Consider the following 454,750-nt stretch of genomic DNA (forward strand, 5'->3'; position numbering starts at 1 on the left):
GGGATCGCCCGCATCGTCAGCGCGAGCCTCATCGGCACCACCATTGAGTGGTACGACTTCTTCCTCTACGGCTCCGCCGCCGCCCTGGTGTTCAACACCCTCTTCTTCCCCACCGCCGACCCGCTCGTGGGCACCCTGATCGCCTTCATCACGTATGCGATCGGATTCGCCGCGAGGCCCCTGGGCGGTGTGGTCTTCGGGCACTTCGGCGACAAGATCGGCCGTAAGAAGCTGCTCGTCATCAGCCTGCTCCTGATGGGCGGTGCCACCTTCGCCATGGGGCTGCTGCCCACGTACGAAACGCTCGGCGTGGGCGCGCCGATCCTGCTGACCGTGCTGCGTCTCGTCCAAGGCTTCGCGCTGGGCGGCGAATGGGGCGGCGCGGTGCTCATCGTCTCCGAGCACGGCGGCGACAAGCAGCGTGGCTTCTGGGCGTCGTGGCCGCAGGCCGGGGCCCCGGGCGGCAACCTCCTGGCCACCGGTGTCCTCGCGCTGCTCGCCGCCGTCCAGTCGGAGGAGGCGTTCATGGCGTGGGGCTGGCGCATCCCGTTCCTGCTCTCCGGTGTCCTGGTGCTGCTCGGCCTGTGGATCCGCGTCTCCGTCTCCGAGTCGCCCGTCTTCCTCGCCGCCCAGGCCAAGGCCCAAGCCGACGCCGCCCGCGGTGTCAAGGAGGAGGCCCCGGTGATCGAGGTGTTCCGGCGCAGCTGGCGGGAGGTGCTCACCGCCATCGGCACCCGGTTCGGCGAGAACATCTCCTACTACGTCCTCACCGCCTTCCTCCTCGTCTACGTCACCAACCACCTCGAACTGCCCAAGAGCACGGCGCTGAACGCCGTACTGATCGCCTCGGCGGTCCACTTCGTCACCATCCCCCTGTGGGGCGCGCTCTCCGACCGCGTCGGCCGCAGGCCGGTCACCTTGATCGGCTCGGTCGGCATGGCGCTGTGGGCCTTCGCCTTCTTCACCCTGCTCGACTCCAAGTCGTTCGCCGTGATCACCCTCGCGGTGACGGTCGGCCTGCTGCTGCACGGCGCGATGTACGGCCCGCAAGCCGCCTTCATCTCGGAGATGTTCGACACCAAGGTCCGCTACTCCGGCGCGTCGATGGGCTCCCAGCTCGCCTCGATCGTCGCCGGCGCGCTGGCACCGATCATCGCGGTCGAACTCCTCAAGGAGTACGACTCCTCCACCCCCGTCGCCCTGTACCTCTGCCTGGCCGCGCTCGTCACCACCGTCACCGTCGCCCTCGCCAGGGAGACCCGCGGCCGGGACCTCACCGCCACCCTGGCCGCCGAATCCCCCGACCGGCCGCGCCAGCCCGAGCCGGAGGCCGTCGGCACGGACACCGCTTGAGCCGACGTACCCGTGTCCGGTTCACCCGCCCGTCGGCCGACGCGACCAGCGGGCTGCTCCCGCCGGTGGAGCGGTCCCTCCTGGGGGGCGCGCCACGCCGTCACCCGCCGCCTCCGCCGTACTCCGTGCAGGCGTCGACGAGCCAGGCGGCCAGGTAGGGCGCGAACGAGGAGCGGACCAGCAGCCAGACACGACAGGCGGCTTCACCCCGCACCACCAGCGTGACCGGGGCCTGCGCCAGCAGCGTGTTCAGGCTTGAGCCGACGGGCGTGACCCGCGCGTCCAGGTCGATGGCGCAGCCCTGGGCCAGCACCGTGCGCACCAGCGGCCCGGACAGCGCCAGCGTGGTGCGCTGCGCCGAGACGTCGGTGACGGTGGCGAACTCCTCGCCGACGGCCCACCGCAGCCGGGCGAGGAGGTCGTGCCGCGCGCCGTCGGGAGCGACCAGCAGCCATTCGTCCGGGCCCATCCACAACACTGTGACGTCGCCGGACAGCTCGGCGCTCACGGGGCCCGGCAGGGGGGTGTCCAGGACCGCCTCGACGGCCTGCGCCGCGGGGCTGCCGGGCTGTGCCCGCAGGGTGAGATGGGTCAGGAAGGGCAGTTCCCTCACACGTATTCCGGTGGGCAGGAGCGTCAGGCGGTGCTGCCAGGCGGCGAGCGGGCCGAAGCGAGCGGGTGAGGTGGGCGAGGCGGGCGTGTCAACCGTCACGGCGGGTTCCCTCCTTGTCGAAGAGCACGGGGTCGGTGACGGTCACCGGGACGGTGCGGCCGTCCAGCGGGACGTAGAGCGTTTCGCCGATGCGTTCGGTTCCGGCACGCACCAGGGCCAGTGCGAACGTCCGCCCCAAGGCGTCGCTGCGGTAGCTGGAGGTGACGTGGCCGAGCATGGGGACCGGCGGCTCCGGGAGACGGCTGGTGGCGATGATCTGGGCGCCTTCGGGCAGCAGGACCCCCTCGTCGGCCGGGAGCAGGCCCACCAGTTGCTTGCGGTCGCCGCGCTGGTTCTCCTCGCGGGAGAAGGACCGCTTGCCGATGAAGTCCGGCTTCTTCCTGGACACGGCCCATGACATTCCGAGGTCCTGCGGGGTGACGGTGCCGTCGGTGTCCTGCCCGATGATCGGGTACGCCTTCTCCGCGCGCAGCACGTGCATCGTCTCGGTGCCGTACGGGGTGATGCCGAAGGGACTGCCCGCCTCGTACAGGGCCTGCCATACGGTGATGCCGTACCAGGAGGGGACGTTGATCTCGTAGGCGAGTTCACCGGAGAAGCTGATGCGGCACACGCGCGCCGGGACGCCGGCGACCTCTGTGTCGCGCCAGGCCATGAACGGGAAGGCGTCGTTGTCGACGTCCAGGCCGGGAGCGACCAGGGCCAGCACGTCGCGGGAGCGGGGGCCGACCAGGGGGACGGTCGCCCAGTGCTCGGTGACGGAGGTGAGGTGGACGCGCAGGTGGGGCCACTCCGTCTGGAGCCACTCCTCCATCCACTCCAGGACCTTGGCGGCGTTGCCGGTGGTCGTGGTCAGGACGAATTCCTGCTCGGCGACGCGGATCACGGTGCCGTCGTCGAGCACCATGCCGTCGACGCCGCACAGCACGCCGTACCGGATACGGCCGACCTTGAGGGTGCTCATCATGTTCGTGTAGAGCCGGTCAAGGAGTACGCCGGCGTCCGGGCCCTGAACGTTGATCTTGCCGAGGGTGGAGCCGTCCATCATGGCGACGCCCGTGCGGGCGGCCCGGCACTCGCGCGGCACCGCCTCCTCCATCGTCTCGCCCGCCCGCGGGTAGTACCAGGGGCGCTTCCACTGGCCGACGTCCTCGAACAGGGCGCCGTGCTCGACATGCCAGGGGTGCAGCGCGGTGGCGCGTACCGGGTCGAACAGTTCACCGCGGTCGCGGCCCGCGAGGGCGGCGAAGGCCACCGGCACGGCGGGCGGACGCGGGCCCGGTGTGCCGAGGTCGGCGACGTCCACCCCGAGCGCCCCGGCGGCGATGCCCGACGTCATCACCCCCGACGTGCGGCCCTGGTCGTGGGCGGTACCGATCGTGGTGTAGCGCTTGATGTGTTCCACCGAGCGCAGGCCCGCCCCGATCGCCCGCAGCACGTCGGAAACCAGGGCATCGCGCTGGAGGTCGACGAACTGGTGGGAACCGTCCCGTTCGTCCCGCGGGCTCGGGACCTGCCACAGCACCCGGCCCGGCGTCCCCTTCGGCAGCGGGCCGGGGCTCGGCAGAGTGATCGTCCGGCCGGTCCTGCCGAGGGCCGCCAGGGCCTGCCCGGCGGCGTCGGCGCCGTCGGCGAGACAGCCGGCCAGGGTGAAAGTGCCGCTCGCCGACCCCGCCGTACGGACGCTGTCCAGCGCTTGCCCGGGTACGAAGGCTCCGTTCCCGGCGTGGTAGCGCAGGGGGCCGCGGGCCTGGCTGAACAGGGACACCACGGGGTTCCAGCCGCCGGAGACCAGCAGCAGGTCGCAGTCGATGCCCCGCCGCTCGCCGGGACGGCCCTGGCCGAAGGGCGCGACGTGGGCGCGGGAGACGCGCTCGATGCCGCTGGTTCCGGTGACGACGTGCCCCGCGCGTATCTTGATGTCCCGTTCGTCGCACGCGGTGCGCCAGTGCGTCGGTACGTCCTCGCGGGCGTCGATCAACGCGGCGATCCGCACGCCCGCGTCGGCGAGTTCGAGCGCCGCCGGGTAGGCGCTGTCGTTCGTGGTGAAGACGACGGCCCGCTGTCCGGGCAGTACGCCGAAGCGGTTGAGGTAGGTGCGCGCCGAGCCGGCCAGCATGATGCCGGGGCGGTCGTTGTCGTCGAAGGCGACCGGACGTTCGTGGGCGCCGGTGGCGTACACGACCTGGCGGGCGCGGATGCGCCAGATCCGCTGCCGCGAGACGTGGGCGGGCGCCGCCGCGCCGAGGTGGTCGGTGCGCTTCTCCAGCGCCAGGACGAGTCCGTCGTCGTAGTGGCCGAACGCTGTGGTGCGTGGAAGGACCTGTACGTCGGCGCGGGCGTCGAGTTCCGCGACGACCTCGTCGGCCCACTCGGTCGCGGGCCTGCCGTCGAGCAGTTCCTGAGTGCCGAGCAACGTCCCCCCGGGCCGCGGGAGTTCGTCGACGAGGATGACGCGGGCACCGGACCGGGCGGCAGTCAGCGTGGCGGTGAGTCCGGCCGGGCCGGCGCCGACGACCAGGACGTCGCAGTGGGCGTGCAGGGTGTCGTACCGGGCCGGGTCGGGGCGGCCGCTGAGGCGGCCCCGGCCGGACAGGCCCCGGGCGACCAGGCCGTCGTACAGCTCCACGGTGGTGGCCGTGAGCATGGGCTCGGGGAAGGGGGCCTCGATCTGCACGAGCGCGTTGGGCTCTTCGGTTCCGGCGGCCAGCACACCGCGTGGCCGTCCGTACTTGATGCTGCTGGCCACGTGGTGCACGCCGTTGGCGAGCAGGGCGGAGGCGAGGGTGTCGCCGGGGTGCCCGGTGTAGGCGGTGCCGTCGAAGACGAAGGAGAGCGTGGTGGTGCGGTCGATGTGACCGTGGCCGTGGGCGCGGAACGGGGTGTTCATCAGCTGGTCTCCGTGCGAGGTCGCCGGTCGCGGATGTCGTACACCGCGAGGAACTCGTGGGTGGCGGTGTCGCGTACGGCGTTGAACCAGCGTCGGCAGCCGGCCGCGTGCACCCAGCGCTCGGCGAACGGCCCCTTGGGGTTGTCGCGGAAGAAGACGTACTGGGCCCACTGCTCGTCGTCGAGTGCGTGCGGGTCGTCGGGGTAGGCGACGTGGGCCTGCCCGCCGTAGTGGAATTCGGTCTCCTCGCGCTCGCCGCACCAGGGGCAGGCTATGAGCTGCATGGGTGTCTCCTTGGCCGGGACGGGCGTTCAGTGGGCGACGGCGGCGGCGCCGTGCTCGTCGACCAGGGCGCCGGTGGTGAAGCGGTCGAGGGTGAAGGGCGCGTTGTAGGGGTGGGGTTCGCCGGTGGCGATGGTGTGCGCGTAACACCAGCCGACGCCCGGCGTGGCCTTGAAACCGCCCGTTCCCCAGCCGCAGTTGAGGTAGAGGTTCTCGACGGGGGTGAGTCCGACGATGGGCGAGGCGTCCGGGGTGACGTCGACGATGCCGGCCCAGGTGCGCAGCATGTGGGCGCGGGCGAAGACGGGGAAGAGCTCCAGCGCCGCGGCCATCTGGCGTTCGAGGATGTGGAAGGCGCCGCGCTGCCCGTAGCCGTTGTAGCTGTCGATGCCCGCGCCCATGACGAGCTCGCCCTTGTGGGCCTGGGAGACGTATACGTGTACGGCGTTCGACATCACCACGGTCGGGTGCGCCGGTTCGAGGAGTTCCGAGACCAGCGCCTGCAGCGGGTGGCTCCGCAGGGGCAGTCGCAGGCCCGCCATGGCGGCGAGTACGGAGGAGTGTCCCGCGGCGGCGAGGGCGACCTTTCCGGCGGCGATACGGCCGCGGGTGGTGCGCACCCCGGTCACGCGCCCGCCCCGGATGTCGAGTCCGGTGACCTCGCAGTCCTGGATCAGGTCGATTCCGTACGCGTCGGCCCTGCGGGCGAACCCCCAGGCCACGTAGTCGTGCTTGGCGATGCCCGCGCGGGGCTGGTAGGTGGCGCCGAGCACCGGATGGCGCACGTCGGGCGAGGTGTTGACGATGGGGCAGACCTCGGCGACCTCGGCGGGCTCCAGCCACTCGGCGTCGATGCCGTTGAGCTGGTTGGCGTGGACGCGGCGCTTGCTGTCGCGGATGTCCTGCGGGCCGTGGGCGAGGTTGAGGACGCCGCGTTGGCTGAAGAGGACGGGGTGGCCGAGGTCCTCTTCGAGGGTCTCCCACAGTTTCAGCGCGTGCTCGTAGATGCCTGAGCTCTCGTCCCACAGGTAGTTGGAGCGGATGATGGTGGTGTTGCGGGCCATGTTGCCGCCCGCGAGCCAGCCCTTCTCCAGGACCGCGATGTCGGTGATGCCGTGGTTCTTGGCCAGGTAGTAGGCGGTGGCCAGGCCGTGCCCGCCGCCGCCGACGATGACGACGTCGTAGGACGGCTTGGGGTCGGGGTCGCGCCACAGGAAGTCGGGATGGTCGGGCAGGACGTCGCCGGACGTGGCGGGAGCGTTGTCGTACGGGTGCATACCTGCGTCCTCCGGACCGGAGTCTGATAGACGACTGATATATCAATGTTCTGTCGCGATACGCTAGGAGGGCGGATCGGGCCGCGTCAAGGGAGGGAAGTGCGGTGACTTCTTCGGCCTCTGCCGGCCGGGACTCTGCCGGTAAGGACTCAGCCGGTCAGGGAGGTGGAACGCTGGCCGACCAGGCCTACCGCTCTGTCGCGGACCGTCTCGTGACCCTTCAGATCCGCCCTGGAGAGCCCCTCAACGACGACCGCATCGCCGCAGAGCTCGGCTTCGGGCGCACGCCGGTCCGCGAGGCGCTCAAGAGGCTGGAGCACGAACGCCTCGTCGTCTCCTACCCCCGGCGGGGAACGTTCGCCACCGAGGTGCAGATCGCCGATCTCCGTCACCTCTCGGAAGTACGTCTCCAACTGGAGCCCCTCGCCGCGGCGCTGGCCGCCGAGCGGGCCGGTGAGGGTGACCGCGCCGGGCTCAACCGGTTGCTGGAGCGACTCGCGAAGTCGTCCGACGGTGAGGGCGGGGGCGGGGGTGACCTGATCCGGCTGGACATGACCCTGCACCGGGCGATCTATGCCGCGACCCGCAATCCGTACCTCCAGGACACGTTGATCAGATACGACAACCTGGCGACGCGGATCTGGTGCCTCTTCCTCGACCGGCTGCCGGGGCTGGCGGGGCACGTGCACGAGCACGGACCGCTGCTGCGCGCCGTCATCGATCGCGACGCGGAGAAGGCCAGGGCTCTCGCGGCGAGCCACGTGGAGGGGTTCGAGGCGGCGATCCGCAGCGTCATCTGACGTCATGCGTGGTCGTGCGACTGCAAGGTGTCGAAATCCTCGGTACCAGTAAGACGCGGGCAGGTCCGTGTGGATGATGTCGCTGGCGGGCCGAGCGTGGACATGGCCGGTCAAGGAGGCGCTGGAGCGAGCATGACCGTCGTGGATGAACCGAGCGATGAGAAAGCGGCCGAGGCCATGGCGGCGGCCGGGACCTCAATGCCGCCACGGCCGAGTTCGTCGCCCTCGCGGCCGAGTCGGCCGACTGGGACGACGCCCCTGGCAGCCACGCCATGATCGCCGGGGAGACGGCCGTACTCCTCGGCGAGTCCGGCGAGTTCGGCCGCGCCCGCGAGGTCGCGAACGGGCGCTCGCCGCGCACGCGCGAGGCCCGCGCCACGAGAGGCTCAGCAACTGCCTGCGCGAACTCGCCCGCCTCCAGGCCCAGCGGCAGGGCCCCGACGGCCTGGCCGACGCCCGCGCCTTCCTCGCCGACGCCGCCCGGATCGCCGACGAGGCCCGCGCCGCCGGCTTCCAGGCCCAGGGCCGCTCCCTCACTATGGCCCTGGCCTACGAACACGGGCGGATCAACGCCTGCACCGGCGAGTGGGCCGGGTGTGTCCGTCTCGCCGGCGCGGTGGAGGGCCTCTGCACGGAGCGCCCCGCCCGCGCACTCATCCGCCTCGGCACGGCGGTCTCCCGCCGAGCAACGAGGACGGCGCTGAGCTCACGGCACCCGAACGCCCCCCTGCTGTTGGCAGGGGGGCGCGGCTGTGGGTTTGCTGGACGACGAGGTAAGCGCGTCGTATCGCCGCAGTCGTTCTCGCATGACGCCACCGGCCCGGGGAACCCGCGCACCGGAACCTCTTGGTCCACATACCTGCATCACCAGCCGGCGCGAGGAGAGAGTCATGCGGGCACTGACGTGGCACGGCAGGCGCGACGTACGGGTCGAGACCGTACCGGATCCCGTGCTGAAGGAACCGACCGACATCGTCATCCGCGTCACCTCCACCGGTATCTGCGGATCTGACCTGCACCTGTACGAGGTGATGGGCCCCTATCTGGACGCCGGTGACATCCTCGGCCACGAGCCCATGGGCATCGTCGAGGAGATCGGTCCGGGGGTGACGGAGCTGGCCGTGGGCGACCGGGTCGTCGTGCCGTTCAACGTGTCGTGCGGCGACTGCTTCATGTGCGACGCCGGGCTGCACTCCCAGTGCGAGACGACGCAGAACCGCGAGCAGGGCACGGGCGGCTCGCTCTTCGGCTACACCAAGCTGTACGGGCAGGTGCCCGGCGGCCAGGCGGAGCTGCTGCGCGTGCCGTTCGGCAACACCCTTCCGATCAAGGTCCCCGAGGGTCCGCCCGACGACCGGTTCGTCTACCTGTCCGACGTCCTGCCCACCGCCTGGCAGGCCGTGGAGTACGCCGCGATCCCGCCCGGCGGCACCGTGACCGTGCTCGGTCTGGGGCCGATCGGCGCGATGGCCGCCCGTATCGCCCTGCACCGCGGGGCGAGCCTGGTGGTGGGCGTCGACCTGGTTCCCGAGCGGCTGAGCCGGGCGGCGCGGGACGGCGTCAAGGCCCTGGATCTGCGCCGCCACGGCAAGGACATCGGCGAGGCGGTGCGCGACCTGACGAAGGGGCGCGGCACGGACGCCGTCATCGATGCCGTCGGCATGGAGGCCCATGGCGCGCCGCTGGTCAAGGCCGCGCAGTGGGGCGTGGGCATGCTGCCCGACGCCGTCGGCGCGAAGGTCATGGAGAAGGTCGGCGTGGACCGTCTCGGCGCCCTGTACGCGGCGATCGACATCGTGCGCCGGGGCGGCACGATCTCCCTCTCCGGCGTGTACGGCGGGGCGGCCGACCCGATGCCGCTCCTGACGATGTTCGACAAGCAGCTACAGCTGCGCATGGGCCAGGCCAACGTCAAGCGCTGGGTCGACGACATCCTCCCGCTGCTGACCGACGACGACCCCCTCGGCGTCGACGACTTCGCCACCCACCGCCTCCCCCTGGAGGAGGGCCCGAAGGCGTACGCGACGTTCCAGGCGAAGGAGGACAACATGATCAAGACGCTCCTCCAGCCGTGACGGGCCGCACGTCTGCACGAACCGATGGCCGGCCTGCACGAACCGATGACCGGCTTGCACGAACCGAGCGATCCTAGGAGGCCGCAGTGGGCCAGGCATCACCTTTCCCCGGCCGGGGCGCCGACGGCCGGGGCGTCGACGACCTGCACGGCCAGTCGGCCGTCGTGGCCGGCGGCTCCCGGGGGCTGGGGCTCCTCCTGGCCGACCGGCTGGCCGCCCGGGGCTGCGCCGTCACGCTCGCCGCGCGCGACGGCGCGGAACTCGACCGGGCGCGCGCCAAGCTCCTCCAGCGGCAGCCGCAGGCGACGGTCCGTACGGCACTCTGCGACCTGCGCGAACAGGCGGACGTACGGGACCTCTTCGCCGCCACCCAGGAGGCCTGCGGCGGCGTCGACCTCGTCATCGCGAACGCCGGCATCATCCAAGTGGCCCCGCTGGAGTCCCTGGCCGCGGCGGACTTCGACGACGCGATGAGGTCGATCTTCCACGCGGCCCTGCACACCTCGCTCGAAGCCCTCCCCTACCTCAGGGAGAGCGCGAGCGGCGGGCGTCTCACGCTCATCTCCTCCGTGGGCGGCCTCCTCGGCGTCCCGCATCTGCTGCCGTACGCGTGCGCCAAGTCCGCGGTCGGCACCCTGGCCGAGGGGCTGCGGGCCGAGACCTCGGGGACCGAGGTGAGCGTGACGGCCGTGTACCCCGGTCTGATGCGTACGGGATCCCATCTGCACGCCATGTTCGGCGGCGCGCAGCGGCAGGAGTACGGGTGGTTCTCCACGGTGGCGAGCACCCCGCTGGTGTCGATGAGCGCGCGGCACGCCGCGGAGCGGATCGTGCGCGCCACCGTCCGGCGCCGGGCCCGCCTGGTCCTCACGCCCGCGGCGCGCGCCGCCGATCTGGCGCACGGGATCGCCCCCGCGACCACCACCCGGCTGAGCGGCATCGCGGCACGCCTGCTGCCCCGCGCGCCGGTCCGCTCCCGCGGCATGCGCGAGGGCAAGGACATCGACCCGCCGCAGGGAACGGTGACGCGAACCGTCCAGCGGGCCGGGAGCGCGCTGAACGAACGTGCCGCCGACGCATACAACGAACGGGGCCGGGACACCCGGAACAGGTGAGCCCGGCACTCGTCGCAGGGGGGCCGGAAAAGCTGGGCGACATGCCCGAAAGGAGGCCACGCGGAGTCCGCGACTGACTCCCGTGGCCATGAGAGAGCGAGGTCACCATGCCGGCTGGATCCAGCAACAAGCGTGAACGCCAGTACGAGCACATCAAGGAGAGCGCCGAGGAACGCGGAGCCTCCAAGGGCCGGGCCAAGGAGATGGCGGCCCGCACGGTCAACAAGGAGCGGGCCCGCTCCGGAGAGTCCAAGACCGCGAGCAAGACATCGCTGAAGGACCCGAAGTCCGCGTCGCAGCGGGGCGGGGAGCGCTCGCACAGCGGCTCGCAGGGCCCCACGAAGGACCAGCTCTACGAGGAGGCCAAGAAGAAGAACATCGACGGCCGTTCCTCGATGAACAAGCAGGAGCTGAAGAAGGCGCTCGGCCGCTGAGCGAAGGGCCGGCCGCAGGTGTTCACGGGTGTCCACGGCGGGTGTCGACCGCCGTGGACACCCGCCGCCGCGTTCAGGCCGCGGCCCGCCCCTCGCCGAGGGCCTTGATCAGCTGCTCGCGGGTCATCTTCGAGCGGCCCGGGATCTTCGCCTCGGTCGCGCGCCGGTACAGCTCGCTCTTGGTGAGCCCGGAGACGTCCTCCCGCTGCTCCCGCTCCTGGGGCTGCCCGGTACCGCCCTTCGCGCGATTGCGTTCGACGCTCTGCTTCAGCGCCGACATCAGGTCGATGACGTTGGTGGCCTCCGGCGGGCCCGCCTCGCCGACGATCTCCTTGCCTTCGCGCTTGGCCTCGACGAGTTCCTTGACGCGCTCCTCGAAGGTGTCGTGGTAGTCCTCCGGATGCCAGTCGACGGTGAGCGCGTCGATCAGCTGCCGCGCGGTCTTGAGCTCCCGGGACGTGACCTTCTGGCGCCGGCCGGGCAGGGCCTCGACCTCCTCGCGCGGGTCCCGCACCTCGTCGGCCCAGCGCATGGTGTGCATGACCAGGGCGTTCTCCTGGGCGCGCAGCGCGGTCAGGTACTGCTTGCCCCGCATCGTGATGGTGGCGATGCCCGCCTTGTTCGCTTCCTCCAGGGCGGCGCGCAGCAGTTCGTACACCTTGAGGTACTCCTTGCCGCGCGGCGCGACGTAATAGGTCCGGTCGAAGTAGACGGGCTCGATCCGGTCGAGGTCGACGAAGCCGGTCATGTCGACCACCTTCGACTTGCCCGGGGCGATGTCGTCCAGCTCTTCCGGTTCGATGACGACGTACTCGCCGTCCCCGAGGTCGTATCCCTTGACGATGTCGCGGCTGTCGACCTCTTCGCCGGTGCGTTCGTTGATCCGCTTGTAGCGGATGCGGTCGCCGGTGCCGCGTTCGAGCTGGTGGAAGTGGACGGTGTGGTCCTCCGTGGCCGTGAACAGGCCGACGGGGACCGTGACCAGCCCGAAGGTCAGTACGCCGCTCCAGATCGATCTCGCCATCACCCATCGCCTCCTTCGGTCCCCCGGTGGTCACGTCTCTCGCCGGTCAGCCGCTCGACGAGGGCGGCTGCGGTCTCGGCGCGGCCGGAGGCCTCGCGCACCGCGCGCTGGGCCGCCCGCGCCCGGTCGTGCGCCTCGCGCTCCTCCGCGCGGGCGCCGCGGTGCCGCTCCTCGGTTCTCTCGCGCTCCTGGGCGAGTTCTTCGAGGCGCCGCTCCAGCTCTCCCGTGAGCTTTCCGGCCTGCTCCGCGTCGCGGTCGGCCGCCGCGGCCTCCTTCTCGCGGTCCCGGAGCCGGCGCCCGGCCTCCTCCGCGTCCCGGCGGGCCTCGGCGAGCTTCTGCCGCCGCCGCTCCTCGGCCCGCTCGTCAGCCCGCGTGTCGCGGTCGCCGCGCGGAGGCTTCGCCGGGGTCCGTGGGGTGGTGGCCCGGCGCGGTGGGGCGGCGTCGGCGGCGACCGCGACGACGTCGAATCCGGTGGTCTCGCTGAGCGCCTTGGTGAGGCGTCCCGAGGCCCAGGCCCGGGCGGCCCGCTCGTCGGCGAGGACCGCGTGCAGGGTCTGTTCGATCTCGCGCCGGGCGCCTTCGCCGATCGGGTGACCGGCCTCCTCGGCGAGCCGTGCGGCCTGGCTCGCCAGGGCGTGGATCAGGGCGTGCCGCTGACGGGACAGCTCGCGCAGCCGCTCCCCGTCCAGGCCGCGATGTGCCTGGCGGAGCCCTTCACCCAGTTGGACGAGCGGTTCCACTTCGTCGGGCTGCTCGCGTACGAGGAGATTGCAGGCCCAGGCGGCGAGGCCGGGGCGGCGCAGGGCCTTGATCCGCTCGGCCAGCGGGCTGTCACCGTCCTCGCGGGCCTGTGCCGCGCGCTGGTCGCGGGCGGCGGTGAACTCGTCCGGCCGCAGCCCGTACAGCTCGTCGGCGACGGTCTCCAGGTCCACGGCCGCCTTCTCCTCCCATCGCTTTCGTCATCCTGAGCTCTTTTGTCATGCTGAGCTATTTATGTGGTGATTGTTCCGGGTTGTTGGTGGACCCAAAACCCGCCTCGTCCGGTTTCGACCGCTGATCCGGTGAAAAGCGAGAAACGACAGCACAGGGGGGCAACAGAACTACCGGGAGATGCCTATGCGCGCCGTCACCGTCCGTCCGTCGTCCGCCGATTCCCTCGACGTACGCGACGTACCCGATCCCGTCCCCGGCGACGGTGAGCTGCTGGTGGACGGGCTCGCGGTCGGGGTGTGCGGCACCGACAAGGAGATCGTCGCGGGCGACTACGGGTGGGCGCCGCCCGGCGAGGACCGGCTGGTCCTCGGCCATGAGTCGCTGGGCCGGGTGCGCGAGGCACCGCGGGACAGCGGGTTCGCGGCCGGTGACCTGGTGGTCGGGGTGGTGCGCCGGCCGGACCCGGAGCCGTGCGGGGCCTGTGCGCGCGGCGAGTTCGACATGTGCCGCAACGGCCGCTACACCGAGCGCGGCATCAAGGAGCGCCACGGTTACGCCAGTCAGGCCTGGACGGTGGAGAGCGACTACGCCGTGCGCCTCGACCCCGGCCTGGAGCCGGTCGGGATGCTGCTGGAGCCGACCACGGTGGTGGCCAAGGCGTGGGAGCAGGTGGAGCGGGTCGGCGGCCGGGCCTGGTTCGAGCCGCGGCGGGCGCTGGTCACCGGGGCGGGCCCGATCGGCCTGCTCGCGGCGCTGCTCGGCGTGCAGCGCGGCCTGGACGTACACGTGCTCGACCGGGTCACCGAGGGGCCGAAGCCGGAGCTGGTCAAGGACCTCGGCGCGACGTACCACAGCGCGGACATCGGCGAGGTGACCTCGGCGATCCGCCCCGACGTGGTGATCGAGGCCACCGGCGTGGGCTCCCTGGTCTTCGCGTCGATGGCGGGCACCGCGACGTACGGGATCGTGTGCCTGACCGGCGTCTCGCCCGCGGGGCGGAAGCTGTCGGTGGACGCCGGCTCGATCAACCGGGACCTGGTCCTGGAGAACGACGTGGTCGTGGGCTCGGTCAACGCGAACCTCCGCCACTACCGCCAGGGAGCCGAGGCCCTGGCCAAGGCGGACCGCGCCTGGCTGGAGCGGATGATCACCAGGCGCGTGCCGCTGGAGCGTGCCGCCGAGGCCTTCGCCCCGCGGGACGACGACATCAAGGTCGTCATCACCCTCGGCTGAGGGCCGCCTCGGGGCGCCGGGTGCCGGCCGCCGTGCGCACACTGTGGGCGAGGCGGGCGGTACGAGTGGCGACATCGACGGTGTACGCGTCCACGGTCATCGCCCGCCCGGACACCTTCAGCACCATGAAGCCGTGGTCGGAGAAGTTCTGCCAGGTGGCCGGGTGGCCGAAGTGGGCTCTGCCGTCACCGGCCTTGGCGGCGGCCCCGCACACGATCTGCCGGGTGCCGCCGGTGCGGGTGGTGGGCTCCAGGATCTGCAGCGTGTGGTCGTGCCCGGACAGGATCAGGTCCGCGCGCCCGCACACCACCTCCTCGTACAGCTCCTTGAGGTGGATGCCGCTGGTGTAGTGGCCGATCACGAAGCCGTCGTACGAACCGGCGCTGCCGTGCTTGCCGTTGTTCAGGTAGGGATGGTGTCCGAGGACGATCTTCCAGCGCGCCCGTGACGCCGTGAGCGCGCCGTCCAGCCAGCCGCGCTGCTCGCGCATGTAGGGGCCGTTCCACCGGTAACGCGGGTCGAGTTGGGCGACGTAAGAGGAGACGGGGTTGGTGTCGAGCGCGAAGAACTCCACCAGCGGGTCGTCGCCGTCGGCCGCGGGCAGCGCGACGTTGTAGTAGCGGCTCGGCATGTACCAGCGAGGGGAGCCCTTGGCGTACGAGACCTCGCGGTCGCCGCGCGAGGGGTCGCCGCCGCTGCCCGGGATCAGGCCGGAGCAGTCGTGGTTGCCGAGGACCATCAACCACGGCATGTCCAGACCGGAGTTGGGGTCCTCGAACTTGGTGCGGAACTCCGAGTCGTGGTCGGACTCGGGGCCGTTCTCGTAGATGTTGTCGCCGAGGCCGACCGCCAGGGAGACCTTCTCGGCGCGGCAGACCTCACGCGCCGCGGCGGCCACCGCGTGCTGCGCCTCCTCGCCCGTGCCGGCGTCGCCGGTGAGGAGCACCGCGTACTCCCCGGACCGGTTCGGCGCGGTCGGCAGCGGGAACTTCGCGTCGCGTGCGGCCGCGGCGGCCCGCGTTCCGCCGCCCGGCAGGACCGTCAGCGCCGCGGCCCCCGCGACCACGCCGCCGAGCACGGCCCGCCGCCGGGGCGCGCGCATGGCGCGGACCCGCTCCCCCACCGGTCCTTCGGCGAGGGCCGGGTCCGCCCGCAGCCACTGCTCCTCCGTCATGTCCGCGCTCGGCGGTATCAACTCGTCGTCGCACATGGGGGGTTTCTCTCACGGCGGGGCGTGGGGTTGGTGGGGAATCGATGAACTCCTGGTGGACGTCTGGCCACGGACGGCCCGACGGCACGCGCCTCAGAGCGCCGCGGCGTCCGCGGTCCGCGCCCCGGCCGCCCCTTCCGTCCCTTCCATCTCTTCCGTCCCCTTGGCGAACTGCGTCCGGTACAGCTCGGCGTACCGCCCGCCCAGTGCGAGCAGTTCCTCGTGCGTGCCGCGCTCCACGATCCGTCCCGCCTCGACGACGAGGATGAGGTCGGCGGAGCGCACGGTCGACAGCCGGTGGGCGATGACCACGGCGGTGCGTCCGGCGAGGGCTTCGCCGAGGGCCTCTTGGAGGGCGGCCTCGGAGGTGTTGTCGAGGTGGGCCGTCGCCTCGTCCAGGATGACGACCCGCTGGCGGGCGAGGAGCAGCCGCGCGATGGTCATCCGCTGCCGCTCGCCGCCGGAGAGCCGGTAGCCGCGCTCGCCGACCACCGTGTCGAGGCCGTCGGGCAGGGACCGTACGAGGTCTTCGAGCCGGGCGCGGCGCAGCACGTCCCACAGTTCGTCCTCGCTCGCGCCGGGCCGGGCGAGGAGGAGGTTGTCGCGGACGGACTCGTGGAAGAGGTGGCCGTCCTGGGTGACCATGCCGAGGGTGGCCCGCAGGGACGCGGCGGACAGGTCCCGTACGTCGACGCCGCCGATCCGCACGGTCCCCTCGTCGGCGTCGTACAGCCGCGGCAGCAGTTGGGCGATGGTCGACTTGCCCGCTCCGGAGGAGCCGACGAGGGCGACGGTCCGGCCGGGTTCGGCGCGGAAGGACAGCCCGTGCAGGACCTCGTCGCCGCCGCGGGTGTCGAGTGCGGCGACCTCTTCGAGGGAGGCGAGGGAGACCTTGTCCGCCGCCGGGTAGCCGAAGCGGACGTCGTCGAACTCGACGGCCACGGGCCCGTCGGGGACCGGTACGGCGTCCGGCTTCTCCTCGATGAGCGGCTTCAGGTCGAGGACTTCGAAGACCCGCTCGAAGCTGACGAGGGCGCTCATCACCTCGACGCGCGCTCCCGCCAGGGAGGTCAGCGGCGCGTAGAGCCGGGTCAGCAGCAGGGCGAGCGAGACGATGGCGCCGGCCTCCAGGGTGCCTTCCAGGGCGAAGTACCCGCCGAGGCCGTAGACGAGGGCGAGAGCGAGCGCCGAGACCAGCGTGAGCGCGGTGATGAACGCGGACTGCGCCATGGCGGTGCGTACGCCGATGTCACGCACCCGGCGGGCCCGCGCCGCGAACTCGGCGGACTCGTCGCCGGGCCGGCCGAAGAGCTTGATCAGGGTGGCGCCGGGCGCCGAGAAGCGCTCGGTCATGCGCGTGCCCATGGCGGCGTTGTGGTGCGCGGCCTCCCGCTGGAGCTTGGCCATGCGGGCGCCCATGCGGCGGGCGGGCACGACGAACACGGGCAGCAGCACCAGCGCGAGCAGGGTGATCTGCCACGAGAGCGTGAGCATGACGGCGAGCGTGAGCAGCAGGGTGACGATGTTGCCGACGACGCCGGAGAGCGTGTTGCTGAAGGCGCGCTGGGCGCCGATCACGTCGTTGTTCAGGCGGCTGACCAGCGCGCCCGTGCGGGTGCGGGTGAAGAAGGCGACGGGCATGCGCTGGACGTGGTCGAAGACGGCGGTGCGCAGGTCCAGGATGAGACCTTCACCGAGGTTCGCCGACAGCCAGCGGCTCAGCAGGCCGAGTCCGGCCTCGGCGAGCGCGATGGCGGCGATCAGCAGGGCGTAGCGCACGACGGTCGAGGAGTCGGCGCCGGAGACGATGGCGTTGACGACGCCGCCGGCCAGGACGGGTGTGGCGACGGCCAGGAGCGCGGTGACGACGCTCAGCAACACGAAGTACCAGATGCGGCGGCGGTGGGGCCGCGCGAAGGCGCCGATGCGGCGCAGTGTGGCGCGGGCGAAGGGACGGCGGTCCTGCTGTGCGTTCATGACGCTGTGCAGCTGACTCCAGGCGGTGACTTCCATGCTCATGAGGGGAACGTTAGGACCTCGACCAAACTTGAGGTCAAGGGTTCACCCGCACGCGCGATTCTCGTCGCTCCGGCCCCTGCCGTGTCTATTGACCCGTGTGTATCAGGAACGTACTTTCGCTTCAACTCTTGTGGCCCCCACAGAAGTTACCCCCGCCCCGAGGTGAGAAGGCGAACGCATGCGTGATGTACGAAGGCGTACTCTGCTGTCCGCGATCGGCGCTACGGCGGCCGCCGGGGGCGCGGTGGGCGCCGCCGGAACAGCGGGGACGGGCACCGCGCACGCCGCGCCCGGCCTCCCGGGGCCCGCCACCGGCCGCCACGATCACCGCGTCCGGCAGCTGCTGGACCGTATGACTGTCGAAGAGAAGCTGGGGCAGCTCCAGCAGCTGCCGTGGGGCTGGGACACGGGACCCGGCGGCGGCGCGTCCGAGGCCGTGCAGAAGGCCGAGGACGCGGCCCGGGCGGGCCGCTCGGGTCCGTCCTGAGCATCTTCGGCGCGAAGACCACCAACGCCCTCCAGCGCGTCGCCGTCGAGGAGTCCCGGCTCGGGATTCCGCTGGTCTTCGGGCTCGACGTCATCCACGGCTGCTGGACGACGTTCCCGATCCCGCTGGCGCAGGCCGCGAGCTTCGACCCGGACGTGGCGCGGACGGACGGCGAGGTCTCGGCCGAGGAAGCGCGGTCGAACGGCGTGCACTGGACGTTCTCGCCGATGATGGACGTCACGCACGAGCCGCGCTGGGGCCGCGTCGCCGAGGGCAACGGCGAGGACCCCTACCTGACGGCGGCCTTCGCCGCGGCGAAGGTGAAGGGTTATCAGGGAGAGCCGGGAGAGGACGGCGCCGCGGGGTACCGCGCGAAGGACCGCGTCGCCGCCTGCGCCAAGCACTTCGTCGCCTACGGCGGTGCGGAGGGCGGCCGCGACTACAACACCGTGGACGTCTCGGAGTCGCGCCTGCGCAACCTCTACCTGCCACCGTTCAAGGCGGCGCTGGAGGCGGGCGCGGCCACGGTGATGGCCTCCTTCAACACCATCAGCGGCGTCCCCGCGCACGGCAACTCCCACACCCTGACCGGCATCCTGAAGAAGGAGTGGGGCTTCGACGGCGTCGTCGTCAGCGACTGGAGCGGCGTCCAGGAGCTGATCCCGCACGGCTTCGCCGAGGACGGCGCGGCGGCGGCCCGTCTCGCCCTCGACGCGGGCATCGACATGGAGATGACGAGCACGCACCTGCTCACCTACGGCAAGAAGCTGCTGCGCGAGGGGAAGATCAGCGGTCATCGGCTCGACGACGCGGTCGCCCGCGTCCTGCGCCTCAAGTTCGACCTCGGGCTGTTCGACGATCCGTACGTCGATGAAGGCGACGCCATCTCCGGGCCGACCGCCGCCACGCGCGAGGCGGCCCGCAAGACCGCAGCACGCTCGATGGTCCTCCTGAAGAACGACGATCTCCCGAAGCGCAAGGGTCTCCCGGGAGGCAAGGGCAAGGTGCTCCCGCTGAAGCCGTCCGTCCGGTCCCTCGCGGTCGTCGGCCCGTTCGGTGACTCCGCCGACCTCCTCGGCACCTGGTCGTTCCCGGCGGCCGTGGAGAAGTACCCCTCGGTGACGGTCCTGGACGCCGTCCGGCGTGCGGCTCCGGGCGCGGAGGTGACGTACGCGCGAGGTGTGGACGCCGAGGGCGAGGACACCGGTGGCATTTCGAAGGCGGTGGCCGCGGCGGAGGCCGCCGACGTGACGGTGGTGGTGGTCGGGGAGCCGCCCGCGATGAGCGGCGAGGCGGCGGCGCGCAGCGACATCGGCCTGCCCGGCGGGCAGGAGAAGCTGGTGGCGGCCGTCGCCGCGATCGGGAAGCCGTTCGTGGTCGTCCTCGTCAACGGCCGCCCGCTGACCATGGGCGGCTGGCTGGACGCGGCCCCCGCCGTCCTTGAGGCCTGGCATCCGGGCCTGGAGGCGGGGAACGCCATCGCCGACGTGCTGTTCGGCGAGGTCGTGCCCGGCGGCAAGCTGCCCGTGTCGTTCCCGCGCGCGGTCGGCCAGATCCCGGTCCACTACAACCACGAGTCGACGGGCCGCCCCTACGCCGCGGACAACAAGTACTCGTCGAAGTATCTGGACCTGCCCCCGGACCCGCAGTTCCCGTTCGGCCACGGCCTGAGCTACACGACGTTCGCGATGGGCGGGCCGAAGCTGAGCCGCGAGCGGATCGCGGCGCGCGCGTTGCGCGAGGGCGACAGCGTGGAGGTCTCGGTGAGCGTCACGAACACCGGAGACCGAGCGGGCGACGAGGTCGTGCAGTTGTACGTCCATGACGTCACCGCGAGCATCACGCAACCGGTGCGCAAGCTGCGGGGCTTCCGCCGGGTCACGCTGAGGCCCGGCACGTCCCGGACCGTCAGCTTCCGGATCGGTGCCGACGATCTCGGCTTCTGGACGAACGCGCAGGACGGCGAGTTCCGCGTCGAGGAGGGCGCGGTGGATCTGTACGTGGGCAGCAGCTCGCGGGCCACGGCCAAGCGGAGGCTGACGATCACCTGACGGAGAGGACGAGCACCCGACAGGGACGAGATGCGGTGAGCCGGACGAGCCCCCATGCTGAGAAGGACGGCTCACACCTAGGAGGCCGACGATGTCTGTGATGGACAAGCTCAAGCAGATGCTCAAGGGCCACGAGGACAAGGCCGGCCAGGGCATCGACAAGGCCGGCGACTTCGTCGACGGCAAGACCCAGGGCAAGTACAGCGGTCAGGTCGACACCGCGCAGGACCAGCTCAAGAACCGGTTCGGCGGCGATCAGGGCCAGGAGCCTCCGCGGTAGTGACGCGAGCGCCGGAGCGCCGCGGGCCAGGGATTGCCCTTCCCCTGGCCCGCGGCGTCGTTCATGAGCGCTAGCCCAGTTCGAGGGACGTGACCCCGAACACCCGCTCCCGCGCGAAGTCCCTGATGGGGCCGGTGTACATGCGGGCCGTGTCGAAGGTGGGCTTCATGCCGCGCGCCTCGGCCAGCGCCACGGCCTGCGCGTTGGACTCGGGCACGTCCATCGCGACCGGTCCGCCGTCCGCCTCGGCGGCCAGCGCGTCCAGCAGCACCTCGGCATCGGCACGCGTGTCCGCGAACAGCGGCCCTGCGCGCAGGGCGTCCCGGCCCGGCCGCAGCACGCCGTACCCCGTCAGCCTGCCGTCGACGACGCGGGCGAGGGCGCGGTGGCCGGGGGCGGCGAGCCAGGACTCCAGGAAGCGCGGCCGGTCGGCGGGCAGGCACGCGCCGTCGTACGCCAGGAGCGCCCGCAGGCCCGCCGCCTCGACGGGGCGTACATGCCGGTCGGGCTTGTCCACCGCGGGCAGGGGGCCGATGTAGCGCAGCGTGCCGTGCTCCCGGGCGAAGCCGGAGCGGCGGTAGTTGTCCTGTTGGTCGGGGACGCCGTCCAGGCCCACCGTCCGGTTCCCGGCGTGCTCCAGGCCCGCCCGCCACGTGGCGAGGCCGAAGCCGCGGCCGCGCTGGTCGGGGCGGACGAGATAGAAGCCGAGGAAGGCGTACTCCGGCCCGTAGGTGACGACGGAGACCGCGGACACGGGCTCGCCGTCGAGCCTCCCCACGAAGAACCCCTCGGGGTCCTGCGCGAAGAAGGAGGGGGCGTCGCCGAGTCCGGGGTTCCAGCCCTCGTCCGCCGCCCATCCGGTCACCACACGCCAGTCGTCGAGCGTCGCCCGTGAGACCACGAGCCGCCCGGGGGCCGAATCCGTCATCGCTGCACCCTTCTCGATCCGACACGGTCTGCCATGCGGAAGCGCACGGCACACCGGGTGCATCCTGCCCGAGCCCGCCTCGGCCGATGCCCGCCGTGTGCCGGTCCCGGCGCCTGCCTCAGCCGACGCCCGCCACGTGGCGGTCCCTGGCGGCGCCGAATCCCGCGACGACCTGCGGCACGAGCAGGACGAGCAGGAGGACGAGCGGCACGGTCCAGCTGTGCGAGGCGTCGTGGACGGCCCCGAGGACGGTCGGCCCGGTGGCGGCGAGGACGTAGCCGAAGCACTGGGCCATGCTGGAGAGCTGCGAGGCGTGCCGTGCGTCGGGCGCCCGCTGCACGATGAACAGCAGCGCCAGGCTGATGGCCGCGCCCTGGCCGAGGCCGAGCAGCGTCATCCACAAGTAGGCGCCGCCGACCGGCGCGGCGAGCAGCCCCGCGAAGCCGAGCGCGCACAGCACGGCGGCGAGCGCGGAGAGCGTGCCCGAGCGCAGCCGCCGGCCGACGATCACCGGGGCGAGGAAGGAGCCCGTGATGCCGAGCAGCGAGGAGAAGGAGAGCATCCAGCCGGCGTCGCCCGGTGCCATGCCGGCGTCCTGGAAGACGGTCGGCAACCACGCGGCCGCCGCGTAGTAGTTGAGGGACTGCAAACCCATGTACGCGGTGACCTGCCAGGCCAGCGGGGAGCGCCACAGGCCGCGTACGGGATGCGCGGCCTGCCGGGCCGCCGCCGCGCCGATCCGGGTGCGCGAGCGGATCTGCGGCAGCCACACGAGCAGCGCGACGACCGCGAGGGCACCCCAACAGGCCAGGGTGGTACGCCAGTTCATGCCGCCGGCCTGCTGCACGGGCAGGGTGACGCCGGCCGCGAGCGCGGCACCGCCGAACAGCGACATCGAGTACAGGCCGGTCATCAGTCCGGCCTTCGCGGGGAAGTCGCGCTTGATCAGGCCGGGCAGCAGGACGTTGGCGACGGCGATGCCCGCGCCGATGACGACGGTGCCGGCGAAGAGCGCGACGACCGGGTCGAGCAGGCGCAGGGCCGTGCCCCCGCAGATCAGCACCATGGTGCCGAGCAGCGAGCGCTCCATGCCGAAGCGGCGGCCGAGCCGGGGCGCGATCGGCGCGAGGAGGCCGAAGCAGAACAGCGGCAGGGCGGTGAGCAGGCTGGTGGCGGCGGCCGACATGCCGCTCTCGTCACGGATGGTGTCGGCGAGCGGGGAGACGGCGACGAGGGCGGGGCGAAGGTTCAGCGCGAGGAGCACGACGCCGAGGGCGAGCGGGAGCGCGCGGCGCGGGCGGGGCGGCCCCTGGTCCGCCGTGGGCGTTGTCGTGGACGTGGGCGTGGCCTTTTCGTGTGCGGCCCGGGCGGCCGGTGCCGTGTCACTCATGCGCTGCTCCTGAGTCGTTCTTCTCGGCGTCCGGGTCGTCCAGCGGCTGATCGCGCAGTGCGGCCATGCCCTCGGCGAGGTGGGCGAGTACGGCGGCCTCGGCGGCCTCGGGGTCGCGCGCCTCGATGGCGTCGACGATCGCCTGGTGGGCGTCGAACTGGTGACGGACCGCGTCCGGCACGGGGGCGGCGACGACCGACTGGAGCGTCTCGCGCAGGACGTCGCTGAGGTGTCCGTACAGCTCGGCGAGGATGCTGTTGTGCGAGGCCTCGGCGACCGTGCGGTGAAAGGCCATGTCCGCGTCGATGAACGCCGCCGTGTCGCCGCTCTCCCAGGCCCGCCCGCGCTCGGCGAGGGCGGCCCGCAACGCCGCGAGGTCCTCCTCCGTACGGCGCTCCGCGGCATGGCGGGCGGCGTCCCGCTCCAGGCAGGCGCGCACTTCGTACGCTTCGAGGACTCCCGCTCTGCGCAGTCTGCGCTGCACGGCCGCCCCGAAGTCGCTGTTGGCACGCACATACGTGCCGTCGCCCTGGCGGGGTTCGAGCATGCCGGTGTGCACGAGCGCGCGGACCGCCTCCCGCACGGTGTTGCGGCCCACGGCGAGCTGCTCGACGAGGAGCGGCTCGGCCGGGATCTTCTCGCCGACCTGCCACTCGCCGTCGGAGATGAGGCTCTCCATCTGGGCGATGACCAGGTCGACGAGGTTGGTCCTGGCGGTACTGCGCAAGGGCATGGGTCGGCACCTTCTCTTTCACATGGGAGCCCAGAGAACTCAGACATGGGAACATCCCATGTTTCGCGTGTCAAAGGCGGGCGCCCCTCCCCCGTCGCACGCGAGAAGCACGCCCCGCCCGGTTCAGTTCAAGGTTTTACCTTCCCGATCTGGTCTAGACCTTGACAGGTACAGACCATTTTCGCTTGAGTCACCGACACCCCCATGGCGGTGGGGCCCGTCCCCGCTCCGCCCGTTAGGAGATGTCGCATGATCAAACGCCTCACCAGCCTCGCGGCCGCACTGGCCGCGGTCGGCGCGCTGATCGTCCTCGGCCCGGCCGCCACCACGGCGTCCGCCGCCGAGTGCGCCTCGCCCTGGAGCTCCTCGACCGTCTACACCGGCGGTAAATCGGCCTCGTACAACGGACACAACTGGACCGCCAAGTGGTGGACCCAGAACGAGACTCCGGGCCGCTCCGGCGTCTGGGCGGACCAGGGCACCTGCGGTGGCGGCACGGGGCCGGGCAACCCCGATCCGTCCGGCTTCGTCGTCAGCGAGGCCCAGTTCAACCAGATGTTCCCGAACCGGAATTCGTTCTACACGTACAAGGGCCTGACCGACGCGCTCAAGGCCTACCCGGGCTTCGCCAACACCGGCAGCGACACCGTCAAGCGCCAGGAGGCCGCGGCGTTCCTCGCCAACGTCAGCCACGAGACGGGCGGCCTGGTCCACGTGGTCGAGCAGAACCAGAACAACTACCCCCACTACTGCGACAAGACCCAGCCCTACGGCTGCCCCGCCGGACAGGCCGCCTACTACGGCCGCGGGCCGATCCAGCTCAGCTGGAACTTCAACTACAAGGCGGCGGGCGACGCGCTCGGCATCGACCTGCTCAACAACCCCTACCTGGTCGAACAGAACCCGGCGATCGCCTGGCAGACGGGGCTTTGGTACTGGAACACCCAGAGCGGGCCGGGCACCATGACCCCGCACAACGCCATGGTCAACGGCGTCGGTTTCGGTGAGACCATCCGCGCGATCAACGGCACCCTGGAGTGCAACGGCGGCAACCCCGCCCAGGTCCAGAGCCGCATCGACAAGTACAAGGCGTTCACGCAGATCCTGGGCACCACGCCCGGCTCGAACCTGAGCTGCTGATACGCGTCCGGGCGGGCTTCAGCCACTGACGCTCCGGGCGGGCCCGCGGGCCGGGTCCGCCCGGTACGTCACGCCACCGGCGACAGCCTCACGTCAGCGGCTCCAGCCGGAACACCGGGTGGCGCGCCGCCTCGGCGGCGAACTCCTCGTCCGACGACTCACCGGTCACCTCGAAGTAGGCCCTGGTGACCGGCACTTCGCGCCAGTACTGCCGCAGCACCGGCACACTCTCCCCGGGCCCGAGCTCGACCACCTTGAGCATCCGCGACCTGCCGCCCCGGCTGAGCCCCACCTGCCCGGCCGCGCGGGCGTTGCGCACCCAGTCGCTCACCCCGTAGGCAGCGACGAGCCAGCGCTCGTCACCGTCCGACATCACGTCGACCGGCGTGGAGTAGGAACGGCCGGTCTTCCTGCCGCGCACCGTCAGGTTGTAGCGGTAGCCCTTGCCGAGGCCGAGCCGGGTCATCGTGTGGAACACACGATTGATCACACGTGTGCCGGCGTTCGTGCGATACGTCTTCGCCATCACCCCTCCGTATGCCGAAAGCACGGAGCTTATGACGCGGCCAGCAACTGGGCGGCACCGAGGCGGGCTTGGCGTGCCGGTTCGGGGGAGCCGGAGATCGCGGCGGCCGTCATGGCCCCCTCCGCGAGGAGGACGAGCGGGGCGACGACACGTTCGGGCCCGCCCGCCGATGCCACAAGACCGGCGAGGTAGTCGTGGAACGCGCTCTTGTGCGCCCTGACGGTGTCGGCGACCGCCGGGTCGACGGCGCCCAGTTCCCCGTAGGCGTTGATGAAGGCGCAGCCCCTGAAGCCCGGTTCGGTGAACCACTCGTACAGCCAGTCATAGACCGCGAGGACCCGCTCCCGGCCCGCCGGGCATCCCTCGACATGGGCGGCGAGCCGTGCCCGCCAGCGTCGGTCCCGGCGGTCGAGACAAGCCCGAACCAGCTCCGCCTTGGCCGGGAAGACCTGGTAGAGCCGTTTGAGGGAGACGCCCGAGGCCGCGCGGACCTGGTCCATGCCGACCGCCTGGACACCGCGCGCGTAGAACAGCTCCTCCGCGGCGTCGAGGAGCCTGACCTCGGCTTCCGCGTGATCCATAGCGCCTCCGAAGAACGTCGAGAACGTACGTTCTCTGACCTTACCGCACCCCTCTCACACACTCGGCACCGTTGCGCGAGAACGGCCGTTCTCGTTAGGGTGGCACACAACCGCGGGAGAACGACCGTTCTCCCTGCCGCCGCATGGAGGAAGCCATGACCGAGCCCGCCGCCCGTCCCCCTGTCCCGCCCTTCACTCCCCAGTCGGCCGCCGAGAAGGTCCGTCTCGCCGAGGACGGGTGGAACAGCCGCGACCCCGAGAAGGTGGCCCTCGCCTACAGCGAGGACTCCCGCTGGCGCAATCGCGCCGAGTTCGTCACGGGGCGCGAAGCCATCGTCGCCTTCCTCTCCCGCAAGTGGGCCCGCGAGCTCGACTACCGCCTCCTCAAGGAGCTCTGGGCCCACTCCGACGACCGCATCGCGGTGCGCTTCGCGTACGAGTGGCACGACGACTCCGGCCAGTGGTACCGCTCCTACGGCAACGAGAACTGGGAGTTCGACGCGCACGGCCTGATGCGCGCCCGCCACGCCTCCATCAACGACCTCCCCATCCGGGAGCCCGACCGGCTGTACCACTGGCCGCTCGGCCGCCGCCCCGACGGCCATCCCGGCCTCACCGAGCTCGGGCTGTGAACCGGGGCCCGGCCCGATAGGCCGGAACGGACCGGTCAGCCGGAACGGACCGGTCGGCCGTGTGTCATCCCCCGCCGCATGGGGCACCCGGTGGGCGACAACGGCCCGGGTCACCAGGCCCGACCGCCCATCGACCGCCAAGGAGGTCCACGTGACCACCGCACGCGACATCATGACGCCGGGCGCCGACTGCGCCGGAGCCGAGGAGACCGTCACCCAGGCGGCCACGAAGCTCACCGAACTCGGCGTCGGCGCCCTGCCCATCTGCGGCACCGACGACCGTCTCAAGGGCGTCATCACCGACCGGGACATCGTCGTCAAGGTGCTGGGCAAGGGGAAGGACCCCGCCAAGGTCCTCGTGAAGGAGCTCGCGCAGAGCGAGGCCGTGACGATCGGCGCGGACGACAGCGTCGACGAGGTCTTCGCGACCATGACCAGCCACAAGGTCCGCCGACTGCCCGTCATCGACGGCCACACGCTCGTGGGCATGGTGGCGCTCGCCGACGCGGCCCGCGCGCTCTCCGACCCCAAGGCCGGACAGCTCCTGGAGGCCCTCTCCACCGACTGACGGCGCGCACCGCCCGGGGGCGGAGCCGCGCGGCCCCACCTCCGGGCGGCGCGCTCCGCCTCTCCGCATGCCCCCGCGCATGCGCCGACCTAGGGTGGAACGGCGGCAGGCCGCCGCCCCCGCCCCCACCGCACCAGCCCGGCCGCGCCAGGCGTCCCGAGGAGGAACGGCATGCCCATCGCCACGGTCAACCCCGCCACCGGTGAGACGCTCGAAACCTTCGAGCCGATCGCGCCCGCGGAGATCGAACGCCGCCTGGCGGCGGCCCACGCCGCGTACGGCCGCCATCGCACCACCGGTTTCGAGGAACGCTCACGCCTGCTCCGCCGGGCCGCCGACCTGCTGGAGGAGGACACCGAGAGCGTCGCCCGCACCATGACCACGGAGATGGGCAAGCCGGTCAAGGCCGCCAGGGCCGAGGCGGCGAAGTGCGTCAAGGCCATGCGCTGGTACGCCGACCACGCCGCGGGCCTCCTCGCGGACGAGCACCCCGCGCAGGCCGACGTGAAGGACTCCGGGGCGTCCCGGGCAGTCGTCCACTACCGCCCGCTCGGAGTCGTACTCGCCGTGATGCCGTGGAACTTCCCGCTCTGGCAGGTTGTGCGGTTCGCCGCGCCCGCGCTCATGGCGGGCAACGTCGGCCTGCTCAAGCACGCCTCGAACGTGCCGCGGACAGCCCTGTACCTGGAGGACCTCTTCCGCCGGGCCGGTTACCCCGAGGGCTGCTTCCAGACGCTGCTCGTCGGCTCGGACGCCATCGAGGACATCCTGCGGGACGAGCGGGTGGCCGCCGCGACGCTGACCGGCAGCGAGCCCGCCGGCCGCGCGGTGGCGTCCGTGGCGGGCGACGAGATCAAGAAGACCGTCCTGGAGCTGGGCGGCAGCGACCCCTATCTGGTGCTGCCGAGCGCCGACATCGAACGCGCCGCGAAGACGGCGGTGACCGCGCGGGTGCAGAACAACGGCCAGTCCTGCATCGCCGCCAAGCGCTTCATCGTCCACGCCGACGTCTACGACGCCTTCCGGGACCGATTCGTCGCCGGAATGCGGGAGTTGGCGGTCGGCGACCCGCTGAGCGAGGAGACCGACGTCGGCCCCCTCTCCAGCGAGCAGGGCCGCGCCGACCTGGAGGAACTCGTCGACGACGCGGTGTCCCACGGCGCGACCGCGCTCTGCGGCGGGCAGCGCCCCAAGGAGCAGGAGCGGGGCTGGTTCTACGCCCCCACCGTCCTCGCGGACATCACCCCGCGGATGCGCATCCACCGCGAGGAGGCGTTCGGCCCGGTGGCCACGCTCTACCGCGTGGCGGGCCTGGACGAGGCGGTGGCGCTCGCCAACGACACACCGTTCGGGCTCAGTTCAAACGTGTGGACCCGCGACGAAACGGACATCGCGCGCTGCGTACGGGACCTCCAGGCGGGCGGCGTCTTCTTCAACGGCATGACCGCCTCCCACCCCGGCCTGCCGTTCGGCGGCGTCAAGCGCTCCGGCTACGGGCGGGAGCTCTCGGGCCACGGCATCCGCGAGTTCTGCAACGCCACGACGGTCTGGCACGGCCCTGCTGAGTAGGCCACGCCGTGGCCGACCAGGGTCAGGAGGAGCCGGACAGCAGCGAATCGTCCGTCGTCCTGGCCCCCGGCAGCCGGTGGCTGGCGGCCACGAGCGCCGCGTCGACGTCGCTGGTGCCGGTGGCCAGGCACAGGCTGTACGCGACGTCCTCGAACTCCTGCCGCGCCGCACCACTCCCCTGATCGGCACGGAGCACCGCCAGGGCCTTGTAGCGTTCCACCAGGTCTTCCAGCACGGCGGGGTGTGCCAGCAGCACGAGGGCCTCCTGCGGTTCGGGTTCAACGTTCACTCACGACCCGCCTGCCCCGCCTCACACGGTCGAATCAGTGCTGTGCCGATCAATTGGCCTGGCTGGTGACCGCGCCGAATTGTTGTTTCTGTGGTTCGTGGGCAGACTCGGTGGCGTGAGCACGTCGAACGGGCAGCCCCGGGACGGGACAGGAACAGGACCTACGGACGACGACCGCCGCGAGACGGAGAGCGAGCGCGCCGACCGCCGCTGGACCGAGCTGATCCAGGAAGTGCGGGTGGCCCAGACCGGGGTGCAGATCCTGTTCGGCTTCCTGCTCACCGTGGTCTTCACGCCGCGCTACGCGGAGCTGGGCGACACCGATCAGAAGATCTACGTCGTGACCGTGATCCTCGGTTCGACCGCGACGGGAGCGCTCATCGGCCCTGTCTCCTTCCACCGCATCGTCTCCGGCCGCCAGATCAAACCGCAGGCGGTGGTGTGGGCGTCGCGGCTGACCTTCGCCGGCCTGATCCTGCTGCTCGGCACGTTGACGGCGGCGCTGCTGCTGGTGCTGCGCGTCGCCACCGACGACACGGTCGTGCCGTGGCTGGTGACCGGTGTCGTCGCCTGGTACCTGCTGTGCTGGTTCGTGCTGCCCGCCTGGGCGCGGCACCGCCACACGTCGGCGAACTGACCCGCGTACGCGCGCCGCGCCGCTCGCAGCCAAAGGGGTCACCGGACGAGGCTCCGTACAGGAGGCCCGCGAACCACTCGGAGAAACTCCTGGTACTCCCCCACCCGCCGCAAGGCTGCCGCCGACCAGCCCCGCAGCCCTCGCTCGTCCCGTTCCCCGACGTACACGACGAGCGCGTCGGTCGTGCATGTCGAGGACACGCTTCTCGCTGAGCCGCCCCTCGACGAGCGACTGGCCCCGCAGTCGATCCGCACGCGTTCGCCGGCCGCGGGGTCCGTGTACGGCACCGCGGGCCGGTCGGTGTCCATGCCGTGCAGAGCGACATCGCGTACGCCGAACCGGATGTCGCCGCGGTCGGCGCGTCCGCGCCGTTCCCGGGCGCGTACCGCCCACTCCTCCAGGAAGCCAGGCAGGACCGGGTCACGGCCGCACAGGTGTGGATCACGGCCGGGCGGGCACCCTGGGTCGGGACAGACGCATGAAGCGATCCGCACTGTTCGTGACGTGTCCCTACCTGTGAGGTCTCAAGTGGTGACCGATGCCGAACCGGCGGAATGTGGAGGGAGGAACGCCCCTAGTGGAGTTCCCACAGACGGGAGATGCCGCATGACCACGCACACGCGGACGTCGATGCCGCCGCCGGTCCGTCCGGCACACCTGCTCGCCCCGCCGGGGGTGTACGCACCTCAGTACGACACCGAACTCCTGACCCGCGCCCTGCACCGCGAAGGTATCGACGAGGGCACCTCCGTCCTGGACCTGGGAACCGGCACCGGAGCGCTCGCCGTCGCGGCGGCCCGACGGGGCGCGCGGGTCACGGCCGTCGACATCTCCTGGCGAGCGGTGCTGACGGCACGGCTCAACGCGCGCCTGTCCGGACAGGCGGTCACCGTGCGCCACGGCGACCTGCGGACCGCGCTGCCGAAGGGCCCCTACGACCTCGTGGTCAGCAACCCGCCCTACGTGCCCTCCCCTTCACCACTGCCCCGGCGTGGCGCGGCGCGGGCCTGGGACGGCGGCCCCGCCGGGCGGGCCCTCGTGGACCGCGTCTGTGACGCCGCGCCCCGCGCCCTGCGCCCCGGCGGCGTCCTGCTGATGGTGCACTCCGCGCTGTGCGACGCGGACGCGACGCTCGACCGCCTCTCAGGGCTCGGCATGGAGGCCGAGGTCACCGACCGGGAGTTCATCCCGTTCGGGCCCGTGCTGCGGTCCCGGCGGGCCTGGCTGCGGCGACGCGGTCTCCTGCGCGACGACGAGAACCGGGAGGAGCTGGTGGTCATCCGTGCCGAACTCCGCTGAACAGCCGCGCCGCGTCACGATCGACCCCGAGGGGCCGCTCCTGGTGGAGGGCCCGGTCGAGGTGGTCGGCGACGACGGCACCGTCCACGCCTCGCGGCGCTTCGCCGTCGCGATCTGCACGTGCCGCCGCAGCCGCGCGTATCCCTGGTGCGACACCAGCCACCGCCGCCGGGCGAAACCGGACGGCGGGCGGACGCGTACGGCGGGCCACCAGGAAACGGACACCGCGTCATGACGGTCTTCGTCGAGTCCCGCCTCCACAGCCCCGAAATCCCGGCCGCGCGCGGCGAACTGTCCGACGCCGTCGCCGCCGCGCTGCTGTACGACGGGCCCGTCGCGCCGCCGCGACAGCAACAGGCGGCGCGCGCCGACCCGTACGGGGACGACCTTCAGCTCGCCCTCTACATCCTGTACGAACTCCACTACCAGGGCTTCCAGGGTGTGCCCGACGAGCGGGAGTGGGATCCCGGATTGCTGGCACTGCGGCACACGTTGGAGCAGCGTTTCCTGACGGCTCTGCGGGCCGATGTGCCGTCGGACCAGAGCGCCGAAGAGGCCCTGGCGGCGCTGCTGGTGGAGCCCGTCGGGCACGACGAGTCGAGCGTCAGCCACCATCTCCAGCGCGACGGGGAGCTGTGGCAGCTCAGGGAGTACGCGGCACTGCGCTCCCTCTACCACCTGAAGGAGGCCGATCCGCACGCCTGGGTCATCCCCCGGCTGCACGGCCGGGCCAAGGCGGCCATGGTGGCCATCGAGTTCGACGAGTTCGGTGCCGGGCGGCCGGAGGAGATCCACGCCCGGCTCTTCGCCGACCTCATGGCCGATCTGGGCCTGGACACGGCGTACGGCCACTACGCCGACGCGGCCCCCGCAGAGGCCCTCGCCCCGGTCAACCTCATGTCGCTCTTCGGTCTGCACCGCGCCCTCCGCGGTGCGCTGGTCGGGCACTTCGCGTCCGTCGAGGTGACCTCGTCGCCCGGTTCGCGGCGGCTGGCCAACGCCTTGCGCCGGGCCGGCGCGGGGCCGGCCGCCCAGCGGTTCTACGACGAGCACGTGGAGGCGGACGCCGTGCACGAGCAGGTGGTACGCCGTGACGTCGTCGGCGGGCTGCTGGCCGCGGAACCGGCGCTCGACGCCGATGTGGCCTTCGGCGTCCGGGCCACCGGCTTCCTGGAGGACCGCCTCGGCGCGCGCCTCCTGGACCGCTGGCGGCGGGGAGACAGTGCGCTGCGTGCGCCGCTGCCCGGGGCGCTCGGTCCGGAAGCCCCGGCGAAGTGAGCCGTACGTCCGTCCGCTCAGCCCTCGGCGCCGGTCGCGCCGTGGGCTGAGCCCACCGATTTCGACTCCGGGCAGCCGCGCTGGCGCAGGTAAACGGAGAAGATGGCCATCGGCCCCACGGCGACACGTACGAAGTTCCGGTCATGGCTCCGGACCGGGATCATCGCTGCATCACTCCCAGCGCCACGCAGTAGGCGAGCCCGCCGACCACCATGAGCAGATACGGATACGGCTTCTCCGGGCGCGGGGTGCATCCGGCCGCGGTGACCTTCCAGCCGCCGGGGAAGGACGGCAGGAAGAGTGTGTCGCGGTCGGTGACGACGTGTGCCTGCCGTTCGTACACGTCGACACCCCGGATGCGGATCGCGCGGGGCAGACCCGCCTCGGGCAGGGCCCGTGCGGCAGGGCGGTTCGCAGGACTGCTCCAGTTCGTCGCGGGTCCCTGGGGCGAGCGCCGCGCAGCCGCGTACCGCGTCGTCCGCGCGCAGACTCGCCTCGAAGCGGGACGCCACCTTCGCGGCGGCGTCCTCACGTGCGTCGGCGTTGCCGCAGCCGGTCAGCGCGCCGACCAGTGCCGCCGCGAGCACTGCCGACCTCACTGCGCGCACCACTTCTGCTCCCCTTCGGGGCGGCCGCTCCATCGACTGCCGCACCCGGCAGCGATCCGCGTGGGGGCGACCGCCTTCCGCCACGGTGCCCGCACGCCACCGACCGGAGCGGAAGGTATGCGCCCGACACGCGTGGTGCGCCCGATCGAGGTGCGCCGGGCGGAGGCGGCCGCCGGTTGCGGCAGGTGGTCCACGTGGCCGGGAGACTCATGCTCCAGGCACGCCGGAGCCCCCAGAGGCACGAACCTCCGGGGGCTGTCCGAACGGGGGGAACCAGGTGATGCGTCCAACGCGCACGGTCCCCGGCCCCGGCACTCCCGGCACCCGCGGGACCCCGGCCCGGGGGCTGCCCGGCGCCCGCAGGCCGGACCGATCGCAGTGCGCCCGACACGCGGGGCTCTCGATCCAGGGCCCCCGGCGCTCCCGAGGCGGACGGATACGGATCGTGGTGCGCCCCGCGCGCGAGGTTCCCCGTCCAGGGGCACCAGCAGGCCCGGGACGAACCGGTCGCAGGGCGCCCGACACGCGGGGCTCCCCCATCAAGGGGCGCCCGCCCTCGCGGGGCTTTCCGGCGTCGCAGGGCCCCGGCCCAGGCTCCCGGCACCCGCCGCGCGCCCCTGGGCCCACCCTGTCGAGCGCGCCTCAAGCGGGCCGTCCCGCCCGCCCTCTCACGCCTTCTCGCGCGGCTCCCCGCGTTCCGCGCCCCTCAGGCGCAGCTGCGTCTGGACCTCCTGGTCGCCGGAGACGGTGCCGGTGACCTTCGCGTCGAAGGCCGATTCGAGCGCCGCGCGCAGCCGGTTCACCGCGACGGGGCCGCCTTGCAGGTCGGCGGTGACGGAGCCCGCGAGGAGAACGCCGGGGATGGATTCCGGGGTGTGCGAGGCGCAGAAGACGCCGGTCCAGACGGCGGGCCGCGTCTCGGCCGTCTGGTGGGGCGCGTCGTAGCCGCGGTCGGACGGGAAGTGCTCGTTCAGCACGGCGAAGACGGTGTCCGCGTCGGCCGGGGAGCAGTCGTCGAGCGCGACTTGCACCAGGTCGGAGTCGGGGTGCTGGGTGGGGGAAGCGGGGTTAGGTGTCTCGTTCACGCTGACTCTCTCCGGTGGGGTCGCTGATGCCTGACAGGGGCACGGGTACCCGGTGCAGGGGCGGGTACCCGGCGGGTCACAGGTCGCGCAGGGCGGGCAGCAGGCTCTTCTCGGCCCACTCGATGAAGGGACGCTGATGGTCGCCGCCCACCTGGACGAGGGCGATCTCCGTGAAGCCGGCCTCGGCGAAGGGGCGTACGGCCTCGACGAAGTCGTCGACATTGTCGCCGCAGGGGATCTGCTCCGCGATGTCCCGCTCGGTGACGAACTGCGTGGCGCCCGCGAAGCCCGAGGGTCCCGGCAGCTCGGAGTTGACGGGCCAGCCGCCCATGGACCAGCGGAACTGGTCGTGGGCGCGGGCCACCGCCGCGTCCTTGTCGGGGTCGTAACAGACGGGCAGCTGCCCCACGCGGGGCTTGCCGCTGCCGCCGTGCCGGTCGAAGGAGTCGAGCAGCTCGGCCTTGGGCTCGGTCGCGATGACGAGGTCGGCGAGGCGTCCGGCGAGGGTGCAGGACCGCTTGCCGGAGACCGCGACGCCGATGGGCGGCAGCTCGTCCGGCAGGTCCCACAGGCGGGCGTTCGCCACGTCGAAGTGGGTGCCCTGGTGGTTCACGTTGTCCCCGGAGAAGAGGGCGCGGATGATCTCGATCGCCTCCTCCAGCATCTCAAGGCGGGTCTGCGGGGAGGGCCAACCGGCGCCGACGACGTGCTCGTTGAGGTTCTCGCCCGAGCCGAGGCCGAGCCGGAAGCGGCCTTCGGAGAGCAGCTGCATCGTCGCGGCCTTCTGCGCGACCACGGCCGGGTGGTAGCGCACTGTCGGACAGGTCACGTACGTCATGAGCGGGATCCGCGAGGTGGCCTGGGCCGCGGCGCCGAGCACGCTCCAGGCGTACGGTGAGTGCCCCTGGGACTCCAGCCACGGGAAGTAGTGGTCCGAGGTGACGGAGAAGTCGAAGCCCGCCTGCTCGGCGGCGACCACATCGTCGACCAGGGCGCGGGGCCCGGCTTGCTCAGTCATCATTGTGTAGCCGATTTGCACCATAATCCATCGTTTTGCCGAAATGGCTCCGCTGAAACCTCCGGCAGTTCCCCGCCACGGAAGGCGCTGCGAACGCGACATGCGGGTAGGGGGGTGACCACGGCGGCATCCGCCGTCCGAGAAGCCACGGAAGAAGCCATGGAAGAGAGGCGGCGTCGCTTGCGCACCGTAGGAGTGGAGGAGGAGCTCCTCCTCGTCGATCGCGAGAGTGGCGAGCCCCGGGCCCTGTCCTCGGCGGTTCTGGCACGAGCGGCCAAGGACATCGCCGAGACGTCCGGGGGCGCCGAGCGGCACGCGGACGACTACCGCGACCCTGAGGAAGAGACGTTCGAGAAGGAGCTGACCGGCCAGCAGCTGGAGTTCGCGACACAGCCCAGGACCAGCATGGACGACCTCATGCAGGAAATCGTCCGGTGGCGTTCCGAGGCGGCGCGGCACGCGGGTGACCTGGGAGCGGGGATCGCCGCCCTCGCCACCTCTCCCCTGCCGGTCAGCCCCTCGATCAACGTGAGCAAGCGCTACCAGTGGATGGAGGAACAGTTCGGCCTCACCACGCAGGAGCAGCTGACCTGCGGCTGCCACGTCCACGTCTCGGTCGAGTCGGACGAGGAAGGCGTGGCGGTGCTCGACCGGATCGGCCCGTGGCTGCCGGTCCTGGTGGCGCTGAGCGCCAACTCTCCCTTCTGGCAAGGGAACGACACCCTGTACAGCAGCTACCGCAGCCGGGTGTGGGGGCGCTGGCCGATGTCGGGGCCGACCGACCTCTTCGGTTCCGCCGAGCGGTACGAGGAGCGGGTGAGCGCCATGGTCGCCACCGGCGTCCTGCGCGACCGGGGAATGGTCTATTTCGACGCCCGGCTGTCCCACCGCTACCCCACCGTCGAGATCCGTGTCGCCGATGTGTGCCTGGACGCGTCCACCACCGTCCTGATCGCGACCCTCGCGCGGGCCCTGGTCGAGACGGCCGCGCGCGAGTGGAAGGCGGGGCGCCCACCGCTGGGGCACGGCGTGAGTGTGCTGCGTCTCGCCGGGTGGCGGGCGGCGCGGTCCGGGCTTGACGACGCCCTGCTGCACCCGGTGACCATGCGACCCGTCCCCTGCGAGGAAGCGGTGACCGCACTCCTGGATCACGTGCGGGACGCCCTGGAGGAGTCGGGCGACCTCGACCTGGCACGCAAGACGGCGACAAGCCTGCTGGAGCACGGCACCGGAGCCCGCGTACAGCGGGAGCTGCTGGAACGCACGGGCAGCCTGGGCGCGATGGTCGCGGAGTGCGCCCGCCGGACCCAGGCGGCGTGACGCGGTCGCCGACGTGACGATTGCCGAGCCTATCGAATTTCGATACATTCCCATCGTGTATCAATCGAAGGAGCGGCAATGGGGAAGCTGACGGTGGGCGCCTTGCGCGGTGTACTGGCGGCGCTGCCGGCCGGCTCGGTGTTCGTCCAGGCGGTGCTGGTGCCGCTTCTGGCCATCGACCTGGAGGGGTCGGACGGTGACCTCGCGTCCCGCCGCGTCCCTGTCGTCGTCATCGTGCTGCTCGGCTTCGTGGCGGCCCAGGTCGTCATGGTCTGCGTCTGGCGGCTCGTGACGATGATGCGGCGCGGCACCGTGTTCTCGTATGCCTCCTTCCGGTACGTGGATGCCGTGACCGGCGCCTTCGTGGCGGCCGCCCTGCTGGTGTTCACGCTCGGGGCGCTCCTGGCACCCGGCGAGGCCGTCGCGCCGGGCGTGGTCCTGCTGGTGGGCGGGGTCGGCGTGGCGGTCCTGGGGGTGGCGCTCATCGTGCTCGTCCTGCGGATGCTGCTCGCGCAGGCCGTCGCGCGCGACGTCGAGGCGCACCGGATGCGGGCCGAGCTGGACGAGGTGATCTGATGCCGATCGCCGTCGACATCGACGTGATGCTGGCCCGGCGGAAAATGTCCGTGGGCGAGCTCGCCGAGCGCGTCGGGATCACCCCGGCCAATCTGGCGGTGCTCAAGAACGGCCGGGCCAAAGCGGTGCGCTTCACGACGCTCGCCGCGCTCTGCGAGGTGCTGGAGTGCCAGCCGGGGGAATTGCTGCGCTGGGAGGCCGAGGACGCCGCGGGCGGGTGACCCCGGCCGCGGCGGCCGCCGGTCCTGCCGCTCGGCCGAGGACCGCGGCGGCCTCGATCCCGACCGGCAGGGGTTTGGGTGCCCGGGGGATCTCAAGGTGCCCTGGGTGCCTGGGGAACCTCAAGGTGCCTTCGGTGCCCGTGGGGCGGTGCTCGCCGGTGGTGCCAGGCGGGCCAGGAGGTCTTGGAGGGTCGCCCGCTCCTCCTCGCTGAGCGCGTCGAGCGCCTGGTGGGTGGCGTGCATGCCGGCACGGATGCTTTCGACCGCGGCCGCGCCCTCCTCGGAGAGGACGACGTTCTTCACCCGCCGGTCGGTGGAGCTCGGTTCGCGGCGGACCAGGCCGCGGCTCTCCAGGCGGTCGACGATCCCGGTCATGTTCGAGGCGTCACAGCGGAACGAGGCGGCCAGGACCCGCATAGGGGCAGGGCCGCCCTGCCGCAGCACGTTCAGCGCCTTGGCCTGGCTGTAGGTGAGGCCCTGCGCCGCGGCGGCCGCGGTCAGGTCTCCGTAGAGGCCCGCCATGGAGGCCCACAGGGCGTCGAGCAGCGTGGCATGGGACGAACCGGGGCGCACGTCAGGTGTCTGGGGCATGGAACCAGCGTAACTCGAAACTTGACGACTTCAACTTTCGGTGTTTACCTCTATCGAGTTGCTTGAGGAGGTCAACCTTCTTGGTTCTTTACCTTCGCATGCCTCAAGTTCCCGCCCCGCCTCGCCGGGGCCGCCATCCCCACGCGCTCGATCAACGGAAGTAACCCCGTGACATCCACACCTCGCGCGGCGCACAGACGCCCCGTAGGAGACACCTCGCTCGTCCTGGTCCTCGGCCTTGCCGCCATGATCGTCTCGATGATGCAGACCCTCGTCGTGCCGATCATGAGCATCATCCAGGGCGACCTCGGCACCTCCACCGCGAACGTCAGCTGGGTCACCACGGCGACCCTGCTGTCCGCCGCGGTCTTCACCCCTCTCCTCGGCCGCTTCGGCGACATGCACGGCAAGAAGCCCACGCTGGTCGGCGTGCTGCTGCTGATGATCGCCGGATCGGTCCTGGCCGCCACCACCAGTTCGCTGCTGTGGCTCATCGTCGGCCGCGTGCTCCAGGGCGCGGCCACCGCGATCTTCCCGCTGGCCCTTTCGGTCCTGCGGGAGCAGATGCCTCCGGCGAAGCTGCACGGCGCGATGGCGATGGTCAGCGGCACGCTCGCGGTCGGCAGCGGTCTCGCGCTCGTCGCGGCGGGCCTGCTCACCCAGGGTTCCGACCCCGACTACCACCGGGTGTTCTGGCTCGCGGCCGGTCTCGCGGTGGTGGCCCTCGTGGGCGTTCTGATGCGCGTTCCCGGGGCGCGGTCCACGGCGGGCGGTCGGACCGACTGGCTCGGGGCGGCGACCCTGGCGGCGCTCCTCGTCCTGCTCCTGCTGCCGATCTCGCAAGGGCACGAGTGGGGCTGGACCTCCGGCCGCACCCTCGGCCTGTTCGCCGGCGCCGTCGTGATGGCGGCCGTCTGGACGCTGGTGGAGCGCACGGTCCGCGAGCCCATGGTGGACATGCGGATGTTCGCCCACCGGCCGGTGCTCTTCACCAACCTCGCCGGGCTCTTCCTCGGCTTCGCGATGTTCTCGCAGTTCATCGGCGTCGCGTACCTGGTGCAGATGCCGAAGGACCTCACGGGCTACGGCTTCGGGGCCTCGGTCCTGCGGTCCTCCGTCGAGTACCTGCTGCCGACGACGGTGATCTCGCTGGTCGCCGCGCAGTTCGGCGGCATGCTCGTCGGACGGATCGGGCCGCGGTTCACCCTCGCCACGGGCGCCGTCTTCGGCGTCGCCGGCTTCGCCTGGCTGACCGCCGCGCATGACACGTCGGCGTCGGTCATCCTCGCCGGGATGCTGATCGGCGTGGCCATCAGCTTCGGTTACGCCGCCATGCCCGCGCTCATCGTGGCCAGTGTCCCGCACCACCAGACGGGCATCGCCAACGGCCTCAACTCCATCTCCCGGTCCGTCGGCAGCGCGATCGCCAGCGCGATCATCACCTCCCTGCTGGCCTCCAAGACGCTGGAGAACCTGCCGGCGGGTGCACCCGCGCTGCCCGCCGAGAGCCAGTTCACGCTCAGCTTCGCCCTCGCCGGTGTCGCGTTCGTCCTGATCGTGGCGGTGGCGCTGGTCGGCCTGAGCAGGGGCCGTACCCAGTTGCGTACATCGAAGGCGGCGGACAGCGCGGCGGCCGGAACGGTGACCGCCGAGCCCGCGAAGGCGGACGTCACCGCCTGACGCGACCTCAGGGCAGCATCGGCAGCACGGTCACGGCGTCACCCGGTTACCGCCGAAGGACACCACCAGCCGGCCGTCCGCGGCGAAGGACCACTTCAGCGCGCCGGTGTACGCGGAGCACCGGGAGCCGTTCGCACCGGACCAGAACTGGTTCGAGCCGTCGACGTCGCCGACGACCTTGTCGTTCGCCCCGCTGCCGCCGCGGCACGAGACGTTGTCCCGGAAGACCGTGGTGCCGGCGTCGAACGAGAAGTTGCGCTGGGCGTTGCCGACGCCGATGTTGCCCGACATCGTCATCCTGCCGGGGTTCCTGTTGTAGGTGAACCCGTGCTTGCCGTTGTTGTGGGCGATGCTGCGCTTGATCACGTGGTCGACCGCGATGTCCTCGCCGCCGAGTTTGTAGCCGTTGCGGTCGCCGTTGGAGTTCACGGTGCCGTCGGACAGGGTGCCGTTGGTGTGGGAGAGCGAGTCCTCGATGGTCACCGGGCCGATGGGCCCGGTGTCCGTCTTGGTGTAGAGGTCCCAGCCGTCGTCGATGTTGTGGTGGGCGACGGCGTAGCGGAAAACGTTGCCCGGGCCGGTGGTGAGCTTCGAGGCGAAGCCGTCGGCGTCCTCACCGTCCGAGTCGGCGTTGTCGTGCGACTCGGCGCTCAGGATGAGGTTGTGGGACGGCCACTGGTCGCGCGGGGTGCTGGAGGCCATCCGCGAGAGTTGCAGCCCCGAGTCGCGGTTGAAGCGGGTCACGGTGCGCTCGATGACGTTGCCGCTGCCACCGACGAAGATGCCGTTGTCACCGGCCCGTTCGACGATGATGCCCTTGACGTGCCAGTACGCGCCGTTCACGGCGAGCCCCCGGTTCGCGGGGTCCTCGGTCATCGCCGAGAAGTCGAGCACGGGCGTCTCGCCCGGGTAGGCGGAGAGCTGCGTGCGGGCGGCGGGGGTGCCGTTGCTGCCCGCGGGGATGGTGACCGTCTTCGTGTGGCGGTACGTCCCGCCCCGCAGGTGGATCGTGCCGCCCGGAGTGACGCGGGAGATCGCCGAGGTGAGCGTGGTCGGGTCGGCCTGGGTTCCGGCGGCGCCGTCGGTGCCGTTCGGCGCCACGTACAGCGCGGCCGCGGACGGCGGCGGGGTGGTGCCGGCCGCTTCGGCGTCGACGTAATCGATGTTGGGCAGACCGGCTGAGGTGGTGGGAACGATCCGGATGGTGTTGCTGCCCGAACTGACCGGCACGGTCAGCGTCTTCGTCACCCACGTGTCCCACGTGCCGGTGCTCTCGAACGACGCCGACGCCGACGCCGACGCCGACGCGGCCGTCGAGCCGTTCACCGTGATGTTGGCGGGCCGCGCGGCGCCGGAGCCGTTGGCGAAACGGATCTGCAAGGTCGCCGTGCCCGAGGCGGGCGCGTTCACCGTGACCTGCACGTGGGCACCGACCGCGTTGTCGGCGTTGCAGAAGCCGCTGCCCGAGTAGCCGCCCCAGTCGGAGTCGATGGCGCCGGTGCAGACCGCGGGAGTGCTCTCCGCCTCATGACGGGTGGGCGCGGCCTGCGCCGTGGTGGCGGACAGAGCGACGAGTGAGCCGGCGAGGAGGCCGACGGACGCGATGACTGGTCTCGATTTCACCGTTCGTCTCCAGGTTTCGAGTCGAGGGGAAAGCGCTTTCTCTGCGCTTTCCCAGGACCGTAGGCGCTTGCCGTGGGCACGTCAATAGACACGTATATGATTACGTGCCATATACGTGAACACCGTGCAGCGGGCTGAAAGCCTGAGGATGCGCCTCCCCGACGTGGCTGCGCCCCATGCGACATGATCGGATGACCGGATGACCGGGAGACAGGGGGAAGGCAGCATGATCCACGCCACGGCAGGTGGACCGCGGAGCACGACGTGGTCGGCCCGGTCGGCACGCCCGTACGCGTTACTCCTGAGCATGGTGCTCATGGCGGGAGTCGGCTGCACGGGCGGCGGCGGCTCCTCATCAGGCCGAGCGGTATCGGGCCGAGCGGGCGCGCCCGGCGTCGGCGACGCGCTGTTCCCCTCATTGGGGAACGGCGGCTACGACGTCTCGCACTACGACTTGACCATCGCCTACACCCCGGAGACCAACCACCTCAAGGGCACCGCGGTCATCACCGCCCGCGCCACCCAGGATCTGAGCCGCCTCAACCTCGACTTCACCGGCCTGAAAGTGCGCGGCACCGCGGTGAACGGCGCGGATGCCCGATTCTCGCGCCAGAAGGACGAGTTGACGGTGACGCCCGTCCGGCCACTGCGGAAGGGCCGGACGTTCAAAACGACCGTCGAGTACGACGGCACGCCCCGGATGATCGAAGACGCCGATGGAGCGGTCGAGGGCTGGATCGAGACGGACGACGGCTCGACCGCCCTCGGTGAACCCACCGGTTCCATGGCCTGGTTCCCGGGCAACCACCATCCTTCCGACAAAGCCGCCTACGACATCACGGTCTCCGTGCCCAAGGACGAGGACGGCGACCCCTACGACGTGGTCGCCAACGGCGAGTTGAAGAAGGAGGAGGACACCGGGGACCGCGTCGTCAGGCACTGGCGCAGCGAGGAACCCATGGCGAGCTACCTCGCGAGCGTGGTCGTCGGCTACTTCGACATCTACAAGAGGTGGACCTCCGACGACCTGCCCGTTTACGTCGCCGTCGACCCGGACGAGGACGAGCCCGCGGGCTCCGACGACGTACGGGACCTGGTACCGGAGATCACCGACTGGGCGAGCGAGCGCTTCGGCCCGTACCCCTTCTCTTCCGTGGGCGCCGTCGTGGACCATCTCCCCGACCTCGGTTACGCCTTGGAGACCCAGACCAAGCCGTACTTCGACTCCGCGCCCGAGGACACGCTGTTGGTGCACGAGCTGGCGCACCAGTGGTTCGGCAACTCGGTCACGCCGCGCGAGTGGAAGGACATGTGGCTGAACGAAGGCTTCGCCACCTACGCGGAGTGGCTCTGGCAGGAGGATCACGGCGGCCGGACCGCCCAGCAGACCTTCGACTCCTTCTACGACGGCAGTCACCGCGAGAGCAAACACATCTGGGACTTCCCTCCGGGCGATCCGCCCAGGAGCGGCCAGGTGTCGGATCCGCCGGTGTACGGCCGCGGCGCCATGACGCTGCACAAGGTGCGCGAGGAGGTCGGCGACGAGGTCTTCTTCGGCATCCTCCAGGAGTGGACCAAGAAGTACCGGCACAAGAACGCAGACACCCAGGACTTCATCTCCCTGTGCGAGAACAGGTCAGGGGCCGATCTCTCCGGCGTGTTCAAGACCTGGCTCTTCGACAAGAAGAAGCCGTCGAACCCCTGACGTGGTTCACCGCTCGCCGTCCTCCGGACCAGGACCGTGCAGGACGTGCGTGGCGGCCAGCTCGCGGTACGCCCGGCTGTGGGCGAGGAGGTGGTCGTGGTGGCCCGAGGCCACCGTGTGGCCGTCTTCGAGGACGACGATCCGGTCGGCGTGCCGCACGGTGGAGAGGCGGTGGGCGATGACGAGGACCGCGCAGTCCCGGCTGATGTCGCTCAACGCCCGGGTGAGCGCCCTCTCGTTGACGGCGTCCAGGTGTGAGGTGTGTTCGTCGAGCAGGAGCAGTCGTGGGCGGGCGAGCAGGGCGCGGGCCAAGGCGACGCGTTGGCGTTCTCCCGCCGAGAGGGTGCCGCCGTGGTCGCCGAGTCTGCCGTCCAGGCCGCCGGGCAACCGCCGCACCACGTGGTCGAGCCGGGTCAGCCGTACGACGCGGAGGATCTCGTCGTCCGTGGCGTCGAGGGCGGCGTAGGTGATGTTCTCGCGGAGTGTGCCCTCCAGTACGTGGGTGTTCTGGTCGACGAGGGCGATGCCCGCGCGGCACTGCCGGCGGCTCAGGGACGTCGCGGGGCGGCCGTCGAAGCGGATGGTCCCGGTGTCGGGGTCGTAGAGCCGTGCGATCAGGGAGAAGAGGGTGCTCTTGCCGGCTCCCGAGCGGCCGACGAGCGCCACGAGTCCGTGATGCGGCACGGCGAAGGTCGCTCCGCGCAGGACCGGTCGGCCCGGTACGTAGGCGAAGTGGATGTCGGTCAGTTCGAGCGCGGGGGCCGGGGCGCACGGGGTGGTGCCCGGCAGCGTGCCGGAGACGTGGGCGGGCTGCTCCGCGGGTTCCTCCGGGAGGGCGAGGACTTCGTCGATCCTCAGGTACGCGCCCGTGCCGCGCTGGATCAGGCCGATGGCGCGGAACACCGACGACAGGGGCATGACCAGGTACGAGGCGTACAGCAGGAAGGCGACCAGGTCCCCGAGGGAGTCCGCTCCCCGGCCGCCGACCCGCATGCCGCCGACGACCAGGACCAGCAAGAAGGAGCCCTGGACGGCGAGTTCGACGGCGCTGCTCATCACGGCGGCCAGCTTCGCCGTCCGTACGCCCGACCGGTGGGCCGAGTCCACCCGCTCGCCGATGCGGTGCGCCTCGCGTTCCTCGGCCCGGTACACCCGGACCACCGGCAGGGCGGCGAGGGCCCGCTCCAGTTCGGCGGCGACGGCGCCCACGGAGGTCTGCATCTGCTCGGACGCCACCCGCATGCCCTTCAGGAGCGTGGCGACGACGGCCGCGGCCAGGGCCACCGTCGCCACGACCAGGAGCAGCAGCAGCGGGTCGAGCCACAGCATCAGCAGCAGCGCCCCCGCCGAGACGAGGCAGCCGGTGAGGAGGTCGACCAGGGCCTGGGAGACGACGTCCCGCAGCAGGGTGGTGTCGGCGGTGACGCGGGAGACCAGGTCGCCGCGGCGGTGCCGGTCCATCTCCCGCATCTCCAGCCGCAGCAGCCGCGAGACGAGCCCGTGGCGCACCATGCGGACCACGCCCTCGCCCATGCGGTCCAGCAGGAAGCGCCCCATCGCTCCCGTGGCGGCCTCGGCGACGAAGAGGCCGGACAGGAGCAGCAGGAACGGCCACAGCATCTCGCCGCGGGCGCTGGAGTCCACGACGTGCTTGGCGATGAGGGGCTGGGCGAGGCCGAGGGCGGACGCGGCCAGGGTCAGCCCGGCCGCCAGGGCGATACTGGGCCGGTGTCCGGACGTCAGACGGAACAGCGAGGCGACCGAACCTCCCGTCGTACGGTCCGTGGACGGCTTCGACCGTCCCGTTCCGCGGTCGTCCGGGCCGGTGCCGGCCGGGGCGTCGTCCGCGACGGCGGTGTCGCTCACGTCCCCGCCCGCCGCGCCGGGGCCACCGTCACAAGGCGCGCGAAGTAGTCGTCCGGGACGCCCTCCCCGACGGGACGGCCCCCTGCCTCGATCCAGGCATGGGCGGAGAACGGCGGTACCTTGCGCACCCCGGTGCACCAGGTGGGCCAGGTGCCGTGCACCCGGCACAGCAGGGCGGCCCCGAGCGAGCGTGGGAGGCAGCCGCGCGGACCCGCGCAGCGCAGGCTGACCGCGCACAGCGCCTCGCGGGCCGCGGCGGCCTGCGCGGGGGTGGCGGGCCGCGCGCCACGGCGTACGCGCTCCAGTACGGCGCGGATGTGCCGCGGCGGCAGGAACGACAGGGCCAGCGCGGGGACGAGGACCAGGCGGGCCGTCAGTCGGCGGGCGAGGGGGACGCCGGTGGGCCGGTCCAGGGCACTGGGCGTGGTCATGAGACCAGTCCCGCGTTCCGGAGGTCGCGTACCAGTGCCGTCACGTCTTGCTGCGCGCGGTCGGGGTCGATGGCGAACTGGGCGACGAGGGCCGTGACGGCGGCCGCCTCGTCGCCGTCTTCCATGAGTGTTCGCACCACCAGGGCGCCCGTGGGGTTGAGTTCCCAGTAGTCACCGGTGCGCTGGTCGAGGAGCACCGTTCCGTACTGCGTCTCCGCGGTGGAGACGTCGGTGCCGAATCGGAGCGTCATGGGATCAGGCCTTTCTGGTGCGGGGCGTGGTCCCGGGTGCGCAGCCACACCTCGCACGCGATGGTCGAGTAGAGGATCGCGTCGCGCAGGCCCGGCGCGGAGGGCCGCTGGGCGAGCCGGCGCAGTTCGCCGCCGTCCACCAGGCCGAGGCTTTCCAGCCGGGAGTCGGTCCACAGAGTCAGCAGGTCGCCCCGGTGGCGGCGCAGTCCGTCCGACGCGTCCATCGACGCCTCGGCCTTGTTGGCACGCCGCAGGCACTCCTCCGGGACGATTCCGCGCATCGCCTCGGTGAGCAGCGGTTTGTACTGCCACGGCGTGACGCGGTCGTCCGGCCGTACCGCCAGGCACGCCTCGATCACGCGGTCGTCCAGGTACGGCGACGCCATCGGAAGTCCCGCCCGGGTCGCCATGCGCTCCCACTGGCGGATGATGCGCGTACAGGTGCGGATCAGTTCCAGGTCGGTGTGCAGGCCACGGTCCGCGTGCAGCGGCTCGGCCCGCGCGGCCGAGTCCAGCAGGGCCCGCCGGACGAGCCGTTCCGTCTCGGAGGTCATCCAGGGGAACAGGCGGGGCGACATCCCCCAGCCGAGGCTTCCCGTGACGGAGGAATCCGGCATCGGAGCGCGCAGCCGGCGCACGGAGTCGGCCAGCCAGCGGGGGTACGTACGGGAGTCGGCGAGGGCACGCGCCGTGGCGCCCAGCGGCCAGGTCCACAGGGCGCGGAAGCCCCGCAGTTGACGCAGCGCGTACAACGGGCGGGTGCGCAGCAGCCGGTGGTAGTACGCCTCCGAGCACCAGGCGACGTGGTCGCCGCCGATGCCGGTGAGGTGCACCTGGCTGCCGCGTCCGGCCAGCCACGGCAGGTGTTGCAGGACGCGTGAGCGGTCCATGACCCCGATGGTCGGCTCGTCGAGGAGGTCGTCGATGCCGAGCAGGTCCGAGTAGACCAGGGCCGACGCGTCCGCGTCCCAGACGACGTGGTCGACCTTCGGCAGGTGCTCCGCCGCCTGCCGGGCCCAGGCCAGATCGGTGTCTGCGGGGTCCCGTCCCGGCCAGGTCGCCGCCACTACGGAAGCGGTGGAGCGGGCGGCGAGGAAGCAGACGGAGGTGGAGTCCAGGCCGCCGGAGAGGTCGCAGCTGACCACGCCGCCCGGCCGGGTCCGCACCGCCACGGCCTCGGCCAGCGCCTCGCGGACGGCGGGCGCGCCCTGTTGGATGGTGCGGGTCGGCTCCGGGGGCCGCCACCAGCGTGACGTGCGGACCCGGCGTCCGTCCGCGGAGACGATCAGGGCGTCCTCCGGGGAGACCGCGTCGACTTCCTGCCAGAGCGAGGTCTCGTACAGCGGATGGGGCACGGGCCACAGGAGCCGGGTGGCCAGTCGGCCGGTGTCCGGCTTGCTCCCGAGGGCCGTGGCGAGCAGGTCCGCGCTCGTCGCGGCCACGTGGACGCCGCCGATCCGCGCGTGGAAGACCAGCCGCAGCCCGGAGGCGCTGCCCTGCACCCTGAGCTGCCCGTCGTGGGTGGCCACCAGGTGGAAGCTGCCGGGCAGGGACCGGGCCAGGACGTCGAGTTCGGTGAGGTCGCGCATGCGGGCGGCCCGGCGTTCGAGCTGCCGCGGGTCGGCCGGACACCACCCGACGGCGGCCAGGGCCGTGTTGCCGGCCCGGGCCACGGTGATTTCCGTACCCGACCAGCGGCCGATCAGCCAGGGGCGGCCGGAGGCGTGCGGCAGGACGCGGGTACCGGGGTGACGGAAGAAGCGGGCCGCGACGGCCGCCTCCTCGCGGTCGGGAAAGACCGCGAAGTGGGCGTCGCCGCGGCCCGGTTCCGCACTCTCATGCGTGTCTGACATGGAGTCGCGTTACGTGTCGGCCGCCGTCAGTTCTTGCTGAGGACCAGGCGGTCGTTGCCGCTGCGCTGCAGCAGGCCGGTCTTCTCACGGAACGACCCCAGTCGGACGAGCGTCGGAGCCTCGTACGTCTTCTTCATTCCCATCACCTCGCTGTGAGCGGTGCCGTCGGCCTTCCGTGTGGCCGGCGGCGGTCTCACCAGCTAGCGGGGCGGAACGCGGTACGAGCAAGACGCACGAGATAAGTCATATCAACAGACTTTCAAGGGGGCGGCGTGGGTGCCATTCGGTCTGCATGTCGACTTCGCGGTTGCCGAAGGGGGGTGGCGCAGGGAGGCGTTTGAGGCGGCGGACACCGTCCGACCTGCACCGTGCCGTCGGCGCACCGGCCGAGGTGGCGGCCGGACCGCGCACGCGACGGGCGGGGGCGCCGCCCGGCGCACCGCGCGCGGGGCACGCAACCGAGAGGCTTCGCGTCAGGCGAGGCCGACCCGCGCAGGGCACTGTTCGACCGCCGCCCGCGGGTCCCGGGCGTAGCTGCCGTCGCCGAACAGCTCGAACGTCATCCGGCGGTCGTACCCTCGGCTGTCGGGGGCCGACAGGTCGGTCGGCACGCGGCAGTTCGCCGTCGCCCCACGCGAGGTGTCCGGCGGGCCGTCCGTCGACGAGGTGGACGTGCCGGACGCGGTCGCCGATCTCGTCGAGCAAGGCCGCGAGGGCGCGGGAGTCGTTGACCAGGTTCGACTCCAGTGGTACGCGTCCGGGGGTCAGCGGGTGATGAGGGTCGTGCAGCGGACGTATGGTCCCGCCACGTGTTGGTGCACTTCGACTGCCGCCGAGTGGGGCCCGTCGCCGCGTTCGTGGCGGGCGTACGCGCTGTGGCCCAGGACTCGCTTACGCGTCTGCGGCAGCCGAAGCCGCGCATGAAGGGGTGGTACCTGGAGTCGGAAGCTGGTGGGCGGCCACGACCGGCAGGCCGCCGAGCTCGCCGCAGCGACCGGAGATGCCTGGCCGGCCTCGCGCCTCACCCGCAGAGAAGGACCGGCTACTGGCCGGGCACATCCCGCACAGTGGCGCCTGCGCAGTCAAGACGCTTGCCCGCCGCGAGCTGGAGACGTACAGCCGAACGCCCCGGCGCCCGTCTCGAACGCGGCAAGGGTGGAGACCTGGGCCGCACACTTGAGTCTCCCGCAGGGGGAGACAAGAAGGTGAGCTCATGAACGACGGCACCCTCTACTCGATCGGCGAACTGGCCCAGCGCACCGGACTGACGGTCAAGACGATCCGGTTCTACTCCGATCGGGGCATCGTCGAGCCCGCCGACCGCACCCACGCCGGCTACCGGCTCTACGCCCTGGACACCGTCGCTCGCCTTGCCCTCGTGCGAACACTGCGAGAACTGGGACTCGGCCTCGCCATGATCCGGCGGGTCGTGGACCAGGAACTCACACTCAGCGAGGTCGCCGCGGAACACGCTGCCGCACTTGACGCGCAGATCAGCATCCTGCGTCTGCGGCGGGTGGTTCTGGCAGCCGCCGCCACACGCGAACCCACTCCCGAGGAGATGCAACTCATGCACCAGCTGGCCACGCTGTCCGAAACGGAACGCCGACGCCTGGTCGACGACTTCCTCAACAGCGTCTTCGAAGGCCTCCACCGTGGCTCTTACCACGCCGCAGCCCGGCGTTCCATGACACCCGAGCTTCCCGACAGCGCCACAGACGAACAGGTCAGAGCATGGGTGGAGCTGGCCGAACTGTCTATGGACCCCGATTTCCGCGCCACTGAGCGGCGCCTGGCCGAAGACCACGCGGCCGACCTGCCCGACGACGCCCCTGCGCCGCCGCGCCCAGACATGATCGCCATGGTCCGAGATCTCGTCGGGCCGGCCGTGGCACGCGGCATCAGCCCCGACTCGCCCCGGGCCGATCCCGTCGTCGCGGCCCTCACCGCCCACTGCGCGCTCGCCCACGGCCGCCCCGATGACGCCGAGCCGCACCGGTGGCTGCTGCACCGCCTGGAAGCCGCGAGCGATCCGCGCAGGGACGAGTACTTCCGGCTGCTCGCGCTGATCAACGGCTGGCCGACGCCGGAACGCCTCACCCCGGTGATCGACTGGTCCGTCACAGCTCTGCGGATACGGGCAGCCCGATGACGAAGATCGTCGCACGGGTCGAGGCAGACGCCACACCGTGGGCCCCTGCTCTCGTACTGCGTCCCCGGAGCCCGGCGGACGCTGCCGACCTGGTTGCACTGCATCGGGATGACGCCCTGCGCCGGTGGACGAGCTCATCGGTGAACGACGCGGCGAGCGCGGCTCATTGGGGCACTGCGTCCGCCGAGGTCGGCTACTGGACGGCAGCGCACGCGCGCGGCCGGGGAGGACACCCCGCGCACTACAGGCACTGACGGACTGGGCCTTCACCGCCTTCCCCGGCAACGAACCAACGCGCCGTGAACTCCTGCATCAAGTGGACGACACAGCGTCATGCCGCGTCGCAGAAGAGCCGGTACGCACTGGCCACGCTCCTGCCCCCGGCACCGCCCGCCTACCCCCTTGCCGGTCACGTGCACGTACGGACGCGCGACCTCTGACCCACGTGCCCGTCACTTCCCGATGCCGTCGGCGAGGCCCTTGACGATGTAGCGCTGGCCGAAGAAGAACAGCAGCACCACCGGCACCGCGGCGATCGCCATCCCCGCGAAGACGACGGGAAAGTCCGTGCCGTGCTTGCTCATGAGGCTGGTCAGCCCGACCGGCAGGGTCTGGGCGTCGCTGCCGTTGGTGAACACCATCGCGAAGAGGTACTCGTTCCAGGCGAACAGGACGTGCAGCAGGACGGTGGAGGTGATGATCGGCTTGCACATCGGCAGGATGATCCGCCAGAAAGCGGTCCCGCGTCCCGCGCCGTCGATCTCGGCCGCCTCGTCGACCTCGCGCGGGAGGTCGATCATGTAGGCGCGGATGAGGAAGGTGGTGAACGGCACCCGGAAGGCCGTGTACAGGATGAGCAGCGCCCAGAAGCTGTTGTACAGACCCATCCTCTGGAACATCTGCACGAGTGGCACCAGCGCCACGGTGGGGGTGAGCATGAGCCCGCCGAGGATGACGGCCGTGAGTACCTTGTTGAGCGGGAGGTTCACCCGGGTGAGGCCGTACGCCGCCCAGGCGCTGATGAAGACGGTCGCGATCGTCGAGGTCACCGTGACGAGCACACTGGCCATGAGGTAGTCGCTGACCCCGCGGTTCCACGCCTTCTGGTAGTTGTCGAAACTCCAGGAGCCCGGCAGCGCGAAGGGGTTGTCGAAGAGTTCGGCGTTGGTCTTGAAGCCGTTGAGGACCATCCACAGCAGCGGATAGAGCACGACCACCGCCAGGCCGAGCAGGAAGGCCCACAGGAACAGGCGTGCGATCACGCCGAGGAAGCCGAGACGAGTCACCATTCCACCCTTTTCCTACGGGTGATCCACAGCTGCGCCATGGCGATGGTGAGCGTGATCACGAAGAGCACGGTGCCGATCGCCGCGGCCGAGCCGAAGTCGTTGCGTACAAAACCGTTGCGGTACAGCCAGGTGCCGAGGACCTGGGTCGAGTTGTTGGGGCCTCCGCTGGTCATCACCATGACCTCGTTGAACACCTGGAACGCGCCGGAGACGGTCACCATCATCATGAGTCCCGTCATCTCGCGCACCAGGGGCAGCGTCACCTGGAAGAAGCGGCGGACGGCTCCGACGCCGTCGAGGGCGGCCGCCTCGTAGAGCTCGGAGGGGATGCGCTGGATCGCGATGGCGAAGAGCAGGGTGCAGTACCCGAAGCCCTGCCACTGGCTCATGGCGATGATCGCGAACATCGCTGTGCTCTCCTGCCCCAGCCACGGCTGGGCGAACTCCCGCAGCCCGACCTCGTCGAGCACGTGGTTGAGCAGGCCGATGTTGGGCTCGTAGACGAAGTAGAAGAGCAGTCCCGCGACGGTCAGAGAGATCGCCGAGGGGATGAAGTAGACGCCGCGGAGGGCGCGTTGCCACCGCTCGCTGCGTACGCTCTCGACGAGCGCGGCGAGCAGCAGGGCGCCGAAGACCTGGAACACGATGGAGATGACCGCGTACCAGAGGTTGTTGGCGAACGACGACCAGAAGACCGGGTCGCCGAAGAGCCTGCGGTAGTTTTCCAGGCCGACGTACTCCTGGTCACCGCTGTAGATGTCCCACGTGAGCGTGGAGAACCCGAAGTTCTGCATGAGCGGGAGGTAGACGAAGACTCCGAGCACGACGAGGGCCGGAACGACCCAGGCCAGCCCGAGTGCCCGTCGGCACATGGTGCGCACCAGCTTGTTCCCTTCGGCAGCGCGGCGGGCTACTTGGCGGACTCGGAGGTTCGGCGGACGCTCTCAAGTACTTTCTCGGCAGACATGCCGCCGCTGATCAGCGCCTCGCCGCCGGCCAGCCAGGCGTCGGCGACCTCGGGGGCGGTGACCATGTCGAGCCATCCGACCAGGTCCGGGGCCTCGTTGACCTTCTCGATGCCCTCGAAGACGGCCTTGCTCGACGTCTTGGGGGTGACGGCTCCGACCACCGTGCTGGGCTGGCCGTACGGCGGTGAGGAGAGGGTCGCGGCGTTCTTCGGTCCGGTCACGAACTTCATGAAGTCGACGGCGAGGGCCGCGCGCGGCGACCGCGCGTTGACGAAGTATCCCTCCGGCGCCCCCTCGATCACCTTCGGGTCCCCCTTCGCGCCCCGCGGGGCGGGCAGAGGGAGGATCCCCAGGTCCTTCGGCTTGAGGGGCCCGCCCGAGGTCGCGCTGTCGAATTCGAGGATCTCCTGGTAGTACATCGCCGCCTTGCCGCGGGCGAACGCCTCCTGCGCCGAGGTGTAGAGGACGCCGTTGGTGCCGCCCCGGGTGTCGGTGCACGAGTCGACGAGGGTCTTGAACTGCCGGAGAGCGGTGAGGTAGCCCGGGTCGTCGAAGGCCGCCGTCTCGGGATGGTTGTCCGCCTCACGGACGGTGGCGGGCACGTTGTACGCGAAGAGCTGCTGGAGGTAGTGCAGCGCGGGCCAGCCGTCCTTGTTGCCGAAGGCGATGGGTTCGTATCCGGCCGCGCGTAGGTCGGAGCAGCTGTCGATCAGCTCGTCGAAGGTCGTCGGGACCTCGACACCGGCCTTGGCGAACGCCGCCTTGTTGTAGCCCATGAACTTGCCGTTGTTGTAGAGGGGTATGCCGTAGTACTTGCCCTTGCGGGCGAAGGCGGACAGGGACGACTTGCTGAAGGTCTTCCCCCACGCGGTGTCAGGGCCGATGACCTCGGTGAGGTCCGCCGCCCGGCCGCCGCGGACGAAGTTGTCGGCCCAGTTCCCGGTCCAGGTGAAGTAGACGTCGGGCAGGGCGTTGGAGGCCGTGAGCGTCTTGGCCTTGTCCTTGATGCTCTGGTCGGTCTCCTGGATGAGCTCCACCGTCACCCCCGGGTGCTTCCGCTCGTAGGCGGCGGCGAGGTCCTCGAAGTAGGGGCTGAGCGGGTCACCCGCGAACTTGGTCAGGATGCTCAGGGTGCCGGAGAACTCCGGCTCGGCCCCGACATCGGCCGCCGGCGCCGGCGCCGGCCCGGCGAAGCAGCCGGTGAGGGCGAGAACCGAGGCCCCGAAGAGTGCCGCGTACCTCGTCGTCGCACGAGCGCGCATGGGCTTCCTTTCGCTCGGAATGGGACCGCCGGTGCCGCCGGGCACCTCGGATCCGCCGCGGAATCCGTGACGTGGACCGCTTTGTGTGCGGCGACTGTACAGAGAATCTGATACCGGTACCAGGGTGGAGACGGAGAAGTTCCGCGGGCACGGCTTCGGCCGCCGCGGGGCCTCCGGCGACAGGACCACGAGGGCCCGAGAACACGCAGCTCAACAAAGGCAGTTGCGAGGTCCATGGCCCCCTGGCAGAGGAACGGTATTGACGCTCATGACCTCTTGTGCCAGCGTGAGGCCCGCGTGATACCGGTATCAGGTCGCTCAGCGCCACCGGCCGCACCCTCCCCGAAAGGACCCGAAGATGCTCGGTTTCAACGAGCCGGAACTTCTCTCCCAGCTGGCGAGCACGGTGGCCCTGCGCCCCCGCATCGAAGAGCTCGCCGACCGCCTCGTGGACGAGGGGTTCGACCATCTTTTCCTCGTCGGCGCCGGCGGCACCTACGCCCAGATGTGGCCGTACGAGCACCTCGCCCGGCGCAGTTCGACCCTCCCCGTACGCGCCGTGATCGCCGCGGAGTTGGTCGCCTCCGGTGATGCCATGCTCGGCGAGCGTTCGGTGGCCGTCTTCACGTCCGTGTCGGGCACGACGGAGGACAGCCTCAGCGCCATCGAGTTCTGCCGGTCCAAGGGCGTCCACACGATCGGCTTCACGGGGTACGCCGACTCCCCCATCGCCAAGGCCGTCGACGTCGCCCTGGTCTCGGAGCCGAAGGCGTGGCCGTTCGACCCCCAAATGCTGCTGCTCATGGGCCGGTTGCTCTCACGGCGGGGCGAGTTCGCGGGCTACGAGAAGCTCGCCGACGAGCTCGCCGGTATCCCGCGCCTCATGGTCGACGTGGCCAAGCAGGCCGATCCGTCCGCGAGCGCCTTCGCCGAGGCCCACAAGGACACCGACTACCACTTCCTCGTCGGCGGCGGAAACCTGTGGGGTTTCACGTACCTGTACTCCATGTGCATCCTTGAGGAGATGCAGTGGCTGCGCACCACCCGTGTGCACAGCGCCGAGTTCTTCCACGGCTCGCTCGAACTGCTCGAAGAGGACACGAGCGTGATCGTCTTTCAGGGGGAGGACGAGACGCGGGCGCTGACCGACCGTGTCGAGGCCTTCGCCAAGCGCATCTCGCGCGACGTGACCGTCTTCGACACGCGTGACTACGCGCTGGAAGGCATCAGCCCCGAGTTCCGCGGTCTCCTCGCGCCGCTCGTGCTCGACACGGTGATGGGCAGGGCGAGCAAGCACCTGGAGCGGGTGCGGGATCACTCACTGGACCTGCGCCGGTACTACCGCGTCCTGGACTACTGACCGATCCGACGGGACCCCGCCCTCCCCGGGCCTTGCTCCTTAGGCGGGGAGGGCGGGTCGATCTGCCGTTCGGGGCGATGGACCGCCCGGGCGCCACGCCGCCCCTCGCAACGCCGGCCGCCCCGGCCCCACGCCGCCCCTCGCACAGGAGAACCCACATGAGAGTCCTCGGCTTCGGCGACAACATCGTCGACCGTTTCGTCGACCGCGGTATCGACTACCCGGGTGGCAACAGCGTCAACGTGGCTGTGTACGCCCGGCGGTTGGGCGTCGAGGCCGCCTACCTCGGAGTCTTCGGCGACGACGACCTCGGGGGCTTTCTGCGGAAGTCCATCGGCGCTCAGAACGTGGCCATGGACCACTGTGTCGTACGCGCGGGCGAATCCGGCCTGTCCACCCTGCGCGTCGACGACGGCGAGCGCGTGTTCCTCGGCTGGAACGGCGGCGGCGTCACGGTACGGGAACCGCTCCGGCTCGACCCCGAACTGGTCGCGTACATAACGTCGTTCGACCTCGTGCACTCCAGCGTGTTCTCGCGGAGCGAGAGCGAACTGCCCCGGCTCGCCGCGTCCGGCCCGCTCGTGATGTTCGACCTGTCCAGCGAGGACGAATACCGCACCCCCTCCTACCTCGACCGCGTCTGCCCGTACGCGGACCTCGTCCTGCTGTCCTGCTCGCACCTCGACGAGGCCGCGACGCATGCCCTCCTGGCCGAAGCCGTGGACCGGGGTGCCGGAACGGCGCTCGCCACGCGCGGCGTCGACGGAGCCATCGTCCGCACGGACCGCTGCACCGTCACAGCGCCCGCGCGGGAGGCGGGGCACGCGAAGCCGCTCGTCGACACCATGGGCTGCGGCGACGCGTTCCTCGCCGGCTTCGCGATCTCCCTCGTGCGCGAGGGATGGTCCACAGGCACTCCGCTCCACCCGAAGGTGATCGAACACGCGCTGCGGAAAGGAGCCGACGCCGCGTACGAGCAGTGCTTCGTCGAGGGAGCCTTCGGTCACGGCCGGCCCGTCGGGTGACCGGCTGGGCGGTGTCTAGCATGTGGCGAGCCCTCGACCAGGAGAAGTGAGGTACGGAAGCCGATGCCAGCAGACCGGGGCGACCCACCGAGGACGCCGAGGACGCAAACGCAGATGCAGACGCAGCCTCAGACGCCACCGACGATCTCCGAGGTGGCCGCCGAGGCCGGCGTCGGCCGCGCGACCGCGGCGCGCACCCTCGGCGGCTACGGGTACGTCAGCCCTCAGTTGAAGGAACGCGTGCTCGCGGCGGCCGAGAAGCTCGGTTACCGCGCGAACGCGCTGGCGCGAAGCATGTCGACCGGAGTGAGCCACACCCTGGGGGTCGTCGTCGCGGACATCGGCAACCCCTTCTTCGCGGGCATGGTGCGCGGGATCTCCGACGCCTCCCGCGCACGGGGCTTCGACACCATCGTGCTGAGCACCTACGAGGACCTCGACGAGGAGATCGCGGCGACCAACGTACTGATAGACAAGCGCGTGGACGGCGTCATCATCGCGTCGGCCGCCGTCGGCCGCGGCGAGGTCACGCACATCCGCACGGCCCTGAAGCAGGGTGTCCCGGTCGTGCTGGTCGACCGGGCGGTCGGTTCCCTCGACCTCGACACCGTCGTCATCGACAACAGGGACGTGGCGCGGGAGGCCGTCGAGACGCTCATCGAGGCCGGACACCGCCGCATCGGTTTCGTCTGGGGGCCTCCGGTGCCGCAGGCGCCGGCGACCCGGCGCGCGCTGCTCGCCGCGGCGGCCCGCAATGTGTGGACGGACGGGGAGCGGCTGCGTGGCTACCTCGACGCGCTGGACGACGCGGGCATCCCCTTCGACCCGGAGCTGGTGATGGTCGGGCCCAAGACCGAGGAGCACGCGACCGAGGAGGCCGGCCGCATGCTCGCCCTGCCCGACCGCGCCACCGCGCTGTTCTGCACGGAGACCGACGCGATGACGGGCGCGCTGCGGGCCATGCGGGCGCGGAAGTTGACCTACCCCGGCGACCTGTCCCTGATCGGCTTCGACGACAGCGCGTGGGCGGCGGTCATGGACCCGCCCCTCACGATGATCGAACAGCCGGTGCACCAACTCGGCGCGAAGGCGGCGGACGTACTGCTCGACTCGCTCGAAGGAGCGGAAGCGCGCCGCGAGACGCACACGTTGCACGCACGGCTGGTCGTGCGCTCCTCGGTCGGGGCGCCGCCCGCGCGGTGAACGGCTGAACCGCTGCGGGGGTGGGGGGCGGTGAGCTGGGGAGCAGTGGGGCGGCCCGTCGGCTCCGGTTCCGGTTCCGGTTTCGGCTCCGGTTCCGGCTCCGGTTTCGGTTTCTGTTTCTGTTTCGGTTCGGCCGGGCGCCCGCCCTGAGCGAGCTCGCTATGGCTTCCGACCGCGCGCGGCCCTCGGCATCGAGACCGCCAAGGACCAGCTCGCCTCCGGGAGGATCACCGCCGGAGCGGGGTCGCCGGGCGGCACCCGCGTCCGTCGGCCGGACCTGACGGTGCTCACCGACCCGGGCGGCACCATTCTTCGCACAAACACTTATGCAGTTAACGGGTCCCCCATTTGGGGAATTGCGTCACTCGAATGCCACGTATCCGCAGGAATGGGCACGCGTTATCTCGAATATGACGACGGAACTTCCCAATCACGATCACGGTCCCCACGCACACCACGACAAAGCCCCTCTGCCCGTGCGCCGGAAAGTCAAGACAGTCTCCCACGCGCACAACGCGGCCCCGGGGGCCTCGGCGGCATCTGCGACCGCAGGTGAGGGGCTAAACCGGGCTCCTGGCGCACCTTCAACAGAGTCTCTCCTGTTGGATTTCTTGGACCATATGAATGCGCTGGAAACGGGCCTCGCCCGGCGATGGAGCGATTCGGTCGCCAGGCCTGATGTCGCCATGTCGGAATGATCTGATCACACCATGCAAAATGATCCTGTCTACTATCATCCGGGATACTCAGGCGATCATGCGTCCGGGTACTTCAGCGAACACCGCGGGCAGTACGGCCGCTCCGACGACCGTTACTCACCCCTGACGGAACCGCCTGATCCGGGCTGGGACCCGGCCGAGGAACTGGCGTACCTGCTCCAGGACGCGATCGCGGATCAGACGCCTTCGACCGCTCCGGCAGGCGAAGATGTCCCGGCGACTCACACCGCGGTCGGTTCCCCGCTCCAAGCCCTCCAGGACATCACGACGGAGCTGCCGCCGCTGAGGAAGAACCCGCAGAGCCACCGCAAGACACGTGAACAGCGGCGCGTGCATCTCGTCCGGACCGCGAGTTGCGCCATCACGACACTCGTGGCGCTCACGGCGTCGGCGGTGAGTCTCTTCAGCACGGCGGTTGCCTATGACCCGCTCAGGCTCATCGCGCTCAGCCACACGGAGAACAGCTCGGTCGCCTGGTGGCCCGTCCTCATCTTCGGCCCCTGGCTGGTGGCGTCCCTGTCCGTACTACGAGCCGCCCTGCATCAACGCCGCGCCGTCCACTCATGGTGCGTGGCCGTCGTCTTCTCCCTCATCACGATGCTCCTGTGCGTCGCCCGGGCGCCCATGAACGTCATCGACATCACCGTCGCCGCCTTGCCCAGCCTCGCCTCGCTGGCCTGTTTCCAGCAACTGGTACGGCAGGTCACTCTCACGCGGCCTCCCAAGCGCCCCGTACCCCGCCACCGACTCCTGCGTCCCCGGATGCCGCTGTCCACCGAGGGACCGGCCCACGAGACGGCGGCCGCCGCTCCCCTGAAAGCAGAAGTACCCCGACCGCGCAGCGCGGAGCTCAGGGAACAGTAAGCGGGCCCCAGCGGCCCCATCAACAATCAGGGGTTGTTTCAGATTGCTCCGGAACAGCCCCTGATCTGCGACTCTCACGGTGGTCCTCGCCCTGCCTGTGGTCACCGAGGTCTGGCACATCTACGTCCTGATCGGGCTGCTCCAGGCCGGGTCCGCAGCGTTCACCCCGACGTTCCAAGCCGTCATCCCCGACATCGTCACCGGCGAGTCCGACTACACGCGGGCCCTGTCCGCCTCCCAGGTGGCTGCCACCATGGAGAGCCTGCTCAGCCCCGTGCTCGCGGCCGTCGCCCTGACGTTCATGAGCTTCGACCGGCTGTTCCTGGGCACCTCCGCCGGATTCCTCGTCTCCGCCGTGCTCGTCCTGTCGACGCGTATCCCCGACGCCCGTCCCAGCACCCACAGCAGCGCCTGGGACAGAGCGGCGTCGGGCATCAGGACCTTCCTCAGGACTCCACGGCTGCGCGGGGTCATGGCTCTCAACCTCGTGGTCGCGGCGGCGGGTTCGATCGTCGTCGTCAACACCGTCAACTACATCCGGGACACGCTCGGCGGCTCGCAGTCGCACGTCGCCTGGAGGCTCGCCGCCTCCGGCACCGGAACCCTCCTGGCCGCCCTCGTACTGCCCCGGGTCCTCGACCGGATCGCCGCCCGCACCGTCATGATGACCGGCGCCGCGGCCCTCGTCGCCGGCACGGCCGCCGCGGTGACGCTCATCTCGGCCGGCCTCACCACGTGGGCCGGTACGGCGATCATCTGGACCGTGATCGGCATCGGCATGGCGCTGATCATCACGCCGACCGGCAAGGTCCCGCGCGCCTCCGTCGGACGGAACGCGATCCCCGAGGCATTCGCGGCCCAGTTCTCCCTGTCGCACCTGACCTGGCTGATCACGTACCCCATCGCGGGCCGGCTCGGCACGGGCGTCGGCTTCACGCCGGCCTGGTCCGTCCTCGCGGTCCTTGCCGCAGCGGGAGCATGCGGCGCCCTCCTCCTCTGGCCGCGCCACGACGGACGGGGAATGGCGACCAGCCCCGTCACACCCGCCCGGCACGCGCCCGTCACGGACCGGCCCGCGCTGTCTGAGGCGGCATGAGACACCGCGGGCCGCCATACTCCGCCGATCAGCCCCGGCGGTTTCCCGCTGGACCGTTGGCTTGTTCACGCCCAGTTCCACGAACCAGGCCCAAAGCCTCCCGCCACAGCGGTTAACATCCCGTCATGATGACGACGTGGTCGCCTTTCGGCGTACGACGTACCGGCTCTGCGCCGCGTACGTCGCGCCGGTGGTGGCTGGGTGTCCTCCTCTTCGCCGTGCTCTACGCACATGGCATCGGAGTGGAAGGCGCGTCGGCGCACACGTCCCCGGCGATGGTGACCTCGTCGATCGCCGTGGACCGCGCCCCCGCAGCGGCCGAGGGTCACGCCGGTGCTCCGGAGCCCGCCGGTGGCGGTTCCGACAGCCACGACGAAGGCTCTTCCCACGCTGCGGGCGAGTGTCTCTCCGGACAGCCTCAGGACGGCCCGTCCCTCGCGGCGCCCTGCGCCTCGGGATTGGATTCGGCCTTCGAGTACGGCGGCCCGGGCGGCGGCATCGCCGCCACCGGCGGCCATGCGCGTGAGGCCCATGCTCCGCCACCATCCCGACTGGCAGCGGTCCTTCGGACCTAGGCCGGTGGTCTCAGCCGGCCGTCGGCGCGCGGAACGCTCCTCATCACGCCGCTCTGTACGTGTTCCCCACGTGACGGCCCCCGCCTGCCCTCTCACCGACCCCTGATCGCTGCCCTCCGCTCCGTCGCGTCAGCCGCGCGGGCTCGGGCAGCCGTGCGGAGCCGTCGTGCTGTCATCCCTCACGCGCCATCCGGTCCACCACGCACCGCCCTGGACTCGGCACTTCGTCGCCGTCGTCTGCGCCGTACTGCTCGCGGGCGTCCTCGCCTGTCCACATCAGCTCACCGCGTCGAGCGACGGGCACGGTCCCGCTATGGGGTCCGTCAGCGCCGTGGACGCGTCGCTCACACCTGGGGCCGAACCCCGACAACAGACGCTGACGCTGACGCTGGAAGATCCGCTCACGTGCACGTCTGAGCGCAGTGGAGAGAGCGGTACCGCTCCGCGCGGCATGCACGGGCCCGCGCCCCGTGACACCCCTGCCGGCACTGGGCCCACTGCTGCGACGTCGCGTCCTTCCCGCGGGTCTCGGCAGGTCGGAGCGGTCTGCGCCGTGACCTCAAGAACAACGCTCATCACCGTCTGTCGGTGGCGCGTATAGGGGTCGCCTCCGCAGCCGTGATCACACGGCCCCCGCGCGCACCGGTGGCCCGTTCGACTGCCGCGGTGCACGCGTCGAACCCGCGCCTGATACGCCGACACTTCGACGAGAGCGAGACGATGCATTCCCTGATCACCACCGATGCGACCCCCACGCGAACAGCCATCTCCGGGCTGGTCGGCAACACACCGGTCCTGCACATCTCCGGGCCACCCGCTTCCGAGGGCCGCGGCTTCTGGGCCAAACTGGAGGGCTGCAACCCCGGCGGCATCAAGGACCGCCCCGGTCTGCACATGGTCGAACGCGCCCGGAGCCGGGGCGACTTGGCGCCCGGCGGCCGGATCATCGAGTCGACCAGCGGCACCCTGGGGCTCGGCCTGGCGCTCGCCGGCATGGTGTACGGGCATCCCGTCACCCTGGTCACCGACCCCGGGCTTGAGCCGTCCATGACCCGGCTCCTCACTGCCTACGGCGCCCGGGTCGATGTGGTCGGCGAGCCCCACCCCGAGGGCGGCTGGCAGCAGGCCCGCCGCGATCGCGTCACCGAGCTGCTCTCCGAGCACCCCGGATCCTGGTGTCCGGATCAGTACAACAACCCGGACAACACCGCCGCGTACACCCCGCTTGCCCTTGAACTCGCCGCCCAGCTGGGCCACATCGACGTACTGGTGTGCAGCGTCGGCACCGGCGGACACTCCGCGGGTGTCTCGCGCGTGCTGCGGCAGCTCTATCCCGACCTGCGCGTCGTCGGTGTCGACACCATCGGCTCGACGATCTTCGGCCAGCCCGCGCGGCCACGTCTCATGCGCGGCCTCGGCTCCAGCATCTACCCCCGTAACGTGGCGTACGAGAACTTCGACGAGGTGCACTGGGTCGCCCCCGCCGAAGCGGTGTGGGCCTGCCGCCGACTCGCCTCGTCGCACTACGCGACGGGCGGCTGGAGCGTCGGCGCGGTCGCCCTCACGGCCGGCTGGATCGCCGGGACCCTGCCCGCCGGCACCCGGGTCGCGGCCGTCTTCCCCGACGGGCCGCAGCGCTACCTCGGGACGGTGTACGACGACGAGTACTGCGCGGCCCACGGCCTGCTGGGCCGGCCCCCGGCTGCCGAACCCGATGAGATCGCGCGGCCCGACGACAAGGAAGTCACCCGCTGGACACGGTGCGCGGACGTCGTCGACCCGCTGACCCTTGCCGCCGGGATCGAGGACGTCCGATGAAGACGACTCTGCGGCAGGTCACGACGTACGAGCGCAGCGTGCAGTTGCTGATGGTGAATCAGTTCACCATCAATCTGGGCTTCTACATGCTGATGCCGTTCCTGGCCGCGCATCTGTCGGGTTCGCTCGGCCTCGCCGGATGGGTGGTCGGGCTCGTCCTGGGCGTACGGAACTTCACGCAACAGGGCATGTTCCTCGTGGGCGGGACGCTCGCCGACCGGTTCGGGTACAAGCCGCTGATCATTGCCGGATGTGTCCTGCGCACCGCCGGGTTCGCGACGCTCGGGCTGGTCGATTCGCTGCCCGCGCTGCTGGCCGCCTCGGCGGCGACCGGTCTGGCCGGAGCACTGTTCAATCCGGCGGTCCGCGCCTACCTCGCGGCGGACGCCGGCGATCGGAGGGTCGAAGCCTTCGCGCTGTTCAACGTCTTCTACCAGGCCGGCATCCTGCTCGGCCCCTTGGTCGGCATGCTGCTGACCGCCGTAGACTTCCGCACCACCTGCCTGGTGTCCGCGGGCATCTTCGCCCTCCTCAGTGTGGTCCAGATCCGTGCGCTTCCCGCGCGCCGGGCCACGGACAAGAGCACCGGGGAAGGCACGGAGCGGCAGGGCGTACTGGCGCAGTGGCGCTCGGTCGTGGCCAACCGGCCCTTCCTGCTCTTCTCCGTCGCCATGATCGGTTCGTACGTCCTCTCCTTCCAGGTCTACCTCGCACTACCGCTGGAAGTGCGGCGGCTGGGAGGCTCCGGAGACGCCGGTACAGCGGCGACGGCACTGCTCTTCGCCGTCTCCGGGCTCACCACCATCGTGTGCCAGACGCGCGTGACAGCGTGGTGCAAGGAGCGCATGGAACCTGGGCGGGCGCTGACGTGGGGACTCGTCACCATGGGCGTGGCCTTCGTGCCGCTCCTGGCCGTGATGCCGTTGCCCGTGCCCGAGGGCGGCCCAGGTCGTTGGCTGCTGGCGGCCGTGCCGCCGGCGCTGTCGGCCCTGCTCCTTGCCGTGGGCACGATGATCGCCTACCCCTTCGAGATGGACACCATCGTCCGCCTCTCCGGGGACCGCCTCGTCGCCACTCACTACGGGCTCTACAACACCATCTGCGGTGTCGGCATCACCGTCGGGAACCTGCTGACCGGCGCCGCACTCGACGCGGCCCGGGAAGCGGGGCTCCCCGCGCTGCCCTGGCTCGTGCTCCTCGCGCTCGGCCTCGCCTGCGCCGCGGCCCTCGACGGCCTGCACCGCGGCGGACGACTGACACCGGCCACTCCCGAAACCCAGCCCGTCACCACGTAACACGCCGTGTCGCACGGCCGAGGGGCGGACGAACCGGTCCGCGAACAGATCCTCGAACCGGTCCGCCCCTCGGCTCCGCGACCTCTCCCCCGTGATTTCCGCGCACATCGCTGGCGTCATCACGTCACTGCGTGAACGCGCACGCTCCGGAACACGTCCGCCGGCGTTTCCGAGCATCTGGAGCGCGGCCCGCTGCTGGTCCGTCAGACCGTCGGTGCCCGACGGGCACTCCTGTTGGGCACCGTACGGGGTCGCCGTCTGCCAGCAGTACTCGTACAGACCACGGTGGCGCGTACCAGCGCCGGTCCACGGGCAAGGACTGTTCCCGCGGTCCTGTCGTCGGGGTCGATGGGCAGTACGGCGAAGCGGTGGTCCCCGACGACCATGTTGATCGGAACCACCGCTGACAGGCGTATCTCCACCCCGGCTTCGACCTTGCGGCGCAGATAGTCGGCGAACGTCGGTGACGCGGCGAGGTTCTGGCGGTAGATGGCTCGGACCCGGACGCCGCGTTCGATCCTGCGCCGGTCGCGGCTCAGCGAACGCTCGGGTATCTCCCGGAACAGTGACGTCGGATGCATGGAGCACACGTCGTGCCGCACGACTTCGGTGATGTCCTCCAGAGCCTGTTGAATGCGTCGGTAGTCGGTGATCAGCTCGAACTCGCAGTCCGAACCGGCGAGTACACCGGCCTTGAGGAAGCGGCCCGCCAGTGCCTCCAGCAAGTCGTACGCCTCATGCGCTTGGCGCAGATGTTCGCCCAGGCGGGTGCGTTCGCGCTCCAGAAGCCGGAGCACCGCGATTTCTGGGTCGACGACGGCGACGTCCTCGGCCTCGGCCTGAGGTCTGCGGTCTGCCGCCGGCTTTGAGGGCTGTGCGGTCGTCGTGCTTGCTGCCTGTCTCCACGATGAGCCCCAGGGCGAGCAGTTCGCGGCGGCACCGCTCACGCTCGTCGTCCGTCAGGTCCACGTGGGTGAGGGTGGCGTCGACGCCGGCGGCGCCCCGCGTCCGCAGGGCTTGGTAGAGCGCGAGCGTGTGGTCCTCCTCGGACTCGCCGCGATCTCTGACAGGCGTGTCAACCACGTGGCCTTCCCCCGGTCGGTCGTCGCTTCGGCGCCGTCATCGTAGAGGGGCTCGATCTTCGCAGCGAGGGAATTCAGCATCTGAGACCGCCGCCGGAACAGCTCCAGGACCGGCCCTCGCGGAAGCCGAAAAAGGGGGGTGTTCCTTGCTGGTCCGCGGTTGCTCCGCAACTGGTCTGCAACTGGTCCCCACAATGATCAAAGGGCCGTTTCAGATTGCTCTGAAACGGCCCCTGATCTGCGACTCTTACGAGTCGGGACGACAGGATTTGAACCTGCGACCCCTTGACCCCCAGTCAAGTGCGCTACCAAGCTGCGCCACGTCCCGGTGTGTTCGGTGCGGTGTCCCGCGTGATCACAGGTAGAACTCTACCCCACCTGCGAGGGTGCTCCGTTCCCGGTGACCACCGTCAGGCACGCGCGACAATCCACGTATGAGCACTGCACCTGGACCGTACGAAAGTGGCCGTGAGCGCGACCGTGACGAGGAGGGACGGGCCCGCAACCAGCGGCCGCGCGACGGGCTCGGGCGGCCGCTGCCCTACGGCACGGACGGCGTGGCCCGGCAGCCCGAGGGCGTCGTGCGCACGCCTGAGGAGTCCGTCGCCGAGGCGCAGGCCCTGCTCGACGCGGGGCGGCCGTTTCACGCGCACGAGGTCTTCGAGGACGCGTGGAAGTCGGGCCCACCGGCGGAACGGGACCTGTGGAAGGGACTGGCCCAGCTGGCCGTCGGCCTGACCCACGCGGCCCGCGGCAACACCAAGGGCGGGGCGCGGCTGCTGCTCAGGGGCGCGGGGGCCGTCGGAGGCTGGCAGGCGGGGCCGAACGGCCAGAAGCGCCCGCACGGGATCGACCTCGCGGAGTTGATCCGCTGGGCCGAGGCCTTGGCAGACGGGCTGAAGCACGAGCAGACCACCGTAGACGCGGCAGCCCAAGCCCCACAGCTGCGCGGAAACGCCACCACCTAGCCGGTACACCCCAGCACACCGCCACCGGACCGCCCCCCCCCCCCCGGAGCCGGGCCGCCGGGCCGAGGCGTCGTTGGCGGACCGGCTGGAGGAGGAGCGGGCCGCCGTAGACGCGGCCACCCACACCCCCACAGCTGCGCGGAAACGCCACCACCTAGCCGGAACACCCCCAGCACACCGCCACCAACCCGGCCCCCCGGAGCCGGGCCGAGGCGTCGTCGGCGGGCCGGCCCGAGCGCGTGAGCGCCGCCGTGGACGCGGCAACCCATGCACCACCCCCCGTAGCCGAAGCCTTGGCCAGCATGGCCGGGCATGAGAGCGCCGTGGTGGGCGGCCGCCGCGTGGGGGCCACGCCCGGTGGCCGAAAGGGGCACGCCCCGCCGTCACCGGACCGGCCTCGTCCCGCATGCAGCGGGCCGGGCCCGATGTGAAGGTGGGCCGTGTGACGATGACCGATCAACCGGCCCCCGCCGCCACGCAGGCACCCCCCGTCCTCGACCGGCGCCGCCGCAACGTCGTCTTCGTGACGATCATGCTGGGGATGCTGCTGGCCGCCCTCGACCAGACCATCGTCGGCACCGCGCTGCCGACGATCGTGTCGGATCTGGGCGGGGCGGAGCACATGTCGTGGGTGGTGACGTCGTACCTCCTCGCGGAGACCGTCGCCACGGTACTCGTCGGCAAGTTCGGTGATCTGTTCGGACGTAAGGTCGTCTTCCAGGTCTCGGCGGTCATCTTCATCACCGGGTCGTTCCTGTGCGGCCTGTCGACGAACATGACGTTGCTCATCGCCTGGCGGGCGATGCAGGGCATCGGCGCCGGCGGGCTGATGGTCACGTCCATGGCGCTGATCGCCGATGTCATCCCGTTGCGCGAGCGCGGCAAGTACCAGGGTGCCATCGGCGCCGTGTTCGGGGTGTCCACCGTCATCGGGCCGCTGCTCGGCGGGTTCTTCACGGACCATCTCAGCTGGCGCTGGGCGTTCTATGTGAACGTGCCGATCGCGATCGTCGTGGTCATCGCCGCCGCCCGCACCATCCCGGTGGTGAAGTCGGCGGCGCGGCCCGTCATCGACTATCTGGGCATCGCGCTCGTCGCGATCGGGGCGAGCGCGCTGATCCTGGCGACGAGTTGGGGCGGCAACCAGTACGCGTGGGGGTCGCCCACCATCATCGGTCTGTTCGTCGGCGGGCTCGTCGCGCTCGCGCTGTTCTGCGTCGTCGAGACACGCGCGGCCGAACCGATGCTGCCGATGCGGCTCTTCGCCGATCCCGTCTTCACGGTCTGTTCGATCCTCAGCTTCATCGTGGGCTTCGCCATGCTCGGCGCGCTGACGTTCCTGCCGACCTACCTCCAGTACGTCGACGGCGACTCGGCCACCGTCTCGGGCGTGCGGACGCTGCCCATGGTCATCGGGCTGCTCATCGCGTCCGTCTTCAGCGGCAACGTCGTCAGCAAGACAGGGACGTATCGCGTCTTCCCGATCGTCGGCGCGCTGGTGATGGCGCTCGGGCTCTATCTGCTCTCCCTCATGGGGAGCGCCATGAGCGCGTGGCTGGAGTCGGTGTACATGTTCGTGCTCGGCGCCGGCATCGGCCTGTGCATGCAGGTCCTGACGATCGCCGTGCAGAACACCGTCGCGTACGCGGATCTCGGCACCGCCACGTCCGGCGTGACCTTCTTCCGTACGCTGGGCAGCTCGTTCGGCACGGCGGTGTTCGGGACCATCTACGCCAACACCCTCGCGCCGAACCTCAGGGACGGCGTCGCGGCGGCCGCGGACACCGGTGCCGCGGCCCCGGCGACGATCGCGAAGGCGGCGCAGAGTCCGCAGGGCGTGCACGAGCTGCCGGCCCCGGCGGCGGCGCCGGTCGTCGAGGCGTACGCGGACACCCTGCAGACCGTCTTCCTGTGGACCGTGCCCGTGGCGCTCCTCGGCTTCCTGGTGGCGCTCTTCCTCAAGCAGGTGCCGCTGCGGGACAGCGCGCGGATGGGCGCGCCCGACATGGGCGAGGGCTTCGCGCAGCCGGCCCCGGCGAACTCGGGGCACGTGCTGGAGCGCAGCGTCGCCGGGATCGTCCGCAACGTCGGCATGAACACCGCGCGCGACATCATCCGGGGCTCCGACACCCGCCTGGACGTCGCGGGTGCCTGGGCGGTCATGCAGGTCGCGCTCTTCACCCGGATGGTCGGATACGCCGGCCTCGGCCTGATCGCGGCGCGGCGCAGGATCCCGCCCGAGGTGCTCGTGCCGGTCTTCGACCGGATGGAGGACGAGGGGTATGTGACCCGCACGGGCACGTACTTCTCGCTGACGCCCGCCGGGGAGCGCGAGGCGGAGATCATCGGCGCGGCGTGGTCGGCCTGGCTGGGCGAGGAGATCGAGAAGAACCTCGGGCGGCCCGCGGACGAGGAGCTGACGGCGGCCGTGGACACGATCGCCAAGCGGCTGCTCGCGGAGGACCTGGAGCAGGGGCTGGCCTCCGAGACGGCGGGCGCTTCGATGGCCTCGCGCTGAGGCAGGTGGGCTCAGCGAGGGTGACCGCGGCCACCGGGAGCGGGACCGCCCCGACCGACGTACGAGTTCTCCGCGACCACGGGGCTACACGGCCTGCCCCGCGGCGTACTGGGCGCGCAGCTCCCGCTTGAGGACCTTCATGCTGGGGCCGAGCGGGAGCGCGTCGGTGAACTCCACGCGGCGCGGGTACTTGTGGCGGCCGAGGTGCTCCTTCGACCATGTGATGACCGCTTCGGGGTCCTTGGCCGCGCCGGGCGCCGCGACGACGACGGCGCAGACCTCCTCGCCGTGGACGGGGTGGGCCAGGCCGATCACGGCGGCCTGCGCGATGTCGGGGTGGCGCATCAGGACCTCCTCGACCTCGCGCGGGTAGACGTTGAAGCCGCCGCGGATGATGACGTCCTTCTTGCGGTCGACGATGGTCAGGAAGCCCTCGGCGTCCTTGGTGCCGAGGTCGCCGCTGCGGAACCAGCCGTCGACCAGCGCCTCGGCGGTGGCCTCGGGGCGCCCCAGGTAGCCGGAGAAGACGTTGTGGCCGCGGATGACGACCTCGCCGAGCTCTCCCGTCGGCAGGAGTTCGACGCGGTCGTCGATGTCGGCGCGGGCGATCTCGACGTCGACGCCCCACAGGGGGTGGCCGATGGTGCCCGCCTTGGTGCCGAAGTCGGGCTGGTTGACGGAAGCCGCCGGGGACGTCTCGGAGAGGCCGTACCCCTCGTACACGGGCGTACCGAAGGCCTCCTCGAAACGTTCGAGTACGGCGACGGGCAGCGAGGCGCCGCCGGAGACGCACAGGCGCAGCTTCGGCAGCTCGGGGGCGGACGCGGCGGCGGCCACCAGGCCGACGAACATGGTGGGCACCCCGTGGAAGGTGTTCGCGCCTTCCGCCACCATCAGCTCGATGGCCCGCGCGGCGTCGAAACGGGGCAGCAGGACGAGGGTGGCGCCCGCCCGCCAGGTGGAGTTCATGGAGACGGTCTGGCCGAAGGCGTGGAAGAGGGGCAGCGCGCCCAGCGCGACGTCGTCGGGGCGGACGTCGTTGGCGTCGAAGGCGTTGACGGTCGCGTTCATGACGAGGTTGAAGTGGCTGAGGACGGCGCCCTTGGGGACGCCGGTGGTGCCGCTGGTGTAGAAGACGACGGCCGGGTCGTCGGCGTCGCGGGTGACGTACGAGATGAGGGGCTCGGTGGCGCGGGCCAGGGCCGCCAGCTCTCCCTCGGCGCCCAGTTCCAGCATGCGTACGCCGGTGGCCTCGGCGGCGGCCCGGCCCGTCGGGGCCTGCGCGGGGTGGCACAGGAGGAGGCCCGCGCCGCTGTCCCGCAGGACGTGCTCGACCTCCTCGGCGGAGAGCAGCAGGTGGACGGGGACGACCACGCCCCCGGCGGCGAGGATCGCGTAGTAGGCCCTCGGGAACTCGGCGGTGTTCGGCGCCATCAGGGCGACGCGGTCTCCCGGCCGCACGCCGAGCTCCGCGAGGGCGGCGCCCTGGGCGCGCGCCTCGCGCCACAACTCCTTGAAGGAGAGCCGCAGTTCGCCCTCGACGAGGGCGGTGCGGTCCGGGTGGCGGCGGGCGGGTTCGGCGAGGATCGCGGCGAGGGACAGCGTTGCCATGGGGGGTGGTGCTCCGTTCCGTGCGGCCTTGCGGTGGTTCGGACTGCTGCTCGGCGGGGGCGCATCGGGCGGCGGGGTGCCCCCCAAGGGGCGAGGGTCAGTCGCGCTCGACGAGGAGCGCGCTGCCCTGGCCGACGCCCACGCACATCGTGGCGAGGCCCCGCGTGGCCCCGGTGCGGCGCATGCGGTGCAGAAGCGTGGTGAGGATCCGGGCGCCGGAGCAGCCGAGGGGGTGGCCCAGCGCGATGGCGCCACCGGAGGGGTTGACCAGCTCCGGGTCGAAGCCGAGGGCGTCGACGCAGGCGAGGGCCTGGGCGGCGAACGCCTCGTTGAACTCCGCCTCCTGGACGTCGGCGACACTCCAGCCGACGCGGTCGAGCGCCTTGCGGGTGGCGGGGACGGGCCCGAGGCCCATGACGTCCGGGTGCACGCCCGCCGACGCGCCGGCGGCGTACCGCCCGAGGGATTCCAGGCCGAGGTCGTCGAGGGCCTCTTCGCTGACGAGCAGCAGCCCGGCGGCGCCGTCGTTCATCGGCGACGCGTTGCCCGCGGTGACGGACCCGCCCTTGCGGAAGACCGGCTTCAGACCGCTCAGCTTCTCGTACGAGGTGTCCTCGCGCACGCATTCGTCCGCGTCGACGCGGACGCCGTCGGGACGGGTGACCGGCAGCAGCTCGTCGTCGAAGTGGCCGTTCTTGCGCGCGGCGGCGGCGCGCTGGTGGCTGCGGAGCGCGAAGGCGTCCTGGCGCTCGCGGGAGACACCGTGACGTTCGGCGACCTCCTCCGCGGTCTCCCCCATCGCGAGGACGCCGTGCAGGTCCTTCATCCTCGGGTTGGTCAGCCGCCAGCCGAGGCGGGTGTCGGCGGTCTCCATGCGGTGCGGCAGCGCCTCGTCCGGGCGAGGCAGGACGAAGGGCGCGCGGCTCATCGACTCGGAGCCGCCCGCGAGGACGATGTCGGCCTCCCCCGCGGCGATGGTGCGTGCGGCGGTGGTGACGGCTTCGAGTCCGGAGGCGCAGAGCCGGTTGACGGTCGCGCCGGGCACGGATTCCGGCAGCCCCGCGAGGAGGGCGGCCATGCGGGCGACGTTGCGGTTGTCCTCGCCCGCCTGGTTGGCGGCGCCCCAGTAGATGTCGTCGATCCGCGCGGGGTCCAGCTGCGGGAAGTCGGCGAGGAGTCCGCGTACGACACCCGCGGCGAGGTCGTCGGGACGGACGGTGGAGAGGGCGCCGCGGAGCTTGCCGATGGGGGTGCGGCGGGCGGCGGCGAAGTGGACGGTGCGCACGATACGACTCCGGATCGATTTGCGGGTCTCGCTGCGTGGGTTGCGGTTTCGCTGGACGTAAATTAGCGCTGCTAGTTTTGGAGTCTATGCGGGAGGTGGGGGCTGTGGGAAGGGGCTCCGCCGCCGGGCCCCGCGTCCCCGCCTCCTCCTACTGGCCGCGCCCCAGCTCCACGAGGCGGGCGAGGGCGGGCAGCGCGTCCGTGAGGGACCGGCGCTCCTCCGGGGTCAGCTGCTCGACGAGCGGACGCAGGTGGTGTGAGCGGTCGGCGCGGCGGGAGCGGCCGATCTCGCGGCCCGCGTCGGTGATGTGCACCAGGACGGCGCGGCGGTCACTGGGGTCGGGGCGCCGCTCCACCAGGCCGTCCCGCTCCAGACGCGTCACCAGCTGGGTGATGCCGGGCTGGCTGACCTGCTCGGTCTTCGTCAGCTCGGTCAGGCGCCGCGGGCTGCCGCCGAACGCGAGGGTGTCGAGCACCGACAGGGTCGTGAACGGCAGCTTTTCGAGGACGGGGAGGCGGATGTAGAAGCGGTTGAAGTTCTCGATCGCCGCGGTGAAGGCCTCGACGTCGAGATCGGCGGCCGGGTCGCCGTTCAGGTCGTCCCGCGGCAAGGCGGTGTGCGGTTCGTTGTCGTTCGGCATGTCTCCCAGCTTATTTAAGCTTCCTTTGTAGTCCGTGGGGGCGTCACCTCGATCGGCTGTGCGACCTCTGTTCACTTCCCGTGAACCCCCATGAGCTGAGCGGCCTTCGCGTTCTGGAGGTCCTCATGAACGGTCTCCGTACGGTCGTCGTCTGCCTTGTGATCGCGTGTGCCGCCGTGCTGTCACCGGCCACGGGGGTGACACCCGCCGGCGCCGTGACGCGGGGCTGATCCACGCTGCCGGTGCCGGCCGCGGCCCCGCCGGTCACCGTGTCCGACGTGGCCGCGCACGGACCGGGCGAGGCGTGGGCGACGGGGTACGAGCACGCCGCCGATGGCCTGCGGCCGATGCTGTACCGCTGGGACGGCGGGGCGTGGAGCCGGGACACGCCCTTCCCCGGTGCCCATGAGCCGGGCGGGCTCGGCAAGGTGCGGTTCGTCGGCGAGGAAGTGTGGATCTTCCACCACCGCGCGGGGGGGGCGGGGAGATCCTGCTCCGGTCGGCGGGCAAGTGGAGCTCCGTCCCGCTGCCGCAGACGCTGCGGACGTACCAGGACTTCACCGCGGTACCGGGTGCCGCGTGGGTGATCGGTGAGGACGACAACGGGCTGAAGGTGTTGCAGTACGACGGCTCCCGCTGGACCACGCAGTCCGCCCCGGTGGGCGTGCGCTTCCTGATGGGGATCACCGCGCGTACCGCCACCGACACCTGGGCCTTGGGGGGATACCCGTACGGGGACCGCCGTCCTGCGGTGGGACGGCACCACCGCCTGGCGGGACGCGAAGGTGTCGCTGCCGCCGAACAGCAACATCCACACGCCGCTTGCCGAACCGTCGGGCCGGGTCACCATCGGCGGCAGCCACTACACCGAGGGCGTGGCCCGCGCCTATCCGATGACCTGGAACGGACGCACCTGGCGCACCACCTACCCATCGCTGGGGGACGCCCCGACCGAGGCCATGGTGCGCGGACCGGACGGAGCGCTGTGGCTGCCGGTGCGCAGTGACCGCGCGTTCCAGTCGAAGTACGCCCGGGTGAACGGCGCCGCCGCACCACCTTCTCGTACGGCCCGGAGCGCCCGAACGCGATCGACGTCACACCGCGTGCGCCGGCGAGGGCCGGGGCCGCACTGCTGTCCTTCGGCACCGTCGAGAGCTACGGCTCGAAACCGAACCTGATGAGCGAACGGCTGGGCGGCTGAACCATGGCACGCAGACTCGTCGCCGCGACCTCGCCGTCGCCCTGGCCCTCGTCACCGCCATGACGTCGGCCGCGGCGGAGACCGAGTCCGAGTCCTGGCAGCACGTGCCGGTTCCGGCGCAGGTACGCCCTCAGGCGGGGCTGAACGACGCCGTGGCGTTCGGGCCGGACCGGGCGTGGGCCGTGGGCACCGACGCCGTCGGACGCGAGGCGCCTGGCTTCCCGCTGATGCTGCGCTGGGACGGCACCGCGTGGCAGCGCCAGAGCCTGCCCGGCGCCAGCCGGCAGGGAGAGCTGCTCTCCGTCGCCGCGACCTCGCCGAGCGCGGCCTGGGCGGTCGGCCGCGACTCCGCGGGCGGCGCGCGTCTGCTCCGCTTCGACGGCGGCGCCTGGCACGAGGCCCGGCCGCCGGGCGGGGTCGCGCTGACCGAGGTCGTCGCCGGTGGCGGTGAGACCTGGCTGATCGGCTCGCGGGACAGCGCGCAGGTGCTGCTGCGCCGGGACGGGCGGGGCTGGCAGGACGTGCCGGTGCCGCCGGGTGCCGTGTACGGCCTGCGCATCAAGGCGGTGGACGACGTCTGGGCGGCGGGCGAGACCCACTCGGGCGCGGCCATGTCGCACTGGAACGGGCAGACATGGGAACAGACGATCGTGCACGGGTTCCCGCGGTCGGCCGTGGGCAGTGTGCTCCTCACTTCCCCTCGCCGGGCGGTGTCCCGCAGCTCGGGCCACCCGGCCCGTCGAACTGCACCGAGCTGAAGAAGTCCTGGTAGGTGGGGTAGAAGTTGCCCTTGCCCGTGGGGCCGGAGGAGGTCACAGCCGTGCAGCCGGTGTAGTGGGCGTCGGACCAGAGGTAGATGGTGGAGGCCGTGCGGTTCCAGTCCGACTTGGCCCGGTCGTTCATGCCGAGTGCCGCGAGATCGGGGTGTTCCCCCTGAGCCTGATCATGTCGCCGGTCCCGTCCAGGCCCGAGAACATGCAGTAGTAGCCCTCGGGGCATCGGTCGTACCCGTCGGCCGCGCGTGCCGTGGAGACCGGCAGCGCGGCGGCGGCCACGGCGGTCACCGCCACGAGCAGTGCGCAGAACTTCTGCCTCATTGACGCTCCTTCACTCATCGGCTGACACGCCGTACACCCGGGGACTCTCTCCAAAGCCTGCCGAGCCGTTCGGCGTGCCGCGATCCCTCGAAGGGAGGAGCGTGCGGCAGTAAGCGGGGCGCGCGGAGGGCGCGCTACGCGCTCGCGGTGCCGAGAGCGACGCGCACGGCACCGCCGCGCGCGTCGACCCGCCCGGCCCAGTCCCCGGGGATACGCAGCGGCCGGTTCGGAATCGCCTGCCGCCGGCGCCGCGCCCGGTACAGGGTCCTGCCGTCCTGGGTGATCACCAGCGTCGGGCGCGCGACGAACTCCGCCGTCCGCAGCGTGAACCCGTCGCCCCCGTCACCCGGTTCGTCCGGCGTCAGACGGTTGGGTGCGATCCAGGCCAGGGGCGCGGTGACTTGCAGCGGGACCGACGCCGAGGGCCAGTCGCCGTCGGAGAGGTAGCGCCGCACCGCCGCGGAGGCGGCCGCGCCCTCCCAGGCGACCACGCGGGCCGGTTCCGCGGCGTGCAGGACGTTGCCGACCGCGAAGACGCCGCGCTCGGCGGTGCGGAAGGCACTGTCGACAGCGGGGCCGCGGGTTCCGGGGTCGAGCGGCAGGCCACCGAGCCGCGCCAGTTCGTGGTCGGGCACGAAGTCGCCGGTGAAGACCACCGTGTCGCAGGCGATGTGCGCCGCCCTGCCGTCACGGTGCCGCAGCCGGACGCCCGACAGCCGTCCGCGCCCGATGAGTTCGATGACGGTGGCGTCCGTGAGCAGGGGGACGCCGCGCAGCAGCCGGGCCCCGGCCACGCGGCCACGCGGTGCCTGGTGGTGGGGGTGCTCCGTGACCAGCGCCGCGACCTCGACCCCGGCGCTCCGCAACAGGTCGAGGGCGGCGAAGCCAACCGGCTCCGCGCCGACGACGACGGCCCGGGTGCCGATCCGCTGCCGGTGGCCGTGGACCGCCCGCTGCACCTCCCCCGTGGTCAAGACGCCCGCGGGCCGCGTGCCCGGCACCAGGCGTGCGCCGCGCGGCCGTTCGCGCGCGCCCGTGGCGAGGACGACGGCGCGGGCGGTGATCCGCTCCAGGCCGCGGGGGCTCGTGGTGTCCAGGGTGAGCGCGCCCGACCAGCCGGTGACGGTGACGCCGGTCCGCAGCACCGCTCCGGCGCCGACGGCCGCCGCCACGCAGCGCTCCGCGTACTGCGGCCCGGTCAGCCCGAGGCGGCCGAAGCCGCCGTGCGCGCAGTGCCGTGCGGCGCCGCCCGCCTGCTGGTCCCGGTCGACCACCTCGACCTCGCCCGTGCCCGCCGCCGCGAGCCCCGCGGCAGTGGCGAGGCCCGCCGGACCGGCGCCCACGACCAGCACGTCGACGATGCGCTCACGCCTCATCCGGACACCGACTCCCCGCTCTGCTCGGACTGCTCACCTTGGTCGACTGTTCACCCTGTTCGAAGAGTTCCCGTACCGCGGCCCCGCAGTGGAAGCCCTGACAGTGTCCGCCGCGCGCCCGTGTGCGGCGCCGGAGCCCGTCCAGTGAGCCGGGCGGGACGGTTCCCGCGAGCGCGTCGCGGATCTCGCCGCGCGTCACCCGCTCGCAGTGGCAGACCACGGCGCCGTACGCGGGATCGGCGGCGACGAGGTCCGCGCGCTGGTACGGGCGGGGGAAGGCCTCACCGAGGTTGGGCATGCGTACGGGCGCCAGATCGCCGGGTTCGGCCAGGTCCAGGCCCGTGGTGGCGAGGAGTTCGGCGACGTGCGCGGCGATGGCCAGGGACGCGGTGAGCCCGGTCGAGCGGATGCCGCCGACCGTGACGTACCGCTGTTCCTTGTGGGCGCTGATGCGGTAGTCGTCGTGCTCGGTGGCGGCGCGCAGTCCGGCGTAGACGGCGGTGACCTCTTCGTCGAGCAGTTCGGGCAGGACGCGTCGGCCCCTCTCGCGCAGCGCGGCGATGCCTTCGGCGCTCGACCCGGTGGCCGTCTTGTCGTCCAGGTCCTCGGCGGTGGGGCCGAGGAGGACGTTGCCGTAGACGGTCGGGGCGACCAGGACGCCCTTGCCGAGCGCGGTGGGGACGGGCAGCAGGATGTGGGTGAGCAGACCGCGGGCGAACTTGTCGAAGACGATGAGCTGACCGCGGCGCGGAGTGACGGTGAAGTCCTCGTGGCCGAGCAGGCGGTCGACCGTGTCGGCGTGCAGACCGGCGGCGTTGACGAGGTAGCGGGTGCGTACGATGCCTCGGTCCGTGGTCAACTCATGTCGCCCGCCGCTCTGACTCACCACGGTCGCACGGCAGTTGAGGTGCAGGTCGACACCCGCGCGTACCGCCTGCGTGGCATACGCGAGGGTCGTCGTCCAGGGGCAGATGATGCTTTCCCCGGGCACGTCGAGGGCGCCGCGCGCGCCGGTGCCGAGGTGCGGCTCGCGGGCCCTGACCTCCTCGGGGCCGATGATCCGCGCCTGGTCGTAGCCGTTGCGCGAGGCCTTGTCCAACAGCCGTGGGAGGGCCGCGAGTTGTTCCTCGTCCCAGGCGATGAGGAGCGCGCCGACCGGTTCCACGGGGATGCCGGACTCGGCGGCGTACGCGGTGAGGTGCCGCTGCCCCTCGCGGACGAGGCGGGACTCCAGGGAGCCGGGCACGGCGTCGAAACCGGTGTGCAGGATCGCCGTGTTGGCCTTGGAGGTGCCCTCGCCGACGTCGTTCGCGGCGTCCACGAGGGCGATGCGCAGGCCGGGCCGGCGGGCCAGCTCGCGCGCGATGGCCGTGCCCACGACTCCGGCGCCGACCACGGTGACGTCGTACGTCGTGTCCGGCGTCGCCCCGCGCCTCGTGACCCTCCCTGGCCTCTCGCTGGGGGTCATGAGGGCGTACGTTCCAGGAGTGCCGTCACGGCCGACCGGAACCCCGCGAGGCGTTCGGCCGCCTCGTCGGCGCCGATCCGCGGTTCGTAGACGGCGGCGGGCCGCCACGCGGGGATCGCGTCGGCGAGCGCGAGGCCGGGGTCCAGCCCTACGCGGGCGACGGCGGCGGCGCCGAGCGCGGTGACGTCGGGCAACGCGGAGACCTCGACGGGCAGTTGGAGCAGGTCGGCCTGGGTCTGCATGAGGAGCGCCGAGCGCGTGAGGCCCCCGTCGACGCGCAGGCTCGTCAAGGGCTCGCCCAGGTCGGCCGCCACCGCGTCGGCGAGGGAGGCGACCTGGGCGGCGATGCCCTCGCACAGGGCGCGGACCAGGTGCCCGGCGGTGGTGTCCAGGCCGAGCCCGGACAGCGAACCGCGCACGTCGCCGCGCCACCAGGGGGCCGCGAGGCCGGCGAGCGCGGGGACGAAGGTGACGCCGCCCGCGTCCGGGACGGCGGAGCCCACGGGGTCGATGTCCTCGGCGCCGCCGATCACGCCGAGATCGGTGAGCCAGCGGACGGCGGAGGCGACGGTGTAGACCTGCCCGTCGAGGCAGTAGCTGCTCTTCCCGTCGAGCCGCCAGGCGACGCAGCTGACCAGTCCCGAGTCACCGCGGCGGGGCCGCGCGCCGGTCTGGGCGAGCAGGAACGCCCCGGTGCCGTAGGTGCACTTGGCACTGCCGGGCTCCGTCACGTCCTGGGCGAGCAGCGCGGCCTGCTGGTCGACGAGGAGCCCGGTGAGCGGGATCTCGGCGCCGAACGCGGTGGTGGTGCCGACGGGGCCCGCGGCGTCGACGACGGCGGGCACATGCTCCCCGGCGAGTCCGTAGAGGTCCAGGGCGCGCGGTGACCACGTGACGTCGTCGAGGTCGAGGAGCTGGGTGCGGCCCGCCGTCGCGGCGTCGGTGACGTAGGCGCCGGTGAGTTGGTGGACGAGCCAGGCGTCGCTGGTCGTGACCACGCCACGCCGGGTGAGGTGGCGGCGTATCCACGCCATCTTGGGCGCGGCGAAGTAGGGGTCGAGCGGAAGGCCGGTGAGTTGTTTCAACTCCTCGGCGTGTGCTGCCAGTTCGTCACAGATCGTGGCGGCTCGGCGGTCCTGCCAGACGAGGGCCCGGGTGAGCGGTTCGCCGGAGTCCGGGTCCCAGGCCAGGACCGTCTCGCCCTGGTTGGCGAGGCCGACGGCGGCGACCGGTTCGCCCGCGTCGACCAGGGCCCGCCGGCCGGCGTCGAGGACGGAGGAGAGCAGTTCGGCGGGGTCGGCCTCCACCAGGCCGCCGGGCAGGAAGCGGGGCCGCACGGCGGCCGCGCCCGAGCCGATCACGCCGCGCTCCGGGCAGACCACGAGGGCCTTCGTCCCGGAGGTGCCCTGGTCGACGGCGAGCACGGGCCGGTGCGCCGGGGGCCGCTCATAGCTGATCACCGCGGAAGACTGCTACAGGGGGGTGGAGGGCGTCAAGGGAACGGGACGGGCCGCGAGGAGATGTCCCGAATCGGCCGGGGTGCGGGCGCGATACGGCCGCGATACGTCCGCGAGCTGTCATGGCAGAACATCAAATGGCCGCTTGACGCGCCGCGTTGACAAAAGCCGGTCACAAAAGATCCAGAAGTGCCCTGGAACCGGAAGGGCCGGATCTACACTGACCGCCGAGCAACGCCGACAACGCCCTTACCGGCCCGCCCGGTTCACACGCTCCCCGCCCGGCCCACGCCGTGCCCGCCCAGTCCACGCACTCTCCGCCTCTTCCCCCAACAGAGGACTCATGCTCATGCCGTCAGGCCGCCCCGTGTATCACCCGGCGGGCCACGACGAACCGCTGCGCGCGGTGCTCCAGGACCTCAAGGCGGGTCGCTGGGTCTCCACGCGCAATCTGCTGACCGAGACGCCCGACTGGGGGCTGTGGACGCAGCGTACGCAGATCTTGGCGGCGGCCGTCGCCGGCTCCGACGTGGTGCACACCTGGCGTGCCGAGGAGCCGCACAGCACCTCGGCGGCCGTCCTGCACACCCGGGTCCTCGTGGAGCGGGCCCTGCGCGCGCACCGGGCGGGACACCGGCGGACCAACGACCTGTGGCGCGACGCCGTCTCCGCGTGCGCCGCCGCGTCCTCCCTGTCTCCGGAGGACCCGGTGCCGTGGATCTGTCTGCTCTCCCTGGCCCAGCTGGACGAGGGCCAGCGCTGGGACGAGCACCGGGTGGCGCCTCCCGAGCCGATGCTCTTCCCCGGCCCCTGGCAGCTGCTGGCCGAGGCCGACAAGCGTGACCCGGGCAACCGCGAGGCGTACCACCGGATGCTCCAGTTCGTGTACGGGCGCCGCTGCGGTGGCCCGCTCACCGAGGCGTACAACTTCGTGCGGTGGGCGGCGGCCTCCGCACCCGCCGGTTCGGCGCTGCACCTGTTGCCGCTGTACGTGCGCGTCGAGCGGTACCGCAGGGAGGCGGGCAACGAACGCGCGCTGGACCTGCACTGGATCTCGGAGGACGCGACGCGCGGCGCGCTGCGCGCCCTCCATCTGTGGTTCGACCACACGCTGCCCGCAGTGACCTCGCTCCTGGACCTCAACCACTTGGCGCACGCGCTCTGGGGCGCACATCAATTCCACGACGCGTCACGGGTGTTCGAGGCCCTCGACCCCTTCTACACGGTCGTGCCGTGGACGTACCGCACCCACTCCCCCGGTGACGCGGACGCGGCCGCCGAGGTCTTCGCCCAGGCCCGCTCCCGCTGCTTCACCGCCTTCCGCGGCACCCGCTAGGCCTGGCAGGCCCCTCCCCGCTCCCCACCACCGCTCACCCTTTGGAGGTACCCCCGTGTCCCGCACCACCTGGTCGTCGAGCACCGTCCCAGCACCGCGCCAGGACGAGGAGCAGAAGCTCAGAGAGCTCGGCTACCAGCCCGTCCTGGCCCGCCGCATGGGCGGATTCGGCAACTTCGCCATCAGCTTCTCCGTGATCTCCATCCTCTCCGGCTGCATGACGCTGTACGGCTTCGGCATGAACACCGGCGGCCCCGCCGTGATGCTCTGGGGCTGGGCTGGCGTCGGGCTCTTCGTGCTCTGCGTGGGCCTCGCGCTCGCCGAGGTCACGAGCGCGTACCCCACGTCAGGTGCGCTCTACTACATGGCGGACCGGCTCGGCGGGCGCCGCTGGGGCTGGTACACCGGCTGGCTGAACCTGCTCGGGCTGCTCGGCGCCATCGCGGGCATCGACTACGGCGCGGCGCTGTTCACCGGGGCGTTCCTGAACCTCCGGTTCGGCTTCGAGCCGACCCCGGGGAAGACCTTCCTGATCTTCCTGTGCATCGTGCTCGTGCACGCCCTGCTGAACCTGTTCAACGTACGCCTGGTGAGCCTGCTCAACTCCATCAGCGTGTGGTGGCACCTGGCAGGTGTGGCCGTGATCGTCGGGGCCCTGGCGATCGTGCCGGACCACCACCAGTCGCCGTCGTTCGTCTTCGGCGAGTTCTTCGACGGCACCGGCTGGGACAACCCTCTCTACGTCACGGCGATCGGCCTGCTCCTGGCGCAGTACACCTTCTCCGGATACGACGCCTCCGCCCACCTCTCCGAGGAGACCTCCAACGCGTCGGTGACCGCCGCGCGCGGCATCGTGCGCGCCATCTGGGCGTCGTGGATCGCCGGTTTCGTGCTGCTCGCCGGGCTCACCTTCGCGATCCAGGACTACGCGGGCACGCTGGCCACGGACACCGAGGTGCCGCCCGCCCAGATCATGATCGACGCGCTCGGCGAGTCCGGGGCGACGGCGCTGCTGGTCATCGTCATCGTGGCGCAGCTGTTCTGCGGCAACGCAGAGACGGCCGCCGCGAGCCGCATGGTCTTCGCGTTCTCCCGTGACAACGCGCTGCCCGGCTCCGCGCTGTGGCGCAAGGTCAGCTCCCGCACGCAGGTGCCGGTGCCCGCGGTGTGGCTGTCGGTGGGCCTGGCGGCCGTGATCGCCCTGCCGTCGCTGTACTCGGCGACCGCGTACACCGCCGTGACCGCCATCAACGTCATCGGCATCACGCCCGCCTACGCCATCCCGATCCTCCTGCGCCTTCGCGCGGGCGACCGCTTCCGGCCGGGCCCGTGGAACCTGGGGCGCTGGAGCAGGCCCATCGGCTGGATCGCGGTGGTGTGGGTGGCGTTCGTGACGGTCCTGTTCTGCCTGCCGCAGGCCTCGCCGGTGACGGTCGGCTCGATGAACTACGCGTCGATCGCGCTGGCCGTGGTGCTGGCCCTGGCCACGGTGTGGTGGTTCGTGGCACGCCGCTCGTACAGCACCCCGCAGGCGTACGGCTCGGACCGCGAACAGGCCGAGGTCGCGGAGGGCATCGTCTAGAACGCGGGGCGGTCGTTGAGGATGCGCTGGAAGAGCCGGTGGTCGCGCCAGGCGCCGTTGATGTAGAGGGACTTCGGCGCGATACCGTACTCGTGGAAGCCGCACTTGACGAGCACGCGCTGCGAGGCGGTGTTGTGGAGCAGCGTGCCGGCCTCGACGCGGTGCAGGCCGAGCCGGGTGTCGGCGACCTCGCAGACGTGCCGGGTGGCGGCGGACGCGAGGCCCCGGCCGACCTGGCCCGCGTCGATCCAGTATCCGAGGACCGCGCTGCGGGCGGGGCCGAGCACGATGTTCACCAGGGCGGCGTGACCGACGATCTCGTCGCCCTCGACGAGCACCCACTGCGCGCTCCGGCCCGCCCCCATCTCGTCCAGTTGCCCCCGGACCCGGACCGCCTGGCCCTCGGTGGTGTAGAAGGCCTCGGGCCGGTCGGGGTCCCATGGGGCGAGATGGGCGCGGTTGCGCCGGTACGCGCGGGCGAGCGCCTCCGCGTCGTCGAACGTGACGGGCCTCATCGAGACATCCGCCGTGAGTGCTGTCTGTCCACCGATCATGCGAACCAGCGTACGAGAGACCGGTGGTGGCCGGTCAGCGGCCGCCCGCCACCCGCAGAACCGTGCCCGTCGTGTACGAGGCGTCGTCCGAGAGCAGCCACGAGACGGCCGCGGCGATCTCCTCGGGCCGGCCGGAGCGTCCCATCGGGATGCCGGGGGCGAGCTTCGCGGGACGCTCGGGATCGGCGTGGAACTCGGTCCAGATGACGCCGGGAGCCACGGCGTTGACGCGGATGCCGTCCGCGGCGACCTCCTTGGCCAGGCCGACGGTCAAGGTGTCGACGGCGCCCTTGGCCGCCGCGTAGTGGACGTACTCGCCGGGCGCGCCGAGGGTCGCGGCGGCGGACGAGATGTTCACGACGGCCCCGCCGCCGTTCGCCTTCAGGTCCCGCACGGCGCGCCGGGCGCAGAGCAGGTACCCGAGGACGTTCACCTCCAACGCCCGGCGCATCCCCTCCGCGTCGGCCTCGGCGAGGGGGCCCACGGGGCCGCTCACCCCGGCGTTGTTGACCAATCCGGTGATCGGGCCCAGTTCCGCCGCGGCCGTGTCGAAGAGGCGGTCGACGTCCGTCTCGTCGGCGGTGTCGACCCGCACGATGACACAACGCCGCCCGGCGGCGTGGACCGCCGCCGCGGCCTTCTCGGCGGCGGCCTCGTCCGAGCGGTAGCCGATCGCGACGTCATGGCCGTCCTCGGCGAGACGCGCGCCGACGGCGGCACCGATGCCGCGGCTGCCGCCGGTGATGACGGTGACGGGGTGGTGCTGCATGGGGTCCTCCGGTTCGGTTCGGGTGGCTTACTCGCGCGGCACGGTGTGACTGACGTGCGCGGCGGGGTCCTGCGGCGGGGCGAGCGCGTGCGGGGCGGCTCCCGCCGCCGGGGTGGCGGTCCTGCTGCGGACGCCGGGGCGCGGTCCTGCTGCGGGGCGGGTATGCCAGGCTGCTCCGGGCCGCCGGCGCGCGGTCCTGCTGCGGGCGCCGGGGGCGCGGTCCTGCTGCGGGGAGGGTATGCCAGGCTGCTCCGAGCCGCCGACGCGCGGTCCTGCTGCGGACGCCGGGAGCGCGGTCCTGCTGCGGGGAGGGTATGCCAGGCTGCTCCGAGCCGCCGACGCGCGGTCCTGCTGCGGACGCCGGGGGGCTCACCCGGCCGCCGCTGCGCGGCGATGCTTTCCCACCCACCCGACCGTTCCCCGCAGCGGGCGGCACCCAGCCACGGCCTGGGGTGGCCCGCATCTTGATGCCGGGTGCCGGGCGGGTGGGTGGGAGATCTCGCCGCGCAGCGGCGGGCAGGTGAGACCCCCGGGCAAGCGCACCCCCCCAGAGCCCCGCCCGGCTTACCGCCCCGCCACAGGAGCGACGGCGTCCTCCGCGGCGGCCGCCTCCGCCGGCAGGCTGTCCATGAAGGAGCTGACAGAGAAGACCGCGTTGCCGGGGCCCGCAGGGCCATAACCGGGCGGCGAGGACAGACCGTTGGCCTCCATCGTCGCGCGGTAGGCCTCCAGGAGCCGCACGTGGTACTCCAGCGGAGCACCCTGCGGGTTCGCCTTGCCGAGCGGCGTCGTGGGCTCCGGGCACCACGTGGTGAACCGCGGCGTGATGCCGCGCGACATGAAGTACTGCAACCCCTCCACGGTCGAGTCGATGGCCTCGTCGACCGTCTTGAAGCCGAACGGCTCCGCCATCTCCACGCCCGCCACGAAGTTCGGGATCACATTGCGCGGCCCGAACACCTCGGCGGAGTCCAGGATGCGGCGGTGCCACTCGTCGCGGCCGACGTAGCGCTCCTTGCCGGGGCAGTACCGCTCGAAGAGGTACGGGTCCCACACCTCGTAATTGGGGTGGTAGATCCGTACGCCGTAGTCGTGGAAGCGCTGGACGTCCGCCTTGGGCAGGGCCTGGGCGACGACCTTGCCGATCCAGCGGCCGGGGAACCGCTCCTCGATGGCCTTCGCGTACTGCCCGTAGAAGTCGGCCTCGTCCTTGCCACCGATCTGCGAGGTGATGGCGCCGCCGGTGAGCGTGTACGCGGTGGAGGACTTGTTCGTGTCGTACTTGTCGATGATGGCAAGGGCCTCAAGGACCTCCTCCACCGGCTTCACGCCCGTGTAGGGGCGGCCCGCCGCCTTGTGCTGGCGCCAGTTGTGGTTGATGTCGCAGTACTGGCACTCCTCCTTGGCCCCGAAGTACTGGCAGACCCGAAAAACCGTGAGGTAGATGAGGTAGCCCCACTGGATGGTGGGCGCCACCTCCATGACGGACTTGCCGTTCTCCAGCGTGTGCCGGTAGTAGTCCGGCATCGGCGGCAGGCCGACGTCGGAGATCCGCACGCCGTCCAGGTAGAGGCCGAGCACGCCGTGGTCGTCGGCGGCGATGCGGTAGGGCGAGGACGGGTTCACGCGGACCGAGACGACGGTGCGGCGCAGCTCGTAGGGGCCGCCGGTGAGGACGATCTCCTCCGGCGGGCGGCGCAGGGCGGCGGCGCCCAGCTCGGGGAGCGTGCCGTGGTCGAAGGAGAAGATGAAGTACGACTTCGGCTTGACCTCGCCGCCCTCATTGTCGCTGAGCGCCGACTCGTCGAAGGCGATGCCGCCGCGCAGCAGGTCCTCCTTGATCACGGCTTCCCGCGGCACGTGCGGGAACCGCTCCATGAGCGACTCGACGAGTTCGGTACGGCTCTCGCTGCGGCTTGGCATGGACCGGGCACCTCGGATCCTGTTGATCGATCTGTCCCGTCCACGCTAATACGCTCCCGATCCGCTCCGTATCCGACTCCGGTCTCAGGACGTGTCCGCCGCAGGTCTAGGCTCCAGGTGGTGCGCCCTCTCGCGTACCGCCCCTCCCGGGCGGAGCCGCAGGCAGGGAGAGCGGGGCACGGCGAGCGGTCAGGCAGCTGACCTCTCCCCGGCCGCACGGCGCCGCAGCGCCGGCCTGGTCAGGGCCGGCGGGGTCCACACCCCGTCCGGCGGGTAGACGTCGGTGCCGGGCGGCACGATGGCGTCGATCCGGTCGAGCGCCGCGTCGTCCAGCGCCACGGACGCGCCCTTGAGCGTGGCCCGCAGCTGCTCCATCGTGCGCGGGCCGATGATCACGGACGTGACGGCGGGGTGTGCGAGCGGGAAGGAGATCGCCAGCTCGGGAAGCGTGCAGCCCATGTCCCCGGCCACGGCGACGAGCTGTTCGACGGCCTCCAGCTTCGCGGCGGTGAGCGGCGCCGCCGGGTCGAAGCGGCCCGGGTGCAGGGTGGGGCGCCCGCTGCTGAGATCCATGGCGCGGCCCTTGCGGTAGCGGCCGGTGAGGAACCCCGAGGCCAGCGGACTCCAGGTCAGCGTGCCCATGCCGAGGCGCTGTGTGACGGGCAGCACATGCTTCTCCACACCCCGGGCCAGCAGGGAGTAGGGCGGCTGCTCGGTGCGGAACCGCTGGAGCCCGCGCCGGTCGGCGACGTGGTACGCCTCGACGATCTCGTCCGCGGGGAACGTGGAGCAGCCGAACGCCCTGATCTTGCCCTGGCGCACGAGGTCGGTGAGGGCGGCGAGCGTCTCCTCGACGTCGGTCGTGCGGTCGGGCCGGTGCACCTGGTACAGGTCGATCCAGTCCGTCCCCAGCCGCCGCAGGCTGTCCTCCACGGCCCGGACGATCCAACGCCGGGTCCGCCAAGTGCAGCACAGGCGCCCGCGGTTCGGGCACGAAGCGGCACGATGTGGTGCCGGTGGTGCCGGGTCGGCGGGAGCCGGGCGACGCGATGCCGGCCGATGTGACGCGGTGCGGTTCGGCGCCGTGTGCCGGTCGCGCGTCTCGGCCTTCGGCGATCACCACCGAGGTGCCGCCGCGGGACGACGGCGAGCCGGCAGGTGAGGTCGATGACGCGGACCATCGTGGGCGGGGCGGAGCCGTACGCCTGCCGCGTCGGCGGCGATGGCGAGCCGCTCGGCATCGCGGGTGGTGAGGGCGAGGGGCTTTCTCGCACACGACGTGGCGACCGGCGGCGAGGGCCGCGAGGGTGAGCGCTTTGCGGGTGGGGGTGGGGGTGCAGACCGTCGACGGCCGTGGCGTCCGCGAGGAGGCCCGTCCAGGGCGGCGACGGCCCGGACGCGGGAACACTCACCCGGGTGCCGATCGCGAGCCGGCCGGGCAGGTGGACAGGATGTCAGGTGGGCAGGTGGGCAGGTGGGCACAGGCGATGCCGCCGGCGCCGAGCAGACCGATGTGGAGCGGTGGCATGGATGGGGGCTGTCTGTCTCCTCCCGAGGACGGCGGGCAGCAAAGTCAGCTCTTGGAGCCGGAGAGGGCGACGCTCTGGACGAAGTGACGCTGGAGGAAGACGTAGACCAGCAGCATGGGCAGGCTCGCGATGAGCGAACCGGCCATCATGATCGGGTAGTTCGTCTCGAACTGGCCCTCCAGGGAGGTCAGTCCGGCGCTGATCGGCATCGTCGACGGGTCGGTGTTGACGACCAGGGGCCACAGCAGGTCGTTCCAGGACCACATGGCGGTGATGACGGCGAGCGCGGCGAGGGCGGGCCTGAGCAGCGGCAGCATGATGGACCAGAAGATACGGAAGGGGCCCGCGCCGTCGATGCGGGCGGCTTCCTCCAACTCCGCGGGGAGCGTGAGGAAGAACTGGCGCAGCATGAAGGTGCCGAAGGCGCTGAACATGCCGGGCAGGAACAGCGCGGGGGCGGAGTTCAGCAGGCCGAGCGCCTGGATGATGTCGTACTGCGGAAGCACGAGCAGGGAGCTCGGCACCATCAGGACGGAGAGGAAGAGCGCGAAGAGGACGTTGCGCCCCCGGAAACGCATGCGGGCGAACGCGTAGGCGGCCAGGGAGCAGAACACCAGTTGGCCGAGGGTACGGCCGACGGTATTGAGCAGGCTGTTGGCCAGCATTTCGCGGAACGGCAGCGCCGTGAAGACCTTTTCGAAGCTCGCCCGGTTCCAGTCGTCGGGCAGGAAGGTGGGCGGGACGCGTGAAGTCTCGGCGAGGGTCTTGAGCGCGGTGAGCAGTTGCCACAGGAACGGGAAGACCATCACGAGCGCGCCCAGCGAGAGGGCGGCGTGGGTGGCGATGGATCCGGCGCGCCCGCGTGTCCGGGTGTCAGGCATAGTGCACCCACCTCTTCTGGAGCCGGAACTGAAGGTAGGTCAGCGCGGCGATGAGGAGCATGAGCAGGAAGGCGAGCGCGGCCGCGGCGCCCTGCGCGTTCTCGACGAAGGCCCATTTGTAGAAGAGGCCGACGACGGACTGCGTATCGCCGATCGCCGGATTCTTCTCGCCCATCATGATGTAGATCAGGTCGAAGGTCTGCAGAGAATTGATCATGCAGATCACGGAGGCGAAGAAGATGGTCGGGCTGAGGAGCGGGAGCGTGATCGTGAAAAACCTGCGCAGCGCTCCGGCGCCGTCGAGTTCCGCGGCCTCGTAGTAGTCCTGCGGAATTCCCTTGATGCCCGCCATGAAAATGATCAGGTAGTAGCCGGTGGTCGACCAGACCATCACCGTGCCGATGGCGAAGACGGCCGTGGACGGGTCGGAGACCCAGTAGTGCCGGTCGACACCGAATCGGCTCAGCAGTTCGTTGAGAAGCCCGAAGTCGCCGTTGTAGAGCCAGTTCCAGACCAGTCCGACGGCGACGGGCAGCGTCACGAACGGCAGGAAGTACAGGGCGCGGTAGAGCGCGACGCCCCGCAGTCCGCGCCGGTTCAGGAGCGCCGCGACGACGATCGCGACCGGCAGCGCGGTGAGCCCGATGAGGCTGTAGATCAGCGTGTTGCCGAGCGCCTGCCACACGGTGACGTCCTGCACGACACGGACGTAATTGTCCGTGCCGATGAACGTGTGGCCGCCGAAGGCGCCGAATTCGGTGAAGCTGAAGTAGAAGGTCTGGAGCAGCGGCCAGAAGTAGAAGAAGGCGAAGCCGAGGCCGAGCGGCGCGATGAAGAGGTAGGCGGCGCGCCCGCCTCGGGACTTCGCGGACGCCGTGGCGCCTCGCCCTCTCGCTTTCGCGGCCGCCGTGGCGGGAAAGACACTCATGAGGCGCGTTCCTCCTTCAGGACCCGGTCCATCTGTTCGCCCAGCGTGCGGGCAGCGTTCTCGATGCCGCCCTTTCCGCTGAACGCGGCGCCGAGCAGCGGGTACTGGAGGTTCTCCCAGACCGGGGTGTTCTTGGAACTCGGGTACGGAACGGCGTACTTCTGCATGTCGATGAAGTGCTTCAGGTCGAATTCGGGCATCGACGTGAGCCAGGCGTCCTGTGTCCCCTCGTAACTGGAGATCGTGACGCCCGCCTTCGCCTGGATCTCGGCGGCCTCGCGCCCCGCCATGAAGTGCACGAATCTCCAGGCGGCTTCCTTCTTGCGGCTCTTGGCGGAGATGACGTTCGCCAGGCCGTGGATGATGGTGGCCCTGCGGCGCCCTCGGGGCAGGACGGCGATGCCGCCGTGGTCCTTGATCGCGGGCACGGCGTACATCTGGCCGGACATCGCCGACAGGTCGTAGTTCATGGCGACCTTCTCCGACCAGTAGCGCACGCGGCCGATGGACTCGACCATCGCGCTCTGCGGCGGCGACCAGCCCCGGTCGACCATGTCGGTGAGGAAGCGCAGGCCCTCGATGGACCGCTCGTCGCCGAAGCCGGAGCGGCCGCCCTCCAGGACGTAGCCGCCGGCGCCGCAGACGGCCGGGTAGATCTTGAACTGCCGCTCCATCTCGGCGGCGAAGCCGTGCACGCGCTCGTGGGGGTCGGTGAGTTCGGCCGCCGCGTCGCGCACGTCGTCCCACGTCCAGCTCGCGTCGGGGTACTTGATGCCCGCCTTGTCGAAGAGCGCCTTGTTGTACCAGAGGCCGATGGTGTCGAAGTCCTTCGGAAGGCCGTACTGCGTACCGCGGTAGGCGTACAGCTTCACCAGGGCGTCGGGGTGGCGCTCCACGGGTGTGGCGTCGGCCTCGATGTGCCCGGAGAGCGGTTCGAGGACGCCGTTGGCCGCGTACAGCTGGAAGTTGACGGCGTTCATCCAGAAGACGTCGGGGGCGGTGCCGCCGCGCATCGACGTCTTGAGGGTGGTCCAGTAGCTCGCCCAGGGCGTGAGCGCGATCCGCACGGATATGCGCGGATGCTTCTTCTCGAACGCCGCGATGATCTTCTCCATGCCCGGCACCTGCGCCGGGTCCCACATGCCGTACGAGAGCGTCGTCCCGCCCCCGCCGTCCCCGCCGCCGTCCCCGCCGGAACAGGCGGCGAGCCAAGGGGCGGCGAGCGCCCCGCCGAGGAGAGTCCTTCTGCGCATACCTGCCTTCGCCTCCCAGGAAACCGTCGGGCGCCGGCGGCGCCGTGTCCGCGAGCAGATTCTCCTCCACCTGGTCGAGCGCCTCGCGTACGACTCCGATGGCCCCGGGGTGCAACCGCTCATCGGGCAGCGGCACCGGACGCTCACCGACGGGGGCCACCCCGCCGGTGAGCACGATCAGTTCCGGGTCGACGGCGAGCGCGAGGGCCTCCAGTCGGCGCGGGGCCTCCGGCCGACGCAGGGCTCCGGCGCGGTGCTCATACCGAGCAACGGCGACATGGCGCAACAAGGCGGAGACGGTGCCGCCGAGGAGCAGCACCATCTTGTGCGGCCCCATGCCGATCTTGTGCGGCCCGATGTCGAGTTCGTCCACGGGGAGCCCGGCACGGGGAGGGAGGTCTCGGCGGTGCAGGGCGCGCGGAACGACGGTGGTGTCGAGCCGCCGCGGCGCGACCGGATCGTGCCCGTGCTCTCGTGCCGAATCCCGCACCAGTGCTTCACCTCGAACCCGCGCCGGAACAGCCCGGTTCGCGGGGCTGATGGACTACCGGCCCGCTCTGAATCGGGTAGGACACTTTCATGTCCGCCCGGGCCCGGGGAACCCCTTCGACGGCACCTGCCGGTGACGGGCCGCACGACGGCGGCTCCCGGCGGCGGCTCCCGGCGGCGAAGACGCGGGTCTAGTCGAAGTACGTCTCCAGCGTGCCGCGGCGTCGCACGTCGAGCGTCGCGCAGTGGAACGAGCCGCCGAACGGCGCGTAGTGCAGCAGGCCGCACGGGATCGGCTCGAAGCCCCAGGATTCGAGTGCCCGCAGCATGCCGGTGTGGTGTCGCTCGGCGATCACCCGCTTCTCGTCGATCATCAGCACGTTCATGCTCAGCCACTTGCCGCACATCGAGGTCATCTTGAGCAGGCGCTCGTCGATCGGGTCGGGTTCGGGGGCGACCAGGACGTCCCACGAACGCAGCACGTCGGGCAGCCGGTCGACGTCGATGTACTCGGGATTGACCAGGACCTTGCCGGGAGCGAGCAGGACGAACGTCGTGTCGATGTGCATGGGTGTACGGCAGCGGCTCTCGATCTCGTGGATGCGATAACCGGGCCCGAGATGGCGGCGCAGCCAGTCGATGCCCAGCTGGTTGGTGACGTTGCTCCGCGTCACGAACAGATCGCGGCCCGCGCGCACGAAATCCGCCGCGTCGAATACCGGCTCGAATTCGGTGAGGACGTAGCGCATCGGCTCGCCGTCCCGCGGCGGCCGGAAGTCCTTCTCGTACAGCTCTTCGGTGAGCTGCGGTTTCGGCGCCGCCGCCCAGCGGGCGCCGCGCCGGAAGTAGTCCTTGAGGAGCGCGCGATAGGAGTGCGTCTCGAAATACCGGCACGGCCACGCCATCGGCGTCTCGATGATCTCGTCGCCGATGACGAGCATGGCGTCGCGCGGACAGGAATTGCAGAAGCCGCGCGAGGACCAGTCGGGGGTGGCGAAGCGCTGCTTGTAGTCCACCGCGTCCGGCCGCGTGACCGTGATGCCGAGGGACTCCAGGAGGGTGACGAACTGGTCGAGTTCCTCTCGCGCGGGCTCGATCAGCCTGCGCGGGTACTCGAAACCGGCGGCCAGCCCTTGCAGCCGCGCCGCCCAGGGCGGAATGTTGCAGGCCACCACGGCGTGGCTGGAGGGAATCGTCGCGCCGTCGAGACGCCCCACGATCACTTCCTCCAGCGGGTCCCACTCATTGTGCGAATTGACCGGCGACACGAGAGGTTCACCGCCGGGCACCTCCGCCACAATTCCAGGCCTTTGCGCTACGCCCATGCTCACCGCTTCCGCTCGCAGGAAACAACGACTCACCGAAGTCAACGCTTTACCACAGGTGGCGCGCCCGTCGTCGTACGCCGTGCCTACGGGTCCGCACTGCGGGCATCCGTGCGGGCAGAGTCCCCGCGATGCGTCGAGTACCGGCTTTTGCGATATCTATGCCACCGACACGGCGGTCGCCACACGCAGTCGGCCCGCGTAGCCGATCCGTGTGGCCGGTCCGTGTGGCCGGTCCGTGAAGATCCAGGTGGGGGTACGCGCACCCGCCGTGCACACATGGGGCAGGATGACGTCCGCGCCCGGCCGGATCTCTGTCCCCGGCGCGATCGAACTCCCGGAATCGAGCAGGTATCTCAAGGTGACGACACATCACATATGCCGCGTGCAGGCGCACTCGCCCCGTACGACGGAGGTGATCCGATGACCCGTGCGCTCACACTGCACGACTGGATGGTGGCCGGGATCGCGGTGGTCGCCGGCATCGCGGCCGGACTGCTGCTGCGTGCCCTGCTGCGCTGGCTGGGCGAGCGGGCGAGCCGGACCCGGTGGAGCGGTGACGACGTCATCGTCGACGCGCTGCGCACGCTGGTGCCGTGCGCGGCCATCACCGCCGGGCTCGCCGCCGCGGCGGGCGCGCTGCCGCTCACCCCGCGCACCGGACGCAACGTCACGATGACGCTGACGGCCCTGCTGATCCTCGCGGCGACGCTGACGGCGGCCCGGATCGTCACCGGTCTCGTCAGAACCGTGGCGCAGTCGCGCTCCGGGGTGGCGGGCTCGGCCACCATCTTCGTCAACATCACGCGGGTCGTCGTGCTCGCCATGGGTTTCCTCGTCGTCCTGCAGACCCTCGGCATCTCTATCGCGCCGCTGCTCACCGCGCTCGGCGTCGGCGGTCTCGCGGTCGCCCTCGCGCTCCAGGACACCCTCGCCAACCTCTTCGCGGGTGTCCACATCCTCGCGGCGAAGACCGTGCAGCCGGGTGACTATATCCAGCTGAGCAGCGGCGAGGAGGGTTACGTGGTCGACATCAACTGGCGCAACACCGTTGTCCGTTCGCTCTCCAACAACCTCGTGATCATCCCGAACGCCCAGCTGGCGAGCACCAACATGACCAACTTCAGCCGCCCCGGGCAGGAACTGTCGATCACGGTGCAGGTCGGGGTCGGCTACGACAGCGACCTGGAGCAGGTCGAGCGGGTCACGGCCGAGGTCGTGGACGAGGTGATGAAGGAGATCACCGGTGCGGTCCCCGATCACGAGGCGGCGATCCGCTTCCACACGTTCGGGGACTCGCGGATCAGCTTCACGGTGATCCTGGGCGTCGGAGAGTTCAGCGACCAGTACCGGATCAAGCACGAGTTCATCAAGCGCCTGCACCAGCGCTACCGCGCCGAGGGGATCAGGGTGCCCGCCCCGGCCCGCACGGTCACCGTGCAGCAGGGCGAGCTGCCGCCGCCGCTCGGCATCCCGCACCAGCGCGACAGTTCGCCGCCGCCACGGGTCCACTGAGCGCCGTACGAATGCTCCGATGAACGCTCCGAGTGGCGGCCGGCGGAAGGTCATGATCCACTCGCGGGCATGGGGCACGACCACGGCCCGTCCTCCGCGGCGACGGGCGGCACGCTCAGCGGGACGTACCGCGGACGCCTGCTGTGGACCATCGGCATCAGCGCGTCGATCACCGTCATCCAGGTGGTCGGCGCGCTCCTGTCGGGCAGCCTCGCGCTCCTCGCCGACGCCGCGCACAGTCTGACGGACGCGGTCGGCGTCTCCCTCGCCCTCGGTGCCATCACCCTCGCCCAGCGCGCGCCGACGCCGCGGCGCACGTTCGGCTTCTACCGGGTGGAGATCTTCTCGGCGGTCCTCAACGCGCTGCTCCTCGTCGCCATCTTCGTCTGGGTCCTGTGGTCGGCGATCGGCCGCCTCAGTGAGCCGGTGGAGGTCAAGGGCGGCCTGATGTTGGCGGTCGCGGTCGGCGGACTGATCGCCAACCTCGTGGGCCTGTGGCTGCTGCGGGACGCCAAGGAGAAGAGCCTCAACCTGCGCGGCGCCTATCTGGAGGCCCTCGGGGACGCGCTCGGCTCGGTCGCCGTGATCGTGGGCGGCCTGATCATTCTGCTGACGGGGTGGCAGGCCGCCGACCCGATCGCCTCCATCGTCATCGGCCTGCTGATCGTGCCGCGCGCGTACGGGCTCCTGCGGGACTCCGTCCACGTCCTGTTGGAGGCGACCCCCCAGGACGTCGACCTCGGCGAGGTCCGGCGCCATCTCCTGGCGGAGCCGGGCGTCGTCGCCGTACACGACCTGCACGGCTGGACGGTGACGTCGGGCATGCCGGTGCTCACCGCGCACGTGGTGGTCACGGACACCGCCCTCGCGGCCGACTACGGCGCGCTGCTCACCCGGCTCCAGCGGTGCGTCGCCGGCCACTTCGACGTGGCGCACTCGACGCTCCAGCTGGAGCCCCGGGGGCATGTGGAGGACGGCGGGGCGCTGCACCTGTGACGAGGGGGACGCACGGGCGGCGCCCTGACCGTGCGTGACGTCGGGCCAGCCAAGCGTGCATCCACCCCGTGGCGATCCTGTGCATCTTTGCGGGCAGCGCCATGGAAGCCGGACGAGACCTCCCATCTCACCGGGGAACACCTGACGACGGCGTGATAGCACAGGGTGATCAGATCCGAAGGAGACGACGACACCATGGGCATCTTCAGCCGTCGCCAGACCGCCACCCTCGACCCGGCGCGGGCCGGGGGCCGCGGTACGCCCTTTCCGGCGGCCGCCGATGCCGGGCTCGACCCGGCGCTTCGCGCGCTGACCGGGCAGTGGACCATCGACCGGCCGCACAGCCGCATCGGGTTCTCCGTGCGGCACGCGATGGTCACGACCGTGCGGGGTGCCTTCGGCGACTACGACAGCGCGCTGTACTTCGACGGTGCCCGGCCCGACGCCTCGCGGGCCGAGATCACCATCCGGGTCGCCAGCGTCGACACGGGCGTGGAGCAGCGGGACGCCCACCTCGTGGGCCGCGACTTCTTCGACGCGGACCGCTACCCGGAGATGGTGTTCCGCAGCACCTCCACGGTCCACGAGGGCGGGGAGACCTTCCGCATGGCGGGGGATCTGACCATCCGTGACATCACGCGGCCCGTCGAACTGCAACTCGACTACCTCGGTTCGGTCGTGGACCCGTTCGGGTACGAGCGGGCCGGCTTCGACGGCACCACCACCATCGACCGCACGGCGTGGGGCCTGGTCTACAACCAGCGCCTGGAGGCGGGCGGCACGATGGTGAGCGAGAAGGTCCGGCTGCAGTTCGACATCTCCGCGATCCGGACGACGCCCCTGGCGTAGCCCGTCGTCGCGCCCCCCTACCGACCGCGCGGCGGGCAAGGAGCAGCGCGTCGACCTGCTCAGTGGTCCCGGCGCCGGGAACGGGAGTGCCGGGAGCAGCGCGTGGGGCCGGTGGGCGGTGTGGCGCGCAAAAGGGCCGGGCCACGGGAAGTGTTCCCGTGGCCCGGCCTCATGATGCCGCCGCCGAGGCCGTCATGGCCGGAGGGCGCGCGTCACGGGGCGAGCCGGTACGCGTTCGTGATCGTCTCGGTCACGGTGTTGCCGGATGTGTCCTTCAGGTACACGCGGTACGACACGGCCTTGGCCGTCGCCGGGTGCCGCACGGTCGCCGTGTGCGCCCCCTTGGTGTCGGTGGTGACGGGGGCCGACTTCCAGGTGCTGCCGCCGTCGTTGGAGACCTTGACGGTCAGCTTGGCGATCTTTGCGGTGCCGGCCGCCGCACCCGCCACCTTCAGCGGCACCTTCAGCGTGCTGCCCGCCGGGGCCGTGCCGTTCAGCGCCAGCTTCGGCGCGAGGCGGACGGTCGACAGCGGCAGCTCGGTGGGCTCCTCGTCGGGAGTCTTCGCCGACGTGAACGTCCAGGCCGCGGCCACCTTGGTGCTGGTCGTGGTGACCTTCGCCGCGCGGGTGGCCTCCATGGTCAGACGGTAGGCGGCGGGGGCAGCCGGGAGTTCGGCGTACACCGCGCCCGGGCCGCCCTCGGCGAGGGTACGGCCGCCCGACTCCAGCCGGGTGAAGCCGCCGGTCGTCGCCGAGCCCCCCGCGTGCCCCGCGCCGTCGCTGAAGAGCTCGATGTACGCGTCCATGGCGTTGCCCGCGCGGCGCGCGCCCTGCCGGTCGTCGGCTTTGAGGTCGGGGCCGACGACGCCGGTGTTGAAGTTCAGCGTGTAGCGCTTGCCCGCCTTGTACGCCACGTCACCGGAGTAGTAGTTGATGGTCGCCACCCCCGCGTCGTCGAGCTGCTCCATGGACCAACTCCATTGCAGGTCCTTGGTGTTGACGTAGCTCGTACCGGAGGCCGGCAGCTTCAGCCCGGTCACCGGCACCAGGGGCGGGTTGTAGCCGTTCTTGGCGACGGGCGTGGCGGAGAGCGTGCCCTTGCGCTGTGCGGCGGAGGCTCCGACGCCGTACCTGACCTCGGCCAGCTCGGCCTTGGTGGCGGCGCGCTTCAGGCCCGAGAACCAGTTGCCGGTGCGGCTGAAGGCCAGCCGGTAGTCGACCTTCTTCGCCGCCGTGCCCGAGGCCTTCCAGAGTCCGTTGTACTGCGCGGTGAAGGTGGGCGAGTCCGGGCCGAGGCCGAGGGTGCGCATGACGCTGCCGTCGCCGAAGCTCCAACTGCTGGCGATCCCGAGGGTCACGTCGTCGTAGCTGATGTTCGACTCCGTGAGTCGCGCGCCGGTGTCCGGGGTGGTGACGGTGACCGGCTTGGCCTTGCGGGAGTCCAGCGTGACCGTCGCCTTGGCGCCGACCTTCAGCTTCGGCTGGACGAAGACCGCGAAACTCTTGGTCGGGCCGTAGACGGAACTCTCCAGCGTGTACGTGCCCTTGGGCACCCGCACGGTGACCGGGCCCTCGCGGAAGGGGACCTCGATCTTCCGCTGCGCGCGGTCGGTGAGCGTGGTGGTGTAGCCGGACGAGGCCTTGCCGTTGATGTCGAGGTGCTTCAGCGTGAGGTCGTACGACTCCACCTCCCGGTCGACGACGAGGCCGGTGCGCACCTCCTGGCCGTCACCCGCGGCCAGGAGGGTCCCGCCGTAGATGCCGTCGGCGGTACCGGCCTTGGTGTCAGCGGTGACGCTGGTCCTGGCGGTGCCGCCCGCCGGGACGGTGAGCTTGGTGTCCTCGACGGTGAACATGCCCGCCGGACCCGGGCGGCCCTTCGGGTCCACGGCGTCGGCGGAGAGCGTGAGGGTGACGGGCTCGGTGCCGAGGTTGCGGTAGGTGACGGTCTTGGCGACCGGCTTGTCGTCGGTGTGCGGCAAGGCCCGCGTGCCGAAGGCGACCGTGCCGGGCTCGGGGACGACGGACGCGGTGACGGCGCGCGTCAGGTCGACGCGGCCCGCGCCCTGCTGCTCGGCGTTGAGCGTGGGGTTGGGCGTGGCGGAGCCGGTCAGCGCGGCCTTGAGCTGCGGGCCGGTCCACTTGGGGTGCCGTTGGAGGAGCAGGGCGGTGGAACCGGCCACGTGCGGGCTCGCCATCGAGGTGCCCGACATGGCGACATAGCCGTCGCTCCCGGGGGCGCCGGGGGCGCCGGGCGTCAGCGTGGAGCGTGCGGCCGTGATGTCGTCGCCGGGCGCGGTGAGGTCCGGCTTGGTGACCCCGTCGGCCTGCGGGCCGCGGCTTGAGGTCTCCGCGATGTCGTCCTGCTTGTCGACGGAGCCGACGGTGAGGGCGGCGGGGGCGCTGCCGGGCGAGTTCAGCGTGCCGTATGCGGGGCCGTCGTTGCCCGCCGCGACGACGAAGAGGGCCTTGCCGGAGAGGCGCGCGACGGCTTCCTCCATCGCGTCGGTGCCCGATGAGTCGAGGCTGCCGAGGCTGAGGTTGACTACCTTCGCGCCGTTGTCGACCGCCCACTGCATGCCGGCGGTGATACTGGACTCGGTGCCGGTTCCCTCCACTTCTGAGATGACCTTGCCGTCCAGGAGCTGCACGTCGGGCGCCACGCCCTTGTACGTGCCGCCCGACTTGGCCCCGGAGCCGGCGAGGATCGAGGCGACGTGCGTGCCGTGGCCCATGCGGTCCTTGGCGTCGGGCGAGGATTCGGTGAAGTTCTTCTCGGTGACCTCGACGTTCTTGAGGTCCGGGTGCGTCTGGTCGACGCCGGTGTCCAGGACGGCGACCTTGACGCCCTTGCCGGTGTACCCGGCCTTCCACATGGTGGGGGCGCCGATCTGCGGCACGCTCTTGTCGAGGGCGGGGCGGACCTTGGCGTCCAGCCACACGTGCGCGACGGCCGGGGCCACGGTGGTGCGTGCGTTCGTACGGCCGCCCGTCCCGCCGGTGAGCTCCGACCAGAGGCCCCCCGCACCGGACTTGGGCGCGGCGAACGCCTCGCCGCCGATGGCGGGCAGCGTACGGCGGTCACGGGCGAGGCCTCTGAAGGTCTCGCCGGAACGGCTGTCGCTGGAACGGCTGTTAGCGGGCTGCCCTGCCGATATGCGACGATCAGCGGCAGCGACGTGCGGTGCGCGTCGTCGTACTTGTCCTTGATGAGCCGCGTGACGTCGAAGAGCCGCCGGTCCAGCCTGCCCGCGCTGATGAGCGACTGGGCGTCCCGCGGTAGGACGTACGTGTGCCCGGCCTCGCGCCGCACGGCGATCGCGACGTCCTCGCGGCCCTCGCCGCGGATCAGTCGGGCGACCTGCTTGCCGCCCGCCCGGACGACCACGCGGTCGCCGGTGATCAACGTGACGGTCGCCGTCTTCCCGCCCTGCGCCTTCCGGCCGGTCTTGGCATCCCCGCCGGTACGTGTGCCCGCTGTGCGGTCCGGCCCTGCCCCGGAGTCGGCCGAGGCCACCCAAACGCGACCAGTGCCCCGGACACCACGGCGGCTGTCGCCGCCGCCCCCACCCTCGATATGCCTGCCACCCGATGCGCCTGTCTTCTGAGCGTGCTTGATGTGGTCGCCCGTAACACGCGATCTTGGAGGCGTTCGGTTCTCGGGGAGCGCGAGAATTTCCCGATGCTGCCATGACGTCACTTCGGTGACAACTTCGGTGACAACTTCGGTGACGACTTCGGTGACGTCACCTCGCTCTGCCCCGCCCGTCGCGCAGCCGGTGACCGCCGTGGCACCGCGATGAACGCCGTGCCCCTGGTCAGGTCGACGCTGGAGCGGGGTGGCGCACCGTCGCTCTCGTCGTCCCGCCGCAGCAGTTCGACGCGCCGCTGCTCCAGTTCCACCGTCTTGTTTCCGTTCACGACCGCCGTGAACTCATCGAAGGCGATGTTCGACAACGACCGCCCGGTCCGTCTGCGCAGCCACGGGAGGAGGCCCAGTCCCGTGAACCATCGCCAGGCGCTCTCCACCATGGCGAACAGGGCCAGCACACACGCGAAGGCCGGGAAGGACATGAGCCAGATCGTCATGTGATCACTGTCCCCGGTCCGCGGCGCGCGGGGATCAGACTGACGTAGGACCCGCTTCCCCCGTACGGCGGAGGCGCGCCGCACCCTCCCCGGCATCTCGCTTCGAAGGCCAACTTCCCTTAATATGTGGCGACTTGGCGACGCCAGAGGGGGGTGAGGGCCGTGGAGCCGACGCTCGCGCCTGTTGTTCTGATCGCCTTGCTCTGCTGGTTCGTCCACTCACTGTTCGTATGGACCCGGGAAATCGCGCATCGGCGGGGCCTGCCCGCGCCGTCGCTCGCGCCGGGCCAATTGGAGGCGTGTCAGGGGCAGGCGTTCCGCGAGATCTGCCGACGGGCCGCGAACCCGGGCCTGCGCGTGGAGATGACGGACTATTTCGCCGAGCGCGCATGGAATCGGGCCGATGCCATGCGCATCCTGGCGGAGCCGCTCAAGCACAAACTGATCAAGGTCAGGGGCTGGCGGTTCGGCTCGTACAGCGTGACGCGCAAGGGATGGGCCGACTACGAGAGCAAGTTCATCTGGACAGGAGGCGAAGGGGTGCACATCTCCTCCACGTCGGGCGGTTTCGTCGTGGCGAACGTCAACAGCCCGCACGCGATGGCCCATGGCGGCTACGGCAACCGGGCCAACGCGCCCGACGTCCCCCACCAACGGCTGACCGAGGCGCTCCGTGCGGACGCGGACTCCGCGCGGCCCGAAGAGGCGGTACGCGCGCGGGAGTACGCCGACGACCTGGCCTCGGCCGTCGACGCCCAGGACGCCGACAGGACGGCCCGTGTCCTCGCCAGGATCAACACCTTGCTGTCCTCTGCCACGGCCGCCTTCACCCTCACCCGCGAACTGCTGCCGCCGGGTTCGTAGCAGCGCCCTCGCCCTTGCCGACGGCCCCGGCTCAGTGGAAGCAGAGGCAGAACGGATGGCCGGCCGGGTCCGCGTAGACCCGCCAGTTGGCCTCCGGGCGGATCTGGTCCGTCCGCTCCAGCACGGTCGCGCCGAGGGCGAGCGCCCGCTTCTCCTCACCGTCGAGGTCGTCCACGTCGAAGTCCAGGTGGAGTTGTTGCGGGCGCCCCTGGCCGGGCCATTCCGGCGGCTGGTAGCCGTCCACCCGCTGGCAGGCCAGCGGTGTCCCCTCGAAGCCGTGCACCTCGACCCAGCCGTCGTCCTCGGGGTCCGCGACCACCCGGCCGCCGAGCAGCTCCGCGTAGAACTCGGCGAGCCGTACCGGATCAGCGCAGTCCAGCGCGACCGCCTGCAGCTTTCGGATCACTTCCGACGCCCCTTGCTCTTCGGCCGCTTCCGCGGCTCCCGTACCGGAGGTGTCGTAACGTACCCCACCCCCGCGACGGGGACGGGGTGGACGTCAGACACGGGACGCCCGGCAGCCGGGCGAACTGCCGGTCAAGGGCGTCGGGACCAGCGGCCTCTCGCCCGCACCGTGCTGAGGACCCGGCCCTGCGCCGCCCGGGCCGTCAGCCGGGCCTCCGGTGCCATGATGATCACCATCGGCGGTTCCTCCTGCCGGAGCGCCTGACCGGCTGACGTGCCGAGTGCGGCCGGTGTCAGGCGTCACTGAGGCGGCCCGACGGCAGCGCACCGGTGACCGTGCCATCGGCCTTGGCGGCGTCGGCGACGGCCTCGGCAGCCGCTTCCGCGGCCTGCGCCGTGTCGTCGGCGGCCCGGGCGGCCATGTCGTCGGCAGGCTTCTCGCGGGTGGCCGGCGAGCGCGGCAGGTCCTCGCTGAAGGCTCGGGCCACACCCTGGAGCGCGGAGGTGATCTCGCTGGGGATGACCCAGAAGTTGTTCCCGGAACCCTGCGCGAGCTCGGGCAGGGCCTGGAGGTACTGGTAGGCGAGCAGCTTCGGGTCGGGGTCGTTGCGGTGCACCGCCTGGAACACCTCGTCGATGGCCCGCGACTGGCCCTCGGCCTGGAGGATGGCGGCGGTGCGGTTGCCTTCCGCGCGCAGGACGGCGGCCTGTTTGTCGCCCTCGGCGGTGAGGATCTGAGACTGGCGCTGTCCCTCCGCCCCGAGAATCGCGGCCCGCTTGTCGCGTTCGGCCCGCATCTGCTTCTGCATCGCGTCCTTGATGGTCTGCGGCGGGTCGATGGCCTTGATCTCCACCCGGTTGACCCGCAGTCCCCACTTGCCGGTGGCCTCGTCCAGTACGCCGCGGAGCTGGCTGTTGATGGTGTCCCGTGAGGTGAGCGTCTTCTCCAGGTCCATGGAGCCCACGACGTTGCGCAAGGTGGTGACGGTCAGCTGCTCGACGGCCTGGAGGAAGTTGGCGATCTCGTAGAAGGCGGCTCGCGGGTCGGTGACCTGGAAGTACAGGACCGTGTCGATCTCGACGACCAGGTTGTCCTCGGTGATGACCGGCTGCGGTTTGAAGGAGACGACCTGTTCCCGCAGGTCGATCACCGGATGGACGCGGTCGATGTAGGGGATGACGAGGTTGAGGCCGGGATTCAGGGTGCGGTGGTAGCGGCCGAGGCGCTCGACGTTGCGGGCGCGCGCCTGGGGAACGATGCGCACCGCCCGCACCACGGTGAAGAGCGCGATCAGCGCGATGATCAGACCTGCGACAAGAAACGCGGAGACTTCCATGGCTCAGTCCCGGGGGTAGACGAACGCCGTGGTGCCGCTGATCTCTATGACATCCACGGTCTTTCCTGGCGGAATCACCAGCGTCTCGTCGTAGGCGCGGGCGGTCCACTCCTCGCCGTCGATACGCACCCTGCCGTCCAGGCCCGACACCTCGGACACCACGTAGGCGGCCCTGCCGACCAGCGCGTCTATGCCGAAACGCGCCCCTTGGGGCTGGAGCACGTACCGCACCGCGAGAGGGCGTACGAACAGCAAGGTGACGGTGGCGACGACGGCGAACACCAGGAACTGGAAGGCGAGCGGCAGCCCGAACGCGGCGCACACCGCCGTCACCAGCGCGGCGACGCCCAGCATGCCGAGCGCGGCGGTGAGGGTGAAGATCTCCGCCACGGCCAGCAGGGCCGCGACGATCAGCCAGATCAGCCACAGGTCCATCGTGTACCTCCTCCCGCGGACGCGGACGTGGGTACGATTTGCGCACTTTACCCTTATTTTACCCCTCGCGAGACTGATTGAACACGGCCCGGACGGTGTGAGATCGATGTCCGCCCACGCACTTACGCGCTGACGGCGGAACCGGACGCCGTACGGCAGTTGACTGACGGACGTACTGACGCAGGTCGTCCCCAGGATCCGGCGCAGCGCACCGGTCCGGCGGCAGCTGTCGGCGGATGACGCGCGACGCCTCAAGCCGTTCGCGAACCGGTTCCGGGACATGGGAATTCTCCTGTTTCCCGGCGAGGACGTCAGTGTCGCCGACGAGGCCGGCCACCGCCTGTATTCCTATATCTGCCGGCGGACCGGCGAACCGGACCGGGTATACGCGGGACTCCGGGCGAAACACATCGCGGTGTCCGGCCCGGAAGAGATCGTCTCCGGCTGGTCGCCCCTCCTCACGGAACAGGATCTGTGCCTCGCGGGGCCGAGCAGGCCCCGGCCCCGGCCCTGCGGATCATGGCCGCCTACGACGAGACGAGCCTCGCCGCGGCCAACCGACAGGGGTCTGGCGAGGGCGCCGACTGGATGCGCCCGCAGCTGTGGCCGTGGGCGCTCAGCCGCCACCGGGCCACGATCACCGCCGCGCCCGACTTCGGCTTCGGCCTGGCCTTCGCGATCCTGCTCGACGCGACCGTCGTACGGCTGCTGCTCGCCCCCGCGGTGATGGCCGTCGCGGGCGGCGCCAACTGGTGGCTGCCGACGCCGAAGTTCCTGCGGCAACAGCGCGGCTGAACCGGGCAGGCGGTGCCGCGCCGCCGCGTGTCGTGACAGTCGTCGTGGGAGGCGGCGTTAGCTTTCGAAGCGGCCGGACAGCGGAGAGGACAGCGGTTGCCTGCGGAAGAGAGTCAGACGCGGGACAAGGCGTTCCTCGAAAAAGCCGCGTACGTACTGACCCCGGGGTCGGTGGTCGTCGGACTGCTGTACTACCTCGGGAACAGGTACCGCGGCGCCTACTACGCCTACTTCGGGGTCTCGACGCGCGACCTGGAACTGACCATGCAGGAATACCTGCTCGAGAGCCCCGCCGCGCTCTTCCTTCCCCTGTGGGTCCTGCTCGTGGCCGGTCTCGTCGGGATGCTGCTGTTCCGGTCGGCGGAACGGTGGTTCGCCGAGGACACGACCTTGCGGCGGCGTGGTCTGGTGGCGCGAGCGGTCGCCGTGGTGGGCGCCGTGCTGCTGCTGATCAGCTTTCCGGTTCTGCTGGAGCCGGTGTGGTGGCAGCGCACGGTGCAGCAAGGCCTTCCCGGGGGCTGGCCGCGCGAGTTCCTCCCGCCGTCGATCGTGGCCGTCGGCGCTCTGCTGTTGCTGCTCGCGCTGTATCTCCGGCGCGGCCCGGAGCGCCGGAGGGAGCGGTTCTGGAGCATCGCGGAAGGGCTGCTGCTGGCCGCGGTGGTGATGATCATGTTCTTCACCATGGCGCGCTACGCACACGTCGCGGGAATGTCCCGGGCGCAGCACGACGCGGAACGGGACTACCGGGGAACAACGCCCGTGCTGATCCACGCACGCACCCCGATCCGCGCCTCAGCGCCCTTCATCACCTGCGAGGACCGCGGGAGGGCGTATATGCCGTACCGCTTCCGGTGCAGGGGCTTCCAGATTCTCGCCAAGTCACGCACGCGGTACTTCCTGGTGCCGCACAAGCGGCCCGCCGACGGCGACATCACGCTCGTGCTGCGCGACGACGACAGCGTCCGCGTGGAGGTTATGGGCGTGGCGAGGGCGCGACCGGCGGGCGGCCCGCGCGGATAGCAGGCACAGCCGGCCTATGGGGGCTACGGCGCCCCGGGGGTGCCCGACAGGAGTTCCTCCGGCCCGGCCGTGGTGCCGAGCGGGCTCCGTTCCGGGCTGACCGTGGTGGTCGGCGGAGTCTCCTCCGGAGTGTCCGTGACCGTGGGCTCCGGCGGCTCGACGGAGGGCGTGCCGGTCGCTCCCTCGGGGGTGGTCGGCGCGTGCGTGGGGCCTTCGCGCTTCCCCTTCTCGACGACTCGGCCCGCGACGCTCGAAGAGGTCGTCCCCTTGTCGGTTTCGAGTGTCACGCTGCCCGCGAGCTGCTGCGCCTTGGTCTTCGACTGCAAGAGCATGCTGAACTCGCACTCCCCGCCGGACGGCATCGTCCTGCCCGTGCAGTTGTCCTTGGACACCTTGGCATTCTTCGCCGTCACCTTCTTGACGGTCATCGGCTCGCCCGAGTTGTTGCGGACCTTGACGTCCACCGCGGCGGACTCGCCGACGGCCACGGGCGGGAAGTCGATGTCCGGCCCCCGCTCGTCGCCGCTCCCCGGGAAGAGCGTGGCGGTCCCGGCCGCCGCCGGTGACGCGTCGATCTCTGACGGCGTGTCGTCACCGTTCCCGCAGCCGACCGCCGCGGTCAGGACTCCGAGCACCACGGCCGTCCGCAGCAAGGATGCCCCGACTCCCGGCTCACCAGGCATATCCACTCCTCCGTCGCGCACGCGAACGCTTCGGCGAGCCTTGCACACGGCGCGGCCGAGGCCGCCGCGGCGTCCGGTCGCCACACAGCGACCTCACCTGATCGGCCCGGGCTCCTTGCGGGTCAGGCGGTCAGGCGGCCGATCTCCTGTGGATCGAGGCCGGTCAGCCGGGCGATGCGCTCCGCGGGAATCCCCGCGGTCAGGGCCCGGTGCACGAGGGCCTCCCGGTCCTGGGTCGTCTCCCGGAACGCGAGCAGTTCGCTCTCCATGTCCGTGACGGCCTGGGGCGCGCACTCCTGCTGGACGTTCAGCGCTTCCTCCTCGCTCAACGGCACCGGCAGCCGCTCGGCGTCCTCCGGGATGAGCGTCTCCTTCTCGGCGGGCAGGATCCTGACCTGTTCCGAGGACGCGGAGACCTCGTGGGCCTGCAACCAGGCCTGCACGGCGGGGGTTTCCGTGCATTCCAGGGCGTCGACGGCAGCGAGGGCCGCCCCCAGCCGAGGGTGCCGGTCGGGAAGGAGGAACAGGTATGCGTCATCGGCCATCGCGGAAAATCGCCTTCTCTCTCGAACGTCAGCTGGGCACCGATGTCGAGGCCCACCAGGCACACACGTTCCCTGTGGTCGGCCGGTTCACGCAGAGCTGCCGGCCCGTCCTCCTGAACCGACCATGCGCTCGACCGCCGTCGTCGCCGCCGCCACAAACGCGGCGATCGCCGGATGGGCGCCGCCGCCCGCGCGGAAGGCGACCTTCGAGCGACGGAACAACGGCAGCTTCGTGAGCACCACGCCCGCGGGGCTCGGCACGGCGGCCATCTCCGGCACGAACCCGGCCCCTTGTCCGGCGGCGACCAGAGCCAGCACGGTGCGGAAGTCGTTGACCTGGTGGCGGATCCTGGGCTGGAACCCGGCGGCCTGGCAGGCGCGTACGGCCATGGCGTGACCGGTCGTGCCGTCCCGCGCGGTGATCCACGGAACCTCGGCGCAGGGCCCGAGCAGTGCTGCCAGCGTGTCCCCGTGGCCTTGGCCCTCGCCCTGGCCCCCGCCCTGGCCGGAGTTCGCGGTCGCGTCCGTGCTCGTGGCCTCGCTCCTGGCCCGGGTGACGAGGTACATCGGCTCTTCGAGCAGGGGCACCTCGTCCACGGTCGTATCGGGGGTCGCGGGTACGAAGTCGTAGTCGTGGACCAGGGCCACGTCCAGCTCACCGGCCCGCAGACCGTCGGAGACGCGCGCGGAGTCGATCTCCCGCACCATCGGTTCCAACGCGGGGTGGCGGCAGGCCAGTTCGGCCAGCGCGGCGGGAACGATGGTGTGGCCGCCGGAGGGGAACGTCCCGATCCGCAGCGGCCCGCCGATGCCGTCCCGCGCACCGGCCAGCTCGGCGACCGCCTGTTCGAGGCGGTTCAGCACGGCGTCCGCGTGCGCGACGAGGGAGCGGCCCGCGGGCGTGAGGATCACCCGCCTGCCGCTGCGTTCCAGCAGGGGCACGCCCGCCTCCCTTTCCAGCACCCCGAGCTGCTGGGAGACGGCGGACGCGGTGAAGGTCAGTGCTTCGGCCACGGCGGCGATGGTGCCCCGCCGGTCCAGTTCGCGGAGCAGATGAAGACGGCGCACATCAAGCATAAGTTCAGCTTAGGTGCGAAGCCAGAAAACAGAAATGGATCTACTGGGTGAGTGTGGGCCAGGGTGGACGCATGACGCCCGAACCGAACGTCAACGGCCTGTACGTCCCCCTGGTGACGCCGTTCACCGACGATCTGCGCCTGGCTCCCGACGCGCTGGCCCGACTCGCCGACGAGGCGCTGTCGGCCGGTGCCTCCGGTCTCGTCGCCCTCGGTACGACCGCCGAAACCGCCACGTTGAACGCGGAGGAGAGAGAGACGGTGGTACGCATCTGCTCGGCCGCCTGCCGGGCCCACGGGGCACCGCTCATCGTCGGGGTCGGCACCAACGACACCGCCGCCGCCATCACGTCGCTGCGAGAGCTGGCGGCTAAGGGGGACGTCGCCGCGGCGCTGGTTCCCGCGCCGCCGTACATCCGCCCCGGAGAGGCGGGGACCTTGGCGCACTTCACCGCGCTGTCCGAGCACGGCGGCCTCCCCCTGATCGTGTACGACATCCCCTACCGCACCGGGCAGACTCTCGGCGCCGGCACGATCGCCGCACTCGGCCGCCTGCCGGGCGTGGTCGGCATCAAGCACGCGACCGGCGTGATCGACCCGACCACCATGGAGTTGCTCGCCTCCCCCTGTCCGGTTTCGCCGTGCTCGGCGGTGACGACATCGTCCTCTCGCCGCTCGTCGCGGCGGGCGCCCACGGGGGGATCGTCGCGTCGGCCAATCTGCGTACCGCCGACTTCGCCGAGATGATCGCACTGTGGCGACGCGGTTCCGCCACGCCCGCCCGCGGTCTCGGAGCCGAGCTGGCCCGGCTGTCCGCCGCCCTCTTCACCGAACCGAACCCGACGGTGATCAAGGGAGTCCTGCACGCCCAGAACCGCATCCCCAGCCCGGCCGTCCGCATGCCGCTGCTGGCCGCCTCCGCCGACGCGGTCCGCCGAGCGACGCTCCTGGCCGGGAGCCGCGCGTGAAACACGGGAATTGGCTGCACACAGCCATCAAGCCGCGGTGCACGCCATTCCCCGCGGAACGCGTCCCTCACCGCATGAGGGAGGCCACGATCCGAACTCAGAAAGCACCCAGGCTTTCCGGACAGCCACAGGGGTGGCCCCGAGGTCTCGCATTGTGGTCGCTCTCTGGACTTGAGGGCCGGTCACTGTGTTTACATGCCGGTCATACTTCCGGTGTCAGCCGTGCCAGAAAGGGCTCCCTTGACCACGCGACCCGATACGAGGACAGCGCTGCCGGCGCTCTCACAGCTGCTCGCCGAGATCGAACACCGCAACCCGGCCCAGCCGGAGTTCCACCAGGCCGCCCGCGAGGTGCTGGAGTCCTTGGCGCCCGTCATCGCGGCCCGCCCCGAGTACGCCGAAGCCGGGCTGATCGAGCGGCTGTGCGAACCGGAGCGGCAGATCATCTTCCGGGTGCCGTGGCAGGACGACCACGGCCGCGTGCGCGTCAACCGGGGCTTCCGGGTGGAGTTCAACAGCGCGCTCGGCCCGTACAAGGGCGGCCTGCGCTTCCACCCGTCGGTGAACCTCGGCGTCATCAAGTTCCTGGGCTTCGAGCAGATCTTCAAGAACGCGCTGACGGGCCTCGGCATCGGCGGCGGCAAGGGCGGCAGCGACTTCGACCCGCGTGGCCGCAGCGACGCGGAAGTCATGCGTTTCTGCCAGTCGTTCATGACGGAGCTGTACCGGCACATCGGCGAGCACACGGACGTACCCGCGGGTGACATCGGCGTCGGCGGCCGCGAGATCGGCTACCTGTTCGGCCAGTACCGGCGCATCACCAACCGCTGGGAGGCGGGTGTCCTCACCGGCAAGGGTCAGACCTGGGGCGGCTCCCTGATCCGCCCGGAGGCGACCGGGTACGGCAACGTCCTCTTCACGGCGGCGATGCTGCGCGAGCGCGGCGAGACCGTGGAAGGCAGCACCGCGGTCGTCTCCGGCTCCGGGAACGTCGCCATCTACACCATCCAGAAGCTGGCGGAGCTCGGCGCCAACGCCGTGACCTGTTCGGACTCCTCCGGCTACGTGGTCGACGAGAAGGGCATCGACCTGGACCTCCTCAAGCAGGTCAAGGAGGTCGAACGCGCCCGCGTGGACACCTACGCCGAGCGCCGCGGCGCCTCGGCCCGCTTCGTGCCGGGCAGGCGGGTCTGGGAGGTACCGGCCGACATCGCGCTGCCGTCGGCCACGCAGAACGAGTTGGACGCCGACGACGCCGCCGCTCTGATCCGCAACGGCGTGAAGGCGGTCTCGGAGGGCGCCAACATGCCGACGACCCCCGAGGCCGTACGTCTGTTCCAGCAGGCGGGTGTCTCCTTCGGGCCCGGCAAGGCGGCCAACGCGGGCGGCGTCGCGGTCAGCGCGCTGGAGATGGCGCAGAACCACGCCCGTACGTCGTGGTCGGCGGAGCGCGTCGAGGAGGAGCTGGCGCGCATCATGAACGACATCCACCGCACGTGCCACGAGACCGCCGAGCGCTATGGCTCCCCCGGCGACTATGTGACGGGCGCGAACATCGCCGGCTTCGAGCGGGTGGCGGACGCGATGACGGCCCAGGGCGTCATCTGACCCGAGGCCCGGCCGCCGCGGCGAGCGGGGCACCCCTCACGCGCCCCGCTCCCGCCTCGCCGGCTGACTTCTCGACGGGGACGCCCAGCCGGTCGGCCACGGAGGTCAGTGCCGGTCCCAGCGGCAGCGCGACCCGGGTGACGGCGTGCCGGTCGCCGCGGGTGGCATCCCGGTTGACGATCACCACTGGCTTGCCGGCCTCGGCCGCCTGGCGGACGAACCGCAGCCCCGACATCACTGTCAGCGAGGAACCGAGGACGAGAAGCGACGCCGCCTCGCGGACCGCCGCGCGGCAGCGCTCGACCCGCTCGGGCGGCACCGTCTCGCCGAAGAAGACCACGTCCGGCTTGAGGGTGCCGCCGCAGAGCGTGCAGGGCAGGACGCGGAAGTCCTTGACCTGTTCGTCGGTGAGGTCGGCGTCGCCGTCCGGGTTGATGCCCGCGGCCACCGGCGCATAGCCCGGGTTGGCCTCTTCCAGCCGCTGGGCGAGCTCACGGCGCGGGCTGAGGGTGCCGCAGGACAGGCAGACGACCCGGCCCAGGCTTCCGTGGAGTTCCACGGCGTCCTCGCTGCCCGCGGCCTGGTGCAGGCCGTCGACGTTCTGGGTGATGACACCGGTGACCAGTCCGTGCCGCGCGAACGCGGTCACGGCACGGTGCCCGGCGTTGGGCCGGGCCCGGCCGAAGGTGCGCCAGCCGAGGTGGCTGCGTGCCCAGTACCGTCGCCGGGCCTCATGGTCGGCGGTGAACTCCTGGTAGGTCATCGGGGTGTGCCGGCTCAGGCTTCCGCCCTCGCCCCGGTAGTCAGGAATGCCCGACTCCGTGGAGATGCCGGCCCCGCTGAGCACCAGCACGCCGCCGGCGCCCAGCACATCGGCGACCGGCCCCGGATCCGTCGTACCCGGCGGCAGGTCCGCGTCAGGAGTCCAGCTCAGAGTAGGGCGCATACGCATGCCGCCAGGGTACGGAAGACCGGCGGCGCGATACCGGCGGTGTTCCGTACCCTGGCGGATGTGACGAACAGCGAACGGCGGACGGACCGGCGCCTGGAACGGGTCATCCTGGAGCTGCTGGAGCGTCGCGGCCCGACCGCGACGATCTGCCCCTCCGACGCCGCACGGGCGGTGTACGAAGGGGACGACGACGGCTGGCGCGCACTCATGGAACCGGCCCGCCGCGCCGCCCGCCGACTGGTCACGGCCGGCGCGGTGGAGATCACCCAGGGAGGCCGCCCCGTGCATCCGGCGGACGCCCGCGGCCCGATCCGCATCCGCCGCCGCGTCCGCTGACAGTTGCCCCCGGGCCGCTCAGGCGGTGGTGCGGAAGGGACCGGTGACCTCGTAGGTGATGCCGCCGGAGGAGCTGCCGGACGTACCGCGCTGGCTGGAGAAGTACAGCCGCTTGCCGTCGGGGGAGAAAGCCGGGCCGGTGATCTCGGAGCCGGACTGGCCGGTGATGCGCAGGAAGGGGGCCACGGTTTGGGCGGGGGTGATGACGCAGATCTCCATGTTGCCGCCGTCCTCGGCGACGAACAGGTCTCCCGAGGAGCTGCCGGTGACGTTGTCGACACCGGTCAGGGGCGCGCTGCCGTTGGTGACGAGGCTGTCGTCGTAGGCGAGTTCGTAGGTGCTGTCGCGCAGGTTGAGCCGCCAGACGCGGTTGTCGCCCTTGGTGGTGAACCAGACGGTGTCGGAGGCGTAGTGGCAGCCCTCGCCGCCGTTGAAGATCTTGGCGCGGGAGACCTGGTCGCGGGTGTAGGTGGGAGAGCCGTCGGGGTCGGGCACGTTCGTCCAGGTGAAGGAGCCGGAGGTGCCGCTACCGGCGACCAGTACCTGGAGGGTCCCGGAGGACAGGTCGCCCCAGGTGGTCGGGACGAACCGGTAGAAGCAGCCGTCGGACTCGTCCTCGGTCATGTAGATCACCTCGCGCACCGGGTCGGCGGCGGCCGCCTCGTGCTTGAACTGGCCCATCGCGGTGCGGCGGACGGCGGCCTTCGCGCCCCACGGGTCGGTCTCGTAGACGTAGCCTCGGCTGACTTCCTCGCACGACAGCCAGGTGTTCCACGGGGTGGCCCCACCCGCGCAGTTGTTACGTGTGTTGGACAGGACCCGGTAGGCACCCGTGACGGAACCGGAGGAGTCGAACGTGACGGCGCTCGCCCCGCCCCCGGTGCCGAGCTCGGAGTTGGACACGTATATCCAACCCGTACCGTCGGCGAAACAGGCACCGCCGTCGGGGGCGCCGTGCCACGTGTACGAGGTGCCGGTCACCGTCCGGCCCGAGCGGGCTATGACACGGCTGGTGAAACCGGACGGCAGCATGATGCCGTTGGCGTCGGCGGTCAGCAGACCACCGTAGGGGCCGGGGCCGTTCTGCGCCGGGGCCGCGTAGGCGGCGCCGTGCATGAGGGTGCCTCCGAAGACTGCGGCAGAGGTGCCGAACACCGCACCACGCAGGAAATTGCGACGGTCCACAGATACTCCTACACCGAGAAACGGACGATGAGTTGGCGGGCGTCGCCGACTGGTCACAGGGACCGTAGGGGCCCCGGCCGGAGAGGGGCAGGGACGAGTGAGCCAACTTTTCCCGGCGAACGGGTGCGCGGACGCGGTACGGAGGCTGCCGGTCCGGCACCAAATGAAATGTGCGGGAACGTTGGTGGCTTGAGTTGCGTGTGGCGTCCACGGGTGACGTGAGAGCGCGCCACGAGGCATCGTCGCAAACACGCCATTGGCGTCAGGCCCCCTTCCCCGTGTTCGGAGCGAGGGCAACAATCCTCAAGTGCCAGGCTCGGTACGCAGCGTGTACGGACTAACACTCCACGGGAGTGGTGTGCGCGCATGTGTCGCCATGTATGTCATGTGCATCGTTGTGAGGAGTGGTACATGGTCGCCCGTCATGACTACCCGGTGATCGATGCCGACAGCCACATCGTCCTTCCCGACTCCGATCGGTGGTGGCGCGGCAGGATCCCGGAGAAGTACGCCGCCTGGATGCCTCAGTACCGGGACGACGTGCTGGTCGCGGAGGGCCGTGTCATCGAGGGGCCGTCGGCGACCTTCCACGGCAAGCCCACGCAGGCCGCCTGGTTCGGCAGCTCCCAGGGAGCCACGTACACCCCGGGCAGCTGGCTGTTCGACGACCCGGCGACCGTGGAAGTGCTCGGCGCGCTGCGGCGCGGGGGCCTGGACCCGCAGGACCGGCTCGCCGCGATGGACCGCGAAGGGATATCGCAGGCCTACATTTTTCCCTCCAAGGTTCTTGGACTCCTGCCCGCCCTGCGCAGCTCCGCCTTCGCCTACGAGGTGACCAAGGCCTACAACGACTGGGCGGTCGAGTACTGCTCCGCGGAGGCGAGCCGGCTGCTGCCGGTCGCCGCGCTGCCCCAGCACGACCTCGTGCTCGCCGTCGACGAGGCGCGCAGGGCCCTCGACAACGGGGTGCGTACGGTGATCCTGCGGCCCAACACCGTGGCCGGGACGAACGTCGACGACCCGGTCTACGAAGCTCTCTGGGCATTCTGCGAGAGCCACGGAATGGCGGTCTGCTTCCACGAGGGATTCGGTGTCGCCCGCATTCCACGCATCGGGACGGAGCGTACGCACGACACCATGCAGGGCCATCTGGTGAGCCACACCTTCGAGCACATGGCGGCCGTCATGCTGCTCATCACGGGTGGGGTGATGGAGCGGTATCCCACTCTCAACTTCGCCTTCATGGAAACCGGCGCGGGCTGGGCCCCCTTCTGGCTGAACCGCATGGACGACCACGTCGAGCAGTTCTCCAAGGACCGCGAACCGCTGCCGGAGAAGCCCAGCACCTATTTCAAGCGGCAGTGTTATCTGGGCATCGAATCGGATGATCCGCTGCTGCCGATGCTCGTGGAACAGGGCCTGGAGGACAATTTGCTGTTCGCGAGCGACTTCCCGCACTTCGACGCCAAATTCCCCGGCGCGGTGACGGCGCTGGCCGACCGGGGCGACCTCGGCGACGCGGTGAAGCGGAAAATCCTGTGCGACAACGCCCGCCGGTTCTTCGGAACCGCCTGATGCGGTCGTCCCTCTCTCGACCCGCGGGTGGAGTCCGTCCTGTGCGCACTGGAAGCGCGTTCGCGCAAGGAGCGACAGGAGCTTGAGGCGCTGCGGGCGGCCGGCGGCACGGCGCTGCGCGAGCGCGCGGGGTCCTTCATGCTGGACGTGGGTCCGGAGGCCGGTCTCCTCCTGAACACTCTGGTCCGAGTGGCCGACGCCCGGACGGTGGTGGAGATCGGCGGTTCTGTGGGCTACTCCACGGTGTGGCTCGCGGAAGCGGTGCGCGCCACGGGCGGGCGGCTGTACTCGATCGAGGTCGACCGGCGCAAGCAGGACGAGCAGCGCGCGCAACTGACCGCGGCGGGCCTGGACGCCCATGTGGAACTGACCACCAGTGAAGCCCCGGAGCTGGTGCCGTCCCTTTCCGCCCCGGTGGATCTCGTACTGCTCGACCACTGGAAGGAGTTGTACGTCCGGGATTTCGACGCGTGCTGGCCGGCACTGCGCCGCGGAGGGGTGGTCGTGGCGGACAATATGCTGATGCCGCAGAAGAACGCGGAGGTCATCGCGGGTTATCGCCGCCATATCAGCGGGCTTCCCGACGCCCAGAGTCACCTGATCGCGGTGGGCGCCGGACTCGAAGTCACTACAAAGCGTGAAAAACTCCCCAGAACCTGAGGGGGTCGCCGCTGCGGACTCTAACCTCTCCTCGACACTGTTGGTTCCGAGGTAAAGGCCTGTGTGTGAAGATCGGCATCGAGTCAGAGCTGCCCGTCGTCGACGCCCGAGGCATGGCGGCCGACAAACGCTCCGTACAGCGCTTGTTCGAGCGGCTCGCCCGACAGGAGGGCTTCTCCACCTACTCCGACGCCGTGAGCGGGACCGTGGTGGGCGTCAAGTCCCCCGTGCCAACGGAACCCTGGACGTGGGCAACGACTACGGCTACTGCACGGTGGAGATGGCCCTCCCGCCGGAGGACGGCTTCGCCGCCGCCCGCGCGGCGTGGCACGACACGCTCGACTCCCTGCTGCTTCCCGCCATGGCGGCCGAAGGGCTGTCCGTCATGGCGCATGGCTGTCAGCCCCGTACGGAGACGCTCGGGCGGGAGTATCTGGCGGACAAGGGGCACTACCAGTTCTGGCTGGCGCAGGCGGAGCGGTTCCCCGGGCACTACGCCTCTGACGCGTGGCCGGGCTTCGCGGCCGTCCAGTTCAACATCGACGTACCGCTGCCCGACGTGATGACGGTGTGCAACACCCTGATCAACATGACGCCGCTGCTGTGCGCGTGGGGCGCGAACTCCGCGGTGTTCGGCGAACGCGTCCAGCCGTGGCAGTCGTTGCGGATGCGGGGCTACATGGAACTGTCGGAGTCGAATCCGTTCTTCGCCGACCGTCTGCTCTTCCCCCGCCGTTCCTACAGCGGCCTGGCGCAGTACATGCGGGACGCCTGGGCCACCTCCATCTTCGAGGTGACCAGGGCAGGCATGATCTACCGACCGGTGGCCCCGGAGCTGACCACAGCGGAGTTCGCCGCCGCGGGCGAGGCGGAGTTCGTCGACTTCCACGGCGCGAAGCGCACGCTGTCGTGCACGGTCGACGACCTGGCCGCCGGCCTCGTCTTCTACTGGCCCGCGGTGCGCGTCAGGATGCGGTTGGACGAGACGTGCGGCGTCGCGGAGATCCTCGCCGCGGTCGCGGCCGAGCGCCCCGAGTCCGTGCTGCGCGACGGCGGCCGCGGCACCTTCGTCGAGATCCGGCACCTGCCCACCATGAGCCGCCAGGAGACCTTCGCCTGGCTGGCCATGATCACGGGCTGGCTGGAGAACATCGAGCAGTGCGCGGAGCTCTTCAGCCCCTGGTCCCTCGATCGGTCACGCGCGGCCATGCCCCGGGTCCAGGCCCACGGATGGCACGCGGAGGTGGCCGGTGCCCCATTGACGCAGTGGGGGCAGCAGGCGTTCGCCGTCGCGGAGGAAGGACTCAGGCAGGGGAAGACCGTGCCCGCCGAGGAGCTGGAGCCGCTGGCCAGGCGTCTGAAGGACCGCACGAACCCCTCGGCGGACGCCACCGCGTGTCTGCGCGCCGAGGGAATCGAGGCGCTGGTCGAGAAGCTGAGGATGTGACGACGTGACAGAGCGATCCCCGTTACCCGCCGCGCCGCCCCGGCACGCGTACAACTTCTGTGCCGGGCCCGCGACCCTGCCCCGCCCGGTGGCGGAGCGGATACGCGAGGAGTTCGCGGCCCACGCGACGGACGGGGCCTCTGTCATCGAGATCAGCCACAAGGGGCCGCGGTTCACCGGCATCCTGGACACCGTGGAGGCGCTCTTCCGCCGGCTGTGCGCGCTTCCCGAGAACCACCGGCTGTTCTTCATGCACGGCGGGGCACGGATGCAGTGTTCTGCCGTGCCCCTCAACCTGATCGGCCGCTCCGCCGCCCGCACGGCCGGCTATGTGGAGACGGGGTTGTTCGCCCAGCAGGCGTGTCGTGAGGGGGCGCGGTACGGCGCCGTGAGAGCCGTCGCCAGCAGCGCGGCCACCTCATTCGACCGGATACCGGCCGTACGGGCGCGGGACTGTCCGCAGGACGCCGCGTTCATCCACCTCACCAGCAACAACACGGTGTACGGCACCCGGTGGACCGACTTCCCGCGCGACCTGCCCGCACCGCTGGTGGCCGATGCCACCAGCGACATCTTGTCCCGCAGACTCGACCACAGCCGGTTCGGCGTGGTGTACGCCGGGTTCCAGAAGAACCTGGGGCCCTCCAGCATGGCCCTGGTCACCGTCCGGGACGACCTGATCGGGCACGCGCTGCCCGCCACGCCGAGACTGCTCGACTACGCCGTCCAGGCCCGGACGCGCTCACTCGACAACACTCCCAACACCTTCGCCCTGTTCGTCCTGTCCTTGGTCCTGGAATGGGTCCGGGACCGGGGCGGTCTGGCCGCCGTCGAGCGAGGCAACGAGGCCAAGGCCGCGCTTCTTTACGAGGAACTCGACCGCTCCTCCTTCTACCGCCCGACGGCCGAGCCGGAGCACCGCTCCGTCACCAACGTCGTCTTCCGCCTCACCGACGAGTCCCTGACGGACGAGTTCGTGGCCCTGGCCGCGTCCGAGGGCCTCCTCGGTCTGGCCGGCCACCGCACGGTCGGCGGTGTCCGCGCCTCGGTCTACAACGGCATGCCGGAGGACGGTGTCCGGGCGCTGTGCGGCTTCCTGCGCGAGTTCGAGCGGGTGCGCGGCTGACGACAGGGCCCTGCGCCCGTTCCCGGGGCTCGGCGCACCGCGACGACGGTGACCGGCCGGAGCCCGGCCGGTCACCGTTTACCGTCAGAGTCCGGTCGGTTTGCGCAGGGTGAAGGCGTACCGGCCCAGACTGAAGAAGTACTCGCCCGCGGCGGCCAGTTCGCGCAGCTCGGCGCTCCAGGCCCGGGTCTGTTCCGCGCGGGCCCCGGGGTGATCGGCGAGGAACGCCTCGATGAAACCGACCTGCCAGTAGCTGTATCTTCCCGGGTCCAGCTCGCGGTCCACGAAGGTCAGCGTGGTCAGCGGCTCCTCCTCGAAGCCGGCCTTCCGCAGCCGTGGTCCCAGCTGCTGCGGGAGGCGCGGGTGGGCGACGTGGTCCTCCCAGAGTTCCAGAATCTCCCGCATCCGTCCGCGATCGGCCGAGCGCCACACCAGCGAGTCCCAGTCGGTGTCCAGGATCACCGCACGGCCACCGGGCCGCAGGACCCTGAAGAGTTCGCCAAGAGCACGTTCGATGTCCTCGACGTACTCGTAGACCTGCACCGCGACGGCCGCGTCGAAGCTCGCGTCCGGGAAGGGAATTTCCTCGGCGCGTCCGCTCCGCAGGTCGACCGATGCCGCCTCGGTGGCGGGAACGCACCGGTCCCGTGCCAGTTTCAGCATGGACTCGCTGATGTCGATGCCGTAGATCCGGCCTGTGGGACCGATGTCCCCGCGGAGTTCGGAGAGCAGATAGCCGGGCCCGCACCCGACGTCCAGCACCCGGCTCCCGGCCCGCACAGCGAGCTGACGACGCAGGTGCTCGCGCTGGGCGACCATGCTGGCGGTGTGCGCCTCCGTGTCGGCCTCTGTCGCCCGGTCCCCGTCGAAACGCAGCAGCCCGGTCATGAGAGGGGGCCTGACGCGAGAGCGGTGCCGGAGGGCCGGGGCTCCGCGGGCGGGGTGGCGGCCAGCCACTCCCGGGCCCGGTCGAGGCAGAGATCGGTGAGCTCCCGTGCCTCACCGAGATAGCGGCCGGGGTCGAGCAGGGCGTCCACGTCGGCGGCGCGGAGCCAGGTGGTGACGGTGGCGTCCGCCAGCAGGCAGTCCCGCAGCCGTTTGCCGTCGCTCTGGGCCCGTTGGCTCAGCTCGTACACGAGGGAGTGCGCGCTCTGCCGGCCGATCGACGGGGTCAGGGCCAGCATCACCGCCTCCGTACAGAGGGACTCGGCCATGGCCCGCGCGTTCGCGGCCATTCGGGCGCTGTCGACCCGCAGGCCGGCCAGCACCTCGTTCAGCGTGTCCAGCGCGGCCAGTGTGTAGTGCGAGACGTCCGCGACCGCGACCCACTCCATACGGAGGCCGCGCGAGTCCCGTTCGTGTTCCTGCACCATGCTCTCGATCCCGAGGGCGGCATGCGAGCGGGCGAGCCGGGCCAGCAACACCACTTGGGCGGAACGCTCCGGATTGCGTTTGTGCGGCATCGTGCTGCTTCCCACCCTGCCGTACCGCCAGCCCTCGGACACCTCGCCGACCTCCGGCCGCGACAGCACCCGTATCTCATCGGCGATACGCGCCAGCGTGCCCGTGAGCATCGCCAGCACGGTCCCGAACTCGGCCACCCGGTCCCGGGCGGCATGCCAGCCGACCGCGGGCACACCCAGGTCCAGTTCCGCGGCGAACAGCTCCAGCAGCTCGCGGCCCCGACCGCCGAAGCCCGCCATGGTGCCGACGCCGCCGGACAGCTGGGCCGTCAGGACCCGGGGCCGTAACTGCCCCAGCCGCTCCGCGTGCCGCAGCAGTTCGTCCAGCCAGCCGGCGACCTTGAGCCCGAACGTGATCGGTAGCGCCGGCTGTCCGTGCGTGCGCCCCGACATCAGACTCTCCCGGTGTTCCCCGGCGATGCCGGCCAGGACCTCCGCCATGGTCCGCACCCCGGCGTCCACCTCCGCGAGAACCTCGCGCATCTCCAGGGACTGCGCGGTGTCCTGGATGTCCTGGGTCGTCGCCCCGAGATGCACCATCTCCCCCGACGCGTCCTCGCACGCCGCCTCCAGACCGCGCAGCAGCGGCACCAGCGAGTGGCCGGTGAGGCGGAACTCGGGCGCCAGAGCGGCAAGGTCGACGCGGCCGGGCTCGCAGGCACGGGCCACCTGCGCCGCCGTGCCGGGCGCGATCATCGCCAGCCGCTCCTGGCACGCCGCCAGCGCCGCCTCCACGCGCAGCCAGCGCCGCAGTCGGCACTCGTCGCAGAAGATCCGCCGGCTCACCGGCGTCGCATAACCCCCGCCGTGGAAGAGGGAGTCGGTGATGTGGGCGCGCTGATGGCCGCACGGCTCGCGCAGCTCGTCCGTAGGGGACGTGCCGGTCTCGAGGTGGTGGTTCGGAACGTGCTGGTTCGGAACGTGCTGGTTCGGAACGTGCTGGTTCGAAATAGCCATGAATCCTCGTATCCCAGAGGTTTGCCAGCTTTCCCGTCAGAACCGATCGACACCAGCATGCCCATCTCCGGCGTGCGCCATGGCAACGGAGCCCCGTCGCGTCCCTGAGAGAATCGATCAGCTTGGGGCGTAGCCGAGAGCGCGGCCGACGTTCCTCGGTGTGGTCCCGGGTGAACAGGAGGTAGCAGTTACGTTCGGCCATCCAGTGACCGGCTGCCTGTCGGCCCGTCAGCATGGCTGTGCAGCGGCAAGCACAGAACGCGGCCGAGTGCTGTGAGCCAAGGAGCGAAGTCGCCTCTGTTCAGCGGAGAGCCCCCTGCTTCGAACTGGGAGGACACAGGAAACATGGGAAAGAGCGCCAAGGAAGCGTTATCGACCGCAGGCGGATTACTGCTGGCGGCCGGCTGCCTCACGGTGGGCGCCACCACTACCGCCAGTGCCGCGGGGACAGGAACACAAGGCGAGGCGCGCGTCCACGGGTGCCCGGACAACCCGAAGTCCTACACCAAGGCCGAAGGCCAGCGGTACAGCGGCGTCGTCGCGGTCTGCTGCAAACGCAGTTCCGGCGGCGACGTATGCCAGAGCTCCTACAAGCTCATGCCCGGAGGGCGGTGGAACGTCATCGCGACGCACGTCGCCAATGGCACTCAGTTCTCCTTCGGCTTCAGGTCGACAGCGCGTTCCACCGGTCAGTGGGCTGCCTGACACGACGCCCCGTCCCCTGAGTCGTGAAGAACGCTCGCCAGTCCGGGGATTGCCCGGCGACGGCATCGCCTCGGAGCGATGCCGTCGCCGGGCACACCATCTACGTGGGGTTTCGGCCCAATCGGCACGATATGCGGGCGGCGGCGCCTGCGCCGAACGCGCCAGGCCAGTCATAGCCCTTCCTGCCGTTGAGCAGTTCCCGGACGATGTCCGCGTGCCCCGCGTGCCGCCCCGTCTCCTCGACGAGGTGGATCAACATCCAGCGGAGGTGGGCGCTGCCGGAGCGGAAGTCGGGGTGGCGGCCGACGTCGTCCAGGGAGGCCGCGGCGACGATCTCGTTGCTGCGGGCGCACTGGGCCTCGTACTCCGCCAGGAGCTCCGCGAGCGGGCGGCCGTCGGTGTGCCAGTCGGCGTCCTCGCTCGACTCGTCGAACGACGGGTTCTGCTTCTCATCGCCGCCGAGGAACAGCACTGCCAGCCACGTGTGCTCGGTCCAGCGCATGTGGGAGATGAGCCCGGCCATGGTCATGACCGGTGAGGTCCAGGTACACGTGCTCCGCCGGATCGCTGACCCCGGTCAAGGGCGCGGCCCCCAACCGGCCCCCAGCCGGCCCCAACAATGATCAAGGGCCGGTTTTCGGATGTCTCCGAAAACCGGCCCTGACCTGCGACTGTCTCCAGTCGGGACGACAGGATTTGAACCTGCGACCCCTTGACCCCCAGTCAAGTGCGCTACCAAGCTGCGCCACGTCCCGTTGCCCGTGTGACCTGGTGTTTCCCCTTGGCCGAACGCGCACGGAAACAATACCGCACTCCGACCGGTGATCGCTCACCCCTTTCGCCCGCCGGCCACCCCTTGACCTCAAGTGCGCTTGAGGTCGCACGCTTCTCGCATGACGACGACCACGGAACGCGCATACGGATACGCCGACCTGCCCCGTCTCATGGGGCTCATGACGGGGGACGAGAAGCACGGGCCCGCCGCGACCTCGACGCTGGACGCCCTCTGGGTGCTCTACGACCGCGTGCTCCGCGTCACACCGGGACGGGCCGACGACCCCACACGCGACCGGTTCCTGCTGTCCAAGGGGCACGGGCCCATGGCCTACTACGCCGTCCTCGCCGCCAAGGGCTTCGTGCCCGTCGAGTGGCTGGAGGGGTTCGGGGCGTACGACTCTCCGCTCGGGCACCACCCGGACCGGCTGCTGGTGCCCGGGGCGGAGATCGGCAGCGGGTCCCTCGGGCACGGGCTGCCGATCGGCGTGGGGACAGCGCTCGGGCTGAAGGCACAGGGCCTCACCGAGCCCCGCGTCTGGGTGCTCGTCGGGGACGCGGAGATGGACGAGGGCAGCAATCACGAGGCCGTCGCCTACGCGGGGCCGGCCTCGAACAGCTGCACGTCCTGGTGATCGACAACGCCTCGGCCAGTTACGCCAGGCCCGGCGGGATCACCGCCCGCTTCGAAGCCGCCGGATGGTCCACCGAGACCGTCGACGGGCGGGATCACGACGCGCTGTACGCGGCCTTCACCGCACCGCATCCGGGACGGCCGCGCGTGGTGGTCGCCCGGGCCGAGCCCAAGGAGTTCTCGGGCGAGCCCCAGAGCGCGTGAGCCGGACCGGCGGCGCCCCCTATACCCACCCCGTACCTTCGGAAGGACCGTTCTGTCATGGACACCATGCGTGACCGCTTCGCCCCCGTCGTCTCGCGGCTGCTGGACGAGGATCCGCGCGTCGCCGTCGTCCTCGCCGAGATCGGCAGGGACGCCTTCGCGGAGGCGATGCGCAAGCACCCGGACCGGGTGATCAACGTGGGAATCAGGGAGCAGCTGCTCGTCGGGGCGGGCGCGGGGCTCGCGCTCGCGGGGCTGCGGCCCGTGGTGCACACCTTCGCGAGTTTCCTGGTGGAGCGGCCCTTCGAGCAGATCAAGCTCGACTTCGGGCACCAGGGCCTCGGTGGCGTTCTCGTGAGCGCCGCGGCGTCCTTCGACTGGCCCGCCGGGGGCTTCACGCACATGTCGCCCGGCGATGTCGCGCTGCTCGACACCCTCGATGGCTGGACCGTGCAGGTACCGGGCCACCCCGATGAGGCCGAGACGCTCCTGCGGCACGCCGTCGCGGCGGGCGACGACAAGGTGTACGTACGCCTGTCCGTGCAGTCCAACGGGCGAGCGCTGCCCGTGGACGGTGAGCGGTTCCTCACCGTGCGTGAAGGGCGGGGCGGTGTGGTGGTCGCCGTCGGGCCGCTGCTGGACCAGGTCCTCGCCGCGACGGAGGGGCTCGATGTGAGCGTGCTCTACGCCACCACCGTGCGGCCCTTCGACGCGCGGGCGCTGCGCCGGGCCGCCGGAGACGCGGACTCCGCCGACGTCGTGGTCGTCGAGCCGTACCTCGCCGGGACCTCGACCGGGGCGGTGAACGACGCGCTCGCCGACCTGCCGCACCGTGTGCTCGGCCTGGGCGTGGGCCGCCGCGAGCTGCGCCGCTACGGTCAGGTCGAGGAGCATCTGGCCGCCCACGGCCTCGACGCGGGGTCGCTGCGCGGGCGGATCAGCGGCTTCCTGGGCGAGCGGGCTTCCGTACGTACGTCGTGATATGCCGACGTGGCCTCACTCCGGGGCCGGGACTCCCAACTCGGGGTGTTCCTCCAGGAGACGGGGCGGCGCGGCCTGGCGCCAGGAGTCGGCCAGGATGTCGGTGAGCTCCTCCTTGTCCAGCGCCGCGAGGCGCACCCGCACCCACGCGGAGCTCGCCTCGTGCGCGGCGACCCAGAACTTGTCCGGCTCGGCGAGGACCAGTTCGTCCCGCTCGGCCTTCGGGCAGCGCACCGCGATCGACGTCTCGTCGTCCGGGACGGTCACGAACATCTTTCCGGAGACACGGAACGTGGGCATGCTCCACGCGATCTTCTCCACCGTGTCCGGCAGGGCGAGGGCGATGCGGCGCACGTCATCGGAGGTGACGCGGGCCCGGGATCTGGACTTCGACATGGCACGAACCGTAGCCAACACCACTGACAGGCGCGGACTCACCGGCCGGGCTCAGAGCACCCGCTTGTCCAGCCACGCCGTGAGGTCCTCCTGGACCTCGTCCCGGTTGGTCTCGTTGAGGATCTCGTGGCGCGCCTCGGGGTAGCCCTTCCACGTCAGGTCCTCCACGCCCACGTACCGGAAGTCCTCCAGGAGTTCGTGGACCAGTGTCATCCGCTGGTTGCACGGGTCCTGTTCGCCGACCGCGACGTGGATCGGCAGATCGGCGGGGACACGGGCGAGGTTGCGCGGGTCGTTGATCTTGCGCACGGCGCGCACCCAGTCCAGGCAGAGCCCCGCGGAGAAGGCGAAGCCGCAGCGCTCGTCGGCGACGTACGCGTCGACCTCGGCCTCGTCCCTGGAGAGCCACTCGAAGCCGGTGCGGCGGGGGTAGGGGTCGTTGAACGAGGCGAAGAGGTCGGGGACGTACGAGGAGATCGCGGCGCGGCCCCGCTCGGCGACCTCGCGCTCCAGGCGGGCGATAGCCCCGTCCAGTTCGGCGCCCGGCAGTGAGCGGAACGTGCCGGAGAGGATCACGCCCGCGAGGCCGTCCGCGTACTCCTGGGCGTAGTCCCGCGCGAGCATCGAGCCGAGGCTGTGTCCCAGGAGGAAGAACGGCGCCCCGGGGTGCAGGGTGCGGACCTGGTCGCCGATGGCCTTGAGGTCGTCGACGATCGCCCGCCAGCTGTCGGCATCCGAGGCATCCGAGGTACCTGAGGCATCCGAGGCGCCGTCCGGTCCGGAGGTCACGCCGTAGCCGCCGGTGGCCTGCGCGGTCGCGCCGTGGCCGCGGTGGTCGGAGGCCACCACGCCGTAGCCGTGCGCGGTCAGGTGGCGGGCGAAGCGGTCGTAGCGCAGGGCGTGTTCGGCGGCACCGTGGGCGATCTGGACGTAGGCGCGCGGCCTGCCGTCGGCGGGCAGCCAGGTGTACGTGGCGACGGGCACGCCGTCCGCCGCGTTGAGCAGTCCTGCCGTGTAGGTGGCGCTCGGGGTGGTGGCCGTGTCGTCGGGGTGGTCGGGGTGGTCGGGCATCGCGCGGGCTCCCTGGGTGGTTTCCTGCGGGCGGACGGCTTGCTTCGGGGTCCTTCGGGGTTCCTTGGGGTTCCTTGGGCGGTGGTTCCTGGGGCTCAGCCTCCCCCACGTGCGGTGCGTCATGCGGACCACTCGCCCAACCGGCTCCGCGTCCGGTCGACGGCACCAGCCTGTACGACATCCTCCTCACGGAGACCGATCCGGAGCTGGTCGGCTTCGAACTGGACCTGAACTGGGCGGTGAAGGGCGGCGCGGATCCGGCGACGTACTTCCGGCGTCATCCGCGCCGTTTCCCCGCGCTTCACGTCAAGGGCATGGCGGCCGACGGCGGCTTCGCCGACGTGGGGTCGGGGACGCTCGACTTCGCCGCGATGTTCGCGCACGCGCGCGTGGACGGCGTCCGGCAGAGGCTGGTCGAGCACGACAGCCCGGCGGATCCGTTCGCGACGGCGCGCCACAGCTACGGCTGCTTGGCGGCGCTGCGGTATTGAGCGCGGCCTCCAGGGTGTGGCCGGGTGGGCCGCTGGGTCCGTCGCGTCATCGGGGATGGTCCCGGCCGGAGAGGGCGCGGGCCAGGCCCCCCGGCCCGCCCGCGGAGGGTGGACCCTCAGCTTGGCGATCTCGGCGATCTCGGCGGTCGCGGGCGGTCCGGACTGCGAGGCCGCCGGAGTGGACCGCCGCGGCGAGTCAGCGCCACCGGGCGGCCGGCTCGGCGCGCTCCAGACCGGCGAGGAAGCCGAGCGAGGCGTCACCGCGCACCGTGTCGACGAGCAGGTCGCCCAGCCCGTCCGGCTGGTCCAGGAGCCGGGCGGCGTCGAGTCGGGTGACGGCGTCCTGGCCGACGGGAGCCGAAACCCTCTTCACGGCTTCACGGCTTCACGGCTTCCCGGCTTCACGGCTTCACCACCACGAGCGCGTACCGCACGGCCTGCTCCCCCACGCAGCGGAAGCGTGACGCGCCCCACAGCCGGAAGCGCAGGCAGTCGCCGGTGCGCAAGGTGTGCGCGTCCCCCTGCACCGTGACCTCCAGGGAGCCTTCGAGCACCCAGATGTGCTGCTCCAGGCCGGGCACGGCCGGCCGGTCGTACGCGATGTCGGCGCCCGGCTGTAGTCGGGCCTCGACCAGTTCGCCGCGCATCCCGATGTGCGGCGGAGACACGGACCAGCGCATGAACCCCGCCTCGTCGTCCGCCCAGACCGCCTGGTCGACGGCGGGCACCAGCTGCGCGGGCTCGCCCTCCACCTCGCTCAGGAGCTGCGACATGGTCCGTTCATAGACGGCGCAGAGGCGGTTCAGGAGGGCGGCGGTGGGGCTGATCTCCGCGCGCTCGGCCCGGGACAGGGTGGAGCGGCTGATCCCGCTCAGTTCGGCCAACTCACCCAGGGACCAGCCGCGTTCGGCGCGCAGTTCGGACAGCCGGGCGGCCAGGCGAGCATCGACTCCTTCATGTTCCATATTTGGCACGCTATCCCGCATACGGGATGACGGCAATCGCGATCCTCCCCTCCGACCTGTCTCTGTGATCTGATCCGGCCGCGTCGGATCCGGCCCTCAGTCGTGGGCCGCGACCGCCCCCAGAAGTTCCCTGATCCGCCCGGTCGCCATCCGGAACGCGGCGGACGCGAGCGTGCCCGCGTACTCCCGTTCCGCGGGCAGGCCCACCTCGACGATCTCCGCGATCGTGCCGGAACGCGAGCGCATCACGACCACGCGGTCCGCGAGATACGCGGCCTCGGCGCTCGGGTGCGTCACCAGGAGCACCGTGGTACCGGTCCGGCGCCAGGTGCGGTGCATTTCCACGTTCACCTGCTCGCGCGTGAGCGCGTCGGGCGCGCCGAACGGCTCGTCCATCAGCGGCACGGGCGGCTCGTGCGGCAGCGCCCGGCACAGCGCCACGCGCTTCTGCATGCCGCCGGACAGTTCATGCGGGTACGCGTCCTCGAAGCCGCCGGGCCCGGTCATGCGGATCAGTTCATCGGTACGCGCGCGTGCCCGCTCCGCGGGGAGCTCTTTTCGAGGATGACGTCGAGGGTGGCGCCGGGTGAGGGCACGGGGTGGGACTCGACCATGCCGGTGGCGGCGATCACCGACCAGGCGCCGAAGCAGACGAGCAGCGGCACGAGCGGCCGCCAGCTCTCCTCGGCCGCTTCGGCCGTACGACGTCCGAGCCCCGGGCGTTGCCGCTCCGCGACGCCCGGCCGGCCGGCCGCACGGGAGTCGGAGTCGCGGACAGTGCGCTCTGCCTTATGAGGAACTCCCCTGGTGTTCCGTGCCGTTCGGAGCGGAGAGAGCGGTGCGGAGTGCCGGGAGAACCCAGAGAGCGCGAGAAAGCGCTTACTGATAACCAGTCAGTCACGCTGACGACTGGCTGAACGCAGGATCACGAGGCAGGAGTTGGGTTTCGTTCGCCGGAGCGCCCCCAGCCGGCGGCGCCGAGTGGCTCAGCCCGCCGCGGCTTCTCCGAGCGCCGCAAGGACCGGGCGTATCAGGGGATGGTCTTCCGCCCCGCACCGCACCGCCGCGAACACCCTGCGCGTCGGGGCCGCGCCCTCCACCGGACGCACCACCGCGCCCGACACGTCCATGCCGCGCAGCGCCGAGCGCGGCACGAGGGCGACACCCGCGCCGGCCGAGGCGAGCGCCACCACCGCGCGGAAGTCGTCCGACCAGTGTTCCAGCACGGGCTGGAACCCGGCCTGCTCACAGGCGAGGACGACCACGTCGTGGCAGGGGTTGCCGGCGAAGGGGCCGATCCAGGCGTCCTTGGCCAGCTCGGCCAGCGGCACCCGGTCGTCCTCGGCGAGCCGGTGGCCGAGCGGGAGCACCGCGTCGAAGGGCTCCGCGTAGAGGGGGACCCGGGTCAGCCGGGGGTCGTCCGCGCCCGGCGCGCCGCGGTACTCCACCGCGACCGCGACATCGACCTGCCGGTCCAGCACCATCGGGAGGCTGGCGTCGCCCTCCGCGTCCTGGACGCGCACCCGGATGCCGGGCGCGGTGTCCGCGAGGCGGGCCAGGGCCGGGCCGACGACCAGGCCGATCCCGGTGGCGAAGGAGGCGACGGTGACCGTCCCCGCCTCACCGGAGCTGTACGCGGCGAGCTCGGCCTCCGCCCGCTCCAGCTGGGCGAGGACCGCGTTGGTGTGCGTGAGCAGGATCTCTCCGGCCGCCGTCAGGCGTACGCCGCGCGCCGAGCGGTCGACCAGGCGGTGGCCGGTCTCCTGCTCCAGGGCGGTGAGCTGCTGGGACACCGCGGAGGGGGTGAGGTACAGCGCGGCCGCAGCGGCCGTGACCGTGCGGTGGTCGGCCACCGCACGGAGGATGTGCAGCCGCCGCGCTTCGATCATGCGGCTGATTCTCCCAAACCACCGGCCTCCGCCGCACCACAGGTCTCGCCGCACACCCCGTCTCCGCCGCACCACCCGTCTCCGCCGCCACCGGCCTCCGCCGCACTACCGGTCTCCGCCGCACCACCGGTCTCGCCGGGCTCCCGCGCCCGCCGTGGGGTCGCCGCGCCCGTCGGGAGAACCGGTCGACAGGGGGCTCAGCGAGCGCTGTGATGGTGTTGACTGAACGCCCCGAACGCCCCGAACGCCCCGCACGCCCTGAACGCCCCGCACGCCCCGCACGAGCGGGCGACCATCGCGAGGAGCCGGCTTGGTGACCCAAAGCACCGCACCCGCCGGAACCGACCTCCGTCCGGCGATCGACGCGGCTCTGGCCAGGCGACTGATCGATGCGCAGTTCCCGCAGTAGGCCGGACTGCCGCTCAAGCTGCTGGACCCGGCCGGCTCGGACCACGTGATCCACCGTCTCGGCGATGAGCTGTCCGTCCGGCTGCCCCGGCACTCCGGGGCCATCAGGCAGGCCGAGAAGGAGTCCGCGTGGCTCCCCCGGCTCGCCCCGCATCTGCCGCTGGCCGTTCCCGAACCGGTGGGGGTGGGCGAGCCCGGCTTCGGCTACCCCTGGCCGTGGGCGGTGACGCGCTGGCTGGACGGCGAGGCGGCGACCACGGAGACGCTGGGCGACTCGCCGGGCGCCGCCGTTCAGCCGGCGGAGTTCCTCAGGGCACTTCAGGGGTGCGGGACCGGGGGCTCGGGGAGAGGGAGTATCCGCGCGGGCGGTTCCGGCACCGGCGCCCGCGAGTCGCTCACCGTCAACCGCCTCTCCGACCGCGACCGCGGCACCCGGGCCGCCGTCGTCGAGGCCGGCGGCGTGTTCAACGGCCCGGCCATGGCCGAGCTGTGGGACGCGGCCCTCGCTGCCCCCGCGTGGGACCGTCCGCCGGTGTGGTTCCACGGTGACTTCCACACCGGCAATCTGCTGACCGTGGGCGGACGCCTCAGCGCGGTCATCGACTTCGGCGAGCTGGGTGTCGGCGACCCGGCCTGCGACCTGACCATCGTCTTCACCCTGATGTCGGCCGCGAGCCGGGCCGTCTTCCGTGCCGCGCTCGGCGTGGATGACGCCACCTGGCTGCGTGGCCGCGGCTGGGCGCTGGCCACCGGTCTCAACGCCTACACCACCTACGCCGCCACCAGCCCCCGGGTCGCCGCGCAGACCGCCCGCCAGATCACCGAGGCGCTGACCGGCTGAGCCGCGGTGCGGGTGCGTGGCCCGCGGCGTAGCGATAGGACGCCGCGACGACCGCCTTGGCGCTCTCCAACTCCTCGTCGGTGCGGGGCCCGTAGAGCATCACCACGTTGACGGTGGGTGAGTAGAGGGGATGGCGCTCGCCCCAGCCTTTGGCGATGAGTTCCCGCTGGTCCTCCTGCGACAGCGCCAGGTGGAGGCTGCCGTCGGTGTGGACGTGGGCGAACTCGGCGTTGAGGCGGGGCGGCAGCAGGACCGCGCCGGGGGCGGGGGCGTGGTGTCACCCAGGAAGAAGGCCAGCGACCCCGGCTCCGAGATCTCGCTGGGCCGGATGACGGCGCCGTGCTGGCGGCCGGTGCCGTGCGGGTGGTCGGCATCGTGCAGGTGGCCGGCATCCTGCAGGTGGCCGGCATCGTGCGGGTGGCCGGCATCGTGCGGGTGGCCGGCATCGTGCAGTTGGTCGGTCATCCACGCCTTCAGCCGCTCGCGCAATGCGTCCGGGCTGTTCTGGCCGAGCTGGACGTGGGGGACGGAAGGGCCGGTCGGGGGGCGTTCACCGGCGCGGTGGGGCAGGGAAAGCGTGCTCATGGCGTGTTCCTTCTTGTGCCGGTGCCGGACGGCCCGGCACCCGCCACGGAAGCTAACAGCCGCGGGATAGTAGGTTCCTAGAAGATAGTGACTCCCCAGCAGGAACTGGCTCCATGGAGGCCGTATGACGTCGCGCCCCGACCCCGTCCGGGCGTGCCCGATCAGCCCGGTGGTGGACCTGGTCTTCAGCCGGTGGTCCACGCCGATCCTGTGGGTGCTCAAGGAACACGGGCGGCAGCGGTTCGTCGAGGTCCAGCGGCGGCTGCCGAAGATCACCCCGAAGGTGCTCACCCAGCGGCTGCGCCAGCTGGAGCGCGACGGGCTCGTCACGCGCACGTACCACGCGGAGATCCCGCCCCGGGTGGAGTACGAGATCACCGCGCTCGGGCGGTCGCTCGGCCCGGTGTTCGCCGCGCTCACCGACTGGTCGGACGTCCACCTGGAGCACGTCGAAGCCGCCCGGCACGCCTACGACACGACACAGGGCTGAGGCGCCCGGCACGCACCCCCTTCCCTCCTTCCCCCCTTCCGGCCTTCCGGGCTTCCGGCCTTCCGGGCTTCCGGCCTTCCGGCCTTCCGGCCTTCCGAGCGTCAGGGTTGTCAGGGCCGTCAGGCTCCGCCCGACTCCCCCAGCTCCGCACGCGCCGCCACGAAGGCGTCCACCGCGCGGTTCACGTCCTCCGTGGAGTGCGCCGCGGACAGCTGTACGCGGATGCGTGCCGCGCCCTGCGGCACCACCGGGTACGAGAAGCCGATCACGTACACGCCCCGCTCAAGGAGCAGCTCCGCCATGCGGCCCGCGACGGCCGCGTCGCCGATCATGACCGGGGCGATGGCGTGGTCGCCGGGCAGGACGTCGAAGCCCTCCTCGGTCATCCGAGAGCGGAAGAGCGCCGTGTTCGCGGCGAGCTGCTCGCGCAGGTCGCCCGCGGACTCCAGGAGGTCGAGGACCTTCAGGGAGGCCGCCGCGATCACCGGGGCGAGCGTGTTCGAGAAGAGGTACGGGCGCGAGCGCTGGCGCAGCAGCGCGACGATCTCCGCGCGGGCCGCGACGTAGCCGCCGGAGGCGCCGCCGAGCGCCTTGCCCAACGTACCCGTGATGATGTCGACGCGGTCCATGACGCCGTGCAGTTCGGGGGTGCCGCGGCCGCCGGGGCCGACGAAGCCGACGGCGTGCGAGTCGTCGACCATGACCATGGCGTCGTACTGGTCGGCGAGGTCGCAGATCTCCCGGAGCGGGGCGACGTAGCCGTCCATGGAGAAGACGCCGTCGGTGACGATCAGCCGTCGCCGCGCACCGGACGCCTCCTTCAACTGCTGCTCCAGGTCCGCGAGATCGCGGTTGGCGTAGCGGAAGCGGCGGGCCTTGGAGAGGCGGATGCCGTCGATGATGGAGGCGTGGTTGAGGGCGTCGGAGATCACCGCGTCCTCAGGGCCGAGGAGCGTCTCGAAGACACCGCCGTTGGCGTCGAAGCAGGAGGAGTAGAGGATCGTGTCCTCCTGGCCGAGGAAGGCGGAGAGCCGCGCCTCCAGCTCCTTGTGCACTTCCTGCGTGCCGCAGATGAAGCGGACGGAGGCCATGCCGTAGCCCCAGCGGTCCAGGGCCTCGTGCGCGGCGGCGACGACCTCGGGGTGGTCGGCGAGGCCGAGGTAGTTGTTGGCACAGAAGTTGAGGACCTCCCCGGGACGGCCCCCGGAGGTGACGGCGACCGTGGCGGACTGCGGGGTGCCGATGACGCGCTCGGGCTTGTGCAGTCCCGCGGCGGCGATCTCGTCGAGCGTGGCCTGGAGGTCTGCGCGTACGGAGTCGAACATGCGTGATTCCTTCGGAGGTGAGCCGTTGGTGGCCGTCGGTCAGCCGCTGGTGGGCCGAGGGTCGGCCGTCGGTGGGCCGTCGGTGAGCCGAGCAGGGTCAGAAGGGTCAGAAGGGTCAGGAGGTCCAGTCGAGGATGACCTTGCCGCCGCGGCCGCTCGCCGCGTCGTCGAAGGCCGCCTCGAAGTCGCGGTGGCCGTAGCGGCCCGTGATGACGGGAGCCAGGTCGAGGCCGCCTTCGAGCAGCACGGACATCGCGTACCAGGTCTCGAACATCTCGCGGCCGTAGATGCCCTTGATCGTGATCATCGAGGTGACGATCCGCGACCAGTCGACGGGGAACTCCTCGGCCGGCAGGCCGAGCATGGCGATCTTGCCGCCGTGGGTCATGTTGGCGACCATGTCGCGCATCGCGCGCGGGTTGCCGGACATCTCCAGGCCGACGTCGAAGCCCTCGCGCAGCCCCAGCTCGCGCTGGCCGTCGGCGATCGTCGAGTCCGCCACGTTCAGGGCGAGGCTGACGCCCACCTTGCGAGCCAGCTCCAGGCGCTCCTCGCTGACGTCGGTGACGACGACGTTGCGGGCCCCGGCGTGCCGGGCCACGGCCGCCGCCATGAGGCCGATCGGTCCGGCGCCGGTGATCAGGACGTCCTCGCCGACCAGCGGGAAGGACAGGGCGGTGTGCACAGCGTTGCCGAACGGGTCGAAGATCGCGGCCACATCGAGGTCGACGGGCACGCGGTGCACCCATACGTTGCTGGCGGGCAGCGCGACGTACTCCGCGAAGGCCCCGTCCCGCCCGACGCCGAGGCCGACCGTGGCGCGGCACAGGTGGCGGCGCCCGGCCAGGCAGTTGCGGCACTTGCCGCAGACCAGGTGGCCCTCGCCGCTGACCTGGTCGCCGGCCTTGATGTCCACGACGTCACGGCCGGTCTCGACGACCTCGCCGACGAACTCGTGCCCGACCACCAGCGGCGCGGCGACCGCCTGCTGCGCCCAGCCGTCCCAGTCGCGGATGTGCAGATCCGTTCCGCAGATCCCGGTGCGGAGCACCTTGATCAGGACGTCGCCGTGGCCGATGACCGGCTCCGGCACGTCCATCAGCCGGAGTCCCGGCTCTGCCTTCTCCTTGACCAGCGCCTTCAAGGCCACGGCTCCTGTCGTACGTCGCGTATGTCACTGCTTGCTTCGACGACACAGGAATCTTCCCTACGGCGGCGCCCCGGTCCATCGAGGATTTCTTAAGCGCCGCCGCAGGTTTCCTTACAACCTCGGGGGTCAGCGGGTCTGACCGCGTTCGAAATACGCGGCGCAGCGGTCAGGTCGTGATCCAGGCCGGGCACCACACGCGGCGTCCCATCGCCCCGCCGTCCCGCCGTCCCGCCGTCCCGCCGTCCCGCAGCGAAGGCGTGGCCCCTCTCGCCCGTCGCCACCGCCATCGCCATCCGGGCGGCGACGGCGACGGGCGGGAGGCGGCAACGCAGTAATCGCTTACCGTGGCGGCAAAAAGGAATTACGCGCCCTCTTGCGCGACATAGCAACCGCTTACATGCTGACGCGAGGTCACCCCCCGTTCGTGTGCCGCCCGTTCTTGTATCGCCCGTTCTTCTGTCGCCCGTTCATGTGCCCCCCGATCCTGTCCCCCGACACCTCTGGGAGTTCGCATGCCCATGCCTCTTTCCGGCTCCACCGGGCCCCGCCGCCGCGTACTGCTCACGGCCGGGGCGGCCTCCGCCGTCGTGTCGGTGACGGGCGGCGCGGCGCGGGCCGCCGAGCGCGCGGACAGCAAAGACGCGGAGGCGGTTACGGACGCCGAGGCCGTTGAGGACGCTTACGGCACGCTCCTCGCCCGCGCGGCGACACAGCTGACCGGCGGCGCGTTCGACGCCACGGACCCCGACTTCGCCGCGGCGCTCAAGACGCTCGACACCCAGGCGGCCACCTGGTGGCGGCAGTTGGACCGCTCGGCGGGCAGAACCGCGCTGTGGCCCGACCTCTCCCCCGCCTCGGACCCCGGCAACTTCGGCCAGAGCTACACCCGCCTGCGCACCCTCGCCACCGCCTGGGCCACGCCCGGCACCTCGCTCACCGGCCGCGCGGAGATCGCCGACGCCCTGCTCGAAGCGCTGCGCCTGCTGCACTCCACCGGCTACCACCCGGGCCGCCCGGAGTCCGGCAACTGGTGGTTCTGGGAGATCGGGGCGCCCCGCGCGCTGATGGACACCTGCGTCCTGCTGCGGGCGCGGATGCCCGCCGAGGACCTGGGCGCGTACACGGCGACGGTCGCGAAGTTCTGCCCGAACCCGGACCGCCGCACCAACGCCCCCTCCCTCTCGGAGACCGGCGCCAACCGCGCCGACAAGGCCGTGATCGTGGCCCTGCGCGGCCTGCTCGCCCGGGACGCGGCGACGGTGGCGCTCGCCCGCGACGGCCTGTCCGACGTGCGGGACGGCGGCCGGAACAGCCTTTTCCGGTACGTCACTTCGGGCGACGGCTTCTACGAGGACGGATCGTTCGTCCAGCACGGCTCCGTCGCGTACACGGGCACGTACGGCAGTGTCCTGCTCGGCAGCACGGGCCAGCTGATCGCGCTGCTCGCGGACTCGCCGTGGGCGGTCACCGACCCCAAGACGTCCGTGCTGTACGACGCGGTGGACCGGACCTTCGCGCCGGTGGTCTTCGACGGGCTGATGATGGACGCCGTGCGCGGCCGGGCGATATCCCGGGAGCGGGCGCGGGACCACCACGACGGCGCGGCGACGCTCTCCCACATCCTCCACCTCGCCTCCGGCGCCCCGGACGCGTACGCGCGGCGCTGGCGGGCCCTCGCCAAGGGCTGGATCCGCCGCAATACGACCACGCCCTACGTGGGTCTTGTCGGCATCCCCGCGCTGGCGCGCGCCAAGGCCGTCCTCGACGACGCCTCGGTCCCGGCCACGGAGCGGCTCACCGGGCACTTCGTCTTCGCCGGCATGGACCGCGTGGTGCACCGGCGGCCGGGCTGGGCACTCACGCTGTCGCTCTCCTCGAAGCGGATCGCCGCGTACGAGGCGGGCAACGGCGAGAACCTGCACGGCTGGTACACCGGCGACGGCATGGCGTACCTGTACGACGGCGACGACCTCGGGCAGTTCGGCGACGGCTTCTGGGCCACCGTGGATCCGTACCGCCTGCCGGGCACGACCGTGGACACCCGCGCGCGTGCCGACATCGGCTCCGGCGCCGGCACGGGGACGTACCGCCCGAAGAACGCGGTGGCGGGCGGCGCGGTCCTGGACGGACGCTACGGCGCGGCCGCCATGGAACTCCTCGCCGACGGCAGCTCCCTGCGCGCCCACAAGGCGTGGTTCTGCCTGGACAACGTGGTCGTCGCGCTCGGCGCGGGTATCAGCGCGCACGACGGTCGCACGATCGAGACGGTGGTCGAGAACCGGAATCTGCGTCCGGGCGGGCCCGCCCGGACGCTGACCGTGGACGGGCGCGGGCAGCCCGGCCACGACGGCTGGGCCGCGCGGTTCGACGGGGCACGGTGGGCGCACCTGCGAGGTACCGGCGGTTACGTCTTCCCCGACCCCCGCGACCACCCCGGCCGGGCGGACGGCCATGGCCTGAACGTCCTGCACGCCCTACGCGAGGAGCGCACCGGCCGCTGGCGGGACATCAACACCGGGGCTGATACGGGGGGCAGTACCACGCCGGTCAGCCGCCACTACGTGACGCTGTGGCTGGACCACGGCACCTCACCGGACGCGGCCTCGTACGCCTATGTCCTGCTCCCCGGCGCGAGCGCGTCCGCGACCGCGGCGTGGGCGCGCGCCCGGCCCGTGCGGATCGTGGCCAACGACAGCACCGTGCAGGCCGTCGAGGCGCACCGCGCGGGGTTGCTCGCCGCGCACTTCTGGCGGGCCGGCACGGTGGCGGGGCTGACCGCTTCGGGGCCGTGCGCCGTGCTTGTGCGGCGGGGGCAGGGGGGTGGTGCGTCGGTGGCGGTGTCCGATCCGGGGCGGACGGGGGCGACGGTGAGGGTTGAACTGCCCTTTGCTGTACGGGGGGTGCGGCGGGCGGATGACACGGTGGCCGTCACGGTGGGGCGGCGTGGTGTGGTGAGCGTCCGGGTCGGTGGCTCTCGGGGGCGGACGCATACGGTGGAGGTCGTGTGAGTGTTCCGCCGCGGTCTGTCTGTTGTCATGTGCGGGTGCGTCGTGGCTTGTCGCGCCGTTCCCCGCGCCCCTTCGGGGTGCGTTTCCCTCCGCGGGTGCGTCGTGGTTGCTCGCGCCGTTCCCCGCGCCCCTTCGGGGTGCGTTTCCCTCCGCGGGTGCGTCGTGGTTGCTCGCGCCGTTCCCCGCGCCCCTTCGGGGTGCGTTTCCCTCCGCGGGTGCGTCGCGGCTTGTCGCGCCGTTCCCCGCGCCCCTTCGGGGGCGCGCCTTCACCGTGCGGACGCATCGTGGTTGCTCGCGCCGTTCCCCGCGCCCCTTCGGGGGCGCGTCCACCTCGCCGCCGATCAGGAGTGACGGACGCCCATGCCCACACCGCCACCACCGCACCTGTCCCTGCCGCCCGCCGACCGTGTTCTGTCCCCGCTCACCGGGTGGGCCCGCGCGCACTGGGAGGCGCTTGCCGACCGGCAGTTGGAGGCTCTGGTGCCCTTCGCGACGCCGGGGTTCGCGCAGTACCGGCTGCCGGGGCGGGCGAGTTGGTCGGGGGTGGTGTCGGACGGGCTGGAGGGCTTCGCGCGCTCCTTCCTGCTGGCCGCGTTCCGGATCGCGGGGGCGGGCGGCGAGGTGGACCCCCGCCTCGTGGAGCGCTACGCGCTGGGGCTGGCGGCCGGCACCGACCGCGGCAGTGGCGAGGCGTGGCCCGAGCTCACCGACTGTTCGCAAGCGATGGTCGAGGCCGCGTCCGTCGCGATCGGGCTGCACGAGACCCGCCCGTGGATCTGGGACGCGCTCGACACCCGGGTCCAGGAGCGGGTGGTCGACTGGTTCTCCGGGTTCGTCGGCGCGAAGACCTGGGACAACAACTGGCGCCTCTTCCAGGTGGTGTCCGAGCAGTTCCTCGCCTCGGTCGGCGCCCCGTACAGCAAGGCCGACATCGAGGGCGGCCTGGGCCGCATCGAGGACTGGTACCACGGCGACGGCTGGTACAGCGACGGCGACGGGCGCAACTACGACTACTACAACGGCTGGGCGATGCACCTGTACCCGCTGCTGTGGGCCCGCATGGCGGGCCCCGACGGAGACGGGGGACGCGCCGACGTCTACCGCGAGCGACTCGGCCAGTACCTCGCGACCTACCCGCACTTCTTCGGCGGCGACGGCGGCCCCGTGCACCAAGGCCGCTCGCTCACCTACCGCTTCGCCGCCACCGCGCCCGTGTGGATGGGCGCCCTCGCGAACTGCACGCCGCTGGCCCCCGGCCTGACCCGGCGGCTCGCCTCCGGCACGGCCCGGCACTTCGTGGAGCGCGGCGTGCCCGACGAGCGGGGGTTGCTGCCGCTCGGCTGGTACGGGACGTTCCTGCCCGCCACGCAGGGCTACTCCGGCCCGGCGTCACCGTACTGGGCGAGCAAGGGCTTCCTCGGCCTGCTGCTGCCCGCCGACCACCCGGTGTGGACGGACCGCGAACTCCCGCTGCCTGTGGAGGAGTCCGACCAGTACACCGCGCTCCCCGCGCCCGGCTGGCTGCTGCACGGCACGCGGCACGACGGCATCGTGCGGCTGATCAACCACGGCAGCGACCACAACCCGCTCGAAGGCCCGGCCCAGGACGACCCGCACTACGCCAAGTTCGCCTACTCGACGGCGACGGCCCCCGAGACCGCCCAGCGCGCGTGGGAACGTACCGTCGACGGCCACCTCGCCCTGCTCACCCCCGACGGCACGCCCTCGCGCCGCCTGCGCATCCACCCCCTGCGCTGTGCGGGGCGCGTCGCCTCGTCACGGTACGACGCCGAACTCCCGGGCCACGACGAGGCGTTCCCCGTCGTGACGACGAGCGCGCCGCACGGCCCGTGGGAGATCCGCGCGCACCGGCTGCGGGCCCCCGAGGGCGCGACGGTCCGCGAGGGCGGGTACGCGGTGGCCGACCGGACACCCCCGCACGCCGAACGCGGCCCCGGCTGGGCCCTCACCCGTACGGCGGCGGGGCTCACCAGCGCCGTGGTCGCCCTGCACGGCTGGGACGAGGAGACGGGCATCGCCCGCGAGGTCGCGGCCAACGCGTACGGACCGCACTCCGCGACGCCCTTCCTGGCCTTCCCCGAGCACCCGGGCGGGGCCGGCGTCCACGTCACGCTGGTCGCCCTCTCACGCGACACGGTCGACCCCCGGGCGCTGCGCGAGTCCCTCACCTGCGCCGTGGACGACGAGGGCGTGCGCGTCCGCTTCCCCGACGGGACGGAGCTGGAGCTGTGACCCGGGTCCGGCCGGGGTCTGACCGGCGTCAGATGCCGCCGTCCTCCCGCCGGTGGATCTGCTCGACCAGCTCCGCGGCCAGCGTCTTGATGGTGTCGAGCCCCGCCCTCCCCCAGCGGCGCGGCTCGACGTCGACGACGCAGACCGTGCCGAGCACGATCCCCGTACGGTCGATGAGGGGCGCGCCCAGGTAGGAGCGGATGCCGGTCTCGTCCACGACGGGGTTGCCGGCGAACCGCGGGTAGTCGCGGACGTCCTCCAGGACGAGCGCCTTGCGGCGCACCACCACGTGCGGGCAGTAGCCGTGGTCGCGGGCCATATAGCGGCCCATGGCGTTGTCCGGGGCGTGGAGTCCGGCGAAGAACTGCCGGTTCTCGTCGATGAAGTTGACCATCGCGTACGGCGCGCCGGTCAGCTCCGCGAGCCGGTCCGCGAAGAGGTCGAGGGCCGGGTCGGGCCGGTCCCCGATGCCCAGCCCGCGCAGCCGCCGCACGCGCGCGGGCGCCTCCTTGTCGACGGGGGTGAGCAGCAGGTGGCGGTCCGGCATCACGTGTGGGCTCCGTAGCTGGGCGCCGGGGCGTGGTTGAGGAGGTGCCTGACGAGGATGAGGAGCGTCTGGATGCCGGAGCTGGAGATCCGCGCGTCGCAGCGTACGACGGGGACTTGGGGGTCGAGGTCGATCGCGGCCCGCACCTCCTCGGGTTCGTAGCGGTGGGCGCCGTCGAATTCGTTGATCGCGACGATGAAGCCCATGCCGCGCTGTTCGAAGAAGTCCACGGCGGCGAAGCAGTCCTCCAGTCGGCGGGTGTCGGCGAGCACGACCGCGCCGAGCGCGCCCTCGGAGAGCTCGTCCCACATGAACCAGAACCGCTCCTGGCCGGGCGTGCCGAAGAGGTACAGCACGTGTTCGGGGTCGAGCGTGATGCGTCCGAAGTCCATGGCGACGGTCGTCGTGGTCTTGTTCTCCACGCCCGACAGGTCGTCGGTGGCCTCGCTGACCGTGGTGAGCAGTTCCTCGGTGCTCAGCGGCGCGATCTCGCTGACCGCGCCCACAAAGGTCGTCTTGCCGACCCCGAAACCGCCGGCGACCAGGATCTTCAGCGCGGTGGGGAAGGGGTCAGAGCTGTCGTCGTAATCCATCGAGCACTGCCTCCAACAGGGACCGGTCAGTGGGGTTGTGGTAGAAGTCCGGGGCCTTCATGGTGAGCGCCCCGGAGTCGAGGAGATCGCAGAGGATCACTTTGGCGACGACCGCGGGCAGCTTCAGCTGGGCCGCGATCTCGGCGACGGAGGTCGGGGCTCCGCAGAGGCCGAGGGCCGCGGAGTGCTCGGGTCCGAGGTAGCCGAGGGGGGTCGACCCGGTGGCCATCACCTGGGAGAGCAGGTCGAGTTGGGTGGTCGGTCTGGTCCGTCCGTTGCTGACGGTGTAGGGACGGACGAGCCGTCCCGCGGCGTCGTCGAGCCAGGGCCCGTCGTGCGGGGCCGCCATGGTCAGCGCCTCATCGACGCGGGTTCCCCGGCCGGCTGCCGGGGCGCGGTGATCAGGTACGGGCGCACGCTCTTGACGAGCATCGCCATCTCGTAGCCGAGGACGGCCGCGTCCGCGTCGCGGCCCGCGAGCACGGCGAGGCAGGTGCCGGAGCCCGCCGTGGAGACGAACAGCAGCGTGGAGTCGAGCTCCACGACGACCTGCCGGACGTCTCCGCCGTCCCCGAAGCGGACACCGGCGCTGCGCCCGAGCGAGTAGAGGCCCGACGCGAGGGCCGCCATGTGGTCGGCGCTGTCCGGGTCGAGGCCGTGCACCGACTTCACGAGCCCGTCGGAGGAGAGCAGGACGGCACTGCGGGTGTGCGGCACGCGCTGCACGAGTCCGCTCATCAGCCAGTCGAGATCGGATACATGGCCGGTCGGCGCATCGCTCGCCATGGTGGATCGACTCCTTGAGATACGACGTTCGAGGGTCTGCGTGGGCAGAGGTGGTGGGGGGTGATCGGGCGTCATCCGTTCCCGTCCTGGAGGCCACCGGCGCCGGTGCTGTTCTCCCGCACGGTGGGGTCGCGCGCGTCCTGCGCCTGGGCCAGACCGATGCCGCGCTGGAACGCGGCCATCAGCCCCGGGTCGTGGCCGGCGAGGTGGTCGCTGTCGGGACGCGGCCCCGGGGAGTCCCGCAGCTGGGGCGCGATGTGCTCCTGCGCGCGCCGCTTGGGGAGCTGGGGTTTGCCGACCCGCCCGCGGACGGCTCCGCCGAGGGGCGTCAGCGGCGCCGCGGCGTGCTCGGCCACGGCCTGCCGGTCCTCGGGGCGGATGCCGGGGACCGCGTCGGCGGGCGTCGGCCGGTCCTCGCGGGCGCCGCGCACGGGCAGCGGGCGGGGCGGTGCTCCGGCCGGCCGGGCGTGCGTCTGTGGCTCGGGACCATGGCCACTTCGTACGTCCTGAACATGCTGTACGTCGCTCATGGCCGGTGGACCGGGGGCCGCGGACACGTCCGGTACGCCCTCGCAGGGGCCCGGGGCCACCGCTTCCGCCGCCGGGAGCCGTTGCCCGGCGGGCTCGGCCTGCGGCTGGGCGCCCAGCAGTTCCTGGGGCAGGATCAGTACGGCCTGCACCCCGCCGTAGATGTTGGCCTGGAGCCGGACCGCGACACCGTGCCGCCGGGCGAGCGCGGCGACCACGAAGAGGCCGATCCGCCCGTCCTGCAGCAGACTCGCGACGTTGACCTGGTCGGGGTCGGCGAGCAGCTGGTTCATCTTGTTCTGCTCGGCGAGGGGCATGCCGAGGCCTCGGTCCTCGACCTCGACGGCGAGCCCGGCGGTCACGAGGTTGGCGCGCAGCAGGACCTGGGTGTGCGGCGCGGAGAACACCGTGGCGTTCTCGACGAGTTCGGCGAGCAGGTGGATGACGTCGGCCACGGCGTGCCCGCGCAGGGTGCCGTCGACGGGCGGCACCAGCTTGACGCGGGAGTACTGCTCGACCTCGGCGATGGCGGAGCGCATCACCTCGGTCATCGAGACGGGGCTGCTCCACTGGCGGCGCGAGACGGCGCCGCCGAGCACGGCGAGGTTCTCCGCGTGCCTGCGGATGCGGGTCGCGAGATGGTCGACGTGGAAGAGCCCCTTGAGCAGCTCGGGGTCCTCGACGTCGTTCTCCAACTCGTCGAGCAGGGAGATCTCGCGGTGCACCAGCGACTGGAGGCGCCGGGCGAGGTTGACGAAGACCTCTACCTTCTGTTCGCTGCCCGCGTGGCTGGAGAGCTGCGCGGCCTGTAGGACGGCGTCGACGGCGGTGTCCTGGGCGCGGGTCAGCTCGGCCGCGAGCTGGTCGAACTCGTCGCCGTCCGGCCGGGCCGAGGGGCACGTTCCGCGCGCGGGTGGCTCGTCGCCGCGGCGCAGTTGCTCGACGACACCGCGCAGCTCGCTCTGGCCGTGCGCGGTGGCCCGGCGCAGGGCTCCCACCCGGTCCCGTACGGACCTGGCGGCGCGGTCGGCCGCCACGGCGGCGATCATGATGCCGGTGAGGGCGACGAGCGCCGCGGCGGTGAGGACGGCGAGCAGGGCGGGGCCGGGCCGGGCCCCGGTCGTCCGCAGGGTGAAGAGCACGGCCGCGCAGGCGCTCAGCCCGACGGCGACGGCGGGCAGCACCGCGATGCGCAGGAGCTGCGGCCGTATCTGCGTCTCGGGCGGGGCGGTGGCGGTGCGGCTCCCGGGCCTGCCGTGCCGGCCGCCCTCACGGCGGTCTGCGCGGGCGGCCGGTGCGCGTAGGTGAGACATCTGCGTCCTAGGTACGTGGCGACGGGGCTCCAGCGGGCGGCCCGACTCCCTTTTGCGGCGTGGTTTTCGGCAGTTCTCGGCATGGTTCTCGGCATGGTTTCGGCATCGCCGTGCCGGCCGACAGGTCGCGATGGCATGCCTGGACCGTGATCGCAGCGTCGCCCGACGACCACTCACGGTAGTCGCCAGCGCATCATGTGCGGTGGGCAGTTGACAAAGTCAGCGGGGCCGGGTCCCGCTCTGGTATGACACCTCGTACGGCCGTCCGATTCGACTCGTACGCAGGTCCGATTCAAGGGTCCGCTGGGACCACGGGGGTCTACGTTTACGAACAGCAGTGCCCCGGCCGGATCGGCCGGGGCACTGTGGTCTTCCTGCGAGGGCGGCGGGCTAGGCGACGGGCGCCGCCTCCTGGTCGCCGCTGTCCGTCGTCGTGGCCTGCGGCCCGCTGTCCGCGGGCGGCTCGGGCCAGCCGCCGTCCGGCACGACCGCGACGCCGCGCCACCAGGGCGCGTCGGGCACGCTCCGGGCCCCGGGCTCGAAGGGCTCGCCGGGGCAGGGCAGCGCGATCCTGGCGCCCGCGCGGCGCGCCGCGGCGAGGGTGCCCTCTCCCGGCTCCGACCACGGGTGCGGGGCGAGGTTGAACGTGCCCCAGTGGATCGGCAGCATCAGCCCCTGGGCGATTCCGCCCTGGAGGTCGAGGTGGGTCCGCATGCCCTCCTCGGGCGTCATGTGGATGTCGGGCCAGAAATCGCTGTACGCACCGATCTGGATCATCGTCACGTCGAACGGTCCGTGCGCGGCGCCGATCTCGCGGAAGCCGGGGAAGTAACCCGTGTCCCCGCTGTGGTAGACGCGGTGCTCGGGCCCGGCGACCACCCAGGAGGCCCAGAGCGTGTGCTGCTGGTTGCGCAGGCCGCGGCCGCAGAAGTGCCGCGCGGGCGTCGCCGTGAGGGTCAGCCCCGCCACTTCCGCCGACTCGTGCCAGTCCAGCTCGCGGAGCCGGTCGGCGGGTACGCCCCAGCGCTCCAGGTGGGCGCCGACGCCGAGCGGCACGGCGAACACCGTGCCCGTCCCGGCCAGCGCCTTGATCGTCGGCATGTCCAGGTGGTCGTAGTGGTCGTGCGAGACGACCACTGCGTCGACCGGGCCGAGGGCCGCCAGCGGCACCGGCACGGGGTGCAGCCGCTTGGGCCCCGCGAAGGAGAACGGCGAGCACCGCTCGCCCCACACCGGGTCGAAGAGCACGCGCCGGCCGTCGATCTCGGCGAGGACGCTGGAGTGCCCCATCCAGGTGATGCGCAACCCGTCGGCCGGCGGCCCGGCGAGGTCGGCGAGGGTGGTGGCGTGCACGGGGACCGTGCCGGCCGGGCCACGGCGTACGCGCTCCTCCTTGCGGAAGTAGATCTTGGCGAACTCCATGGTGGACCCCGAGGATCTGGTCCGCGCCCCTTCGGGGTTCCGGAAGGACCCCTCGGCCACGGAGAAGTTCGGCGATCTGCGGATCCGCGCCAGCCGCGCGCCGGCCGGATCCGCTCCGAAGGCGGGGGTCCGCAGCGAGCGGAGCCCGGGAATCAGGGACCGGGACACGGGACCTCCTGAGGGGGTGACTGGGCCTACCCATTATGTCCATGCCACGCGACGCCACATTTCCGGAGGCCCGATCCGGCTGGTTCCGGTGCCCGGCCCGCCTCGGCACGGGCCGGATGTCACATTCCCGGAGGCTCGATCCGTCCCATGAGTGATCCGGTGACCGCCGCCGGACCACGACACCGGAGGTGACCCTCATGGCCCGCGTCTCGCTCGCCCCTCGCCGCACTCTCTTCTTCCGCCTCATGGAGTGGTACTCGAAGCGGACCTACGGCAAGGTCCTCGACCCCGGCAAGGCCATGGCCCACAACCCGCGGGCGCTGTGGACGTACCTCCGCTTCGAGCAGGGCGTGGCCAAGTGGAACAAGCTGGACACCGGCCTCAAGGAACTCGCCGTGATGGCGTCGGCCGCCTCGATCGGCTGCTCGTGGTGCATGGACTTCGGGTTCTGGACGTCGCACACGCGCGGCATGGACGCCCGGAAGCTGCGGGAGGTGCCCGTCTGGCGGGACAGCGACGCCTACACCCCGCTGGAGCGGGACGTGATGGAGTACGCGGAGGCGGTGACCGCGAACCCGCCCACCGTCGACGACGCCCTCGCCGGCCGGCTGCGCGACCGCCTCGGCGAGCCCGCCTTCGTCGAACTGACCGCGATGGTCGCCGTGGAGAACTACCGCTCCCGCTTCAACTCGGCCCTGGGCCTGACCAGCCAGGGCTTCAAGGACTCGTGCGATCTGCGCGATGCGCGCGACCTGCCGCGTGCCGATGCCGAGTGAGCCCGTGGGGTTCGGGCACTGTCGGTGGGCCTGGGTAGGGTTCAGCGCGTGACTGGGGTGCGGTTGAGCGTGGCGGAGCGGCGGGCGGAGATGCTCGTCGCGACCGTCGAACAGATCGAGCGGCGGGGCCTGGCGGCCGTGCGGATCGCGGACGTCGCGGCCGCCCTCGGGGTGAGCAACGCGCTGGTGCTGTACCACTTCTCGTCCAAGGAGAAGCTCGTCGCCGCGGCCTTCGAGCACGCCGCGCGGCGCGATCTGACCCGGCTGCGCAAGCTGCTGGGCCGCCGCACTTCGGCACTGCGGCGGCTGCGCGCGGCCGTGCGGTGGTACGCGCCTACGGCGCAGGCCAAGGGCTGGCGGCTGTGGATAGAGGGCTGGTCCGCGGCCCTGCGGGAGCCGACGCTACGCGCGGTGACCCGTGACCTCGACCGCCAGTGGAAGACGGCGCTGGCAGCGGTCATCGCCGAGGGCTCGGCCGCGGGCGAGTTCCACTGCCCGGACCCCGCGGGGGCGGCCCTGCGCCTCACCGCGCTCCTGGACGGTCTGGCCGTCCAGATGACGGCATACGAGGGCGCGCTCCCCCGCGCCCAGGCCCGCAGATGGACGGACGAGGCCCTGGCCCGAGAACTGGGCCTCAACCCCGCCCAACTGACAACGGCGTAGCCGCCCCCAAGACCCGCGAGGACCTGCGCACCGACCACCCCCAACCCGCAGCGCCCCACCAAGCCCTACCCCCACCCACCCCTCACCCCCCGGCCACCCAGCGGAGCGCTAAAGCGGCAAGAGATCCGGCCGCTTGGCCTCCACGTGATCCCCCGAGCTCTCCCCCCGGATACGCCGCCCGATCCACGGCACCAGATACTCCCGCGCCCAGTGAATGTCGTCCCGCCGCAAGTCCAACGCACCGCGAGGCGGCAGCGGCGGCCACGCCTGGTCCGGATCGGCCGGCACCTCAAGACCGAGCACCTGCGCGGCACGCAGCGCCACCCGCGTGTGCCCCTCGGCGGACAGATGCAGCCGGTCGCCGTCCCAGGCCCGGCGGTCCTGCACGGTCTTGAGGGACCACAGGTCGAGCACGGGGCAGCCATAGCGGTCGGCGACCGCGCGCACATGCATGTTGTACGTGGCGATCTTGCCGCGCAGATGTTTGAGGACGGCGATGCCCCGGGTGTCGAACCCGGTGGTCACCATGACCGTGCCGACGGTCGACGAGAGGTCGGCGACGGCCCGCTCGAAGCGCTCCGCCAGCTCGTCGGGGTCGGTGCCGGGACGGATGATGTCGTTGCCACCCGCGCAGAAGGTCACGAGGTCGGGGGCCAGCTCCTTGGCGCGCGGCACCTGGTCCGCGACGATCTGGTCGAGGAGCTTGCCGCGCACGGCGAGGTTGGCGTACCGGAAGGTGTGCTCGGGTACCCGGTCGTCCAGCAGGACGGCGAGGCGATCGGCCCACCCGACGAACGTGCCGTCGGGGCCCGGGTCACCCACGCCTTCGGTGAAGCTGTCGCCGACCGCTGCGTAGGAGTTGAATACGCCGTTGTTGATGGGGTGTTTGCTGAAGGTTGTCGACTCTGCGCTCACGACGTCACATCCTTCACCTCTCTAAGTGACCTACGCCACCGTAGGGAGGGGTTGACGGAGCGTGAGATAAGCCACCGGTCAAGATTCATTCAAAGACGGAATAAGCACCGACCGGCGCAGCCGGAACACCCCCGCGTCCAGATCCCCCGTGAGCCCGGTTCGCAGCCCGCGCCGCATCAGCACCGCACCCCGGTACGTCTCCCCCGTGTCCTGGCACGTATACGACGCCGCCGGATCGAGCCCGCGCAACCGTACCGGCGCCGGCTCCTCCCCGTACGCCTGCGCCTGGAGCCACGCGAGGACCACGGCCTCGTCTCCGCGCACGTACTGGACGGCGCTGAGACCACCCTCCGGCGGGCACAGCCGGTAGAGGTCGCCGAGCTGCACGACGGGCCGGATCTCCTTGTAGAGATCCACCCACTCACGCGCTTCGGCGAGCTCACTCTCGCTCCACCGGGCGAGGTCCCCGCCGATGCCGAGCACCCCGGCCATGGCGCTCACGAACCGGAAGCGCAGCGAGCTGACGCGGCCGTTGAGCTGCCTGTTGGGGCTGTCGGTGACCCACGCTGCCATCACGCGCGCCGGGTGCAGCTGGCTGAAGCCGTGCTGGATGGCGAGCCGGTCCAGTGGGTCGGTGTTGTCGGAGGTCCACACCTGGTCGGTGCGGGAGAGAATGCCGAGGTCGACCCGGCCGCCGCCGCCGGAGCAGGACTCGAAGGCCACGGTGGGGTGCGCGGCGCGCAGCCGGTCCAGCAGGTCGTACAGCTGCTCTCCATGGGCCCACCACAGCTCGCACCCCGCCGCACCCGGCCGGCCCGCGTCGGTGAAGCTGCGGTTGAAGTCCCACTTGACGAAGTCGATGGGCGCGCCGGAGAGGAGCCCGTCGAGCCGGTCCCACAGGTACGCGCGCACGTCCTCACGCGAGAGGTCGAGGACCAGCTGGTTGCGGAACTCCGCCCGGCCGCGGCCCGGTTGGTGCTGCACCCAGTCGGGGTGGGCGCGGTAGAGGTCGCTGTCGGGGTTGACCATCTCGGGCTCCACCCAGATCCCGAACCGCATGCCGAGCCCGTGCACCTCGTCGGCGAGCGGCTTGAGACCGTCGGGGAAGCGGTCCGGGTTGGGCGTCCAGTCGCCGAGCCCCGACCGGTCGCTCACCCGGCCGCCGAACCAGGCGTCGTCGACGACGAACAACTCGACGCCGAGCGCCGCGGCCTTGCGGGCGAGCGCCCGCTGCTGCTCCTCGGAGATGTCGAAGCCGGTGGCCTCCCAGGAGTTGTAGAGGACCGGCCGTACGGTGTCCGCGTCCGGGATGACGTGCTCGCGCTGGTAGGCGTGCCAGGCCCGGCTGGCACCGCCGAAGCCGTCCTGGCTCCACAGCCCGGCGAAGACGGGCGTGGCGATCGACGCGCCGGGCTCAAGGACGGTGACGCCGGAGTCGTCGTGGCCCATTCCGCCGCTGATCTGGACGGCACCGTCGGGCAGTTGGTGCACGGCGATGCGCCAGGACCCCGACCACGCGAGCGCGCAGCTGTAGACCTCCCCGTGCTCCTCCGTGGCCCCCTCGGCGTCGAGCGCGACCCAGGGCAGATGCTGGTGCCCGGTGTGCCCGCGCCTGCTGCCGATGACCTTCTCGCCGTACGTGATGCCGGACCGCACCAGCCGTGATTCCGCCGCCCACCGGCCGTGCAGCTGCGACAGGCGCCACCGCTCGCGCCGCGGCAGCGTCCAGGTCGCGGAGTCGGCGCGCAGCACTTCCAGCGTCCCTATGCCATGGCCGCCCTGGTGGTCGCCTTCATGGACGAACAGGGCCGACCGTTCGACGACGTCACCGCGCAGCCGGTAGGTGAGGGTGATCCGCAGGAGGTGCACCGGGTCGCGGAAGTGGACTTGGAGCGCGTCACCGTCCACCGCAGACTTGGTGTGGTGCCACTCCGTGCCGCAGACCGTGTCGTCGCGGACGGAGAGCGCGGGCCGCACGAAGCGGGGGCCGCCCTCGACGGGGTACTCCTCACGCCCGTCGAGCGGTGACTCGAAGCCCCGCTCCGGGGGCGGCGGCTCGGCCGCCAGGGCCTCGGCGTCGGCCAGGGCGATCCGCGCGCCCCAGTACAGGTGGAGCAGCTCGTCCCGGTCCGTGAGCCGGAGGGCGTAACTGCTGGTGGGGCCCGACAACAGCCACGTACGACCGTCGGCGCCGACCTCGATCATCAAACCCCCACAGAACCGGTCCCGGGATACGCACAAGCACGCGCGTGTACGCACATTTTCGCGGTCGCTCCGTCGATCGGGCAACGTCCACGCGGGGGTGATTGCCCCAGGCAGCCGTGTCGTATCGTCGAAGGCGCATCCACCGGCGAGCCGCGCCGGCAGCAGAGGCAGAGGAGAGCCCGTGACCCAGCAGGTCCCACCGACAGAGCTGTCGGAGCGGTCAGAGCCGACCGTGCTGTCAGAGCCCCGGCTGACCGGGGTGCGCAACTTCCGCGACGTGGGCGGGCTGCCGACCGTGGACGGCCGCCGCGTCCGCCCGGGGCGGCTCTTCCGCAGCGGTCACCTGGCGCACGCCACCGCCGAGGACGCGGCGTTCCTGACGTCTCTGGGCCTGCACACGGTCTTCGACTTCCGCAACGCCGCCGACCAGCGCCTCGAAGGCCCGGACGTCGCGCTGCCCGGTGTGCGCAACGTGAACCTGCCGCTGACCGACCCGGCCGACGGCGCCGAGTTCTGGAAGATGGTCCGCGACGGCGATCTCGACCAGCTGCGCGCGGTCCTGTCCGACGGCCAGGCCGCCGGCCGCATGTCGTCCTCGTACCGCACGATCATCAAGGAGCGCACGGCCGAGCACAGCCGGGTGCTGCACGCGCTCGCCGAGGACAGCGTGCCGGCGCTGATGCACTGTGCGGCGGGCAAGGACCGCGCGGGCCTGTCGATCGCGGTCACGCTGCTCGCCGTGGGCGTCGAGCGCGACGCCATCGAGGCGGACTACCTGGAGTCGAACGCGGCGCACCGCCGCTACAAGGTGCACCGCACGAGCGACTCCGCGAACGCCATGTCCCCCGAGGTCATGGAGCTGCTCAACCCGCTCTTCGACGCCCGCGCCGAGTACCTGGCGGCGGCCTTCGAGACGATCGAGCAGACGTGGGGCGACACGGACACGTACCTTTCGGAGGGCCTCAAGGTGGCCCCTCGGACGCGTGAGCGGCTGCGCGAGCGCCTCCTCGACTGAAGCGCCTGACGCGGCCCGTCACTTGTTCTGTGCGCCCAGTTCGAACAGCAGATAGATGAAGGCCGCGAAGAGGTGGCCGACCGCCACATAGATGATCAGCCGGACCCAGAGCGCCCGCGGGAACTTCTCCTCCATCGTGTTCTTGGCGGGCCGCTCCGGTCGGGCGGGTCCCTGCGGCTCGGATGCGGTCATGTCGGTTCTCCCTGGCTGGGGCCGCCGAGGCACAGCGCGGTGGCGGGGCTCTGCAGCAACGTATGGACGAAGAGAAGGTCGGCGCCGCCCCGGTCGGCGGCGGCGATCCGGTGCGGGGTCAGCGAGTCGAAGTGCGCGCTGTCCCCGGGCGCGAGCGTGTGCGCGGTGTCGCCGAGGCGCAGCCGCAGCCGCCCCTCGATGACGTACAGCCACTCCTCGCCGGGGTGGACGCGCACGATGTCGCCCTGCGCCCCGTAGGGGACGTGCACGCGCAGCGCCTGCATGCCGCGTCCCGGGGCGCCCGCCTGCCAGTACGTCCAGCCGCCCGCCCGGGTCGGCTCCATGTCCGCGGCGCGGACGACCGCGTCCCGGTCGGCGACCGTCTCCCCGAGCAGCTCGGAGACCGTCGTACCGTAGACCCGTGCGAGGGCGAGCAGCATCGGCAGCGAAGGCTGGCGCTGTCCGGTCTCCAGGCGGGACAGGTGGGCGGGCGAGAGCCCCGCGGTGCGTGCGGCGGTCTCCAGGGTGAGGGAGGCGCGGCGGCGCAGCTCACGCAGCTGGGGCGCGACGGCGGGCAGCGCTTCGGCCGCCTCCGGCGGCTCGACGGGCTCGGCAGGGCTCATGCACCGATTGAGCCAGAGCCTTACCTCTCGGGCAACTTTCTTGCCTGAGAGGCAAAAGCGAGACGGAAGCAGAGCCAGAAGCCCTGCCTGGCAGGTGCTCAGCGGTTGGCGACCGCCTGCTTCACCAGCGTCTTGCCGAAGTCCCACATCAGCCCGCCGCCGCTGTGCGCCTCGTCCATGACGGCGGTGAACGCCCCGACGAAGCGGTCCACCTCCCGCTCCCCCACGATCAGCGGCGGGATCAGCTTGATGACTTCCAGGTGGTCCCCGGAGACCTGGGTGAGGATGCGGTGCTTCTGGAGGAGCGGTACGACGACCATCTGCGCGAAGAGCCCCTTGCGGGCGGCTTGCAGCATCGACCAACGCCCGCGCAGCTTCAGGGACTTGGGCCGCCCGAACTCGATGCCGACCATCAGGCCGCGGCCGCGCACCTCGCTCAGCAGCTCATAGCGGTCGACCAGCGCGGCGAGGCGGGACCTCAGCAGCTCGCCCGTCGTCCGGGCGTTCTCGACGACCTTCTCGTCCTCCATGACGGCGAGGACGGCGAGGCCGGCCGCCATGGCCTGCGCGTTGGATCCGAAGCTCGCCGAGTGGACGAGGACGCGGTCCATCGACGAGTAGACCTTCTTGAAGATCCAGTCCTTGCCGAGGGTGGCGCCGACCGGCACATAGCCGCCCGACAGCGCCTTCGCGACGCAGACGAGGTCCGGCTCGACGCCCTCCTCGTGCTGGTAGGCGTAGAAGGCGCCGGTCCTGCCGAGGCCCGTCTGCACCTCGTCGGCGATCAGCAGCGCCTTGTGCCGGTGCAGCAACTCCTGGGCGGCGCGCAGGTATCCGGGCGGCGGCTCGTGGACGCCCTTGCCCTGGATGGGTTCGACGATCAGCCCGGCGACGTCCCCCTTCGCCAACTCCGCGCGCAGTGCGTCCAGATCACCGAGGGGCACCGCCGTGTCGGGCAGCAGCGGTGCGAAGCCGTCCCGGAAGCCGCTCTCGCCGTTGACGGAGAGCGACCCGGTGGTCAGCCCGTGGAAGGCGTGCGCGCAGTACAGCACCCTTGGCCTGCCCGTCGCGTACCGGGCGAACTTCAGGGCGGTCTCGACGGCCTCCGTACCGCTGTTGCCGAAGAACACCCGGTCCAAGTGCGAGCTGTGCCGCAGCAGTTGCTCGGCGAGCAGGCCGGGCAGTGGCTGGCAGTCGAAGCGGGTGAGGTCGGCTAGGGAGGCGTCCAGGACGTCGTGCAGCGCCTTGCGGACGACGGGGTGGTGCCGGCCGAGGCCCATCACGCCGAAGCCCGCCAGCATGTCGAGGTAGTCGTTGCCGTCCGTGTCCCAGAAGTACGCGCCCTCGGCCCGCTCGTAGACCTTGTCGAAGCCGATGGTGTGCAGCATGCGCGGCAGCTGGTGGTTGAGGTGCCGGGCGTGCAGCTCGTACCGCTCGGCGCCCCGCTCGGCGAGAAGGCGGCCGAGGTCGAACTCCTTGGTCATGCGCTGTGCTCCTTGCCTGGACCCTGCTCCCCGGCGCTCTCCTTGACCGCCAGTGTGGCGCTGATCCGTCCCGCGATCTCGACCGGCGTGAGCCCGAGATCGGCGAGGACCTCGCCCCGCTTGGCGTGCGCGAGGAACTGCTCCGGAATGCCGAACCGCCTTACGGGTACGTCGACTTCGGCGTCGCCGAGTGCCAGCTCGACGGCGGCGCCCACCCCGGCGGCCCGGCTGTTGTCCTCGACGACCGCCACGACGCGGTGCCGCGCGGCGAGGCCGGGCAGCTCCGCGTCGACCGGCTTGACCCAGCGCGGGTCGACGACGGCGCAGCGCAGGCCGCGCGCCCGGAGGAGCTCGGCGGCCTGGAGGCAGACCGGCGCCATCACCCCGACCGCGACGAGCAGCACGTCGGCGTCGGGGGCGTCGGCGTCCCGGAGCAGCACGTCCATGCCGCCGATCCGGTCGAGCGCGGGGATCGCGGGGCCCACGGACTCCTTGGGGAACCGGAGCAGCGTCGGCGCGTCGTCCACCGCGACGGCCTCCCGCAGCTGCGCCCGCAGCTGGTCGGCGTCGCGGGGCGCGGCGATCCGCAGGCCGGGCACGACCTGGAGTATCGACAGGTCCCACATGCCGTTGTGCGACGCCCCGTCGACGCCCGTGACGCCCGCCCGGTCGAGGACGAAGGTGACCCCGCCCCGGTGCAGCGCGACGTCCATCAGGAGCTGGTCGAAGGCGCGGTTGAGGAAGGTGGCGTACACGGCCACGACCGGGTGGAGGCCGCCGGTGGCGAGCCCCGCCGCGGACACCGCCGCGTGCTGCTCGGCGATGCCGACGTCCCACACGCGGTCGGGGTAGGCCTCGGCGAACTTCTTCAGGCCGACCGGCTCCAGCATGGCGGCGGTGATGGCGACGACGTCCTCGCGCTCGGCGCCGATGCGGACGATCTCGTCGCCGAACACCGAGGTCCAGGACGGACCGTTGGGGGGCGCGAGGGGTTCGCAAGTGAGCGGGTCCATGCTGCCGACGGTATGGAAGCGGTCGGCGTCGTCCGCGAGCGCGGGCTCGTAACCACGCCCCTTCTCGGTGAGGCAGTGGACGAGGACGGGCCCGTGGAAGCGTTTCGCCCGGCGCAGCGCCGACTCGACGGCGCCTATGTCGTGCCCGTCGATGGGCCCCACGTATTTGAGCCCGAGGTCCTCGAACATGCCCTGCGGGGCGAAGGCGTCCTTGAACCCCTTCTTGGCGCCGTGCAGGGACTCGTAGAGCGGCTGTCCGACGACGGGGGTGCGCTGGAGCATGTCCTTGCCCCAGGCGAGGAAGCGCTCGTAGCCGTCGGTGGTGCGCAGCGTCGCGAGGTGGTCGGCGAGGCCGCCGATGGTCGGGGCGTAGGAGCGTTCGTTGTCGTTCACGACGATGATCAGCGGCCGGTCCTTCGCGGCGGCGATGTTGTTCAGCGCCTCCCACGCCATGCCGCCGGTGAGCGCGCCGTCCCCGATGACGGCGACCACGTGCCCCCGCTCGCCGCGCACCTGGCGTGCCTTGGCGAGGCCGTCCGCCCAGCCGAGCGCGGTCGACGCGTGGCTGTTCTCGACGATGTCGTGCTCGGACTCCTCCCGCGAGGGGTAGCCCGAGAGACCGCCCTTGCCGCGCAGCTTGGAGAAGTCCTGACGCCCGGTCAGCAGCTTGTGCACGTAGGTCTGGTGGCCGGTGTCCCACACGAGACGGTCGACGGGCGACTCGAAGACCCGGTGGAGGGCGATGGAGAGCTCCACCACCCCCAGGTTGGGCCCGAGGTGGCCGCCCGTCCTGGCGACCGCGTGCACCAGGAACTCCCGGATCTCCTCGGCCAGTTCGCCGAGCCCGGTTTCGGTCAGCGCCTTCAGGTCGCGCGGCCCCCGAATGGTGTCGAGAATGGTCATGCTCGGGCCCCCTCTCTGTTCTTCTCAGCCTCTCTGTTCTTCTCAGCTCACGGTGGCGTCGGGCGTCACCCGCGGTTTCCCGAGACCGTCTCGCGGGCGGCGCGGAGGGACTCCTTGAGGGATCCCATCGTCGCGAGGACGGCGGTCGGTTCGTAGCCGCAGTGGGCCATGCAGTTGGCGCAGCGCGGGTCCTTGCCGCGGCCGTACTTGTTCCAGTCGGTGTCCTCGATGAGCTGCCGGTACGTCGGGACGTAGCCGTCGCTCATCAGATAGCAGGGGCGCTGCCAGCCGAAGAGCGAGTAGTTCGGGATCGCCCACGCGGTGCACGGGAAGTCAGCCTTGCCCTCCAGGAAGTCCAGGAAGAGCGGCGAGTGGTTGAGCCGCCAGCGGCGCCGGTTGCCGCCCGCGAAGGCCTTCCTGAAGAGCTCGCGGGTCTGCTCGACGCCCAGGAAGTGCTCCTGGTCGGGCGCCTTCTCATAGGCGTAGGCGGGCGAGAGCATCATCTCGTCGACCTGGAGCTCGTCGTTGAGGAAGTTCAGGACCTCGATGATGGTCTGCGGGGTGTCCGTGTTGAAGAACGTCGAGTTGGTGGTGACACGGAAGCCGCGCTTCTTGGCCTCCTTGATGGCTTCCACCGCCTCGTCGAACACCCCCTCCTTGGCCACGGACTCGTCGTGCCGCTCCCGCATGCCGTCGATGTGCACAGCGAACGCGAAGTACGGCGAAGGGCTGAACTTGTCCATCTTCTTGCGCAGCAGCATGGCATTGGTGCAAAGGAAGACGTACTTCTTCTTCGCCACCAACTGCCGCACGATCTCATCGATATGAGGGTGCATCAACGGCTCACCGCCGGCGATGGACACCATCGGGGCACCGGATTCCAGAACGGCGCCCACGGCCTGGGCCACCGGCATGCGCTGCTTGAGCACCCCGGCCGGGTGCTGGATCTTTCCACAGCCCTCGCATTTGAGATTGCACGCGTAGAGCGGTTCCAACTCGACGATCAGCGGGAACTTGTCGCGTTTGCGGAGCTTCTGTTCAAAGAGATACGTAGCGACTTTGACGGTCTGGCGCAGCGGCATGGCCATCTGGCTCACCTCCGGGGAAGCAAAGAAGAACGGTGCCATTCGAAAAACGCGGGAAGTACGGCACGGAGAACGCGGAACGCTGATATTCCACCGCGCACCGTGCCGATGCGGACCAGTTCGTGCTGCGGGGCGTCCACGACCACTCGGACGGCGGCAACGGGCCGGTGCCCGGCGCGCGCCGCGCTGTGCAGCGTCGCGGCGGACTCCATGTCCACGGCGATGGCGCCGGTGGCCAGCAGCGCGCCGCGCTCGGGGCCGCGGACGACGTGGTCGGAGCCGGTGAGCGGGCCGGTGTGCACGGTACGTCCGGGCAGCGCCCGCACCAGTTCCTCGACCAGCAGTCCGGTTCCCGTGCAAGGGGTGCTGCCCCGCCCGTCCCTGGTCTCCTCGGCGACGACGAGGTCGCCGGGGTGCATGCCGGGGGCGAGCCCGGCGCAGAACCCGGTCGCGAGGACGGCCGCGTCCCGCAGCGGCTCGGTGCCGAGCGCCCCGCTGATGGCGCGCTCGGCGTTCTGGGGGCCCATTCCGGTGCGCAGTACCGTCATGGCTCCCGGCGCCCCGCTGCGGTCGCCGGTGCGCAGGGCGAGGCGCTCGATGCCGAGCGCGCAGGCGATCAGCAGCGGTGCGGGGCCCGGCGGGCGAGCCGGGGCCGTGCCCATCAGCTCCCCTTGGTGAAGTGAGCGGAGCCGCCCGCGAAGGGTTCCCCGTTGACGTATCTGCCGAGCGCGGTGAGCGGGAACACCTGCCGGTAGAGGTGGTAGTTGATGGAGAAGTCCCAGGGGAAGCCGGTGCCGGTGAAGTACGGCTCGTCCCAGGAGCCGTCCTCGGCCTGTGTCCGGGCCAGCCACTCCACGCCCCGCTCCACCGACGCGGCCTCGCGCTCCCCCGCCGAGAGGAGGGCGAGCAGCGCCCACGCGGTCTGCGACGCCGTCGAGGTGCCGTGCCCGACCCAGCCGCGGTCGCGGTAGGAGCGCAGGTCCTCGCCCCAGCCGCCGTCGTCGTTCTGTACGGACTCCAGCCAGCGCACGGCGCGGCGGATCGCGGGGTGGGCGGTCGGCAGCCCGGCCGTGATCAGCGCGGGCACCACCGATCCTGTGCCGTACAGGTAGTTGACGCCCCAGCGCCCGAACCAGGCGCCGTTCGGCTCCTGTTCGGCGAGCAGCCACGCGATGCCGCGCCGGGTGCGCGGGTCGTGGGACCTGCCCTCGACGGCGAGCATCTCCACGACGTGCCCGGTGACGTCGGCGGACGGCGGGTCGATGACCTCGCCGAAGTCGCAGAACGGCAGCCGGTTGGGGAACGGACTGGTGTTGTCGACGTCGAAGGCGCCCCAGGCGCCGTTCTTCGACTGCATGCCGAGGTTCCAGCGCACCCCGCGCTCGATCGCCTTCTCCACGCGCTCCTGGTCCGGGTGCGCGACCCGGCGCAGCGCGAGGGCGACCTCCGCGGTGTCGTCGATGTCGGGGTAGTTGTCGTTGTGGAACTCAAATGCCCAGCCGCCCGGGGTCAGTTCGGGCCTGCGCACCGACCAGTCGCCGGGCCGCACGACCTGCTCGCCCAGCATCCAGTCGGCGGCCTTGACCAACTGCGGGTGGTCGGCGGGCAGTCCGGCGTCCGCGAGGGCGATGGTGGCCAGGCAGGTGTCCCACACGGGCGACTGGCAGGCCTCGATCATCCGGGCGCCGTCCTCACGCCACACGGCGAACCGGTCGAGGGAGGCGAGCCCGGCCTTGAGGATCGGATGGCCGAGGTCGTAGCCGAGCAGGTGCAGGGCGATGACGGAGTAGACGGCGGGCGGCTGGATGCCGCCCCAGCAGCCGTCGTTCTCCTGCCGCTCGATGATCCAGCGGGCGGCGCTGTTCATCGCGGCCTTGCGCAGCCTGCGGGGCGCGACCTTGTGATAGGCGTGCAGCGCCTTGTCGAGCCGCTGGAAGATTCCGTCCCAACTCGCCACCGGTGCCGACGGTTTGGCCGGGTTCGGATCGTCGGCGTCCCGGTGCAGCTCGTCCAGCGGAAAGGGCGCGGGGCGCACGGGACGCTTCGCGGAGACGATGGTGAGGGGCACTATGGTCTGCCGGGCCCAGCAGCCGAAGTCGTAGATGTTGAGCGGGACCCACTTCGGGAAGTAGATGAGTTCCGGCGGGAGTTCGGGCAGGTCGTCCCACTTCCACCAGCCGAACAGGGCGAGCCAGATGCGGGTGAAGACCCGGCTCGCGGCGATGCCGCCCTGCTCCCGGACCCAGGCGGCGGCCTTCGCCATGTGCGGCTCGTCGGGCCGGTCCCCGGCCAGGCGCAGCGCGACGTACGCCTCGATGGTGGTGGAGAGTTCGCCGGGGCCGCCGAAGAACGTGGCCCAGGTGCCGTCCTCGCGCTGTTCGCCGCGGATGAAGAGCGCCGCGGCGCGGGTGGTCTCCTCGTCCCCGATGCCGAGGAACTGCCGCAGGAGGAGGTCCTCGGCGTCCATCGTCACGTTCGTTTCGAGGTCGCCCTTCCACCATCCTTCGGCGTCCTGCCGGGAGAGCAGGAAGTCGGTGGAGCGTTGTATGGCGCGCGCGGCGAGGTCACGGGTACCTGTCGCCGCGGCGGTCGTGGCAGTTGTGGCGGTGGGCCGGCTGGCCGAGGTTGCGCGGGGCGTCACCGCTCCGGTGCTTCCGTCGGTCGTCGCTGTCATGGCTTCCCCTTCGTGCAGTCGGTTCCTCTGCTCTGGGTCCGCCGTCGGCCGACGCGCTGGGCGCCGGCCGGCGACTGCGAGTCATATACGGGCGATAGTGATCATCTCTTTCGTACGACGACGAAGTCGGCGAGCGCGACGAGCTGCGCCCGCACCCGGTCCGGCATCTGGACGGTGTCCAGCGCCTCGATGGCGATGGTGTGCTGGCGCCGGGCCTCCTCGGCGGTCCACGCGCGTCCCCCGGCCTCGTCGATCAGGGCGGCGCGCGCGGCGAACTCCTCCTCGGAGAAGCTGTCGAAGTCACTGCTCTTGGCGTCGGCGGCGAGCAGTTCGCCGAGGCGTTCGGAGGCGGGGCCGCCCGCGGCGAGCGCGGCGACGACGGGCAGGGACTTCTTGCGCTGACGCAGATCGCTCCACGTCTGCTTCCCGGTGGCGTCCGGGTCGCCCCAGATGCCGAGCAGGTCGTCGACGGCCTGGAAGGCGAGGCCGAGGTGGTAGCCGTACTTCTCCAGGGTGTCGGCGGTGCGGTCGTCCGCGCCGCCGAGTACGGCGCCGATGGAGACGGCGCAGGCGAGCAGGGCGCCGGTTTTGTTGCCCTCCATCTCCAGGCACTCCTCGACGGTGACCCGCTCGCGGTGCTCGTAGGAGATGTCCTGCGCCTGGCCGTCGATCAGGGCGCGCGTGGCGGTGGTGAGGCGGCGCGTGGCGCGGCCCGCCTCGACGGTGCCGATCTCCAGGAGGATCTCGTTGGCGAGGGCGAAGAGGGCGTCGCCGACGAGGATGGCCTGCGCGGGGCCGTGCACCTTCCACACGGTGTCGCGGTGGCGGCGCTGCTCGTCGCCGTCCATCAGGTCGTCGTGCAGCAGCGAGAAGTTGTGCACGAGTTCCACGGCGACCGCTCCGGGGACGCCGACCTCGGGGGCCGCGCCCGCGGCCTCGGCGGAGAGCAGGGCGAGCGCGGGGCGCACGGCCTTGCCGCCGTCGCCGTCGGACGGGTTGCCCGCGGCGTCGATCCAGCCGAAGTGGTAGGCGGCGACCGTGTCCATGGGCGGCGCGAGGCGGTCCACGGCGGCCCGCAGCACCGGGGTGGCCAGGGTCCTTCCGCGTTCGAGCAGCGAGGTCACGTCCACCGTGTCGGCAGCCGTTTCGGCCGAGGGCACAGTCGGCACAGTTTCTCCTCTGGTTCCGGTTGTTCCGGTGCGGGTTCGCTGGGGACCTGACCCCAGGAAGTCGAGCTTCACGCCGCCGCCTCCTCGAATACGAAGAGGTGGTCGCGGGGGCGGTCGAGGGCACAGAGGGCGGCCTCGGCCGCGCTGATGCCGCTGCGTACGGCGCTTTCCATGGTCGCGGGCCAGCCGGTGGCGGTCCACGCGCCCGCGAGGTAGAGGCCCTGTGCCTTGGTGCGGGCCCCGGGCCGCAGCCGGCCGACACCGGGGGTCGGGGCGAAGGTGGCCGTGCGCTCGCGGGTCACGAAGAAGTCCCGCACCTCGGCGCCGTGCGCGGCGGGCAGCAGCCGCTCCAGCTCGGGCAGGTAGCGCTCGCGCAGGGCGGCGACCGGCGCGTCGATCTCGTCGTGCGCGGCGGACTGGGAGAGCGCGAGGTACTGGCCCTCGGTGAGGCCGGATGCCTCGGTCCGGTCGAAGACCCACTGGACGGGTGTGCCGAGGGCGGCGAAGAACGGCCGCTTCAGCACCTTCCTGTCGTAGACGACGTGGACGTTGAGGATCGGCGCGTTGTCGATGTCGAGGAGCCGGTCGGGCTGGTCGAGCGCACCGTCCGGGAGCAGGTCGTGCGCCTCGTGCTGGGGCACGGCGAGGACGACGGTGTCGGCGTCGATGGTCTCGCCGGGCACGTCCACGCGCCAACCGCCGTGCCCGGTACGGGAGATGGAGGTGACCCGGGCCCTCAGTTCGGTGCGCACGCCCGCTGAGTCGAGCGCCTTGCGGGCCAGCGTGTCGTGCAGTTCGCCCAGCGGCACCCGGGACCAGCCGATGTCGGCGGCGCCGGGGTCCGAGAGCAGCCCGGTCTTGAACACCATGGCGGCGAGTCCGAGCGAGGCGTCGCCCGCGACGGCGTTGAGCGTGGCGACTCCCACGAGGTCCCACAGCGCCTCGATGGCGCGCGCCGACTGGCCGTGCCCGGCCAGCCAGCTGCCGAAGTCCTGGCCGTCGAGTACCGGGTCGGCCGGGTCGAGCCCCTTGAGGGCGAGCGCGGCGCGCCCGACCCGGGCGCGTTCGGCGACCGACAGATGCGGATACGTGGCGAGGCTCGCCGCCAGGTGCAGCGGCACGGGCAGCGCGGTGCGCCGCAGCCGTCCGAGGCGGCCTCGGTCGGCGTCGAGCACGGGCACGTCGAGGCGTTCCTGCAAGGGGGCGAGATGGGCGCCGCCGACCCGGTCGAGGAACCACCGGTAGGCGTTGCAGCAGCGCAGATAGACGTGCTGGCCGTTGTCGACGGTCAGCTCGCCGCGGCGGAAGGAGAACGCGAGGCCGCCGAGGCGCGGCCGCCCTTCGAGCAGCGTCACGCGCAGCCCGGCGTCGGCCAGCGAGAGCGCGGCGGTGATGCCGGCGAGTCCGCCGCCGATCACCACGGCGGCCGCCCCACCAGGGCGGCCTTCGGCGTACGCGGTCCCCTCGGGCCGCATGTCGTCGCTCTTCACGCACCCTCCTTCTCGGCCGTCGCAGTCTGGGACGCGGCCTTGGAGCGCAGGGTTGCCCGCCCGTTCGCGGGGGCTGTCCCAACTGCCCCATGGGCGCTCCGGTCGCGCGTCACGCGCGCCTCCTGACGGTCTGCCGTGAGACGTTGCGCGCGTCGAGACCGGACAGGCCGCGCACGGCGACGTACGCCTTCTCGTGACCCGGCAGGGAGACGCGGCCGCGCAGGACGGCCTCCGGTTCCCGCTCGATGCGGTCGAGGAGGCGGCGGTAGATGCCGGCCATGGCGGCGACGCAGGCACCGCTGCGCCGGTCCAGCAGGGGAAGCAGCCGGTAGCCCTCGGCGAACAGGGCGCGGGCGCGGCGGACCTCGAAGTGGACGAGGCCCGCGAAGTCCGATCCGGCGGGCGGCTCGGAGCCCGAGAACCCGGCGGAGCAGCCGAACGTCGCGAGGTCCTCGGCGGGCAGGTAGGTCCGCCCGCCTTCGGCGTCCTCGCGAACGTCCCGGAGGATGTTGGTGAGTTGGAGCGCGAGGCCGAGCGTGTCGGCGTACTCCGGCGCGCGCTCGGCATGGAGCGCCCCCCGCTCCGTACCGAACACGCCGAGGGAGAGCCGCCCGATCGCCCCGGCGACGCAGCGGCAGTACTCCTTCAGGTCGTCCCAGGTCTCGTACGTCTCGCCGCGTACGTCCATCAGGACGCCGTCGATGAGTTCGTCGAGGCCGCTCATGGGGATCGGGAAGTGCGCGGCGGCGTGCGCGAGGGCGACCGCCACCGGGTCGGTGTCGTCCTCGGCCACCTCGCCCTCGCGGATGCGGGCGAGGAGCTTGCGCGTGTCGTCGAGCCGCTCCGCCTTGACCCGCGGTGCGAGCGCGCCGTCGCCGATGTCGTCGACGCGGCGGGAGAGGGCGTACAGCGCGGACATGGCGCGCCGCTTGGGCGCCGGCAGCAGCCTGATGCCGTACGCGAAGTTCCGTGCTTGCTGCCCGGTGATGGTCTCGCAATAGCTGTAGGCGGCGAGTACCGGCGCCGACACGTGCTGATCCGACTCCACGGCCCGGCTCACCCCTCTCCTCGCAGAACCGCCCCTGCCTCGCGCAACAGGCGGGGCTTGGTGGGCTTGGGTGGACCGGGAAGTACGTCGTGTCCGGCGGCGACGATCGCCTGGACCGCCGCCCTCCCCCCTGCCACGAAACCGGCCAGCAGCAGCTTCAGCCTGCCGTGGACGCTACCCACCAGAGGGGTGCCTTCATTCAGGAGGCCGCGGGCGCGTTCCGTTTCGTACGCGACCAGTGCGCGCACCGATGCGCCTGCTGTGGGCGCGGCCAGGTCGGCCTCGCTGACGTGGAAGAGCGACATGTCCTCGATGGGCAGGTAGATACGGTCGCGCCGCAGGTCCTCTGCGACGTCCTGGATGTGCTCGACGATCTGGAGGCCGGTACAGACGGCGTCCGAGCGGCGGAGGCGTTCGGGGGTCGCGGTGCCGGTGATGGCGAGGACCAGGCGGCCGATGGGGTTGGCCGAGAGCGCGCAGTACGCCATGAGGTCGTCGTACGTCTCGTAGCGGGAAACGTGCTGGTCCTGGCGGTTGGCCGCGATCAGGGCGAGGAAGGGCTCGGGGGTGAGGACACCGCGCTCGGCCGCCGGCGCCAGCGCCCGCACCAGCGGGTGGCCGGCCACGCCGCCTTCGAAGAGCGTGCCGAGATCGGCCTCGACGCCGTCGAGCAGCCGCAGCGGATCGCGGGCGTCGGCGGGGTCCACACCGAGGCTGCGGGCGTGCCCGGCGCCGGGGGCGAGGTCGCTGTCGCCGATGTCGTCGATGAGCCGCACGACGCCGTAGACGGCCATGAGCTCCTCGCGCCAGGCCCGGGGCAAGAAGAAGGGAGCCACGGGGAAGTTCTCGTGCGCGGCCTTGTCGAGGACGGCGGATGCATCGCGGAGGTGGAGATCATCCGTAGCCATTGCCGTCACATCTCCCGTTCTACACCGCCGACCCAATACATCCTATTTCGGACACGCCGCCCAGCCCTGGCCGAGACGGGCCGTGGCCCGGCCGGGGCGCCGCGCGATATCGCCCCACTTGCCGCGAATCAGCACCGGTACAGCTTACGTTGTACAACCCCGCACGCATCGTCGGGGTGTTCGGCACATCACAACAACACACCGATCGGCATCAACCTTGCCCGCACGCCGCCGAGTTGAGAGCCCGGTGGGGCGCGGCGGGGCCGGAGACACGGCAGGGCCCCGCCGGGAAGATCCCTGCGGGGCCCTGCCCCCGAACGAGTACGTCCGCGATGGCGCAAACGGGCTACTCGCGCGTGAACAGACGACCTACTTGCCCGTGAACTTCTCGTACTCCTTGATGACCTCGTCGGTCGGGCCGTCCATGCGCAGCTCGCCGCGCTCCAGCCAGAGCACGCGGTCGCAGGTGTCACGGATGGACTTGTTGTTGTGGCTGACGAGGAAGACCGTGCCGGCCTCCTTGCGCAGCTCCCGGATGCGGGCCTCGGAGCGCTTCTGGAACTTGCGGTCGCCGGTGGCCAGGGCCTCGTCGATCATCAGGACGTCGTGGTCCTTGGCCGCGGCGATGGAGAACCGCAGGCGGGCCGCCATGCCCGACGAATACGTGCGCATCGGCAGGGTGATGAAGTCACCCTTCTCGTTGATCCCGGAGAAGTCGACGATCTCTTCGTAGCGCTCCTTGATCTGCTCGCGGGACATGCCCATCGCGAGCCCGCCGAGGATGACGTTGCGCTCACCCGTCAGGTCGTTCATCAGGGCCGCGTTCACGCCGAGCAGGGAGGGCTGGCCGTCGGTGTAGACCTTGCCCTGCTCTGCGGGGAGCAGGCCCGCGATGGCGCGCAGCAGGGTGGACTTGCCCGAGCCGTTCGAACCGATCAGGCCGATGGCCTCGCCGCGGTAGGCGGTGAAGCTGACGCCGCGCACGGCGTGCACCTTGCGTACGCCGCGCTCCTCGCCGCGCCTGAGGATGCGGCTCAGCGCGGAGGTGGCACTGCCCTTGCCGGTCTTCGCGCCGTTGACACGGTAGACGATGTGCAGTTCGTCGGCGATGACGGTGGGGATGTGCCCCTGGGAGGCTCCGGGAGCCTTGTCGAGGTTCGTTTTGTCGTCAGCCACGGCCGTACCGCTCCTCAGCCTTCCAGAAGTACACGAAGCCGCCGACGGCGAGCAGGACGGCCCAGCCCGCCGCGATCGCCCAGGCCCACTGCCCCATCGGCAGGTACTTCTCGCCGTAACCGTCGATCAGCGCGTACCGCATCAGGTCCATGTAGATGGCGGCCGGGTTCCACTGGAGGAAGTCCGCGATCCAGGCCGGCTTGTCCTGGAGCATGACGGGGATGGAGAACATCACGCCGGACGCGTACATCCACGTACGCATCACGAACGGCATCAGCTGCGCGAGGTCGGGGGTCTTGCTGCCCAGCCTCGCCATGATCATCGCGAGGCCGGTGTTGAAGAGGAACTGGAGCACCAGAACCGGGAGGATCAAGAGCCACGACAGTTTCGGGTAACTGCCGAAGCCGATCGTGATGACGAACAGCACGATCATCGAGAAGAGCAGTTGCTGGAGCTGCTGGAGCGAGAAGGAGACCGGCAGCGAGGCGCGCGGGAAGTGCAGCGCGCGCACCAGGCCGAGGTTGCCCGAGATCGACCGGACGCCCGCCATCACCGAGCTCTGCGTGAAGGTGAAGACGAAGACGCCCGTGACCAGGAACGGGATGTAGACCTCGCGCTCGAAGCCCCGGTCGGCCTCCAGGATCAGGCCGAAGATCAGGAAGTAGACGAGCGCGTTCAGGAGCGGCGTCGCCACCTGCCACAGCTGGCCCAGCTTGGCCTGGCTGTACTGGGCGGTGAGCTTGGCCTGGGAGAAGGCGACGATGAAGTGGCGCCGCCCCCAGAGCTGGCGGACGTACTCGAAAAGTCCGGGCCGCGCGCCGCTGACGGTCAGACCGTACTTGGCGGCGAGTTCGGCGCGGGAGAGCCCGTCATCGGGCGGCGGTGTCGACGGGGATGCTGTCACCGCGACTCCGCCGTCATGCGTTGTCTCACTCACGAGTGGAAACTTTCGTCTTCAGGAGCGCAGCCGGTCGGGCGTAGGCCTGGGCCAGGGACCGGGGTATGGCCCAGATGCTCTCAGATCCGAGCTTGTCAGATGACAGGAGGTCGGCCCAGCCGCGTCAGCCGCCACACCGTACGCCACTTCATGGGCGTACGCGGGCCGCACGGCGTCGTCCAGCCCTCCTTGAAGCCGCCGAACCAGGCCTTCAGCGCCGGTCGCGAGGGGCGGCGGGCGAGGGTGAGGAGCAGCCAGACGCCCAGGTAGACCGGGATGAGCGGCGCGGGGAGGTTGCGGCGGGCCAGCCAGACGCGGTTGCGGGCCACCATGCGGTGGTAGACCGCGTGCCGGGAGGGGGCGGTCGTGGGGTGCAGGAGCACCATGTCGGACCGGTAGTCGATCATCCACCCGGCGTTCAGCGCGCGCCAGGCGAGGTCGGTCTCCTCGTGCGCGTAGAAGAACTCACCGGGCAGCGGGCCGACCTCGGCGATGACCTTCGTACGGACGGCGTTGGCGCCGCCGAGGAACGTCGTCACGCGCGAGGAGCGCATCGGGTCGGAGGCCCGCAGCCGCGGCACGTGGCGCCGCTGGGTGACGCCCGTATCCGGGTCGGCGATGCGGAAGCTGATGATGCCGAGCTCCGGGTCGGCGGCGAAGGCCTCGCGGCACAGCTGGGCCGTGTCGGTGTGGGCCAGCAGACCGTCGTCGTCCAGGAAGAGCAGGATGTCGACGTCGGTGCCGCCGGGGCCGAAGGCCTCGATGCCGACGTTGCGGCCGCCGGGGATGCCGAGGTTCTCGGGGAGTTCGATCGTGCGTACGACCGACGAGTACGCCGCGACGTCCGGCACCGGGGCGCCGTTGCCGACCACGACCACCTCGACCCGGTCGCCGTCCTGCTTGGCGACCGAGTCGAGGAGGGCGCGCAGCTCCTGCGGCCGGTTGCCCATCGTGATGATGACCGCGCCGACTGTCAGCTCTTGTGCCGGGGTGCCCTGGGTATCCGGGGTGCTCACTTCAACCTGCTCGATACGAGGATGGACACGAGGTGGAGCACAGTCTGGAGCATCGCGATGCCCGCGAGGACCGCGACACCGACGCGCGAGAAGAACAGGTCGCCCCGGGCCTGGTCCACGATCGCGAGGACCAGGATCAGCAGGGACGCCTCGACGCCGAGGATCAGCCGGTGGAACTTCAGCGCGGCGGCGGCCTTGCGGGCCAGCGCCATACCGGAGGAGCGCGGCTCGGACGCCGACTCCTTGACCGGTTCCTTGCCCGTCTGGTGGCGGGCGACACCGACGAGGTCGGTCTCGGCCTTGATCAGGATCGCGCCGAGGGCCGCCAGGGTGCCGAGGAAGGCCCACAGCCAGTCGATGCGTCCGGTGCCCCACAGGTCGGCGGCGCGCAGACCGAAGCCGACCAGGACCGCGGCGTCGCACAGGTAGGCGGCGACGCGGTCGAGGTAGACGCCCGCCATCGAGTACTGCTTCTTCCAGCGAGCGATCTCACCGTCGACGCAGTCGAGCAGCAGGTAGAGCTGGACCGCGAGCACGCCGAGCACGGCGCCCGTGATCCCCGGCACCAGCAGGGCCGGGGCGGCGAGGGCGCCGGCGACGGTCATCACGTAGGTCAGCTGGTTGGGCGTGACCCGCGTGTTCACCAGGTGCCGGTCGATGCGCAGGGAGACCTCGCGCATGTAGAGCCGGCCGGCCCAGTGTTCGCCGCTGCGTCGGTCCTTCACCCCCGGGGGGTGAACGACCGGGCGGAGCTCAGCTACCGATGGCTTTTGCATAGTCGGCGTATGCGTCCCTGATCTGGTCGGTGGACAGGTCGAGGTGTTCCAGGATCGTGTAGCGGCCCGGGCGGGTCTGCGGAGCGAACTCCACGACCTTCACGAACTCGTCCACGGTGAAGCCGATCTCCTCCGGCAGCACGGGCAGGCCGTGGCGGCGCAGCACCTGGGCCATGTACGCGGACTCCTCGCGGGCACCGCGCAGGTGCATCGCGAAGGCCGCGCCGAGGCCGCACTGCTCGCCGTGGCTGGCGGCGCGCTTGGGGTAGAGGAGGTCGAAGGCGTGGTTGATCTCGTGGCAGGCGCCGGACGCCGGGCGGGAGTCGCCCGACACGGACATCGCGATGCCGGTGAGGACCAGACCTTCGGCGAGGACCTGGAGGAAGCCGTCGTCGCCGACCCCGCCGGGGTGGCGCAGGACGGCCTCGCCTGCCTGGCGGGCCATGGCGGCCGCCAGGCCGTCTATGTCCTCGCCGCGCTCGCGGGCGGCCAGCTCCCAGTCCGCGATCGCGGAGATGTTGGAGAGGGCGTCGCCGATGCCGGAGCGGACGAAACGGACGGGCGCCTCACGGATCACATCGAGGTCGATGACGACCGCGATGGGGTTCGGCACGCCGTACGAGCCGCGGCCCGCGTCGTTGTCGAGGGTCGCGACGGGCGAGCAGAGGCCGTCGTGCGACAGGTTCGTCGCGACGGCGACCAGCGGCAGGCCCACGCGCGCCGCGGCGAACTTGGCGCAGTCGATGATCTTGCCGCCGCCGAGGCCGACGACCGCGTCGTAGCGGCCCTTCTTCATGGCGTCGGCGAGCTTGATGGCGTCATCGAGGGTGCCGCCGCCGACCTCGAACCACTCGGCGCCGGGCAGCGACGGCATGAGGCGGTCGCGCAGGACCGCACCGGAGCCACCGCTGATGGCGATGGCGAGCTTGCCGGTCGACGAGCAGATCCGCTGGTCGGCGAGGACACCGGCCAGGTCGTTGAGCGCCCCCGGCCGGATGTCGACGACGACCGGCGAGGGGATGAGCCTCGTCAGTACTGGCACGCGATCTCCCTGCCCTTGGCGAGGTCGTCGTGGTTGTCGATCTCGACCCACTTGATGTCGCCGATCGGGGCCACGTCGACCTTGAAGCCGCGGTTGACCAGCTCCTGGTAGCCGTCCTCGTAGTAGAGGTCGGGGTCGCGCTCGAAGGTGGTCTTCAGCGCGTCGGCGAGCTCGTCGGCCGCGGAGCCCTCGATGAGGGTGACGCCGATGTACTCGCCGGTGGCCTCGGAGGGGTCCATCAGCTTCGTGATGCGCTGGACGCCCTTGGCGTCGTCGACGATGACCTTCATCTCCTCGTCGGCGAGCTGCTTCACCGTGTCGAGGGCGAGGATGATCTTCTGGCCGTTGCCGCGGGCGGCGAGCAGCGTCTTCTCGACGGAGACGGGGTGCACGGTGTCGCCGTTGGCGAGGATCACGTCGTGCTTGATGGCGTCACGGCCGCACCACAGGGAGTAGGCGTTGTTCCACTCCTCGGCCTTGTCGTTGTCGATCAGGGTCAGCTTGAGGCCGTACTTCGCCTCCAGAGCCGCCTTGCGCTCGTAGACGGCCTCCTTCTTGTAGCCGACGATGATCGCGACCTCGGTCAGACCGATCTCGGCGAAGTTGCCGAGCGTCAGGTCGAGGATGGTCGTGTCGCCGTCGACGGGCACCAGGGCCTTGGGCAGGGTGTCCGTGTAAGGGCGAAGACGCCGTCCGGCGCCGGCCGCCAGCACGAGGCCGATCATGCGGGTTCTCCTTCATCGTGTACGGCGGGTGCGCCACGCTTGTGAGCGGTCACCCAGAAGTGGATGCTCTCGACGAGCACCACGAGTGCCACGGCCACGGCGAGTGCCGTGAGCGCGACGGTGAAATCTGTGGCGGGCAGCAGGGCCGCTGCCAGCGCGACCACGAGGGTCCTGCCCTCCTGGCCGCCGATGGCGCGCACCAGCCAGGCCGGCGGCGCGCCGGTACCGCCCTTGATGCGGTACACCGTGTCGTAGTGATGGTAGGCGACCGCGGCCACCAGTCCGAAAGCCGCCGGAAGCGCCCCGTTCACGTCGGCTTTGGCCGCCAGGACAAGGACCGTGCCGTATTCGGCGGCGCGGAAGAACGGCGGGACCAGCCAGTCGAGGGGGGCCTTGAGGGGCATGGCCAGGGCGAGGCCCGACAGGGCGACGTACAGCGCGGCGGCGGCCACGACCACGGGGCTGCCGTAGGGGTTGCTCAGCGCCGCGCCGACGAGCGCGGCGCCGCCGACGAAGGCGAGCACGGGGGCGGCGCGCAGCCAGGCACCCGGCTTGAGCGCGGCGAAGGCCGAGGCCAGCGGGCCGTTGTCGGCGAGGTCCGCCAGGGCTCCGGCGGCGCGGTCGGTGCGGGCGGCCTTGCGGGTCACCGAGCGCAGGACGCGGCCGGCCGTGGTGTAGCAGGCGGCGAGCGCGCAGCCGATGAGCAGGACGACGAGGGTGACGCGCGGGGTGGTGACCGCGGTGAGCACGGCGATGAGCGCCCAGCGCTCACCGATGGGCAGCACGATCATCCGGCGCACCCAGACCGTCCACCCGACGCTGTCGAGCTTGTCGGAGAGGGCGGCGGTGGGGCTGGTGTTGGCGGTCGTGGCGGTGCTGTCGGTGCTATCGGAGTTCGCCTCGTTGAAGGCGAAGTCGACGACGTGCCGGCAGGTCTGGAGCACCATCGCGCCGAGCGCCAGCGCCCATACGTCGTCTCCGCCGCGAGCGGCGCCGAGCGCGAGGCCCGCGTAATAGGCGTACTCCTTGGCGCGGTCGAACGTCGCGTCCAGCCAGGCGCCGAGCGTCGAGTACTGCAGGGAGTAGCGGGCGAGCTGTCCGTCCGTGCAGTCCAGGACGAAGGAGAAGATCAGCAGCAGGCCGGCGGCGACGAAGCCGCCGCGCGTCCCGGTGGCCGCGCAGCCCGCCGCGATCAGGGCGGTGAGCAGCGAGGCGGTGGTGACCTGGTTCGGGGTCAGGCCCCGGCGGGCGCACCAGCGGGCGATGTAGCGCGAGTACGGGGAGACGCAGTACGTCGTGAAGAAGCCGTCCCGCGACTTGACCGCGGTGCGCAGGCGGACGGCCTCGTCGTCGACGGCGGCGACGGCTTGCCGGGCTTCGTTGCGCGTCTGCGGGTCGGTGGGGACGGTGGCGACGAGGGTGCCGAGTTCGGGGCGGTGTACGTCCGTGCCCTCGGAGGTCTCGGACTCCATGGCCGCGGCGATGGAGTCCGGGAGCGAGGCCGCGGTCTCGGCGCTCGTCCGCAGCGCGTGCGTCAGGGCCGTGCGGGCCGCCGGCTTCGCGGTGACGGCGCCGGGCACCGCGGAGGCGGCGAAGCGGGGGTCGGTGAGGGCCAGGCGCAGCGCGTGGACGTGACCGACGAAGCGCGCGTCGACGACGGCGACGCGCTGGTCACCCGGCACGGCGGCGAGCAGTGTCGCCACGTCCGCCGCGTCGGAGGCGACCCGCACGTCGAAGCCGAGGGACCGCAGATCGCCTTCGAGCGGCGACCCGGGGACCGGCTGACCGGTGAGGATGGCGGTCGACAGACGAACTCACTCCTTGAGTCCCGGCGCGGCTCGCGCCGGGCACGTGCGTAAGGGGGGCGCCCCTGGCACGGCGGCCGGGCGGCACGTCGGCAGAGGCTATCGGATGATGAGAAGCGGGCGTTCACCGCCCGTTCACGCCCCGATAAGGGCGGCCTGCGAGGGCCTCGGCCTGCGCGATCATCATGGTGGATGGGGGCCCGCCCCTCCAAACCGCGCCGGGATCGTGCCCGGCTTGCCCGCATAGGGTTCGCTTAGGGTGGTCGCCCATGACATGGCTGATCACCGGCGGGGCCGGATATATCGGGGCACATGTGGCGCGGGTCATGGCCGGTGCCGGAGAGGACGTCGTCGTCCTGGACGACATCTCCTCGGGAGTGCCGCAGCGGCTGCCCGCGGACATACCTCTCGTGAGGGGGTCGGCGCTCGACGGCGGCCTGTTGCGCCGCCTCTTCACCGAGCACGGCGTCACGGGGGTGGTCCACCTCGCGGCGCGCAAGCAGGTCGGCGAGTCCGTGGAGCAGCCGCTGCGCTACTACCGGGAGAACGTGGGCGGCCTGGTCACGCTGCTCGACGCGATGGCCGAGGCAGGGGTGCGGCGGCTCGTGTTCTCGTCGTCGGCCGCGGTGTACGGCGATCCGCCGGACGTACCTCTCGTCGGGGAGGACACGCCCTGCGCGCCCGTCAGCCCGTACGGCGAGACGAAGCTGGCCGGGGAGTGGCTGGTGCGGGCGGCCGGGCGGGCGCACGGCATCGGGACGGTGTGCCTGCGCTACTTCAACGTGGCGGGCGCGTCGGCCCCCGAGCTCGCGGACACCGGGGTCCACAACGTGATCCCGATGGTCTTCGACCGTCTCACCCGCGACGAGCCGCCGCGGATCTTCGGCGACACCCATCCGACGCCGGACGGCACGTGCGTACGCGACTACGTCCATGTGTCCGACCTGGCGGAGGCGCACCTGGCGGCGGCCCGCCGCCTCACGGACGGCGCCACGGGCGACCTGACGGTGAACATCGGCCGGGGCGAGGGTGTTTCCGTACGCGAACTGATCGATCTCATCGGCGAGGTGAGCGGTGACCGCCGCCCGGCGCTGGTCGAACCGGCCCGTGCCGGTGACGCGCCGCGGGCCGTGGCGGACGCGCGGCTGGCCGCAGAGGAGCTGGGCTGGACGGCGCGGCGCGGCGTGCGCGAGATGGTCGAGTCGGCGTGGGCGGGGTGGTGTCTGCACCACCCTCCGGCCCGTCGCGACTGATTACCCGATCATCACGGATCATTACGGAGCCCTGACCTGCGCCCCTTCCCCAGACGGCAATCGTTGCCATTTTCGCAGGTCAGGGCAGATGACAACGGTGTTCAGTGCCGCGTTGCCAGATACCCCCACCCGTAGTTCACTGTGGTCGCGCGACGACCGAACAACAGACCGATGACGGACGCGGGAGGCGGGCTCCATGGGGGCTGGGCACGATCACGGACACACACACGGGGCAGCGGCGACGGGAACGGCGGCCCAGGCCCACAAGGGGCGGCTCCGTATCGCCCTGGTCATCACGGTCATCGTGATGTTCGCCCAGATCGTGGGCGGCCTCATGGCTGATTCGCTCGCGCTCATCGCGGACGCGACGCACATGGCGACGGACGCGCTGGGGCTCGGCATGGCCCTGCTCGCCATCCACTTCGCGAACAGACCGCCCACCGAGAGCCGCACCTTCGGCTACGCCCGCGCCGAGATACTCGCCGCGCTCGCCAACTGTCTCCTGCTGCTCGGCGTGGGCGGCTACGTCCTGTACGAGGCGGTCGAGCGGTTCGTCACGCCCGCCGAGACGCAGGGCGGCCTCGCCGTCTTCTTCGGCGCCTTCGGCCTGGTCGCGAACATGATCTCGCTGTCGCTGCTGATGCGCGGCCAGAAGGAGAGCCTCAATGTGCGCGGCGCCTTCCTGGAGGTCGTGGCGGACACCCTCGGCTCCGTCACGGTCATCGTCTCGGCGACCGTCATCATGCTCACCGGCTGGCAGGCGGCGGACCCGATCGCCTCGCTCGTCATCGGCGTCATGATCGTCCCGCGTACGGTCAAGCTCCTGAAGGAGACCTTGAACGTCCTGCTGGAGTCGGCGCCCAAGGGCGTCGACATGGCGGAGGTGCGGGCCCACATACTCGACCTGCCGGGTGTCGAGGACGTCCATGATCTGCACGCCTGGACGATCACCTCGGGCATGCCGGTACTCTCCGCGCACGTCGTCGTGAGCTCCGACGTCCTCGATTCCATCGGCCACGAGAAGATGCTCCACGAACTACAGGGCTGCCTGGGCGACCACTTCGACGTGGAACACTGCACGTTCCAGCTGGAACCGAGCGGTCACGCGGAGCACGAGGCGAAGCTCTGCCACTGACGGACATGCGGGCCGCGGAGTGCCTGGAGTGTCCGGAACGTACGGCAGACTTGAGGCTCGAAGACCGAAGCGAAGGATGGGTATGCCGATCACACCTGCCACCGCGGCGAACAGCTCGTCGAACGGCACCGGAGAAGCGATCTTGCTCGAACTCGTCGACGAGGACGGCAGGACGATCGGCACGGCGGAGAAGCTCTCCGCTCACCAGGCGCCCGGGCAGCTGCACCGGGCGTTCTCCGTTTTCCTCTTCGACGAGCAGGGGCGGCTGCTGCTCCAGCAACGCGCCCTCGGCAAGTACCACTCCCCCGGCGTCTGGTCGAACACCTGTTGCGGCCACCCTTACCCCGGCGAGGCGCCGTTCGCCGCGGCCGCCCGGCGCACGTACGAGGAGCTCGGGGTGTCGCCCTCGCTGCTCGCCGAGGCGGGCACCGTGCGCTACAACCACCCGGACCCGGACTCGGGGCTGGTGGAGCAGGAGTTCAACCACCTCTTCGTGGGGATGGTCCAGTCGCCGCTGCGCGCGGACCCCGCCGAGGTGGGCGAGACCGCGTTCGTGACGGCCGACGAGCTGGCGGCGCGGCACGAGAAGGAGCCGTTCTCCGCGTGGTTCATGACCGTGCTCGACGCGGCGCGGCCCGCCATCAAGGAGCTGACGGGCCCCTCCGCCGGCTGGTAGCCCCCTGCGGCCGCTAGCCGCCGCAGGGCTTCAGGGGCAGGGCCGCCCAGATGACCTTGCCCCCGGTCGCGGTGTGCTCGACCTCGCAGGCACCGCCCGCCTCCCGCGTGACCTCACGCACCAGGAGGAGTCCGCGGCCGCCCGTCTGCCCGTGGTCCGCCACCAGGGCCGTCGGCCGGTAGGGGTGGTTGTCCTCAACCGAGACCCGCACCCATTCGGCGCCGACCGCGACCTCCACCGCGAGCATCGGTGAGAGCAAGGCAGCGTGGCGCACCACGTTGGTGACCAGCTCCGAGACGATGAGCAGCAGCCCCTGGATCAGCTCGTCCGATGCCGGTACGCCCTGCCGGGCCAGCAGGTCGCGCACCGCGTGCCGCGCCTGGGGGACGGAGGCGTCGACGGCGGGGGCGGTGAAGCGCCACACCCCTTCGTACGGCACCTGTGCCTCGCCCCTGGGAAGTGGGCCTGGCCCCCTCCCGTCGTTCTCCATCGTCCGGTCGCCGCCCTCGCGCTCGATTGTCACCACACATCGAGTGTTGGGAACGCACTGCTTCGGACTGTGCTACTGACCAGAAGTCAGCGATTATCGACGGGATTTGATCGGTGGCGTATGACAGCGTCAGTTGTACGACTGATCCTGTCCCCCTTGCTCACTCTTCCCGGTTTCTTCAGGTTGTACGAGGCTGACGATCCCGCGGCCCCCGATGCCGGTGGCGATCAGCCCCAGGCCGTCGAAGAGCAGCGCCAGGGAGAAGAAGCAGCCGATCACGTACTGGCTGCTGCTGGGCCATTCGGCGAGGACGAGGATGCCGAGCAGCAGGCCGAAGGCGCCCTGCACCAGCGTCCAGCCGAACTGCGGGCCGCGCACCACCAGGCTGCCGACCAGGCGGAACACTCCGCCCGTGAGGAAGAGCAGCGCCGCGAACATGGTCAGCGCCTCCGCCGCCACGTCGGGCCTGCGGATGATCACGACGCCCGCCGCGAGGTTCAGCGCCGCGACCACCACGCCCAGCCAGAAGAAGTTGCTGCCGCGCGACTGGACGGCGTGCAGCAGGCCGACGAGACCGCCGACCAGCAGGAGCCAGCCGAACAGCAGCATCGAGGTCAGCGTGGCGAGGCCGGTGTAGACGAGGCCGATGATCCCGGCGACCGCGAGGACCACGCCCAGCACCGCGAGCCAGCCGAAGCTGCGGCTCAGCCGCTTGCCCTGGGCCTGCGCCGTCGCGCTCCGCGGCCTCGTGGACGTGGGGTCCTTCCGTCTGGCCATCAGCGTCTCCGTATCGCTCGGCTCCCCTTCTTGATCGTACGTTCGAGGGGTGCGGATAGCATCCGGCGCATGGAGCCCCAGCTGCGGCACACCGTCACGGACGGCGTCGCCACCGTCGTCATCGATCATCCGGCCAAGCGCAACGCCATGACCGAGGACATGTGGCGCCAGGTGCCGCCGCTCTTCGCGCAGCTGGCCGCCGATCCGGCCGTACGCGCCGTCGTGCTCACCGGCGAGGGCGGCACCTTCTGCGCGGGCGCGGACATCTCCTCCCTGCGGGAGTCGGCGCAGACGGCGCAGGACCTGGCGGTACGGGCCGAGGAGGTGCTCGCGGCCTTCCCCAAGCCGACGCTTGCCGCCGTGCGGGGCTACTGCGTGGGCGGCGGCTGCCAGCTGGCAGGGGCGTGCGACCTGCGCTTCGCGGACGAGGCCGCCTCGTTCGGGGTCACTCCCGCCAAGCTCGGGATCGTCTACCCGGCGTCGTCCACCCGGCGCCTGGTCTCGCTGGTGGGGCCCGCCACCGCCAAGTACCTCCTTTCTCGGGCGAGTTGATCGGCGCCGAGCGGGCGCTGCGCACCGGCCTGGTGGACGAGGTGCTGCCCGCGGGCGGCCTCGGCGAGCGGGTCGCGGAGTTCGCCCGGATCCTCGCGTCGCGCTCCCAGCTGACGCAGGCGGCGGCCAAGGAGTTCGCCGCCGGGCGCGCCGACCGGGAGGCGTACTGGATGGACCAGGCGCGCGGCAGCGGCGACACCGCCGAGGGGGTCGCCGCCTTCCTGGAGCGCAGGCGGCCCCGGTTCACGTGGAGCGTTCAGGCCGACTGAGCGTCGTCGGACGGGCTTTCGAGCACCGGGCCCAGCCGTGCGAGCGGGGACGCGGCCATGAGCAGCGGGGAGAGCAGCATGCCCGCGGCCGTCACCAGGAGGCCGGTGCGCAGCCCCCACTCCTGTGCGAGGAGGCCGCCGAGCAGGGAGCCGGGCGGGGTCATGCCCATGCCGACGAAGGTGATCGTCGCGGCGGCGCGCCCCTGCATCCCGGTCGGCGTGAGGGTCTGACGCACCGCCGTCATCGTGACGTTCACCAGCTGACCGAAGGTCCCGAACACGAAGTTGACCGCGAGGAGCGCGGCCAGGGTCACCGCCGAGGAGCCGTGCAGCGCGGGCACGCACAGCAGCACGCCGTCGCCGAGTGCCGCCGCGGTCACGAGGAAAGGCGGTTGTCACTGCCCGAAGCGGCTCCCGTCACGGAACCTCGCCACGAGGTGCGCGGGCGCCTTCTCCGGGGAACCGGCGTCGTAGGGCGGCTGCGGGTCGTACTCGGTCATGAGCTGTACGGCCTGCGCGTGCTCGTCGCCCGCGATCCTGCCGGCCAGCGTGAGCCCCATGTCGATGCCCGCCGAGACACCGGCCCCGGTGACGTACTTGCCGTCGAAGACGACCCGCTCCCCCGTCGACCGCACGCCCAGCCGGTCCAGCTCGGGCAGGGCGAGCCAGTGCGAGGTGGCGCGGCGGCCCTTGAGGAGGCCGGCGGCGGCGAGCGCCAGGGAGCCGGTGCACACGGAGGTCGTCCAGGTCGTGGTGGCGTCGACGGCGCGGAGCCAGTCCAGGAGCGGTTCGTTCTCCAGCTGGTCGCTCACTCCGGGGCCGCCGGGGACGACCACGATGTCGGGGCGCCGGACCTCGGCGAAGGAGTGGTCGGCGACGAGCGCGAGGGTGCCGCTCTCGTCGCGCACCGGGCCCGCCTGGTCGGCGACGAAGACGGTCTGGGCGCCCGGCAGGCTCTTCAGCGTCTGGTACGGGCCGATCGCGTCGAGGGAGGTGAAGCGTTCGTAGAGGGCGATGGCTATCCGCATGGGTCTGTCCCTATCGGTGGTGGGTGGGCGTGAGGGGCGGGTCCGGTGGTGCGGTGGGGTCCGGGGTGGGGTGGAAGCGGCGGCGGTACTCCGCGGGTGCCGCGCCGAGTGCCTTGACGAAGGCGCGGCGCATGGCCTCCGGTGTGCCGTAGCCGCACGCGCGTGAGACCTCCTCCACCCCGTCGGAGGTGTCCTCCAGGAGCCTGCGGGCGTGTTCGACGCGCACGCGCTCGACGTATGTGCCCGGTGTCAGCCCGGTCTCGGCCCGGAAGGCGCGGGCGAAGTGGCGGGGCGAGAGGCGGGCCCGCGCGGCGAGCACGGCCACCGACAGGTCCTCGGCCGGATGTTCGGTGATCCACTGCTGGACCTCGCGCAGCGGTTCGCGCCGCGCCGTCTGGGAGGAGAGCTGGACGCTGAACTGAGCCTGGTTCCCCGGGCGGCGCAGGAAGACGACCAGGTGCCGGGCGACGGTCAGCGCCACCTCGCGGCCCAGGTCCTCCTCCACGAGCGCCAGGGCGAGGTCGATCCCGGCGGTGACCCCGGCGGACGTCGCGACATGACCGTCGCGGACGTAGATCGGGTCCGGGTCGACCTCGATGCCGGGGTGGTCCTTGGCGAGCTTGGCGCAGTACGCCCAGTGCGTCGTCACCCTGCGGCCCTCCAGGAGGCCCGCCTCCGCGAGGCGGATGGCGCCGGTGCAGACCGACACCAGGCGCCGGGCGCGGGGACCGTGGACGCGCAGCCAGCCGGTCAGCTCCGGGTCCGGGAAACGCGTGCCCATGCCGCCCGGGACGAGCAGCGTGTCCGGGGCGGGGGCGTCGGGCAGCGCGCCGTCCGGGACGAGGGTGAGACCGCTGGATGTCCGCACGGGGGCGCCGTCCATGGAGGCGGTGCGCACCGCGTATCCGCCGTCGAAGCCGTTAAGGCTGCCAAGGCTGCCAAGGCTGTCAACACAGCGTGTCGCGCCTGTGAAGACCTCCACGGGGCCCGTGACGTCGAGGCTCTGGACGCCTTCGGAGAGGACGACCAGGACGGTTCGCTGTTCCATGACCCGATTCTTGGGCGCCCCGGAGACGGCCGCAATGACGAGTACCCCACCTTTCCTGCCATCGGGCAACCGTCGCACGACGCCATACCAACCAGTAGGTACCGTGCCCTCATGACCTCTTCGACGACCTCGTCCCCGGCCGCCTCGCCCCACCCGCGCGCGGGACGCCGCTGCCACAACGTCCTCAACTCCCTGCACTCGACGCACTACTTCTCGCCGGACGTGACCCGGGAGCTGGCCGCGCTCGGGATAACGCACCCCAGCGCCGTCAACTTCGCGGTGCGCGCGGCGGCCCTGGGCGCCGTCGGCGCGGGAACCGTGACCGCCGCCTTCTACAACTACAAGCACGAGCTGGTCGCGGCGCACGTGCCCGAGGTGTGGAGCACCGCCGCGCCGAAGGACGTCCTCGCCGCGCGGCTGCGCGCCGTCGACGCGACGCTGCGCGGGCTCATCGGCGAGGACGCCGTCGCCTCCCCGGAGATGGCGGAGGCGGCCGGGCTCGCGCTGCGCGCCGCCGAGGCCTGCACCCGCACCGCGCGTCCGCTGTACTCCGCCCACGCCGACCTGCCCGTCCCCGAGGAGCCGCACCTCGCGTACTGGCACGCGGCGACGCTGCTGCGCGAGCACCGCGGCGACGGGCACCTGACCGTCCTGCTCGGTGCCGAACTCGACGGCCTCGAAGCCCTGGTGAGCCACACCGCCACCGGCAAGGGCATCACTCCGAAGTGGCTCTTCTCCACCCGCGGCTGGAACCAGGAGGAGTGGGACGCCGCCGAGGAGCGGCTGCGCGGACGGGGACTGCTCGACGCCGAGGGCGAGTTGACGGAGGCCGGTGTGGCGCTGCGCCGGGACATCGAGGCGGAGACGGACCGTCTGGACCGTGCGCCCTACGCACACCTGGGCGCGGCGGGCGTCGAGCGGCTGACGGAGCTGGGCACCGCGTTCATCGGTGCGGCGTTGCGTGCGGGGGCGTTCCCCGCCGATCTGGTCGGCAAGCGCTGAGGACACTCCGGCGGGACGCGTCGGCGTGGCACGGCGGCATGGCAGGACGTGGCGGCATGGCACGGCGGCTCCGAGGTACCCGTACGTCTCCTGGCCGCCACCCCGGCCGCGCCGGGAGACGAAAGGGGAATCCTCATGTTCCGTGCCATCGCGGACATACTGCGTCAGATCGCCGGCGCCCTCGCCACCGTCGTCACGCTGCCGTTCCGGGCGGTGGCCCGGCTGTTCGGCGGAGCGTCCAGTTCCGCGGGGCGGGGCGGGCGGGGCACCGGCCGGCGTTCCGGCCGCGTGGGCCGCGCCCGCCGGGTCTGATCACCCGCTGTCGGCGCCACCTGCCACAATTGCCCGGCAACCTCAGTGAGAAGGCGGTACCGGAACGTGGCAGCTTTGACGACGTCCACCCCCTCGTCCATTCCCTCGTCCATTCCCTCGTCCATTCCCTCGTCCATCGAAGGCAGGATCGCCGAGGAACTCGGCGTGCGGGAGCGGCAGGTGAAGGCCGCCGTCGACCTGCTCGACGGCGGCTCGACGGTGCCCTTCATCGCGCGCTACCGCAAGGAAGCGACCGAGATGCTCGACGACGCGCAGCTGCGCACGCTCGAAGAGCGCCTGCGCTATCTGCGTGAGCTGGAGGACCGGCGCGCCGCGATCCTCGACTCGGTCCGTGAGCAGGGCAAGCTCACCGAGGAGCTGGAGGCGCGGATCCGCGAGGCGGACACCAAGGCGCGCCTTGAGGACATCTACCTGCCGTTCAAGCCGAAGCGGCGCACCAAGGCGCAGATTGCCCGCGAGGCGGGGCTCGAACCGCTGGCCGACGGGCTGCTCGCCGACCCGGGCGTGGAGCCGCAGGCCGCCGCCGCGGCGTTCGTGGACGCCGACAAGGGGGTGGCGGACCCGCAGGCCGCCCTGGACGGAGCGCGCGCGATCCTCGCCGAGCGCTTCTCCGAGGACGCCGACCTCATCGGCGAGCTGCGCGAGCGCATGTGGGTCCGCGGGCGCCTCGTCGCGAAGGTCCGCGAGGGCAAGGAGGAGGCGGGCGCCAAGTTCGCCGACTACTTCGACTTCGCCGAGCCCTTCACGGAGCTGCCCTCGCACCGCGTCCTCGCCATGCTGCGCGGCGAGAAGGAGGAGGTCCTCGACCTCGTCCTGGAGCCGGAAGAGGCTGACGCCGCGCCGGGGGCGCCTTCGTCGTACGAGGGGATCGTGGCCCAGCGCTTCGGCATCGCCGACCGGGGCCGTCCCGGTGACAAGTGGCTTCAGGACACGGTGCGCTGGTCCTGGCGGACCCGCATCCTCGTGCACCTCGGCATCGACCTGCGGCTGCGGCTGCGTACGGCCGCCGAGGACGAGGCGGTGCGGGTCTTCGCGTCGAACCTGCGGGACCTGCTGCTCGCGGCGCCCGCGGGCACGCGCGCGACGCTGGGCCTCGACCCCGGTTTCCGTACGGGTGTGAAGGTCGCCGTCGTCGACGCCACGGGCAAGGTCGTCGCCACCGACACGATCCATCCGCATGTCCCGGCCAACAAGTGGGACCAGTCCCTGGCCACGCTCGCGCGGCTCGCCAAGGAGCACGCGGTCGAGCTGATCGCGATCGGCAACGGCACGGCCTCGCGGGAGACCGACAAGCTCGCCGCCGATCTCATCGCGAAGCACCCGGAGCTGAACCTCACCAAGGTGATGGTCTCCGAGGCCGGCGCCTCCGTGTACTCCGCATCGGCCTTCGCCTCGCAGGAGCTGCCGGACCTCGACGTGTCCATCCGCGGCGCGGTCTCCATCGCGCGACGCCTCCAGGACCCGCTCGCCGAGCTCGTGAAGATCGACCCGAAGTCGATCGGCGTCGGCCAGTACCAGCACGACCTGTCGGAGGTGAAGCTGTCGCGTTCGCTCGACGCCGTCGTCGAGGACTGTGTGAACGGCGTGGGCGTGGATGTGAACACCGCCTCGGCACCCCTGCTCGCCCGCGTCTCCGGCATCGGCTCCGGCCTCGCCGAGAACATCGTGGCGCACCGCGACGCCAACGGCCCGTTCAAGAGCCGCAAGGGCCTCAAGGACGTGCCCCGGCTCGGCCCCAAGGCGTACGAGCAGTGCGCCGGCTTCCTGCGCATCCGTGGCGGCGACGACCCGCTGGACGCCTCCAGCGTGCACCCGGAGGCCTATCCGGTGGTGCGCAAGATGGTGAAGTCGGCGGGTGGCGCGGTCGCCTCGCTGATCGGGAACACGGCCGCGTTGCGTTCGCTGCGGCCCGATGAATTCGTGGACGAGGTCTTCGGGCTGCCCACGGTCACGGACATCCTGAAGGAGCTGGAGAAGCCCGGGCGCGACCCGCGACCCGCGTTCAAGACGGCCACCTTCAAGGACGGCGTCGAGAAGATCTCCGACCTGGCCGCCGGGATGGTGCTCGAAGGTGTCGTCACGAACGTCGCCGCGTTCGGCGCGTTCGTGGATGTCGGCGTCCACCAGGACGGTCTGGTGCACGTCTCGGCGATGTCCAAGAACTTCGTCAAGGACCCGCGGGACGTGGTCAAGCCGGGCGACATCGTCAAGGTGAAGGTCATGGACGTCGACATCCCGCGCAAGCGGATCTCGCTGACGCTGCGGCTCGACGACGAGGCGAGTCCCTCGGGTTCCTCGGGTTCCTCAAGTTCCTCGGGTGACGCCGGTGGGGAGCAGGCGAAGCGGGGCGGGCGTCCGCCTCAGCAGCGGCGGCAGGGGCAGGGTGGTCAGGGGCAGCGCGGCGGCCAGGGGCAGCGCGGCGGCCAGGGCCAGCGCGGGCAGAAGCCGCAGCGGCAGGGCCCGCCGCCCGCCAACGACGCGATGGCCGAGGCGCTGCGGCGGGCCGGTCTGGTCGATCCGAAGCGGCGCTGAGCCTTTGGAGGGGCGCTGAGCTTTGGGCGGGCGCTGAGCCTTGGAGGGGCGGAGGTCAGAGTGACAGTTCTGTCACTTTGCCCTCCGTCACCTCCAGGCGGCGCGTCACGCTCACCGCGTCCAGCATCCGGCGGTCGTGCGTGACCAGCAGCAGCGTGCCCTCGTAGGCCTCCAGGGCCGACTCCAGCTGCTCGATCGCGGGCAGGTCGAGGTGGTTCGTCGGCTCGTCCAGGACCAGGAGGTTGACGCCTCTGCCCTGGAGGAGGGCGAGGGCGGCGCGGGTGCGTTCGCCGGGTGAGAGCGTCGCCGCCGGGCGCAGGACGTGGTCCGCCTTCAGGCCGAACTTGGCCAGGAGCGTGCGGACTTCCGCCGGTTCGGTGTCCGGCACGGCCGCGCAGAACGCGTCGAGCAGGGCCTCCTCGCCGTGGAACAGCGCACGGGCCTGGTCCACTTCGCCGATGAGTACGCCGGAGCCGAGGGCCACGTGACCAACGTCCACCGGGACGCGGCCCAGGAGGGCGCCGAGCAGCGTCGACTTGCCCGAACCGTTCGCGCCGGTGATCGCCACGCGGTCCGCCCAGTCGATCTGGAGCGTGACGGGGCCCAGGGTGAAGGTCCCCCGGCGCACCTTCGCGTCGCGCAGGCTTGCGACGACCGCGCCCGAGCGGGGCGCCGACGCGATCTCCATGCGGAGGTCCCATTCCTTGCGGGGTTCCTCGACGACGTCCAGGCGTTCGATCATGCGCTGTGTCTGGCGGGCCTTGGCGGCCTGCTTCTCGCTGGCGTCGCCGCGGAAGTTCCGGCCGATCTTGTCGTTGTCGCCGCCGCCCGCCTTCGCCGCCTTGCGGCGGGCGTTCTTGACGCCCTTGTCCGCCCAAGAGCGCTGCATCTGGGCGCGGCCCTGGAGCGCCGCCTTCTTGTCGGCGTACTCCTCGTACTCGTCGCGGGCGTGCCTGCGGGCCACGTCCCGCTCCTCCAGGTACGCGTCGTAGCCGCCGCCGTAGAGGTTGATCTGCTGCTGGGCCAGGTCGAGTTCGAGGACCTTGGTGACCGTGCGGCTGAGGAACTCGCGGTCGTGGCTGACGACGACCGTGCCGGCGCGCAGGCCCCGGACGAAGCCCTCCAGGCGGTCCAGGCCCGCGAGGTCGAGGTCGTTGGTCGGCTCGTCCAGCAGGAACACGTCGTAGCGGGAGAGGAGGAGGGAGGCGAGGCCGGCGCGGGCCGCCTGGCCACCGGACAGGGACGTCATCTCCTGGTCCAGGCCGACGGTGAGGCCGAGGGACGCGGTGACCTCTTCGGCGCGCTCGTCGAGGTCCGCGCCGCCGAGGGCCAGCCAGCGCTCCAGGCTGTCCGCGTAGGCGTCGTCCGCGCCCGGGGCGCCGTCCACCAGGGCCTGGGTGGCCTCGTCCATGATCCGCTGGGCTTCGGCGACGCCGGTGCGGCGGGACAGGAACGCGCGGATCGTCTCGCCGGGGCGGCGGTCCGGCTCCTGGGGCAGGTGGCCGACGGAGGCGGACGAGGGCGACAGCCTCAGCTCTCCCGCTTCCGGGGTGTCCAGGCCGGCGAGCAGCCGCAGGAGGGTGGACTTGCCAGCGCCGTTGGCGCCGACCAGGCCGATGACGTCGCCGGGGGCGACGACCAGCTCCAGGCCGGAGAAGAGGGTGCGGTCGCCGTGGGCGGCGGTGAGGTCTTTGGCGACGAGGGTTGCGGTCATAGGGGGGTGATTCTACGGGCGGGGGTTGCGGGCTGCGTCTGCGGCTTGGCGTGGGCCTTGGGGGGGCTCGGATGCCTTGGGGCGTCTTGGGGGCGGGGACGCGGGGGTATGTCCGTGCTCGCTATCTTGGCGCGGGGCTTTTGCTGCTTCGGCGCCCGGGTGACCACCACTGTGCTCCGCGCGCACATACCCCCGCGTCCCCTCCGGCGCGCTCACGGCTGCGGGTGCGACCCGGGGTGCGCCTGGGGGTGCCTCGGGGCGGGGACGCGGGGGCATGTCCGTGCTCGCTATCTTGGCGCGGGGCTTTTGCTGCTTCGGCGCCCGGGTGACCACCACTGTGCTCCGCGCGCACATACCCCCGCGTCCCCTCCGGCGCGCTCACGGCTGCGGGTGCGACCCGGGGTGCGCCTGGGGGTGCCTCGGGGCGGGGACGCGGGGGTACGCGTTCCCTTGAGTGCGGGCTTGGGGCTATCCGGTGGGGGTTACCAGGACGCTGGTCGCCGTGCGGGCCACCACATAGGAGGTGCCCTTCGTCGCCTTTGGTGTCAGGGGGACCCTGTGCTCCCCTGGCTCCAGGACCTCGTCGAAGACCTCGTGCACGTGGGTGCGGGACAAGCGGTCCATGCGGTACGCGGTCAGCTGGACCCGGCACGTCGAGGTGACTTCGAGCCGCGCCGCCTCTCGGCACGCCGCCAGGGCGGTGAGGCGGCGCTGCTCCTGAGGGCTGCGGTCGAGGGCGTGTTCGATCTGGGCGACCAGGAGCGGCACGATCGGGGCGAGGCCGTCGACGTACGCCACCTCCACTTCCGCCTGGTCGAACGCCGCGCGTACGGACTGCCGGGTCGTGTCGGGGACCGCGCGGCCGAACGCGACGGCGCCGTAGGTGCGCAGCTCCTCGGGTGGGACGCCCGCCGCGTCCGCCGCGATCTCCGCGCCGATGCCGATCGTGCGCAGGGCCGCCGCCAGCCTGGCGAGGAGCGCGACGCGGGCGCCGATCAGCAGGACCCGGCGGCGCGGCTGCGGTTCGTCCGCGAGCAACTGGCCGAGCGCTTCGCGGTATTCGACGCCGCGGAAGCGGAAGGGCCCTATGCCGTGGTAGCCGTTGAGCTCCAGGTCGGCGGGTTCCGCGGTCTGCCAGGCGAAGTCGCGCCAGATGAAGTCGTCGCTGTCCGGGGCCATTTCGATGACCGCGGTGACCGCGCCGCACGCCAGGTCCTCGCATTCGGGGCAGCCATAGATGACGTAACGGCCCTCGCGCAGCGGCGCCCCGGCTTCGAGAAGGAGGCGGCGTACGTGTGCCGTGAAGATGGCGGGCGGGATGTCGGCGGCCAGAGGCGACACCGCGTCGAGGTCGGAGAGCTGGAAGAGCAGGGGACGCCCGTTCACGATGAAGTCGACGAACTCCCGGTGCACTTGGACGTCACCGTTGGCGAGAACTCCACCGGCTCGCATGGCCGGTGCCAGACCGAAGGTCGCGTACTCGGCAGACATGTGGTGAGTATCCCCACCCGGAGGGCGATGTGAGCACGGCATGACATATTCGGTTCGTGCCGGGGCGGCCCGTGTCGTGCGCGCCGCCCCCGGAGCCCGTCAGGTGGTCTTGACCGGGTCGTTGTCCGGCGCCAGGCCGTCGCCCTCGTCGTCCTGGGCGGGGCCGATGCGGATCTCGAAGTCGCCGTCGTACTGCGCGTGGCCCGCGATCACGGCCTTCTCGACGGCTTCCGTGCCGTGCTCGCCGCGCACGATCAGTGGGTCGTGGCGCAGGTCCCGCATGAGGGACACGCACATCCCGAGCATGACGAGTGTGAAGGGCGCGGCGGCGAGGATCGTGAGGTTGCGCAGGCCGGTCAGCGCGTCGTCCGAGCCGTCACCGATCAGCAGCATGATCGCCGCCACGGCGCCGGTCACCATGCCCCAGAAGATCACCACGAACCGGCCCGGTTCGAGTGCGCCCTTCTGGGAGAGCGTGCCCATGACGATCGACGCGGCGTCCGCGCCGGACACGAAGAAGATGCCCACGAGGATCATCACGAGGAGGCTGGTGACGGTGGCGATCGGATACTCGTGGAGCAGGCCGAAGAGCTGCGCCTCCGGGGTCGTCTGGTCCTTGAGGCCGCCGCGGTCCGCGACCGTCATGGCGCTGCCGCCGAAGACCGCGAACCAGATGAGGCTGACCGTGCTCGGCACCAGGATGACGCCGCCGACGAACTGACGGATCGTACGACCGCGGCTGATCCGCGCGATGAACATGCCGACGAAGGGCGTCCAGGAGATCCACCAGGCCCAGTAGAAGACCGTCCAGCCGCTCAGCCACTCCGCGACGCCCTTGCCGCTGGAGGCCTCGGTGCGGCCGATCAGCTGGGGCAGGTCGTCGAGGTAGGCACCGATCGATGTCGGCAGCATGTCCAGCATGATGACGGTCGGGCCCGCGATGAACACGAACACGACGAGCAGCAGCGCGAGCACCATGTTGATGTTGGACAGCCACTGGATGCCCTTCTCCACACCGGAGACGGCGGACGCCACGAAGGCCAGGGTCAGCACGGCGATGATCACGACGAGCAGGCCGGTACCCGCGTTCTCCATCCAGTCGAGCACCTCGATGCCGCTGCCGATCTGCAGGGCGCCGAGACCGAGAGAGGCGGCCGAGCCGAAGAGCGTGGCGAAGATGGCCAGGATGTCGATGACCCGGCCCCAGGTGCCGTGGGCGTGCTTCTTGCCGATGAGCGGTTCGAAGACGGCGCTGATGGTCTGGCGCCGGTTGCGCCGGAAGGTGCTGTACGCGATGGCGAGCCCGACGACCGCGTAGATCGCCCAGGGGTGGAGCGTCCAGTGGAAGAGGGTGGTGGCCATCGACGTCTCCATCGCCGCGGCCGAGTCCGCCGGGTCGGTGCCCGGCGGTGGCGCGGTGAAGTGGGCCAGGGGCTCGCTCACTCCGTAGAACATCAGGCCGATGCCCATACCGGCGCTGAACATCATGGCGACCCAGGAGACGGTGCGGAACTCCGGTTCCTCCCCCTCCTTTCCGAGGGTGATCTTCCCGTACCGGCTGACGGCCAGCCAGAGCGCGAAGACGACGAAGCCGGACGCGGTCAGCATGAAGAACCAACCGCCGTTGTGCATCAGGCCGTTGAGCATGTCCGTGGAGATATCTTTGAGCGAGTCCGTCGCCACCGCGCCCCAGATGACGAAGGCCAGGGTGAGGCCGGCGGTGACGCCGAACACCACTCGGTCCGTGCTCGGGGACCGGCCGCCGGGGGCGGGCGCCATGATTTCCTGGGCCCCTCCCCCGTCGTCCGCTTGTCGCTGATCCTGCGTCACAAGTGACACCTTTCAAGGGGTCGATCGATTACGTCGAGACTTTGTTCCCGTTACCCCCTACCACATGTGACGCACATCTCTCCCCTTCAACAGCTCATGTCGGGCCGAGCTGTGACCATGTGATACGGCGCACGTTCGTCGAGCAGGAGCGGCACGAGGGCCCGCGCGGACTGCCGCAGCGGGACGTAGGCGCCGGACTTCTGGCGCTTCACCGTGACGCCGTGCAGGGCCAGTTCGTCCTTGATGTCGGCGTACTGGGCGGTGTCCAGGCGGTAGCCGCAGGGCGGGTTCTGGATGACCTCGGCCGGTTCGGCGGGGTCGTTGTCGGCGCCGCCGAGGTAGACCGGGCCGCGGTCGCGGTGGCCCTCGGCGCGGGCCGCGTCGGTGGCGCGCTCCAGGCGCATCCGCCGCTGGTCCGAGTAGGTGAAGAGGCCGCTCAGCGCGGAGGCTTGGGACTGCACGCGGCGGCGGTTGTTGAGGGCCTCGTCCTTCTTCTCGGCCTCGGTGACCGGGTCGACGCGGCTCTCGGTGAGCAGGCCCGCCGCGTGCTTGATGCCGGAGACGTTGCGCAGGATGCGCTCCTGGCCGTCACCCGCGGTCTGCTTGACGGGCTCGCCGGTGACGGGGTCGGTCCAGATGCCGTAGGTGCCCGTCGTGTACCCGTCGGCCTCCGCGGCCGGACGTACGTACGCCTTCGACAGGGTCTGCGCTTCCTTGTGCACCGCCTCGTCGGTGTTGAGGTTGCGCGGCCAGAGGTCGAAGAGGTCCTTGTCGTAGTACTTGGGGGTGGAGCCGTACTCATGCAGGTCGTAGATGACGTCGGGCTCGCGGTCGCGGATCACGGCGGCCAGGGCGCGGCCCTCCGCGGTCTTCAGGGCGATGTGGTCGCGGTTGATGTCGACGCCGTCGGAGTTGCCGCGGGTGTCGGCGGCGCGGCCGTCCGGGTTGGCGGTGGGGACGACGAGGAGCGTGGTGCGCTCCAGGAAGCGCCGGGTCTTCTTGTCCTTCGCGTACGCCAGGTCGCGGACCGTCGACAGGCAGGCCTCGCGGCCCGAGGGTTCGTCGCCGTGCTGGCTGCATATCAGCAACACGGTGCTGCGGGTGGGGCGTTCGGCTATGCGGACCAGTTGCAGGGGGCGGTTCTGCTTGGTGGTGCCGACGCGGGAGACGGAGATCCGGTCGCTCGCCTTGTCGACGGTGGCCAGGAGCCGCTGCTCCTCCGGCCGGCTGGTCCAGCGGGCGCCGTCGCTCTCCTCGAAGCCCGTACGGGGCGGGGTCGGCGTCGCCTGGGCGGGCGCCGTCAGGAGCGGCGCGGTGAGCACGGCGGTGGCGCAGGCCAGCGCCAGGGTGCGGATGCGCGGTGTCATGAAGTGCTGCCTCCGGGTACGGGGTTGCGCGGACGCGGCGGGGCCACGCCGTCGAGACGGGAGTCGCGGGGGGTGACGGACGCGGAGGTGGTGAACGCCTTCGCGCCGCCGACCAGGGCACCTTCGCCCAAGTCCGGGCCAGATCGATGGTGAGGGTCGGCGTGTCGGCGGGCGGTTCGATGAGGTTCTTGTCGGTGCCCGCGACGATCAGGGCGAGGCGGTGGCCCTTGGGTACGACGTGGTCGCTCGCGGCGAGGTCGAGGGTGATGGTGTGGGGCTTGCCCGGGGTGAGCGGCCGGCCGCGGTCCGCGTCGGCCCAGTTGCCGAGGTCGGCCCAGCCACGGCTGAAGACCGTGTGCTCGACGGTGGTGGCCTTCGCCTCCGTCTCCTTGAAGCAGGCGCTGTCGCCGGCGGTGCTCGCTCCCCAGCAGGTGCGTCCGGGGAGCGTGGTGATGCCCTCGTCGTCGTGGGCGTAGTCGCGGATGGTGGCGGGGCCGAGGTCGACGAGGACCGCGGAGAGGTGGGCGGTGCGGGTGGTGGGGGTCGCGGTGACCGTGACCTTCGAGGAGCCGGACAGGCGCAGGTCGCGGGCGAGCGGCTTGCTGATGAACCCGGCCTTGGCGGGCGTGGATGTATGGACGCGCTCGGCCCAGTCGGTCTCGCTCAGCCTCGGGTCGTCGGTGAAGGTCTCGGTGCCCTTGCCGGGGCGCGGGCCGAGTGTGCCGACGCCCGGTGACGTGCCCTTTGCGGGGCGGAGCTCGACGGTGTCCGTGCCGCGCGGGGGCCAGACGCGGTCGGTGGTCCAGCGGTCGGGGGCGCGCTCGATGTCGGCCATCGGTTCGCGGTCGACGCCGTTGTCGATGCCGAGGAGTTCGTGGTCGAACCAGCGGTGCAGGGTGCGCACCCACTGCGCGCGGCGGAAGTCGAAGGGGTCGACGTGGCCGGCCTGGCTGAGCCAGAGCTTGCGGTCGACGCCGTGCTCGGCGAGGGCGTCCCACCACTGGCCGAAGTGCTTGGTGCGGACGTTCAGGTCCTGCATGCCGTGGACGGCGAAGACGCTGGCCCGCACCTTGCCGGCGTCGGGGACGTGGTCGCGCTCGCTCCACAGGCGGGTCCAGTCGCCGCTGCGGGGCGCGCCGTCGATCAGGCGCTGCTTGACGGCGCCGCAGCGGGCGCGGGCCTCGGGGCTCTCCACGGCCCGTGCGAGGCCGTCGGGGCCGCTGCCGAAGAGCGGGGCGCCCTTGGCGAAGTAGTAGTCGTACCAGGAGGAGATGGCGCCGATCGGCACGATCGTCTTCAGGCCCTTGACGCCGGTGGCGGCCACGCCGTTCGCGACGGTGCCATCGTAGCTCTTGCCGATCATCCCGGTGCGGCCGTTGCTCCAGGACGCCCGCGTGCGTTCGTCGCCGGTGCGGCTGGTGTAGCCGCGGGCGCGGCCGTTCAGCCAGTCGACCACGGCCTTGGCCGACTGGACGTCGGAGCGGCCGCCGACATCGACGCAGCCGTCGGAGCGGTTGGTTCCGGCGAGGTCGACGGCGACGTAGCCATAGCCGCGCGGGACGAAGTAGTTGTCGTAGTAGAGCGGGAAGTGGACCGGGTCGCCGTTCTCGTCGTACGTCTTCTTCTGTTTCTCGTTGCCCCGCCCGCAGCACGCGTAGTACGGGCTGGCATCCATGATCACCGGGATGCGGCGGCCCGTGCGGTCCGGTTCGCGGGGTCTGATGATGTCGACGGCGACGCGGTCGGTCCTGCCGTCCGCGTCGCCGTCGATCCTGGTGTCGACCCATACGGACTCGCGTAGGGCGTCCTCGTACGAGTACACGGGTCTGCTCTCGCCCGCGGGGCGGGGCACCTGGCCCGGCGCCCCCGACGCCTGCGCGGCGCCCGGGGACATGAGGGTGGCCAGGAGGGCGGCCAGGGCCGCCGTCAGCAGCGATCTCCAGAGGAGGCGGGTGCGTCGCGCACGTATCGGCATGGCGCGGAAGGTACACCGGTGAACTGCCGCGCGACAGAGGGCCGCACGGACCGCGACAGGCACAGGGGGCGTCACGGTACATGTCGGCCGAATGGCGATCGTGTGACGTCCTGGGCCATGGACATGACGTGTGCGGGAGGGGCTGAATAGGGTCGTCGATCAGAAGAAACGATTCTGTGCCCCTACGACTTGGAGCTTGACGTGCACCGCAGACTCATCGCCCCGGGCGCGCTCGCGGCCTCCCTCGCGCTGCTGGCGATCCCGGCATCGGCCGCGGACTTCTCCCCCGGGGCGCCGGGCATCGGCGATCCCTACTACCCGGCCAGCGGCAACGGCGGTTACGACGTCTCACACTATGACCTGAGGCTGAAGTACCAGCCCGTGACCGACCTCCTCGAAGGCACGGCGACCATCAACGCCCGCGCCACGCAGAACCTTTCGCGGTTCAACCTCGACTTCGGGCTCAAGGTCTCCGAGGTGCGGGTCAACGGCAAGAAGGCGCAGTTCGACAAGACCGGTGACCAGGAACTGGAGATCACGCCGAAGGCGGGGCTCACCAAGGGCACACCGGTCACTGTGGTGGTCCGGTACGCGGGTAAACCGTCCGAGCTGAAGATCGGCGGCTATACGGCCTGGCACCGCACGCCGGACGGCGGTGTCGCGGCGCAGGAGCCGGAGGCCGCCGCGTGGTGGTTCCCCTCCAACGACCATCCGCTGGACAAAGCGACGTACGACGTGTCGGTCTCGGTGCCCGACGGCACCCAGGCGATCTCCAACGGCGTTCTGCAGTCGCAGAGTTCCCGCCTCGGCTGGACCCGCTTCAACTGGCGCTCCAACAAGCCGCAGGCGAGCTATCTCGCCACGCTCGCGGTCGGCAAGTTCGACATCACGACCGACAAGACGGAGAGCGGCCTGCCGGTCCTCAACGCCTACAGCAAGGACCTCGGCGACAACGCGGGCGCGGCGCGGGCCAGCATCGAGCGGACGACCGAGGTCGCGGAGTGGCTGGAGACGGTCTTCGGCAAGTACCCCTTCAACGCGCTCGGCGGATACGTCCCGAACGTGAAGAGCAGCTACGCCCTGGAGACCCAGACGCGGCCCTTCTACAGCCCGGCCGCGTTCGCGAACGGCTCCAACGCCTCCATCGTCGTCCATGAGCTGGCCCACCAGTGGTACGGCGACAGCGTCTCCGTACACGGCTGGAAGGACATCTGGGTCAACGAGGGCTTCGCCCGCTACAGCCAGTGGCTGTGGTCGGAGAAGGAGGGCGAGGGGACGGCGCAGGAGCTCGCGGACTACGTGTACGCGCAGCGGTCCGCGGACGACCCGTTCTGGACGGTGAAGCCGGGCGATCCGGGGCCGGACAAGCAGTTCCACATCGCGGTGTACGACCGGGGCGCGCTCGCCCTCCAGGCGTTGCGCAACGAGATCGGCGACGAGGCGTTCTTCGCCATCCTCAAGGGCTGGCCGCAGCAGTTCGCGTACGGCAACGCCAAGGTGGGCGACTTCGTCAAGTACGCCGAGAAGATCTCGGGCAAGCCGCTCGCCGCGCTCTTCGACACCTGGCTGTACGAGCCGTCGCGGCCGGACGCGCCGACCGCGCGGGACGCCGGGTTCGCCAGGTCGGCCGCGGCGCCGGCCAAGCCGAAGTCGTGGAAGCAGATCGCGGAGACGAACGATGTGCACGATCGCGGTGGCGAGCACGGTGGCGAGCACGGCCGCGGGCACAAGCACTGATCGCGGTCTGACGTGCTGATGCGCTGACGTTGTGAGGTGCCGTGCCGTCCGGGGCTCAATGCCGGGCGGCGCGGTGCCGTGCGCGGGCCCGCCGCGCGAGCGGCAGATACCGCAGCCGCTCCGGCAGCAGCGGCACCAATATGCGGGCCGCGAGGCCGAAGCGGCGCAGGGCACGCTCCTGGCGGGGCGTCCAGGGCAGGCCGAGCACCTGCCGCGCGTCCGGGGGCATGAACCCGATCGTGATGAAGCGGCGGAAGCGGGCCAGCGGGGGCAGCAGGAGCGGCCACAAGGCCCTGAGCAGGGCGCGTATGAGGCGCGGGCCTCGGTCCGGCGGCGGCACGGGGGCGTCGGTGGCGTCGGTGACGGTCAGTACGCGGGCCACCGCCGTCAGTTCGAGTTCGTCGGCCAGGACCTTGCGGTAGTACGGCCAGAACTCCTCCGGCGTCTGGGGCATGTCCCGGTCGTGTATGCCGAGTATCCGCCCGACCTGGAGCCACTCCGCGTACAGCTGCCGTTCCTGCGCCTCGGTGAAGGGGCGGCCGAGATAGCGCTGGGCGTGCCGGTAGACGGGGAACCCGGTCGCGTGGACCCAGGCGTAGGGAGCGGGCATCAGCGCGTGATAGCGGCGGCCGCGGGTGTCCGTGCCCTGGATGGTGCGGTGCAGCACACGGAGCCTGCGGCCCTCCGCGGCCGCCTCGTCACCGCCGTACACCCACAGCAGGGCCGAACGCAGCGAGCGCTCGCCCCGGCCCCACGGGTCGGTCCGGAACACCGAGTACGCGTCGACGCCCGCGCCGACCGCGGGGTGCGCGACCTGCATGACCAGCGCGGAGGGCAGCATCAGGAGCGCGCGGATGTCACCCGCGATGGTCCAGAGAATGCCGCCGGGTGGGGGTGGGGCGGGGTCGCGGTTGCGTTGATCGTGGCGGGCGGGGGCGGGGGTGGGGGCGGGGCGGTGAGGGTGAGAGTGAGGCTGAGGGGGGCGGGTGCGCGCGTCGCTGCCGTCGGGGTGGGTGCGGGCGGCGGGGTCGTCGGGGTGGGTGCGGGCGGCGGAGTCGTCGGGGTGGGTGCGGGCGCCAGGGTCGTCGGGGTGGGTGCGGGCGCCGCGCTCGTCGCGGTGGGTGCGGGTGCCGGGATCGTCACGGCCGCCGGGCTCGACACGGTGGTTGCGGGCGTCACGGCCGTCGCGGGCATTGTTGCCGTCACGGCCCTCGCAGGCATTGTTGGCGTCACGGCCCTCGCAGGCATTGTTGCCGTCACGGCCCTCGCAGGCGCTGTTGGCGTCACGGCCGTCCCGATCACCGCGGCCAACAAGGTCACCGCGGCTGTCCTCGCCACCACGGCCGCCGGGCTCGACACGGTGCTCGCGGGCGTCACGGCCGTCGCGGGCATTGTTGCCGTCACGGCCCTCGCAGGCATTGTTGGCGTCACGGCCCTCGCAGGCGTTGTTGGCGTCACGGCCCTCGCAGGCGTTGTTGGCGTCACGGCCGTCGCGATCACCGCGGCCAACAAGGTCACCGCGGCTGTCCTCGCCACCGCGGCCGCCGCGGTCGTCGTCGGGGTTCATGCGACGCGCTCCTTGGCCGTGCGGGGCCGGGCTCGGTCGTCGAAGCGGCTTTGGGCTGCGGGGCCGTGCCCGGGTGGTACGTGTTCCAGTATGCGACGGGCCGTGGCCTGGCTGTCCGTGGTGGAGGAGGGCGGTGGCCGGGCAGGGCCGCCGCTCGTCCGTGCCGCAGCCGATGCGGGGCAGGTGCACGGAGGCGCCCAGTTCGACGGCCCTGTCGGCGAGGGCGACCAGGCGCGGTGTCGATCGCCTCGGGCCGGACGGGGACACCCTTGCTCCCCGTCCGTATGCCCCGCTGCCCCACGATGTCGGCGCCCCACAGGCCGCGGCCCACGTCGACGAGCTGGACGGGGCGAGACCGCAGTCGTTCCGGGCGCTTCGCCGGCTCGGGCCGGCGGCGTGACGGCGCGCGACCGCGAAATCCTCGCCCGCCCGCCGAGGTCGTCGCAGACAGGGGCGATCACCTCGACGCCCTTGCCCAACGGCGCGGTGGCGTCACCCCGGACATACGTGATCTCCGACATGACGCCACCGTAAGGGCTGCCACTGACAGCGGCCGTCGCACGGCCGCCGCCACCGTTCTACCGGTCCTGCTTCTCCTGCGGCTCGGTGAGGCCCTGCGCCTCACGGTCGACCCGCTTCCTGACGCCGAACCAGCCCACGGCCAGGGCCGCGCCCACGATCGGGATCAGGAACAGCGTCTTGCGGCCCACCTCGGCGTCCTTCCACATCAGGCAGAGGACGGCAAGCAGGAAGGCGATCGTCACGTACTCGGTGACCCCGCTGCCGGGCAGGCGGAACTTCGGCCGGGTGATCACGCCTTCCTTCGCGCGACGCACGAAGGCCAGATGACACACCATGATCATGATCCAGGTGCCGATAATGCCGAGCGAGGCCACGTTCAGGACGATCTCGAAGGCCTGGTTCGGGACGATCCGGTTCAGGCCGACGCCCAGGACGCCGACGGAGGCGGTGAGCAGGATGCCGCCGTAGGGCACCTGGTTGCGGTTCATCTTCGCCGTGAACTTGGGGGCGGAGCCCGCCATCGCCATCGAGCGCAGGATGCGGCCGGTGGAGTACAGGCCGGAGTTCAGCGAGGACATGGCCGCGGTGAGGACCACGAAGTTCATCACGTCACCGGCGGCCGGAACACCGATCTTGGACAGCACCGTCACGAAGGGGCTCTGGTCCGCCGAGTACACGGAGCCCGGCAGCAGCAGCGCGAGGAGGACGACGGAGCCGACGTAGAAGAGGCCCACGCGCCACATGATCGAGTTCACCGCGCGCGGGACGATCTTCTGCGGGTCCTTGGTCTCGCCCGCCGCGACGCCGACCAGCTCCAGGGAGGCGTACGCGAAGACGACGCCCTGCATCACGATCACGACCGGCATCATGCCGTTCGGCAGGAAGCCGCCGTGGTCGGTGATCATGCTCAGACCGGGCTTGCCGCCGCCGACCTCGTGCTGGCTGGCCAGCAGAAAGACGCCGATGATCATGAAGGCGGTCAGCGCGGCGACCTTGATGATCGCGAACCAGAACTCCATCTCGCCGAAGTACTTCACCGAGATGAGGTTCACGGAGAGCACCACCGCGAGGGCGATCAGCGCGAGCACCCACTGGGGGATGTCGGTGAAGAAGCTCCAGTAGTGCGTGTACAGGGCGATCGCCGTGATGTCGGCGATGCACGTGGTCGACCAGTTGAGGAAGTACATCCAACCGGCGAAGTACGCGCCCTTCTCGCCGAGGAACTCACGCGCGTAGCTGACGAACGAGCCGGACGACGGACGGTAGAGCACCATCTCGCCGAGGGCGCGGACGACGAAGAACGCGAAGATGCCGCACACGAGGTACGCGAGGGCGAGCGCGGGGCCCGCCGAGTGGAGGCGGCCGCCCGCCCCGAGAAAGAGCCCAGTGCCGATCGCGCCACCAATGGCGATCATGTTGACGTGACGGGCCTTGAGGTCCTTGCTGTAACCGGCGTCGCCCGCGTCCGCGGGGGCCTGGGACGCATCTGTGCGGGATGCGTCCAGGGCGGCCGAATCTACGGCTTCCTTGCTCACGTGGGGGATCTACTCTCTGGTGCCCGGAAGAGCTCCGGGGTCCGGATGGTGCTCCGGCCCACGACACCCCTGACGCGCGCGGACCGACGGGACACCTTCCCTCAGAGATCGGCGTCCACGCGGTGGCGCACGTCACATAGCGGCACTTCTCACATGCTGGTCAGGGGGTGTACAGGGCGTCGATGACCTGCTGGTACTTGGCGCGGACCACCCGGCGGCGCAGCTTCAGGGACGGGGTCAGCTCGCCGGTCCCGGGGCCCCATTCCTCCGCGAGGAGACGGTGGCGCTTGATCTGCTCGGTGCGGTTGAGGCGTGCGTTGGCGGCGGCCACGGCGCGGTCGATCTCCTCCCGTACCGCCGGGTGGGAGACGAGGTCGGCGAGGTCGCCCTCGACGCCTCGCGCCGCGGCCCACCCGGGGGCCAGCTCCGGGTCCAGGACGAGGAGCGCCACCAGGTAGGAGCGGCCGTCGCCGTGCACGAAGGCCTGGCCGATCAGTGGGTGCTCCTTGAGCGTGTTCTCCACGAGGGCGGGCGAGACGTTCTTGCCGGTGGAGGTGACGATCATTTCCTTCTTGCGGTCGGTGAGCCAGAGGAAGCCGTCCTCGTCGACGCGTCCTATGTCGCCGGTGGCGAACCAGCCGTCCACGTCGCAGGCGCTGTCGACGCCGCCGTCGGGCCGCAGATAACCGTCGCAGACCGTGGCGCCGCGGACCAGGATCTCGCCGTCGTCGGCGGTGCGGATCTCCAGGCCGTCGAGCGGGCGGCCCACCGAGCCCAGGCGGAACGCGTCGGGGGCGTTGGTCGTGACCACTCCGGACGTCTCGGTCAGCCCCCACGCGTCCATGATCACCAGGCCGAAGCCGGCCCAGAAGCGGGCGACGTCCAGCGGCATCGGCGCCGAGGCGCTCGCGGTCCACACCAGGCGGTCGAAGCCGGCGAGCGCGAGCAGCGGATCGAGCACCTGCTCCTTGACCTGCCGGTACGCGGCCGCCAGCTCGGCGGACGGCGCCTCGCCGCGCTCCCGGCAGGCGACGTAGGCGCGTGCCGTGTCGTTCGCCGCCTCGACGGCGCGCCGCCGCTCCTCGGGCAGCCCGGCGAGCGCCGCCCGTACGGACGCGGCGAGCTTCTCCCACACGCGCGGGACACCGAAGAACTGGAAGGGATGCAGCTCGCGCGCGGTGGCGGCGACCTGGGCGGGGTCGGCGCACAGGTAGACGTGTCCGGCGCGCAGCACCGGCAGGTAGATGCCGAGCAGCCGCTCGGCGATGTGCGCGAACGGCAGGTAGCAGATGTGGCCGACGTGCTCGGGGAAGTCGACGACGGCGTCCAGGGCGACGCCGCCCACGAGCACGTTGCGGTGGGTGAGGCGTACGCCTTTGGGGTCGCCGGTGGTACCGGAGGTGTAGACGACGGTGAGCGCGTCGCTCGGCCGGATCTCGCGCCACGCCTTCTCGAAGGCGTCGGGGTCGAAGAGGCGGGCGCCCGTGGCGTGCAGCGAGCCGTACGTGCGGTGCTCCCCCGCCTCGGCGGCCTCCACCACGACCAGGCGTTCCAGCGGGGCCGTGGCGTCCGTGAGCAGCGGCTCCCAGCGCGGGAGCTCCCGGGCGCCCTCGACGATCGCGAGGCGCGCCCTGCTGTGCCGGACGATGTGCGCGATCTGCTCGGGCGCGGAGGTGCCGTACACGGTGACGGGGACGGCGCCGAGGTGGGTCAGGGCGAGGTCGCTCAGCCAGTGCTCGGGGCGGTTGCCCATCATCATCAGGACGTGCTCGCCGCGCTCGACACCGAGCGCCGCGTACCCGGCGGCGAGGACGGCGACCTTGCGCCGCGCCTCGCGCCAGGTCAGCGTCGACCACACCTCGCCCGAGCGCCAGGAGAGCGCCGGAAGGTCTCCGTGGTCCTCGGCGTTGCGGAGCAGCAGGGCGGGGAGCGTGAGGTCGGCGGGGTCTGCGTGAAGTCGCGGGATCGTGGTCATGACCGCCTCCTGGTGCCATCGGCTGGGCGTGAGCGAACGCGTGACTGTGGCTTCGGTTGGCGCGCGACGGAGCATGTGAACGGAGCAGGTGACTGGCCCGGAGGGTTTCACAACAGTGGTGTGCCAGCAATACTGTTGGACCGGATTGCCGCACAGCCGGCGAGCGGTCCGCCGGAGCCGGCCGGGGAGGGAGGGCGCTGCGATGACGACGGACACCGAAAGCGTGTCGACGGACGCCGACGCGGCGCGGCGCGGCGCCGAGGAGCCGACGCTCACGGTCGACGAGCTGGCCGCGCGCGCGGGCGTGACGGTCCGCACGATCCGCTTCTACAGCACCAAGGGCCTGCTGCCGCCGCCGGTGATCGGGCCGCGCCGCGTCGGGCACTACGGCCAGGACCACCTGTCCCGGCTCGCGCTCATCGAGGAGTTGCAGCACCAGGGCATGACGCTCGCCGCGATAGAGCGCTACCTGGAGCAGCTGCCGCCCGACCTGAGCGCGCACGACCTGGCCATCCACCGTGCGCTGGTGGCCTCCTGGGCGCCCGACTCCGCCGAGGACGTGCCGCGCGCCGAGTTGGAGCGCAGGGCCGGGCGCGCCTTGGGCGAGGAGGACTTGGACCGGCTCGCGGCGATGAGCGTGCTCGCCCGGACGGAGACCCCGGGGACGTACCGCGTGGATCTGGGGCTGCTGCGCCTCGGGGTGCAGTTGCTGGACGTACCCATCGCGCACGAGACGATCCTCGCGGCGCGCACGGTCCTGATGGAGCACACGCGTTCGGCCGCGCACGAGCTGTCCCGCCTTTTCCGTGACGAGGTGTGGGGGCCTTACCGCGAGCGCGAGTCGGACCCGGAGCACGTGGCGGCGATGCGGTCGCTGTCGGCCCATATGCAGCCGATGGTGGTGCAGGCGCTGGTGACGGCGTTCCAGCGCTCGCTCAAGGAGGAGTTGCGGGAGTGGCTCAAGGAGAGCTGAGCGCGTGGCTCAAGGAGAGCTGAGCGCACAGCCCATGGAGAGTTGGGCCACCCCCGCATACTGTCGGCGCGAGGTCAGCCGACGTCGCTGAACTTCTCGCCCTTCTCCGCTTTCTCGACCAGCAGCGCGGGCGGCGTGAACCGCTCTCCGTAGCGCTCGGCGAGCTCACGCGCGCGTGCCACGAAGCCCGGCAGGCCGCCTTCGTAGCCGTTGATGTACTGGAGTACGCCGCCCGTCCAGCCGGGGAAGCCGATGCCGAGGATGGAACCGATGTTGGCGTCGGCGACCGACGTCAGGACGCCCTCCTCCAGGAGGCGCACCGTGTCGAGCGCTTCGGAGAAGAGCATGCGTTCCTGCATGTCCTCGAACGGGATTTCGTGCCCCGGCTTGGTGAAGTGCTCCCGCAGGCCCGGCCAGAGCTTGCCGCGCTTGCCGTCCACGTAGTCGTAGAAACCCGCTCCCCCGCTCCTGCCAGGGCGCTCGAACTCGTCCACCATGCGGTCGATGACGGTGTCCGAGGGGTGGCCCGCCCAGGTGCCGCCCGCCTCCTCGATGGCCTTCTTGGTCTCGTTGCGGATCTTGCGGGGCAGGGTGAGGGTCAGCTCGTCCATCAGGGACAGGACCTTCGCCGGGTATCCCGCCTGGGCCGCCGCCTGTTCGACGGAGGCGGGCTCGATGCCCTCCCCCACCATCGCGACGCCTTCGTTGATGAACTGCCCGATGACACGCGAGGTGAAGAAGCCGCGCGAGTCGTTGACGACGATCGGCGTCTTGTTGATCTGGCGTACGAGGTCGAAGGCGCGGGCGAGCGCCTCGTCGCCGGTCCGCTCACCCTTGATGATCTCGACGAGCGGCATCTTGTCGACGGGCGAGAAGAAGTGCAGGCCGATGAAGTCGACCGGGCGTGTGACGCCTTCGGCGAGGGTGGTGATCGGCAGGGTGGAGGTGTTGGAGCAGAGCAGCGCGTCCGGCTCGACGATGTCCTGGATCTCCTGGAACACCTTGTGCTTGAGCGAGGTGTCCTCGAAGACCGCCTCGATCACGGCATCGCAGCCCGCGAGCGCCCGCGGGTCCGCGCTGGGCGTGATGCGGGCGAGCAGCGCGTCCGCCTTCTCCTGCGTCGTACGTCCCCGCTGGACGGCCTTGGCACAGAGCTTCTCGGAGTAGCCCTTGCCCTTCTGGGCGGCCTCCGCGGAGACGTCCTTGAGGACGACCTCGATGCCCGCGCGGGCGCAGGAGTACGCGATGCCCGCGCCCATCATCCCGGCGCCGAGGACGGCGACCTTGCGGACCTGGCGGGGCTCGATGTCCTTGGGGCGGTTCGCGCCGGAGTTGACGGCCTGGAGGTCGAAGAAGAACGCCTGGATCATGTTCTTGGCGATCTGGCCGGTGACCAGCTCGGTGAAGTACCGGGCCTCGATGGTCAGCGCGGTCTCGAAGTCGACCTGGGAGCCCTCGACGGCCGCCGCGAGGATGTTCCGCGGGGCCGGGTAGGGGGCGCCCGCCGTCTGCTTCTTCAGGTTGGCGGGGAAGGCGGGCAGGTTCGCCGCGAACTTGGGGTGGGCCGGGGTGCCACCGGGAATGCGGTAGCCGGGCTTGTCCCAGGGCTGCTGCGACTCGGGGTTGGCGTCGATGAAGGCGCGGGCCTTCTCGATCATCTCCTCGGGGGTGGCGGCCACTTCGTGGACGAGGCCGTTCTCCAGGGCGCGCTTCGGGTTGTACTGGGTGCCCTGGAGGAGCACCTTCAGGAGGGCGTCCGTGATGCCCATCAGGCGTACGGTGCGGGTGACGCCGCCGCCCGCGGGGAGCAGGCCGAGGGTGACCTCGGGCAGGCCGATCTTGGAGCCGGGGGCGTCCAGGGCGACGCGGTGGTGGGAGGCGAGGGCGATCTCGTAACCGCCGCCGAGCGCCGCGCCGTTGATGGCGGCGACGACGGGCTTGCCGAGGGTCTCGATGCGGCGCAGCGACCTCTTGATGGCGGCGCCCGTCTCGAACGCCTGCTGGGCGTTCTCGGGACCGACCTTGATCATTTCCTTGAGGTCGCCGCCCGCGAAGAAGGTCTTCTTGGCGGAGGTGTAGATGAACCCGCGGATCGCGTCCTTGTCGGCCGCGACGGCGGCCTCCGCGCGGTCGGCGATCGCCGCGATGGAGTCCTTGAACGCTTGGTTCATGGTGTTGGCGGACTGGTCGGGGTCGTCGAGGACGAGGGTGACGACGCCGGTGTCGTCTTGTTCCCAGCGGATGGTGGTGCGGTTGGTCATGTCGTTGTCTCCGTGAGGTCTGATGGGCTCTTGGGGGCGGGGGCGGGGAGGGGGGTCTGGGTTCATGGCCGACTGTCCACCGGTGGGGGCTGGTCGCGCAGTCCCCGCGCCCCTGAGGCAGCGGCTTCGCCGCGCCTCATGAAGGCGCACGCAGTGCGTCCTTCAGGGGCGCGGGGAACTGCGCGAGCAACCACGACGCATCCGCGGTCGGCGACGCACCCCGAACTCCGACGGCGCTACACCCGTTCCACGACCGTCGCGATGCCCATCCCCCCGCCCACGCACAACGTGGCCAACCCGTACCGGAGGTCCCTCCGCTCCAGCTCATCGACCAGCGTCCCGAGGATCATCGCCCCGGTCGCGCCCAGCGGGTGCCCCATCGCGATCGCGCCACCATTCACATTCACCTTGTCCAGGGACAGGCCCATGTCCTTGGCGAAGCGCAGGACGACCGCCGCGAACGCCTCGTTGATCTCGACGAGGTCGATGTCGTCGATGGTGAGCCCGGCCTTGGCCAGCGCCTTGCGGGTCGCGGGCGCCGGCCCGGTCAGCATGATCAGCGGCTCGGAGCCGGAGACGGCCGCGGAGACGATCCGCGCGCGCGGCGCGAGGCCGAACCGCTCGCCGACCTCCTTCGTGCCGACGGCGACCAGCGAGGCGCCGTCCACGATGCCGGAGGAGTTGCCCGCGTGGTGGACGTGGTCGATCTCCTCGATCCAGTGGTACTTCTGCAGCGCGACCGCGTCGAAGCCGCCCATGTCGCCGATGTCCTTGAAGGACGGCTTGAGCCCCGCGAGGGAGTCGGCGGTGGTGCCCGGCCGCATGTGCTCGTCGTGGTCGAGGACGACGAGGCCGCTGCGGTCCTTGACGGGGACGACGGACCGGGCGAAGCGGCCGTCCTTCCAGGCCTCGGCGGCCCGCTCCTGGGAGAGGGCCGCGTACTCGTCGACGTCCCGCCGCGAGAAGCCCTCGATGGTGGCGATGAGGTCGGCGCCGATGCCCTGCGGCGCGAAATTGGTCTCGTAATTGGTCATCGGGTCGGCGAACCACGCGCCGCCGTCGGAGGCCATCGGCACCCGCGACATCGACTCGACGCCGCCCGCGAGCACCAGGTCCTCCCAGCCCGAACGGACCTTCATCGCAGCGAGGTTGACCGCCTCCAGGCCCGAGGCACAGAAGCGGTTCTCCTGGACGCCCGCGACCGTGTCGGGCAGACCGGCCGCGATGGCGGCGATCCGCGCGATGTCGGAGCCCTGGTCACCGACCGGGCCGACCACGCCGAGGACGATATCGTCGATGGCGGCCGGGTCGAGACCGGGGAAACGGGCCCGGATCTCGTGGATCAGGCCGACGACGAGATCGATCGGCTTGGTGCCGTGCAGGGCACCACTGGCCTTGCCGCGTCCGCGCGGGGTGCGGATCGCGTCGTATACGTACGCTTCGGTGGTCACGCGTGTGCCTTTCGGGGGTGTCCGGGAGGGGTGCGAAGCTTGAGGGGCTCAGTCGAGGAAGGGGCTCAGTCGAGGAAGGGGTTCCGTCGAGGGAGGGGCTCAGTCGAGGAGGGAACGGCCGATGATCTCCTTCATGATCTCGGTCGTGCCGCCGTAGATGGTCTGGATGCGTCCGTCGGTGAAGGCCTTCGCGACGCGGTACTCCGTCATATAGCCGTAGCCGCCGTGCAGTTGCAGACAGCGGTCCGCGACCCGCTTCTGCAGCTCGGTGGCCCACCACTTCGCCATCGACGCGTGCACCGCGTCGAGCTGACCGTTCGAGTGATCGACGACGCACCGGTCGAGGAACGTACGGGTGACGGCGCACTCGGTGGCCATCTCCGCGATCTCGAAGCGGATGTGCTGGAGCTTGGCCAGCGGCCGTCCGAAGGCCTCGCGCTCCTTCACGTACGTCGTGGTGATCTCCAGGAGGTGCTCGGCGGCGGCGATCCCGGCGACGGCGATGCCCATGCGCTCCTGCGCGAGGTTCGTCATCAGATGGACGAAGGCGCCGTTGAGCTCGCCGAGGAGGTTCTCCTTGGGGACGCGTACGTCGTGGAAGAACAGCTCGGCGGTGTCCTGGGCCTTCTGGCCGATCTTGTCGAGGTTGCGGCCCCGCTCGAAGCCCTCCATGCCGCGCTCGACGACCAGCAGCGACAGGCCGTGGGCGCCGCCTTCGGGGGACGTCTTGGCGACGACGATGACGAGGTCGGCGAGGATGCCGTTCGAGATGAACGTCTTGGAGCCGTTGAGCACCCAGTGGTCGCCGCGGTCCTCGGCGGTGGTGCGGATGCCCTGGAGGTCGGAGCCCGCGCCGGGCTCGGTCATCGCTATGGCCGTGATGATCTCGCCGGTGCAGAAGCCGGGCAGCCAGCGGCGCTTCTGCTCCTCGGTGGCGAGCGAGGTCAGGTAGGGGCCGATGATGTCGTTGTGCAGGCCGACCGCGAGCCCGGCGGCGCCCGCGCGCGTGAACTCCTCGGCGAGGACCGCGGAGTAGCGGAAGTCGGTGTTCCCGCCGCCTCCGTACTCCTCCGGGACGGCGAGCCCGAGCAGTCCCTGCTTACCGGCGGCGAGCCACGCCTCACGGGAGACGATGCCGTCCTTCTCCCACTGTTCGTAGTGCGGGAGCACCTCCTTGGCGAGGAAGGTGCGCACGGTCTCGCGGAACGCGTCGTGCTCGGCGGAGAAGATCTGCCGTTTCATCTGTACGTGGCCTCCTGGGGCCCGGTGCGGGCCTGCCCTTGGCGGTTGGCGGTCATCATGGCTGCGTCGGCCGCATGAGGGCCGGTACGTCCCAGTCGCGGGCCACGTCGGCGGTGTCGGCCCCGGGCCGCGCCGGACCGGTGCGCACGCGCGTGGGGGTGGCGGAGAAGCGGGGCGCGGGGGCGGGCTGGGTGATGCCGCCGTGGTCGGTGAAGGTGCCGCGGGCGGCGAGGTGGGGGTGCTCGGGTGCCTCGCGCAGGGACAGCACCGGCGCCACACACGCGTCGGAGCCCTCGAAGACGGCCGTCCACTCCTCGCGCGTGCGTTCCTTGAAGCGGGCGGCGACGGCCTCGCGCAGGTCGCCCCAGCGGGCCAGGTCCTTGCGGGCCGGGGCAGCCTCGGTGAGGCCGAGGAGCGCGATGAACTCGTCGTAGAACTGCTGCTCCAGGGCGCCCACGGCCATGTGGCCACCGTCGGAGGTCTCGTAGGTGCCGTAGAAGGGGCAGCCGCCGTCGAGGAGGTTGGCGCCGCGGCGGTCCTGCCAGCCGCCGGCGGCGAGCATGCCGTGGATCATGGCGGAGAGGTGGGACGCCCCGTCCACGATGGCGGCGTCCACGACCTGCCCCTCGCCACCCGCGCGCGCGTGGGTGAGCGCGGCGAGGGCGCCGACGACGAGGTAGAGCGAGCCGCCCGCGTAGTCGCCGAGGAGGTTCGCGGGGATCGCGGGCGGCTCCCCCTCGTCGCCGATCATGCCGAGGGTGCCGGTGATGGCGATGTACGCGATGTCGTGCCCGGCACGGGACGCGAGCGGCCCCTCCTGGCCCCAGCCGGTCATCCGGCCGTAGACGAGCCGGGGGTTGCGGGCGTGGCAGGCCTCGGGGCCGACGCCGAGGCGCTCGGCCACGCCGGGGCGGTAGCCCTCGATGAGGACATCGGCGCGCTCGGCCAGGTCGAGGACCTGGGCGGCGCCGCCGGGGGCCTTCAGGTCGACCACCACGGAGCGCTTGTTGCGGTTGGTGACGTCGTACGCGGGATCGATGGCGAGGCCGCCGCCGCCCGGCCGGTCCACGCGTACGACGTCGGCGCCGAGGTCGGCCAGGAGCATGGCCGCGAACGGGCCGGGCCCGATGCCCGCCAGCTCCACCACACGCACCCCGGCGAGCGGACCGTCAACGCCTCTGCCCGGTACTGCCATTGAGCCCCCAGCGCTACGACACATATGACACAACTGATGTAACACCAGTGATGCTAAGAACGTGTTCCACTGTGCACAAGCCCCCTGACGAGCAAGCGCTTAGCGAATTCCGGCGCCAGCCCCGCGCCGGACCCGGCGGCGCTTAGCCTGAGGGCATGGATTCCGTACTGGTCAGCGCGTGTCTGCGGGGTATTCCGTGCCGCTACGACGGACGCGACAAGGCCTCGCCCGCGCTCGACGAGGCGGTGGCGGGCCGCGAGGTCGTGCCCTTCTGCCCGGAGGCCGCCGGCGGACTGCCGACACCGCGTCGCCCCGCCGAACTGGTCGGCGGCGACGGGCACGACGTGCTGGACGGCAGGGCGCGGGTCGTCGAGGACACGGGGCGCGACGTGACGGCGGCGTTCGTGGACGGCGCGCGGCGGGCGCTGGCGGCCGCGCGGCGCGCCGGGTGCACCGAGGCCCTGCTGATGCCGCGCAGCCCCTCGTGCGGGCACGGGGCGGTGTACGACGGGTCGTTCGGCGGGGAGCTGGTGGCGGGCGACGGGGTGACCGCGGCGCTCTTCGAGCGGAACGGCATCTCGGTGCGGCCGGTCCCGGGGGTGTAGCCACGGCCGCCGAGGACGCACGCTAGCCTCGGGCACCCACGACCGCCCCGGCGTACGAGGGAGAGGTGCCATGAGCAGTCAGCACGGCGAGAGCAGCGGGGACAGCGGGAACACCGCGAGCGGCGCGAGGAGGGATCGCGCGTACGACATCGTGCTCTTCGGAGCGACCGGCTTCGTGGGGGTGCTCACGGCGGAGTACCTCGCCGCGCACGCGCCCGAGGGGCTGCGCTGGGCGCTCGCGGGGCGTGACACCGCGAAGCTGGAGAAGCTGCGGGAGCGGCTGGCCGCGCTCCACCCGGCGTGTGCCGAACTGCCGCTGGTGCGCGCCGATGTGGCGGACCCCGCTTCCTTGCGGGAGATGGCCGGCCACGCGCGCGTGGTGGCCACGACCGTCGGCCCCTACTTGACGTACGGCCAGGAACTGGTCGCCGCGTGCGCGGACGCGGGCACGGACTACGTGGACCTGACGGGTGAGCCGGAGTTCGTCGACCTCATGTACGTGCGGCATGACGCCCGCGCGCGGGAGACCGGGGCCCGGCTCGTGCACGCGTGCGGCTTCGACTCGGTCCCGCACGACCTGGGCGCGTACTTCACGGTGCAGCAGCTGCCGGAGGACGTGCCGTTGCGGGTGGACGGGTTCGTGCGGACCAACGGGCGGTTCTCCGGCGGAACGTTCGCCTCCGCGCTGAACCAGTTCGGACGGGGACGGCAGATGGTGGCCGCCGCGAAGGAGCGGCGGCGCTACGAGCCCCGCCCGGCCGGCCGCACGGCGTACGCCCCGCCGGGCCCGCCGAGGTACGCGGGTGAGGTCGGCGCCTGGGCGCTGCCGCTGCCGACGATCGACCCGCAGATCGTGCAGCGCTCGGCGCGGGCCCTTGAGCGGTACGGGCCGGACTTCCGCTACCGGCACTACGCGGCCGTGCGGACGCTGCCGATGGCCCTCGGCGGCCCGGTCGCCCTCGGCGGTCTGCTGGCGGCCGCGCAACTGCCGCCCGTACGGCAGTGGCTGTCCGCCCGCCTGAAGCCCGGCGACGGGCCGGCCAAGGAGGTCCGGGACCGGACGTGGTTCTCGGTGCGGTTCGTCGGCGAGGGCGGCGGCAAGCGGGTCTTCACCGAGGTCTCGGGCGGCGACCCGGGGTACGACGAGACGGCGAAGATGCTGGCCGAGTCGGCGCTGTGCCTCGCGCTGGACGACCTTCCGGCGTCCGCGGGGCAGGTCACCACGGCCGTGGCGATGGGCGACGCGCTGCTCGCGCGGCTGACGGCCGCGGGGCTCACCTTCCGGGTCGCGTCCGTGCGCTAGCCGGAGCCCGGTGCCCCGCCCGCGCGGGGCGGGGCACCCGTGAGGATCACGTGCGGATCAGGCGACCGGCACGGGGTACGTCGGGTACTCCACCCCGGAGACGTGCTGGACGACGCGGATGACCTGGCACGAGTAGCCGAACTCGTTGTCGTACCAGAGGTAGAGGATCGCGTTGTCGCCGTCGACCTTGGTCGCGCCCGCGTCGACGATCGAGGCGTGGCGCGAGCCGATGAAGTCGTTGGAGACCGCGTCGGGGGCGCTGGTGAAGTCGATCTGGCGCTTGAGCGGCGAGGTCAGCGACACCTCGCGGAGGTAGTCGAGGACCTCCTCACGGGTGGCCTCGCGGCCGAGCGTGAGGCTCAGGATCGCGATCGAGACGTCCGGCACGGGGACGCGGATCGAGCTGCCGGTGATGGGCGCCTTGAGGTCCGGCAGCGCCTTGGCGACGGCGGAGGCGGCACCGGTCTCGGTGATCACCATGTTGAGCGGCGCCGAGCGGCCGCGGCGGTCGGCCTTGTGGTAATTGTCCAGGAGGTTCTGGTCGTTGGTGAACGAGTGGATGGTCTCCACGTGGCCGCGCAGCACGCCGTACTCGTCCGCCATCGCCTTCAGCGGCGGGACGATCGCGTTGGTGGTGCAGGAGGCGCAGGACAGGACCCGCTCGTCCGGCTTGATCGTGTCGTGGTTGACGCCGTGCACGATGTTGGGCACGTCGCCCTTGCCCGGGGCGGTCAGGACGACCTTGTCGACACCGGGGCGCAGGTGCTTGGACAGGCCCTCGCGGTCACGCCACTTGCCCGTGTTGTCGATGAGGATGGCGTCCTTGACGCCGTACGCCGTGTAGTCGACCTCGGAGGGGTCGTTGGCGTAGATCACCTTGATCTCGTTGCCGTTGGCGATGATCGTGCTGTTCGCCTCGTCCACGGTGATCGTGCCCTGGAACTGGCCGTGGATGGAGTCGCGGCGCAGCAGCGAGGCGCGCTTCACGAGATCCTCGGCGGCGCGGCCGCCGCCCGGGCGGACGACGATGGCGCGCAGCCGCAGGCCGTTGCCGGAGCCGGCCTTCTCGATGAGGAGGCGGGCGACGAGGCGGCCGATGCGGCCGAAGCCGTAGAGGACGACGTCGCGCCCCTCGCGGCACTCGATCTTGTTGGCACCCGTGGCGCCGGCGACGGCCTCGGCGGTGAACTCCGCCACCGACAGGCCGCGGTCGTCGGTCTTGTATGTCGCGGCGAGCATGCCGATGTCGATCTGCGACGGGCCGAGGTCGAGCGTGGTGAGAGCCTGCAGGAAGGGCAGCGTCTCGGTGACCGACAGTTCCGCGCCGGCGATCTGCCGGGCGAAGCGGTGGGTCTTGAGGATGCTGACCACCGACTTGTTCACCAGGGAGCGGCTGTGCAGCAGGACCGTCACGTCCCGCTCGCGGTGCAGCTTCCCGATGAGCGGGATCATCGACTCCGCGATCTCCTCGCGGTGCTTCCAGTTGGTGAACGAGTCGTCGTTGACAGTCACAGGTTTCTCTTTCGAGCTAGGCGGCGCTCATATGCTAACCCGCTCGTGTTTTGATCGTTCAACCGGTCGCTTCCCGCAGCGCCGACCGGCACAGGGCGTCCGCGCGGCGGGTGGTTTCGGGCAGGCGGTAGCGGGGCGTGAGGCGCAGGGCGTGCGCGCACGCGCCCGCCAGCGTCACGCGGTGGCCCGCCGACACGAAGACCGGTTTCACGCCCTCGCGGGTGCGCAGCGCACGACCCACCTCCTCCGTGCCGTCCAGCAGGGGCGAGGCGCTGCCCCGGGGTGCGGCCGGAGCCTCGTAGGAGAAGGTGAAGGGGTTCTTGGCGACGCCCATCGTCGCAAGGCCCGTCAGGACTCCTAGGTGGCTCGCGAGGCCGAAGCGGCGCGGGTGCGCCACGCCGTAGCCGTCGCAGACGACGAGGCCCGGGGCGGCCGTGAGACGGCCGAGTGCGGTGAGCACGGTGGGGATCTCCCGGAAGGCCAGCAGTCCGGGGACGTAGGGGAACGCCACCGTGCCGACCGCCGTCGCCTCCTCGACCACGTCGAGCGTGGCCGCGTCGAGCACGACGACGGCCGCGGCGACGGTGTCGCGCTCGTCGTCGTACGCGACGTCGACCCCGGTCACGTGTCCGGTGCCGGGAGGCGGGCCCGGTTCGTCGAGGACGACGCGGGCCCGCAGCTCGTCCTGGACGGCGCGCGCCGTCTTCTCGTCGGTGGGCCAGTCCCGGGGCAGTGAGCAATTGATCATGGTGCGGGCCAGCCTAGTGGGGCGCCCCCGGCGCCGACCGGCATTAAGGACGCGTAAAGACTGCCGGAAGCAGGCAGTGTGAACTGTCGTACCGGCATGCGATGATCCGTTCGTACCGAGGTGAACGGCATGACGGGGGAAGTGGTCCGATGACGGTCTTTCTGGGTCTCGGCATCGCGGGCATCGTGCTGCTGGTGCTCTCGCTCGTCCTCGACGGGGTGCTCGAAGGCCTCTTCGAAGGAGCGGGCGTGCTGGACGGGCTCTTCGACGGGCTCCTTTCACTGCCGGTCATCGCGGGGTTCGTGTCGATGCTGGGCTTCGGGGGAGCACTCGTGCTCGGCACGACCGGTCTCGGCGCGGGCCCCGCCACTGCGGTGGGGGTCTGCGCCGGGGCCGGGGCCGGCTGGCTCACGCTGAAACTGACCCGTGCCCTGATGCGCGACCAGAGCGCGCCCACACCGCGCGGCGACGACCTCGTCGGCACCTCGGGCTCCGTCGTCACCGCGATCCCGGCCGACGGCTACGGCGAGGTGCTGCTGCGCCTCGCGGGCCAGCCCGTGAAGGTCGCGGCACGCAGCTCCGCCGCCGTGGCGCGGGGCGCCGAGGTGTGGGTCGACGCGTCGCTCTCGCCGACCTCGGTGACCGTACGACCCGTGGAGCGCTGAGCCCGCCCCGGGCACGTACCGACCGACCACCACCGACCGCCGTCACGTCACGTCACGTCACGTCACGTCACGTCACGCACCAACGACCACCATCACGTAACCGATCTGCCGTCCCCGGGTGGCAGGGGGAATGCACCATGAGTCCAGTCCTGACCGCCGTCGTCGGCGTCGTCGTACTCGTCGTCCTGTTGGCGCTCGTCGTCATCACCCGCTACAAGGTCGCGGGGCCCAGTGAGGCCTTCATCGTGACCGGGCGGCGCGGCAAGAGGTCCACCGATCCCGACACCGGCCGTGTCATGACCGATAACAGCGGCCAGAAGGTCGTGGTCGGCGGCGGCGTCTTCGTCGTGCCGTTCGTCCAGCAGAAGTTCACGCTCGACCTGTCCTCGCGCCACATCCCGATCGCGGTGCGCGGCGCCGTCACCCTGCGCGGCGTGAAGGCCAACCTCGAAGGCGTCGCCATCGTGAAGGTCGGCGGCACCGAGGACTCCATCCGCGCCGCCGCGCAGCGCTTCCTCGTACAGCAGGACGGCATCGTCGGCTTCACCCAGGAGGTGCTCTCCGGAGCGCTGCGCTCCATCGTGGGGCGCATGTCGGTGGAGGACATCATCCGGGACCGCGCCGCGTTCGCCGGGCAGGTCGCCGAGGAGGCCGAGGCCAGCCTCTCCGGGCAGGGCCTGGTCCTGGACGCCTTCCAGATCCAGGACATCACCACCGAGGGCTCCTACCTGGAGGACCTCGGCCGCCCCGAGGCCGCCCGCGCCAAGCAGGAGGCGGACATCGCCGAGGCCGTGGCGCGCCGCGCCGCCGAGCAGGCGCGGCTGAAGGCCGAGGAGGAGATCGCGATCGCCCAGCGGACGTTCGCGCTCAAGCAGGCCGAGATCAAGGCGGAGACGGACGAGGCGGCGGCGCGTGCCGCCGCCGCGGGCCCGCTCGCCGAGGCCGCCCGGCAGCAGGACGTCCTGACCGAGCAGGAGAAGGTCGCCCAGCGCCAGGCCGCCCTGACCGACAGCGAACTGGACACCAAGGTCCGCAAGCCCGCCGACGCCGCGCGCTACCAAGCCGAGCAGGAGGCGGAGGCCCGCAGGATCGCCCTGGTCAAGCAGGCCGAGGCCGACGCGCAGCGGGCCCGTCTCACCGGTGAGGGCGAGAAGGCGCACCGTGCCGCGCTCGCCGACGCCGTCCGGCTGGAGGGTGAGGCCGAGGCCGCCGCGATCGGCGCGAAGGGTGCCGCCGAGGCGGAGGCGATGCGCAAGAAGGCCGACGCGTTCGCGCAGTACGGTGACGCCGCCGTCCTGCAGATGGTCGTCGAGGTCCTGCCGAGCGTGGTCGCGAAGGCGTCCGAGCCGCTCAGCGCGGTGGACAAGATGACGGTGATCTCCACGGACGGGGCGAGCCAGCTGTCGCGCACGGTCGCCGACAACGTCGCCCAGGGCATCGAACTCCTCGGCTCCACCACGGGAGTCGACCTCGCCGAGCTGCTGAAGGGCCTCACAGGCGGCAAGGCGTCGGCGCCGACCCCGGCCGCGGCCGCTCCCGCCGCGGTCAACGGCCGGATCGACGTCACCGACTAGGCATACTGCCGCCCATGGATGGACCCTGCGCCCCGCGAGGACGGCGGACATAGAGATCATCGCGGAGCTGCGCGCGACGGTGATGCGGCCGGATCCGGAGCGGCTCGGCCGGTTCGATCCGCACCGGGTGCGGCAGCGGCTGCGGGACTCCTTCTCCGCGGAGCACACCTCGGTGATCGAGACGGACGGCACCTTCGCGGGGTGCGTCACCCTGCGCCCCGCCGAGGGCGGCCACTGGCTCGAACACTTCTATCTGGCCCCGCACCGGCAAGGGCGGGGCCTCGGCTCCGCCGTCCTCGGCACGCTGCTCGAGCGCACCGACGCGGAGGGCTCCACCGTCCGCCTGGACGTGCTGCGGGGCAGCGCCGCCCGGCGGCTGTACGAGCGGCACGGGTTCACGGTGGAGGACGAGGATCCGGTGGACGTGTTCATGGTGCGGGCGCCCCGGACCGCCGCCGGGTGCCCCGGGTAGCCTCGCGATCATGTTCATTCTCGAATTGACCTACACCGCCCCGGTCTCCGCCGTCGACGAGCAGCTGGCCGCCCATGTGGCCTGGCTCGACGAGCTGTACGAGGCCGGGGTCTTCATCGCCTCCGGACGCAAGAACCCCGGGACGGCGGCGTGATCATCGCCGTCGCGGAGGACCGCGCGCGGATCGAGGAGATCACCGCCGCGGACCCGTTCGTGCTGGCCGGCGTCTGCGCGTACCGCATCACGGAGTTCTACGCGACGAAGACGGCACCGGCGCTCGCCCCGTACCGCGAGGAACTGCCCTCCTGACCCGACCGGGGCCCTGTCTCAGCGGGGCTCAAGGCGGGCGATCCGTCCCTTCTCGCCGGACGCCCAGCAGCCCCGGTCCGCGGCGCAGTCGACGGTGTCGAACGACCCCGCGTCGACCGTGCGCCAGGTCCGCCCGCCGTCCCGCGTGACATCGGTGCCCGTCGGGCCGACCGCGAGGGCCGTGGCGCGGCTGTGCGGGAACCACGCGACGCCCGAGCGGTAGGCGGGCGGCGGGCGCCCGGCGGGGGTCCAGGTGCGGCCACCGTCCCCGGTGACCGCGGCCGCCTCGGGCGAGGCCTGGCCCGCCCGGTAGTCGCCGCCGACCGCGATGCCGTGCGTACGGTCGCGGAAGGCGAGGCCGAAGACGCCGCGCGCCGGGTCGCCCGCCGGGATCGGCGCGTCGGCGGGCGTCCAGGTCAGGCCCCGGTCAGCGGAGTGCAGGACACGCGCGCGTGCCGCCCCGCCCGTGGCCAGCCACACGTCACGCGGCCCGGAGGAGACCAGGCACTGACCGCTCGCCGCGAACCCCGCCTCGCCCTCCTGCGCGGCCGGCATGCCGGCGCTCGGCAGGACCTTCCAGGAGCGGCCGCCGTCGGCCGTGGACAGGATGCGGTACTTGCCGTCGACCGGGTCGCTCATGGCCAGGCCGTGGCGGCGGTCGAAGAAGGTCACGCAGTCGTAGAACGCCTTCGCGTCGGTGTTACGGAAGGACTCCGTCCAGGTCGTGCCGCCGTCGTCGGTGCGCAGGATGCGGGACGCCTCGCCCTCGCCGATGGCGAGCACCACCGCGCGGCGGCCGTCGAAGGCCTCCACGTCCCGCAGTTCGAGGCCGGCGCTGCCCGGTGGGGACACATCGCGCCACGTCCTGCCGCCGTCCGAGGTGCGCAGCACCGTCCCCTTGGACCCCGCCACCCACGCCGTGTCGCGGCTGACGGCGGCGAGACCGCGGAACCGGGCGTCCGTGCCGCTGTCCTTGAGCCGCCAGTTCAGGCCCTTGCCCGGGGCGGCCCCCGGCGCGTCCGTGTGCACGGCGCTCGCGGTGCGCGCGGTCGCGGGGGCCGCGAGCAGGGCGGAGGCGAGCGCCGCCCCGGACAGTCCCACCAGCACCGCACGGCCCATCGACTTCGACTTCCCCATGGCCCTCATGGCGGGCGAAGCTAGCCGACGCGCGGGGCCTCGTCCAGATGGCCTGAAGGTGTCTCCCGTACGACCGGCTCCGGGAACCGCGGGCGCTCCCACGGTGTCGCGGTGACAGAGGTCACTCGGTCTCGCCCACTCCGTGTGTGCACGGATCTCGCCATTCCGTCGTCTATTCAGGTGCCGACCCCAGTCGTCCAGCAGTCAGTGAGGGAGCAGGCGTTGTCCACCGTCATCGAGCAAGCCGTAGAGGCCCGCCTGGTCGCCACCGCGCCGCGGATGCCGACCATTCCCGCAACGCTCCATTACGACCGGCGGGACCCCTTCGCCGTAAGGATGAGTTTTCCCGCCCCGGCGACGCTGGAAGGCGTCGAGGTGTACTGGACCTTCGCCCGCGAACTGCTCACGGACGGCGTGGAGCGCGCGGTGGGCGACGGCGACGTGCGGGTGCGCCCGTACGGCTTCGACCGCACGGTCGTGGAGTTCCACGCGCCCGAGGGCACCGCGATCGTCCACATCCGCACCGGGGAGCTCCGGCGTTTCCTGCGCCGCACGACGGCCCTGGTGCCGGTCGGCCAGGAGCACCGCCACGTCGACCTGGACGAGGACCTGGCCGAACTGATGCGGGACGCGTGCTGAGGCGCTGACGCCCATGCCGGTGAGCGCGTCCGCGAGCGGCCCGTACGCCCCTCCAGCGAGGCCTCACGGACAACGGCGTGCGCGGGCCCGGGCGATGCGGGGCCGGCCATGACATTGGGCGGACCTGCGGTCCTTGGCGCCGCCGAACGTGTGCGGCTTGCCGGTGGCCGCGCACATGACCAGGGCCGCGTCGTCCGGCGGCACCTCCCCGACCGGCCGGCGGCCGCGGCGCACCGCCGATGCGTCCGCGTGGAGCGTCTCGGCGCCTCCGGCGCGCTCCACGTCCCAGCGTGTTCCAGGCCGGCAGGAAGAGCCTGGCGGGCAGGGACAGCGTGCCGTGGTGCACGGCGCCTCCCCGTCGGCGTGGCGGTGCCTCAGGGTGGCTCAGTGCCTCAGGGGGCTATCGGCAGTTGCCGCTTGTGCTCGGTGATCCGGTACCGGTGAACGATGGCCGCGGCGGTGTCCTTCGCCACCGGCTCGCCCTCCAGGAAGCCGTCGATGTCGTCGTAGGAGACGCCGAGCGCCTCCTCGTCGGGCTTGCCCGGGGCCAGTGTCTCCAGGTCCGCCGTCGGGACCTTCTCGACCAGCGTGGTCGGTGCGCCGAGGGCCCGTGCCACGGCCCGCACCCGCCGCTTGGTGAGACCGGTGAGCGGTACGACGTCCGCGCCTCCGTCGCCGAACTTGGTGAAGAACCCGGAGGCCGCCTCGGCGGCGTGGTCGGTGCCGACCACCAGGCCCTCGTGCGCTCCCGCCACCGCGTACTGGGCGATCATGCGCTGGCGTGCCTTGATGTTGCCGTGGACGAAGTCCTGGTGGTGCGCGTCGCGGAAGAGCGCGCCGCCGGCCAGTAGGGCGTCCAGGGCCGCGTCGCAGGCCGGCCGCACGTCGACGGTCAGGACCCGGTCGGGCCGGATGAACTCCAGCGCCGCCTGCGCGTCGCTCTCGTCGGCCTGGACGCCGTACGGCAGCCGCATCGCGTAGAACGTCGCGTCCTGCCCGGTGGCGCGGACCCGTTCGACCGCGAGTTGGCACAGCCGACCCGCGGTCGTGGAGTCGACCCCGCCGCTGATGCCGAGCACGAGCGCGCGCAGGCCCGTGGTGGTCAGCTGGTCGGCGAGGAAGGCCACACGGCGCTCGATCTCCGTCGTCGCGTCGAAGTCCGCGCTGACGCGGAGCGTCCGGGCGATCTCCTGCTGGGGAGAGAGCGTCGTGCGGTCGGTCATGGTGGCTCCTGTGTCGAACGGATGGAGTGCGTGGAATTCAGGGGAGGTGGGGGGTCAGGGCCGTCGCGGCACCCTCGGCAGTCCGGTTACCCCCATCACCACCGAATACAACGAGGCCGTCGCGGTGATGAAGAGACGGTTGTTCTTGGGGCCGCCGAAAGCGATGTTGGAGACCGGCTCGGGGATGTTCAGGCGGCCGATGAGCGTTCCGTCCGGGTCGTAGCAGTGCACGCCGCCCTCCATGACCGCCGCCCACAGCCGGCCGCCGTCGTCGAAACGGATGTTGTCGAAGCTGCCGACGCCGTCCGTGGCCCGGGCGAAGACCTCGCCGTCGGAGAGCGTCCCGTCGTCGTGGACGTCGAAGACGCGGATGACCCGGGCCCGCGTGTCGGACACGTAGAGCTGCCGCTCGTCGGGCGAGAAGACGAGCCCGTTCGGTGCCCCGAAGCAGTCGGCGACCAGGCGCACCTCCCCCGTGTCCGGATCGATCCGGTAGACGTTCAGGCCGTCGAGTTCACGTTCGGCGCGGAAACCCTCGTAGTCGCTGGTGATCCCGAAGTCGGGGTCGGAGAACCAGACCGAGCCGTCGGAGCGTACGACCGCGTCGTTCGGGCTGTTGAGCCGCTTGCCGTCGTAGCGGTCGGCGAGCACGGTCACCGTGCCGTCGGGCTCGGTGCGGGTGACCCGGCGGTTGCCCTGCTCGCAGGTGATCAGGCGGCCCTCGCGGTCGAGTGTGTTGCCGTTGCTGTGTCCGGCCTGGCGGCGGAAGACCGAGACGGCGCCGGTCTCCTCGTCCCAGCGCAGCATCCGGTCGTTGGGGATGTCGCTCCAGATCAGCTGGCGCCAGGCGGGGAGGTAGACGGGCCCCTCGGCCCAGCGGCAGCCGCCGTACAGCTTTTCGAGGCGGTCGTCGCCGTTGGCGCATCGTCCGGTGCGGAACCGGTCATCCAGGATCTCGTACAGCGTGGTGTCATCGGAACCAGACATGAATACCCCTAAGCGAGCCGGGACTGAACCTTGTATGGCTGTAGTGGACTATGCCAGAACGCTATATGGTTCCGCCATGAGGATGGTGAACGACATGGACGATGTGGACCGGAAGCTGATCGCGGCGCTCCAGCGGGACGCGACCACCGCGTACGCCGCGCTCGGCAAGGAGGTCGGCCTCTCGGCGGGTGCCGCGCATGAACGGGTGCGCAAGCTCCGCGAGCGCGGCGTGATCCGGCGTACCACCATCGAGGTGGACCCGGCGGCGCTCGGCCGGAGCGTCCTGGCCTTCGTGATGGTGGAGTCGGCCGCTTGGATGGGGGACTCCGCCGACGCCTTCGCGGCGATCCCGGAGATCCAGGAGGCGCACGTCATCGCGGGCAGCGCCTCGGTCCTGGTGAAGGTGCGCGCCGCGACGACGGAACAGCTCCAGGGCGTGCTGCGCAGGCTGTACGCGATCGAGGGGGTGAGCGGAACCCAGGCGACGGTGGCCCTGGAGACCTTCTTCGAACGGCCGGTCCCGCCCCTCTCCCCCGAGGACGGGACCGCGGTGCCTCGATAAACCGTTGACAGGGCCCAGCGGTCCTTCCTACGGTGTACGCGGTTCTGTTGCCGTCGATAGGAGAAGGACGTTGCTCGTCTGAGGTCATGAGACACCGCGTCACGCAGCTTGCGCTGCCGTGCACGTCGCGTGCGACCTCGGCATACGAGCCGTCCCGTCCCCCGGCACAGGCCTTCTCCCTTTCCTGGCCTCACCACCGCCGCGGTGTCTCGAACGCGTTGCCCCTGACCGCGCTCCACACACGCAACCGCGAGGCCTGTATGTCTACTTACTCTGTTTCCTCTGCTTCCCCCACTGCCGTCACCTGCACGTCGCTCGCCTTCACCTGGCCGGACGGCACCGGCGTCTTCGACGGACTCCAGGTGACCTTCGGGCCCGGCCGCACCGGACTCATCGGCGTCAACGGAACAGGCAAATCAACCCTGTTGAAGCTGATCGCGGGTGAACTGGCGCCCACCGAGGGCGCGGTCAAGGTCGCCGGTGAGGTCGGTCATCTGCCGCAGAACGTCACCCTCGACACCGGGCTGCGCGTCGACGAGGTCCTCGGCATCGCCGCGACGCGCGCCGCGCTGCACGCCATCGAGGCGGGCGACGTGCGCGAGGAACACTTCACCGTCGTCGGCGACGACTGGGACGTCGAGGAGCGCGCCCTCGCCACCCTCGACCAGCTCGGGCTCGGCCACATCGGTCTCGACCGCACCACGGGCGAGGTCTCGGGCGGCGAGTCGGTGCTGCTGCGCCTTGCCGCGCTGCTCCTGCGGCGACCGGACGTCCTGTTGCTCGACGAACCCACCAACAACCTCGACCTGTACGCCCGTCGGCGGCTGTACGCGGCCGTCGAGGCCTGGCCCGGAGTCCTCGTCGTGGTCAGCCACGACCGCGAACTCCTGGACCTGGTCGACCAGATCGCCGATCTGCGCGACGGCGAGGTCACCTGGTACGGGGGCAACTTCAGCGCGTACGAGGAGATCATCGCCGCCGAGCAGGAGGCGGCGGAGCGCATGGTGCGCGTCGCCGAGTCCGACCTGCGCAAGCAGAAGCGCGAACTGGCGGACGCGCACGTCAAGTTGGCCCGCCGCAAGCGGTACGGCCAGAAGATGTGGGACCAGAAGCGCGAGCCGAAGATCGTGATGGGCGCGCGCAAACGGGCCGCCCAGGAGTCCGCGGGCAAGCACCGCATCATGCACGAGGAGAAGCTCGCCGAGGCCAAGGAACGCCTCGACGACGCCGTGGAGGCGGTGCGGGACGACGACGAGATCCGCGTCGACCTGCCGCACACCCTGGTGCACCCCGGTCGTACGGTCCTCACCCTGAGCGGTCTCGAACTCTGCTACGGGGCCCGCGTCCAGGGCTGGTTCGAGCTGCGCGGCCCCGAGCGGATCGCGCTGATCGGGCGCAACGGCGCGGGCAAGACGACGCTGCTGCGCACCATCGCGGGGGAGCTGGAGCCGGTCTCCGGCGAAGCGCTGGCACACGTGCCGCTGCGCTTCCTGCCCCAGCGGCTGGACGTGCTCGACGACGACCGTACCGTCGCCGAGAACGTGGCGGCGTACGCCCCTGACGCGACCAACAACCGCGTCCGGGCCCGCCTGGCACGCTTCCTGTTCAAGGGCGCCAAGGCCGATCAGCGGGCGGCGACCCTGTCGGGCGGCGAGCGGTTCCGGGCGGCGCTCGCGGCACTGCTCCTCGCCGAGCCGGCGCCGCAGCTGCTCATGCTCGACGAGCCGACGAACAACCTCGACATGGCGAGCGTGAAGCAGCTCTCGTCGGCCCTGGAGTCGTACCAGGGCGCGCTGATCGTGGCCAGTCACGACCTGCCGTTCCTGGAGTCCATCGGCATCACGCGATGGCTGCTCCTGGACGGGGAACTGAAGGAGATCACCCAGGAAAAGAAGACAGAAGCTGTCGGGTATTCCGGCTAGCTTCGCGCGTATGCCCCAACGAGACGAACAAGACACACCGCGCGACGCGCATCAGCACATCACCATCGCCGGAGCCCGCGAGAACAACCTCAGGGAGGTGGACCTGCGTATCCCCAAAGGCCGCCTCACGGTCTTCACGGGGGTCTCGGGCTCCGGGAAGTCGTCGGTCGTCTTCGACACGATCGCGGTCGAGTCCCAGCGCCAGCTGAACGAGACCTTCACCTGGTTCATGCGCAACCGGCTGCCGAAGTACGAGCGGCCGCACGCGGACACCATCGAGGATCTCTCGCCCGCGATCGTCGTCGACCAGAAGCCGATCGGCGGCCACTCCCGCTCCACCGTGGGCACGATGACGGACATCTACTCGGTGATCAGGGTGCTCTTCTCCCGGCACGGCACGCCCAGCGCGGGCCCGGCGACGGCGTACTCCTTCAACGACCCGTCGGGCATGTGCCCCGCGTGCGAGGGCCTCGGCCGCAGCGTGCGGCCCGACTACGACCGCATCCTCGACCCCACCAGGTCCCTGGCGGAGGGCGCGATCCTCTTCCCGCCGTTCGCCGTGGGGACCTGGCACGGCCAGACCTACACCAACACGCCCGACCTCGACCCGCACAAGCCTGTCGGTCACTTCACCGACGCCGAGCGGGAGTTCCTGTTGCGGGGCGTCCGTGACGGCCGCGGGAAGCCGCGCGCCAGGAAGGTGCCCGTCCACAACACCGGCGGCTCCCGCGACACCGACTACGAGGGCCTCGCGGACCGCTTCGAGCGGCTCTACCTCAACCGCGACCTCTCCTCCCTCTCCCAGAAGACCCGCGACGTCGCGCAGGCCTTTCTCCACGAGGGTCCCTGCCCGGCGTGCCGCGGCGCCCGCCTCAACCCGGCGGCGCTCGCCACCCGGATCAACGGCCTGGGGATCGCCGACTGCACGCGGATGGAAGTCACCGACCTCGTCAAGGAGTTGGCCGGCGTCGACGATCCCGTGGCGGGCCCGGTCGCCGCGGCGGCCGTGGCGGCCCTGGAGCGGATCGAGGCGATCGGCCTCGGCTACCTCAGCCTGGACCGCGAGACGTCCACGCTCTCCGGCGGCGAGGGCCAGCGGCTGAAGATGGTGCGCCATCTCGGCTCCAGCCTCACCGGCATGACGTACATCTTCGACGAACCGAGCGTCGGCCTGCACCCGCGTGACGTGGGGCGCCTGGGCGATCTGCTGCTGCGGCTGCGCGACAAGGGGAACACCATCCTGGTCGTCGAGCACGACCCGGACGTGATCGCGATCGCCGACCACGTCGTCGACATGGGCCCGGCGGCCGGTTCCGGCGGCGGCCTGGTCGTCTTCGAGGGCACCCCGGACGAGCTGCGGCGGGCGGACACCCTCACCGGCCGGCACCTGCGCCGCCTGCGGGGCGTCAAGGAGAACCCGCGCCGGGCGACCGGCGGGCACTGGATCAAGGACGCCGATCTGCACAACCTCAAGAACGTCAGCGTGCGGGTGCCGACGGGTGTGCTCACCGCGGTCACCGGCGTCGCGGGGTCGGGCAAGAGCACGCTGGTGTCGAAGGTGTTCACCGAGGCGCACCCGGACGCCGTGGTCGTCGACCAGTCGTCCATCGGCATCTCGGGCCGCTCGACCCCGGCGACGTACCTCGGGATCATGGACACCGTGCGCAAGCTCTTCGCGCGGGAGACGGGCGCCGAGGCGAGCCTGTTCAGCTTCAACTCCGGTGGCGCGTGCGAGTGTTGCCAGGGGCGCAGGGTCATCTACAGCGACCTGGCGTTCATGGACCCGGTGACCACGACGTGCGAGGCGTGCGAGGGGCGGCGCTTCAAGGACGAGGTGCTGCGCCTGACCGTCGACGGCCGGTCCGTCGTCGACGTACTGGAGATGACCGCCGAGCGCGCGCTGGATTTCTTCGACCGCTTCGACGACACGGCGGTACGCAAGCGCCTGGGCGCCCTGCGGGACGTGGGGCTCACCTATCTCACGCTCGGCCGGCCGCTGAGCACCCTGTCCGGCGGCGAGCGCCAACGCATCAAGCTGGCCACGCAGTTGCACCGCACCGGCACGACCTACGTCCTGGACGAGCCGACCACCGGCCTGCACCTGGCCGACGTCGACGGGCTGCTCGCGCTCCTCGACCGGCTCGTCGACGCCGGGAACACGGTGCTCGTCGTCGAGCACAACCTCGACGTCGTCAAGCACGCGGACTGGGTCATCGACCTCGGCCCCGACGGCGGCAAGCACGGCGGGCGGATCGTCTTCGAGGGCACCCCGGCCCAACTCCTCACGGCCGAGGGGTCATACACGGCGCGGCACCTGCGAGGCGCCCTGGGCCCCGGGCGGGTGCACGCCGCATGACGTGCGGCACCGCCCCGTCCGCGTGAGGAGAGTGCCGTTCGACCGAGGTGCGCTCCAGGTGGGTGACGGGGCGCTCGCGCCGCGCCAGTGAGCGGCGTACGTAGCGGCGCTCGACGCCCACGGCTGGGAGACGCTGGAGGCGGAGCCGGCGGACGACTGCCCGGACTCGGCGTTCACCGAGGACGCGGTGGCCGCCTTCCGGACCATGGCGCTGATCACCCGCCCGGGTGCCGAGGCCAGGCGCGGCGAGACGCCGGGCGCCGAGGAGGCCGGCGGCCGGACCGACGCCGACGGGTGCGGCGGCCGCGGGCGGCCCTCGAACCGCTCGGCGCGCGCATGTCAGACGCGGCACCCTGACGAAGGGGCCTGCGAGGGGGCGCGGCGTCGGACAGCGGCCGTCACTGCGGGCTTGAGTCGGGCGCGCATGCACTGCTCGCCGATCCCGGTTTCGACCCGGTTCCGGTGGACATCAGCGAGTTCGAGACGCTCGCAGGCTGTGTGACGTGCCTCTCAGTCCGGCTCCCTGGACTTTACGCCGGACCAGTAATGAGGCCTTTGTGGCGGGGGACCCGGGTGAGGAGCGGTCCCACGGGCCCTTTACGGAGGGTTTAACCTACGGCAACGTAACCTACGAAACCGTAGGTAGTGCACCGCTCGCACTGCCTGCTCGTAAGCACCCCCGTCCCCGTATGGAGCCCACGTGACGATCACCTCTCCCCACCTCGGCAGCAGCTCGGACAGCTGGACCGATGCCCGGCTGCTCTACGCGCTGGAAGAAGTGGTCGAGCAGGAACTCAACCGCCACCTCAAGGTGGCGAAGGACTGGATGCCCCACGAGTACGTCCCGTTCTCGGACGCCCGTAACTTCCCCGGCTTCTTCGAGGACGGCGAGGCCTGGGAGAAGGGCCAGTCCCCGGTCACCGACATCGGGCGCATCGCCCTGGTGGTGAACCTGCTCACCGAGGACAACCTCCCCAGCTACCACCACGAGATCGCCTCCCTCTTCGGCCGCGACGGCGCCTGGGGCACCTGGGTGCACCGCTGGACCGCCGAGGAGGGCCGCCACGGCATCGTGATGCGCGACTACCTCCTGGCCTCCCGCGCCGTCGACCCGGACGAGCTGGAACGCTTCCGCATGATCCACATGAGCGAGGGCTTCGAGTCGGACAACCGCCACTCGATGCTGCACTCGGTCGCGTACGTGGCGTTCCAGGAGCTGGCGACCCGCATCTCGCACCGCAACACCGGACACCAGTCCGGCGACCCGGTCTGCGACCGCATGCTGGCGCGCATCGCCACCGACGAGAACCTCCACATGGTCTTCTACCGCAACCTGCTCAAGGCCGCCTTCGAGCTCGCGCCGGACCTGACGATGCAGGCCGTGCGGGATGTGGTGGTCAACTTCCGCATGCCGGGCCACGGCATGCCGGGCTTCGAGCGGGCTGCCGCGCAGATGGCCATCGGCGAGGTCTACAACCTGCGCATCCACCACGACGACGTGCTCCAGCCCGTGCTGCGCTTCCTGAAGGTCCTGGAGATCGACGGTCTCGGCCCCGAAGGGCTCCAGGCCCAGGAGGAGCTGGGCTTCTACATGGGCGGCCTCGACGCGGAGGCGTCGAAGTTCGACGAGCGGCTGGCGGCCCGCAAGGCCCGCCTGGAGGCCCGCAAGGCCTGACCCCGCCGCGAGGCCACGAGCAGCGCGCCGCATGACCGATGGGCGTCCAGCCCGGGTCGTGCGGCGCCGCCGCGTGGCCGGTGGGGTCGCTCATCGACGGGCAAACGGGGCGTTGGCGGCTCGATGGCGGCCCACAAGGACGGGGCAAGGCGTGGGGTCGCGCCGCGGCTGCCGGTCGTCGGCCGCACGACCGATCTCCGCCCGCCGGACGGCTGCCGCGGATGCCCCGCGAGCACGGCATGTACGGTCATGTGCGACGCGCTTCCGTAAACCGCGAGGCGCGACCGCTCAAGCACACGGCTCGCCACCCAACCCGGCCTCCGGATCACGCACCGTCACACGTCAATACGCACCGCCAAGTCGAGCCCTCGCCGGGCACGGCACAGCACAGACCCACGGGCCCCGCCAGGCGGCACGGCGCACGCACCGAGCCCGAGCCCTCCGTCAAGGCAAGGCGTGGGGGTGCCGCGCGCCGGGCCGTCTCAAGCGGCGAGGCGCGCACCACCCGCCAAGCCCCGCTCAAGCGCGAGGCAGCGCCCCCCGGCCGGCCGCCGCCGCAAGGCAGCCATGCCCCCCCAGGGCCCCGCCGCCACACGCGACGCCCGCCCCTGAGCCCGAGCCCCGTCAGGGCGAGGCGTGCGCCGCGCGCCGCGCGCCGCGGGTCGCGGGTCGCGGGTCGCGGGTCGCGGGTCGCGGGTCGCGGGTCGCGGGTCGCGGGTCGCACGAGCGTGTCAGCCGCGTGGCGCGCGTCTGAGGGCGTAGCGCTCCTTCTCGGAGAGGCCGCCCCAGACGCCGAACCTCTCGTCGTTGGCGAGTGCGTACTCCAGGCAGGCCGGGCGCATCGCGCACATCCGGCAGATGTCCTTCGCCTCGCGCACCGAGCTCCCGGGCTCGGGGAAGAAGAAGTCCGCTCCGGTCTGTGCGCACAGCGCCTGCTCCTGCCAGGCGAGTTCGGGCTGGGCCGTCATGTCGATCTGCATGCCGTCGATACTGCCCCGGCGCGCGAAACAGACGATCAACGAACGATCAACGACCGCCGGGACGGGTGTTTCGCCCCGGCCCGGACGGACCAAGAGCCCGAGAGCCCCAGAGTCCGGCGAGAGTCCAGAGCCCGAGAGTCCGAACGCGATCACACGCCGCCGGGGCGTCCGGCGCCCGACAAGCGCTGCCCGTCGGACGCCGCGCCAAAACCCGCCGTGGCGAAACGCACCGCACCGGAACACACTGCACGGAAACACCTCGCGCCAAAACCCTCACCCGAGCCCCCCGGCCGCCCACCCCCGACGGCTACGACTTCATCTGCTCGCCGGGAGGTGCCGGCTGAAGCACCGCGAAGCGCGCGCCCGCCGGGTCCGCCAGCTTCGCGAAGCGGCCCACGCCCGCCATCTCCACCGTCGCCATGCGCACCGAGCCGCCGGTCCGCTCGGCCTTGGCGACCGTGTCGTCGCAGTCCTCCACCTGGAAGTACGGCAGCCAGTACGCCCCCGCCTCGGAGGGGTCGCTGTCGAGCGGCACCAGGCCGCCGAACATGTCGTCGGGGGTGCCGTCGGCCGGATGCACCATGGTGTACGAGCCCCCGGGGAAGGCCATCTCGGTGGTCTGCCAGCTGAACACCGAGCCGTAGAACGCGGTGGCCGCGGAGACGTCGGGGGTGTACAGCTCGGTCCAGACCAGGCCACCCGGTTCGTTCAGGACGTCGAGGCCCTTGAGGGAGCCCTGCTGCCAGACCGAGAAGGGCACACCGGCCCCGTCGGCGAGGCCCGCCATGCGGCCGAGGTCGAGGACGTCCACGGGCGTGTAGAGCACCCGGCCGCCGGCCTGCTCGACCGACTTGACCGAGGCGTCCGCGTCCGCCGCGTGGAAGTAGAGCGTCCAGGAGGGCGGCGCCTCGTTTGCCGGGACGGCCATCGCTCCCGCCGCGGTCCTGTCGGAGAGCTGGAACTGGCTGTAGCCCCCCACCTCCGGGCCGCCGCGCTGGAGCTCCCAGCCGAACAGCTCGCGATAGAAATCACTGACAGTGCCGAGGTCGGGGGCACACATGTCCACCCAGACCGGAGCTCCCACAGCGAAACGGGTACTGAGCATGATCGACTCCTTTGTCGCATCTCTGCCGGTGTCTGCCGGCGTCGCACCTCTGTCGGCGTCGCGTCTCTCCGCCGGTGTCGTATGTCTGCCGGCGTCGTGTCTCTCTGCCGCTCCTTCGAGTCTGGCATCCACCACTGACAGTCCGCCTGCCGTCACTTCGTGAACGGGCAAGATTTTTGAGAGCGCTCTCAGTCACAACTCTTGACGCCTCAATCACCCGCCGCGACAGTGGTGCACCACCCCCCACCCCGCCCCCCACCGCGCAGGAGACCTTCCGTGATATCGCGTCGAATGTTCCTGACCACCACCGCGGGTGCCGCGGGCGCCCTCACCTACCCCCTCTGGGGAAGCGCTCTCAGCGCCAGAGCCGGCGCCCGAGTCGGCGGCAAGGCCGCGCCCGCCACCTGCGAACTCGCCCTGAAGAACAAGTCGCTCCCGGGGCGCGTGCACGCCTACGTCACCGGCCACGAACAGGGCACCGGCCGCTGGGTGCTGCTCAAGCCCGACGGTGGTGTCTACCGCCCCGACTCGCCCTCGGCACCGCACACCCCGCTGCCCGTCGACTGCGCCATACCACTCGGCGCGGCGGGTTCGGCGCCCAGAGTACTGACGCTGCCTCAGATGTACGGCGCCCGCGTCTACTTCGCGCGTGACGACAAACTGGACTTCTTCCTCAACCCCGGCCCCGCACTGGTCGAGCCCGCCTTCGCGACCCCGGCTGACCCCAACTACGCCCGCACGTGGTCGTTCTGCGAGTTCACCTTCAACCCCCAGCAGCTTTTCGCCAACATCAGCTACGTGGACCTCGTCACCGCGCTGCCCATCGGCCTGACCCTGGAGGGCGACGCCACCCACACCGTCGCCCCGCTCCCGGACGGCGCCGTGGACAAGATCGCCTCCGGTCTCGTCGCGCAGGCGGCGAAGGACGGGCAGCCGTGGGACGACCTGGTCATCAGGGGCGGCGGCGGAGGCGTACTACGCGTCATCTCACCGCAGAACCTGATGGCGCCCTACTTCGACAGGCCCGACCAGATACCCTTCCGCGACGTCTGGAACCGCTACATCGACCAGGTGTGGGACAAGTACCGCTCCACCGATCTCAGGATCGACCTCCAGGGCGGGCGGGGAGTGTTCACCGGGCGTGTCAGCGGCGACGTACTGACGTTCAACGGCGGGCACTCCTTCGCCAAGCCGACGTCGAAGGACATCTTCACCTGCAACCACGGCCCCTTCACGAACAACCCCGGTGACCCGGACGACAAGAAGGGCCTCCTCGCGCGGCTCGCCGCCGGGTTCAACCGCAGCATCATGCTCACGCACCCGCAGCAGCCGGGTGGCGCGACCGCCGCCGACTACTACCGGGGCGAGGTGACCAACCACTGGTCTCGTGTCGTGCACGCCAACTCCCCCATCGGGTACGCGTTCCCCTACGACGACGTGCGTCCCGACGGGCAACCGGACGTGTCGGGAGCAGCACACGACGGCAATCCTCGGCGGTTCACGGTGAGCGTGGGGTCCTGACCGCGCGGCCCTCCTTGCCGCCGCTTCGGCCCGTCAGGCCGAGGCCCGGCGCACCAGGGCCGTCGGTAGCACGACGTTCACCGGGCCGGGGGCGAAGCCGTCACCGGCCCTGTCGCGCAGGAGCATCCGGGCCATCAACCGGCCCATTTCCTCGATGTCCTGACGGACCGTCGTCAGCGGCGGATCGGCCTGCTCGGCGACCGGCAGCATGTCATCGAAGCCGACCACCGCCACGTCGTCCGGCACCCTCCTGCCCCGTTCCCTGAGAACCCGGAGGGCGCCGGACGCCGACAGGTCGTTGGCCGCGAACACGGCGTCCAACTCCGTTACCCGGTCGAGCAGTTCCCGCATGGCCCGCTCACCTCCCGCGGGCGTGAAGTCGCCCTCGGCGATCAGCCGTGGATCCCCGTCGACCAAAATGTCCCGGTAGCCGTCGAGCCGGTCGACCGCTGAGGTCTGGTCGAGGGCGCCGGTGATGTGCGCGACGCGGCTGCGGCCGAGCCCCACCAGATGGCGCACCGCCTCGCGCGCACCGCCGCGGTTGTCGCAGTCGACGTACGAGGCGTTCGGCTCGCCGGGTCCTGCCTGGGCCCAGCCGGGGCGGCCGCCGAACACGGTCGGCACCCCGGCGCGCCGGATGATGCCGGGCAGCGGATCGTCGAGGTGCAGGGAGAAGACGAGGGCGCCGTCGACGTGGCCGCCGGTGAGGTAGCGGCCGACCCGCTCGTGGTCGTCCCGGCCCTCGGTGAGCAGCAGGACGAGCTGCACGTCGCGCGCGGTCAACTCCTTGCTGATGCCGCGCAGTTGCAGTGCGAAGAACGGGTCGGCGAAGACCCGGGTCTCGGGCTCGGCGATCACCACGGCGACCGCGTCGTGGCGCCGGGTGACCAGGCTGCGGGCGGCGCGGTTGGGGACGTAGCCGAGTTCGTCGACCGCGTGCCGCACCCTCTCGGCAAGCGCCTCGCGCACCCCGGGGTCGCCGTTGACGACGCGGGAGACGGTGGCTCTGGAGACCCCCGCGTGGGCAGCCACGGCCTCCAGGGTCGGGCGCGGTTCCTCGGTCACCTTCGGTCACTCCTCCCTGACGGTGTCAGGGCATCCTCTCTTACGCCTGAGAGAGATCAAGGCCTGGCTGTCCGGCTGCCCGGACTCGACTCGACGCAGACTGTGACGTGCCTGGACGAGGAGCGTGGTTCGGGTGGTGGAACTCACGGGTAGGCGCATGGATGCCGCTCCTGGGGACGAGTCCGGAGGGAGCACCGCCTGTCTTTGCGGCCGGGGCCGGGGCCGGCCCGCGGGGCGCGCCGCCGGAAGACTGTGACGAGGGGGACGCATGCCGGAGGACACAAGGCGCGACGCGGCGGACCGCACGGAGGCCGGCGGTGACGGTGAGGCGGCCGGCGGTGACGGTGAGGCGGCCGGCGCCTCATCCGCTCGGCGCTCCGACTGGACCAAGCGGACCGAGGTCGGGGTGGCGGTACTGGCGGGCCTTTCGACGTTGTTCGCCGCTGTGGCCGCTGTGGTCACCCTCCAGGTTCAGGCCAACCAGGGCCGAACCGAGGTGGACGTGACGCGCCAGGGCCAGATCACCGATCGCTTCAACGTCGCGGTGGGCAACCTCGGCGACCGGGCGGACGAGGTACGCCTCGGCGGGATCTTCGCCCTGCGGCGGATCATGGAGGATTCTCCACGGGACCAGCCGGCGGTGGTGGACGTGCTGTCGGCGTATGTACGCACGCACGCGCCGGCCGCCGGGGGAGGGAAGACAAAGCGGGACGCCGCCGGGCGTCCGGCGCCGGACGTGCGAGCGGCCTTCGAGACGCTGGCCGAACGGGACCCGGACCACGACAAGTCGTCCCGGGTCGATCTGCGTGACACCTACCTGCGCTACATCGGGGTACGCCACAACGCGAACGGCCCCGAAGGAACGGGTCCGCAGCTGGCCGACGCCAACCTGTCCGGCGCCGTCCTGTCCGACGCGCAGCTGAGCCGGACGCGGCTTTCGGGAACGTATCTCGTCGGTACTCGGATGGAGGACGCCGATCTACGAGGGGCGGACCTGAGCGATGCCGACCTGCGCGGCGCCAAGCTGGCGGGCGCCGATCTGAGGGGCGCCGACCTGCGTGGCGCCCGGCTCCGCGCCGGGGACGCGGCTGACGGCGACGACAAGAGCGGCTCCGGCAAGCGCGCCAAAGTCTCCGGGAGCCCGGCCGAGGTGAGCGTGGAACAACTCCTCACAGCTCGCCTGGACCGCACGACCGTGCTCCCCTTCGCCCTGAAACGTGACCCTCGTATCCGCGACCGCCTCTCGGGCGAGCAGGCCCATTGAAGCGGCACTCGTGCACTACCCGTGGCCATGTCCCCCGGGCTTCGCCGCGCCCCCGGCGCGATGGTGCGGCTCATAGTCCGGAATCGTCCCGTCCTTCTTCTTCACCAGGAACAGCCCCGCCATCCCCATGTCCGAGTGGCTCTGCACATGGCAGTGGTACATCCAGGCCCCGGCGCCCACCCCCTCCCCCGCGACGACCTGGAAGCCGAAGGAGTCGCCCGGGCCCGTGATCTTGTCGTCCAGGATCTGGCTCGGGTCGTCGGGGCCGGTGAGCATGCCCGTGCGGTTGTCCGCCCAGCGGTGACCGTGCACGTGGAACGTGTGGTAGTACTCGCCGTGGGTGATCGACACGAACTCGACCCGGTCGCCCACCGTGGCCTCGAAGTTCGGGCTGTCGTGGCCGGATCTGTTGTTGATCGTCATGTCGTTGAAGACGATCGTGAAGGTCTTGTCGGGCAGCAGATCCCCCTTGCGGCGCACGATCAGCGGACCGTAGAGCCCCTTCCGCACACCCCCCGTGCCGTGGTCCGTGCCGACCACGTGATCGTGGTAGTGCCAGTAGCCCGCCGTGCCGGGCCGCCACGTGCCGTCCTTGCGGCGGCCCGGCGCGTGGGTGCGCCAGGTGTAGGTGCGCTTGCCGCCCGGCTCGACGTCGCTCCTGGTGTGCTTCGTGCCATCGCTGGAGATCTCGTAGTCCATGCCGTGGACGTGCAGGCTGGCGGCCACGTCCATGGCGTTCTCGAACTCGATGTGCAGGGTGTCGCCTTCGTTGAGTTCGATGAGCGGGCCCGGGATGGTCGCCTTGCCCTTCTCCAGGCCGTATCCCAGCTGCCCGTCGGGGAGCTTCTCGGCGTACATCTTGATGCGCCTGACCTCACCGCCCGCGGGCGCGGTCCTCGGCGGCCCCTCGGCGGGCACGGCGTCCGGCGCGTTCGTGAGCGACAACGATGTCACGCCCGCTGCCGCCGCCGCGCCGCCCGCGAGCATCCTCCGGTTGAAGCTCCGTCTGTCCATGCCGAACTCCCCACTGCTGTACGGAGACTGGCGGGGCACTGGGGCCCCCGGGCGGCCACACGGTATCGGCCGGGTCTTCGTTTATCCACACTCAGGACAAAGTTCGGCCTATCGCGGTGATACCTATTGGCGAGTTGCTAAAAGAGGTCTAGCTTCATCGGCGCTGTTGCTGTGACCGACGAGGGGTGGGTGTAGTCATGCGGCGCACACCGCATCAAGAGCCCTTGACCGTACGAGGGTTGCGCAGAACACGACGCAGACCGAACCGCTCGCGCCGGGCCTGGACGGCCGCTCTGCTGTCGGGAGCCCTGGTCACCGGGGCCCTCTCGGCACAGGCCGCCTCGGCGCGGCCGTACCCGGAACCGCCGTTGACAACGATGTCCCTGCCTTCGCCGCCCGGCGGTGCCAACGTCAAGGTCCTTGTCTTCCACGGCTCGGCGGCGGGCGGCGACGAGTCCCCCGTCGTCAACGCCGGCATCGAGGCGATCGAGAAGATCGGCCAATCCGGCCCGGCCGCCCAGCGGTTCAGGATCGTGGCGACGGATGATCCGTCCGTGTTCACGAACGAGCGAAAGCTCGGCACCTTCAACGCCGTGGCCTTCCTGACCGGTGGCGGCGACATCCTCGACCCCGAGCAGGAAGCGGGCCTTGAGGCCTACATGGAGGCCGGTGGCGGCTTCCTCGGCATCCACGACGCGGCCCGCGCCGAGCCGTACTCGACCTGGTTCACCGGCCTGATCGGCGCCCGCCCCGCCGAGCCGAGCCCGACGAACGTCCAGCGGGCGACCGTCGAGGTCGGCGACCGCGAGCACCCGGCGACCAAGGGCCTGCCCCTCCAGTGGAAGCGGCCCGACCGGTGGCTGAACTGGACGAAGAACGCCTCGGGCGACGTGCACACGGTCGCCCGCGTACGGGAGTCGACGTACCAGCCGGGCCAGGGCAGGAACGGCTGGGACCACCCGGTGTCGTGGTGCCGTGACTACGACGGCGGACGCTCCTTCTACACCGGCATGGGCGGCACGGCGTCGTCGTACGACGAAGGGGACTTCCGCGGCCATCTGCGCGGCGCCCTGCTGTGGACGACCCGCATCGCGCGCGCCGACTGCAAGGCGACGATCAACGCCAACTACAGGGCGGAGCGGCTGACCCAGGCCAATCAGCCGGGGCAGAACGACCAGATCGGCGAGCCGCACGGCCTGGTCACCGCACCCGACGGGCGGGTCCTCTACATCGGCCGCGGCGGCGCAGACTCCTCCCGGCCGGTGATCACCGACTGGAACAACCCGGACATCGGTAAGGGCACGGGCGAGATCCACGTCTACGACCCGAGGACCAAGAAGGTGACGCTCGCGGGCGCCCTGTCGGTCTTCGGCAACAAGGGCGGCGGCGATGAGCTGATCAAGGTCGAGGAGGGGCTGCTCGGTATCGAGGTGGACCCGGAGTTCGAGCGGAACGGGTGGGTGTACCTGCACTACACACCCCACGCGAAGATCAACCGCGAGACGCACATGGCGCAGCGGTACGTCTCCCGCTTCACGCTCGACCGGGCCACGAACAAGCTGGACATGGGCAGCGAGAAGGTGCTGCTCAAGTGGCCGGTGCAGATCCACAGCTGCTGCCACTCGGGCGGCGGGATGGCCTGGGACTCCAAGGGCAACCTGTACATCGCGACCGGCGACAACAACTCCTCGCGGTTCACGGACGGTTACTCGGGCAACAACCCCGAGCCGAACTTCAAGGGCGTCTCCTTCGCCGACGCCCGCCGCACGGCCGGCAACACCAACAACCTCAACGGCAAGATCCTGCGCATCCACCCGGAGCCCGACGGGACGTACACGCTCCCCGAAGGGAACCTCTTCACCGGCAAGGAGCAGGACGAGGGTGGCGGCAAGACGCGCGGCGAGATCTATGTGATGGGCGTCAGGAACCCGGCGCGCATCTCCATCGACAAGAAGACCGACACGCTGTACGTGGGGTGGGTCGGCCCGGACGCGTCCGCGCCGTCGACGACGTGGGGCCCGGCGAAGTACGACACGTTCGCCGCGATCACGCACGCCTCCAACCGCGGCTGGCCGTACTGCATGGGCAACAACCAGCCCTACCGCGACCGGAACCTGCCGGACCCGTCGAAGCCGCTCGGCTGGTACGACTGCGAGAACCTCAAGAACGAGTCGCCCAACAACGACGGCCTGGTGAACATCCCGCCGGCCGAGCCCAACAACATCTGGTACTCGCCGCAGGGCGGCGGCATCGACTACCCGCGCGACGCGAACGGCGTGCCGAGCTACAGGACGGAGGAGCAGAAGCAGCTCCTGCCGTGGCTCAAGGGCGGCGGCCAGGCCACGATGAACGGCCCGGTCTACCGCCATGACGCGGCGAGCGCGAGCGCCGACGCGTGGCCTTCGTACTGGGACGGCAAGTGGTTCGTCGGCGACTTCTACGACGGCGACCAGCCGCGGCACGCGGTGCTCACCGACCCGAAAACGGTCGGCGACGGCGGTCTGCCGGTGCACGCCGAATCGTTGAAGAAGATCATCCCGATCGGCAACGACGGCATCAGGAACCTCATGGACTGGAAGTTCGCGCCGGACGGCTCCCTGTACGTCCTGGACTACGGCCGCGGCTTCTTCACCTCGGACTCCAAGTCCGCGCTGTGGCGCGTGACGTACAGGGGCGGCGGGCCGACCCCGGCCGCCGGTGATCTGGCGAGGAGGGCGGGATGAGGCGTTCCCCGACAGCACAGACCGTACGGACCGCAAGGAAGCGAAGACTGTACATGGCACTGCTGGCCTCGCTCCTCATGGTGGTCGGCCTGACGTCGACGGCGGCCACTGCACGTGACGACAACACCGGGATCGCGGCGGCCCAGACCCTGACCTGGACGGCCGACAACGACATCAACAAGTACAAGTCGGCGCCCACCACAGCGGTGGCGGGACCGACGACGATCGTCTTCGAGAACAGCGAGGCGACCGGCAACACGACGGGCATGCCGCACACGCTGACGTTCGACGTCTCCGACCCGGAGTACAACAACGACGTCCCGCTGAACATCCTGGCCAACCCCAACGACGACCAGGGCGGCAAGCACACGGCCGAGGTCACGCTCGCCCCCGGCCGCTACCGTTACTACTGCACGATCCCCGGCCACGGGGCGATGCAGGGCATCCTGGTGGTGACCGAGGGCGGCGGCGAGGACACCACGCCTCCCCTGACGTCGGCGAAGGTGGAGGGGCAGACCGACGCCGATGGCGCGTACGTCGGTTCGGCTTCGGTGGCGGTGAGCGCGACCGACGAGGGTTCGGGCGTCGAGCGGATCGAGTACGCGGTCGGGGCATCCGGTGCCTGGCAGCCGTACACCGCGCCCGTGGTCGTCGACCAGGTCGGCTCCCACAAGATCCGCTACCGGGCCTCGGACCGGGCGGGCAACGTGACGGCGGAGAAGTCGGTCGACTTCAAGGTCGTCGCGCCGTCGACAGACGACAGGACGCCTCCGGAGACGTCGGCCACGGTGTCCGGCGAGAAGGATGACCAGGGGCAGTACGTCGCGATGGCCACGGTCACGGTGACGGCGTCCGACACCGGCTCCGGCGTCAACAGGATCGAGTACGCGATCGGTGACGGCGGCGCCTGGAAGGCGTACACCGCCCCGGTCATGGTCCACGAGACGGGCACCCACAAGGTGCGTTACCGCGCCGCCGACAGGGCGGGGAACCAGGCGGCCGAGAAGTCCGTCGAGTTCACCGTGGTCGCGCCTCCGGCCGAGGACAGGACGCCTCCGGAGACGTCGGCGCAGGTCGAGGGCGACAAGGACTCCGACGGCGCCTACCTCGGCAGGGCCAAGCTGACGGTCACCGCGACCGACTCGGGCTCGGGGATCGCGAAGATCGAGTACTCCTTGGACGGCGGCCCGTACCTGGCGTACGAGGCGCCGGTCGTCGTCGACCGCGTGGGGCGGCACACCGTTGCGTACCGGGCGAGCGACAAGGCGGGCAACACGGCCGACGCCAGGACGGTCGCCTTCACGGTCTCCGAGGGCGGAGGCGTGCCCGCGCCCAACTGCCCGGAGTTCGACGAGCGGCTGACGGTGATCGTGGGCACGGTCGACACGGGTGTCCCCAACCGCGTCACGAACAACCGCTGCCGCATCAACGAACTGATCGAGGACGAGAAGGAGTGGACCTCGCACGCGCTCTTCCTGAAGCACGTCAAGACCGTAACCGACAGGCTTCTTAAAGAAGGCGAGATCGACCAGCGCGAGTACAACAAGATCAACCGCGCCGCCAAGCAGTCGGGCATCGGCAAGCCGGGCCAGACGGACGGCTACCGCGAGATCTTCGACGGCACCAAGGAGTCCTTCGACAAGTGGGAGCAGGTGGGCGGCGGGAAGTTCGGGCTCAACGACGACGGCACGATCACCAGCAGCACCGCCGTGCAGGGCATGGGCATGCTGTGGTTCCCGCAGCGGAAGTACGGCGACTTCTCGCTGAAGCTCCAGTGGCGCGACGACGCACCGGGCAACGGCAACACCAACTCCGGGGTCTTCGTGCGCTTCCCGCAGGTCCACGACCATCCGGAGGAGTCGCGTCCGGAGTGGGTCGCCATCAAGTACGGGCATGAGGTGCAGGTGCTCGACCGCCCCGACGGCGACATGTACAAGACCGGGTCGGTCTACGGCTTCGACCGGGTGGGCCTGGCCGGCGCCGGCGTCACCCCGAAGGGCACGTGGAACGACTACGAGATCCGCGTGGTGGACCAGCACTACTCGGTCTATCGCAACGGCGTCCTGATCAACGAGTTCGACAACGTCGGCGGCCAGGAGTTCACGCCCCCGCGCGGCGACGACCCGGGCACGGACGGACGCCGTTACGCGTCCGGCTATCTCGGGCTCCAGGTCCACGGGGTGACGGACGTGGTGTCGTACCGGGACATCAGGATCAAGGAGCTGTAACCGAGCCCCCTGCCGTTGCGCATCGGCGCCCTCGCCCCCGAAACGGGGCGGGGGCGCCGTCGCGGTGGGGTGCCGATGAGGGGGCCTAGTCGTCGGTGTCCGTGGCCGCCAGCACCGACACGCGTGTGCCGGACGGGTCGAGCACCGCGAGGCCCACGTCGGCCGTGTCGTGCCGGAACCACCGCGTGAACGCCATGAAGCGCAGCCACCGGCAGCCGGCCGCGTACCGCACGGCCTCCAGGAACGGTGTGTCCGACGGCAGGTCCAGCAGGGCGTACAGCCCCTGCCAGGCGTGGAGCCGGGCGTAAGCGCCGTGGAGGGGGTGGCCGTTGACGCCGCCGACGGCCGCCGCCGAGTACAGCTCGTTGAGCGCGTCGTCCGCCGCCGTGACACAGGCCGGCAGCCCGCCCGGGCCCACCTCCCCCGCCAGACAGTCGAGTGGCAGCTCCTTGAGGAACGACATCCCGAAGTCGTCCCCGGCCAGCGGCCGCGGCAGCGTGAAGAACCGGGCCTCCGGTTCGCGCGCCCAGCCGCCGGCGGTGAACGCCCCGGCGGCCGCCCGCGAGCGTGCCGCGTCCGGCGCCTCCCGCGCGGTGCGCCCGGCCGCCGTGCCGCGCTCGGAGTCCGGCACCTCCGGGAAGCGCGCCCGCAGCTGGCCCGCCGACCGCACGGGTCCGGCGCCGCGCGTCCGTGCCCCGAAGCGGTGCTCGATGTCGAGCCGCGTCTCCGGGAGCCGGGCCAGCGGGTGCCCCGCCTCCCGCAGCCGCTCGGCGTACGCGTCGAGCGCGGGCCGCTGCCGCCATGGCACTCCCCGCAGCGACAGCTCGCCAAGGACGCAGGCCCGCAGCTCGGCCTCCGGGTCGGTGGCACTGTGCGGCAATGCGGCGAAGAGCGGTTCGAGCTCCGGGAGGCGCCGGCTCGCGGCCAGCTCCGCGGCGAGTCCCCGCAGCCGCTCCGGTCGGCCTTCGGCCAGCTTCCTCAGCTCCGCCGGGTCGGGCGGGATCATCTGGTCATCGCTCACACCGGGAGTCTACGAGCCGGGCACATCCGCGATTCCCTGCGCCGTTTTACCTGGTGACGACGGTCCAGTACCTTCCCTCAAGCATGCGTGCACAGAACTGAGCTTGTGTGACGGGGGATGACGTGAGCTACAGGCCTGCCGACTGGCACATATTGGATCTGGACAAGGATCCGACGCCGGGCGATCCGCACCGGGTGCGGTCGCTGGCGAAGAACCTGCACGACTTCGCCGACGACGTCGGCAGAGTCCTGCGCGACATCAAGGGGATGGCGGGCGAGGACGCGATCCTCCAATGGGCGGGGAAGACCGCGGATGCCTTCACGGAGCAGTTCGAGGACGCGCCGGCCAAGCTGAAGAAGCTCAAGAAGTCCTACGGGATGGCGGGCGACGCACTGGCCGCGTACTGGCCCCAGCTGGAGCGCGCCCAGACCCTCGCCGACAAGGCCCTGGCCAAGGGCCGCGAGGCCCAGGCGGATCTCCGTAGCGCCAAGTCCCGTCTCTCCTCCGCCGATTCGTGGGTGGAGAAGGCGGGCAAGGAGGCCGACAAGTACAAGGACGGCGGCTCCAAGGGCAAGGACGTGCCCAAGCCGGACGAGGACAAGGTCCGCGCCGCCACCCGCAACGCCGCTTCCGCCGAGAAGGCCCAGAAGTCCGCCCAAGGCGACGTCGACGCCGCGAAGAGCGCGCTGGAGGCGGCGAAGAAGATGGCCGCGGACGCGCGCAAGATGCGCGAGGAGGCGGCCGGTACCGCGAAGCGGAAGATTGACGAAGCCTCCGACGCGGGCATCAGGAACCGCAAGTGGTGGGAGGAGATCGGCGACTGGGTCACCGACAACTGGGACACCATCGTCGAGATCTGCAAGGTCGTCGTCGCCGTCGTCGGCGTCATCGCGATCATCATCGGCGGCCCGATCCTCGCCGCGATCGTCATCGTCGCCGGCGCCATCGTCCTCGCCGACACCCTCAACAAATACCGAAAAGGCCAAGCAGGCCTCATGGACGTGGCGTTCGCGGCCATGGACTGCATCCCCGGCGGCAAGGGCCTGACCACCGTCGGCAAGCTGGCCAAGGGCATGAAGGGGCTGGGCAAGGGCGGCCTCAAGGGGATGGCCAAGGGTCTCAAGAACGGTCTGCGGCGCGGCGCCGACGGCGCGGCGACGAGCAAGCCGGGCAAGGGCCGCTGCAAGAACGGCGACCCCATCGACATGGTCTCCGGCGAGATGATCATGGAGGAGACCGACGTCGATCTGCCGGGCCTGCTCCCGGTGGTGCTGCGGCGCACGCATCTGTCCACGTACACCTCCGGCCGGTCCTTCGGCCCGTCGTGGGCCTCCACACTCGACGAACGCCTCGAACTCGACCACGAGGGCGCCCTGTTCGCGACCGAGGACGGCATGATCCTCACCTACCCGGTGCCCGCGCCCGGCACGTCGGTCATGCCCCTGCACGGCCCGCGCCTGCCGCTCGACTGGGACGGCACCCCGGGCGCCCCCATCCGCATCACCGACCCCGCCACCGGCCGCACCCGCCACTTCGCGCCGCTCGCCGGGCCCACCGGGAACGACGAGGCGTTCACGCTGCCGCTCGCGGCGATCAGCGACCGCAACGGCCGTCGCATCGAATTCGACCGCGACAAGCACGGGAACGCGGTCGCCGTCCGCGACTCGGCGGGCCGCCGCCTCGACGTGGACACCGAGGGCGGCCGGGTCACCGCGCTGCGGCTGCACGACCCCGACGCCGGCCCGACGGCACGACCCTCATCCGCTACGGGTACACCCACGGCAACCTCACCGAGATCGTCAACTCCTCGGGCCTGCCGCTGACCCTGACGTACGACGAGCGGGCACGGATCACGTCATGGACCGACCGCAACGGCTCCTGGTACCGCTTCACCTACGACGCGGAGGATCGCTGCGTCCGGGGCGAGGGCGCCGGGGGTCACCTCTCCTGCACCGTGGCCTACGACGCGCAGGAGCGCACGACCCGCTACACCGACTCGCTCGGCCACACGACGACCTACCGGCACAACGAGCGTCTCCAGCTCGTCGCCCAGACCGACCCGCTCGGCCACACCACGTACGCCGAGTGGGACGCGTACGACCGCATGCTGTCGCGCACCGACCCGCTCGGCCACACGTCCCACTACACCTACGACGAGCGCGGCAACCTCACCCGGATCGTCCGGCCCGACGGCTCCGTCACCACCGCCGAGTACGACGACCTCGACCGCCCCGTCACGACGACCCTGCCCACCGGCGGCACCCGCCGCCACGCCTACGACGAGCAGGGCAGGCCCATCGCCACCGTCGACCCCCTGGGCGCGCGGACCACCTTCACGTACGACGCGTCCGGCGGCCTCACCAGCGTGACCAACGCGCTCGGCGCCACCCACCGCGCCCAGCCGCACACCACCGGCCTGCCCCTCGCCACCACTCCGCCCCTCGGCGGCGGCACCCGGCTGACCCGGGACGCCTTCGGACGCGTCGTCGCCTCGCGGGACGCCACGGGCGCCGTGACGCGCACCGCCTGGACCGTGGAGGGGCGGCCCGCCGAACGCCTCCTGCCCGACGGGACCCGCGAGCGCTGGGTCTACGACGCCGAGGGCAACGTCGTCCGGTACACGGGCCCCGACGGCCGCACCGTCACCTACGGCATCACCCACTTCGACCGTCGCGCCCGGCGCACCGAGGGCGAGGGCGCCGACGCCTCGACGGTCCGCTTCACCTACGACACCGAGCTGCGTCTCACGGCGGTGACCAGCGCGGCCGGCGCCGTGTGGACGTACGCGTACGACGCGGCCGGCCGTCTCGTGCGGGAGACCGACTTCAACGGACGCTCCCTCACGTACGCCTACGACGCGGCGGGCCGGCTGACCGAGCGCACCAACGGCGCCGGGGAGACGACCACGTTCGTGCGCGACGCCTGCGGCCGCGTCGTCGAGCGCCGTTCGCGCGACGGCGTCACGTCGTTCGCGTACGACGCCGCGGGACGGCTGGTCCGCGCCACGACACCGCAGACCGAGCTGACGTTCACGCGCGACGCCTCGGGCCGGGTCGTCGCCGAACAGTGCGACGGCCGGACGCTGCACAACACCTACGACATCCTCGGCAGGCGCGTCGCCCGCCGCACGCCGTCGGGCGCGGTCAGCCGGTGGGAGTGGGACGCCAACAACCGCCCCACCGAGGTCCGTGTCGGCGACCACGAACTCGCCTTCTCCTACGGCGCGTCCGGGCACGAGACGGCGCGCCGCATCGGTGACTCGGCGGTCCTGGCGCAGGAGTGGGACGCCGGCCACCGCCTGACCGGGCAGACCCTCACCCGGGTAACGGGGGGCGGAGACGACGGGGACGGCGGGCCGCTGCTCCGGCGCTCCTACGCCTACGACGAGGACGGCGGCCTCACCGCCATCGAGGACCAGGCCCACGGCGCCCGCCGCTTCCGCCACGACCGACGCGGCCGGGTGGAGTCGGTGACGGCCGCCGACTGGTCGGAGCGGTACGCCTACGACGCGGCGGGCAACATCAGCCGGGCGGACACCCCCGAGGGCCCGCAGGGCGAGCGCGTCTACGACGGCACCCTGGTCCGCAGGTCCGGCCACATCACCTACGTCCACGACGCGCAGGGCCGCCTCGTCCGCCAGTCCCGCAAGCTGCTGTCGGGCGGCACGCGCGCGTGGACCTACACCTGGGACACCGAGGACCGGCTGACCGCCGTCACCACGCCGGACGGCCGGTGCTGGGCCTATGTGTACGACGGTCTCGGGCGCCGGGTGGCGAAGCGGCTGCTGTCGGCGGACGGCGAGGGCCGGACGGTCGAGGAGACCGTCTTCACGTGGGACGGGGCGCGTCTGGCGGAGCAGCACACGTCTGCCGACGGCGCCACCACGAGCTGGGAGTGGGCGCCGGGGACGAACCGGGCACTGCTACAGCTGGAGCGGGCCGGGACGGGCAGCGAAGGGGGCGGGCTCGACCGGGGCCGGGCGGGCAACCGGGCCGGCGGACTCGACCAGGAGGAGGTCGACCGCCGTTTCTACGCCATCGTCACCGATGTCGTAGGCACCCCCACCGAACTCGTCGACGAGGAGGGCCGCGTCGCCTGGCGCGCCCGCACCACCCTGTGGGGCACGCGCGTCGGCGGCGGAGCCGCCACGGGCGCCGACTGCCCGCTCCGCTTCCCCGGCCAGTACCACGACGCCGAGACGGGCCTGCACTACAACTTCCGGCGTTACTACGATCCCGCGAACGCCCGCTACCTCAGCGCCGACCCGCTCGGCCTGGCCCCGGCGCCCAACCACCACGCCTACGTCCTGGACCCGCTGCGCTGGACCGACCCCTGGGGTCTGGCGCCGAGCTGCGACGGCAACCACGGGATCACCTCGGACCGTGAGACCCACATCGAGGGCCAGCACGGCCCGGGCGCCCAGGACCGCGTCCGGGAGACCGCGGACTACGGCACGGAGCCGAACATCCCCGGCGAGTTCAACGACGACTTCCTCTGGGACGGTGACGACTTCGCCCTCGGCCGCCGTCTCCAGGAGGGCATCCGGGGCACGCCCGCGTTGCCCAACCCGCGCGCCAGGATGGGCCAGGACTCGCACATCCACCGCTTCGACCACGGCAGTCCGGTCGGGGTGAACGGCAGTGGCCGGGTGACGAGCGAGGTGGAGGTGGTCATCCGTGACGGCAACATCCACACGGCGTACCCCATCTGACTCCGCCGCCGGCCGGCGCGGACGAGCGGCGCGTCACTCCTCGTGCTTCGCGCGGCTCGGCTGTACGCGCTTGGGTTCGCCCGGCATCTTCGGGTACTCCGGCGGATACGGCAGGTCGCCGAGGCCGTGGTCCTGCTCGTCCTTGGTGGCGAGCTCCAGGAGGGCTTCGAGGGAGTAGGCCCGCTCCTCCATGCGCGCGTGGACGTCGCCGGCCTTCGCGAAGCGTTCCGGCATGGTGACGATGTCGAAGTCCTCGGGCGCGGCGTCGTCGACCTCGTCCCACCGCAGGGGCGCCGACACGGGGGCGTGCGGGCGGGCGCGTACCGAGTAGGCGGAGGCGATGGTGCGGTCCCGGGCCGTCTGGTTGTAGTCGACGAAGATCCGTTCGCCGCGCTCCTCCTTCCACCACGCCGTGGTGACCTGGTCCGGCATGCGCCGCTCCAACTCGCGCCCGCAGGCGATCGCGGCCCGCCGCACCTGGGTGAAGGTCCAGCGCGGTTCGATGGGCACGAAGACGTGCAGGCCCCGGCCGCCGGAGGTCTTGGGCCAGCCGACCAGGCCGCCGAACTCGTCCAGGACCGCGCGCAGTTCGTGCGCGGCCCGCACCGCGTCGGCGTAGTCCGTGCCGGGCTGCGGGTCGAGGTCGATGCGGAGCTCGTCGGGGTGGTCGATGTCGTCGCGCCGTACGGGCCAGGGGTGGAAGGTGAGTGTGTTGTACTGGGCCGCCCAGATCACGGCGGCTACCTCTGTGGGGCACATCTCGTCGGCGGTGCGGCCGCTGGGGAAGGTGATGGTGGCGGTGGGGATCCAGTCGGGGTGGTTCTTCGGCGCCCGCTTCTGGTAGAAGAACTCGCCGGCCGCCCCGTCCGGGTAGCGCTGCAAGGTGGTGGGGCGGTTCCTGAGGGCGCGGAGGATGCCGGGGCCGACGGCCACGAAGTACTGGGCGAGGTCCAGCTTGGTGTAGCCGCGCTCGGGGAAGACGACCCGGTCCGGGCTTGACAGGCGGACCGTCCGCTCCCCCGTGTCGATCTCCACGGCCGCGCTCTTGCCCTTGGTTTCACCCATGGAGCCACGCTAAAGGTGCCGGACATTCACCGCACACCGGGCGGTATGCGGTGAATCACCGCAGAATCGGAGTATGGATCTGCCGGTGATGCCGCCCGTGAAGCCCATGCTCGCCAGGCCCGTGGCGAAGATCCCGCCGGGTATGCAGTACGAGGCCAAGTGGGACGGCTTCCGCGCGATCGTCTTCCGCGACGGCGACGAGGTCGAGATCGGCAGCCGCACGGGCAAGCCCCTCACCCGCTACTTCCCCGAGCTGGCGGCGGCCCTGCGGGAGCGGTTTCCGGCGCGCTGCGTGATGGACGGCGAGATCGTGATCGCCAGGGACGGGCGGCTGGATTTCGACGCCCTCACGGAGCGCATCCACCCGGCGGCGTCGCGCGTCGCGACGCTCGCCGAGCGCACCCCCGCGTCGTTCGTCGCCTTCGACCTGCTCGCCCTCGGGGACGAGTCGCTGACCGCGGCACCCATGACGGAACGCCGTGAACAGCTGGTGACCGCGCTCTCCGGGGTGACTCCGCCCGTCCATGTCGCACCGGCGACGACCGACACGGAGGTGGCGCTGCGCTGGTTCGAACAGTTCGAGGGCGCGGGTCTGGACGGCGTCATCGCCAAGCCGCTCGATCTGCTCTACCGCCAGGACGAGCGCGTCATGTTCAAGGTCAAGCACGAGCGCACGGCGGACTGCGTGGTCGCGGGCTACCGCCTCCACAAGAGCGGCCCCGTCGTCGGCTCGCTCCTCCTCGGCCTGTACGACGACGGGGGCGCCCTCCAGCACGTGGGCGTCGCCGCGGCCTTCACCATGAAGCGGCGGGCGGAGCTGATCGAGGAGCTGGAGCCGCTGCGGATGGCATCCGCGCAGGGACACCCGTGGGCCGCCTGGGCGGAGGAGGCGGCGCACGAGACGGCGCGGTTGCCGGGGGCGCCGAGCCGCTGGTCGGGGAAGAAGGACCTGTCGTGGGTGCCGGTGCGCCCCGAGTGGGTCTGCGAAGTGGCGTACGACCACATGGAGAACGGGCAGCGCTTCCGCCACACCGCGCGGTTCCGCACATGGCGCCCCGACCGCGACCCGCGGAGCTGCACCTACGCCCAACTGGAGGAGCCGGTGCGGTACTCGCTCACGGACGTGCTGGGCCCGCCACCGGGGTGAGCGCGGCCTGCGGGGGCGGGCCGCCGGGAGGACAGCCGCGGCCCCGCACCGCACACTCGGAAGTGATGACCGGTTTGCCGCACCCAGGGGGTCGAGGCCGTGCACAGTGTGCCGTTCTGGCTATGGATGGTCTTCGCCGTCACCGTACTGGTGTCCTTGGCGGTCGACCTGCTCGCGCACCGACACGCCCACGTCATCGGATTCAGGGAAGCCGCCGCCTGGAGCGCGGTCTGGGTCGGACTGGCCATCCTCTTCGGCGCCGTCGTCTTCCTGGTGGTCGGGACGACCGCCGGGGTGGAATACACCACCGCATGGCTGCTGGAGAAGAGCCTGTCGGTCGACAACCTCTTCGTCTTCGCGCTGATCTTCGGCTATTTCAAGGTGCCGCGCGCTTATCAGCACCGCGTGCTGTTCTTCGGTGTGCTCGGCGCCCTGGTCTTCCGCGGCATCTTCCTCGCCGCGGGCGTGGCCGTGGTCAGCCGCTTCACGGCCGTGCTGTTCGTCTTCGCGCTCATCCTCTTCTACAGCACCTACAAGATCCTCAAAGAGGAGGAGGACAGTTTCGACCCGGGCAAGAGCATCGCCGTACGCCTGCTGCGCAAAGTCGTACCGGTCCGGGACGAATACGCCGGCACGCATTTCTTCGTGAAAGAGGCCGGGAAACGCGTCGCCACCCCGCTGCTGGCCGTCGTCGCCGCGATCGAGGCCGCCGACCTCGTCTTCGCCGTGGACAGCGTGCCCGCCGTGCTGGCCGTGAGCAGCGACGCGTTCATCGTCTACACCAGCAACGCTTTCGCCATCCTCGGCCTGCGCGCCCTTTTCTTCATGCTGGCGGGGCTGCTCGACCGCTTCCATTACCTCAGCAAGGGCCTGGCCATCATCCTCGCCTTCATCGGCGTCAAACTCGTCCTACAGGCCTCGCACAAAACGATCAGCAGTGCCATCCCCGAGATTCCGTCACTGATCAGCCTCGCGGTCATTTCCGTCGTCCTTGCGGTCTCGGTCGCACTCAGCCTGCTACGCCCTCGGACAACCCCGCAGTAGCCGGCAAGCCCGGTCTCTGGAACGTGGACAACGCACGGTAAAAGGGTGCTAAAAAACACCAAGTACTAGTAAAGTGGTGTTATGAACGGCGAGCGGAAACACCGGACGACCGCGTCAGGGCATGTCTGCGGCTCGTGCAAGGAACCTGTCGACACCGTGGTGGTGCGCCACAAGAACCTCGGTGTCTTCGTCCCGACCTGGGTCGCGGGACCATGCCACAATCCGCGCTGCGGGGACTATGTCCCGGAGGCGCACATCGCCTGGACGGGCAGCGGCTGGGAGAGGAAGACCGGCCGGGTGCGTCACTGACGTCGCCGGCAGGGACGGGGAGGTGGCCCATGTCGCACGACTCCCGCTTTCACCTCGACCGGGGCGGACATTCGATCACCGTATGCGTCGGTGGCGCACGCGACCCGGTCGAAGTCCTGGTCGACGGCAAGGTCGTGGCCACCTGCGGGAAGCGCCGCCGCGGCGTCACCGTGCTGACGGCCGAGCTGCCGGGCGACGCGCCACGGCCGTTCACGCTCCGGGTCGACTGGGCCGCCGCTACCGACGGCGGACCGGCTGTCCTCCTGGAAGCGGAGGGCAGCCGCACCCTCGTCCCCCGCGTCTCCACCACGCCGCCACGCACGCCTGCCCGAGACCCGGGCTCCTCCCCGGCGCGGGGCCCCCTTCAGCGACTCCTCCGATTCACCCGGCGCTGACCACGGCGCTTCTCACCACGCTCTCCATGAGCCAACCCGCTCCATGACGCCGACAGGCGGCGACAAACCTGCCGCCACCGCAATCACGCCAATGCGTGAAGCCGCTCCCCCACACCTTCCGCCTCACCGTCCGCGACCGTATGCTCCTGCGCCTGACACGTCAGTTACCGACGGTAAGGGGCTGGGGCATGGGGCACAGACGTGCCGAGGGAAGCACGCGGCGGGGGTTTGTCTCGGGGGCCGCCGCGGTCGGCGGGGCGGCCGCGCTGGGAGTGGCAGTGGCCGCGCGTCCCGCCGCCGCAGCGCCGGGCGCGCCGCGGGCGAAGCAGTCCGTGGCCGTACTCGGCGGCGGCGTCGCGGGGCTGACGGCCGCCCATGAACTGGCCGAGCGCGGCTTCGCCGTCACGGTCTACGAACGCCGGGCACTCGGCGGCAAGGCCCGCAGCATGGACGTACCGGACAGCGCGAAGGGCAACCGCAAGCCGCTGCCCGGCGAGCACGGCTTCCGCTTCATCCCGGGGATCTACCACAACCTTCCGGACACCATGCGCCGCATCCCCTTCCCCGGGAACGCCAACGGCGTGTGGGACAACCTCGTCGCGCCCCACGAGATGTCGTTCGCGCGCACCGGCCGCGAGGACCTCCGCATGCCGATCCCGTGGCCCGGCAGTCAGCCCGAGCGGCTCAGTCTCGACGACATCGCCCGCGCGCTCACCGCGCTGCTCGACACGGCCTTCAACCTGCCGGCGCACGAGGTCGCGTACTTCGTGAACCGCGCCCTGGTCTTCCTCACCAGCTGCGACGAGCGCCGCGACGACGAGTGGGAGTCGACGCCGTGGTGGGACTTCGTGCGCGCCGAGAAGATGTCCAAGGACTATCAGCGCATCCTCGCGATCGGCGTCACCCGCAACATCGTCGCGACGAAGGCGGAGGAGGCGAGCACCCGCACGGTCGGCACCCTCGGCGAGGCCTTCGTCTTCAACGCGCTCGGCCAGGGCGCGGACGGCCCGCCCGACCGGCTCCTGAACGCGCCCACGAACGAGGCCTGGATCGATCCTTGGGTGAGTCACCTGACGTCGCTCGGCGTCGAGTTCCGCGTCGGCTGGACGGTGCGCGAGCTGGCGTTCGGCGGCGGCCGGGTCGCCAAGACCGTCGTCGAGGACCCGGACGGCGTACGGCGTGACATCACCGCCGACCACTACGTGCAGGCCATGCCGGTGGAGCACGCGCGCAGGACGTGGAGCGCCGCGATGAAGGCGGCCGACCCGCAGCTGGCGCGCTGCGACAAGTTGCAGACGGACTGGATGACGGGCATCCAGTTCTATCTGACCGAGCGCCCGCCCCTCGTGAAGGGCCACTTCAACTGCATCGACTCGCCCTGGTCGCTGACCGGCATCGCGCAGGCGGGCCACTGGCCCGAGCGCGACTTCCCGGCCGACTACGGCGACGGCGTGGCGGTCGACTGCCTGTCGGTGGACATCTCCGAGTGGGACAAGCCGGGCATCCTGTACGGCAAGACGGCCAAGCAGTGCACCCGCGACGAGGTCGCCAAGGAGGTGTGGGCGCAGCTCAAGGCGGCGCTGAACGACACCGGCAAGACGGTCCTGAAGGACAGCAAGCTGCACTCGTGGTTCCTCGACCCGGGCGTCGACGGCCTCGGCACACCGAACCCCACCAACGACGACGAGCTCCTCATCCACCCCGTCGGCACCCTGCACAACCGTCCGTCGGCCGCGACGAAGATCCCCAATCTCTACCTCTCCGGTGACTACGTCTCCGTGGACATCGACCTCGCGACCATGGAGGGCGCCAACGCGTCGGCCCGCCAGGCGGTCAACGCGCTGCTGGAGCGGGTGGGTTCGGACCACAAGCCGTGCACGGTGACGCCGCTGTACCGCGCCCCGGCCGTCGAGCTCGCCAAGCGCCACGACCGCACCCGCTACCGGCTCGGTCTACGCAACGCGCTCGATTTCGGGTGATATCGGGCGCGTACGAGGTATGACGTACCCATGAGACGACGTGGGATGCGTACGCGTGCGGGGCTCGCAGCGGTGGTGCTGGCCGCTCTTGCGGTCGGCTGCACGGTGGAGAGCGACAGGAAGGAGCCGCCCTCGGGCGGCCCCGTCGGCACCCCCGGCGGTGCCCCGGGCGGCGGCCCCGGGAGCGGTCCCGGCGGCACCGCGCTCGCCGTGAAGATCGACAACGTTCCGCAGGCGCGCCCGCAGACGGGGCTGGACGCCGCGGACGTCGTGTACGTCGAACAGGTGGAGGCGGGGCTGAGCCGTCTGATGGGCGTGTACGCGTCCCGGGTGCCGTCCGCGGTCGGGCCGGTGCGCAGTGCGCGGGAGACAGATCTCGAACTCCTGCGCCAGTTCGACACGCCCGTGCTCGCGTTCTCCGGAGCGCAGTCGAAGCTGCTGCCGCTGATCGCGGGCGCGCCCCTGCGGGCCCTGCCGCCGGAGAAGGCCCCCGAGGACGCCTACTACCGGGAAGACACCAGAAAGGCGCCGCACGACCTCTTCGTACGCCCCGCCGCTCTCAAGGCGGCCCCGCGGGCGAGCGCACTGGAGAGCACCGGTTTCCGGTTCGGGCCGCGACCGGCGGGCGGCACACCGGAGACGCATCGGACGATCAGCTTCCCCTCGGCCCGCTTCACCTTCGACTGGGTGGAGTACGAGGGCCGTTGGCGCATCGCCATGGACGGGGAGCGGGCGCGTACCTCCGACGGCAAGGAGCTGGCCGCGTCCACGGTCGTCGTGCAGTACACGAAGGTGCGGCAGTCCCACTTCCACGACCGTTCGGGCAACGTCTCGCCGTTCACCGAGACCGTCGGCGAGGGCGGTGCGCGCGTCCTGCGGGACGGGCACGCCTATGACGCGCGCTGGAAGCGCGCGTCGACCGAGGACGGCACCCTGTTCACGACTCCCGACGGCAAGCCGCTGCCGTTCGCGAAGGGGCAGGTGTGGGTGGTCTACGCCCAGCCGTGAGCGCGCTCAGGCCCGCGGGGCCGCCAGCGGCTCCCCGGGGTTGCGCAGGCTCTCGGCCGCGTCCGCGACCCGCTGGAGCAGGTCGAAGAAGACGCTCTGTTCGTCGGTGGAGAGCGGGGCGAGGAACACCTGGTTCATCCGGGCGGTGCGCACGGTCAGCTTGCGGTGGATGCGCCTGCCCTCGTCGGTGAGGCGCAGCAGATAGCGGCGGCCGTCCTGCGGGTCGCGGACCTTGTCGAGCAGCTCGCGGCGGATCAGCCGGCCGATGACCTCGGCGACGGTGGACCGGTCGAGGCCCACCCGCTCCCCCACGGTGCGCTGGTCGAGGCCGGGCTCGGCGACGAGGGCGTTGAGGACCGCGAACTGCGGTGAGGTGATCTCCTCGGAGACCATCGTGTTCCACAGGAGGTAGTGCGCCTGTTGGAGCCGCCGGGCCAGGTGCCCGGGATGGGTGGCGAGGTCCACCGCGGCCATGAGGTCCTCCGCTTCTCCGGTTCCCCGGCTTCCGGTTCCCGGCTTCCGGTTCCCGGCTTCCGGTTCTCCGGCTTTCGGGGCTTTTCATCGGTGCGCTGAACGATACTCGCTCCCGATCCCATGTGCTGCCCACCCTTGCCAGGCACTTGGGCTGCTTCTATCCTCGCAGAAATAATCAGTGCCCTGATTAATTACTCGAATGGATCGCCCTGATCGATTCGAGCCGGGAGAGAGGGGGTGCGCGGATGGACAAAGTGGTGGCCACGGCCGCCGATGCGGTGGCCGACATCCGGGACGGGGCGTCGCTCGCGGTCGGCGGCTTCGGTCTGAGCGGCGTACCGAACGAGCTGATACGGGCGCTGCACGCGTCCGGGGCCTCGGACCTGCGGGTGGTGTCCAACAACTGCGGCGCGATGGAGTCGGGCCTCGCGGTGCTCCTGTCGGCCGGCCGCATCGCCCGCGTGACCGGCTCCTACATCGGCGCCAACAAGGAGTTCGCCCGGCAGTACCTGGGCGGCGAACTGGAGGTCGAGATGATCCCGCAGGGCACGCTCGCCGAGCGGCTGCGGGCGGGCGGGGCCGGCATCCCGGCGTTCTACACCCCGGCCGGGGTCGGCACGCAGGTCGCCGACGGCGGTCTGCCATGGCGTTACGACGGAGAGGGCGGCGTCGCGCTCGCGTCACCGGCCAAGGAGGTGCGCGAGTTCGACGGCACCCCCTACGTACTGGAGCACGGGATCCGCACCGACTTCGCGCTGGTGCGGGCGGCCAAGGGCGACCGGCACGGCAATCTCGTCTTCCGCAAGTCCTCCCGCAACTTCAACCCGCTCGCGGCGATGGCGGGGCGCGTCACCGTCGCGGAGGTGGAGGAGTTGGTGGAGCCCGGCGAGATCGACCCGGACGCGGTGCATCTGCCGGGGATCTTCGTGCAGCGCGTGGTCGCGCTCACCCCGGAGCAGGCGGCGGACAAGCGGATCGAGAAGCGGACGGTGAGCGGCTGATGCCCTGGACCCGCGAACAGATGGCCGCCCGCGCCGCGCGCGAACTGCGCGACGGGCAGTACGTGAACCTGGGCATCGGCCTGCCCACGCTGATCCCGAACCATCTCCCGCCGGGCGTGGAGGTGGTCCTGGAGTCCGAGAACGGCATCCTCGGGGTGGGCCCCTACCCCACGGAGGCCGAGGTCGACCCCGACCTGATCAACGCGGGCAAGGAGACCGTGACCGTCCTGCCGGGCGCCGCCTGCTTCGACTCGGCGCTCTCCTTCGGGATGATCCGCGGCGGTCACATCGATGTGGCCGTGCTCGGCGCGATGCAGGTCTCCGCGCGCGGGGACCTCGCCAACTGGGCGGTCCCGGGCAAGATGATCACCGGCATCGGCGGGGCGATGGACCTGGTGCACGGCGCCCGCACCGTCATCGTCGTCATGACGCACACCGCCAAGGACGGCACCGCGAAGATCGTCGAGGAGTGCGGGCTGCCGCTGACCGGCAAGGGGTGCGTCGACCAGATCATCACCGACCTCTGCGTCCTCGATTGCGTCCTCGATGTGACGGAACGGGGCGAACCGGGTCTTGAGCTGGTCGAGTTGGCGCCGGGGTGCACCGTGGAGGACGTCGTCGCGCGGACCGCCGCCGAGATCCGCCTTTCGGCGGGCTTCACGTCATGAACACGGGAATGACCACCTCTACTTCGGAGACGCGGTACACCATGACCACGACGACCTCGTCCCCGTCCGCCGAGCCGCTGCCCGACGGTCTCGGCCAGGACGCGATAGACGCCGAAGTCGCGAAGGCGCAGGCGGCGTCGGCCGGCGGGCACCATCCGCCGCGCGACTACCCGCCCTACCGCAGCAGCCACTTCCGGCACCCGAAGCAGCCGCTGGTCCCGCTGCGCGACCCCGAGGCGGTGGAGCTGACCGGTCCCGCGTTCGGCGTCACCGACGTCACGGACCTGGACCGGGACCTGACGCGCCAGCACCGGGGCGAGCCGCTCGGTGAGCGCATCACCGTCAGCGGCCGGGTCCTGGACCGCCGGGGGCGGCCCGTGCGCGGCCAGCTGGTCGAGCTGTGGCAGGCCAACGCCTCCGGGCGGTACGCCCACCAGCTGGACCAGCACCCGGCGCCCCTGGACCCGAACTTCACGGGCTTCGGCCGCTGCCTGACCGACGACGAAGGAACGTACTCCTTCACGACCGTCAAGCCGGGCGCCTATCCGTGGCGCAACCACGTCAACGCCTGGCGTCCGGCGCACCTCCACTTCTCGCTCTTCGGTACGGCCTTCACCCAGCGCCTCGTCACCCAGATGTACTTCCCCGGGGACCCGCTCCTCCCGTACGACCCCGTGCTGCGCTCGGTGACCGACGAGTCCGCGCGCCGACGCCTCGTGTGCGCCTACGACCACGCCCTGTCCGTCCCCGAGTGGTCGCTCGGCTATAGCTGGGACATCGTCCTGGACGGCCCGTCCGCGACCCTCTTCGAAGAAGGCGACCCCAGCTGATGCCCGCGTCCGCCACCACGCCCCTCCCCACGCCCTCCCAGACCGTCGGGCCCTTCTACGGCTACGCGCTGCCCTTCCCGCGCGGCGGTGACATCGCCCCCTTCGGCCACCCGGACACCATCACGCTGCACGGGTACGTGTACGACGGCGCGGGGCAGCCCGTCCCCGACGCCCTGATCGAGACCTGGCAGCCCGCTCCGGACTGCTCGCGCACGGGCGCGCCCGGATCGCTGCGGCACGACCCCGTGACGGGGCGGGTCATCGGGCGCGACGGTGTCGCGTTCACCGGCTTCGGCCGGATCCCGACCGACGCGGACGGCCACTGGGCGGTGCGGACGCTGCCGCCGGGCGGCGTCTCGTACATCTCGCTCGCCGTCTTCGCGCGCGGGCTGCTGCATCACCTCTACACGCGCGCGTACCTGGTGGAGGAGCCCGGCGACGCGCTGCTCGGCTCCCTGGACGCCGACCGGCGCGCCACGCTGATCGCCCGGAGCGAGGCGCCGCGCACGTACCGCTTCGACGTCCGGCTCCAAGGGGCGGACGAGACGGTCTTCCTGGAGTTCCCGTGAGCGGCCTGTTCTCTCCCGGGTGGGCGGGTTCCGCCGCCGAGGAGGCGACGGACGACCTCGCCTTCCTCCAGGCCCTGCTGGACGCCGAGGCGGCGCTGACCCGCGCCCAGGCGGCCGTGGGCCTCGCCCCTCGGGAGGCCGCCTCGGCGGTCACGCGGGCGGCTTCGGACGCGGCCCGCTTCGACGCGCGCGGCCTCGCGCTCCGCGCGCGGGAGGGCGGCAACCCGGTGATCCCCTTGGTGGCCGACCTCACGGCGGCGGTGCCCGCCGACGCGGCGCCCTACGTCCACCGGGGCGCGACGAGCCAGGACATCCTCGACACCGCGCTGATGCTGGTCGCCGCGCGCACGCTGGACCCGCTCCTCTCGGACCTGTCCCGCACGGAACGCGCTCTGGCCCGCCTCGCGTCGCGGCACCGGGACACCGTGCTGCCGGGCCGCACGCTGACGCAGCACGCGGTACCGACGACGTTCGGGCTGAAGGCCGCGGGGTGGCGCTCCCTGGTGCTGGACGCCCGGGACCGGGTCGCGGAGGTACGGGTGGCGCTGCCCGTGCAACTGGGCGGGGCGGCCGGGACGTTGGCGGCGTTCCAGGCGTACGGGGGCGGGGAGGCGGGTGTGCGGGGCGAGGGGCGCGCGGGAGGGCCCGGGGCGCTCGTGGCGGCCTTCGCGCGCGAGCTGGCGCTCGTCGAGCCGCTCCTGCCCTGGCACACCCTGCGTACGCCCGTCGCCGACCTCGCGTCCGCCCTCGCCTTCACGGCGGGGGCCCTCGGCAAGGCCGCGGTGGACGTGGCGACGCTCTCCCGGACCGAGATCGGCGAGGTCTCCGAAGGCTCCGGCGGGAGCTCGTCCGCCATGCCCCACAAGGCGAACCCGGTGCGCGCCACCCTCATCACCGCCGCCGCGCGCCGCGCGCCCGCCCTCGCGGCCACCCTCCTCGGTTCCCTCGCCGCCGAGGACGAACGGCCCGCGGGCGCCTGGCACGCCGAGTGGGAACCGCTGCGCGACCTGCTCCGCCTGGCCGGTGGCGCCGCACGTGACGCGGCGGAGATGACCGAAGGGCTCCGGGTCCACCCGGAGATCATGCGGGGACACCTCGGGCTCACCGGCGGGTTGATCGTGTCCGAGCGGCTCGTCGCCGCGTTCGCCCCGCTGCTGGGCCGGGCCCGGGCGAAGCGGCTCCTGAGTGAGGCGGCACGGCGTACGCGCGCCGAGGGGCGCACGCTCGCGGAGGTCCTCGGGGAGGTGCTGGCCGAGGAGTCCGGCCCGGAGGGGGCCGCCCTCACCGGCCTCGCCGCCCTCTGTGATCCCGTCGGCCTCTCCGAACTCACCGACCCCACCCGCTACACCGGCTCCGCCGGCACCCTCACCGACCGCGCTCTGGAGCGACGTTGACGACCCACCTGACCGGCAGGCTGCCGCATCACACCTCCGAGGGGCCGGACAACGCTCCTCCGCTTCTCCTCGGCCCGTCCCTCGGCACGTCGACCGCCCTGTGGGACGCCGTCGCGCCCGAACTGGCCACCGCCCACCGCGTCGTGCGCTGGGATCTGCCCGGCCACGGCCGCTCCCCCGCGGACCTGATCGGGCCCGGCGCCACGGTCGCCGATCTCGCCGGACTCGTCCTTACGCTCGCCGACACACTTGGCATCGACCGCTTCGCGTACGCGGGTGTCTCGCTCGGGGGCGCCGTCGGACTGCACCTCGCGGTCCACCATCCGGAGCGTGTGACGTGCCTCGCCGCGATCTGTACGTCGCTGCACTTCGGCGGCGCGGATCCCTGGCGGGAGCGGGCCGCGACCGTGCGCCGCGAGGGCCTGGCCGCGCTCGCGCAGTCGGCGCCGCGGCGCTGGTTCACGCCCGGGTTCACGGTTCCCGCCCTGGTGGCCGACCACGCGGCCGCCGATCCTGGCGCGTACGCGGCGTGCTGCGACGCCCTGGCCGCGTACGACCTGCGGGAGGGCGTGGCGTCGGTCGCCACGCCCACGCTGGTGCTCGCCGGGCGCGAGGACCCGGCGACGCCGCCCGCCCACGCCCGGGAGATCGCCGACGCGGTGGCGGGCGCCTCCCTCGTGGAACTCGCGGGCGCCTCGCATCTGGCGCCCGCGGAGCGCCCCGCCGCCGTGAGCGCCGCGCTGCGCGCGCACTTCGCGTCTTCTACGGCCAGCGGTGGCACGGCCGTGCGCCGCGCGGTGCTCGGGGACGCGCACGTCGACCGCGCGCAGGCCGCCACCACGCCGTTCACCGCGCGCTTCCAGGACTTCATCTCCCGGTACGCGTGGGGGGAGATCTGGACCGACCCCACGCTCTCGCGCCGGGAACGCAGCATGATCACGCTGACCGCTCTGGTGGCCCACGGCCACCTGGCGGAGCTGGCCCTGCACGTCCGTGCGGCCCGGCGCAACGGCCTCACGCCCGAGGAGATCGGCGCGGTCCTGCTCCAGACGGCGGTCTACTGCGGTGTACCGGCGGCCAACGCGGCGTTCGGAGTGGCTCAGCGCGTGCTGGCGGAGGAACAGGAATCAGGGGCGCAGGGGCGGGGCTGAGGCCTGGTCAGCGCGCCCCGTAGACCGGTCGGGGCGGTTCGGCGTCGGTGAGGAGCTTGCGGGCCGTCTCGCCCGCTTCGGCCGGGGTCCAGCGGGCGCCCTTGTCCGCGGTCGGTCCCGGGTGCCAGCCCTCCATGACGGTGATGCGGCCCGCCTCCGCCTCGAAGACACGGCCGGTGACCCCGGCGGAGGCGGCGGAACCGAGCCAGACGACGAGCGGTGACACGTTCTCCGGGGCCATCGCGTCGAAGGCTCCGTCCTCGGGGGCGGCCATGGTGTCGGCGAACGTCTGCTCGGTCATGCGGGTGCGGGCGGCGGGCGCGATCGCGTTCACGCGTACTCCGTAGGCGGCCAGTTCGGCGGCGGCGACCAGGGTGAGGCCGAGGATCCCGGCCTTGGCTGCGCTGTAGTTGCCCTGTCCGACGCTGCCCAGCAGGCCCGCCCCTGAGCTGGTGTTGACCACGCACGCGTGCGGCGCGCGCCCGGCCTTCGCCTCGGCCCTCCAGTGGGCCGCCGCGTGCTTCAAGGGGAGGAAGTGCCCCTTGAGGTGGACCCGCATGACCGCGTCCCAGTCGTCCTCGTCGAGGTTGACCAGCATGCGGTCGCGCAGGAAGCCCGCGTTGTTGACGAGGGTGTCGAGGCGCCCGTAGGTGTCGAGGGCGGTCCGCACCAGCGAGGCGGCGCCCTCGGGCGTCGCGATGTCACCGCCGTGCGCGACGGCGTCGCCGCCCGCGGCGCGGATCTCCTCGACGACGGCGTGTGCCGGACCACCGGACCCTCCGGATCCCCCTGGGTCGTCGGAGCCGTCGGGTCCCACGCCGAGGTCGTTGACGACGACGGAGGCGCCTTCGGCGGCGTACGCGCGCGCGTGGGTGCGGCCGAGCCCACGGCCCGCGCCCGTGACGATCACGACGCGGCCCGCGCAGATTCCGGATGCGGCGGATGAGGTCATGCGGCAACTCCTTCGCGTTCAGTGGTTGACCGGGGCGGCGTCCAGGAAGGCGGGGCGTTCGCCGCCGCCGTGCAGGTGGAGGGCGGCGCCGCTGATGTACCGGGCGCGGTCGGAGGCGAGGAAGACGCAGGCGTCACCGACGTCCGCGGGGTCGGCGAGGCGGCCGAGCGGCACGGTGGCGGCGACCTGCGCGACGCCCTCTTCGTCGCCGTAGTGGAGGTGGGCGCTCTCGGTGCGGGCGAGGCCGAGGACGACCGTGTTGACGCGCACGGCCGGGGCCCATTCGACGGCCATGGTCCGCGCGAGGTTCTCCAGACCGGCCTTGGCCGCTCCGTACGCCCCGCTGCCGGGTGAGGGCCGGGTGCCGCTGACGCTGCCGATCATCGTGATGCTGCCGCCCGACCGCTGGGCGCGCATCACGTCGTACGCGGCGAGCGAGGCGTAGAGCGGGGCGAGAAGGTTCAGTTCGACGATCTTCGCCTGGCGGGCGGGCGCGGTCCCGGCGAGGAGGCCGTACGGCGTGCCGCCCGCGTTGTTCACGAGGGCGTCCACCGAGCCGTGGTCGGCGGCGACTTGGCGGAAGAAGGCGTGTGTGGCCTGTGCGTCGCGCAGGTCAAGTGGCCGGAACTCCGCCGCGGAGCCCGCCACTTCGACCGGCGCGTCGGGGGGCCTGCGGGCGCAGACGACGACGTGGGCGCCGGCGGCGAGGAAACCGCGGGCGATCCCGGCGCCGACGCCGCGGGTGCCGCCGGTGACGACGGCCACCTGTCGGGTGTCAGTCATCGCTGCTACCTTTCCAACTAACAAATGTTTGGTTGAAGGCGTGTGGTCGAAAGGTAGCGGATCCTCTGATGTCTGTCTCCACCTCCGTCCCGGAGCCCACGCAGGGCGTGGCCGTCGTCACCGTCGACTACCCACCCGTCAACGCCCTTCCGGTGCGGGGGTGGTACGACCTGGCGGACGCCGTGCGTACCGCCGGCCGCGACCCCGCCACGCGCTGCGTGGTGCTGGCCGCCGAGGGGCGGGGATTCAACGCCGGGGTGGACATCAAGGAGATGCGGCGCGACAGCGGTCACACCGCGCTGATCGGCGCCAACCGCGGCTGCCACGCGGCGTTCTCGGCGGTGTACGACTGCGAGGTGCCGGTCGTCGCGGCCGTGCAGGGTTTCTGCCTGGGCGGCGGGATAGGCCTGGTGGGCAACGCGGACGCGATCGTGGCGAGCGAGGACGCCACGTTCGGCCTGCCCGAGCTGGACCGGGGCGCGCTGGGGGCCGCCACCCACCTGGCCCGCCTGGTGCCGCAGCACCTGATGCGCGCGCTGTACTACACCTCACGCACGGTGACAGCCGCCGAGCTGCACGCCCACGGCTCCGTGTGGCAGGTCGTCCCGCGCTCCGAACTGCACGAGGCGGCGCTGGAGTTGGCGAGGGAGATCGCCCGAAAGGACGGCACACTGCTGCGTTTCGCGAAGGCGTCCATCAACGGCATCGACCCGGTCGACGTGCACCGCAGCTACCGCTTCGAGCAGGGCTTCACCTTCGAGGCGAATCTCAGCGGCCTGGCCGACCGCATCCGTGAGGACTTCGGGACGAGGCGGGAGGAAGGCGGGACATGAGCGACAGGCGGGGCCCGGACCACAGGGCCGGAAAGGTCATGACGCCCGACGAGATCGTGGGGCGTCTGGAGAGCGGGATGACGCTGGGCATCGGCGGCTGGGGCTCGCGCCGCAAGCCGATGGCCTTGGTGCGCGCGCTGCTGCGGTCCGACGTCACGGACCTGACCGTCGTCTCCTACGGCGGCCCGGACATCGGCCTGCTCGCCGCCGCGGGCCGCATCCGCAAGCTGGTCACGGCGTTCACGACGCTCGACTCGATCCCGCTGGAGCCGCACTTCCGCGCGGCACGCGAGCGTGGCGCCTTCGAACTCGTCGAGCTGGACGAGGCGATGTTCATGCAGGGCCTCACCGCGGGCGCCCAGCGCCTGCCGTTCCTGCCGATCCGCGCGGGCCTGGGTTCCGACGTGCTGCGGGTCAACCCCCAGCTGCGTACGGTCACTTCGCCGTACGACGACGGGGAGGAGCTGGTCGCGGTGCCCGCCCTGCGAATGGACGCGGCGCTGGTGCACATGAACCGCGCCGACCGGTTCGGCAACGCCCGGTATCTGGGCCCCGACCCCTACTTCGACGACCTGTTCTGCGAGGCCTCCGACACCGCGTACGTCTCCTGTGAGCAGGTCGTCGACTCCGGGCGGCTCAGCGAACACGCGGCGCCGCAGTCCCTGCTGGTCTCCCGGCACACGGTGACGGGCGTGGCCGAGACGCCCAGGGGCGCTCACTTCACGTCCTGCGTGCCCGACTACGGCCGCGACGAGCCCTTCCAGAAGGCGTACGCCGACGCCGCGGCGGACCCGGAGGCCTGGGCGGCCTTCCGCGCCCGCTTCCTCGCCGGCACCGAGCGGGACTACCACCTGGCCGTCCAGGCCTGGCACAAGGAGCAGCGATGACCCCGGCCGCCGAGCGGGCCGTCACCCGCGCCGAGTACTGCGTCATCGCCTGTGCCGAGGCGTGGCGGGACAACGGCGAGATCCTCGCGTCCCCCATGGGCACGATCCCGTCCATCGGCGCGCGCCTCGCCAAGCTGACCTTCTCCCCGACCTGCTGCTCACGGACGGCGAGGCGCTGCTCATCGGTGACGTCCCCGCGCTCGGCGCCGCGTCGGGCGTGACCGAGGGCTGGCTGCCGTACCGCAAGCATCTGACCATGGTCATGGGCGGGCGGCGGCACGTGATGATGGGCGCGAGCCAGATCGACCGGTTCGGGAATCAGAACATCTCATGCATCGGTGACTGGGCGCGTCCGCGACGGCAGCTGCTCGGCGTGCGCGGCGCCCCGGCCAACACCATCAACAACCCCGTGAGCTACTGGATCCCGAGGCACTCGACACGTGTCTTCGTCGAGAAGGTCGACATGATCAGCGGCGTCGGGTACGACAGCGCGGCCGCCGCGGGGCCCTCCGCGACCCGGTTCCACGATCTGCGCCGCGTCGTCTCCGACCTCGGCGTCTTCGACTTCGCGACGCCCGATCACGCGATGCGGGCGGTGTCCCTGCATCCGGGGGTGACGCTCGCGCAGGTGCGGCAGGCCACGGGTTTCGCGCTCGCCGCCGTACCGGACGGCAGCCTTCCGTACACCCGTGAGCCGACGGACGAGGAGCTGCGGTTGATCCGCGAGGTGGTCGACCCGCAGGGCCTGCGGGAGCACGAGGTGCGCGCGTGACGGCGGCGGTGCCCGTCATCGAGACACCGTTGACGAAGCTGGTCGGGGTGCGGCATCCGATCGTGCAGACCGGCATGGGCTGGGTGGCGGGCCCCCGTCTGGTGTCGGCGACGGCGAACGCCGGGGCGCTCGGCATCCTGGCCTCCGCGACGATGACGGTCGAGCGGCTGCGGTCGGCCGTGCGCGAGGTGAAGTCCCGTACGGACGCGCCGTTCGGGGTCAATCTGCGGGCCGACGCGGGCGATGCGCGGGAGCGTGTCAAAGTCATCGTCGAGGAGGGCGTGCGCGTGGCCTCCTTCGCGCTGGCGCCGTCCAGGGAGCTCATCGCCGAGCTCAAGGACGCAGGGGTGGTGGTGATCCCCTCGATCGGCGCGCGGCGGCATGCCGAGAAGGTCGCCGCGTGGGGCGCGGACGCGGTCGTCGTACAGGGCGGCGAGGGCGGCGGTCACACGGGTGAGGTGGCCACGACGGTCCTGCTGCCGCAGGTCGTCGACGCGGTGGACATCCCGGTGGTCGCGGCGGGCGGGTTCTGCGACGGGCGCGGCCTGGTCGCCGCGCTCGCCTATGGCGCGGCGGGTGTCGCCATGGGCACGCGTTTCCTGCTCACCTCGGACTCGACGGTGCCGGACGCGGTCAAGGCGCGCTATCTGGCGGCCTCCGTCAAGGACGTCACGGTCACCACGCGCGTGGACGGCCTTCCGCACCGGATGCTGCGCACGGAGCTGGTGGCCGCCCTGGAGAAGTCGGGCCGCCTCGCGTCCCTGGCCCGGGCGGTACGGCACGCGGCGGCGTTCCGCGAGCTGTCCGGTCTGGGCTGGGCCCAGCTGGCGCGCGACGGCCTGGCGATGAAGCACGGCAAGGACCTGACGTGGAGTCAGCTCCTGCTGGCGGCGAACACACCGATGCTGCTCAAGTCGGCGATGGTCGACGGCCGCCCGGACGCGGGGGTGATGGCGTCGGGCCAGATAGCCGGGGTGATCGAGGACTTGCCGTCGTGCGCGGACTTGGTGGAGCGGGTGATGGTGGAGGCGAGGGAAGTGATGGGGCGGTTGGGGAACCAGGGGGTGAAGGGATGAGGGCGAAGGGCTGAGTGGGGTGAGGAGCGATGAGGTTCGGTCCCGGAGGCCGGGGTCAGCCTCCGCGGCGGGCCAGGTGCGCGAGTGCCCGCTCGGCGAGGCCGTCGGCTCCGCACGTGCGTGCCAGGGTCAGGCCGCGTTCGAGTTCCGGCACGGCGTCCGCGGCGATGCCGTACTCGACTCGGGCCACCGCGTGTTCGTACGCGCAGGGCGACGCCTCCAGGTAGGTGGCCGCCTGACGGTAGAGGGCGATGGAGCGCGGGCCCGTCTCCAGGGCGGCCTCACACCGCAGGGCCTCGCCGATCGCGGTGTCCGTGCCGAACCGCTCGGCCTGCATACGGGCATCGGAGACGAGGTGCGCGGCCCGCTTCGGGTCCTCGTGGGCCAGGGCGCGGGCGAGGTCGTACGCCCACGGCGCGAGCACGGTGTTGTACTGGCCACGCGCCGTCAATGCCTTCGCCGTCGCCTCCAGTTCGTGCAGCCCCTCGTCCGTGCGGCCGAGGGCGAGCAGCAGCCTGCCGCGTACGCACATGGCGTCCGGGACGTAGATCGTGGAGGCGGAGGGCGGCGCGAAGCCGTAGCGGTCGGCGATGGCGCCCGCCTCGCCGATGTGCCCGCGCGCCAGGAGCGTGTCGATGAGCATGCTGGCCGCCTCCCAGTGCATGGGCAGGCCCTTACCGACGCGGTCGGCGAGGCGCAGGCTCTCGCGCAGGGAGTGCTCGGCGTCGATCAGCCGTCCGCGCCTGCGGTACACGTAGCCGAGGAAGGCGTGTGCGAGGGCGAGGTGACCGCCGCTCCAGCCCGCCGTCTCGTACACGCGCACGGCCTCGGTGAACAGGCTCTCCGCGCGGTCGAGCCGGTCGGAGAAGGCGTAGGAACCGCCGAGCATCAGGCGCAGCTCGAAGCTCCACTCCGTGTCGGTCCAGCCGAGTCCCGGCGCGAGGCGGCCGTTGACGAGGGCGCGGTCGCAGAGTTCGACGACCAGTTCGGCGTTCTCACCGCGGGTCATGGCGTCGAAGGCGCGCAGGATCAGCAGGGCGCGCTCGGAGTTGTCCCGGCCGGTGAGCGGGCCGGCGAGGTCGGCCAGCCGCCGTGACCGTGCCGGTGAGTCCTCCTCGCCCGCGTGGATGCCCTCCCACATGTAGTGCACGGCCTGGAGGCGCAGCAGCGCGGGTCCTTGTGCGAGCCGTGCCGCCTCCTCGGCGATGGCCCGCAGGCCCTCCTCCAGCTGGTCGTTGTGGACGAAGGCCTGGGAGAGCCGGCAGACCGCGTCGACGCGCAGCTCCTGGTCGAGGCCTCGCATGGAGAGCGCCTCGCGCAGGTGCCGGATGGTGGTGGAGGGTGAGGTGAGCAGCGTGGCGCAGCCCAGTTCGTAGAGCACGCGGGCGTGGATCTCGGGCAGCGGTGGCTCCCGCAGTGCCCGCTCCAGGCAGCGGCGGGCCGCGTCGGGGGCGCCGACCGCGAGGTGTTCGGCCGCGGCCTGGCGCAACTGCTCGACCATTTCGGGGTCGTCCTCGGGGTGCACTTCCAGGAGGTGCCGGGAGGCGGCCGCGGCGCCACGGCCCTCCTGTGTGAGGACGGCGGCGGCCACGCCGTGCATGGCGGTGCGGGTGGCCGACGGGATGGAGCGGTAGATCGTGCTCTCGATCTGCGGGTGGACGAACTCCAGGCCGTCGTCGTCAAGGAGCAGGATGCGCGCGGTGCAGAGCTGTTCCGCGCAGCGCTCGGCGGCGGTGCGGGGCATCACGGCGAGCCTGGCGGCCATGTCCAGGGAGATGGCGGAGCCGAGGATGGCGGCGGCCCAGGCGAAGCGGGTGGCGTCGGTGCCGAGGTCTTCGAGGCGGGCGATGAGGCCGTGGCCCTTGGCCGTGCGGTTGAGGGCGCGCAGGGCGTCCGCCGAGCTCTCCACCGGTTCGAGGTCGCTGTCCTGCACCTTGGCGAGCAGTTCGACCGATTCGTAGGGGTTGCCGCCGGTGACCGCCCACACCTCGCGGCAGAACGGGGCGTCGGCGTGCTCGCCGAGCGTGGCGCGGGTCAGGCCCGCGGCGGCGTCCGGGGTGAGCGCGTGCAGCGTGGCGAAGGAGCGGGCCGACGCGGCGACCGACGCCAGGTGGCGTGCGCTGTCTCCCTCGGCGTCGCCCGGTCGGTGGGCGATCACGACGAGCACGGACAGCTCGTCCAGGCGGCGGGCGAAGGCGGCCAGCCAGTGCAGCGTCTCCTGGTCGGCCCAGTGCGCGTCGTCGATGAGCAGGACCAGCGGCCATGTGCGCTGCGCCAGCCGGGAGACCGCTTCGACGAGGCCGTCGCAGACGCCCTGGGGGTCGGCCTGCCGTTCCCCGGGCGGGACTATGCCGAGGGCCGGGCCCGCGATGTCGTACCAGTCGCCGAGATATTCACGTGCCTCTTCGGGCGTCAGCGAGATGAGTGCGGGCTGCAGGAGTTGGCGTACGACGTTGAAGGGGACGGAGGTGACGGCCTCGCCGCCCCGTGCGTACCAGACCGTGGCGCCGCGTGCCTCCGCGATGCGGCGCACCTCCGCGAGCAGCGCGGTCTTGCCGATGCCGGCCTCGCCGCTGAAGACGAGCAGGCCGCCCACGCTCATGGCGTCCGCGCAGAGCTCCTCGACGGACTGGGTCGCCGCGGCGAGTTCGGCGTCGCGCTCCCACAGCGGGGCCCAGGCGGCCCCTCCGGGCCGTCCCTGCGTCATCGCGCTACCTCCCGGGGTCGCTCAATCGACGTACAGAAGTCGAGACTAGCCGGGTCGGGGCCGCTGTGGAGCGCTGTCGGCGCAGGTACTCCCGCAAGGGGTGAGGGAGGGTCCGTTTCATGGACGCGGAGGGGGATTCGCGCGGCGACGGCTCAGATTGGCGCGCCGACGGCTCAGAGGCGTTCGATGATCGTCACGTTCGCCTGGCCGCCGCCCTCGCACATCGTCTGGAGGCCGAACCGGCCGCCCGTGCGCTCCAGTTCGTGCAGGAGCGTCGTCATGAGCTTCACTCCGGTCGCGCCAAGGGGGTGACCGAGCGCGATCGCACCGCCGTTGACATTGACCTTTTCCGGGTCCGCGCCGGTCTCCTTCAGCCAGGCGAGGACGACTGGAGCGAACGCTTCGTTGATCTCGACGAGATCGATGTCGCCGATCCGCATGCCGCTCTTCTTGAGGGCGTACGCGGTGGCGGGGATGGGCGCGGAAAGCATACGGATGGGGTCCTCGCCACGCACGGAGAGATGATGGACTCGTGCGCGGGGCGTCAAACCGTGTTCCCGTACGGCCCGTTCGCTCGCGATGAGCAGGGCGGCGGCGCCGTCCGAGACCTGGGACGAGCAGGCGGCAGTGATCGTGCCGTCCGCCAGGACGGGTTCGAGGCCCGCCATCTTCTCCAGGGTCGTGTCGCGCCGCGGGCCCTCATCGGTGGTCACGTCGCCGTACGCGACGACTTCGCGGTCGAAGCGGCCCTCGTCGATGGCGCGCACGGCGCGTTGGTGGGAGCAGAGCGCGAACTCCTCCATGTCACGGCGGGAGATGTTCCACTTGGCGGCGATCATCTGGGCGCCGTGGAACTGGTTCACGGGCCGGTCGCCGTAGCGGGCGCGCCAGCCCTCGCTGCCCGCGTACGGGCCTTCGGTGAGGCCGAGCGGTTCGGCGGCCTGCCGGGACGCGAAGGCGATGGGGATCATCGACATGTTCTGCGTGCCGCCCGCGACAACGAGGTCCTGGGTGCCGGACAGGACGCCCTGCGCCGCGAAGTGCACGGCCTGCTGGGACGATCCGCACTGCCGGTCGATCGTCACGCCGGGCACCTCTTCGGGGAGCCCGGCCGCGAGCCAGCTGGTGCGGGCGATGTCCCCGGCCTGCGGGCCGACCGTGTCCAGACAGCCGAAGACGACGTCCTCCACGGCGGCGGGGTCGATGCCGGTGCGCTCGACCACCGCCTTCAGTACGTGGGCGCCCAGGTCGGCGGGGTGGACCCCGCAGAGGCCCCCCTTGCGCCGGCCGACGGGGCTGCGGACCGCTTCGACGATGTAGGCCTCGGCCATGACTGCGTGCTCCTCGGTCGTGGGGCGCCGTGCGCCGGCGCGCCTCTTATGTACGTACGGAGATGCCGTCCAGGACCATCGACAGGTACTGCCGGGCGATCTCCTCGGGGCTGTGGCCTCCACCGGGGCGGTACCAGGACGCGGCGACCCAGACGGTGTCGCGTACGAAGCGGTAGGCGAGCCGGATGTCCAGGTCGTCGCGGAAGACGCCTTCCGCGACGCCGCGCTCCAGCGTCGTCAGCCAGGCCTTCTCGAAGCGCTGCTGCGAGTCGGACAGGTACTGGAAGCGGTCCTGCGCGACCAGGTGCTTGGACTCCTTCTGGTAGATCGCGACGGCGGCGCGGTGCCGGTCGATCTCCCGGAAGGACTCGGTGACGAGCGCTTCGAGCGTCTCGCGGGGGTCGAGCCCGGCCTGCAGCACGGTGTCGTACCCGTCCCACAGTTCGGCCAGGAAGGTGCGGAGGATCTCTTCGAGCATCGACTCCTTGGAGTCGAAGTGGTAGTAGAGGCTGCCGGCGAGCATGCCCGCGGCGTCGGCGATCTTACGGACCGTGGTGGCGTTGTACCCCTGCTCGGCGAAGACTTCCGCGGCGATGCCGAGGAGTTCGCGGCGCCGCTCGGGCGAGGGGCTCACCTGGGGCTTCTTCTTGCCGGTGCCCGGCTGGTCACTGGTGCTCTGTTTCGGTTTCGACACACGGCCATTCTCCGCCTAGGCGTGCTGGCTGCTGACCGACACGGTCTCGCCCGTCATGTACGAGGAGTAGCCGCTGGCCAGGAAGACGATGACGTTGGCTATCTCCCAGGGCTGCGCGAACCGCCCGAAGGCCTCGCGGGCGGTGAGCTCTTCGAGGAGCTCGGGGGAGGTGACCTTCGCGAGATGGGGGTGCATGGCGAGGCTCGGTGAGACCGCGTTGACCCGGATGCCGTGGGGGGCGGCCTCGATCGCGGCGCAGCGGGTGAGGGCCATGACGCCGGCCTTCGCCGCGGCGTAGTGGGCCTGGCCGGCCTGGGCGCGCCAGCCCAGTACGGAGGCATTGTTCACGATCACGCCGTGGCTTCGGCCGTCGTCGGCCCGGCCGCTCGCCCGCATGCGGCGCAAGGCGGCGCGGGTGCAGCGGAACGTGCCGTTCAGCGTCACGTCGATGACCTTGTCCCACTGTTCGTCGGTCATCTCCGTCAGCTCGGCCGTGCCGCCCAGCCCGGCGTTGTTCACCACGATGTCCAGGCTGCCGTGCCGCCGCTCGGCCAGCTCGAACAGGCCTTGGACCTGCGCCTCGTCGGTGACATCGCATGCGGTGCCGTCTATCCGGTCGGGGCCGAACTCCTCGGCGAGCGTCGCCACCGCTTCCTTCGTGCGGCGCGCGTGGGCGTCCCCGATGACGACGCGCGCGCCCTCCTCCAGGAAGCGGCGCGCGGTGGCACCGCCGATGCCCGCGCCGGCGGCCGCTGTGACCACGGCGGTGCGGCCCGCGAGCAGGTCGTGCCCCGCGGGACAAGCGGGTGCGTCCATGAGCGGCCCTCCGGTTCGGTTCAGTTCAGTTCGATCCAGTTCGGTGCTGGCTCTCGACTCCTTCGCCCTCCTCAAGGTAATCTACCAAACACTTGTTAGGGAAGGTGTAAGTGTGGGGCGGATGTCAGCGAAGGGCCGATGGGAGGTGGGGCGCTGATGGATCTCGACTTCACCGCCGAGGAGGGCGAGTTCAGACAGCGGGCGCGCGACTGGCTCGCCGCACATGTGCCGGCCGTGCCCCTGCCCTCGCTGGAGACCGAGGAGGGTTTCGCGGCCCACCGGGAGTGGGAGCGCGAGCTCGCCGCCGACCACTGGTCGGTGGTCTCCTGGCCCGAGGAGTACGGCGGTCAGGGCGTCGACATCGTCAAGTGGCTCGTGTTCGAGGAGGAGTACTACGCGGCGGGGGCGCCGGGCAGGGTCTCGCAGAACGGCATCAACCTGCTCGCCCCGACCCTTTTCGACTTCGGCACCGCGGAGCAGCGCGCGCGGATACTGCCCTCCATGGCGACCGGCGAGGTGATCTGGGCACAGGCCTGGTCGGAGCCGGAGTCGGGCTCCGACCTCGCGTCACTGCGCTCCACCGCCCGGCGGGCCGAGGGTGGTTGGCTGCTCAGCGGGCAGAAGACGTGGTCGTCACGGGCTGCCTTCGCCGATCGCGCGTTCGGGCTCTTCCGTGGCGAGCCGAGTGAGGACGGGGTGGAGGCGGGCGCGGCGACCGGGGTGGAGGCGGGCGCGGCGACCGGGGTGGAGGCGGGCGCGGCGACCGCCGCGGAGATGGCGGGCAAGCCGCATCAAGGGCTCACATATCTCATGTTCCCGCTCGACGCCGACGGCGTGACGGTCCGCCCCGTGGGGCGCCTGGACGGCAAGCCCGCCTTCGCCGAGCTCTTCCTCGACGACGTCTTCGTGCCCGACGAGGACGTGATCGGCGAGCCCGGCCAGGGCTGGCGCATCGCGATGTCCACCACGGGGAACGAACGCGGTCTGACGCTGCGCTCCCCCGGCCGCTTCCTCGCCTCCGCGGAGCGTCTCGCGCGGTGCTGGCGGGCGTACGGCGACCCCGCGGACACCGCGCTGCGCGACCGCGTGGCCGACGCCGTCATCGGGGCGCGCGCCTACGAGTTGTTCACGTGGGCCCATGCCTCGCGGTTCGCGGCCGGGGAGCGGATCGGCGCCGAGTCAAGCCTCAACAAGGTCTTCTGGTCGGAGTACGACATCGCGCTGCACGAGACGGCGCTGGACCTGCTGGGCGCGGACGGCGAACTGATCGACGGCCCGGCGATCGACAGGGCTGCGATCGATGGGGCGGCGTTCGGTGGGGCGGCGTTCGGTGGCGCGGCGACAGAGGCGGGCTTCGCGGACACCGACGGCGTCGACTGGATGGAGGGGTACGTCTTCTCGCTCGCCGGGCCCATCTACGCCGGTACGAACGAGATCCAGCGCGACATCGTCGCCGAGCGGCTGCTCGGCCTGCCGAAGGGGCGCCGCTGATGAGGTTTCTTCTCGACGCCGAGCAGCGGGAGTTCGCGCGCTCCCTGGACGCGATGCTGGCGGCGGCCGACACGGTGGCGGCCACGCGCGCGTGGGGCACCGGCGCCCACGCGCGGGGCCGCGCGGTCTGGGCGAGGCTCGCGCAGGCGGGGGTCTTCGCGCTGCCGGTTCCGCAGGAGTACGACGGCGTGGGCCCCCTGCCCCTCGAAACGGTCGTCGCCTTCGTGGAGTTGGGGCGGCACGCCGTGCCCGGCCCGGCCGTCGAGACGGTGGCCGCGGCGGCGCTCCTCGCGCGCCTCGCCGAGCTGGGCGAGCCGGGGCCGGCCAAGCGCTTCCTCCCCGCGCTCGCCTCCGGTGCCGCGAGCACGACGCTGACGCTGCCCGGCGGGGGGCCGTACGCACTGGACGCGGACGCGGCGGGCCTCGTCCTCGCCGTGACCGACGCCGAGCTGCGGCTCGCGCCAGGCCACGCGCGCGTACGTCGCTCCTTCGACCCCGCGCGCCGCCTCGCCGCCCCACTGCCCGGCGGGGAACCGCTCGCCACGGGCCCGGCCGTGGCCACCGCCGCGCGGCACGCGACGGACTGGGCGGCGCTCGCCACGGCCGCGCAGGCGCTCGGCGTCGGGTGCGCGCTGCTCGACAGGACCGTGGCGTACGTGAAGCAGCGCAGCCAGTTCGGGACGCGGATCGGGGCGTTCCAGGCCGTGAAGCACCGGCTCGCGGACGTCCTGGTAAGGCTGGAGTTCGCCCGGCCGCTGGTGCTCGGCGCCGCGCTGACCATGGCGCCCCTAGACATCGCCGCCGCCAAGGTGACCGCGGGCGAGGCGGCGTACGGAGCGGCCCGCGCCGCGCTCCAGCTGCATGGGGCGATCGGGTACACCGCGGAGTTCGACCTGTCCCTGTGGCTCACGAAAGCGCGGGCGCTGCGGTGTGCGTGGGGGGACCCGGGGGTGTGGCGGGGCAGGGCCCTCACCGCGGAGGCCTGAGCCGAGCACGCCGCCGGCCGACGGGGGATCTGGGCGGCGCGCCGCGTGCCTGTGGGTGAGCCGGGCCTTCATGGCGCGCCGCTGCCCGCGGGCGGCCTGGACCTTCGCGGCGCTTGAGTCCACCGCCCCGCCGGGCGGCGTGAACACCTCCGTCGAGCACGCCGCCGAGAGGCGGACACCGTCCTGACCAGAGCGCGCTGAGGTGTCTGCTACGGCAGGCGTGCCGCGCCGTTCGGCGGTGCGCGCTCTGGACGGGCGGCGTCCCAGCGGCCAAGGACACCCGCCCAAGCGCACGCCCACTAAGCGCACACCCGCCAGCGCGCTCCCACCCAAGCACCGGCTCCCCCACCCGAGCACCGGCCCTTCTCCAAGCGCGCTCCCACCCAAGCACAGCCCACCCAACCGCACGCCCCCACAAGCGCCCCCCGCCCAACCGCGTCCCCCAACCCTCCAGGGCACCCTCCAAGCCCCCCCCTAGCGCCCCCAGGCCCCCTCCAGGCGCCCTTAGGCACCCTCCAGGCCCCCAGGCGCCGATGCCCGAACGAACGCGCCCCGCGGCGCGTCCACCGCGCGCGGCTGCGCGTGGCGCACGGCGGATGGGCGGCGCAGAGGCCGGGCGCTCATCCGGGCCCCCGCGCGGGAGACTCTCTCCGTGCCTCGGCCGCCCCCGCGGTCGTCTTCCGTGCGACGCTGGACCACGCTCCACGGCCAAGTGGCGCGCCCCACAGCCCGTGCCGCGCGCTCCGGCGGGTCTGCGCCCGGCCGAGATGCCACCGCACCCCGTGCCGCTTCCCCGGAAGGCGCGTCGACCTCCGCCGACGGGATGCGATGATCAAAAACCATTGGCGAGCCGACCGGGAAGGAGGCCCCCACGTGCGCGTGATCGGGCTCATGTCAGGGACCTCGTACGACGCGATCGACGCCGCCGCGGCGGATCTGACCCTCGACGGGGACCGGCTGACGCTCACCCCCCTCGGGCTGATCAGCCGCGGCTACGACGAAGGGCTGCGCGCCGGGCTCGCCGCCGCGCTGCCGCCCGCGACGACCACCTTCGCCGACGTCTGCCGTCTCGACACCGCCATCGGTCGCGCCTTCGCCGCCGCCGCGGTCGAGGCGAACCGCGAACTGTGCGACGGCCAGGCCGAGTTGGTCGCCTCGCACGGCCAGACGGTCTACCACTGGGTGGCGGACGGCCAGGTCCACGGCACCCTCCAGATCGGACAGCCCGCCTGGATCGCCGAGGCGACGGGGCTACCGGTGGTCGCCGACTTCCGCCCGCGCGACATCGCGGCGGCCGGCCAGGGCGCGCCCCTGGTGAGCCTGGTGGACCGGATGTGGCTGCGCGGCCGCCCCGGTGCCCCCGCCGCACTGAATCTGGGCGGCATCGCCAACATCACCGCCGCCGACGGCACGGCCTTCGACACCGGCCCCGCCAACGCCCTGATCGACGCCGCGGTGAACGAGGCCACGGGCGGCCGTCTCGCCTACGACCTGGACGGTGAGCTGGCCGCCCGCGGCACGGTCCACCCGGGTCTCCTCGACCGCCTCCTCGCCGAGCCGTACTACGCGCTCCCCGCGCCGAAGACGACGGGCAAGGAACTCTTCCATCTGCCTTATCTCCGTAAGGCGTTGAAGGAGTACGAGGCGCTGGCCACGGAGGACGTCGTCGCCACGCTCACCCGGCTCACCGCCCGCACGGCCGCCGACGCCGCCCGCTCGGTGAGGGCCTCGGAGGTCATCGTCTCCGGCGGCGGCACGCGCAATCCCGTGCTGATGGCGTTCCTGCGGGCGGAGTTGGGCGGCGGCGTCCCCCTGCGCACCTCCGACGAGCTCGGTCTGCCGTCCGCGGCGAAGGAGGCGTACGCCTTCGCCGTCCTCGGTTTCCTGACTCTGCACGGGCTGCCGGGGACGGACCCGCTGAGCACGGGGGCGCGCCACGCGAGCGTGCTGGGTTCGATCACGCCGGGGCGGCGGGGCACGCCGTGGCCCGAGACGCGCTCCGAGAAGGAGGCCCCGGCCCGCCTGGTCGTCAACGGCCATGGCAGCCGGGCGCGGTAGACCACGGGACGGCGGACCCCTGAGCGGGAGGACGGGAACCTCACTTTCCAGGCCCCTCTCATGCCACTTTCAGGCTGGGCTCATACTCTGGCGCCCATGACGCAGATGACTCCTCCAGGCTGGTACCCCGATCCCGGCCAGGCCGCCGGCGGTCCTCCCACCGAGCGCTGGTGGGACGGGAACGTGTGGACGGATCAGGTGCGCGCCGCCCAGGGCACGCACGCCTTTCCGACCCAGCCGGCCTTTCCGGCGTACCCGGCACAGGCCCCCGCACCACCGCGGCGCCTGCGCGTCGCGATAGCCGCGGGCGTGGTGCTGGTCGTCCTCGCCGGGATCGCCGGCGGGGTGTACGCGCTGACCGCCGACGACGACGGTGGCGGCGAGGGCGGCTCCACGGCCAAGGAGCCGCCGTCCGGCGCCCCGCGGGAGCCGGGGAACCCTGAGGCACCCCGGTCGCCGGGCGGCCCGGGCGATCCGGACGCGCCCCGGACGCCGGGCCAGGAGCCCGGTTTCGCGAATGACCCGGTGAACGGCATCAAGATCCCCGTACCGGACGGCTGGACGGGCGGGACGACCCGGGTGGGCGCCGGAGTGCAGACGAAGCCGATCCCCTGCCCGGGCAACCTCGAGGAGCGGTGCACGCGCGGCAGCGCGTACTCCCAGTCCGCCCAGAACCTGGGCATCGACGCGAAGACGCCCGAGGCGGCCGCCAAGGCGGACATCGAGAAGAACGCGAAGGACGGCTACAGCGGCAAGACCTACGGCAAGATCACCTCACACAAGGTGCTGGCCTCCAAGTCGATCACCGTCGCGGGCCGGAAGGGCTACTACGTCCGCTGGAAGGCGGTCACGGCGAAGAGCGACGACGGCTACGTCGAGTCGCTCGCCTTCCCCTCCCCCGCCGACAAGACGAAGATCGTCATTGTCCGCATGGGCATCGACGACAACCCCAAGGCCCCTTCGCTCTCCTACATGGACCAGATCGCGAAGGGCATCAAGGCAGGGCCCCTGGGGGAGGGCGGCGGAGCCGGACAGGACGTGTAGCGAGCGCCGTCGGGACGTGTTCCCGATGGGCCGGGCGGGGTTCCTCGCCGCTCAGAAAGGAACCCCGTCCGGCCCGGGGGTGCGCGCCGCCCCCGTCCCCACGGTGCGGCGCGGGCAGGCCCGAGTCCGCCATCCAACAGACTCGGGCCCGCGATCAGGTGAGGCCGAGCGCGGGCAGCACGCAGGCCTCGACGAAACGGGTCAGATACTTCTCGTCGGCGTGGGCGCCCTCGATGATGGGCCTCGCCCGCAGCACGCCGAACAGCTGCACTGTGACGAACTCCACCGCCGGGTGCCCCTCGGCGATCTCGCCGCGCTCCACGCCGCGCCGGATGATCGCGTCCATGGCCTGGAGCTCCGGCTCGACCAGTGTCTCGCGCAGCACCCGCTGGAGGTCCACGTCCTGAAGAACCGCGTGACTGAGCGCTTGGACCAGCATCGTGTCACGCCCCGACTGCTCGCCCGCGGCCCGGGCCGCCGCCCTCAGGTCGCCGGCGAGGCTGCCGGTGTCGATGCCCTGGAACCGCACGCAGCGGTTGGCCCGCAGCGCCGCGGCCACGAACTGGGGCTTGGACTTCCACTGGCGGTAGAGCGTGGACTTGCTGCACCGGGTGCGGGCGGCGACGCCCTCCATGGTCAGAGCCTCGTACCCGCACTCGCGGAGCTGGTCGAGGACGGCGTCGTAGAACTCCTGCTCACGCTCGGGCGTGATCTTCGAGCGGCTCGACGTCGACGTCATGGCTCTTCTCCTCGGTACGGCGGCCGGATCGGCCCGATCCCAGCTCGACCCCAGCTTGATTCAGCGTGATCCCGGCTTGAGTCAGCGTGATCTCAGCTCGGTTACAGCTCGATCGGCCCTCATCGATACGCCAGTGTACCGGTACGCCTCCGTATCGGTACACTGGCGTATCGATGAGTGAGGCGATCCCTCGCTCCACACCGCACTACCCAGTCATCACGCAAAGGGGCCGGGGGATGGAATCCCGAACCGAGCCTGTCGAACGGGAGCCGGACATCACCGTCCGGGAGCCGGGCGCGACCGCCGTCCGGAAGCCGGACACATCTGCCCGACCGCCCCTCGTCCGCGAGCTCCTCCTCGTCGTAGGACTTTTCCTCGTCTACAAATTCGGCAGGCAGCTCGCCAACGGCCACACCGGCGAGGCGTTCGACAACGCGCACCGCGTGTGGGACGCCGAGCGGACGCTGCGGCTGCCCGGCGAGGGCGCCGTGCAGGACGCCCTGCTGAGCAGCGACACGCTGATCCACCTCGCGAACATCTACTACGCGACCGTGCACTTCCCGGCGACGCTGCTCTTCCTGGTCTGGCTGTACCTGCGCCGGCCCCGGCACTACGTCTGGACGCGGCGGGTCCTCGCCGCGCTGACCGCCGCCGCGCTCGTGCTGCACCTCGGCTTCCCGCTCGCGCCACCGCGGATGCTGACCGCCGCGCACCTCGTGGACACGGCGCAGGTGTACGGGCCCTCGGTGTACGCCGCGAAGCCCGCGACCGACACCATGGCCAACCAGTTCGCGGCCATGCCCTCCCTGCACTTCGGCTGGGCGCTGATGCTGGCCGTCGGCATGATCGTCGCGACCTCGACGCGGTGGCGCTGGCTGTGGCTGCTGCACCCCCTGCTGACGCTGCTGGTGATCGTCGGCACCGCGAACCACTACTGGCTCGACGCACTCGTGGCGACCGCGCTGCTCGGCGTCGCACTCGCGGTCCTCCGGCTGCCGCGCCCCGCCGGTTCGCTGGTCGTACGGCGCTCCGGGGACGCCCGTCCTGAGTCGGAGCCCCTGGCCACGGCCGGCCCCTGCCCCTCCCCCGAACTGATCACCTCGGGGGCCGGACAGTGAACGCCACCCTGCTCGCCGTCGCGCTCTCCCTCGTCTCGGCGGGCGCGTACGCCGCCGCCGCGGTCGCCCAGGAGCGGCTCGCCTCGCGGGTCACCGAGGGCGAGAGCGGGGCCCTGCGGATGCTCGCCAGCGGCGTCTGGTGGTCGTCGGTCGGGCTCAACGCCGCCGCCGCGCTGCTGCACGTGGCCGCCCTGAAGTACGGGCCTCTCACGCTGGTCCAGCCGCTGGGGGCGCTCACGCTCGTGGCCGCCGTGCCCCTCGGCGCGCGGCTCGCGGGGCGCCGGGTCACGCGTCTGGAGTGGCGCGGCACCGGGCTCACCCTCATCGGCCTCGGGGCGCTTCTCCTGACCGCTTCGGGACCGGCGCCGGACGACACGCTGACGGTGCCCGAGGCGCTGGTCGTGGCCGCCACGACGATGGCGGCCATCGGGGCGCTCTCCCGGCCGGGCACGCGGCCGGGGCTGCGGCACGCGACCGCGTCGGGCTTCGCCTCCGGCGTCGCCTCGGCGCTCACGCAGACCGTGACAGTCGCCGTGACCGACCGCTCGGGGCCGCTGCTCAGTCCGCAGGTGGTGATCGTGGCGCTGCTCGTCGCGGCGTTCGCCGCCGGTGGTCTGCTGCTCTCGCAGACCGCCTACCGCGGCGGCCTCGGCGCACCGCTCGCCGTGGTGACGCTGTCCAACCCGGTGGCGGCCTCGGTCATCGGCGTGGCCCTGCTCGGCGAGCGGCTGCGGGGCGGCGCCGGCGGGATCCTCGTCGCGGTGTCGGGCGCGACGGTGGCAGCGTACGGAGTCATGGTGCTCACCCGCTCACCCCGGACCCTCGCGGCCGCGCCGGTCCCAAAGGCTCCGGAGTACCTGCCCTCGATCCCCGGCCCCTCCGTCGAACCAGCGGCGCTGCACCTTTCACGGCCCTGACCGGCGGCGTGTATACGCGAAACGGCGTCGGCCGCTCTCCCTCGCGGGGAAGGGCGGCCGACGCCGTTTTCGTACGCACATACGTACACCTACGGGCGCGGCTCGGTCACCCGAAGCCGCGGGAGTCCTGCTTGAGGGCCGTGTCGACCGTCAGCGCCGTCGCCACGACGAGACTCAGGAGCGGCTCGGGCAGCTGGAAGTGGATCTGCAGGACGTAGTTGTCCGCGGTGGTGAACATGGTCTTGGCGAGACCTTCCCAGGTCTTCGTGATCCGGGCGACCTCGTTGTCCGCGTGGTCGACGATCGAGAAGTTCCAGGCCCGCCAGTTCTCCGCCTTGATCGCGCCGACCTGCCGGCCGTTCACCATCATCGCGAAGTTGATCTTGCCGATCATGTTCTGCTGGACGATCTCGCCGACCGGCTGCCCGTCGGCGCGCTCGACGACCACCCGCGACTTGATGAACTTCGCCGGACGGGTCAGCGTCATCTGCGGCTGGCCGTACGCGTCGCGGATCTCCAGCTTGTGCGTCATGAACTGGTCGAGGCTGGAGACAAAGCGCGCGACCTTCTTCAGCGTGCTCTGGCCGACCTGCACGACCGAGCCGAGCGTGTTGCCCGCCTGGTCCATCACGCTGTATTCGTTCGTCAGCTCGATGAGCTTGGCCTTCTGGTTCACGACCAGGACCGGCTCGGTGAACAGCGTGCCGCCGCCCTGCGCCGTCGGCGTGACGCCCGCCTGCTGCTGCACCTGGCGCTGCACCTTGGCCGGGTCGACGGCCGGGGGCGCGACCGGCGCGGCCTGCGGCTGACCGAACTGCCCCTGCGCGGCCTGCGGCTGCTGCGGGACCTGATGGGCCGGAACCTGCTGGGCCGGGGCCTGCGCCGGCTGGCCCTGGGGGGCCGCGCTGGTGTGCTCCGTCCACTGGGAGCCGTCCCACCAGCGGAGGAGTTGGGGCGCCCCGTGCGGATCCGGGTGCCAGCCTGCAGGTGTGTTCGAATGCGTTGTCACCCGGGTGACCCTACCTTCCGGATACGGGCGGTTTGCCAGTCCCTTGCCAGGTTGTGACCTCCTCGCGAGGCGGTCGGAACACTCACAGCGTCACCTCGACCTCCAGGGCACCTGCCGCGTCCCGGAGTTCCACCACCACGATCCGCCCCGCCGCCCGGATGTCACCCGAAGCCGCGGCGAACAGGACGAACTTGCCGACGTTCAGAGCAGCATCACGCCCCCGGGGCCCCGGCTTCACCCCCTCCGGGGCCCCTGTCAGTGCTCGGGTCGCGGCACTCAGCTCGTGATGATCGCCGGGTCGCTCACGCCCGCGGCGCCGGTCTCCACATGGCCCGCGAGCCGCCGCAGGAAGCCCGCGTCCGCGTCGGACTTCACGGTGATGTCGTACCAGCGGCTGCTCGCCCGCAGGTCGACGGTGTGCTGCACGGTGGCGCCCGCCTTGACCTTGAAGGTCTGGGGCGTGCCGCCGTAGGCGTTGGCCAGCGTCAGGTTCACGTCCGTGCCGCCGGCGTTCTTCAGGGTCAGCTTGAGGTTGCCCGTGGTTCCGTCGTGCCGGGCGGTGACCTCGGGGCCCGCCTTCTTGCCAGGGCCCTTGAAGGTGCGCAGGAAGCCGTTCGGGCCGAATACCGACAGGTCGTGCGCGCCCCCGGAGTACGCGGAGTTCCACGTGTCGGAGAGGGTCTTGCCCGCCTCCGTGGTGTATGTCCAGGGGCCGTCGGTGCGGTTGGCGGAGCGGACGTGGAAGCAGACGCCCGCCTTGTCGCCGCCGCCGAAGGTCAGCGTGAACTTCCCGGCGGCCACGTCCGCGCTGCCGTCCACCAGCGGGGCGTACGGCAGGGCGCGGGCGGGCCGGGAGCCGGCCTCCTGCTTGGGCAGCTTCGCCCCGGCGGGGGCCTTCGGCACGTAGTCGGGGTGGCGCTTGTTGTCCGGCGGTTCGTACGCGGCGGTGTCCGGCAGCGCCGCAGGGCCGGTGTCCTTGCCGCTGAAGTCGAAGGCGGAGGTGAGGTCGCCGCAGACCGCGCGGCGCCACGGCGAGATGTTCGGCTCCTTGACGCCGAAGCGCCGCTCCATGAACCGGATGATCGACGTGTGGTCGAAGACCTCGGAGTCCACGAAGCCGCCGGTGCTCCACGGGGAGACGACGATCATCGGGACGCGCTGGCCGAGGCCGTAGTGCCCGGCGGCGTAGGAGGCGTTGCCGGGGAAGTAGTCGAGCGTCGTGTCGACGGTGGACTTGCCCTGGGCGGCGTCCTTGGGGACGTACGGCGGGACGATGTGGTCGAAGTAGCCGTCGTTCTCGTCGTAGGTGACGAACACCGCCGTCTTCGCCCACACCTCGGGGTGGGCGGTGAGGGCGTCCAGGACCTGCGCGATGTACCAGGCACCGTAGTTCACCGGCCAGTTGGGGTGCTCGGTGAAGGCCTCGGGGCAGGCGATGTAGGAGACCTGCGGGAGGCGGTCCGCCTTCACGTCGGCCTTGAGGATGTCGAAGTAGCCGTCGCCCGCTTTGGCGTTGGTGCCGGTGCGGGCCTTGTCGTAGAGCGGGTCGCCGGGCTTGGCGTTCCGGTACTTGTTGAAGTAGAGGAGCGAGTTGTCGCCGTAGTTGCCCCGGTAGGCGTCGTCGATCCAGCCCCAGTGGCCCGCGGCGTCCAGGCCGTCGCCGATGTCCTGGTACACCTTCCAGGAGACGCCCGCCTGCTCCAGGCGCTCGGCGTACGTCGTCCAGTCGTAGCCCGCCTCCTGGTTGCCGAGGACCGGGCCGCCGCCCTTGCCGTCGTTGCCGACGTGGCCGGTGAGCATGTAGTAGCGGTTGGGGTCGGTGGCCCCGATGAACGAGCAGTGGTAGCTGTCGCAGATCGTGAACGCGTCGGCGAGCGCGTAGTGGAACGGGATGTCGTTCCGTTCGAGGTACGCCATCGTCCGCTCGGACTTCGCGGGGATCCACTGGTCGTACTTGCCGTTGTTGAACGCCTTGTGGCCGCCGGCCCAGTCGTGGTCGAGGCCCGCTATGAACTGCATGCCGAGGTTCTGGGCGTCCGGATGGAAGGGCAGGACCTCCTTGCCTCCACTCGGCTGGTTCCAGACCGGCTTGCCGTTGGGCAGCGTCACCGGGCGCGGGTCGCCGAAGCCCCGTACGCCCTTCATCGTTCCGAAATAGTGGTCGAAGGAACGGTTCTCCTGCATCAGCACCACGACGTGCTCGACGTCCTGGATGGTGCCGGTGGCGCGGCGCGCGGGCAGCGAGGCGGCGCGGGCGATGCTCTGGGTGAGCGCGGCGTAGGCCGCGGTGCCGCCGGCGAGCTGCATGAAGCGGCGCCGATTGAGTTCAGGCATGTGTATTCCGACCTCGTGTTTCGTGGGGTGTTTCGTGGGGGTGTTCCGTGGGGGGACGCGAGCGGGTGCAGTGTGCCAAGGGGAGCAAGCGATACGGAAGGGCCAGTGGCCGACGGGTGAAGAGAAGTCCAACCTTCGGCGGGCCCGACACAAGGCTTCGGCCGATTTCTCGTCGGCGGTCGTCCCGGGCGTGTCGGAAGGGCCGGCCGGAAGGACGCTGACGGTCGGCAGGACACTGTTGGCCGGAAGGACGCTGACGGTCGGCAGGACACTGTTGACCGGAAGGACGCTGCCGGTCGGCATGACGCGCCCCAAGGGTAGGTGCCACGGGCAACCATGCGGGACGATGAGGCCCCGATCCGTCTCACCGCCCGGGAGAGTCCATGACTGTGCGCGTCCACGGCACCTGCGCGCCCGGATTCGAGTCCGTCCGCGAGGAGTTCGTCCGCAACTTCACCGAGCGCGGCGATCTTGGAGCGTCCGTCGCGGCCACCGTCGACGGCGCGTTCGTCGTGGACCTGTGGGCAGGTGATGCCGACCGCACCGGCACCCGCCCCTGGGAGCGCGACACGCTGGTGAACATCTACTCCACCACCAAGGGGATGACGGCGCTCTGCGCCCATCTGCTGGTGGACCGCGGGGAGTTGGACCTGGACGCGCCGGTCGCGCGGTACTGGCCGCGGTTCGCGCAGGCGGGCAAGGCGGATATCCCGGTGCGGTGGCTGCTGAGTCACCGCAGCGGACTGATCGCGCCGGGCGAACCGCTCGGGCCCGGCGCGGTGTACGACTGGGAGAAGGTCACCGAGGCGCTGGCGGCCACCGCGCCGTGGTGGCCGCCGGGCACCGCGCAGGGTTATCACGCGGTGACGTTCGGCTTCCTGGTGGGCGAAGTGGTGCGACGCGTCACCGGGGTCTCGCTGGGCGCCTTCCTGCGCTCGGAGGTGACGGGGCCGCTGGGCGCCGACGTCTTCGTCGGGACACCGGCGGCTGAGCACGGGCGGTGCGCGGACATGGCGTCGGCAGTGGGCCAAGCCGGGAGCGAGCTCGGCCCGACCCCCGAACCGCCGGTGCGCGGCCTCGACGACCACCCGCTGGCGCCGGTCACGCTGGCTTTCCGCTACCTACCGCTCAGCCACGTGAACGGTGCGGCCTATCGGAGCGCGGAGATCCCCGCGGCCAACGGCCACGCCACCGCACGCGGCCTCGCCACCGTGTACCGCGCGTTGGCGTGCGGCGGGCTGCTCACCGCCGACACGGTGGAGCGGCTGCGCACACCGCAGGGCGGCGCCGGCGAACCGGACCTGGTGCTGCGCCTGACGACATCGCTCGCCGAGACCTGGTCGTGGGGGCTCGGCCTCATGCCCAACCAGTTCGGGCAGGCGGGCCCCAACCCCCGGGCCTTCGGGCACGGCGGGGCCGGTGGCTCGTACGCCTTCGCCGATCCGGAGAACCGCGTCTCGTACGCGTACACGATGAACCGCATGGGTGCCGGCACGTCCGGCGAGGACCTGCGCAGCGTCCACCTGGTCGGCGCGCTCTACAAGGCGCTGGGGTCACTGAACCACTGAATCACTGGGTCACCGAGTCACCGGGGTCGCTGAGGTGCGAGTGAACCCGCCCTGCATGATGGGGACATGAGCATACGCAGACGAGCCGTCTTCTTCACGGGCGAAGAGTCCGACGCCCGGTACGGCACCGACACCACCGCCGACGAGCGCACTCTGCTCGTCAACTTCCTGCGGGCCCAGCGCGCGACTCTGGAGCTCAAATGCGCCGGTCTGGAACGGGAGTTGGACCGGCGGTCCGTCGAGCCCTCCGCGCTGTCGCTCCTCGGTCTCGTCCGGCACCTCACCGACGTGGAGCGCCGCTGGTTCCGCCGGGATCTCGCCGGGCAGGACGCGGCGCCCCTCTACGCCACGCCGGACAACCCCGACCAGGACTTCGACGGGGCCGTTGCGGAGCCCGGGGCCGTCGAAGAGGCCTGGGCGGCCTGGCGCGCGGAGGTCCGGTTCGCCGAGGAGTTCGTCGCCGGGGCGGCCGATCTCGATGTCGAGGGCCACAACTCCTGGCTGGGCACGGTGTCCCTGCGCTGGGTACTGGTGCACATGATCGAGGAGTACGCGCGCCACAACGGCCACGCCGATCTGATCCGGGAGCGGATCGACGGCGCCGTGGGGCTGTGATGTCGCCGTCCGGGACGTACACGGCGTAGGTATGCACCCACACACGGTGGTCCCGAGGTGGAGGCCTTTGCCGACCTGCCGGTCCCTGAGCCCGGGCCGGGGCGGTTGCTCGTCGCGGTGCGGGCGGCGGGCGAACCCGGTCGACCGGACGCCCTCTCCTTCACGGACGCCGCGGCGCTGCCGGTCGCGGCCGCCACCGCGTACGACGGGCAGCGGCAGCTCGGCCTGCCCACCGGGTCGACGCTGCTGATCACCGGCGCCGGTGGCGGTGTCGGCGTCGCGGCGACGCAGCTCGCGCGCCACTTCGCGCTGCGTGTGGTCGGCACGGCCGGCGCGGCCAAGAGGGAGTTCGTGGAGTCGCTCGGGGCGGTCCATGTGGCGCGCGGCCCGCGGCTGGCGGAACGGGTGCGGGGCTCGGCGCCCGGCGGGCGCGTCGACGGCGTCTTCGACCTGGTCGGCGGCGCGGACCTGCCCGCTATCGCGGGCCTGCTGGGCGACCGTACGAAGCTGATCACCGCGGCGGCCAAGGAGACCGTCCGGGAGCTGGGCGGCGCCCTCGTCGCGCGGGCCCGGACCGCCGCCGTCCTGGACGAGCCGGCCCGGCTCGCCGTGCGGGCGTCCTGCGCCCGCACGTCACGGCGACCTACCCGCTGTCCCGCGCCGACGAGGCGCTGCGCGCGGTGGAGGGCGGCCATGCCCGGGGAAAGATCGTGATCGAGGTGGGTGCGTGGTCCGGCCAGGGTCACCGAGGGCGGCCGGGGAAAAATGGGAGGACGGTTCCGTTTATCCGTTGATATCTTCCGGATCATGGAACCCGTCAGTGAAAAAGAGATCCGCGCCTCCTTCGTGAACTGTTCGAAGGGCGAGGCGAACAGGCTCACGCTGCCGACGGGCTTCGCCGAGACCCCCTGGACCGACCTGGACTTCCTGGGCTGGCGCGACCCCAAGGCCCCCGAGCGCGGCTATGTGGTGACGTGGCGGGACGGCGAGCTCGTGGGCATCGCGCTGCGCGCCTCGACCGGGCCGCGCAAGAGCCTGCTCAAGTCCAGCATCTGCTCGGTCTGCGTGACCCCGCAGGCCGGCTCCGGCATCACGCTGCTCGTGGCCCCGAAGGCCGGTGCGGCGGGCCGCCAGGGCAACTCGGTCGGCCTGTACATCTGCGCGGACCTGGCCTGCTCCCTCTACGTACGCGGGAAGAAGACGACGGCACTCGCCCGCCGCATGGAGGAGAGCCTCTCGCCGGAGGAGCAGAACGCCAGGACGCTGCGGAACCTGCACGGCTTCCTGGACCAGGTCCTCGCCGGTTAGACCGCGAGGGATCCGCTTCGGCGGGGAATCCGCTGAGGCGGGAGACCCATTACACGGCGCGCGGATCCACCAGTTGCAGGGCGAGTGCCGGGGACGGCTCGGCGAGCCCCGGCCCGCCCGCCTCGGCCCAGGCGAGTATCCCGTCGAGGGACTCGTCGTCGGTGACGAAGCCCACCCAGGCCGCCCGGCCGCCGCGCCTGCGGCCCTCGTACGAGGGCTGGACGACGACGATATTGGCCTGGCCGCACGGCCCGAGGCAGTCGCTCGTGCGCACCGCGATCCGGCCCCGCGAGGCGGCCGCCGCCGAGCGCAGCCGCTCCAGCTGCCAGGCGTGGTCGATGCCGGGGTTCTTGCGGGCGTCGCCGCAGCAGCAGCCCCGGCACACGACGAGCGTGCAGGGGCGGCGGGCGGCGGCACCGATGGAGACGACAGGACTCATCCCGAGATCATCTCAGGCCCGCCGGGCACCCGGCGGCCCCGGTACCGTGCCGCCCGTCACCCGAGGCCTCAGGTACCGCACCGCCCCCGCCGGATGTCAGCCGCGGCCCAGGTAGGCGAGCCCCGGATGCGCCTCCCGGTAGCCCGCCACCAGGCGCCGCGCGACCGTCACGGAGTCGACGAGCGGGTGCAGGGCGAACGCCTTGACGGCGGTGGCGAGCGATCCGCTGTCCGCCGCGGCGAGCACCTCGCGCTCCACGGCCTTGACCGCGCACACAAGGCCGGTGGCGTGCCCCGGCAGCGGGGCCACCGTCATGGGGTGGGCGCCGTTGGCGTCGACGGAGCACGGCACCTCGATGACGGCGTCCGCGTCGAGCGCGGCGAGGGTGGTGCCGTTGCGGACGTTGAGGATCAGCGTCGCCCGTTCGTCCCGGGCGATGGCCCGCATCAGCGCCAGGGCTACCTTCTCGTACCCGCCGGACTCCAGGTCCTCCTCGGCCCGCTCCCCCACGCCCGCCGCTTCCCTGTTCTCCGCCATGTACGCCGCCTCGCGCTCGGCGAGGGTGTCGTGCCACGTCTTGAGGGCGGGTGTGCCGGGGTGCCGCATTCCGCTGTAGAAACGGGCCTGTTGGTCGTGGAGGAAGGCGCCTCGGGTCCGCTCGGCCTGCTGGTAGGCGCGGACGGTGTCGCGGTTGAAGTAGTAGTAGTGCAGGTATTCGTTGGGGATGGCGCCGAGCGACTGGAGCCAGTCGGCGCCGAAGAGCCTGCCCTGCTCGAAGGAGACGAGGAGGCCGTGGTCGGCGAGCAGCCGCGGCAGTTCGTCGCGGCCCCTGATGTGCAGCCCGCGCAGCCAGCCGAGGTGGTTGAGCCCCACGTAGTCGATGAAGGCCTCGTCGGGGTCGCCGCCGAGCACTTGGGCGACCCTGCGGCCGAGGCCCACGGGCGAGTCGCAGATGCCGATGACGCGGTCGCCGAGGTGGCGGGACATGGCCTCGGTGACCAGGCCCGCGGGGTTGGTGAAGTTGATGACCCAGGCGTCGGGGGCGAGCCGGGCGACGCGGCGCGCGATGTCGACGGCGACGGGCACGGTCCGCAGCCCGTACGCGATGCCGCCCGCGCCGACGGTCTCCTGGCCGAGGACCCCCTCGGCGAGGGCGACGCGTTCGTCGGCGGCGCGTCCCTCCAGGCCGCCGACGCGGATCGCGGAGAACACGAAGTCGGCGCCGCGCAGTGCCTCGTCGAGGTCGGTGGTGGCGGTGACGGTGGGCGCGTCCGGGATGCCCACCGCCTGTTCAGCGAGGACGCGGGCGATGGCTTCGAGCCGCGCCGCGTCCAGGTCGTGCAGGACGACGTCGGTGACGCGGCCCTCGGCACGGTCGCCGAGGAGGGCCCCGTACACGAGCGGCACGCGGAACCCGCCGCCGCCGAGAATTGCCAGCTTCACGTCTTCAACCGCCTTCTGTCGGACTGTTATCGCCGGGGCTCACGTTACGTACGATGGCGCGGCAGCGTTCCGACCCCCCACGGAGGTAGCGCCCCGATGACCCTTTGGAAGGCAGCAACCGCCCTGTTCGGTGCCGTCACTCTGGCGGTGATGACGGGCGGCGGCGCGTCGGCCGCGCCCGGCTCACCCGACTCCCCCACCTCACCCGGCGGCTGGCAGGAGTCCGGCACCTCGTACGTCAACTCCCTCACCGGCAGCCAGGGGCTGGCGAGCCGCGCGGACGGTTCTCTCCTCTACCGGGGCCTCGGTTCGATACCGATCGGCCTGCGCGTCAAGGGCTGGGGGCACATAGGCGACCCCGACATCGCGAACGGCCACACCTTCGACGCCTATCAGGGCGGTGACGGCGCGACGTCGAAGATGTTCGCGGTCACCACGCGGGACGGCGAGCGGCACCTCTACGAGCACCGGCTCGACGCGGACGAGAAGCTCAACAACTCCTTCGCCGCCGTCTCGCCCGACGCGCGGTGGCTGGTCTCCGGTGAGTGGGGCGGCCAGAAGCGGCTCCAGGTCTTCCCCGCGCCGCTGCTCAACCCCTCGACGCCGCCGGCCGGCGGAGCGCTCCCCCAGGCCGGGCAGATCACGCTCGACAAGCCGGTGCGCGACATCCAGGGCTGTGACTTCGTCTCTTCGACCCGGCTGGTGTGCGCGTCCAACGACGCGTCCAGGGAGCTGTTCCCCGAGGACCGGCCGGTCCTCCAGGTCGACCTGGAGCGGGCGCTCGACGGCCGCCCGGTGACCGGCCGCGTCTCCGCCCTCTTCGCGGTGCCGCAGCGCAGCGTCTGCTCGGGTTCCTTCGAGACGGAGGGCGTGGACTACGACTCGGCGCGGCGCACCCTGCGGGTCGAGGTGGTGCCGCCGGCGCCGTGTCTGGTGACGACAGCGGTGTACGCGTACAAGCCGACGACGGGCTGAGCCTCGCAGGGCCGGCCTTGTGTCCGGCTGACGGACAGGACGTGTGGGGCGCCGCCCCACAGGGGAAAGTCGTGATCATGACACAGCACGACCAGCAGGTGACCGACGCCTCCCCCGCCCACGAGCGGCGCCCGATACGGCAGTTGCTCGCCGCGTCGGTGGGCAACGCCGTGGAGTGGTACGACTGGTACGCGTACACCTTCCTCGCCACGTACATCGCCGACCAGGTCTTCCCCAAGAGCTCCGGGAACTCCCTGGTGCCGCTGCTCTCCACGTTCGCCGTCTTCGCCGTCGGCTTCTTCATGCGGCCCGTGGGCGGTCTGCTCATGGGCGCCGTCGCCGACCGGCGCGGCAGGCGCGCCGCGCTGACCGTCACCATCTTGCTGATGGGCGGCAGCAGTCTGCTCGTCGGCCTGACCCCGACCTACGCGTCCGTGGGCGTGCTCGCGCCGGTCGTGCTCGTCGCGGCGCGGCTGCTCCAAGGCCTGTCCGTGGGCGGCGAGTTCGCCGCGTCGACGACGTTCCTCGTGGAGTCGGCGGGGCCCCGGCGGCGGGGCCTGTTCTCCAGTTTCCAGTACGTCTCCACGAGCGCGGGCCAGCTGGCCGCCTCCGGTATCGCGGCCCTGCTGGTCGCCACGCTCTCCGACGGGCAGATGGACGGCTGGGGCTGGCGGCTGCCCTTCCTGCTGGGCGCGGTGCTCAGCCTGGTCGGCTTCTGGATCAGGCAGGGCGCCCACGAGACGCACCGGGCGCCCGCCGAACCGGGCGAGCGGCCCGGCCTGTTCGACGCGCTGCGCCACCACCCGCGCCAGTCGCTGCTGATCTGCGGGATCACGGCGGGCGGCACCATCGCGTACTACACGTGGACGTCGTACCTGCCGACGTACGCCGAGCTGAACACCGACATCAGCAAGAGCCAGGCGCTGCTCGCGGGCACCCTCTCCCTCGCGTTCTTCGCGCTGCTCCAGCCGGTCGGCGGGCTGCTCTCCGACCGGCTGGGGCGCAGGCCGCCGCTGCTGTTCTTCGGCATCGGGTTCGCGGTCCTGAGCGTGCCGCTGCTCAAGTCCCTCAACGGGTCGTTCGGTTCGCTGCTGCTCGTGAGCTGCGCGGGCATGGTGCTGCTCACCGGCTTCACGTCGATCTCGGCGGCCGTGAACGCGGAGGTGTTCCCCGCGCGGGTGCGGGCCGCCGGGATCGGCTTCCCGTACTCGCTCACCGTCGCGCTGTTCGGCGGCACGGCGCCGTACATGGGCACCCTGTTCAAGGAGATCGACAGGCCCGGCCTGTTCCCCTGGTACGTGGCCGTGATCTGCCTCGCGTCGTCGGTGGTGTATCTGCGCCTTCCGGAGACGGCGCACAAGGAGCTGGAGCGCTAGGAGCCGGAGCGCCAGGAGCCGGAGCGTGAGGAGCCGGAGCGTGAGGAGCCGGAGCGTCAGTCGTCCTTCGGCACGGCCGTGATGGAGCGGCCCGCCCACTCGGGGGCCGCTTCCGTGAGACCGGTCAGGCGCTCGCGGATCTCTTCCGGGAAGGGGGTGGCGCGGCCCGCGTTCTGGTCGACGTGGAGGGCGAGCAGCTCGGTGGTGGCCACGGGGGCGGCGTCCGGCGCCGGTGCGTCCTCCGCGCCCTCGACGACGTACATCTCGTGCGTGAAGCGCGCCTTCTTCGCGTCGGCGCCCAACAGGCGGGTGTGGACGGCGAGATGGGCGCCTTCCGGTACGTCGCTCAGGTACCGGATGTGTGCCTCGACGGTGTAGAGGGAGCAGCCGGTGGACTCGCGGTAGCCCGCGTGCAGGCCGGTCTCGATCATCATGGCGTCGGTGGCGTAGCCGAAGACGAGGACGTGGAAGGCCTCGCTCATGTGGCCGTTGTAGTCGATCCACTCGGCGCGGACCTGCCGGTGGAGCAGGGGCAGGGCCGGGGCCGGGGCCGGAGCCGGGGCCGGAGTCACTTGGCGTCCTTCCGCTGCTGGGGCAGGCGGCCCGTCGCGCGCAGTACGTCGATGACGCCCTGGTCACGCTCGGCGACCAGGTTCGCGATGGTCCGCCCGGCGGCCTCCTCGTCGCATCCGGCGACGACGGGCGTCATAGAGCTTCTTGTCCAGTTCCGGTGCTTCCAGGCGCGTCCACGGCGACTTCAGGGACGGGCCGAAGTGGTCGAGCATGTGCGCCATGCCGCCCTCGCCGCCCGCGAGCGCGAAGGTGAGCATGGGGCCCATGAACGCCCAGCGCAGGCCTGGGCCCTCGGTGATGGAGTCGTCGATCTCCTGGACGGTCGCTTCGCCGTTGGCCACCATGTGCAGGGCCTCGCGCCACAGGGCTTCCTGAAGGCGGTTGGCGATGAAGCCGGGGACCTCGCTCTTCATCGTGATCACGGACTTGCCCGCGATCTCGTAGAAGCGGGAGGCCCAGGTGACGGCCTCGGCGGCGGTCCGCTCGCCGCCGACGACCTCCACCAGCGGGATCAGGTACGGCGGGTTGAAGGGGTGCCCGACGACGAGGCGGCCGGGGTCGGCGGCCTCGGTCTGCATGTCGGTCATGGGGTAGCCGGAGGTGGAGGAGGCGATGACGACTCCGGCGGGAGCGGCGGCGTCCAGCTTCGCGAGCAGGTCGCGCTTGAGTTCCAGCTTCTCGGGGGCGCTCTCCTGCACGAACTGGGCGTCGGCGACGGCCTCTTCGAGGGTCGCGGTGACGGTCAGCCGGTCCTGCGAAGCGCCCTCGGCGAGGCCGAGCTGCGTGAGCGCGGGCCAGGCCGCCTCGACCAGTCGGCGCAGCCGCTGCTCGGCGTCGGGGGCGGGGTCCCAGGCGGTCACGTCGTAGCCGCGGGCCAGGAAGTGGGCGACCCAGCCGCCACCGATGGTGCCCGCGCCGACGCAGGCGACGCGGCGGACGTGTTCGGGGGGTGTGGGGGGGCGTGGTGGCGAGGGGCACGGTGGTGGGGGCCATGATGTTGGGGGTCCTTTCGGTGCGGATGCGGAAGGCGTCAGGTCCGGGGCTTGAGGCCCAGCTTCAGCCGGGCCTCATCCGGCGTGGCCACCCGCGAACCAAGGCTTTCCGTGATCTGCACGGCGCGCTCGACGAGCTGCGCGTTCGTCGCCTTGTTGCCCTTGCCGAGGTAGAGATTGTCCTCCAGGCCGACGCGGACGTGGCCGCCGAGCAGGATGGACTGCGCGACCCACAGCATCTGCATGCGGCCGAGCGCGAAGCTCGCCCACCGCGCTCCTTCCGGCAGCATGTTGACCATGGACTGGAGGACGCCCGGGTCGGCGGGGGCGCCCCAGAGCGGCTCGTCCGGGTCGATGACGAGGTCGCCGCCCATGCCCGCCGTGAGGTTGATGACGACGTCGGTGCCGGTCTCGTTCAGTATGCTCCCCCGATGAACCGTCGACAGCGCGCGGCAGGGGCCCTCGTCGGGTCCGCGGTCGGGGACGCCTTGGGCGCCCCCTTCGAGTTCGGCCCCGAAGGGGCGTTCTCCGCGCGCTTCCCGGTCGGCGGCCACGACGATGAGATGTGCGGGGGCGGCGGCTGGGACCCGGGAGAGGCGACGGACGACACGCAGATGGCCCTGCATGTCGCCGCGTCCCTGCTCGAACGCGGCGGGCTCGACCTGCCGGACATCTTCGAGCGCTTCCGGCGGTGGGCGGCGGACGAACCGAAGGACATCGGGCTCCAGACCGAGGACGTCCTCACCAACGGCGTGCCGTGGGACCGGGCCGCACGGGCCCACTTCGAGGTCAACATCCGTGCGGCGGGCAACGGCTCGCTCATGCGCGCCACCACCTCGGCCCTGTACTTCGCCCCGGCGGGGCAGGCCGCCACCATGGACGCGGCACGCCGCATCGCCGCCCTCACCCACGGCGACCGGGCCGCCTGGGAGGGCACCGCCGTCTTCCACGAGCTGATGCGCCTGGCCCTGGACGGCGCCGATCCGCTCGCCGCGCTCCCGCGCGTCCTGCCCCTCGTCCACCCCGAGCACCGGGCGCGCTACGCCGTGGTCCTCGCACCCACCTGGCACCCCGACGACGCCACCGAGTTCAACGGCGCCGTCTGGCCGTGCCTGGGCTCCGCGGTCTGGGCGCTGCGTACGACGGCGTCCTTCGAGGACGCGTTGCGCGTCGCCGTCGACCTGGGCGGCGACACCGACACCGTCGCGGCGGTCACGGGCGCCCTGGCCGGCGCGCGGTACGGGCTCGGTGCGATCCCCGCCCGCTGGACCGGCCCCCTCCATGTGCCGCTGCCGGGGGCGGGCGAGGCGGGGCGTGTGGTGCGGCTCGCGGGGCTCGTGGACATCGCCGGACGGCTCGACGCGGGGAACCGGCCGCCGCGTTGAGGCACTCTTCTCCCTGTGTCGTACGCATCTTCGCTTCCCCCGCTTCCCCCGCTTCCCCCGCTTCCTCCGCAGCGCCCGCCGTTCCCCGCCACCGGCCACATGGTCGTCTGCGGCGGTGACGAGGCCCTGGCGCACCGGCTCGCCGCCGAACTCCGCGGTGTCTACGGCGAGCAGGTCGTCCTCGTCGTACCGCCCGCGGGCGGCGGGGAGCGGGCCCCGTCGAACTCAGCGGCGGGGCGGGCCCGGACCACCGCGCTGATCGGGCGGATCACCGCCGCCGTGTCCCGTACCACCGGGAACGGCAACGGAGGCGGCGAGGCCGAGGGACAGGTGCCGCTGACGGTCGAAGCCGCCGAAATTGGTGACGACGCGCTCGTCGACGCGGGGGTTCCGCAGGCCGGCGCCCTCGCGCTCGTCCATGACGACGACGAGACCAACATCCGCACCGCCCTGGCCGCCCGGCGCCTCAACCCCCGGCTGCGGCTGGTGATCCGGCTCTACAACCGCAAGCTGGGGCAGCACCTGGAGGAACTGCTCGACCAGGCCGCCGCCGTGGCCGGCCTGGACACCACCGACGCCACCGTCACCGTCCTGTCGGACGCCGACACCGCCGCCCCGGCGCTCGCCGCCACCGCCGTCGCGGGCACCAGCAAGGTCGTTCACGCGGACGGGCTGCTGCTGCGCGCCGTGGAGCGTACGCCTCCCGAGCCGGGCGACGTGGCGCCGCGCGGTCTCGCCACGCTGGCGCTGCTCTCGGCCACCGCCAACGACCCCGCGGGCGCGGAGGGTTCGGACGAGTCGGGTGGCGGAGCGGGCCCGCTGCTGCTGCCCGACGACGACGCCGTGGCCGCCGCGCCGGGCCGGGGCGCGCTGGTCCTGGAGGCCGTGTCGTACTCCGGGTCCGCGCCGGCGCCCGGGTTCCTGGCGGGGCGCGGGGTGCCGCTGCGCCAGTTGTTCTCGCGGCGGCTGCGCTGGTCGGCGGCCGGCTTCGCCGCCGCTGTCCTGGGGCTCGCGATCGCCTCGATCGTGACGGCGGGCGGCTCCCCGCTGCACGCGACGTATCTGACCCTCCTCGACCTCTTCTCGATCAACGATCCCGCCACTGAAGGGCCGATGAGCCGCCAGATCCTCCAACTCCTGGCCGGCCTCATCGGGTTGCTGCTGCTGCCGATCCTGTTCGCCGCCGTCCTGGAGGCCCTCGGCACCTTCCGCACCGCGTCCTCGCTGCGCCGTCCGCCGCGCGGCCTCTCCGGCCACGTCGTCCTGCTCGGCCTCGGCAAGGTCGGCACCCGGGTCCTGTCCCGGCTGCGGGAACTGGACATCCCAGTGGTGTGCGTGGAGGCGGACCCCGAGGCGCGCGGCATCTCCCTGGCGCGGCGGCTGCGCGTGCCCACCGTGATCGGCGATGTCACCGAGGAGGGCGTCCTGGAGGCGGCCAAGATCCAGCGCGCGCACGCCCTGCTCGCCGTGACCAGCGCGGACACGATCAACCTCGAAGCGGCCCTGTACGCGCGGTCGGTCAAGCCCGATCTGCGGGTGGCGCTGCGGCTGTACGACGACGCGTTCGCCACCGCCGTCTACCGCACCCTGCGGGCCGCGCACCCCGGCGCCCTGACGCGCAGCCGCAGCGTGTCGACGCTGGCCGCGCCCGCGTTCGCCGGGGCGATGATGGGCCGTCAGATCCTGGGCGCGCTGCCCGTCGAGCGCTCGGTGCTGCTCTTCGCGGCGCTCGACGTCTCGCTCCAGCCGCAGCTGACCGGTCGCGCCGTCGCCGAGGTGTTCCGCCCCGGGGCGTGGCGCGTGGTCGCGCTGGAGCGCTCGTCCGGCGCGGAGTCGGGCCTGGAGTGGGACCTTGACCCGGAGTACGTGCTGCGGCCGCAGGACCGCGTCGTCCTGGCGGCCACCCGGCAGGGCCTGGCGGAACTCCTCGCGCGCAGACCGCTGCCGGCCCGCCCGTGACAGAGCCGCCCGGCCCGCGCTCAGCCCGCGTCCGGCACCGGCAGGATCTGGCGCAGGTGCGGGTCGGGGTGGAAGTCCCTGCGCCACTCGCGGGGGTAGCCGACCGATGCCTCCACGTGGCGTACGCCGTCGTGCCAGGTGGTGCGGGGGATGTGCAGATGGCCGTAGACGACGGCCGTGGCGTCGTACTTCACGTGCCAGTCCGCGCTCAGCTCGGTGCCGCACCACAGGGCGAACTCGGGGTAGTGCAGGACCCGGGTGGGTTCGCGCAGCAGCGGCCAGTGGTTGATGAGGACGGTGGGCAGGCCGGCGGGCCGCTCGGCGAGCCGCTCCTCGGTGAGCTTGACCCGGGCACGGGACCAGTCGTCGCGGGTCGCGTAGGGGTCGGGGTGCAGGAAGTACTCGTCGGTGCAGACCACGCCCGCCTCGTGCGCGACGGCGAGGGCCTCCTCCTTGGTGTGGGTCCCCTCGGGGCGGAAGCTGTAGTCGTAGAGGAGGAACAGCGGGGCGACGGTGACGGGGCCGCCCGCGCCGCGCCACACCGGGTAGGGGTCCTCGGGAGTGGCGATCCCCAGGTCGCGGCAGAGCGCGACGAGGTGCTGATAGCGCTCCTCGCCGCGCAGCTGGACCGGATCGTCCGCAGGTGTCCACAGCTCGTGGTTGCCGGGCGACCACACCACCTTGGCGAACCGCCCGGCGAGCATGCGCAGCGCCCACTCGATGTCGGCCATGCGCTCGGCGACGTCTCCCGCGACTATCAGCCAGTCCCCGTCCGTCTGCGGCCGGATGGTCTCGACGTACTTCCTGTTATCCGCGTACGCGACGTGCAGGTCGCTGATCGCCAGCAGCTTCGGAGTCTTCTCGGATGCCATCACCGTGCGAGGCTAACCGAGTCGCCCCCTCAGTGGTGATCGCCTTCGCCCCGCTGGATCGCCAGGTACTCCTCCGGGGTCGCCTTGGGCACCTGCGCCTTGGGTCCGTACATGGCGCGGGAGAGGCGGGAGCGCAGGCGTTCGGAGCGGGGGACCTTGCGGGCCACGCCGTTGGCGTCGACCAGGGGGCCGATCTCGTAGGGCTGAGGCTGTTCGTGGGCGGTCAGACGGTACAGCTCGCCCTGGGGCAGGGGCTCGTGGATCTCCACGTACTCGCCGTGCGGCAGGCGTTTGACGGTGCCGGTCTCCCGGCCGTGCAGTGCCTTCTCGCGGTCCCTGTGCTGGAGGCCGAGGCAGATCCGGTGGGTGACGAGGTAGGCGATGACGGGTGCCACGAAGAAGGAGATCCGCACGAACCACGTGATGGTGTTGATGGACAGGTGCAGGTGGGTGGCCACGACGTCGTTGCCGCCGCCGATGAGCAGCACGAAGTACAGCGTCAGCCAGGCGACGCCGAGTCCGGTGCGCACGGGTGTGTTGCGGGGCCGGTCCGCGATGTGGTGCTCCCGCTTGTCGCCCGTGATCCACGCCTCGATGAACGGATAGACCGCGATCGCCATCATGATCAGCGGGAAGAGCATGAAGGGGATGAAGACACCAAGGACGAGCGTGTGCCCCCAGATGTCGACCTCCCAGGCGGGCATCACCCGGATCAGACCCTCGGAGAAGCCGAGGTACCAGTCGGGCTGGGCGCCGGTGGAGACCATGTCGGGGCGGTAGGGGCCGATCGCCCAGACCGGGTTGATGGAGGCGACCGCCCCCATGATCGCGAGCACGCCGAAGACGAGGAAGAAGAAGCCGCCCGCCTTGGCGACGTAGACGGGCAGGAACGGCGCCCCCACCACGTTCTTCTCGGTCTTCCCCGGCCCCGCGAACTGGGTGTGCTTGTGGTAGAAGACCAGGATCAGGTGGGCCACGACCAGCCCGAGCATGATGCCCGGCAGCAGCAGGATGTGGATCGGATAGAACCGCGCCACGATGTCCTCGCCGGGAAACTCGCCGCCGAACAGGAAGAACGCGAGGTACGTGCCCACCACGGGGATCGAGAGGATCGCGCCGTGCGCGAAGCGGACGCCGGTGCCGGAGAGCATGTCGTCGGGGAGCGAGTACCCGGTCAGGCCGGTGATGATGGCGAGCATCAACAAGGTCCAGCCGAACAGCCAGTTGACCTCGCGCGGCTTGCGGTAGGCGCCGGTGAAGAACACCCGCATCATGTGCACGAACATGCCCGCGATGAAGACGAGTGCCGCCCAGTGGTGGATCTGCCGGATCAGCAGGCCGCCGCGCACCTCCAGGCTGATCTCCAGCGTCGACTCGAACGCGCGTGACACCTGGAGGCCCTTGAGCGGCACGTAGGGGCCGTCGTAGGTGACCTCGGCCATGCTCGGTTCGAAGAAGAGGGTCAGATAGGTGCCGGTGAGGATCAGGATCAGGAAGCTGTAGAGGCAGATCTCACCGAACATGAACGACCAGTGGTCGGGAAAGATCTTGCGCATCTGACTCTTGGCCAGGGTGTTGATGCCGAGCCGCCCGTCCGCCCAGTCCGCGACGCGCTCGCCCCTGCCGGACCGCCCGGTTCGCCCCGGTCGCCCGCGTGCCCCGGTGCGCTCGATGCTTCCGCTCATGCGACTCCCCTTCAGGCGGCTACCAGAGTAGGTCGCATGTATGACGGATCCAACAGGCCGGTTTGTGACAACTGGCCGCCGGGAGCTTCTCGTAGGAGGTCCCGCGCGGCGCCATGCACCGCCCCGCAAGGGGCGCGGGGAACTGCGCGAGCAATCACAAACAAACCCGCAACCGCCAACAAAACACACCCGGCAGACGCGACCGCGCACCAAAGCCACCGCTCACGCAACCGCCCCCTCACCCCGACGAAGCCAACCGGCGCAGCCGCAGCGCGAGTTGCACCTCCAGGCTCCGCGCAGGGCTGTTCCAGTCATCTCCCAGCAAACGCCCGACCCTCTCCAGCCGCTGCACCACCGTGTTCACATGAACATGCAACGCGGCCTTGGCCCGCGTAAGGCTGCGATCCTCCGCGAAGTACGTCTCCAGGGTGTGGACCAGCACGGTGCCGCGCTCGGCGTCGTAGTCGAGGAGCGGCCCGAGCGTGGCGCGGACGTAGCCGCCGAGGTCGGCCTGTTCGCCGATGAGCATTCCGACGAAGCCGAGGTCGGCGAGGGCGGCGCCATGACCGGCGTGGCCGAGGGCCCGCAGGGCGGAGAGGCAGCGCAACGCCTCGGCGTGCGCGCCCGGCAGCCCGGCGGGACCCTTCGCGGGCCCGGCGGCGCCCACCGTGACCGCGGCGCTCACGGCCTGGCCCAGCTCGGCGGCGAGCGTACGCGCGTCTTCGCCCGGGGCGCCGGTGGGCGTCACGAGTACCACGCCGTCGTGGTGGAGCCCGGCCAGGCCGCTGTGCGCGCGGGCGACGCGGTGCGCCGCGGCGAGGAGCCGCTGCCGGGGCGCGCGCTCGCTGTGGGCGGCGAACACCGCGTGCGCGTCCCCGAGCCGGACGCCGAGGCGATGGGCCCTGCTCGCCAGGCTGACCGGGTCGCCGGTGGTGGACAGCAGGTCGTTCAGGAGTTCGCCGCGTATCCGGTCCTCGGTCTCGGCCACGGACCGGCGCAACAGCAGGAGCAGCGCGGTGACGACGCTCGCGCGCTCGAACAGCCGCCGGTCGGCGTCGGCGAGTCCGGCGCGTCCGGTCAGGGCGATGCTGCCGAGGAGCTCGGGCCGGCGAGGACCGCGCAGACCCAGGTGCCGTCCTGTGGGACCGCGTGTCCGCTGGCACGGGAGGCGGCGACCGCCTGGGCCGGCGGGGGCAGCGGCTCGGCCGCGGTGCGGGCCAGTTCGACGCCGTCCGCGTCGTGGATGAGGACGCCGCCGTCGAGGAGTGCGGCGATGCCGTCGGCCACGTCGCCCGCGCCGCCGCCGCGCAGGACGAGGTCGGTGAGCTGGTCGTGGGCCTGTTCGGCACGGCGCATGGCCTGGCTGTGGGCGCGGATGGTCTCGCTGGCGGCGTTGAGGTCGGCGAGCGCGGCGCGGGTCTCCTCCAGGAGGCGCGCCCCGTCGATGGCGATGGCGGCGTGGTCGGCGAGGGAGGAGAGCAGCACGATCTCCTCCGTGGCGAACTCGCGGGCGGCGCGGTCGGCGGCGTACAGCACACCGATGACGCGCGAGCCGAGGCGCAGCGGCACACCGAGGATGGCTCGCAGCCCTTCCTGGCGGACCGCGCTGTCGATGGCGCCGGTGTGGTGGAAGCGGGGGTCGTGCTGGTAGTCGCCGGTGACGTAGGGGCGGGCCGTCTGGGCGACGAGGCCGCCGAGACCCTCGCCCATGCCGAGCCGCAGCTGCTGGAAGGCGGCGGCGACGCTCCCGTCGGTCACCCGCATATACGTGTCACCGACCGTCTCGTCGTTGAGCGAGAGGTACGTGACGTCCGTGCCCAGGAGCAGCTTGGCGCGGCGCACGATGGCCCGCAGCACCGCGTCGGGGTCGCGCAGGGCGGCCAGGTCGCTCGCGGTGTCGAACAGCGCGGCGAGTTCGGCCTCGCGGCGGCGGTGCGCGCCGAGGGTGCGGTGGACGCGCAGCGCCACCTCGGTGGCCGCGTCGAGCGCCGCGAGATCCTCGGCCGCGGCACCGGCCTCGCGGGCGCGGGCCGCGGGGCGCGCGAAGTCCTCGGCGGGCGCGCCCCGGTCTAGCAGGTCGAGCAGGCCGCGCAGGCCCGCCTGGGGTTCGGTGTGGCCCGCGCCCTTGGTGGTGGGGAGCATGGGCCGATCGTCTCCCGGCAGGGCGGGCGCGGTCGATGGAGTGGGCACGCCGGCGACGGGTGGGACCGTTCACCATGAACGGTGCGAGATCGGGCAGAAGTTACTTTTAGGTATGCCGTGACTTCCTACGCCGGCGGCCGTAGCTCCCGAGGCGAAGAGCGCGCCGCCGCCCTCCTCGATCGCCGCGAGGACCGGGGCCCTGAACTCCGGTGGCGCGCCCCGGTGGTCGTAGAGCGGGTACAGCACGGGCGTGATGACCACGGCCCCTGACCGGACCGCCTTGACGACGTCGCCGAGGGCCTCCTCGGGACGCAGGTCGCCGGAGGCCGCGTACACGACGGCCCGCGGCCGGGCGGCGAGGGCCGCGTCGAGGTCATCGATGGCGGCCATGCCCAACCGGCTTGTGCGGCAGGCCAGTTCACCGGCGTCACGGCCGACCTCGGCCGGGCTGCGCACGAGCACGGCCGCGAGCGTCAGCGCCGGGTGGGCCTCGGCGGCACGGATCGCCGCGCGGCCGACATCGCCGGCGCCCCAGACCACCGTGGGAATCATGCGCGGAGGGTAGCGGCAGCGACCGTCGGATCACAGGGCCATGGTCCCGCGGAAAACCCTGGAGCGCCGTCCGGCGACCCGCTCCAGGACAGGTGTCAACCAAGCGTTGACATCCGACCAACTGTCAACCTAAGGTTGCCTCATGACGCGATCCGACAGCATTCCCCAGCCGCCCACGGTCCGCCTCGACGACCTCATCGAAGCCATCAAGAAGGTCCACACCGACGCCCTCGACCAGCTCTCCGACGCGGTCATCGCCGCCGACCACCTCGGCGACGTCGCCGACCACCTCATCGGCCACTTCGTGGACCAGGCGCGCCGCTCCGGCGCGTCCTGGACCGACATCGGCAAGAGCATGGGTGTCACCCGGCAGGCAGCCCAGAAGCGGTTCGTGCCCAAGAAGCCGGGCGAGACGAACGACCTCGACCCCAGCCAGGGCTTCAGCCGCTTCACGCCCCGGGCCAAGAGCACCCTGATGGCCGCGCACAACGAGGCCAAGGGGGCCCAGCACGGCGAGATCCGCACCGAGCACCTGATCCTCGGCCTGCTGAGCGAGCCCGAGGCCCTCGCCGCCAAGGCGATCACCGCGCAGGGCGTCTCCCTGGAGGACGTGCGGCGGGCCGCCCTGGACGCGCTGCCCGCGACGGTCACCGAAGTGCCCGAGCTCGTGCCGTACGACGCGGGGGCCCGCAAGGTGCTCGAACTGACCTTCCGCGAAGCACTCCGCCTAGGCCACAACTACATCGGCACCGAGCACATCCTGCTCGCCCTCATCGAGTTCGAGGACGGCCGGGGGCCGCTCACCGGCGCCGGTCTCGGCAAGGAGGAGATCACGGCCTCGGTCATCGAGTTCCTCCGCGACCTCGACCCGGCCGCGACCTGACGGGCCGTCACTTCGCCCACTGCGCGGCCCCGTTGACAGGGGTGATGAGGCTCCCGACGTCTTGGTAGGCGGCGGCCTGCACCGTGAGGGACTGCTCTTCGACTCGCCCGTACGCGGCCCCTTCCGCGGCACCCTCCTCGCACCGCACGGCGTCACGCGCGGCCCTGCCGTCCTGGTCCTCGGCGGCCGCAACGCCCGCCTGGACCAGCTCACCGGCGACGAACCGCCGGACCACCCCGACCGCAACGTCGCCGAACGACTGGCACGGGCGGGCTTCGTCACGCTCTCCTTCGACCACGGCATCGGCGGCGGCCTCGACGAGAAGCGCAGAGCCGGCCGGGACGAAGGGACCCTGCTGGCCCACGCGTTCGCGCTGACCGGCCGCTCCCTGCTCGGCGCGCTCATCGGCGGCGCCCTGGGCGCGCTCGACGTACCGGCGGCGCATCCGCTCGTCGACCCCGACCGGCTCGGCCTGTTCGGGCACAGCCTCGGCGCGGCGGTCGCCCTGCACACCGCGCTGCTGGCGCCCCGCCAAGGCCTCCCGCTCTGCGCGGCGAGCCACCTCGGCAGCTACCGGGCCCTGTATGAACGGCTGTTGACGGGACACGAGGGCGCGGCGCTCCCCGGCATCCTGGCGTACGCCGACCTCGCCGACCTGTACTCCGCTTTCCGCGGAGGCGAGTGGCGGACGTCGCTGGACACCGCCGCGCTGCCGGGCACGGGAGGCGCCGCGTACGGCCTCGCGCTGGTCCCGGAGATCGTCGCCCGCGCGGACCGGCGGTGGTGGGACACCGCGCGTGCCGCCCTGCCCCCGCTCACCCGACGCCGTCAACTGCTCCTCCGAGCAGCGGAGTTGTTCGATCGGGGCACCGTCACGGTCGGCGGCCTCGGCCCGCAGGACGCCGACGGCTTCCGTGCGGCGCTGTGGAGCACGGCCGGGCTGCCCCCGCCGCTCGTCGACCGCTGGTGCGCGATGCTGCGCGAGGGTCTGCTGAAGCGGGGCGGGGAGCCGATGCCCGACGACCGGTTGAGCCTGGTCGCGCTGCCGGGCAACACGTTCACGTGCCTGGAGTCCGTGCTCGGCCAGGCGGAGCGCTCGGGCGCCGTCTGGGTGCGGCCCAGCCGACGCGAGCCGCTCTCCGCGGCGCGGCTGGTCGCCGCACTGCTCGCCGTCGGCTGGCCCGCCGCCCGCATCGGCCCCTACCCGTCCGAACAGCGCGCGCTGCGCGGCCTGTGCCCACTCCCTCACCGGGTGCGATCGGCGGAAGCCACCAGGTTTCCCCAACTCCGAGGCCAGGACGCAGAATTCGCCCGCCCCGGCCGGTTCGGGCTCCTTGACAGTCCCGATCCATACGAGCCAATATCCACTATCCAATTGGCCTGGACCAATTAGCAGGAGCCTCGCTCGTCGCTCCACGTCCCATGAGTGACACCCCGCACGTCCTGTCCTGCCCCGCACATCCCGTCCCGCCCCGCACATCCCGTCCCGCCCCGTCCCGTACCCCACACGTATCCGCACCTTCGGAGGTCGCGCCATGGCATCGAGCGCATCGAGCAGTGACCCGGCTCTGGAGCACCTGGCCCACTCCGTGCTGCAACCCGGCTTCGAGGGCACGACGGCTCCCGACTGGGTGCGCCGCAAGGTCTCCGAGGGCCTGGGTTCCGTCGTGCTGTTCTCGCGGAACATCGAGACCCCCGACCAGGTCGCGCGGCTCACCGCGTCGCTGCGCACGGAGAACCCCGACCTGATCGTGGCCATCGACGAGGAGGCGGGCGACGTGACCCGCCTGGAGGCGTGGACCGGCTCGTCCCGTCCGGGCAACCTCGCCCTCGGCGCCGTCGACGACATCGACCTGACCGAGCGCGTGGCCCATGACATCGGGCGCGACCTGCACGCCGCGGGCGTCTCGCTCAACTTCGCGCCCAGCGCCGACGTGAACTCCAACCCGCTCAACCCCGTGATCGGCGTACGCTCCTTCGGCTCCCGCACCGACCTGGTCTCCCGCCACACGGCCGCCTGGATCCGCGGCCTCCAGAGCGCCGGTGTCGCCGCTTGCGCCAAGCACTTCCCCGGCCACGGCGACACGGTCGTCGACTCGCACTACGGCCTGCCGCAGATCCACGGCTCCGCCGAGGAGATCGCGCTCACCGCGTTGCCGCCGTTCATCGCGGCGATGGAGGCGGGCGTCCACGCGGTGATGACCGCCCATCTGCTGGCTCCCGCGTACGACCCGGACCTGCCCGCGACCCTCAGCCGCCGCATCCTGGTGGACCTGCTGCGCGGAGAGCTCGGCTTCGACGGTCTGCTGGTCACCGACGGCATCGAGATGGGCGCCGTCACCGACCGCTACGGCATCGGCGGCGCCACCGTCAGGGCGGTCGCGGGCGGCGTCGACGCGGTCTGCGTGGGCGGTGAGAGCGCCGGCGAGGAGACCGTGGACCTGCTCGCCACGGCCCTGGTGAAGGCCGTCCTCGACGGCACGCTCCCCGAGGAGCGCCTGGCACAGGCGAGCGGCCGCGTGCGGGACTTCGCGGCCTGGTCGGGCGAGCGGTCCCGGGCCGTGGCGCGCGCCGCGCAGGGCTCCGGCAGCGGCCGGCCCGGCGGCCTGACGGCGGACGGCACCGATCGGGTGGCGGACACCGGCCTGGCCTCGAACACCGGCCTGGTCACAGACACAGGCCTCGTCACAGACACCGGCCCGGTCGCCGACACCGGCCCGGCCTCGAACACCGGCCCGGTCGCGGACATCGGCCTGGTGGCGGCCCGCCGCGCGGTCCGCGTGCGGCACGGGTCCAGTACGGCCGCTCTCCCCCTCGTCGGGTCACCGCACGTCGTGGAGCTGTCCCCGACGATGAACCTCGCCGTCGACGGCCGTACGCCCTGGGGCGTCGCCGAGCCCCTGCGGAACCTGCGCCCCGGCACGACGTCCGTCCGTCTGACGGAGCCCGAACTCGACCGCCCCGGCGCCCTGTTGGACCGCGAGGCGTTGGCCCCTGCGGTGGGCCGCGCCCTGGTGATCGTGGTCCGCGACGCGGCACGCCACCGCTGGATGACGGACACGCTGACCCGCCTCCTGCGCAGCCGCCCCGACGCCCTGGTCGTCGAGATGGGCGTCCCGGCGGGCGACCCGCTCGGCGCCGCGCACCTGATCACGCACGGCGCGACCCGCGTCTCGGGCATCGCGGCGGCGGAGCGGCTGGTGGGCGGGGTTCAGCCGGTCGGCGTCAGCCCCGGAGCGGTCCCTCGCAGCTGAAGTCCGCGCTGCCCGCGCCGCCGTCGCTCCAGATGTCCACCCCGCCGAACGAGCAGTTCATGTCGGCCAGGTTGTTGTGCCCCGCCGCGGCCCTCTCCAGCAGGAAGTAGTCCACCGTCTCCGACATGTCCCTGAAGACGGCGTCGGGGTCGTCGGCCGCGCTCAAGCGGGCCGTGATCCGACCCGTGCAGATGTAACGCGGGCGCTCCGTCGCGCCGTTCGAGCGGCACTGGGGCGTGGCGCCCGTGGCCGCCCTGAAGGAGTCATGGACCTGGGTGGCGGTGGTGTCACGCAGCCGGTCGACCGGGACGTACGTGGTGTCGGGCACGAAGAGGTCGTCGACGTGCGCGATCTGCTTGTCGAGGAAGGAGTCGTACGCGCTCTGGAGCCCGCCGTCCTTGCCGAGCCGGTCGCGCCAGGCGTCGAAGGCGCCGGGGTCGTCGGCGCGCAGGTGACGGTACATCTCCTGGATCAGCGCGGGGCGTTCGGTCCACAGGAACTCGAAGAACGTGCCGGCGTAGTCATAGAAGCGGAAGCCGTCTCCTTCGTACGTGGCGTGCAGGATCTGGTCGACGGTCATCCGCGGACCGCCGTTCGCCGTGTCGTCGATGACGCCCTGCACCAGGGACTTTCGGACCTTGATGCCGTCGTCGCGGGTGGCGCCGTCGAAGAACTCGGCGGTGCCCTCGTCCATGGCGGTGGTCCGGTCGCCCTCATACCATGGGCCCTCGCCGAAGAAGCCGGGCACCGCCCAGCGGCCGTTGAGGTAGTGCGTGTACTCGTGGCGGAAGAGCTCCTCCAGCGTCAGCGTCGAATCCTGCGGGACGCGCCGCTGGTAGGTGTAGAAGGTCGCGCCGCGCTCGATGTAGACGCCGCCGTTGTCCGTGCCCATCCCGGTGAGCAGCGGGTGGTAGTTCTCGTAGTCGGCGCGTGAGGCGTAAAGGATCGTGGTGAGCGCGGTGTTGGGGTCACCGGCGAGCGGTTCCTGGGTGCCGAGGACGCGGTGGAACTGCGCCTTGACCTGCTTGCTGGCGTAGTAGAGCTGATCGACGGTCTTCCGGTCGAGGGCGGTGCGGACCTTCATCCCGCCTTTGTCGTACGTGTAGGTGCTCGGGAAGATACGGCGCTCGATGTCGGCCTTGCAGACGTTGTACGGCGCGCAGGCGCCGAACTCGTTCAGCCAGGTGGCGACCTTGGCCCAAGGAGCGCTGCCCTCACCGAAGTTGCGGGCCGTGACGGCGACGAGGCCGCCGAGGCCGGGGACGATCTCGTCCCGGAGCCCGGCTATCTGGCCGAACCTGCCGTACTCGCTCAGCGCGTCGCGCACCACCCAGGTGTTGGCCGTGCCCTTCAGGTGGGTGTGACCGGCGAAGGCCTTGAAGGCGGCGCGGTAGGAGGCGTCGGCCTTGACCGCTGCGTGGAAGGCGGTGTCCTGGTTGCCGGGGTAGACGCCGAGATAGCTGAGGGAGAGGGCGGCGAGCGCGGACCCGGCCCAGGAGGCGTCCTTGGCCGTGTCCGGGTGGGCGGCGTCCATCGTGGTCAGCACGCGCTTGATGAGCGGGAGTTGGTGCTGCCGCAGCCCTGGCGCGCCGGCGGCGTACAGCGCCTCGCGCAGGGACTCGGCGTTGGTCCGGGTCACGTCGAACGTACGCGGCGCCTTGCCGAAGGCGTCGACGGCCCGGCGCATGGCGTCGACGGTCGGACCGTCGGTGACGTCGATCTCGTCGTGCGAGAAGTCCTGGTAGGCGACGGCGTGGAGATACGTGAGCATCTCCAGGAGGTTGCTGCCGTTCTTGCCGTCGTGGGCGTCGGCGAGCCGGGTGACGCGTGCGGAGACGGCCTGGACATGGGCGTCCGACATGACGGGGGCGAGCCGCTGGTCCCAGGTCCAGATGAGCGTGCGCAGGCAGCCGTCGGCGGTGACGGCCGGGTCGCCGAGGAAGTCCGCGAACCGCTCGGGCGACAGGCCGGTGACGCCGTCGAAGGTGCAGGGCACGGCGTGCGCTCCGGCCGCTTCTCGTGCCTCTGCCCCGGTCTTCGGTTTGGGGGTACGAGCGCCCGGAATGCGACCCGCGGTGAGCCCGCCTGGGGCCGGGATCTTGTAGGTGCCCGGCTTGGGGGCGCGGGCCCTGCGGTCGACCACGTCCATGGGGTTCGGCTCGGCGGGCGCCTTCGCGGCGGCGGCGCGGGGTTCGACTGCGGCTAAGGGAGCGGGGGCAGGGTCGGAGGCAGGGTCGGGCTCGGCGGCTTGTGCGAGGGGGGCGGCCGTGAGGCAGAGAGTCGCCGCTGTCACGCCGGCGAGCAAGGATCTGCGCAGGGTTCGTGGGCGTAGCTGGGACACCGTTGGCTCCTGAAGGGGAAGTGGGGGATTGCCGCGTCGGTCAACTCGTGGCACTGGGGCGGCCCTTGGATACTGCCGCTGGGGTCATGTGATGCGTAACGTAGTAATGTGAAATTGCACTGACAACCCCTCAGGAGCCGGGAACTGCTCAGCCGGGAACTGCTCAGGCGGGAACTGCTCAGGCGGGAACTGTTCACCTTCAGCCCGGGCTCACACCCCCCGGCTCGCGCAGGGCGCGCAGAAGCAGCCAGCCGACGGCAGGCAGGGCGATCAGCGGTGCGAGCGCGGTCCCGAGCGAGGTGGCATCGGCGAGCGCGCCGATCAGCGGGCTGGCGAGGCCGCCAATGCTGACCGTCAGGCCGAGCGTGACCCCGCTGGCGGTGCCGATCCGCCGCGGCAGATAGTCCTGGCCGAGGGTGATGTGCAGGGAGAACGGCACGTAGAGGCCGGCCGAGGCGAGGACGACGAAGAGGAAGAGCGCGGGCCCCGGCACCAGTACGACACCCGCCACCGCGAGGACCGTCAGCGCGTACGACCACCGCACCACCGGCAGGCGGCCGTGGCGGGTGGCGAGCCTCCCGCCCGCGACCGTGCCGACGGCGCCACCGAGATAGAGCACGAACAGCGCGACGGTACCGGCGACTTCACCACCTCCGGCGCGCTGGCGCGCGTACAGCGAGATGAACGTACTCAAGCCGGTGAACACGATCGAGCGGCAGACGACGGCGCCGGACAGCCTGAGGAAGGAGGGCCAGTCGTCGGCGGGGGCCGCCTGGGCGGGCGCCGCGCTCTTCGGCGCGGCGGCCTCCGCGACCCTGACGCTCCGCAACGCGGCCACGCACAGGGCCGCCCCCGCGAGGGCGGGGACCACGAGGAGCGGCGAGGCGCGCAGGCCGCCCGTGGCGACGACGGCGGCGGTCAGCAGGGGGGCGGTCGCGAAGCCGAGGTTGCCGCCGAGGGAGAACCAGCTCATGGCGGTATGGCTGCCGCGGCTCGCCCGCCGTGCGACCCGCGCGGCCTCCGGGTGGTACGCGGCGACGCCGATGCCGGACACGGCGACGGCGAGAAGCGTGAGGGCGTAGTCCCCGCCGACCCCGGCGAGCGCGACGCCGGTCCCGCCCACCAACGTACTGACCGGCAGCAGCCACGGCATGGCCCACTTGTCGGTGAGCGCCCCGAACAGCGGCTGCACCACGGAGGACAGCAACGAAGCGGCGAGCACGATGCCGGACGCGGCGGCGTAGGTGTAGGCACGCTCGGCGACAAAGAAGGGGACGAGCGCGGCGACGGCCCCTTGATAGACGTCGACGCAGGCGTGACCGAGGGCGAGGAGGAGGATGGGGCGGCGGGGGCGGCCGGGGGGCCTGGGGGCGGGGGTCGGTTGGCTCGCTGAGGCCAAGGGCTGGCCCGCTGAGGCCAAGGGCTGGCCCGCTGAGGCCGAGGGCTGGCCCGCTGAGGCCGAGGGCTGGCCCGCTGAGGCCGAGGGCTGGCCCGCTGAGGCCGAGGGCTGGTTCGCTGGCATCGCCCCATCGTCGCCACGCCGCGCGGTGGCGCGCTTCCGATAAAATGCCAACCTATGCCGGAGACCCGCCACACCGCCGAGGCGTCCACTCGCGTCCGCCACACGCCAGAGGCCCCCACCCGCACCCAGGAACTGGCCCCGGGCGAGCGCATCGACGCGCACCGCCACGACGACCACCAGATCATCTACGCGGGCTCCGGCGTCGTGGCCGTCACCACCGACGCCGGCACCTGGTTCGCACCCGGTACCCGTGCCATCTGGGTCCCCGCCGGATGCGTCCACGCGCACCGCGCCCACGGCCACCTGGCCCTGCACCTGCTCGGCTTGCCCGCCGACACGAACCCGCTCGGCCTCGACGCGCCGACGGTCCTCGCCGTCAGCCCACTGCTGCGCGAACTGATCCTCGCCTGGACTCGCAGTCCGTATGAGGACACCCCCGAGCGGCGGCGCCTGCACGCGGTGCTCCTCGACCAACTGCGCGCCTCACCCCAGCAACCCGTCCAGCTGCCCACCCCCGCGGACCCACGCCTCGCCGCAGTCTGCGACCTGCTGCACGACGACCCCGCGGAGGCGCGCGGCCTGGCCGAACTGGCCGCCGCGGCCGGGGCGGGCGAGCGCACCCTCAGCCGCCTCTTCCGCCGCGAGCTGGGCATGACCTTCCCCCAGTGGCGCACACAGCTGCGCCTGTACCACGCCCTGCGCATGCTGGCCGACGGCATGCCGGTCACCGCCGTCGCGCACCGCTGCGGATGGTCGTCCACCAGCGCCTTCATCGACGTGTTCCGCCGCGCGTTCGGTTACACGCCGGGAGCGCACCACCGCCGTGACTGATCTCGCCCTCGCGGCTGTGCAACTCCCTTTCCGTTCCGCCCCCTTGGCAGCGCCAGTGCCATGTGAAATATTACTGCCGTGCTCACGAGACACCCTTCCGAACGCCCGGAACACTCGGAACACTCGGAACACTCGGAACACTCGGACGTGATCGTCGTGGGAGCGGGCGTGGTCGGCGCGGCCTGCGCCTACTACGCCTCCCTCTCCGGCCTCCGAGTCACCGTCGTCGACCGCGGACCCGTCGCGGGCGGCACGACGGGAGCAGGCGAGGGCAACCTCCTCGTCTCCGACAAGGAGCCCGGCCCCGAGCTCGAACTGGCTTTGCTGTCGGCCACGTTGTGGCAAGACCTGGCGGCCGAGCTCCCCTCACGCATCGAGTACGAGAGGAAGGGCGGCCTCGTCGTCGCCTCCACCGTGGCGGGCATGACCGCGCTCCGGGGCTTCGCGGCGGGGCAGGAGCGGGCGGGCGTCGAGGCGATCGAGGTCACCGCCGACGGCCTCACCGACCTCGAACCACACCTGGCCCCCGGCCTCGCGGGCGGCTTCCACTACCCCCAGGACGCCCAGGTCCAGCCGGCTCTGGCGGCGGCCCATCTGCTGAGGGCGGCCGCCGACACGGGGCGCCTGACGCTGCGGCTCGGCGAAGAGGTCACCGCGGTCCTCACCGGGCCCGGCGGCCAGGTGCTCGGTGTGCGGACCCCGGCGGGTGTCGCGAAGGCTCCGCACGTGGTCAACGCCACGGGTGCGTGGGGCGGTCGACTCGCCCGCCTGGCAGGGGTGGAGCTGCCCGTGCTCCCCCGGCGCGGCTTCGTCCTGGTGACCGAGCCACTGCCGCGCGTGGTGCGGCACAAGGTGTACTCCGCTGACTACGTCGCCGACGTCGCCAGCGGTTCCGCCGGGCTCCAGACCTCCGCCGTGGTGGAGGGCACCCCGGCGGGCCCGGTGCTCATCGGTGCGAGCCGGGAGCGGGTGGGCTTCGACCGCAGCCTGTCCGTCGAGGCCCTGCGGCGCCTCGCGGCCCAGGCCACGCGGCTCTTCCCCGTCCTCGCCGAAGTCCGGGCGATCCGCACGTACGCGGGCTTTCGCCCCTACCTCCCCGACCACCTCCCGGCGATCGGCCCCGACCCGCGCGCCCCCGGCCTGCTGCACGCGTGCGGCCACGAGGGCGCGGGCATCGGCCTCGCCCCGGCGACGGGTCTGCTCATCGCCGCGATGCTGACGGCAAGTGAACCTCCGCTGCCGGTACGGCCGTTCGCGCCCGAGCGTTTCGTGGAGCGGACGGGGGCGGGGTGAGGGCTTGGGCGGGGTGAGGCCCTTGGGCCGGGTGAGACCTCGGGCAGGGCGAAGCCCAGGGCGGGGTGAGGCTTTGGCCGGGGCGAGGGTGTGCGCACCTCGCACTTACGCATCCGCACCTGCCCCGTGCCCCCACACTCCGCACCCGCACCCGGCGCCCCGCACCCCCGCACCCCGTGCCCCGCACCCCCCGAGAGGAGCCACCCCCTTGACGCGTCACTACCGGACGCCCGCGGAACTCGTGGGCGCTTCCCCCGATCCCGCCTCCTTCACGATCACCTCCGACGGGCGCGAACTGCCCGCCCTGCCGGGCCAGTCCATCGCCGCCGCGCTCTGGGCCGCCGGGATCCTCGCCTGGCGGAGCACCCGCGTCGGCGGCCGGCCGCGCGGCGCGTTCTGCGGGATCGGCCAGTGCTACGACTGTCTCGCCACCGTCAACGGCCGTCCCAACCGGCGGGCGTGCCTGGTCACCGCCCGGCCGGGCGACGCGGTGACCACGCAGGAAGGACACGGCCATGCCGGGCTCGACATCTGAGACGTACGACCTCGCGGTGCTGGGCGCGGGCCCCGCAGGCCTCGCGGGCGCCGTGACGGCCGCCGAACTGGGCCTGGCCGTAGCTCTGTTGGACGCTTCGGAGCAGCCGGGCGGCCAGTTCTACCGGCATCCCGCCCCGGCCATGGGCGCCACCCGCCCCGAGGCCCTGCACCACGACTGGGCCGCCTACGCCGACCTGCGCGACCGCCTGACCGCAAGCGACGTCACCCAGCTCTTCGGCCACCACGTCTGGACGGTGACACGCGAGGCGGCCGAAAGGCGGTGGACCGTGCACGCGCTCGTCGGAGAGGAGCGCGGAGAACACGACAAGCGCGCGGACGAGTACGGGGACCCCCATGACCGCAGCCGCAGCCGCAGCCGCAGCCACAGCGATGGCCACGACCACAACCACAACCACAACCACAACCACAACCACAGTCCCGCACAGCGACCAGTAACACTCCGTGCCCGCGCGCTCCTCATGGCGACCGGCTCGTACGAACGCCACCTCCCCTTCCCCGGCTGGACCCTGCCAGGCGTCGTGGGCGCGGGCGGGGCCCAGGCCGTGCTCAAGTCCGGTCTCGCCCTGCCCGGCAGACGTGTCGTCGTCGCGGGCAGCGGGCCGCTGCTGCTCGCCGTCGCCACCTCGCTCACCGCCGCCGGCGCCGAGGTGCCGGCGGTGGTCGAGGCGTCGGGCTACCTCGGATACGCCCGCCACCCGTCCGCGCTCGCCGCCAACCCGCACAAGCTCGCGGAAGCGGCCCTCCACGGCACGGCCTTGCTGCGCCACCGGGTCCCTCTGCGCACCCGCAGCGCGGTGACCGAGGCGCACGGCACGGACCGGGTGGAGGCGGTGACGGTCTCCCGCCTGGACCGCGACTGGCGTCCGGTGCCGGGCACGGCCCGCCGCGTCACCTGCGACGCGCTGGCGGTCGGACATGGCCTGGTCCCGCAGATCGACCTGGCGACCGCCCTGGGCTGCGCCACCCGCCGCACCGCCGACGGCACCCACGCCCTCGCCCTGAGCCCGCTTCAGGAGACGTCTGTACCCGGCATGTGGGCGGCGGGCGAGACCTCGGGCATCGGCGGCGCGCAATTGGCCCTCGTGGAAGGCGAGTTGGCGTCCCTGGCGATCAGCGCCCGGCTCACCGGTGAGCGCCCGTCCCCCCTCCCCCGGCTGCGCGCTCTGCGGCGCCGCCGCGACCGTATGCGCGCCTTCGCCGAGACGATGAGCGCCGCGCACAAGCCGGGCGAGGGCTGGGCGAGGTGGCTCAGCGACGACACGGACGTGTGCCGCTGCGAAGAGGTGACAGCGGGCCGCGTCCGCGAGGCCGTGGCCGACTACGGCGCCCGCGACGCCCGCACCGTCAAGCTCCTCACCCGAGCGGGCATGGGCTGGTGCCAGGGCCGCGTGTGCGGCACGGCCGTGGCCTGCCTCGCCGCGTCGGCCACCCCGGCCCCCGCGCCCCCCGACCGCCGCCCGCTCGCCGCACCCGTCCCCCTCGGCACGCTCGCCCGCCTGCCGAGCGCCGACGCCGCCCCCACCGCGCCCCAGCCCCCGCCCCCGCCGGACACCAACCCCTCCCCCCTCCCGACAGAAGGGCAGCCGTCATGACCGCCACCACCCCCTCGACCACCCCCTGGACGTCCACTTGGACCCCTGAGCGCCCCTGGCGCGGCATCATGGTCGCCACCGCGCTCCCCCTCCGCGACGACCTCTCCATCGACCACGACGCCTACGCCGCACACGTCCGCCACCTCCTCGCGAACGGCTGCGACGGAGTCGTCCCCAACGGCTCCCTCGGCGAGTACCAGACCCTCACCGACGACGAACGCGCCCACGTCGTCCGCACCGCCGTCGAGGCGGCGGGCGACGGGGCACGGGTGATGCCCGGCGTCTCCGCCTACGGCGGCGCCGAGTCCCGCCGCTGGGCCGAGCAGGCGGCGCGAGCGGGCTGCGGCTCGGTGCTGCTCCTGCCGCCGAACGCCTACCGCGCCGACGAGGAGTCCGTACGCGCCCACTACGCCGAGGTCGCCAAGGCGGGCGTGCCCGTGGTCGCGTACAACAACCCCCACGACACGAGGGTCGACCTGACGCCCGAGCTGCTCGCCCGGCTGCACGGCGACGGCACCATCGTGGCGGTCAAGGAGTTCAGCGGCGATGTGCGCAGGGCGTACGAGATCGCCGAACTCGCCCCGGACCTCGACCTGTTGATCGGCGCGGACGACGTCCTGGTCGAGCTGGCTCTCGCGGGCGCGGTGGGCTGGATCGCCGGATACCCGAACGCCTTCCCCACCGCCTGCGCGGAGCTGTACCACTCCGCCTGCGCGCGGGATTTGGACACGGCGCTGCCGCTCTACCGCTCGCTGCATCCGCTCCTGCGCCAGGACTCCAAGACCGAGTTCGTGCAGTCCATCAAGCTCTCGATGGACCTCGTGGGCCGCCGCGGCGGCCCGACCCGCCCGCCCCGCGCCCCCCTGTCCGGCGCCACGGAGGCGCTGGTGCGGGCGGCGACCGAGAAGGCGCTGGCGGCAGGCCACCGTTAGAGACCTCCCCACCCCCGCAGAGGAAACCTATGCGCACCCGACACGTCTTCCACGCCGTCGACTCGCACACCGAGGGCATGCCCACACGCGTGGTCACCGGCGGCGTAGGGGTGATCCCCGGCGCCACCATGGCCGAGCGCCGACTCCACTTCATCGAACATCTGGACCATCTGCGTACGCTCCTGATGTACGAGCCGCGCGGCCACTCCGCGATGAGCGGCGCGATCCTCCAGCCCTCGACCCGCCCCGACGCCGATTACGGCGTCCTCTACATCGAGGTGTCCGGACTGCTGCCCATGTGCGGCCACGGCACCATCGGCGTCGCCACCGTCCTCGTCGAGACGGGCATGGTGCCGGTCACCGAGCCCGTCACGACGGTCCGCCTGGACACCCCGGCCGGCCTGGTCTCTGTGGACGTGCGGGTGAGCGATGGTGCGGCGACGTCGGTGACGCTCACCAACGTCCCCGCGTTCTGTGTCGCCCTGGACCGGAAGGCCGACGTGCCGGGGCACGGCACGGTCACGTACGACCTGGCCTTCGGCGGGAACTTCTACGCGTTCGTGCCCCTCGACGCGCTGGGGCTGCCCTTCGACCGCGCCCGCAAGGACGACCTGCTCGCGGCGGGCCTCGCCATCATGGACGCGATCAACGCCTCACCGGACCGCCCGGCCCATCCCGAGCAGCCGGACATCTCCGGCGTCAAGCACGTCTACCTCGCGGCGCCGGGCTCGGACGCGTACCGCTCGCGGCACGCGATGGCTATCCACCCCGGCTGGTTCGACCGCTCCCCGTGCGGGACGGGCACCTCCGCGCGGATGGCGCAGCTGCACGCCCGCGGCGAACTCCCCCTGGACCGCGACTTCGTCAACGAGTCCTTCATCGGTACGCGGTTCACCGGCCGGCTGGTCGCGCGGACAGAGGTGGCGGGCCTGCCCGCGGTCGTCCCCCGGATCACCGGACGGGCCTGGGTCACCGGCACGGCGCAGTACTTCCTGGACCCCGACGACCCGTTCCCCGCGGGTTTCACCCTCTGACCCCGGGCCCGCATCCCCAGGCCCAGGCCCCCGGGCCCCGGCAGCTCGCTCGCGACCCGACCGCCTGCTCAACTGACAACGTGACATTGTACTTTGGTGCTCCGCGCGGGCGCGGGTACCACCGGAGGGGAGCACCATGGGGCACCTGAAGCAGAAGAACCTCATCACCACCAGGGAGCGACTGCGCGATCAGGTCGCCCACGCCCTGCGGGCCGCCCTGATCTCCGGCGAGCTGCGGCCCGGCGAGGTCTACTCCGCGCCCGGTCTCGCCGAGGACTTCGGCATCTCGGCGACGCCGGTGCGCGAGGCGATGCTCGACCTGGCCCGGGAGGGCCTGGTCGAGCCGGTCCGCAACAAGGGCTTTCGCGTCACGGAGGTCAATGAGCGCGACCTCGACCAGTACACGGAGATCCGCGGCCTGATCGAGGTCCCCATGATCGGCCGCATCACCCGCACCGCCGCCCGCGAGGACCTGGAGGTGCTGCGCCCGGTCGCCGAGGAGATCGTGCGCGCCGCCCGGAGCCACGACCTGATCGCCTACCTGGAGGCAGACCGCCGCTTCCACCTGTCCCTGCTCGCCCTGTCGGGCAACGACCGCCTGGTCGAGACGGTCGGCGACCTGCGCAAGCGCTCCCGCCTCTACGGCCTGACAGCCCTGGACGAGAGCGATCAGCTGACCCCGTCGGCCGAGGAGCACATCGAACTTCTCGACCTGATGCTGTCGGGCGACGCGGAGGCGGCGGAGCGGTGCATGGCACGACACCTCGGCCATGTCCGGTCCCTGTGGGCGAAGGGCGCGTCGACGGCCGCGCGACCGTCGCCACCGTAGATCCACCCCTCGCCCCTCGGGCATACACGAAAAATCCCCGCGACCTCTGAGAGATCGCGGGGATCATGACGTGCGATGCGAGATCGCTTCGCCACTCTGTGTCCGAGGGGGGACTTGAACTCTCCACTCGGGCACCAGCCCATTAGTTAGCTGACCTGGGGAAACGTACCTCAGGAGGTGCCTTCATCGTGGTTGCCGTTGGTCATGCTTACCTGGCGTTTCTGCCCGTTCCCGGCCGCTGTTGGTCATGCGTTGGTCACGTGACCAACCCCTACTCGGGAGGGCGGCTGTACCGCTCCAGCGTGGCCTTACTGGTGGACGGGTCCATGAGTCGCAGCTCCCAGGGGCCGGTGTTCACGTCGAAGTCCTTCCCGAACCCGATCCATTTCCCGGCCATGCGGCGCCCGGTGGGCTCCACCAGCATCTGAATCGCTCCGTGGTAGCGAGCGCCTTGGTAGTAGCCATCCGGGGCGGTCTGCTCCGTCCACGTACCGGTCACCACGAATTGGTCAAGGGTGAGGTCGAGGGACAGGGGACTGTCCGGGTTGCTGCTCGCTCCCGGCAGGCTCCGGGCCGTAAGCCGGTTCCCCGTCTGAACGATCACTACGTAGTGCTTGCCCTCGTACGTGCTGTCTCGGCCGGACGAGTAGTACTCATAGTGGGAGAGCCATACGCCGCCATACTGCCCTGCGGGTTCCGTCGCCGTATCCAGGTCTCCGGATGCGGCTGCCACACCTTCGGGTGCTGGGTCCATGTCGTGGCCCCCTGCTCCATCGTCGTGCACTCGTGCCATGACAGACAGTGTGAACCCGAGGTCCTCGATCCGGCGCCTCGTGACATGCTCCAGAGCGCGAACGTACGCCGCACGGGGGGATTTGCTTTGGCCCCCTTCCCAGCGCTGCACGAGTCGCTTGCTGGCGTCGTTGGGCTCTCCGAGGTCGTTACCGGCTTTACGCAGGGCTTTGGCGAACTCTTCCTGGCTCATGCGCATGGAGAGCCGTACCGCTCGCAGCGTGTCGTTCGGGACCAACACCGTGGCTGTCATGTGATCCACGCTAGCCCCAACGTCGCTGGAATGACACCGAATTGACGCCCCCAACGGGCGTCGCTCCGACGCCTGGTTTGACGTCGCGATGACCTGGGGTGCTCGGCAACCATCACAACGTGACGTCGAAGAGGGGGAGGCCTCGATGAGCGAAGAAGCCCGGAGCCTTCTCCGTACCACTCCGGGACACATGCTCTGCCCGTCCGGATTGCATGAGATCCCGTACCACCTCGACTTCGCCCGGTGCGACGAACACGGAATCACTCTTCTGTGGCACGAGCCGCACCCGGAGACCACCGACCGTTCTTCCCTAGACGGAGGTTCCAGCATGGCCACAGCAGTGGAATACAAGACCGGGGCATCCCTGGTCGACGAAGAGACCTTCGCTCGCATCGTCCTGTTCATGGTGAACGACCCGCAGTTCAAGGAGGACCCGAAGCACGCCCCCGGCATCCTCGATCAGGCGTTGGCCTACTACGGAGCAGTGGCCGTCCACGCGGGCGACCCGCTCATGCCGTCCGAAGCGGTGGACCGTGGCGTACACGCGATCCTGCTTCACACGCGGGAGTCGCACGACCTCTTCAACCGCATCGCGGGCCGCTTCCTGCACCACAACCCGCACCCGGAGCGTGGCGGGCGTCCGGCGGCTTCCTTGGCGGAGACCAAGGCGGCGATCCGTGACGCCGGGTACGTCGTACAGGACAAGTTCTGGGCCACCGTGGAAGGCGGCGTCTCCCAGTGCGACAGCGATGACGGAAGGCCCTACTCCACCGTGTAGGGATCTCGACACCAGCAAGTGGACCGGTCCCCGCTCTGGGGCCGGTCCTTCGCGTTTCGGAGAGGATGGCCAACGTGACTGAGACGACGATGCCGAGCGAGGTGCTGAGCGTTGTTCAGCCCGTGGCTTCACGGATGGTTGCTGAACGGCGTGGATCGAAGGTATGGGAAGCGGAGTCGAAGGAACACGGACGCGTCGCCGTAAAGGTCGGAGCCCCCATTGATGAGGAACGGGGGTACACCGCCCTGGCACCGGCCCGTGAAGCGTCGGTCCTGCACGCCCTGGGACGCCCGCATGTCGCTTATGGCACGTGGGAACGAGGCACATGGAGCGTCCAGCCCTGGTACGACGGGGACGGCCTGTGGCCCCTGTGGTCCGAGCACAGGAGCGACGCGTCCGCCCCCATCGACTACCTGACGGCCGCAGAATGCGTGGAGGCCGTCGACCGGCTCCACAGCGACGGCTGGTGTCACGGTGACATTCAGCCCGCCCACCTGATCGTCACCGGTGAGAAGGATGGCGTACGGCTGATCGACCTGGCCTTCGCCCGGGGCGGCACAGTGAAGAATCTGTACGACTTCCCCTATCCAGGGTGTCTGGTCCACTACGAGGCACCGGAGATCTCCCGCAACGTGCTGGCGACCGGCAGGGCCGTCCCGTCCCCCAGCGCCGACGTGTACGCCCTCGGGGCGTCGCTGCTCATCTCTGCCACGGGCAAGAGGGCCATGTTCTACCCGGATGACGCGGAGCGACCGGTGCAGCGTCATGCCGTGGTGGACAACAAGCGGCGTCCGTTCGATCTGCCCGCACCATTCGGGACCATGATCGACGCCATGCTCAGCTATGAACCGTACGACCGACCCCCGCTGTCTCACGTAGCGGCCGAGTTCCGGCGAGCGGCCAAGGAAGCCGAGCGCGACCACTGACGCCACGCCGAAGCAACGAAAAAGCCCCGGCCCAAAATGGGTCGGGGAGCCAACAGGCTCGGCCTGTCATCCCTGCTCTGACCTGGGAACTCTCGGGGCTGTTGATCAGGTGGTTGGTCACGCCACACCTCAGAAAAGCAGAAAACCCCTGGTTAACAGGGGTCTTAGCTGGTGTCCGAGGGGGGACTTGAACCCCCACGCCCGATAAAGGGCACTAGCACCTCAAGCTAGCGCGTCTGCCATTCCGCCACCCGGACTAGGTGTCTGCCGCCTTGCGGGGTGTTCCCGCGGCGACATGGACAACAATACCAAGGTTTCGGAGTGCCTTTCACCTGCGTATCCGCTCGCCGGCCACCGGATGCACGGTGGGCCGCGTCACCCCTCTCCACGCTCTCACCAGGAGTGATGGGGCGATTACGGAGACTGTTGGGGCCCTGTCGGTCCGGCCCGGCTAGGCCATGAGGCGGTAGCCGGGGCATTTCCCCGGCGGCCGCTCCCCCGCCGCGCCCCGCGTGACGGCGCGCACGCTCAGCTTCGCCGCCGACGAGCGCGGCACACCAGGACGCGCGCGCCGAAGCCGCCGAAGAGCTCCGCACGGTCACCGCGCGAGCGCGGTGCGCCACGGCCGGTCTTGAAGGCGCGGATCTGTGGTGCCAGGCGTTCGTACGTCGCCGGGTCGTCGGTGGAGAGCGTGGCGACCAGCGCGCCGTTCGACGTGTTCGTGGCGGCGAGCAGCTCCTCCTCCGTGTCGACCAGGACGATGGTGTCGACCGGACCGAACGGCTCCGCGTGGTGCAGCGGAGAGGAGGGCGGCGGGTTGAGAAGGGTGACGGGGTGGAGGGAGGCGCTGGTCTCCTGACCGGGCAGGAAGCGGTCCGGGTCCGCGGCACCCCGGTCCCGCGGGACGGCGTCCCGCTCGATGGCCTCGGTGACCTGGTCGGTCGGTTCCTTCGTCGCCCGAAGCCTGCGATGGAGACACGGAGGGGCTCTCCCGATGGCGGGAGGGCCCCTCCGTGTCGTGCCAGGCATCGATACAGGGGTCAGTCCCCGCAGCGCCCGGAGCGCAGGGAGTGCAGGTGTTCGCTGGACTTGCGGGCGAAGGCGTAGGACTCGACCGGGTTGTCGTGCTCGGTCTGCCAGTGGTGGTAGCGCCGCCCCTGGTGGGTGCGCGCGGTCACCTTCGAAAGGAACCTCTTGTAGTCGATGTCGCCGTCCCCGACGTCCGACATGCGGTAGCCGTCGCGGGTCGTCTCGTCACGCACGCCGTCCTTGACGTGGAACAGCGGATAGCGGTGGGGCTGCTTGAGTACGTAGTCGACCGGCTCGAAGGGGGCGGGTGTGCCGTCAGGGCGCTTGCCGAACCGGAATTGCGCGCAGTAGGCCCAGTAGATGTCCATCTCCAGAAACACGTGATCGGGGTCGGTCTCGGCGAGCAGTACGTCGTAGAGGCGCACACCCGGCTTGTCGGTGGCGAAGGAGAACTCCTCCGCGTGGTTGTGCTGGTAGAACTTCATGCCGCGCTTGCGGGCCGCCTCGCCGTACGTGTTGAAGTCGTCCGCCGCGCGCTTCCAGGCGTCGACGGTCGAGCCGTAGCGGAAGGGGCCCGATGCCGTCCCGATGTGCTTGAGGCCGAGTGCCTCGGCGTCGTCGAGGACCTTGGTGAGGTTCTGCGCGAACGTGTACGCGTTCGGGTTGTTGTTGTCGTAATAGCCGACATGGGAGCCGATGGGGTTCAGTCCGTGGTCGCGGGCGAGCGCCTTCAGCCGGGCGAGAGTGATGGCGCCCGCCGAGCCCTGGCTGTATCCGGCGAATTCGATCTCGTCGTAGCCGTACTTCTCCAGCTCCGCGAAGACCGCGGCGAAGCCGAGGGTGGAGACCTTGTCTCGGAGACTGTAGAGCTGGATGCCGAGGCGTCCCGGGGCAGGACGGGGCGGCCTCGGCCCTTTCCTCCCGCCGCGACTCCCGCCGCGACTCCGGCCACGGCCTCTCCCGCCGCGGCCGGAGTCGCGGTGCCGAGGAGGGCGGCGGCGGTGGCGCCCGCGGCGACGCCGAGCATGCCGCGCCGGCTGAGTCTTTGGGCGAGTTCTGGGTCGGCTGGGGTCGGCTTGCGGGTCATGGGGTTCTCCTCGGCTGACTCAGGGTCGTGTCAGGGATCGGTTCGACATGCGGTTCAGGGTTCGCTGGGGGTCGGACCCTGATGGCAGGGTCCGAGCTGTCTGGTTCAGTGGAGATCAAGCAGATGCAGCGGCGCGGGCGGGCCGAGTGCAGTGCGGGCCCGGGTGCACGCCGGCGAATTGGAGCAGGAGCGATTTCACATCGGTGGCCGCGACGCGGCCGTTGAGAGCGCGGGGGGTGGAGCACAGGATGAGCGGACCTTCGTCTTCGCTCGTGGGGAGGCGGCCGTGGCTGCCTCGAATAGGTGAGGGGTCCAGGGGCACGACCGCCATGCGGTAGCGCATGCCGAGCTTCTTGCGGGCCAGTGCGCCGGCGGCCTTGACGCGGACGTAGGGGTCCTCGGGGTCCATGAAGAGCTCGGCGGGGTCGTAGCCGGGTTTGCGGTGGATCTCGACAAGCTGCGCGAAGTCGGGCGCGCGCTCGTCGTCGAGCCAGTAGTAGTACGTGAACCAGGCGTCCGGTTCCGCGACGGCGACGAGTTCACCCGAGCGCGGATGATCCAAGTGGTGTGCCTTCTTGCCCTCGTCGTCGAGGAGTTGCTCGATGCCGGGGACGTCCTGGAGGGCGGCGCGGGTGACGTCGAGGTCTTCCGACCGGCGCACATAGACGTGGGCGATCTGGTGGTCGGCGACGGCGAAGGCGCGGGAGGCCATCGGGTCGAGGTACTCCATGCCGTCCTGGGTGTGTACGTCGAGCAGGCCCGCGCGGCGCAGCACGCGGTTGATGTCGACGGGCCGGTTCACGCGGGTGATGCCGTATTCGGAGAGTGCGACGACGGTGCGGCCCTCGGCTCGGGCGTCGTCGAGGAGCGGGGCGAGGGTCGCGTCCAGGTCGGCGGCGGCTCGGTGGGCGCGCGGGTCGTCGGGGCCGAAGCGCTGAAGGTCGTAGTCGAGGTGAGGGAGGTAGCACAGGGCGAGGTCGGGTCGGCGGGTGTCGATGAGGTGCCGGGTGGCGTCCACGATCCAGCGGCTGGAGACGATGTCGGCGCCCGGCCCCCAGAAGTGGAAGAGGGGGAACGTGCCGAGTTTGTCGGTGAGTTCGCCGTGCAGGGCCGGGGGCCGGGTGTAGCAGTCCGGTTCCTTGCGGCCATCGGCGTAGTAGACGGGGCGGGGGGTGACGGTGTAGTCGGTGTCGGCGCCCATGGCGTACCACCAGCAGATGTTGGCGACGGTGTAGCCGGGATGCGCGCGGCGGGCGGCGTCCCACAGCTTGTCGCCGGCGACGAGTCCGTTGTGCTGGCGCCACAGGAGTACGTCGCCGAGCTCGCGGAAGTACCAGCCGTTGCCGACGATGCCGTGCTCGGCGGGGGTGGTGCCCGTGAGGAAAGTGGACTGGGCGGCGCAGGTCACGGCGGGCAGGACGGTGCCGAGCGGGGCTCGGGATCCGGACTGGCCGAGGGATGTGAGGCGCGGCATGTGATCGAGAAGACGGGGGGTGAGGCCGACGACATCCAGGACGAGGAGAGGGGTGGGCCCGTGGTGCGGGGCGGTCGGGGGCTGACTCATGGAAGTTCCTTCAGGCCGAGGTCCGTCAGGAGGTCGCGGGTGAGAGCGAGTTCCGCGGCGATGCCCTCGGCGAGCTGGGCGCGGCCGCGGGGGCGCAGGGCGGGAGGCAGGGCCTGCCAGGTGTAGGTCTCGACCTCCAGATGACGGGTGAGGGGGGTGGTGCCGCCGACGAGTCGGGTCAGGGCGTCCTGGAGCACGGGCAGGGTGGAGGTGAGCGGTGCGGCCGGGTCCGCGTGGAGGGGGATGTGGAAGTGGGCCCGCCAGGGATACGTGTCGGGCAGGGCGTTGCCGGTGAGGGCTTCGCCGAGGTCGTCGGCAGCGCGCAGTCCGCTGCCGGTCAGGGCGCGGGTCTGGTGCAGGAAGCGGGGCTCGTCGAAGGCGGCGAGGGCCTCGCGCACATCGGGGAGATGGGGGTGTTCGGCATGCAGGGCGGCGGAGAGCTGGGATTTGACGATCGGGATGCCCGCTTCGGCGAGGGCGTCGAGGGCGGTCTCCGGGTCCTCGAAAGAGGTGGCGAGATGACAGGTGTCGACACAGATGCCGATGCGGTCGTGGCCGACCGCGGTGAGCGGGGCGATGGCATCGGCGGTGGTCTCGACGGCGCAGCCCGGTTCCGGTTCCAGGCCGACGCGGATGGAGCGGCCGGTCAGCTCGTCGAGGGCGTCAAGGCGCTGGGCAAGCGCGGTGAGGGCGGTGCGGGCGGTCTCGGCGCGGACGGCGTCGAAGGGGGTGCGCCAGGCCAGGGGCAGGGTGGAGATCGTGCCCTCGGTGACGTCGTCGGGGAGCAGGGCGGCGAGCAGCCGGGCGAGGTCGGTGGTGTGGGCAAGGCGTTCGCGGTCGGACCAGTCCGGCTTGTACACACGGTACTTGACCTCTTCGGCGCCGAAGCCCTCATAGGGGAAGCCGTTGAGCGTCACGACTTCCAGGCCGCGGCGGTCGAGTTCGGTGCGCAGGCCGCGCAGGGCCGCCGGGTCGGTGACGAGGGCGCGGGCGGCGTCCTTGGCGAGCCAGAGGCCGATGCCGATGCGGTCCCTGCCGAGCCTCTTGCGCACGGGTTCGCAGTGGTCGCGAAGCTGGGCGAGGACGCCTTCGAGGGTCTCGGCGGGGTGGACGTTCGTGCAGTAGGCGAGGTGGACGGTGGAACCATCGGGGTGCCTGAAGCGCATGGCTCACGCCCCGCCGCGCAGGATGGAGTTGCCCTCGTGGGTGGCGTCCGTGCCGGTGACGTCCAAGGCCAGCCGGCCGCTGAGTCCGTAGAAGGCGACAGGATTGCGCCACAGGACCAGGTCGACGTCGTCCTCGTCGTACCCGGCCGCGAGCATGGCGTCGGCGACCTTGCGGGTCTTGAGCGGGTCGCTCTTCCCCCAGTCCGCCGCGGAGTTGACCAGGACCCGCTCGGGACCGAACTCCCGAAGGATCTCGACCATCCTCGCCTCGTCCATCTTGGTGTCGGGGTAGACGGAGAACCCGAGCCAGCAGCCGCTGTCTTTGGCTTCCTTGACGGTGGTCTCGTTGAGGTGGTCGATCAGGACGCGCTCCATGGGCAGCGCGGACTCACGGATGACGTCGATCGTGCGGCGCAGGCCGGCGAGTTTGTCGCGGTGCGGGGTGTGCACGAGCGCGGGCAGTTCGTGGTCGGCGGCCAGTTGAAGCTGGGTGATGAGTGCGGTGTCCTCGGCGGGCGTCATGGAGTCGTAGCCGATCTCGCCGACGGCGACGACGTTGTCCTTGACGAGATAGCGGGGCAGTTCGTCAAGGACGGGGGTGCAGCGGGGGTCGTTCGCCTCCTTCGGGTTGAGGGCGATCGTGCAGTGATGGGCGATGCCGTACTGAGCTGCGCGGAAGGGTTCCCAGCCGAGGAGGGAGTCGAAGTAGTCGTAGAAGGAGGCGGGCGAGGTGCGGGGCTGACCGAGCCAGAACGCCGGCTCCACGACCGCGCGGACGCCCGCCGCGTACATCGCCTCGTAGTCGTCGGTGGTTCGGGAGGTCATGTGGATGTGGGGATCGAAGAGGCGCACCGGGACTCCTACTCCTCGCCGGTCGAAGGGGCCGTGGGACCTGAGGGAGCCGTGGGGCCTGAGGGAGCGCTGGGGGGCGAGATCGGCCCCGGGGTGGTCAGGGCCAGGACACGGTGTAGGTCACCGGGAACGGGGCGGCCCGCCGCAGTGCGTTCGCTCGCATAGTCACCGAGCATGCGGGCGAGTTCTCCGTCGCCTCGGGCGCGCCTCGGGAGGTCGGCGACAGCGTCCACGGGCACGCCGGTGAACAGGCACTTGAGGACGGCATGGCGCCAGTCGTGCGGTGCCAGGTGCGCGGCGGCGTACGGGCCGACGGCCGCGGCGACGAGCCTGGTGTCGTTGGTGCGCAGGGCGTCCTGGACCAGCGGCAGGGCTTCGGGGCCCGGCACCAGGTGCGGCAGGGCGTGCAGGACGGCGCGTCGCTCGGGAGCGGTGCCCTGCGCGTACACCCGGGCGAGGGTGGCCGGGTCCGCGGACGCCGCGTGCAGCAGCAGGACGCGGGCGGCGTCGGCGTGGTCGGGCCCGCAGCGCCGTCCGGCCTCGGCGATCCGCAACTCCCAGGTAGGGATGGGCCCGCGGTGCTGCGGTTCGCTCCGCTCGGCGTGGGCCGCGGCCTCGGCGGTGGCCTGGTCGAGCCAGGCGCGGGCGGCTCCGCCGAGGTCGGCTTCGAGGCGGGTGCGGAGGGCGGTGATTCCGGGGGTATCGGTCACAGGGTTCCTCCTTCGGCGGCGGTCGTGGGGACGGCAGTGGCGGGGTCGACGGTGGCGGTGGGGATGGTGGTGAGGGCGGGAGCTTGGGTCGGCACGGGTTCCGGGGTCGCCGCCGCCTCGGCGGCTGTCTCGGCCGCTCGGCGAAGGAAGTCGAGGGAGTCCGCGGCGAGCTGGGGCCGGCGTGGGAATGGCGGGGCAGTTCGACGACGGTGAGTCCTTGGTAGCCAGTGGCGGCCAGCGCCGCGAGGACGGGCGGGAAGTCGATCTCCCCGTCCCCGAAGGGCAGGTGCTCGTGGACACCGCGCCGCATGTCCTCGATCTGGACGTGGCGCAGCCAGGGCGCGACGGCGCTTACGCAGTCGGCGGGCGAGAGCGGTTCGAGGCACTGGCAGTGGCCGATGTCGAGGGTCAGGCCGAGGAGTGGGGGTTCGGGGTCGCCCAGCTCGCGGCGGAGGTGGTGGAAGTCGGTGATCGAGGAGAGGAGGTGGCCGGGCTCGGGTTCGACGGCGAGCGGGACACCGGCGCCCGACGCGGCGTCGAGGACGGGGCCGAGTGCGTCGGCGAGCCGCTTCCACGCGACGTCGTCAGGGGTGTCGTCCGGGCGGATGCCGCTGAAGCAGTGAACAGCGTGGGCGCCCAGGTCGGCGGCGACGTGGACGGCGCGGACCAGCAGACGTACGCGGTCGGCCCGCCGTTGCGGGTCGGGGTCGAGGAGGGAGGGGCCGTGCTTGCGGCGCGGGTCGAGGACATAGCGGGCGCCTGTCTCGATGGTGACGGTCAGGCCGAGGCGGTCGAGCGTGCGTGCCACGTGGCGCGTGCGGGAGGCGAGATCCGGGGTGAGGGGATCGAGGTGCATGTGGTCGAGGGTCAGACCGACACCGGCGTAGCCGAGGTCGGCGAGGAGACCGAGAGCGTCGTCGAGACGGAGGTCGGTGAGGCCGTTGGTGCCGTAGCCGAAGCGGAGCGGGTTGCTCGGGCCTCCGGTCGCGCTCTCGGGCAGGCGCGAGCGCGGGTGCGGATCCCGGGGGGTGGTGCCGCTCATGTGACGCTCACCTTCCGTGCGAACTTCCGGGCAGCCGGGGCGAGGGCGGCGGTGAAAAGCGCGGTGCCCGTGGCGCCCGCCCGGGCCGCGAGCGCGGCCTGTAGCGGGATCATGGCGCGGATCCCACCGCCGACGGCTCGTTGGGTGAGGGGAGGTGAAGGGTTGAGGGCGGCGTGGAAGAGGGGCTTGGCGGCGGTCCCGGCGTAGGCGAGAGCGAGGGCGGCTCGCAGGGCTTGGCGGGGGGTATGGGAGGGGGTCCGAGCACCGGCACCGACCCTGGCCCCGGCATGGGCCCGGCCACGGGTACGGTCGGCAACCCCGGCGCCCCCACCCTTTGGGCGGCCGCCCTGCCTCCCGGCGATGAGCCGGGCCAGGGCTGTCGTCACTGCCAGCGCGGCCAAGGGGGCTGCCGAGGAGCCTCCCTCGGCTTCACGGCGGGAGACCACCGTGACGGCCAACGTGTGGGCGGCGAGAGCACCGGCGGAGGGCACGGCGTGCTGGGCGCGCAAGCTGTTACCCGGGCCCGCCGTGGCGGTCGCGCCGAGGAGCAGGTCGAGGCCCCGTGCGGCGGCCATGGCCGCGGGGCCGGCGGGGGTGTGCTTCAGGCCCAGGTCGTACGCCCACACCGTGCCGGCCAGGGTGCCCGCCACCGCCAAGGCGGGGCGGCCGGCGCGGGAGGCGAGGGCCAGGCCCGTCGCGGCGAGGGCGGCCGCCGCGGCGAGGGCGGCGGGCGGGCTGATGCGGCCCGACGGCAGAGGGCGCTCGGGGCGCTCGACGGCGTCGTCGGCTCGGTCCGCCCAGTCGTTGAGGGCCATGCCGGCTTCGTACAGGCAGAGAGAGGAGGTGAGGGCAAGGAGAGTGCGGTGGTTGGTGCGCACGCCGGTCGCGGCGGCCCCGGCGAGTGCGTCGCCGGGAACGGTGAACAGCGCCGGGAGTCGGAGCAGTTCGGCCCAGTCCCGCGCGGCGGGGCGTGCGGCGGCACCGGCGGCGGAACGCCTCGCAGGACCCCCGGCGGAGCTCGCATCCGGCCCCACGACGAAGCTCCCGGGCGCCCCCGCCTCCGCCGCCCCCGCGACGAAACTCCCGGACACCCCCGAAGCCGGCCCCCGGCGAAGCTTCCGGGCGCCTCCGCGGACGGCCCTGCGGCGGAACCACCGGCAGAGTTGGCGGCGGTCCCCGCAGCCGATCCAGCGGCCGACCCCGCAGCGGAGCCCACGGCCGGTCTCGCGGCAGCCGACCCCGCCGCCGACTCCCCGGCCGCAGAACTCACCGCCGAACTCCCGGCGGCGGAGCTCGCATCCACCCCCGCGACGAAGCTCCCGGACGCGGCGGAGTTCGCCGTCGACTCCCCGGCGGCGGAGTTCGCATCCGCGCCCGCGGTCGACCCCCCAGCGGCCACCTCTGACCCCGACGTCGGCCCCGGCCCCGTTCCCGATCCCCTCGTCGGGCTCATCGGCTGTCCCGGAGGCGGTCGGTGAGGGTGAGCAAGGCTGCGTACTGTTCCCCGAGCGCGGCGGTCGCGCCGTCGTCCGGGTCCTTGAAGTAGAAGGCGAGTTCCGGCAGGGGGCCGGTGAGGCCCCGCTCGTGGGCCCGGGAGATCAGGCGTGCCAGGTCGAGGATCAGGGGCGCTGCGAGAGAGGAGTCGCAGCCCTGCCAAGTGGTCTGGAGGACCATGCGGGTGCCGAGGAAGCCGTCGAAGGCGACGTGGTCCCAGGCGGTCTTCCACTCGCCGAGGGAAGGGACGTCGTCGATGTGGACCTCGCCTTCGGGGACGGTGCCGAGGGTGTCGGCGAGGACGCGTTCCTTGCCGGCGTTCTTGGCCGCCGCGGCGGCGGGGTCGGCGAGGGCCGCGCCGTCGCCGCCGCCCAGGAGGTTCGTGCCGGACCAGGCGCGTACGGCGAGCGCCCGCTGCGCGAACATCGGGCCGAGCACCGAGCGGAGGAGGGTCTGCCCGGTCTTGCCGTCCCGACCGGCGTAGGGCAGCCCTGAGGTGCGCGCGGCCTCGGTGAGGCGGGGGTGGTGCAGGCCTGTGGAGGGGGCGAAGTTCACGTAGGGGCAGCCGGCCCGCAGCGCCGCCGCGGCGTAGAGCGAGCTGGCGGGCAGCCGCGTGCCGCCACCCGGAGCCGCCTTGCCCACCGGAGCCGCCCCGCTCCCCACATCACCAGCCCCAGCCCCATCCCCAGCCCCATCCCCAGTCCCAGCCCCAGCCCCAGTCCCAGGCCCAGGCCCATCCGTATCCGTATCCGTATCCGCAAGGACCGGTTCCGTGGAGGCGACGTTGATGACGACCGTGCGGGCCAGTCCACGGCGGCGCATGAAGTCGCGTAGATCGGCGGTGAAGGCGTCGATCAGTTCCTCGTCGGTGCGGGTGTCACCCGGCAGGGGACCACCCGGGCGTATCTCGGCATCCACCGCGGCGAGTTCGGCGCGCACGGCTGACGGAAGGCCGTTCGGCAGCACGCCACCGGCGGCGAGTTCCTCGGCCCGCTTGGGCAGAGGGCAGTTCGCGGTGTCGTGGCCGCCGAAGACGAGTGACGACAACGTTGGCAGGCCGCAGTCCGTGAACGGCGGTGTCTCGGTGGCCATGCCGATCGGCGGGTGCAGTCCGGCTGCCACGGCCGCGCACCCCGCCACGGCCGTGGTCGCGACCGACCCCCTTGCACCGATCAGCCAGACCCCGACGGAAGAGGAAGAAGAAGCGGAAGGCTTGGCATGGCGAACGGCGGATGCCGGGGGCGGGGCGGACTCTGCGGGCACGGGGGACTCGGACACGGCTGCCTCCTGCATGACTCAAGAGCTCAGGAATCAGGGATCAGGGATCAGGGATCAGGGATCAGGGATCAAAGCTCACGGCTCACGGCTCACGGCTCACGCGTTCACGAAAACTGCCTGTGTGGTGCGAGACGGCGGGCGGAGGTCCGGCGTCCTCCGCCCGCCGCCGTCTAGTGACCGGCGCCCGGTCGTGCCGCGGGCAGGTCCTTCACCCGGATGTTCCGGAAGGAGACCTCATCGGCACCGCCGTGGTTCTGGATGCCGATATGCCCTTGGCGCAGGCTTCGCGCCGGATCGGTGTTGGTGAAATCGTTGATCTTCACGCCGTTGAGATAGACGCGAAGGCGTTCGTCCTCGACGCGGATCTCATACGTGTTCCACTCCCCCGGTGAACCAGGTGAACCAGGTGAACCCGGTGAACCCGGCGGGTTCAGCGCCCTGTCGCGCTTCTTCAGGTCGGCCGACTTGAAGCCGTAGACGGAGCCCGTGGTCTTCTCCGGGACGTCCGTGGCGTCGATCTGGATCTCGTAACCGTTGTTCACCGCCGACCAGGGGTCGTCGGATGCCGGGAAGCCGACGAAGATCCCCGAGTTGTCGTCGCCGCGCATCCGCCAGTCGAGCTTGAGGGAGTACGCGCCGAGCTGGCGCCGCTCGTACCAGAGCATGCCCATGCCTCCGACGGTGGTGAGCGTTCCGTCGTCCTCGTTCAGCGCGAAGGACCCGGGCCGGCCTGTTTCCAGGCGGCCAGGGACGCCGCCTTGCCGTCGAAGATCGGCGTGTACCCCTTCTCCGGGCGGCAGTCCGCCTGTGCGGCGCCGACCGCCCAGCGGATGCCGCCGAGCAGGTGCCGGCGGAAGGCCGGTTCGGCGTACGACTCCTTGGTGTGGCCGCCGCCCGTGTAGAAGGAGCGGCCGCCCTGGTAGTCGCTCTGGCACCAGGCGATGGGGTGGTCGCCCGACATCGTGCCGCCCGCGTACGACGACTCGTCGAGCGAGGCGAGGACGCGCGCCCGCTCGCGCGGATTGGAGCGGTAGTTGTACCACTCGTCGGTGCGCTCCCAGACCCCGGCGCCCAGGTGGGATGTCGCCGGGTGCGCGTGGTCCTCGACGTGGGCCTTGGCCCGCTGGATCGCGGGGTGCGACTGGAAGTACGCGCCCGCCAGCCCGCCGTAGAAGGGCCAGTCGTACTCCGTGTCGGCGGCGGCGTGCACCCCGGCATAGGCGCCACCGCCGCGGATGTAGCCCTCGAAGGCCCGCTGCTGCTCGGCGTTGAGGACGTCCCCGGTGGTCGAGAGCCAGACGACGGCGTCGTACCTGCGCAGGTTCTTGGCGGTGAAGGCCCCCGCGTCCTCGGTCGCGTCGACGGCGAAGCCGCCGTCGGCGCCGAGTTCTCTGACGGCCGCCACCCCCGTGGGGATCGAGTCGTGCCGGAAACCCGCCGTCTTGGAGAAGACCAGGACGCGCTCGCCATTCTTGCCCTCACCACCACCCACGCCCACACCCGCACCCACGCCCACACCCGATGCCGGGCCCGACACGCACCCGATGAGCAGGGCCGCGGTCGCCGCCGTGGTGAGCAGCCGCGCTCGTCCGCGCATCGCGCTCACCTCTTCCCTCCGGCCGCGGCCCTGGTCGTGAACGTGAAGTCGTCCACGTCGTACAGCGCCCCCGACCTCTCGCCCGTGCGCGTGCCCTTGAAGACCAGGTAGAGCGTCGTGGTCTTCGACGGCGCCTTGGTGACCGCCGCGCTGACGTCCTGGTACGTCTCCCATGAGCCGGTCGGCTCGACCTTCGCGGTGCCGAGCAGCCTGCCGCGCACCGATCCGCTGCGGACCTCCAGGGTGCCGCCGGGTCCGGCGGAGGCGACGCGCGCGGTCAGCTTGGTGGTGTTGCCGAGGAGGTACGGCTTGAAGGAGATCCAGTCGCCGTGGTGGATGTCGCCGACGGTCTTGCCGCCGTGTGCCGGGGTGTGGTTGACCACGGACACGCCCTTGGAGTCGCCGTAGTGCTCTGCCTGGCGGTGTTTGGGCTGGACGACGTTCTGGTCGTGGGTGGTCAGCGCGGGCTGGCCGTTCGCGCCCTTGTCGGTGTACTCGGCGTCGAAGACTCCGAAGATGTTGGCGTTCGGGTCGTGCTCGCCGTCCGCGGACGTCTGGATGGTGCCGGAGCAGCCGTTGACCGAGGTGACCGGGTGGCCGTGGCTGTCATGGCCGAGGATGTGGGTGACCTTGACCTTCGCACAGTCGATGGGGCCGGTGGCGCCGTCTTCCGCGTCCGTCACCTTCACCTTGAAGGGCACCTTGTCTCCGAAGGTGAACAGCTGCCCGTCGCCCGGGAGTTCCAGGGTGACCTTCGGCGCGGTGTTGCCGACGGTGATGTGCGCGCTGGCCGAGCCGGTGCGGCCGGTGGAGTCCGTGACGGTCACGGTGGCGGTGTAGACGCCGTTCTTCTTGTACGTGTACGTGGGGTTCTGCTGGGTCGATTTGCCGCCGTCGCCGAAGTCCCAGGCGTAGGTCAGGGTGCCGCCGTCGGCGTCCGTGGCCTTGGCCGTGAACGTGGTGCGCAGCGGGGCCTGGCCGCTGGTCACCGACGCGCTCGCCTCGGTGACCGGCGAGTGCCCTGTCGTGGCGTTCTCGATGCGGAAGAGACCGGAGTTCTCGTCGCCGCCGAACCAGGCGGTGCCGTAGTCCAGGACGTAGAGCGCGCCGTCGGGGCCGAACTCCATGTCCATGACCTGGGTGCCCGTCCACGGGAACGGGTTGATCTTCGAGACCGTGCCGTCCGCGCCCTGTTCGATACGCTTGATCCAGCGGCGGCCGAACTCGCCCGCGAAGAAGTCGCCGTCGTAGGTTTCGGGGAACTTCACCGGGGAGTCGTTCGCCGCGTCGTGGCGGTAGACGGGACCGGCCATCGGGGACTCGGAGCCGGAGCCGAACTCGGGGACCGAACCGCCGTCGTACGGAATCCAGGCTTCCTGGGCGGGCGGCAGCTCGGCCAGGCCGGTGTTGTAGGGCGAGTCGTTCTTCGGCTTGGCGCAGTCGAAGGGCGCGCCCGAGGTGCCGGTGGCGAAGTCGTAGTCGACGTAGGCGTCGTTCTTGCCGGTGCAGAAGGGCCAGCCGAAGTTGCCGGGCTTGGTGACGCGGGCGAACTCGACCTGGCCGGCGGGGCCGCGCTTGGGGTCGGCCGCGCCCGCGTCGGGGCCGTAGTCACCGACGTAGACGGTGCCGGTCGGCTTGTCGACGCTCATCCGGAAGGGGTTGCGGAACCCCATGGCGTAGATCTCGGGGCGGCTCTTCTCGGTGCCCTTGGGGAAGAGGTTGCCGTCCGGGACCGTGTACGAGCCGTCGTCGGCGACCTTGATGCGCAGGATCTTGCCGCGCAGGTCGTTGGTGTTGCCGGCGCCGCGCCGGGCGTCGTAGGCGGGGTTGCGGCCCGCGCGCTCGTCGATGGGGGTGAAGCCGTCCGAGGCGAAGGGGTTGGAGTCGTCGCCCGTCGAGAGGTAGAGGTTGCCGTCCTTGTCGAAGTCGATGTCGCCGCCGACGTGGCAGCAGATGCCGCGGCTGGCGGGGACGTCGAGGACCTTCTTCTCGCTGGCGGTGTCCAGGGTGCCGTCGGCCTTCAGGACGAAGCGGGAGAGGCGGTTGACGCCGTCGAACTTCTTGAAGTCCTCGGCCGTGCCGTTCTCCGGGGCGTCGCCGGCGGGGGTGTCGAGCGGCGGTGCGTAGTAGAGGAAGATCGCGCGGTTCTCGCTGAACTTCGGGTCGACGGCGACGCCTTGGAGGCCCTCTTCGTCATTCGTGTAGACCGGGACCCTGCCCGCGATCCTGGTGTTGCCCGCCGCGTCCGTCAGCCGCAGCGTGCCGTCGCGTGAGGTGTGCAGGACCGAGCGGTCGGGGAGCACGGAGAGCGTCATCGGCTCGCCGACCTCCGGCTCGCCCTTGGCGAGGGTGACCTGCTGGAAGTCCTCGGCGGCGGGCGCGGCCGCCGCGGGTGGGTCGGCGGGGGCGGCCCCGGCCGTCGGCGCGGCGAGGGTCAGCGAGGCACCGGTGAGCAGCGCGCCGGTGAGCAGGGCGAGGGCCTGCTGGCGAAGTCTTGGGCGTTTCCTGTGCACGGGGTTCCTCCGGAGGGGACGGTTGTACGCGGGTGTGTGCGCCGTGCGCCGGGGTGCGCCGTCACCCCGGGCCTCAAGTCAGGAAGTCGAGCTGTCCTGTTTCATGTCCTGTACACATCAGGGACGGTAGCCAGGTTTGTCCCGGGCGGAAAGCCCTTGTGCGGCAGAGAAGTTGAGCTTTTTCCCTTCACTGGACAAACACAGTGCGGTGGTGGCGGCTAGTCGGAGCCGCCGAACGCGGCGTCGAACGAGGCGGTCGGCGCCTCGAAGTCGTACGCCTTCAAGCGCGTGAGGGCCTCCGGGGCGCCCTGGAGGCGGTCCATGCCGGCGTCCTCCCACTCCACCGAGATCGGGCCCTCGTACGCGATGGAGCGCAGCATGCGGAAGACGTCCTCCCAGGGGACGTCCCCGTGGCCCGCCGACACGAAGTCCCAGCCGCGCCGCGGGTCGCCCCACGGCAGGTGGGACCCCAGGCGGCCGTTGCGGCCGTCCAGGCGGCGCCGGGCCTCCTTGCAGTCGACGTGGTAGACGCGGTCCCGGAAGTCGTAGAGGAAGCCGACCGGGTCGAGGTCCTGCCAGACGAAGTGCGAGGGGTCGAAGTTGAGGCCGAAGGCCGGGCGGTGGCCGACGGCCTCCAAGGCCTTGTGCGTCGTCCAGTAGTCGTACGCGATCTCGGACGGATGCACCTCGTGGGCGAACCGCACGCCGTGCTCGTCGAAGACGTCCAGGACGGGGTTCCAGCGCTCGGCGAAGTCCTCGTACCCGCGCTCGATCATGGACTCGGGGCCGGCGGGAACATCGCGACCAGGTGCCAGATCGCCGAGCCGGTGAAGCCGACGACGGTGTCGACACCGAACGCGGCGGCGGCCCGCGCGGTGTCCTTGATCTCGGCGGCGGCCCGCTGCCGCACGCCCTCCGCCTCACCGTCGCCCCAGATCCGGGCGGGCAGGATCGCGCGGTGCCGCTCGTCGATGATCGCGTCGCAGACGGCCTGGCCGACCAGGTGGTTGGAGATGGCCCAGCATTCCAGGCCGTACTTGTCGAGCAGGGCGTGCCGCCCGTCCAGATAGGCCGGGTCGGCGAGTGCCTTGTCGACCTCGAAGTGGTCGCCCCAGCAGGCGAGTTCGAGACCGTCGTAGCCGAAGTCGCGGGCGAGCCGGCAGACCTCTTCGAGCGGCAGGTCGGCCCACTGGCCGGTGAAGAGTGTGAACCTACGGGGCATATCCGGGCCTCCTCGAAACTTGACTCTGCTCAGGCTGGGACCAGCGTGTACACGGAGTTCTTCGCCGCGCTCTCCTCCACCGCCGCGAGCACCCGCTGCACGGAGAGACCGTCGGCGAAGGAGGGGTGGGGCCGCGTTCCGGTGGCGATGGCGTGCAGCAGGTCGCGGGCCTGGTGCACGAAGGTGTGCTCGTAGCCGAGTCCGTGGCCCGGGGGCCACCAGGCGTCCAGGTACGGGTGCTCCGGTTCGGTCACCAGGATCCTGCGGAAGCCGGAGGACGCGGCGGGCTCGGTGTGGTCGTGGAAGGAGAGTTCGTTCAGGCGCTCCAGATCGAAGGCCAACGAGCCGTCGGCGCCGTTGAGTTCGAGCCGCAGCGCGTTCTTGCGGCCCGCGGCGAAACGCGTCGCCTCGAAGGAGGCGAGCGCCCCGGACGGGAAGCGGGCGGTGAAGACGGCGGCGTCGTCCACCGTCACCGCGCCGCGCCGCGCGCCGCCCGCCGCGGTGAGCCCGCTGGAAGCGCCCTCCAGCAGCGGTCGCTCCCGGACGAAGGTCTCGGTGAGCGCGGACACCCCCGCCACCTGCTCCCCCACCAGGTACTGCGCGAGGTCGACGATGTGCGCCCCCAGGTCTCCGAGCGCGCCGGAGCCGGCATGTTCTTTGAGCAGCCGCCACGTCAGCGGGAACTCGGCGTCCACGAGCCAGTCCTGAAGGTAGGTCAGGCGCACGTGCCGCAGCGTCCCGAGCCGTCCCTCGGCGACCATCCGCCGGGCGAGCGCGAGGGCGGGCACCCGACGGTAGTTGAAGCCGACCATGGCCACCTGGCCACGGGAGCGGGCCCGTTCGGCCGCCTCGGCCATGGCTTCGGCCTCCTCGACGGTGTTGGCGAGCGGCTTCTCGCACAGCACGTGCTTGCCCGCCTCCAGGGCGGCGACGGCGATCTCCGCATGGCTGTCGCCGGGGGTGCAGATGTCGACGAGGTCGACGTCGTCCCGGGCAAGCAGGGCCCGCCAGTCGGTCTCGGCGGCGGCCCAGCCGAGCCGGTCGGCGGCGGCGCGCACGGCGCCCGCGTCACGTCCGCAGACGGCCGCGAGCACCGGCTCGACCGGCAGGTCGAAGACGCGCCCCACGGTGCGCCAGCCCTGGGAGTGGGCGGCGCCCATGAAGGCGTAGCCGACCATGCCCACGCCCAGAGGACGCCGCTTCCCTGCCGCTTCAGGGGCGGACGGTTCCGTCTCACGCATGCGGTACTCCTCGTCGTCGACGCTCGGTGGGGATGGTCAGGCCGCCGCCCGGTAAGAACGCGCGCATCACTTGAAGCCGGTGGACATGTACTGGCCGACGTTCTCCTTGTCGACCACGGCCGAGTACAGCGTGATAAAGGCCGGGATCTCGAACTCGGCCATGCCGCTGACGCCCTTGCCCTGGCCGAGGGCACGCGCCAGATCGATCGCGGAGGCGGCCATGGTGGGCGGGTAGAGGACGGTGGCCTTCAGGACGCTGTCGTCCGCCTCGATGGCCTGGAAGGCGGAGAGCGCGCCCGCGCCGCCGACCATCAGGAAGTCGTCGCGGCCCGCCTGCTCGATCGCGCGCAGGGCGCCCACGCCCTGGTCGTCGTCGTGGTTCCACAACGCGTCGAAGTTCTTCTGCGCCTGGAGGAGTTGGGACATCTTCGACTGCCCCGACTCGACGGTGAACTCGGCGGCCTGGCGGGCGACCTTCTTGACGTTCGGGTAGTTCTTCAGGGCGTCGTCGAAGCCCTTCGTGCGCTGCTTGGTGAGTTCGAGGTTGTCGAGCCCGGCCAGCTCCACCACGCGCGCGTTCTTCTTGTCCTTGAGCTTCTCGCCGATGTAGTGGCCGGCGCTCAGGCCCATGCCGTAGTTGTCGCCGCCGATCCAGCAGCGGTAGGCCTGCGGGGAGGCGAAGACGCGGTCGAGGTTGACGACGGGGATGTTCGCCTTCATGGCCTTCAGGCCGACCTGGGTGAGCGCCTTGCCCTCGGCCGGCAGGATCACCAGGACGTCGACCTTCTTGTTGATGAGCGTCTCGACCTGGCCGATCTGCGCGGCGGTGTCGTTGGAGCCCTCGGTGGCCTCCAGCGTGACGTCGGAGTACTTCTCCGCGCGCTGCTTGGCGTTGTCGTTGATGGCGTTGAGCCAGCCGTGGTCGGCCTGCGGGCCCGCGAAGCCGATGGTGACCTGCTTGCCGGGCTTGTCGTCGGCGACCTGCCGGCTCTTGTCGTCGGAGTCGTCCTCCTTGGGGTCGTTGCTGGTGCAGCCCGTCAGCAGGGCTCCGGAGGACAGGGCGGCGGCTCCGAAGAGGAGGCCTCTGCGGCTCGTGTGGGATGGCATGACTGAAACCCCTCAGCTCGGGAAGTGGTTGCCGTGCGTCTCAGGAAGTCAGGAAGTGACGGCCGTACGTCGTTGGACCAGGACCGCGGCGACGATGATCGCCCCCTTGGCGATCTGCTGGGTGGCGGTCTCCAGGTTGTTCAGCGCGAAGATGTTGGTGATCGTCGTGAAGATCAGCACGCCGAGCACCGAGCCGGTGATGGTGCCCCGGCCGCCGCTGAGCAGGGTGCCGCCGATGATCGCCGCGGCGATGGCGTCGAGTTCGTACATATTGCCGTTGGTGTTCTGTCCCGAGCCGGACAGGACGATCAGCAGGAACGCCGCGATGCCGCAGCACAGGCCCGAGAGCAGGTACAGATACAGCCGCTGCCTGCGTACGTCGATGCCGGCGAGGCGCGCCGCTTCCGCGTTGCCGCCGACCGCGACGGAGCGGCGGCCGAAGGTGGTGCGGTTGAGCAGCAGCCAGCCGACGACGGTGACGGCGGCGAAGACCAGGACGAGCGGTGGGATGCCGAGGACGTAGGAGTCGCGTTCGCCGAGCTTCAGCACCCCCTCCACGGTGACCATCTGGGTCTTGCCGTCGGTGATCTGGAGGGCGAGTCCGCGGCCCGACGCCAGCATGGCGAGGGTGGCGATGAACGGCACGATGCCGCCGTACGCGATGAGCAGGCCGTTGACCAGGCCGCACCCCATGCCGACGACGACGGCGGTGAAGAGGACGCCTGCGAAGCCGTACTCCTGGGTGGCGACCGTCGTCGCCCAGACCGACGCCAGCGCGACGATCGCGCCGACCGACAGGTCGATGCCGCCGGAGATGATCACGAACGTCATGCCGACGGTGACGACGCCGATGACGGAGGCCTGGGTGAGGATCAGCTGGACGTTGTCGGTATCCAGGAACGAGTCGGGCCGGGTGATGCCGCCGATCACGATCAGCGCGGCGAGCACGCCGAGCAGCGACAGGGTGCGCACGTCGGCGCGGGCGAGCGTGGCGCGGTACGGGCTGCCGCCGTCGTCGGCCGGTGCGGGCTTGCGGGCGGCGGCCTCGGCCGCCGGGGCGGGCTGGGTCATGACGCCGGGCTCCCTTCGAGGACGAGGTCGAGTACGCGGTGTTCGTCGAGTTCAAGGGCGGGCGCGGTGTGCACGACGCGGCCTTCGCGGAGCACCAGGACACGGTCGGCGAGGCCGAGCACCTCGGGCACCTCGCTGGAGACGAGGAGCACGGCGAGGCCTTCGTCGGCGAGGCGGCGGATCACCGCGTACAGCTCGGCGCGGGCGCCGACGTCGACGCCGCGCGTGGGCTCGTCGAGGAGCAGGACCCGGCAGCCGCGCAGGAGCCAGCGGGCGAGGACCGCCTTTTGCTGGTTGCCGCCGGAGAGGGTGCGCACGGGGACGGAGGGGTCGTCGGGGCGCAGCGACAGTTCGCGGGTGGCGGCTCGCGCGGCGTTCCGTTCGGCGCCCCGGTCGAGCCAACCCCCGTATGAGAAGCGGGTTATGGAGGAGACCGATACGTTGCGGGTGACGGACTCCAGCATGAGCAGGGCCTGTGCCTTGCGCTCCTCGGGGGCGAGGCCGAGGCCCGCGCGGACGGCGGCGCGGACGCTGCCGGGTCGCAGCGGACGCCCCTCGACGCTCACCTCGCCCGCGGTCGGCTTGCGGGCGCCGTAGATCGTCTCCAGGATCTCGGAGCGTCCCGAGCCGACGAGTCCGGCGAGTCCCACGATCTCGCCGGGGCGCAGGTCGAGGTCGAGAGGTGCGAACTCGCCGGGACGGGTGAGGCCCCGGACGGCCAACACCGGCCGTACCCCGGCCTGTGGCGTGGGGCGCTCAGGGAAGACGTACTCGACGTCGCGTCCGGTCATGAGCGCCACGACGTCCTTGGTCGGCGTGGACTTCGCGGGCAGGCCGCCCGCGACAGCGCGTCCGTCCTTGAGGACGGTGACGCGGTCGCCGATGCGGCGGATCTCTTCGAGGCGGTGCGAGATGTAGACGACGGCGACGCCGGCGGCGGTGAGGTCGCCGACGATGCGGAAGAGGTTGTCGACCTCGTCGGGGTCGAGGGCCGCGGACGGCTCGTCCATGACGATGAGGCGCACCTCGTGGGAGAGCGCGCGGGCCATCGAGACGATCTGCTGCTGGGCGGCGGAGAGGTCGCCGACGAGGCGTCCTGGATCTATCTCGGCGTGCCCAAGTCGCTTGAGAAGCTCGGCGGTTGCCTTCCTCGCCTCCCGGCCGCGCACCACGAATCCGGCGGCGGTCGGCTCGTGTCCGAGGTGGACGTTCTCGGCGACGGACAGGCCCTCCACCAGGTCGAGTTCCTGGTAGATGGTGGCGATGCCGAGCCGCATGGCGGCGATGGGCGAGCGCAGGGCGGTACGTTCGCCGCGCCAGCGGATCTCGCCGCCGTCGGGCTGGTGGGCGCCCGCGAGGACCTTGATGAGCGTGGACTTCCCGGCGCCGTTCTGGCCGAGGAGGCAGTGCACTTCCCCGGCCTGGACCTGGAGGTCGACGCCGTCGAGGGCACGGACGCCGGGGAACGACTTGGTGATGCCGGACATGGTGAGCAGCGGTGGTTGTGGTGCCATGGCGGTTCCCCCAGGCGGGTGCGTACGTGCCGGTCTCAGGGCAGGGCGAGGCGAGCAGGGCAACGCAGGGCGGAGCGGTGTGCTGTGCTGGGTGAGGTGTGACTTACGTGCCGGTCAGGCCGGCGAGAACAGGTGGTCGCTGATGAGCCGGGCGCCGCCGATGACCCCGGCGGTGGGGCCGAGTTCGCCGAGGACGATGGGGAGGTTGCCGGTCGCCAGCGGCAGGGACTGGCGGTAGACCTGGGTGCGGATCGCGGCGAGCAGGGTGTGGCCGAGCCCGGTCACGCCGCCGCCGATCACCACGAGGCCGGGGTTGAAGAAGCTGACGAGGGCGGCGAGGACCTGGCCGGTGCGGTTGCCGCCCTCGCGGATGAGGTCGAGCGCGGTGGCGTCACCCGCGGCCGCGGCCGCCGCGACGTCGACGGCGCTGAGCCGCCCCGCCTCGCCGAGCCGCGCGGCGAGCTCCGCCGACCGCCCCTGGGCGGCCGCCTCCTCGGCGTCGCGGGCGAGCGCCGCACCGCTGAAGTAGGCCTCCAGGCAGCCCGTGTTGCCGCAGGCGCACGGCCGTCCGTCCGGTTCGGCCTGGATGTGGCCGATGTCGCCGGCGCTGCCCGTCGTACCGCGGTACACCGCGCCGCCGACGACGATGCCGCAGCCGATGCCGGTGCCGATCTTGACGCAGAGGAAGTCGCCGACGGAGCGTGCGACCCCCGCGTGCTGCTCCCCCATGGCCATGAGGTTCACGTCGTTGTCGACCATGACCGGGCAGCCCAGCTCCTGGCTGAGGGCCTCCCTCACGGGGAAGCCGTCCCACCCCGGCATGATCGGCGGGGCGACCGGGACGCCTTCGGGGAAGCGGACCGGCCCGGGGACACCGATGCCGGCGCCGTCGAACCCTTCCGCCAGCCCGGAGGCCTTCAACTTGGCCGCCATGGTGAGGACTTGCTCGAAGACCGCGACCGGGCCCTCGCGTACGTCCATGGGCTGGTTGATGTGGCCGAGGACCTCCAGCTCGGCGTTGGTCACCGCGACGTCGACCGAGGTCGCGCCGATGTCCACGCCGAGGAAGCGCAGCGCCGGGGCCAGGCGGATGTTGTGGGAGCGGCGGCCGCCGCGCGAGGCGGCGAGTCCGTCGGCGACCACGAGCCCGGTCTCCAGGAGCCGGTCGACCTCGACGGCCAGTTTGGACCGCGAGAGGTCGACCAAATCCCCCAGCTGGGCACGGGAGTTGGGACCGCCGTCACGCAACAGCCGCAGCAGTCGCGCCTGGTGCGCGTTGGCGGGTCGAGCCGTCATACGTCTCACGCGCCCCTCCCCGCCTCATCGGGCTTCCTCCGAGCTTTCGTGGGGAACGTAGCAGCGCGTGCCGGGGGTGGGAAGAAGTTGCGCGGAAAATGCCCCCGACTTTCTCCAGTCACAGGACAAAGAGCGCTCGGTCGACGTCTCCTGGAACACCGGGCATCCGCTCCCCGTGGCCGTGGCCGCTTACCTCCGGGGTAATCGACGCCGTGGGGTGCCGTGCCGCACGATGGTGGGCGCCACGACCCCCCAGTGGAAGGTCACCCATGTCGGACACCTTGCCCCAGAGCGATCTCCGGGCCCAGCTGCTCTCCGCCGTCCCCTTCGCCGCCCATCTCGGCATCGCCTTCGACGAGGCGGGACCCGAGCGCGTGGAAGGCACGCTGCCGTGGTCCCCTGAGCTGTGCACGGCGGGCGGCGTGCTGCACGGCGGGGCGCTGATGGCGCTCGCGGACACGGTCGGCGCGGTGTGCGCGTACCTCAACCTGCCCGAGGGCGAGGCCACGTCGACGATCGAGTCCAAGACGAACTTCCTGCGGGCCGTGCGCTCCGGGACGGCCCGCGCCGTGGCCCGCCCGCTGCACGTCGGCGGCTCCTTCATCGTCGTACAGACCGAGGTGTACGACGATCAGGGGCGACTGGCGGGACAGACCACGCAGACGCAGGCGGTGCTGGCGCCCAGGAGCAAGTGAGCGGCAACACCAGTTGGCGCCATGGGTTAGCGCGGGACTAGTGCGCCTCGCGCTGATGGTAGGTCTGCCGGGCGTGTTCCGTGTGGGTCCGCATGATCTCCGTGGCGCGCCGCTCGTCGCGGTCGGCGATCGCGGCGCTCAGCTCACGGTGCTCCAGCCAGGGCTGGCTGCCGCGCCGCCGGGCGACCGGCGTGCAGTACCGGCGGACCCTGCGGTCCACCTGCCCGGCGAGTTCGGCGAGTTCGGCGAGGACGACGTTGCCCGCGAGCTCCATCACCTTGGGGTGGCTCAGGGGCAGCGCACGACCTGTCCCGCGTACGACAGGTTTCCGCCGAAGCCGAAGAGCAGGACCGGGTCCTGGGAGCGCAGCTCGCCGCGCTCCACCAGCTTGGACAGGGCCATCGGGATGCTCGCCGCCGAGGTGTTGCCGGAGTCGACGACATCGCGCGCGACGACGGCGTTCACGGCGCCGATGCGCTCCGCGAGCGGTTCGATGATGCGGAGGTTGGCCTGGTGCAGGACGACCCCGGCGAGGTCGGCCGGGGTGAGCCCGGCGCGTTCGCAGGCCGCGCGGGCCAGCGGCGGCAGCTGCGTCGTCGCCCAGCGGTAGACGCTCTGTCCCTCCTGGGCGAAGCGGGGCGGGGTGCCCTCGATGCGGACGGCGTTGCCCATCTCGGGCACCGAGCCCCACAGCACCGGGCCGATGCCGGGCTCCTGGCCGGGCCCGCAGGCCTCGACGACGGCGGCGCCCGCGCCGTCACCGGTCAGCACGCAGGTGGTGCGGTCCGTCCAGTCGGTGACCTCGGACATCTTGTCCGCGCCGATGACCAGGGCGCGGCCGGCGGCCCCGGCCCGCAGGGTGTGGTCGGCGGTGGCGAGCGCGTGCGTGAAGCCCGCGCACACGACGTTGATGTCCATGGCGGCCGGCGAGGGGATGCCGAGCCGGGCCGCCACGCGGGCGGCCATGTTCGGCGAGCGGTCGATGGCCGTGGAGGTGGCGACCAGGACCAGGTCGATCGCGTCGGGAGTCAGGCCCGCGGCGGCCAGGGCCTTGCCGCCGGCGTGCGCGGCCAGCTCGTCGACCGGCTCCTCGGGACCCGCGATGTGCCGGGTGCGGATGCCCACGCGGGAGCGGATCCACTCGTCGCTCGTGTCCACGGTGCCCGCCAGGTCCTCGTTGGTGAGGATCTTGGCGGGCTGGTAGTGGCCGACGGCGGCGATGCGCGAGCCGTGCATGTACGGGTCCCCCTTGTTGCCGGAGATGCGGGACCCTCCAGTGTGCTCAGCGACTCACCGGTAACCGGGCAGGTAAAGCAACAGGAAAGAGGCGCCCGCTTTGGATGCTTCTCATGAGGGGGTCACTCCTGCGGTCACCCTCTGAAGAGTTGTGTGACCTTGTGTACGAGTTCATACAGTCCGTAGCCGAGTGGTAGCCCCACCCAGAGCCAGGCGAACACGGTGAGTGGGCGGCGGTCACGTGGGGGTGTGTGCGGCGGCGTGGTCATCGTCGGCCTCCCTCGGGGCGGGGATGTGGTGGCGGGGGTGGACGGGGCGGACCAGTTCGTTGGCGACGAAGCCGACGAGCAGCAGTCCGATCATGATGGCGAAGGAGAGGCCGTAGAGCCCTGACCCGTGTCGGCCCGCCGCCTCCTGGTGGTCGGCCACCCGGTTCACGATCAGCGGGCCGAGGACGCCCGCCGTGGACCAGGCGGTGAGCAGCCGGCCGTGGATGGCGCCCACCTGGTAGGTGCCGAAGAGGTCCTTCAGATAGGCGGGGACGGTCGCGAAGCCGCCTCCGTAGAAGGAGAGGATCACCAGCGTGCAGCAGATGAACAGCGGTTTCGAGGTGTCCCCGAAGCGCGCGATGAGCAGGTACATGAGCGCGCCCGCGCCGAGGTAGACGCGGTAGACGTTCTTGCGGCCGATCAGGTCGGAGGCCGAGGACCAGCCGATACGGCCGGCCATGTTCGCGGCCGAGAGCAGGGCGACGAAGCCGGCCGCGGCGGAGACCGAGACGGGGGTCGCGGTGTCCGCGAAGAAGTCCGTGATCATCGGGGCGGCCTTCTCCAGGATGCCGATGCCCGCGGTCACGTTCATGCACAGGACCACCCACAGGCACCAGAACTGCGGGGTGCGGACGGCCTGCCGCGCCGACACCTGCGGCCCTTCGAGCGCGCCGGGCACGCCGGGCCCGCGCGCGCCCTCCGTACGCGGTACGCGCACCAGGAGCACCCCGAGCGCCATGAAGACGGCATAGGTGAGGCCGTGCACGAGGAACGCGAGCGCGATGCCGTCCGCGTCCGCGCCGAAGGCGTCCAGCATCCGCGCCGACCACGGCGAGGCGATGAGCGCGCCGCCGCCGAAGCCCATGATCGCGATGCCGGTGGCCATGCCGGGGCGGTCGGGGAACCATTTGATGAGGGTGGAGACGGGCGAGATGTAGCCGATGCCGAGGCCGATCCCGCCGACGAAGCCGTAGCCGAACACGATCAGCCAGTACTGGCCGGTCGCGGCGCCGAGCGCGGCGATCAGGAAGCCCGAGGAGAAGCAGACGAGGGCCACGGTCATCGCCCAGCGCGGGCCGTTGCGCTCGACGAACGTACCGCCGAAGGCGGCGGACAGGCCCAGCATGACGATGCCGAGCTGGAAGGGCAGCGCGCTCTGGGTGCCGCTGAGGTGCAGCGCGGATTCGAGGGGCGGCTTGAAGACGCTCCAGGCATAGGCCTGGCCGATGGAGAGGTGCACCGACAGGGCGGCCGGCGGCACGAGCCAGCGGCTCCAGTCGGGGGGTGCGACGGGGGGCTTCATGATCCCGAACGCTAGGAACCGGGCGGCGGGTTGGGAAGGGGGCGTACGGACTACGGCCGCCCCAACTGCCCTACTGTAGACAGTATTGAGTGCGCCGTGCCGCCGCATGGCCGCCAGATGCGGTCCACGGGCGACGAGATGGACGTCGGCGCCGGCGCGGCGCGGCGCGGCTCCGGCGTAGGCGCCGATCGCACCGGCGCCGAGGGACTGCGACTTCGCGTACTGAGCCCGGGCGGTGACTCACCGCCCGGGCCCACGCCACCGACGACCCGGCCCGGATCGGCCCGGTCGACTTCACCTTCCTCAGCCTCAAGGCCGACTCCTGTGCCGCGTGCGGGCCGCTGATCGAACCGCTGCCGCACCGCACGACCGCGGTGGTGGCGGCCCAGAACAGCGTCCCCTGGTGGTACTCCTTCCGCCGGCACGGCGGCCCGCACGACGGCCACCGCCTGGAGAGCGTCGACCCCGGCGGCGCCATCAGCGCGGTGCTCGTGCCCGAACGTGCCGTCGGCTGCGTGGCCTACGCGGCCATGGAGCTCGAAGCACGCGCCCTGGTACGGCACTTGGCGGGCACCTGCTTCTCCATCGGCGAGCCGGACCGGTCCCGCTCGGCGCGCTGCGCGGCGCTCAGCGAGGCCATGGTCGCGGGCGGTCTGAAGTGCCCGGTCGAGCCGGAGCTGCGCGACGACATCTGGATCAAGCTGCTCGGCAACATCTCCCTCAACCCGATCAGCGCGCTCGCCCGCGATCATGATGAACGAGACGCTGGCCGTCGCCGCGGCCCTCGGCTGCCGGCCGGAGATCGCGGTGGAGCGGCGGCTCGCGGGGGCCGAGCGGGTCGGCGACCGCCGCACCTCCACCCTTCAGGACCTGGAACGCGGCAAACCGCTCGAAGTCGACGTGCCGTTGGCCCCCGTCGTCGAACTCGGGACGTCACGGGTGGCCCGGTGCCGATCTCCGTGGCCGGACGCGGCTTCGACGCCCGCGTCGCCGTGGAGCACGACGCCCCGCTGACCGACTCGGCGTGCGTGTACTGCGGGAACTGCGGGAACTGCGGGAACTGCGTCGAGGTGTGCCCGACGGGTGTGCCCTGAGCTTCACGTCGGAGTTCGACGTGCGGGCCGCCGGGACCTGGGACGCTGGGACGAGGCGGCGCAGACCGGGACGACAACCGTGTGCGCTTGCTGCGGAGTCGGCTGCAACCTCACCCTCCACGTGCAGGACAATGAGATCGTGAAGGTCACCTCCCCGCACGACAACCCGGTGACCCACGGCAACCTCCGCAGCAAGGGCCGCTTCGGCTACCAGCACGTACAGAACCGGGACTGATCAAGACATGGGACGAGTCACGGAGCGACGCAAGGTCATCCGGGTACGGGACGGGCACGTCTCCGAACGGCCCGACACCCTGGTCGCCGAGGAGCCCCTGGAGATCCGGCTGAACGGCAGGCCGCTCGCCATCACCATGCGCACCCCGGGCGATGACTTCGCGCTCGCGGCGGGGTTCCTCGTGAGCGAGGGCGTGCTCGGCGCGGCGGACGAGCTCCAGTCGATCGTGTACTGCGCCGGGGCGACCGCCGACGGGTCCAACACGTACAACGTCGTCGACGTGAAGACCGCCCCGGGTGTCGTGCTCCCCGACATCACGCTGGAACGCAACGTCTACACCACCTCGTCCTGCGGCCTGTGCGGCAAGGCGAGCCTGGACGCGGTCCGCACCACGGCCCGCTTCCCGATAGCCGACACTCCCCCGGTGCGGCTCGATGTGGAGCTGCTGTCTCAACTGCCCGACCGGTTGCGCGCGGCGCAGCGGGTCTTCGACCGGACCGGGGGCCTGCACGCGGCGGCGCTCTTCTCCGAAGAGGGGGAACTGCTCGACATACGGGAGGACGTGGGGCGGCACAACGCCGTCGACAAGCTCGTCGGCCGGGCCCTTCAGGACGGCCGCCTCCCGCTGTCGCGGGCCGTCCTGCTCGTGTCGGGCCGCGCCTCGTTCGAGCTCGCCCAGAAGGCGGTGATGGCGGGCATCCCGGTGCTCGCCGCGGTCTCCGCGCCGTCCTCGCTGGCGGTCGACCTGGCCGCCGAGACCGGTCTGACGCTGGTCGGCTTCCTGCGCGGCTCCTCCATGAACGTGTACGCGGGCGAGCACCGCGTCGCCCTGCGGGCCGCGGCCGGCCAGGGCTGACCCGGGGCTGCCCGCGGCACGCCGGCGCGGTCCCGGCCGGCGGGGAGCGCCCCCTGCGCCGGCCGGGCCACCCGCCTCAGGGCGCGCCGTCCTCCGTGACCCCGGAGATCCGGGTCAGCATCTGCAGGAACCGTTCGCGCTCGTCGGCGGAGAGGGGCGCGAGGAGTGCGTCGTTGGCCCGCTCGGCGGCCCGGGCGCAGCGGGCCAGGAGCCGCCTTCCCTCGGCGGTGATCGTGATCGCGTTCTTGCGGCGGTCCTTGGGGTCGGGCGCGCGGTCGACGAAGCCGCCGGCCTGAAGGTCGTTGATCACCCCGACCATGTCCTTCGGGTCGAGCAGGACGCTGCGGCCCAGCTCGGCCTGGGCGACCGGGCCGAGGTCCGCGACGGCCGCGAGCACCACGTGGTGCCACATCTTCAGCCCCTCCTGCGCGAGCGCTTCGGCGACCAGGCTCCGGCCGCGGGCGGCCGCGCGGCCGAGCAGCCAGCTGGGGAGGGTGCGGATGGCGCTGGGGGCGGGTGGCGTCGTGGGCATGGGCGGAGCCTAGCGAAGAATCATTGGACTTCCCAACGAAGATTGTTTACCGTTGGGCTTCCCAATGGTTTTCCCCATGCACTGTGGAGGTGGTGCGGATGCGTCGCGTCCGGTACGAACGCAGCGGCGGCCCCGAGGTCCTGTTCCTGGAGGAGGTCCCTGTCCCCGAGCCGGGGCCGGGCGAGCTGCTCGTGCGCGTCGAGGCCGCCGGCGTCACGCTGCCCGTCGTCCGCAAGGTCCGTGAGCAGCGCGACCCGATCGCGCTCGGCGGCGAGATCGCGGGGGAGGTCGTCGCACTCGGCGAGGGCGTGCGTGGCCATGCGCCGGGCGACCGGGTCACGGGACTCGTCTTCGGGCACGGGTACGCCGACTACGCCCTGCTGCACACCGCCATGGCCTCCCCCGTCCCGGACGGGGCGAGCGCGGTCGACGCCGTCGCGCTGGTCCGCTCCGGGCTCGTCGCGTTCGGCGCGCTGGAGGCCGCGCGCCCCGCGCCGGGCGAGGCCGCGCTCATCACGGCCGCGGCGAGCGGGGTCGGCCATCTCGCCGTGCAGCTGGCGAAGTCGAGGGGGGCCGGGCGCGTCGTGGGCGCCGTGTCGGACCCCGGCAAGGCCGACTTCGTGCGCGGTCTCGGTGCCGATGACGTCATCACGTACGACCGTGAGGGGCTCCTGGACCAAGCCTCCGGCGAGGGATTCGACTACGTCCTGGACGCGGTCGGCGGCGACCTGCTTCCCTCCGCCGTCAAGGCCCTCGCCCCGCACGGCCGGCTCGTGGCCTACAGCTCGGGCGGCGGCACGGTGGCCGCGTACGACCTGCTCGTCGGCGCGAAGTCGGTCATCGGCTTCCAGATGGCGCTGATCGCGCGCGGCAGGCCGGAGCTGTACGAGGCGTGGCGGCGGGAGCTGTGGCGCCTGTACGGGGCGGGTGAGCTGCGGCCCGCCGTGCACGGGCGGTTCGCGCTGGAGGACGCGGCTCTCGCCCACGCGGCGATCGAGGAGCGGGGCAACCTCGGGAAGGTGGTCCTCGTGCCGTGACCGACGCGCGGTTGCGTCGGCGCATGGTTCTTGTGAGGCGGGGTGGGCCTCAGTACCGTCTATGGCTCGAACATAGGACGTGGGATGTCAGGATGTCCCGTCGCTGTCGCCGTCGCCGTCGCCGTCGCCACGAAAGGCGGGCCGCACCATGTCGTCGCTGTCGTCGAACCCAACGAGTCCCTTGAATCCATCGGATCCATCGGATCCATCCGTTCCATCGGATCCATCGGGATCCAGCCTCCGCGTACGTCTCAGATCGCTGCGCACCGCCACCGCCACCGCCGCGCTGACCGCGGTGGCCCTCGCCGCGCTGCCGCTCGCTCCCGGCGCGCAGGCGGCGCCCGAGCCGACGGCGGCGTTCGAGGAGCAGGTGCTGTTCAAGGCCTCGCAGGACCCAGGGTATGCCTGCTTCCGCATCCCGGCCGTGGTGAGGACGGTCAAGGGAACGCTGCTCGCCTTCGCCGAGGGCCGGGTCGACAACTGCGGCGACGCGGGCGACATAGACCTGGTGCTCAAGCGCTCGCACGACGGGGGCCGCACCTGGGGGCCGCTCCAGGTCATCAACGAAGGCGACGGCGACACCCACGGCAATCCGGCGCCCGTCGTGGACCGTACGAGCGGCCGTGTCCTGCTCGCGGAGACGTTCAACACCGGCCGCACGGACGGCAAGAACTGCGACATCCCCTGTGACCGCACCCCCCACCTCCAGTACAGCGACGACGACGGCCGCACCTGGTCGCAGCCACGCGACCTGAGCGAGGAGATCCTGCCGGAGAACTGGAACTCCTGGTACGCGACCGGGCCCGTGCACGGCGTCCAGCTGACCCGCGGCCGGCACGCGGGGCGGCTCGTCTTCGCCGTCAACGCCGAGACGTGGGACGGCAGCCGGATAAGCGCCAACCACGCGGCGCTGGTCGTCAGCGACGACGGCGGCGACCACTGGCGGATCGGCGCCACGGACTCCTATCCGGTCGCCGCCGACGGCACGTTCCGCCAGAAGCCGTCCGAGATGACCGTCACCGAGCGGCCCGACGGGGCACTCCTCGTCAGCGGGCGCGAGCAGGACGGCACCGACCTCGGCCACCGCACCCAGGCGGTGAGCCGCGACGGCGGCAAGTCCTTCACCGCACCCTTCCAGGCGGTCCCCGACCTCTACGCGCCCCAAGTGCAGTGCTCCACCCTCCAGTCCGGCAAGCGGATGCTGCTCGCCTGCCCCGGCGACCCCGACCGCCGCCGCACGATGCAGATCCGCTCCTCCTACGACGGCGGCCGCACCTGGGACAGCGTCGACCGGGGCACGACGGTCACCACGGACTGGTCCGGCTACTCCGACCTGGTGCGGGCCGGCGGCGCGCACGTGGGCCTGCTGTACGAGGCAGGCGCGGTCGACGCGCGCGACGAGATCCGCTTCGCCCGCTTCACCGAGGACTGGCTGAAGCCGCGCCGCGGCCCCGACCCGACGACCCGCGACCACGCCCCGGGCGCCCGCCCCGCGGCCGTGCTCGGCGGGGCGCGCGAGACCGAAGGGCGCTTCGGCGGCGCGCTCTCCCTCGACGGCGCGGACGACGCCGTACGCCTGCCCTTCCGCCGCCAACTGCCGCTCGGCGCCATGGACTTCACCGCCTCGATGTGGTTCCGCTACTCCGCGGCCACCGGGGAGCAGCCGTTGCTCTGGATGGGCGGCATCGGCACCAACCAGCCGCAGGTGTGGCTGCGCGGCGAGCCCGCGAGTGACCGCGTCACCGGGCTGATCACCACGCGTGACGGCGGCGAGCCGCCGAGGTCCGCCGTCGTGCGCACCACCGACGCGTACAACGACGGCGAGTGGCACCACATCGCGCTGCGCCGCGGCGACGGGCGGCTCACGCTCTTCCTCGACGGGGAGCGCGTCACCGCGGCGGACGTGCCGGGCTCGGTCAGCCGCAACTCCGCCTTCGGCGTCCACCTCGGACAGCGGATGGACAGCCGCGCCCACTTCACCGGGTCGGTCGACGACGTGGCGGTGTACGACAAGGCCTTGAGCGACGCGGAAGTGGGAGCCCTGCGCACGGGTGAGGCACCTGTGACACGGGCCACCGTCGCCCGCCTCCCCATGGACCGCGTGCGCGGCAGCAACTAACGTCCCCGGCGTGTCCGACCGAGAACGTCGCGGTGGCGCGGGCGGCAGGATCTGGCTGGTCCTGCTGCTCGCCGTCGCCTGCGCGGCCGTCCTGCTGATCGCTCTGCCGGAAGACGACCGGGAGGGCACGCCCGACGCGGCATGCCGCCCCCGGACCGTGGCGTCCTGGTCCGCCGAGGACAAGGCGACGGGAGAGTTCGCGCGCTACGGCGACGACGGGACGCGGACCGACGACTGGACCGGCGGGGACGGCACCCACTCGGTGCGGCTGCCGGACGGGCGCGTCCTGTGGCTGTTCTCCGACACCTTCCTCGGCCAGGTCCACGCCCCGCCCAACCCGGCGGGCCAGCCGCACACCTGGCGCGACACCAGCGCGCCGATGGTGCGCAACTCGGGTGTGGTGATGTCCCGTTCGGGCTCCCTGGACCGCACCCTCCCCGCTCCCCTCTTCCCCGACCCGGCGCCCCAGCAGTGGCGCTGGCCGGTGGCGGCGCGGGTCGAGCCCCGTTCGCCGGGCTCGGACGAGCAGGTCGTACGCGTCCTGCTGTGGAACCGCGTGGCGAGCCAGGGCCCCTGGATCTACGGCGTTCCCCTCGCCACGGAGGTCGCCACGCTCTCCCTGCCGGACCTGCGTGTCGAGGGCATCGTGAAGGTCTCCGACCAGCAGGGCGTCAAGGACCCCGAGAAGCGGGTGCTGTACGGCGCGGCGACGGTCGACGACGACGGCTGGACGTACGTCTTCGGCGGCACCGACGCCCAGGCCACCTCGCGTCCGTCCTCGCACGCCCATGTCGCGCGCGTCCCGCACGGCAGGCTCGCCGAGTCCGGCGCGTGGGAGTACTGGGACGGCGAGGAGTGGGGACGCGCGGCCACCTCGCGGCCGGTGCTCGGGGACGGCAGGCGCAAGGGGGTGGGCAGCGCGTTCACGGTGGTGCGGGAGAAGGGGACGTATGTGCTGTTCACCATGGCCGCGGGCACCGAGGGGCTGACCACCGTCACGTCGTACTGGTCGTGCTCCCCCACCGGCCCCTGGCGCGGGCCCGCCAAGGCGTTCGAGGCGCCGCTGCCGAAGGACGCCGCGGCGCGCCAGGAGACGGCGGCCTACAACCCGCAGGCCCACCCGGCGCTCGGCGGGGACGGGCGCGTCGTGCTGAGCTACGACGTCAACTGGCTGGACCCGGTGCCGGCGAGCGCGCAGGCGAACGTCAACCGGAACGTGGCGCTGTACCGGCCGCGGTTCGTGACGCTGCGCCTTGCGGAGCCGCGCTGAGCGACTCCTCGCCGCCGAAGTCGCGCGGATCGCGCGAGCGGCGCTTGGCGATGACCGCGCAGACCATCAGCTGCATCTGGTGGAAGAGCATCAGCGGCAGGACGGCGAGGGAGGCGTGCGCCCCGAACAGGACGCTCGCCATGGGCAGCCCGGCGGCCAGGGACTTCTTCGACCCGGCGAACTGGATCGCGACGCGGTCGCCGCGGCCGAAGCCGAGCCGCTTGGCGCCGTACCAGGTCAGCGTCAGCATCACGGTGAGCAGCACCGCCTCGACGCCGAGCAGCGCGAGCAGCCGCCACGGAGTGACCTGGCTCCAGATGCCCTGCACCATGCCCTGGCTGAAGGCGGTGTAGACGACGAGGAGGATCGAGCCGCGGTCCACGTACCCGAGGACCTTCTTGTGCCGCGTGACGAAGCCGCCGACCCAGCGGCGCAGCAGCTGCCCGGCGACGAACGGCACGAGCAGTTGCAGCACGATCTTGACCACGGAGTCCGCCGAGAAGCCGCCGCCCCTGCCGCCGAGCAGGGCCGCCGCGAGCAGCGGTGTGAGCAGGATGCCGGCGAGCGAGGAGAAGGAGCCCGCGCAGATGGCCGCGGGGACGTTGCCGCGGGCCATGGAGGTGAAGGCGATGGACGACTGGATCGTGGAGGGCACCAGCGTCAGGAAGAGGAAGCCGCTGTAGAGGGCGGGCGTCAGGACGTAGGGCACGAGCCCTTTCGCCGCGAGCCCGAGCAGCGGGAAGACGAGGAACGTACAGGCGAGGACCGTGACGTGCAGCCGCCAGTGCTTGAGCCCGTCGAGCGCCTCCCGGGTGGACAGCCGGGCCCCGTAGAGGAAGAAGAGGAACGAGACGGCGGCGCTGGAGGCCCCTGAGGCGACGTCGGCGGCGGTGCCGCGGGCGGGTATGAGCGCCGCGATCCCCACGGTCGCTAGCAACGCCACGATGTAGGGGTCGACCGGCATCCAGGACGGCCACTTCAGGCGTTTCACGGTGCTCCATGCTCTCGGGGGGGGTATCCGACCTCCGGCCGGAACGTGCTGAGACGTACTGGAACGTGCCCTCTCCATGATCCTCCTGTCCGGCGTCATCGGGAACGCCGTACACCGCTCTCACTGTCATCACGGATCACGATGAGCGGCACTACGCTGGTGGGTGTGTACGACCCTTCGCAGCTGCGCACCTTCCTCGCGGTCGCCCAGACGCTGAGCTTCACCCAGGCCGCTCGTCGTCTCGGCCTGCGCCAGTCGACGGTGAGCCAGCACGTGCGCCGCCTGGAGGACGCCACGGGACGGCCGCTGTTCACCCGCGACACGCACAGCGTCGAGCTGACCGAGGACGGTGAGGCGATGCTCGGCTTCGCGCGGCGCATCCTCGCGGTGCACGAGCAGGCGGCGGCGTTCTTCACCCGGACGCGGCTGGGCGGGCGGCTGCGGTTCGGGGCGTCGGAGGACTTCGTCCTGACCCGGCTCACCGACATCCTGGAGTCCTTCCGGCACGACCACCCGGACGTCGACCTGGAGCTGACCGTCGAACTCTCCGGCACGCTCCACGAGCAACTGGACGCGGGCAAGCTCGACCTGGTGCTCGCCAAGCGGCGCCCGGAGGACCCGCGCGGCGAACTGGTCCGCCACGACGAGCTGGTGTGGATCGGCTCCGAGCGGCTGCGCCTGGACCCCGAACGCCCCGTACCGCTGATCGTCTACCCGCCGCCGGGCATCACCCGCGCGCTCGCCTTCGAGGCCCTGGAGCGGCGCGGCCGTGCCTGGCGCGTGGCGTGTACCAGCGGCAGCCTCAACGGCCTGGTGGCGGCGGCCCGCGCGGGCCTCGGCGTGATGGCGCACTCGCGCGGACTGATCCCGCCGGGGCTTGTCCGCGTCCCCGACCGGGCGGGACTGCCGGAGCTGGGGTCGGTCGACTTCGTGCTGCTGCACGGCGAGCGGCGCGCCGCCGACCAGGGCGCGCCGGGCGCCGCGGACGCGCTGGCGGCGGCGATCCTGGCGGGCGGGGACCGGCTGCGGCGCGACGCTGACGCAGCGGTCGCGGGGAGGTGAGTTCCTTGAAGCGGCGCAGGTAGGGCGCCGATTCGATGTGCCGCACCCCGTCGAGCGAGCCGAGGCCGCCGCTCAGGTAGCCGTAGAGCTCCGCGGTCTCGCGGGTCAGGACGCTCGCCATCAGGTTGGCGGAGCCGGTGATCGCGGAGACGCGGGCGGCCTCGGGTGCCCGGCCATCGCCCGCCCCACCTTGTCGAGCGCTCCGGGGGCGACGGTGATCCAGAGCATCGCGGCGGTGGTGAACCCGAAGCGCGCGGTGTCGTAGTCGGTGTCCAGATACAGCGCGCCGGAGCCGAGCAGCGCGGCGACGTGACGCTTCACGGAGGACTCCGAGCGGCCGGTGAGCCGCTGGAGTTGGGGGTAGGTGACCCGGCCGTCGGCCTTGAGGGCGGCGACCAGCAAATCGTCGTCGGGGGCGATGCGGGTGGGGCCCGGCGGCACGACGGGCGGGCCCGGCGGCACGACGGGCGGGCCCGGCGGCACGACGGGCGGGCCCGGCGGCACGGCGGGCGGGCCCGGCGGCACGACGGGCGGGCCCGGCGGCACGACGGGCGGGCCCGGCGGCACGACGGGCGGGCCCGGCGGCACGGCGGGCGGGCCCGGCGGCACGGCGGGCGGGCCCGGCGGCACGGCGGGCGGGCCCGGCGGCACGGCGGGCGGGCCCGGCGGCACGGCGGGCGGGGCGGCCGCGCGCAGCGCCGCGGCCTGCTCGTCGGTCAGCGGGCGGTGCTTGCCGATCCAGCCGGTGCGGCCGCCGTAGAAGCGGTGGATGAGCTGGTGGGCGGTGATCTCGCCGGGGTGGCGCTCGCCGCGGTGCCGCCCGCGAACGCGGGGATGGCGAGCGGCGCGGTCAACACCTTCCGCCGGCTCGGATACACGGTCGGCGTCGCCCTGTTCGGCACGGTGCTGACCTCCCGTATGGCGGACTCGCTCGGCCATGACGCGGCGCACGCGGTCGCGGGCGGCGGGGCCCCGTCGGTGCGCGGCACGCACTCCGAGCAGGCGATACGGCGGCCTTCGCGGACGGTCTTCGCCGACGGTCTTCGCCGACGGTCTTCGCGGACGGCCTGAACGGGGCGTCCCTCGCGGCGGGCGTCGCGGGGCTCGCCGCCGGGGTGCTGGTGCTCGTCATGGTGCGTGCCGGGGCGGCGGCCAGAGGGGTAGGGGGTGGCGGGGGCGGGTGCGTCGGGCGGCACGCTCGGGGACGGCAGCCCGGAACCCGCTGCTCTGCGGCAGCCGTAGGGGGCAGCCGGTGGGCGGGGTGATCACCAGGGCTTCCCGGGCCGCACAAGAGCCGGCCGGTGGGCCCGCTGATCGCCTCGCCCGTCTCCAGAAACAGGTCCGGCTCCAAGGGATGTGAACCTGGTGCGGCGTGACCATAGTGGCGTACGTTAACCGATGATCGATCATCGTCAATCTGTTCCCTCAGGCCCCGCCCCCGCCCCCACCCCCTTCCGACCGGAGTCCCCATGCCAGGTGAGAGAGCAACCGCATCCTCGGCGTCCGCCGCCTCGTTGCGACGCGTCCCCTTGAGCGAACAGGTGCGGCGCACCCTCCTCGACGGGCTGCTGAACGGCCGCTGGCGCCCCGGCGACCGCATCATCGAACGGCACATCGCCCAGGAGCTGGACGTCAGCCACGGCCCCGTACGCGAGGCGCTGCGCGACCTCCAGGCCATGCGGCTCGTGGACATGATCCCCAACAAAGGCGCACGGGTGCGGGAGTTGTCCCCGGACTATCTGCCCGCGGTCTATCCGGTGCGCGCCGCCCTGGAGCGCCTCGCCGGCCAGCTGGCCGTACGCCGGCTCGCGGGCGACGTGTCGGAGCTGGAACCGCATCTGGACCTGCTCCGCCAGGCGGCGCGGGACGGGGACCCCGACCGCCAGATCCATTGCGCCGTCGAGTTCCACCGGGAGATCGTCCGGTCAGCTGGGAACGACGTGCTGCTGCGCAACTGGGAGTCCCTGGCCATCGAGTTGTGGACCCGCCTCTCCCTGAAGTGGCTGCGCACGGAACTGCACGAGAACGCCGAGGACCACGTCGCCATCGTGGACGCCTTCCGGCGCCGGGACCCCTATGTGGGCCGCATGCTCGAACTGCACGTCCTGGACTACGCGCACGCTACGGACTGACTGGGACGAATGATCGATCATCGCTCATTACTCGCCAGTAAGTGTTGACTGCACCTATTGGTGACTCCTAGGTTCTGGATAGCGGAAGAGCCTTTCCGTATAACGAAATCCCAGCAGTCGGCGACGTGGGAGCACCGTCACCCCGTCAGGCACGCCGCGACAGCCGCCTCCTCACCCAGGAACGTGAAAGGGAATCACCGTGTCCCAGCTCGACCAGCTTCCCGACAAAGACCCGTCCGAGGTCGCCGAGTGGCGTGAATCCCTCGACGCCGCGGCCGAATTCGGGGGCCCGCAACGCGCCGCACAGCTTCTGCGGCGCGTCAACGAACACGCGCGGCGTACCGGAATCGACGTCCCGCCGTTCCTGGAGACGCCGTACGTCAACACCATCCCCACCCCCGCCGAACCGGCCTACCCCGGTGACGAGGAGATGGAGCGGAAAATCACCGCGTGGAACCGCTGGAACGCGGCCGCGATGGTCACGCGCGGCAACCAACGCGGCGGCCTCGGCGGGCACATGGCGACCTTCGCCTCGGCGGCCTGGCTGTACGAGGTGGGCTTCCAGCACTTCTTCCGCGGCAAGGAGTCCGGGGACGCCGCCGGCTCCGGTGACCAGCTGTACGTCCAGGGCCACGCCTCCCCCGGCGTCTACGCCCGCGCGTTCCTGGAAGGGCGCCTGAGCGAGGGGCAGTTGGACCGCTTCCGGCAGGAGACGGGCGGTGACGGACTGCCGTCCTACCCGCACCCGCGCCGCCTGCCCTGGCTCTGGGAGTTCCCGACGGTGTCGATGGGCCTCGGCCCCCTCTCCGCCATCTACCAGGCACGCTTCAACCGCTACCTCACCCACCGCGGCATCAAGGACACCTCCGGCTCACACGTGTGGGCGTTCCTCGGCGACGGCGAGATGGACGAGCCCGAGTCGACGGCGGCCCTCGCCCTCGCCGCGCGCGAGAAACTGGACAACCTCACCTTCGTCATCAACTGCAACCTCCAGCGCCTCGACGGCCCCGTGCGCGGCAACTACAAGATCGTGCAGGAGCTGGAACGGCAGTTCCGCGCGGCCGGCTGGAACGTCGTCAAGTCCCTGTGGGGCCGGGCCTGGGACGAGCTGCTCGCCGAGGACACCGACGGCGCCCTGGTGCGTCGGCTCGGAAGCGTTCCCGACGGCCAGTTCCAGACCTTCGCGGCGCGCGACGGCGCGTACATCCGCGAACGGTTCCTCGGCGCGGACCCGGCGCTCGCCCCGCTCGCCGACCGGCTGAGCGACGCGCGGCTCGAAGAGATCGTCGGCACGTCGCGGGCCGGTCACGAACCGCGCAAGGTGTATGCCGCCTACCGCGCCGCCCTGGAGCACAAGGGCGCGCCCACGGTCGTCCTGGTCCAGACGGTCAAGGGCTGGACGCTCGGCCCCGGCTTCGAGTCGCGCAACGCCAACCACCAGATGAAGAAGCTCTCCGGCAAGGAGTTCCGCGCCATGCGGGACCTGCTCGAACTCCCCATACCCGACAAGGCGTTGGACGACTCCCTCGTGCCGTACTGGCACCCGGGAGCCGACTCCGCCGAGGCCCGGTACCTCAAGGAGCGCCGCGCCGCCCTCGGCGGACCGGCCCCCGCGCGCAAGGTCATCCCCAAGCCGCTGCCGCTGCCGTCCGCGAAGCCCTTCGACGCGCTGAAGAAGGGTTCGGGCAGCCAGGAGATCGCCACGACCATGGCGTTCGTCCGGCTGGTGAAGGAACTGATGCGGGACAAGGAGACCGGCAGCCGCTGGGTCCCCGTCGTACCCGACGAGGCCCGTACCTTCGGCATGGAGTCGCTGTTCCCCTCGGCCGGCATCTACTCGCCGATGGGCCAGACCTACGATCCCGTCGACCGCGACCAGCTCCTCTACTACAAGGAGTCCAAGGACGGCCAGATCCTCAACGAGGGCATCACGGAAGCCGGTTCGCTGGCCTCGCTGACGGCCGCGGCGACGTCGTACGCGACGCACGCCGAGCCGATGATCCCCTTCTACATCTTCTACTCGATGTTCGGCTGGCAGCGGACGGCCGATCAGTTCTGGGCTCTGGGCGACCAGTTGGGGCGCGGGTTCGTCATCGGGGCGACGGCGGGCCGCACCACCATGACGGGCGAGGGCCTCCAGCACGCCGACGGGCACTCGCACCTCATCGCGTCCACCAACCCGGCCGCGGTCAGCTACGACCCGGCGTTCGCGTACGAGGTCGCCGTCATCGTCCGTGAAGGGCTGCGCCGCATGTACGGCTCGGAGGCCGAGGACGTCTTCTACTACCTCACGGTCTACAACGAGACGAAGGTCCAGCCGCCCATGCCGTCCGGGGAGGGCGTGGAGGAAGGCATCCTGCGCGGCCTCTACCGCTACCGGGAAGCCGTCGACGCGACTGCCGACGCCCCGCGGCTGCAACTCCTCGCCTCGGGCACCGCCATCCATTGGGCCCTGGAGGCGCAGCGGCTCCTGCGCGAGGACTGGGGAGTCGCGGCCGACGTGTGGTCGGCCCCGTCCTGGACGGAGCTGCGGCGTGAGGCGCTCGACGCGGAGGCGGAGAACCTCCGCGCGGCCACGGCGGGTGAGGGTGCGGGTGCCGGGGGCGGCCGTGTCCCGTATGTCACGCGGGCGTTGGCCGGTGCTCCGGGGCCGGTGGTCGCCGTCAGCGACTGGATGCGTGCGGTGCCGGATCAGATCAGCCCCTGGGTGGAACAGGAGTGGACGTCCATCGGTACCGACGGCTTCGGTCTCTCCGACAGCCGGGAGAACGTCCGCCGCCACTTCGGCGTGGACGCCCCCTCGATCGCGGTCGCCGTCCTCGCCACGCTCGCCCGGCGCGGCGAGGTCAAGCAGGAGACGGTGCGACGGGCCGCCGTGCGGTATGGGGTGGAGGCGTGACCATGTCCAACAAGTCCGAGTCCGAGTCAAAGTCCGAATCCGAGGTCATCACCCTGCCCGCGCTCGGTGAGTCCGTCACCGAGGGCACCGTCACCCGTTGGCTGAAGGAGGTCGGCGAGGAGGTCGCGGCCGACGAGCCCCTCCTTGAGGTCTCGACGGACAAGGTCGACACGGAGATTCCGTCGCCGGTGGCGGGCGTGCTCCTGGAGATCGTCGTCGGCGAGGACGAGACCGCCGAGGTCGGCGCCAAGCTCGCCGTCGTCGGTGCGCCCGGTGCCACCCCGGCCCCGGCCAAGGAGGAGGCCCCGGCCGCCCCCGCGCAGCAGGAGGCCCCCAAGCAGGAGGCCCCCAAGCAGGAGGCCCCGGCTCCGGCTCCGGCGGCCCCCGCCGCTCCGGCTGCCGCTCCCGCCGCCCCGGCGCAGCCCGCCGCTGCCGCCCCGGCCCCGGCCCAGCCCGCGGCCCCGGCTCAGGCTCCCGCCGCCCCGGCGCAGTCCACTCCGGCCGACGACGGCGCCTACGTGACCCCCCTGGTCCGTAAGCTCGCCTCCGAGAACGGCGTGAACCTCTCCGAGGTCAAGGGCACCGGCGTCGGTGGCCGCATCCGCAAGCAGGACGTCATCGCCGCCGCCGAGGCCAAGCAGGCCGCCCCGGCACCGGCCGCCGCCCCCGCCGCCCCGGCCGCGTCCAAGGCCCCGGCCCTGGAGACGTCCCCGCTGCGCGGCCAGACGGTCAAGATGACCCGCATGCGCAAGGTCATCGGCGACAACATGATGAAGGCCCTGCACTCGCAGGCCCAGCTGACCTCGGTCGTCGAGGTCGACATCACCAAGCTGATGAAGCTGCGCGCCAAGGCCAAGGACGCCTTCGCCGCCCGCGAGGGCGTCAAGCTGTCCCCGATGCCGTTCTTCGTCAAGGCCGCCGCCCAGGCACTGAAGGCCCACCCGGTCATCAACGCCCGCATCAACGACGACGAAGGCACCATCACCTACTTCGACGCGGAGAACATCGGCATCGCCGTCGACGCCGAGAAGGGCCTGATGACCCCGGTCATCAAGGGCGCGGGCGACCTCAACATCGCCGGCATCTCCAAGAAGACCGCCGAGCTCGCCGGCAAGGCCCGCGGCGGCGGCCTCACCCCGGACGACATGTCGGGGGCCACCTTCACCATCTCCAACACCGGCTCGCGCGGCGCCCTGTTCGACACGGTCATCGTGCCGCCGAACCAGGCCGCCATCCTCGGCATCGGCGCCACCGTCAAGCGCCCGGTCGTCATCAACCACCCCGACCTCGGCGAGACCATCGCCGTGCGGGACATGACGTACCTCTCGCTCTCCTACGACCACCGCCTGGTCGACGGAGCCGACGCCGCCCGCTACCTGACCGCCGTCAAGGCGATCCTGGAAGCCGGCGAGTTCGAGGTCGAGCTCGGCCTGTAGGCGAAGGACGGAACACGGGGGTGGAACACCGGGGCGGATACCCGAGGCGGAAGCAGCCGCCGCATCTCTGCACGCCGCGTACAGATTCGGTGGAGATTACGCCACCGAAACTTACTCCAGCGTAAGTAGTTCTGTCCGGCCCTTCCCTTTGTGGCCGTATTTCCGCCGCCTGACCAGCGCCGATGGTCCGTACCACCGCGTTTCGACCCCCTCCCGGGGGGCCGCGCCGTGGGGTACGGTCCAGGCGCTGTGCGGAGCGCCACAAGGAGCATCATTGCGCGAGTTCACGAACCCTCCGATGGCGTCGGTGCCGCTGGTGGGCGGCCTTGCCGACGCTGTTTTCGACCATGCTCTCGACGACCCGGCGCGCATCGCCCTCGGCCGCAAGATCGACGGACGATGGCACGACGTCACCTCGGCGGCGTTCCGCGACGAGGTGCTGGCGCTGGCGAAGGGCCTGATCGCGCAGGGCGTACGGTTCGGCGACCGCGTGGCCATCATGTCCCGCACCCGTTACGAGTGGACGCTCTTCGACTTCGCCCTGTGGACCATAGGCGCCCAGGTCGTGCCGATCTACCCGACCTCCTCGGCCGAGCAGGTCTTCTGGATGCTGCACGACGCCCAGGTGTCCGCCGCGATGGTCGAGCACGAGGACCACGCGATGACGGTCGGCTCGGTCATCGACCGGCTGCCGCAGCTGCGCCGGCTGTGGCAGCTGGACGCCGACGCGGTCGGTGAGCTGAGCGGCGCGGGCCGCGACATCGACGACGAGGTGGTGCACCGACACCGCCGTGCGGTCACCCCCGACTCCATCGCCACGATCATCTACACGTCGGGCACCACGGGCCGCCCCAAGGGCTGTCTGATCTCCCACGCGAACTTCATGTTCGAGGCGGATGTGATGGTCGGACGCTGGGAGCCGGTCTTCCACTCCAAGCGCGGCGACGAGGCCACCACGCTGCTCTTCCTGCCGCTGGCGCACGTCTTCGGCCGCATGGTGCAGGTCGCGGCGGTGCGCGGCCGCGTCAAGATGGGCCATCAGCCGAATCTCAACGCGGCGGCGCTGCTGCCCGACCTGGCCGCGTTCCGGCCCTCGTTCATCCTGGCCGTGCCGCACATCTTCGAGAAGGTCTTCAACGCGGCGCGGCGCAAGGCGGAGAAGGAGGGCAGGGCGGGCGCGTTCGACAAGGCCGTCGAGTGCGCGGTGCGGTACGCGGACGCGATGGAGGCCAAGGCCTTCGGGTCGGGGCCCGGCCCTTCGGCGGGGCTGCGCATGCAGCACCAGCTCTTCGAGAAGCTCGTCTACTCCAAGGTGCGCGACGCGATGGGCGGCCGGGTGCGGCACGCGATGTCGGGCGGTTCGGGCATGGACCGGCGGCTCGGCCTGTTCTTCGCGGGCGCCGGCGTGACGGTCTACGAGGGGTACGGGCTGACGGAGTCGACGGCCGCCGCGACCGCCAACCCGCCCGAGCGCACCCGTTACGGCACGGTCGGCCGGCCCATCCCCGGCACCTCCGTGCACATCGCGGAGGACGGCGAGGTCTGGCTGAGCGGCGGCAACGTCTTCCAGGGCTATCTCAACGACCCGGCGGCCACCGAGGCGTCCCTGCGCGACGGCTGGCTGGCCACCGGTGACCTGGGCTCGCTCGACGAGGACGGCTATCTGACGATCACGGGCCGCAAGAAGGAGATCCTGGTGACCTCCGGCGGCAAGAGCGTCTCACCGGCGCAACTGGAGGAGCGGGTGCGCGATCATCCGCTGGTCGCGCAGTGCATCGTCGTCGGCAACGACCGGCCCTACATCGCCGCGCTCGTGACGCTGGACGCGGAGGCCGTGGAGCACTGGCTGACGATGCGCCGCAAACCCCTGCTGCCCCCCGGTGAGCTGGTGCGCGACCCGGATCTGGAGACGGAGGTGCGCAGGGCCGTGGTCGCCGCGAACACCCTGGTCTCGCAGGCCGAGTCGATCCGTACGTTCCGGATACTGGCGCATCAGTTCAGCGAGGAGCACGGGTTGCTCACGCCGTCGCTGAAGCTGAAACGGAAGGCGATCGAGACGGTGTACTCGGCGGAGGTCGAGGCGCTGTACCACAGCTAGCGGACGCCACGGTGTGACCTCGCTGTTTCTGACGGCCCATCAATTATCAGCGCACCAGTTATTGATGCCTCGTCAGGTCGCGCACAGAATCAGCCCCACTCCGACGTCAGGGGGCTCGACGTGCCGCGATCGATCCGCACCATCTGCACCACCGTGGCGGCCCTGCTGCTCGTCACCGCCTGCACCTCCGCATCCACTGGCGGCGGTTCGGAGGTCGACAAGGCCGGCGGCCGTGCTGGGCCGCTTCCTGTCGGTCCCGCTGGCGTTCGCGGGCGGCCTCGGGCTCGGCATACTCCAGAACCTCGTCGCCGGGTACGCCGGCTTCGCCGAGCGGATCACCGGCTTCCGTACGACCGTGCCCTTCCTCATCCTCTTCGCCGGGCTGCTCCTGCTCACCCGGCGGCGGCGCACCGCGGGCACGGCGGCGGTGGACGCGCCGCCGGTCGATTACCTCGCCGGGCGGCCCTGGGCCCACCGGTGGGGGCCCTGGGCGGTGGCGGCGGCCCTGCCGGCCCTCGCCTTCTACACCGTGACCACGCCTTTCTGGAGCGGCATCCTCGCGCAGGGCCTGGCCCTCTCCCTGGTCTTCGTCTCCTTCACCGTGGTGACGGGGCTCGGCGCGATGGTCTCGCTGGCGCAGGCCACCTTCGTGACGGGCGCCGCGCTGGTGGCGGGGCCGCTGATGAGCCACGGGTGGCCGTTCGCCGGGGCGGCGCTCGTCGGGACGTGCGCGGCGGCGCTCCTCGGGACGTGCGCGGCGGCGCTCCTCGGGGCGCTCGTGGCGGCGCTCCTCGGGGCGCTCGTGGCGGCGCTCCTCGGGGCGCTCGTGGCGCTGCCCGCGCTGCGGCTCGGCGGCCGCTCCCTGGCCCTCGCGACCCTGGCCCTCGCCTTCCTGGCCGACCAGGTCCTCTTCCAGATGGGGTGGCTGCGCAACGCACCCCGCACGCCCGACGACCCGAACCCGACGCTCCGGACACCGCACACCCCGGAAGGCACGCCCCCGACACCACACACCCCATGAGGCACGGCCGGGAGCCGCGCGGCTCAGGGGGAAGCGACCGCCGCCCTTGCACTCCGTCAAGTCCACGCCGGGCGCGACGGCACCCCCGTCCTCCACGGAGTGGACCTCACCGTCCGGCCCGGCGAGATCGTGGCCCTCCTCGGTCCCAACGGCGCGGGCGAGTCGACCGTCTGCCTCGCGGCGGCAGGGCTGCTCACCCCCACCAGGGGGCAGGTGTACGTCGCCGGGCGTAACGCCACGCGCGACGGTGCCGTCCGTCGCTCCCGGGCCGGAGTCGCCGACAACCTCGTCGTCGCACAGGAGTGGCGGGGCGGAGACGGCGGTTTCGTGGCCGACCTGCTGGCCGCGCCGACCAGGCGTACGTACGAGGCCGAGCGGCGCCAGCGGGCGCAGGCCGTGCTGCGCGCGTGCGGCCTCCAAGCGCTGGCCGGGCAGTACGCGGGCGCCCTGCCGGTCGGACAGGCCCGCATGGTGGAGCTGGCACGGGCCGTCGCGGACCCGCCGGGGGTGCTGCTCCTGGACGAGCCCGCATCCGGGATGACAGCCGACGAAAGGCGGTACCTGTCATCGGTGATCCGCCACCTCGCGGACGAAGAAGGCTGCGCCGTACTGCTCGTCGAGCACAACGTCGCGTTCGTGATGGAGCTGTGCGCCCGCGTCATCGTGCTCGGCCTCGGCCGCGTGCTGGCCGAAGGCACGGCCGCCGACGTGCGCGCCGACCCGCGGGTACGGGACGCCTACCTCGGATGAGAGCCTGTCCCGTCACGCTGTCCCGTCTCGCTGTCCCGTCACGCTGTTCCGTCACGATGACGGCCCATTTGGAGGACCGATGCCCGCCCGCCCGCGGATCACCGCACGCAACGCCCGTTTCCAGCAGTGGGAGGCGTTGCTGAGCAACCGGAACAAGCGCACCCGGGCGCGCGAGTTCCTGGTCCAGGGCGTTCGTCCCATCTCGCTGGCGGTACGGTACGGCTGGCCCGTCAAGGCGCTGCTGTACGACGACAGCCGGGAACTGTCGCAGTGGGCCAAGGAGCTGCTGCGCACGGTCGCCGCCGAGCAAGTGGCGATGGCGCCCGACCTCCTGTCCGACCTGGGAGAGAAGAACGGCAGCGCGCCGGAGATCGTCGCTGTCGTGGAGATGCCCGCCGACGACCTGGAGCGGTTGCGGGGCGGCAGCGATTTTCTGGGCGTCTGCTTCGACCGGCCGACGAGCCCGGGGAACATCGGCAGCGTCATCCGGTCCGCGGACGCCTTCGGGGCGGACGCGTTCATCGTGTCGGGACATGCCGCGGACATCTACGACCCCAAGTCGGTACGGGCCAGCACCGGGTCCCTGTTCGCCGTGCCGGCGGTGCGCGCCCCTTCCCCCGCCACCGTGATGGCCTGGGTCGCCGCGCGGCGGGCCGAGGGAGCGCCCATCGTGCTGGTCGGCACCGACGAGAAGGGCGAGTGCGAGGTCTTCGACTTCGACTTCACCCAGCCGGTGCTGCTGCTGGTCGGCAACGAGACGTCCGGGCTGAGCAACGCCTGGCGAGACCTGTGCGACCACACCGTCAGCATCCCGATGACCGGCTCCGCGAGCTCCCTCAACGCCGCCAACGCCGCGACCGCCGTACTGTACGAGGCACATCGGCAGCGCCTGGCCGCGGCGCGGCGGCTCTGACGTCCCGGCACGGCACAGCTAGGGCGCGTATCGAGTCGTGATCAATGTGCGGGATTCGCCCTCGTAGCGAGACCTGGACGGGCCGATCGCTGGACCGGCCCTTCCCGCGGACGTAGTCGCAGGCTGACGCACCTCTTCGTCACGGTCTTGGGTGTCTTGGCTGGAGAGCTCCGCGGTCGTGAGGATCGGTCCTGCATGGACTCGCCTGCGAGGTAGCGATCGACCCAGCGCTTCACGGTCGGCCAGGACACCTGGAAGCGGGCCGCGACTTCGCTGATTGGCCAGCCGTCGTCAGCGACGAGAGCGGCTTTCAGCCGGTGGCACGGGGTGAGGGCCGCGTTCGAATGCGACATTTCTGAGCTCCTAGACAGGCTGAAAGGCCAGCCATGGTGCGTGGCCGGCCCTTCAGCTTGTAGATATGCGAGGAGGGATAGTGCAGGTCAGTCGACCGGGGAGACTCGGATGAGGTTGCCGTCAGGGTCCGTAATCACGAACGTGCGGCCGAAGACAGCATCATGCGGCTCCTGCACAACGTGGACCCCCTTCGAGGCCCACCTCGTGAAGATCTCGTCAATCGCCTGCGACGGCCCCGGCACCATGAGTCCGATCTCTGTTGTACGAGGGAGGCTCGGGACCGCGTGCTCGCTGTAGCCCGTCCACAGTGCGAACAGGACCCCGGGGGCAGCTTCGAAGGCTACGTAGTGGGGACTGGTGAAGGTCGGTTCGATCTCGAACAGGTCGCTGTAGAAGGCGGTGGCGGCCTCGGCGTCGCGGACGCCGATCAGGAACAGGTTCGGTGCGGGCATGGAGTGCTCCTCAACTCGTTGATTTCTCGGTCCAGCACCCAGCGGATCACCCAATCGCGACGGAACCTGTCACCTTTTCTGAGAACGTAGGTAAGCATGAAGGCTTCAAGACTCCTGCATCTCCTGCTGCTCCTGCAGACCCGTCAGCGGCTCACTACCACGGAGCTCGCCGCGCGTCTTGAGGTGTCCCGGCGGACTGTGCTGCGGGACGTCGAGGCGCTATCGACAGCGGGCGTGCCCGTCTATGCCGAACGTGGGCGAAACGGCGGGATCGTCCTGCTCCCCAGTGCACGGCTCAGCACATCCCATCTGGAACCACCAGAACTGGAGGCCCTATCCGTGGCCGGCTTGGACAGCGCACTACGTGAGCGAATGGGCCTAACTGCGGTGTGGGAGTCGGCCGAGCGCAAGATCGCCGCCCGCCAGGCTGCAGCACCTGAGTCGCCGAGCCGGCTGGGGCTGGCTGACCTTGTGCTTGTCGACAGCACCGCGTGGTTTGCTGCCCCCGAGGCAGCGGTCGAAGTATCGGATCTGGCCTCGACCTTGCGACACCGGCGACGCCTTCGAATCCTGTACCGGCGCAGCGCCGAGAGCCAGGCCTCGACACGGGTGGTCGACCCGTACGGGATCGTGGCGAAATCAGCTCGCTGGTATCTCGTCGCCGATGACCAGGGCGACAGCCGGTTGCTCGCTCTGGAACGACTGTCGGCCTTCGAACAGCTAGACGCACCAGCCGTGCTCCAACCAGGCGAAACCCTCGGCACCAGATGGGCCGTGTTGAAGAAACGCACTGAGGAGCAAGATCGCGTGAGCGTGATTATCCGCCTGCCGGAAAAGGGTCTCGACCTGGCGCGGCGCATCCTCGGCACCCGCATCCACCATGTCTCCGACGCGGAAAAAGGCTCGTGTGTCGTCGTCGTGCGCTACCCCGACATCGAGTCGGTGCGTCAGCTTCTTCAGTTCGGCGACCACATCGAGGTGCTCGCTCCTGAGACGGCCCGCGCACGCATCAGTCAGCTCGCCAGGGACATGGCTGACAGGCACTCAACCCCCGCACCGTGATTGCCGAACAGGTCCCCTGTTCTCAATCAACGTGCCCGGTCAGTACAACTAGGGCACGTATCGAGCCGTGATCAATGTGCGGGATTCGCCCTCGTAGCGGGACCTGGACTGATAGGCCTTCTTGGGTGACGCGTGCAACTGACGAATGTGGAGCGGGAGTTCATCGGGCCGTATCTGCCGATCGGTGAGTACGGCCCGTACCCCGAGCGGCTGCGGCAGCAGTTCGAGGGCGTGATCTGGCGGTTCAGGACCGGCGGGCAGTGGCGGGAGATGCCGCAGGAGTTCGGCGCCTGGCCGACCGTCCACAACCGCTTCCGGCAATGGCGTGACGCAGGCGTCTTCGAGGCCCTGCTGGAGAGCCTGATCGCGGAAGCCGCGAAGCGGGGGGAGGTGGATCTGTCCCTGGTCAGCATCGACTCCACCACTGCGCGCACTCACCACGACGCAGCCGGGATGCACCTGGGCGAGGACGTCCTCGGCGCGGTGGAGAAGGCGGCCGCCGAGGCGGAGAAGGCCAGGTCAAAAGGGGCAGCTTCGAAGAACAAGAGGGACAGGACGCCGAGATCGGCCCCGGGCGGGAGGAGCGGCGACGCATCCGGCGTCGGCGGAAACTCCGGCTGAAGGCCGCCCTCCTGGGACGCTCCAGAGGCGGACAGACCAGCAAGGTGCATCTCGCCGCCGACCGCAAGTGCCGCCCGCTGGCATTCGTGCTGACTGCGGGCCAGGCCGCGGACAGCCCGCAGTTCATCCCCGTCCTCACGAAAGTACGGGTCCGCGGCCCCGTCGGGCGCCCCCACACCCGTCCGGACGCGGTAGCCGGGGACAAGGCCTACTCGTCCCGCGGCAACCGGGCCCACCTGCGCAGACGCGGCATCAAAGCAGTGATCCCGGAGAAGAGGGATCAGGCCGCCAACCGGAGGAAGAAGGGCTCCGGCGGCGGCCGGCCCGTCAGCCACGACTCCGACCTCTACAAAGAGAGGAACACCGTCGAGCGCCTGATCAACAAGCTCAAGGCCTGGCGAGGCGTCGCCACCAGATACGACAAGACCCCGGACAGCTACCTCGCCGGCCTCCACCTGCGCGCCTCCATGATCTGGATCAAAGACCTCACTCGAACCACTCAGTGATCACGACTCGATACAGGCCCTAGCCGATCGGGACGCGGAAAATCCTGTCTGAGCCGTCGGGCTGCCCGCCGTTGGCGTCGGCGTTCGTGGTCGACAGCCACAGCTCCTTGGCACCGGGCACGGTGGTGACGGAGCGCAGCCGCCCGTACTCACCGATGTAGTACGCCTTCGCGGCGCCCACGTTCTCGCTGTCCGCGCTGATCGGGATGCGCCACAGGCGCTTGCCCCGCAACGCCGCCATGTAGACCGCGCCGTCGACGACGGCGACCCCGCTCGGCGAGGCCTCCGACACGGGCCAGGTCTTCTTCGGGTTGGTCATGCCCGCGATGTCGCAGGCGCCTTCGCAGGTCGGCCAGCCGTAGTTCCCGCCGGGCTTGATGAGGTTCAGCTCGTCCTGCTTGCTGTCCCCGAACTCCGCTCCCCAGAGCCGCCCTTGGGCATCAAAGGCGAGACCCTGCGGGTTGCGGTGGCCCAGGCTGTAGACGTAGTTACCGAAGGGGTTGCCGGGCGCGGGCCTGCCGTCCTTCGTCAGGCGCAGGACCTTGCCGCTGAGGGAGTTCTTGTCCTGCGCGAGGGGCTTGTCCTGGGCATCGCCGGTGGTGGCGTAGAGGTGACCGTCGGGGCCGAAGGCGAGGCGCCCGCCGTTGTGGTACCTGTTCTTCTTGATCCCCTTGAGCAGCGGTTTGTAGCCGGTCAGGGAGGTGCCGTCGTACGTCATGCGGGCGATGCGGTTGCCCTCGGCCGCGGTGTGCATCACGTACACGTGGTGGTTGGTGTTCCAGGCGGGGTCGACGGCTATTCCCATCAGGCCGCCCTCCCCGCCGGTGGTCTGCGACTCGGGGACGGTGCCGAGCAGCCGCTTGTCCCTGCCGTCCTTCGACACACGCCACACCCGGAAGTCGTCGCGCTCGGTGACCAGGGCGGCGGAGCCGTCGGGCAGCCACGAGGTGCCCCAGGGGACGGTCCAGCCGGTGGAGACGGTGGTGGGGCGACCGGGTTCCCCCGCCGCGGCGGGCGGGGCGGGGTAGTCACGGTCGCGGTCGGCCGGGGCGGAATGGGCGGACGGCCCGGTGGTGAGGATGAGCGAGGCCGCGGCGACGGCGCCTGCGGCGGCCAGGGGGGTGAGGGTTCTTGCCTTCTCCATGATGCCGGTTCTCCATCTCTGCGTGGGTGCTCGGCTGCGTGGGTGCTTGTCTGCGGGCCTGCGTCTCTGCGGGCCTGCGGGCCTGCGGGGCTGCTTGTCTGCGTAGCTGCGGGCCTGCGCACTCCCTTAACTGCGTGCGTGCTTGCTTGTCTGCTTGCCTGCTTGTCTGCGTAGCTGCGTGCCTGCGGGTCGGCGCAGCTGCTTGTCCGCGCGCCGCGCGCCTACTTGTCCACGCACCTGCTTGTCCGCGTACCTTGCGCCTTCGTGCCTGCTTGTCTGCTTGCCTGGGCGGCTACTTGCCTGGCGGCTACTTGCCTGGGCGGCTGCTTGCCTGCGTACCTGGCCATCGATTTCTCTGCTTGTCTGAGTACCTGCGTGCCCGCCGCGCTTCCGCGCCCGCCGCCGGTTACGGCGCGTTGGTGCGATAGGCGTAGGCCGGCGGACTGCCGTCACGGGCGAAGGCGCGGGAGGCCGCCTCGTCCACCAAGGCCTGGACCACGCCGTGGTCGGGCGAGCGGTGACAGGCGGGGTCCGTGCGTGTGGCGTCGCCGGTCAGGGCGTACGCCTGGCAGCGGCACCCGCCGAAGTCGACGGTGCGCAGCTCGCAGCCGCGGCAGGGATCGCTCATCCACGCCTGGCCCCGGTAGCGGGCGAAGGCGTCCGACTCCCGCCAGATCCAGTCCAGTTCGTGGTCACGGATGTTCGGTGCGTCCGGGCCGAGGAGGTCGGCGGCGGCCGGGCAGGGCAGGACGGTGCCGTCGGGGGCGACGGTCAGGGAGAGCGCGCCCCAGCCGCCCATGCAGGGTTTCGCGACGCCGTCGACGTAGTCGGGTGCCACCCACACCAGTTCCATGCGGCCCGCGAGCCGCTCGCGCCACAGCTCGACGCGTTCGCGGGCGCGTGCGACCTGAGCGCGGGAGGGCAGCAGGGTCTCACGGTTGCGCAGGGCCCAGCCGTAGAATTGGGTGTTGGCGAGTTCGACGCGGTCGGCGTCCCAGGCCAGGGCGAGTTCGACGAGGGCGTCCAGCGCGTCGAGGTTGGCGCGGTGCAGCACGGTGTTGAGGCCGAGCGGCAGCCCGGCGGCCCGTACGAGACGGGCCGCGCGTTCCTTCGCGGTGGACGCCCGGGCGCCCGCGATGTGCGCCGCGGCCCGCGGGTCGGCGTGCTGCACGGAGAGTTGGACGCTGCGCAGCCCGACGTCACGGAGGTGGCCGAGACGCTCGCGGTGCAGGCCGACGCCGCTGGTGACGAGCTGCGTGTGGATGCCCGCGGAGTCGGCGGCGGCGACGATCTCCGCCAGGTCGCGGCGCAGCAGCGGTTCCCCGCCGGAAAGATGAGTCTGTACGACGCCGAGGTCGGCCGCCTGGCGGAACACGTCCGCCCACTCCACCGCTGTCAACTCGGCCGCCCTCGCGATGAGTTCGGTGGGGTTGGAGCAGTAGGCGCAGCGCAGGGGGCAGCCGTGGGTGAGTTCGGCGAGGAGGGCCCACGGCGGATCGAGGTCGGGGGCGGGGACGGGGGCGGGGGCGCTCATCGCAGCCACCCTTCGGTCCGCAACTGCGCCAGGAACGGCGGGACTTCCTCCGCCACGGGTGCGCCGGGGTGGCGGCGCGCCAGTTCCGCCACGATGCCGGCGACGTCGCGCTCACCGTCGCACAGGGCCACGATGCCGCCCGCCGCGCCCCGCAGCACGACGACGCGTTCGGGCAGCACCAGGAGGTCGACGCCGCGCACCCGGTCGTGCCGGAGCAGGACGGAGCGGACGAGCGCGGGGCGCCATGCCCGGCGTACACCTTCGCGAACGGCATCGGGGGCGGTCATGTGACGTCTCCCGCTCCCGGGCCGTGGTCGACGGCGTCGAGCAGTGACCAGAGCACGTCGCACTTGAACGCGAGGGCGGCGACGGCCCGTACCTGTTCCTCGCGGGTGCGCGCCCACGCCAGGACGAGGCCGAGCGCCTCCTGTCCGTCGCGGCCGCCCTGCCCGACGCGCGTGCGGAAGTAGGCGAGACCGGCCGCGTCGATCCACGGGTAGTGCCGCTCGAAGGCGGCGATCCTGGTCCGCATCAGATCGGGCGCGGAGAGTTCGGTGAGGGAGGCGGCGACGGCGTCGAGGGCGGGGCGCAGGCGGCAGAAGTTGACGTAGCCGTCGACGGCGAGCCGCACGCCGGGCAACACCCGGGAGGGGGCGAGGAGTTGCCGCCTGTCGATGCCGGCCGCCTCGCCGAGCCGCAGCCAGCGTTCGATGCCGCCGGTGCCGTCCCGCTCCCCGTCGTGGTCCTGGATCCTGCGCAGCCAGCCGCGGCGGAGCGCCGGGTCGTCGAACTTGGCGAGGATGAGGGCGTCCTTGACGGGGATGTGCCGCTGGTAGTGGAACCGGTTGGTGATCCAGCGGCGCAGTTCCGCACGGGTGAGGGTGCCTTCGTGCATGCGTACGTTGAAGGGGTGCCGGTCGTGGTAGCGCTCGGCGGAGACGGCGCGCAGCCGCTCGGTGAGTTCGTGCGGGGTCCAGGGGGCCGCGTCGGCGTCGGCGTTCGCGTCGGCGTCCGCGTCTGTCAGGGGGGCCGTGGTCGTCACAGCTCGATCACCATCCCGTCGGCGGCGACTTCCAGCCCCCAGCGCGTGAGGAGTCCGTGCTGCTCGGCGTGCGGGTCGCCGAGGGGATTGGTGTTGTTGAGGTGGGTGTAGAGGCAGCGGCCGGGCAGTCGGGCCAGGCGGTGCGCGGTGCCATCGGGGCCGGTGATGGGGAGGTGGCCCATCGCGGTGGCGGTGCGGTCGGTGAATCCGGCGCGCACCGGTTCGTCGTCGTCCCAGAAGGTGCCGTCGACGATGACGCAGTCGGCGTCCCGTGCGGCCTTCTCGAAGGCCTCGCTCCAGACGGCGAGGGCCGGGGCGTACAGGGCGGTGCGGCCGGTGGCCGTCTCGGTCAGGCGCAGCGCGACCGACCAGGTGTCGGCGTCCGGGCCGGTTCCGGCGGCGTACCGCGGCCGTTTGGCCGAAACGGGTACGGCGGCGACGTGGATCGCTCCACTGTCGTCCAGCCGCAGCCCAGGGTCGGCGGTCAGCTCCCGCCACCGTACGGGTGTGTAGGGCTCCAGGAGCGCGTCGAGCCGCAGCCCGTCGCGCACCGCCTCGCGCACGGGTGCGGTCGCGATGACGTCGACTCCGTCGCGGGCCTCGCGGAGCCGGGCCAGACCCAGGGTGTGATCGAGTTCGGCGTCGGTCAGGACGACTCCGGCGACGGGGGTGTGCCGCGTGTCGGAGCCGTGACCAGCGGGGCCCGAGCGGGAGCCGGCGCCGGGGTGAAGGTTCGGGGTGGCGTCGATCTGGTCGGCGAGGTCGGGGGTGGCGTTGACGAGGTACCAGCGGTCCTCGCCGGACCAGCGGTCCCCATCGGGCCAGCGGTCCTCACCGGCCCAGCGGCCTTCGCCGGACCAGTGGTCCCCGCCCGCGCGGACGGCGAGCGCGGCGTGCCTGCGGCGGCGTTCCGGGTGGGCGCGCGCCCCGGCGCAACCGGGGCACGCGCAGTTCCACTGGGGCAGCCCGCCGCCCGCCGCGGTGCCGAGCACCTGGAGCAGCATGGCGGCGGGTCTACCGGTCGGCGAGACGGTAGGCGGTGACTTCGAGCGCGGTGTCGACGACGGTGTACGCGGGGCTCTGCCAGTCACCGTGCACGTTGCTGGGCGTGGGCATGGTTCGCGCGGGCACGGGCATGGACGTCGTGGGGGTAGGCACAGGCTGCGCGGGCACGGGCACGGGCACGGGCATGGACGTCGTGGGCGTAGGCACGGGCTGCGTGGGCGAGGGCACGGACGTAGTGGGCGTAAGCATGGAGATAGACATCGGCATGACGCCGCCTTTCCTGAAGAGGTGGGGGTTTCAGGACGAGCCACGGGCCGCGGGGCGGGGACATGTTTGCAGCGTTTTCGCAGCGTTCACGTGAGTGTCCCGCGTTCAGCGTCCTGTCATAGGGTCTCGATATGACGGGACACCGTCAATGGTCCGGACCGTCTTGACCCCCGTGTCGCTTCGACATCCGGCCAATCGGCGGTCAGGATCACGCGGCCCGGTTCAGGAATGCGGCGCCGATCGTGATCGTTGACCATGGGAGTACCACCCGACGACTTAAGGATCGAGAGCTCGTGAGCAAGGTCCCCCCGATCATCCTGAACAACGACGTCGAGATGCCCCAGCTCGGTTTCGGTGTCTGGCAGGTGCCGGACGACGAGGCGGAGACGGCGGTCGCGACGGCCCTGGAGGCCGGGTACCGCAGTATCGACACCGCGGCGATCTACGGCAATGAAGAGGGCACGGGCAAGGCCATCGCCGCCTCCGGCGTGGCCCGCGAGGAGCTGTTCGTCACCACGAAGCTCTGGAACAGCGACCAGGGTCACGACTCGACGCTCCGCGCCTTCGACACCTCGCTGGAGAAGCTGGGCCTCGACTATGTCGACCTGTACCTGATCCACTGGCCGCTGCCCTCCAAGGACAGCTACGTCGACACGTACAAGGCGTTCGAGAAGATCCACGCCGATGGCCGCGCCAAGTCCATCGGTGTCTCGAACTTCCTGCCCGAGCACCTGGAGCGGCTGATCGCCGAGACGTCGATCATCCCCGCCGTCAACCAGATCGAGCTGCACCCGCACCTCCAGCAGCGCGCCCTGCGCGAGTACCACGCGGAGCAGGGCATCGCCACCGAGGCGTGGTCGCCGCTCGGCCAGGGCAAGGGGCTCCTGGAGGTCCCGGCGATCGTCGCGATCGCCCGCAAGCACGGGCGTACGCCCGCGCAGATCGTGCTGCGCTGGCACATCCAGCTGGGCAACGTCGTGATCCCCAAGTCCGTGACCCCGTCCCGGATCAAGGAGAACATCGACGTCTTCGGCTTCGAGCTCGACCCCGAGGACATGGCTGCCATCTCCGCTCTGAACGAGGACCGTCGCCTCGGCCCGGACCCGGCGACGTTCGACGTGGTGTAGTCGCGTACGCAAGGCGTCAGCGCATCGGCCCGTCCGCGCGGGCCCTTCGGGGTCAGCGGGGGCGGGCCAACCGCCGTTCCAGGGCGCGCACTTCGCGGTGCCGGGGGCCGAGGGCGGACTTCAGGTGCGCCAGGGCCCGCTCCAGCAGGACGATCGTCTCCGGCCCCTCACCCATGACGGCGCACGCCTGCTCGTAGGCGTCCTCGTACACGGCGGCCGCCCGCGCGGTGTCGCCGTCGTGCAGGTGGATCTGCGCCAGCGCCGCGAGCACCCGCAGGGTGGCGGAGTCGGTGGGGCTCCCTGTGGCGCGCCGCAGGTCCAGCAAGCGCCGCAGCAACGCGACTGCCTCGTTTCGGTCGCCCGCCTCCAGCCGCGCCGACGCCAAGCGGCCCAGCGCGGCCAGCGTCTCCGGGTGGTCTTCGCCCAGCGTCCGCACACGGCCGTGATGGGCCTTGGCGCGCAAAGAGACCTTCCGGCCGCCCCTGGCGTCCAGGGCGTTGGCGAGCCGGTCGTAGGACTGCAAGGTCTCGGAGTGGTTCTCCTCCAGCATCCTGAGCCGAGCGGACAGGGTGCGTTCGTAGAGGGCCACCTGCTTGCGGCGGGCGCCGTCGGCCCCATAGGCCACCGCGAGGGAGTCGGCGGTCCGGAGCGTGTCCGGATGCTCTTCCCCCAGCGCCGCTCCCCTGGCGGAGAGCACGTGCTCCAGCAGCGGGACGGCCTGTTCCGCGTGGCCGGCACCCAGCCATGTTTCGGCGAGTTCTTGCCGCAGGGCGAGCGTGCGCGGGTGGAGTTCCCCGTAGAGGGCGGTCGCGCGGGCCAGCGCCTCTTTGTAGGCCTCCACGGCCCCTTCCGTCCTGTCGGCGGCCGCGTGCAGCCCCGCGAGGCGGGCCAGGGCCGTCAACGTGTGGGGATGACGTGCGCCCAGCAGGATCCGGTAGTCCCGCACCACCTCCTCCATGAGCTCCGTCGCGCGCGGCAGGTCACCGGCCGCGCCGCACGCCGCGGCCAGCCCCTCCCGTACGGCCAGGGTGTTCCGGGCTCTGTCGCCCCAGACCCGCCGACAGGCGGCGACCGTCGTTTCGTGCACCATCACGGCGGCGTACGGATCGCCCGCCGCCAAGAAGGCGTCGGCCAGGCGGGCGTGCATCGCCAACGTCCTCGGGTCGTCACCGCCGAGGCCACGTCCCGCGATGCGGCACACCTCCGCCAGCTCCCTCAGGGCGTGGGCCGCCTCCCCCGACACCTGGTGGGCGACGGCGAGTTCCGCCCGCAGCTCCAGGACGTCGGGGTCGTCCTCGCCCCGCCCCGCCCGGCGCATCGCGTTCAGGACGGCTTCGTACTGGTAGATCGCCTGGGTCGTCGCGCCGTCCGCCAGGTGGGCGCCCGCGAGTTGCGCCGCCACCGCGAGCGTCTTCGGCGACTCCCGGCCGGAGAGCCTCTCGCGGTCGTGGACCGCGCGCTGCAAGAAGGCGACGGCCTTCCCCGTCTCACTTTGGTGCAACAGGAACTGGGCTGAGCGCGTGAGGAGCGAGACGAAGTGGCGGTTGTCGTCGACGGACCGGCCATGTTCGAGGAGGGCGTCGACGTGCGGCAGCAACTGCCGCCAGCGGGGCCAGGTGCGAGGGTCCTCGGCGTCCTGCGGGAGCGCGTTCCGAAGGCAGCGGGCCGCCGTGAGCCGGGCCTCGTCGATGTCCCTCGGGCCCCGGACGCGGTGGCTGTCGTCCGGGGTGCGCGCCGCGGCGGCGACCAGGTTGTGGAGGACCACTCCGTCGGGGGACAGCCGGATCAGATCGCAGGCGGCCAGGAAGTCCACGGCGTGCGGGCCGTCGGGCTCGGACGCCGTGGGGGGCAGCAGGTCCGGAGGGACGGGCTCCGGGCCGTACCAGGCGAGGACCAGGAGGATGCGGCCCGCCACGGGGTCGGTCGCGGCGGCCCGCAGCCGCGCCATGATGCTCCGCTCCTCGCCGACCTCCAGCAGCGCCAGCTCCGCCCGGTACTGGGCGGCGGAGCCGGTCGTCTCGCCGAGGTACGCCCCGCCTGCGCCACGGCGAGCGGCAGCCGGCCGAGTTGTTCACAGAGGACGTCCGCTCCTGGCACCGTTCTGCCCGCGTACGCGTTCAACAGCGCGACGGCTTCGCCCAGTTCGGGGGCGGCCAGCTCCACCGGCTCGGCGACGCCCTGCCAGCCGTCGGCGACCCGGCTGGTGATCAGGACGCCGCCGCCGGTGCCGAGGCGGGGCAGGAGGTCGGCTACGTCGGCCGGATCGCGCACCCCGTCCAAAACGAGGCTCCAGCCGTGGTGGCAGGCCAGCCACCGTACGGCCCACTCCTCGCGGACCTTACGGGTGAGAAAGTCGGGCACGGACGGCTGCAAGGCGCGGGTGAGGGCCGAGAGGCCGTCGACGATCGACGGGTGCGAGTCCGCCGTCACCCACCACACGGGGCCGTGCTGGTCACCGGCGGCCACCCCCCTCGCCCACGCGGCAGCCAATGCCGACTTGCCCACGCCTGCCGGGCCATGGACGACGATCGCCCGCGGGCGGCCGGTCCGGGCGCGCGGGTGGAGCAACTCACGGCCCAGGCGCCGGAGTTCGAGGTGCCTGCCGATGAAATGCACCGCTCGGGGGACGTTGGTCAGCCCCGGCGGACTCCGCACCTCACCGGCCGGATCGAACCATTCGAGCGTCAACGGCGGCTCTACGTCACTGGGGGGCACCCCGAGCACGCCCCCAGGAGGCTGCCCGAGTACGTCCTCGGGAGGCACCCCGAGCGCGCCCAGGCCTCGCGCCTCCGCCACCGTCCGCTCGCCCGCCGTCCGCTCCTCCACCGGCCGCTCCTCCACCGGCCGCTCCGCCACCCGGATCGCCCGCCCCCGAAGCAGCCCCAGCGCCTCCTCGCTGACCAGCGCGAACGGCTGCCCCGCCGGGCCGAGGCCACGGCTTCCGGTGCCCTGCGCCACCTCCACGACGGCCCGGAAGGCATGGCTCGCCGAGCCCGCCCTGGCCTCGATCTCCTCGCCGAGGCGCCCCAGAAGGTCGGCCACCGCCAGCGATTCCGGGCGGGGCAGGGTCTCCAGGAGGGCGGTCCTGGCGCCCGGCACGAAGTCGTAGAGGCCGCGCTCCGCGTCGACGGGCTCCAGGAGGCCGCTCAGCAAGACTTCGGCGAGGTCGCTGGGGCGTGAGCCGGGCGTGACCCGCTGCTGGATCAGCCGCATCACCGGCAGCGCGGGCACCGACAGCGCGACGTGCGCCGCCAGGTCCGCCGCCGTCGGTGAGGCCGCGGCCTGGAAGCGCAGGATGCGTTCGGTGATCGGCAGGTCGCCCTCGGCGGCGAGCGGCCGGCCGGCGGGAACGGGCGCGCCGCTGACGAACGTGACGGCCGTGTCCCGGCGGTGGTCGCCGGACGCGGTCACGAGGCCCGCCCAGTCGCCCAGCCACTCCGGGGCCAGTTCGAGGACCGGCACGGGGATCGCGTCGGCCGCGGGGAGCCGCACACGGCCGTCGTGCGGCGTGAAGCGCAGCACGGTGTTGGGGGCGCCGGCACGGGACGCGATCGCTCTGCCGGGGACGGCTGGGGCGGCGGTGCGGCGCCACAGGCGTTCGGGGAGCGGCTGGAGGATCGCCGTGGGGCCGCGCCCCGCCCACCGGTGCAGGGCGGGGGCCGCGCGGCCGTCCCACCAGTGCGGGCCCGAGCAGTCGCTGAGGACCAGGGTGACCTGGCGGCCCGTGGCATCGACGAGGGCCGCCGGGTCACGCACCGGGCCGCCGGGCGAGGAGCGGACCCCGACGCGTCCGCCGAGGCCGGCCAGGTGCCACACACGTACGTCGCGGAACGCGCCGGTGCGGTGCATCGCTTCCCGCAGCTCGCGGACCAGGGGCCGCCATACCGTCATGGCCGGGCCTGTGTCGGTGACCAGGGCGAGGCTCAGGAGGCGGTCGGTGGCGGGGACCATGACGGGGGTCCATGGGCGCAGGCGGGGGTGGCGGGAGGCGCGCTCGGCGGTGGCCCGCTCATCCAGGACGCGGTGGTGCCGGTCGGGGACGCGCTGCTTGAGGGGGCGCAGGGCTCGCTGGATCGCGAGTTCGTGGCGCAGTGCCTGCGGGGCGGGAACGAGGACGTCGTCGGCGTCGCTGCCGGGGTGCGCGCCGCCTCGCGGGACGTGCAGAGCAACGCGGGACGTACCGCTGCCCGTGCCGTCGCCCTCGGCGCCTTCTTCACCGCCCTCTTCGACGTCCTCGGCGTCGTCCCCTGCGTCGTCCTCTGCGCCGTCCTGGCCTGCGTCCGGGGCGGCCGGTCCGGCCGCCGGGTCCGCGATCTGCGCCAGGTCCGCGTGGCCGACGACTCCCATCACGCGGAGGCCGGACGGCGATGGCCCCTGGGCGCCCGGATGCTCCCCGCGCGCCCCGGCCCGCGCCCCGGCCCGCGCTTCGGCGTCCTCGCCCGGCGGCAGCCGTTCCGCGAGCCACAGCATCTCCGCCAGCTCCAGCGGTGTGACCGGTGGCCCCAGGGCCTCCAGGGCGTCCCGCAGCCGGTCAATCGCCATCGGCGCGCGTCACCTCACCGCTCAGGAACGGCATCACCTGGTCCGCCAACTCCCGCACGCTTTCAGGTGGTTCGCTGAAGGAAGCGTGGTGGCACATGTAGATGGCGTTCAGCAGCTGGTCGTTGGCGAGCAGGCCGCTGGTGCGCCGCTCGAAGAAGCGCTCGATGATTTGCTGGGTGCCGGCGGGGAGCGCGCCGCCCTCCCCGCCGATCACCGGGCCGAGGTGCCCGCGGACGATCGCGATCAGCTCTCCGATGCTCTCCGACTGCTTGAGGTCCACGGTCACGCACCGCCGCAGGAACGCGGGCGGGAACTCGCGTTCGCCGTTGCTCGTCATGACGACGAGCGGGAAGGCGCGGCAGGTGACCGTACCGTCGCGGATCTCGACGCGTTCCGTGGTGCTGTCGGCCGTCATCACCTTGGCGGTGGGCGCCGCGCGGCGGGCGAGCTCGACCAGTTCGTACGACCCTTTCTCGAAGATGGTGAGGAGGTCGTTGGGGAGGTCGATGTCGCTCTTGTCGATCTCGTCGACCAGCAGGACGCGGGGGCGGTCGTACGGAAGCAGCGCCGTGCCGAGCGGGCCGAGGCGCAGGTAGTCGCCGATGTCGTCCCCCTGCGTCCCGCCACCGTCGTCGCGTGCGCGTTCGGCTGCGTACAGGCGTGTCAGCGGGTCGTACTCGTAGAGGCCGTCGCGCAGGGTGACGCGGCTCGTGATGGGCCAGTGCAGGACCTTGCCGAGGCGCAGCTCGTGGGCCACGGCATACGCGAGGGAGGACTTGCCGGTGCCAGGGGCGCCCGTGACGAGGAGCGGCCTGCGGAGGTAGAGCGCGGCGTTGACCTGCCGGACGGCGTCCGCGCCGGGGCGGTAGCTGGTGGCGGCGTGCGGGCTTCCGCAGTCGCCGGGCGGGGTGCGCAGGGGCGGACCGCCCGTGAAGGTGCGCCACGGCGGCGGGGCGGGAAGGCGGTCGATGCCGTCGTGCGGGACGCGGCTTCCCGAGTAGATCTGCCAGGAGGTCTGGGTCATCTCAGCCACTTCCCGTGTTCTGCGTACCAGTGATATCTGCCGTCCACGCCATACCCGCCGTGCCCGCCGCACCTGCCGCACCCGCCACCGGGCGTGCCGTGCCTGCCGCCAGTGGTGGGTCCGCCCTGCCCTCGGCGCCGTCCCAGAACAGGGTCAGCCGGTGCCCGCAGTGCTCGGCGTCGCCGTTGTCCGGCGAGCGGGCCTCCTTGCGCAGCCGCATGACCTCGTGGGGCAGCCGGGCCGGGTCCAGCGAGGCCACCGCCTCCGTGATCCGGTCCAGGAACTTCTCGGGCGCGCAGTGCGCGTGGTTCCCCTCGCCGCAGTCGCGACGCCGCCACAGCATGATGGGCACACCGGTGTCGAGCGCCGCGGAGAGCCAGTCGGGGGCCGGTGTCGCGGCATACGCGAGGGCGCACAGCTGTTCGTCGGCGTCGAGCCAGTCGTGGAACTCCTCGTAGCCGTAGGGCAGTCCGCACTCCACGCGCCGGGGGCGGGTCTCACCACGGAGGCAGACGGCGGCCCAGCGGCGCCCGGCCAGGTGGGAGGCGAGGAGCGGCTCCAGGCGGTCCAGGTGGCGGACCACCACCGGCACCGTGCGCATGGGGCGGGGGCGGGCGGCGCCCGGTTCGCGGATCTGCCACTCCTCGAAGGGCTCACTCATCAGGCCCTCAGGGACGACGAACTCCAGCATCCAGTCGAAGCCGTGGACGCCGCCGATCTGTCCGGCGAGCAGCGCCTCGGTCTTCGCGCGCAAGTGCTGACGGCGGACTCTGACGGGCCCCGCCCTGCCAACGGGTACACCGTCGACCACGGTCGACACGGACAGGTCGATGGCGCCGCCGCGGGTCATGGACTGGGCGCGGAACACGACGGAGCCGGTGGGTGGCGCCGCGGGGTGCGTGGTGAGGGCGGCGGGGGCGGCGTCGTCGTACCGCTCGGGCATCCAGCGCCGCAGCCACGGGCCGGCGTCCACACCGCCGTCGCCCGCCCTGCCCAGTTCGTGCAGCAGCCGCGACAGCCGCTCCTCGCCGGTCAGTTCCTCGCCGACGTAGCGGATGGCGTGCCAGGGGGAGCGGAAGGCGGGCAGCGGGCGGCGGAAGGTGGGGAAGGCGCGGCGGACGGTCAGCTCCAGGGTGCCGGGGTCGAGGCGCACGCCGTCGAACAGCGCCCGCAGCTCGCGGCGCGGCGTGTCCGGCAGCCAGTCCAGCGGCAGGAGGTCGTCCAGCTCCTCCCAGTGGCGGCGGATGGTGTCCAGCGGCAGCATCCGGCCGATGTAGCCCTCCTGGTCACCGTCGAGCAGCGCGTCGGTGACGATGCCGACGACGAGGCGGGTGCCCGGGTCGTAGACGGCGGCACCGCTGAACCCCTCGCCGAGCCGCTGGAGATGGGCCTGTTCGACGTCGATCTCCAGCCACTCCTGGCCCAGCAGCCGGTCGGCGCTGGTGCGCAAGGTGACGTGTGTGCCGTCCTTCTCGTGGCCGAACGGAAAGCCCAGGGCGCGCAGTTCGCGGGTGCCCTGCCCTTCGCGCGGGCGCAGGAGGTCAAGGGGCGCGAACGCGCACGGTGATACGCTCACGGGTTTGCCGAGTTCGACGACGGCCAGGTCACCGCGGTCGCCCAGGCACCGCCAGTCCCCGGTCCACGCCACGGCCGCGGGCAGCGCCTCGGCGACACCGGGCAGTGTCACGGAGACCTCTGTCAGCCCTTCGACGACGTGGGCGCAGGTGATGAGCCGCGCGCCGTCGACGAGCACGGCCGCGCCTCTGGGGGTGCCGTCGACCGTGCCGATGCGGGCACGCCAGTGCATGCCCGCCATTATTCGCCTTGCGCGTCTTGTCCCGCGTCTTGTCGGGCGTCTCGTTCCGCTTCTTGCTGTACGTCCTGGCGCACGCCGGGCTGTGCGGGCAGGGCGGCCCGAGGCTCCTGCCGTTCGCGTGACCAGCTGAGCCGGACCGTCAGATGTCCCTCGGTCGACGTCTTGGCGATGACGGCGCCCGCGGCCGCGGTGAGCTTGACGCCGAACTCCAGCTCGATCGCGTCGGGGTCGAGCGCACGCTCCCGGAAGGTCCGCAGCGCGGAGAGCGCGGCGCCACGCACATGTCCGAGGGCCGACTCGAACCGCCCTTCGACCTCATGGATCTCACCGCCGTCGCCGCGCCGCGACACCGATCTGAACCCCGGGTCCCGGGAGTCGACCTCCACCACGACAGGCCCCTCGTCGGACTCCCAGCGCACCAGTTCACTCACTGACCGACTCCGCTCTCCACGCCTCGATCGACACTGCCTGAAAGGTAACGTCAACAGACGTGCTGATACGGGGAGTTCGGCAGATACGTACGCCATTGTTCGCGGGTCGGGCCGCCTCCGGCCCCTCGGCAAGCGATGTCCACCGCCCGCTCCCCCGAGAGGGGGACCCTGCGGACCGCCCGGTACGCGGTCGCGATCAGCAGCTCGTCCCCGGTGAAGCCCAGGGCGAGGACGGCGTCGCCGGTTCCGGGGTACTCGGCGCCGGGCAGGCCGGGCGTGCGCGTCTCCCACACGCGGACGGAACCGTCGGAGGTGCTCGCCGCGAGGTGGCGTCCGTCGGCGGAGAAGGACAGCCCCGAGGCCGGCCGATGTCCACCCGGCCCGTCGGCGGCGGACAGAACGGCGAGGAGTCGGGTCCCTGGGCCGTTCCACAGCGTGAGCCGTCCGTTGTCGTCGCACACGGCGAGGAAGCGGCGGTCCGGGCTGAACGCGCACCGGGCCCCACCATCCGCAGCAGCAGGGTGCGCGCGGTGGCGGCCTCCGCCTCGCCCAGTTGCCCGTAGACCTCCTCGGCGGCGTGCGCGACGACCCCGCTCACCCCTCCGATCGCCTCGCACGCCGCGTCGGTCAGCGCCCTGCCGCTGCGCCGCCGCCACACCTCGCGCAGCGCGTGCGCCATGAGCGGCAGGCCGCCCGGCTCGTCCGCGACCGCGGTGACGATCCGTGCGGTCAAGGTCCGCTCCACCACGAGGCGTTCGGAGGCGGCCGGCCTGACGGCCGCCTCCCGCAGGCGGGACGGGGCGGCGCGCGCGGTGGGCAACAGGGCTACGCCTCTGCCCGGTCCTTGACCGCCACATGCACCGTCTGTGCCGTCAGCAGGAACAGGTCCGGACGGTGGTACAGGCTCTGCGGGTCGTTCTTGTCCAGGAGGCGGTCGAGGGTCGCGAGGTCGTCGGGGGCGAGGCGGTCCTCGCGCGTCTCCCGGCGGCGCGTGAACTCCTCCACGATGTGGGCGCGGGCGTCCTCGGAGAGCGGGGCCGGCAGGTCGAGGAGGAAGGTGCGCGTGGCCGTGTGGCGCAGGCCCGCGTCGGTCAGGAGCGCCGGCCAGTTCTCCGCCGTGTCCTTCGAGTCCGGCAGGCCGGTCCGCATGCCGGCGAACCACTCCTCGTCGGAGGCCTCCAGGCGGGCGAGGAGGCCGGGGCGCCCGAAGCCGATGTCACGCGGGAGGTAGCGGGCGTTCAGGCCGCCCTCCACGAGGGCGAGCGCGCCGCCGGGTGCGAGGCGGTCGGCGAGGGCGGTGAGCGCGGCGCCCTGGTCGCCGACGTGGTGCAGGGACCGGCACAGCCACAGCAGGTCGGCGGTCGGTACGTCGTCGATGGCGTCCGGGAGCGCCGCGCGCACCGTGTCGAAGCGGTCGCTCAGGCCTTCGCGGGCCGCGCGGTCGCGGGCCCGCTCCAGGAGGGGCTCCTCGGGGTCCGCCGCGACGATCCGCGCCTTGGGGAAGGCCTCGGCCAGCAGGAAGGAGACGGCACCGGGACCGCTGCCGACGTCGACAACGACGCCGGGGTCCGGGGTCCACTGGCGCAGCCAGGCCGCCGTCTCGCCGTACATGGGCGCGGCGATGCGCGCGTACCGCTCCAGCATGACGCCCATGGCGGCCCAGTCCATGTCGCGGTCCTCGCCGTGACCATGACCATGACCGTGGCCGTGTCCGTGGCCATGGCCACGGCTGTGTCCGTGGCTCTGGCCACGCCCGTGCCCGTGGCCCGCGTCCTGCCCCTGCCCCTGCCCCTGCTCGTAGTGCCCCATCGCTGTGCCGCCTTCCGGTTCTGCCGTCCTCGTGACGTGACAGGGACCAGCCTGCGCTCGCTTCCCGTTTTGCGACCAGCCGCGTTGCCGTTCCCGCAAAAACAGCGACTACCGGGCAGGGCGTACGAGGGCGCCCTCAACCCCGCTTCCGGAACGCCCGCAGGCCGAACCGTGGGTCCGGGCGCCGCACGTCCTGGTCCGGGAGCGCCGCGAGCCCGGCGGCCAGGCGTGCCGCCAGGGGCCGGCGGGCGGGATCTGCGTGAACCAGCCCCGGTGGAGGTCGTCGACCGTGGAGCGGGGCGAGCGGCCCTGGCCGTGGCCGGTGAACCTGGCGCGGCCCGCGGGCGCCATGCCGTGCTCGGCGGCGTACACCTCGACGGCCGCCGCGCGGTCGACGGCGGGGCGCACGGGACGCGGGGCGAGCACGGCGTCGATATCGCTGCCCACGTCGTGCGAGGCGGCCTTGTCGACGGTGGTGACGTACACCCCGCCGGGCCGCAGTACCCGCGCGCATTCGCCGACGACCGTCGACGTCTCCTCGGGGCCGGACATCAGGTGCAGCAGCCACACCGTGCTGACGGCGTCGAACGCTCCGTCGGGGAACGGCAGTCGGCGGCTGTCGCCGAGCACGACGGCGCCCGGCACCCGGTCCGCCGCCATGCGGACCATGCGGTGTGCCGCGTCCACACCCGTCACCCGCAGGCCGTCGCGGGCGGCCAGGCGCCGGGTGACGAGGCCCGTGCCGCAGGCGACGTCGAGCAGGGCGCGGGCATCGGAGGGGATGAGGCCGAGGACGGCGGCCGCCGCGGCCGCCGCGCGGGGTTCGCCGCCGCGTGAGGCGTCGTAGCGGTCGGCCTCCTTGCTGTAGTCCAGCATGGCGGCGCTCACTGGATGCCGTGAGCGGGCGCCAACTGCTCGACGCGGCGCGCGAGTTCGAAGTCGAGGTCGGTGAGCGCGCCGCCCGCGCTGTGCGTGTGCACGGCCAGCGTCACGGTGTTGTAGCCGAGCGTCAGGTCGCAGTGGTGGTCGAGCTCGTCCTGCGTCCGCGCGATGTGCACGACCAGGCCGGTCGCCGCGAAGTGCGAACCGAGCCGGTACGACCGGGTGAGCTTGCCGCCGTCGAGGGACCAGCCGGGGAGTTCGGCGAGACGGTCCTCGATCTCCTTCTGCGAGAGCGGTTCGGAGGTCATGGTCAGGGCTCCTTCCACGGAATCACCTCACCTTGCCACAACCCGTTTCGATTCCCGTCCAAGGATGACTACCGTCTAGGGATGACAACCGCCGCGCCCGCCAAGGGGAACACCAAAGGCAAGGCCAAGCACAAGGGCAGGGAAAAGGACAACACCAAGGGGAACGCCACGGGCGTGGGCCCGCTGCTGCGCGGCTGGCGCGAGCGGCGCCGGGTCAGCCAGCTGGAGCTGGCCCTGCGCGCGGACTCCTCCGCCCGGCACATCAGTTTCATCGAGACGGGCAGGTCACGCCCGAGCGAGGAGCTGGTGCTGCGCCTCGCCGACCACCTCGACGTGCCGGTGCGGGACCGCAACTCCCTCCTCCTCGCCGCTGGTTACGCGCCGCGCTTTCGCGAGACCCCGCTGGCGGACCCCTCGATGGGCACACTGCGTGCGAGCCTCGAACAGCTCCTGACCGGCTACGAGCCCTATCCGGCGCTGGTCGTCGACGCGACGTACGACGTGATCGCGGCCAACCGCGGCATCGCGATGTTCCTCGAAGGCGTCCCGGAACACGTCCTCACGCCGCCGCTGAACGCCATGCGGCTCACCCTCCACCCCGAGGGCCTCGCCCCGAAGGTCCGCAATCTGCGGGAGTGGCGCGGCCATCTGCTGCACCAGATGGAGCGGCAGATCGCGTTGCAGCGCTCGGACGGTCTGCGGGCGGTGTACGAGGAGGTGGCCGCCTATCCGGTGGCGGATCCGGGGGCGGACGCCTTCGACGCGGGGACGGAGGTGCCGTATTTCGCGCTGCCCCTGCGGATCGAGCACGACGGGCATGTCCTGTCCTTCATCTCGTCGATCTCGACGTTCAACACCCCGATGGACGTGACGGTCGCCGAGCTGGCCATCGAGACGCTGCTCCCGGCCGACCCGGCGACCGCCAAGTACCTCCAGACCCGCATGGCCTAGCGGCCTGACCCCGGCGGCCGGGAGCCTCGGGGGCGTCCCGGCCGCCGGGTGGTTCAGGCCCGCGGTGCCCGCAGCGCCGCGTACTGCAGCGCGGCGAAGCCGCCGACGGTGAGGGCCTGGAGCGGGATCCAGACGGCGCCGGCCGTGCTGGGCGAGAGCCAGACGACGAGGGCGATGACGCTGAGGAGCGCCCAGGCGGCGTTGCCCTCGATGACCGCGCGCACGCCGAGCGTCGGCGGGCTCTTGCGGGAGGCGAGGTAGCCGACGCCCGCGCCGTAGAGGGTGAGGAAGACGCCGAGGCCGAGGAGCAGACCCGAGTCGACGCCGAGGAAGCGTCCGAGGGGCCCTGAGGCGGCGACGTACGCGAGACCGTTGCCTGCGGTCACGACCGCGTCCAGGCCGAGGAAGCGGCGCAGCATGGTGGTCGGGTCGGTGGTGCGGGCCAGGGTGGTGAGGGGGTAGGTCGACACGGACATGGCGGGTGCCTCCAGGCGGCGGGGCGGGCGGGCATCGGTGGGCGGATCAGGGGCCGCGGTGCGCGGCCCGTGCCGTTGACACCACTGTGTCGCCCCCGCGCCGCCCGGTCGATTACGTCCCAGGTAATGCCGCCCGCGGTCCCGGGCGATGCGCGCTCCCGGCCCCGCAACCCATACGGCGGCGGCCGAAGGGTGCCCCGCCGCCCCCGCCCCTAGGTTCGTTGAAAGGCAGACCTAGGGAGCTCCACGGTGACAGAGACGACCGAGCCCGCCGCCGCCCTGCTGCGGGCGGGGAAGTTCTTCCGGCGCGGCACCACCGCCCCCGACCTGCACAGCGTCGCGCTGACCGGCGGCCGCGACGCGGACGCCTTCTACCGGGACCGCTGGAGCCACGACAAGGTCGTGAACTCCACGCACGGCGTGAACTGCACCGGCTCGTGCCGTTGGAAGGTGTACGTCAAGGACGGCATCATCACGTGGGAGTCGCAGGCGACGGACTACCCGAGCGTCGGCTCCGACCGCCCCGAGTACGAGCCGCGCGGCTGCCCCCGGGGCGCCGCGTTCTCCTGGTACACGTACTCCCCCACCCGGGTCCGCTACCCCTACCTGCGCGGCGTCCTGCTGGAGATGTACCGGGAGGCGAAGGCGCGCCTGAGGGACCCGGTGCTGGCCTGGGCAGACATCCAGGATGATCCCGAGCGCCGCCGCCGGTACCAACAGGCGCGCGGCAAGGGCGGGTTGGTGCGGGCGAGCTGGGACGAGGCGGTTGAGATCATCGCGGCCGCGCACGTCCACACGATCAAGACGCACGGCCCGGACCGCGTCGCCGGTTTCTCGCCCATTCCCGCGATGTCGATGGTGTCGCATGCGGCGGGGGCCCGTTTCATGGGGCTGATCGGCGCGCCGATGCTCTCCTTCTACGACTGGTACGCGGATCTTCCGGTCGCCTCGCCGCAGGTGTTCGGCGACCAGACGGACGTACCGGAGTCGGGTGACTGGTGGGACGCCGCGTATCTGATGATGTGGGGTTCCAATGTGCCGGTGACGCGGACGCCCGACGCGCACTGGATGGCCGAGGCCCGCTATCGGGGGCAGAAGGTCGTGGTCGTCGCGCCCGACTACGCCGACAACGCGAAGTTCGCCGACGAGTGGCTGCACCCGCACCCGGGCACGGACGGCGCGCTCGCCATCGCCATGGGGCACGTCGTCCTGAGGGAGTTCTTCGTCGACCGGCCGACGGACTTCTTCACCGAGTACGTGCGGACCTTCACCGACCTGCCCTTCCTGATGACGCTGACCGAGCGTGACGGCGCGTATGTGCCCGCGAAGTTCCTGCGCGCCAGCGACCTCGGCGAGGAGGGTGAGGGCGGTGACTGGAAGACGGCGGTGCTCGACGAGAACACGGGTCGCCCCGCCGTGCCGAACGGTTCACTCGGCTTCCGCTGGACGGAGTCCGGCAAGGGCCGGTGGAATCTGGAGCTGGGCGACATCAAGCCGCTCCTGTCGCTGCACGGCTCGCCGGTCGCGGCGGGCGTCGAGGTGCTGCTGCCGCGCTTCGACACGGAAGGCGGCGCCCACGGTCAGGGGCGCGGGGAGGTGATGCGGCGCGGGGTGCCCGCGACGCGGCTCGGCGGGCAGGACGGGCCGCTGGTCACCACCGTCTTCGACCTGCTCCTCGCGCAGTACGGCGTCGGGCGCGAGGGGCTGCCGGGCGCGTGGCCCTCCTCGTACGACGACGCGGACGCGCCCGGTACGCCGGCCTGGCAGGAGGCGCACACCTCCGTGCCCGCCGCCAAGTGCGTGAAGATCGCTCGGGAGTTCGCCGCGACGGCGGAGAAGTCGCGCGGGCGCTGCATGATCCTGATGGGCGCGGGCACCAACCACTGGTTCCACTCCGAGACGATCTACCGCGCCTTCCTCGCACTGCTTCAGCTGACGGGTTGTCAGGGCCGGAACGGGGGTGGCTGGGCGCACTATGTCGGGCAGGAGAAGTGCCGCCCGGTGACCGGTTGGGCGACGCTGGCGGGCGGCATCGACTGGAGCAGGCCGCCGCGGCAGATGATCGGTACCGCGTACTGGTTCCTCAACACCGACCAGTGGCGTTACGACAAGTTCGCCGCGGACGTGCTCGCCTCGCCGCTGGGCGAGGGCCGCTTCGCGGGGATGACGGGGGCCGACTGCCTGGCCCTGTCGGCGCGTTCCGGGTGGATGCCGTCGTACCCCACGTTCGACCGCAATCCTCTCGACCTCGCGGAGACGACGGGCGATCCGGTGGCGAACGTCGTCGACGAACTGAAGGCGGGCACCCTCAAGTTCGCCTGCGAGGACCCGGACGCCCCGGAGAACTGGCCACGTGTGCTGACCCTGTGGCGCGCCAACCTCCTCGGTTCGTCCGCGAAGGGCGCCGAGTACTTCACGAAGCATCTGCTGGGCACGCATTCATCGCTGCGCGCCGAGGAAGCGACACCGAACGAGCGGCCCTCGACAGTCACTTGGCGTGATGAGGCCCCGGAGGGAAAGCTCGATCTGCTCGTCTCCCTCGACTTCCGCCAGACGTCCTCCACACTGCTCTCGGACGTCGTGCTGCCCGCCGCGACCTGGTACGAGAAGCACGACCTGTCGACCACCGACATGCACCCCTACGTGCACTCCTTCACCCCGGCGGTCGACCCGCCCTGGCAGGCGCGCACCGACTTCGACACGTTCCGGGAGATCGCCGAGCGGCTGAGCGAGCTCGCCGTGGACCACCTCGGCGTCCGCAGGGACCTCGTCGCCACCGCGCTCCAGCACGACACTCCGGGTGAGACGGCGCAGCCCGGCGGGGTCGTCCTGGACTGGCGCAAGGGCGAGTGCGAGCCGGTCCCTGGGCGGACCATGCCGAACCTCGCGGTCGTGGAGCGCGACTACACGGCGATCGGCGCGAAGTTCGCCGCGCTCGGACCGCTCGTGGAGCGGCTGGGCCTGCCCGCCAAGGGCATCGCCCTGCACCCCGACCGGGAGGTCGAGGAGCTCAAGGAACGCAACGGCGTGGTGCTCGGCGGGCCCGCCGACGGCCGCCCCGCCCTGAACACCGCCGTGAAGGCGGCCAACGCCATCCTCGCGCTGTCCGGCACGACGAACGGGCGCCTGGCCACGCAGGGCTTCCACACCCTGGAGGAGCGCACCGGCCAGGAGATGGCGCACCTGGCCGCCGAGCACGAGGGCAAGCGCATCACGTACGCCGACACGCAGGCCGCGCCCGTGCCGGTGATCACCTCACCGGAGTGGAGCGGCAGCGAGTCGGGCGGGCGCCGCTACACCGCGTTCACCCTCAACACGGAGCACCTGAAGCCGTGGCACACCCTCACCGGGCGCCAGCACTTCTTCCTCGACCACGACTGGATGCACGAGCTGGGCGAGGCGCTGCCCGTCTACCGGCCGCCCCTGGACATGAACCGCCTCTTCGGGGAACCGCGCCTCGGACCGGACGGCGAGCGGGAGGTGACGGTGCGTTACCTCACGCCGCACAACAAGTGGTCGATCCACTCCGAGTACCAGGACAACCTGTTCATGCTGTCGCTCTCCCGCGGCGGGCAGTGTGTCTGGATGGCGCCGCAGGACGCGGACGCGATCGGCGTACGGGACAACGACTGGATCGAGGCGGTCAACCGCAACGGCGTCGTCGTGGCGCGCGCGATCGTCTCGCACCGCATGCCGGCCGGCACGGTCTACATGCACCACGCGCAGGAACGCACGGTGAACGTGCCGAAGACGGAGACCACCGGCAGGCGCGGCGGCATCCACAACTCCCTGACCCGCCTCATCCTCAAGCCGTCCCATCTCATCGGGGGCTACGCGCAGTTGTCGTGGGCGTTCAACTACCTCGGTCCGACGGGGAACCAGCGCGACGAGGTCACCGTCATCCGCCGCCGCGCCCAGGAGGTGACGTACTGATGCGCGTCATGGCACAGATCGCGATGGTCATGAACCTCGACAAGTGCATCGGCTGTCACACGTGTTCGGTCACGTGCAAGCAGGCCTGGACCAACCGCGACGGCATGGAGTACGTCTGGTTCAACAACGTCGAGACCCGCCCCGGCCAGGGCTATCCGCGCCGCTACGAGGACCAGGAGAAGTGGCGCGGCGGCTGGGAGCTGAACAGGCGCGGCGCCCTGAAGCTCAAGAACGGCGGCCGGATCAAGTCGCTCCTGGAGATCTTCTCCAATCCCGAACTGCCCGAGATCAAAGACTACTACGAGCCCTGGACGTACGAGTACCGCAACCTCACCGACGCCCCGCTGGGCGACGACTACCCGGTCGCCGAGCCGCGCTCCCTGATCTCCGGCAAGCCGATGAAGATCGAGTGGTCGTCGAACTGGGACGACAACCTCGGCGGCACCACCGAGCACGGCCACCTGGACCCGATGGTCGCCAAGACACGCCAACAGGCCTCGGACAAGGTGAAGTTCGCCTTCGAGCAAACCTTCATGTTCTATCTGCCGCGCATCTGCGAGCACTGCCTGAACCCGTCGTGCGTCGCGTCCTGCCCGTCGGGTGCGATGTACAAGCGCGCGGAGGACGGCATCGTCCTCGTCGACCAGGACCACTGCCGGGGCTGGCGCAAGTGCGTGACCGGCTGCCCGTACAAGAAGGTCTACTTCAACCACCGCACCGGCAAGGCCGAGAAGTGCACGCTGTGCTACCCGCGCGTCGAGGTGGGCCTGCCCACCGTCTGCTCGGAGACGTGCGTGGGCCGCCTGCGCTACCTCGGGGTGATCCTGTACGACGCCGACAAGGTGACGGCGGCGGCCTCCGAGCCAGATGAACACAGGTTGTACCAGGCCCAGTTGGACGTCTTCCTGGACCCCGCCGACCCAGCGGTGCGCCGCGCGGCCGAGCGGGCCGGGATCTCCCACGACTGGATCGAGGCGGCACGCCGCTCCCCCGTGCACGCCCTCATCAGCACGTACAAGGTGGCGCTCCCGCTGCACCCGGAGTACCGCACCATGCCGATGGTCTGGTACATCCCGCCGCTGTCGCCGGTGGTGGACGCGCTGACGGAGACCGGCCACGACGGCGAGGACGCGGCGAACCTCTTCGGCGCCATCGACACCCTGCGCATCCCCCTGGAATACCTCGCGGAGATCTTCACCGCCGGGGACGTCGGCCCGGTGCGGTCCAGCCTGGAGAAGCTGGCCGCCATGCGGGCGCACATGCGGGCCATCAACCTCGGCGACACGCCGGACGGTGACGTGGCGCGCTCGGTCGGGATGTCCGGTCCGCAGATCGAGGAGATGTACCGCCTGCTGGCCATCGCCAAGTACGAGGACCGGTACGTCATCCCGACCGCCGCGATCGGCGACGCGCGGCGCCTGGAGGAGTCGGCGGTCCCCGACACGTGCAGCCTCGATCACCAGGACGGTCCGGGAATGGGCGGCGACGGCCCGTTCGGCCAAGACTCAGGCAGCCGCCGGAACCTGCCGCTGGTCACCCTGGAGAACTTCCACGCGCTGCGGGCCCGGCAGACCGCCGACGAGCAGCCGAGCGCGGTCGAGAAGGCCGACGCGGCCAAGGAGGACGACAGTGACTGAGCACGCGGTGCTCTACCAGGCCGCGGCGCTCTGCCTCGGCTACCCGGACGACGAGTTCCACGAACGGCTGCCCCTGCTGCGCGCCGCCGCTCCCCCGCGGCTCGGCGGCTTCCTGACGTACGCCACCACCACCGATCCCCAGGAGCTGGCGGCGCACTACGTGCAGGTCTTCGACTTCAAGAACCGGCACAGCCTGTACCTGAGCTGGTGGCGGGAGGGCGACACCCGGCGGCGCGGCATGGCCCTGGTCCGCTTCAAGGAGGTCTACCGCGCGCACGGCCTGGAGTTCTCCGGCGAGGAGCTGCCGGACTTCCTCCCCGCGGTCCTGGAGTTCTCCGCGCTGGCGGGGCCCGAGCTGCTGCTGGAGCACCGCAGCGGCCTGGAGCTGCTGCGGCTCGCGCTGAGCGAGCACGGCACGCCGTACGCGGGCGTGCTGGAGGCGGTGTGCGCGAGCCTGCCGGGCCCGACCCCCAAGGACCGTGCCGAGGCGCTCGCACTGGCCCGTTCGGGGCCGCCGCGCGAGGAAGTGGGCATCCAGCCCTTCGCAGGCCTCGCACCCTTCGCACCACCCTCCGCGCCGCCCTTCGCACCACCCTCCGCACTCATCGGGGAGCACTGATGGCAACGCTGCTGTGGGGCGCCCTTCCCTACATCGCCTTCGTCCTGCTCGTCGCGGGCACCATCTGGCGCTACCGCTACGACAAGTTCGGCTGGACAACCCGCTCCTCGCAGGTCTACGAGTCCAAGCTGCTGAACATCGCCTCGCCGATGTTCCACTACGGCATCCTCTTCGTGCTCGTCGGCCACCTGGTGGGCCTGTTCGTGCCCGAGTCGTGGACGGACAAGGTGGGCCTCAGCGAGCACACGTACCACCTGTTCTCGCTGTACGGCGGCACCGCGGCCGGGATCCTGCTCGTCCTCGGCATCCTGCTGCTGCTCTACCGGCGGCGGACCAACACGCCGGTGTTCCGGGCGACGACCGCGAACGACAAGTTCATGTACCTGGTGCTGTTCGCGGCGATCGTGCTCGGCATGGTGGCCAAACTCCTGCACACCTCCGGCGACGGCTACAACTACCGTGTGTCCATCGCCCCTTGGGCCCGCAGCCTGTTCACGCTCCGGCCCGACATCGACGCGATGACGGGCGTACCCCTGATGTACGAGATCCACGCGGTGGTCGGCATGGTCCTGCTCGCCCTGGTGCCGTTCACCCGCCTGATCCACATGTTCAGCGCGCCGCTCCAGTACCTCTTCCGGCCCTACGTGGTCTACCGCTCCCGGGACCCGGAGCGGATCGGGGCGCGGCCGGAGCGGCGCGGCTGGGAACGGACGGAGTCCTAGGGCTCCTGGGGCGTCTTGCCCTGCCCCTCCTTGCCGTTGTCGTCATCCACGATCTCGGCATCCACCACGCCTTCCTCGGTGGGTGACTCCGTGGCCGTCTGCTGCTCCTGGGTGCCGCCGCCGGAGGCCGCGTACATCGCCTGGCCCATCTTCTGGCTGACGGCCGCCAGCTTCTCGGTGCCGCTGCGCAGGGCGGCGGTGTCGTCGGGCCGGTCGTTGAGGAGGGTCTTCAACTCGCTGACAGAGGCCGCCACTTCGTTCTGGGTGTCCGCGGGCACCTTGTCGCCGCTGTCCCGCAGGAACCGCTCCGTCTGGTGGACGAGCTGCTCGGCCTGGTTGCGGGTCTCGGCCGCCTCGCGCCGCCTGCGGTCCTCCTCCGCGTGCTGCTCGGCCTCGCGGACCATGCGGTCGATGTCGTCCTTGGGCAGCGCGGAGCCGCCGGTGACCGTCATGCGCTGCTCGCGGCCGGTCGCCTCGTCCTTCGCCGAGACGTGCATGATGCCGTTGGCGTCGATGTCGAAGGTGACCTCGATCTTGGGCACCCCGCGCGGGGCGGGCGGCAGCCCCGTCAGGTCGAAGACGCCGAGCTTCTTGTTGTACGCGGCGATCTCCCGCTCGCCCTGGAAGACCTGGATGCCGACCGAGGGCTGGTTGTCCTCGGCGGTGGAGAACGTCTCCGAACGCCGGGTGGGAATCGTGGTGTTGCGCTCGATCAGCTTGGTCATGATGCCGCCCTTGGTCTCGATGCCGAGGGAGAGCGGGGTCACGTCGAGCAGGAGCACGTCCTTGACGTCGCCGCGGATGACACCGGCCTGGAGGGCCGCGCCGAGCGCCACCACCTCGTCCGGGTTGACGCCCTTGTGGGGATCCTTGCCGGTGAGTTCCCTGACCAGGTCGGTCACCGCGGGCATCCGGGTCGAGCCGCCCACCAGGATCACGTGGTCGATGGCGGACAGCTTGACGCCCGCGTCCTTCACGGCCTGGTGGAAGGGTTCCTTGCAGCGGTCGAGCAGATCGGACGTCAGCTCCTGGAACCGGGCCCGCGTCAGCTTCTCGGCCAGGTGCAGCGGGCCTTCCGAAGAGGCGGTGATGTAAGGGAGGTTGATGTCCGTCTCACTCGACGAGGACAGCTCGATCTTCGCCTTCTCGGCGCCCTCGCGCAGCCGCTGGAGGGCCATCTTGTCCTTGCCGAGGTCCACGCCGTGCGCGTTCTTGAACTGCCGTACCAGGTGCTCGACGATCCGCTGGTCCCAGTCGTCGCCGCCGAGCCGGGTGTCGCCGTTGGTGGCCTTCACCTCGATGACGCCCTCGCCCATCTCCAGGAGCGATACGTCGAAGGTGCCGCCGCCCAGGTCGAAGACGAGGACGGTCTGGTCCCCGCCCTTGTCCAGGCCGTACGCGAGGGCCGCCGCCGTCGGTTCGTTGACGATCCGCAGGACGTCGAGGCCCGCGATCTCGCCGGCCTCCTTGGTGGCCTGGCGCTGGGTGTCGTCGAAGTAGGCGGGGACGGTGACCACCGCGTCGGTGACGTCCTCACCGAGGTAGGACTCGGCGTCGCGCTTGAGCTTCTGCAGGACGCGCGCGGAGAGTTCCTGCGCGGTGTAGCGGGTGCCGTCCACGGAGCCGCTCTCCGGGAAGCGCCAGCCGCCGTCGCCCATATGGCGTTTGACGGAGCGTGCGGTGCGCTCCACGTTCGTGACCGCCTGCCGTTTGGCGACCTCGCCCACCAGGACGTCGCCGTTCTTCGCGAAGGCGACGACCGAGGGAGTGGTGCGCGCGCCCTCCGCGTTGGCGACGACGGTGGGCTCACCGCCCTCCAGTACGGCCACCACCGAGTTCGTCGTCCCGAGATCGATCCCGACCGCTCGTGCCATGGTCCAGTCCCTTCCGCCGCGAGCCCATGTCCCCCGTGTCCAGGCCTACTCCACTCATCTCCCATCACAAAACTTGAGCTGGCCATTGTCAAGGGCCGCATACGACGATGCCGCCACCCCGAGGAGGGGTGACGGCATCGTCCGACCGTCTCTGGGTCAGCCCAGCTTGGCCGTGAGCGTGATGGTCGTACCCGTCAGCGCCTGGCTCACCGGGCAGTTGGCCTTGGCGTCCTCGGCCGCGGCGACGAAGGCGTCCTCGTCGATGCCGGGGACGGTGCCCTCGACCGTGAGGTGGATGCCGGTGATGCCCGTGCCCGGCTGGAAGGTCACGTCGGCCGACGTGGTGAGGCGGCTCGGCGGGGTGCCGGCGCTGGCCAGGCCGTGCGACAGCGCCATGGAGAAGCAGCTGGAGTGGGCGGCGGCGATCAGCTCCTCCGGGCTGGTCTTGCCGTTCGCCTGCTCGGCGCGGGCGGGCCAGGACACCGGCTGCTCCCCGATGCCGGAGGAGTCGAAGGTGACGGTGCCCGAGCCCTCCGTCAGAGAGCCTTCCCAGACCGTGTGCGCGGAGCGCGTGGTTGCCACGATGCAGTTCCCTTCAGTGCGGTTCCGTGATCGGAGTGCGGTTCCGTGATCGGAGATCCGTGGCCACCATCCGATCACACTCGGGGCGGGAATGGGCCGCGGGGCGGCCCCGGCGGAGCGCGTGGTCGCCGCCGCGCGGACTACCCGGCGCGTTCCGGGGCACCCGCAGTCGCGTCACGCAAGGACTGGAACGCGACTCCAAGGAGTGTGGCCATGTCGGCTTACGGAAGTCGGTCAGCGGCGTCTTCTGGTTCCCGTACGAACAGCTTCGCGGTGGCCGGACTCGTCTGCGGCATCGTCGGGCTGTTCGTCCTCAGCATCGTCCTCGGACCGCTCGCGATCATCTTCGGTGCCCTCGCCCTGCGGCAGCGGGCGGGCGGCGGAGGGATGGCGAAGGCGGCCATCATCCTGGGCATCGTCGACGTCGTCCTGTTCGTCGTACTGATGGCGCTCGCCGCGTCGGGCGAGTTCAGCTGGTACGTCGGCGGCTGACGGCCCCCCATCGGCCCGTTGCTCGGCCCGCCCGTCCCCAGCGTGTCGCGGAGAGGGCGGGCCGATCGGTGCGCGCGCGGAAGGTACGTGCTCAGGGGCCCCGGTACAGGAGCCGGTCCAGGAGGAGCAGGCGGGTCAGTACGGAGAGAACCAGCATGACCGCGGTGGCCGGAACCGGCGGCCACCCCGTTCCGGCGATCAGGAGAGCGGTCAGCGGCAGCCGCGCCGCCAAGTCCGCGTTGCTCAGCGCGGCGAAGACCACGAACCTGCCGGAGAGCCGCCGCCACCGGGACCGCCCCACGCCGGACGGTTGGCCCCCGGCGGTCCCCGGACGGGCCCTTTGGGCCACGAGCACCTCCGCGAGCAGGAAGTTCCACAGGATGGCGGCCTGCGTCGCCACGGCCTCGGCGGCCAGGTGGTGCAGCGGTGTCACGGCGGTGAGCAGGGCGAGCAGGCCGAGGTTGGGCAGCAGGCCCGACAGGCCGATGAGTCCCAGGAGGGCGACTCTGGCCGGAACGCCGACGGTGCGCAGTGACAGCAGGTGCCGCAGGAACCGGATCACCGGGAGGCTGGTGGCGCGCAGCAGGAGCAGGTGGCGCAGGAACCGCATCCCTTCGCGCACCCCGCTCTTGGAGCGGCCCGCGTGGCGTTCGGCGAAGGTGTACGGCACTTCGACGACGGCACGCGGCGGCCGGCGAACCGCCAGCTCCAGCAGGATCTTGTAGCCGAGCGGGCGCAGACCGGGGCCCGACGGGTGGCGGGTCAGCATCTCGCGCCGCACGGCGAAGAAGCCGCTCATGGGGTCGGAGATGCCGCGCAGCGCGCGCGGGAAGAGGGCCTTGGCCAGCAGGGTGGAGCCTCGCGAGACGACCGTCCGGTAGCGGTCGGCCAGCCCGGCCCGGCTCCCTCCGCGCGCGTAGCGGCTGGCGACGACGAGGTCGGCTCCCCCGGCCTGGCCGTGCAGCGCGAGGCGGTGGGCGAGTTCGGGCGGGTGCTGGAGGTCGGCGTCCATGACGACGATCCAGGGGGCCGCGGTGCGGCGGATGCCCTCGTGGACGGCTCCGCCAAGACCGCCCTCCGGCCGCTCCCGGTGGTGCACGCGCACCAGCAGACGGCAGCGTGCGGTGGCTTCCTCGATCACCTGCGGCGTACCGTCCGAGGAGTCGTCGACGAACAACACCTCGACAAGAGTGCCGGGCGGGGCGGCGGCGTCCAGGCGGTCGAGCAGCGGGCCGATGTTGTGTGCCTCGTCCCGGGTGGGCACGATCACCGAGATGCCGGGCTGGGTCCGTGGCGACGCGGCGTGGACAGTCATGACTTCTCCTCCTTCTCGGCCGGTCCCGGCTCCGCCGCGGGACGGCTCCCCCACCGGGTGCCTCCAGGTGGGCGCCGCTGTGGGCGGTCAGTTCCCAGTCGGTGCGGTGACGGCACTCGCGCCAGGCCGCCCGGACGGCGGCGTACGCGAGGACGAGGGAGTACAGCGGCAGGCTGCACCAGAGCCACAGGTGATGGACGGGGCGTACCGGTACGCCGTACACGCGTCCGAAATCGTGCAGTGCCGCCGACTCGAACAAGGCGGTGGCGACGAGCAGGAACATCGGCACCCAGGCGGCGAGGGCCACGGCGAGGGGGATGCCGTCGAGCAGCGCGGTGACGAACACCACCGGCATGCACAGTCCGGTGCCCGCCTGGAGGAAGGGAGTGGCGAGGATGTAACGAGCCAGCAGCCTCCTGCGGGCGGTGGACAGATGGCGCCACTCGCCCTTGCGCAGGACTTGGAGGAAGCCCTGGTTCCACCGGGTGCGCTGGCGCAGCAGTGCGCGCAGCGTCCCGGGGGTCTCCTCGCGGGTGACCAGGGCCGGCTCGTAGCCGACGACGACCTTCGCGCCCCGCCGGGAGAGCCGCACCCCCAGCTCGCAGTCCTCGGCCAGGCAGTCGCCGTCCCAGCCGCCCGCCTCGCGCAGCAGCGCCGCGCGGACGAAGACGGTGTTCCCACCGAGGGGGATGAAGCCCTGGCGGGCGTGGACGTGCAGGCGGCTGCGGAACCAGAAGAAGTACTCCAGGCAGTTGCGCAGCGCGTACCAGCTGTCGGCGTGGTTCATCAGCTGGACACCGCCCTGCACGACGTCGGCGCCGTGGACGTGGAACGCGGTGTCGACGTGCCGGAGCAGTCGGGGGTGCACGACGTCCTCGGCGTCGAAGACTCCGATGACCGTGCCCCGGCACACGGGCAGGGCGGTGTTCAGGGCGCGGGGCTTGTTCTTCTCGGCGTGGTGGTCGGTCACCTGCCGCACCCGGTCGGGGTCGGCCGCCGCCAGGCGACGGGCGAGGTCCGTGGTGCCGGGGTCGTCGTCACCCGTGATCACCACGATCTCGAAGTCGGGGTGGTCGCAGGCCAGCAGGGTGCGCACCGTGTGTTCCAGGACCCTCTCCTCGTGCCGCGCCGGCAGCAGGAGGGAGAAGGACTCCCCGCAGGTGTCGGCCGGTTCGGGGAAGGCGGTCTCCTCCGGACGGTGGGGGGTGGCCCACGCGTACAGCATCCACCACAGGGTGAGCGTGGCGGTGACCGTGTGCAGCGCGGCGACGGCCAGGAGGCAGGCGCTCACCATGGCGGGCGTCCCGGCGTCGGTGCGGTCGGCGGGGTCCTGCGGGGCGCCGGCCGATCGGCCGGCCGTCTCCTCGCACGCACCTGGGTTTCCATTCGCGGGGCCTTTCCTTCTCTTGACGTGCTCCGTGGCGGCCGGCGGGTCTGCTCACAGGTCGATGTCCTTCGGAGGTGGCGTACGGCTGCCGCCGGGGTCGTCGTAGGGCCAGATGTCGGTGGAGTGGTCCAGACAGCGGGCCACCTCCGGGAGCACCGGCGGGTCGGTGATGGTCTTGTCGTGCCGTACCGACTCGGGGATGCGGAGCAGGTCGACGTCGTTGTAGTGGGCGACGGGCCTGGCGTGCCGCAGGAGGGTGCGCAGGCCCCGGAGGTCCTTCTCTTTGGAGGAGGCGCGGACCTGGACGGTGGACACGACGTAGTCGATGTCGCGCCAGCCGCGGGGCAGCGAGGCGGCGACGGAGGGGTCCTTGTCGAGCTTGTACGTCCAGATCGCCCCGGCCCCGGGGGTGAAGCCGGTGCCGACGGCTTCCAGCCACAGGATCTCGTCGGTGACCAGCCGCCGCCGGTGCCGGTCCTTCAGATCCATGTTCCGGATCCAGCGGGCCGCCTCCTCGTACTCATGGAGGTGGTCGGCGGTCAGCACTTCCCGTTGTGTGGCGTACCAGTGGGGGGCGAACGGTGCCACCAGGGCGATGAGCAACAGGGCCACGGCCGGCCGCAGGGCGCGCCGCGAGCGGGTGGCCGCGCGCCGACCGGGCCGCAGGAGGCGGTGGCACAGAGCGGCCACAGCGAGGGCGTAGAAGGGGAGGAGCTGGCTGATGTACATCGCGGGCAGGTAGCCGCCCGGACGCAGGGCGAAGGCGGTCAGCGGCGCGACGGCGAGCCCGAGAGGGCGCAGGCGCCGGTCGGCGAGTGCGGCGGCCGCACCCGCGTTGCCGCCGATCAGCAGCACGGCGTCACGGTGCAGCCACAGGTCGGCCAGGGTGTGGGCGGGGGTACCGGGGACGAAGACGGAGCCTGATGTGGGGCGGTCGAACAGCTGCCACCGGATGGTTTCGACCATGGAGACATGGCAGGTGCCGGGGAGCAGTTCGTCGTTGAGGGCGGCGTAGAGGGGCCACACGAGGACCAGCAGGAGGCCGGAGAGGAAAGCGGCCAGGGCGAAGGGCCGGGCCGCTCGCGGGTTGCGGGTCCACAGCGCCCATACGAGGGCCAGGAGCACCGGCAGGCAGGTCTCCTTGGACAGGACCGCGAGGGCGAAGCAGCAGCCGGCGAGGCCGTAGTGGACGAGGTGCCGACGCGGTGAGAGGGCCAGGACCAGGGCCAGGAGGGTCCATACGGTGGCGAACGAGTCCAGGTAGACCTGCCGCTCCAGCGCGATGGCCAGCGGTGAGACGGCGTGGAGGAACATGGCGCCGACGGCCGTGACCCGGGACAGGCCCAGCCGTCGCGCGAGGGGGTACAGAAGCGCGTTCGTGGCGGCCCCGACCGGCAGCATCAGCCACCGCGACCGTTGCAGGTACAGCTCTCCGGACGCGAGGTCGGACGGGAACAGCGTCTGGAGTGCCGCGAGTTGCATCCAGCCGACGGGGGCGTGGTCGTACCAGTAGGTGTAGTGCGACAGGCCTCGGCCGGTGCGCGTCGCCCAGGCCTGAGCGATGTAGGTGCCCTCGTCACCATTGGGGTAGGGGTAGCCGTCGAGGTTCCACGCGCGCAGCACGACCGCCGCCGCGCAGACGACGATCGCTGACGCCATGGCCGTGATACGCCGGGGTGTGGTGCCCGCCGGGGGCGCCGACCGGTCCGGGACAGAAGACAAGGAAAATCCCCTCTGCGTGGATCGACGGCGCGGGGGTGGGGGCCGTCATGGGCGGGGGGGGCGCGACACCTACACGGGCGCGGGCGCGCGGCGTGCGTACCGGACGCCCCGTCAGGCGCCCGGTACGCGCGTTCCTCACTTCACGGTGACCGTGACGTCCGTCGCGCCCAGGTTCCCGAAGTCCCAGTGCACGGTGTACGGGCCCGGGGTGGCGCCGGCGTCCACCGCCGCCTGCGTCCACAGGGGCGCCCCCGCGCCACCGCCCGGAAGGTCGAGGTCGACCTCGGCGGTGAGCACGCGGCCGTCATCGGAGACGGTGCCGGTGAACTTGCGTTCCTTGTTCGCCTTGTTGTTCCACACGGAAATGGTGTTCTGGTCCGAGGTGAACCGGAACGGCCCGTCCTGCGGGAGGCGCACCGTCACCTTCTGCTTGCCGAGCGGCGCGTCACCCATGTTCTGGATGTGGACGTGCGGGTGCGCCTGGCCGGGGGACCTCGCCTCGGTCGGCTGGGGGGTGATCCGGTGACCGTACGGGTAGCGGGACACCTCCCGGCTCTCCTTGTTCCTGAGCGTGGCGATGTCACCGTGGTCGTGCCACACGGGCTGACCGCTGCCGAAGGAGAAGCCGCCGGACTCCGGGTGCCGTTCGTTGGTGTAGACCCGGAACCGCCCGCCCGGCTGGAGCACCGTGCCCTGCGGGAAGGTGAAGTCCTTTCCCGTGCCGTCCGCGTGCAGCACCCAGCCCGACATGTCGGCGGCCTCCGTACCGCGGTTGAGGATCTCCACGTACTCGTCGGACTGGCTGCCGGCCACCGTGCCCTTGGGGTCCACGTGCGTGATCACCACGTCCGGCTTGCCGGGCTTGGTGAACAGGGCGACGACCGCCGCGCTGTTGGAGCTGTTCTCCTTGCTGTCGAACTCCCGGACCACTCGTCCGCCCTGCTTGAACCCGCTGATGACGACCTTGTACTTTTCGCCGTTCACCGTCACGGTCTGCGGGGAGATGAACTTCGGCAGCGACACGATGTCGTTGGGGTGCGGCCCGCTGTTGTCCGTCTCGTTGTGGTGGAACGTGAAGTTGAGGTCACTCGTGGTCCCGTCCTCGAAGCGCACCTGGACCTTCAGGTCGACGTCGAACTCCCGGGTCTCGCCCGAGTCGATGGGGTAGTTCTCGTGCGTGAAGGTGCCCAGGACGAATTCGGTGCCGTCCAGCCGGGCCTCGGTGCGCCCGCCCTCAAATTTGTAGCCGCTCTTCTGCGTGCCCTTTCCCCACCGGACATGGTTGGTGTCCAGGCCCGTGACGCCGGGAGGGCTCGGGTGGACCGCTGTCCACGTTCCCTTGGTTTCGATCATGCTCATTCTGACCGCCTCCGTGATGTGCTGCCCGCCGCGGACCGGGTCCGCCTGATGGCGAGCGTTGCGTGTACGACAGCAACTGGCATTCCCGGACCGGCGGCACACAAAGAAAACAGAGCCGGCCATTGTGCATTCCGGCGGGATAAGTTGTACATCGCGTATAACAGCCAGGAATCCGGCGTACCCGGCCACCATTGGGGAATAGCACCGAAGCAAAAACTCGAAGGCTCCGATGATGCCGCCGCTCGACCGAAAAGAAGGAGGGCGTACACACTGCATTTCGGATACCCGCCGCGACGGGACGCGGATACGCATGGGTCATGGCATGCGGTCATGACATGCGGTCATGACATGCGGTCATGAGATATTACCGGACATCGCCCGAAACTCTCGCGCGCAGAAGAAGAGAGACTGTCCCGCTCGGCATGGAAGTAATCATCCTTCGACGGCATGACGCACTCGCGAGGTGACTCTTTGAACACATTGCACAAAATCGGCCGAGCGGCTTCCCAAATTTTGTGCACTTGGTCGGTTGATGTACGTCGTTGAACGATTTCATGCTGGCGAGTACAGGCAATTGCCCATGTGGGCAGAGCCCCCTGCCTCAAGGAGTGACCGTGCACCGTCCTGCCGACCCGGACCAGCCCCGCGAGACGCCCGCCGCCGCTCCCGCGCTGCCCCCGGCCGCCCGATACCTGCGCCACCACCACGCCGAGAGCCTCACCCGGCAGGCGTTCGACGAGGTGTCACGGGACACCGCCGGCCCGGTGACCGCCGCGACCGTCGCCGACGACATGGCCCTGTGGTTCTCCGTCCTCGCCGGGGAGGTGCCCACGCCCATGCTGGGCGCGGCGTTCAGGGCACGGGCGGCCGCACATGCCATGGCCGGGCTCAGCGCGGAGGACAGCATCGTCCTGCACCACGTATGTGTGGAGATCCTCACCCGCGCCCTGGTGGGCACGTCGTCACCGTCCCGGAGCCGGACGGCACTGGAGACGGACGTGACCACCATGGCCCTGCCCCCACTGCGCGCGGCGACCGCGGCAGTCATGTCCGAGCAGGGCCGGCAGGAGTGCGAGACCCCGCCGCAGCACGGTGCCGCTCCCCCGTCGTCACCCGCCGTACCGCCTCGGTGGTGCCTGGGTGCCATCCAGCCCAGGCACAGCATCAGGGAGGCCCTGCGGCGGTTCCGGGCGGACAACCCGCACGCCGCGGTCATCACTGCGGGCACTCAGGTGACCGTCTTCACCCACCACCCGCCGGGCGCGCCCGAGGTGCTCGCCCCCTACGCGCTCGTCCCCGTAGAGAACGGCGACACCGCCGGAGCCGCGCGCCGCGCCGCTCTCGCCGCCGTGATCGCCCGCCACTATCGGCGGTCCCTCACCGCCGAACACGTACTGCCCCTCGTTGCCGCGCTGGACCTCACCGCGAGGGAACGCGACGCCTTCGTCACCGCGTGCCTGGGTCCGCTGCACACCTGTGACCGCCACCGGTACCTGCTCGACACCCTGGCCGCGTACCTCGCACACAACCTCAGCACCACCGCCGCCGCCCGGAGCCTGTACATCCACCGGCACACCCTCGCCTACCGGCTGCGCTCCATCCAGGAACTCACCGGCCTCGACCTGTATCAGCCCTTCGACCGGCTCCAGGCCGAACTCGCCCTCATCTTCAGCCGGGCCGAGCCCGTGCGGGCACTTCCCCGGCAGCGCACCGCCTGACCGGGGGGAGTCAGACGGCGGGCCCCCGGCCGCGCGGCGGCGCGGTCTCCGTCATCTCCCGCTCCAGCAGGGCCAGTTCGGCCCGCAGACGGTCGAAGGGGTGGGTCATGTCCAGGCCGGTGAGTTCCCTGATCCGGCGCAGCCGATAGGTGAACGTCTGCCGGTGGATGTACATGCTGCGGGCGGCGGAGGCGACACACAGATTGTGCGTCAGGTACGCGCGCAGCGTCTCCAGCAGATGTCCGTGCCGCCGGGTGTCGCACAGCGGTCCGAGACACTCGTCCGACCCGCCCCGGCTCCGGGTGGTGCCGATGCGCGACAGTGCCAGTGGCAAGTGCCGGGCATCAAGATGCCCGAGACCGTAGTAACGGGCCAACCGGGCGGCGGCCGTCGCCCGGCGCACCGCCGAGGGGATGTCGGCCCCGGTCGTCGGCGCCAGGCCGTACGGCCGCGCCTGCGCCGGTACGACGGGAGGAGCTGCGGTCAGGACCGTCAGCCGCGCTTCCCCGGTGGTGATGGTGGCGCCCTGGTTGGCGCGGCGGAAGCGCTCGACCAGCGCCGCGCCGTCCCCCGAGGCCAGGAGTGCGACGAGGCACCAGCGCGGCGCCTCGGTGGCCGGCGCGTGCCCGGGCCCGCCCTGCGGGCCCGGGCACGCGCCGGTGACGGAGACGACAGCCGCCTGCAGGGGTAAGGCCACGGCCGCGCTGACAGCGGAGTGGACGAGGTAGCGGCTCGTGTGGGGCAGCATGGACGCGAGCTGGTCGGTCAGACAGCGGCTGAGATATCCGGCGCAGTCGTGGTGCAGGACGAGGAAGTCCACGGAGGACAGGCCCTTTTCCGCGTACACGCGGTGTCGTCCGTGGAATCCGTCCTGGAGGCGGGGGAGGTTTTCGGGTGCCGCCGGGCCGGTCAGGGCGTCGAGCCACAGCGCCAGGTCGGCACCGACCATCTCGGCGTCGAGGCGCACCCGGCCCAACTGTGCGCGCTCGGCGCGCAGCACCCCTGTCAGGGACGCGATCCCTTCGCGCAGGACCTCGGCGGCGGCGGAGACCGGCACCTGTGAGGAGGCGGCCAAGGAGACGTTGGCGGGAAAGGTCATGAGTACTTCCGGACGTATGGGTGAACGAAACGGAGCGGAATGAAGGGCTGCTGCCGCATGCCGGGGGGGTCTGCCGACATGTGGAGCACCCCGCCTGATCGTGTGTGTACCGATCATGGCGGGGTGCTGTCTCGTCGGGCAATCGCCCAAGTGCGTAGTATTCGCTCGTATTTACGGACGAATGTCCCAATGCGAGTCCCGGTGCCTCAGCCGTTCGAGACCCTGGCGGTCCGCTGCTTGCGGGCCGCCATCACCGCGTACACGAGCACGCCGACGAAGAGGAACAGCACGCCCTGGTAGACCGCCGCGTACCCGGACCCGGCGACCAGCCACATGGAGAACCCGAAGGCGACGCCCGCGAGGACCGCGTCCCGCACCAGGCGTCCGCGGTGGACGCGCTCGCGCTGCCCGGAGACCAGGAAGTAGATCTGCGCGACGGTGGCGAGGAGGTAGGGCACGGTCGCCGTGAACGTGGTGATCAGGACCAGGGACTCGAAGACGCCGCCGGAGCCCGCCGCGTAGTTGTAGACGGTCAGCAGTGAGGCGAGGACGACGGTGACGAGGACGCCGACGGTCGGCACGCCCCGCTTTTTACGGCCGAAGGCGCTGGGGAAGAGCCCGTCCTGCGCGGCGGCGTACGGCGTCTGGGCGCTCAGCAGTGTCCAGCCGTTGAGGGCGCCGAGGATCGAGACCAGCGCGGCGATCGCGACGGCGGTACCGCCCCAGGAACCGCCGAACATGACGTTCACGGCGTCCGAGAAGGGCGCGGTGGAGCCCACCAGCTTGTCGTGGGCGACGGTCCCGAAGACGGCGAGCGTGCCGAGCAGATAGACGAGGGCGGCGCCGAGCGTGCCGAGGACGGTGGCGCGGCCGACGTTGCGGCGCGGATCGCGCACCTCGCCGGCGCTGACGGCGGCGGACTCCACGCCGAGGTAGGAGAAGAGCAGGATCGCGGCGGACGCCGAGACGGCCCCGATCGGGCTGTCGTCGCTCGCCTGGAAGGGCCCGAGGTTGGCGCTGTCGAAGAAGAAGAGCCCGCCGACCGCGACGAGCAGCAGCGGCAGGAACTTCAGTACGGTGGCGACGAGCTGGACCGCGCCGACGTACCGCGTGCCCGCGAAGTTCGCGAGGGCGGGCAGGAGTTGCAGGACGAGCGCGGCGAGGCAGGCGGTCCACTTGTGCTCGCCGACGGGGATGAGCACGTCCAGGTAGCCCACGGCGGCGACGGCGAGGGCCGCGTTGGACACCCAGGAGGTGATCCAGTACGACCAGGCGGCCAGAAAGCCCGCGAAGTCGCCGAAGGCCGCGCGTGCGTAGACGTAGGGGCCGCCGGTCCGCGGGTCGCGCTCGGCGAGGCGCCCGAAGACGAGCGCCAGGGCTATCGCCCCGAGGGTCAGGACACCGAACGCGACGAGGCTGATCGTGCCGTACGGCGCGACGGAGGCCGGGAGGAGGAAGATGCCGCCGCCGATGATGTTGCCCAGGACGAGGCAGCTGGCGATGGGGAGCCCGAAGCTGCGGGCGTGCTTGCTCTGCCCTTCCTGCGTGGGGGCCGGAGCCGACTGCGGAGCGGTTCCGGTGTCGTGCATGGGTCGTGCGCCTCTCGTCGTGCCATGGGGCCCGGGATCGCCGGGCGGAAGCCATGGTCGGGCACGGCGGACGCTGCTCAAAATCAGTGTGTTTTGTCCTGCGGGGCATGGTCGACGACCGCAAAAGCTGTGCCTGTGGGGGCGCCGGACGGCGAATCATCCACCGGAACGGAAGCATCCGCCGAGAGCGGAACCGAAGCCTCCGCCGGGAGCGGGGCGGCGGCGGTCACCGGGACCTGCGGCCCCAGCGCCTCGCCCAGCCAGCGCCGCAGGACGTGGTGGATCTGCTCGGCGCCGATGAGTTCCTCGCCGTCCGCCGCCGGGGCGGTAAGGACGAGCGGCGACAGGAGGAAGGGCCGGGACTGCGCGCCGCCGAGCCCGCCGTGCGAGCCGATCTGCTCCTCGAAGGCGAGGACTTCGCCGTCCTGCGGGTCGTACCAGGAGTTGACCATGATGTCGGCGGTGTGCGGAAAGCCGTCGGTGCGCCGCACGGCCTCCAGGGCGCCCGGCCCGAAGTCGGCCAGCGGCCCGACGTCGGCCGGGTCCTCGTCCAGGTACACCTCGGCCCCACGCGCGCCCAGCACCAGTGGGCCCCGCTCCGCGCTGCGTACGAGGAGGAAGCCGATGCCCGGGTGGTTGGCGAGGGTCGGCAGCAGCGCCGGGTGGCGGCGGTCGATCTCCTCGCGGGTCATGCGGTGCCGTACGTCCGGGAAGGACACGAGCCCGAGGTTGCCGGAGGCGAGCACGACCGGCTCCGCGCGCCGGGCCGGGCGGCGTTCGCCGGTGCCCTCCTCCACCGGGCGGCGCAGCGCGGCGCGCACCGCGGCGCGGGCCTCGGCGCCGCTGTGCGTGCGCTGCGCCCTGCGCGGCACGGGCAGTCCGCAGCCGGCCCGGACGAGGTCGCCGAGGGTCAGGCCGTAGCGGGCGCGGAAGGTCTCGCCGGGGCTCTGGCCGTGGTCGGAGAGGAGCACGATGCGGTAGGCGCGCGGCGCGTGCTCGGCGACCTGGGCGAGCAGGGCGAGCGAGCGGTCCAGGCGCCGCAGGACCTTCTCCACGTCGCGGCCGGTGGGCCCCGAGTGGTGCGCCACCTCGTCGTACGCGACGAGGTCGGCGTAGACGGCGCTGCGCCCGGCGAGCATGTCCCCGATGACGGCGGCGACCACCACGTCCCGCTCCACGACGGTCGCGAAGGCGCGGATGAACGGGTAGAGCCCGCCCCGGCCGACGCGCGGGCGGCGCCGCTCGACGCGGGCGCGGGTGGACTCGCCGATCTCGCGGAAGACCTCCGCCACGAAGGACAGGGCGGTGCGCACGGCGTTGGCGGGGTCGGAGAAGTAGGCGAAGTACCCGGCGCGCGACCGGTTCTCCTTGCCCCGCCTGGCGGCCATGGAGAGGACGAGGGCGAGCTGCTCGGCGCCGCCGCTGAAGAGGTTGCCGCGGCTGGCGCCGTCGACGGTGAGGAGACCGCCGTCGCCGGTGCGCCGCACGGCCCGGCGCTGGAGTTCGACGGCGGAGGCGGGGCGGTTGCTGACCATGACCTCGCCGGTGTCCTTCTCGTACCACCGGAAGGCGGGCACGTCGAAGTTGGAGCCGTGCAGGATGCCGAGCTGGCTGGCGCCGGTCTGGCTGGACCAGTCGGTGCGCCACGGGGTGAGGCGGTGCGTGGGGACGCTGCCCGGGGGGCTCTGGCCCAGCCAGCGGGCGACGGTGGGCATCAGGCCCTTGGCGACGGCGGCGGCGAGGATGTCGTGGCCGACGCCGTCGAGCTGGATGAAGACCGTGCCGGGGGCGATCGGGCCCGGCTGCCCGGGGGTGCCGCGCCGCCGGCGGCGGTCGGCGAGGCGGTACAGGCGGCGCCGGTAGACGTCGTCGTCCCGGACGGCGAGGGCGCCGCCGGCGGCCGAGGCGACGGCCGACATCACCGCGGCGACGACCACGGCGGTCTCCGCACCGGCTTCGCCGCGCCCCTCGGGGATGAGGCTCAGGGCGAGCAGCAGCAGCGACCCGTTGAGGAAGAAGGCGAGCAGGCCGAGCACCAGGGCGGGCACGAGCAGCAGGGCGCGCACCAGCAGGGGCCACACCAGCGCGGAGAGCAGACCGAAGGCGCCCGCGCCGAGGGCGGCGGTGACGGCGATCCGGGTGGCGCTGTCACCGTCGTCGGACTGGAGTTTGAAGTCCGGCAGGATCCCGGCGAGTACGAGCATCGTCAGCGTGCTGACGGCCCATACGGCGACCACCCGCCACAGAGCGCTGCCGGCCCTGCGCCATCGCCCTCGCCCCACGCCGTACCCCTTCACCGACCACCCGGAACCGGACAACAGCGTGTCACAGGCCCCCGGTTCCCGGCCCGCGCCCCTCAGCGGCCGTCGTAGCCCGCGGTCGGCATGGAGAGGCGGCGGTGCACCCGCGCCTTCATCCGTGAGTCGTACGCGGGCTCCGCGAGCCCGGCGGTCTCCACCCGCACCCCGCGCCGCGCGCACTCGGCGGTGAATTCCTCCGGGCACCGCAGCGCCCGCTCAAGGACCCGGCGGCTCGGCACGACGAAGAGGTCCACGAGGCCGGCCTCCACGTCGCCCCACAGCACCGCGTGGTCGGCGCGCAGCCCCCGCGCGAGGAGTTCGCGCGTGACGACGTACCCCTGGTCGGCCGCCCACCGCGCGCACATCGCGTGCTGGCTGCGCGAGTCGACCAGGAAAGGGTCGGCGTCGAGCTCCTCCAGGGGTGTCAGACTGGCGATCGACGCCACCCGCACCACGGCGGTTTCCCTGCCCACGATCTCTCCCACGGCGTCCCCCTCACCTCGGTCCCGGCCGCCGACCCTACTCCTGGCCGTACGCTCGGAGACAGTCGCCATAAGGAGGAACCGGGTGCCGGTCGAGGTCACATGGTGGGGTCACGCCACTTGCACGGTCGAGGACTCGGGCGTCCGCGTGCTGACGGACCCGCTCTTCGCCCGCCGCCTCGCGCATCTGCGGCGCCGCAGGGGCGCGTTGCCGCCGCCCGGCGCCGCGGTCGCCGACGTCGTGCTCGTCTCGCATCTGCACGCCGACCACCTGCACGTCCCCTCGCTCGCCCGGCTCGCCCCCGGCACCCGCGCGCTGGTCCCCCGCGGCACGGCGCGCTCGGTGCCGGGCCTGGCCCGCAGACTGTCCCACCTGCGCTTCACCGAGGTCGCGCCCGGTGACGAGATACCGGTCGGCGACCTCGTCGTCCGCGCGGTGCCCGCGCTGCACGACGGGCGGCGGCTCCCGGTGGGCCCGCGGCACTCCCCCGCCCTCGGCTATGTGCTGAGCGGCGAGGCGCGTACGTACTTCGCGGGGGACACCGGGCTGTTCGACTCGATGGCGGCGGAGGTCGGGGACGTGGACGTGGCGCTGCTGCCGGTCGGCGGCTGGGGCCCCTTCCTCGGCCACGGACACCTCGACCCGGCCCGCGCCGCCGAAGCACTCGCCCGGATCGCGCCGCGCAGCGCGATCCCGGTGCACTACGGCACGTACTGGCCGATCGGCATGGACGCGGTGCGCCCCCACGAGTTCCACGCGCCCGGCCAGGAGTTCGTGCGCCATGCGGCGCGCCTCGCCCCCGCGGTCGCCGTGCACCGGCTTCTGCACGGCGAGAGCGTGCTGCCGAAGGTGGCCCGGTGAACCTCGCCGCGGCGGTCCAGGTGGCGCCGGACAGCACGCAGCAGGCGGTCGCCTACCCGTCGCTGTTCCTGCTGGTGGTGATCGGCGCGCTGGTACCGGTGGTGCCGACGGGCGCGCTGGTCAGTTCGGCGGCGGTGGTGGCCGTGCACCAGGCGACGCCGTCGTTCTCGCTGCTCGTGGTCTTCGGCGTCGCGGCGTTCGCGGCGTTCCTCGGCGACATCACCCTGTACTGGCTCGGCCGGCGCGGCATGCGCTCGAAGAACGGTTCGCGCTGGCTGGAGGCGATACGCGACCGGGCGCCCGAGGAGCGGCTCGCGCGGGCGCAGGCCAAGCTGGAGGACCACGGGGTCATGGTCCTCGTGCTGTCGCGGCTGGTCCCCGCCGGGCGGATCCCGGTGATGCTGGCGTGCCTGATGGCGAAGATGCCGTTGCGGCGGTTCGCGCGCGGTGACATGCCGGCGTGCCTGGCGTGGGCGGTGACGTACCAGCTGATCGGCATCCTCGGCGGCTCGCTGTTCAAGGAGCCGTGGGAGGGCGTCGCGCTGGCGGTCGCGCTGACGGTGCTGATCAGTGTGGCGCCGACGGTGTGGCGCAAGGTGCGGGGCGCCCCGGCCTAGCCTTTCGGGCTTTCAGCCCAGCACGCGCGACGCCCCCACCGGCAGGTCCCACAGGTCCTCGCGGGGCCGCCCCGTCTGCTCCCAGGCGGCCCGTACCCGGGTGAGCGGTTCGAGGACCGGCTCGGCGGAGAGCAGGAACGTGCCCCAGTGCATGGGGGCCATCCGCCGCGCGCCCAGGTCGCCCGCCGCCCGGACCGCCTCCTCGGGGTCGCAGTGGACGTCGCTGAGCCACCAGCGCGGGTCGTACGCCCCGATCGGCAGCAGCGCGAGGTCGATGCCGGGGTAGCGCTCCCCGATCCGTTCGAACCAGTGGCCGTAGCCGGTGTCGCCCGCGAAGTAGACGCGTTGCCCTTGGGCATCGGTCATGACCCAGCCGCCCCACAGCGTGCGGCAGGTGTCGAGCAGGCTCCGCTTGGACCAGTGGTGGGCGGGCACGAAGTCGAAACGCACGCCGCCCACTTCGGCGCCCTCCCACCAGTCGAGCTCGGTGACGCGGCTGAAGCGGCGGCGGGTGAACCAGCGGCCGAGCCCGGCGGGGACGAGGACGGGCGTGTCCCTCGGGAGCCTGCGCAGGGTGGGGGCGTCGAGGTGGTCGTAGTGGTTGTGGCTGATGACGACGGCGTCGACGCGGGGCAGCGCGCTCCAGGCGACGCCCACGGGAGTGACGCGGGCCGGTGTGCCGAGGATCTTGCGGGACCAGACGGGGTCCGTGAGGACGGTGAGGCCACCGATGCGTACGACCCAGCTGGCGTGCCCCGCCCAGGTGACGGCGACGGTGCGGTGGTCGACGCGGGGCAGCGGGCCCGGTTCGTACGGCAGCCGCCGGATGTCGGCGAGGCCCTCGGGGCGTGGCCGCAGGGCGCCCTCGCGGGCGAACCGGGCGAAGGCGCGCAGGCCGGGCAGCGGTGCGGTCAGCCGGTCGGCGAACGACGTCGGCCACGGGCGCGGGCGCGCGGCGCCGGGCGGGCGGGGCGGCTGCGGGGCCGGCCGCGGCGTCGGCTGCCGCTGGCCGGTCCGTCGCGCCGCGGGGGCGCACGCGTGCGTCTTCGTCTGCTTCTCCGCCTGCTGGGTCACCGAGGAGGCTCCATTCGCTGTGATTCCGCGCGGAGATCGTCGAAGGCCGATCCGAATATGTTCAACGCTCGTTCGACGTGCGGCAATTCCAGGGGCTCGGGCGCGTCGAGGGACGCCAGGCGCTCTTCGGGGGTCGCACCGAGGAGCGGGCCCGTGGGGAGGCGTACGCGCAGGGCGTTCATGTCGTCGCCGAAGCGGTGGCCGCCGGGCGTGGGCGTGCCGAGCCGTGCGCCGAGGAAGTCCTCCAGGTCCTGCGCGTCGCCGACGCCGCGCGCGGCGAGCGCGGACCGCAGGGGGCCGAGGTCGGCGTAGAGGTGGCGGCCCGCCTGTGGAGGCCGGGCCAGAGCGCCCGCGGCGAGCACGGCGTGCTGCGCGGCGTCGGCCACGCACGCGTGCAGGCGCACGGTGGCGGTCAGCCGCTCGGTGATCTCGTCCGGTTCGCCGAGTGCGTACGTCGCCGCGGCGGCGGCCGGGGCGGCGAGGCTCGCGCCGAGCGCGGTGAGGACGTCGAGGGTGCGGGCGCGCAGGGCGGCGCCCAGCGGGGTGTCGGGGAAGCGGGCGACGGCGGCGGGCAGCGCGGGCGGCAGGAAGGGACCGGCGAGGTCGCAGACGACGCTGACGCGTTCGTGGTCCATCTCGGCGGGGCCGACCAGGACGGTGTCGTGGGGGCGGTGCAGGGTGTCGCGCCAGGTCTCGTCGCTGACGACGTGCAGCCCCTCGTCGGCGGCGGCTTCGACGGCCTCGTGCAGCACCTCCGGCGGCGGCACGGTGGCGGTCGGGTCGTCGGCGACGCTGAGCACGAGCAGCCGGGGCCTGCCCCCTTCGGCGCGTACGCGGCGGACGGTCTCCAGGAGCGCGTACGAGTCCGGGACGCCGCCGCACTCGGCGGGCGTCGGCACGTGGTAGACGCCGTGGCCGAGCAGTCGCGCCTGCGGTGCCCACCAGGCGGGGCGGGGGCGCGGCAGCAGGACGTCGCCGCCGAGGGCCGCGGTGAGGGCGAGCAGCAGGGGCGGGGCGCCGGGCGCGGCGACGACGTGGTCGCGCTCCACGGCAAGGCCTCGGCGGCGCCAGTAGCCGCTCGCGGCGTCCAGGAGGGCGGGGCTGCCGCCGAGGGGTTCGCCGTGCGGGCGGCCCGTGGCCGACGCGGCGGCGGAGGCCAGCTCGGGCAGGACGGGGAGGCCCTGCTCCGGCGGGGGCGGGCCGTACCGGACGGGGCCGCGGCCCTCGGGGTCCGTCCGCCTCATGCGTACCTCCGTGCACTCGCGTGACTGTCTCCTGCCCCGTCGGACGGGGGTGTACCCGGATGCCACCCATCACAGCGCGCTCCCCTGCCTCGCGCCCGCTCTGGCCTCCGGCCGGGTGAGCGGGACGGCGGGCCCGGGCAGGGCCGACGCGGGCGCGCGGTCGCGCCGCCTCTGGCCTCCGGCCGGGTGAGCGGGACGGCGGGCCCGGGCAAGGCCGACGCGGGCGCGCGGTCGCGCCGCCTCTGGCCTCCGGCCGGGTGAGCGGGACGGCGGGCCCGGGCAAGGCCGACGCGGGCGCGCGGTCGCGCCGCCTCTGGCCTCCGGCCGGGTGAGCGGGACGGCGGGCCCGGGCAGGGCCGACGCGGGCGCGCGAGGCACGGACACACAAGGCACGGGCACGCGAGGCGCGCGATCAGCTGCGGGGCCCGTCAGGGGCGCGGGAACTGCGCGGCGCAGCTGCTCGGCCAGGCCGTCGAGTCGCGCTGCACCGTGCACTGCGCCGTGCGGACGCGCTCGTCCTCGTCGTACTTCTGCGGGACGCAGTGCTTGGCCAGGTCGTCGCCGACGCTCTGCGGTCTGCGGTTTGCGGTTTGCGGTTTGCGGTTTGCGGTCCATCACCCCGCCGAGGCGCGGTCGGTGTCTCCCCGCCGCGCTCGGTGATCATCAGCCGGTTGATGGCGGAGCCGAGCGGCAGCGGGTCACGGCCGTCGGCACGCGCACCCGAGCGCAGACCGCCGCGACGGGCCTGCTTCTTCTGCCGAGCGGCATCCCCACGCGCGCGCCGTGCGCACCTCGGCGTTCTTGGCGACCTCGCCCCGCAGCCCCTCGCTGAGCCCGAGCACGAGCCGCGCCGGCGCGCGCGAGAGGGGCCGGAGCCGGTCGGTGGCGGCCGGCTTCGGCCCCTCGCCGCGGACCTCAGCGGGCCAGGGAGACCAGTTCGCGTTCCAGGCCGCGGCCCTTCGTGTCGACCAGTGCCGCCGCGACGTCCGCCAGTTTCCGGTTCGTCGTCTGGGAGATCCGCCGCAGCACCGAGAACGCGGCGTCCGCCTCGCACCCCAGGACGTGCATGACGATCCCGCACGCCTGGTCCACGACGGGCCGCGTCCGCAGGGCCGTGCCCATCTGGTCCAGCTCGGACAGGGCGGCGCGGTAGTGCCGGTCGCGCACGAAGCTCGCCGTGGCGAGGTCGCCGAGGGCCTGGGCGGGGCCGTGCCGCGCGTCGTCGAGCGCGCCGGGGCGGAAGCCGAACAGGGTCAGGGTGACCGTGAGCCCCGCGCGCTGGAAGGGCAGCGTGACGCTGGAGCGTACGCCCGAGTCGAGGGCCAGCGCGCGGTACTCGGGCCATCGCTCGTCCCGCAGCAGGTCCCCGGAGTCCACCGGCGTGCCCCTCTCCTCGGCGGCGGGTATGGGGCCGTCGCCCGTGCGCAGCTGCACCGAGACGAGCCCGGCCAGGTCGGGGTGGGTGACGGCGGTGGGGTGTTCGTCGCCGCCGTCGGTGACGGTGGTGCTCGCGCCGCAGCACCCGGGGGTGCAGCGCATGGCTTGTTCGGAGAGTTCGGAGAGCCTGCGTCCGGGCAGTGCGGTCTCTGGGCGGAGCAGCTCCGGGTCCGGCAAGGGCGCCATGGGGTGTTCCTCCTCTCTTCCCGGCTTCCCCCCTGGCCCTCCGGAAAACAGCCGCAGCGGCTAGGTTCGACCCATGTCCCAGACGGAGGAGTTCGGTGAGGACCTCGCGGATTTCGTGCGCCGTGTCGCGGAGTTGAAATCGGCGCGGTCCCTTCCGCCGGACGACCTCGGCACGGTGCTGGACGCGGCGATCTTCGAACTGGACCATGTGGCCGAGCAGTTGTGGCCCACGTACGAGCGGCTGAGCGCCGACGGGCCGCCGGGCGGCGGCGTGCCGGACCGGGACGAGCAGCGGCTGCTACGGGCGATGTTCCAGCGCATGCCGCTGCCGGTGGCGCTGCTCGACCGGGAGACCGTGGTGCGGCGGATGAACTTCGCGGGGACGGCGCTGACCGGGGTCCGCGCGGGCTTCGCGGCGGGCCGGCCGCTGACCGGGTTCCTGGTCCACGCGGACCGGGCGGCGTTCCGCTCGCAGACCGCCGCCGTCGCCCGCGGGGAGGGCGACCGCAGCCTCGTCGTCCACCTCCAGCAGAGCCCGCGGACGCCGGTCCGCGCGACGCTGACGGCGCTGCGGCCCGGCGCCGAGCCGCGCACGGCGGTCCTCGTCGTGTTCCAGCCGTCGGTGAGCCGCGCGCAGCCTCCGCCGAGGGTGCCGCGGCCCGCGCCCGACCTCGGCGAGGCGACCCGGCACGCGGCTCAGCTCGACCTGGCGGACGCGATGACGACGGCGCTGCTCACGGCGCCCGCCGGGGACCGCGCGGCCGTGCTGGAGCGGGCGGCGGCGGTGCTGCACGGGCGGTTCGCGGACTGGGTGATCGCCGACGAGGGCGCGGCGCGGCCGCGGCGAAGAACCGTGCTCGGGCCGCCGGGCGCGCCGGTCGCCGACGTTCTCGCGCAGGACCCCGCCGCGTGCCCCCTCGTCGTCGAGGCGGCACGCGGCGGGGCCGCGTCGCTCCAGGTGCGTCCGGAGGATCCGGACGCCTTCGGCCGGGACGCCAGTGGCGCGCACGTCCTGGTCCGTACCGAGGTCACGTCGTTGTTGTGCGTGCCGCTGACCGCCCGCGCGGACGCTCCCGTCGAGGGGGTGCTCACGCTGTTCCGGTGCGGTGCGCGCCTTGCCTTCTCGATGGCCGAGGCGCGGGCGGTCGACGTGCTGTCCCGGCACATGGCGCTGGCCATGCGGCGCGGGGGCGGCGGCGAGCGGGCCGGGCGTTAGGCGGCGTCCCGCATCACCTGGTCGCGCAGCCGGTCGCAGCAGCGGCTGATCAGCCGCGAGACGTGCATCTGGGAGATGCCCATCTCGTCGGCGATGCGGCTCTGCGTCATGTCGCCGAAGAAACGCATGTAGAGGATGGTCCGTTCGCGCTCGGGCAGTTGCGCGAGGCGCGGCTTGACGGCCTCGCGGTCGACGATGACGTCGAGCGCGGGGTCGGGGCCACCGAGGGCGTCGCTGAGCGAGTAGCCGTCCTCGCTGCCCGGGAGTTCCGCGTCCAGGGAGAGCGCGGTGAAGCTGTCGAGCGCTTCCAGGCCGGCTTTGGCCTCTTCCTCGCTCATCTGCGCGTGCTCGGCGATCTCGGCGGTGGTGGGGGCGCGCCCGGAGACCGTCTGGGAGAGGTCCTGGCGGGCGAACCGCACCCGGTTGCGCAGGTCCTGGACGCGGCGCGGCACGTGCAGGGTCCACATGTGGTCGCGGAAGTGCCGCTTGATCTCGCCGGTGACGGTCGGTACGGCGTAGCTCTCGAAGGCGGTGCCGCGCCGCGGGTCGTAGCGGTCGACGGCCTTGACGAGGCCGAGGGCGGCGACCTGGCGCAGGTCGTCGAGGGACTCGCCGCGGTTGCGGAAGCGGCCCGCGAGGCGGTGTGCCATGGGCAGCCAGGCCTGGACGACCTCTTGGCGCAGGGCGTCCCGTTCGGGGCCCTCCGCCAGCTCGACCAGGCGCTCGAAGGCGGCGGCGGTGTCCGGTGCGTCATCGTGTGCATGACGCTTGCTCCGGGTGGGTACCGGGGTGCTCTGAGCGGGTACGGCGGCGCTCTGAGCGGCTACAGCGGTGCTCTGGGTGGGTGCCGGGGTGCTCCCGGCGGGTGCCGCGGTGTTCGGGTGGGATCGCATGGTGCGTCGCAACTCCCTATGGGGGGTGCCTGGGGATGGACAGTCACCGTGGGAGTGCGCGCGGACGGTTCGAGCCACGACGAGGCACACCCGGGGCGAGCGATGCGGCCGCTCCCACGGACGTGCCTCCGGTCCGAAGCACTGTTTCTTCGCCTGCCCCGCGTGTGCTGGGCCAAACGCCCCCGGTCCCGCCGTAGGTTTCCCCGGGTCCCGCCGGACACCCGGGGAGTACCCCACGATCCCGATCACCCGGAAGGCCAGTCATGAGCGTCAAGGTCGCCGACCACATCCTGGAGAGGCTGCGAGCCTGGGGCGTCGAGCAGGTCTTCGGCTATCCAGGGGACGGCATCAACGGCCTCCTCGCCGCCTGGGGCAGGGCCGAGGACCGGCCCCGGTTCGTGCAGGCGCGGCACGAGGAGATGTCGGCGTTCGAAGCGGTGGGGTACGCCAAGTTCGGCAAGCGCCTCGGTGTGTGCGTGGCGACGTCGGGGCCGGGCGCCGTTCATCTGCTCAACGGCCTGTACGACGCGAAGCTCGACCATGTGCCGGTGCTCGCCATCGTCGGGCAGACGCACCGCAGCGCGATGGGCGGCTCCTACCAGCAAGAGATCGATCTGCACACGCTGTTCAAGGACGTCGCGTCCGACTTCGTGGAGACGGTGACGGTGCCCGAGCAGCTGCCGAACGTCCTCGACCGGGCGATCCGCACCGCGTACGCGCGCCGCTGCCCGACCGCCGTGATCATCCCCGGTGACGTGCAGGAGCTCGACTACAGCCCGCCGCCGCACGCGTTCAAGATGGTCCCCTCCAGCCTGGACCGCAGCGGCTGGACGGCGCTGCCCTCGCCGACGGCCCTGGAGCGGGCGGCGGAGGTCCTCAACGCCGGCGACAAGGCGGCGATCCTGATCGGCCAGGGCGCCGCGGGCGCGCGCGCCGAGGTCGAGGAGATCGCCGAGCTGCTCGGCGCGGGCGTCGCGAAGGCGCTGCTCGGCAAGGACGCGCTGAGCGACGAACTGCCCTACGTCACCGGTTCGATCGGTCTCCTTGGGACCCGCCCCTCGTACGAGCTGATGCGCGACTGCGACACGCTCCTGACGATCGGGTCGAGCTTCCCCTACGCGCAGTTCCTGCCGGAGTTCGGCTCGGCGCGGGGCGTGCAGATCGACATCGACCCGCACATGGTCGGCATGCGCTATCCGTACGAGGTGAATCTCGTCGGCGACGCGCGGGCGACGCTGCGCGAGCTGATCCCGCTGATCGACAAGGACCGCCGGGCGGTCAGCCGTGAGTGGCAGGCGGAGATCTGCGCCAACGTCAGGCGCTGGCACGAGGTCATGCAGCGCAGGGCCGAGCAGTCCGCGGACCCGGTCAACCCGGAGTACGTCGCGCACGTCCTGGATCCGCTGCTGCCCGACAACGCGCTCATCACGTCCGACTCCGGCTCGGTGGCGAACTGGTACGCGCGTCACCTGACGATGCGCGGTGACATGCGCGCCTCGCTCTCGGGGACGCTCGCCACGATGGGGTGCGGCGTGCCGTACGCCATCGGGGCGAAGTTCGCGCACCCCAACCGGCCCGTCATCGCCCTGGTCGGGGACGGCGCGATGCAGATGAACGGCATGGCGGAGCTGATCACGGCCGCCAAGTACCGGCACCGCTGGGACGATCCCCGGCTGATCGTCGCCGTGTGGAACAACGGGGACCTGAACCAGGTCACGTGGGAGCTGCGGGCCATGGGCGGCGCCCCGTCCTTCCTGCCGTCGCAGTCGCTGCCCGATGTGCCGTACGCCGATTTCGCGCGCTCCATCGGTCTCACCGGCATCCGGGTGGAGCGGCCCGAGGACGTGGAGGGCGCGTGGCGGGCCGCCCTGGCGGCGGAGGGCCCCGCGGTCCTCGACTTCCGCACGGACCCGGCGGTGCCGCCTATCCCGCCGCACGCGACGTGGGAGCAGATGGAGTCGACGGCGCAGTCGCTCCTCAAGGGCGACACGGACCGCGCCTCGGTGATGAAGCAGGGTCTGAAGGCGAAGGTGCAGGAGTTCCTGCCGGGGGCGGGCGAGCGGCGCAAGCGCGACGGCGACTAGCGGCGAGGTATGGCCCCGCCCCACAGGGGTACTGCGGGTGGGGTCACCCCGGTTCACTCCGGCGGAAGACGGAGCTCCACCGACGAACGAACCCCAGGCGAACGCACGCAGCACGCATCCAGGAAAGGCTCTGCCATGGCCGATTTCGTAAGGGACGTCATGACACCGGGCGTCGTGGCGGTGCGCCCCGACGCCTCTCTCGTCGAAGCCGCGCAGCTCATGCGCGCCCAGGACATCGGGGACGTGCTGGTCGCCGCCGACGGGCGGGTCGTCGGCGTGCTCACCGACCGGGACATCGCGTTGCGTGCCGTGGCCGACGGGGCCGATCCGCTGACGGTCAGCGCGGAGGCCGTCTGCACGCCGAACCCCGTGGTAGTCGCCCCGGATGACCCGGTGTCGGACGCGGTGGGGCTGATGCGGGACCACGCCGTCCGCAGGCTGCCCGTCGTGGAGGACGGTCATCCGGTGGGGATGGTCAGCCTGGGCGATCTGGCGCTCTCCCAGGACCCGTCGTCCGCGCTGGCCGACATCAGCCGCGCGGACCCGGACAGCTGGCCGGGGATCCATCAGGCCTGACCGGGCGCGTCAAAGGTCAGGTCAGGGCGGCAGGTCAGATCAGGTCAGGTCAGGTCAGATCAGGTCAGGTCAGGTCAGGTCAGGTCAGGTCAGGTCAGGTCAGGTCAGGGCGAGCCGGCCAGGCGCAGGGGTGTGCCGCCGCCGCGTGTGCCGCTGGTGGAGGTCCGGGTGTCGTCCTCCCGGGCCCACCAGGCGGCGCCGCCGTCCTCGATGTAGCGCAGCAGGATGCCCTCGCGCAGGGCCCAGGGGCAGACCGTCAGCACTTCGAGCCCGGTCAGCTTCATCGCCGTGTGGGCGACCACCGCGCCCGCCAGGCACTGTCCGGCCCGCGCGGCCGAGATCCCCGGCAGCTGTGCCCGGTGCTCGGCGGGCAGCCGGGCGAGTTCCTGGAGCGCGACGCCCAGTTCGCGGCGGCCCAGCTCCCGCTGGACGAAGGGGCCGTAGCGTCCCGGCGCGGCACCGCAGAGGCGGGCCAGCTGCTGCAACGTACGCGAGGTGGCGACGGCCGTGTGCGGCATCTCCCACCGGATGCGCGCGGCCACGTCCCGCAGCTGGTGGCGCACTTGGCGGCGTACGGCCTTGATGTCCCGGGGGCGCGGCGGGTCCTGGACGTCGAAGTACTCCCGGGTCAGCCTGCCGGCACCCAGCGGCAGCGAGGCCGCGTAGTCGGGCAGCCTGCTGCGGCCGAACGCCACCTCGAACGTGCCGCCGCCGATGTCGAAGAGCACCAGCGGCCCCGCCCGCCACCCCATCCAGCGGCGGGCGGCGAGGAACGTCAGCTCCGCCTCGGCCTCGCCGGAGAGCGTGCGCAGCCGCAGCCCCGTCCCGGCCTCCACGGCGTCGAGCACCTCGGCCCGGTTCGGGGCGTCGCGCACGATGGACGTGGCGAAGGCGAACGGCTCCGCCACTCCCCAGCGGTGCGCTTCCTCCTGTACCTCGCGGACCGCCTCGGTGAGCCTGTGGACCGGCTCCTCGCCGAGCCGCCCGTCCCGGTCCACGTCCTGGGCGAGCCGCAGCCGCCGCTTCACCGTGTGGACCGGCAGCGGCACCTGCCCGTCGGCATCAGCGACAACGAGCCGCACCGTGTTCGACCCCACGTCCACCACGCCCACTCTCATGACGGTTCGGGTACCCCGGTACGCGCGAAAAGAATCAGCCGCCGGGTCCACGCCGCGCGCGCCGGCGCACCGTCACGTCCAGGTCCGCATGGCCGGCGTACGTTCCTCGATGGCGCGGGCGGCGTCGAGGACGAGGTCCTCCGTGAAGCGGCCGCCGATGAGCTGGGCGCCGAGCGGCACACCGTCGTGGAGGGCCACGGGCACCGTGACGGCGGGGAAGCCGAGGATGGGGACGGCGGTCATCGGCCACATGGCGGGGAAGAGCTCCAGGGCCCGCGCCCGGTCCCCGAGGTCGGCGTCCGCCAGCCGGGCCGCCGCGTCGCTCACGGCCGCGTCGACCGCCGGGTGAGCCCCGAGCCGGGCTCCGCCGGGAAGGTGAGCTCCGAGGCAGGCTCCGCCGCGAAATCAAGGCAGAGGTCTCCGCCCCGCTCCACATCGGCCACGGCGCCGGTGAACGCACGGAGTTCACGCCCATCACGGGCGGCTCCGTCCACGGGCCACGCCTGAACGGCACGGTGCTGCCCGGTGGCGGCGACTGGTCGGACACCCGCGGCCAGGTCTGCCAGCTGGAGGCCCGCTATCTGATCCGGGCCGACGACGGCGCCGTCATCGACATCGTCAACCGCGGCTACTACCACGAGGGCGGCGCCGGCCCCGACCAGCACGACGGCGCCCTGCGGGTCACCGCGTCCGGGATCTACTTCCGCACCGCCCCCGTCTTCCGTACGGACGCACCGGCCCACCGCTGGCTCGCCGAGACCGTCTTCGTGGGCCTCGCGAGGGAGGACGGCGGGGCCATCGTGATCCGCTGCTTCAGCGTCGACTGAGAACCCTGCGTCCGACCATGCTCAGCAGTTTCGTCTGCGCGTCGGCGCCCGGCGGGGGTTCCACCGGCGGGTCGAAGAGGCCGCTCTTCTCCAGTTCCGCCGCGTACGGCGAGATCTCCCCCACCGCGAAGTCGACCAGAGCGTCGGGCAGTGTCTCGTCGGCGCCGATCGCCCGGGAGAGATCCCAGGCGTGCACGACCAGGTCCGTGGTCATCTGACCGCAGTAGAAGGTGGCGGGGGTCTCGCCGAAGGAGAGGTGGACGGCGCGGTCCAGGGCGCCCGGTTCGCGGAACGCGGCGCGGGCCGCGGTGGCCGCGGTGTCCCAGGAGGCGACCGGGTCGGGGCCGAGCATGTCGCCTTCGAAGGAGTCGCCGACGGAGTCGACAGTCGCGCCGTCACGCAGCAGGGGCGGCACCCACAGCTGCTCGGCCGTGAGGTGGTTGACCAGGTCGCGCACGGTCCAGTCGGTGCACGGGGTGGGCGCGTCCCACTGGTCGGCGCGCACGGCGTGCACCCGCTCGGTGAAGAGGTCGAGCGCCTCGCCGTGCCGCGCCAGCACGGGCGGCCGCTCGGCTGCCATGAGTCCGTCTGTCATGAGTCCGTCCCTCCCCTCTCCCTCGCCCCTGAGCGGGTCCGTCCCGGGGCGATGGACCTGCGCGGGTGGCGGCGCAGGTACTCGGCCTCCAGCTCGGCCATCCGTTCGTCATGGGTTCGCAGGGCGTCGTCCGAGCCGTGCAGGAAGGTGGTGTGCCGGGTCCGGTGGATCGCCTCCAGCTCCTTGACGAGCTGCTGGTCGTCCAGCTGACCCGGGTCGACTCCGTTGCTCATGGATCGCTCCTTGTCGCGTCGCTCCGGTGCCCCCCGGGTACCCTCTCGGCGCGTACTACCCCAGGATGCACCGCGCCCGGCGCGGGCGCGCGGCGCGTCGGCCCCCTACCGGGCCCGCTCCACCCGGCGCTCGTCCCATACCGGCTCAGCGGTCTCCCGGAGCCGGCCGTCGCTGCCGAAGACCAGATAGCGGTCGAAGGAGCGGGCGAACCAGCGGTCGTGGGTGACGGCGAGCACCGTGCCCTGGAACGCTTCGAGGCCTTCCTGGAGGGCTTCCGCGGACTCCAGGTCGAGGTTGTCCGTCGGCTCGTCGAGGAGCAGGGCGGTGCAGCCCTCCAGCTCCAGGAGGAGGATCTGGAAGCGGGCCTGCTGGCCCCCCGAGAGGCGCTCGAACTTCTGCTCGGCCTGACCGGTCAGTTCGTAGCGCCGCAGCCGGGACATGGCGGCGCCGCGGGCCTGCGCGTGCTCACGCCAGAGGATGTCCAGGAGGGTGCGGCCGGCCAGCTCGGGGTGGGCGTGGGTCTGCGCGAAGTGGCCCGGCACGACGCGCGCGCCGAGCTTCCAGGTCCCGGTGTGCGCCACGGGATGGTCGGTGTCGCCCGCGAGCAGGCGCAGGAAGTGCGACTTGCCCGAGCCGTTCGAGCCGAGGACGGCGACCCGCTCACCGTAGAAGACCTCCAGGTCGAAGGGTTTCATCAGGCCGGTGAGCTCAAGGTTTTCGCAGGTCACGGCCCGTACGCCGGTACGTCCGCCCTGGAGGCGCATGGTGATGTCCTGCTCGCGCGGCGGCTCGGGCGGCGGCCCGGCCTCCTCGAACTTGCGGAGCCTGGTCTGCGCCGCGTGGTAACGGGAGGCCATCTCGTGGCTGACCTCGGCGGCCTGGCGCAGGGTGCGCACCAGCTTCTTCAGCTGCTCGTGCTTCTCGTCCCAGCGGCGGCGCAGCTCCTCGAAGCGGGCGAAGCGCTGCTTGCGGGCCTCGTGGAACGTCTCGAAGCCGCCGCCGTGCACCCACGCGTCGGCGCCCTCGGGGCTCGGCTCCACGCTGATGATCTTCTGGGCGGAGCGGGCGAGCAGCTCCCGGTCGTGGGAGACGAAGAGCACGGTCTTGCGGGTCTCGCGCAGCCGCTCCTCCAGCCAGCGCTTGCCGGGGACGTCGAGGTAGTTGTCCGGCTCGTCCAGGAGCAGGACCTCGTCGGAGCCGCGCAGCAGGGCCTCCAGGACGAGGCGCTTCTGTTCGCCGCCGGAGAGGGTGCGGACCTCGCGGAACTGCGCTTTGTCGTAGGGGACGCCGAGGGCGGCCGTGGTGCAGATGTCCCACAGCGTCTCGGCCTCGTAGCCCTGCGCCTCCGCCCAGTCGGAGAGCGCCTGGGCGTAACTCATCTGGGCGGCCTCGTCGTCGACCGTCATGATCGCGTGCTCCGCGGCGTCCACCGCCTTCGCCGCTTCCCGTATCCGCGGGTGGGAGACGGAGACCAGCAGGTCGCGCACGGTGCTCTCGTCGCGCACGGAGCCCACGAACTGCGGCATCACACCGAGCCCGCCGCTGACGGTGACGCTGCCGCCGTGCGGCTGGAGCTCGCCGGAGATCAGCCGCAGCAGGGTGGTCTTGCCCGCGCCGTTGGCCCCGACCAGGGCGACGACCGCGCCCTCGCCGACCCGGAAGGAGACATCACCGAGCAGCGCCCGCCCGTCCGGCAAGTAGTACTCAAGGTGCGCGGCTTCCAGATGTCCCATGGGCCGGATTGTCCGTGCCGGGCACCCGTCCGGGCAAACCGGTTTCCCCGCGGTAGTGGCGGCGACCGTCGCGGGGTACCCGCACGGTATGACCACAGATGTCTCCGCCCCACGTCAGGACAGTCTGCGGGCCAAGCTGCTCGCGCTCGACTGCCGCGCCTTCGAAGCCGTCGCCTCCCGGCACTGGCCGGGCGCGGACCGCTTCCTCCCCCGGCTCAGCCGCAGCGCCAACCACGGGGTGCTGTGGTTCGCCGCGGCCGGGGCGATCGCGGCGACCGGCTCGCCACGGGCCCGCCGCGCCGCCGTGCGCGGGGTCGCCTCGCTCGCGCTGGCGTCCGTGGGCATCAACACGGTCGGCAAGCGCTCGGTGCGCCGCGCGCGGCCGCTGCTCGACTCGGTGCCGCTGATGCGGCAGCTGAAGCGGCAGCCCATCACCACGTCGTTCCCCTCGGGGCACTCCGCCTCCGCCGCGGCCTTCGCCACCGGTGTGGCGCTGGAGTCGCGGGCCTGGGGCGCGGGGGTCGCGCCCGTCGCGGGCGCCGTGGCGCTCTCCCGTGTCTACACCGGCGTGCACTTCCCGAGCGACGTCCTCGCGGGCGCGGCCCTCGGCGCGGGCGCCGCCTTCGCGGTGCGCGGCCTCGCCCCGACCCGTGCCCAGCTGCCCTCGCCGGGCAGGCCGCGCGCCGACGCGCCCGCGCTGCCGGGCGGCGAGGGCCTGGTCCTGGTCGCCGAGGCCGGGGGCCGCGCGGACGAGCGTACGAAGGCGCTGCGCGAGGCCCTGCCCCGCGCGGAGGTCATCACCTGCGAGCGGGACGCGATGGCCGCCGAGCTGGAGAAGGCGGCGGCCCGCGCGCGAGCCCTCGGGGTGTGCGGCGGCGACGGCTGCGTCAACGCCGCGGCCGAGGTCGCCCTGCGCCAGGGGCTGCCGCTCGCCGTGCTGCCGAGCGGCACCCTGAACCACTTCGCGTACGACATCGGCGTGGAGGAGCCGCGTGACCTGTGCCGCGCCGTGGAGGAGGGCGGCGCGGTGGCGGTCGACGTGGGGCGCTTCGCCTCGCCGGACGACGCGGACGCCGTCGATGCCGGCGCCGCCATCGACGGCCGCACCGAAGGGATCTTCCTCAACACCTTCAGCGTCGGCGTCCATCCGGAACTCGTGCGCGGGCGTGAGCGCTGGGCCCATCGCCTGGGCGACCGGCCCGCGGCCGTCCTGGCCGCCCTCCGGGTACCGCGGTCCGCGCGGGAGCCGATGAGCGCCGAATTCCGGGGCCGCAGGCGGCCGCTGTGGCTGCTGGTCGCGGGCAACGGCACGTACCACCGCTATGGGCTGGGGCCGGGCCGCCGGCTCGACATGGCGGACGGGCTGCTGGACCTGCGGATCGTGCACGGCGGTCACCGACCGGGCGCACGGCTGCTCGCCGCCGCGCTCGCCGGTCCGGCGGTCCGCTCCCCCGCCCAGGCGTCGGTGCGGCTGCGCGGCCTGCGGGTGGACGGCATCAGCCCCGGCACGGTGGTGGCGTACGACGGTGAAGTCACCGAAGTGCGGGGCGCGTTGGTGCTCGACAAGCTGCCGGAGGCGTTGACGGTCTATCGCCCGCTCCCCGCCACCGGCTGACCACCACACCGAACGCCAGGCCGAACGCCACGCCCAACACGACGCTGACCATATATTGATACGCGGGTCTCATTATTCGGCATGGCGGCGTACGGTTCGGCGTACCGCAGCAAGCACACCGCGCACCTGGAGGGGTTCCGCCATGCCGAAGGAGACCGCCGTCTACACGCACGGGCACCACGAGTCCGTACTGCGTTCCCACACGTGGCGCACCGCCGCCAATTCGGCCGCGTACCTCATCGGCTCGCTGAAGCCGCACATGAAGGTCCTGGACATCGGCTGCGGCCCCGGCACCATCACCGCCGACCTGGCGGAGCTGGTCCCGGACGGCCACGTCACAGGCGTCGACCACGCGCCGGACATCCTCGGCACGGCGCGCGCCACGGCAGCCGAACGCGGCCTGGAGAACGTGGAGTTCGCCGTCGCCGACGTGCACGATCTCGACTATCCCGACGACACCTTCTGCGTCGTCCACGCCCATCAGGTGCTCCAGCATGTGGGCGACCCGGTGCGGGCACTGAGCGAGATGCGGCGGGTCTGCAAGCCGGGCGGCCTCATCGCGGTCCGCGACGCGGACTACTCGGCGATGACCTGGTACCCGAACCTGCCCGCCATGGACGACTGGCTGGACCTCTACCTGCGGGTGGCCCGTGCCAACGGCGGTGAGCCCGACGCCGGGCGCCGCCTCAAGTCCTGGGCGCTGGAGGCCGGTCTGACGGACATCACCGCGAGCGCCGACACATGGTGCTACTCCTCCGACGAGGAGCGCGCCTGGTGGAGCGAACTGTGGGCGGACCGCACCGTCGCCTCCTCGTACGCCGAGCGCGCGGTGACGGGCGGTCACGCGGACGCACGGCAACTGCGGGACCTCGCCGCGGCGTGGCGGGCGTGGGGCGACCGGGGCGACGGGTGGTTCGTCGTGCTGCACGGCGAACTCCTGTGCCGCACATGACGTGCCCGCCCCTCGACGGCAAGTCCCTCGGCGGCTAGTCCCTCGGCAGCAGGGGGCCCAGCGGGCCGAGGTCCAGGTTGAGGTCCTCGGCCCGCAGGCCGTAGCGGTCCCGCAGCTCGGCCATCCGGTCCTCCAGGAGCATCAAGGTCAGCCCGATGCGCTCCTCCTGATCCTCGGTCAGATCGCCGGTGTCGAAGCGGCGTACGGCCTGGCGCTCCATGAGCTGCCGCAGGAGCTCGATGATGGTCAGGACCAGCTTCACCAGGTCCCGTTCCACCGTGTCCGGATCGAGGTCCATGCGGGTGCGGCCGCCGCGGCCCGTGTCCGCGAGGTCACCGGGCTCGGACTCGGGCTCGGACTCAGGCCCGGGCACAGCACCAGGCCCAGGCCCAGGCCCAGGCCCAGGATCAAGCTCAGTGGGCTCCATGCTTTACTCCAATTCCGGCCACGGTGAGGGCACTTGCTCATTCACCGAGCTGATCAGGGCGTTCAGGTCGATGCGTACGAGGTCCACGTCCGCGATTCGCAGCGTGATGTCGCCCGTGATGACGACGCCGCCCGCGAGGAGGCGGTCGAGCAGGTCGACCAGGGCTATCTCGCGGCGCTCGACGACCGTCATCGGGGGCACTCCGTTCCGTCTGCTCCCTCGGCGATCGTGTTCGTGTTCGCGTTCGCGTCCGCGTCGTCGGCGGTGAAGGAGTAGGCCGCCCAGGGGCCCGTCAGCTCCACCCGCAGGTTCGACGAGTCCCGCCCCTCGTCCTTCGTACGGTCCACGAGCTCGACGAACTCCTCGGAGTGCGCTCGGGGCACCAGATAGGCGGCGTTGAGGATGTTCTGCCCCGGCGCCTTGGAGAGCGCCGAGTTCTGCGGGGCGTGCAGCCGGGAGTCGTCGGCCCGCCGCGACAGCTTCTCGTGCAGGCTCTGGGCGAAGGCCTCGGCCCGCTGCCGGCCCTCCTCCTGCGCCGTCTGACGGCTGCGCCGCTGCCGCAGATAGTCACGTCCCGAACGCGGCTTGTCCTGCGCCGTCACCCCGGCGGACCGCTCCCGTGACGGCTCCTCGCTCTCCAGATGGACCTTGACACCCCACTCCACGCACCCGTCGATGCGCTCCAGCACACGCCGGAAGCGGTCCGCGCCCTCCTGAAGCATGGCGCGTACGCCGCTGTCGTCCCGGAAGACGGTCGCGAGCCGCAGCGGCAGCGGGCAGGTGACGCTGGTGAGCGCGGCGATCACCCGCTCGTGGGCGCGGGCCGTGTCGGAGAGCCAGTCCAGGTCCTCCAGATGCCTGCGCAGCGGCTCCTCCGCGAAGTCCCGCTCCGGCACCGGGCCCACGACGGCGACGAGGCCCTCGTGGGCGAGCCGGCGGGGCGGCTCGCCGCCGACCCCGGTCAGGTCGGCGGCGAGCGGCGCGTCCAGCGGGCGGCAGACCGCGTAGACGTAGCGCAGTTCCTCAGTCGCGAGGCTCACGTGACTCCTTCTCGGCGGGGGTCAGGGCTGCCTGGGACTCCAGTTCCTCCAGCCGCCGCCTCAGCTCGGCGTTCTCCTGGGAGAGCTCCTTGTGGCGCGCTCCGGAGGAGAGCGCCGGGTCCTGCTCCCACCAGTCGATGCCCATCTCCTTGGCCTTGTCGACGGAGGCGACGATGAGGCGCAGTTTGATGGTGAGCAGTTCTATGTCGAGCAGATTGATCTTGATGTCGCCGGCGATGACGACGCCCTTGTCCAGGACGCGTTCAAGGATGTCGGCGAGGTTGGCGCCGCTGCCACCGCCGCCGTAGGGGCCGGGCAGTCCGCCTGCGGACGAAGTCATCGACGCCCCCGTCCGGCACCGGCCGAATCGGCGTAGTCACGATTCTTCTCCTCGTCGGTGTCCTCGTCGTACTCGTCGGCGTCGTCGTACTCGTCGGCGTCGGGGTCGACATCGGCTTCGGGGTCGGCTTCGGGGTCGGCTTCGGCTTCGGCTTCGGCTTCGGCTTCGCGGCCGAGGTCGGCTTCGGTCTCGTGTTCCTCGGCCTCGTCGTCCGGCTCTTCGGCCTCGTCCTCGGCCTCGTCCTCGGCCGCGTACTCGCCGTCCGGCTCGTCCTCGTACTCCTCGTCGGGCTCCTCGTCCTCTGCCTCGTACTCGGCGTCAGGGTCGTGTTCGCCCCGGTCCTCGGACTCCTCCTCGGACTCCTCCTCGGCCACGGCGTCCTCGTGGCTGCGGACGACCTCGCCGTCGCGGATCTCGCCGCGCCAGCCGTCGCTCGCCTCGCCGCGCAGCGAGATGTGCCGGGCGAAGTGCTTGAGGTCCAGGCGTGCCCTGCGGCCCTGGGCGCGCCAGATGTTGCCGGTCTTCTCGAAGAGCCCCTTCGGGTAGTACTCGATGACCAGCAGGACCCGGGTGAGGTTCTCCGCGAGCGCGTGAAAGGTCACCACGCCCTTGGTCGTGCCCTTGGCGCCCTCCGACGTCCAGGTGATCCGCTCGTCCGGCACCTGCTCGGTGGTGTGCGCCTTCCAACTGCGGCTGGACCAGAAGACCTTGGCCTTCCAGTCGGAGTCCGTGTCGTTCGCCACGGTGACGCTCTTGACGCCCTTGGCGAAGGTGGAGAACTCCTGGTACTGCGTCCACTGGTCGTACGCCTCGCGGACCGGGACGCCCACGTCGACGTACTCCAGGATCACCGTGGGCTTCTGGCCCGCGCCGCCCTTCTTGCGCTTGCCGCCGCCGATGCCCTTGACGGCGTCGGTCACCTTGTCCTTGAGGTGGCTGCCGCCCAGTTCGAGCGCGCCGCGCACCGGGCCCTTGCCCTCGGCGAGCTTCTTGCCCGCCTGCGCCGCCAGCTTGCCGAAGCCGGGGCTCTTGCCGTCCGCGATGTCGTTCAGCTTGACGGTGGCGTCGCCGAGCCGGTGGCCCACGCCGACGAGCATGCGCTCGACCTGGGCCATGAGGTAGGCCTGCGCCTCCTCCTTCAGGCGGTCGGCGGCGGGGCTGCGCGTGATGTCGCTCAGCGGTGACTCAGCCATCGTCGCGGCCTCCCTTCGCCCTGCCGCCCGTTCGGGCCGAGGAGGCGGTCTTCTTCTGGGCGGCCTTCCGCGCGGGCTTCTCGGCCGTCTTCCGGGCCGTCTTCCGCGGAGTCTTCCGGGCGGATTCCTGAGCGGTCTTCTTCGCCGGGGCCTTCTTCGCGGCCGTCTTCTTCGCGGCGGTGCGCGTTCCTGTCTTGGCCGCCGGCTTCCGTGCGGGCCGCTTCTTCGGCGCGGCCTCGTCCTCGTCCGCGTCGTTCTCGTCCGCTTCGGCCTCGTCCTCGTCCGCTTCGGAGTCGGCTTCGTCCGCTTCGGAGTCGGCTTCGTCGGCGACGTCGGCTTCTTCGTCTTCCTCGTCGTCACCGCGCGCGCCCTTGGCGTCGTCGACGTCGTCCGGCACCACGCCGGAGATGCGGTCCTGGACGTCGAGCGTGCGGTCGTGCAGCCGGTCGGCGAGACTTTCCAGCCGCCGGTTGAGGAGGGACCCGGTGGCCGCCTTGCCCACGCCTCGCAGGTCCTGCCCCAGCTGGACGCCGATCTCCTTGAACTGCGGGTTGTTCTCCAGCTGTTGCGTCACCAGCGACCCCAGCGCCTTCGGGCTCAGGTTCAGCTTCTTGCCGGCGACCATCGTGCCCACGGCGAACGCGAACTTCGCTTTCTTCGTGCGGCCGAGGACATATCCCGCGCCCACGGCAAGGCCCATTGCCATTCGGTTCATTGTCTGAAGTCCTGTCCTGTGCTGTGCTGCAGCCGGTCGAGGAGCTCGTCCTCGGCCCGCTCGAACTCGTCCTCGTCGATCTCGCCCGACTCAAGGCGCTCCTCAAGCCGGGCGAGCTCACGACGGATGGCCGAGGGGTCGTAGTACTGCCGCTCCGCCTCGTCGACCACCTGCCTCAGCACCCAGAGGGAGCCGCGGGCCGGGGCCAGAGGCAGCAGAAGCAGTTCTCCGATCAGTCCCATGCCGTCACTCCCGTCACTCCGCGGGTTCGGCGGGCCCCGGGTCGACGAAGCTGTACGGCGGCAGCGGTCCGTGCACCTTGAGTTCCAAGTGCGGCTGTGTGGACCGGAGTTCCTCCACCGCGGCGACGAAACCGTCGGCCGCCTTGCGGCTCACCAGGAACGAGACGTTGGCGAGCCAGCCGGTGCCCTCGGGGCCCTCGGCGACCGCTTCGGCCGCCGGTTCCAGCGCGCGCCGCACCTCGACGGCGTCGCTCGTCTCCCGGGCACGCACCGCGGAGGTGACCGCCTCGCCGAGCTTCAGCTTCTGCTCGTGACTGCCCCCGCCCTGGCGCTGGTTGGCTTCCACCATGGCCCGCAGCTCCGGGTTCTCCGCGAGGACCTGGTGCAGCACGGCCTGTTCGTTGTGCGAGGCCTTCACGTTGTACTCGACCCTGCCGTCGAGGGTGCGCAGCCGTTCCGTGTAGTGGTCGGCGCGCTCCCCGAGCACGTTGACGACGGTCTCGTCGTCCGGTGCGAGGCTGCCGAAGCGCATGGGGAGCACGGAGCCGCCGGCGCCCGCCTCCGACAGCACGTTCTGGTGGGCGAGCAGGTCGCGCCGCTTGGGCTTGAGGTCCTCCGGGGCGTCGCTGACGATCGCGGCGAGGTCACCCTGCTTCAAGATGCGCACCGTGCACGCCGGCTTCCCGATGCCCTCCATGCCGTCCGGCAGACCCGGGTGGGAGCCGGCGGCGATGCCGTAGACGTAAGTCGTCACTCCTTCTCCTCCTTCCGGCGAGAGGTCGTGGAACGCCGGGCCCTCGGGCGTTCCACGCTCTGGCTCTGGCCTTCCTCACGCGACTGCTTGAAGGCGTCCGAAATGGTCTCGGCCGCCCCGGAGAGCGCCCCCTTGGACTTGCCCTTGGCGCCGGACTCCGTGATCTCGCCGACCAGGTCGGGCAGGCCGGGGTTCTTCTTCGGCCCGGATTCCAGGTCGAGGCGGTTGCACGCCTCGGCGAAGCGCAGATACGTGTCGACGCTCGCGACGACGACACGGACGTCGACCTTCAGGATCTCGATGCCGACGAGTGAGACGCGTACGAAGGCGTCGATGACGAGTCCTCGGTCGAGGATGAGCTCCACGACGTCGTACAGGCCACTGGAGCCGCCTCCGCCGCCGGACTGTTGTGCCGGGACTACGGTCATGCCGACTGTGCCTCCTTGCTTGTCTGGGCTTGGCTGGGCTTGGCTGGGTTTCTCTGGCTTGCTTTCCCTACTTGTTGTGGGGGTCCGAACGTCCGCGCTCGTACCGGCGGACCCGCCGGTAGCCGGTCAGTTCGCCCTGCGGGTCGAGCTGCACCTCGTAACTCGCGAGCAGGCTCATCGTGTCGGGGACACGGGCGAGTTCGAGTACCTCGATCTCCAACAGCCATCCGTTTTCGGTGCGTTCGAAGGACGACACCGATTCGGCCGTCATGCCGGTGAGTTCGGCGAGCTGGGTCTGGGCGGCCCTCAGAACCGCCATGGGGCCCGGCAGTTCGCTCTGCTCCTTCTGCTCTTTCGGCTCTTTCTGCTCGTTCTCGTTGTCTGTTGTCTTACGTGACGTATTGGCCATGTCCACCTCCCGGTACGTGTGTCCCGACCGCCCTTGGCCAAACCCCCGCTACTGCGTATCCACGGTGGGAACGCGGCGAGTTCAGCCGCGCAGCGCGCTCAACTTGCGGCGGGCGGGCCCGAGGGCGCGTCCGGTGCGCAGGACGCCGGCCCACGGGTCGGAACGGGCCTGCTCCACGGCGTTCTCGATGGTCCAGCGGCGGGCGTGCACGGCCGGGTCGTCGAGCTGTTCCCAGGCGATCGGTACGGCCACCGGTGCGCCCGGCGCGGCGCGTACGGAGAAGGGGGCGACGGCGGTCTGCGCGTACGCGTTGCGCTGCACGTCGAGGTAGAGCCGGTCGCCGCGTGCCTCCTTGCGGGCGGCCGTGGTGAACCGCTCGGGGTGGGCGGCGGCGAGCGTGTCGGCGACGTCCTTGGCGAAGTCGCGTACGTCGTCGAAGTCGTGGTGGCCGTTCAGCGGCACCACCACGTGCAGTCCGCGTGAGCCCGTCGTCATCAGGGCGGAGGGCAGGCCCATGTGGTCGAGGAGTTCACCGAGCAGGCGGGCCGCGTCGCGCACGGCACCGAAGTCGTCCTTCGCGGGATCGAGGTCGAAGACCAGCCGGTCGGGGCGGTCGATCCGGCCGGTGCGCGAGAGCCAGCGGTGCAGGGTCAGGCAGGCCTGGTCGGCGAGGAAGAGCAGGGTCGCGGTGTCGTCGCACACGGTGTGGGTGACGGTGCCGCCCTGCTTGGCGACCTCCGCGCGGGTGATCCAGTCCGGGTAGTGGTCCGGGGTGTCCTTCTGCATGAAGCGGGGGCCGTCGACGCCGTCGGGGTGGCGCTCCAGCATCAGGGGGCGGCCGCGCAGGTGGGGCAGCATGAAGGGGGCGACGGACCGGTAGTGGTCGAAGAGGTCCGCTTTGGTGCAACCCGGGTCGTCGCCGTCTCCTCCCGGGTCGTCGCCCTTTCCTCCGGGGTCGTCGCGGGCCGGGAAGAGGATCTTGTCCGGCCGGTGGAGTTCCACGGTGCGGCGGCCGACCCGCACCGTCCGTGCGTCGTTCATGGGGGTTCCCTTCCGCTCGGTCCCTCAGGTCGGACGGGCCGGGCGGGTACCCCGAGGCGCCCCCGGTAGTCGCCCCAGCCCCCCGGGCACGGTGGTGTTGCCCCTGGTCGGGAGGGTGGCTGGCACCACCCGGAAGCCGGGGGACGGCGGGCGTGCCCCGCGGCTCGGGGCCCGGAAGGATCGTCGGCATCGAACAGCCGTCACGTACCGGTTCGGCAACCGCGGCCGGCGTCACCGATCGCCAGCGATCCCGCAGTGAGGCTTGCCATGACGCACATCCCCGAGTCGCGCCACCCCGCGGGCCTGCCGCGCCCGCCCCGGCCCCGCCCCCGCCCCCGCCCGCGCTCCCAGAAGCCGCGGCCGCTGCCATGGATGTTCCCCGGAACCGACGAGCCGCCGGCCCCCGCCACCGTCAGGGCGGCCTTCGCGCTCTGGCTCACCGTGGTCGCCGCAGGTGTCTTCGAGACAGTGCTCGCGCTCATCGGGGCGGCGGCGACCGACGGTGACGCGTCCGTCGGCGGCCTCGCGGGCGGCCTCGCGGTGCGCGTGGCCGTGTACTCGGCGGTCGTACTGGTCGCGGTGCGGATGCGGCGGGGCGGGAACGGCGCACGGCTGGCCCTGGCGGGCGTACTCGGCGTCTTCGGCACGCTGTCCCTGGTGATCGGGCCTGTGCGGTGGCTGGCCGAGGGGCATCCGGTCGGCGCCGCCTTCCGCGGCCTCGGGGTGGTGGACGTGCTCTTCGGCGCGAGCCGCGTGCTGCCTGTGGCGGCCGTACTCGCGGCGGTGGCCCTGATGTTCCGTCCCTCGGCGAACGCGTGGTTCAGGACGGCGACCGCCGGGCCCACCCCGAACACGTGGCTCAGGACGGCGGCCCGCCGGGCCCACCGCTGACGGAGGCGCCGCCCGGCGGCCGCGTCAGCGCACCACCGCTTCCTCCACCAGGAGCCGCGCCGCCGCCGCGATCGACTGGGCGTCGATGCCCGCCGCGCGGAGCTGCTCCTCGGGCGACGCCGAGCCCGGCATCGTACGGACCGCGAGCCGCACGAGGCGCGGCACGGGGGCGCCGTCGGTGAACGCCTCGAGGACCGCGTCGCCGAGGCCGCCCTCCTCCCGGTGGTCCTCGACGGTGACCAGGCAGCTGGTCTGTTCGGCCGCCTCGCGCAGGGTCCGCCGGTCGACGGGCTTGACGGAGTACAGGTCGATGACGCGCACCGGGATGCCCTCGCCTTCGAGCAGCTCCGCGGCGGACAGCGCCTCATGCAGGGTCACCCCGGCGGCGACGAGCGTCAGCCGGTCCGCGGCGCTGGAGCGCAGGACCTTGGAGCCGCCGATGGGGAACTCCTCGCCGGGGCCGTAGATGACGGGCGTGGCCCCGCGCGACGTACGCAGGTAGCGCACGCCGTCGAGGTCGGCCATCTGGGCGATGAGCCGCCCGGTCTGATGGGCGTCGCAGGGATACAGGACGGTGGAGCCGTGCACCGCGCGGAAGAGCGCCAGGTCCTCCAGGCCCATCTGGGAGGGGCCGTCCTCACCGATGGCGACGCCCGCGTGGGAGCCCACGAGGTTGATGCCCGAGCCGCTGATCGCCGCCATCCGCACGAAGTCGTAGGCGCGCGTGAGGAACGCCGCGAACGTCGTCGCGTACGGCACCCAGCCGCGCGCCGCGAGACCGACCGCGGTGGCGACGAGCTGCTGCTCGGCGATGTAACACTCGAAGTACCGCTCGGGGTGTTCCTTGGCGAAGTACTCCGTGCGCGTCGAGTCGCCGACCTCGCCGTCGACGGCCACCACGTCGCCGCGCGCGCTGCCCAGCGCGGTGAGCGCCTGGCCGTAGGCGTCGCGGGTGGCGATGTCCTCGCCCACCTCGTGGCGGGGCAGTTCGAGGTGGCCGCTGCGCACCGTGTGCATGGTCCGCGCCGCGGCGGGCTTGCGCACCTCCACGCTCACCTCGCGTACGCCGCCCAGCTCCTCGATGGCCTCGTCGGCGTCCGGCAGCGGCTTGCCGTGCTTGCCCTCGCGGTCCTCGACGGCGGCGACGCCCTTGCCCTTGAGGGTGCGGGCGAGGATCACGGTCGGCTGCCCGGCGGTGGAGGCCGCCTCCTGGTAGGCGCGGTCGATGGCGTCGACGTCGTGCCCGTCGATCTCGATGACGTGCCAGTCGAATGCTTTGAAGCGGTCCGCGTAGGCCTTGAGGTTCCACTCGTGGCGGGTCGGGCCGCGCTGGCCGAGGCGGTTGACGTCGACGATCGCGGTCAGGTTGTCGAGGTGCTCGAACCCGGCGTGTTCGGCCGCCTCCCAGATGGAGCCCTCGGCCAGCTCGCTGTCGCCGCACATCGCCCAGACGCGGTAGGGGATCTGTTCGAGCCGCTTGCCGGAGAGGGCCATGCCGACGGCGACGGGGAGGCCCTGCCCGAGCGAACCTGTGGCGACCTCGACCCAGGGCAGGGCGCGGGGCGTCGGGTGCCCCTGGAGGCGGCTGCCCTCCTTGCGGAAGGTCAGCAGCTCGTCGTCGGTGAGGGCGCGGGCCGCCTTGTACGCCGCGTAGAGCAGCGGGGAGGCGTGGCCCTTGGAGAGGATGAAGCGGTCGTTGCCCGGATGGTCGGGGCGGTCGAAGTCGTAGCGGAGGTGGCCGCCGAGGAGCACCGCCATCAGGTCGGCGGCGGACATCGAGGAGGTGGGGTGCCCGGAGCCGGCGGCGGCCGCCGCGCGGACCGAGTCGACGCGCAGCTGTTGGCCGAGGGCGGCGAGTTCCTTGCTGTTCATTTCACCGCTCTTCAGGTCGCTGCGGTTCAGGTCGCTGCTGTCGCTGCTGTTCATGGGGGGTCTCCTTGGTGTGCGGCGGCCTCCTGGGCGCGGAGGTAGGGGCGTCCAGGAGCCAGTCTGCGGGGGCGTTCGCGTGCTCGCCCGGCGTGGCCGCCCACGGAACCTCCCGCGTGCCCCGGCCCGGCGGCCACCAAACTCCGGGACGCGGGGGCGCCGGGGGCACGGGGCGACGGGCGTACGGACCTGCGCGCGGGGGCGGCGAAATCCGAGGCCCGGCACCCTCCGGACGCCGTTTGTCACCACCCCTCGGGGTTACCCGAAGCCCTATCCGACCAGCTCCTCCCCATCGCACCGGAGGCGCCTTCACGCGCCCTCGGCAGCTGTGCCCTGCGCACCGTGCACGATGAACCGCGAAACCATGAACCGCGAACCGTGAACCGAGGAAGTCCAGATGAAGGACGTAGTTTCCATCGAACGGCCCGCCGTCTCCGCGTACACCGTGCCCGCGGACGCGCCCGAGGCGGACGGCACCTTCGCCTGGGACACGACGACGGTCGTCATCGCCGAGATCACCGCGGGCGACGCGACGGGCACCGGCTGGACCTACGCACCCGCATCCGTCGCCGCCCTGGTCGACGAGCAGCTGACCCCGGCCATCGTGGGGCGCGACGCCCTCGACGTGCCCGCCGCGCACGAGGCGATGACGAAGGCGGTGCGCAACACCGGCCGCCCCGGCGCCGCCGCCTGCGCGATCTCGGCCGTCGACATCGCCCTGTGGGACCTGAAGGCCCGCCTCCTCGAACTCCCTCTCGTACGTCTCCTCGGGGCGGCCCGCGACGAGGTGCCCGTCTACGGCAGCGGTGGCTTCACCACCTACCACGACACGCATCTGGCGGCGCAGCTCAACGGCTGGGTGCACGGTCAGCACATCCCGCGCGTCAAGATCAAGGTCGGTGAGGCGTGGGGCAGGGCGGCGGCCCGTGATGTGTCGCGGGTGCGCACCGCGCGTGACGTCATCGGTCCCCAGGCCGAGTTGTACGTCGACGCGAGCGGCGGCTACACGCGCAAGCAGGCGGTACGGGTGGGCAGGGTGCTCGCCGAGCACGGCGTGGGCTGGTTCGAGGAGCCGGTGTCCTCGGACGACCTGCGGGGGCTCGCGCAGGTCAGGGACGCGCTGGTGTGTGACGTGACGGCGGGCGCGTACGGCTACGACCTGCCCTACTTCGCCCGCATGATCCCCTCCGTGGACTGCCTCCAGGTCGACGCGACGCGCTGCGGCGGCCTCACCGAGTGGTTACGCGCGGCGGCTCTCGCGCAGGCGCACGGCCTGGAGGTCTCGGCGCTCTGCGCGCCGCACGCGCACGCCGCGGTCGCCGCGTGCGTGCCCAATCTGCGGCACATCGAGTGGTTCCACGACCATGTGCGGATCGAGTCGATGTTCTTCGACGGGGCGCTGGACCCGACCGGCGGCGTGATCCGTCCCGAGGGTGGTGTCGGGCTCGGCCTGGAGCTGCGTACGGACGACGTGGAGGAGTTCCGGGTGGTGTGAATCCCCCTCGCGCGGACGCCGCGCGGCCTGCCAGGCTCCACGCATGAAAGACGCGGAAGCACTGCTCATCGGGGGCCGGTCCGGAGCCGGCAAGTCGTCGGTCTGCCTGGAGGTCGCCGCTCAGCCGCGGGCGGCGGACGTCGGCCATGCGCTGATCGCGGGCGACCTCCTGGACGCCGTCCACCCCGCGCCGCCCCCGACACCCATCGCGTCGTCACGGGCGGCCGGACCGTCGAGGCCATTGCGGCGGAGGTGGTGGCGGTCACGGGGTGGACGATGACTCCGGCTTCGGGGTGCTGAGGCGGTCGCCGGAGGCCGGGGCGGCCGTGGGCGCGGTGGCCGGCATCGGCGGGACCGCGGGTGCGGCGGGGCCGCCCGGCGGAACGCCGGGGGTGGGCGGCGCGTCGACCGCGGGGGACGCGCCGGGGCGGGCCGCGTTGCGCAGCAGCAGGGCCGCGACGCCGAGCAGCGCGGCCACGATCAGGGCCGCCGCCCAGCCGGGCAGGGCGAGGGCCAGGGCCAGCCCGGCGGCCAGCGCGACCGCGGCGCCCGCGTAGAGCGCGGTGGCGCCCGACGCCGCGTACAGCGTGGCCTTGCGCCGCTGCTTCTTGGTCTGCTCGCGGAACTCCTCGCGCAGTTCGGCACGGATCGTACGGACCAGCTCGTCGGTCAGGGCCTTGTCGAACGGCTGCTTGTCGAGGCCGGTCAGAGGTTTCTCGGGACCAGTCATGGCCACCGGGTACCCGAAGGCACCGGCCGGTAACGGGCGCACGCCGGCGCAGGGACGCACCGATGTGACGCAGGCCACACCATGACGGGTTCACCGCTTGGGTAGGCGGCGCGTGATCGCTCGGGTCCACACCCGGGAAGCACCACCAGATACACGGAGGTATCCATGTCCTCGAAGCGACGCCGCAAGAAGAGGGCCCGCCGCAAGAACGGCGCGAACCACGGCAGCCGCCCCCAGTCCTGAACGGCGGGTGCGAGCGGCGGAGGGCGGCACCGGACGGTGCCGCCCTCCATCGCGCCTCCATCGCGCCTGGCGGACCGGCGAGTTGAGGTGACCTCCTCGCCGGAGGCGGTGGCGAGGGGGCGGGCAATCATGAAATCGTTGCGGAGCCGTTGGCCGGTCACAGAGGTGTCACAGAGGTGAGGGCGTTCCAATCATGGAGATCCTGGGAACCACGCTGCGCATCTGCGTCGAGGACCTGGAGTCCTCGGTCGCGTTCTACGAGCGCCTCGCGGGCGGCAAGGCGATGCGCTTCGAACGCGGCGGCGTATCCGTGGCCGCGGTCGGCTGCTTCCTGCTGATGAGCGGCCCGGAACAGGAACTGGAAGTGCTCCGCAAGGTCGCGGCGACCATCGCGGTGCGGGACGTCGACGAGGCGTACGCCGTGCTGAGCGCCTCCGGCGCCCGGGTCATCGCGGGCCCGGTCCCGACCCCCGCCGGGCGCAACCTCATCGCGATGCACCCGGACGGCGCCGTCTTCGAGTACGTGGACCGCCGCGCCGTCACGGACTGACGTCAGTGGCGGACCACGGGCAGGCGTAGGACACCGGTGTCCTTGGGCGCGCTGGTCACCGTGACCGGCTTGACGCCCTTGTTGCCGATGTACGCGCCGTCGCTCGCCGCCACCACGAACCGCAGCCGGTGGCCCTTCTCGTAGCGGTGCACGATGCCCGGCAGTGACACCGTGAACGGCTTCGTCACGTCCGGCACCCGCACGGGCGACACGAGCCGGTGCACGAGGGTCTTCTTGCCGTCGGGCGCCACGTCGTAGAGCTTGGCGAAGAGGACCAGCTTGTCGGCCGCGTCACCGGAGTGCTGTACGCGCTCGGCCTTCGGCGAGATCACCTTCAGGGTGGCCCTGGGGGCGCCGACGACGTCCATCGCCTCGGCGAGGGGCTCGGTCGTCCAGTCCAGGTAGGTGCCCTTGGTGTCGTACGGGGCGCGGTCGGGCAGCCCGATCAGTCCGGCGACGGAGGACTCCGAATGGCTCGTCGGGACAAGCCAGTTGCGGTACTCGCGGCTGCCGCGCGTCACCTTCGCGCGGTTGTCGACGAGCTTGCCGTCGCCGGACAGGTACAGCGTGCGGTTGCGCGGCGGGACCTCGGAGGCGGTGGCGTAGGTGTTGTCCGGGTCGCCGATCCAGTCGCGGTGGTAGGCGAAGGCGGGGCCGGTGTCGACACCCTTCTTCTTGTGGAGGTAGCGGTCGAACCAGGCGAGGATCCGCCGCCCCACATACGACGTCTCCAAGTTACCCTCGTCCAGGTTCAGTTCGCCGGACGCCGCGTCCCGGACGCCGCCGCTGTGGCCCCAGGACTGCCAGATCATCTTCGCCGGGGTGCCCTGCGCCGTGAGTGTCCGGTACGTCGCCTCGGCCTCGTTGAGGTTGAAGAGGCTGTCGGCCTGGCCCTGGACGAGCAGCGTGGGCGCCTTCACTTTGTGGAGGTACGAGACCGGGGAGACGCCCCGCGCGAACTCCTGGAGGGCCTTGGTGCGGTCCGCCGGATAGCGGCCGGAGTTGAGCGTGCGGATCGTCTCGCAGGCCTTGGTGACGAAGTGCAGACAGCCGAGGCGGTTGACGCGGGACGGATCGAGGTTCGGGACGAGCAGCGGCTGCCCCTCTCCGATGAGGTAGAAGCCGTTCATCCACTGCCACTTGGCGGCGCCGGGGACACCGCGGTCGACGGCGTTGTTCGGGTCGAGGGAGTACGCCAGGTCGTTCCAGGTGATCATCGGGACGAGGGCGTCGACCCGGTGGTCCACAGCGGCGGTGGCGAGCTGGACGGCGCCGCCGTACGAGCCGCCGATCATGCCGACCCGCGGGTCGCCCGCGCTGTCGGCGGTGACGTAGTCGACCTTGGTGCCGTCGTCGGCGGCGCGCTCACCGGCGAGGAAGTCGACGAGCCCGGAGGCGGCCCTGCCATCGATCTCCGGGTCGTCGAGGGAGATCAGACACCCGGACCTGCCGAAGCCCAGGCCGGAGTAGACGAGACCGATGTAGCCGCGCTCGGCGAACGCCTTGCCGACCGCGGCGGTCGATCCGTCGGACTTGCTCCCGCCGAAGCCGTTGGTGGAGAGCACCGCGGGGGCGGGGTGCGCGGCGTCCACCCCGGCGGGCCGGTACAGGTCGGCGTCGACGGTGCAGCTCCTGCCGCCCGCCTGGACGGTGAACTTGAGCGCGGTGACGGTGAATTCCCCCGCCGCGTGGGCCGCGCCGGCCGGGGCGGGCACGGCGACGGCGAGCGGCGCGGCGAGCGCCGCCGCTGCGGCGAGGGTCAGGGCACGGCGACGAGGGGACAAGGGGACCTCCACGCTGAGGACATCCGACAGCTGACGGCTAAGAGCCTGACGACTACTGACCCGACGGGTAGGGGCCTGGCGACTACTGACTGGTAAGTACCGGCCCCGCTCATGTTGTGACACGTGTCAGAGCGAGGTCAACGACCGTGACAGATGTTTCTTCCGGGAGCGCGCGTCAGGCCAGCGCCGGGACGTCCAGCGTCAACGTCCTTACGTCCGCGTCCAGTTCACCCGCCACCCCGAACGGCACCGTCAGCGCCCCGTCGCAGTGCCCGAACCCGAACTCCTCGACCACGGGCACGCCGAGTCCGCCGAGCCGGTCGGCGAAGAGGCGGCGCACCATGTCGTACGGCCCGCACAGCTCCCAGGAGCCGAGGGCGATCCCCGCGACCCCGTCCAGCCAGCCGGAGCGCAGGAGTTGCGTGAGGCTGCGGTCCAGGCGGTACGCCTCCTCGCCGATGTCCTCCAGGAACAGCAGCCCACCGCGCGCACCGGACCGCGCCCCCGGCGTGCCGAGTCCGGCGGCGAGCAGCGATACGCAGCCGCCGAGCGTGACACCCCGGGCCCGGCCGCCGACCAGCGCCGCGGCACGCGGGGGCGCGGTGATCACCCGTACCTCCTCCGGGGTGAACAGGGTGGCCCGCAGGTGGTCCTGGGCGTCGGCGTTCTTGAGGAAGTCGGCCACGGCGGTCATGGGGCCGTGCAGCGTGGCGAGGCCGAGCCGCGTGGCGAACGCCTCGTGCAGCGCGGTGATGTCGCTGTAGCCGAGGAACACCTTGGGCCCGGCCGCCCGCATGGCCGCCCAGTCGAGGAGGTCCACCACGCGCTGGGCGCCGTACCCGCCGCGGGCGCAGAACACGGCGGCCACGGACGGGTCGCACCACGCCCGCTCCAGGTCGCGGGCGCGGTCGGCGTCCGTCCCGGCGAGGTAGGCGAACTCCCGGTGCCGGTCCAGGACATGGGGCATGACGAGCGGGTCGAGGTCCCAGCCGCGCAGGATGTCGAGGCCCGCCTCCAGACGTTCCTCCGGGACGGGGCCGCTCGGCGCGACGACGGCGACGCGCGCGCCGGGCGTCAGGCGCGGGGGCCGCACGAGGGGTCTCACTTGGCGAGCTCCAGGGTCGGTGGGGGCCCCGTGAGGTCGAGTCTGAACACCTGGGCGTAGAGGGATAGTTCGGCCTCCAGGGCGCGGACCATCGTGTCGGCGCGGCGGAAGCCGTGTCCCTCCCCCTCGAAGGCGATGTAGGCGTGCGGGATGCCGCGCCCCTCCATCTCGGCGAGGAACCGTTCGGTCTGGGCGGGCGGGCAGACCACGTCGTCGAGCCCTTGGAGGAGCAGGAAGGGCACGGTGACGCGCTCGGCGTGTTCCAGCGGCGACCGCTCCGCGTACCGCCCCGGCACCTCGTCGTACGGCCCGACGAGGGATTCCAGGTAACGCGATTCCAGGTCGTGGGTCTCCCCCGAGGCGAACGCGGCGAGGTCGAGCACCGGGTAGATGATGGTCCCGCAGGCGTAGACATCGGTGGTGGCCAGCGATACGGCCGTGGTCCAGCCGCCCGCGCTGCCGCCGCGGATCGCGAGGCGGTCGCGGTCGGCGGTGCCCTCGTCGGCCAGGGCCAGGGCGACGGCCGCGCAGTCCTCGACGTCCACGATGCCCCACTGCTCGCGCAGCCGCTCGCGGTAGGCGCGCCCGTACCCCGTGGAGCCGCCGTAGTTGACCTCGGCGACACCGATGCCGCGCGAGGTGAAGTAGGCGATGGCCAGGTCCAGGACGAGGGGCGAGCGGCCGGTGGGGCCGCCGTGCGCCCACACCACGTAGGGCGGCAGCTCCTCGTCGGATGCGACGTGGCCGGGGTGGTGCGGCGGGTAGATGTGGGCGTGGACGGTGCGTCCGGCGGGGCCGGCGAAGGTGCGGATCTGGGGTTCGGGGTAGTACGTGGGGTCCACCGGGTCGTCGTGACGGGCCCCGACGACGCGTGCGTGGCCGGTGCCGGTGTCCAATTCCACGACCTCGTACGCGCTGCGCGGGCTGGCGGCGACGCCGAGCACGCGGGGGCCGTGCGCGGCGACGGTGGAGGCCCACTCCGTCCAGGGGCCGGCCGCGTCGACGACCTCGCCGGTCTCGGGGTCGAGTATGCCGAGCGCGGTGGCACCCTTGCCGTGCACGACGGCGACCAGCCCGCTGTCCAGCGGCGCGAACCAGGTGAGTCCGGTCTGCCACAGGGGCCCGGCGAACTCTTCCTCGCGCGGGCAGAGCGGACGTACGCCGCCCGGGTCGTCGGCGCTCGCGCGGTACAGGTTCCACCAGCCGGTGCGGTCGCTGGAGAACAGCAGGCGCCCGTCCGGCGCCCACTCGACCTGCGCGACGGACTCCTCGGGGCCGCCGGCGAAGACGCGGGCCGCGCCGAAGGTGCCGTCGTCCCGCACGTCGGCGAGCACCAGGTCCGTGCCGTCCCACGGCATGCGGGGGTGGTCCCAGCCGATCCAGGCGGCGCGGGCGCCGTCCGGCGACAGGCGCGGCCCGGTGACGAACCGGTGGGCTCCGTCGGACAGTTCGCGCACCGCGCCGCGGTCCCCGGCCGCCGAGCCGTCGAGCGGCACCGCGGCGATGACGCGGCGCACGTCGGTGGGCTCCGGCCCGGTGAACTCCTCCAGGACGCACCACACTTCGCCCCGGTCGGGGCGGAGCAGCGGTTCGGCCCAGCGCAGGCCGCCGCCGACGTCACCGGTCGGCGTCAGGGGGCGGGGCGCGGCGTCCGGGGCGTCGGGCTCGTACGCGTACAGGCGCTGGTCCGCGAAGTTGACGAAGACGAGCAGCGGTCCCTCGGGGCGGTCGGCCCCGGCCCAGGGGCGGCCACCGTACTCGACGACGCGGCTGCGCACGTTCCACGGCGGGGGCAGCACCGAGCGCTCAGCGCCGTCGGGGAGACGTCGCACCAGGGCGCGGCGGCCGCCCTCGGTGGGGCGCGGTTCGGTCCACCACGCCTCACCGCCGACGAAGCCCACGTATCCCGGCGCGCCGTCGTGGGTGGCGGCGAGCTCGGCGCCGATCGGCGACGGCCATGATCCGTACGCCCGGGTCTGCATCATGTCCTTTACTTCCCCCATTTTTCCTAGGCCGTGCGCAGAAAGCGGTCGAGGACACGGACGCCGAAGTGCAGCGCGTCGACGGGCACGCGCTCGTCGACTCCGTGGAAGAGCGCCTGGTAGTCGAAGCCCTCCGGTGTTCTCAGCGGCGAGAAGCCGTAGCCGGTGATGCCGAGCCGCGAGAACTGCTTGGCGTCCGTACCGCCCGACATGCAGTACGGCACGACGTGCCCCTCGGGTGCGAACTCCTCGACGGCCGCCCGCATCCTCGCGTACGTCGGCGAGTCGACCGGCGCCTGGAGCGCCACCTCGCGGTGGTGGAACTCCCAGTCGACGTCAGGGCCGGTGAGCAGGTCAAGCGTGTGGCGGAACTCTTCCTCGCCGCCGGGCAGAAAGCGGCCGTCGACGTAGGCCACGGCCTCCCCGGGAATCACATTGACCTTGTAACCCGACTGGAGCATCGTGGGGTTGGCGCTGTTGCGGACCGTGGGCTCGACGAGCGCGGCGGTCGGGCCGAGCTTCTCCATGAAGGCGTCGACGTCGAAGCCGGGTGCCTCGGGGTCGCTCTCCAGGCCGTAGAGCGTGGCCAGTTCGACGAGGGAGGCGCGCACGGTCGGGGTGAGCCGGACCGGCCAGCGGTGCTCGCCGATGCGGGCGATGGCGGCGGCCAGTCTGCTCACGGCGTTGGCGCGGTTCACCTTGGAGCCGTGGCCCGCCGTGCCGCGCGCGGTCAGCTTGAGCCAGCCGGTGCCGCGCTCGCCCGCCGCGATCGGGTAGATCCGGTTGCCGCGCCCGTCGTGGAAGGTGAAGGCGCCCGACTCGCTGACGCCTTCCGTGCAGCCCTCGAAGAGCGGCGCGTGCCGGTCGGCGAGGAACCCGGAGCCGTCGGCGGCGCTGGCCTCCTCGTCGGCGGTGAAGGCGATCACGATGTCCCGCCGGGGCCGCACTCCGGCGCGTGCCCACCGCCGTACGACGGCCAGGATCATGGCGTCCATGTTCTTCATGTCGATCGCGCCGCGGCCCCAGACGACGCCGTCGCGGATCTCTCCGGAGAAGGGGTGCACGCTCCAGTCGGCGGCCTCGGCGGGCACGACGTCGAGGTGGCCGTGGACGAGCAGCGCGTCGGCGCCGGGGTCGGTGCCCTTGATGCGGGCGACGACGTTCGTACGGCCCGGGGTGCGTTCGAGGAGCGTGGGGGTGAGGCCGGCGTCGGCGAGGCGTTCGGCGGCGTACTCGGCGGCGGGCCGCTCGCGGCAGTCGCCGTCGCCGCGGTTGGTGGTGTCGATGCGGATGAGCTCGGAGGTGAAGGTGACGACCTCGTCGAGCGCCCGCGCGTCCACCTGCCCGTCGTCCACCTGATCCCCGGGTTCGTGGTCCTGCTCCTGACCCTGGCCCTGCTGCTGGCTAGCCATACTGCTCCTCCACGGCGGCGGAGGCGATCGTCGTAACCGCCTTGAAGGTACGGATCCCCTCGTACATCGTCTCGCTGTCGTACGCGACCTTGCGCTCCCCCGTACGGCGCACCCCCGGCACGACGGTCGACGCCATCGACAGGTGCTCGGCGTCGAACTCGACCTCCACGGTGAACGGTCCGGCCACGACCGGTTCGTGCCGCACCGCGAGCGCGGCGGCGTCCTTCGCGGCGGCCCGGATGCCGGCGGCGGTGCGGGTGGGGGTGCGGCAGACCGCGGCGTAGCGCGACACGTGGTCCTTGACGGCGACCTTCAGGGCGCCGGGCGCGTATCCGAGGGCGTCCTCGCAGGCCAGGTCGTCGCCGGTGACGAGCACCACGGGGACGCCGTACTCGGCGACGACGTGTGAGTTGAGCAGCCCTTCGCTGGCGCGTACGCCGTTGACCCAGACGCCGGTGATCTGGTTGGCGAGGTAGGTGTGCGCGAGGACGCCCTCCATGCCGGCGCCCGCGTGATAGCCGAGGAACGCGATGCCGTCCACGTCGCCGTGCTGCACGCCCTCGACCATGGACAGCGACTTGTGCCGCCCGGTGAGCATCTGGGCCCGCTCGTCCAGCCGCTCTAGGAGCAGATTGCGCATGGTCCAGTGCGCTTCATTGATGAGCACCTCGTCGGCGCCGCCGTCGAAGAACCCGAGCGCGGCGGCGTTCACGTCCGAGGTGAACATCGCCCGGCACCGCTCCCACGGCGCGGTGCCCGGCAGCACGTCGGCCGGGCAGGTCACTCCGGTCGCGCCCTCCATGTCGGCGCTGATGAGGATCTTCATAAGGTTCCACCGTCCCCTCGGGCCGGAGCACCAAACAGCGTACGCCGACTCGGTTGTCGACATGCGTTGCCCTGGCTCCCAGCGGCAGCGCGAGTGTAGACGGGTGGCGCGGGCCGGACGTGGCACATCGTGAGCGAGCCGTCCGTCATCGCGTGGCCGAACATCGACGCCACCACGGGCGTGACCGTCAGCAGACCCGCGGCGAGCAGCCCGCCGCCGGGCCCCTGCCGGCGGCGGACCACCCGGTACGTCACCAGGCCACAACGGCCCGGGCGGTCTCCTCGTCGATGCGGGGGCGGCGGACGCGGATCGGGTCGCTCACCGCGTGGCCAGATCCTTGCGGGCCATGGCCATCTGGCCACTCGTCGGCGCCGGGACGGCCCGCGCAGGATCGAGACATGAAGGTTCTCTGGATATTCGCCCACCCCGAGCAGTGCTCCCTGGCCGGTTCCCTGATGGCCGAGGGGCTTCGCACGCTGGACGCGCTCGGACACGAGAACCGCGTCTCCGACCTCTACGCCATGGGCTGGAAGGCCGTCGTGGACGCCGACGACTTCGGCGGACCGAGCGGATCGAGCGGTCCGAGCGGATCAAGCGGACCGGACCGCGACCGGCTCTTCATCGGGGCCGAGCAGGAACGCGCGTACGAGTACGGCGCATTGAGCGCGGACATCCGGGGCGAGCAGGAGAAGATCCGCTGGGCGGACACGCTCGTCTTCCAGTTTCCGCTCTGGTGGTTCGGGCCGCCCGCGATCCTCAAGGGCTGGTTCGACCGCGTACTGGTGCAGGGGTTCGGGTTCGGCCTCCAGGGGCCCGACGGCCGGACCTTGCGGTACGGAGAGGGCGGTCTGGCCGGCAAGAGGGCGCTGATCGTCACGTCCGTCGGTGCGCGGGAGTCCGGCTTCGGCCCGCGCGGCATCCACGGTCAGCTCGACGAGGTGCTCTTTCCGTTGCTGCACGGCACGTTCTGGTACACCGGCATGGCCGCGCTCCCGCCGTTCGTCGTGTACGGCGCGGACCGGCTCACGCGGGACGGACACGCGCGGGGCGCGGACGCCTTGCGCGAGCGGTTGCGCACGCTGGGCACCACCGCGCCGCTGCCCTTCCACCACGAGAACGGCGGGGCGTACGACGAGGATCTGGTGCTGCAGCCGGAGTTCGCGCCGGGGAGGTCGGGTCTCGGCGTGCACCGCTGAGGGCGGGGCCGCCCGGCGCGCCGCCCTCAGTCCAGGGCGTCCCGCTCCGGCAGGTCCCGCGCGCCGAGGCGCAGATGCTCGATGTGGTAGACGGCCTCGTCCAGGAGCTGGGCCACGTGGTTGTCGTAGAGGCTGTAGACGATGCGGCGGCCCTGCCGGGAGCCGGTGACCAGGCCGAGGGCGCGCAGCAGGCGCAACTGGTGGGAGACCGCCGACTGTTCCATGCCGACGGCCTCGGCGAGCGCGCCGACACCGCACGGCCCTTGGCGCAACTTGGTGAGGATCATCAGCCGGGACGGTGTGGCGAGCGCTTGCAGGGTGGCGGCGATCGTGGCGGCGGAGTCCGCGTCGAGGTGCGTCGCTGGGGTGATCTTGCTGTCGACTCCGTGTCCCATGCGGCAATCCTACTCGTCGTATAAGTGAAGACCTCTTCATGTGTTCCGCTATGGTGGAAGGACCGCCCCCCGAAGCGTCCCCGAACACACGAGGTGTGCCCCGATGTCTTCCGCCCTGGTGGGCGACCGGCCGAGCCCGGCCTCCGCCACCGCCGTGCCCGCGCCGGCGCGCCGCGCCCGGCTCGTCGCCCTGCCCGAGGTCCGCTGGGCCGCGCTGGCGACGGCCGCTTTCCTGCTCGCGTTCCCGCTGGACCTCGCCGGGGCGCCCGCCTGGACGTGGGGTCCCCTCTACGTCCTCTGTTACGCGGCCGGCGGCTGGGAGCCGGGCGTGGCGGGGCTCCGGGCGCTGCGGGAACGGAGTCTGGACGTCGATCTGCTGATGGTGGTGGCGGCCCTCGGCGCCGCCGCCATCGGGCAGTTCCTGGACGGCGGCCTGCTCATCGTCATCTTCGCGGTGTCCGGGGCGCTGGAGGCGCTGGCGACGCGGCGCACGGCGGACTCCGTGCGCGGTCTGCTGGATCTCGCGCCCGCGATGGCACTGCGTCTTCACACTGACAGCACTGACAGCACTGACAGCACTTGCAACACTGGCAACACTGACGACACAGAGGGCGGCGGGGAGCGGGTGCCGGCGGACGCGCTGCGGATCGGCGACATCGTGCTCGTACGGCCCGGTGAGCGGCTGCCCGCCGACGGCGCCGTGCTGAACGGTGCCAGTGAGGTCGACCAGGCCACCATCACCGGGGAGCCGCTGCCGGTGGCGAAGGAGGCGGGCGACGAGGTGTTCGCGGGCACTCTCAACGGCACGGGCGCGCTGCGCGTACGCGTCGGCCGTGACCCGGCGGACTCCGTGATCGCCCGTATCGTGGCGATGGTCGAGGAGGCCAGCGAGACCAAGGCACCCACGCAGCTGTTCATCGAGAAGGTCGAGCAGCGGTACTCGGTGGGCGTGGTGGTGGCGACCCTCGCGCTGTTCGCCGTGCCGCTCGCCCTCGGCGCCGCGTTCACCGAGACGCTGCTGCGGGCCATGACCTTCATGATCGTGGCCTCGCCCTGCGCGGTGGTGCTCGCGACGATGCCGCCGCTGCTCTCGGCGATCGCCAACGCGGGGCGGCACGGCGTGCTCGTGAAGTCGGCGGTGGTGATGGAGCGGCTCGGCGCGGTGACCAAGGTCGCCCTGGACAAGACGGGCACGCTCACCGAGGGCGCGCCCCGCCTCACGGACATCCGTACGCTGCCGGGTTGCGGCCTCACCGAGGACGAGGTGCTGGCGTTGGCGGCGGCCGCCGAGCATCCCAGCGAACACCCGCTCGCCCGCGCCGTGGTCGGCGCCGCCCGCGAGCGCGGTCTTGCCCTGGCAAAGGCGGGTGACTTCGCCGCCGCCCCGGGGCGCGGCGTGCGCGCGGTCGTCGCGGGCCGCACCGTCCAGGTCGGCAGCCCGGACCGCCTTCTCGCCGCCGCCGACGAGGCTTCCCGTACGTCGGTCATGGCGGTGGACGCGATGACGCGGGCGGCGGCGGACGCGGACGCCCGCACGGTCGTCCTCGTCGTGGTCGACGACGTCCCCGCGGCCCTGCTGCGCCTCGCCGACCTGCCGCGTGCCGGGGCCGCCGAGGCGGTCGCGGGCCTGCGTGAACTCACGGGCTCCGCACCCGTGTTGCTGACCGGGGACAGCGCCTACGCCGCGGCGCGCCTCGCGGAGGAGACCGGGATCGAGGAGGTCCGGGCGGGGCTCCTGCCGCAGGACAAGGTGGCGGCCGTACGGGAGTGGGAGGAGCGGGGCGAGCGGGTCCTCGTCGTCGGCGACGGCGTGAACGACGCGCCCGCGCTCGCCGCCGCGCACAGCGGCATCGCCATGGGCAGGACCGGCTCCGACCTGACCCTGGAGACCGCCGACGCGGTGGTGGTCCGGGACGAACTCGCCACGGTCCCCGCCGTGGTGGCGCTCTCCCGGCGGGCCCGGCGCGTGGTGGTGCAGAACCTCGTCATCGCCTCCGTGTGCGTCGGCACGCTGGTGACCTGGGACCTGGCGGGCCACCTTCCGCTGCCGCTGGGTGTGGCGGGGCATGAGGGTTCCACGGTCCTGGTCGGGCTCAACGGCCTGCGGCTGCTGCGAGGTTCGGCGTGGCGCCAGTAGAGCAACACGATCGGCGGAGGCCGACGGTCCCGCCTGTCGCGCTCAACGCCCCACCCCCACCCCGCCACCATCCGACGCGGCATCATCCGACGCGGCACCAGGAGGGCGGCGGCACCGACCGCAGACTCCGCTGAGTTCCAGGGTGTGCTCCAGTTCCGCGAAGCCGGTGCTCTCGGCGAGGCGTTCGGTCCACGTCTCGACGTCGCGCGCGTCGACCGGCTGGCTGCGGCCGCAGCGGCGGCAGATGAGGTAGTGGCGGTGCTCGTCGGTGGGCCGCCGGAGGTAGAGCCGCTCGCCGGACTCGTCCCGTACGACGTCGACGAGTCCGGCGCGGTCGAGCTCCCGCAGCGCGCGGTAGACGGTGGTGAGTCCGACCGCGCTGCCGAGTCCGGCGAGCAGGGCGTGCAGTTCCTGGGCGGAGACGAACTCCCGGCAACGGCCGAGGGTTTCGAGCACGGCGGCGCGCTGCGGTGTCCTGCGCACGCCGGTCACCGCGCGCCCGCCCTCCGCCACGGGACGGCCCCCTCGTGATCCCTGCGGCCCGGTGGCCCCCACGCCGGTGCCGCCGCCCGTCACGGCACCCCCTCCCCCGCCGTCACCGTCGCGCGCGAGGCGCCCCGGAAGCTCAGCGTGCGGTAGACCGAGACGCCGCCCGCCAGCTCCGCGCACGCCTGGGAGGCCGCCGTCACCCGGCGGGTGTACGCGGGGTCGGTGGCGTCGAGCAGGACGCCGAGGGTCGTACCGCTGTGGCCGACCGCCACACCGAGGCCGCCGACCTCGCGGCAGACGGCCCGCACCGGCTCCAACAGGCGTTTGTGCCGCAGGCGCTGGTTCATCAGAGCGCTGCGGGTGGCGACGCGGCCGACCTCCGCGAGGTCCCGTGCGCGCACGGCGTCGGTGAGCCGCGCGAGCAGGGCGGCGTAGGCGTGGCGGTCCGCCGCGGTGAACGGTTTGGGGATGCGGTTGAAGTCCACCGTGTCGACCGAGCCGCCCTCGTCGACGCCGACCACGGCCATGGCGGGCAGCGACCCGAGGACCGCGCGCAGCCGCACGCTGCGGTGGTGGAAGGCGACGATCGCGGGGTAGAGCACACCGTCGGTGGGCTCGATGCGGGACAGGAGCCGTTCGATGCGGGCGGGCGGCATGGGGACGCCGAGGGCCCGGCCGACGGCCCGCGCGGTGGCGACCAGGTCGGCGGAGGAGCTGGCGAGCCCCTTGCCCTCGGGGATGACGCTGCTGACGGTGAGCGTCCCGCCGCGCGCGGACCTCGCGCCCCGCGGCGCCAAGTCGGCGATCATGCGGGCCAGTTGAAGCGCCTTCGTCTTGCGCGGCGGCCAGACCTCCAGCTCGCCCGAGTCGGACTCCTGCCGGTAGGTGGCCATGCTCCAGCGGGCGACGGGCAGCGTCACGAGGAAGTCGCCGTCCTCCTCGGGCAACACGCCCTGGAGCAGCTCCCCGAAGGTGCCGAAGGCGGTACCCACACCGGTGGCCACCCCCGGCCCCCGCCCGCCCGGACGCGGCCCCTGCCGCGGCAGGCGAGCCCTCGCTCCGGCCTCCTGGGACAGCTTCACGCGACTCCTCTCGACACGGCGGGACGCGCGCACACGGCGACGCACCACCTCTCATGGACGCACCGCCCGTCAGCGACGCACCGCTCCTGGGACAGTGTGACGACCTTACCCGGTCTTGACAATCATTTTCATCTAGTGTGATGCTCTCGGCGTCTTTCTTCCGCTCCGACGTCCCAACGGGGGGATCCGCGCCATGCATCCACACATCGCCGAAGCGGTGAAAAAGCCCGACCTCATATCCCTCGAACCGGATCTGGCCTGCCTCCGCTTCGAGACCATGAAGATCTACTCGGCTCTCGGAGCCGTCCGCCACCTCCTCGAAACAGGTGCCGTCCAGCCCGGCGACACCCTCATCGACAGCTCCAGCGGCATCTACGCCCAGGCCCTGGCCCTGGCCTGCCACCGCTACGGCATGAAGTGCCACATCGTCGGCTCCACCACGGTGGACCGCTCGACCCGCGTCCAGCTGGAGATACTCGGCGCCACCCTGGAACAGGTCGCGCCCTCCAAGGACCTCCGACTCGACCAGGAGTTGAGGGTGCGGCGCATCGCCGAGATCCTGGCCGCCAACCCCTCGTACCACTGGATGCGGCAGTACCACGACGCCATCCACTACTACGGCTACCGCGAGGTCGCCGAGTCGATCGACGCCGGCATCCCGACGGGCCCCCTCGCGCTCGTCGGCGGCGTGGGGTCGGGCGCCTCCACCGGGGCCCTCGCCACGTATCTGCGCGGGGCCGGACGCGACGTGACGCTCGTCGGCGTACAGCCCTTCGGCAGTGTCACCTTCGGCTCCGAGCACGTCGCCGACCCGGACATGATCATCGCCGGTATCGGCAGCGCCATCGAGTTCCAGAACGTCCGGCACGACCTGTACGACCGCGTGCACTGGGTGAACTTCGACTGCGCCGTCTCCGGAGCGGTCGCCCTGCTGCGCACCAGCGGCATCTTCGCCGGGCTCTCCGCGGGCGCCGCGTATCTGAGCGCCCTGTGGGAGCGGCGCGGGGACGGCTCGCGCACCTACGTCTTCATCGCGGCCGACACGGGCCACCGCTACGTCGAGAGCGCGTACTCACGGCACGAACAGGCCCTGGACGTCGACACGTTGAAGCCGCATGAGATCACCTCGCTCGACCAGCTGCGCCACCCCTGGTCCACCACGGCCTGGCCCGCCACCGCCTGACGTTCCCGGCAGCCGGCCGCCACCTCTGCTCCTTCAACACCCCTGTAGATCAAGAGAGAACACCATGTCGCGTCCCATACCCCCCCTACCCCACACCACCGTCGCGGAGCTGACGGAGGCCGTCCTCGCGGGCGAGCACGGCCCCGATCCGGCCGACCTCACCGTCACCAGCGCGTTCTGGCTCTACAACACGACCCGGCTGGCCGGTGGTGACGTCACCTACCACAACCACTACTTGCTGCTGCGCGTCGGCGACTCCTTCGGCGCGTGCTCCTTCGAGGCCGGTGAACTCGCCCCCGAATTCTGCGAGAACGCCTCCGGCCACTCCCTCGACAAGCTGCTGCGCGACGAGTCCGCGCCGGTGCGGACCGCCGCCCTGGACGCCTACCTGTCCCGGGTGCGCCCGCACCGCGACGCCGACGACGCCGAGCGCGTCATGCTGCCCACCGGCACGCCGGAGGTCCGCGCCGAGGCGCGCGACGCCGCTGTGGCGGGGCTGCTCGACATCGAGCCCGGCGCCAAGGTCGCCCTGATCGGCGTCGTCAATCCGCTGGTCGCGGCGATCCGGGAGCGGGGCGGCGTCTGCCTGCCCTGCGACCTGAACCTGCGGACGACCGCGTGGGGCGACCCCGTGACCGACGACATGACCGAGGTCCTCGCGCAGGCCGACGCGGTGGTCGCCACCGGCATGACGCTCAGCAACGGCACCTTCGACCTGATCCTGCGGCACTGCGTCGAGCACCGCGTCCCGCTCACCGTCTACGCCCAGAGCGGCAGCGCCGTCGCCCGCGCCTTCCTCGGCGCGGGAGTCACCGGACTCAACGCCGAGCCGTTCACGTTCTCCCAGTTCAGCGCCGACGCCACGCCGATGTACCGCTACCGCGCCGCCCTCGCGAACGGAGCGGATGCGTGAGCGTCGACGCTGTGAAGGGCCCTGCCGTGGACAAGGCAGAGGAACCGATCCCGGGCGATCTGCGCATGGCCCGCACCCTGTGGCCGGTGCTGCTCGCCTCGGCGGTGGGGCTGCTGCCGTTCACCGTCTTCAGCACCTACCTCGTGCCGATCGCCGACGAGGCGGGCAGCGGCGTCGCCGCGATGGGCGGCCTGCGCGGACTCGGCGGCCTCGCCGCCCTGCTGGTGGGCACGGCCCTGGCCCCGCTGATCGACCGGGTGCCGAAGGAGTGGGCGGCGGCCGGCGCGCTCGTCGCCCTCGGGGCGTCCGCCGCCCTCGGCGCCAGCGGCGACTTCGTCCTGCTCGCCGTGTTCTGCCTGCTCATCGGCGCGAGTACGGCCGTCCTGAACCCGGCGCTGACGGCCGCCGCCGCCGACCGCTTCGGCACCGGCAAGGCCGCCGGGCGCGCGGCGACACTGGTCACGGCCACGCAGTCGATGACCGCCATGCTCGCGGCACCCGTCATAGCGCTGCCCGCGCTGTTCTGGGGCTGGCAGGGCGACCTGTTCGGCGTGACGGTGGTGTCGCTGCTGCTCGCGGTGGTCTTCGTGGCCCGCCGCAAGAGGGAGGCCTCCCCGGATGACGCTCCGGCTGAGCGACGCCTCGGCTACCTCGCCTCGTTCAAGGCGTTGGCCGCCGTGCGCGGGGTGGTGCCGCTGCTGCTCATCGGCTTCCTGCGCACCGCCGTGTTCATGGGCTACCTGGCGTATCTCGCGGCCTTCTACGAGGAGCGGTTCGATCTCGACGCCGGGCTGTTCGCGTTCGTGTGGACGCTCAGCGGCGCGTCGTTCTTCGTCAGCAACCTCCTCACCGGCCGCATCACCAACTCCGCCGCGCCGCGCGTCGCCACGGAACGCCTGCTCGGCATCGGTCTGGTCGCCGCCCTCGTCTCCGTCGTGGGCTTCTACTTCACGCACTGGCTGCCGCTCTCCCTCGCCATGACCGCGCTGCACGCGGCCAGCCACGCAATCGTCGCCGCGTGCGTGGTCAGCCTCATCGTGCGGCGCTGCGGCACGACGCTGCGCGGCTCGGCGCTGAGTCTCAACGCGGCGGGCCAGAGCCTTGGGGTGTTCGTCGGCGCGGCGCTCGGCGGCGCGGGCCTCGGCCTCGCCGGCTACCCCGGCACCGCCGCCGTCTTCGGCGCCCTGGTCGTCGCCGCGCTCGGCGCGGCCGTCCTGGTGCTGCGCGCGTCCCGGAGCGGCGAGGAAACGGAGGCCGGATCAGCATGAGCACCCTCACGGAGGCGGCGCCCGCGCGCCCCCGGGCCGCCGTACGGGACCGGCTCGCCTCGCCCGGGGCCCTGGCCCTGACCTGCGTCGCGCTCTTCCTCGTCCTGGTCGCGTCCGTCGTCGTGGCCATCGGTCTGGGCGCCGCCTTCGTGACGCCCGCCGAGACCGCCCGCTATCTGTGGGCGGCGCTCACGGGCGGGCGCATCGGCGCCGACGAGACGACGACGTACCAGATCATCTGGCAGATCCGCACACCGCGCGTCCTGCTCGCCGCGCTGGTGGGCGCCGGGCTCAGCGCGGTCGGCGTCGCCATCCAGGCCATGGTGCGCAACGCCCTCGCCGACCCCTTCGTCCTCGGTGTCTCCTCCGGGGCGTCGGTGGGCGCCGTCGCGGTGACGGTCACCGGCGGCCTGGCCGCGCTCGGGGTGTACGCGGTGTCGGCGGGGGCGTTCCTCGGGGCGCTCGTCGCGTCGTTCCTCGTGTACGTCGCCTCGTCCAGCGGCGGCGTCCTCTCGCCGCTGCGTCTCGTGTTGACCGGTGTCGCCATGTCCCTGGGCTTCCAGGCCGTGATGAGCGTCATCATCTACTTCGCGCCGGACAGCGAGGCGACCGGCATGGTCCTGTACTGGACCATGGGCAGCTTCGGCGCCGCCAGTTGGGCCGCGCTGCCCGTCGTCGCCGCGGTCGTCCTGCTCGGCCTCGCCGTGCTGTACCGCCACGGCCGCGCCCTGGACGTGCTCGCGCTCGGCGACGAGACCGCGGCGAGCCTCGGCCTGAGCCCCGACCGGCACCGCAGGTCGCTGCTGGTGCTGGTCTCGCTGGTCACCGGCGTGATGGTGGCGGTGAGCGGCGCCATCAGCTTCGTGGGGCTCGTCATGCCGCACCTGGTGCGCATGGTGGTCGGCGCCGGCCACGCCCGGGTCCTGGCCGTCGCCCCGCTGGTCGGCGCGGTCTTCATGGTCTGGGTCGACCTGCTGTCCCGGACGGTGGTCGCGCCGCGCGAACTGCCGCTGGGTGTCATCACCGCGCTCGTCGGAGTACCGGTGTTCATCGCGCTGATGCGCCGCAAGGGCTATGTGTTCGGGGGCCGTTGAGATGGACTTGCGAATCGAGGGGCTCGGTGTCGTCATCGACGGCAAGAGCCTGGTGCGGGACCTCTCGCTCGACGCGGGCAGCGGCGAGGTCGTCGGCCTCGTCGGCCCGAACGGCAGCGGCAAGTCGACCGCGCTGCGCTGCGTCTACCGCGCGCTGCGCCCGGCCACCGGCACGGTGCGGGTCGGCGGCGACGACATCGCGGGCCTGTCGATGCGCCGCAGCGCGCAGCTCGTCGCCGCGATGACGCAGGACGGCGCCGTCGACCTGGACTTCACCGTCGAGGAGGTCGTGGCGCTCGGCCGCGCCCCGCACCAGCGGGGCAACCAGGCGCTCAGCGCGCGCGAGCGGGAGCTGTGCGCGGGGGCGATGGAGCGGCTCGACATCCTCCACCTGGCCAAACGGGGCGTCCTGACCCTGTCCGGCGGGGAGCGCCAGCGCGTCCTGCTCGCCCGCGCCCTCGTCCAGGAGCCCCGGATCCTGGTGCTCGACGAGCCGACCAACCACCTCGACGTGCGCCACCAGATCGAGATGCTCTCGCATCTGCGGGGCGCCGGACTGACCGTCCTGGTCGTGCTGCACGACCTCAACCTCGCGGCCGCCGCCTGCGACCGGATCGGTGTCCTGTCCCAGGGGCGCCTGGTGGCTTCGGGGTCCCCCGCCGACGTACTCACCGAGAGCCTGGTGGCCGATGTGTTCGGCGTGAAGGCGACCGTCGTACCCCATCCGCTGACAGGTGATCCACAACTGCTGTACGCGCTCCACCCCTCCCTCTGATCCCTCTGCCCCTCTGAACCCTCTGGCCCTCTGATCCGGCCCCGCACTCCGCGGGAACACCTCTGAAAGGCACCACATCCCCATGTCACACATCCGGTCCATCACCCTCGGGTCCGCGCTCGCGGCCACGCTGCTGCTGAGCGGCTGCGGCGCCGAGGTCGAGACGGACGGCGACGCCAAGGCGGCCGAGAAGACCACCGTCAAGAGATGCGGCGAGCCCGTCTCCTACAAGGTGCCCCAGCGTGCCGTGGCCTACGAGGGCGGCAGCGCCGACAAGCTGTTCAGCCTCGGCCTGACGAAGCACGTCCACGGGTACGTGATGCCGCCCGCCAACCCGCCGGTGAGCGAGTCGCCGTGGGCGTCGGAGTACGCCAAGGTGAAGATGCTCAGCGACGACCTGCTCAACAAGGAGATCGTCGTCGAGGCCAAGTCGGACTTCGTCGTCGCGGGCTGGAACTCCGGCTTCAGCGACCAGCGCGGCATCACCCCGAAGATCCTGGACAAGCTCGGCGTCCAGAGCTTCATGCACACGGAGAGCTGCTACAACTACCCCGGATATCCGCAGAAGGTCACGCCGTTCAACGCGCTCTACAGCGACCTGGAGCGGCTCGGGAAGATCTTCCACGTCGAGAAGAAGGCCGGTCAGGTCGTCGGGGGCCTCAAGAAGCGCGTGGCGGCCGTCAAGAAGCAGGCGCCCAAGGGCGATCCGGTGCCGGTCTTCCTCTACGACTCCGGGACCGACCAGCCCTTCACCGCCGGCAGCCAGGTCCCGCCGAACGACATCATCAAGACGGCGGGCGGCAGGAACATCTTCGACGGGCTCGACGAGCGCTGGACGCAGGTGAACTGGGAGGCCGTCACCAAGGCCGAGCCCGAGGTCGTCATCATCTTCGACTACGGCGACCAGCCCGCGAAGAAGAAGATCGAGTTCCTGAAGAAGTCCCCGCACACGAAGGAGCTGCCCGCCGTCAAGAAGAACAACTTCTTCGTCCTCGACTACAACGAGGGCATCAGCGGGCCCCGCAACATCGACGGCCTGGAGAAGTTCGGGAAGTACCTGGGTGAGCTGAAGCGCTGACCCTCTTCCGATTCGGACGGTTCAGCCCGCGAAAGGCGTGCCCGGCAGCCCCTGGCCCGCGTCCGGCACCACGAGCACCGACCCCGCCAGCGGGTGCGGGCGCTCCTGGCCGGCGCGGGCCGTGGTGATGTAGAGGTCGCGCAGGCCGGGGCCGCCGAAGGCGCAGGCGGTGGGCCGGGGCACCGGGAGGTCGATGACCCGGTCGAGCCGTCCGTCGAGGGTGTAGCGGTGGACGGCTCCGCCGTTCCAGAGGGCGACCCAGACGCAGCCCTCGGCGTCGACGGTGAGTCCGTCGGGGTCGCCCGCGCCGTCCTCGATCACCGCGAACGGGCGGCGGTTCCGTGCGTGGCGTCCGTCGAAGTCGAGGACGTCGACCCGGCGCGTGGGGCTGTCGGCGTAGTACATGAGCCGCCCGTCGGGGCTCCAGCCCGTGCCGTTGCTGACGGCGACGTCGCCGAGCGGTGCGGACTGCTCGGTGACGGTGCCGTCGGGGGCGACGCGGGTGAGGCCGCCGCCGCCCGGCGCCTCGTCGTAGCGCATGGTGCCCGCCCAGAGCGCGCCGTCGGGTGAGACGGCGGCGTCGTTGCCGCGGCGGCCCGGTACGGGGGCGCGCACCAGCCAGGTGAAGGACGCGCCGCCGGGGCCGTACAGGCCGACGCCGTCGCGGAGGTTGACCACCAGGCCGCCGCCCGCGCGGGGCTTGGCCGCGCCGACGTGCTGTTCGGTGGCCATGACCGTGCGGTGGCCGTCGCCGGGAGCGTACGTATGGACGCGTGAGGCGAGGATGTCGACCCAGATGAGGCGCTCGGCCCCCGTGTCCCAGGTGGGGCCCTCACCGAGCAGGGCCTGCTCGCGGACCGCCACCTCGTACGCGTACCTCCGCACGGACACGGCGCTCACCGCCCGCCCCGGTGGCCGAGGCGGAGGGACAGGTCACCGGCTCCCTTGGCGGCCAGCTCGGCCAGTTCCCGCTCGCGCTCCTCGCTCCAGCGGATCATCGGCACGGAGATGGACAGGGCGGCGACGACCCGGCCCGCGCTGTCGCGCACGGGCGCGGCCACGCAGCTGACGTCGGGGTTGGACTCCCGGTGTTCGACGGCGACGCCCCGCTCCCGGATGTCCGCGAGTACGGCGGCCAGCTCGTCGGGGTCGGTGATGCTGGCGGGGGTCATCGCCACGAACTCCCGCCCCTTCAGGCGCGTTTCGAGCTCCGGCTGCGGCAGCGAGGCGAGCAGCATCTTGCCGACGGAGGTGCAGTGCGCCGGGAGCCGGCGGCCCGCCGCGGAGACCATGCGCACGGCGTGCGTGGAGTCGACCTTGGCGATGTAGATGACGTCCGTGTCCTCCAGGATGGCGACGTGGACGGTCTCGTCGCAGGTCTCGGCGACCTCGCGGGCCACCTGCTGCCCCTCGGCCGCGAGGTCGAGCTGCTCGGCGTAGCGGCTGCCGAGCTGGTAGGTGCGTACGCCGAGGCGGTAGCGGCCCGGCTGGTCCGGGATCTGCGCCAGGTAGGAGCGGGCCGCCAAGGTGGTGAGCAGTTCGTGCACGGTGGTGCGCGGCAGCTGGAGCCTGCGGGTCACCTCGGGCGCGGAGAGCGTCCCGTCGCCTTCCAGGAACAGTTCGAGTATGTCCAGCGACCTGGTCACCGCGGGAACCAGTCGTCCCATGAGGCCTCCCACCCTGAGCGCGAACCCGTGCGTCCGAAACTTCGGTCGCTGATCGGTATGACGAACACAGGTTAGGCATGCCGCCGTTCGCGACGCAATGGCCCTCACGGCCCCGGAAGGGCGGTGCCAAGTCGCCGCCGGGGCCGCCTCAAGACCGTTTCGCGCGAACCATTGACACCTTCCGGCCACCGTGAATAACGTCACGCCAGCATTTCGAACGTGTGACGAAATACCGAACAAGTCAAGGGACAACTGCCTTGCGCATCACGGGAATCAGCACGCATGTGGTCGGAACGCCCTGGCGTAACCTCACCTACGTCCAGGTCCACACCGACGAAGGCCTGACGGGCGTCGGCGAGACGCGCATGCTCGGCCACACCGACGCGCTCATCGGCTACCTCCGCGAGGCGGAGGCCAACCACATCAAGGGGTCGGACCCGTTCGCGGTCGAGGACCTGGTGCGCCGGATGAAGTACGGCGACTACGGCCGGGCCGGCGAGATCGTCATGTCCGGCATCGCGGTCATCGAGATGGCCTGCTGGGACATCAAGGGCAAGGCGCTCGGCGTCCCCGTGTGGCAGCTGCTCGGCGGCAAGGTCACGGACCGCGTCAAGGCGTACGCCAACGGCTGGTACACCACGGAGCGCACCCCGGAGGCCTACCACAAGGCCGCCCAGGGCGTCATGGAGCGCGGCTACCGCGCGCTGAAGATCGATCCCTTCGGCACCGGCCACTACGAGCTGGACCACGAACAGAGCCTGTACGCCGTGTCGTTGATCGAGGCCGTGCGGGACGCGATCGGGCCGGACGCCGAGCTGATGCTGGAGATGCACGGCCGCTTCTCGCCCGCCACGGCGGTCCGCCTGGCCCGCGATCTCGCGCCGTTCCGCCCGGCCTGGCTGGAGGAGCCGGTGCCGCCGGAGAACCTCAAGGCCCTGGAGAAGGTCGCCGCGAAGGTGGACATGCCGGTGGCCACCGGTGAGCGCATCCACGACCGGATCGAGTTCCGGGAGCTGTTCGAGAGCCAGGCCGTGGACATCATCCAGCCGGACGTCGGGCACATCGGCGGCATCTGGGAGACCCGCAAGCTCGCGGCCACCGCCGAGACGCACTACATGCTGGTCGCCCCGCACAACGTGGGCGGCCCCGTTCTGACGGCCGCCTCGCTCCAAGTCGGCTTCACCGCGCCGAACTTCAAGATCCTCGAACACTTCAACGACTTCGCGGACGCCGACATCAAGAAGGTCGTCAAGGGCGCGCCGCGGGTCGACCCGGAGACGGGCTGCTTCGAGCTGTCGCACGAGCCGGGCCTCGGCGTCGAACTGGACACCGACGCGGCCGCCGAGTTCCCGCAGCAGCAGGCCCGGTTCGACCTGTGGGCCGAGGGCTGGGAGAAGCGGTCTCCCGGCGGGGCGGGGAAGTGAGCAACCGCGCGACCCGCGGCGACGGGCCGGACGAGGAAGTGAACAGCCGCGCTACCTGCGCCAACCGGCCGCGGGAGGAAGTAAACAGCTGTGTGACCCGCGCCGACCGGCCGGGCAAGGAAGTGAACAGCCGCACGCCCCTGGCCGACCAGCCCGGCGACGAAGAGAACAACCGCACACCCCTGGCCGACCAGCCCGGCGACGAAGAGAACAACCGCACCGCCATCACCCCCGACCCGCCGTACGAGGAAGCGGCCGGCCGCACAGCCGCCAGCAACCGGCCAGGCGTAAAAGCGCGCAGCCGCGCCGTCGTCGTCGACCGGCCGGGCGAGCACCGGCTGGTCACCGGTGACGTCCCGGAGCCGGGCCCCGGCGAGGTCCTCGTGCGGGTGGCGGCCGCCGGGATCTGCATGAGCGACCGCGAGGTGTACGACGGTCATCGCGACGCCGCGTATGTGCGCTACCCGGTGACCCCGGGCCACGAGTGGTCCGGGACCGTGGCGGCGGTGGGCGCGGGCGTCGACCCCGCCCTCGTCGGCCGCAGGACCGTCGCGGAGGGGTTCCGGGCCTGCGGTGTCTGCGAGCGCTGCCGGTGCGGGGAGACCAGCCTGTGCACCGGCGGCTACGCCGAGACCGGGTTCACCGAGCCGGGCGCCTTCGCCGACCACCTCACGGTGCCCGCCCGGCTCCTGCACCCGCTGCGGGACGACGCCGACCTGCGCGCGGCGGCCCTCCTTGAGCCGTCCGCGGTGATCGCCGCCGCGGTGCGGGCGGGCCGCCCGAGGCCCGGCGAGCGCGTCGCGGTGGTCGGCGCGGGCACCCTCGGTCTGCTCGCGGTGCAGCTCCTCGCCGCGTCGAACCCCGCCGAGCTGGCCGTCGTCGACCCACGGGCGGCCCGCGGCGAGCAGGCGAGGGACTTCGGGGCCACGGCGGCCCTCTCCCCCGACGAGGCGGATTCGGCGCACGGCCGCTTCGACCTGGTCGTGGAGACGGCGGGCGCGCCGACCACCGCCGCCTCGTCGTGCCTGCTCGCCCGCCGGGGCGGCCGGGTGGTGCTCACCGGCATGTTCACGCCGGGCGCGGCCGGCATCGACCCGGTGCATCTGTCGCTGAGCCAGCTGGAGGTGCGGTCCGTGTTCGGGGCGCCGTCGTCGGCGTGGTCGGAGGCGGTGCGGGCGTTCGGACTCGGGCTGTTGGATCCGGCCTCGCTGATCACCCACGACTTCCCTCTGGAGCGGTTCGGGGAGGCCGTCGCATTGGTCGGCGGGGGTGATCCGAAGGTCGGGAAGGTGCTTCTGCTGCCTTGAGTTCCCGCGGCCACCCGCAGCCGGCCGCGCCCCCGCGGCGGAGCCGCCGACCGACACAGCCCCGCGCCCCTTGGGGGCGCTTCCCCTCACGCATTGGAGTCCCGTGACCGCCCCGTCAGCCCCCCGGCGCCCCGGCGCCGACGCCCTCGCCCGTATCGGCCATCCCGTGCCCGCCGCCGATCCGGCCGACGCCTCGCCCCACACGTTCCCCGACGGCGGCACGTGGCGCACCGAGATCCCCTCCGCCGAAGGGCCCGAGGCGCTCGCCGTCGTCCTCAAGGAGAGCGCGCGCCTGGACCTGCCCGTCCACCGGATCAGCCAGGGCAGCGGCGTCTGGATGCTCGGTGACGACGAGATCACCGAGATGGTGGAGTCCTGTGCCGAACGCGACATCGAGCTGTGCCTGTTCACGGGGCCGCGCGGCACCTGGGACATCGGCGGCTCGACCCGCACCGACTCCGGCGGCGCGGGGCTGCGCGCCCGTGGCCACGACGCGCTCGCGGGCTGCGTCGAGGACGCCGTGCGCGCCACCGGGCTCGGCGTGAAGTGCCTCCTCGTCGCCGACGAGGGCGTGCTGTGGACGCTGCACAGACTCCGCGCCGCCGGGGTGCTCCCCGCCGACACCACCTTCAAGCTGTCCGCGCTGACCGGTCCGGTCAACCCGGCCTCGTACGCGGTGTACGAGCGTCTTGGCGCCGACTCCCTGAACGTGCCGTCCGATCTGACCCCCGCCCACCTCACCGAGATCCGCCGGGTCAGCCGGGCGCCGATGGACATGTACGTCGAGGCCCCCGACGACCTCGGCGGCTACGTCCGGATGTACGAGGTCGCCGAGCTGATCCGGCGCGGCGCCCCGCTGTATGTGAAGTTCGGCCTCGCCAAGGCCACCGGCATCTACCCGTACGGCGCCCACCTGCGCGAGCACGCCCTCGCCACGGCCCGGGAGCGGGTCAGGCGCGGCCGTCTCGCCCTGGATCTGCTGGTCCGGCACGGCGCGGACGGCGGCATGTCGCCGCTCGGCTCGCGGCTGCCGGGCGAGCTGTGCCGTTTCCCCGTCCCGGAAGGGGACTGACCCATGCGCACCCGCACTCCCGTCATCGCCGTCGCCACCGCGCTGCTCGCCGTCTCGCTGTCCGCCTGCGGTCAGGAGGCCAAGGGCGGCAGCCGCTACAAGCCGGACGACGGCAAGGGCGGCACGATCGGTCTCGCCATGCCCACCAAGTCCTCCGAGCGGTGGATAGCCGACGGCAGGAACATGGCGGCGCAGTTCAAGATGGCCGGTTACGACACCGACCTCCAGTACGGCGACGACAAGGTGGAGAACCAGGTCGCCCAGATCGAGAACATGATCACGAAGGGGCACCGGCTGCTGGTGGTGGCCGCGATCAACGGCTCGGCGCTCACCGACGTGCTCAAGCGCGCCCATGACGCGGGCATCCCCGTCATCTCGTACGACCGCCTCATCCTCGGCACGAAGAACGTGAACTACTACGCGTCGTTCGACAACGAACGCGTGGGGCGGCTCCAGGGCCAGTACCTCGTCGACAAGCTGAAGCTCGGCAAGCCCGACAAGAACGCCGACGGCACGCGGTCCATCGAGCTGTTCGCGGGCGACCCGGACGACAACAACACCAAGTACTTCTGGAACGGCGCCATGAAGGTGCTGAAGCCGTACTTCGAGTCCGGTCAGCTCGTGGTGCGCAGCAAGCAGACGCGGCTGAACCAGGTTACGACGCTGAAGTGGGACGGCGGCACGGCGCAGAAGCGCATGGACGACCTGATCAGCAAGAGCTACGGCGACCAGCGCGTCGACGCGGTGCTCTCGCCCTACGACGGGATCTCCATCGGCATCATCTCGGCGCTCAAGAGCGCGGGTTACGGCAGCAAGAGCGAGCCGCTGCCAGTCATCACCGGGCAGGACGCCGAGCTGGCGTCGGTGAAGTCGATCATTCGGGGTGAGCAGACGCAGACGGTGTTCAAGGACACGCGCAAGCTGGCCGCGCAGACGGTGAAGATGGGCGACGCGGTCCTGGCGGGCAAGAAGGTGCAGGTCAACAACACCACGGACTACAACAACGGCGAGAAGACCGTCCCGGCGTTCCTCCTGGAGCCGGTCAGCGTCGACAAGTCGAACACCAAGCTCCTCGTGGACGAGGGGTACTTCACGGCGGGGCAGCTCACGTGAGCGCGCCCATCCTGGAGATGCGCGGGATCACCAAGACGTTCCCCGGCGTCAAGGCGCTCTCCGGTGTGGACCTGACGGTGCGGAACGGGGAGATCCACGCGATCTGCGGCGAGAACGGCGCGGGCAAGTCGACGCTGATGAAGGTCCTCAGCGGTGTGTACCCGCACGGCAGTTACGACGGCGAGATCCTCTTCGAGGGCGAGCCGATGGCCTTCAAGGACATCCGGGCCGGCGAGCGCCACGGCATCGTGATCATCCACCAGGAACTGGCGCTGGTCCCGTACCTGTCGATCGCCGAGAACATCTTCCTCGGCAACGAACAGACCCGGCGCGGCTTCATCGACTGGAACAACACCCTGCGCCGGGCGAGCGCCCTGCTCAAGCGGGTCGGGCTGCGCGAGAAGCCGCAGACGCCGGTCTCCGACATCGGCGTGGGCAAGCAACAGCTGGTGGAGATCGCCAAGGCCCTGTCGAAGGAGGTGAAGCTGCTGATCCTCGACGAGCCGACGGCCGCGCTCAACGACGAGGACAGCGCGAAGCTGCTCGACCTGATCGTGGAACTGCGCGAGCAGGGCATCTCCAGCGTCATCATCTCGCACAAGCTGAACGAGATCCGGCAGATCACCGACGCCGTGACCATCCTGCGCGACGGCTGCACCATCGAGTCCCTGACGGTACGCCGGACGCCGCGGCACGAGCCGGAGTTGTCGGAGGACCGGATCATCCGGGGCATGGTCGGCCGCGACCTCGACCACCGCTTTCCCGAGCGCACGCCGTACGAGGGCACCGACGCGGGCGAACTCGCCCTGGCGGTGGAGGGCTGGACGGTGCGCCACCCCGTCGACCACCAGCGCACGGTCGTCGACGACGTGTCGCTGACGGTGCGGCGCGGTGAGATCGTCGGCATCGCGGGCCTGATGGGCGCGGGCCGCACCGAACTCGCGATGTCCGTCTTCGGGCGCTCCTACGGGCAGTACGTCGCCGGGACCGTGGCGGTGAACGGCCGCCCGGTCGTGACCAGGACGGTCCCGGCGGCCGTCGACGCCGGCATCGCGTACGTCACCGAGGACCGCAAGCGCTACGGCCTGAACCTCATCGACAACATCAACCGCAATGTGTCGCTGGCCTCGCTGCCGGGGATGCGGCGGCGCGGCGGCCTCGGCGGCTTCGGCGGCTTCGGCGGCTTCGGCGGCTTCGTTGACGAACACCACGAGCGGCAGGTGTCCGAGCGCTACCGCACGTCGATGAACATCAAGACCCCCACCGTCTTCGAGCAGGTGGGCCGGCTGTCCGGCGGCAACCAGCAGAAGGTCGTCCTGAGCAAGTGGATCCACTCCGACCCCGAGGTGCTGATCCTCGACGAGCCGACGCGCGGCATCGACGTGGGCGCCAAGTACGAGATCTACACCGTCATCGACAAGCTCGCCGCGCAGGGCAAGGCGGTCCTGTTCATCTCCTCGGAGCTGCCGGAGCTGCTCGGGATGTGCGACCGGATCTACACGATGGCCGAGGGACGACTGACCGGCGAGGTCACGCGCGCGGAGGCCACCCAGGAAGTCCTGATGCGCCATATGACCAAGACCAGAAGCACCGGAAGCAAGAGCTGAGGCCGCCATGACCACCACGACCACTCCGCCGCGGGACTCGTCCTCCGCGCCACCGCCCGCCATGCGGGCGGCCGGTGCGCTGCTGTGGGACAGCATGCGCTCCAACATGCGCCAGTACGGCATGCTCATCGCCCTGGCCTTCATCGTCGTCCTGTTCCAGATCTGGACGGACGGCACGCTGCTGCTGCCGAACAACGTCTCCAACCTGATCCAGCAGAACGGTTACATCCTCATCCTGGCCATCGGCATGATGATCGTCATCATCGCGGGCCACATCGACCTGTCCGTCGGCTCGCTGGTCGCATTCGTCGGCGCCATGTCGGCGGTGATGATGGTCAAGCACGACATGCCGTGGGTCCTCGCCCTCGTCCTGTCGCTGGTGATCGGCGCGGTCGCCGGTGCCTGGCAGGGCTTCTTCATCGCGTACGTCGGCATCCCGTCGTTCATCGTGACGCTGGCCGGCATGCTGCTCTTCCGCGGCCTCACCCAGATCGTCCTGGAGGGGCAGTCGCTGGCGCCCTTCCCCGACGGCTTCCAGAACATCGCCAAGGGTTTCCTCACGGAGATGGGCCCGTACACGCAGTACCACAACCCGACGCTGCTCCTCGGCCTCGCCACCATCGCCTTCCTGCTCTTCCGCGAGTGGCGGGACCGCAAGCGGCAGCTGGCGTTCGAGCTGGATGTCCTGCCCACCGGGCTGTGGGCGGCCAAGTGCGTGGCGATGACGGCGGCCATCGTGGCGTTCACACTCACTCTCGCCAGCTTCCACGGCGTGCCGGTCGTCATGCTCATCATGTGCGCGCTGCTCATCGGCCTCGGCTATGTCATGCGCAACGCCGTCGTGGGCCGCCACGTGTACGCGCTCGGCGGCAACAAGGCCGCCGCCAAGCTCTCCGGCGTCAAGGACAAGCGCGTCACCTTCCTGGTCTTCGTCAACATGGGCGTCCTCGCGGCACTCGCGGGCTGTGTGTACGCGGCCCGCCTCAACGCGGGCACCCCGCAGGCCGGCCTGAACTTCGAACTGGAGGCGATCGCGGCCTCGTTCATCGGCGGCGCCTCGATGAGCGGCGGCGTCGGCACGGTGATGGGCGCGGTCATCGGCGGCCTGGTGCTCGGCGTGCTCAACAACGGCATGTCACTGGTCGGCATCGGCACGGACTACCAGCAGGTCATCAAGGGGCTGGTGCTGCTCGCCGCGGTCGGGTTCGACGTATGGAACAAGCGCAAGGTCGGCCGGTAAACCGCCCCCGTCCGTCACCCAACTCCCGGATCTGGAGTGGAGCCGCACATGGAAACGAGCAGACGCACCGTCCTGGCCACCGCCGCCGCAGCCGGCCTCACCGCCGCCGTCGCCGGCACCTCGTACGCATCGTCGGAAGGCGGCGGGAACGTGCGGTTCACGAAGCCCACCAAGGAACTCTTCGGCACACTCGCCGACGGCACGAAGGCCCACCGCTGGACGCTGGCGAACGGCGGCACGCGGCTGAAGGTCCTCTCCTACGGCGGCATCGTGCAGTCCCTCGAACTTCCGGACCGCCACGGCCGCTACCGCAACGTCTCCCTCGGGTACGACACGATCGAGGCGTACGCGGCGGGTACGACGTTCTTCGGCGCGCTGATCGGACGCTACGGAAACCGCATCGCCCGCGGCCGCTTCACCCTGGACGGCAAGGCCCACCAGCTCTCCGTGAACGACGGGGAGAACAGCCTGCACGGCGGGGCCAAAGGGTTCAACACCCGGGTGTGGGACGTGGAGCCGTTCACGGACTCCACCGGCGTCGGCCTGGTGCTGCGGTACGTGAGCGTCGACGGCGAGATGGGCTACCCGGGGACGCTGCGGGTGAAGGTGACGTACACCCTCACCGCGCGCGGCGACTGGCGGATCGACTACGCGGCGCGGACCGACAAGGCCACCGTCGTGAACCTCACCAACCACACGTACTACAACCTGGCGGGCGAGGGCAGCGGTGACATCTACGGGCATGAACTGTCGCTCAAGGCGGGCCGCTTCACGCCGACCGACGCCGGGTTGATCCCCTCCGGTGAGCTGGCGAAGGTGGCGGGCACACCGTTCGACTTCCGGCGGGCGAAGACGGTCGGCGAGGACATCCGCGTCGCGCACCCGCAGCTGGTGACCGCCAAGGGGTACGACCACAACTGGGTCCTCGACAAGGGCAGCACGGACCGCCCCGAGCACTTCGCGACGCTGCGGGACCCGGAG

Annotated in this window: 378 protein-coding genes, 3 tRNA genes and 40 pseudogenes (2 of these 421 only partly in view); 187 read left to right on the forward strand and 234 right to left on the reverse strand. The window is 71.7% G+C overall.

Going from position 1 to position 454,750, the window contains the following annotated elements; all coding sequences use genetic code 11:
• A protein-coding gene (locus tag ACOBQB_RS02905) for an MFS transporter (protein WP_423588515.1) crosses the window boundary here: on the forward strand, positions 1–1,353 show its 3' portion. 39 nt of this gene lie to the left of the window's left edge; only the last 1,353 of its 1,392 coding nucleotides appear in the window; its start codon lies off the left edge, out of view; it ends in the stop codon at positions 1,351–1,353.
• A gap of 100 nt (positions 1,354–1,453) precedes the next feature.
• On the opposite strand, the gene ACOBQB_RS02910 is transcribed toward ACOBQB_RS02905, so the two are convergent.
• From ACOBQB_RS02910 to ACOBQB_RS02920, 3 genes and pseudogenes are all read right to left on the reverse strand, one after another.
• Positions 1,454–2,065: a sarcosine oxidase subunit gamma gene (locus ACOBQB_RS02910; RefSeq protein WP_423588517.1), complete on the reverse strand. Its 612-nt coding sequence runs from the start codon at positions 2,063–2,065 to the stop codon at positions 1,454–1,456.
• Positions 2,055–5,200: pseudogene (locus tag ACOBQB_RS02915) on the reverse strand (sarcosine oxidase subunit delta family protein). Before ACOBQB_RS02915 ends, ACOBQB_RS02910 begins: the two are co-directional and overlap by 11 nt.
• Before the next feature lie 27 nt (positions 5,201–5,227).
• Positions 5,228–6,475, reverse strand: coding sequence for a sarcosine oxidase subunit beta family protein (locus tag ACOBQB_RS02920; protein WP_423588519.1), 1,248 nt, complete (start codon positions 6,473–6,475; stop codon positions 5,228–5,230).
• A 212-nt stretch (positions 6,476–6,687) separates the two neighbouring features.
• Here ACOBQB_RS02920 and ACOBQB_RS02925 point away from each other — a divergent pair, with 212 nt between their 5' ends.
• The 5 genes and pseudogenes from ACOBQB_RS02925 to ACOBQB_RS02945 all read left to right on the forward strand — a co-directional run bounded on the left by ACOBQB_RS02925 (position 6,688) and on the right by ACOBQB_RS02945 (position 10,899).
• Positions 6,688–7,275: a GntR family transcriptional regulator gene (locus tag ACOBQB_RS02925; protein ID WP_423588521.1), complete on the forward strand. Its 588-nt coding sequence runs from the start codon at positions 6,688–6,690 to the stop codon at positions 7,273–7,275.
• A 185-nt stretch (positions 7,276–7,460) separates the two neighbouring features.
• Positions 7,461–8,005: pseudogene (locus ACOBQB_RS02930) on the forward strand (hypothetical protein); the annotation flags it as partial.
• 160 nt (positions 8,006–8,165) lie between these two features.
• Positions 8,166–9,350 (forward strand): alcohol dehydrogenase catalytic domain-containing protein, encoded by a 1,185-nt coding sequence (locus ACOBQB_RS02935; protein WP_423588523.1) that lies wholly within the window; start codon positions 8,166–8,168, stop codon positions 9,348–9,350.
• Between the two features lie 86 nt (positions 9,351–9,436).
• Positions 9,437–10,465 carry an SDR family NAD(P)-dependent oxidoreductase gene (locus tag ACOBQB_RS02940; RefSeq protein WP_423588525.1) on the forward strand — a complete coding sequence of 343 codons (1,029 nt, stop codon included), beginning with the start codon at positions 9,437–9,439 and terminating at the stop codon, positions 10,463–10,465.
• A gap of 107 nt (positions 10,466–10,572) precedes the next feature.
• Complete coding sequence (locus tag ACOBQB_RS02945; RefSeq protein WP_423588527.1) at positions 10,573–10,899, forward strand: plasmid stabilization protein; 327 nt, start codon at positions 10,573–10,575, stop codon at positions 10,897–10,899.
• 73 nt (positions 10,900–10,972) lie between these two features.
• On the opposite strand, the gene ACOBQB_RS02950 is transcribed toward ACOBQB_RS02945, so the two are convergent.
• Entirely contained in the window at positions 10,973–11,923 is a 951-nt protein-coding gene (locus ACOBQB_RS02950) for a Ku protein (RefSeq protein ID WP_423588528.1), read from the reverse strand.
• Entirely contained in the window at positions 11,923–12,855 is a 933-nt protein-coding gene (locus ACOBQB_RS02955) for a hypothetical protein (RefSeq protein ID WP_423588529.1), read from the reverse strand. The genes ACOBQB_RS02950 and ACOBQB_RS02955 overlap by 1 nt, the downstream gene beginning before the upstream one ends.
• Positions 12,856–13,039: 184 nt before the next feature.
• On the opposite strand from ACOBQB_RS02955, the gene ACOBQB_RS02960 reads away from it, so the two are divergent.
• Positions 13,040–14,089 carry a glucose 1-dehydrogenase gene (locus ACOBQB_RS02960; protein WP_423588531.1) on the forward strand — a complete coding sequence of 350 codons (1,050 nt, stop codon included), beginning with the start codon at positions 13,040–13,042 and terminating at the stop codon, positions 14,087–14,089.
• Here the strand turns inward: ACOBQB_RS02960 and ACOBQB_RS02965 are convergent.
• Both ACOBQB_RS02965 and ACOBQB_RS02970 read right to left on the reverse strand, forming a co-directional pair.
• Positions 14,076–15,299: a metallophosphoesterase gene (locus ACOBQB_RS02965; RefSeq protein ID WP_423588532.1), complete on the reverse strand. Its 1,224-nt coding sequence runs from the start codon at positions 15,297–15,299 to the stop codon at positions 14,076–14,078. The two genes, ACOBQB_RS02960 and ACOBQB_RS02965, sit on opposite strands and share 14 nt — an antisense overlap.
• 93 nt (positions 15,300–15,392) lie before the next feature.
• Positions 15,393–17,312 (reverse strand): ABC transporter ATP-binding protein, encoded by a 1,920-nt coding sequence (locus ACOBQB_RS02970; protein WP_423590352.1) that lies wholly within the window; start codon positions 17,310–17,312, stop codon positions 15,393–15,395.
• 358 nt (positions 17,313–17,670) lie between these two features.
• Between ACOBQB_RS02970 and ACOBQB_RS02975 the strand changes: the two are divergent.
• A pseudogene (locus ACOBQB_RS02975) lies at positions 17,671–19,856 on the forward strand (glycoside hydrolase family 3 N-terminal domain-containing protein).
• A gap of 91 nt (positions 19,857–19,947) precedes the next feature.
• Positions 19,948–20,136 (forward strand): antitoxin, encoded by a 189-nt coding sequence (locus ACOBQB_RS02980; RefSeq protein WP_359640954.1) that lies wholly within the window; start codon positions 19,948–19,950, stop codon positions 20,134–20,136.
• A gap of 70 nt (positions 20,137–20,206) precedes the next feature.
• On the opposite strand, the gene ACOBQB_RS02985 is transcribed toward ACOBQB_RS02980, so the two are convergent.
• The 3 genes from ACOBQB_RS02985 to ACOBQB_RS02995 form a co-directional block, all read right to left on the reverse strand.
• Positions 20,207–21,064, reverse strand: coding sequence for a GNAT family N-acetyltransferase (locus ACOBQB_RS02985; protein WP_423588534.1), 858 nt, complete (start codon positions 21,062–21,064; stop codon positions 20,207–20,209).
• Between the two features lie 118 nt (positions 21,065–21,182).
• Positions 21,183–22,454, reverse strand: a complete 1,272-nt coding sequence (locus tag ACOBQB_RS02990; RefSeq protein WP_423588535.1) for a CynX/NimT family MFS transporter — start codon at positions 22,452–22,454, stop codon at positions 21,183–21,185.
• Entirely contained in the window at positions 22,447–23,187 is a 741-nt protein-coding gene (locus ACOBQB_RS02995) for a FadR/GntR family transcriptional regulator (protein WP_423588537.1), read from the reverse strand. Before ACOBQB_RS02995 ends, ACOBQB_RS02990 begins: the two co-directional genes overlap by 8 nt.
• A 249-nt stretch (positions 23,188–23,436) precedes the next feature.
• Between ACOBQB_RS02995 and ACOBQB_RS03000 the strand changes: the two genes are divergently transcribed.
• Complete coding sequence (locus ACOBQB_RS03000; RefSeq protein WP_423588539.1) at positions 23,437–24,327, forward strand: glycoside hydrolase family 19 protein; 891 nt, start codon at positions 23,437–23,439, stop codon at positions 24,325–24,327.
• Between the two features lie 88 nt (positions 24,328–24,415).
• On the opposite strand, the gene ACOBQB_RS03005 is transcribed toward ACOBQB_RS03000, so the two are convergent.
• Both ACOBQB_RS03005 and ACOBQB_RS03010 read right to left on the reverse strand, forming a co-directional pair.
• The gene (locus ACOBQB_RS03005; protein ID WP_423588541.1) at positions 24,416–24,853 is read right to left on the reverse strand and encodes a nitroreductase family deazaflavin-dependent oxidoreductase; all 438 of its coding nucleotides are present in this window, start codon (positions 24,851–24,853) and stop codon (positions 24,416–24,418) included.
• A gap of 29 nt (positions 24,854–24,882) precedes the next feature.
• A complete protein-coding gene (locus ACOBQB_RS03010) occupies positions 24,883–25,434 on the reverse strand; it encodes a TetR/AcrR family transcriptional regulator (RefSeq protein ID WP_423588543.1) in 552 nt (183 codons plus the stop codon).
• A 155-nt stretch (positions 25,435–25,589) separates the two neighbouring features.
• On the opposite strand from ACOBQB_RS03010, the gene ACOBQB_RS03015 reads away from it, so the two are divergent.
• The 3 genes from ACOBQB_RS03015 (at position 25,590) to ACOBQB_RS03025 (ending at position 28,203) form a co-directional block, all read left to right on the forward strand.
• Entirely contained in the window at positions 25,590–26,066 is a 477-nt protein-coding gene (locus ACOBQB_RS03015) for a DUF1348 family protein (protein ID WP_423588545.1), read from the forward strand.
• Between the two features lie 151 nt (positions 26,067–26,217).
• On the forward strand, positions 26,218–26,634 hold the full coding sequence (locus tag ACOBQB_RS03020; RefSeq protein ID WP_423588547.1) for a CBS domain-containing protein: 417 nt from the start codon (positions 26,218–26,220) through the stop codon (positions 26,632–26,634).
• Positions 26,635–26,805: 171 nt separating this feature from the next.
• Entirely contained in the window at positions 26,806–28,203 is a 1,398-nt protein-coding gene (locus tag ACOBQB_RS03025) for an NADP-dependent succinic semialdehyde dehydrogenase (RefSeq protein ID WP_423588549.1), read from the forward strand.
• A 22-nt stretch (positions 28,204–28,225) separates the two neighbouring features.
• Here the strand turns inward: ACOBQB_RS03025 and ACOBQB_RS03030 are convergent, their stop codons facing one another.
• Positions 28,226–28,459, reverse strand: a complete 234-nt coding sequence (locus ACOBQB_RS03030; protein WP_423590354.1) for a DUF5133 domain-containing protein — start codon at positions 28,457–28,459, stop codon at positions 28,226–28,228.
• Between the two features lie 148 nt (positions 28,460–28,607).
• Between ACOBQB_RS03030 and ACOBQB_RS03035 the strand changes: the two genes are divergently transcribed.
• The 5 genes from ACOBQB_RS03035 to ACOBQB_RS03055 all read left to right on the forward strand — a co-directional run bounded on the left by ACOBQB_RS03035 (position 28,608) and on the right by ACOBQB_RS03055 (position 31,706).
• The gene (locus ACOBQB_RS03035) at positions 28,608–29,129 is read left to right on the forward strand and encodes a DUF6328 family protein (RefSeq protein ID WP_423588551.1); all 522 of its coding nucleotides are present in this window, start codon (positions 28,608–28,610) and stop codon (positions 29,127–29,129) included.
• Between the two features lie 311 nt (positions 29,130–29,440).
• The gene (locus tag ACOBQB_RS03040; RefSeq protein WP_423588553.1) at positions 29,441–29,611 is read left to right on the forward strand and encodes a hypothetical protein; all 171 of its coding nucleotides are present in this window, start codon (positions 29,441–29,443) and stop codon (positions 29,609–29,611) included.
• Positions 29,612–29,735: 124 nt separating this feature from the next.
• Positions 29,736–30,428 (forward strand): HemK2/MTQ2 family protein methyltransferase, encoded by a 693-nt coding sequence (locus ACOBQB_RS03045; protein WP_423588555.1) that lies wholly within the window; start codon positions 29,736–29,738, stop codon positions 30,426–30,428.
• Complete coding sequence (locus ACOBQB_RS03050) at positions 30,412–30,663, forward strand: CDGSH iron-sulfur domain-containing protein (RefSeq protein ID WP_423588556.1); 252 nt, start codon at positions 30,412–30,414, stop codon at positions 30,661–30,663. Before ACOBQB_RS03045 ends, ACOBQB_RS03050 begins: the two co-directional genes overlap by 17 nt.
• Complete coding sequence (locus ACOBQB_RS03055; RefSeq protein ID WP_423588558.1) at positions 30,660–31,706, forward strand: iron-containing redox enzyme family protein; 1,047 nt, start codon at positions 30,660–30,662, stop codon at positions 31,704–31,706. The genes ACOBQB_RS03050 and ACOBQB_RS03055 overlap by 4 nt, the downstream gene beginning before the upstream one ends.
• A gap of 17 nt (positions 31,707–31,723) precedes the next feature.
• On the opposite strand, the gene ACOBQB_RS03060 is transcribed toward ACOBQB_RS03055, so the two are convergent.
• From ACOBQB_RS03060 to ACOBQB_RS03075, 4 genes are all read right to left on the reverse strand, one after another.
• Positions 31,724–31,870 carry a DUF6766 family protein gene (locus ACOBQB_RS03060; RefSeq protein ID WP_423588560.1) on the reverse strand — a complete coding sequence of 49 codons (147 nt, stop codon included), beginning with the start codon at positions 31,868–31,870 and terminating at the stop codon, positions 31,724–31,726.
• Positions 31,867–32,049 (reverse strand): hypothetical protein, encoded by a 183-nt coding sequence (locus ACOBQB_RS03065; RefSeq protein WP_423588562.1) that lies wholly within the window; start codon positions 32,047–32,049, stop codon positions 31,867–31,869. The genes ACOBQB_RS03060 and ACOBQB_RS03065 overlap by 4 nt, the downstream gene beginning before the upstream one ends.
• Positions 32,050–32,982: 933 nt before the next feature.
• A complete protein-coding gene (locus tag ACOBQB_RS03070) occupies positions 32,983–33,399 on the reverse strand; it encodes a hypothetical protein (protein ID WP_423588564.1) in 417 nt (138 codons plus the stop codon).
• Between the two features lie 76 nt (positions 33,400–33,475).
• On the reverse strand, positions 33,476–34,441 hold the full coding sequence (locus ACOBQB_RS03075; RefSeq protein WP_423588566.1) for an LLM class F420-dependent oxidoreductase: 966 nt from the start codon (positions 34,439–34,441) through the stop codon (positions 33,476–33,478).
• A gap of 156 nt (positions 34,442–34,597) precedes the next feature.
• Between ACOBQB_RS03075 and ACOBQB_RS03080 the strand changes: the two genes are divergently transcribed.
• The 3 genes from ACOBQB_RS03080 to ACOBQB_RS03090 all read left to right on the forward strand — a co-directional run bounded on the left by ACOBQB_RS03080 (position 34,598) and on the right by ACOBQB_RS03090 (position 36,534).
• A complete protein-coding gene (locus ACOBQB_RS03080; RefSeq protein ID WP_423588568.1) occupies positions 34,598–35,737 on the forward strand; it encodes a glutamate--cysteine ligase 2 in 1,140 nt (379 codons plus the stop codon).
• A gap of 78 nt (positions 35,738–35,815) precedes the next feature.
• A complete protein-coding gene (locus tag ACOBQB_RS03085) occupies positions 35,816–36,313 on the forward strand; it encodes a DUF2975 domain-containing protein (protein ID WP_423588570.1) in 498 nt (165 codons plus the stop codon).
• Entirely contained in the window at positions 36,313–36,534 is a 222-nt protein-coding gene (locus ACOBQB_RS03090) for a helix-turn-helix domain-containing protein (protein ID WP_423588572.1), read from the forward strand. The genes ACOBQB_RS03085 and ACOBQB_RS03090 overlap by 1 nt, the downstream gene beginning before the upstream one ends.
• 120 nt (positions 36,535–36,654) lie before the next feature.
• Here ACOBQB_RS03090 and ACOBQB_RS03095 read toward each other — a convergent pair whose 3' ends face one another.
• Positions 36,655–37,125 (reverse strand): MarR family winged helix-turn-helix transcriptional regulator, encoded by a 471-nt coding sequence (locus tag ACOBQB_RS03095; RefSeq protein WP_423588574.1) that lies wholly within the window; start codon positions 37,123–37,125, stop codon positions 36,655–36,657.
• Between the two features lie 168 nt (positions 37,126–37,293).
• Between ACOBQB_RS03095 and ACOBQB_RS03100 the strand changes: the two genes are divergently transcribed.
• Positions 37,294–38,805 carry an MFS transporter gene (locus ACOBQB_RS03100; protein WP_423588576.1) on the forward strand — a complete coding sequence of 504 codons (1,512 nt, stop codon included), beginning with the start codon at positions 37,294–37,296 and terminating at the stop codon, positions 38,803–38,805.
• A 30-nt stretch (positions 38,806–38,835) separates the two neighbouring features.
• Here ACOBQB_RS03100 and ACOBQB_RS03105 read toward each other — a convergent pair whose 3' ends face one another.
• Positions 38,836–40,428, reverse strand: coding sequence for a carbohydrate-binding protein (locus ACOBQB_RS03105; protein WP_423588578.1), 1,593 nt, complete (start codon positions 40,426–40,428; stop codon positions 38,836–38,838).
• 316 nt (positions 40,429–40,744) lie between these two features.
• Between ACOBQB_RS03105 and ACOBQB_RS03110 the strand changes: the two genes are divergently transcribed.
• A complete protein-coding gene (locus tag ACOBQB_RS03110) occupies positions 40,745–42,133 on the forward strand; it encodes a M1 family metallopeptidase (RefSeq protein WP_423588580.1) in 1,389 nt (462 codons plus the stop codon).
• 6 nt (positions 42,134–42,139) lie between these two features.
• On the opposite strand, the gene ACOBQB_RS03115 is transcribed toward ACOBQB_RS03110, so the two are convergent.
• Genes ACOBQB_RS03115 through ACOBQB_RS03135 form a run of 5 tightly spaced genes read right to left on the reverse strand, consistent with a single transcriptional unit; the run spans position 42,140 to position 46,671 of the window.
• On the reverse strand, positions 42,140–43,999 hold the full coding sequence (locus tag ACOBQB_RS03115; protein ID WP_423588582.1) for an ABC transporter ATP-binding protein: 1,860 nt from the start codon (positions 43,997–43,999) through the stop codon (positions 42,140–42,142).
• On the reverse strand, positions 43,996–44,430 hold the full coding sequence (locus ACOBQB_RS03120; protein ID WP_423588584.1) for a lasso peptide biosynthesis B2 protein: 435 nt from the start codon (positions 44,428–44,430) through the stop codon (positions 43,996–43,998). The genes ACOBQB_RS03115 and ACOBQB_RS03120 overlap by 4 nt, the downstream gene beginning before the upstream one ends.
• Entirely contained in the window at positions 44,427–44,681 is a 255-nt protein-coding gene (locus ACOBQB_RS03125) for a lasso peptide biosynthesis PqqD family chaperone (RefSeq protein ID WP_423588585.1), read from the reverse strand. The genes ACOBQB_RS03120 and ACOBQB_RS03125 overlap by 4 nt, the downstream gene beginning before the upstream one ends.
• On the reverse strand, positions 44,678–46,534 hold the full coding sequence (locus ACOBQB_RS03130) for a lasso peptide isopeptide bond-forming cyclase (RefSeq protein WP_423588586.1): 1,857 nt from the start codon (positions 46,532–46,534) through the stop codon (positions 44,678–44,680). Before ACOBQB_RS03130 ends, ACOBQB_RS03125 begins: the two co-directional genes overlap by 4 nt.
• Before the next feature lie 26 nt (positions 46,535–46,560).
• Complete coding sequence (locus tag ACOBQB_RS03135) at positions 46,561–46,671, reverse strand: keywimysin-related RiPP (protein ID WP_423588587.1); 111 nt, start codon at positions 46,669–46,671, stop codon at positions 46,561–46,563.
• Between the two features lie 1,076 nt (positions 46,672–47,747).
• Between ACOBQB_RS03135 and ACOBQB_RS03140 the strand changes: the two genes are divergently transcribed.
• Entirely contained in the window at positions 47,748–48,686 is a 939-nt protein-coding gene (locus tag ACOBQB_RS03140; RefSeq protein WP_423588589.1) for a MerR family transcriptional regulator, read from the forward strand.
• Positions 48,683–49,126: pseudogene (locus ACOBQB_RS03145) on the forward strand (GNAT family N-acetyltransferase). The gene ACOBQB_RS03140 and the pseudogene ACOBQB_RS03145 overlap by 4 nt, the downstream one beginning before the upstream one ends.
• A 12-nt stretch (positions 49,127–49,138) precedes the next feature.
• Here the strand turns inward: ACOBQB_RS03145 and ACOBQB_RS03150 are convergent.
• Genes ACOBQB_RS03150 through ACOBQB_RS03160 form a run of 3 tightly spaced genes read right to left on the reverse strand, consistent with a single transcriptional unit; the run spans position 49,139 to position 52,205 of the window.
• The gene (locus ACOBQB_RS03150) at positions 49,139–49,975 is read right to left on the reverse strand and encodes a carbohydrate ABC transporter permease (RefSeq protein ID WP_423588591.1); all 837 of its coding nucleotides are present in this window, start codon (positions 49,973–49,975) and stop codon (positions 49,139–49,141) included.
• Entirely contained in the window at positions 49,969–50,847 is an 879-nt protein-coding gene (locus ACOBQB_RS03155; protein WP_423590355.1) for a carbohydrate ABC transporter permease, read from the reverse strand. Before ACOBQB_RS03155 ends, ACOBQB_RS03150 begins: the two co-directional genes overlap by 7 nt.
• A 38-nt stretch (positions 50,848–50,885) precedes the next feature.
• On the reverse strand, positions 50,886–52,205 hold the full coding sequence (locus ACOBQB_RS03160; RefSeq protein WP_423588593.1) for an ABC transporter substrate-binding protein: 1,320 nt from the start codon (positions 52,203–52,205) through the stop codon (positions 50,886–50,888).
• 358 nt (positions 52,206–52,563) lie between these two features.
• Between ACOBQB_RS03160 and ACOBQB_RS03165 the strand changes: the two genes are divergently transcribed.
• The 7 genes from ACOBQB_RS03165 (at position 52,564) to ACOBQB_RS03195 (ending at position 62,160) form a co-directional block, all read left to right on the forward strand.
• On the forward strand, positions 52,564–53,565 hold the full coding sequence (locus ACOBQB_RS03165) for an SIS domain-containing protein (protein ID WP_423588594.1): 1,002 nt from the start codon (positions 52,564–52,566) through the stop codon (positions 53,563–53,565).
• Between the two features lie 158 nt (positions 53,566–53,723).
• Positions 53,724–54,590, forward strand: a complete 867-nt coding sequence (locus ACOBQB_RS03170) for a PfkB family carbohydrate kinase (protein ID WP_423588596.1) — start codon at positions 53,724–53,726, stop codon at positions 54,588–54,590.
• Between the two features lie 114 nt (positions 54,591–54,704).
• Complete coding sequence (locus ACOBQB_RS03175) at positions 54,705–55,793, forward strand: LacI family DNA-binding transcriptional regulator (protein ID WP_423588597.1); 1,089 nt, start codon at positions 54,705–54,707, stop codon at positions 55,791–55,793.
• A gap of 710 nt (positions 55,794–56,503) precedes the next feature.
• Positions 56,504–57,376: a DUF2637 domain-containing protein gene (locus ACOBQB_RS03180; protein WP_423588599.1), complete on the forward strand. Its 873-nt coding sequence runs from the start codon at positions 56,504–56,506 to the stop codon at positions 57,374–57,376.
• A 79-nt stretch (positions 57,377–57,455) separates the two neighbouring features.
• Positions 57,456–58,472 (forward strand): MFS transporter, encoded by a 1,017-nt coding sequence (locus ACOBQB_RS03185; RefSeq protein WP_423588601.1) that lies wholly within the window; start codon positions 57,456–57,458, stop codon positions 58,470–58,472.
• A 1,295-nt stretch (positions 58,473–59,767) separates the two neighbouring features.
• On the forward strand, positions 59,768–60,865 hold the full coding sequence (locus ACOBQB_RS03190; RefSeq protein ID WP_423590357.1) for a PLP-dependent cysteine synthase family protein: 1,098 nt from the start codon (positions 59,768–59,770) through the stop codon (positions 60,863–60,865).
• On the forward strand, positions 60,862–62,160 hold the full coding sequence (locus tag ACOBQB_RS03195; RefSeq protein ID WP_423588603.1) for an MFS transporter: 1,299 nt from the start codon (positions 60,862–60,864) through the stop codon (positions 62,158–62,160). Before ACOBQB_RS03190 ends, ACOBQB_RS03195 begins: the two co-directional genes overlap by 4 nt.
• A 203-nt stretch (positions 62,161–62,363) precedes the next feature.
• Here ACOBQB_RS03195 and ACOBQB_RS03200 read toward each other — a convergent pair whose 3' ends face one another.
• Positions 62,364–62,885 carry a hypothetical protein gene (locus ACOBQB_RS03200; RefSeq protein ID WP_423588604.1) on the reverse strand — a complete coding sequence of 174 codons (522 nt, stop codon included), beginning with the start codon at positions 62,883–62,885 and terminating at the stop codon, positions 62,364–62,366.
• A gap of 12 nt (positions 62,886–62,897) precedes the next feature.
• Between ACOBQB_RS03200 and ACOBQB_RS03205 the strand changes: the two genes are divergently transcribed.
• Complete coding sequence (locus ACOBQB_RS03205; RefSeq protein ID WP_423588605.1) at positions 62,898–63,029, forward strand: hypothetical protein; 132 nt, start codon at positions 62,898–62,900, stop codon at positions 63,027–63,029.
• Between the two features lie 467 nt (positions 63,030–63,496).
• On the opposite strand, the gene ACOBQB_RS03210 is transcribed toward ACOBQB_RS03205, so the two are convergent.
• Positions 63,497–63,570: transfer RNA gene (locus ACOBQB_RS03210), tRNA-Pro, on the reverse strand.
• Positions 63,571–63,676: 106 nt separating this feature from the next.
• Here ACOBQB_RS03210 and ACOBQB_RS03215 point away from each other — a divergent pair.
• Both ACOBQB_RS03215 and ACOBQB_RS03220 read left to right on the forward strand, forming a co-directional pair.
• A complete protein-coding gene (locus ACOBQB_RS03215; RefSeq protein WP_423588606.1) occupies positions 63,677–64,210 on the forward strand; it encodes a DUF309 domain-containing protein in 534 nt (177 codons plus the stop codon).
• Positions 64,211–64,658: 448 nt separating this feature from the next.
• Positions 64,659–66,728: a DHA2 family efflux MFS transporter permease subunit gene (locus ACOBQB_RS03220; protein WP_423588608.1), complete on the forward strand. Its 2,070-nt coding sequence runs from the start codon at positions 64,659–64,661 to the stop codon at positions 66,726–66,728.
• Between the two features lie 84 nt (positions 66,729–66,812).
• Here ACOBQB_RS03220 and ACOBQB_RS03225 read toward each other — a convergent pair whose 3' ends face one another.
• The 3 genes from ACOBQB_RS03225 to ACOBQB_RS03235 all read right to left on the reverse strand — a co-directional run bounded on the left by ACOBQB_RS03225 (position 66,813) and on the right by ACOBQB_RS03235 (position 70,264).
• A complete protein-coding gene (locus ACOBQB_RS03225) occupies positions 66,813–68,339 on the reverse strand; it encodes a long-chain-fatty-acid--CoA ligase (RefSeq protein ID WP_423588610.1) in 1,527 nt (508 codons plus the stop codon).
• A 97-nt stretch (positions 68,340–68,436) separates the two neighbouring features.
• Positions 68,437–69,624 (reverse strand): thiolase family protein, encoded by a 1,188-nt coding sequence (locus ACOBQB_RS03230; protein WP_423588611.1) that lies wholly within the window; start codon positions 69,622–69,624, stop codon positions 68,437–68,439.
• 148 nt (positions 69,625–69,772) lie between these two features.
• A complete protein-coding gene (locus tag ACOBQB_RS03235; RefSeq protein WP_423588613.1) occupies positions 69,773–70,264 on the reverse strand; it encodes a MarR family winged helix-turn-helix transcriptional regulator in 492 nt (163 codons plus the stop codon).
• Positions 70,265–70,542: 278 nt separating this feature from the next.
• Here ACOBQB_RS03235 and ACOBQB_RS03240 point away from each other — a divergent pair, with 278 nt between their 5' ends.
• Both ACOBQB_RS03240 and ACOBQB_RS03245 read left to right on the forward strand, forming a co-directional pair.
• On the forward strand, positions 70,543–70,851 hold the full coding sequence (locus tag ACOBQB_RS03240) for a hypothetical protein (protein ID WP_423588614.1): 309 nt from the start codon (positions 70,543–70,545) through the stop codon (positions 70,849–70,851).
• Between the two features lie 673 nt (positions 70,852–71,524).
• A complete protein-coding gene (locus tag ACOBQB_RS03245; protein WP_423588616.1) occupies positions 71,525–72,223 on the forward strand; it encodes a hypothetical protein in 699 nt (232 codons plus the stop codon).
• Here the strand turns inward: ACOBQB_RS03245 and ACOBQB_RS03250 are convergent.
• The 4 genes and pseudogenes from ACOBQB_RS03250 to ACOBQB_RS03265 all read right to left on the reverse strand — a co-directional run bounded on the left by ACOBQB_RS03250 (position 72,156) and on the right by ACOBQB_RS03265 (position 76,866).
• Positions 72,156–72,580, reverse strand: a pseudogene (locus ACOBQB_RS03250) (peptidase inhibitor family I36 protein). The gene ACOBQB_RS03245 and the pseudogene ACOBQB_RS03250 sit on opposite strands and share 68 nt — an antisense overlap.
• Positions 72,581–72,696: 116 nt before the next feature.
• Complete coding sequence (locus tag ACOBQB_RS03255) at positions 72,697–73,938, reverse strand: NAD(P)/FAD-dependent oxidoreductase (protein ID WP_423588617.1); 1,242 nt, start codon at positions 73,936–73,938, stop codon at positions 72,697–72,699.
• The gene (locus ACOBQB_RS03260) at positions 73,928–75,406 is read right to left on the reverse strand and encodes an NAD(P)/FAD-dependent oxidoreductase (RefSeq protein ID WP_423588619.1); all 1,479 of its coding nucleotides are present in this window, start codon (positions 75,404–75,406) and stop codon (positions 73,928–73,930) included. Before ACOBQB_RS03260 ends, ACOBQB_RS03255 begins: the two co-directional genes overlap by 11 nt.
• Complete coding sequence (locus ACOBQB_RS03265) at positions 75,403–76,866, reverse strand: FGGY family carbohydrate kinase (RefSeq protein ID WP_423588621.1); 1,464 nt, start codon at positions 76,864–76,866, stop codon at positions 75,403–75,405. The genes ACOBQB_RS03260 and ACOBQB_RS03265 overlap by 4 nt, the downstream gene beginning before the upstream one ends.
• A gap of 340 nt (positions 76,867–77,206) precedes the next feature.
• Between ACOBQB_RS03265 and ACOBQB_RS03270 the strand changes: the two genes are divergently transcribed.
• Entirely contained in the window at positions 77,207–78,199 is a 993-nt protein-coding gene (locus ACOBQB_RS03270) for a hypothetical protein (RefSeq protein ID WP_423588622.1), read from the forward strand.
• A gap of 55 nt (positions 78,200–78,254) precedes the next feature.
• Positions 78,255–79,781: an amino acid permease gene (locus tag ACOBQB_RS03275; RefSeq protein ID WP_423588624.1), complete on the forward strand. Its 1,527-nt coding sequence runs from the start codon at positions 78,255–78,257 to the stop codon at positions 79,779–79,781.
• Here the strand turns inward: ACOBQB_RS03275 and ACOBQB_RS03280 are convergent.
• The 8 genes and pseudogenes from ACOBQB_RS03280 to ACOBQB_RS03315 all read right to left on the reverse strand — a co-directional run bounded on the left by ACOBQB_RS03280 (position 79,778) and on the right by ACOBQB_RS03315 (position 89,432).
• Complete coding sequence (locus ACOBQB_RS03280; protein ID WP_423588625.1) at positions 79,778–80,335, reverse strand: GNAT family N-acetyltransferase; 558 nt, start codon at positions 80,333–80,335, stop codon at positions 79,778–79,780. The genes ACOBQB_RS03275 and ACOBQB_RS03280 overlap by 4 nt on opposite strands.
• 34 nt (positions 80,336–80,369) lie before the next feature.
• Positions 80,370–81,104 (reverse strand): SDR family NAD(P)-dependent oxidoreductase, encoded by a 735-nt coding sequence (locus tag ACOBQB_RS03285; protein ID WP_423588626.1) that lies wholly within the window; start codon positions 81,102–81,104, stop codon positions 80,370–80,372.
• A 564-nt stretch (positions 81,105–81,668) separates the two neighbouring features.
• Positions 81,669–83,027: a radical SAM protein gene (locus ACOBQB_RS03290; protein WP_423588627.1), complete on the reverse strand. Its 1,359-nt coding sequence runs from the start codon at positions 83,025–83,027 to the stop codon at positions 81,669–81,671.
• Positions 83,028–83,216: 189 nt separating this feature from the next.
• Positions 83,217–84,017, reverse strand: a pseudogene (locus ACOBQB_RS03295) (aldo/keto reductase); the annotation flags it as partial.
• A 583-nt stretch (positions 84,018–84,600) separates the two neighbouring features.
• The gene (locus ACOBQB_RS03300) at positions 84,601–85,437 is read right to left on the reverse strand and encodes a carbohydrate ABC transporter permease (protein WP_423588628.1); all 837 of its coding nucleotides are present in this window, start codon (positions 85,435–85,437) and stop codon (positions 84,601–84,603) included.
• Entirely contained in the window at positions 85,430–86,365 is a 936-nt protein-coding gene (locus ACOBQB_RS03305; RefSeq protein WP_423588629.1) for a carbohydrate ABC transporter permease, read from the reverse strand. Before ACOBQB_RS03305 ends, ACOBQB_RS03300 begins: the two co-directional genes overlap by 8 nt.
• A complete protein-coding gene (locus ACOBQB_RS03310; protein ID WP_423588631.1) occupies positions 86,362–87,618 on the reverse strand; it encodes an ABC transporter substrate-binding protein in 1,257 nt (418 codons plus the stop codon). Before ACOBQB_RS03310 ends, ACOBQB_RS03305 begins: the two co-directional genes overlap by 4 nt.
• A gap of 680 nt (positions 87,619–88,298) precedes the next feature.
• On the reverse strand, positions 88,299–89,432 hold the full coding sequence (locus ACOBQB_RS03315) for an amidinotransferase (RefSeq protein ID WP_423588632.1): 1,134 nt from the start codon (positions 89,430–89,432) through the stop codon (positions 88,299–88,301).
• 423 nt (positions 89,433–89,855) lie between these two features.
• On the opposite strand from ACOBQB_RS03315, the gene ACOBQB_RS03320 reads away from it, so the two are divergent.
• The 3 genes from ACOBQB_RS03320 (at position 89,856) to ACOBQB_RS03330 (ending at position 92,792) form a co-directional block, all read left to right on the forward strand.
• Positions 89,856–90,947, forward strand: a complete 1,092-nt coding sequence (locus ACOBQB_RS03320; RefSeq protein WP_423588634.1) for a mechanosensitive ion channel family protein — start codon at positions 89,856–89,858, stop codon at positions 90,945–90,947.
• Positions 90,948–91,016: 69 nt separating this feature from the next.
• Complete coding sequence (locus ACOBQB_RS03325) at positions 91,017–91,943, forward strand: cation diffusion facilitator family transporter (RefSeq protein WP_423588636.1); 927 nt, start codon at positions 91,017–91,019, stop codon at positions 91,941–91,943.
• Between the two features lie 195 nt (positions 91,944–92,138).
• Positions 92,139–92,792 carry a YceI family protein gene (locus tag ACOBQB_RS03330; RefSeq protein WP_423588637.1) on the forward strand — a complete coding sequence of 218 codons (654 nt, stop codon included), beginning with the start codon at positions 92,139–92,141 and terminating at the stop codon, positions 92,790–92,792.
• A 212-nt stretch (positions 92,793–93,004) separates the two neighbouring features.
• Here the strand turns inward: ACOBQB_RS03330 and ACOBQB_RS03335 are convergent, their stop codons facing one another.
• Both ACOBQB_RS03335 and ACOBQB_RS03340 read right to left on the reverse strand, forming a co-directional pair.
• Entirely contained in the window at positions 93,005–95,755 is a 2,751-nt protein-coding gene (locus ACOBQB_RS03335; protein ID WP_423588639.1) for a S8 family peptidase, read from the reverse strand.
• Positions 95,756–96,488: 733 nt separating this feature from the next.
• Positions 96,489–96,881: a DUF6191 domain-containing protein gene (locus tag ACOBQB_RS03340; protein ID WP_423588641.1), complete on the reverse strand. Its 393-nt coding sequence runs from the start codon at positions 96,879–96,881 to the stop codon at positions 96,489–96,491.
• A 162-nt stretch (positions 96,882–97,043) separates the two neighbouring features.
• On the opposite strand from ACOBQB_RS03340, the gene ACOBQB_RS03345 reads away from it, so the two are divergent.
• The gene (locus ACOBQB_RS03345) at positions 97,044–97,745 is read left to right on the forward strand and encodes a hypothetical protein (protein WP_423588643.1); all 702 of its coding nucleotides are present in this window, start codon (positions 97,044–97,046) and stop codon (positions 97,743–97,745) included.
• 31 nt (positions 97,746–97,776) lie between these two features.
• Here the strand turns inward: ACOBQB_RS03345 and ACOBQB_RS03350 are convergent, their stop codons facing one another.
• The 3 genes from ACOBQB_RS03350 to ACOBQB_RS03360 all read right to left on the reverse strand — a co-directional run bounded on the left by ACOBQB_RS03350 (position 97,777) and on the right by ACOBQB_RS03360 (position 99,922).
• Positions 97,777–98,151, reverse strand: coding sequence for a VOC family protein (locus ACOBQB_RS03350; RefSeq protein WP_423588644.1), 375 nt, complete (start codon positions 98,149–98,151; stop codon positions 97,777–97,779).
• A gap of 292 nt (positions 98,152–98,443) precedes the next feature.
• On the reverse strand, positions 98,444–99,487 hold the full coding sequence (locus tag ACOBQB_RS03355) for an SPFH domain-containing protein (protein ID WP_423588645.1): 1,044 nt from the start codon (positions 99,485–99,487) through the stop codon (positions 98,444–98,446).
• A gap of 3 nt (positions 99,488–99,490) precedes the next feature.
• Positions 99,491–99,922: an NfeD family protein gene (locus ACOBQB_RS03360; RefSeq protein ID WP_423588646.1), complete on the reverse strand. Its 432-nt coding sequence runs from the start codon at positions 99,920–99,922 to the stop codon at positions 99,491–99,493.
• A 474-nt stretch (positions 99,923–100,396) separates the two neighbouring features.
• Here ACOBQB_RS03360 and ACOBQB_RS03365 point away from each other — a divergent pair, with 474 nt between their 5' ends.
• Complete coding sequence (locus ACOBQB_RS03365; protein ID WP_423588647.1) at positions 100,397–100,717, forward strand: hypothetical protein; 321 nt, start codon at positions 100,397–100,399, stop codon at positions 100,715–100,717.
• A gap of 96 nt (positions 100,718–100,813) precedes the next feature.
• Entirely contained in the window at positions 100,814–101,737 is a 924-nt protein-coding gene (locus ACOBQB_RS03370; RefSeq protein ID WP_423588649.1) for a hypothetical protein, read from the forward strand.
• Positions 101,738–101,760: 23 nt separating this feature from the next.
• On the opposite strand, the gene ACOBQB_RS03375 is transcribed toward ACOBQB_RS03370, so the two are convergent.
• The 3 genes from ACOBQB_RS03375 to ACOBQB_RS03385 form a co-directional block, all read right to left on the reverse strand.
• On the reverse strand, positions 101,761–102,420 hold the full coding sequence (locus tag ACOBQB_RS03375; RefSeq protein WP_423588651.1) for a hypothetical protein: 660 nt from the start codon (positions 102,418–102,420) through the stop codon (positions 101,761–101,763).
• A 122-nt stretch (positions 102,421–102,542) separates the two neighbouring features.
• Complete coding sequence (locus tag ACOBQB_RS03380; RefSeq protein WP_423588653.1) at positions 102,543–102,965, reverse strand: DUF6003 family protein; 423 nt, start codon at positions 102,963–102,965, stop codon at positions 102,543–102,545.
• Positions 102,966–103,052: 87 nt separating this feature from the next.
• Positions 103,053–104,042, reverse strand: a complete 990-nt coding sequence (locus ACOBQB_RS03385) for a LysR family transcriptional regulator (protein WP_423588655.1) — start codon at positions 104,040–104,042, stop codon at positions 103,053–103,055.
• A 71-nt stretch (positions 104,043–104,113) separates the two neighbouring features.
• On the opposite strand from ACOBQB_RS03385, the gene ACOBQB_RS03390 reads away from it, so the two are divergent.
• From ACOBQB_RS03390 to gdhA, 3 genes are all read left to right on the forward strand, one after another.
• Complete coding sequence (locus ACOBQB_RS03390) at positions 104,114–104,788, forward strand: dihydrodipicolinate synthase family protein (RefSeq protein ID WP_423588657.1); 675 nt, start codon at positions 104,114–104,116, stop codon at positions 104,786–104,788.
• A complete protein-coding gene (locus ACOBQB_RS03395) occupies positions 104,683–105,009 on the forward strand; it encodes a dihydrodipicolinate synthase family protein (protein WP_423588658.1) in 327 nt (108 codons plus the stop codon). Before ACOBQB_RS03390 ends, ACOBQB_RS03395 begins: the two co-directional genes overlap by 106 nt.
• A gap of 240 nt (positions 105,010–105,249) precedes the next feature.
• Positions 105,250–106,617, forward strand: a complete 1,368-nt coding sequence (gene gdhA, locus ACOBQB_RS03400) for an NADP-specific glutamate dehydrogenase (RefSeq protein WP_423588660.1) — start codon at positions 105,250–105,252, stop codon at positions 106,615–106,617.
• Here the strand turns inward: gdhA and ACOBQB_RS03405 are convergent.
• Complete coding sequence (locus ACOBQB_RS03405) at positions 106,610–107,569, reverse strand: NAD-dependent protein deacetylase (RefSeq protein ID WP_423588661.1); 960 nt, start codon at positions 107,567–107,569, stop codon at positions 106,610–106,612. The two genes, gdhA and ACOBQB_RS03405, sit on opposite strands and share 8 nt — an antisense overlap.
• 60 nt (positions 107,570–107,629) lie before the next feature.
• On the opposite strand from ACOBQB_RS03405, the gene ACOBQB_RS03410 reads away from it, so the two are divergent.
• Positions 107,630–107,905 carry a DUF3253 domain-containing protein gene (locus tag ACOBQB_RS03410; protein ID WP_423588663.1) on the forward strand — a complete coding sequence of 92 codons (276 nt, stop codon included), beginning with the start codon at positions 107,630–107,632 and terminating at the stop codon, positions 107,903–107,905.
• Between the two features lie 18 nt (positions 107,906–107,923).
• Here the strand turns inward: ACOBQB_RS03410 and ACOBQB_RS03415 are convergent, their stop codons facing one another.
• Positions 107,924–109,090 carry an alkaline phosphatase PhoX gene (locus ACOBQB_RS03415; RefSeq protein WP_423588664.1) on the reverse strand — a complete coding sequence of 389 codons (1,167 nt, stop codon included), beginning with the start codon at positions 109,088–109,090 and terminating at the stop codon, positions 107,924–107,926.
• A gap of 411 nt (positions 109,091–109,501) precedes the next feature.
• Here ACOBQB_RS03415 and ACOBQB_RS03420 point away from each other — a divergent pair, with 411 nt between their 5' ends.
• The 4 genes from ACOBQB_RS03420 (at position 109,502) to serC (ending at position 113,898) form a co-directional block, all read left to right on the forward strand.
• The gene (locus ACOBQB_RS03420; RefSeq protein ID WP_423588666.1) at positions 109,502–110,665 is read left to right on the forward strand and encodes an amidohydrolase family protein; all 1,164 of its coding nucleotides are present in this window, start codon (positions 109,502–109,504) and stop codon (positions 110,663–110,665) included.
• A 27-nt stretch (positions 110,666–110,692) separates the two neighbouring features.
• Positions 110,693–111,325 carry an O-methyltransferase gene (locus ACOBQB_RS03425; protein ID WP_423588667.1) on the forward strand — a complete coding sequence of 211 codons (633 nt, stop codon included), beginning with the start codon at positions 110,693–110,695 and terminating at the stop codon, positions 111,323–111,325.
• Between the two features lie 247 nt (positions 111,326–111,572).
• Entirely contained in the window at positions 111,573–112,772 is a 1,200-nt protein-coding gene (locus ACOBQB_RS03430; RefSeq protein WP_423588668.1) for a glutamate-cysteine ligase family protein, read from the forward strand.
• Between the two features lie 4 nt (positions 112,773–112,776).
• Complete coding sequence (gene serC / locus ACOBQB_RS03435; RefSeq protein WP_423588669.1) at positions 112,777–113,898, forward strand: 3-phosphoserine/phosphohydroxythreonine transaminase; 1,122 nt, start codon at positions 112,777–112,779, stop codon at positions 113,896–113,898.
• An 84-nt stretch (positions 113,899–113,982) separates the two neighbouring features.
• Here serC and ACOBQB_RS03440 read toward each other — a convergent pair whose 3' ends face one another.
• On the reverse strand, positions 113,983–114,786 hold the full coding sequence (locus ACOBQB_RS03440; RefSeq protein ID WP_423588671.1) for a methyltransferase domain-containing protein: 804 nt from the start codon (positions 114,784–114,786) through the stop codon (positions 113,983–113,985).
• Positions 114,783–116,318 carry a class-II fumarase/aspartase family protein gene (locus tag ACOBQB_RS03445; RefSeq protein WP_423588673.1) on the reverse strand — a complete coding sequence of 512 codons (1,536 nt, stop codon included), beginning with the start codon at positions 116,316–116,318 and terminating at the stop codon, positions 114,783–114,785. The genes ACOBQB_RS03440 and ACOBQB_RS03445 overlap by 4 nt, the downstream gene beginning before the upstream one ends.
• Positions 116,319–116,663: 345 nt before the next feature.
• Here ACOBQB_RS03445 and ACOBQB_RS03450 point away from each other — a divergent pair, with 345 nt between their 5' ends.
• Positions 116,664–117,023, forward strand: a complete 360-nt coding sequence (locus tag ACOBQB_RS03450) for a hypothetical protein (protein WP_423588675.1) — start codon at positions 116,664–116,666, stop codon at positions 117,021–117,023.
• Between the two features lie 172 nt (positions 117,024–117,195).
• Here the strand turns inward: ACOBQB_RS03450 and ACOBQB_RS03455 are convergent.
• A pseudogene (locus tag ACOBQB_RS03455) lies at positions 117,196–117,564 on the reverse strand (DinB family protein); the annotation flags it as partial.
• Between the two features lie 140 nt (positions 117,565–117,704).
• Positions 117,705–117,778 (reverse strand) — tRNA-Pro (locus ACOBQB_RS03460).
• A gap of 138 nt (positions 117,779–117,916) precedes the next feature.
• Between ACOBQB_RS03460 and ACOBQB_RS03465 the strand changes: the two are divergent.
• Together ACOBQB_RS03465 and ACOBQB_RS03470 are read left to right on the forward strand one after the other, a co-directional pair.
• A pseudogene (locus ACOBQB_RS03465) lies at positions 117,917–118,635 on the forward strand (transketolase).
• 57 nt (positions 118,636–118,692) lie between these two features.
• Positions 118,693–119,616 (forward strand): transketolase family protein, encoded by a 924-nt coding sequence (locus ACOBQB_RS03470; protein WP_423588676.1) that lies wholly within the window; start codon positions 118,693–118,695, stop codon positions 119,614–119,616.
• A 15-nt stretch (positions 119,617–119,631) separates the two neighbouring features.
• On the opposite strand, the gene ACOBQB_RS03475 is transcribed toward ACOBQB_RS03470, so the two are convergent.
• Complete coding sequence (locus tag ACOBQB_RS03475; RefSeq protein ID WP_423588678.1) at positions 119,632–120,012, reverse strand: MmcQ/YjbR family DNA-binding protein; 381 nt, start codon at positions 120,010–120,012, stop codon at positions 119,632–119,634.
• A gap of 51 nt (positions 120,013–120,063) precedes the next feature.
• On the reverse strand, positions 120,064–121,083 hold the full coding sequence (locus ACOBQB_RS03480) for an alpha/beta fold hydrolase (RefSeq protein ID WP_423588680.1): 1,020 nt from the start codon (positions 121,081–121,083) through the stop codon (positions 120,064–120,066).
• Between the two features lie 155 nt (positions 121,084–121,238).
• Here ACOBQB_RS03480 and ACOBQB_RS03485 point away from each other — a divergent pair.
• Positions 121,239–121,574 (forward strand): annotated as a pseudogene (locus ACOBQB_RS03485) (sugar phosphate isomerase/epimerase family protein); the annotation flags it as partial.
• Positions 121,575–121,770: 196 nt separating this feature from the next.
• Here the strand turns inward: ACOBQB_RS03485 and ACOBQB_RS03490 are convergent.
• From ACOBQB_RS03490 to ACOBQB_RS03505, 4 genes and pseudogenes are all read right to left on the reverse strand, one after another.
• Positions 121,771–121,947: a hypothetical protein gene (locus ACOBQB_RS03490; protein WP_423588681.1), complete on the reverse strand. Its 177-nt coding sequence runs from the start codon at positions 121,945–121,947 to the stop codon at positions 121,771–121,773.
• A gap of 28 nt (positions 121,948–121,975) precedes the next feature.
• Complete coding sequence (locus ACOBQB_RS03495; RefSeq protein ID WP_423588683.1) at positions 121,976–122,539, reverse strand: helix-turn-helix domain-containing protein; 564 nt, start codon at positions 122,537–122,539, stop codon at positions 121,976–121,978.
• 96 nt (positions 122,540–122,635) lie between these two features.
• Positions 122,636–123,238 (reverse strand): annotated as a pseudogene (locus tag ACOBQB_RS03500) (ATP-binding cassette domain-containing protein); the annotation flags it as partial.
• Positions 123,239–123,525: 287 nt separating this feature from the next.
• The gene (locus ACOBQB_RS03505; protein ID WP_423588685.1) at positions 123,526–124,428 is read right to left on the reverse strand and encodes a LysR family transcriptional regulator; all 903 of its coding nucleotides are present in this window, start codon (positions 124,426–124,428) and stop codon (positions 123,526–123,528) included.
• Between the two features lie 310 nt (positions 124,429–124,738).
• On the opposite strand from ACOBQB_RS03505, the pseudogene ACOBQB_RS03510 reads away from it, so the two are divergent.
• Positions 124,739–125,677 (forward strand): annotated as a pseudogene (locus ACOBQB_RS03510) (aminoglycoside phosphotransferase family protein).
• Here the strand turns inward: ACOBQB_RS03510 and ACOBQB_RS03515 are convergent.
• A complete protein-coding gene (locus tag ACOBQB_RS03515; RefSeq protein WP_423590359.1) occupies positions 125,655–125,927 on the reverse strand; it encodes a luciferase family protein in 273 nt (90 codons plus the stop codon). The pseudogene ACOBQB_RS03510 and the gene ACOBQB_RS03515 sit on opposite strands and share 23 nt — an antisense overlap.
• A gap of 89 nt (positions 125,928–126,016) precedes the next feature.
• Here ACOBQB_RS03515 and ACOBQB_RS03520 point away from each other — a divergent pair, with 89 nt between their 5' ends.
• Positions 126,017–126,343: a hypothetical protein gene (locus ACOBQB_RS03520; RefSeq protein ID WP_423588687.1), complete on the forward strand. Its 327-nt coding sequence runs from the start codon at positions 126,017–126,019 to the stop codon at positions 126,341–126,343.
• Between the two features lie 43 nt (positions 126,344–126,386).
• The gene (locus ACOBQB_RS03525) at positions 126,387–126,752 is read left to right on the forward strand and encodes a winged helix-turn-helix transcriptional regulator (RefSeq protein ID WP_423588688.1); all 366 of its coding nucleotides are present in this window, start codon (positions 126,387–126,389) and stop codon (positions 126,750–126,752) included.
• 119 nt (positions 126,753–126,871) lie between these two features.
• Here ACOBQB_RS03525 and ACOBQB_RS03530 read toward each other — a convergent pair whose 3' ends face one another.
• Both ACOBQB_RS03530 and tdh read right to left on the reverse strand, forming a co-directional pair.
• Positions 126,872–128,077, reverse strand: a complete 1,206-nt coding sequence (locus ACOBQB_RS03530; protein ID WP_423588690.1) for a glycine C-acetyltransferase — start codon at positions 128,075–128,077, stop codon at positions 126,872–126,874.
• Positions 128,078–128,192: 115 nt separating this feature from the next.
• Positions 128,193–129,221 (reverse strand): L-threonine 3-dehydrogenase, encoded by a 1,029-nt coding sequence (gene tdh / locus ACOBQB_RS03535; protein WP_423590361.1) that lies wholly within the window; start codon positions 129,219–129,221, stop codon positions 128,193–128,195.
• 518 nt (positions 129,222–129,739) lie between these two features.
• Here tdh and ACOBQB_RS03540 point away from each other — a divergent pair.
• Positions 129,740–132,235 (forward strand): polysaccharide lyase 8 family protein, encoded by a 2,496-nt coding sequence (locus ACOBQB_RS03540; protein WP_423588692.1) that lies wholly within the window; start codon positions 129,740–129,742, stop codon positions 132,233–132,235.
• 360 nt (positions 132,236–132,595) lie between these two features.
• On the forward strand, positions 132,596–134,488 hold the full coding sequence (locus ACOBQB_RS03545) for a DUF2264 domain-containing protein (RefSeq protein ID WP_423588694.1): 1,893 nt from the start codon (positions 132,596–132,598) through the stop codon (positions 134,486–134,488).
• 28 nt (positions 134,489–134,516) lie between these two features.
• Here the strand turns inward: ACOBQB_RS03545 and ACOBQB_RS03550 are convergent, their stop codons facing one another.
• From ACOBQB_RS03550 to ACOBQB_RS03575, 6 genes are all read right to left on the reverse strand, one after another.
• Positions 134,517–135,035, reverse strand: a complete 519-nt coding sequence (locus ACOBQB_RS03550) for a GAF domain-containing protein (protein WP_423588695.1) — start codon at positions 135,033–135,035, stop codon at positions 134,517–134,519.
• Entirely contained in the window at positions 135,035–135,628 is a 594-nt protein-coding gene (locus tag ACOBQB_RS03555) for a GTP-binding protein (protein ID WP_423588697.1), read from the reverse strand. Before ACOBQB_RS03555 ends, ACOBQB_RS03550 begins: the two co-directional genes overlap by 1 nt.
• The gene (locus tag ACOBQB_RS03560; protein WP_423588699.1) at positions 135,606–135,977 is read right to left on the reverse strand and encodes a DUF742 domain-containing protein; all 372 of its coding nucleotides are present in this window, start codon (positions 135,975–135,977) and stop codon (positions 135,606–135,608) included. Before ACOBQB_RS03560 ends, ACOBQB_RS03555 begins: the two co-directional genes overlap by 23 nt.
• Before the next feature lie 2 nt (positions 135,978–135,979).
• The gene (locus tag ACOBQB_RS03565; protein ID WP_127909528.1) at positions 135,980–136,414 is read right to left on the reverse strand and encodes a roadblock/LC7 domain-containing protein; all 435 of its coding nucleotides are present in this window, start codon (positions 136,412–136,414) and stop codon (positions 135,980–135,982) included.
• A 71-nt stretch (positions 136,415–136,485) separates the two neighbouring features.
• The gene (locus tag ACOBQB_RS03570) at positions 136,486–138,255 is read right to left on the reverse strand and encodes an ATP-binding protein (RefSeq protein ID WP_423588702.1); all 1,770 of its coding nucleotides are present in this window, start codon (positions 138,253–138,255) and stop codon (positions 136,486–136,488) included.
• A gap of 390 nt (positions 138,256–138,645) precedes the next feature.
• The gene (locus tag ACOBQB_RS03575; RefSeq protein ID WP_423588704.1) at positions 138,646–139,845 is read right to left on the reverse strand and encodes an MBL fold metallo-hydrolase; all 1,200 of its coding nucleotides are present in this window, start codon (positions 139,843–139,845) and stop codon (positions 138,646–138,648) included.
• A 197-nt stretch (positions 139,846–140,042) separates the two neighbouring features.
• On the opposite strand from ACOBQB_RS03575, the gene ACOBQB_RS03580 reads away from it, so the two are divergent.
• Together ACOBQB_RS03580 and ACOBQB_RS03585 are read left to right on the forward strand one after the other, a co-directional pair.
• Complete coding sequence (locus ACOBQB_RS03580) at positions 140,043–140,621, forward strand: carboxymuconolactone decarboxylase family protein (RefSeq protein WP_423588705.1); 579 nt, start codon at positions 140,043–140,045, stop codon at positions 140,619–140,621.
• A 90-nt stretch (positions 140,622–140,711) separates the two neighbouring features.
• Positions 140,712–141,284 (forward strand): TetR/AcrR family transcriptional regulator, encoded by a 573-nt coding sequence (locus tag ACOBQB_RS03585; protein ID WP_423590362.1) that lies wholly within the window; start codon positions 140,712–140,714, stop codon positions 141,282–141,284.
• A 108-nt stretch (positions 141,285–141,392) separates the two neighbouring features.
• On the opposite strand, the gene ACOBQB_RS03590 is transcribed toward ACOBQB_RS03585, so the two are convergent.
• Both ACOBQB_RS03590 and ACOBQB_RS03595 read right to left on the reverse strand, forming a co-directional pair.
• Entirely contained in the window at positions 141,393–142,199 is an 807-nt protein-coding gene (locus tag ACOBQB_RS03590) for an SGNH/GDSL hydrolase family protein (protein ID WP_423588707.1), read from the reverse strand.
• Between the two features lie 78 nt (positions 142,200–142,277).
• A complete protein-coding gene (locus ACOBQB_RS03595) occupies positions 142,278–144,404 on the reverse strand; it encodes an alpha-galactosidase (RefSeq protein WP_423588709.1) in 2,127 nt (708 codons plus the stop codon).
• Between the two features lie 181 nt (positions 144,405–144,585).
• On the opposite strand from ACOBQB_RS03595, the gene ACOBQB_RS03600 reads away from it, so the two are divergent.
• Positions 144,586–145,419, forward strand: a complete 834-nt coding sequence (locus ACOBQB_RS03600) for a tyrosine-protein phosphatase (protein WP_423588710.1) — start codon at positions 144,586–144,588, stop codon at positions 145,417–145,419.
• A gap of 18 nt (positions 145,420–145,437) precedes the next feature.
• Here ACOBQB_RS03600 and ACOBQB_RS03605 read toward each other — a convergent pair whose 3' ends face one another.
• The 18 genes from ACOBQB_RS03605 to ACOBQB_RS03690 form a co-directional block, all read right to left on the reverse strand.
• A complete protein-coding gene (locus ACOBQB_RS03605) occupies positions 145,438–145,554 on the reverse strand; it encodes a DUF6126 family protein (protein WP_037896943.1) in 117 nt (38 codons plus the stop codon).
• A 53-nt stretch (positions 145,555–145,607) separates the two neighbouring features.
• Positions 145,608–146,234 (reverse strand): helix-turn-helix domain-containing protein, encoded by a 627-nt coding sequence (locus ACOBQB_RS03610; RefSeq protein ID WP_423588711.1) that lies wholly within the window; start codon positions 146,232–146,234, stop codon positions 145,608–145,610.
• Between the two features lie 98 nt (positions 146,235–146,332).
• Entirely contained in the window at positions 146,333–147,718 is a 1,386-nt protein-coding gene (locus ACOBQB_RS03615; RefSeq protein ID WP_423588712.1) for an aspartate aminotransferase family protein, read from the reverse strand.
• On the reverse strand, positions 147,715–149,634 hold the full coding sequence (gene dxs, locus ACOBQB_RS03620) for a 1-deoxy-D-xylulose-5-phosphate synthase (protein ID WP_423588714.1): 1,920 nt from the start codon (positions 149,632–149,634) through the stop codon (positions 147,715–147,717). The genes ACOBQB_RS03615 and dxs overlap by 4 nt, the downstream gene beginning before the upstream one ends.
• A gap of 65 nt (positions 149,635–149,699) precedes the next feature.
• Positions 149,700–150,722, reverse strand: a complete 1,023-nt coding sequence (gene hpnH, locus ACOBQB_RS03625; protein ID WP_423588715.1) for an adenosyl-hopene transferase HpnH — start codon at positions 150,720–150,722, stop codon at positions 149,700–149,702.
• 5 nt (positions 150,723–150,727) lie between these two features.
• Positions 150,728–151,381 (reverse strand): 1-hydroxy-2-methyl-2-butenyl 4-diphosphate reductase, encoded by a 654-nt coding sequence (locus tag ACOBQB_RS03630; RefSeq protein WP_423588717.1) that lies wholly within the window; start codon positions 151,379–151,381, stop codon positions 150,728–150,730.
• A complete protein-coding gene (shc, locus tag ACOBQB_RS03635; protein WP_423588719.1) occupies positions 151,381–153,393 on the reverse strand; it encodes a squalene--hopene cyclase in 2,013 nt (670 codons plus the stop codon). The genes ACOBQB_RS03630 and shc overlap by 1 nt, the downstream gene beginning before the upstream one ends.
• 101 nt (positions 153,394–153,494) lie before the next feature.
• On the reverse strand, positions 153,495–154,634 hold the full coding sequence (locus ACOBQB_RS03640; RefSeq protein ID WP_423588720.1) for a polyprenyl synthetase family protein: 1,140 nt from the start codon (positions 154,632–154,634) through the stop codon (positions 153,495–153,497).
• The gene (gene hpnE, locus ACOBQB_RS03645) at positions 154,631–156,037 is read right to left on the reverse strand and encodes a hydroxysqualene dehydroxylase HpnE (protein ID WP_423590364.1); all 1,407 of its coding nucleotides are present in this window, start codon (positions 156,035–156,037) and stop codon (positions 154,631–154,633) included. The genes ACOBQB_RS03640 and hpnE overlap by 4 nt, the downstream gene beginning before the upstream one ends.
• A gap of 124 nt (positions 156,038–156,161) precedes the next feature.
• Positions 156,162–157,112 (reverse strand): presqualene diphosphate synthase HpnD, encoded by a 951-nt coding sequence (hpnD, locus tag ACOBQB_RS03650; protein ID WP_423588722.1) that lies wholly within the window; start codon positions 157,110–157,112, stop codon positions 156,162–156,164.
• Positions 157,109–158,008, reverse strand: a complete 900-nt coding sequence (gene hpnC, locus ACOBQB_RS03655) for a squalene synthase HpnC (RefSeq protein WP_423588724.1) — start codon at positions 158,006–158,008, stop codon at positions 157,109–157,111. Before hpnC ends, hpnD begins: the two co-directional genes overlap by 4 nt.
• Before the next feature lie 369 nt (positions 158,009–158,377).
• A complete protein-coding gene (locus ACOBQB_RS03660) occupies positions 158,378–159,184 on the reverse strand; it encodes an ABC transporter ATP-binding protein (RefSeq protein ID WP_423588726.1) in 807 nt (268 codons plus the stop codon).
• Complete coding sequence (locus ACOBQB_RS03665; RefSeq protein ID WP_423588727.1) at positions 159,177–160,121, reverse strand: ABC transporter permease; 945 nt, start codon at positions 160,119–160,121, stop codon at positions 159,177–159,179. Before ACOBQB_RS03665 ends, ACOBQB_RS03660 begins: the two co-directional genes overlap by 8 nt.
• Before the next feature lie 95 nt (positions 160,122–160,216).
• Entirely contained in the window at positions 160,217–161,071 is an 855-nt protein-coding gene (locus ACOBQB_RS03670) for a glycosyltransferase family 2 protein (protein WP_423590365.1), read from the reverse strand.
• 62 nt (positions 161,072–161,133) lie between these two features.
• On the reverse strand, positions 161,134–161,913 hold the full coding sequence (locus tag ACOBQB_RS03675; RefSeq protein WP_423588728.1) for a CDP-alcohol phosphatidyltransferase family protein: 780 nt from the start codon (positions 161,911–161,913) through the stop codon (positions 161,134–161,136).
• Positions 161,891–162,955 (reverse strand): iron-containing alcohol dehydrogenase family protein, encoded by a 1,065-nt coding sequence (locus ACOBQB_RS03680; RefSeq protein WP_423588730.1) that lies wholly within the window; start codon positions 162,953–162,955, stop codon positions 161,891–161,893. The genes ACOBQB_RS03675 and ACOBQB_RS03680 overlap by 23 nt, the downstream gene beginning before the upstream one ends.
• Positions 162,943–163,680, reverse strand: coding sequence for a sugar phosphate nucleotidyltransferase (locus ACOBQB_RS03685; RefSeq protein WP_423588731.1), 738 nt, complete (start codon positions 163,678–163,680; stop codon positions 162,943–162,945). The genes ACOBQB_RS03680 and ACOBQB_RS03685 overlap by 13 nt, the downstream gene beginning before the upstream one ends.
• Positions 163,677–165,488, reverse strand: a complete 1,812-nt coding sequence (locus ACOBQB_RS03690; RefSeq protein ID WP_423590367.1) for a DUF5941 domain-containing protein — start codon at positions 165,486–165,488, stop codon at positions 163,677–163,679. Before ACOBQB_RS03690 ends, ACOBQB_RS03685 begins: the two co-directional genes overlap by 4 nt.
• A 266-nt stretch (positions 165,489–165,754) precedes the next feature.
• On the opposite strand from ACOBQB_RS03690, the gene galE reads away from it, so the two are divergent.
• From galE to idi, 3 genes are all read left to right on the forward strand, one after another.
• Positions 165,755–166,738, forward strand: a complete 984-nt coding sequence (gene galE / locus ACOBQB_RS03695; protein ID WP_423588732.1) for a UDP-glucose 4-epimerase GalE — start codon at positions 165,755–165,757, stop codon at positions 166,736–166,738.
• Between the two features lie 196 nt (positions 166,739–166,934).
• Positions 166,935–167,873, forward strand: a complete 939-nt coding sequence (locus ACOBQB_RS03700) for a cation diffusion facilitator family transporter (protein WP_423588734.1) — start codon at positions 166,935–166,937, stop codon at positions 167,871–167,873.
• 82 nt (positions 167,874–167,955) lie between these two features.
• Positions 167,956–168,549, forward strand: coding sequence for an isopentenyl-diphosphate Delta-isomerase (gene idi / locus ACOBQB_RS03705; RefSeq protein ID WP_423588736.1), 594 nt, complete (start codon positions 167,956–167,958; stop codon positions 168,547–168,549).
• Between the two features lie 13 nt (positions 168,550–168,562).
• Here the strand turns inward: idi and ACOBQB_RS03710 are convergent, their stop codons facing one another.
• Together ACOBQB_RS03710 and ACOBQB_RS03715 are read right to left on the reverse strand one after the other, a co-directional pair.
• On the reverse strand, positions 168,563–169,039 hold the full coding sequence (locus ACOBQB_RS03710) for an ATP-binding protein (RefSeq protein WP_423590369.1): 477 nt from the start codon (positions 169,037–169,039) through the stop codon (positions 168,563–168,565).
• A 129-nt stretch (positions 169,040–169,168) separates the two neighbouring features.
• Positions 169,169–169,816, reverse strand: a complete 648-nt coding sequence (locus ACOBQB_RS03715; protein ID WP_423588738.1) for an HdeD family acid-resistance protein — start codon at positions 169,814–169,816, stop codon at positions 169,169–169,171.
• A 69-nt stretch (positions 169,817–169,885) separates the two neighbouring features.
• Here ACOBQB_RS03715 and ACOBQB_RS03720 point away from each other — a divergent pair.
• A pseudogene (locus ACOBQB_RS03720) lies at positions 169,886–170,637 on the forward strand (enoyl-CoA hydratase/isomerase family protein).
• Here the strand turns inward: ACOBQB_RS03720 and ACOBQB_RS03725 are convergent.
• The 3 genes and pseudogenes from ACOBQB_RS03725 to ACOBQB_RS03735 form a co-directional block, all read right to left on the reverse strand.
• Positions 170,625–171,020 (reverse strand): annotated as a pseudogene (locus tag ACOBQB_RS03725) (MFS transporter); the annotation flags it as partial. The pseudogenes ACOBQB_RS03720 and ACOBQB_RS03725 overlap by 13 nt on opposite strands.
• Positions 171,021–171,032: 12 nt before the next feature.
• On the reverse strand, positions 171,033–171,665 hold the full coding sequence (locus ACOBQB_RS03730) for a DJ-1/PfpI family protein (RefSeq protein WP_423588740.1): 633 nt from the start codon (positions 171,663–171,665) through the stop codon (positions 171,033–171,035).
• Positions 171,666–171,675: 10 nt separating this feature from the next.
• Positions 171,676–172,713 (reverse strand): GlxA family transcriptional regulator, encoded by a 1,038-nt coding sequence (locus tag ACOBQB_RS03735; RefSeq protein ID WP_423588741.1) that lies wholly within the window; start codon positions 172,711–172,713, stop codon positions 171,676–171,678.
• A 111-nt stretch (positions 172,714–172,824) separates the two neighbouring features.
• Between ACOBQB_RS03735 and ACOBQB_RS03740 the strand changes: the two genes are divergently transcribed.
• From ACOBQB_RS03740 to ACOBQB_RS03750, 3 genes and pseudogenes are all read left to right on the forward strand, one after another.
• Positions 172,825–173,715, forward strand: a complete 891-nt coding sequence (locus ACOBQB_RS03740; protein WP_423588743.1) for an SCO6745 family protein — start codon at positions 172,825–172,827, stop codon at positions 173,713–173,715.
• A gap of 135 nt (positions 173,716–173,850) precedes the next feature.
• A pseudogene (locus ACOBQB_RS03745) lies at positions 173,851–173,979 on the forward strand (LPFR motif small protein); the annotation flags it as partial.
• Positions 173,980–174,150: 171 nt separating this feature from the next.
• Positions 174,151–176,580 (forward strand): Tex family protein, encoded by a 2,430-nt coding sequence (locus ACOBQB_RS03750; RefSeq protein ID WP_423590370.1) that lies wholly within the window; start codon positions 174,151–174,153, stop codon positions 176,578–176,580.
• A gap of 55 nt (positions 176,581–176,635) precedes the next feature.
• Here ACOBQB_RS03750 and ACOBQB_RS03755 read toward each other — a convergent pair whose 3' ends face one another.
• The 5 genes and pseudogenes from ACOBQB_RS03755 to ACOBQB_RS03775 form a co-directional block, all read right to left on the reverse strand.
• Positions 176,636–178,294 (reverse strand): ABC-F family ATP-binding cassette domain-containing protein, encoded by a 1,659-nt coding sequence (locus ACOBQB_RS03755; protein WP_423588745.1) that lies wholly within the window; start codon positions 178,292–178,294, stop codon positions 176,636–176,638.
• Positions 178,295–178,762: 468 nt separating this feature from the next.
• Positions 178,763–179,785, reverse strand: coding sequence for an oxidoreductase (locus tag ACOBQB_RS03760; protein ID WP_423588747.1), 1,023 nt, complete (start codon positions 179,783–179,785; stop codon positions 178,763–178,765).
• Between the two features lie 99 nt (positions 179,786–179,884).
• Positions 179,885–181,564, reverse strand: a complete 1,680-nt coding sequence (locus ACOBQB_RS03765; RefSeq protein WP_423588748.1) for a BCCT family transporter — start codon at positions 181,562–181,564, stop codon at positions 179,885–179,887.
• Between the two features lie 137 nt (positions 181,565–181,701).
• The gene (locus tag ACOBQB_RS03770; protein ID WP_423588749.1) at positions 181,702–182,982 is read right to left on the reverse strand and encodes a M14 family metallopeptidase; all 1,281 of its coding nucleotides are present in this window, start codon (positions 182,980–182,982) and stop codon (positions 181,702–181,704) included.
• Positions 182,979–184,957: pseudogene (locus tag ACOBQB_RS03775) on the reverse strand (Xaa-Pro dipeptidyl-peptidase). The gene ACOBQB_RS03770 and the pseudogene ACOBQB_RS03775 overlap by 4 nt, the downstream one beginning before the upstream one ends.
• A gap of 201 nt (positions 184,958–185,158) precedes the next feature.
• Between ACOBQB_RS03775 and ACOBQB_RS03780 the strand changes: the two are divergent.
• Positions 185,159–186,694, forward strand: coding sequence for a M1 family metallopeptidase (locus ACOBQB_RS03780; protein WP_423588751.1), 1,536 nt, complete (start codon positions 185,159–185,161; stop codon positions 186,692–186,694).
• A 55-nt stretch (positions 186,695–186,749) separates the two neighbouring features.
• On the opposite strand, the gene ACOBQB_RS03785 is transcribed toward ACOBQB_RS03780, so the two are convergent.
• The 4 genes and pseudogenes from ACOBQB_RS03785 to ACOBQB_RS03800 form a co-directional block, all read right to left on the reverse strand.
• Complete coding sequence (locus tag ACOBQB_RS03785; protein WP_423590371.1) at positions 186,750–187,574, reverse strand: oxygenase MpaB family protein; 825 nt, start codon at positions 187,572–187,574, stop codon at positions 186,750–186,752.
• 849 nt (positions 187,575–188,423) lie between these two features.
• Positions 188,424–188,782: pseudogene (locus ACOBQB_RS03790) on the reverse strand (Appr-1-p processing protein); the annotation flags it as partial.
• A 57-nt stretch (positions 188,783–188,839) separates the two neighbouring features.
• Positions 188,840–190,318 (reverse strand): amino acid permease, encoded by a 1,479-nt coding sequence (locus tag ACOBQB_RS03795; protein WP_423588753.1) that lies wholly within the window; start codon positions 190,316–190,318, stop codon positions 188,840–188,842.
• A gap of 160 nt (positions 190,319–190,478) precedes the next feature.
• Complete coding sequence (locus ACOBQB_RS03800; RefSeq protein WP_423588755.1) at positions 190,479–192,293, reverse strand: AMP-dependent synthetase/ligase; 1,815 nt, start codon at positions 192,291–192,293, stop codon at positions 190,479–190,481.
• Positions 192,294–192,495: 202 nt separating this feature from the next.
• Here ACOBQB_RS03800 and ACOBQB_RS03805 point away from each other — a divergent pair, with 202 nt between their 5' ends.
• Positions 192,496–193,266 carry a MerR family transcriptional regulator gene (locus tag ACOBQB_RS03805; protein WP_423588756.1) on the forward strand — a complete coding sequence of 257 codons (771 nt, stop codon included), beginning with the start codon at positions 192,496–192,498 and terminating at the stop codon, positions 193,264–193,266.
• A gap of 74 nt (positions 193,267–193,340) precedes the next feature.
• On the opposite strand, the gene ACOBQB_RS03810 is transcribed toward ACOBQB_RS03805, so the two are convergent.
• The 4 genes from ACOBQB_RS03810 to ACOBQB_RS03825 form a co-directional block, all read right to left on the reverse strand.
• Complete coding sequence (locus tag ACOBQB_RS03810; RefSeq protein ID WP_423588758.1) at positions 193,341–195,527, reverse strand: 3-hydroxyacyl-CoA dehydrogenase NAD-binding domain-containing protein; 2,187 nt, start codon at positions 195,525–195,527, stop codon at positions 193,341–193,343.
• Positions 195,528–195,763: 236 nt separating this feature from the next.
• Positions 195,764–196,978 (reverse strand): acetyl-CoA C-acetyltransferase, encoded by a 1,215-nt coding sequence (locus ACOBQB_RS03815; protein ID WP_423588760.1) that lies wholly within the window; start codon positions 196,976–196,978, stop codon positions 195,764–195,766.
• Between the two features lie 99 nt (positions 196,979–197,077).
• Positions 197,078–198,220, reverse strand: a complete 1,143-nt coding sequence (locus tag ACOBQB_RS03820; RefSeq protein WP_423588762.1) for an acyl-CoA dehydrogenase family protein — start codon at positions 198,218–198,220, stop codon at positions 197,078–197,080.
• Positions 198,221–198,275: 55 nt separating this feature from the next.
• Positions 198,276–199,415, reverse strand: coding sequence for a CaiB/BaiF CoA transferase family protein (locus ACOBQB_RS03825; protein ID WP_423588763.1), 1,140 nt, complete (start codon positions 199,413–199,415; stop codon positions 198,276–198,278).
• Positions 199,416–199,570: 155 nt separating this feature from the next.
• On the opposite strand from ACOBQB_RS03825, the gene ACOBQB_RS03830 reads away from it, so the two are divergent.
• Together ACOBQB_RS03830 and ACOBQB_RS03835 are read left to right on the forward strand one after the other, a co-directional pair.
• On the forward strand, positions 199,571–200,020 hold the full coding sequence (locus ACOBQB_RS03830; RefSeq protein ID WP_423588765.1) for a DUF523 domain-containing protein: 450 nt from the start codon (positions 199,571–199,573) through the stop codon (positions 200,018–200,020).
• Between the two features lie 70 nt (positions 200,021–200,090).
• Positions 200,091–201,323: a saccharopine dehydrogenase family protein gene (locus tag ACOBQB_RS03835; protein WP_423588767.1), complete on the forward strand. Its 1,233-nt coding sequence runs from the start codon at positions 200,091–200,093 to the stop codon at positions 201,321–201,323.
• A 57-nt stretch (positions 201,324–201,380) separates the two neighbouring features.
• Here the strand turns inward: ACOBQB_RS03835 and ACOBQB_RS03840 are convergent, their stop codons facing one another.
• Both ACOBQB_RS03840 and ACOBQB_RS03845 read right to left on the reverse strand, forming a co-directional pair.
• Entirely contained in the window at positions 201,381–202,835 is a 1,455-nt protein-coding gene (locus tag ACOBQB_RS03840) for a glyceraldehyde-3-phosphate dehydrogenase (protein ID WP_423588769.1), read from the reverse strand.
• Positions 202,836–202,893: 58 nt separating this feature from the next.
• Positions 202,894–203,583, reverse strand: a complete 690-nt coding sequence (locus ACOBQB_RS03845; RefSeq protein WP_423588771.1) for an endonuclease V — start codon at positions 203,581–203,583, stop codon at positions 202,894–202,896.
• Between the two features lie 149 nt (positions 203,584–203,732).
• On the opposite strand from ACOBQB_RS03845, the gene ACOBQB_RS03850 reads away from it, so the two are divergent.
• The 4 genes and pseudogenes from ACOBQB_RS03850 (at position 203,733) to ACOBQB_RS03865 (ending at position 206,603) form a co-directional block, all read left to right on the forward strand.
• Complete coding sequence (locus ACOBQB_RS03850) at positions 203,733–204,248, forward strand: hypothetical protein (RefSeq protein WP_423588773.1); 516 nt, start codon at positions 203,733–203,735, stop codon at positions 204,246–204,248.
• A gap of 137 nt (positions 204,249–204,385) precedes the next feature.
• Positions 204,386–205,822: a flotillin family protein gene (locus ACOBQB_RS03855; protein ID WP_423588775.1), complete on the forward strand. Its 1,437-nt coding sequence runs from the start codon at positions 204,386–204,388 to the stop codon at positions 205,820–205,822.
• Positions 205,823–205,847: 25 nt separating this feature from the next.
• A complete protein-coding gene (locus ACOBQB_RS03860) occupies positions 205,848–206,294 on the forward strand; it encodes a GNAT family N-acetyltransferase (RefSeq protein WP_423590373.1) in 447 nt (148 codons plus the stop codon).
• 10 nt (positions 206,295–206,304) lie between these two features.
• Positions 206,305–206,603 (forward strand): annotated as a pseudogene (locus tag ACOBQB_RS03865) (YciI family protein).
• 18 nt (positions 206,604–206,621) lie between these two features.
• Here ACOBQB_RS03865 and ACOBQB_RS03870 read toward each other — a convergent pair.
• The gene (locus tag ACOBQB_RS03870) at positions 206,622–207,749 is read right to left on the reverse strand and encodes a WD40/YVTN/BNR-like repeat-containing protein (protein WP_423588777.1); all 1,128 of its coding nucleotides are present in this window, start codon (positions 207,747–207,749) and stop codon (positions 206,622–206,624) included.
• A 213-nt stretch (positions 207,750–207,962) separates the two neighbouring features.
• Between ACOBQB_RS03870 and ACOBQB_RS03875 the strand changes: the two genes are divergently transcribed.
• Positions 207,963–208,379, forward strand: a complete 417-nt coding sequence (locus tag ACOBQB_RS03875) for an SsgA family sporulation/cell division regulator (protein ID WP_423588779.1) — start codon at positions 207,963–207,965, stop codon at positions 208,377–208,379.
• Positions 208,380–208,442: 63 nt separating this feature from the next.
• Here ACOBQB_RS03875 and ACOBQB_RS03880 read toward each other — a convergent pair whose 3' ends face one another.
• The 3 genes from ACOBQB_RS03880 to ACOBQB_RS03890 all read right to left on the reverse strand — a co-directional run bounded on the left by ACOBQB_RS03880 (position 208,443) and on the right by ACOBQB_RS03890 (position 210,589).
• Complete coding sequence (locus ACOBQB_RS03880; protein ID WP_423588781.1) at positions 208,443–208,661, reverse strand: hypothetical protein; 219 nt, start codon at positions 208,659–208,661, stop codon at positions 208,443–208,445.
• A 110-nt stretch (positions 208,662–208,771) separates the two neighbouring features.
• A complete protein-coding gene (nadE, locus tag ACOBQB_RS03885; protein ID WP_423588783.1) occupies positions 208,772–209,602 on the reverse strand; it encodes an ammonia-dependent NAD(+) synthetase in 831 nt (276 codons plus the stop codon).
• A gap of 54 nt (positions 209,603–209,656) precedes the next feature.
• Positions 209,657–210,589, reverse strand: coding sequence for an SMP-30/gluconolactonase/LRE family protein (locus ACOBQB_RS03890; protein WP_423588785.1), 933 nt, complete (start codon positions 210,587–210,589; stop codon positions 209,657–209,659).
• 94 nt (positions 210,590–210,683) lie between these two features.
• On the opposite strand from ACOBQB_RS03890, the gene ACOBQB_RS03895 reads away from it, so the two are divergent.
• From ACOBQB_RS03895 to ACOBQB_RS03915, 5 genes and pseudogenes are all read left to right on the forward strand, one after another.
• Positions 210,684–211,151, forward strand: coding sequence for an Lrp/AsnC family transcriptional regulator (locus ACOBQB_RS03895; protein ID WP_423590375.1), 468 nt, complete (start codon positions 210,684–210,686; stop codon positions 211,149–211,151).
• Positions 211,152–211,411: 260 nt separating this feature from the next.
• Positions 211,412–213,073: an ABC-F family ATP-binding cassette domain-containing protein gene (locus ACOBQB_RS03900; RefSeq protein WP_423588788.1), complete on the forward strand. Its 1,662-nt coding sequence runs from the start codon at positions 211,412–211,414 to the stop codon at positions 213,071–213,073.
• A 10-nt stretch (positions 213,074–213,083) separates the two neighbouring features.
• Positions 213,084–215,429 carry an ATP-binding cassette domain-containing protein gene (locus ACOBQB_RS03905; RefSeq protein WP_423588790.1) on the forward strand — a complete coding sequence of 782 codons (2,346 nt, stop codon included), beginning with the start codon at positions 213,084–213,086 and terminating at the stop codon, positions 215,427–215,429.
• Between the two features lie 94 nt (positions 215,430–215,523).
• Positions 215,524–215,963: pseudogene (locus ACOBQB_RS03910) on the forward strand (N(G),N(G)-dimethylarginine dimethylaminohydrolase); the annotation flags it as partial.
• 166 nt (positions 215,964–216,129) lie between these two features.
• Entirely contained in the window at positions 216,130–217,104 is a 975-nt protein-coding gene (locus ACOBQB_RS03915) for an acyl-ACP desaturase (protein ID WP_423588792.1), read from the forward strand.
• Positions 217,105–217,835: 731 nt separating this feature from the next.
• On the opposite strand, the gene ACOBQB_RS03920 is transcribed toward ACOBQB_RS03915, so the two are convergent.
• On the reverse strand, positions 217,836–218,084 hold the full coding sequence (locus ACOBQB_RS03920; protein ID WP_423588794.1) for a WhiB family transcriptional regulator: 249 nt from the start codon (positions 218,082–218,084) through the stop codon (positions 217,836–217,838).
• Between the two features lie 307 nt (positions 218,085–218,391).
• Entirely contained in the window at positions 218,392–219,189 is a 798-nt protein-coding gene (locus ACOBQB_RS03925; protein ID WP_423588796.1) for a VOC family protein, read from the reverse strand.
• Positions 219,190–219,465: 276 nt separating this feature from the next.
• On the opposite strand from ACOBQB_RS03925, the gene ACOBQB_RS03930 reads away from it, so the two are divergent.
• Complete coding sequence (locus ACOBQB_RS03930; RefSeq protein ID WP_423588798.1) at positions 219,466–220,710, forward strand: glycoside hydrolase family 64 protein; 1,245 nt, start codon at positions 219,466–219,468, stop codon at positions 220,708–220,710.
• A gap of 33 nt (positions 220,711–220,743) precedes the next feature.
• On the opposite strand, the gene ACOBQB_RS03935 is transcribed toward ACOBQB_RS03930, so the two are convergent.
• The gene (locus ACOBQB_RS03935) at positions 220,744–221,775 is read right to left on the reverse strand and encodes a LacI family DNA-binding transcriptional regulator (protein ID WP_423588799.1); all 1,032 of its coding nucleotides are present in this window, start codon (positions 221,773–221,775) and stop codon (positions 220,744–220,746) included.
• Positions 221,776–222,043: 268 nt separating this feature from the next.
• Between ACOBQB_RS03935 and ACOBQB_RS03940 the strand changes: the two genes are divergently transcribed.
• Complete coding sequence (locus ACOBQB_RS03940; protein WP_423588801.1) at positions 222,044–223,039, forward strand: pentapeptide repeat-containing protein; 996 nt, start codon at positions 222,044–222,046, stop codon at positions 223,037–223,039.
• Between the two features lie 15 nt (positions 223,040–223,054).
• Here the strand turns inward: ACOBQB_RS03940 and ACOBQB_RS03945 are convergent, their stop codons facing one another.
• Positions 223,055–224,053: a multicopper oxidase domain-containing protein gene (locus tag ACOBQB_RS03945; protein ID WP_423588803.1), complete on the reverse strand. Its 999-nt coding sequence runs from the start codon at positions 224,051–224,053 to the stop codon at positions 223,055–223,057.
• 197 nt (positions 224,054–224,250) lie between these two features.
• Here ACOBQB_RS03945 and ACOBQB_RS03950 point away from each other — a divergent pair, with 197 nt between their 5' ends.
• Both ACOBQB_RS03950 and ACOBQB_RS03955 read left to right on the forward strand, forming a co-directional pair.
• The gene (locus tag ACOBQB_RS03950; protein ID WP_423588804.1) at positions 224,251–226,776 is read left to right on the forward strand and encodes a ThuA domain-containing protein; all 2,526 of its coding nucleotides are present in this window, start codon (positions 224,251–224,253) and stop codon (positions 226,774–226,776) included.
• A 53-nt stretch (positions 226,777–226,829) separates the two neighbouring features.
• Positions 226,830–229,004 (forward strand): OmpL47-type beta-barrel domain-containing protein, encoded by a 2,175-nt coding sequence (locus ACOBQB_RS03955; RefSeq protein ID WP_423588806.1) that lies wholly within the window; start codon positions 226,830–226,832, stop codon positions 229,002–229,004.
• 85 nt (positions 229,005–229,089) lie between these two features.
• Here the strand turns inward: ACOBQB_RS03955 and ACOBQB_RS03960 are convergent, their stop codons facing one another.
• Positions 229,090–230,025 carry a DUF6183 family protein gene (locus ACOBQB_RS03960; RefSeq protein ID WP_423588808.1) on the reverse strand — a complete coding sequence of 312 codons (936 nt, stop codon included), beginning with the start codon at positions 230,023–230,025 and terminating at the stop codon, positions 229,090–229,092.
• 122 nt (positions 230,026–230,147) lie between these two features.
• Here ACOBQB_RS03960 and ACOBQB_RS03965 point away from each other — a divergent pair, with 122 nt between their 5' ends.
• A complete protein-coding gene (locus ACOBQB_RS03965; protein ID WP_423588809.1) occupies positions 230,148–231,848 on the forward strand; it encodes a DUF6531 domain-containing protein in 1,701 nt (566 codons plus the stop codon).
• 131 nt (positions 231,849–231,979) lie between these two features.
• The gene (locus ACOBQB_RS03970; RefSeq protein WP_423588811.1) at positions 231,980–234,736 is read left to right on the forward strand and encodes an RHS repeat-associated core domain-containing protein; all 2,757 of its coding nucleotides are present in this window, start codon (positions 231,980–231,982) and stop codon (positions 234,734–234,736) included.
• A gap of 33 nt (positions 234,737–234,769) precedes the next feature.
• Here ACOBQB_RS03970 and ligD (ACOBQB_RS03975) read toward each other — a convergent pair whose 3' ends face one another.
• Entirely contained in the window at positions 234,770–235,801 is a 1,032-nt protein-coding gene (ligD, locus tag ACOBQB_RS03975; RefSeq protein ID WP_423588813.1) for a non-homologous end-joining DNA ligase, read from the reverse strand.
• 73 nt (positions 235,802–235,874) lie between these two features.
• Here ligD (ACOBQB_RS03975) and ACOBQB_RS03980 point away from each other — a divergent pair, with 73 nt between their 5' ends.
• The 6 genes from ACOBQB_RS03980 to ACOBQB_RS04005 all read left to right on the forward strand — a co-directional run bounded on the left by ACOBQB_RS03980 (position 235,875) and on the right by ACOBQB_RS04005 (position 241,683).
• On the forward strand, positions 235,875–236,948 hold the full coding sequence (locus ACOBQB_RS03980; protein WP_423588815.1) for an ATP-dependent DNA ligase: 1,074 nt from the start codon (positions 235,875–235,877) through the stop codon (positions 236,946–236,948).
• Between the two features lie 99 nt (positions 236,949–237,047).
• Positions 237,048–237,992: a TerC family protein gene (locus ACOBQB_RS03985; protein ID WP_423588817.1), complete on the forward strand. Its 945-nt coding sequence runs from the start codon at positions 237,048–237,050 to the stop codon at positions 237,990–237,992.
• 81 nt (positions 237,993–238,073) lie between these two features.
• Positions 238,074–238,301, forward strand: a complete 228-nt coding sequence (locus ACOBQB_RS03990) for a hypothetical protein (RefSeq protein ID WP_423588819.1) — start codon at positions 238,074–238,076, stop codon at positions 238,299–238,301.
• Positions 238,302–238,330: 29 nt separating this feature from the next.
• Positions 238,331–238,696 carry a hypothetical protein gene (locus tag ACOBQB_RS03995; protein WP_423588821.1) on the forward strand — a complete coding sequence of 122 codons (366 nt, stop codon included), beginning with the start codon at positions 238,331–238,333 and terminating at the stop codon, positions 238,694–238,696.
• 188 nt (positions 238,697–238,884) lie between these two features.
• Positions 238,885–240,675 carry a hydroxysqualene dehydroxylase gene (locus ACOBQB_RS04000; RefSeq protein ID WP_423588823.1) on the forward strand — a complete coding sequence of 597 codons (1,791 nt, stop codon included), beginning with the start codon at positions 238,885–238,887 and terminating at the stop codon, positions 240,673–240,675.
• 30 nt (positions 240,676–240,705) lie between these two features.
• Positions 240,706–241,683, forward strand: a complete 978-nt coding sequence (locus tag ACOBQB_RS04005; RefSeq protein ID WP_423588825.1) for a DUF3048 domain-containing protein — start codon at positions 240,706–240,708, stop codon at positions 241,681–241,683.
• A gap of 6 nt (positions 241,684–241,689) precedes the next feature.
• Here the strand turns inward: ACOBQB_RS04005 and ACOBQB_RS04010 are convergent, their stop codons facing one another.
• The gene (locus ACOBQB_RS04010; protein ID WP_423588827.1) at positions 241,690–242,157 is read right to left on the reverse strand and encodes a MarR family winged helix-turn-helix transcriptional regulator; all 468 of its coding nucleotides are present in this window, start codon (positions 242,155–242,157) and stop codon (positions 241,690–241,692) included.
• Between the two features lie 245 nt (positions 242,158–242,402).
• On the opposite strand from ACOBQB_RS04010, the gene ACOBQB_RS04015 reads away from it, so the two are divergent.
• From ACOBQB_RS04015 to pcaD, 6 genes are read left to right on the forward strand one after another with little or no spacing between them, the layout of a single operon-like run.
• On the forward strand, positions 242,403–243,158 hold the full coding sequence (locus ACOBQB_RS04015; RefSeq protein WP_423588829.1) for a CoA transferase subunit A: 756 nt from the start codon (positions 242,403–242,405) through the stop codon (positions 243,156–243,158).
• A complete protein-coding gene (locus tag ACOBQB_RS04020) occupies positions 243,158–243,826 on the forward strand; it encodes a 3-oxoacid CoA-transferase subunit B (RefSeq protein ID WP_423588830.1) in 669 nt (222 codons plus the stop codon). The genes ACOBQB_RS04015 and ACOBQB_RS04020 overlap by 1 nt, the downstream gene beginning before the upstream one ends.
• 41 nt (positions 243,827–243,867) lie before the next feature.
• On the forward strand, positions 243,868–244,656 hold the full coding sequence (pcaH, locus tag ACOBQB_RS04025; RefSeq protein WP_423590376.1) for a protocatechuate 3,4-dioxygenase subunit beta: 789 nt from the start codon (positions 243,868–243,870) through the stop codon (positions 244,654–244,656).
• Positions 244,656–245,225, forward strand: a complete 570-nt coding sequence (gene pcaG, locus ACOBQB_RS04030; RefSeq protein ID WP_423588832.1) for a protocatechuate 3,4-dioxygenase subunit alpha — start codon at positions 244,656–244,658, stop codon at positions 245,223–245,225. The genes pcaH and pcaG overlap by 1 nt, the downstream gene beginning before the upstream one ends.
• Entirely contained in the window at positions 245,222–246,619 is a 1,398-nt protein-coding gene (gene pcaB / locus ACOBQB_RS04035; RefSeq protein ID WP_423588834.1) for a 3-carboxy-cis,cis-muconate cycloisomerase, read from the forward strand. The genes pcaG and pcaB overlap by 4 nt, the downstream gene beginning before the upstream one ends.
• Positions 246,616–247,770: a 3-oxoadipate enol-lactonase gene (pcaD, locus tag ACOBQB_RS04040; RefSeq protein ID WP_423588836.1), complete on the forward strand. Its 1,155-nt coding sequence runs from the start codon at positions 246,616–246,618 to the stop codon at positions 247,768–247,770. Before pcaB ends, pcaD begins: the two co-directional genes overlap by 4 nt.
• A 7-nt stretch (positions 247,771–247,777) precedes the next feature.
• Here the strand turns inward: pcaD and ACOBQB_RS04045 are convergent, their stop codons facing one another.
• Together ACOBQB_RS04045 and ACOBQB_RS04050 are read right to left on the reverse strand one after the other, a co-directional pair.
• On the reverse strand, positions 247,778–248,722 hold the full coding sequence (locus tag ACOBQB_RS04045; RefSeq protein ID WP_423588838.1) for an SDR family oxidoreductase: 945 nt from the start codon (positions 248,720–248,722) through the stop codon (positions 247,778–247,780).
• 18 nt (positions 248,723–248,740) lie between these two features.
• On the reverse strand, positions 248,741–249,505 hold the full coding sequence (locus tag ACOBQB_RS04050) for an SDR family oxidoreductase (RefSeq protein ID WP_423588839.1): 765 nt from the start codon (positions 249,503–249,505) through the stop codon (positions 248,741–248,743).
• 68 nt (positions 249,506–249,573) lie between these two features.
• Between ACOBQB_RS04050 and ACOBQB_RS04055 the strand changes: the two genes are divergently transcribed.
• The 4 genes and pseudogenes from ACOBQB_RS04055 (at position 249,574) to ACOBQB_RS04070 (ending at position 253,073) form a co-directional block, all read left to right on the forward strand.
• Positions 249,574–250,338, forward strand: a complete 765-nt coding sequence (locus ACOBQB_RS04055; protein WP_423588841.1) for an enoyl-CoA hydratase family protein — start codon at positions 249,574–249,576, stop codon at positions 250,336–250,338.
• Positions 250,335–251,225, forward strand: a complete 891-nt coding sequence (locus ACOBQB_RS04060; protein ID WP_423588843.1) for a CoA transferase subunit A — start codon at positions 250,335–250,337, stop codon at positions 251,223–251,225. Before ACOBQB_RS04055 ends, ACOBQB_RS04060 begins: the two co-directional genes overlap by 4 nt.
• Positions 251,222–251,997: pseudogene (locus tag ACOBQB_RS04065) on the forward strand (CoA-transferase subunit beta). Before ACOBQB_RS04060 ends, ACOBQB_RS04065 begins: the two are co-directional and overlap by 4 nt.
• Before the next feature lie 17 nt (positions 251,998–252,014).
• Positions 252,015–253,073 carry an NAD(P)H-dependent flavin oxidoreductase gene (locus tag ACOBQB_RS04070; protein ID WP_423590377.1) on the forward strand — a complete coding sequence of 353 codons (1,059 nt, stop codon included), beginning with the start codon at positions 252,015–252,017 and terminating at the stop codon, positions 253,071–253,073.
• Positions 253,074–253,128: 55 nt separating this feature from the next.
• Here the strand turns inward: ACOBQB_RS04070 and ACOBQB_RS04075 are convergent, their stop codons facing one another.
• The 4 genes from ACOBQB_RS04075 to ACOBQB_RS04090 form a co-directional block, all read right to left on the reverse strand.
• Positions 253,129–255,780 (reverse strand): ATP-binding protein, encoded by a 2,652-nt coding sequence (locus ACOBQB_RS04075; RefSeq protein ID WP_423588844.1) that lies wholly within the window; start codon positions 255,778–255,780, stop codon positions 253,129–253,131.
• Between the two features lie 173 nt (positions 255,781–255,953).
• Positions 255,954–257,111 (reverse strand): acetyl-CoA C-acetyltransferase, encoded by a 1,158-nt coding sequence (locus tag ACOBQB_RS04080; RefSeq protein ID WP_423588846.1) that lies wholly within the window; start codon positions 257,109–257,111, stop codon positions 255,954–255,956.
• 46 nt (positions 257,112–257,157) lie between these two features.
• Positions 257,158–257,805: a TetR/AcrR family transcriptional regulator gene (locus ACOBQB_RS04085; protein ID WP_423588847.1), complete on the reverse strand. Its 648-nt coding sequence runs from the start codon at positions 257,803–257,805 to the stop codon at positions 257,158–257,160.
• Positions 257,806–257,820: 15 nt separating this feature from the next.
• Positions 257,821–258,621, reverse strand: coding sequence for an SDR family oxidoreductase (locus tag ACOBQB_RS04090; protein ID WP_423588849.1), 801 nt, complete (start codon positions 258,619–258,621; stop codon positions 257,821–257,823).
• A 156-nt stretch (positions 258,622–258,777) separates the two neighbouring features.
• Here ACOBQB_RS04090 and ACOBQB_RS04095 point away from each other — a divergent pair, with 156 nt between their 5' ends.
• The 4 genes from ACOBQB_RS04095 (at position 258,778) to ACOBQB_RS04110 (ending at position 264,200) form a co-directional block, all read left to right on the forward strand.
• The gene (locus tag ACOBQB_RS04095) at positions 258,778–260,112 is read left to right on the forward strand and encodes an acyl-CoA dehydrogenase family protein (protein WP_423588851.1); all 1,335 of its coding nucleotides are present in this window, start codon (positions 258,778–258,780) and stop codon (positions 260,110–260,112) included.
• A complete protein-coding gene (locus ACOBQB_RS04100; protein WP_423588852.1) occupies positions 260,112–261,098 on the forward strand; it encodes an acyl-CoA dehydrogenase family protein in 987 nt (328 codons plus the stop codon). Before ACOBQB_RS04095 ends, ACOBQB_RS04100 begins: the two co-directional genes overlap by 1 nt.
• A gap of 873 nt (positions 261,099–261,971) precedes the next feature.
• On the forward strand, positions 261,972–263,156 hold the full coding sequence (locus tag ACOBQB_RS04105; RefSeq protein ID WP_423588853.1) for an anhydro-N-acetylmuramic acid kinase: 1,185 nt from the start codon (positions 261,972–261,974) through the stop codon (positions 263,154–263,156).
• A gap of 96 nt (positions 263,157–263,252) precedes the next feature.
• Entirely contained in the window at positions 263,253–264,200 is a 948-nt protein-coding gene (locus tag ACOBQB_RS04110) for a DUF2510 domain-containing protein (protein ID WP_423588854.1), read from the forward strand.
• A gap of 154 nt (positions 264,201–264,354) precedes the next feature.
• Here ACOBQB_RS04110 and ACOBQB_RS04115 read toward each other — a convergent pair whose 3' ends face one another.
• The gene (locus ACOBQB_RS04115; protein WP_423588856.1) at positions 264,355–264,939 is read right to left on the reverse strand and encodes a TetR/AcrR family transcriptional regulator; all 585 of its coding nucleotides are present in this window, start codon (positions 264,937–264,939) and stop codon (positions 264,355–264,357) included.
• Between the two features lie 236 nt (positions 264,940–265,175).
• Here ACOBQB_RS04115 and ACOBQB_RS04120 point away from each other — a divergent pair, with 236 nt between their 5' ends.
• Together ACOBQB_RS04120 and ACOBQB_RS04125 are read left to right on the forward strand one after the other, a co-directional pair.
• Positions 265,176–266,057 (forward strand): phosphatase PAP2 family protein, encoded by an 882-nt coding sequence (locus tag ACOBQB_RS04120; RefSeq protein WP_423588858.1) that lies wholly within the window; start codon positions 265,176–265,178, stop codon positions 266,055–266,057.
• Positions 266,054–266,974 carry a DMT family transporter gene (locus ACOBQB_RS04125; RefSeq protein WP_423588860.1) on the forward strand — a complete coding sequence of 307 codons (921 nt, stop codon included), beginning with the start codon at positions 266,054–266,056 and terminating at the stop codon, positions 266,972–266,974. Before ACOBQB_RS04120 ends, ACOBQB_RS04125 begins: the two co-directional genes overlap by 4 nt.
• Positions 266,975–267,080: 106 nt before the next feature.
• Here ACOBQB_RS04125 and ACOBQB_RS04130 read toward each other — a convergent pair whose 3' ends face one another.
• The 3 genes from ACOBQB_RS04130 to ACOBQB_RS04140 all read right to left on the reverse strand — a co-directional run bounded on the left by ACOBQB_RS04130 (position 267,081) and on the right by ACOBQB_RS04140 (position 270,317).
• A complete protein-coding gene (locus ACOBQB_RS04130; protein ID WP_423588861.1) occupies positions 267,081–267,983 on the reverse strand; it encodes a phospholipid scramblase-related protein in 903 nt (300 codons plus the stop codon).
• Between the two features lie 82 nt (positions 267,984–268,065).
• Positions 268,066–268,221 carry a hypothetical protein gene (locus tag ACOBQB_RS04135; RefSeq protein WP_423588862.1) on the reverse strand — a complete coding sequence of 52 codons (156 nt, stop codon included), beginning with the start codon at positions 268,219–268,221 and terminating at the stop codon, positions 268,066–268,068.
• Between the two features lie 38 nt (positions 268,222–268,259).
• Positions 268,260–270,317, reverse strand: coding sequence for a phosphocholine-specific phospholipase C (locus ACOBQB_RS04140; RefSeq protein ID WP_423588864.1), 2,058 nt, complete (start codon positions 270,315–270,317; stop codon positions 268,260–268,262).
• Positions 270,318–270,700: 383 nt separating this feature from the next.
• Here ACOBQB_RS04140 and ACOBQB_RS04145 point away from each other — a divergent pair, with 383 nt between their 5' ends.
• The 4 genes and pseudogenes from ACOBQB_RS04145 (at position 270,701) to ACOBQB_RS04160 (ending at position 273,808) form a co-directional block, all read left to right on the forward strand.
• Positions 270,701–271,885 carry a serine hydrolase domain-containing protein gene (locus tag ACOBQB_RS04145; RefSeq protein ID WP_423588866.1) on the forward strand — a complete coding sequence of 395 codons (1,185 nt, stop codon included), beginning with the start codon at positions 270,701–270,703 and terminating at the stop codon, positions 271,883–271,885.
• 66 nt (positions 271,886–271,951) lie between these two features.
• Complete coding sequence (locus ACOBQB_RS04150) at positions 271,952–272,500, forward strand: DinB family protein (protein WP_423588868.1); 549 nt, start codon at positions 271,952–271,954, stop codon at positions 272,498–272,500.
• A gap of 57 nt (positions 272,501–272,557) precedes the next feature.
• Positions 272,558–273,294, forward strand: a pseudogene (locus ACOBQB_RS04155) (zinc-binding dehydrogenase).
• Between the two features lie 13 nt (positions 273,295–273,307).
• Positions 273,308–273,808, forward strand: a complete 501-nt coding sequence (locus ACOBQB_RS04160) for an FBP domain-containing protein (RefSeq protein ID WP_423588869.1) — start codon at positions 273,308–273,310, stop codon at positions 273,806–273,808.
• 49 nt (positions 273,809–273,857) lie between these two features.
• On the opposite strand, the gene ACOBQB_RS04165 is transcribed toward ACOBQB_RS04160, so the two are convergent.
• Both ACOBQB_RS04165 and ACOBQB_RS04170 read right to left on the reverse strand, forming a co-directional pair.
• The gene (locus ACOBQB_RS04165; protein WP_423588871.1) at positions 273,858–274,247 is read right to left on the reverse strand and encodes a (2Fe-2S) ferredoxin domain-containing protein; all 390 of its coding nucleotides are present in this window, start codon (positions 274,245–274,247) and stop codon (positions 273,858–273,860) included.
• A 96-nt stretch (positions 274,248–274,343) separates the two neighbouring features.
• A complete protein-coding gene (locus ACOBQB_RS04170) occupies positions 274,344–275,690 on the reverse strand; it encodes a 6-phospho-beta-glucosidase (protein ID WP_423588873.1) in 1,347 nt (448 codons plus the stop codon).
• A gap of 96 nt (positions 275,691–275,786) precedes the next feature.
• On the opposite strand from ACOBQB_RS04170, the gene ACOBQB_RS04175 reads away from it, so the two are divergent.
• Positions 275,787–276,665 (forward strand): hypothetical protein, encoded by an 879-nt coding sequence (locus ACOBQB_RS04175; RefSeq protein WP_423588875.1) that lies wholly within the window; start codon positions 275,787–275,789, stop codon positions 276,663–276,665.
• 77 nt (positions 276,666–276,742) lie between these two features.
• Positions 276,743–278,041: an MFS transporter gene (locus ACOBQB_RS04180; protein ID WP_423588877.1), complete on the forward strand. Its 1,299-nt coding sequence runs from the start codon at positions 276,743–276,745 to the stop codon at positions 278,039–278,041.
• A 56-nt stretch (positions 278,042–278,097) separates the two neighbouring features.
• On the opposite strand, the gene ACOBQB_RS04185 is transcribed toward ACOBQB_RS04180, so the two are convergent.
• The 3 genes and pseudogenes from ACOBQB_RS04185 to ACOBQB_RS04195 all read right to left on the reverse strand — a co-directional run bounded on the left by ACOBQB_RS04185 (position 278,098) and on the right by ACOBQB_RS04195 (position 280,232).
• The gene (locus tag ACOBQB_RS04185) at positions 278,098–278,613 is read right to left on the reverse strand and encodes a thioesterase family protein (RefSeq protein ID WP_423588879.1); all 516 of its coding nucleotides are present in this window, start codon (positions 278,611–278,613) and stop codon (positions 278,098–278,100) included.
• Positions 278,610–279,519, reverse strand: a pseudogene (locus ACOBQB_RS04190) (3-hydroxyacyl-CoA dehydrogenase NAD-binding domain-containing protein). The gene ACOBQB_RS04185 and the pseudogene ACOBQB_RS04190 overlap by 4 nt, the downstream one beginning before the upstream one ends.
• Positions 279,520–279,644: 125 nt before the next feature.
• Complete coding sequence (locus ACOBQB_RS04195) at positions 279,645–280,232, reverse strand: 3-keto-5-aminohexanoate cleavage protein (protein WP_423588880.1); 588 nt, start codon at positions 280,230–280,232, stop codon at positions 279,645–279,647.
• Here ACOBQB_RS04195 and ACOBQB_RS04200 point away from each other — a divergent pair.
• Together ACOBQB_RS04200 and ACOBQB_RS04205 are read left to right on the forward strand one after the other, a co-directional pair.
• Positions 280,122–280,991 (forward strand): annotated as a pseudogene (locus ACOBQB_RS04200) (ADP-ribosylglycohydrolase family protein); the annotation flags it as partial. The gene ACOBQB_RS04195 and the pseudogene ACOBQB_RS04200 sit on opposite strands and share 111 nt — an antisense overlap.
• Before the next feature lie 99 nt (positions 280,992–281,090).
• Complete coding sequence (locus ACOBQB_RS04205; protein ID WP_423590379.1) at positions 281,091–282,950, forward strand: NAD-binding protein; 1,860 nt, start codon at positions 281,091–281,093, stop codon at positions 282,948–282,950.
• A 20-nt stretch (positions 282,951–282,970) separates the two neighbouring features.
• Here the strand turns inward: ACOBQB_RS04205 and ACOBQB_RS04210 are convergent, their stop codons facing one another.
• From ACOBQB_RS04210 to ACOBQB_RS04225, 4 genes and pseudogenes are all read right to left on the reverse strand, one after another.
• On the reverse strand, positions 282,971–283,822 hold the full coding sequence (locus ACOBQB_RS04210) for a metallophosphoesterase family protein (RefSeq protein WP_423590381.1): 852 nt from the start codon (positions 283,820–283,822) through the stop codon (positions 282,971–282,973).
• A gap of 29 nt (positions 283,823–283,851) precedes the next feature.
• Complete coding sequence (locus ACOBQB_RS04215; protein WP_423588882.1) at positions 283,852–285,507, reverse strand: cytochrome b; 1,656 nt, start codon at positions 285,505–285,507, stop codon at positions 283,852–283,854.
• A gap of 238 nt (positions 285,508–285,745) precedes the next feature.
• A pseudogene (locus ACOBQB_RS04220) lies at positions 285,746–287,649 on the reverse strand (helix-turn-helix domain-containing protein).
• Positions 287,650–287,757: 108 nt separating this feature from the next.
• Positions 287,758–288,201 (reverse strand): annotated as a pseudogene (locus tag ACOBQB_RS04225) (dihydrodipicolinate reductase); the annotation flags it as partial.
• 142 nt (positions 288,202–288,343) lie between these two features.
• Here ACOBQB_RS04225 and ACOBQB_RS04230 point away from each other — a divergent pair.
• The 3 genes from ACOBQB_RS04230 (at position 288,344) to ACOBQB_RS04240 (ending at position 292,338) form a co-directional block, all read left to right on the forward strand.
• Positions 288,344–289,084, forward strand: a complete 741-nt coding sequence (locus ACOBQB_RS04230) for a Clp protease N-terminal domain-containing protein (RefSeq protein WP_423588884.1) — start codon at positions 288,344–288,346, stop codon at positions 289,082–289,084.
• A 61-nt stretch (positions 289,085–289,145) separates the two neighbouring features.
• Positions 289,146–290,477, forward strand: coding sequence for a dienelactone hydrolase family protein (locus ACOBQB_RS04235; RefSeq protein ID WP_423588886.1), 1,332 nt, complete (start codon positions 289,146–289,148; stop codon positions 290,475–290,477).
• A gap of 142 nt (positions 290,478–290,619) precedes the next feature.
• Positions 290,620–292,338 (forward strand): glycoside hydrolase family 3 protein, encoded by a 1,719-nt coding sequence (locus tag ACOBQB_RS04240; RefSeq protein ID WP_423588887.1) that lies wholly within the window; start codon positions 290,620–290,622, stop codon positions 292,336–292,338.
• On the opposite strand, the gene ACOBQB_RS04245 is transcribed toward ACOBQB_RS04240, so the two are convergent.
• Both ACOBQB_RS04245 and ACOBQB_RS04250 read right to left on the reverse strand, forming a co-directional pair.
• Entirely contained in the window at positions 292,310–294,631 is a 2,322-nt protein-coding gene (locus ACOBQB_RS04245; protein WP_423588889.1) for a collagenase, read from the reverse strand. The two genes, ACOBQB_RS04240 and ACOBQB_RS04245, sit on opposite strands and share 29 nt — an antisense overlap.
• A 247-nt stretch (positions 294,632–294,878) precedes the next feature.
• Complete coding sequence (locus tag ACOBQB_RS04250) at positions 294,879–296,078, reverse strand: MFS transporter (RefSeq protein ID WP_423588891.1); 1,200 nt, start codon at positions 296,076–296,078, stop codon at positions 294,879–294,881.
• 177 nt (positions 296,079–296,255) lie between these two features.
• Between ACOBQB_RS04250 and ACOBQB_RS04255 the strand changes: the two genes are divergently transcribed.
• The 7 genes from ACOBQB_RS04255 (at position 296,256) to ACOBQB_RS04285 (ending at position 303,270) form a co-directional block, all read left to right on the forward strand.
• Complete coding sequence (locus ACOBQB_RS04255; RefSeq protein ID WP_423588893.1) at positions 296,256–297,032, forward strand: AraC family transcriptional regulator; 777 nt, start codon at positions 296,256–296,258, stop codon at positions 297,030–297,032.
• 150 nt (positions 297,033–297,182) lie between these two features.
• Entirely contained in the window at positions 297,183–298,325 is a 1,143-nt protein-coding gene (locus ACOBQB_RS04260; protein WP_423590382.1) for an NAD(P)/FAD-dependent oxidoreductase, read from the forward strand.
• 208 nt (positions 298,326–298,533) lie between these two features.
• On the forward strand, positions 298,534–298,860 hold the full coding sequence (locus ACOBQB_RS04265) for a (2Fe-2S)-binding protein (protein WP_423588894.1): 327 nt from the start codon (positions 298,534–298,536) through the stop codon (positions 298,858–298,860).
• Entirely contained in the window at positions 298,841–300,475 is a 1,635-nt protein-coding gene (locus ACOBQB_RS04270; protein WP_423588895.1) for an NAD(P)/FAD-dependent oxidoreductase, read from the forward strand. Before ACOBQB_RS04265 ends, ACOBQB_RS04270 begins: the two co-directional genes overlap by 20 nt.
• Complete coding sequence (locus tag ACOBQB_RS04275; protein WP_423588897.1) at positions 300,472–301,407, forward strand: dihydrodipicolinate synthase family protein; 936 nt, start codon at positions 300,472–300,474, stop codon at positions 301,405–301,407. The genes ACOBQB_RS04270 and ACOBQB_RS04275 overlap by 4 nt, the downstream gene beginning before the upstream one ends.
• A gap of 29 nt (positions 301,408–301,436) precedes the next feature.
• Positions 301,437–302,441 carry a proline racemase family protein gene (locus tag ACOBQB_RS04280; RefSeq protein WP_423588898.1) on the forward strand — a complete coding sequence of 335 codons (1,005 nt, stop codon included), beginning with the start codon at positions 301,437–301,439 and terminating at the stop codon, positions 302,439–302,441.
• Between the two features lie 136 nt (positions 302,442–302,577).
• A complete protein-coding gene (locus tag ACOBQB_RS04285; protein WP_423588900.1) occupies positions 302,578–303,270 on the forward strand; it encodes a GntR family transcriptional regulator in 693 nt (230 codons plus the stop codon).
• A gap of 271 nt (positions 303,271–303,541) precedes the next feature.
• Here the strand turns inward: ACOBQB_RS04285 and ACOBQB_RS04290 are convergent, their stop codons facing one another.
• Complete coding sequence (locus ACOBQB_RS04290; protein ID WP_423588902.1) at positions 303,542–304,315, reverse strand: helix-turn-helix domain-containing protein; 774 nt, start codon at positions 304,313–304,315, stop codon at positions 303,542–303,544.
• A gap of 328 nt (positions 304,316–304,643) precedes the next feature.
• Between ACOBQB_RS04290 and ACOBQB_RS04295 the strand changes: the two genes are divergently transcribed.
• Positions 304,644–305,093 (forward strand): hypothetical protein, encoded by a 450-nt coding sequence (locus ACOBQB_RS04295; RefSeq protein WP_423588904.1) that lies wholly within the window; start codon positions 304,644–304,646, stop codon positions 305,091–305,093.
• 74 nt (positions 305,094–305,167) lie between these two features.
• Entirely contained in the window at positions 305,168–306,019 is an 852-nt protein-coding gene (locus tag ACOBQB_RS04300) for a protein kinase domain-containing protein (protein WP_423588905.1), read from the forward strand.
• Positions 306,020–306,188: 169 nt separating this feature from the next.
• Here the strand turns inward: ACOBQB_RS04300 and ACOBQB_RS04305 are convergent.
• The 9 genes and pseudogenes from ACOBQB_RS04305 to ACOBQB_RS04345 form a co-directional block, all read right to left on the reverse strand.
• A tRNA-Leu gene (locus tag ACOBQB_RS04305) sits at positions 306,189–306,276 on the reverse strand.
• Positions 306,277–306,470: 194 nt separating this feature from the next.
• Positions 306,471–306,970, reverse strand: a pseudogene (locus ACOBQB_RS04310) (aldehyde dehydrogenase family protein); the annotation flags it as partial.
• 89 nt (positions 306,971–307,059) lie between these two features.
• Positions 307,060–308,135, reverse strand: a pseudogene (locus tag ACOBQB_RS04315) (sugar phosphate isomerase/epimerase family protein).
• 115 nt (positions 308,136–308,250) lie between these two features.
• Entirely contained in the window at positions 308,251–309,699 is a 1,449-nt protein-coding gene (locus ACOBQB_RS04320; RefSeq protein WP_423588907.1) for a nucleotide pyrophosphatase/phosphodiesterase family protein, read from the reverse strand.
• Complete coding sequence (gene eboE / locus ACOBQB_RS04325; protein WP_423588909.1) at positions 309,696–310,865, reverse strand: metabolite traffic protein EboE; 1,170 nt, start codon at positions 310,863–310,865, stop codon at positions 309,696–309,698. The genes ACOBQB_RS04320 and eboE overlap by 4 nt, the downstream gene beginning before the upstream one ends.
• A 3-nt stretch (positions 310,866–310,868) precedes the next feature.
• On the reverse strand, positions 310,869–311,717 hold the full coding sequence (locus ACOBQB_RS04330) for a TatD family hydrolase (protein ID WP_423588911.1): 849 nt from the start codon (positions 311,715–311,717) through the stop codon (positions 310,869–310,871).
• Positions 311,718–311,725: 8 nt separating this feature from the next.
• Positions 311,726–312,427 (reverse strand): EboA domain-containing protein, encoded by a 702-nt coding sequence (locus tag ACOBQB_RS04335; RefSeq protein ID WP_423588912.1) that lies wholly within the window; start codon positions 312,425–312,427, stop codon positions 311,726–311,728.
• A pseudogene (locus tag ACOBQB_RS04340) lies at positions 312,424–313,469 on the reverse strand (sugar phosphate isomerase/epimerase family protein). Before ACOBQB_RS04340 ends, ACOBQB_RS04335 begins: the two are co-directional and overlap by 4 nt.
• On the reverse strand, positions 313,466–314,560 hold the full coding sequence (locus tag ACOBQB_RS04345) for an SCO3242 family prenyltransferase (RefSeq protein ID WP_423588913.1): 1,095 nt from the start codon (positions 314,558–314,560) through the stop codon (positions 313,466–313,468). The pseudogene ACOBQB_RS04340 and the gene ACOBQB_RS04345 overlap by 4 nt, the downstream one beginning before the upstream one ends.
• Positions 314,561–314,632: 72 nt before the next feature.
• Here ACOBQB_RS04345 and ACOBQB_RS04350 point away from each other — a divergent pair, with 72 nt between their 5' ends.
• A complete protein-coding gene (locus ACOBQB_RS04350) occupies positions 314,633–314,947 on the forward strand; it encodes a hypothetical protein (protein WP_423588915.1) in 315 nt (104 codons plus the stop codon).
• Here the strand turns inward: ACOBQB_RS04350 and ACOBQB_RS04355 are convergent.
• The 9 genes and pseudogenes from ACOBQB_RS04355 to ACOBQB_RS04395 form a co-directional block, all read right to left on the reverse strand.
• Positions 314,919–316,256, reverse strand: coding sequence for an inositol-3-phosphate synthase (locus ACOBQB_RS04355; RefSeq protein ID WP_423588917.1), 1,338 nt, complete (start codon positions 316,254–316,256; stop codon positions 314,919–314,921). The genes ACOBQB_RS04350 and ACOBQB_RS04355 overlap by 29 nt on opposite strands.
• Positions 316,257–316,411: 155 nt before the next feature.
• A pseudogene (locus tag ACOBQB_RS04360) lies at positions 316,412–317,838 on the reverse strand (ThuA domain-containing protein).
• Between the two features lie 5 nt (positions 317,839–317,843).
• Positions 317,844–320,351 (reverse strand): PQQ-dependent sugar dehydrogenase, encoded by a 2,508-nt coding sequence (locus ACOBQB_RS04365; RefSeq protein WP_423588919.1) that lies wholly within the window; start codon positions 320,349–320,351, stop codon positions 317,844–317,846.
• 218 nt (positions 320,352–320,569) lie between these two features.
• Positions 320,570–321,573: pseudogene (locus tag ACOBQB_RS04370) on the reverse strand (sugar phosphate isomerase/epimerase family protein).
• Positions 321,574–321,602: 29 nt separating this feature from the next.
• The gene (locus ACOBQB_RS04375) at positions 321,603–322,814 is read right to left on the reverse strand and encodes a Gfo/Idh/MocA family protein (protein ID WP_423588921.1); all 1,212 of its coding nucleotides are present in this window, start codon (positions 322,812–322,814) and stop codon (positions 321,603–321,605) included.
• A 66-nt stretch (positions 322,815–322,880) separates the two neighbouring features.
• Positions 322,881–323,921, reverse strand: a complete 1,041-nt coding sequence (locus ACOBQB_RS04380) for a substrate-binding domain-containing protein (RefSeq protein ID WP_423588923.1) — start codon at positions 323,919–323,921, stop codon at positions 322,881–322,883.
• A 48-nt stretch (positions 323,922–323,969) separates the two neighbouring features.
• Positions 323,970–324,992: an ABC transporter permease gene (locus ACOBQB_RS04385; RefSeq protein WP_423588925.1), complete on the reverse strand. Its 1,023-nt coding sequence runs from the start codon at positions 324,990–324,992 to the stop codon at positions 323,970–323,972.
• Complete coding sequence (locus tag ACOBQB_RS04390; RefSeq protein WP_423588926.1) at positions 324,989–326,506, reverse strand: sugar ABC transporter ATP-binding protein; 1,518 nt, start codon at positions 326,504–326,506, stop codon at positions 324,989–324,991. The genes ACOBQB_RS04385 and ACOBQB_RS04390 overlap by 4 nt, the downstream gene beginning before the upstream one ends.
• A 114-nt stretch (positions 326,507–326,620) precedes the next feature.
• Positions 326,621–327,802, reverse strand: coding sequence for an ROK family protein (locus ACOBQB_RS04395; protein WP_423590384.1), 1,182 nt, complete (start codon positions 327,800–327,802; stop codon positions 326,621–326,623).
• Positions 327,803–328,071: 269 nt separating this feature from the next.
• On the opposite strand from ACOBQB_RS04395, the gene ACOBQB_RS04400 reads away from it, so the two are divergent.
• The gene (locus tag ACOBQB_RS04400; protein WP_423588928.1) at positions 328,072–328,497 is read left to right on the forward strand and encodes a PaaI family thioesterase; all 426 of its coding nucleotides are present in this window, start codon (positions 328,072–328,074) and stop codon (positions 328,495–328,497) included.
• A gap of 37 nt (positions 328,498–328,534) precedes the next feature.
• Here ACOBQB_RS04400 and ACOBQB_RS04405 read toward each other — a convergent pair.
• The 5 genes and pseudogenes from ACOBQB_RS04405 to ACOBQB_RS04425 all read right to left on the reverse strand — a co-directional run.
• Positions 328,535–328,783, reverse strand: a pseudogene (locus ACOBQB_RS04405) (FCD domain-containing protein); the annotation flags it as partial.
• Between the two features lie 2 nt (positions 328,784–328,785).
• Positions 328,786–329,733 carry a beta-ketoacyl-ACP synthase III gene (locus ACOBQB_RS04410; protein WP_423588929.1) on the reverse strand — a complete coding sequence of 316 codons (948 nt, stop codon included), beginning with the start codon at positions 329,731–329,733 and terminating at the stop codon, positions 328,786–328,788.
• A gap of 134 nt (positions 329,734–329,867) precedes the next feature.
• On the reverse strand, positions 329,868–330,002 hold the full coding sequence (locus tag ACOBQB_RS04415) for an MFS transporter small subunit (RefSeq protein WP_423588930.1): 135 nt from the start codon (positions 330,000–330,002) through the stop codon (positions 329,868–329,870).
• A complete protein-coding gene (locus ACOBQB_RS04420; protein ID WP_423590386.1) occupies positions 329,971–331,305 on the reverse strand; it encodes an OFA family MFS transporter in 1,335 nt (444 codons plus the stop codon). Before ACOBQB_RS04420 ends, ACOBQB_RS04415 begins: the two co-directional genes overlap by 32 nt.
• Before the next feature lie 93 nt (positions 331,306–331,398).
• Positions 331,399–331,449: pseudogene (locus ACOBQB_RS04425) on the reverse strand (hypothetical protein); the annotation flags it as partial.
• On the opposite strand from ACOBQB_RS04425, the pseudogene ACOBQB_RS04430 reads away from it, so the two are divergent.
• The 3 genes and pseudogenes from ACOBQB_RS04430 to fdhD all read left to right on the forward strand — a co-directional run.
• A pseudogene (locus tag ACOBQB_RS04430) lies at positions 331,444–332,258 on the forward strand (2-dehydropantoate 2-reductase); the annotation flags it as partial. The pseudogenes ACOBQB_RS04425 and ACOBQB_RS04430 sit on opposite strands and share 6 nt — an antisense overlap.
• Positions 332,259–332,634: pseudogene (locus tag ACOBQB_RS04435) on the forward strand (Fe-S-binding domain-containing protein); the annotation flags it as partial. It abuts the pseudogene before it with no gap.
• 7 nt (positions 332,635–332,641) lie between these two features.
• Positions 332,642–333,490, forward strand: a complete 849-nt coding sequence (fdhD, locus tag ACOBQB_RS04440; protein WP_423588932.1) for a formate dehydrogenase accessory sulfurtransferase FdhD — start codon at positions 332,642–332,644, stop codon at positions 333,488–333,490.
• Positions 333,491–333,566: 76 nt separating this feature from the next.
• Here the strand turns inward: fdhD and ACOBQB_RS04445 are convergent, their stop codons facing one another.
• Positions 333,567–334,022 (reverse strand): MarR family winged helix-turn-helix transcriptional regulator, encoded by a 456-nt coding sequence (locus ACOBQB_RS04445; RefSeq protein ID WP_423588933.1) that lies wholly within the window; start codon positions 334,020–334,022, stop codon positions 333,567–333,569.
• 98 nt (positions 334,023–334,120) lie between these two features.
• On the opposite strand from ACOBQB_RS04445, the gene ACOBQB_RS04450 reads away from it, so the two are divergent.
• The 3 genes from ACOBQB_RS04450 (at position 334,121) to ACOBQB_RS04460 (ending at position 338,448) form a co-directional block, all read left to right on the forward strand.
• Positions 334,121–335,059: a quinone oxidoreductase family protein gene (locus ACOBQB_RS04450; RefSeq protein WP_423588935.1), complete on the forward strand. Its 939-nt coding sequence runs from the start codon at positions 334,121–334,123 to the stop codon at positions 335,057–335,059.
• Positions 335,060–335,345: 286 nt separating this feature from the next.
• On the forward strand, positions 335,346–337,178 hold the full coding sequence (locus ACOBQB_RS04455) for an exo-alpha-sialidase (protein WP_423590387.1): 1,833 nt from the start codon (positions 335,346–335,348) through the stop codon (positions 337,176–337,178).
• Between the two features lie 10 nt (positions 337,179–337,188).
• The gene (locus tag ACOBQB_RS04460) at positions 337,189–338,448 is read left to right on the forward strand and encodes a DUF4185 domain-containing protein (protein WP_423588937.1); all 1,260 of its coding nucleotides are present in this window, start codon (positions 337,189–337,191) and stop codon (positions 338,446–338,448) included.
• Here ACOBQB_RS04460 and ACOBQB_RS04465 read toward each other — a convergent pair.
• The gene (locus tag ACOBQB_RS04465; protein WP_423588939.1) at positions 338,384–339,439 is read right to left on the reverse strand and encodes a bile acid:sodium symporter family protein; all 1,056 of its coding nucleotides are present in this window, start codon (positions 339,437–339,439) and stop codon (positions 338,384–338,386) included. The genes ACOBQB_RS04460 and ACOBQB_RS04465 overlap by 65 nt on opposite strands.
• Positions 339,440–339,604: 165 nt before the next feature.
• On the opposite strand from ACOBQB_RS04465, the gene ACOBQB_RS04470 reads away from it, so the two are divergent.
• A complete protein-coding gene (locus ACOBQB_RS04470) occupies positions 339,605–340,501 on the forward strand; it encodes a LysR substrate-binding domain-containing protein (protein WP_423590389.1) in 897 nt (298 codons plus the stop codon).
• 120 nt (positions 340,502–340,621) lie between these two features.
• On the opposite strand, the gene ACOBQB_RS04475 is transcribed toward ACOBQB_RS04470, so the two are convergent.
• Positions 340,622–341,494 carry a hypothetical protein gene (locus ACOBQB_RS04475; RefSeq protein ID WP_423588940.1) on the reverse strand — a complete coding sequence of 291 codons (873 nt, stop codon included), beginning with the start codon at positions 341,492–341,494 and terminating at the stop codon, positions 340,622–340,624.
• A 476-nt stretch (positions 341,495–341,970) separates the two neighbouring features.
• Between ACOBQB_RS04475 and ACOBQB_RS04480 the strand changes: the two genes are divergently transcribed.
• From ACOBQB_RS04480 to ACOBQB_RS04510, 7 genes are all read left to right on the forward strand, one after another.
• The gene (locus ACOBQB_RS04480) at positions 341,971–342,633 is read left to right on the forward strand and encodes a GntR family transcriptional regulator (protein ID WP_423588942.1); all 663 of its coding nucleotides are present in this window, start codon (positions 341,971–341,973) and stop codon (positions 342,631–342,633) included.
• A 199-nt stretch (positions 342,634–342,832) separates the two neighbouring features.
• Positions 342,833–345,532 carry a pyruvate dehydrogenase (acetyl-transferring), homodimeric type gene (aceE, locus tag ACOBQB_RS04485; protein ID WP_423588944.1) on the forward strand — a complete coding sequence of 900 codons (2,700 nt, stop codon included), beginning with the start codon at positions 342,833–342,835 and terminating at the stop codon, positions 345,530–345,532.
• Positions 345,533–345,534: 2 nt separating this feature from the next.
• Complete coding sequence (gene sucB, locus ACOBQB_RS04490) at positions 345,535–346,968, forward strand: 2-oxoglutarate dehydrogenase, E2 component, dihydrolipoamide succinyltransferase (protein WP_423588946.1); 1,434 nt, start codon at positions 345,535–345,537, stop codon at positions 346,966–346,968.
• Between the two features lie 274 nt (positions 346,969–347,242).
• On the forward strand, positions 347,243–349,066 hold the full coding sequence (locus ACOBQB_RS04495; RefSeq protein WP_423588948.1) for an AMP-dependent synthetase/ligase: 1,824 nt from the start codon (positions 347,243–347,245) through the stop codon (positions 349,064–349,066).
• A 232-nt stretch (positions 349,067–349,298) separates the two neighbouring features.
• Positions 349,299–350,087, forward strand: coding sequence for a hypothetical protein (locus ACOBQB_RS04500; protein WP_423588950.1), 789 nt, complete (start codon positions 349,299–349,301; stop codon positions 350,085–350,087).
• A gap of 99 nt (positions 350,088–350,186) precedes the next feature.
• On the forward strand, positions 350,187–350,837 hold the full coding sequence (locus ACOBQB_RS04505; RefSeq protein ID WP_423588952.1) for an ABC transporter ATP-binding protein: 651 nt from the start codon (positions 350,187–350,189) through the stop codon (positions 350,835–350,837).
• 79 nt (positions 350,838–350,916) lie between these two features.
• Complete coding sequence (locus ACOBQB_RS04510) at positions 350,917–351,750, forward strand: TrmH family RNA methyltransferase (protein ID WP_423588953.1); 834 nt, start codon at positions 350,917–350,919, stop codon at positions 351,748–351,750.
• A 65-nt stretch (positions 351,751–351,815) separates the two neighbouring features.
• On the opposite strand, the pseudogene ACOBQB_RS04515 reads toward ACOBQB_RS04510, so the two are convergent.
• Positions 351,816–352,103: pseudogene (locus ACOBQB_RS04515) on the reverse strand (helix-turn-helix domain-containing protein); the annotation flags it as partial.
• A gap of 87 nt (positions 352,104–352,190) precedes the next feature.
• Positions 352,191–352,556 (reverse strand): VOC family protein, encoded by a 366-nt coding sequence (locus ACOBQB_RS04520; protein ID WP_046929261.1) that lies wholly within the window; start codon positions 352,554–352,556, stop codon positions 352,191–352,193.
• Positions 352,557–352,652: 96 nt separating this feature from the next.
• Here ACOBQB_RS04520 and ACOBQB_RS04525 point away from each other — a divergent pair, with 96 nt between their 5' ends.
• Positions 352,653–353,618, forward strand: a complete 966-nt coding sequence (locus tag ACOBQB_RS04525; protein WP_423588956.1) for a helix-turn-helix transcriptional regulator — start codon at positions 352,653–352,655, stop codon at positions 353,616–353,618.
• Positions 353,619–353,750: 132 nt separating this feature from the next.
• Positions 353,751–354,745, forward strand: a pseudogene (locus ACOBQB_RS04530) (IS5 family transposase).
• A gap of 19 nt (positions 354,746–354,764) precedes the next feature.
• Here the strand turns inward: ACOBQB_RS04530 and ACOBQB_RS04535 are convergent.
• The 6 genes and pseudogenes from ACOBQB_RS04535 to pqqA all read right to left on the reverse strand — a co-directional run.
• Positions 354,765–355,889 carry a PQQ-dependent sugar dehydrogenase gene (locus ACOBQB_RS04535; protein ID WP_423588958.1) on the reverse strand — a complete coding sequence of 375 codons (1,125 nt, stop codon included), beginning with the start codon at positions 355,887–355,889 and terminating at the stop codon, positions 354,765–354,767.
• Between the two features lie 406 nt (positions 355,890–356,295).
• Positions 356,296–357,423, reverse strand: a complete 1,128-nt coding sequence (gene pqqE, locus ACOBQB_RS04540) for a pyrroloquinoline quinone biosynthesis protein PqqE (protein ID WP_423588959.1) — start codon at positions 357,421–357,423, stop codon at positions 356,296–356,298.
• Positions 357,420–357,710, reverse strand: coding sequence for a pyrroloquinoline quinone biosynthesis peptide chaperone PqqD (pqqD, locus tag ACOBQB_RS04545; protein ID WP_423588960.1), 291 nt, complete (start codon positions 357,708–357,710; stop codon positions 357,420–357,422). Before pqqD ends, pqqE begins: the two co-directional genes overlap by 4 nt.
• Complete coding sequence (gene pqqC / locus ACOBQB_RS04550) at positions 357,707–358,372, reverse strand: pyrroloquinoline-quinone synthase PqqC (RefSeq protein ID WP_423590391.1); 666 nt, start codon at positions 358,370–358,372, stop codon at positions 357,707–357,709. The genes pqqD and pqqC overlap by 4 nt, the downstream gene beginning before the upstream one ends.
• 89 nt (positions 358,373–358,461) lie before the next feature.
• Positions 358,462–359,469 (reverse strand): pyrroloquinoline quinone biosynthesis protein PqqB, encoded by a 1,008-nt coding sequence (pqqB, locus tag ACOBQB_RS04555; protein WP_423588961.1) that lies wholly within the window; start codon positions 359,467–359,469, stop codon positions 358,462–358,464.
• Positions 359,470–359,479: 10 nt separating this feature from the next.
• A pseudogene (pqqA, locus tag ACOBQB_RS04560) lies at positions 359,480–359,551 on the reverse strand (pyrroloquinoline quinone precursor peptide PqqA); the annotation flags it as partial.
• A gap of 521 nt (positions 359,552–360,072) precedes the next feature.
• On the opposite strand from pqqA, the gene ACOBQB_RS04565 reads away from it, so the two are divergent.
• The gene (locus ACOBQB_RS04565; protein WP_423590393.1) at positions 360,073–360,864 is read left to right on the forward strand and encodes an aldo/keto reductase; all 792 of its coding nucleotides are present in this window, start codon (positions 360,073–360,075) and stop codon (positions 360,862–360,864) included.
• A gap of 52 nt (positions 360,865–360,916) precedes the next feature.
• Here the strand turns inward: ACOBQB_RS04565 and ACOBQB_RS04570 are convergent, their stop codons facing one another.
• The 10 genes and pseudogenes from ACOBQB_RS04570 to ACOBQB_RS04615 all read right to left on the reverse strand — a co-directional run bounded on the left by ACOBQB_RS04570 (position 360,917) and on the right by ACOBQB_RS04615 (position 371,676).
• Positions 360,917–362,182 carry a tetratricopeptide repeat protein gene (locus ACOBQB_RS04570; protein WP_423590394.1) on the reverse strand — a complete coding sequence of 422 codons (1,266 nt, stop codon included), beginning with the start codon at positions 362,180–362,182 and terminating at the stop codon, positions 360,917–360,919.
• 467 nt (positions 362,183–362,649) lie between these two features.
• Positions 362,650–365,406: an SAV_2336 N-terminal domain-related protein gene (locus ACOBQB_RS04575; protein WP_423588963.1), complete on the reverse strand. Its 2,757-nt coding sequence runs from the start codon at positions 365,404–365,406 to the stop codon at positions 362,650–362,652.
• Positions 365,396–366,430, reverse strand: a complete 1,035-nt coding sequence (locus ACOBQB_RS04580) for an AAA family ATPase (protein WP_423590395.1) — start codon at positions 366,428–366,430, stop codon at positions 365,396–365,398. Before ACOBQB_RS04580 ends, ACOBQB_RS04575 begins: the two co-directional genes overlap by 11 nt.
• A gap of 1 nt (position 366,431) precedes the next feature.
• The gene (locus ACOBQB_RS04585; RefSeq protein WP_423588965.1) at positions 366,432–368,237 is read right to left on the reverse strand and encodes a trypsin-like peptidase domain-containing protein; all 1,806 of its coding nucleotides are present in this window, start codon (positions 368,235–368,237) and stop codon (positions 366,432–366,434) included.
• A gap of 8 nt (positions 368,238–368,245) precedes the next feature.
• Positions 368,246–368,677 carry a CU044_2847 family protein gene (locus ACOBQB_RS04590; RefSeq protein ID WP_423588967.1) on the reverse strand — a complete coding sequence of 144 codons (432 nt, stop codon included), beginning with the start codon at positions 368,675–368,677 and terminating at the stop codon, positions 368,246–368,248.
• A 50-nt stretch (positions 368,678–368,727) separates the two neighbouring features.
• Entirely contained in the window at positions 368,728–369,294 is a 567-nt protein-coding gene (locus tag ACOBQB_RS04595; RefSeq protein ID WP_423590396.1) for a WD40 repeat domain-containing protein, read from the reverse strand.
• Positions 369,207–369,425: pseudogene (locus tag ACOBQB_RS04600) on the reverse strand (hypothetical protein); the annotation flags it as partial. The pseudogene ACOBQB_RS04600 and the gene ACOBQB_RS04595, both read right to left, overlap by 88 nt.
• A gap of 77 nt (positions 369,426–369,502) precedes the next feature.
• Positions 369,503–370,345: a class I SAM-dependent methyltransferase gene (locus tag ACOBQB_RS04605; protein ID WP_423588968.1), complete on the reverse strand. Its 843-nt coding sequence runs from the start codon at positions 370,343–370,345 to the stop codon at positions 369,503–369,505.
• A gap of 277 nt (positions 370,346–370,622) precedes the next feature.
• Positions 370,623–371,362: pseudogene (locus tag ACOBQB_RS04610) on the reverse strand (class I SAM-dependent methyltransferase).
• Positions 371,363–371,370: 8 nt separating this feature from the next.
• Positions 371,371–371,676: a 4a-hydroxytetrahydrobiopterin dehydratase gene (locus ACOBQB_RS04615; protein ID WP_423588970.1), complete on the reverse strand. Its 306-nt coding sequence runs from the start codon at positions 371,674–371,676 to the stop codon at positions 371,371–371,373.
• Positions 371,677–371,757: 81 nt separating this feature from the next.
• Between ACOBQB_RS04615 and ACOBQB_RS04620 the strand changes: the two genes are divergently transcribed.
• Positions 371,758–372,627 (forward strand): helix-turn-helix domain-containing protein, encoded by an 870-nt coding sequence (locus ACOBQB_RS04620; RefSeq protein WP_423588971.1) that lies wholly within the window; start codon positions 371,758–371,760, stop codon positions 372,625–372,627.
• A 53-nt stretch (positions 372,628–372,680) separates the two neighbouring features.
• On the opposite strand, the gene ACOBQB_RS04625 is transcribed toward ACOBQB_RS04620, so the two are convergent.
• Positions 372,681–373,103 carry a hypothetical protein gene (locus tag ACOBQB_RS04625; protein ID WP_423588973.1) on the reverse strand — a complete coding sequence of 141 codons (423 nt, stop codon included), beginning with the start codon at positions 373,101–373,103 and terminating at the stop codon, positions 372,681–372,683.
• 249 nt (positions 373,104–373,352) lie between these two features.
• Here ACOBQB_RS04625 and ACOBQB_RS04630 point away from each other — a divergent pair, with 249 nt between their 5' ends.
• The 4 genes from ACOBQB_RS04630 to narI are packed head-to-tail and all read left to right on the forward strand — an operon-like array spanning position 373,353 to position 380,014.
• Positions 373,353–377,036, forward strand: coding sequence for a nitrate reductase subunit alpha (locus ACOBQB_RS04630; RefSeq protein WP_423588975.1), 3,684 nt, complete (start codon positions 373,353–373,355; stop codon positions 377,034–377,036).
• Positions 377,036–378,673, forward strand: coding sequence for a nitrate reductase subunit beta (gene narH / locus ACOBQB_RS04635; protein ID WP_423588976.1), 1,638 nt, complete (start codon positions 377,036–377,038; stop codon positions 378,671–378,673). The genes ACOBQB_RS04630 and narH overlap by 1 nt, the downstream gene beginning before the upstream one ends.
• Entirely contained in the window at positions 378,666–379,292 is a 627-nt protein-coding gene (narJ, locus tag ACOBQB_RS04640) for a nitrate reductase molybdenum cofactor assembly chaperone (RefSeq protein ID WP_423588978.1), read from the forward strand. The genes narH and narJ overlap by 8 nt, the downstream gene beginning before the upstream one ends.
• Entirely contained in the window at positions 379,292–380,014 is a 723-nt protein-coding gene (gene narI, locus ACOBQB_RS04645; RefSeq protein WP_423588979.1) for a respiratory nitrate reductase subunit gamma, read from the forward strand. Before narJ ends, narI begins: the two co-directional genes overlap by 1 nt.
• On the opposite strand, the gene dnaK is transcribed toward narI, so the two are convergent.
• Together dnaK and ACOBQB_RS04655 are read right to left on the reverse strand one after the other, a co-directional pair.
• Entirely contained in the window at positions 380,011–381,888 is a 1,878-nt protein-coding gene (gene dnaK, locus ACOBQB_RS04650; RefSeq protein ID WP_423588981.1) for a molecular chaperone DnaK, read from the reverse strand. The two genes, narI and dnaK, sit on opposite strands and share 4 nt — an antisense overlap.
• 156 nt (positions 381,889–382,044) lie before the next feature.
• Positions 382,045–382,470: an OsmC family protein gene (locus ACOBQB_RS04655; protein WP_423588983.1), complete on the reverse strand. Its 426-nt coding sequence runs from the start codon at positions 382,468–382,470 to the stop codon at positions 382,045–382,047.
• 213 nt (positions 382,471–382,683) lie between these two features.
• Here ACOBQB_RS04655 and ACOBQB_RS04660 point away from each other — a divergent pair, with 213 nt between their 5' ends.
• Complete coding sequence (locus tag ACOBQB_RS04660; protein WP_423588984.1) at positions 382,684–382,962, forward strand: DUF4190 domain-containing protein; 279 nt, start codon at positions 382,684–382,686, stop codon at positions 382,960–382,962.
• Positions 382,963–383,053: 91 nt separating this feature from the next.
• Here ACOBQB_RS04660 and ACOBQB_RS04665 read toward each other — a convergent pair whose 3' ends face one another.
• The 4 genes and pseudogenes from ACOBQB_RS04665 to ACOBQB_RS04680 form a co-directional block, all read right to left on the reverse strand.
• A complete protein-coding gene (locus ACOBQB_RS04665) occupies positions 383,054–384,277 on the reverse strand; it encodes a polyprenol monophosphomannose synthase (protein ID WP_423588986.1) in 1,224 nt (407 codons plus the stop codon).
• Between the two features lie 64 nt (positions 384,278–384,341).
• Positions 384,342–385,571 (reverse strand): annotated as a pseudogene (locus ACOBQB_RS04670) (glycosyltransferase); the annotation flags it as partial.
• A 144-nt stretch (positions 385,572–385,715) separates the two neighbouring features.
• Entirely contained in the window at positions 385,716–387,323 is a 1,608-nt protein-coding gene (locus ACOBQB_RS04675; RefSeq protein WP_423588988.1) for an ArnT family glycosyltransferase, read from the reverse strand.
• A 198-nt stretch (positions 387,324–387,521) separates the two neighbouring features.
• Positions 387,522–388,745, reverse strand: a complete 1,224-nt coding sequence (locus ACOBQB_RS04680) for a choice-of-anchor K domain-containing protein (protein ID WP_423588990.1) — start codon at positions 388,743–388,745, stop codon at positions 387,522–387,524.
• A gap of 614 nt (positions 388,746–389,359) precedes the next feature.
• Between ACOBQB_RS04680 and ACOBQB_RS04685 the strand changes: the two genes are divergently transcribed.
• Positions 389,360–390,463: a PucR family transcriptional regulator gene (locus tag ACOBQB_RS04685; RefSeq protein WP_423588992.1), complete on the forward strand. Its 1,104-nt coding sequence runs from the start codon at positions 389,360–389,362 to the stop codon at positions 390,461–390,463.
• A gap of 10 nt (positions 390,464–390,473) precedes the next feature.
• On the opposite strand, the gene ACOBQB_RS04690 is transcribed toward ACOBQB_RS04685, so the two are convergent.
• The 4 genes from ACOBQB_RS04690 to ACOBQB_RS04705 all read right to left on the reverse strand — a co-directional run bounded on the left by ACOBQB_RS04690 (position 390,474) and on the right by ACOBQB_RS04705 (position 395,903).
• Positions 390,474–391,562 carry a PucR family transcriptional regulator gene (locus ACOBQB_RS04690; protein ID WP_423588994.1) on the reverse strand — a complete coding sequence of 363 codons (1,089 nt, stop codon included), beginning with the start codon at positions 391,560–391,562 and terminating at the stop codon, positions 390,474–390,476.
• Between the two features lie 206 nt (positions 391,563–391,768).
• Positions 391,769–393,151, reverse strand: a complete 1,383-nt coding sequence (locus tag ACOBQB_RS04695; RefSeq protein WP_423588996.1) for an amino acid permease — start codon at positions 393,149–393,151, stop codon at positions 391,769–391,771.
• Positions 393,152–393,234: 83 nt separating this feature from the next.
• Positions 393,235–395,433, reverse strand: a complete 2,199-nt coding sequence (locus tag ACOBQB_RS04700) for a phage holin family protein (RefSeq protein WP_423588997.1) — start codon at positions 395,431–395,433, stop codon at positions 393,235–393,237.
• A 74-nt stretch (positions 395,434–395,507) separates the two neighbouring features.
• The gene (locus tag ACOBQB_RS04705) at positions 395,508–395,903 is read right to left on the reverse strand and encodes a hypothetical protein (RefSeq protein ID WP_423590398.1); all 396 of its coding nucleotides are present in this window, start codon (positions 395,901–395,903) and stop codon (positions 395,508–395,510) included.
• 115 nt (positions 395,904–396,018) lie between these two features.
• Here ACOBQB_RS04705 and ACOBQB_RS04710 point away from each other — a divergent pair, with 115 nt between their 5' ends.
• Entirely contained in the window at positions 396,019–396,795 is a 777-nt protein-coding gene (locus tag ACOBQB_RS04710) for an MBL fold metallo-hydrolase (RefSeq protein WP_423588998.1), read from the forward strand.
• The gene (locus ACOBQB_RS04715) at positions 396,792–397,412 is read left to right on the forward strand and encodes a DedA family protein (protein ID WP_423588999.1); all 621 of its coding nucleotides are present in this window, start codon (positions 396,792–396,794) and stop codon (positions 397,410–397,412) included. The genes ACOBQB_RS04710 and ACOBQB_RS04715 overlap by 4 nt, the downstream gene beginning before the upstream one ends.
• A 12-nt stretch (positions 397,413–397,424) precedes the next feature.
• Here ACOBQB_RS04715 and ACOBQB_RS04720 read toward each other — a convergent pair whose 3' ends face one another.
• The 4 genes and pseudogenes from ACOBQB_RS04720 to ACOBQB_RS04735 all read right to left on the reverse strand — a co-directional run bounded on the left by ACOBQB_RS04720 (position 397,425) and on the right by ACOBQB_RS04735 (position 401,353).
• Positions 397,425–398,486, reverse strand: coding sequence for an MBL fold metallo-hydrolase (locus ACOBQB_RS04720; RefSeq protein WP_423589000.1), 1,062 nt, complete (start codon positions 398,484–398,486; stop codon positions 397,425–397,427).
• Positions 398,483–399,730: an aminotransferase class I/II-fold pyridoxal phosphate-dependent enzyme gene (locus ACOBQB_RS04725; RefSeq protein WP_423589002.1), complete on the reverse strand. Its 1,248-nt coding sequence runs from the start codon at positions 399,728–399,730 to the stop codon at positions 398,483–398,485. Before ACOBQB_RS04725 ends, ACOBQB_RS04720 begins: the two co-directional genes overlap by 4 nt.
• Positions 399,731–400,164: 434 nt before the next feature.
• Positions 400,165–400,511: pseudogene (locus tag ACOBQB_RS04730) on the reverse strand (hypothetical protein); the annotation flags it as partial.
• A gap of 134 nt (positions 400,512–400,645) precedes the next feature.
• A complete protein-coding gene (locus ACOBQB_RS04735; protein WP_423589004.1) occupies positions 400,646–401,353 on the reverse strand; it encodes an ANTAR domain-containing response regulator in 708 nt (235 codons plus the stop codon).
• A gap of 73 nt (positions 401,354–401,426) precedes the next feature.
• Between ACOBQB_RS04735 and ACOBQB_RS04740 the strand changes: the two genes are divergently transcribed.
• On the forward strand, positions 401,427–402,569 hold the full coding sequence (locus ACOBQB_RS04740; protein ID WP_423589006.1) for a PAS domain-containing protein: 1,143 nt from the start codon (positions 401,427–401,429) through the stop codon (positions 402,567–402,569).
• On the opposite strand, the gene ACOBQB_RS04745 is transcribed toward ACOBQB_RS04740, so the two are convergent.
• Positions 402,566–403,462 (reverse strand): RNA polymerase sigma factor SigF, encoded by an 897-nt coding sequence (locus ACOBQB_RS04745; protein ID WP_423589007.1) that lies wholly within the window; start codon positions 403,460–403,462, stop codon positions 402,566–402,568. The two genes, ACOBQB_RS04740 and ACOBQB_RS04745, sit on opposite strands and share 4 nt — an antisense overlap.
• A gap of 263 nt (positions 403,463–403,725) precedes the next feature.
• Here ACOBQB_RS04745 and ACOBQB_RS04750 point away from each other — a divergent pair, with 263 nt between their 5' ends.
• Both ACOBQB_RS04750 and ACOBQB_RS04755 read left to right on the forward strand, forming a co-directional pair.
• Complete coding sequence (locus ACOBQB_RS04750) at positions 403,726–405,546, forward strand: thiamine pyrophosphate-requiring protein (protein ID WP_423589009.1); 1,821 nt, start codon at positions 403,726–403,728, stop codon at positions 405,544–405,546.
• 135 nt (positions 405,547–405,681) lie between these two features.
• Positions 405,682–406,122, forward strand: coding sequence for a CBS domain-containing protein (locus ACOBQB_RS04755; RefSeq protein WP_423589011.1), 441 nt, complete (start codon positions 405,682–405,684; stop codon positions 406,120–406,122).
• Between the two features lie 104 nt (positions 406,123–406,226).
• Here ACOBQB_RS04755 and ACOBQB_RS04760 read toward each other — a convergent pair whose 3' ends face one another.
• Positions 406,227–407,240 (reverse strand): Ppx/GppA family phosphatase, encoded by a 1,014-nt coding sequence (locus tag ACOBQB_RS04760; RefSeq protein ID WP_423589013.1) that lies wholly within the window; start codon positions 407,238–407,240, stop codon positions 406,227–406,229.
• A gap of 72 nt (positions 407,241–407,312) precedes the next feature.
• Positions 407,313–407,567, reverse strand: a complete 255-nt coding sequence (locus ACOBQB_RS04765; protein WP_423589015.1) for a hypothetical protein — start codon at positions 407,565–407,567, stop codon at positions 407,313–407,315.
• A 107-nt stretch (positions 407,568–407,674) separates the two neighbouring features.
• Here ACOBQB_RS04765 and ACOBQB_RS04770 point away from each other — a divergent pair, with 107 nt between their 5' ends.
• Positions 407,675–408,067, forward strand: a complete 393-nt coding sequence (locus ACOBQB_RS04770) for a DUF3237 domain-containing protein (protein ID WP_423590399.1) — start codon at positions 407,675–407,677, stop codon at positions 408,065–408,067.
• Here the strand turns inward: ACOBQB_RS04770 and ACOBQB_RS04775 are convergent.
• The 3 genes from ACOBQB_RS04775 to ACOBQB_RS04785 form a co-directional block, all read right to left on the reverse strand.
• The gene (locus ACOBQB_RS04775) at positions 408,054–408,662 is read right to left on the reverse strand and encodes a TIGR03086 family metal-binding protein (RefSeq protein WP_423589016.1); all 609 of its coding nucleotides are present in this window, start codon (positions 408,660–408,662) and stop codon (positions 408,054–408,056) included. The two genes, ACOBQB_RS04770 and ACOBQB_RS04775, sit on opposite strands and share 14 nt — an antisense overlap.
• Positions 408,659–408,895 (reverse strand): DUF6158 family protein, encoded by a 237-nt coding sequence (locus ACOBQB_RS04780; protein ID WP_423589018.1) that lies wholly within the window; start codon positions 408,893–408,895, stop codon positions 408,659–408,661. The genes ACOBQB_RS04775 and ACOBQB_RS04780 overlap by 4 nt, the downstream gene beginning before the upstream one ends.
• Before the next feature lie 105 nt (positions 408,896–409,000).
• Positions 409,001–410,629 carry an ABC-F family ATP-binding cassette domain-containing protein gene (locus ACOBQB_RS04785; protein ID WP_423589019.1) on the reverse strand — a complete coding sequence of 543 codons (1,629 nt, stop codon included), beginning with the start codon at positions 410,627–410,629 and terminating at the stop codon, positions 409,001–409,003.
• A gap of 88 nt (positions 410,630–410,717) precedes the next feature.
• Between ACOBQB_RS04785 and ACOBQB_RS04790 the strand changes: the two genes are divergently transcribed.
• Both ACOBQB_RS04790 and ACOBQB_RS04795 read left to right on the forward strand, forming a co-directional pair.
• Entirely contained in the window at positions 410,718–412,244 is a 1,527-nt protein-coding gene (locus tag ACOBQB_RS04790) for a bifunctional phosphatase PAP2/diacylglycerol kinase family protein (RefSeq protein WP_423589021.1), read from the forward strand.
• Positions 412,245–412,386: 142 nt separating this feature from the next.
• Positions 412,387–413,196, forward strand: coding sequence for a class I SAM-dependent methyltransferase (locus ACOBQB_RS04795; protein ID WP_423589023.1), 810 nt, complete (start codon positions 412,387–412,389; stop codon positions 413,194–413,196).
• Between the two features lie 34 nt (positions 413,197–413,230).
• Here ACOBQB_RS04795 and ACOBQB_RS04800 read toward each other — a convergent pair whose 3' ends face one another.
• From ACOBQB_RS04800 to ligD (ACOBQB_RS04850), 11 genes are all read right to left on the reverse strand, one after another.
• Positions 413,231–413,494 carry a gas vesicle protein K gene (locus ACOBQB_RS04800; protein ID WP_320591881.1) on the reverse strand — a complete coding sequence of 88 codons (264 nt, stop codon included), beginning with the start codon at positions 413,492–413,494 and terminating at the stop codon, positions 413,231–413,233.
• A 132-nt stretch (positions 413,495–413,626) separates the two neighbouring features.
• Positions 413,627–413,815, reverse strand: a complete 189-nt coding sequence (locus ACOBQB_RS04805) for a gas vesicle protein (RefSeq protein WP_219688115.1) — start codon at positions 413,813–413,815, stop codon at positions 413,627–413,629.
• Positions 413,812–414,663: a GvpL/GvpF family gas vesicle protein gene (locus ACOBQB_RS04810; RefSeq protein ID WP_423589026.1), complete on the reverse strand. Its 852-nt coding sequence runs from the start codon at positions 414,661–414,663 to the stop codon at positions 413,812–413,814. The genes ACOBQB_RS04805 and ACOBQB_RS04810 overlap by 4 nt, the downstream gene beginning before the upstream one ends.
• A complete protein-coding gene (locus tag ACOBQB_RS04815; protein ID WP_423589028.1) occupies positions 414,647–415,003 on the reverse strand; it encodes a gas vesicle protein in 357 nt (118 codons plus the stop codon). Before ACOBQB_RS04815 ends, ACOBQB_RS04810 begins: the two co-directional genes overlap by 17 nt.
• Positions 415,000–416,196, reverse strand: a complete 1,197-nt coding sequence (locus ACOBQB_RS04820; protein ID WP_423589029.1) for an SRPBCC family protein — start codon at positions 416,194–416,196, stop codon at positions 415,000–415,002. Before ACOBQB_RS04820 ends, ACOBQB_RS04815 begins: the two co-directional genes overlap by 4 nt.
• Positions 416,189–416,902, reverse strand: coding sequence for a DNA primase (locus ACOBQB_RS04825; protein WP_423589031.1), 714 nt, complete (start codon positions 416,900–416,902; stop codon positions 416,189–416,191). Before ACOBQB_RS04825 ends, ACOBQB_RS04820 begins: the two co-directional genes overlap by 8 nt.
• 5 nt (positions 416,903–416,907) lie before the next feature.
• Positions 416,908–417,153, reverse strand: coding sequence for a gas vesicle protein GvpG (locus ACOBQB_RS04830; RefSeq protein ID WP_423589033.1), 246 nt, complete (start codon positions 417,151–417,153; stop codon positions 416,908–416,910).
• Between the two features lie 13 nt (positions 417,154–417,166).
• Positions 417,167–417,907, reverse strand: a complete 741-nt coding sequence (locus tag ACOBQB_RS04835; RefSeq protein ID WP_423589034.1) for a GvpL/GvpF family gas vesicle protein — start codon at positions 417,905–417,907, stop codon at positions 417,167–417,169.
• Positions 417,904–418,335, reverse strand: coding sequence for a gas vesicle structural protein GvpA (locus ACOBQB_RS04840; RefSeq protein WP_423589035.1), 432 nt, complete (start codon positions 418,333–418,335; stop codon positions 417,904–417,906). The genes ACOBQB_RS04835 and ACOBQB_RS04840 overlap by 4 nt, the downstream gene beginning before the upstream one ends.
• 67 nt (positions 418,336–418,402) lie before the next feature.
• Positions 418,403–418,744, reverse strand: a complete 342-nt coding sequence (locus ACOBQB_RS04845) for a gas vesicle protein (protein WP_423589036.1) — start codon at positions 418,742–418,744, stop codon at positions 418,403–418,405.
• A gap of 81 nt (positions 418,745–418,825) precedes the next feature.
• Positions 418,826–419,785 (reverse strand): non-homologous end-joining DNA ligase, encoded by a 960-nt coding sequence (gene ligD / locus ACOBQB_RS04850; RefSeq protein ID WP_423589037.1) that lies wholly within the window; start codon positions 419,783–419,785, stop codon positions 418,826–418,828.
• 267 nt (positions 419,786–420,052) lie between these two features.
• Here ligD (ACOBQB_RS04850) and ACOBQB_RS04855 point away from each other — a divergent pair, with 267 nt between their 5' ends.
• On the forward strand, positions 420,053–420,676 hold the full coding sequence (locus tag ACOBQB_RS04855) for a hypothetical protein (protein WP_423589039.1): 624 nt from the start codon (positions 420,053–420,055) through the stop codon (positions 420,674–420,676).
• A 24-nt stretch (positions 420,677–420,700) separates the two neighbouring features.
• Here ACOBQB_RS04855 and ACOBQB_RS04860 read toward each other — a convergent pair whose 3' ends face one another.
• Positions 420,701–422,602, reverse strand: a complete 1,902-nt coding sequence (locus ACOBQB_RS04860) for a transketolase (protein ID WP_423589041.1) — start codon at positions 422,600–422,602, stop codon at positions 420,701–420,703.
• A 397-nt stretch (positions 422,603–422,999) separates the two neighbouring features.
• Between ACOBQB_RS04860 and ACOBQB_RS04865 the strand changes: the two genes are divergently transcribed.
• Complete coding sequence (locus tag ACOBQB_RS04865; RefSeq protein WP_423589042.1) at positions 423,000–424,097, forward strand: enolase C-terminal domain-like protein; 1,098 nt, start codon at positions 423,000–423,002, stop codon at positions 424,095–424,097.
• Between the two features lie 262 nt (positions 424,098–424,359).
• On the opposite strand, the gene ACOBQB_RS04870 is transcribed toward ACOBQB_RS04865, so the two are convergent.
• Complete coding sequence (locus ACOBQB_RS04870; RefSeq protein WP_423589043.1) at positions 424,360–424,827, reverse strand: phage holin family protein; 468 nt, start codon at positions 424,825–424,827, stop codon at positions 424,360–424,362.
• 165 nt (positions 424,828–424,992) lie between these two features.
• Between ACOBQB_RS04870 and ACOBQB_RS04875 the strand changes: the two genes are divergently transcribed.
• Entirely contained in the window at positions 424,993–425,070 is a 78-nt protein-coding gene (locus ACOBQB_RS04875) for a 50S ribosomal protein bL37 (RefSeq protein WP_374104540.1), read from the forward strand.
• A 193-nt stretch (positions 425,071–425,263) separates the two neighbouring features.
• Positions 425,264–425,620, forward strand: a complete 357-nt coding sequence (locus ACOBQB_RS04880) for a VOC family protein (RefSeq protein ID WP_423589045.1) — start codon at positions 425,264–425,266, stop codon at positions 425,618–425,620.
• Positions 425,621–425,622: 2 nt separating this feature from the next.
• Here the strand turns inward: ACOBQB_RS04880 and ACOBQB_RS04885 are convergent, their stop codons facing one another.
• The 5 genes from ACOBQB_RS04885 to ACOBQB_RS04905 all read right to left on the reverse strand — a co-directional run bounded on the left by ACOBQB_RS04885 (position 425,623) and on the right by ACOBQB_RS04905 (position 432,729).
• Positions 425,623–427,404, reverse strand: a complete 1,782-nt coding sequence (locus tag ACOBQB_RS04885; protein WP_423589047.1) for a CocE/NonD family hydrolase — start codon at positions 427,402–427,404, stop codon at positions 425,623–425,625.
• A 175-nt stretch (positions 427,405–427,579) separates the two neighbouring features.
• Positions 427,580–428,509: a S66 peptidase family protein gene (locus tag ACOBQB_RS04890; RefSeq protein ID WP_423589049.1), complete on the reverse strand. Its 930-nt coding sequence runs from the start codon at positions 428,507–428,509 to the stop codon at positions 427,580–427,582.
• Entirely contained in the window at positions 428,506–430,491 is a 1,986-nt protein-coding gene (locus ACOBQB_RS04895; protein WP_423590401.1) for a prolyl oligopeptidase family serine peptidase, read from the reverse strand. The genes ACOBQB_RS04890 and ACOBQB_RS04895 overlap by 4 nt, the downstream gene beginning before the upstream one ends.
• Positions 430,492–430,517: 26 nt before the next feature.
• Entirely contained in the window at positions 430,518–431,903 is a 1,386-nt protein-coding gene (locus ACOBQB_RS04900; RefSeq protein WP_423589051.1) for a M20/M25/M40 family metallo-hydrolase, read from the reverse strand.
• The gene (locus ACOBQB_RS04905; RefSeq protein ID WP_423589053.1) at positions 431,896–432,729 is read right to left on the reverse strand and encodes a M55 family metallopeptidase; all 834 of its coding nucleotides are present in this window, start codon (positions 432,727–432,729) and stop codon (positions 431,896–431,898) included. Before ACOBQB_RS04905 ends, ACOBQB_RS04900 begins: the two co-directional genes overlap by 8 nt.
• A 398-nt stretch (positions 432,730–433,127) precedes the next feature.
• On the opposite strand from ACOBQB_RS04905, the gene ACOBQB_RS04910 reads away from it, so the two are divergent.
• Positions 433,128–433,925 (forward strand): NAD(P)H-dependent oxidoreductase, encoded by a 798-nt coding sequence (locus tag ACOBQB_RS04910; protein WP_423589055.1) that lies wholly within the window; start codon positions 433,128–433,130, stop codon positions 433,923–433,925.
• A 26-nt stretch (positions 433,926–433,951) separates the two neighbouring features.
• Here ACOBQB_RS04910 and ACOBQB_RS04915 read toward each other — a convergent pair whose 3' ends face one another.
• Positions 433,952–434,320, reverse strand: coding sequence for an ArsR/SmtB family transcription factor (locus ACOBQB_RS04915; RefSeq protein ID WP_423589057.1), 369 nt, complete (start codon positions 434,318–434,320; stop codon positions 433,952–433,954).
• Between the two features lie 103 nt (positions 434,321–434,423).
• Here ACOBQB_RS04915 and ACOBQB_RS04920 point away from each other — a divergent pair, with 103 nt between their 5' ends.
• Complete coding sequence (locus tag ACOBQB_RS04920; protein ID WP_423589058.1) at positions 434,424–436,457, forward strand: heavy metal translocating P-type ATPase; 2,034 nt, start codon at positions 434,424–434,426, stop codon at positions 436,455–436,457.
• A gap of 42 nt (positions 436,458–436,499) precedes the next feature.
• Here ACOBQB_RS04920 and ACOBQB_RS04925 read toward each other — a convergent pair whose 3' ends face one another.
• Both ACOBQB_RS04925 and ACOBQB_RS04930 read right to left on the reverse strand, forming a co-directional pair.
• Positions 436,500–436,970 carry a Fur family transcriptional regulator gene (locus ACOBQB_RS04925; RefSeq protein ID WP_423589059.1) on the reverse strand — a complete coding sequence of 157 codons (471 nt, stop codon included), beginning with the start codon at positions 436,968–436,970 and terminating at the stop codon, positions 436,500–436,502.
• Between the two features lie 59 nt (positions 436,971–437,029).
• Positions 437,030–437,950, reverse strand: a complete 921-nt coding sequence (locus tag ACOBQB_RS04930) for a kinase (protein WP_423590403.1) — start codon at positions 437,948–437,950, stop codon at positions 437,030–437,032.
• Positions 437,951–438,221: 271 nt separating this feature from the next.
• Here ACOBQB_RS04930 and ACOBQB_RS04935 point away from each other — a divergent pair, with 271 nt between their 5' ends.
• The 6 genes from ACOBQB_RS04935 to ACOBQB_RS04960 all read left to right on the forward strand — a co-directional run bounded on the left by ACOBQB_RS04935 (position 438,222) and on the right by ACOBQB_RS04960 (position 444,339).
• Positions 438,222–439,211, forward strand: a complete 990-nt coding sequence (locus ACOBQB_RS04935) for a pyridoxal-phosphate dependent enzyme (RefSeq protein ID WP_423589061.1) — start codon at positions 438,222–438,224, stop codon at positions 439,209–439,211.
• Positions 439,212–439,275: 64 nt separating this feature from the next.
• The gene (locus ACOBQB_RS04940) at positions 439,276–440,124 is read left to right on the forward strand and encodes a Rossmann-like domain-containing protein (protein ID WP_423589062.1); all 849 of its coding nucleotides are present in this window, start codon (positions 439,276–439,278) and stop codon (positions 440,122–440,124) included.
• Complete coding sequence (locus tag ACOBQB_RS04945; RefSeq protein ID WP_423589064.1) at positions 440,121–441,392, forward strand: MFS transporter; 1,272 nt, start codon at positions 440,121–440,123, stop codon at positions 441,390–441,392. Before ACOBQB_RS04940 ends, ACOBQB_RS04945 begins: the two co-directional genes overlap by 4 nt.
• Positions 441,389–442,486, forward strand: a complete 1,098-nt coding sequence (locus ACOBQB_RS04950) for a FecCD family ABC transporter permease (RefSeq protein WP_423589066.1) — start codon at positions 441,389–441,391, stop codon at positions 442,484–442,486. The genes ACOBQB_RS04945 and ACOBQB_RS04950 overlap by 4 nt, the downstream gene beginning before the upstream one ends.
• A 1-nt stretch (position 442,487) precedes the next feature.
• Entirely contained in the window at positions 442,488–443,261 is a 774-nt protein-coding gene (locus ACOBQB_RS04955; RefSeq protein WP_423589068.1) for an ABC transporter ATP-binding protein, read from the forward strand.
• 82 nt (positions 443,262–443,343) lie between these two features.
• Positions 443,344–444,339, forward strand: a complete 996-nt coding sequence (locus ACOBQB_RS04960; protein ID WP_423589069.1) for an ABC transporter substrate-binding protein — start codon at positions 443,344–443,346, stop codon at positions 444,337–444,339.
• Positions 444,340–444,360: 21 nt separating this feature from the next.
• On the opposite strand, the gene ACOBQB_RS04965 is transcribed toward ACOBQB_RS04960, so the two are convergent.
• Positions 444,361–445,230, reverse strand: a complete 870-nt coding sequence (locus tag ACOBQB_RS04965) for an SMP-30/gluconolactonase/LRE family protein (protein WP_423589070.1) — start codon at positions 445,228–445,230, stop codon at positions 444,361–444,363.
• 5 nt (positions 445,231–445,235) lie between these two features.
• Complete coding sequence (locus tag ACOBQB_RS04970; protein WP_423589072.1) at positions 445,236–446,006, reverse strand: IclR family transcriptional regulator; 771 nt, start codon at positions 446,004–446,006, stop codon at positions 445,236–445,238.
• 257 nt (positions 446,007–446,263) lie between these two features.
• Between ACOBQB_RS04970 and ACOBQB_RS04975 the strand changes: the two genes are divergently transcribed.
• From ACOBQB_RS04975 to ACOBQB_RS05005, 7 genes are all read left to right on the forward strand, one after another.
• Positions 446,264–447,430, forward strand: a complete 1,167-nt coding sequence (locus tag ACOBQB_RS04975; protein WP_423589074.1) for a mandelate racemase/muconate lactonizing enzyme family protein — start codon at positions 446,264–446,266, stop codon at positions 447,428–447,430.
• Positions 447,431–447,768: 338 nt separating this feature from the next.
• Positions 447,769–448,737 (forward strand): zinc-dependent alcohol dehydrogenase, encoded by a 969-nt coding sequence (locus ACOBQB_RS04980; RefSeq protein WP_423590404.1) that lies wholly within the window; start codon positions 447,769–447,771, stop codon positions 448,735–448,737.
• A gap of 103 nt (positions 448,738–448,840) precedes the next feature.
• Positions 448,841–449,809, forward strand: a complete 969-nt coding sequence (locus ACOBQB_RS04985; RefSeq protein ID WP_423589076.1) for a hypothetical protein — start codon at positions 448,841–448,843, stop codon at positions 449,807–449,809.
• 3 nt (positions 449,810–449,812) lie between these two features.
• Positions 449,813–450,922: a multiple monosaccharide ABC transporter substrate-binding protein gene (chvE, locus tag ACOBQB_RS04990; RefSeq protein WP_423589078.1), complete on the forward strand. Its 1,110-nt coding sequence runs from the start codon at positions 449,813–449,815 to the stop codon at positions 450,920–450,922.
• Between the two features lie 17 nt (positions 450,923–450,939).
• On the forward strand, positions 450,940–452,529 hold the full coding sequence (gene mmsA / locus ACOBQB_RS04995; protein WP_423590406.1) for a multiple monosaccharide ABC transporter ATP-binding protein: 1,590 nt from the start codon (positions 450,940–450,942) through the stop codon (positions 452,527–452,529).
• Positions 452,530–452,536: 7 nt separating this feature from the next.
• The gene (gene mmsB / locus ACOBQB_RS05000) at positions 452,537–453,769 is read left to right on the forward strand and encodes a multiple monosaccharide ABC transporter permease (protein WP_423589080.1); all 1,233 of its coding nucleotides are present in this window, start codon (positions 452,537–452,539) and stop codon (positions 453,767–453,769) included.
• Between the two features lie 48 nt (positions 453,770–453,817).
• Positions 453,818–454,750, forward strand: partial view of an aldose epimerase family protein gene (locus tag ACOBQB_RS05005; RefSeq protein ID WP_423589082.1) — the 5' portion only. It continues 237 nt past the right edge of the window; only the first 933 of its 1,170 coding nucleotides appear in the window; the start codon lies at positions 453,818–453,820; the stop codon falls past the right edge of the window.

Origin of the sequence: Streptomyces sp. G5(2025) (genome assembly GCF_049542075.1) — a bacterium.
In the GTDB taxonomy this organism is placed as follows: Bacteria; Actinomycetota; Actinomycetes; order Streptomycetales; family Streptomycetaceae; genus Streptomyces.

Bases quoted from the DNA above. Each gene is read 5' to 3' on its own strand.
- ACOBQB_RS02920 (WP_423588519.1), bottom strand. From the start codon at position 6,475: ATGCACCCGTACGACAACGCTCCCGCCACGTCCGGCGACGTCCTGCCC.
- ACOBQB_RS02935 (WP_423588523.1), top strand. From the start codon at position 8,166: ATGCGGGCACTGACGTGGCACGGCAGGCGCGACGTACGGGTCGAGACC.
- ACOBQB_RS02945 (WP_423588527.1), top strand. From the start codon at position 10,573: ATGCCGGCTGGATCCAGCAACAAGCGTGAACGCCAGTACGAGCACATC.
- ACOBQB_RS02950 (WP_423588528.1), bottom strand. From the start codon at position 11,923: ATGGCGAGATCGATCTGGAGCGGCGTACTGACCTTCGGGCTGGTCACG.
- ACOBQB_RS02960 (WP_423588531.1), top strand. From the start codon at position 13,040: ATGCGCGCCGTCACCGTCCGTCCGTCGTCCGCCGATTCCCTCGACGTA.
- ACOBQB_RS02965 (WP_423588532.1), bottom strand. From the start codon at position 15,299: ATGTGCGACGACGAGTTGATACCGCCGAGCGCGGACATGACGGAGGAG.
- ACOBQB_RS02970 (WP_423590352.1), bottom strand. From the start codon at position 17,312: ATGGAAGTCACCGCCTGGAGTCAGCTGCACAGCGTCATGAACGCACAG.
- ACOBQB_RS02980 (WP_359640954.1), top strand. From the start codon at position 19,948: ATGTCTGTGATGGACAAGCTCAAGCAGATGCTCAAGGGCCACGAGGAC.
- ACOBQB_RS02985 (WP_423588534.1), bottom strand. From the start codon at position 21,064: ATGACGGATTCGGCCCCCGGGCGGCTCGTGGTCTCACGGGCGACGCTC.
- ACOBQB_RS02990 (WP_423588535.1), bottom strand. From the start codon at position 22,454: ATGAGTGACACGGCACCGGCCGCCCGGGCCGCACACGAAAAGGCCACG.
- ACOBQB_RS02995 (WP_423588537.1), bottom strand. From the start codon at position 23,187: ATGCCCTTGCGCAGTACCGCCAGGACCAACCTCGTCGACCTGGTCATC.
- ACOBQB_RS03000 (WP_423588539.1), top strand. From the start codon at position 23,437: ATGATCAAACGCCTCACCAGCCTCGCGGCCGCACTGGCCGCGGTCGGC.
- ACOBQB_RS03005 (WP_423588541.1), bottom strand. From the start codon at position 24,853: ATGGCGAAGACGTATCGCACGAACGCCGGCACACGTGTGATCAATCGT.
- ACOBQB_RS03010 (WP_423588543.1), bottom strand. From the start codon at position 25,434: ATGGATCACGCGGAAGCCGAGGTCAGGCTCCTCGACGCCGCGGAGGAG.
- ACOBQB_RS03015 (WP_423588545.1), top strand. From the start codon at position 25,590: ATGACCGAGCCCGCCGCCCGTCCCCCTGTCCCGCCCTTCACTCCCCAG.
- ACOBQB_RS03025 (WP_423588549.1), top strand. From the start codon at position 26,806: ATGCCCATCGCCACGGTCAACCCCGCCACCGGTGAGACGCTCGAAACC.
- ACOBQB_RS03045 (WP_423588555.1), top strand. From the start codon at position 29,736: ATGACCACGCACACGCGGACGTCGATGCCGCCGCCGGTCCGTCCGGCA.
- ACOBQB_RS03055 (WP_423588558.1), top strand. From the start codon at position 30,660: ATGACGGTCTTCGTCGAGTCCCGCCTCCACAGCCCCGAAATCCCGGCC.
- ACOBQB_RS03060 (WP_423588560.1), bottom strand. From the start codon at position 31,870: ATGATCCCGGTCCGGAGCCATGACCGGAACTTCGTACGTGTCGCCGTG.
- ACOBQB_RS03075 (WP_423588566.1), bottom strand. From the start codon at position 34,441: ATGGTGCAAATCGGCTACACAATGATGACTGAGCAAGCCGGGCCCCGC.
- ACOBQB_RS03085 (WP_423588570.1), top strand. From the start codon at position 35,816: ATGGGGAAGCTGACGGTGGGCGCCTTGCGCGGTGTACTGGCGGCGCTG.
- ACOBQB_RS03090 (WP_423588572.1), top strand. From the start codon at position 36,313: ATGCCGATCGCCGTCGACATCGACGTGATGCTGGCCCGGCGGAAAATG.
- ACOBQB_RS03095 (WP_423588574.1), bottom strand. From the start codon at position 37,125: ATGCCCCAGACACCTGACGTGCGCCCCGGTTCGTCCCATGCCACGCTG.
- ACOBQB_RS03110 (WP_423588580.1), top strand. From the start codon at position 40,745: ATGGCGGGAGTCGGCTGCACGGGCGGCGGCGGCTCCTCATCAGGCCGA.
- ACOBQB_RS03120 (WP_423588584.1), bottom strand. From the start codon at position 44,430: ATGACCACGCCCAGTGCCCTGGACCGGCCCACCGGCGTCCCCCTCGCC.
- ACOBQB_RS03125 (WP_423588585.1), bottom strand. From the start codon at position 44,681: ATGACGCTCCGATTCGGCACCGACGTCTCCACCGCGGAGACGCAGTAC.
- ACOBQB_RS03130 (WP_423588586.1), bottom strand. From the start codon at position 46,534: ATGTCAGACACGCATGAGAGTGCGGAACCGGGCCGCGGCGACGCCCAC.
- ACOBQB_RS03135 (WP_423588587.1), bottom strand. From the start codon at position 46,671: ATGAAGAAGACGTACGAGGCTCCGACGCTCGTCCGACTGGGGTCGTTC.
- ACOBQB_RS03140 (WP_423588589.1), top strand. From the start codon at position 47,748: ATGAACGACGGCACCCTCTACTCGATCGGCGAACTGGCCCAGCGCACC.
- ACOBQB_RS03150 (WP_423588591.1), bottom strand. From the start codon at position 49,975: ATGGTGACTCGTCTCGGCTTCCTCGGCGTGATCGCACGCCTGTTCCTG.
- ACOBQB_RS03155 (WP_423590355.1), bottom strand. From the start codon at position 50,847: ATGTGCCGACGGGCACTCGGGCTGGCCTGGGTCGTTCCGGCCCTCGTC.
- ACOBQB_RS03160 (WP_423588593.1), bottom strand. From the start codon at position 52,205: ATGCGCGCTCGTGCGACGACGAGGTACGCGGCACTCTTCGGGGCCTCG.
- ACOBQB_RS03165 (WP_423588594.1), top strand. From the start codon at position 52,564: ATGCTCGGTTTCAACGAGCCGGAACTTCTCTCCCAGCTGGCGAGCACG.
- ACOBQB_RS03170 (WP_423588596.1), top strand. From the start codon at position 53,724: ATGAGAGTCCTCGGCTTCGGCGACAACATCGTCGACCGTTTCGTCGAC.
- ACOBQB_RS03175 (WP_423588597.1), top strand. From the start codon at position 54,705: ATGCAGACGCAGCCTCAGACGCCACCGACGATCTCCGAGGTGGCCGCC.
- ACOBQB_RS03180 (WP_423588599.1), top strand. From the start codon at position 56,504: ATGCAAAATGATCCTGTCTACTATCATCCGGGATACTCAGGCGATCAT.
- ACOBQB_RS03190 (WP_423590357.1), top strand. From the start codon at position 59,768: ATGCATTCCCTGATCACCACCGATGCGACCCCCACGCGAACAGCCATC.
- ACOBQB_RS03195 (WP_423588603.1), top strand. From the start codon at position 60,862: ATGAAGACGACTCTGCGGCAGGTCACGACGTACGAGCGCAGCGTGCAG.
- ACOBQB_RS03205 (WP_423588605.1), top strand. From the start codon at position 62,898: ATGCGCTTGGCGCAGATGTTCGCCCAGGCGGGTGCGTTCGCGCTCCAG.
- ACOBQB_RS03215 (WP_423588606.1), top strand. From the start codon at position 63,677: ATGAGCACTGCACCTGGACCGTACGAAAGTGGCCGTGAGCGCGACCGT.
- ACOBQB_RS03220 (WP_423588608.1), top strand. From the start codon at position 64,659: ATGACCGATCAACCGGCCCCCGCCGCCACGCAGGCACCCCCCGTCCTC.
- ACOBQB_RS03225 (WP_423588610.1), bottom strand. From the start codon at position 68,339: ATGGCAACGCTGTCCCTCGCCGCGATCCTCGCCGAACCCGCCCGCCGC.
- ACOBQB_RS03235 (WP_423588613.1), bottom strand. From the start codon at position 70,264: ATGCCGAACGACAACGAACCGCACACCGCCTTGCCGCGGGACGACCTG.
- ACOBQB_RS03245 (WP_423588616.1), top strand. From the start codon at position 71,525: ATGACGTCGGCCGCGGCGGAGACCGAGTCCGAGTCCTGGCAGCACGTG.
- ACOBQB_RS03255 (WP_423588617.1), bottom strand. From the start codon at position 73,938: ATGAGGCGTGAGCGCATCGTCGACGTGCTGGTCGTGGGCGCCGGTCCG.
- ACOBQB_RS03260 (WP_423588619.1), bottom strand. From the start codon at position 75,406: ATGACCCCCAGCGAGAGGCCAGGGAGGGTCACGAGGCGCGGGGCGACG.
- ACOBQB_RS03270 (WP_423588622.1), top strand. From the start codon at position 77,207: ATGCTCATGCCGTCAGGCCGCCCCGTGTATCACCCGGCGGGCCACGAC.
- ACOBQB_RS03280 (WP_423588625.1), bottom strand. From the start codon at position 80,335: ATGATCGGTGGACAGACAGCACTCACGGCGGATGTCTCGATGAGGCCC.
- ACOBQB_RS03285 (WP_423588626.1), bottom strand. From the start codon at position 81,104: ATGCAGCACCACCCCGTCACCGTCATCACCGGCGGCAGCCGCGGCATC.
- ACOBQB_RS03290 (WP_423588627.1), bottom strand. From the start codon at position 83,027: ATGCCAAGCCGCAGCGAGAGCCGTACCGAACTCGTCGAGTCGCTCATG.
- ACOBQB_RS03300 (WP_423588628.1), bottom strand. From the start codon at position 85,437: ATGCCTGACACCCGGACACGCGGGCGCGCCGGATCCATCGCCACCCAC.
- ACOBQB_RS03305 (WP_423588629.1), bottom strand. From the start codon at position 86,365: ATGAGTGTCTTTCCCGCCACGGCGGCCGCGAAAGCGAGAGGGCGAGGC.
- ACOBQB_RS03310 (WP_423588631.1), bottom strand. From the start codon at position 87,618: ATGCGCAGAAGGACTCTCCTCGGCGGGGCGCTCGCCGCCCCTTGGCTC.
- ACOBQB_RS03315 (WP_423588632.1), bottom strand. From the start codon at position 89,432: ATGGGCGTAGCGCAAAGGCCTGGAATTGTGGCGGAGGTGCCCGGCGGT.
- ACOBQB_RS03320 (WP_423588634.1), top strand. From the start codon at position 89,856: ATGACCCGTGCGCTCACACTGCACGACTGGATGGTGGCCGGGATCGCG.
- ACOBQB_RS03325 (WP_423588636.1), top strand. From the start codon at position 91,017: ATGGGGCACGACCACGGCCCGTCCTCCGCGGCGACGGGCGGCACGCTC.
- ACOBQB_RS03330 (WP_423588637.1), top strand. From the start codon at position 92,139: ATGGGCATCTTCAGCCGTCGCCAGACCGCCACCCTCGACCCGGCGCGG.
- ACOBQB_RS03340 (WP_423588641.1), bottom strand. From the start codon at position 96,881: ATGACGATCTGGCTCATGTCCTTCCCGGCCTTCGCGTGTGTGCTGGCC.
- ACOBQB_RS03355 (WP_423588645.1), bottom strand. From the start codon at position 99,487: ATGGAAGTCTCCGCGTTTCTTGTCGCAGGTCTGATCATCGCGCTGATC.
- ACOBQB_RS03360 (WP_423588646.1), bottom strand. From the start codon at position 99,922: ATGGACCTGTGGCTGATCTGGCTGATCGTCGCGGCCCTGCTGGCCGTG.
- ACOBQB_RS03375 (WP_423588651.1), bottom strand. From the start codon at position 102,420: ATGCCTGGTGAGCCGGGAGTCGGGGCATCCTTGCTGCGGACGGCCGTG.
- ACOBQB_RS03380 (WP_423588653.1), bottom strand. From the start codon at position 102,965: ATGGCCGATGACGCATACCTGTTCCTCCTTCCCGACCGGCACCCTCGG.
- ACOBQB_RS03385 (WP_423588655.1), bottom strand. From the start codon at position 104,042: ATGCTTGATGTGCGCCGTCTTCATCTGCTCCGCGAACTGGACCGGCGG.
- ACOBQB_RS03390 (WP_423588657.1), top strand. From the start codon at position 104,114: ATGACGCCCGAACCGAACGTCAACGGCCTGTACGTCCCCCTGGTGACG.
- ACOBQB_RS03405 (WP_423588661.1), bottom strand. From the start codon at position 107,569: ATGCGTATGCGCCCTACTCTGAGCTGGACTCCTGACGCGGACCTGCCG.
- ACOBQB_RS03420 (WP_423588666.1), top strand. From the start codon at position 109,502: ATGGTCGCCCGTCATGACTACCCGGTGATCGATGCCGACAGCCACATC.
- ACOBQB_RS03440 (WP_423588671.1), bottom strand. From the start codon at position 114,786: ATGACCGGGCTGCTGCGTTTCGACGGGGACCGGGCGACAGAGGCCGAC.
- ACOBQB_RS03445 (WP_423588673.1), bottom strand. From the start codon at position 116,318: ATGGCTATTTCGAACCAGCACGTTCCGAACCAGCACGTTCCGAACCAG.
- ACOBQB_RS03450 (WP_423588675.1), top strand. From the start codon at position 116,664: ATGGGAAAGAGCGCCAAGGAAGCGTTATCGACCGCAGGCGGATTACTG.
- ACOBQB_RS03470 (WP_423588676.1), top strand. From the start codon at position 118,693: ATGGACACCATGCGTGACCGCTTCGCCCCCGTCGTCTCGCGGCTGCTG.
- ACOBQB_RS03475 (WP_423588678.1), bottom strand. From the start codon at position 120,012: ATGTCGAAGTCCAGATCCCGGGCCCGCGTCACCTCCGATGACGTGCGC.
- ACOBQB_RS03480 (WP_423588680.1), bottom strand. From the start codon at position 121,083: ATGCCCGACCACCCCGACCACCCCGACGACACGGCCACCACCCCGAGC.
- ACOBQB_RS03495 (WP_423588683.1), bottom strand. From the start codon at position 122,539: ATGGAACATGAAGGAGTCGATGCTCGCCTGGCCGCCCGGCTGTCCGAA.
- ACOBQB_RS03505 (WP_423588685.1), bottom strand. From the start codon at position 124,428: ATGATCGAAGCGCGGCGGCTGCACATCCTCCGTGCGGTGGCCGACCAC.
- ACOBQB_RS03525 (WP_423588688.1), top strand. From the start codon at position 126,387: ATGACGTCGCGCCCCGACCCCGTCCGGGCGTGCCCGATCAGCCCGGTG.
- ACOBQB_RS03530 (WP_423588690.1), bottom strand. From the start codon at position 128,077: ATGTTCGACTCCGTACGCGCAGACCTCCAGGCCACGCTCGACGAGATC.
- ACOBQB_RS03540 (WP_423588692.1), top strand. From the start codon at position 129,740: ATGCCCATGCCTCTTTCCGGCTCCACCGGGCCCCGCCGCCGCGTACTG.
- ACOBQB_RS03545 (WP_423588694.1), top strand. From the start codon at position 132,596: ATGCCCACACCGCCACCACCGCACCTGTCCCTGCCGCCCGCCGACCGT.
- ACOBQB_RS03550 (WP_423588695.1), bottom strand. From the start codon at position 135,035: ATGCCGGACCGCCACCTGCTGCTCACCCCCGTCGACAAGGAGGCGCCC.
- ACOBQB_RS03555 (WP_423588697.1), bottom strand. From the start codon at position 135,628: ATGGATTACGACGACAGCTCTGACCCCTTCCCCACCGCGCTGAAGATC.
- ACOBQB_RS03560 (WP_423588699.1), bottom strand. From the start codon at position 135,977: ATGGCGGCCCCGCACGACGGGCCCTGGCTCGACGACGCCGCGGGACGG.
- ACOBQB_RS03565 (WP_127909528.1), bottom strand. From the start codon at position 136,414: ATGGCGAGCGATGCGCCGACCGGCCATGTATCCGATCTCGACTGGCTG.
- ACOBQB_RS03570 (WP_423588702.1), bottom strand. From the start codon at position 138,255: ATGTCTCACCTACGCGCACCGGCCGCCCGCGCAGACCGCCGTGAGGGC.
- ACOBQB_RS03580 (WP_423588705.1), top strand. From the start codon at position 140,043: ATGGCCCGCGTCTCGCTCGCCCCTCGCCGCACTCTCTTCTTCCGCCTC.
- ACOBQB_RS03585 (WP_423590362.1), top strand. From the start codon at position 140,712: ATGCTCGTCGCGACCGTCGAACAGATCGAGCGGCGGGGCCTGGCGGCC.
- ACOBQB_RS03595 (WP_423588709.1), bottom strand. From the start codon at position 144,404: ATGATCGAGGTCGGCGCCGACGGTCGTACGTGGCTGTTGTCGGGCCCC.
- ACOBQB_RS03605 (WP_037896943.1), bottom strand. From the start codon at position 145,554: ATGGAGGAGAAGTTCCCGCGGGCGCTCTGGGTCCGGCTGATCATCTAT.
- ACOBQB_RS03610 (WP_423588711.1), bottom strand. From the start codon at position 146,234: ATGAGCCCTGCCGAGCCCGTCGAGCCGCCGGAGGCGGCCGAAGCGCTG.
- ACOBQB_RS03615 (WP_423588712.1), bottom strand. From the start codon at position 147,718: ATGACCAAGGAGTTCGACCTCGGCCGCCTTCTCGCCGAGCGGGGCGCC.
- dxs (WP_423588714.1), bottom strand. From the start codon at position 149,634: ATGACCATTCTCGACACCATTCGGGGGCCGCGCGACCTGAAGGCGCTG.
- hpnH (WP_423588715.1), bottom strand. From the start codon at position 150,722: ATGGCCATGCCGCTGCGCCAGACCGTCAAAGTCGCTACGTATCTCTTT.
- ACOBQB_RS03630 (WP_423588717.1), bottom strand. From the start codon at position 151,381: ATGGGCACGGCCCCGGCTCGCCCGCCGGGCCCCGCACCGCTGCTGATC.
- shc (WP_423588719.1), bottom strand. From the start codon at position 153,393: ATGACAGCGACGACCGACGGAAGCACCGGAGCGGTGACGCCCCGCGCA.
- hpnE (WP_423590364.1), bottom strand. From the start codon at position 156,037: ATGCGGCCCGAGGGGACCGCGTACGCCGAAGGCCGCCCTGGTGGGGCG.
- hpnC (WP_423588724.1), bottom strand. From the start codon at position 158,008: ATGGCTACGGATGATCTCCACCTCCGCGATGCATCCGCCGTCCTCGAC.
- ACOBQB_RS03670 (WP_423590365.1), bottom strand. From the start codon at position 161,071: ATGGGCAACCGGCCGCAGGAGCTGCGCGCCCTCCTCGACTCGGTCGCC.
- ACOBQB_RS03675 (WP_423588728.1), bottom strand. From the start codon at position 161,913: ATGCAAAAGCCATCGGTAGCTGAGCTCCGCCCGGTCGTTCACCCCCCG.
- ACOBQB_RS03685 (WP_423588731.1), bottom strand. From the start codon at position 163,680: ATGATCGGCCTCGTGCTGGCGGCCGGCGCCGGACGGCGTCTTCGCCCT.
- galE (WP_423588732.1), top strand. From the start codon at position 165,755: ATGACATGGCTGATCACCGGCGGGGCCGGATATATCGGGGCACATGTG.
- ACOBQB_RS03700 (WP_423588734.1), top strand. From the start codon at position 166,935: ATGGGGGCTGGGCACGATCACGGACACACACACGGGGCAGCGGCGACG.
- idi (WP_423588736.1), top strand. From the start codon at position 167,956: ATGCCGATCACACCTGCCACCGCGGCGAACAGCTCGTCGAACGGCACC.
- ACOBQB_RS03710 (WP_423590369.1), bottom strand. From the start codon at position 169,039: ATGGAGAACGACGGGAGGGGGCCAGGCCCACTTCCCAGGGGCGAGGCA.
- ACOBQB_RS03715 (WP_423588738.1), bottom strand. From the start codon at position 169,816: ATGGCCAGACGGAAGGACCCCACGTCCACGAGGCCGCGGAGCGCGACG.
- ACOBQB_RS03730 (WP_423588740.1), bottom strand. From the start codon at position 171,665: ATGCGGATAGCCATCGCCCTCTACGAACGCTTCACCTCCCTCGACGCG.
- ACOBQB_RS03735 (WP_423588741.1), bottom strand. From the start codon at position 172,713: ATGGAACAGCGAACCGTCCTGGTCGTCCTCTCCGAAGGCGTCCAGAGC.
- ACOBQB_RS03740 (WP_423588743.1), top strand. From the start codon at position 172,825: ATGACCTCTTCGACGACCTCGTCCCCGGCCGCCTCGCCCCACCCGCGC.
- ACOBQB_RS03755 (WP_423588745.1), bottom strand. From the start codon at position 178,294: ATGACCGCAACCCTCGTCGCCAAAGACCTCACCGCCGCCCACGGCGAC.
- ACOBQB_RS03760 (WP_423588747.1), bottom strand. From the start codon at position 179,785: ATGTCTGCCGAGTACGCGACCTTCGGTCTGGCACCGGCCATGCGAGCC.
- ACOBQB_RS03765 (WP_423588748.1), bottom strand. From the start codon at position 181,564: ATGGCGCCCGCCCCCGGCGGCCGGTCCCCGAGCACGGACCGAGTGGTG.
- ACOBQB_RS03770 (WP_423588749.1), bottom strand. From the start codon at position 182,982: ATGACACCGCGCATCCGCACCCTGGCGCTGGCCTGCGCCACCGCCGTG.
- ACOBQB_RS03800 (WP_423588755.1), bottom strand. From the start codon at position 192,293: ATGACCACGATCCCGCGACTTCACGCAGACCCCGCCGACCTCACGCTC.
- ACOBQB_RS03805 (WP_423588756.1), top strand. From the start codon at position 192,496: ATGACGACGGACACCGAAAGCGTGTCGACGGACGCCGACGCGGCGCGG.
- ACOBQB_RS03810 (WP_423588758.1), bottom strand. From the start codon at position 195,527: ATGACCAACCGCACCACCATCCGCTGGGAACAAGACGACACCGGCGTC.
- ACOBQB_RS03820 (WP_423588762.1), bottom strand. From the start codon at position 198,220: ATGAAACGGCAGATCTTCTCCGCCGAGCACGACGCGTTCCGCGAGACC.
- ACOBQB_RS03825 (WP_423588763.1), bottom strand. From the start codon at position 199,415: ATGGCAGTACCGGGCAGAGGCGTTGACGGTCCGCTCGCCGGGGTGCGT.
- ACOBQB_RS03830 (WP_423588765.1), top strand. From the start codon at position 199,571: ATGGATTCCGTACTGGTCAGCGCGTGTCTGCGGGGTATTCCGTGCCGC.
- ACOBQB_RS03835 (WP_423588767.1), top strand. From the start codon at position 200,091: ATGAGCAGTCAGCACGGCGAGAGCAGCGGGGACAGCGGGAACACCGCG.
- ACOBQB_RS03845 (WP_423588771.1), bottom strand. From the start codon at position 203,583: ATGATCAATTGCTCACTGCCCCGGGACTGGCCCACCGACGAGAAGACG.
- ACOBQB_RS03850 (WP_423588773.1), top strand. From the start codon at position 203,733: ATGACGGTCTTTCTGGGTCTCGGCATCGCGGGCATCGTGCTGCTGGTG.
- ACOBQB_RS03855 (WP_423588775.1), top strand. From the start codon at position 204,386: ATGAGTCCAGTCCTGACCGCCGTCGTCGGCGTCGTCGTACTCGTCGTC.
- ACOBQB_RS03870 (WP_423588777.1), bottom strand. From the start codon at position 207,749: ATGAGGGCCATGGGGAAGTCGAAGTCGATGGGCCGTGCGGTGCTGGTG.
- nadE (WP_423588783.1), bottom strand. From the start codon at position 209,602: ATGACCGACCGCACGACGCTCTCTCCCCAGCAGGAGATCGCCCGGACG.
- ACOBQB_RS03890 (WP_423588785.1), bottom strand. From the start codon at position 210,589: ATGTCTGGTTCCGATGACACCACGCTGTACGAGATCCTGGATGACCGG.
- ACOBQB_RS03895 (WP_423590375.1), top strand. From the start codon at position 210,684: ATGGACGATGTGGACCGGAAGCTGATCGCGGCGCTCCAGCGGGACGCG.
- ACOBQB_RS03900 (WP_423588788.1), top strand. From the start codon at position 211,412: ATGTCTACTTACTCTGTTTCCTCTGCTTCCCCCACTGCCGTCACCTGC.
- ACOBQB_RS03905 (WP_423588790.1), top strand. From the start codon at position 213,084: ATGCCCCAACGAGACGAACAAGACACACCGCGCGACGCGCATCAGCAC.
- ACOBQB_RS03920 (WP_423588794.1), bottom strand. From the start codon at position 218,084: ATGCAGATCGACATGACGGCCCAGCCCGAACTCGCCTGGCAGGAGCAG.
- ACOBQB_RS03925 (WP_423588796.1), bottom strand. From the start codon at position 219,189: ATGCTCAGTACCCGTTTCGCTGTGGGAGCTCCGGTCTGGGTGGACATG.
- ACOBQB_RS03940 (WP_423588801.1), top strand. From the start codon at position 222,044: ATGCCGGAGGACACAAGGCGCGACGCGGCGGACCGCACGGAGGCCGGC.
- ACOBQB_RS03945 (WP_423588803.1), bottom strand. From the start codon at position 224,053: ATGGACAGACGGAGCTTCAACCGGAGGATGCTCGCGGGCGGCGCGGCG.
- ACOBQB_RS03950 (WP_423588804.1), top strand. From the start codon at position 224,251: ATGCGGCGCACACCGCATCAAGAGCCCTTGACCGTACGAGGGTTGCGC.
- ACOBQB_RS03955 (WP_423588806.1), top strand. From the start codon at position 226,830: ATGGCACTGCTGGCCTCGCTCCTCATGGTGGTCGGCCTGACGTCGACG.
- ligD (WP_423588813.1), bottom strand. From the start codon at position 235,801: ATGGGTGAAACCAAGGGCAAGAGCGCGGCCGTGGAGATCGACACGGGG.
- ACOBQB_RS03980 (WP_423588815.1), top strand. From the start codon at position 235,875: ATGGATCTGCCGGTGATGCCGCCCGTGAAGCCCATGCTCGCCAGGCCC.
- ACOBQB_RS03990 (WP_423588819.1), top strand. From the start codon at position 238,074: ATGAACGGCGAGCGGAAACACCGGACGACCGCGTCAGGGCATGTCTGC.
- ACOBQB_RS03995 (WP_423588821.1), top strand. From the start codon at position 238,331: ATGTCGCACGACTCCCGCTTTCACCTCGACCGGGGCGGACATTCGATC.
- ACOBQB_RS04000 (WP_423588823.1), top strand. From the start codon at position 238,885: ATGGGGCACAGACGTGCCGAGGGAAGCACGCGGCGGGGGTTTGTCTCG.
- ACOBQB_RS04005 (WP_423588825.1), top strand. From the start codon at position 240,706: ATGAGACGACGTGGGATGCGTACGCGTGCGGGGCTCGCAGCGGTGGTG.
- ACOBQB_RS04010 (WP_423588827.1), bottom strand. From the start codon at position 242,157: ATGGCCGCGGTGGACCTCGCCACCCATCCCGGGCACCTGGCCCGGCGG.
- ACOBQB_RS04015 (WP_423588829.1), top strand. From the start codon at position 242,403: ATGGACAAAGTGGTGGCCACGGCCGCCGATGCGGTGGCCGACATCCGG.
- ACOBQB_RS04020 (WP_423588830.1), top strand. From the start codon at position 243,158: ATGCCCTGGACCCGCGAACAGATGGCCGCCCGCGCCGCGCGCGAACTG.
- pcaH (WP_423590376.1), top strand. From the start codon at position 243,868: ATGACCACGACGACCTCGTCCCCGTCCGCCGAGCCGCTGCCCGACGGT.
- pcaG (WP_423588832.1), top strand. From the start codon at position 244,656: ATGCCCGCGTCCGCCACCACGCCCCTCCCCACGCCCTCCCAGACCGTC.
- ACOBQB_RS04045 (WP_423588838.1), bottom strand. From the start codon at position 248,722: ATGACCTCATCCGCCGCATCCGGAATCTGCGCGGGCCGCGTCGTGATC.
- ACOBQB_RS04050 (WP_423588839.1), bottom strand. From the start codon at position 249,505: ATGACTGACACCCGACAGGTGGCCGTCGTCACCGGCGGCACCCGCGGC.
- ACOBQB_RS04055 (WP_423588841.1), top strand. From the start codon at position 249,574: ATGTCTGTCTCCACCTCCGTCCCGGAGCCCACGCAGGGCGTGGCCGTC.
- ACOBQB_RS04060 (WP_423588843.1), top strand. From the start codon at position 250,335: ATGAGCGACAGGCGGGGCCCGGACCACAGGGCCGGAAAGGTCATGACG.
- ACOBQB_RS04075 (WP_423588844.1), bottom strand. From the start codon at position 255,780: ATGACGCAGGGACGGCCCGGAGGGGCCGCCTGGGCCCCGCTGTGGGAG.
- ACOBQB_RS04080 (WP_423588846.1), bottom strand. From the start codon at position 257,111: ATGGCCGAGGCCTACATCGTCGAAGCGGTCCGCAGCCCCGTCGGCCGG.
- ACOBQB_RS04090 (WP_423588849.1), bottom strand. From the start codon at position 258,621: ATGGACGCACCCGCTTGTCCCGCGGGGCACGACCTGCTCGCGGGCCGC.
- ACOBQB_RS04095 (WP_423588851.1), top strand. From the start codon at position 258,778: ATGGATCTCGACTTCACCGCCGAGGAGGGCGAGTTCAGACAGCGGGCG.
- ACOBQB_RS04100 (WP_423588852.1), top strand. From the start codon at position 260,112: ATGAGGTTTCTTCTCGACGCCGAGCAGCGGGAGTTCGCGCGCTCCCTG.
- ACOBQB_RS04110 (WP_423588854.1), top strand. From the start codon at position 263,253: ATGACGCAGATGACTCCTCCAGGCTGGTACCCCGATCCCGGCCAGGCC.
- ACOBQB_RS04115 (WP_423588856.1), bottom strand. From the start codon at position 264,939: ATGACGTCGACGTCGAGCCGCTCGAAGATCACGCCCGAGCGTGAGCAG.
- ACOBQB_RS04120 (WP_423588858.1), top strand. From the start codon at position 265,176: ATGGAATCCCGAACCGAGCCTGTCGAACGGGAGCCGGACATCACCGTC.
- ACOBQB_RS04140 (WP_423588864.1), bottom strand. From the start codon at position 270,317: ATGCCTGAACTCAATCGGCGCCGCTTCATGCAGCTCGCCGGCGGCACC.
- ACOBQB_RS04145 (WP_423588866.1), top strand. From the start codon at position 270,701: ATGACTGTGCGCGTCCACGGCACCTGCGCGCCCGGATTCGAGTCCGTC.
- ACOBQB_RS04150 (WP_423588868.1), top strand. From the start codon at position 271,952: ATGAGCATACGCAGACGAGCCGTCTTCTTCACGGGCGAAGAGTCCGAC.
- ACOBQB_RS04160 (WP_423588869.1), top strand. From the start codon at position 273,308: ATGGAACCCGTCAGTGAAAAAGAGATCCGCGCCTCCTTCGTGAACTGT.
- ACOBQB_RS04165 (WP_423588871.1), bottom strand. From the start codon at position 274,247: ATGAGTCCTGTCGTCTCCATCGGTGCCGCCGCCCGCCGCCCCTGCACG.
- ACOBQB_RS04175 (WP_423588875.1), top strand. From the start codon at position 275,787: ATGACCCTTTGGAAGGCAGCAACCGCCCTGTTCGGTGCCGTCACTCTG.
- ACOBQB_RS04180 (WP_423588877.1), top strand. From the start codon at position 276,743: ATGACACAGCACGACCAGCAGGTGACCGACGCCTCCCCCGCCCACGAG.
- ACOBQB_RS04195 (WP_423588880.1), bottom strand. From the start codon at position 280,232: ATGCAGGGCCATCTGCGTGTCGTCCGTCGCCTCTCCCGGGTCCCAGCC.
- ACOBQB_RS04205 (WP_423590379.1), top strand. From the start codon at position 281,091: ATGGTCGTCTGCGGCGGTGACGAGGCCCTGGCGCACCGGCTCGCCGCC.
- ACOBQB_RS04210 (WP_423590381.1), bottom strand. From the start codon at position 283,822: ATGGCATCCGAGAAGACTCCGAAGCTGCTGGCGATCAGCGACCTGCAC.
- ACOBQB_RS04215 (WP_423588882.1), bottom strand. From the start codon at position 285,507: ATGAGCGGAAGCATCGAGCGCACCGGGGCACGCGGGCGACCGGGGCGA.
- ACOBQB_RS04230 (WP_423588884.1), top strand. From the start codon at position 288,344: ATGACGCGATCCGACAGCATTCCCCAGCCGCCCACGGTCCGCCTCGAC.
- ACOBQB_RS04240 (WP_423588887.1), top strand. From the start codon at position 290,620: ATGGCATCGAGCGCATCGAGCAGTGACCCGGCTCTGGAGCACCTGGCC.
- ACOBQB_RS04255 (WP_423588893.1), top strand. From the start codon at position 296,256: ATGCCGGAGACCCGCCACACCGCCGAGGCGTCCACTCGCGTCCGCCAC.
- ACOBQB_RS04270 (WP_423588895.1), top strand. From the start codon at position 298,841: ATGCCGGGCTCGACATCTGAGACGTACGACCTCGCGGTGCTGGGCGCG.
- ACOBQB_RS04275 (WP_423588897.1), top strand. From the start codon at position 300,472: ATGACCGCCACCACCCCCTCGACCACCCCCTGGACGTCCACTTGGACC.
- ACOBQB_RS04280 (WP_423588898.1), top strand. From the start codon at position 301,437: ATGCGCACCCGACACGTCTTCCACGCCGTCGACTCGCACACCGAGGGC.
- ACOBQB_RS04285 (WP_423588900.1), top strand. From the start codon at position 302,578: ATGGGGCACCTGAAGCAGAAGAACCTCATCACCACCAGGGAGCGACTG.
- ACOBQB_RS04290 (WP_423588902.1), bottom strand. From the start codon at position 304,315: ATGACAGCCACGGTGTTGGTCCCGAACGACACGCTGCGAGCGGTACGG.
- ACOBQB_RS04295 (WP_423588904.1), top strand. From the start codon at position 304,644: ATGGCCACAGCAGTGGAATACAAGACCGGGGCATCCCTGGTCGACGAA.
- ACOBQB_RS04320 (WP_423588907.1), bottom strand. From the start codon at position 309,699: ATGAGTCAGCCCCCGACCGCCCCGCACCACGGGCCCACCCCTCTCCTC.
- eboE (WP_423588909.1), bottom strand. From the start codon at position 310,865: ATGCGCTTCAGGCACCCCGATGGTTCCACCGTCCACCTCGCCTACTGC.
- ACOBQB_RS04355 (WP_423588917.1), bottom strand. From the start codon at position 316,256: ATGCAGGAGGCAGCCGTGTCCGAGTCCCCCGTGCCCGCAGAGTCCGCC.
- ACOBQB_RS04375 (WP_423588921.1), bottom strand. From the start codon at position 322,814: ATGCGTGAGACGGAACCGTCCGCCCCTGAAGCGGCAGGGAAGCGGCGT.
- ACOBQB_RS04380 (WP_423588923.1), bottom strand. From the start codon at position 323,921: ATGCCATCCCACACGAGCCGCAGAGGCCTCCTCTTCGGAGCCGCCGCC.
- ACOBQB_RS04385 (WP_423588925.1), bottom strand. From the start codon at position 324,992: ATGACCCAGCCCGCCCCGGCGGCCGAGGCCGCCGCCCGCAAGCCCGCA.
- ACOBQB_RS04390 (WP_423588926.1), bottom strand. From the start codon at position 326,506: ATGGCACCACAACCACCGCTGCTCACCATGTCCGGCATCACCAAGTCG.
- ACOBQB_RS04395 (WP_423590384.1), bottom strand. From the start codon at position 327,802: ATGACGGCTCGACCCGCCAACGCGCACCAGGCGCGACTGCTGCGGCTG.
- ACOBQB_RS04400 (WP_423588928.1), top strand. From the start codon at position 328,072: ATGTCGGACACCTTGCCCCAGAGCGATCTCCGGGCCCAGCTGCTCTCC.
- ACOBQB_RS04410 (WP_423588929.1), bottom strand. From the start codon at position 329,733: ATGCACGGCTCGCGCATCGCCGCCGTCGGCCACTACCAGCCCGCCAAG.
- ACOBQB_RS04415 (WP_423588930.1), bottom strand. From the start codon at position 330,002: ATGACCACGCCGCCGCACACACCCCCACGTGACCGCCGCCCACTCACC.
- ACOBQB_RS04420 (WP_423590386.1), bottom strand. From the start codon at position 331,305: ATGAAGCCCCCCGTCGCACCCCCCGACTGGAGCCGCTGGCTCGTGCCG.
- fdhD (WP_423588932.1), top strand. From the start codon at position 332,642: ATGGGACGAGTCACGGAGCGACGCAAGGTCATCCGGGTACGGGACGGG.
- ACOBQB_RS04445 (WP_423588933.1), bottom strand. From the start codon at position 334,022: ATGCCCACGACGCCACCCGCCCCCAGCGCCATCCGCACCCTCCCCAGC.
- ACOBQB_RS04450 (WP_423588935.1), top strand. From the start codon at position 334,121: ATGCGTCGCGTCCGGTACGAACGCAGCGGCGGCCCCGAGGTCCTGTTC.
- ACOBQB_RS04480 (WP_423588942.1), top strand. From the start codon at position 341,971: ATGCCAGGTGAGAGAGCAACCGCATCCTCGGCGTCCGCCGCCTCGTTG.
- sucB (WP_423588946.1), top strand. From the start codon at position 345,535: ATGTCCAACAAGTCCGAGTCCGAGTCAAAGTCCGAATCCGAGGTCATC.
- ACOBQB_RS04510 (WP_423588953.1), top strand. From the start codon at position 350,917: ATGCCCGCCCGCCCGCGGATCACCGCACGCAACGCCCGTTTCCAGCAG.
- ACOBQB_RS04520 (WP_046929261.1), bottom strand. From the start codon at position 352,556: ATGCCCGCACCGAACCTGTTCCTGATCGGCGTCCGCGACGCCGAGGCC.
- ACOBQB_RS04525 (WP_423588956.1), top strand. From the start codon at position 352,653: ATGAAGGCTTCAAGACTCCTGCATCTCCTGCTGCTCCTGCAGACCCGT.
- ACOBQB_RS04535 (WP_423588958.1), bottom strand. From the start codon at position 355,889: ATGGAGAAGGCAAGAACCCTCACCCCCCTGGCCGCCGCAGGCGCCGTC.
- pqqE (WP_423588959.1), bottom strand. From the start codon at position 357,423: ATGAGCGCCCCCGCCCCCGTCCCCGCCCCCGACCTCGATCCGCCGTGG.
- pqqD (WP_423588960.1), bottom strand. From the start codon at position 357,710: ATGACCGCCCCCGATGCCGTTCGCGAAGGTGTACGCCGGGCATGGCGC.
- pqqB (WP_423588961.1), bottom strand. From the start codon at position 359,469: ATGCTGCTCCAGGTGCTCGGCACCGCGGCGGGCGGCGGGCTGCCCCAG.
- ACOBQB_RS04565 (WP_423590393.1), top strand. From the start codon at position 360,073: ATGCCCCAGCTCGGTTTCGGTGTCTGGCAGGTGCCGGACGACGAGGCG.
- ACOBQB_RS04570 (WP_423590394.1), bottom strand. From the start codon at position 362,182: ATGCGCCGGGCGGGGCGGGGCGAGGACGACCCCGACGTCCTGGAGCTG.
- ACOBQB_RS04575 (WP_423588963.1), bottom strand. From the start codon at position 365,406: ATGGCGATTGACCGGCTGCGGGACGCCCTGGAGGCCCTGGGGCCACCG.
- ACOBQB_RS04580 (WP_423590395.1), bottom strand. From the start codon at position 366,430: ATGACCCAGACCTCCTGGCAGATCTACTCGGGAAGCCGCGTCCCGCAC.
- ACOBQB_RS04585 (WP_423588965.1), bottom strand. From the start codon at position 368,237: ATGCACTGGCGTGCCCGCATCGGCACGGTCGACGGCACCCCCAGAGGC.
- ACOBQB_RS04605 (WP_423588968.1), bottom strand. From the start codon at position 370,345: ATGGACTGGGCCGCCATGGGCGTCATGCTGGAGCGGTACGCGCGCATC.
- ACOBQB_RS04615 (WP_423588970.1), bottom strand. From the start codon at position 371,676: ATGACCTCCGAACCGCTCTCGCAGAAGGAGATCGAGGACCGTCTCGCC.
- ACOBQB_RS04620 (WP_423588971.1), top strand. From the start codon at position 371,758: ATGACAACCGCCGCGCCCGCCAAGGGGAACACCAAAGGCAAGGCCAAG.
- ACOBQB_RS04625 (WP_423588973.1), bottom strand. From the start codon at position 373,103: ATGTCCGTGTCGACCTACCCCCTCACCACCCTGGCCCGCACCACCGAC.
- narH (WP_423588976.1), top strand. From the start codon at position 377,036: ATGCGCGTCATGGCACAGATCGCGATGGTCATGAACCTCGACAAGTGC.
- narI (WP_423588979.1), top strand. From the start codon at position 379,292: ATGGCAACGCTGCTGTGGGGCGCCCTTCCCTACATCGCCTTCGTCCTG.
- dnaK (WP_423588981.1), bottom strand. From the start codon at position 381,888: ATGGCACGAGCGGTCGGGATCGATCTCGGGACGACGAACTCGGTGGTG.
- ACOBQB_RS04660 (WP_423588984.1), top strand. From the start codon at position 382,684: ATGTCGGCTTACGGAAGTCGGTCAGCGGCGTCTTCTGGTTCCCGTACG.
- ACOBQB_RS04665 (WP_423588986.1), bottom strand. From the start codon at position 384,277: ATGACTGTCCACGCCGCGTCGCCACGGACCCAGCCCGGCATCTCGGTG.
- ACOBQB_RS04675 (WP_423588988.1), bottom strand. From the start codon at position 387,323: ATGGCGTCAGCGATCGTCGTCTGCGCGGCGGCGGTCGTGCTGCGCGCG.
- ACOBQB_RS04680 (WP_423588990.1), bottom strand. From the start codon at position 388,745: ATGAGCATGATCGAAACCAAGGGAACGTGGACAGCGGTCCACCCGAGC.
- ACOBQB_RS04690 (WP_423588994.1), bottom strand. From the start codon at position 391,562: ATGACCTTTCCCGCCAACGTCTCCTTGGCCGCCTCCTCACAGGTGCCG.
- ACOBQB_RS04695 (WP_423588996.1), bottom strand. From the start codon at position 393,151: ATGCACGACACCGGAACCGCTCCGCAGTCGGCTCCGGCCCCCACGCAG.
- ACOBQB_RS04725 (WP_423589002.1), bottom strand. From the start codon at position 399,730: ATGAGGCGGACGGACCCCGAGGGCCGCGGCCCCGTCCGGTACGGCCCG.
- ACOBQB_RS04735 (WP_423589004.1), bottom strand. From the start codon at position 401,353: ATGGCGCCCTTGCCGGACCCGGAGCTGCTCCGCCCAGAGACCGCACTG.
- ACOBQB_RS04740 (WP_423589006.1), top strand. From the start codon at position 401,427: ATGTCCCAGACGGAGGAGTTCGGTGAGGACCTCGCGGATTTCGTGCGC.
- ACOBQB_RS04745 (WP_423589007.1), bottom strand. From the start codon at position 403,462: ATGCGATCCCACCCGAACACCGCGGCACCCGCCGGGAGCACCCCGGCA.
- ACOBQB_RS04750 (WP_423589009.1), top strand. From the start codon at position 403,726: ATGAGCGTCAAGGTCGCCGACCACATCCTGGAGAGGCTGCGAGCCTGG.
- ACOBQB_RS04755 (WP_423589011.1), top strand. From the start codon at position 405,682: ATGGCCGATTTCGTAAGGGACGTCATGACACCGGGCGTCGTGGCGGTG.
- ACOBQB_RS04760 (WP_423589013.1), bottom strand. From the start codon at position 407,240: ATGAGAGTGGGCGTGGTGGACGTGGGGTCGAACACGGTGCGGCTCGTT.
- ACOBQB_RS04775 (WP_423589016.1), bottom strand. From the start codon at position 408,662: ATGACAGACGGACTCATGGCAGCCGAGCGGCCGCCCGTGCTGGCGCGG.
- ACOBQB_RS04780 (WP_423589018.1), bottom strand. From the start codon at position 408,895: ATGAGCAACGGAGTCGACCCGGGTCAGCTGGACGACCAGCAGCTCGTC.
- ACOBQB_RS04785 (WP_423589019.1), bottom strand. From the start codon at position 410,629: ATGGGACATCTGGAAGCCGCGCACCTTGAGTACTACTTGCCGGACGGG.
- ACOBQB_RS04790 (WP_423589021.1), top strand. From the start codon at position 410,718: ATGACCACAGATGTCTCCGCCCCACGTCAGGACAGTCTGCGGGCCAAG.
- ACOBQB_RS04795 (WP_423589023.1), top strand. From the start codon at position 412,387: ATGCCGAAGGAGACCGCCGTCTACACGCACGGGCACCACGAGTCCGTA.
- ACOBQB_RS04800 (WP_320591881.1), bottom strand. From the start codon at position 413,494: ATGGACCTCGATCCGGACACGGTGGAACGGGACCTGGTGAAGCTGGTC.
- ACOBQB_RS04805 (WP_219688115.1), bottom strand. From the start codon at position 413,815: ATGACGGTCGTCGAGCGCCGCGAGATAGCCCTGGTCGACCTGCTCGAC.
- ACOBQB_RS04815 (WP_423589028.1), bottom strand. From the start codon at position 415,003: ATGACTTCGTCCGCAGGCGGACTGCCCGGCCCCTACGGCGGCGGTGGC.
- ACOBQB_RS04820 (WP_423589029.1), bottom strand. From the start codon at position 416,196: ATGGCTGAGTCACCGCTGAGCGACATCACGCGCAGCCCCGCCGCCGAC.
- ACOBQB_RS04825 (WP_423589031.1), bottom strand. From the start codon at position 416,902: ATGGCAATGGGCCTTGCCGTGGGCGCGGGATATGTCCTCGGCCGCACG.
- ACOBQB_RS04830 (WP_423589033.1), bottom strand. From the start codon at position 417,153: ATGGGACTGATCGGAGAACTGCTTCTGCTGCCTCTGGCCCCGGCCCGC.
- ACOBQB_RS04840 (WP_423589035.1), bottom strand. From the start codon at position 418,335: ATGACCGTAGTCCCGGCACAACAGTCCGGCGGCGGAGGCGGCTCCAGT.
- ACOBQB_RS04845 (WP_423589036.1), bottom strand. From the start codon at position 418,744: ATGGCCAATACGTCACGTAAGACAACAGACAACGAGAACGAGCAGAAA.
- ligD (WP_423589037.1), bottom strand. From the start codon at position 419,785: ATGAACGACGCACGGACGGTGCGGGTCGGCCGCCGCACCGTGGAACTC.
- ACOBQB_RS04855 (WP_423589039.1), top strand. From the start codon at position 420,053: ATGACGCACATCCCCGAGTCGCGCCACCCCGCGGGCCTGCCGCGCCCG.
- ACOBQB_RS04860 (WP_423589041.1), bottom strand. From the start codon at position 422,602: ATGAACAGCAGCGACAGCAGCGACCTGAACCGCAGCGACCTGAAGAGC.
- ACOBQB_RS04865 (WP_423589042.1), top strand. From the start codon at position 423,000: ATGAAGGACGTAGTTTCCATCGAACGGCCCGCCGTCTCCGCGTACACC.
- ACOBQB_RS04870 (WP_423589043.1), bottom strand. From the start codon at position 424,827: ATGACTGGTCCCGAGAAACCTCTGACCGGCCTCGACAAGCAGCCGTTC.
- ACOBQB_RS04875 (WP_374104540.1), top strand. From the start codon at position 424,993: ATGTCCTCGAAGCGACGCCGCAAGAAGAGGGCCCGCCGCAAGAACGGC.
- ACOBQB_RS04880 (WP_423589045.1), top strand. From the start codon at position 425,264: ATGGAGATCCTGGGAACCACGCTGCGCATCTGCGTCGAGGACCTGGAG.
- ACOBQB_RS04895 (WP_423590401.1), bottom strand. From the start codon at position 430,491: ATGCAGACCCGGGCGTACGGATCATGGCCGTCGCCGATCGGCGCCGAG.
- ACOBQB_RS04900 (WP_423589051.1), bottom strand. From the start codon at position 431,903: ATGGCTAGCCAGCAGCAGGGCCAGGGTCAGGAGCAGGACCACGAACCC.
- ACOBQB_RS04905 (WP_423589053.1), bottom strand. From the start codon at position 432,729: ATGAAGATCCTCATCAGCGCCGACATGGAGGGCGCGACCGGAGTGACC.
- ACOBQB_RS04910 (WP_423589055.1), top strand. From the start codon at position 433,128: ATGAAGGTTCTCTGGATATTCGCCCACCCCGAGCAGTGCTCCCTGGCC.
- ACOBQB_RS04915 (WP_423589057.1), bottom strand. From the start codon at position 434,320: ATGGGACACGGAGTCGACAGCAAGATCACCCCAGCGACGCACCTCGAC.
- ACOBQB_RS04920 (WP_423589058.1), top strand. From the start codon at position 434,424: ATGTCTTCCGCCCTGGTGGGCGACCGGCCGAGCCCGGCCTCCGCCACC.
- ACOBQB_RS04935 (WP_423589061.1), top strand. From the start codon at position 438,222: ATGCATCCACACATCGCCGAAGCGGTGAAAAAGCCCGACCTCATATCC.
- ACOBQB_RS04940 (WP_423589062.1), top strand. From the start codon at position 439,276: ATGTCGCGTCCCATACCCCCCCTACCCCACACCACCGTCGCGGAGCTG.
- ACOBQB_RS04950 (WP_423589066.1), top strand. From the start codon at position 441,389: ATGAGCACCCTCACGGAGGCGGCGCCCGCGCGCCCCCGGGCCGCCGTA.
- ACOBQB_RS04955 (WP_423589068.1), top strand. From the start codon at position 442,488: ATGGACTTGCGAATCGAGGGGCTCGGTGTCGTCATCGACGGCAAGAGC.
- ACOBQB_RS04960 (WP_423589069.1), top strand. From the start codon at position 443,344: ATGTCACACATCCGGTCCATCACCCTCGGGTCCGCGCTCGCGGCCACG.
- ACOBQB_RS04970 (WP_423589072.1), bottom strand. From the start codon at position 446,006: ATGGGACGACTGGTTCCCGCGGTGACCAGGTCGCTGGACATACTCGAA.
- chvE (WP_423589078.1), top strand. From the start codon at position 449,813: ATGCGCACCCGCACTCCCGTCATCGCCGTCGCCACCGCGCTGCTCGCC.
- mmsA (WP_423590406.1), top strand. From the start codon at position 450,940: ATGCGCGGGATCACCAAGACGTTCCCCGGCGTCAAGGCGCTCTCCGGT.
- mmsB (WP_423589080.1), top strand. From the start codon at position 452,537: ATGACCACCACGACCACTCCGCCGCGGGACTCGTCCTCCGCGCCACCG.